This window comes from Enterococcus sp. AZ103, assembly GCF_051714685.1.
Classification (GTDB): domain Bacteria; phylum Bacillota; class Bacilli; order Lactobacillales; family Enterococcaceae; genus Enterococcus_A; species Enterococcus_A alishanensis.
Genome location: NZ_JBIOSI010000002.1, coordinates 287,562 through 748,934, shown reverse-complemented (window position 1 = coordinate 748,934; position 461,373 = coordinate 287,562). Strand labels below are relative to the sequence as shown.

The window sequence follows — 461,373 nt, the reverse complement described above, 5'->3', positions numbered from 1 at the left end:
CGACTGGACCTAAAGTTAGAAATAAATCTTGTCCTGATAAACCAGTAAAACTCGTTCCGTCACTAAAACTTTGCACCACACCTTGAGACATCAAAACAATCGCAAAAATAACTGACAATGGTAAAAATAAATAAACTAAGCTACGGGTTAAATCTTGCCAAAAATTACCGATGAACTTTTTCTTTCGTTGAGTAATTCCACGAATCAATGCTGCCAAAACAGCTACCCCGACGCCTGCCGAAATAAAGTTTTGCACCGTTAAACCAAACATCTGACTAAAATGAGAAAGATCGGTCTCACCTGCATACGCTTGCCAGTTAGTATTGGTTACAAAGCTAGCAGCCGTATTGATGGCTAAATCCCACGGCATATTTTTGACATTTTCACCGCCAGGAAGCCAATGTTGCGTTACTAATAAGCCAAATAATAATAGTAAAGAGAAAAAACTCAAGCTTAACAGGTTAAATAAGTAACCTTTAGCCGACATTTCTTTTTGACTAGTTGGTCCGATTATTTTATACGTTAAATTTTCTAAAGGTCGCAAAAATCTAGCGAAGCGAGGAATTTTTCCTTGTAGTATTTCCTTAATGTACCAACCTAATGGCATCGCCAGAATCAATAATATAAAAAAGAAGAAAATTCCTTGAAAAATCAAGCCGCTCATAATTTTTCCCCCTTAAATAAAAACCAAAATAAATAGATCATTAATAATAAACTAACGACTGCTAAAAACAGCATCATTTTTCTTCCACTCCTTTACTCCTTCAGAATATAAAAAAAGAAATAAAGATAGTGTGAATCTTGCTGCGATTTCTTTATACTATCTTTATACCCTGATTGACGATGGAAAATGTATCCATTAAAATGTAGTAAAAATACAAAAGGAGTAACTCTTGGAAAATAATCTATCTTATGCTGAACGAATTAAATTAAAATATCATATCCTCAGTAAAACAGAGAAAAAAATTGCCGATTACGTCTTAGCAGTTGGCTTTAAAGTATCAGAAATGACTTTGGCTGAGCTGGCTCAAGCAATTGAAGTGAGTGAACCATCGATTGTTCGCTTCACAAAAGCACTAAACTTTAAAGGTTTTAGTGATTTTAAGGCACAGGTTTTGAAGGATTGGGGGAAAGAAGAACAAACTGGCGAAAAACCAGAGAAATTTGTCGATTTAAATTTTTCTCAGGAAGACACCATCGACAGTATTCCCAATAAAATCATTCAGTCTACGATTAAAGGCTTAGAGGATACTTTGAAAATATTTGATTATCAAGCTTTTAATACCGCTATCGAAACAATTTTAGTCGCTGATCGAATTGAAGTTTTTGGCTTAGGAACTTCTGGTAGTATCGCTTTAGATTTTGTCAGTAAATTGATTCGGATTGGTTTAAATGCCAATTATTTTGCCGATAACCATTTGGGACAATTAAGTGCCCGTTCCCTGAAAAAAACTGATGTAGCTATAGCGATTACCCATTCCGGTAGTACGATTGATGCCGTCAACACACTAGAAATCGCCCAAAAAACTGGTGCCAAAACAATTGCCTTAACCAACTATAAAGCCACGCATATTTCAAAATTTGCCGATATAGAATTACTGACTGGTGATCACGAAACAACATTTTATAGTGAAACTATGATTTCTCGGACTTCCCTCTTATCATTAGTTGACATGCTATACATGGGGATTTTGCTTAGTGATTACGAACGCTTCACAACCGAGCTTCATCAAGTCAATTCTTTAGTGGAAGGAAAAAATTATTAAAGCCACAAAAAAGAGTCGATACTCACATAAAAATGTGATAATCGACTCTTTCTTTGACTAGTTCATTTTATTTTTCAACAAAAAAGATGATGCGCAAACTGCCCATCATCCTAACTCTACTTATCCAATCCCAAAACAGTTGGCGTTGACCGATAGCCAATCCCCATGCGGTCGATGCCCATATCAATCAGTTGTAAAAAATGTTCGCGGGTGCGAATTGCTCCGCTACCTTTAATCTTGGCTTTACCAGCCACTTGATCCATCATAATCTGGATGATTTCGACTGTCGCACCGTTGCCTTCATGACCAGTTAAAAATCCGGTACTGGTTTTTACAAAATCTCCGCCAGCAGCAACCACGCAGTCACAACCTTTTCTGACTTGCTCTACCGTTAAAGCATCGGTTTCCAAAATCACTTTGACGGCAACACCATATTGATGACAAATATCTGCTACTGCTTTCAAATCTTGCGTCACTTCTTCATAACGCCCACTGCGTAACCAACCATAATTTGCCACAATGTCTAATTCCGCAATATCTTTTGCATAGTCTTTTAAAATAATTTCCGCTTGAGCAACTTTTGACGCTGTCGAACTTTGACCAAAAGGAAAATCACAGACCGGACAAACTTTAGTTTCTGTACCAGCACACATTTCAGCAGCTAATGGCACGGCCCAAGGATTGACACAGACTGTTTTACATTTAAAATCAATACCCTCTTGAATGTACTTTTTCGTTTCTTCAATCGTAAATTCTGGCTTCAAAACAGATTGATCAATGTAACGGGCCAATTCGATTGACGTCATATCTTGGGCTTTTTTCGTTGGTTTCATTTTATTCCCTCGCTTCGTATTTGATAGTTTCATCATAATGTATTTTTGCTACAATTGTCAATTAATTTTTGTATTTTTATTTCTTTTAAAAAATTTCAAATTCTTCTTGCAATTCGACCGCCGGTCTAGTATATTATAGATATAGACCAACAGTCGAGAAAGGAGTCACCATGACACATACAAAAGATTTTGATCAAAAACGTAGCGAGATTTTAGATTGTGCACAACAATTATTTATTTCAAAGAGCTATGAACTTACCTCTGTCAACATGATTTTAAACGAAGTTGGCATCGCTAAAGGAACTTTTTATTATTATTTTAACTCTAAAGAAGAAGTAATGGATGCCGTGATCATGCGGATTGTTCTTAAGGATTTAGCATACGCCAAAGAAATTTTAGCTCGTAAAGATTTGTCGGCCTTAGAAAAATTATTAACTACCCTATTTACCAAACCTGAGACTGACGAGAAAAAAAACATTGTCAAAGAACTTCATCAAGCCAACAATGCCTTAATGAAGCAACGAGCATTACAAAGAACGATTGAACTAATTTGCCCGATTTATGCTGAAATAATCGCCGAAGGAAATGCGCAAAATGAGTTTTCTTCAAGCCAACCGTTAGCCGACAGCCAATTCTTAGTTGCTGGTGTTCAGTCTTTGCTGGACTTGAGTAATTTAAAAGATTCTAAGATTGAAATAAAGATCGAAAATATCGTGAACATATTATTTACTGTATTAAATATTAATCAGAACAACGTGGATCAGCAAACAATATTGAATAAAATTAAAGGAGGAAATAACAATGAAAACTAAAAAAATGGTAGTAATCGCAGGTATTGTATTAGGTTTAGGAGCGGCTTCTCAGATTGTTGAACACTCTGTCGATAAAACGGCTGTAAAAAATTATGTGGAGACTAATTTCACTGAACAAGACGATAACGAGACAAACTTTAATTTCAAAGACGAAGAAGAAAATACTTTTTTTGAATGGATTGGCTTTTAGTTTAAGGAGGAAATAACAATGAAAATTAAAAAAATAGTAGTAATCACAGGTATTGTATTAGGTTTAGGAGCGGCTTCTCAGATTGTCGAACATTCTGTCGATAAAACGGCTGTAAAAAATTATGTGGAGACTAACTTCACCGAACAAGACGATAATGAGACAAACTTTAATTTCAAAGACGAAGAAGAAAATACTTTTTTTGAATAGATTAGCTTTTAATTTAAGGAGGAAAAAACAATGAAATATCAAGAAATGGTCGAAAAAGTACACCAAATAACTGGTGAAAGTGCAGCTATCTGCAGCGAAATCATGGATAGCTATGAAAAATATTGCGCCCAAGAATTAAAACGTCCCTTTGCAAAAAAAATTACCCCGGAAATGATTGCTTGGATTGGTGCCAATACTGGTTGTGAAGCACGAACAGTCGAAAAAGTCATCACGGCTTTAATCAATACGCTTCGGGCTGGTGTGAAAGACAAGTTATTATTTAGAGCTTAAAAAACAACTGACCGTTGGAATGATCATTCCATCAGTCAGTTGTTTTTTTAGTTAATTCTTTTCTTCTTAGACACAATTAACCACTCTAAATTAAAACAATTTCGTTTTAAGATCCCAAAATCGGCAACACATAGTCTTGATTAAATTCTAAGCCTGAAATGGTCTCCTTAGTATCGGTAATAATCACCATAACTGTCGCGTCTTTTCCACTAGCTTCAAGCATTTTTAAATCAATGGTTCCAATTTCTTGACCTTGCTGAATCTTTTGACCTATTTCGATGTTTAACTTAAAAGGGGCGCCGTTTAATTCCACCGTATCAATGCCTAAATGAAGCAATAATTCCAAACCATCCGCTGTCACAATACCGATTGCATGTTTAGTCGGTGCAATCATGGTGATTGTTCCAGAAACGGGAGATTTGATGGTTTCTTCACTGGGAATAACCGCAAAACCTTCCCCCATCATTTTACTGGCAAAAACTTGATCATTCACCTCAGTAATGGGAATGATTTCGCCTTCAATTGGTGAATATATTTTTTCGTTTTGAGATTTTGTTTGTGTTTTAGCGACATTTTCTACTTTACTACTTTTTTTGATTACCAATAGATTGGTTAGGATAAAAGCTAAAATAAAGGTACCAATTCCCACTAAAACATAAGTAATAACTTGATAAGGATCGTAAATATACATCAAAGGCGATAATAAAACAGCTAATCCATAGCTATTGGCTTGGATGCCCAATAACGAAAGAACCATCCCACCAACCGCTGAGCTGGCTAACATAACTACGATCGCTTTCATCCCTGTCCGCATCACGACACCAAATAAAGCTGGTTCACTAACCCCTAACATTTGCGTGATTGTCGCGGAAATACCTGCTGTTTTGACTGAAGCACTTTTTGTGCGTAAAGCAATTGCTAAACAGACTGCCGCATTCGCAAAACCATACATAGCGCAAACCGTAATCAAAGGATTAAATCCAGTAGTCGCGATTAATGACGTTTCTATCATGATAAACATATGATGCATCCCCGTCATTACCGCAATCGGATATAAGAAACCGATAATCAAACCACCAATTCCTAAAGGTAAATGCAAGAACATTTCAATGACTTTTACTGCTTGTCCTTCAAAAGCATGGACGATTGGACCCAAGACAAACAATGCAACAAATACAGAAACTAAAATGACTACAAAAGGAGTGAAAATCAAATCCATTGCATTCGGCATAATTTTACGTAATTTTTTCTCCAATGTTGCACCAATCATACCAGTAATTAAGGCTGTCAAAATCGATCCCTGATAACCCACTAAAGGAATCATGCCAAACGCCATGATAGGTTCGGCTGTTCCACCAGCTACTGCATACGCATTCGGCAACGCTGGAGAAACTAGCATCAAACCAATTAAAAAGCCGATAATCGGTAAACCGCCTAATTTTTTAAAAGCTGACCAACAAATAAAAGCTGTTAAAAAACCAAAAGCCGTATCTGTTAAAACGGTCACGGTCGCATTCAACCATTCAGGAATACTATCAGCTGTCAGTCCCATCACTTTAAGAACGGTTTCATTAAACAGAACACCCTTCAACCCTAAAAATAGTCCAGTGGCACCTAAAATTGGGATGATTGGCACAAAGATATCGGCAATATTGCGCACGGCACGTTGTAAAAAGGAAGAATCATCTTTAGCCATTTGATCTTTGGAGCTCTCATTAAAGTTGTAAATGGATTGCATCGCTGCATAAACTTTATTGACAATCCCAGTACCTAAGATAATCTGGTATTGCCCGGCATTATAGAAGACGCCCTTAACTTCTTCGACTTCCTCAACTTGGCTGTCGTCAATTGCTTTACGATCTTTAACTTGTAACCGCAAGCGGGTGGCACAGTGAGTAGAGGAGACAATATTGTCTTCTCCAATCACCGCAACTAACTTTTCTGCAATCTCTTGATAGTTTGTTTTAGTCATGAGTAGGATCCTTTCTGATTACAACGGCTTGGTAAGGTTGTAGTAAGTATCTGCCAGCTCTTTCTTGCAACTGTGAATAATTGTTCAGCAAAATTTCACCTGACGTTTCAATTGCTTCGATTTGATTACTTAGATTTACAAAAACTTGAATGGTTTGATCTCCAATGCGTTCATAAGCAATCACAGCATCACTTGCCTCTATTGGTGCAAATTGACCATAAATCAGTGTCTCACAAGCACTAGAATGGTTTCTTAATTGAATCATTTTTTTGTAAAAAGCGAAAACAGAATCAGCTTGATTAACTTGCTGAGCAGCATTGATTTCTGTCTGGTCACCAGATAATTTCAACCAAGCTTGGTCAGAATGGTTAAAGCCGGCATTATCGGAAGCATCCCATTGAAAAGGCGTCCGACCATTGTCTCTTGAACGTTGATTAACAAAATTCATGGCCTCTCCTTCAGAAAAACCTTCCATTAATGAACGATGATAATTATCAATACTGGATACATCATTGAAATCTTCAATTGTTTCTCTTTGGAAATTCTTCATGCCGATTTCTTGTCCTTGGTAGATAAATGGGGTCCCTCTCAAAAAGAAGAACAACGCCCCTAATGCTTTGGCACCAATTTCATTTTGATAATTTTTATCGGTAATATATTTTGATAATGAACGGGGTTGATCATGATTTTCTAAGAAATTAGCCCCCCACCCACTAGCTTGAATCGCCATTTGACTTTTGAATAACAATTCTTTCAGATCCTGTGGTTGCCAATTGGTCTGGCGGAACCATTCACTGCCATTTTCCACATCGATATCAGCATAATGAAAATCAAAGATCATATTGAAATAGCCATCTTCGCCAATATATTGGTCAAACTCCTCATAAGTCACTCCAGGTGCTTCCCCAACGCTAACGTATTCATGTTTTTTAAAAGTTTCGGCATTTAATTCAGTTAAAAACTGTTCAATTCCAGGTCGGTTACGGGTTTTGTGCTTCACACTGCCAAGACCATCGCTGCCATCAATCGGTGCATCCCCATAATCCTGATCTTTTTTGATAAAGGTGATGGAATCAATCCGAAAACCAGCGATCCCTTTTTCCAACCACCAGTTAATCATCTCATAAATCTCGGCACGCAAGGCAGGATTTTCCCAATTTAAATCCGGTTGTCGCTTATCAAAGGTATGAAAATAAAACATATTTTCCTCATTTGGGACCGGCTCCCAGACACTACCACCAAAAATCGAACGCCAATTATTCGGCGGATTACCTTCCTTGCCTGCTTTAAAAATGTAATAGTCGCGGTAAGGACTGTCAGCGTCTGCTAAAGCAGTTTGAAACCAAGCATGTTCATCAGAAGAATGATTGACGACTAAATCTAAAATGATTTTGATATTTTTAGCTTTCGCTGCGGCAATCAGTTCCTCTAAATCTGCCATGCTGCCAAATTCGGTTTGAATACCTTTATAATCAGCGATATCATAGCCATTATCAACCATTGGCGAGGTAAAAATGGGACAAATCCACAACATTGTCACACCTAAATCAACTAAATAATCTAATTTTTGCGTAATCCCTTTAATATCACCAATTCCGTCATTATCACTATCATAAAAACTTTTCGGATAAATTTGATAAACGACTTCCTCTTTCCAAAAATTCTGTGCTTCACTTACTCGCTGCTCTTTTAATTTAATCGTCATTTTTTTCTCCTTCTTTGTGGTATCGATACCACATTTGCTAAAAAAATCTGGCTAAGCAGATTTTCGGGTAATTAAATTTAAAACTAATTCAGACTTGTCTAACTGATAAACTTTTCCTTCCATTTGGGCAATTAACCAATTAGTGGACTCTCTTCCTAAAGCATCCACCGGCTGTTGAATCGTGGTTAGAGGAACTGCCAACATACTAGTAAAAGGCTGATTATCAAAACCCATAATGGCTAAATCCTCCGGCACTGACTGACCTTTGGCTAAATATCTCTCTAAAATACCACTAGCCACTTCATCACTGCTAGTAAATACTGCATCAGGACGCCGGTCTTTCGGCAAAGCTAAAAGTTTATCCGCGACTTTTTTACCATCTTCAATCGTATGGACTTGCTTAAAAATCCACTCAATCTTCATTGGCAAATTGCTTTCTTGTAAAGCTTTTTCAAAACCTTCTGTCCGAGAATTTCCATGTCCGCCTCGAGTCAAACTCCCACCAGTACAATAAGCAATTTTTTTATAACCCTTTTGGATTAAATAGTTGGTTGCTTCAAAAGAGGCAGTCGCTTGGTTTGTATAAACTTGTGGCAACTTTGAGCCGGGAATTTGTTCATTGCATAAAACGATTGGACCATATTCGCGGTAAGCTTCGATGACTTTCGGATCACCTTCGATAGAGCACATAATTAAACCGGCAATGACCTGCTGCTTCAGCATTTCCAACATATTGGTCTCAGCCTTTTTATCATCATAAGTCTGCATTACCAACACATTGTAACCATGTTTTCTGGCATTTTTTTCAATCGAATCAACCAAATGAGCAAAAAATGGATTTACAATCCGAGAAACAAGAATCCCAATCATCGTCCCCTTTTTTGAACGTAATTGCATCGCTACTGAGCTAGGGGTATAATCCAACGCTTCCATCGCTGCCTGAATTCGTTTACGTTTATCTTCGGAAATATACGGATGATTATTTAAAAATCTTGAAACTGTCGAAACAGATAATCCTGCTTTCTTTGCAACATCTTTTATCGTTGCCAATATCTCACCGCCTTATGGTATCGATTTCATAAATATCATACTAAGATAAAAGTCGTTTGTCAACTTAAAAATATAAAAAATTGCTCGTCTCATTCTGTATCGACCATCATTCATCGGCAAGATTCCCTAATTTCTAATCTCTCGACAAAAAAATAACTCCTTAAAATAGATTTTCATCTACTTTAGGGAGCTGTCAATTTGAATCATTTGAAAAAATTAAATTATTCTGCAGCCCAATTAATAGTTGGCACAGTGATTTGTGGCACTACTGCTGTTAGTTCATCATCGGTTGAGATAGTTAAAACTTTTCCAATAATATTGGCTTGATTTTTATCATACTCAATATTTAAGTTTGAAATCAAGGTTTCTTTGATTTGGCTAATCATGTCATCAATATTTACTTGAGTCACTATATCAGCCGCATCAGCAGTAGGTGTGCGACCATCTGCTTCAAATAATTGTTCGTAATTTCCTTTTAATCCCATTTGATAGTAATCTAAGGCTGCCATCGTTTGACTGTCGTAGACTATTTCTGCCTTCATTTCATCAGTCACGATCGACTGATAAACTGATAAAGTCATCGTGTATTGATATAAATCACTCAAATTTCTCACAAAAACTAGATTGTCGAAGCTTTCTTGCAAAGTGGTATTGGCAGTATCAATTTTTGCTTGGGTGACTGTCGGATCAGTTCCCGCTGCAGCTAAAATCGTGACTGCATCTTGATAAGCCGCATTATAAGTATCCCATGTGTTGGTTGCATAGTTTTCTGCGACTAGATTATTTCCAGAAGCAGTGTTTGCTGCTGCCAATTTGTTGATGGAATTTTGTAAGGCTGTCGGATCTACTGACACTCTTAATGCCGAAATCGTATCTTCTAGGTTTTTTAATTGTGCATCTACTTGTGCTTGGGTCGCTGCAGCATCATTAAAAACTTTTTGTGCTTCAGTGATGGCTGTCGCTAAAGCTGCAGCCGTATCTGATGTGTAGATTGATTCATCATAATTTTGAGCTTCAGTTATTTTTGCTGATAAAGCTGTTTTATCTACTGTTCCTGGCGCTAAATTATTTAATGCCGTCTTGATTGCTTCAGTCGCTGCATCTACTTCGGCTTGGGTTGCTTTTTGATCAGCCGCCACTTTTTTACCAGCGGCAAGAGCTGTTGCTAAGTTTTGATATGTTGCCTCAGTGTAGTCATCTTTAGAGATGTTTTCCCCATTTGCGATTTCTGCATTCAATTCGTCTTTATCTACCACTTCGGTATTATTTCCAGGATTCGCTGCATAAAATGATACTTCTTCATTGGTCCAACCGATACTAATCAACGAATTGTGTTCAATAATAGAAGTCGTATACATATGGGCGCCAGCTTTAGCATTTTTATTATAGCTACGATAAACTGGATTGGTTTTATCAGTGTCGCTATAAAAAGCTTCTCCCTCTTGAATCCAGCCTTGTGTTTTCAACCAATCATATTCCGTTACGCTTTTCGTGTAAAAATGATCTCCAGTATGTTGATTGTATAGGCGATAAACTGCCTCTCCTTGGTCAGGTGTTGCCCAAGCGACTTCTTCGTATTTCCATCCTTGTGCCACAAGCCAATTTCTTTCACTTGTACTTTCAGTAAAAAAATGCTCACCGCTGTTTGGATTATAGACTCTAAATAAGTCATTGGTTGCTGCATCTGCTGCAGTACCGCCATAAATGACTAATCCCATTCCTACTATTGCACTAAAACCTAATAATTTTACATTTTTCATATTGGCTCACCTTTCAAAATTCGAAATAATTTTTAATGAAATTAGAATATCATAAAAGATTTTTTAACGGAATTTAATAGCTTGAAATTACAATCAAAAATTTTTTTTAAAAAAATAATAGATTGGTCATTTTTGTTGCAAAAAAATAACACTTTAGTACTTCGGAATTGCACTATTTAAAAATAAGTCTAGTGATTAGGAATCGATTCATTTAACCATGAAACCTCGACCTTTTTACCAAAGTCATCTGTATAAATAATACTATTTTTAAAATATAAATTTAGCTAATATAAAAAAAGCCTAAACAGCTTATGACTAAAACTGCTTAGGCTTCCAAAGAAAGAAAAATATATATAGTTCCATTGGTTTGGTTCTTCACAGATTGTCAGCTAACGGGGAGGTATAGCTGACAACTGTCCTCCCCAATGTAGCTAACTAATCTTTATCGGCTTTGGCTTTTTTACGTTTTTTCCATCCGCTAAAGCCAAGAGCGCCGATGATGCTGGCACCTAGTGCTTGATACCATGGATTACTGATATCGTTGGTTTGTGGCAAGGTCCTTTTGTTACTAGTTGATGGTAAATTATTGTTGGTTACTTGCACACCTGAGATGCGATTATCTCTCGGATCTTTGTTTGGATCCTTCACTGGTTTAATTACTGGTGGATCAATTTGTGGTATCGATGTTGGTTCACTTGGTTTGATCATAGTAATTTTCACCGGCTCAGCTGACGAAGTGATTTCATAATCTTTCTTCCCTTCTAACACAACACCTTCACCGGGATCTTTAAGTTGATTAATTGGTGTTGGATCAAATAGATCTGGTTTTTTCACATCATCAAAAGCTGTCGACTCATCAAAGGTTGGCGGTAAAACTGGCTCAGGGATCTCGTTAATCGTACCATCAGCATTTTTTGGATCCTCATTAGTTCCAGGGTCACCAACGTCCAATTCTGTTTTGCCAACATCAGTCATTGTTTCTAGTTCTGGTAGTGTTACGTCAATTGGTGTCACTTCTTCATTAGTAATATCGATGTTCTCAACTGGTTTAACCGATAAGTCTTCAACTGTCGGCAAAATAGGAAGTGCTTCTGGTTTAAGGTCGGTTACGCTAGGTACACTAAGAGCAGTATCTAAATCTTCCATCTCGACTGAGCCTAACTCAGCAGGTAGACTTAGTGGGCTTAGCGCATCCGGTTCAGGAATCGCCAAAGTCGGTTGCTCCACGCTCATCGGTGTTAATTTCAATTGCGGGTTCAGGCGCAGTGCAGGTTCCCCTTCCAGCGCTTTTGTTATCTGGGGATCTGCTGATGGAAAGTTATCGTTTAGTAGAAAATAGGTATAGGGAGATTCTTCATCCCATGAATAATTAGTTTCCCAATATCCAAAAGGGTCCTCACGAATTTCCTCTTTCTCAGCCTCAGACAAGCCGCTAGTAGCCCGTATAAGTCCATTCGCCAGACAAGTATTAAACGAGTCAAGAGTAGCTTGAGTGTTATCTTCAAACGCTGTTTTATATAAACCAGGAAATATATAGGCGCTGGCATTATTTTCATTGTTAGGCAAACTGCTTTTAAGAAATTTAACCCCTGTTCCTTCAATAATATTGTCAAGGTCAGCTCTGAAATCTATTTTAACCGCCATGAATGCATCACCATCAATACTCATCTGATTTTGCCAACCTTCTAGGTCAGCTGAAATTTCAGCTCGGGTACTTGCATACTTGGCTAACATGTTGTTCCAATCGTCCTCGGTCTTAACTTCACCCAGACCCTCTATTCCTAAACCAGTAAAATCAAAGTAATCTTTACCAGCAATAGGCTGTCCATTTTCCGTAAGTGCGGTAGCGTTAATGAAAGCTTTTGCTTTTTTATATGGCTCATAGTCGTCTGTAATTAGTGCCTCAGCCTTATCATGATAAATCTTAAACTCCACTAAATATTCTTTCAGCCTGGCTACTACTTTAAGATACGCCTGCAGATCCGTCAAGTTAGTATCACTTGTGTCAGTAGTAACAAACAACTTTTCAGCATCAGTAATGAAATCAGTTAGATCGAACGGATCTTTGTCTTCAGGTAGGACGGCATTATAGTCAGTTTGATATTTCTTGATGATTTTTATTTGTTCATCAAATACTTCTTTACTTGATACTAATACCTTTTGATACTCTGGCCACCACGTTTTTAATTCTGAAACTAAATCTTCATATGCAGCTAGTTGGGCGTCATCATCAACAGTATCCTGATTAATCGTTTGGTTTATTAGAATCTCAGTGTTAATCGGATAAGTATCAATAAACTCCATCAAAGGTTTGAAAGTTGTTTCATTAATTACTCCCATAGCTGCGACAGCGGCTTCATAAGCTCGCGTAATATCTCCGGTAGCACTCTCGATGTCTTCATTGTATTGTTGAATAGCCAAGATAGCAGCTGGTTGTAGATCCATCATATTCTTATGAGCTGCTTCAGCTGCTTTATAAGCTTGTTTCATGTCAGCCGCGTTAGCATCATTATTGAAGCTTTCGATTTCGGTTAAAGCTGTTTGATAGAGATCATTTGCTTTTTCAAGCTCATCGTTTAAATCATTTTCATAATAATTATTTGCAGCATCCAATTTGTCTTTCAGACCATCCGGGTCATTAATTTTATTGCCTAAATCTGTTAGAAGTTCCTCTAATTGCTCCTTTTGAGCCTCAATTGGGCCATAAAGTGATAATGCCTTGTTGTATTTTGCCTGAGCATCATTATATTGTTCCGTTAATTTTCCGTGTGCTATTTTTAGATCTTCGTATTGGTCCTCAATTATTGGTAATTCATCTTCTGCAATTTTTACTTGATCAAGCACAGCATCTCGTGCCCTTGTTGCCTCTTTAAACAAGTTGTAAACTTCAGTAAACTGTCCATGAACTATCAAATATTCATCTGAATGATCTTCTAACTGCTCTTCAAGTTCAGTTTTCGCCTTTTTTACCTCTCCCATTTCTGTATTTAATAGACCTAACTCTGTAGTCAATTCACCAAGGACTGTATTTAAAACCAGTATGTCTGCTTCCAAATTGGTTTTCGTGCCGGTCAAACTCTTAACTTTTTCTTTGGCGATAGCGTATTCTGCCATTGCTGCTCCATGATCACTTTTTGCTTTTTCGTAGGCTGCCTTAACTTCTGGGTAGTTTGTAGGAATTTTAGCGTTTATTTCATTATAAGAATTTACTAAAGCATCATATAGACCAGAGACTCGATTTTTCTCAGTTGTCAGCTCATTAAGCAGTTTTTGAATTCGGGCATGTTCATTTTTAACCTTAGAATATTGATCAGAAGCCGTTTGATAGTTTGATTTTAGTGTTTCATAGCTTGATTCAGCAGATTGTTTTTGCGCATTTAGATTATCATATTCTCTTTTAAGACTTACATATTGATTTTCTAAGGCGGTGAAGCTTTCAGTAGCTTTATCATAGTTCGTTTGGGTAGTCGTAAATTCAGCTACTAATTGATCATACGCTGCTTTAACCGGTTTATGCTTTTCAACAGTCTGATCATATAATTTAACATTTTCAATATAGACTGCATAAGCGCTTTCATATTCGGCATCGCCTTTAGCGTACTGGTCTAAAATTTTTTGCGCTGCATCTCGATTAGCCGCATAAATAGCCGCATCAGTCTCGAAAGCGCTTAACTGTTTCTCATAAGCAAGCTTGTTTTCATCATAAGACCTTTTATCTGAATTATAAGCTTCTGCTTCTTTTTGATAAGCAGCCTGAGCCTGATTATAGTCAGCTGTATTCTTTTCATAAACTGGTAATAATGCTTCGATTTTTCCAGTGGTTGATTGATAAGTAGCAACGATATCTTCATATGCTTGTTTAGTCTTTAAATAGCCGTCCCTCAACTGATTGTATCCGGCAATTTGGCGATTATACTCACCAATTTGACCTTCTAAACCAGATAGTTCTCTATCATAATTCTCCATTTGAACCTGATAAGAATCCTTAAGGTTCGCTAGGTCATCGTATTCCCCCTCATAACCCTCTTTTATGGAAGTATAAGCCGCTAAGCTGCTTTGATAAGTCTGATTGAGCTCAGCCACTTTAGCATTGAGTTCAGCTTGTTCCCCTAAAGCTTGATTATATTCTGCTAATGCTTTTTCGTACAGCCCTTTTTTTCCATTATAGTCAGAAAGGTTCGATTGATAACGTCCTTGACTTATCTGGTATTCGCCTAATAGTTTATTATAATCAGTCACTAAACCTTTATAATCACTTTGCTTCTTTTCATAAGCTTTTTTAGCATCCTTATAATCACTTAATTTTATTTTATAGATAGCTTCGGCTGTCTGAAAAGCGTTTTGCAAATCGCTTCCTTCTGCTACACTAGCTTTTAAATTATTATATTCCTGTAAAGCCGCTAAATATTGACCTTCTTGCGTTTGCAAGGTTGATTTTGCATCTTCAAATGGCGCTATTAAACCTTCATAAGCATCTTTGGCAGCCTTATATTCAGGATTCATTTCCGTATATTGTTTGTTAAGCAAATTAAATTATTCTTCAATATCATCATAATTTCCCCTAGCTTCCTCATAGGCTCCCTTTAGACCAAGATATTCGTCTTCTGCCTCCTTAAGTTTAGTCAATTGCTCCTCATAAATCTTTTTGGCTTCAGCAGCTTTTGCATATAAGGAATTTTCTTCAGTAGTGTAGCTTTCGTAAGTCTCTTTTTTCGTTTTATAATCATTATAAGCATTAACATAATCAGTGTAAGCTTGCGGAAGTTCACCACTTTCACTTTGATCATTTGCTAGCTTCTCTGATTGAATATTTTGAGTCACAGCTGCAAGGGCACTGACAGGCGTTCCTAACATGGCAATCAATGTCGTTGAATAAAGCATCCCTTTCCAATATTTTCTCTTTCTTTGCGTGTTCATTCTAATCCCCCCCGTTTTTAAAAAGCATCTCCCATCTTAGGAAAGATGTTCAAAAAAACTAATGTAATTTTTATATTATAATTATAACATCCATTTATTAATTATTCAAAATAAATAAAATATTTTGTAATATATAACGACATAAAATATCCTTTTAAACCAATATTTATGGAATATCGGTATCGAATTGTAATAAAATGTTGTCAGAAATAAAAAAATAAACCTTTTAAATAATCGGTATAATTAATTAAATAAATAATTAATCTCTTCATTTTAGACAAAAAAGCAAAAAATATATTCAAAATAAAGATTTATTATTACGTTTAAAACGAGACTTCATAATCGGTGGGTCTTGTGGATTACTTTGAACCTCAAACAATCTTAAAAAAACTAAATAGGGATAAATATATAACGTAATCGTTTGTTTTTTAAGAATTTATCAAAAAAAAAGACCTCGATCGTATGTGATCGAGATCTCTACTAGCTATTTCCCAGCAAAAAATATTTATTAATAAGTGTGCCACTCCCCTTATCCCACATATTTATTTTTTCCTCTTGATACTTTTCAAAATTTTTTTACACCTGATATCTAAGAAAAAACTAAAAATTTTACTTGAAAAAGTACCAGTTAGATTGGTTAACCTCAGCTGATTCTTATGAGTATTTTTCACTTGTTTAATCATTCATCTGTTATTTTTGAGAAGCTTAAGCAAAAAACCTCACTCAGTAATTCAGCATGAACTAAATTATCTATAATTACTCACCTCCTTTTCATCTATCCTCATCTTATTCCGTTTATTTTTTCAGTTCGTTTTAGTTATCTTTTAAAACGATTTTCATGACAGTAAATCAATTTCCGCAACGATCTGACAATAGGCGTGGCTATCCTTTTTTTATTCCCTAAGAATTTTTACGAATTTTAGTTTATTAAGGATTATTTCTTAGAAAAATGCTGATATCAGCTCATTTTTTTAATCTTCATAAAAGTAAGATCCTAGTCGTTTGGCTAGTTGTTTGCGCCAGTAAAAAATGGTGCTGCGGCTAACCTGATATTGGTCGGCGATTTCTTGGATACTACGCCCAGCCAACCAGCGTTCTTTTAAAAATATTTGTTCACCACGAGAAAGCTTGGGCCAATTGATGGTTAAAAATAACTTTAATTGGCTTTCAGCTTCAGGATTATTGATGGGTTCTTGGTATCGGTCATAGCTTCGTTCTTTAATCTTTTGCTGACGCAAATTTTTCCGCTGATGGTCTCTGACTTGCCAACATAAATAACGGAACATTTCTGGCAAATTAACTTCTTCTCGGGTTAAACAACGCTGAAAGAATGCCAGCTGCAACTGTTGGAAATAATCTTCGTAATCGGGACTGAAGGGATACACGCGACTGACATGTAATACCTTGTGAAATAGACCTTGGTAATTTTTTAGGGCTGTTTCGATTTCTGCTCTTTCCACAATGCCTCCTGTAATTATTTTCTCCGGCCGGGTACTCATAATTTAGAAGCGATTGCCGCCTTTTCCTAATTTAGAACTTGCTAAATTCTTAGTATTCTTACCTGATATGTCTTGCCAAAAAAGTGTTTAGTAACTTCTATAACAAACCTAAAGGAGTTGATCAATCAATGAAAAATGGACCCTATGGCAGTTGTAATACTGACATTTTGGATTGCAATATTGCCAGTCCTGTGTGGGATTTCTATCTTGAGAAAGCCACCCTTTTTCACCAAAATAACCGGTGTGAGATCCACGCTGTGTTGCCTGTGCCAAATAGTTTAGACACTTTGTTTTTATGTAACGACACGCTCGCTTTCACTAGTCAAAAAAGCTTCAAAGTATTGTATGAGCATTTTTTTCGTGATAGTTTCTTAGATTATCATATCGTCTGTAAAACCGTTCGAAAGTTTCAGCAGTTTCCCCAATACAAAGTCCCGATGACTGATGGGCATCAACTTTTAGTTCCACTGGAGAGTCCGTGGGGAGCGGCGATTTGGTTGAACCCTTTGAAAATTTATCAAATCCATGAAAACCCCCATCAGACTTTGATTGAGTTTGAACAAGGACCGTTGATTGTTTCGACTTTACGGAAAAGGAGTTTGAGATGGTTGAGCTTGGAGGCTTTGCTGCTATTTGCTGTGATGCGAAGGGATTTTGCCTTTTGTCCACGGGAATTGACCGACTTAAAAAAGAATCTGCCTGATTGTGGACACTCCCCTTTTTTGCAAACTATTTTGTTGGCCTTACCACGAGATTGTCAGCAGCTTCCCTTGAATAAATTCTCGCAAACATATTTCACGGAAGCTTTTAAATGGCATTACAACGCTTTGACTAGTGACCCAAATTAAGAAAGAAGGAATAATATGAAACCATTAATTATCGACATCAGCGAATGGCAAGTCCCAGCCAAAATGAATTACGCCGCTTTAGCCAAACAGATCGACCATGTAATCGTCCGCATACAATACGGCTCGGCTTATTTAGACAAACACTACGTTAGCCATATCAAAAATTTCCAAGCCTGCGGTATTCCAGTGGCGGTCTACGCCTTTGTCCGTGGGATCAACCATCACGATATGGAACACGAAGCACAGACTTTTTATCAACGAGCAAAAGAATTTCAGCCAACATTTTACTGGTTGGATGTAGAAGAAGTGACGATGGCAGATATGCGAGGTGGTGTGGAGGCCTTTCGTCGAAAATTAAAAGATTTAACTGGCGCAAAAGTGGGGGCTTATATCGGGCATCACCTGTACAAACAACTAAATCTCGTCACCGAAAACTTTGACGGTATCTGGTTGCCAACTTACGGACGAGACACTGGAACTTATCAAGGGGTCAATCCGTCAGTCACACAAAGATACGACCTCCACCAATATACTAGCCGTGGACGGTTGAACGGATATAACGGAGATCTGGATCTCAATCGTTTAACTGGGCAAAAGAATCTTAATTATTTCACCGGGGAACCACTAAAAGATCTCCAATGGGGCATCAGTGAACCCGGGCATTTCAAACTCCACAGCGCTATTCATTTACGCTGCGCACCTACGACAAATGCCTTGAAAATTGCGACATTAAAAGCCGGCGAAGTCCTCAAATACGATGCCCTCGCTCACGAAAACGGCTATGTTTGGCTGAGACAGATTCGCCAAGATGGCACCTTCGGCTATCTCGCCACCGGAAAAAGCGACGGACAAAAACGAACTGAAGCACCGTGGGGTACTTTCTTTTAAGTTATTGAAAAGTGAGAGACATTCAATAATTCTCTCCAGTTATTTTTAATAGATATTTAATATCCTAAAGTATTCCAACTAATTTTTGAAAAGATAGCTTATCAATATGCAACGGATAATAATTATTGATGTACTTGAATTGTGTGCTAGATTTTTAAACAACAACAAACAAGCAGTTAGACAAGAGAGTTGTCTAACTGCTTGTATTGGTCTATTGATAAACGCACCTGATCAGAAATGTTGAGAGATCTATTCCCTTTCAAATCAACTCTTGATTATCGTAAAATAATTAGAGGTTCACTTTTGTATTTACTTCCCGTAAAACCCAACACCCTCAGAGCGCCAACCTTCACGAACTAAACCAGTATTTTCAGTTGTACTCAACGTATAATGATGAGATCCCGCATCTTGCGCATTCGGATTAAATACACGATAGATCGGAATTTCTGTATCTTCTGATGCATAGAATGCAATGCCTTCTTTATTCCAGCCAGCTTCTCCCACTGAATCATATTCTCCTTGGTCTAAAGTATAGAAATGTTCACCAGAGTTTGGATTGTACAAACGATATGCTACTTTCCCAGTTTTTTCTCCACCATACCAGCCAATGCCTTCGTCTTGCCAACCTTTATTGATTAAGCCTTGAGCTTCTGACTGGCTCAAAGTATATAAATGTTCGCCGTTGTTTTTGTTGTAAACACGATAAAGGGGTAATCGATCTGGATCACTTGGTTCTGGAATAGTCTGTTCCTTAACGATCAAACTTCCTGAACCATAGGTCACTGCGTAATTATTGACTATTTCTGTTTTGATACCGGGATTCAAAGTGATGCAAAATGTTCCCGCTGTTTTTCCATCACTTTCGTAGTTGGCAGAAGGTAACGTGCTGAATAAATCAGTTTGTGTTTGCCCTGCCACAAATCCATCATAATTAATTGTTGCTTCTGGTAAAGCTTCTCCTTGTTGGAGGGTAACATCTTCCACCGTCACTGCTAGTGGTTTCTCACTGATAGTGAAGCTTCCTAATAAAACATCGGCTGCCCCGTAGTTTTCGGTTTCCTTTGTCCGAGCATAGACTTGGTATTCACCAACATTGGTAGAAGTAGACTCATTTCCATCTTGCTTGATGATAGTGTCGATTTCCCCTAATTCTGGGATGTCGCTAGTGATTTCAATGATTGGTTGTGCGTCGTTGTAGACATAATTTTCTTCAATCGTTCCTTTGAAGTCTGTTGCTACTGGTTGAGGTTTATCTGCTATGGTAACTTTTCCGTTAGTAATAAAATTAGCGCTGTTAAAATTCGTATTCTCACCAACAATGATCTTAATCTGATAAGTGCCGGCTTCTTTCATAGTCGCTGTCACTCGACCATCTTTGACATATCTCACTTTATAATTGGTTAAAGTCGTATCTTTTGGTTTAATTTGATTGTTAATGTTCCAACCTTCACTGCGATAAGCAATATTGGTGGTGGTTGGATAGGTAAAGTCACTTTTTGTCGGTGTAGCTTTATTGATGGAAAATGTGATGGCGTCTGTCGACTGGTAAGCTTGATAAATATCCCCACCAGCTGTCTCAAATTTTGCTTGGTATTCTCCTACTTGAGTTGGCATCTCATCACGATAATTATTACTTCCAGCATCGGCATATTTGAGGGTTATTGCGCCAAAATCCTGTTGGTTATAGCCTTCAATATCGCTTTCACTAATCCCTTGAGGTTGACCATTATAAGTAAAATTAGCAGAATCTCCAGTCAACTGACCACTGTCGACAGTTTTTCGATTCACTGTGACACCATCTACTTCAAAGAAACCTGAGTTGTCATCATTTTGATAAGCGATTCCTGAGACGCCGTTGCGGTATGCCCAGTTTACGGTTGGTGAATAAGATTACGTAGTATCAGGGGTTACTACCAGGTCTTCTTTTGTCCCAATATCATAAATCTCTTTAGTTTTGTTTCTTTCAATCACAATCGCTTTTTCTTTTGGACCATCCCAATTTGAGAAGTTATCTGCTTTGTAAATTGAATCTATACCACTAATTTTTTCATTGTAGATAACGCCATTGGTTGTGTTTAGTGTTGCTTGATTACTTGGGTCACTTCCACTTAAGTAGATATTGTTGCCATTGTAACTAGAATCCGTGACTTTGTTGTCGACAATTTGACCGCCATTCATGTTTATTATAGAAGTATCTACATATATTCCTCCGCCGTGCTGGTTTGAGCTATTATCGCGGATGCTTCCACTATTTACATTTATTGTGGAGGAACGAGCATGAATACCTCCACCGTAAAAACCTTCTGATTTATTTTCACTAATTGTTCCACCATTTATGTTCACTGTGGCATTACTAGCAAATATACCTCCGCCACCACTTACCCCACTATTTCCTCTCGTAACCTTACTACCATTATTCAAATTAAGTGTTCCATTACTGTCAACATAAATTAGTGAACCGTCACTTACTGTATCCTCACCATCTAACGTCACATCTTCCAGCGTCAAACTGGCATTATTATAAACTACGAATACTGCATTACTCCCTCTCGTTATCTTAGTATTTCCACTTTCTGGTTTCAGCAAAATATGACGATCACTTCCTGACACAGCAATTCCATTAACTAAATTAATCGCATCACCTAAAATAATCTCCACAGGATGCTCTACAGTACCACCTGTAGCATTTGCAATTGCCGTAACTAATCCAGCTTCTGTCGCGATTGGTTCCGCCACTTGCAGCGTGATAGGCGTTCGCAGCATTCCTAATTTCAAAGATTTATTCATTAAACTTCCTGTTCCTACTTGATTACTTGTATCTTCTTCCGCATATACCGGCAAACTCCCTAAAGCTATTTGGCTGACTAATAAGATTCCTGCACTGACTTGGATGAATTTTTTGCTATGAGTAACTAAATGATGATAATGTTTTTTTATCATTATTTTTGCTCCTTCCCTCTCAGTTCATTTAGTTTAATTATAGCAAATCCTCCCTGACAAAAATACATAAATTATTCTATTAAAAGTAAAATTATTTGATTTAGCGCATTTTTATGATGGTTTGTCTGTAAATGTTTTATTTTTTTGAAATTGATATTCTTTTGAAAATTATATCTCTAAAATAAAATAATTGTTTCTGTTTGTTATTTTAATCGTTAATATAAAGTCCTATCCGCTTAAAAATAAAGCTTGTCGATCCCTTTTTTTCAAAATTTCCCCGAGGATTTTGACAAAGATATATAAACGCACCAATTGACGGTACTTTTCCATTAACAAATGCCATTCTCCTGCGGTGAAATATTCTCCGAATTGATAGATCGAAACCGCCAACTTTGGCGTAGCCGGTTGATTAAAATAAATTTCCCTAACCACGGGATACAATGGCAAGTCTAACTTATCCGCTGCTAATGCCCGTCTAATAAGTAATGCCTCCGCAAATTTCAAGCACAAGGCAAAATTCATCGTATGCTGATAATACTTAGTCACTTGTCGTTGGATTTTTTGATAATCACGATTAAATAGTTGACGGCAAGTGAAGAGATGCTTTTTCATAAGTTTTTCTCCTCATTTTTTCCTCTTACATCTAATAACGAAAGTTTTTGAAAAAAAGTCCAAAAAAATATTTAACCAATTTTACTTTGCAGGATAAATCATTTTTATTGGATATTTATTTAAAATAATATTTTCTGCAATTTTTTGGCTAGGATAAAAAAATATTTGCTTTAAAATGGGTTAAATTTTGCTGGCAGCGATTTTCCTTTTCATGATTATTTTATTTGTTTATAATAAAATCTCTCAGTTTTACTAATTCAATTTTTATTTACTTCAAAAAAATAAAAAAATTGTTATAAATATTTTTAGCCAAAATCATTTCAATTAACCATTAGCCAAGAAGGCCTTTATGGTAGAAAATACCTATTTAGTGCTTCTCATTTAGGAAATTATTGCTTATATTTCTAACAAAATATCTATTTTGACGTTTTAAGCTGAAACTTAAAAATAATTAGAAATAATGATAATTTTTTAAAATAAAGGTCTTTATGTCTTTACCGGCTTCAAACATATGCTATGTTGTTGATACAAGATACTTAGGGGGTCATTTTTTGAGAATCTTTATAATTGAAGATCAGTTTATCTTTAGAAAGAAAATCATTGATTTAATCCATTCTGCCAGTGCCCATCCTTTTGAAATAGTCGAGGTGCTCAATGAACGAACCTTTTTTCAAGAAATCGAAAGAATGGATATTTATTCGACTGATTTGTTCTTTATTGATATTGATCTTAATTTTTATTTGACGGGAATTGATTTAGCAGAGGTTATTCGGGGTAGAAATAGAGAATGTGGCATTGTTTTCTGTACTTCTTTTGAAGATAAAACCATCGAAATTGTCAATCGTCAAATTCTTCCTTTAGGCTACTTAGTGAAAGATAAGAATCGGGGGTTGGTGCAGCAGGATTTAGCGCGGATTCTTCAAAAATTTGTAACAAATACGCAAAAAGATGCCGGAAGTCATCTTAAACTTATCATCAATCAAGGGCGTGAAAAAACCATCATCAATGAAGCAGATATATTTTACATAGCGACTATTCCTAGTCATAGAAATACACTTACTTTGCGTTATCAGCAGCAAGAGATCCTGGTTCCTGGTAAATTAAGAACCTTAAAAACAGAATTGAAAAGTCCCTTTTTCATAAAAGAATTGAAGTCTTTTATCTTAAATATCAATAAAATCGAAAAACTATATTCCACAGACGGTCTGGTACAATTCATCGATCAAACAATTTTAGATATCGGTTTGGTGGGTACTAAAAAAGTGCAGCAGTTTTTACGAGAGGAAAATAGTGATGTCTCCGGGTAATTCGATGGCGCTGGCTTCTTTGTGCAACATTGTACTGTTGTGGACTTTCATTGATCAAATGTTTATTTCCAGAAAATCCAGCTATCTGCTTAATGTTTTGTGGTTAGGTAATTTTTTTTTCTCTTTATTAAGCCAAGAAATTTCGGCTTTTCTAATTTTTTATTTTCTTTTTCTACTGGAATTAATATTGATGAAACGTTATTTGTCTAATTGGTTACTGCCGGCATTGATCTTGATTTTTCAATATGCCTTAATCGTGTTTGTCCGACTGATCACTTATTATCTCCCAGAATATATTATGATAGGCGTCAATTTCAATTCTGGGAAAACGCTGTCGCTACTAGCGTTTATTCAAGTGAGTTTATTGTTAGTGTTATCACATTATTTGGTTAAGTTAGACAAAAAATATCATGTGGTCGGCTCACTAAAGGAGATGCCAAAATCATTTTTTCTATCAGGTATCAGTCTGTTTATCCTATTTATTATTTTAATGACTTTGCTCACTTTTTTTTCGATTTTTGGACCATTCACCTTACTTTTTTTACAGCTGCTCTTGATTTTTTCGATTGCTACTCAGACTATTTCAGTCTTTACTTTAAGGAGCAAAGTTTATCAAAAAAATGCCTATTTAAAAGCCTTAAAACGTTCCATGAAAGAGGAGCAGGAAAATTACGAGTTGGCTAGAGAGTATCGACATAATTTTCGTGGTATTTTATTAGGTCTCAATGAATATTTAACTAGCGAAGATCTATCTGGCGCAAAAGATTATTTGCTTCAAACTTTGGCTGATTCAGAGGACTATTTTAAAGAGTATCGCTATAAACAGTTAACTGAGATTCGAAATGCCGCGATTCGCGGCGTATTGTCTGATTTTATCAATCATTGTGAAGAAGATCATATTTATCTAGAATTAAAGATTTTTGACCAAGGTACGGACCTTCCTATCTCTCAAATTGAATTGACGCGTTCCATTTCGATTGTGTTAAACAATGCCCTTGAAGCAGCTGTGATGGAACCGCAAAAGTATATTTACGTCGAACTACAAAATACAGCAACCAATTGGCAAATGACGGTGACTAATCCCTCCACCCTGAACCAGTCAAACATCACTACTTTGCTCCAAAAAAATTACTCTAGCAAAGAAAATCATAGTGGTCTGGGCTTGTTTCAATTGAATAAGATTAGTCGGAAGTACGCTGATTTTTCATTAACGATTGATAAATCCCCCGACCAATTTACCGTCGACATTACGATTAAACAAGTTTAAATTCAGTGTAATCTCAAAGACTTTTAAAATTTTTTTGATTGCACAAACCCTTATGAAAGCGTTATCAATTTACGTATTTACTGACTATAGTTTGTTACACTTTTTACATATTCAATACGGGGAGTGGAACAAATGTTAACCATCAATTTAAAAGTAGGTACTTATGTAGAAATCAAAAAATTCGAGTATGTCTGTTACGAGTCGGGAAAAATGCTAAATAAGGCTGATTTTGATAAATTTACACTTCAGCCTAATCTTACTTATAATTTCCAAGGGGAAAACTATGTCTCTATCTTAGGATCTGAAATCATGTTTTTAGAATTAAATAATTAAATAGATCAATCACAAAAAAGCTGAACCTTTCATTATGAAAAGTTCAGCTTTCTTTGCTTAATTAATTGTAATTGCGCGACCATCTTTTTCAGCGTTGTATTGACCGACCGTGATCCATGCTCTAGCACCATTATCGTACTTCATATTTTTACCACCGCTGCCTGCACCATCATCTGCTGAATAGTACAACGGATCATAGACTAAAAATTTGCCATCTTGATAACCAGCAATGACTTTACAATGATTGCGATTGGTATCGCTATCGACTTGGTAAGATGAAAAACCATAATATAAAACTGGTTGTCCGCTTAACACGCGATTGATAATTTGGGTCGTACTTTCCCCAGAAATATCGACTGTATTGCCGCCAAACGTTTGACCATATGTGGCTAGTGCATTAGGTTTGATAACCCAGCCGAAGCCTTGACCGGTGTATACGTCGCCCTTTTGTCCATCAGGATTAGCCGGATACATCGGTAAGTTATTTTGCATTGTTTTCGGATCAGCATTGATCCCTTTTGATCCAAGTATCATCGATAAAGCCGCTGAAGCACAGCCCCATGGTGCTTTTACTGGGACGTATTGGCTCACATAAGGTACTTCTGCGATAAAACTTTTAGTCGTAACTGTTGAAGCGCCGCCGGAAACAAACCAAGAAGTCCCTTCATTTTTCCAGCCTTGACTAACTAAACCATCCCGTTCACTTGCTTCTAAAGTATAATGGTGGCTACCTGCATCTCGTGCATTAGGATTATAGACCCGATAAACTGCTTCACCTGATTCTGGTGTTTTCCAAGCAACACCTTCAGCGTGCCAACCATTTGCGACTAAATTTTGTTGCTCGCCGCTATCTTTTGTATAAAAATGTTCCCCTGAATTAGGGTTGTAAACGCGGTACAAATCATTCCCGCTACCGTCAATCTGCATACTAATCCCTTCGTACACCCAGCCGATACCCATCAGGTTATCTCGTTCACCTGAATCTAGCGTGTGTAAATGTTCTCCCGAATTCGGATTATAAACCCGATAAATTGGTACCAAAGTATTGGCAAGTGTTACTTCTTCTGCATCAGCCGCCTGTGCACCAATAGCCAATAACCCAAACGCCGACAATGATAACCATAACCATTTGTTCTTCTTCATATAGCTCCTCCTTTTTATACCATAACCAATGGAAGTCGGAAATATTTTATTAAAAATAACCACTAAAATTTAGGATTATGCTTTAATTGATTCAGCTCCTAACCACATTTTAACGAATCCAAAATGAAAAATCAAAATTAAATCCAGTTATTTTTCAAATTTATTTAACTAATGCAATCCTTTTACTTTCTTTAGCTTCTATAAAAATTTATAATCTATTTGAGGAGTGATGACATGGAGAAGAAAAAACGCCAGCCTTTAATTGCTTTTTTAGGAGGTAAAACCTCTTATTATATTGTAGGCCTAGTCGTTTTATTAGCATTAGCTATTTTATTACTACAAAAAGTATCTTTTATTTTCCATCCAATTGTAGTTATTTTACAAACTATTTTACCACCGGTGGTCTTTGCCTTGCTGCTGTATTATTTACTAAATCCTTTAGTGGACTTTTTAAATAAGCATGGTGTTCCCCGAACTTTGAGTATTACTTTAACCTATCTAGTTATTTTTGGGTTATTAATATTCGGCGGCTTTCAATTGGTCCCAGTAATCGAAGACCAAAGTCGTGACTTGGCAAATAATTTCCCAAACTTAATCAACGACTTCCAAAAAGCCATCGAAAACATCTTGGCTAATACACCGTTGAAAAACTGGGCGGAACAAGCCTTTGAGTCTGTCGATGAATGGTGGAAAGATATCGCTGGGATTGTCGGTGACAACTGGCAACAAGGCGCCCAAAGCCTCGGCAATATTTTCTCAGCCGTTTCAAGTGTGGCAATTACCCTTTTCACTGGACCGATTATTGCTTTCTTTTTAATCAAGGACCCAAGAAAACTATATCAAGCGGTGATCCAAATTACCCCACCAAAATTCCGTGAAGATACCAAATCCTTAATCAAAATCGCCAACCAACAATTAGGTGCTTTTTTGAAAGGACAAGTGATTGCCTCGTTATTATTAGGCTTAATTTATTGGGGCGTTTTCTTATTAATCGGCATGGAATATTCTACCGTCCTAGCTTTAGCAGCCGGTATTTTAAGTATCATTCCATATGTTGGCGCCTTTTTAGCTTTCATTCCAGGATTATTTATCGCCTTCCAAATCTCAACTTTTATGGTGGTAAAATTCGTGATTGCCTGGTTTGCTGTTCAATTATTACACGGCGACTTAGTGGTGCCACGGGTGATGGGCGATCGTTTGAAGATCCATCCAGTCACTATTCTTGTGGTGTTACTAGTGATGGGCGACCTATTAGGTGTGGTCGGAGTAATCTTCGGGATTCCGATTTATTCAATGGTCAAATTAGTCGTCGTCTTTGTATTCCGCAAGTTTAAGCAACGCTACAATCGTTATTTTGGTGATGAGGGCGAATATCAAGAGACGAAGTTTTCGGAAGAGGATTATTAAAAATAGTTAGAAAAACTTTCTTAAATGAAGGTTTTTCTTTTTTTGGTAAACTATTTTCACAGTTTGTTATTTAAGTTAATCACTTAGTAAATTATTGAACCCTTTTTTATAGCATTTCCATTGTGAACGATCGACTTATAGAATAATAAAAAGACGTTATATTTTTAATTAATCAACTTTTTCACTCCTCCTCCCCTTGACCTTCCCTCAAAGGGAGCCTTTAGAATCCTATTACACTAGTAAAAGGAGTGGATGATGATGCTGAAAAAAATCACAAAATATATTGCAATGATGCAAGATAAAGCTAAAAATCCTTTAACTGAAGAGGAATTGTTGTTAGGTACTAAAAAAAATAGAATCATCAACTTTTTCACTTCAAAAGATTTACACAAAAATTTGGATCATACCTTATCCCACGTAAAAGAAAAACTTGGGAAAATCAAAGGTAGCTTGATTATTAACGGAAATCTGCCTCAACCTATTATCAATCAATTAATGAATCTTGCTTTGAAAACCAAGAATCATTTCTCCGTTGTGGTCTATGATGGTTATCGATTATGGAAATCTAAAAAGCTCGAAGGTTCCCATTCATTGGCGTTAATTGTGGTCAAAAAAAATGAACGCACATCTGTATAATCAGATGTGCGTATGCTTATATCTACTACTATATAACCGATTAAAAATCCCAAAAAACAATGCCCTCTTTCTTCACAATAATCACAATCGATTGTTGCACTTCTCCCTTTAAAAAAGCTTCTTCACGATTAAGGACGGGTTTTAAATTTTCTGTCGCGGCTGTTTTATCTGAAAATACAAAGACATAATAATTTTTATGGGCAATTTTTTGAGCTAGTTTTTGTGATAGTTTCATTTTAATGTCTCCTTTGAGAAAATTTTGGCAACAGAAAATGACTGATTTTATGATTAATTAAATCAAGCCAAGCGCTTTTTTGATTCAACCATAAAATACAACCGCTGCTGACAAAACCAATCAACCCACCAGCAACTACATCGATTGGGTAATGAACCCCCACCCAGATGCGCGCAACCCCTACAAGGATCGCCGAAATCAAATACAAACTGCGATACTTACTTTGGCTAGTGAGAAATAAAAGACTCATGATCGAAAAAAATAGGAGACTATGATCGCTAGGGAAAGCATTATCCACCGCATGATTAACCAATTGATGAACACCTGTCAAATGAACGAAAGGTTGCGGATGATTATATAAAAGTCCAGCAATCTTTCCTAATAATTCTGCAAAAACAAAAGAAAGTCCGGCTAAAAAAATTCGCTGACGATTATTTATCAACTGCTTCGAGAAAAAACAGCGATATAAAATGAAAAGAATTAACAAAATCGGGGAAAAATTGGCGGCAATAATAAAAAACCAATCAATCACCTGCACTTGTCCGGCAAAATGATTGATTGCATAAAATAGGTTGTTATTGAGTTGATTCATTGGCTCACTTCTTTCTTTTATTGTCTTACATAAGATAAGAAAGAAAAGTAAATTCGATGACACGATTTGTTAAACAAAAGATAAACTCTTTTAAACTACGGCATAAATCGATAGCCTGCACCCCAAACGGTTTGAATATGTTGTGGCTCAGATGGATTTTTTTCAATTTTTTCTCGCAGCCGGTTAATATGAACTGCCACTGTACGAATATCGCCAAAAGCATCCATTCCCCAAATCCGCTCATAAATCGCTTCTTTACTAAAAACATGTTCAGGATTCTCCATCAGAAACAACAATAATTCAAATTCTTTATGTTTTAATTGGGCCACTTCTCCAGCGACTGTAACCTTCATGGTATCAGGGCTAATCTCGATTTCACCAAATTGAAGAATTTTACTAGTATTTTTTTCTCCTTTGGCTTTCAAACGCTCAGCTTGTGCCAAATTTGATTTGACGCGAGCAACCAATTCCGATGGCGAAAAAGGTTTACTGATATAATCGTCAGCACCCAAACCTAAGCCCCGCAATTTATCTAGCTCATCCCCTTTGGCTGTTACTAAAAGAATCGGCACCATGACCTTATCACGAATCCGCTTCATAATTTCGATGCCATCCATTCCCGGCAACATAACATCTAGTAACAATAAATCATATTCATTGGATAAAGCTTTTTTTAAACCTTGATGCCCATCTGTCACAATCTCGGTTTCAAAGCCGTTAATTTCTAGAAAATCCTGTTCAATTGTAGCGATAGCTTCGTCATCTTCAATAATTAATATTTTCGTCATAAATCTCCTCCGATACTAGCGGGAATGTCAGTTCAATCGTCAATCCACCACTCTGTCGATTTTTGGCAATAATCTTTCCAGCTTGGGCTTCAATCATTCTTTTGGCGATCGCTAAACCAAGCCCACTGCCCTTTTCTGGTTCAGTTCGCGCCTTATCTCCACGATAAAAAACTTCAAATAAATTTTCTAGCTGGGCTTGAGGCACGCCGGGACCATTGTCGCTAAAAGTAATCACCGCCTGATTTCCGACGATATATTGATTAATAACCATTTGATTATCTGTTTGATTACCATATTTTATTGTATTTTCCAAAATATTGATAAAGACATTTCGGGTCTGTTCTTGATCAATTTCCACATAAGCATTCGCAGTGCTAACTTCTAAGGTCATCGTTAAATGGCGCTCGCGATATTCATCTTGCACACTTGTAACAAATTGACTGATAAATGCACCTAAATTTACAGTTTTTAAATGTAACGGAATTTCTCCGATATCAATTTTTGAAAATAGAAAAAGCTGTTCCACTAGATGATTCAGTTCATCAGTCTTTTGAGAAATAGTCGCTAAATACCGACTTTTTTTAACTGGCGTCTGAGCAACACCCGCCTGTAATCCCTCTACATAAGCTTTTATCGCTGTCAATGGCGTCCGCAAATCATGGGAAATACCAGCAATCAGCTCTTTCCGATTTTCACTATTTTTTTCTTGCTCCGCCACCATGCGTTCAATCTGACCAGCCATCTGGTTAAAACTTTCCACCACTGGATAAAATTCGTCTTGATTTTGATAATCCACGCGCCAATCCAAATTTCCATCTCGTAACTGTTTTACTCCCGAAGTTAATCGATCCAAGGCCTCATTGATGGGCTTGTAAATAAAACGAATCATCATAATATTCGTAAAAATAATTGCGCTCACCGCAAAAATTCCGCAAACTACCGCCACAAAAATAATCAAACTTTTGTTGTCCACCAACGTCTCTTCAATCATAATATGATAATTATCATTAACGGCAATGAGGGTTTCATCCCCTAGTTGAAATTTCACTAACAATAAATTATCCTGTGATTGAGAATTAGGCGCATCACTTGCAATCATGGCTTGTGGCATCTCCTGATTGGAAAAGCTACCAATTTTCTGAATCAATTCCCCTTGCCGATTATAAAGAAAAGTCGTCAGGTGCTCACTATCATATTCCTCTCGTAATTCTTTCACTTCTGCCGCCACATCAGTCGAAGGTTTCTTTTGCAGCTGTTCAATACCCTCATGAAAATAGGCAAATTTTTCGTTGGAACGATACTGGCGGAAAAAGTCAGAGCCAAAGCTTTCATTAAACGCTAAAATCAATGCTCCCAAAACCGCTAATGTCACCACAATTGGCATGACAATCATCAAAATATTCGAAATAAATAACCTTCTTTGAATCGTCAAATATAGCCCTCCTGATGACACTTAATATTATCTATACTATAGGGTAAGGAAAATAGCATAGCAACTTTTTTATGCAGCATTCGGCTAAAAATAGCCTACCGAAAATCTTTTTATCTTACGTTTTTAATGAAGCATAAGTAAACCTCATTTATTCTATGACCTCAAAAAAACTGCTATTCAACTTCATCCGTCACCATGGTAGGGTTTTGCTATCCTAGATCCTATCTAAAAAATCTTGCGATAGAAAACTGTAAAATTGTTTAACTTAAATTCGTTAAACTTAAATCTCTTATTGATATAACAAACAAATTGATGTTTTTTTAGAAAAATCATAAATATTATTAATAATTAATCAACTCCTCCTTATAATAAACACTAAAAAACAAAGAATTTATCAAATAATCAAAAAATCTACCTAACAAGCGTTAAAATGTTTTTTAATAACTATTCATATTTAACAAAATATATCATATAATAACAATACAGAAAATAACAGGCAAAATAATAAGGGGGATACATATGTTAACAATCAACTTAAAAGTAGGTACTTATATCGAGCTAAAAAATTTTGAAAAGGTCGTAATCCATTCGGAAAATGATGCAAAAGAAGTTTCTAATTCAAATTTTGAGCAATTCAAACTCAATTCACAAGTTAGCTATAATTTTTTTAGTGATTTACAAATTTCAATTCAAGGAAGAGAAATCATGTTCCTAGAATATCAAAATGTATAAAAATGGTATACTAGCTTTTTTGAAATTGTTTTAGCGTACAATACGTCCAATCATTTTTCAGATTGATCAACTAGTCACTTTTTTGTGGCTGGTTTTTTTGTTATTTTTTTCCACAGTAGATTGAGTCTATAGATAAACTGGCCCCCTCAATTGCACTAACTGTACCAATAGCAGCTGAAAATTTGCATTTTAGGATATGATATAATGAAGTAAAGTTACTGTATAAAGGAGCTGTGCTATGCAAGTTGTTGGTTTATTTTTAATTGTGATCGGTCTAGGGATGATTGCTTTTGATTTTACTTACTACAAAACAAAAAACCTAAATGGCTCTTGGATCAGTTTTGGTATTTTGTATACGATAGGTATCTTAGGGGTATTGAATAACGATGCGCTAAAACAAGCATTAAATGTTGATACTGGAAAAAGCTTTTTTAGCATCTGGTCAATAATTATTTTAGTGGTTGGTATTGCCGCTGCTTATTTCTATTTTCAAATTTTATCAAACAAAGGAGATAAAAAATTAATCATAGGAATCTTGACTGCCGTAGCCATCCACTTTATTCCGTTTTTTTCCATCTACGCTTATATTTTGTCAGCAGCGTTATTAATAAATTGTTTTATCTCATTTAAAAAAAAAGAAATCTCAATATATTCTACGGTTGCCATAGATGCCGGAATCAAAATGATTATGGGACTACTTTTATTCATGCAAATATTTAACTAATCTTTCAGTTTTTTATTCGTTGAAAGCCTTTTGGTGTTTAATAAGCATTGTTGATTAAAGTAAAAAAATAACCACTTATTTCAGCATTTTATTCTCAAAAAAACAAATAACCAGAAATAGTAACTCTTTAATTCGATCGTCTTTATTGTCAGTTAGATGTATTTTGCGCAAACTAACAGTCTGAAACTTTGAGGAGGAGAACCTATGGGCACCTTTAGTTTTTTAATTTTTAAAAGCTATGTCATTCTTATTGCTGTAGGATACTGTTTATTGCTAGGCCTGACCTCTTACAGGACCAAATTATTTAAACCCGTTCTTATTTTAGCTAGTGTAAGTCAAATAATTTTTTTAATCTACTATTTAAAAACTGGCACCTACCTTCTCAATCACAGTGCTTCACTTACTTTGTATAATGAATTTTATTTTTATATCGAATGCTCCTGGTACTTCTTTTCAATCTTCCTACTCCTCACTATTTTTTTCAGATTACTGTTTAGCAAAACCTTTAAAGAGCAAAGTACAATGATAAAATCTCTCTTGGTAATATTCATCGCATTTTTTTCGTTTATTATGGTTAAATACGGCTTGTTTATGTATATATTACTGTATTATGGATTTGCTCCGTAGAAGGGTTGTAGATTGACCAATCAATATTTGATAAATACTTTGATTTTAAGCTGGCCACTCTATTGATACCAGACTGATTTTAATTAGCTATATTTTATATATCTAGGAGCAGTTTGCTATTAGTAAACTAGTTATAATTGGTCTACGATTTTTTATTCCAGTCATCCTAAAAAAGATACGACTTACTAACATCTAAAATATTACCATCATTTATCCAAAATAATACTGACTACACTATTCAAAAGAGAAAGATAAGGAAAATAAAGTATCTACTTCCAAATATCTTCCTCCATTTTATATTGTTTTTCTTTTACTTCTATTGATCGTCTCCATCACCTCTTCATTTTACTTTTATCAATCTGCTATAAAAAAGTGTTAAAAAATTTGATAGAATCTATGAAAATTATTTCCGGATAGTTACTAGCAACACCCTATCCATTTGACTGATATAGTCGCTAATATTTCAACATGCTATAATCAAATAAATCTTAAATTTAAGGTGGGGAAATCATATGATTTTAGAAACGGAGCGCTTAATTTTACGTCCTTGGTCAAATCATGATGCAGAGGCATTATTCGAGCTGGCATCTAATGAAAAAGTTGGGCCTATTACTGGTTGGCCGCCACATACCAGTGTTGAAAATAGTTTAGAGATAATAAAAAATGTGTTTTCTAAAGAACATGACTTTGCGATTTGTCTAAAAGAACAGCCTGAAAAAGTAATTGGTTCGATTGGAATCATTTTAAATCAAACAAGCGAACGACGCTCTTTTATGGGTAAAAAAGATGCAGAAATCGGCTACTGGCTGGGTTTTCCTTATTGGGGAAAAAGTTTCATGCCTGAGGCTGCAAAACGGGTGATTCAATATTGTTTTAATGATCTCGGTATGGAAAATGTTTGGGCCGGTATATTCATTGAAAATAATAATTCCAAAAGAGTAGTAGAAAAATTAGGCTTTGAATATGTCTTACAGCTTGATAATGTAGACATACCCTTGCTAAACGAAGTAAAAACTGAACTTTTTTTTAAATTAACAAAGAATGATTGGCAGTTTTAACTAAGGAAAGCAGTGTGAAAAATAATTTTTGCATCATCTACCTATCAATTTAAAATTTGCTGCTTTTTTTATATCATCTTTACTTTGCCTCAGTGGCTAGGGAGTTTTATTGAAGTATTCGCGAAAATCGCAATAGATACTATAAAATATATTTTATTAATTGTTGGTGTTGTTATTGTGACTGTCCTTTTGATTTATACTTTAGTAAACAAGCCAAAAAGAAGAAGTAACAAGTTTCAATATTTTACGAACATTCATTATTTTTATCTGACCGTTAAAAGCGTATAATATTAATAAAATTCAGAAAGTTGGTAAAAAATGAATAAAAAAGAGTTGTTTAAAAAGGCTTTTCTTGGTTTTTTTTTGTTAGTATTAGGTTATTTAGTAGCCATTTTTATTTCAAGAGTGATCTTAAATAGATAATATCCAAAAAGTTTACTTAGCTATCTTTAAATAGATGGCTTTTTTTTTTTATCTGTCAGCACTCTTCAACAAACCGTATGTTTTTCTTCTTAATCAATGGCTTCAATATTAACTCTCAATAACTAAAGTTACCCTTGCCCCACCATTTTTATTTTCTATATTAATTTTACCACCATGGTCTTCTGCAACTTTTTTAGCTAAAGCTAATCCAATGCCATAATTGACATTCGTTGAGCGACTCTGATCCTGTTGCCAAAACATCTCCGTAGCATGTTTCAGTCCTTCATCTGAAAAACCTGGACCAGTATCTTCAAACACAAAATTTATATAGTTGTCTTCTTTGGTGACAGAAATTTTTATTTCTCCTACTGTAGAATAATTTATGGCATTTTCTCCAAGAGTGATTAAAGCTCTGACAAGATTAAATACATCAGCAAATATTTTTAATCCTTCTGGAAAGGAATAAGTAATCAATAAATTTTTTTGTTTAGCTAAAGGACGTAAAATTTCATCGATTTCCTTTAGTAACGCTTTGACTGACATTTCAGTTTTTTCTTTCATCTGTAAATCAAAGTTGGATACTTGTTGTAGCACTTGAAGATAGTGCTGCGCTCGCTGGCTTGATTCAAAAATTGCTCGGACCGATTCTTTTTGCGGTGCTGTTAGCTCGTCTTCTAATAATAACTCTGAATTTCCGCTGATAATTGTCAGTGGTGTTTTAATATCATGGCTTAATGCTGCTAAATCTTGTTTTTGCTGCTGCTGTGCTTGCCACTGTTGAACCAATGAATTTTTAAGTGTTTGCCGCATTTCTTCCATAGAATTCAAGCTACTATCAAACTCTTTAATACCACTTTTCATTTTTATTGGTGAATCTAAATCTTGCCGTGCAACCTGCTGGCTGGCTTGATTAATTAATGAAATCTTGCTACTTAAATTTTTACTCGCAAAGCGAATGATAAATACAGAATACAGAACTAATAATAGCAAAGTGATTCCAAAGAAAAGAAACTCCGGCCTTGGTAAACATCTCCGTAACCAAACGTTAGTAAAAAGTGCTTGGTACTGCCAAACAAATAAAGAATAGCTGCCATCTGAAAATTTTAGATAAGCACCGTTAGAGTAATCTTGATTGAGGTTTTCATAACGTTTTTTTACATCTGTTAACTCTTTATTTTGCAAAGATGAAGAAACTACCTCTCCTTCAGCGTTGAAATAGATATAATTAAAATAGCTAGTATCAAAATTAGTCGAGAAATGTCCTTGTGCTGTTAAATCTTCAATGGTATTTCGTGCTGCCGTTTCTCCAATATTAGACGGTGCAATAAAATTTGTTTGTAGCATCACTAAAAATGTAGCTACTATCAGAAGGATGATTAAAAATGTCCCTCCAAATGCCATAAATAAAATGCGTGTCACATAATTGGTCAAACCAATGGATTGTTTTTTTGCCATTTATAGCCAATCCCCCAGACTGTTTGAATTGGTGCTAACTGATACTTTTTTAACTTGCTGCGGATATTTTTGATATGCTCAACAATGACGGTTTCATCTGAAACACCATCTAAACCGAATACAGCTTCATAGATTTGTTCCTTTGAAAAGACCTGTTCGGCATGCTCCAGTAAATAAACACAAATCGCATACTCAGACTTAGTAAATGAAATCATTTCTGACTGGAAATAAAACTGTTTGGCTTCTAAATCAACGGTTAGCTCTCCACTACGTAAAACATGATGATGTTCTCGCTTCTCCCTTCTTAAATGAGAAGCAACCCGGGCCCGTAACTCACCAATTGAAAAAGGCTTTTCGATATAATCATCGGCGCCAATACCTAAGCCATGAATCAAATCTTGCTCAGCTGTTTTTGCTGTTACAAAAAGGATAGGCACATCCACTTGCTGCCGAATTCTTTCTAAATAACTAAAGCCATCTTCTTCAGGCATCATCACATCAAGTAAAATCAAATCGGCAAACTTTGCTTTTGCAAGAGTGACTTCAGAAGGATTTTCAGCCGTCTCAACTTGATATCCTTGTCGCTCAAGTGCCGTTTTCATTAATTTTAAGATTTGTGGATCATCATCAATCATCAAAATTCTTGTCATCATTTCCTCCCAAAAAACTATTCTTCGTTCGTACGACCTTCCCAGCTTCTCATGATGGCAAAGAGAATGACACCCATCAAGACTGTTATAACTAATATTAGCAAAATAATGAGGGGAAAAGGAATAAATTTCAGTAGTACATCACCGGTAAAATCAGTTCCCATTAACCGAATCAGCCTCATTCCCCAGGCACTAGAGACAACAATCCAGAGAATCTCTCCTAAACTGGTCATCATTAAAGCTGCTAATAAAAATTCTAATGCGGCTACTCCAAAACTGACATGCTCCCCCAATTTAAGACATAAGCTCATATGCAAAAAATACTGGAAAATACTACAGCCAAAGACAAAAAGAAATAACTGACCCACCTGAAAAAAAGAAAATTGATAGCTTGCTACTAACAAAAAATTTAGCAAATGATAACCAAAGACTGCAATAAAACAAGCCAACAAACCACCTATCAACAAATAAAAGAGCTTAGATAATAAAGCACTACTACGAGACCTCGCACTCAGTAGAAAAAATCCTCCACCAGCTTCAATTTCTTGATTTATGACAATATTTGTTAGCCACGCAGCGACAATAGGATAGACTAAAGACAATACCTGACAAAAACTAATCATCATTAAATTACCGCTATGTTGAGCTATTACTTGATAACTAAAGAAAATGAAGATCCCTAGTAAAGGAATCAGTAAATGTAGCAGAAAAAAAGGAGTTTTTCTTATTTTAAAAAAATCAGCAAGCAAATTATCAATCATTTTTCTCTACTCCAATCAAATGATTTAGTTGTAAACCATGCACTGAAAATGAACAAGAAAATAGTAATAATAACCCCTGGAAGTATAACGCTTGTATTCCAAAGTGGACTATTTGCTGAAAGTGGCACACCATTAGGATTGATGCCAATAATTGGTGTCATTAATCTAGGTGGAATGGCAAAAGGAATATACCATAACTGCCCACCGGCAATATCTTGAAAAGAGCAAACGGTATTTGCTGCAATCAGACACAAAAATGCTGCTGTTGAATTGAATTTTGTGACTAACCACATCCCTAGCGGTACTTGCCATGCCCAAGTGATTGTCAAAAGTAAACCTGCTAATAGTCCCCCCCAGATTGGATATTGTGAACCAAAAAGCAGTCCAGAAATGGTTGAAAATCCAAACAGCATGACATTCATCAAAAAGAGATACGTAAAGCCAGTAATTATCTTTGAAACCCAAATTTTCTGACTTGAGATGGGTAACGTTTTTAGATTGATAAATCCCATCCGTTTTTCACTGTTAATTAAACTAATTACTAAAAAAGCAACGGCTGCTGGTAAAAGTAGGATATACCACCAATTATAAGCCGCAATTTGTGATAACTGACCGCTCATTAAAAAAACTGCAAAAAGTATGGCTACCATTGGAAAAATTATCATCGAACGTCTTCCAAAACTACGACGACCTTTTATATATTCTGCTTGGATTAATTGTTTCATTTTTAAAAACCTCCGACTTCAGTATATGTTTTGGCAATCTCTAAGAATAATTCTTCCAATGCTTGCGTATTCTTTGGTAAATCCCCTTGATAACCCAATCTTCCGTTTGAAATAATGCCAATTTTATCAACAGTTTGTTCAATTTCCGATAAGATATGGCTAGATAGAATAACTGTGATACCTTTTTCAGGGAACGAGCGAATCAACTGTCTAAAGTCTTGAATACCAATGGGATCCAAACCATTTGTCGGCTCATCTAAAATCAGTAGTTTGGGATTATTTAATAATGCCAAGGCAATTCCTAACCGCTGTTTCATGCCCATTGAAAATTGTCGTGCCTTTTTCTTACCTGTATCAGTCAACTGCACAATTTTTAATACCTCTTCAATGCGTTCTTTAGGTAATCCCAGTGTCACTGTTCGCACTAACAAATTTTCTTTAGCCGTTAAGTTTCCATATAAGGGTGGAGACTCGATCAAAGCACCAATCTCACTTAAATCTTTTCGTTTCCAAGATTGGTTCTGATAAAGAATTTCTCCCTTCGTCGGGGCTACAATTCCAGTCAGCATTTTTAAAGTAGTTGATTTACCCGCACCATTTGCTCCCAAAAGACCATATACACTATTTTTAGGCACCTTAATGGCTAAATCTGATACAACATTTTGATGATGATAAGACTTTGTTAGTCCCCTAGTTTCTAATAGAAGTTCATTCATGATATCGCTCCTCCTTTTGATAGCTTTATCATAGGAAAAAATTATCAGGAAACTATAAGGAAATATACATGGTAGCTCATGGATCACGAAGTTCTATTCTCTGGTATTTGTGGCTGTTGAAAAATGAAATTAGATTCCAGCACAACTTCACAAGATAAACAAAAAAACTACGATCAACTGAAATAAAAGTTAATCGTAGGGAATGTTCATTTATTATTTGTACTGGAGAAATCCGTCGTTTTTGGTCTACTCATTTCTCAACGCGTATACTATTAATAGAATTCTAATAGAAGCATACCTATAATGAACAGCTCCATTTTTATTTTATAAAGAAAAAAACAGATAACCTATAATGGTATCTGTCTTTATCAAATAATTATTTCTCAGAAAAAATTGATGTTAGTACCGAATTTTTACTAGTAGTAGCAAACATATCTGAGGGTAAAAAAGCACTAATGGTTATAAATATAGATAATAACATTGTAAAGAAGGTAAGCAATGGTGATCCAGAAAGGTTTAAAGTTGTTAAAGGTGTAGTAACGTCTGAATAGCTACTATATGCTGACGCCATGCTAGTTACTGAATTTAACACAGTTGAGTATAAATTCATCCCCCAAGTATAACTAAGGGCATAATATACAATAAATAAAACTAAAATTGTCTTACTTTTCAAGCCTGTATCTCTTAATCTTCTTACTGATAAAGCAATGGAAGGAATGATGATTGCTAAAGTAAATAGTACAATTATAAATAACATAAAGCCATTGATAGGTGATTCATAGTATTCTCTGTTGCTGGAAGATATCCCAGTAATTATAGTTAAAATGACATAAATAACTAAAATTCCTAGCATTGCAAACCAATATCCTCTACGTGTAGACCGTCCTCTAAAATCAGCATAACCTTTGAAAAAATCGCTCATGGCCTGAGGGAAAGATACTTTCCCTTGTTCTAATATTCTTTTCATAATAATCCCCTTTTAAATATTGTATTTTACAAAAAAATTAATCTACTTAAATTTGATCCAAGTTTAATTGGCATAATAAAAAGTGTTACCTTAGGTATACCCATAGGTAACACTTCTCATAAATATATTATTCTGATTCAGGTACTTCTACAGATTCTTCTAATGTAACTAAAGCATCTGCTAATTTGTTCAATTGGTCCTGTAATTCATCTTGAGTAGCCTTAGTATTATCTAACACTGCTTGAGACTCTGCTACAACTGCTTTAAAATCTGCATAATCAGTTGGATCATAATCCGCTTCTTCTAAAGAGTTAGCATACTCAATCAAATCTCCAAGCTGTTTTGCATATGATACAGCATAAAATTGAACGTCTTCGTTAATCCAACCAGATTTCACTAAACCATCATGTTCAGATTTACTTAATGTGAACATATGGGCACCGGCAGCTAGTGCATTTTTATTATAGCTTCGGTAAACTGGAGCGGTTGTGTCTGCAGAACTTAGGAATGATTCACCTTCTTGAACCCATCCTTGTTTACTTAACCAATCATATTCTACGATACTCTTGGTATAGAAATGGTCTCCAGCGTTAGGGTTGTATAGACGGTAAACTTTTTCTCCTTCAGTTGGTGTCAACCAGGCAAGGTCTTCTTGAACCCATCCCTGATCTTCTAACCAGCTGTATTCATCAAGACTTGCTGTAAAGAAATGTTCTCCTGAATTAGGATTATAGACACGATATAATTCTTTTTCTGTTTCTGGTGCTGGGGAAGTTGCCTCCGCATTTGTACTCAGCATAAAGGCTGCACCCATACCAACAAGCAATGTAGCTCCTAAAATAATTTTCTTCATGAAATTCCTCCTTAAAATAAATAATTGTCACTTTATTTATTATAACAAAGAAATCGTTTTTATGTTGATAAATTTGAAAATATTTTATCATTAATGATTTAAATCAATGAATATTGATAGATATATCAGCATAATTAAACACTATGAAATAAAAATCATTTATATAGAAACAACCTTTTTTGGTTTTTTATATTAGTTTTCTATTTATCTAGGTGTATAGAAGGCAATGCCTTCATCTCTCCAACCTAAACTAATCAACCAATCTGCTTCTGAACGAACCTTAGTATACATATGTGATCCAGGTCCAGTTGCATTAGGATTAAATACTCGGTATACAGGATCTCCTTCTTCTTTAGTAACCATATAGAAACCAATGCCTTCTTGCTTCCATCCTGCAGCCCCAACACTATTGTATTCAGTTACATCAGTTGTATAGAAATGTTCTCCTGAATTGGGATTATACAAACGGTATACTTTAGTCGCACTTTTATGAGTTGGCACGACACTTTGAAAGGCAATACCTTCTGGCGTCCATTTATATGTTTGAATCCAATCATATTCTTTTTTACTAGTCGTAAATAAGTGGTCTCCGTCATTTGAATTATATGCTCTATATACAGGAATCAATTCATCTTTCGGAATACTATTACTCTTATATACAAAGGTAACGACTTTAACATTTGATGTGTATTGACCAGTAGGTTCTCCAACAACTTCAATCATTGTATAGTTATCAATATTTAATTGAGTCGCTGCATAGTCAGAACCAATTGCACCACGGAGCATTTCATTTTCTCTTAAAGTTTTACCTTCAGAGTCTTGATACTGAACAACTACTACTCCTTCTTGAAGAGGATTATCATCTGTTAACAAGTGATAAGAAAGTTTAATTGTTTGTGCTTCTTCGTTCAGTAATAGTCCACTAAGAGGAGCGTATCCATCATCTGTAATAACACCATTAAATCCGTACTCAGGTACATAAATAATTGGTGCATCATAACGTTCACCGTATTTACCAGTTATCGTTTCATCCGCATGGATTTTTTTAATAGGATTACCATTTACATCGTACTCCCAATACTCAACAGTTATTTTTCCAGGAACAATTTCTGAGTAGATATAGGTTACTTCCTGAGATTCATTCGTAAAGGTTCCTGTTGTATTACCAACAACTTCTTTAAATTTATAACCAAAAACTTCTTGTTGCGTTGTTGTATATGATTCTCCTATTGGACCAGTTAAAATAATATCCTCAGATATTGTTTTACCTTGTTCATCTACATAGTGAGCAGTTACGCTTGCACCAGCCGCTGGTGTCCAAACTGCATATAAAGTAGCTCCTTCAGAAACAATTGTAGTTTGATTGCCAGCTTTTAAATTGTCATCTGGTTTCGTGGCACTTGGATCAGTAGACCATCCTAAGAAATCATAATTTTCTCTACTTGCATTTAAATCTGATTGTCCATTAATTATATTAACTTTTTGAGTATTATTTCCTACTTGATAATAAGTAGTAGGTTGTTTTTCTCCGTAATAAGTTGAGCCATCATATTTATCAGGTAAATTATCGAAATTAAATTTACCTCCATTACTATCATATTTCAACCAAGAAATTTCAACAGACCCAATGTCTGAAGGTTCTATTCTAGGAATATTTCTTTGATCTACAGGTAAGCTAGTCCCATCTTTAACTTTAGCATCTGCTAGAAGTTCTGGTGCAATTGGAATAGTTGGAACTGTTTCTCTGGTATTCGAACTTCCTGCACTGATAGTAGAATTATCTGGGACAAGACCATATGGAATATTTCCAAAAACTTGTTTTCCATCTTTTACAATGTCCCCTGTTGCTCCTGTCGCATCATAACCGATATTATTTCCTTTATCAGTCGATTTTACAGAAGAAGATGCAATGGAGTTTAGTGTTTCTGTTCCAGTAGAATAACCATTTACATTATCCACCAAGATATTGTTTGTAAAATTTCCTCCAGCACCATTAAAAAACGGCGCTCCGGCAAAACCAATAGCTCCTCCAGAAGTTACTGATTTGTTTGCAGCAAATGTGTTAGAAATAAAGTCAACCATAGTTTTTCTACTGGTACTTCTACCACCGTTTTGATAAATCTGAATTGCCCCGCCACTTTGAGTTACGCCACTGCTTGCAGAACCATTTGACTTATTATCATAAAAAGTATTGTTCTGGAAAAGGATCCCAGAAGTAACGCCATCAGTGGAAGTCGAACCATTCGCTTGTATTAGAATGGCTCCTCCGTTATCTCCGGCAACGTTAGAATCAAATGTGTTAGAATCGAAATCTATTTTGATTCCTTGCATTACATTGAAAAATGCGATCGCACCACCATCGGCTAGTGTTTGAACACCGGTCATAGAAGAAGCATTTTCCACAGCTTTATTTTCTTTAAAGTAATTATTCTTAAATTCAAAAGAAGCAGAAGTTGAAGGAGCATAAAACCACATTGCTCCACCCTCGCCACCAACAGCTCCTGTACCAAGAGCTAAAGTTTCATTATTGAAAAATTTAGAATTTTCAACTACTAATTTACTAGAAAATTGTTTTCCAGCAATAGCTCCACCACCATATCCAGGTGCATTTGTCGTATTATTTTCAAATGTGCTATCTACAATAGACGTATTCCCGCCAATATTCATAGCTCCACCATCAGAAGGATTATGGAAGTCTCCAACATAGACATTATCTAAATTGAAATCGCCTTTATAACCACTGGTATTTATTGCTTTACCAGAAGAGTTATTTCCTTGAAGAATCATGTTTTTAAGTGTTACAGAGCCAGCAGTACTAGAGCTCCCTCCAGAATATGAAAACATTAGAGTGCTTCCATCTGAAGTTAAGGTTTTATTTTGCCCATCAATTATAATTGGATAACTGGTATTTTCTTTCAAATCAATTGTTTTCGATATTGTTTGAGGAAAGTTGGAATCTAAAGTAATCGTTCTAGCTTGTGTCGCAGTATTAACTTGTGTGATTAAATCATCAACTGTTGATACTTGTACTGTATCTGCGAGCACTCCTTTACCAATAAATAATGTTAAAAAGACGAGTAGTCCATTTAACCAGAAAAACTTTTTGTTCATATTTAAATCCCCTTTTTTGATTGATAGTACTTCTTTCTTAAATAAAAGAAGTACTATCCTTTTAGAATCTACTGTATAAATTATTTTGATTGAACCCTAAAGATCATTTATTTTTGCTATCAATAGATCATGTATTGCAATGATAATTTCTATAATATTTATCTATTTAGTTTTCTTAATTTTCTTATGAAAAAAAGAACAACCGCCATCAATACAATTAATGTTCCTAAAATAGAAAATAAATAATTATAGTTCTCACCTGTATTAGGGAGTATTTTACTTAAAAAGCTCTTGCCAGAACTAGTGGGATTATTCGTAGTCGTTATTACTTTTGGTGTATGAGAGTTGGTAATAATGATGTTCCCTTTATCAGAATCATCAATAACTGTCGTATATCCAGGCACATCATCGATTTCTTTCACTGTGTAAGTAATATCTTTCCCATCTCTTCTTTGGTCTAAGTCTTTCCAAGTAGTTGTCCATTTGTTCCCACTATTTAGCTCTTCAGGATTACCGGTTTTCACACCATCCGCATAAAGTTGTACAGAGATTTTATCTGGTCTTAAACCATCTTGATCATTCTTATCATTCCAAGCTTTAGTAACAGTTACACTGGTTTTTCCTGGTGTATAACTATTGGTAATATCAGTACCTGTTACTGTTGGTGTATAGTCAGTCACTGTATCTTCGGTGATGGTGTAAAGAATCTTGCTACCGTCTTTGTACTTATCTATGTTAGCGAAGGAGTACTTCCAGTCCTCTTTTGCAGAGACTGTTTTTGAATCTACTTTTGTCCCATTAGCTAACAAGTTCACCTTGATTGATTCTGGACGCTTGCCATCTTGATCATTAGCATCATCCCAAGTTTTCGCACCTTCGACAGTTGTTTTCTCAGGCGTGTGTGAATTGGTAATGATGACATTCCCTTTATCAGTGTCGTCAACAGCAGTTGTGTACCCTGTAACTGTTCCTTCTTCTTTCACAGTGTAAGAAACATCTTTCTTATTTTGCTTTTGAGCTAAATCAACCCAAGTAGTTGTCCAGTTGTTATCACTATTTAACTCTTCAGGGGCACCAGATTTCACACCATCCGCATAAAGCTGAACAGAGATTTTTTCTGGTCTTAAACCATCTTGATCATTGTTATCATCCCAAGCCTTAGTAACAGTTACACTGGTTTTTCCTGGTGTATAACTATTGGTAATATCACCACCCGTTACTTTTGGCGTATAGTCTGTCACTGTATCCTCAGTAATTGTGTAAGAAATTGCTTTACCGTCTTTATACTTGTCTAAATTAGTAAAAGAGTACTTCCAATCTTCCGTTGCAGAAACTGTTTTTGAATCTTTTTTTGTTCCATCTGCTAACAAGTTTACGACGATTGATTCTGGACGTTTACCATCTTGATCATTAGCATCATCCCAAGTCTTCGTACCTTCGACAGTTGTTTTCTCAGGCGTGTGTGAATTGGTAATGATGACGTTCCCTTTATCAGTGTCGTCAACAGCAGTTGTGTACCCTGTAACTGTTCCCTCTTCTTTCACAGTGTAAGAAACATCTTTCTTATTTTGCTTTTGAGCTAAATCAGCCCAAGTAGTTGTCCAGTTGTTTCCACTAAATAACTCTTCAGGAGCACCAGATTTCACACCATCCGCATAAAGCTGAACAGAGATTTTTTCTGGTCTTAAACCGTCTTGATCATTATTGTCATCCCAAGCCTTAGTAACAGTTACACTAGTTTTTCCTGGTGTGTAGCTGTTAGTTATATTTGCTCCTGTAATTTTGGTTGTGTAGTCAGTTACTGTATCTTCAGTAATTGTGTAAGAAATTGCTTTACCATCTTTGTACTTATCTAAGTTAGTAAAAGAGTATTTCCAATCTTCCGTTGCAGAAACTGTTTTTGAATCTATTTTTGTTCCATCTGCTAACAAGTTCACATTGATTGATTCTGGACGTTTGCCATCTTGATCATTAGCATCATCCCAAGTCTTCGTACCTTCGACGGTCGTTTTCTCAGGCGTGTGTGTGTTAGTAAGGTTAGTCCCTGTTACTGTCGGTGTATAATCAGCCACAGCTTCTTCGTTAATTGTGTAAGAAATCTCGGTTCCATCATCTTTGTATATTTCTAAATCAGAAAAAGAGTATTTCCAACCATTTGCCTCAGAGACTGTTTTTGAATCCACTTTTTTTCCGTCAGCCAGTAAATTTACTGTGATTGAATTTGGACGTTTACCATCTTGATCATTGGCGTCATCCCATGATTTAGTTCCCTCAATGGTCGTCTTGTCTAATTTATTAGTAATTTCATAACGGTAAGTATTTTTTTCGTTAGGATCACTCTTATCCGTCTGAGTCATAGTATAGCCACTTGGTACGTCTTTTTCGTTCACAGTATATTTATTTTCCACTGCTTTTGCATTAGACATATGATATTTTTCTAAGCCTTTAATTTCCAGCGTTTCCCAAGTACCATCTGTTGATTTAACGATTTCATATGGATCAGTTGAGCCATCTTGATTAAATGCTTTGCCATCTTTTTTCAACTCAACTACGATATTTTCTGGACGTTTGGAAGTATTCCCGCCGTCTTCCCAGATTTTTGTTACATAAAGGTCTACAGTTTCAATAAGACCTAGATCCCAGTTCTCACTTCTTTGTCCATCATTTACATGGAACTCTGCAGTTACATATGGCGCATCTATCCCTTGAGAAGTGGTATCGCTCCGATCATCAAATTTCATGCTACTACCATTGACAGTTCGCTTATATGATGCCGGCATTTCTTTTAGTCCAACTACATAATCTCCTGAAGTTAAATCGGGACCAGAAAATTCATAGTATCCATTGTTATCTGTGACAGTTGCTTTTACAAAAGCATAGGTGCCATCTGCTTCCTTTTTATACAAATTCATCGTTGTACCTTCTGGGTACGTATCTTCTATACTAGTCTGCCAGATACCATTTATAGCAGTGTCTAGCCAAACATTTCCCGATATAGCTACACTATTATTTGCACTTGATTTATCTACATATCCACCATCAACGTTATCTACCTTAATTATATTTTCAGGTGTAAGATCGATAGTATCCGTAATACCTAGATAACCACCTTTTTTATCTGATAGCCAAGGAGCATAATCGTAAATGACACTTTTATCACTCATGGGTTTCATATCATTCACGTTATTATCATTTAATTCCAGATTTTTAGTTAGATCCCAACCAGCATCATAGCGATCATTTTGCATAATCACACGATACTTACCTGCAAATAATTGAGTGAATTCATAATATCCATTTACGTCTGTAGTAGTTTGATCAATAATATCATTGTTCTCATTTACTAAATAAACTGGATAATTAGGAATAACTGGTTCACTATCATTTCTGATCCCATCCCAATTACTATCTTCCCATGCATATCCGTTCAGACTTTTAACAGCATCATTCCCAACCATCAGACCTGCTTTTCTTGGTTCAGTCACTGCTATATTAAATTTATTATTTCCAGACTTATAATATCCGCCTAGTGCCACACTAGCCCATAAAGATTCTGTATTTGTGGTAATTTCTGGGACATGATAATCCATATAAACTTTTATGCCCTCACCAATACCAAGGCCACTTTTCTTAACAATTTTTATCGCTCTATAATCATCCGTTAATTCAGTCGCTCCATCCCAAGGTTCCCATGTAGAATTAGAAGAATACCCTGAAACACCGGTATTTTTTAAATCTTTTTTATTATTAGCAGCGGTGGCGTCTTTAGAAACATATATTTCATATTCATCAAAATTGACTCCAGAAATGCCGGATCCATCATCGATCGATAAACCTTTTAGATAACCTGAAATAGTACTGTTTTTAGAGACATCATTAGTTGTGACAGTGTCGTTTTTGTAAGGCAACATACTGATTAACTCTGTTTGATTTGTGGGATTTGTTCCGATATTTTCAGCACTTAACCGGAATATTACATTTTTTCCTCCACTTTGATTTACTAATGAATTTACAAACGAAAAGTCTTCTTCATTTGTTCCACCAGTACTTACTTTAATTTCACTTGAAAATTTTAAAGAAGAGTCAAAAGTAGCCCATTGTTGAATAGCAACAGCATAGTTTGCCCATGGCATTCCTGTAGCTCCTCGCCATCCAACTCCTGCCACATATTTTTGATTTGGATTATTAGATCCTAAAAAAGCTGTAAAATCAACAGCTGAACCTGTTCTACTCGTTGGTTCAATGTCTCTAATGATCACTTGATATTTCGAATCATATGTTGTAGCCGGCATAGATTCGTTAATACTAATTTTGACTAAATTATACCCACCATCACTAGGAATAATTTCAACCGTTGGTTTTGTTTTAAAAACACCATCTTCGTATCCTTTTATGGTTACTTTTTCAGGATCAATGTTTAAAGTGTTAGGATATTTAACATATACAACAGGGTCTTCTATGGCTATATTGCCACCTGCCCATCCAACATTTGCCGGTGTATTTTTATAGGAAAATGTATCTCCTGCAGCAAATGTATTTTGAGAAGTTACTGAATCTTTGTTGTAAAATGGTTGTCCCCAACCTTCCCAGCCTGGATAAGCTCCCTGTACTTCTGGGATATAAACGGTTGTAGCATCGTACTCTTTGTTAATTTCTACATAGCTATCTCCGTCTAAATACTCTCCAGAAAACTTGGCAGTGTTAACAATATTATTATTTGTACTTAAAGTAGTGTCCGTAATATTTTCTGTTGTTTTTCCATTTAATTTGAAAATCACATCTCCACTGTTAGCTGGAATAACCTTACTTCCACCATAAGAAAGATCTAATTTTACCAATGTAACATATTCATCACTTGCTAAATTTAATGAAGAAACAGTCACGGAACCATTTTTACTAGGGTCACCAACCACTTGCCATGAACTATTTTTATTGGTTTGATAAGAGAATTGACTATCTATATTGTTTAATGTCGAATTCCAATTAAAGTCAGTGTAATTATATCCTTTAAAAAAATCTGTCTCTTTATATGGATCGTCTATGATGACCATGTTTTTTGTTTCAGAACCAGATGTATAATTAACTGAATACTCAATTGATTGATCTGCTTTTTTATAAATTTCTTCGGTTGCAGTCTTTCCTAAGACTCCAGCACCTTTATATAGTGTTTGTTTTTCTTTAATGGTACCTGCTTCAGTAAATTCTTCACCGTTGTATCTTGTGCCTGTAAAAGTAGCTTTTATTTCATAATTCTTCTCATTAACACCATCAGGAAGATCTCCATCCTTTAGCTTCGGATAATTGTAATCAATCGTTAGACCTGAAAAATTCGATGTATCTACATCAAATGGAGATACATCTAGTAATATATACTTAGTTCCATCTGGATTAGCTTTTACAGTTGATAAATCAATATTTTGTCCTTTGAAATTTAGCCCATTTAAGACAATATCTGCCGGAAAATCAACTTTCAATTTACCGTTAGCTACATTTAGCCCACCTTCTTTTAATTCTGGTGTCAAATTGATTTGAGCTGAATGTGGTATATAAGCCTTGAATGTACTAACTTGGTCAATAATATTCATGTATACCGGTTTTGCAGTATTATACGGAGAAACCTCTGGTATACTTGCCGCATCTGCATCATCTGCATTATCTCCGGTAAAAGTAACCTGGCCTGATAAAATTTCTGAAGGCAAACTTACACCCTCTTTAAATTTTACAGGGATCTTAACATCGTAATTCCCACCGGCCTGAAATTCTGCAAATCTAATGACAATATTATTTCCTTCTATTGAACAAGTGTATTCACCATTAGGATCTGTTGGTAAAGTCCCTGCCTCAAGTTTATCTGAAGAAGATAGTGGTATCGTTGCAACCGCATTATATACAGTATTGTCCGTTCCGTAAGACATTCCACCAAAAGTTAATATAAGATTGAAATAATCTCCTGAAGGAGGATTATTTTTATCAACAGCAACATCAACTCCTAATTTAGCAATCTTATCGGTTCTCGTTATACTTGGGTTCACCGTTTGATCAGCTTTCTCAATAGGGGGAATTGATTGTTCAGTTTGAACTTCATTGTTTTCTATATTTGGAACCTCTTCTGCAAAGGCTGCCCCAAAAGATGAGAATTGAGAAAACATTATCACAATCAACATAAATACATTGATTACTTTATTAAATATTTTTTCTTTACGTATTTTCTTCACAATACTCTCCTTAAAAATTATCCATATATTTTTAAAAGAAAGGACTAGCGGTATATAGATACTAGTCCTTTTTTACTCACCTTTATTTAGGAGTATAGAAAGCTATTCCTTCATCTCTCCATCCCAAACTAATTAACCAATCGGCTTCTATTTTAGAAGCTGTATACATATGAGAACCTGGCCCTGTAGCATTTGGATTAAATACACGGTAAATTGGATTACCTTGTTCTTTAGGAACCATGTAGAAAGATGTTCCTTCTTTTTTCCAGCCAGCTGCAGCTACAGTTTCATACTCAGATAAACTGGTTGTATAAAAATGCTCTCCAGAGTTAACATTGTATAAACGATAAACTTTTACTGCATCTGCATATGTTGCTTTAACACTCTGGAAGGCAGTTCCTTCACCAGACCATTTTTGATCTTGAATCCAATTGTATTCATCTTTGCTTGTTGTAAATAAATGGTCTCCATCATTTGGGTTGTATGCTCTATATACAGGTACTAAAACATCTTTAGGTACTACACTGTCTTTTTGATAAACATAAGTTACAATCGGAACGGCATTAGTAAATGTACCTGTAGCATTTCCAATAACTTCCTTAAATTTATATCCAACAATATCTTCTTTTTTTGTTGTATATGGCTTGCCAATTTCACCGCGTTCTATATAGCTAGATTTGATTTCGTTTCCATCAACATCTTGATATTGGACAAGTACCATTCCTTCAGTACTCTCACCTGCAAGCTTGTGATAGGTCAACTTGATTGTGCGATCTTCTTCATCCAGTAATCTACCTGCAGCTGGTGCATATCCCGCTTCTGTATCAGTAACTACACCATTAAATCCATATCCAGTAAGATAAAGAATTTCGGCATTATAATAGTCTCCATATTCTCCAGTAATAGTTCGCTCATCAAGTTTTTTTACTGCATTTCCTTTAGTATCATATTCCCAATACTCAACAGTTAATTTACCAGGAACTATTTTAGAATATACATAGGTGACTTGTTGCGGACTAGAAGTAAATTTCCCATTTGCATTTCCGACAACTTCTTTAAATCTATACCCATAAAAATCTTTTTGAACAGTGGTGTAGTCTTCATCAACTTCACCTTCTAAAACTGTATCTTTTTCTTGTAACTTATTGCCAGATTCATCAACGTAACTAACTGTCACATTTCCTCCCTGAACAATATCTTTCCAAACAGCATATAAAATAGTATTTTTTGCAATAGTATATTTGTCACCAGCATTATATAGAGGAGATGTGCCTGCTACATAATTTTGATCTGTACTCCAACCAATAAATTTTGCATTATCTTTTTTCATATCATTTTGATCTTTTAGTACAATTGACTTTTCACCATCATATGGACTATCCGAATCAACAGGCGCTGTTCCTGAAGAATTTCCGTTTCCGTCATATACCATTACATACCCTAAACTTAACTTTCCATAGCCTGGATTAGTTTCTAAATTGATACCCACATATGGATTAGTTACTGTGATTCCAGCCAATGAAGCATATGGTAACAACGCATCTGGAACACTTACGATGAATGTAGTCTCTCCAGAAGGCGATGAGACTGTCAGCAATCTGTCAAATTCACCTTTATTTATTTGGTTAACATCATCCCAAGTACTATCTTTCATAACTAACAAGTTTTTAAATGAAAAATTCAAGGTGCCAAATTTATTTTGTAAGTCTAAAATATTTTGTCCCGTAACATTTGGTTTTACTGATACAGAAATTTTCAAAATGTTATTTGCTGACGTTACAGACTTTATCTCAAAAATATTTGAATACGCTGCAGCTTCTTCTCCATCAAATAACAAACTATTAAAATCTGTCGTAGTTTGTAATTGATTTATAGTGTTTTGATTCAAGGAAAAATAATTTGATAGCGCACTATTTAAATCAATATTCAAGTCAAAAGAGCCCGAAATCAGTGCAGCAGACTTGAACTGTCCTATAAAAGTTTGTTCAAGGGGAGAAATTGTAGATATCTGCCCTGTAGAGACCGCTTGAATAATTCCATCAATATTATTCAAATCGAATTTAGCTTGTACACCGAGAGAATTAGAATCACTTTTTAATAAAGGATTATCCCAGCCAACCACACTACCATCTTGTTTTATAAATGATACTGTTGTATCTCCAGTCGCTTGCAACGTCCCTTTATGCATAGCTGCGTTATATTGAGCTTTATCAGCATCCGTAGACGCATGAACTTTTGCCCCTCCTGTGTACATAGTTATCCCAAACATTGCCACTAGACCTAATAAAAAAAATGGGATCTTTTTTTTCAAATTCATTTTTTCTCCTCCTTATATTTTTTAAATCCTCTTTCTAATACGCTTATGTTGAGGTATTAAAATCCCCATCCTTCCGTCCAATTTTTATAATGTTCTTATGTTCAGCCTAGTTAAAGGTAAGGTTACGACTAACTGAAATTGTCACATCTGGATTAAACTCAGGTATATCCTGACATTTCCATCAGATACTCACATACAATCTAAATTTGTTCCGTTTCTCCACCCAACGTTAACTGCAACATCACATTAAGTTTTATTTGTTGATTAAAGACGTCGCTAGAATTTGGATTTTAGATTCTATATTCTTGTTTCTTCTCTTGCATGTCTTTTTTAATAGGTCAGTAAAATATTAATCTTCTAAATCCATCTGATTCATCTGTTCCTGATATCCAACATGCGATAATAGTATTCATTTTTATTAGCAAATTATTTCCATAACCGTTGTTATATATCCGATATATAGCTGCTTCAGGACTAGCTATGGATGTTATCGTGTAGTATCTTCTTTTTTCTGCTTTGTCATCCTATTAATTTACTAATTCCAAAGAATAACCTTTGCCCCAACTGGTTAAGATCTTCATATTTTCTATGCCAAATTCCTTTAGCTTCCTATTAATATTTTTTGAAATATTTGAAAGCCGGCTTTGGGTAGAACTTGTACAGTCTTTACCCCATATTTTTTCTGACAACTCTTCTCGTGAGACATATCCAGTAGCTTCTTCTAACTCTTTAAAAACAAGTTTTTCTTGATTAGATAAAGTCCTTAAAAATCTTCTTTTTTCTTCTTCCTTCATCGTTTCTTCATTAATACGAATAGATTTTTCCATATTCGTATTCATTAAAGTCAACTGATCTTCATAATGATCACACCAAAGCAGTTCCCTGAGATAATCAAAATTCGTTTCCTCTGAAATAAAATGAGTGATTCCTTTTTCCAACCATAATCCCTTCTCATTCTCACTCAGAGAGTGACTTGTTTTTAAAATAATTATTGTCTGCTTAAAACTACAAACAGAAAGAATCTCGTAAATCATCTGATTAGATACTGTCTCACTAAAAATAACTACTTGAAAATATTTTAGTAATCCGCTAACATCACCTCCGGTTCTTAAAATTTTTAACAGTTGTTCACTGCAAAAAACCTCATGTTTTATTGCATTTAGATGTTGAATAAATTTAGTTTCAAAGAATGAACAATTAGATAATAATAAAATATTCATTTTCTCCTCCTTTTCTCAAAAATTTACATCAAAGTATGCAATAATATTACTTATTAAGAAAGGATAAAAATTGATTAAACAGCATCATCTATTTCAATAAATTCTTGTTTTTATAAAAAACAAGAAAACCGTCAGAAGCTTAGACTATTACGAGATCTAAGTGGCTTACTGACGGTCAAAGACGGCTTATAATGAATTTTGGTTAGCGAATTAAATAATGAAAAAGTAGAGAAAATAAAAAAACGAGCCATATAGAAAGCGTTTTCATTAAAAGGCCCAAAAAACTTTTTTTTAGTCATATATTTAAAATAATCATAGTTTTTTTTCTCTTAAGCTCCTTTTTGATCTAATGTAGCTATTACTTGAATTCGCTGTTCTAACATAGCATCAGCATATGTATCTAATGTCATCTGAGTGGAAGCATGACCTAATAATGCGCTTACTGATGCGATATCGGCATTTTTTTCAATACAGCGAGTAGCGAACGTGTGACGCAATTGATGAAAATGAACATGATTTAATCCGGCTAAATCTCTTATTTTATGAAAGTGATAAGTTAGTAAGCGAGGCTCGCAAGGTTTCCCTTGTGTTTCTAAAACATAGTAACTATCTGACTTCTTTTTATAGTACTTTAACTGATCCAGAAGTTTTTTTGTCATAGGAATTAGTCTCGTTGAGGCATCTGATTTAGATTCGGTATAGTATAGTTTAGTATTATTTTTATCAGATAAAGAATTAATCCTTTGATACGTATAGTTAATTCTTAACAATCTTTTTTCAAAATCTACGTCTTCCCAACGCAATGCTGCGATTTCTCCTATTCTCAAACCTGCCGATAAGCCTAACTGGACTGCAAGTCTTCCTTTTCCACTGATCTGATTGGCAGCAGCTTCTATCTCTTTTTGCTGTCCTCTAGATAATGAAGAAATCCTTCTTCTTCTAATCTTTGGAAGCTGTATTTGATTGCAAGGGTTAACTGTAAGATCACCTCTTTCTACAGCAGCATTAAGACACTGATTTAATAATCGATAGATAACATGAATTGACGCATTGGATATTCCTTTTTTTTGCCACGTAGTGATTAATTCTTGAAATTGTATTTTATTTAGTTCATTTAATGGATAATCTCCAACTGATGGGTAAACGTAAGCAGTTAATTTATACTCATAACTAGCAAAGGTAGATTGTTTAACTGAGTCTTGAATGGAAGCAAGCCAGTATTTTCCCCAACTAATAAGTGGCATTACGCTATCACCATTCGTTTCTCGTAAATTCTGATACTTTGCTTTAAAAATGTACAATTTATTTTTTACTTCATGATAAGTTTTCCCATATATGTAGCCATATTTAATTTTATTATCTTCTCTTCTTCCCTTGATGAAACGACCTTCCCATCGTCCATCTTTGCGTTTATAAATGTTTTCTCCTCTTCGACTCAATTTGAAAGACTCCTTTTCAATAATATATAAATTTATGACGGCTTAATTGACGGCTAATACTTTTTTCGCGAAAATACAGCTTTCTTTTAAAAAAATAAGATATTTCGTCATAAAAAACGTTTTTAAATAAATTTGTTGATATAAACCACGAAACAAATTACAATATAAGGTATAGAAGGTTTATAAACTGCTTAACAGCACATATCTATCTCGTTTTTTATAAGAACAAGAAAAAAACAGTCATGTTTAAGCTAACTTTAAACATAACTGTTTCTCTTTTATCGTATTAATTTTTGAAATCGCTTTCTTTTTAATTTAATAAAAAATATCAATTTGGAAACACCTACTTATACGCCTTATCCCTAGAACATAAGTAGGTGTTTTTCTCTATGTTAATAGAATAAAGGTTCGCTGATATTGCTTTAAAAATGACTATTCTGAACGAATTGATAACTCTTTTACTGATATAAATCTTTTTTTTATTAAATAAAAAAAGCGCTCTTTTTCTATGATCATTTACAGATTACACGCTTATTAAATATCGAATTTTAGTATTATTTTTTTTTGGTTAATACAATTCTCCAGATACATATTATCTGTATTAAAAACAGATAATTATATGTATAATTCAATAAATAAGTTGAATAAGTAGTAATTATATATAATATTTATCCGTAATAACGAATTATTTTCATTCTGTCTGTTGAAATTATTGTTTCTTAAAATTTTTATAATTTATCCAAAATAGAAGGATTCATACTGATTCTCAAAAATCAAATAGTCATTAATTGATTCTTAAATCTTGACAATAGGCAAAAATTCAGACAATAGCTTTGTAAACATAATAATCCTGCCAGTTATTAAAGAAAGGTATCCTCTAATTGCCTATAAAGATGTTGTATTTATTTCTTTTGCAATATTAATATCATTATTCATTGAAGATCTCTGGTTTTGTTTGTTATTAGCAGATTTCTATATTATTTTGAGTTTGATATACTTAAGTCGGAAGCAGGTGTTGATATTGGAAAACCCACTAAAACTAAGATTGATGCAAGAAAGTAAATCATTACAAGAAATGGATAAAACAGAAACACTTAACTTGCTTGGTGATTCAAAATTAATCGAAAAATTAACCCATGTTGAACACAAAAATTTGTTAACTCACATTTGGAATCTAATTGGGTTAGCGGAAATTCCCAATACAATTGACCTACCTTATACTCAGAACCTAGTTTCTTATATTAATAAACATATTGCTACCGAAGAAGGATTTTCATATACAGGTATTACAGCTGAAATTGTCCCCTGCTACAACGCATTGATCCTTGAAGCGTACTGCCGTTTAGGTCTTGGCAATACTGATGAAGCTCAAGCGGCACTCAATTGGATAAAACAATATCAAGTTTTTGATCGTGTGACAAAAACTACTTGGCCGTATGAAGGTATTTGTAAACATGGTGGCTGTATGAAAAATGTTCCTTGTTTTATCGGGATTGGTAAAACGCTGCGAGCATTAATTACTTATCGAGATTTTTCCCAAAATGAAGACACTGAAGTAAATCAATTAATCCAAATAGGTTTGGAATATATGATGCAACATCACATGTTTCAAAGACTAAGCAATCAAAAACCCATTAGTCCACACATTACCGATATCATGTTTCCCCAAAGTTATGTGCTTTCGTTGACGGACATTGTTTATATTATTGGAAAAACGAATAGTTTAAATAAGCCTGAGATACTTCCGGTATTAGATGTATTAAAGGACAAGCAAACTTGTACGGGTGGTTGGAAAATTGACTATATTTATTCATATCAAGGCTATGTCCCATTTGATAACCGCCGAAAAGATTCCGAATGGATCACGTCTTTGTTTTTAAGCTGGCTGGGAACCGATGTATTTTAGTGCATTGATTCTATTTCTATTTTTTTCAATAATTATCGACTAATTTTTTCCATATTTATTGAAGTAAAATTGGCTAGAAGATACCCGAAAAAACTTAAATGAATAAGAAGTATCTTTAAATGACCCTAGTCGATGTAAAAAAGATGAAGCTACCTGACTGACTAATCCAAACTTTAGTTTTAACGACCAAAAAAGGAGCAAATAGAAATGAAAAAAGAACATACTACTGAAACAGATTTATTTAAAATTCTTGATATTATGGATGAAACAGGTATCAAATATTATCTCGATGGTGGCTGGGTGTCGATGTTTTGACAGGTAAGCAGAATCGTCAGCATCGAGATATTGACCTTGATTTCGATGCTGATTTTACAGATGATTTACTAAAAAAAATGCATGACATTGGCTATGAAACCGTCACAGATTGGTTGCCGGTGAGAATAGAATTGTGGCACGAAACTTATGGTTATTTAGATATTCATCCTTTTATTTTTGATGCCGATGGTTCTGCCAAGCAGGCTGATTTAGAGGGTGGTTTTTATCAATTTAAAGCTGATTTTTTCACGACTGTCCGCTACCAAGATCGTCAAATTCCTTGTATTTCTCAAAAGGCACAATTACTTTTTCACAGCGGCTATGAGCTACGAGAAATCGATCAGATTGATATTCAAAATTTAAAAAGCTTAGAATAATATTTTAATCAAACCTCTTACTTCCAAAAAGTTAATAGTAGTCGTTAAAAAAATTAGCTATAAAAAGAACTTGTCCCCCAAAAATCAATCATTGATTCTTAGGTGGCAAGTTCTTTTAGTTATTGTGGGTAACTATTTCTTTGGCATTAAAAAACACAATTAAATGATCATTTAATTTTTTTCTAGCTTCTCGACTATTAAGTTTCTCAAATTGACAATTAAAAAAAAGACGTTTAAATTCTCCATTAGACAATTCAAGTTTTCTTTTTAACAGAGTTGAAAGCCTAATATCCACGGGATAATCACTAAGAATTTCTAATTTAACAGACTCAGATGAAAGGAACTTTTCCCCAATGATTTCATAATCAAGTTCCTTAATATAAACCCCATTCTTTTTCAAAGTAGTTTTATCCAAACTATATTTTTTTACTAGCTCTGGATCATTATCTAAAAATTGATTCAGCATTTTTAGATCTATTTTATTTGAATTTACTCGAGAAAAGATCGTCGCATTCCAGCTAGTTTTACATTGTTCACAATTATAGATTAACCAAATATCTAGATTTTTCTTTTGCGCATTCACACGAAACATCTCTGAACAAATAAATTCAGTATCTTTGTGGCATTTTTTACAGTGGCGAATAATCGTAGGTATGGACAAGCAATTTACTTTCCATTGAACATTTTTCATCACCAACAATCCTTTCTTAATTCACTTAAGAAAGAACTGAAACAGGTGGATCTACCGCTACCATCCTCATACCAAAACCCCCTTTTCCAATAAAAAAATCTTCTAAAATTAGTCACTTGGTTAAGTCACTTCATTTTAGAAGAAATTTGTGCTGTTGGCTTCTGAATTCTTGCTTTATTTTACTGGAATACAACAATCTAATTTAACATAACCGTTTTGCCAATCGACTTCACGATAAATACTCAAACCATATTGCTCTCGCATATTAAATTTACTTTGCGGTAACCAGATACTAAAGAGTCCCTGCAGCTCGTTAAAAATATCTGGAATATAGCCTTCAAAAGAATATACGGCATATTTTCCACCAGATACAGTTGCCATTGCTTCTGTTTTTTCTGTCACACTTAAACAAAGATCGCACAGGTTATTTTGCTGGGTGGTTGAAGATGGATCTGTATAAAATTTTTCAATCATGATGGTCGCCGAAGTCATATTTGCTTTGTTGTGATCAATAAAATTTGACCAATTCTGTTTGACATTCAAATAATTATCTAAAGTTCGTTGATAAATCACTGGATAATCCGGCAGATTTTTTATTTGAACAGCTGCTTGATAATTCTCAAATGATTTAAGCTCTTCTATTTTTTCGTTATCAAAAGGATTGATAATCCTGCTTGAATTAGCAGTCTTTCTAAACTCAGTTGGCGATACTTGGAAAAGATTTTTAAAAACCGTACTGTAATTATTTGCACTGTAACCATAATCCAAACCGATATCAGAAAATGTCCGTGTCTTTTCCAGCTTGATATCGATTGCGCTTTGTTCGACTTTCAATCTTTTGATAAAAGAATAAACACTTTCCCCAGTGACTTCTTTAAAAATTCTAGAAAAATAAAATTTCGAAAGATAAAGATAATCGGCAATATCTTCAATCAAAATATTTTCCTTATAGTGTTCCAATATATAATCAATACTCGTATCTACCAGTTTTTTCTTATCCATCTGAGCTTGCCTACCTTTAGTGATCCTGATTTGTTTAAGTATATCATCATTTATTTTTCCAAATTAAAAAAAGAGCTTCATTTCATTATTATTATGAAATGATCGCTCTAATTTTTCATGCAACGAATTAAATCTTTGTTACAAAAAATTGGTATCCGCATTCTTCAATCAAAAACATGTGAGCCACTGATGATTATTTCTGAGGGCGACAGCGTGGCTTCTTCAATGCTGGCTCCAGAATTTTTTAGATATTCTTTTACAATATGATAGCCGATGGTATATCCAGCATTTCTGGAAAGTCCAACTGGTGCATAACCCTGTTCTCGTGCAACTTCATCGCCATACATATATGCAGCAACTTCCTCAAAGCCACGTCCTTTACGACCGTCCTTTATTACTTCAATTGAGTAAGCTAATTCCTCTTCATCGTAATCTTGCACCCAAGGACCACGCTGTTCAATTCCAAATAAGGATTCGGCAAAAACTTCTGCCAAGCCTTCAATAACTAAATATTCTTCTACGCTGACATCTCCGTGATTAAAAGGAGCATAAGTAAACCGGATATTATGATTGAATTCATGGGCTAAGGCTGATTTTAAGCGTGTACGATTATAGTCGTTAGGAAAAACAATTAAAATCATGTAGCCAGGAATCCCTCCAAAACCGCTATAACCTTCACTTGCCATCACAATTTTATTCTCAGGATCAGCCAGAAGTATATTGAGAACAAATTCTTTCAAAGGAATCTCGTAACCAATATTTTCAAACCTAGCAATTCCTGTATCAATCACTGCTTGATACTCCTCAAAAATCTTTGTCGCTTTTAACTCAGAAATTTGGTCGGCAATTAAATCAACGCTTTTTCTAGGCGTCCACATCCCCATCATCTCCGACGCCATGATCACATCATAACCTCCAGGTGTTTTTGGTAGAAGTGGCGCATTTAGATATTGCCAAATCTTTTCCATTGGCTGCATAATTTCATAGCGAAAACTATTCTCGTCAGCTTGTCCATTGATTGCTTTTTCATAAAACGATAATGAATCAATTAATCGAACCTGCTTTTTTTCCATAATGATTCCCCCTTCTTTTTTAGAATAAGGGTTTACGCAACGTCAATGTCAAGTGGAGAAATTTATTTTAGCCAAGAGTATTTTTGTAACGTCAATATTTTTTGTTGATTAAGCGCTAGATTGGTTGTCTACTACATTTTTTAATACTTTTTCTACGTCCTCTTCATAATCATAATATAGTGTCTAAAAAACTAAGGAACCATTTTAATTTTAGTCTAACTATCAATAATTTTTCTTTTACCATAAAAATAATAGTAAAAATTAAATAAATATTGAATTTCTCTTTTTTATTAGGTAACATGATATTGAGAATCATTCTCAATTACGAAAAAGGAGGAGTTACTTTGAAATCTCAAAATAGTATTAGCTATTTATTTAAATTAGCTGGTCGTTCACGCTGGTTGTTACTTTTTTCTGGAATCTTTAGTCTCATTTCAGGCTTATTAGACTTTGTCCCATTCATTATGCTTTATCGAGTATTGCTTTTTTTATTCGGTAAAAATCCTAATGGTGAATTGGCAACGCAATACGCGATATATGCAATAATTGCTATTGTTTTTAAATTTTTAACAAGTATTATCAGTGGTGCCCTTTCTCATATCGGCGCTTTTAATACACTTTATGAGATTCGGTGTCGTCTAAGCGCTCATATTGCAAATATTCACTTAGGTTTTTTCACTAACAACACTTCGGGTAAAATCAAAAAAGTGATTATTGAAGATACAGAACGTATTGAAACTTTGTTGGCTCATCAAGTACCCGATCTTGTAAAAGCCGTCACCGCACCAATTATTATGTTTATCTATATGTGTACTGTTAACTGGCAAATGTCCGTCTCCCTCTTATTACCAATCGTTCTAGGGGCTGCTGTGATTATGTTGGGCATACGTAGCAGTGGCAGTTATATGCCCCTTTATCATCAGCTAACAGGCAAATTAAATTCTTCTATCATGCAGTTTATCAATGGTATGAATGTGATGAAAGCTTTTAACGTGACTGCAAAAGGCTTCAAACAGTATTCCGATACTGTTGAGGAATACCACGTGATGTGGACAGAATGTACAAAAGCCCAAGGTCCTTACTATGCAATTTTCATGGTATTAATTGAATCAGGTATTTACTTCAGCTTCCCTATTGGTGGCTGGATGTACTTAAATGATGCCATTGATTTACCCGTTTATCTTTTCTTCATGGTGATGAGCATTGTCTTTTTAACTTCTCTAAAAAGTTTGTCTAATTTTTCTGTTGCCATTATGCAAATCATGACCGGGACAGAAAAAATTAAAGAAATCATGGATGTGCCAAATCAGCACTTTGGCTCTGTTTCAACGATGAGTCAGGAATTAAATGCGCTCGATTTTGCGAATGTTACTTTTGCTTATGAAAAAGAAAATGTGTTAAAGGATCTTTCGTTGCATATTCCTGCAAATAGTCTGACGGCATTTGTTGGCGTTTCAGGTTCTGGAAAATCAACGACTGCACAATTGATTCCCCGTTTTTGGGACAATCAAAACGGATCAATCAAGATGGATCAAACAATGCTGAAAGATTTTTCTGAAAAATCACTGATGGAAAATGTTAGCTTTGTTTTTCAGGATGCCTTTATGCTCCATGACACTATCCGAATGAATATCGCTGTTGGAAAGACCGATGCTACGGAAAATGAAATCATTGCAGCAGCTAAAGCAGCACAAATTCATGATATGATTATGGGCCTTCCAGAAGGTTATGACACGATTTTTGGAGAAGCTGGGGTAAAAATGTCTGGCGGTGAAAAACAGCGGATTTGTATTGCTCGAGCTATTTTAAAAAATTCTCCGGTCTTGGTATTAGATGAAGCCACTAGCTTTACTGATATTGAAAATGAGCGGAAAATCCAACTGGCTCTTGGGGAATTGCTGAAAGATAAAACCACAATAATGATTGCTCATCGCTTGCATACCATCATCAATGCGAATCAAATTTGTGTATTTGATGACGGTCGAATTATTGAGCAAGGAACCCATCAAGAACTTTTAGACAAAGCTGGAAAGTATGCTCATATGTGGACAGCGTATACCTCAGAAAGAGCGGTGGTAAGATGATTCAGATTATTAAGAATATCCAATTTATTATTGGAGAACAAACCAAATTGTTAGTCAAACCTTTGCTATTGGCGATTTTAGATGCTTTTCTTAATATGTTTTTTTATGGCGTAATGATTTTAGGGATTGTTCGATTAGTGGAGAGTAGTTTTACTAGAGATTTTTTTATTCAGTGTGTTTTCTTTTTAACAATCGTTTTTGTGGTTCGTCTTTTTCTATCGCGGTTTACTTATAATTCTATGCAGATCAATGGATCAATCATTGTCACAAAGTTAAGAATTCAGTTGGCTGATCACGTTCGCGGTTTAAATTCAGGCTTTTTCAATCAGAATAGTATCGGCAAGCTTACCAGTAATTTCACTACCGACATTGCTGATTTTGAGCAGGTCTTAACCCACAACTTCATTGATTTCTTTAAGGCGTTTTTTATGGTAACGATCGGAATTATTGCAGCAGTGGTAATTGATGTTCGTTTTGCACTGATTATTGTGATAATGATTTTAGTTGCCCTGCCTTTACTGATTGTCGGTGGCGCAAAAGGAAATAAACTTGCTGGAACCCACAGGGAAAAAATTAACGATGTCATTTCTCGTGTAGTGGAATACATTAACGGTATTAAAACTTTTAAATTGTACCAATTGAGTGGCGCAAAATTTCAGCGTTTAGATCAATCCTTCAATGATTTAAAAAAATCAGCCATCAAAGTCGAACTGTCGTTAATACCATATGTCATGGTTTTTTCGACTATCGTCTCCTTTATTATTCCCGTGGCACTTGTTTGGGGCACTTATTTACTGACTAATGAAGCTAGTAGTCCAGAAAGTTTTATCGCTGTGCTAATACTAAGTATATCGATTTCTGGTCAGTTGATGGCCATCGGTATGCTTTATCCACAAATGAAATTCATTGCTAAATCTGCAGACAATTTGCGTGAAGTCTTATCAGCCAAACCTTTGAACTACCAAGTAGATGCTTTGGATGGAGCAAATCATGCGATTCAATTAGAGGGTGTGTCCTTTTCTTATGAGAATGATGTACCTGTACTGAAAAATATTTACTGTGAGATTCCCGACGGAACTACAACCGCACTGATTGGACCTTCCGGCTCTGGAAAATCTACCATCATCCACTTGATTTCTCGCTTTTGGGACGTTCGGAGCGGCAAACTGACCATTGGTGGCGTGAATCTTACTACAGTAAAACCTGATGCTTTAACTAAGCATATCAGCTGTGTTTTCCAAGAAGTCTATCTATTTAACGATACCATTTTAAATAATATCAAAATCGCGAAACCAAATGCTGATCACAGTGAAGTTGTTGCCGCTTGCCAGGCTGCAAATTGTCATGATTTCATTTTGAAACTAGAAAATGGTTATGACACGATTGTAGGCGAAGGTGGTTCTACCCTTTCCGGAGGAGAGAAACAACGGATTTCGATTGCTCGAGCAATTTTAAAAGACGCACCAATTGTTCTTTTAGACGAAACAACATCTAGTCTCGACGTCGATAATGAACGAGAAATTAATCAAGCTTTAGACAAACTGATGGAAAAGAAAACGGTGGTAGTTATCGCCCATCGTTTGAACACCATTATCAATGCCGACCAAATTATTGTACTGAATGAGGGTAAAATTCGAGAAAAAGGAACACACTTTGAACTCCTTGCAAACAATGACTGGTACGCCCAAATGTATCAAGAACAAGAAAGCGCTCGTAACTGGGTGATTTAACACTCGGAAAAATGTAGTGTCTGAATGTACCGACCCTCAAAAGTTAGACCAAAAAACTAACATTTTGGGGGTCGATTTTTTATGGCTAAATACAGTTTCGAACCGAAACTGAAAATTGTTCATGAGTATTTAGATGGTAAGGGAGGTTATCAGTATCTGACAAAAAAATACACTATTAATTTTTAGGTCAAGTAAGGGATTGAGTTAAAAACTATCATCCATCGTTCCGTGAAGAAGGACTGCTAATGCTCTCATGATGCCACACATAAAAAAAACAATATTGCCATATTTTCAACATACCTTCTTTTGTAAATTGGAGCATGGTACACTTGATTTGCGGAGGTGTTTTCATTTGAACAAACTTGATACTACTTGGTTATTAATCGGCATTTCCTTTCTACTTTTCGGTTTTACAATTGAAAAATTTTATTTTATATTAGCTGCACCCTTCTTGCTAATCGCGATTACAGACCGTGACTCCCATAAAGACGAGCATGAAAATGGGTAAGACAAACTTGCTCTTAATTTGATAGTTTACTTAGTGGTCAGCTGATTTTTTTAATGAAATACAGCCTGTACATCTAATTTCCATTTAGTTAATAATAGTACCATTTATGCACTTTCCAATAGGGGGAAATAAAATGAAACAAAGTATTGTTCATATTGCTTTAGTAGTTGATGACTATGATGAGGCGATTAACTTTTTTACTCAAAAGCTCGATTTTGATCTAATAGAAGATACTTATCAGCCTGAACAAGATAAAAGGTGGGTTGTGGTCTCGCCTAAAAATTCAAATGGAACCACCATTTTGTTAGCGAAAGCTTCAAAACCAATTCAAAAGGACTTTATCGGAAATCAAGCTGGCGGCAGAGTCTTCCTTTTTTTGGCTACTGATGACTTTTATCGAGATTATCACAACATGCTTTCAAAAGAAATTGAGTTTGTCAGAGAACCTAAAACTGTAGATTACGGGATAGTTGCCGTCTTCAAAGATCTATATGGCAATTTGTGGGATCTGATTCAATTCAACGATGACCATTTAATGAGTATAAGAATGAATGATTCTACCAAGTAATAGAGTTGGTGGAATCTTATTTTTATGCCCTTTCTTTGAACCGCTTAAAAATTTTCAAAATTCTTCTATCCAAAATAGACAAAAAGTTAAACTGGAAGTTTTCATAGAAAATGAAATAAAACAGTTTAAAGAAAACAGAAAGTAATTAAGAAAGACCTTATAGAATACCAACCCAGTATAGTTATCAAAAAAAGCACTAGAATGAACGTGATTTATGCAAAATAAAGAGCCTACTTTTTTAATGAAAGTAGGCTTTATAAAATAATGTTTACTTCTATGTCAAATAGACCTAAATATTGCGCCAGTTAACAGTTAAATTGAGACATGAATTTTTTATTACCAGATCCTAGATGTATATATAATATTGTGCATTCACTTTTGTTACCAAATACTATATTATTCAATTTTCTAGACAGAGAGCGAATTTATAATGCAATAGTTATTGGAGATCGCCATCCAGATAGTTGATAACTAAGTATTTAATCACAGGTCAAATTATATGAAAAAAAGAAAAGCAATTAAATTTTAGTAGTATCAACAACATTTACGAGAATATTTCTAATTTTCGTCTATTCATCAAACAAAATATATTCTCGAAATTTTCGTGCTAAAATGGTTAAGATAATATTTAATCCTACCATAGAGTAACTTCCAGTAACCATGGGACTGGGTAATTCACTGGTTTCGTAATAAAGTTGATAGTCTGCCGCATCACTCAAAAAGTTTTTCCCAAAAAAAGTAACGGAACAAATCGGCACCTTAATTAATTGCAGGTTTTTTATAGCATTTTTAATAGCTGGTGTATTGCCACTCAATGAAGTAACAATAACTAAATCATCAGCCGTAAGTGTTTGGCTAATCATTTCAAAATTAGTCTCACCAGAAATTAAATAATTAGGTCTCCCCGATAGAAAAAGATCGTTAGAAAAATCTTTTGTATAATTATTTTGAGTAAAACCGGTTGCGTACAGATAAAGTTGATTGGCTTGTTTAATTTTATCCAATAGTGGTTGAAAATTAGTTTGGCTAGCATATTGGAACGTTTGATCAATTTCTTTTTGTAGAGTAGCTACTAAATCAGTCGGTGCAATCGTTGTTTGAAGTAAAGATTGTTCGATCGAGTATTTCATTTCTGAGAACCCTCTAAAACCTATTTTTTTTGCTAATCGCAAAACAGAACTTTTTGAAGATAGTAGCTTGTTTCCTAATTCATTTATGGAAAGTGTGATTACTTCAGTCTTATGATTGAGGATATAATAAATCATCTCTTGTTCATTTTTAGACAATTTTTCAAAATTAATTTTAATATGTTGGTCGAAATTCATCAAAAAAGCCTCCTGTCTTCTTAATACTAAAGAAAAAACTATCAGAAATCAAACAATCTCCGATAGTTTTAAAACTGATTATTTTAAAAGAAAAACGACTGCTTCGTAAGGACGTAGAGGCATTGTTTTGGAAAGCGTTTCGATTTTTTCTGGATAGTTTCCGATTAATTTCTCACCATTTTTTTCTACTAAATCTTTTGGAATCTCAACATTAACTGTATCTGGACTAAAAGAACATAGCACTAATAAAGTTTCTCCTTGATATTTTCTCAAGTAACTATAAACTGCTGAGTCCTCCTCATTAATCAATTGATACTCACCCAACTGAATAATCGGATATGCTTTTCTTAAAGCAATTAGTTTCTTGTAGTAGTAAAAAATAGAATTTTCATCCTGCAAAGCTTTTTGAACATTGATCGTCTGATTGTCTGGCGAATAGTCAATCCAAGGTTTTGCCTTTGAAAAACCACTGTCAGACTCACCATTCCATGGCATGGGTGTACGAGCGTTATCCCGTGATTTTAAATAAACCGACTGTTTAATATATTCCTCAGATTCCCCTGCTACCAGCATTTCTTGGTAAAAATATTTAGTTTCAATATCTTGATATTCCTCAATTTCAGTAAAGGGAACGTTTTTCATTCCGATTTCTTCACCTTGAAAAATAAAAGGTGTTCCCTTCATCATATGAAGCAAAGTTGCTAGCATTTTCGCTGAAGTTTCTCGATAAATACCATCGTCACCAAATCGAGTCACAGCTCGCGGTTGATCATGATTGCTCCAGTATAATGAATTCCAACCATTGGCTAATTTATTTTGCCACTCGGTTAAGACTTTTTTCAAATCACTTAACTTAAATCGAATATCTGAAAACTTTCCATACTTTCCGTAATCCAAATGCATATGATCAAAATGGAAAACCATGTCTAGTTCTTTTCTTTCAGGAAAAGTATATAGTTGAGCTTGGGTGCTGTTTGTATTCGGCGTTTCCCCCACTGTCATAACATCAAAATCACTTAAAACTTCGTGATTCATTTCCTGCAAAAATTCGTGAACTCTAGGACCGTTAGAAGCGCCTGCATAGTATGATTTTGTATATGCTAAAGTTTGAGACGCATCTGGATAAGCAGGGTCCTTACTGATTAAGCTGATGACATCCATCCGAAAACCATCAATTCCCAACTCAAACCATTTTCGCATCATTTGATAAATCTCTTGTCTGACAGTTTCACTTTCCCAATTTAAATCCGGCTGTTCTTTAGCAAAACAATGAAGATAGTATTGATTACGACTTTCTACATATTCCCAAGCTGGACCACCAAAAGTTGATCCCCAATTATTTGGTGCCGATCCATCGGGTTTAGGATCTTTCCAAATATAGTAGTCAGCATAGTCATTTTTACGATCTTTTTTAGATTCAATAAACCAATGATGCAAATCGCTAGTATGATTCACTACCAAATCCAAAATAATTTTTATATTGAATTCATGGGCTTTATTTAATAGTTCTTGAAAATCAGCCATCGTGCCATATTGAGGCAATATTTTTTCGTAATCCGAAATATCATATCCGTTATCAACTAAGGGGGATTCAAAAATCGGATTCAACCAAATAACATCAATTCCTAAATTAGCCAAATAGGGAAGTTTTTCAATAATCCCTTGGAAATCTCCAATCCCATCATTATTGCTGTCTTTAAAACTCAGGGGATACACTTGATACACAACACTGCTCTTCCACCATTCAACAGCCATTATTCATCCTCCTCATCAATTGTTTGTTCTGTTAAAAAATCATTTACATAAATAATTTGTTCTTGTCCTTCTATAATTCCTTGTCGTAAGTTCTCTGGATCAATTGCCTCTTCACCCAGAGGTAATAAACAAGCCATAATTACCGGTAAATTCATTCCAGTAATGACATGAATATTCGGCAAACTTAGATATCTAATGAAATTTTGATTGACCGATCCTCCTAAAAGATCAGTGAAAATAATTGCTTCATCTGTATCTGTAAGATCAGCCAAAGCGCTATCAATTTCCTGATCAACTGGTGTATTTGCTGTATAGGCAGCAATTGTTGTGACATCTCCAAGATTAGGCATGATATATTCTAAAGTTTCTTTCATCCCTTTGGCCAGATTATGATGGCTAGCTAAAATAATTTTCCGCATAAAATGCTCCTTTTAAAATATAATTTGAACTAAATTTTAAACCGCCAAAACACCGAAGAAAGAAAGAATCAAGGCTAAAATAATTATGGAAAAAATTATTTGAATCACACTCATCTTTTTCGAAGTAATTAATTTATAGACTGCAAAAGTCAATAAAGCTGGTAACAAAGCTGGCATAATACTATCTAAAATTTGAGACTGAATCGGTAACTTAACTTTTCCTGATTTAAAAACCAAACCGACATTTATTTTAACAACTGATGGGATTAAGGCTCCCACTACTGTAAGGCCCATAATCGATGCTGCTTCAGTAAATACAGAAATTTTAGCGCCTAAAACAGTCACTAGCTTAATTCCGGAAGTGTACCCAATTGAAAATAATTTAAACCGGAAAAGTAAAAAGAAGATATTTAAGACCAACCAGATAACTGCTCCTGTTGGATTCCCTTCAAGCCCCATATAAGCCGCAATTGAACCCATAATAGTTGGATATAAAACCCAAACCAAAGTGTCCCCTACACCAGCTAATGGTCCCATCATCCCAGTTTTAAAGTTTTGAACTGCATCTAATGAATCAATACCATCATTTTCTTCCATTGCCAAACTTGCACCTAATAATAAATTGGCCATCCAAGTAGTAGTATTAAAATACTTAAATTGGTTATTCAAAGATGCTACATAGTCTTCGTCGTTAGGATGGATTTTACGCAAAGCTTTTTCTAGTCCATATACGACAGCCGGTCCTTGTTGGTTCTCATAATTAAATATATTACAAGCCATAAACATGTAACGAAATGCTGCTCGATTGATATCTTTTTTCGTCAACTTTTTATTCAGATTATTCATCAAATTCATCTCCTTCATCAACAACACCTGTTTCAGTGGCTAACTCTGAGGTATTACTTTTTTTCATTTCAGTAGTGAAGAAATAATAGGCCAATGCAAAACCAATAATTGACACACCTAAAATTGGTAATTTTAAGTAAGCTGCCAATACAAAACCAATTAACAACATAGTCAAATATTTTTTAACTGGCATCACCTGTAACAATAGGGCAATCCCGACTACTGGTAACATGCTTCCAGCAATTGACAAGCCATCAGTGAACCATTTAGGAACAAAATCCAAAATTAAATTGATGATACGATCACCGAAAATTACACATAAAGCAGTTGGCAAAGCTGTACTCAAACCAAAAATGACTGGACCCAACCATAAAATACGATTCATCTTTTTAAAGTTCATTTTATTTGCCACATTTTGTGCCGCGTGAGTCACGTAAGTATTTAATATTTTTGCTAAAACGTCTAATTGAATTCCCAACATACCTACTGGAACACCCACCGCTAAAGCAACAGCCTTTGCTTCTTCAATATTATTTGTCGTTCGAATTGCTACATAAATCCCGACTAGAGCAGCTAATCCCCAGTTGGGAACAGAAGATCCGCCAATATTAGCCACGCCTAAGGCCATTAACTGAAAAGTGCCACCAATAACCATTGCTGTCTGCATATCCCCCATAATGATTCCTGCAAAAAGTGCTACCATTATTGGGAACCAAGTTGTTATTACTAAACCTTGTTGATCCCATACCATCCAGATTGATAATCCAACAATCAAAATTCCTTGAATAGTTTCCATAAGATTTTCTCCTCATCTATTTAATATATGTTTCTAAGCTCTCTTCAGGATCTCCAGGAACAAAATGAAAAGTTACCGGCACACCATCAGCTTCTATTTTTTTCAAATCAGCAATTTCTTTTTGATCAACAGAAACCATTTTCTTCACAGTTTTTTTCCCATCACCATCAAACATAATACCGATATTAACTTTAGGAATCTTTACGCCGCCTTCAATCAAACGTAATAAAGTTTCTGGTTCTCGAACAATCATGAAAACATTATGATTATCATATTTACCACTGTTAAAATTGGTAATAGCTGTTTCTGTATCAATAATTGACATCCCAGTTCCTGCAGGTTTACTCATTCTCATAGCAGCTTTTTGCACTTCATCTTTACTAACTTCATCATCTACTACCATCAAACGCTTTGCTTTAGTGGCACCCGCCCACTGTGTCACCACAATTCCATGAATTAAACGTTGATCGATTCTTGCTAATACTAACCCCATAATAATGATCTCCTTTTATAAAAAATTTCTTTTGTTATCGTTTACAATTTGTAGTTTATGGGCAAATCAATTGCAAAACAATACTTTGACAAGGAACTGGGAAGCAGTCTTTATTATTGGTACAAGTGTCAATTTTCCGGGAAAATTCCCATAAATCGATGGAAAGATAAATGATATAAATATAAGATTTTTAATTAAAAAAAAGGTGCTGTCCAGTATGTTTCAAATGGGAAATATTTTACTACTTGAGATGAAGTGATTATGCAAAATAAATAGCCAACTCTATGTAAAAGAGCTGGCTTTTGGGAGTTCTCATTATGCTAATTTGAAAGTTAAATTGATTCATTAGTGATTACTACTAATAGTACGAGGAAATAGTTTCTTTTTGGCTATCAATAAAAATCAATTTATCAAATTTTACTTATTTTTCCCCAATGATTTCATCTGGAGAGTAGACAATCATATCACTAACTTCAAAATCTTTGAAATTTCTAGTTACAACTTTATCAATATCATTTCTAAGAGCAATTTGTACCATAATGCGCCTTCTAAATCTTCTAGAGAAGACGCATTATAACAATCGTCCTCATTTTCTTCCAAATGAATCGATTAAAAGCATAATTAAAGAACTGAAAGAAATCGTAAAATGAACTTTCTGTGTTTCTCTCATGCTTTAGAACTCATAAAAAGTGCCAACCACAATTCCATGATTGGTACTTTTGGTAGATTACCTTCAGTTATTCAGAAAGCTTTTCCGATTTTGATAGTGGATGAAACCGCAATAATTTAACCAGATCATACCAGCAAACTGAAACCATTCCTAAGATGAAACAAAGAAACAATTGGCTACCTGAGAGAGGTGCCAAATCTAAAAATCTATTCATTGGAGAATAGACGAGTAGGAGTAAAATTGACACTGTCCCTCCCAAAATTCCCCAAATGACTTTATCATGTCTTAATTTTAAGAAAGTTTGGATACCAAGAGACCTATCTGAACTATTCACCTGAACAAGGAAAATATTCGCAATTACTAATACGGCTAGCCCCATTGTACGAGCCAATTCATCATTACTTGGATCTTGCTGTAGAGTAAAATAGTAAACGCTAAAGGTTGCCAGAAAGATCACGAGTCCTTGAATCAAACTTTTTAACAACAAGCCTTTTGACAAAAGGCTGTCTTCAGTACTTCTTGGCGGACGATCCATAATATCAGGTTCACTTAGTTGTCTTTCCAAAACAACAGAACACGTTGGATCAATCACCAATTCTAATAAAACGACATGGGTTGGCAATAGTAATAGTGCGACTTGCGGTATACCTAGTAACGGACCCACTAATGCAGCCAATGCAATTGGAATATGAATAACAAAAATATAGCCGATCGCTTTTTTTATATTGTCGTAAATTCTACGACCATCTTTAACCGTATTCACTATAGTTGAAAAATTATCATCCATTAAAATTAAATCTGCAGCTTCTCGGGAAACCTCCGAACCATTCTTTCCCATAGCAATGCCAATATCAGCATATTTAAGTGCTGGCGCATCATTCACACCATCTCCCGTCATAGCTACGACCTCGCCATTCTGCTTAAAAGCTTGAATAATTTTCATTTTATGTTCTGGTGTGACACGAGAAAAGATATTTACATCTTTTACTTTTTTTGCTAATTCCTCGGTAGTTAATTGATCTATCTCTGCACCTGTTAAATAATTCTCTGCGTTCTCAATCCCTACCTGAGAAGCAATCGCACTAGCCGTAATTCCGTTATCTCCTGTAATCATGACAACTTTTATTCCTGCTGTTTGACAAAGGCGGATATCTTCTTGGACTCCTTGGCGTGGGGGATCGGCCAAACCAACAAGTCCTAGGAAGGTCAAGTGAAGATCTTCCATATTTTCTGGAACCTCAGAATAGTTGGTTACTTGTTGTTCAGCTACACCTAAAACCCGCAACCCTTTTTTCCCATAATCAGCAATTGTTGCTTGAATATCTGCCTTTTCTAATTCTGATAAATCAGAAATATCTAAAACACTCTCAGGTGAACCTTTAACTGCAATCACAATCTTCTTTTCATTATATTGCCAGACATGACCCATCATTTTTAGTTCATCCGTGAAGGGGTATTCCGTCATCAAATCTTTTTCAAAGAGGGTTTCTTTTAGCCAGCCATGTGCTGCATCATAGTCTAGAATTGCTTTTTCCATGGGATCATAAGGGTCTGTTTCACAAGCCAACCCCATGATTTCATTCAAACGCTTCTCCTCTTGACTCGCAACTGTCCATATTTTTTGAACACTCATTTTATTTTCAGTAATAGTTCCTGTTTTATCAACCGCTAGTAAGGATACTGCACCCATTGTTTCAACCGCTGGGAGTTTACGAATAAGGGATTGTTTCTTAGCTAAGCGCCAAGCACCCATAGATAAAAATACTGTTAAGACTACTGGAAACTCTTCTGGAATCATAGCCATAGCAATCGTGATACCAGAGAGAATACTTTGAATAATACGATTCGTAAACGCCAAGTCACTATCGTTGAAAAATGACACTATCGCAACTAAGAATAACAAGACAAACGCAATGATGGCACACACTTTGACTAACTTATCAATTTGTTTATCCAATGGCGATTTTTCAGACGGAGCGACGGCTAAGTGTTTCCCAATTTTCCCATATTCGGTTTGTGAGCCAGTTTCGTCAACTAAAATTGTGGCACTACCAGTTGTGACTAGCGTTCCACTGTAAACATAATCCTCTCGCCAATAATCTTCTGTTTGTTTTTCTTTTTGAGTCGCTACTTTTTTCCAGACCGCCTCAGCTTCTCCAGTTAAAGAGGATTCATTGATTCGTAAATCGTTGGCTTTGACAACATAGCCATCTGCCGGAATTTTGACACCTTCTTCAATTAACATGAGATCATCTGGAACTAATTCTTCACTTAGTATTTCAATAGTTTCGCCACCACGAATCACATTGATTTTTGGTGCAGACAAGTCCTTTAAAGCAGCTAGTGTCTTATCCGTTTTCCACTCCTGATAAATTTCAATGGCAATAATAACCACCACAAAAGTCAGCATAATCAAACCATCTTTTGGTTCCCCTAAAAAAAAATAAATTAGAGCAGCAATGACCAGTAATAGGAACATCGGCTCTAATAAAATATGGAGTATTTTTTTATAGAATGGTTCTTTCTTTTGTTGTTCTAAACGGTTTTTCCCATACTGTTCTTGTTGCTTATCAACCTCATTTTTAGATAAGCCATTCCAGTTAACATCCTTCATAGTTGCTCCTCCTTTTTTAATAACGTTTTTCAAATATACCGATTTTAGCCAGAGAAAACTAGGCGGAAAAAATTTTTTTAAGTTTTCCTTAAAGCTTTAGGCACGCCTTGATGAATGTCTCAACAATCCCTTTTCTAACTGTTTTATGTGGCTAAAAAATAATATAACCTTACATCATAAAAATCTGGAGGTTAACAATCACTTTTTTAGATATTAGTTATTTATTTAATCTTAAACAAGTACACAGAAAATGACTCCGAGACGCTCTCAGTAAAGTAGAGAAGAATAGAGAAAAAATTTCAAATCTACTTTTATAGAAAGTTTTTGTATGTCAAAAAGAAGCAACAAAGAAGACTACATTCTTACTAACTAGGAATGTAGTCTTCTTTGTTGCTGTAAACAATTTAATAAGTCACGCTGTATTCTTTAGCAACTTTTCTAATTCGTCAACAATATTTCTATAAACTGCACGCCGCCGAGATTTTTAGCATTCAGGTCCAATTAATTTCAGTCGTCTTTTATAAACACTATTACGCTTAGCGATTTTTATCCCTTATGCGTACCTTATCTTAGATTCGGCTTTTTTTAGCTTTGATACCATATTGGACAATTAGGTTTTATGGTAACACTTAGTTAATAATTAAAACATAAATCACAGATAGGCTACCTACATTACTTAAATTCAATACATTTACTTCTTTAAAGAAATTTTTCTCTTTTTCCGATTTTCATAATTATTTTTTAGTTTTTCTAAATAATTACCTTTTTAGAAGATTGAATAAAATTTTGTATAATTGGTAATTCTAGTTGGCTTTTACGAACAGCAATTCCTAATCTCCTGTGAATTAAGGGTTCGGTTGGTTTAACTAGTAAATCTGTCACATGTTTATGGTCGATATAGCTTTTAAAAAGTAACCCCAAACCTAAGTTTTGTTTGACCATTTCCAAAATTGTTTCTTCATCGTTAGTGGATACATTGACATGCTGGTTTGATACATTGTTCTCTCGTAGAATTCGGTTAATATCATATTCGTAATTTACAGAAGAGCCAATAAATTTATTTTCTTTTAACACTTTTAGCGGGATTGCTTTCATGTCCTTATAAGGATGATTTAAAGGCAAAACAACTAATAATGGATCTTGAACTAAATCAATCCATTCAAAATCAGAACGATTGCGGTAGGAAGTAAAAGCAAAGTCAATTGAGTTTGCTTTTAAACTTTTTTCAATCCGTTCACTGGATCCTTGTTTAATATTCACGTTTACTTTGGGGTACTCTTCAAAGAAATTATTTAATATTTTAGGTAGCCAATTGATTGATATGCTTTTGTATGTTCCGATTATAAGATTTCCATTTGCAATTTTATTAATCTTTAAAAGTGTATCATCAAATTGTTCTTCCGCTTGAAGCAGACTATCAATCTGAGGTAATAATTCTTTCCCATTTGTTGTTAATGACATGCCACTTCGATGACGGATAAATAAAGGAAATCCAATTTCAGCTTCTATTTTCTTGATAGTATAGCTAATTCCTGATGCACTAATGTTTAAATCAATAGAAGCATCAGTTAAATTTCCCTTCTCAATGACTTTCCTAATAATCCTCCAATTTCCAGTATCCAAAGTATATACCCCTCTGTAATCAATATTATTGAAGGTTCCCTTCAATAATTTGATTGTTTAAAATTTTTTTTAGGTGCTATGATAAGTGCGTAAACACCAGACACACTTTTTAAATCATTATACCACTACTTTCTTAGTAAATTAGTTGTTAAAAAGGAGGAATTTTATGGAGATATTAACAAAAGAAGAGATAAAACAATTTTTTTCAATGAAGGATTGTATTGCCACGGTTGAAGATGCCTTTCTGTACTTCTATGAAGGTAAAGTTGAAGTACCATTAAGAACTCAGATTCAGACCGCTGAAAAAAAAGGCACATTTTTATGTATGCCGGCATACTGTGCTGATTATGATGCGTCTTGTGTGAAAGTTCTAAACATGTTTCCCGGAAACATTGACAACGGCTTATCTTCAATTAATGCACAGATTTTAGTAATGGATACGAAAACAGGTCTCTTTAATGCATTACTGGATGGAAATTATGTTACCCAACTTCGAACAGGTGCGGCAACTGGTGTAGCTATCAAATATTTAGCTCGAAAAGAAGCAACAATCGGAGCACTGATTGGCACCGGTGGGCAAGCAGCAACGCAACTAGAAGCGATGACCGTAGCAGCAGATCTAAAAGAAATTCGCGTAAGTGATTTAAATTTTGATCGAGCAAAAAAATTCGTTGAAACGATGAAAAAAGAATTGAATACGACGATTGATATCAGGGCTGTTCAAAATTCTGACCAAGCTATTAGTGACGCAGATATTATTGTAACAGTTACTCCTTCAACCAAACCCGTCTTCAATGCTGAAAAAGTCAAACAGGGGGCACTAATTTCTGGTATCGGTTCTTATCAACCACAATTACAAGAAGTTCCTGCTGAATTAGTCAAGAGCGCAAATAAAATCTATTTTGATTCTGAGGAAGCTGTTCTTTCAGAAGCAGGTGATATTTTAATTCCACTAAGTAATGGAATCGTTACCAAAGAAGATTTTACGGGAGATATTGGTGCAGTGATAAAAGGTGAATTAGTCGGTCGAGAAAATCAAGAAGAAATCATTTTCTTTAAAACGGTGGGGATTGCGGCACAAGATTTATTTGCTTCCCAGGCGATTTTTAAAAAAATGAATGAAAAAAATTCAAATTAAATTAGGAGAGATAGTCCATGATGAACTTTAAAAACTATATTCAATGTGTAGATACTCACACTGGAGGAGAGGCGCTACGAATCGTGACTTCCGGTTTTCCAAAAATCCCAGGAGATACAATATTAGAAAAACGAAAATATGTCTTAGAAAATCTTGATGATATTCGAAAAATGATTATGTTAGAACCTCGAGGACATAGTGGCATGTATGGCTGTATTTTGTGCGACCCGGTAACTGAAGACGGTGATTTTGCGGTACTTTTCACTCACAATGAGGGATTGAGTTCTATGTGTGGACACGCCGTTATTTCTTTATCGAAAACGGCGATTGAAATGAATTGGATTGACTACAAGTAAGGCTCAAATCATATAAAAATTGATGCACCAGCGGGTCGAATTGATTGTTTTGCAGAAGTTAAAGATGATGCAGTGACAAAAGTTAGTTTCCAAAATGTTCCCTGCTTCGTTTATCAAGAAAATGTCACTTGTGATGTGGAGGGTTATGGAGAAATAATTGGTGATATCGCTTATTGTGGAGCTTTTTATGTCTATGTTGATGTGACACAGTTAGGTATGGATGTATCTCCTGAAAATGCTGATGATTTAGTTCGAATAGGAATGGAAATTAAAAGAAAAGTTTGGGCAAAAACTAAATTTATTCATCCAACAGAACCTGGAATTGATTGGTTGTATGGCACAATATTTTATGAACCAGTTAAACAAGATGGGGAAAACGTCCTTACTAAAAATGTCTGTATCTTTGCTGAAGGTCAGATTGATCGTAGTCCAACAGGCTCTGGTACAGGGGGACGGCTAGCTATTCATTATGCAAAAGGAGATCTTAAAAAAGATCAGACTTTAATCAACAATTCAATTGTAGATACGCCAATGGAAGGAAAAGTACTATATGAAACAACCGTGGGTGATTATCCTGCAGTAATAACTGAAGTTTCAGGCACAGCTAATATTATGGGGTTTAATAACTTGGTTCTTGATCCTACAGATCCATTACCAGTTGGTTTTAGAGTTACAGGGGGATAATTCAGTAGAAAATTGAAGTAGAAATCCCTTTATTACTTTTACTTCAATTTGCTATTAATCATTCTTATTTTTTTAATGAGATTATATAGTGAAGTAAATCATAAAAAAAGAATTCAGTCCTCATCAACAATGGGTTTCCATGATATTCAGTATCATGATGGATTACTCTATACTACATTGTACATTATGTAGAAGTTTGACTGTAGATAGAACTCAGTGTTTGATAAAAACTGAAAGAGACACAACCGGATTGTGTCTCTTTCAGTTAAATGGCGCAAATCGTAAAATTAAAAAACTTTGAGGGTAGTTCCCTTAAATCACAATTGTACAAAGTAAGTTTATTCAAAAAAAGAATTAGTTTGCTCCGTTATTTCTTTATATCTCGTCCAATGTAAGTAATGGTGTCCTTTTAGAGGAACTACCTCACCTTTCACACAATTCTCAATTTGAGTTTCATAAAATTGAATATTTTGATTACCGTCTGCTCTTTCTCTTGCAAATATCAAAATAGGTAATTCATTTGGAAAGTTCAGTTTTCGTGTTTTTTCAGAATTTGATTGGATACTATTTGTCTCGTTTACAACAGTTTTATTACTTAATTTCCAAGAGGTTATAGCTTTAGTCTCAATTAAATTTTTTTCAGAATACACGCCTTTTTTTGCAATAGGTAAATAATCCTTAGCATCTAACATCACGGCTAGTTTTGTCATACCTAATGGTGCTAAATAACCCATATAATTTGGAACAGAAGGAGCAGTTTCTTTAAAGTAGGATAAAGTCTGTGGTAAGGAAGGGTCAATTCCTACAATTCCTTTAATTTCACTGGGATACTTATTTGCATAATACATACTATATATACCTGATAAAGAATGGGCCATTAAGACAAATGGGTCATCTACACCTACCTTTTTTATCGCCTCTCGTATTTCATAAGTTATATTTTCTACGGATCGTTCTCTGTCCGTTAAATCACTCCACCCATAACCTAGCGGCTCCACTACGACAACTTTATTTTTTTTAGATAATTCATCGATTAAAGGTTCAAAATCAAGTACTGGAGAGGCAGTTCCAAGCCCAGGTAACAGTACTATTGTATTAGTTCCAGTTCCTTTCGTGTATACATGTAACTTTTCATTTTTAACAGTTACTAACTGTCCAGGATAACCATATTTACTTTCTTCATATTTTTTAGACACATTACTAAATAAAATCCATAATACGCATACGAGGATAATCCCAATAATTATTTTTTTTAACATACCGAAATTTTTTTTCATATTTTACCTCCATTTAAAAAAACACACTAATAACAATTTGTATTGAATGACAACAAACCAATCATTCAGCTAACACTTCCGAAAATTATAGTAAGACCTATAGCTGTGAACATTACTCTTTTCATTCCCTATGCTACCCTTTTTCAGCGTATTCATTTTCTAATTTTTCTATCCCTCCGTATAGCTTCATTAAGGTTTTAAAAAAGAGTTGCAATTCAGAATCCGAGTAGTTGTGAAATAGTTTATTTAACGATTGAGTATGTAAAGAAAAAATCTCCTCAAAATACTTTAATCCATCAACTGTTAAATATAATTTTAGTTTCCTTTTATCACCACTATCTGAGTGGATTTTTATAAGGTCGTATTTCTCTAAAGAAACTGCTAATTTTTTTATATTCTGTCTTGAGCATCCCAACAAGTTTCCCATGTTAGTGAGAGTATTTTCTTCTTCGCTAGAAAATTTTAACATCACAAGTAACATAAACTGTTTTAAAGTGACTTTAGGATCAGTTTTATCAAAAATAGTCTGAAGTCTATTCTCCATGATAAATAGACTTGCAAAAATAGCCCGTTGCTGCTGATCTCTTGTTTCTTGATGGGACTGAATCAGATCATTAATTTCCAAAGTAATCTTCCTTTCCTATAAGAATAACTTGTACAATATTTTCTATAATTGATTTTTTTAACATTAGAAAGATTTACCAAATCAACCTCTCTAATAGAATTAATCAATTCAGTTTTTGAATTTTCATCTTTTAAGTTACTGAGCATTTTTTAAAAGTATTTTTTCAAGAAGACTTAATTTAGCCCTCGATAATCGACCTCGAAGGTGAAAATTCTTTGCTTGAGAGACTTGTTCACGAATCATCTCACGTACTTCTAAGATTTTCTTTTTATCATTTATTGAGGTTAAACCAACTGATATAACCGAACTAATATACATTTTTAACACTCAATAATTTTTCTATAGAAATTTGTTTATCACTAATTGCAATAGTATTCTTTCTCTTTGAAAACTGACTCGCTTATTCTTCAGCACTTCCTCGTTTAGATTCATACATTACCAAATCATTCATATGATTCTCCCCTGTTTACTTGTAGCCATATTCTAAAGTTGTCATTTCTCCATCAAAATAGACAGAATCGCCAGTTTCATAATGCCAGATTGCCTTAAGATGCTTCGGGTGTCTCATTTTATTTTCTGACACATAGTTAGAAAATATTGCACTCCAGGCCGCTTGTGTTTTTTTACCAGATGAATCAATTGCTACACGATCATTCGTTGTAAATTTTTCAAGTTCTCCTTTATCATTAAAATAGAAATTCCCCTTAACTTCATATCCGTTGTATTTCAATGTTGCTTCAAGCACATGATTATCAATTTTTTTCCAAGCGATGAAATCTTGAAGTGCTGCAGTTGGTACCAGTAAGCACTCAGATAAGTAAGTAACCAGGCTCCCTGTATAAAAGTCTTCTCCAGATTCATCAAAAAGAGTAATACTCTTTCCTAAAACACCTTTCATAGATCCGTCTTTACCGTCGTATGAATCAACCCCTTGAAAAGGAATGCCATAAAACTTCGTATCAATAAACGCTAAAACATTCGGAGTCACTCCATCATTTACTCTTTCATAATCAATTTTTAGCGGTTTTTGCTTAGTATTCAATATGAAATCGACATTTTTATACTTAGCAATCGAATAAGTCATTTTAGATTTATCTATGAATCCACAAACCCTAAAATAATTTCTTAAAGCTTCTGGATATTTCATTAATTCATCATCAGAAAAAACAGCATCTCTATGATTTTGTTTTCTGCTAATTATTTTTTCTTTCTTCTGTTCGAAATCACTCTTCACTGGAGAGTAATCGATACTTTCATACATAATAATTAATCCTGAAATTGCAAATAAAAGACCTAATGCTATTCCCATTTTTTTCATAAAACCTCCTAAATGAATTAATATCACGCGCATATATAACTTATGCTATATTAGGTAACTAGTTACCTAATAGTAATAGAATATCATAGAGTTAAATATTTTTTATCAGTCTGAAGTACTATTTGATTAAAATATTCATCATTTAAGATATTCTCCTAGGAAAAGGGTTAAATCGATAGGAGTTCCAAGATTACTCAAACTTATTTATTCATTGATTAATAACCTATATGTTGCTCAATTTATTATTATTTATTCTCAAGAATCACTGACTTCTACATCGTCATCTAACAGGTGAATTATATTTAGTGAAATGGATAATCCTAAACCGTAGTAAACTATTTTAATCTCATCAATATTAAACCCTTAACCAGGTTACGGATTTTCTGCTGACAGGAATATTTTTAAGCTCGCAAAACATACTAATATTGGTTTGTAAAAAAATGGACGGATTTTCTTACCGCTATAACCTCTTAAGATATAGTAGAAGTGAAAGAAAGCTCGAATCGGAAGATGGTTCATAGAATCCTGCCGTAAAACTGGCTTCTTCACTTTCGTTTCTGAATCAGTTTAAATTATGTGGGGTTGCGAGCTCGTGTATAGGAAAATAGAATCGAAATGTCTGAATGAAGATCTTTTAAATATGGTTAATTCTTGTTCTAATTCACCAGACATTATCTACGAATCTACCGGTGTTTATTCAAAAGTTATTGATAAATTCTGTAAAGAAAACCATCTTACTTTTAATGCCTAAACCCCTATCTTGCTAAACATCAACTTGCTCAAGATACCTTACCAAGTTGGAAAACAGATATACATGGTGCGCATAAATTAACTCAATCACACCTCCGTAACAACCGAGTAGCTTGTAGAAGAATTACTAGCTAAAAAGCTATGAACTTTCTAAGCTTGAATTGTCAAATCAAATTTAACACTTCATTGAAAAATACTTCAAATGGTGTTTCCCAACCTAAACATTTTCTAAGTCGCATGTTCAAACGATAGACATATTCTTCAACTTGTTCATCAAATACTGAATCCATTTCTTTTAGTTTAGGGAAGTATTCTCTTAATAGGTCATTTGTATTTTCATTTGTTCCTCTTTACCAAGGTGCGTGAGGATCAGTGAAATAAAATTGAACACCTTTAATTCTTGAGTAATTTCTGCATGCTTAGTGAATTCTTCACCCCTGTCAGTGCTAATAGTTTTGGTTTTAATTTTGTTATCCAACATTAATATGCTAAATTTATAAGGTATCCTACTATCAAACATTTGATAGTCTAGGGGTATCTAGAACATAATTGAGTGTGCACTTCTGATACAAGAATTATTCCAAAACAATTATGAGAAGTTTAAAAAATTAAAATGATTCTAGATTTTTTCAGCAAGGTGTTAGAATTAGTAATATTTTGACAGTGAAAAATAATCAATGCAGCAGAAAAAATTGTTGAGGTCTATGCTCATATCAAAATTTTTTTAGGTATTCGATAATTGAGTAGACCTGATCTAATAGAAATTTAATTTGAAGGAGGAAACATAATGAGTGAACAACGAGTAATTCCATTTTTAACTTTCAATGGTGAAGCCAAGGCTGCTCTTGAATTTTATGCAGAAAATTTACCGGAAGCAGAAGTTGTAATGGCAGAACCCTATGGCACAGATAATCCTCACATGCCGGCTGAAGAAGGTCAACGTATTATGTATGGGATGCTATCGTTATTAGGACAAAAAATCATGTTTTTAGATATGGCCAGTCAATATCCAGCGCCAGATTTTAATTGGTCCTCTTCACTATACTTAGAATGTCAAGATGAAGCCGAATTTGATTTAATTTTTGCTGCCTTGTCAAAAGAAGGTAATGTAATGATGGGCCCAGAAAGTGTAGGCAATATACGCAAATGTGCTTGGGTCGTGGATAAATTCGGCGTTACTTGGCAACCAGTTTGGGTTTAAAAAATAATAAATACACTGGGAATTTTTTTATCTATTTATGTGGTGAGGTTTTATTTGAAAATCTTGCTAGAAAGAAATAGAATCCACTAAAGATAGAAGAAACTGATTAACCTAAATAGTTGGATGAAGTTAGCTAGGGCTAAGTAGGAAAAAAAGTAAACAATTTGTTAAATGCAACTGAAAAAGGGCCTAAAAAATTAGTTGTCAGTAGATTAAGACCTCGTTCTACACATTCAACAGAAGCACAAAAGGATTTTATCTCGATTAAAAAGTAATCAGACACCGGTTCTTTTCCATAATTAATCATGTGAAAATCATTCCTTCAAAACAATTATAGTAAACATTGTTCGCATGACAAATAAGAATACTCTAAAAATTTAAAAATGCTAGAAACACCTAAAAGTTGTTTTTTTATCTTAATACGGCACAGATGGAGTTTGACTAGTAACTATTTTCTCGATACTCTTGATACAAGCTAAAAATAGCAGAACGAATAAGGAGGGATAGTATGAGTGATATTACAAAAAGTATTGAATTATTAAAGAATCAAAAGTGGGTTGATCTAAGCCATAATATTCATGAAGGAATTCCTTATTTTCAATCATTTCGACCAATGAAAGAAGAAACATTGATGACAGTAAAAGAGAATGGTTTTTTTGCAAAAGAATATCAACTTGTCACACAATACGGAACACATATTGACGCTCCGATACATTTTGTAGAAGATAGTTTGTCGGTGGATCAACTGCCAATAAAAAATTTTTTACTGCCATTAATTGTTATTAATAAAGAAAAAGAAGTCATAAAAAATTCTGATTATTCATTAACGGTTAAAGATATTAATAATTTTGAAGATGAATATGGAATAATTCCAGAAAATAGCTTTGTAGCCTTTGCAAGTGGGTGGTCCAAGCGTTGGAACAATCCTACTTCTTTCTACAATACTGGAAGTGATGGGCAAGCACATACACCTGGATGGTCAATAGGGGCTTTACAATTCTTACACGAAAAGCGAAATGTAACCGCGATAGGTCACGAAACATTAGACACTGATTCAGCAATTGACTGCAAGAAAAATTCTGGACTAATTGGAGAATTATATTGGTTACAACAAAAGAAGTTTCAAATTGAGGTGCTGAATCATTTAACGGAGCTTCCTGCGATCGGTGGAGCAATCTCTATCGGAGTACCGAAAGTAGAAGGTGCCCCTGGTTTTAATGTTCGAGCAATAGCTATTGTTCCAAAAAATTAGGTAAATATAAGTATAAAATCAATGAAGTAACATATGTTTAGATAAGGAATTAAAATGCACTCAAATTATAGTGTGAAAATTTTAAGCTCGTGATCTTTTTATATTGATAAAATTTCCAAACTAGAAAAAAAGAATCGTCCATGATATACTGAATACGTAAAAAGGAGCTACGCTCGATACGTAACTCCCTAAAATGTAGCCCGTTTAAGACGGTGGCTTAGATTATTTAGTCAAAAATAGACCGTAACCTGCCAAAGTTACAGCGGTCTATTTTTTGTTGTTTTTGCTAAGAGTCACCATCAAGGCAACCAGTGCAACAAGCAGTGTTCCAAACTGGAACATTAAACTGATTGCTTCAGCAACAGACAAAAATGCTATTCCCTTCTATGAAGTAGGAAAATGCTCATAAGCACCACCCCCTGAAATAGCCAACCGCCATAAACTTACTACGTCGTTCAGTATATCATATTTATAATCCTAATTCTTTTGCTACCTTATCAGTATTTCTGATAGTAAATGAATACACAACCAGCTATTTATTCCTATTGAAATGTCCCTCAATAGGAATAGGTTACCAAGCCATAACTTTAACAGCTGTAAATCATAAATGCGATAAACTGTATTTATGTTGAACAACGTACCTATGATATAAGTACCACCCAAAAGAAACATCTTTCGACTCTAAAGAAAAGTGTAGTAAAATAAAATTCTTGAAAATATTAAAAGTGTTACTTTTGGGTATACCCAAAAGTAACACTTTTAATTGTACATAAAGCACACACTATTTATTTAATTATTGCTGAAACTTCTATTTCAATCAATAACTCTTTATCAATTAAAGATGATACTTCAACCATTGTTGAAGCAGGCTTTATGTCTTTAAAGAACTCACCATGAGCTTTTGCAATTTTTTCCCAATCAGCAATATTTGTTACAAACATTCTCGTTCTGACAACGTCTTCCATTTTAGAACCTTCCGAAATAAGTAATTTCTCAATGCTTTCTAAAATAGATTTAGTTTGTACATATGGATCTCCCACCCCGATTGTTTTGCCATGTTTGACAGCAGTAGTTCCAGCAATTTCAATAGTATTTCCGATTTTTACTGCTCTTGAATAGCCAACCACATTTTCCCATGGTGAATTTCCAGAAATATTCTTTCTTTTCATAATTTTCTCCTAATTTCATATAATATTTTTACAGTTCAAAACACAAAAATTGTTTTACATATTTTCACCAGTAACATAGTCCAACGTATAACCATCTTCCACATTATAGAAAAATACATTGTAACTTATCGTGTTATCTTCCACGCTTTGCGCCTCCATTTGCACCCCACGACAAAGTAACTCATTGTCTTTAAAATAAGGCGTCACACGGTATCGTACATGATTTTTCGTCTGTCTCAGATAGTCTGCTACTTGATTCTCATATTGTACCATGGTTCCTTGGTTCATTTGTTCTGTCCCTGTAAAAAGGTTCTTCCAGTTGTCATTTTCTCCTGTTAGCTGGTAACCAATTAAATGGCTACGATTGTATAACCATTTCCCATTAGATAGCTTTTTTTGCTTCCAACCTGTCGGATAGACGGACGAGATATCGCCTCTTTCTTCTGTCGGCATTAAATCGTATCCTAACAACGCATTTGCAACACCAACACGATTCAAATTGTCTAAGTCTGAGAATGTTTGCCACGAGCCATTAGCCAGGGACAAATCTTCCTGATTGAAATTTGCTTGATTATTATTGATAGTTACGACTTCGTTTGTACTGTCATAGCCTAAATTAGCAGCGTCTTGAGTCATTGTTAAATTGCTGATTACAGAGTTGATAGTTATATTTGTCTGGTCTTTTGGTGTCTGTTCAGTATCTAAGTAATTACTTCTCCATACAAACAATCCTACATCTATTGGGATCAATGCTCCTAATAGACCTTTATTGCTTTTTTTCTTTTTTTTTTTTTTCATAGCCAGCTCCTAAAGGTAATCCCGTTTAAGTGCGTAGGTTGAGGTTCACTTTTATTTCGATCGCGATATTTATACCATAAACACATCTATACTCACTTGTCTCTTTATTGCTGTCTTTTTAGATGTAATGAACCTAAACCGATAGAATTTCATTCCAGTCACTAATGATCTCTTCAAAATAGTTTTTCACATCTCCTTTGCTAATGGCCGTTATGAGTCGAGGTATCTTTTCATTTTGTTCCCCGCTTGTTTACCAAATTAAAAAAATATCCATTTCTTCACTCCTTTATCTCGGTCGTTTACGGAATATTACTCCCATTTACTTCTCTTAATATTTGATTTATTATTAATATTCAATTAAATAATTCATCACTTTCATCACTTAGGAGGATTTATATGAATTACAAAGAAAGAAAAGATTATTTGTTTTATGTTTCAATAGCTTTTTTAGTAGGGTCTTTTCTCTATGGTTGCTTGGCTTTTTTCCCATTCGTTGATTCTTCTCTTGATCTTCCTATGAAAACCAAAATTATTAATTTTATTTTGTCTACGCTTCTAGGTGGATATTTAATTTGTTCCATCCTATCTGGTATTTTACAATTCATTCGATTCATCAAAAAACAATCTAGACTAGTCAAAATTTTATCGATTGTCTTCTTCTTAATAACTATACTAATCATTATTGCAGTTGGTTTCTTTTCAACTCTTCCATACTATATCTACAATATTTGGCAAGTCAAAAAGAGAAAAATTCTGATAGAGAAGTAAACCATATTTTTGTAGGCAGTATGTCTGTCTTTTGTTTTTGATAGCGGTGCCACTTAATCTATTGATATTTATATTGTCTCGATATTACTAAGATACCCTTTGCTTTCATTTTTTTCATAAAGTAAAATGGTGGAAATTATCCTACAACAACATACCAAAAATAGCTTTATGCAATCTCAATCATTAGCGGAATTAACTATATAAATTTTTTTGGTATAATTAAATAAAAAATATGGAGCGACCTATTGAATAAGTATATGACGGGTAAAAAAAAGACGAAAATTAGCAAACCTGTATTAGTGGCTGTAATCCTGACTTTTCTCTATGGAATATTTTTTTACTTCTCTACTTCATTTTTATGGAACAAAGGCTGGTTAATTTCGTTAAAAGATATCACCTCACAAAATATTTGGATTAAGTTTTTATCAGACATTATAAATAATCTATTATTTGTCATCCTAATTTTTGCCCTGATCTTTTTAAAAAAAAGACCATTAAGTGAAGTGGGCCTCACGAAAAAATCTCGGTTGGTAAGTGTGCTGCTACTAGTAGTTTATTTAATTATGTTTTTGTCTAACGGAGACTTCACATTAAAAGGGTTTTATTTAGCTTTCTTTTACTTAGTTATTGTCGCCTTCTCTGAGGAATTTATTTTCAGAGGCTACTTATTCACAATAATAGATCAAGAATATGGTTTTCGAATAGGAATAATCGTTAGTGGTTTGCTATTTGGTGCTATGCATGGACTTTTACCAACAATTATTGGAAATGGTTCACTTGCAGATTTATTTACCAACATTTCAAGCAATTTATTAGGTCAAGGGATTGTTGGTGGCGGACTATTTGCTTTGGCTTATAAAAAGAGTGGAACCTTGTTTGTTCCAATTTTAATCCATGCAATTTTAGATTATTCGAGTGTCCTATTTGGGTAAATTAAAAAAGCATCTTTATTTTTAGTCATTAGTTACACAATTGTCTCAACTACATGAACTTCCATTCCGTTAAAACACCTTTTTATATTCAAAATAAATTGATTTTATGAATAGTATATGGGATAATTTCCTTTAATATTTTGAAAGGTTTGATTCTAATGAGTGACTTATATATAAAGCTTGCACAACATCCAGTAATCAATTCGGAACGCTTAATTTTAAGACCTATGACCTTAGATGATACGAATGCATTATTTGAGTTCACTTCAGATTTAGAAACAACAAAATACGTGTCCAATATCCACAGAAACTTAAACGATACAGCTGATTATATCGTAACCAAATTCTTGAATGCACCTTTGGGTCAATTTGCTATTGAAGAAAAATTAACTGGTAAAATGATTGGCAGTGTAAGTTATAATCGCATTGACTCTCTCATGAAAACTGCTGAGATTGGCTATATGCTTAATCGCCATTACTGGAATAAAGGGTACATGACTGAAACTTTAAAAACTATGCTTGAATATGGCTTTGAAAAATTTGAATTTAATAGCTTGATGGCTGTTTTCGATAAAAATAATATAGCATCACGCAAAGTTATCTTAAAAAGTGGCTTAAAATATCTTTTCGAAGATCCTTATTCGAGAAAAGACTTTATTGACCCACAAAAAAATGTCACCGATGTTTTTTATCGTCTGACAAAAGACGAATACTTTCATCCAGAATAATTTCCCATAGAATATCTAGTGATTTTTTACAATAGAAAACTAATACTGGAGGAAATACATTATGATTACAATGGAGCAATTTGACGAAGTTGAAATGAGAGTTGGTACAGTTACAAATGTTTCTTTGAATAAGAGAGCAAGAAAGCCTGCGTATAAAGTTACAGTTGATTTAGGGGAATTCGGTAGTAAAAATAGTTCAGCACAACTAACTAATTATGAGGCAGAAGAACTTATTGGTAAACAAGTAGTCTGCGTCTGCAGTTTTGCACCAATCAGAATTGGTGACGTTAAAAGCGAGATTAGAATACTAGGTAGTGATACAGATTCTGGCTGCATTTTACTAACATCACTAAGTAAAGTAAAAAATGGTAGTAAGATATTTTAACCTCAACAATTTAAAATAATATTACTAGATTACTGCTTGTCTTCTGACAGGCAGTTTTTTTTAGTCCGAAATCTATTCCATTCATCCCCTCAGTTATTTGCATCGTTTACGGATTAAAACCAAGAATTTTGTTTTTTTATATTTTTTGAAATCATTGTTATATCGGCATTTATAGCTGATTATTCCGTAAAAAATATTAAATTACTCGATTTTTTTGCTATTTTTTTTATACTTAGACTAGCTTAATAATTTTTTTTAATGAATAATCATTACACCTCTATTTAAGCTAGTTTGATATTAGTTTTTCTTTATCTATCTTCACTTTTTACGATAGATAAACAATTTATTATTGTGGTTGAAATTGGTATTTTAATTATTGAATATGGCTATAAGTAGATACTTGTCACATTTTAAAATGTAGGTTCGATTCCTACCCTCCACATCAAATCCAATTAAGCGAAATACTATCTTTGTTATCAGAAAGGAGAAATAAAATGTTTTTAATATTCTTAGTTTTATTTACCACAAGTTTTTTAGCATTCACAACCTATGACAGCTATCCTTCAAAATATCAAAAGGTATCTCTATTCTTTTCATTTGCTTTTCTTGTCCTATTTTTATACTTTTTACCAATCACACATATACGAAGCTCCTTGTCTTTCTTTGAAAATTCTGCTGCAAAAAGGGAGCAAATGATTCAATACATAAGGAATCCACATAGTATTCTAATTCATACATTCAAGTAATTTTTTATTTACTGAGCCATCACCTTTTTAATATTTTCAACATCTTTCTAACGTCCACAATATGTTTCATTAGTAGAGTCTAATTCATTTTATTTCTAGTGCAATGAATTTTTGAATTCCTTTATTATCAGGCTTTATATCGACTTTTAACTTATCTTATAACAACATTACTAGTATTATATTAACCAGCATTTTATAGTATCTCTAAACCAAAAAGGAGATGATATTATGTTATTAGCAACAATTTTACTTGTTAAAATGGTACACATGTTTAAATTCTAATGAAAGGTGGGGATAGATCATGAAATTAATTCTTTTAAGTTTTTTAGTAATCAGCTTTTTAGTTGGCTTTTTGGGGACTTGGTACTTTAGTGAGAGAGATGGCAAATACTATAAAATTTCTCTTGTAACTGCTGGGGCTTCGCTTATACTTTTTTGTGCCTTCTTTCCAACAGATAAAGTGATTGATCACATGAGTACGATTGACACATCTGATTCTGTAGTTAAAACAGATGTTTATACAACACGAAAAATTTCACACAAAAATTTTTAACAAATTTTATAGAATTTAAATTAATTCGAGAGGAAATCCATTTGATACATTTAAATCATTCAAAATGAAAGCATCTATACTAATCAAATAGTAGGTGCTTTTTTCTTTTCTACAATAGTTTCTACTTAACAACACTTTTATTTCCATATTAGCAGGTTAGAAAATAAAAAAACTTCCCACCTGTAGGAATAATATCTTGTCCCAAGTATGAGGCGCTCTTCTAAATATTTTTATTATCTCTGAAAACTTCTTCCTGCCTCCCTGAAGTAACTAACCATCACTCAGATCTCTGCCTATTCTATATATGAACAGTCAGCCTTTCAACATATTTTTACTTAAGCGTATCTGTGATTTTCTGGATGTAAAACAAGTGAATACAACGTTAGGTTTAGTTAGGTTTTATTCACCAAAATATGCGTCTAATAAACTCTGAGTTTGCCTACTCATAAAATCGATTAATTTTAGTAATGTAGAGTGAAATAAATTCCATTAGGACAGCAAGTTAAAAATTAATCTCACAAGATGACTTGAGTACGAAGTCAATAATAGTAAGGATCCTCTACCTAGATTATTTAAAAATTTCCCTTTTTCACAAGAAAAAACCCGCCAAAAGCTGGTCTAACGGGCTACTATTGTTATTTAGTTAGGATGTCTATTTAGTAAATAACTCATAGACTAGTATTTTCAGTCTTCTTGGCTGTCAGAGAAGTATTTTTCTTCAACCAATTTCAGAATATCAGCTTCCGTTTGCTTTTTTGTTTTGTTAGCAAAGTCATAGTAATTAGGTTTTTGGTCATAATAGACTTCAACTGATAACATTGCTTCCTCTTGATTTTCAAATAAATCTATTGGAATACTATAAGAATCAGTTGGTTTTAAGTAATAAAACAGGTTTGATCCGCAAATTGAGCAAAAGCCCCTTTCTGCCCATTCAGACGAATGATATCTAGAAATAAATTCTTCATTACTGATGACAATATCTGACGTTGTTCCTGCTTCAATTGTTAGAAGTGGTCCTGATCCCCACTTTCGACACATAGAGCAATGGCACGCTCCTACTACATGAGGTATTTCTTTTACTTGAATCGAAATTTTCCCGCACAAACATGATGCATTTTTCATTTTATTCCCTCCTTATAATAAAAAAGCATACCACAAACGAACATACGTTCGCAATCGTTTTTAATTAGCTTTTTTATATTCAATCAATTGATAGACATTTGTCAAATCTTTTTCATTATAAATATCGATTTTAAGTGTCGTAAACTGATTGCCACTGATTGAAGCATTGGAAAATGCCTCTTTTAATTCGTCTGATATGTTGAGGTCAAAAACCCCTTGTTTATTTTTTTCATTAAAATGAGCAGCGATCGTGAAAAAGCCCACCTCAGGTTGCCCCCAAAATATTGTTTTTCTTTCTCGAGTGGCCTTTGCAAGCCAACCGCCATCTTTATAAAAACGCCATTCTAGGTTAATTTCAAAAGCTGGTAGTTTTTCTAACAGTAGCTTATACGCCGAAAAACTATCGCCCAAAACAACACTTAGATTTTCATCAATTGGCTTTATATTTTTGTCCTTTTTAAAATCTACCATAATCTGTCTCCTTCATTCTTATTTTTTATAGGCACCCAGTACTCAAGAATGTTTCCTATCGCGCCATCTTCAGCATGTACTGAAATATCTGGACCGCAATCATTTTCATATTCGCTTGTTGGCAACCATTCTGAAATCACTCGTTTCCCCAAATTTTGTGTTTCTTCAATTGTCTTTTCAGCGTATGAAAAAATTGCCCAAGTATAAGCACCCATCACATACTCCTCTAAAGATTCCATTAAAGGTTCCTCTGTTGGAACTGAAATTAAATAGCGCCAATGTTCAACATTTTCATCAGGAATCATCACTTCGAACAATCCTAATTGATCGTTTCTTAGCAATTTTTTTAGTTGATGGATTGTTCCATTGTTCTCAGCTGCTTCCCAGATTTTTTCAACTGGCTCAACCATTCCTTCAAAATCTCCATAAAGTGATATAGAGACGCCTATCACTCGAAAAGATTCCTTTGTCTCAATTCTAAAATCGAGACTCTCTGCCCCTTTTATCTCCATTTTAAAACTGATAGGTGAGTAGGCTTTTATCAATGCACCATCTAGTTTAGCACTTGAAGGTGATAGCCCATGAACACTTTGAAACGCTCGATTAAAAGCAGTCGGCGAGTGATAGCCGTATTTTAATGCAACATCTATGATTTTCATATCACCCTTTTTTAAATCCGCAACTGCTAAAGACATTCTTCTACGTCGAATATATTCTGATAAAGGAATTCCTGTCATATAAATGAACATTCTTTGAAAATGATACGTCGAGCAGTCTGCTACTTTAGCAATATTTTCAATATTCAATGCATCTGTAATGTGTTCTTCAATGTAGATAATAACGGTATTCATTTTTTCTATCCAATCCATTTTTACCATCTCCAATGTAGTTTAGATACTTTATTTTAAAATATAAAAAAGGTTTCTTCCTCTCTTTTTGCACAATATTTAGAGAGTATGTAAATAAACACCTATCCTAAATCGGGAAATAGTTTTCAGCAATGGCGTACATCCTGAGTTAGCAGCTTAACTGATGACCTTCACATAATTGAATAAAGGTTAGATAAAAATTTGAAATTTTACTTTCCATTTTTATGACAATGAAATACAAGAAAGCGAGTTGATTATTATGGCTATGATTACAATCAGAGTAAGCGATGATGAAAAAGAATGGTTAGATTATATGGATGAGTTCTATGGGATTACTTTATCTGAATTGATGAAGAATTATTCGATGGAACAGTTAGAAGATGAATATGATAAACAAACTGCGGATATTTCTCATAAATTATGGCTAGAAGATAATAAAACCCTTCCTATGAACGAAATACTAAAAGAATTTGGTAACATGTGATGGTTTACCATTTAGAATTTAGTAAAGACGTGCAAAAACAACTTCGAAAAATGGATAAACATCAAGCCATTTTAATCGTTCGATAGTCATACAAGAATGTCGATGGCACAACTGACCCAAGACAACAAGGGAAAGCATTAACTGGTAACTTAGGTTCTTATTGGCGATATCATATTGGAAATTATCCTGCAATCGTTGAAATTGAAGATGATCGCTTAGTGATTACAGCAATTCAGGTTGGTTACAGAAGGAATATTTATGTTTGAGTCCGTTAAGTCAGTCGTTTACAGACTTTTTAGTTTTTATTTCCAATAATTCTCATTAAAATGTATAATATTTTCTGGAGGTGAGTATTATGGAAAAAAGATCAGGTTTTAATTGGGCACCATTTCTTTTGGGAATTATCTTTATTTTCGTTTCCTTAGTTACATTTCGTGACCCAGAAAGTAGTTTGTTAGCAATTGTTTATGTGTTTGCGTTCTCTGCAATTTTTAAAGGTGTCTTTGAACTATTCTTTAGACGTAGTTTGAACGAATTTGCTGGACAACACTCAACATTGCTAATCGTATTAGGAATATTTGATATAATAATCGGAGTATTTCTTTTATTCAACATTTCAGCGGGCTTAATTGCACTACCTTTTGTGTTTGCAATTTGGTTTATCGTTGATTCTATTGTCGCATTAGCTACATCAGGTATCTATAAAGTTGCAAGTACTGGTTATTATTGGTTTAACGTTATTGTTAATATCATCGGAATTATTTTAGGAATAATGTTGATATTTAATCCTATATCTTCTGCATTAACACTTGCATTTCTAGTTGGTTTTTACTTCATGATGATGGGTATTACACTTATAGTTTACGCATTTTAATTGATAGAGGTTTTTTAGCCTCTATTTTTTTTTCGCAATATGTTTCTTTTGCTGACTATCCTTCCTATATAACTAACTACGACCTAAGTACTATATCTATTTTTCTTGAATAGTTTATATTTATATAAAAATGAAAGAAGATAGATTAATTTGAACATTCTTATAATTTACGCTCATCCCAATGCTGAAAGTTTTAACTACGCAATACTTAATACATTAAAAAATAATATTTCATCACAAAACAACACCAAAATTCTTGATTTAAATAAAGAAAATTTTGATCCCGTTCTACGTTTCGATAAAGAAAACAAAAAAAGAGATTTAAAAGACGACCCTGCCACTCTAGAACTTCGTTCCCAGTTGACATGGGCTGATCACTTAATTTTTATTTTTCCAATTTGGTGGGGAGGAATGCCTGCGATACTTAAGGGTTATATTGATAGAGTTTTTGCAAAAGGATTCGCTTACGAATACAAAGGCACATTACCCGTAGGACTACTTCCTGGGAAGACTGCAGCAATTATAACAACCCATGATACTCCAGGATTTTATGCCCATTTTTTCCAGCAAGATTATGGTAAAGTTTTGAAAAAACAAGTCTTAAAAATGTGTGGCATTAAGACTAATACTTTTATCGTCTTTCCTTTTACACGTAATTCTAATCAACAAAAAAGAAATACTTTTTTGTCTAAGATTTCTGCTTACGCAAACAATCTTTAAATTTCTTTCATAATAAAATTAGTAATGTTTGAATACCACTTAAATAATTCAGAAACTTACTATTATCATGCTGATAGCAGAAAAATAGCTTTTTCTGCTATCTCTCCCATTAATGGACTATGACAATATCACCACCAACTTGTTTAACTGAACACAGCGCAAATCGCTTATCCTTTAAAAAGAGTACATCATTCAATTTTATTAAAGAAAAAAACAATCCTTCAAAATAATTTGATGGATTGTTTTTTGCTTGCTAATATCCGTATTTTACTAAATAGACCTAATTATCTTTTTTAGTGGGTACATTATTTCAGATATGAATAGAAACTATCCTAAATATTTTTTATAAAACGGTACTAATTTTTCCAAAGCTAATCGCGTTGGTTCTGGTTGATCGTATAAATCATAATGTGACCAGCCTTTTAAGACAACCAATTCTTTTTCTTTGGAACCTGCACGGCGAATAATTTCAAAACCATCACGATAAGCACCAAATGCACCAGGTTTATCACCAACAATAACCAACAGTGGTTGCGTCAAAAGTGTTTCGATTAAATGATATGGATCGTAATTTACTAACGCTGCACTATGTGAGTAGACTGATAAGTTAGTGCCATTTGGCTTTTGCCCACGTGGGGTGCGATAATATTCGATAGCTTCAAGTGGATCAATATCGTCAATCCCCATTTTTTTAGCTTCTTCTACAGTATCAGGTAGCGCATTATCCACACGAATTTCAGCACCTCGAGCTTCTGCAGTTCGTTGTTTTGCCATTTCTTCCAATTGTTTAATCGGATTAAATTCCGTTTCTCTCCAAAGACGACCAATTGATGCGGCTGTCACTGTACCGATAGCTTTGAAGCGACGTTCCATTTTCGCAGCGTCAATTGTGTAAGCACCGCCGCCACAAATACCTAAAACACCAATTTTTTCTTCATCAACATAATCTAATGTCACTAAATAATCTACTGCATAACTAAAATCTTCCGTTCTCATACCGGGGTTTTCCAGATGGCGTAACTTCCCACCACTTTCCCCTTGGAAGGAAGCGTCAAAAGCTAAAACCAAAAATTCTGCTTGTGCTAACGCTTGTCCATAGATATTTCCAGCTGTTTGTTCTTTACTACTACCGATTGGATGGGCGCTGACGATTGCTGGATATTTTTTTGTTTCGTCAAAATGATCTGGAAAGTATAAATCACCAGCCATATTCCACTCTAAATTTTTAATTGTTACAGATTTTTTATTCATGTTTTTTCTCCTTTGTATTGAAACTTCAGTCATAGTCTTTATTTATTTTCCCATTGATGTCCAAAAGTTGCCTGTTGTGTTTCGATATGTCCACGATGTCCGTGAATCGTAATTCTATCGAGCGCTACTTCTAATCGCGCAAACTCATCATCTGTCAATCTGACATTCCACGCACCTAAGTTTTCTAAAATTCTTGCTTGATTTTTTGAACCGGGAATTGGCACAACATTAGGATATTTGTGTAACATCCAAGCAAGAGAAATCTGAGCATTAGTGGCTTTTTTTTCTTTTGCATATTCAGCTAAAATTGCTAAAATCGGTTGATTCGCTACCATGTTTTCTTTCGAAAGTTGTGGCACGAATTTTCGCACATCATCGCCTTCAAAACTTGTTTCAACGGTAACATTCCCTGATAAAAAACCACTAGCAATCGGAGAAAATGGTACAACAGTTATCCCATTTGCCAAACAATAAGGAAAAATATCTTTTTCTGCATCACGTTCCATCATTGAATACAAATTTTGGACCGCAGCAACCGGCGTAACTGCATGAGCTTTTGCTAAAATATCCACGCCCACTTGCGAAAGCCCCCATTCTTGAATTAGACCTTCCTCAATCAGTTCACCCATTACCTCAGCAACAGCTTCCACTGGAATTAATTCATTCACACGGTGCAAATAATATAAATCCACATAATCTGTTCGCAAATTTTCTAAAGATTTTTTCAGATGACTATGAATAACCATAGATAAGTCCATTTCATCAGTAATCTCATTTTCATCAATATGCAATTTTGTTGCTAAAACAACTTGATCTCTGAAGCCTTCGACAGCTTTTCCTAATAGTTCCTCATTGTGACCGGGGAAAAATAATTCTCGACCATAAGCTTCGGCAGTGTCAAAAAAGTTACAACCAAACGCATAGGCTTTTTGAATTGCAGCAATGCTATAAGATTCTTCCGGGACCTCTCCATAACCATGAGAAAATCCCATGCAGCCCATTCCGATTGGCGAAACTGTTAAACTACCGATTTTTCTTAATTCCATCTCAATTCCTCACTTTTCTATATGATTAATCCTATTTCTCTGGATATCTGACTTCATTAAATGATTTGGCAATATCAGCGGTTAAATGATCAATAATTTTGAAGCCTGTTTCTAATAATTTGATTTCATCCATATCTTCTTTACTTAATTCAAAGTCAAACACATCAATATTTTGTTTCATGCGATCAACATTAGCTGATTTTGGAATCACCACCGTATCTCGTTGTAATTGCCAGCGTAAAATTACTTGCGCAGGAGATTTGCCATATTTTTCGGCAATTTCTTTTAATATTTCATTTTGAAAAATATTGCCGTTTCCTTCTGCAAAAGGTGCCCACGCTTCTGGTTGAACGCCATATTCTTCCATCACTTCTAATGCGCGACGTTGTTGACGCAGCGGGTGAATTTCGATTTGGTTAATTGCTGGTTTGATTTCGTTGTTCACAATCAAATCCACCAAACGATCTTCACTGAAATTACTCACACCAATCGCACGAATTTTGCCTTCTTTATATAATTCTTCCATCGCCCGCCATGAGCCATAATAATCATTAAAAGGTACATGAATCAAATACAAATCTAAATAATCTAAGCCTAATTTATCTAACTGGCGTTGGAAAGCTTTTTTAGTTGCTTCATATCCGGCATCTTGTAGCCAAAGTTTCGTTGTGACAAAAATTTCTTCACGAGGAATACCACTTTTAGCGATTGATTTCCCGACTGCTTCTTCATTCAAATAACCTGGCGCTGTATCAATCAGACGATAGCCTGCTTTCAATGCTTCTGTGACAATTTTTTCACTTTCTACCAAATCTGGAATTTGAAAAACGCCGAATCCTAATTTTGGCATTTTTACGCCATTGTTTAATGTTACATAGTCCATAATGATGACTTCCTTTCGGTTTGTATACTTGGTATGAACATAGATTATCACCCGACGAATTGTTTGAGAATTTGTAAAATGTTAATATCGTATTAACCAATAGTTAATGGAGGGGAAATTTATGTATAACCACCTTTTAGATACTTTTATTACCGTTGTCGATATGGGAAGTTTTGCTAAAGCATCAGAGTCTTTATTTATATCTGCGCCGGCTGTCATGAAACAGATGAATTTATTAGAAGAACAATTAGATTTACAGCTAATCGAAAGAAGTCACCAAGGAATTACCTTAACTGAAGTTGGTCAATCTATTTATGAAGACAGCAAAAAAATCATCGCCTTTTCGGAAGAAGCGATGACTCGTGCCGATAATCTAATGAAAGACCATCCTTGGAAAATTAAAATCGGGAGCTCATTGTTAAATCCTAGTCAGCAAATTTCCAGTTTATTAGCCGCTATCCGTAAAAAAAATAATCGTTTCTCTTTTGAAATTGTGCCTTTTGACGATAATCGCGATACGATTATTTCTGTCCTTCATCAATTAGGAACGACTTACGATATTATCGCAGGATCTTACACTGCCGATATTACCGCAAAGTTAGCCGGTTATCATGAACTTTATCCGGTAACTTTTACCATTGCTGTTCCTCTAAATCATCCGTTATCACAAAAAGATCATTTAGAAATAGAAGATTTATTTGGAGAAACCCTTGTCTCAGGAAAAAGTTCACCGAATCGTCCGGTTGGTATCCTACAAGCCGATTTAGCGGAAAAATATCCCGAAATCAAACAGGAAATCACTTCAGAATTTTACGATATGAATGTTTTTAACAAGTATGATCAGTCCAATAAATTACTGCTTTCTTTACCACAGTGGCAATATGTTCAGCCGAATTTCGTAACATTGGCAGTCAATTGGCCGTATCAAAATATTTTTGGTCTACTCTACCCATTAAAACCAAAAAGAGAAGTAAAAAAATTTTTAGAATATGTCTCACTTGTACAAAAAGAGAACCCAACTGAATAAAGTGATAGAAATCAAAAATATATGTATTCCAAAAGATTGACTGTTTTATACTGGTTAAATATACTTCTATGAGTATTTACATTGTACAAGGAGGGAAAAAATGTCTTTTTTAACAAAACTATTAACCGTATTAGTTGCATTGGAGTTTTTCTATATCATGTATCTTGAAACATTTGCGACAACATCAAAATCTACAAGTAGGGTATTCAATATTCCTCAAAAAGAATTACATTCTTCATACTTAAACACCCTATTTAAAAATCAAGGTATCTATAATGGGTTGTTGGGAGTTGGATTGATATATAGCATATTTTCTCCAACTGCATCTTTAGAAATTAGTCGCATCATTTTAATTTATATTATTTGTGTTGCGATATATGGCAGCGTATCTAGTGATAAAAAAATCATTTTCACCCAAGGCGGATTAGCTATTATCACATTAATTACCACTTTCTTTTGAGTGTCACTTAATCCCCTAACTATTTCGTACACGGACTTCGGTTAATCTGAAACATAATATATTCTCTAAATTGCCTAATCCTCTAAAAAATGGGTAAATTGTCTAAAATAATCAAGTAAGCTATAATCATCAATAAAATATGAATAAAATGGAGTTATCCCATGAATTTTAATTTTGATAAAAGAAAACAATATCTCACACTTAGCTTGCTCTTAATCCTGATTGGCGCAAATACAAACATTGCTGTATCATTTATAGGCATTCTTGTTGGAATAAAAGGTTTTTGGGCATTCAAAAGCAATTAGTTAATCTACTATTTATGACTGTAGCCTTAGGGCTTTTTTTTTCAATAGCTTCCATTTATTGACTCAGCTATCTCCGTCGTTTACAGACTTTTTACTTTCGCTTTGTTATACTTTCAACATGGAGGTGAAAGTATGATTAAACGAAAATGGGCTTTTGTAGTTGCAGTTATTTTTTCTTTATTCGCGATTTATAAACTATTTACTGGGTCAGTTGCTGATCCTAACATGCCTGCTGCTTATAATACTGGCGGGTTATTGGGAACGTTATTTTTTCCTGTATTATTCTTTGTTATTGCATTTTTTCCTAAAAAGAATAAATAGTTAATGGCTATCATTAAAAGATAGCTTTTTTATTTGCCACAATCTGTTTCGTTTACTGACTCAGCTATATCCGTCACTTGCAGTTTTGTATTTTTATAAATTTTTGTTCACTCAGCTAATTCATTCTTGACTTAAGATTTACCTGAATTAAATTCCTGATTTATCAATTTTTCATAGTCGAGTAATTCAGTTAATTCCGCTTGTAGCAATGAATTATTTCTATTGTCGTAACTTTAATTTAACAGAATGGAATTCCTTTGTTTGCACTAAATATTTTACTCTATCTATTTATTAAGTTATAGTTATTAAAAAAGGAGATTGTACATGAAAATAAATAAAATAAATGTTCCATTATCAGTTATACAAGTAGCAGCTATTACTGATATTGATTTATCAGTATCGCCATTATTTATAGGAAAAACAGAGGACGAATTATCTGTTGTATTACCTACCCAAAATGTACCTTCAATGACACTATCTCGTGAAGATGATTGGAAGGGATTCAAAATTGAAGGTGTTTTAGACTTTAGCTTAGTTGGAATATTGTCCAAAATATCTTCTCTTTTAGCTGACGCGAATATTAGCATATTTGCTATATCTACTTATAATACAGATTATATTTTAGTGAAAGCGACTCATTTCGATAAATCTATCGAAATATTAGAGAACACAGGGTACAAAATAGTTTAGTGATTTAAATATTTGCTGTTACTGTATCCTCTTTTCTATTTCGTGTTTCAACTGTTAGTTAAGCTTAATGGAATTTACCAGTAAGTGATCGAGTCGATAATAGGCGATACGGCAAAGTTTATTTTGGATGCTGCTACAAGCTTTAACACCGTTCAAAGCACGTCCATAGGAAGAATATGTTTTAAGTTTCTTTGATTTATAAATGGAGTTATCTTCTAACGAGTCGATCAATACTGGATACTGTTCCATTCCCTAATACTGTGTCCAATATTCACAATAAAACCCGCTTAAACTTTCATTACAGGCATACAAAACATATTTTTTCTTCACTATCATCATCCCACCTCATTCCACTATTTCTTCCACTTACTGACTCAGCTATAGACGACGTTAACGAACTATTCATTTTTTCCGACCAAGTATATAATTTATCTATATTGGTAATTAAGGGGATGACATAATGAAAAGACGTCAAAATCAATTAATCAAAAAAGATAACAAACTATTTTTGATATTTTCTATATTTACTTTGATTATTATTGTCTTAGTCGCATTTATTTTTCTATTCTCTTATAAACCTTCTTCAAATCAACAAATAACAAGTTATTCAACAAACTCATCTATAAGGAACTCAACAAATAAATTACAGCAAAGCTCAAATAATGACAGTTCTCATACTACAAATGAATTTCCATATGAAGTCTCATTTCACTCTGATAAAATTTTAGTAGGTCAATATAACGAATTTGGTTTCTCAGTAACCACCTATAAGAGTAATCAGTCTATTACTGTTGCGTATAATACAACAGATAGTGATAGCTACGGAGAACGCACAGGTCAAGTTGCTTCACTTACCCCTACTACAGTTTCCACACAAACAATTGCTGTTCGAGAATATGAAACCCAAAAAAATGTCCATGTAAATACAGAATTGAAGTTAAGTGACGTAGAACATGCTGCAAGTATTGACTTTTTCACTCCATTTAACGGAAATGATACAAAAATATATGCATATTACATGGACAATGGGAATATTGCACTAGCCTTTACGCCTGCAAATGCAGATACTTATCAAGTTGTCGTATATCAGGTCGTTGAGCTTTCACTTAAATAACTGATCTGAATAAAATTTAACATTCTGCTAAAGGCTGAGTCTGTGGATCAGTATTTTAGTGTGCTACAATATTTTCACGAGTCTAATGTGTCTATTTTTCTGTTATGAAGAGAGGTTGGAAATTTGAATAACTCACTGTGCTATATTAGTCAATTAACAAGTAGAACTCTGCAAAATATTAAATTCGAACATCAAAATAAAGATTATGAAGGATCTACTTTTTCTATCAGAAACTTTACTTTTCGTTGTCGTTTAGGCAAATTAACACCAAAAAAGAAAGGTTATTTCGTTGCTTTTTGGGAAAAAGATTCTGTAGGAAATAATCAAGCTTTTTCATTTCAAAACTACCCTAATAAATTGATTGTAGTAATCATCGATGACAGCTTATCTGGGCAATTCGTTTTTCCTAAGGAAATACTATTAAAGAAAAATATTTTAAAAAGTCCCGGCTCAAAAGGGAAAATGGCTATGCGAGTCTATCCAGATTGGGAAACTGACTTAAATACGAGTGCTACTAAAACACAAAATTGGCAATCAAAATATTTTATCGACACTTCATCGATTATAGATTCAGAAAAATTGAATACTCTTTATTATGAATGAAATCAAATTTCGCAATCTTGGTGGTTAGCTGACTCGATTCATTCTAATTTTTTTGTGTTATATTATAATCATTAAAAATAGAAAGAAGTCTTTTTATGTCGAAAGCAAAAGAATTTAAATATCCCCGTCAGTTTATTAATGGTGTCTGGTTAATTACGGCTGGGATAGCAACCCTTTTACTACTCATCCCGGTTCAAACAACACCCGTTTTTCTTCCTAACCCTATTTTTTTCATCATTGTCTATTCTCTTGGATTGTTTTGGCAATTAAATAAAAAAACTAGGGCAAAATTTAGTATTCATCAAGGAACAAAACAACAAAATCGTTGGGCCAACTTTGCATTGATTTTATTGTTAGGTTTAGTTGCACTTTCGATTATTCCTTCAATCGGTCAGACAAATCTCTCGGCTCCTCATGTTGTAACTATTTGGAGATTAATTTTTCTATCAGTGAGTATCCACTTTTTAGCCTTCACTCCGGTTCATGGAAAATTGATGCTGATTCTTTCAATTCTTACTATTGTGAATGTTTTGATCAATTGGCAACTTTCTTTATCACTGAATTATCTTTTTTTAATTGATGGTTCAATAAAGATAATAATTGGGATCATTTACGTTAAGGTATCTCCTATCAATTTTTGAAAACCATTTATAGACTTTTCTAAGAAGTCACTATTTTTATAGTGGCCTTTTATTATATCTGTCTTTCAAGTCAATCCGATGCGACTATGCAAGAAAGATTTTAGGATTAATTGTAATCAGTTTATTGTGTTTGTTTTCTCTAAATGTTAAACAATCTATTTTTCCAGCATTATTTTTTTCTAAAAACTCCAACCAGTCTTCCCCAGTCAATTAGTCAGTTGTATAGGTCACATCGTAATATGGATTATTTAATGTAAATTCTATTGCGTCATCTCTGTCATTAACGAGCTGTACCGGTACAGCTATCCCGCCAATCAAATCTATTACATTATCTGCATCTTCTTTTATTAAGAAATGTTCTGCGTGAATTTCGATATTCAGATGGTCATTAATTAAGAATACCTGGCAAGTTCCATCTTCACCCCAATTCAAAAAATACATATTATTTACTTTTACAATCCACTTAGATTCTTTTTCTACCTTATATCCATCTATCCATTCTTTAACGAATAATTCTTGATTTTTGTTGCTTTTTCTTCATTAACGTCGTCAAAGTCATCAAAAATTTGCAGCCAACTAGTTATTTTAAAACTTTTGTTCCAAGTCGTGTTTAATACTTTTCCTAAAAAAGATATGACCTATTTTTTCATTCTTCTATATAGTCTACGATAAATTGTGGGATTATTACTTTTCCTGGTGTTTGTATTCCTTTAATTATCTTAAGGGCATATAAAATACGAACCATTTCACTTGAGTAATTACTAGTATATTTACTCTTTTATTTTATTTTTCGATTGCTTCTTGCTTATTCATACATTTCTCCTTTTCTGCCAAATTCATCATTACTGGACATTTTTTCCTAATCCATGTAACCTCATTTAAAGGAGTGATTCTATGTTAAAAAGATTATTAACATCAATTTGCGTAACATTAGTGTATCTTCTTGTATCCAACCTTGGAAATCTGTTCTTCGGAGTTAGTGAAACTTTCAGTTGGACGACAACACTATGGGAATCTTTATTTTTCTTTATCTTTATATTTTTGCTTTTACAGTTTAAAAAGAAATGATGCCTTCCGTTTATTGATTCATTTATATCCGTTGCTTCTTTAGTCTTGGTGGGTAGCTGACATGTCATACCTATCAAAAAGGAGATTTTTTGATGTCAAATTTTGTTAATCCATTCATGGGCCTACTAAGCTTAATTCTGAATATCTCTGGAATCCAACTAATTCGTGGAAAATGGCTATTTCTTATTGCCGGATATAATACGATGACAGAAAACGAAAAGAAACACTACAATGGTGACACTTTGGGTAAACTTGTAGGTTTATACTTGCTTGTTGTTTCTTTAGTATGTCTTTTCTCTAAAGTCCTCCCTCTAATTTTCCAACTTATTATAATTGTTATATCAACTATTTTTATTTTGTTACTCAGTACCATTTCTACGAAAGGTAAAGTTTAGCTAGTTATCTCTTTCTTTAATAGAATGTCCCGCATATTCATAAATTGGTTTTCACTCAGCTTGTTTTCCCATATAATCAATTATATATACGATTTAGAAAAGAGTTGGTTATAATGAAAAATGAAAAACTGATTGTAAAACTGAGTTCCTTTTTAAATTTTTTTATTGGTATTGGAGCATTTGTAGGAAGTTTAATGGCGTTTATTCCAGCATTTCATGAAAGTATGGGCTTATCAACGGCTATGTTGCAAGATACTCCTTTTAAAACATTTCTTATTCCAGGCTTATTTTTATTATTTATCTTATGCGGTCTCAATTTTCTTAACGGTATCTGTTACTTCACACGTCAGGTTGTTGCTTATTTCTTCTCATTTTTTATGGGAGTAATCTTAATGATTTGGATTGTGATACAGTGCCTGCTACTACAAATGTTACTGCCGATTCAGGCTATTTTTTTCCTATTGGGGTTCCTGCAAACATTTTGCAGTGTCTATTCCATCAGAAAACGTCAATTAATATTTCCTTCTTTAAACAAATAAAAAAAATGAGTAAAGTAGAAGGATATAAAAAAAGAACGACCGTTCCTTTTTTATTTAGCAAGTAGTAGGAAATGTTTCGCTAACTGATTGTCTCACGCATCTAGATTTTTTTACGGAGATTGTTTTTTGTTAATCATGGGATGATTTATGCTAACAATTTTTAAGGAGGGTTCATATGAATGAATTATATAGAGAAATTTCAAAAATCTTCATCCAAAAATATCTAAAATTTATTGATAATGAATACTTTCACCCAGAATAATTCTTCAAAAAGATTTCTAGCGATTTTAAAAAATAGAAAACGATATTGGAGGAAAATTAATGATTTCAATGGAACAATTTGACGAAGTAGAAATGAGAGTCGGTACAATTACAAATATTTCTTTGAATAAAAGAGCACGAAAGCCTGCGTATAAAGTTACAGTTGATTTAGGGGAATACGGTAGTAAAAATAGTTCTGCACAACTAACTAATTATGAGGCAGAAGAACTTATTGGTAAACAAGTAGTCTGCGTCTGCAGTTTTGCACCAATCAGAATTGGTGACGTTAAAAGCGAGATTAGAATACTAGGCAGTGATACAGATTCTGGCTGCATTTTACTAACATCATTAAGTAAAGTAAAAAATGGTAGTAAGATATTTTAACCTCAACAATTTTAAGAAAATATTTTTAAATTACTGCTTGTCTTCTGACAGGCAGTTTTTTTTCTACAATAGTTTCCATGTATAGACTCAGTTATCTCCCTCGTTAACGGAAATCAATTTTTTGATATATATATTTTAAAGAATAAGATAGCTTGACTTATTTTAATAATGATGTAATATTTGATTAGCCGGCTAACTACTTTTCGGAAAGGAAGTTTTTTTTGGGATATTCAAACTTTTCAGATCGACCTAATATTGAAAGAATTGCTGCTATAGCAAATAAATTCAACTTATCTAGTAATCCAGATTCTGTACATCTATATTTACAATTTCAACAAACCTACAGAGAAATTGAAAAAGAATACAATCAATTACTAGAAAAATACAAATTAAGTGAGTCCAGATTCAGTATTTTAATGTTTTTATCCATTGCAGAAAATGAAAAGCTGTTGCCTTCAGAAATTGCGGATAAACTTAATGTTACAAGACCAACTGCTAGTAAGTTAATAAAAGGTATGAACAGTAAAGGGTTAATAACTATTCAACAATCTTCAACGGATAAAAGAACGAGCTTTATAAAGATAACCTTAGAAGGTAAAAATTTACTTCAAACATTCTTACCCTATAACTATCAAGCGGTTGACAGTCTATTTGATGGATTTTCAGCAGAAGAAAGAAATCAGCTTTCTTATTTACTTGAAAAGCTAGCAAATAATAAAAGTAAATTAAAAAAATTGGAGGATACAAAACATGCAAACAGCTAAAATTGACCTACTTGAAACTTATTTAAGTCTATATATCAATCATTTTGAAGTCCTAAATCATATGGATACGAAAGACTCTCCATACGTGATTCTTGACGTAAGAAACGCACCCAGCGCAGTTAAAAAGGATCAAATTAAAGGTGCTCTAGCCATCCCTGCTAAAGACCTCCCTTCTAAAGTAAATGAATTAAATAAAGAAAAAACATACGTAGTTTATGACTGGACTTCGGGTACTATTTTAGGAAAACAAGCCTTGTTAATTCTTTTAAAAGCAGGATTCAAAGCTTACGAACTTGGTGGTGCACTCGAGGGTTGGAAAGGTATGAAGCTGCCAATAGAAACTTTAAACGAATAGTTTAGATTTAAACTACTTTTTTCAAGTAGTTTTTTCGCTAAATATTTCGTTAATAGACTCCTATTGATATTGTTGATATATTTAAAGAAAAAAGAAATTGGAGTTGTTAAGAATGAATATTAATGAGGTTTCTTTATTCGCTTTATTCGGAATACTAATTACAACTTTCTTTTTTCTACTTGCACTTTCTATCAATAGAACAAATGGATTATTTTTTTCACGATTACCAAAGCAATTCTTGAAGGATAGTAATAACCCTCAATACGAGCTGGAACGAGAATTTGGAAAAAAATTCGTAGCTATTGTTTTTAAAATCTTCCCTCCCATTTTTCTTGGTTTTGTCTTCATTTTGATTTTATCTTTCTTATTTCATCAGTAAGTTCGCAATAGCTTCAGTTTACTGACTCATTTATATCTGTCATTTATTTTTCTCTGATATAATTAAGTAAATCGGAATTTACTGTGAAAGGGGATAATTGTTATGGAAAAAGAAATCAGAAAAAAATCCAAGGTAGGATGGTATTTGTTATGTTTATCTATTGGAGCAATTTTAGGGATTGTATTGTTTAATAAGATAGGGTGGATATTTTAAAACTGATAAATATAAATTGTCTACAGCGTGAGTCAGTCACTAGACTGACTTTTTTAATTCAGTAATCTCCGTCATTTATAGAATAAAATCAAAAATTTCTATATTTATAAAATTTTGAAAATATGATTAAATCAATGATTTTAAGCTTTTTTTACTAATTTGTAAAACACATATATAGCGGTATTTAATGTTTTGCCTTATATTTTACCTAAGCTTAAACAGCTTTTTTTCTTTGAAAAGTATTCTATACTTACTAAGCCAGACAGCCTATCTGGCTTTTTTTTTTTGACAAAATGTTTCGTTAGCTGATTTCTCTAAGCAAAAAAATCCCCTCTCTGGTAAAATTAAACTAAATATTATATTAAACGGAGGGTTTATCTATGAAATTAAGTAACTCATTTGAAACCTTTGCTAAAGAAGCTCCTCAACATCAACAAGCTTTTGCACAATTAGTCGAAACATGGGGCAATATCAGCTCTTTAGAAGAGAAAACAAACCACTTAGCGTATCTCGCAGTTCTTGCAGCAACGGGAAAAACAAGTGGAATAGCTTTTCACGTCATGTTAGCCAAGAAAGCTGGTGCTAGTAAGGAAGAAGTGATTAGTGCTGTTCTTGTTGGTCTCCCAGCTATTGGAAATGAAGTGATTAGTGCATTACCAATTGTTGTAGAAGCATATGACAACAACTAAATCTTTAGTCTTTAGAAAATGCTTAACTTGTGATCTTGAGTTAAGCGTTTTTTTTCGCAATATCTCCCACTTAACAATTTGGAAAGTATATTCAGTTGATTTGATGGTTATTGTAGGAAATATTGAATACTACTATCGCAATAGTTCCAAACTGCTTTAAAATATATGTTTCATCCACTTATTCATCCAAAAATTTCTTAAAAAAAGCATCTTTATCTATCATTAACTAATAAAGAAATGTAAGCTATAGGTTCCAAAATTCAGTTCTGAATAAACTAGATTATTAACAAAAAATTAGCTCCCCTTAAATTATTTTTAAAAGTAGATTGTCTTTTCAAAAGGTAATCCATCGAGTCAGTGCCTACCATATTCTTTTAATTTAAAATATCCTCATGGCAGTTTAAGCAAAAAGTCTTCGGTTGGATAAGAAAAATTGACAGATTTCTTAGTGGGAATAAAATTTAGCCTCAACAACCTTTCTCTCCGTCCAATATCTAACTTGTCCTTTTCACGAAAACTGGTTATACTAAGGAAATTACTTGTAAAAAGAAAATTTTCTCTAGCAAAATCTAAAAGTAATCTCTCAATATCCCATTCCCAAAGTGTGGGTAAACTATCTAATAACTCAATTGAGCTAGCTTTCAAATCGACTATCATCAAGCCCACCACAGTATTTTCAAGGAATGCAACAACAATTTCTCTAGTTGCCATTTTTCTTAAAATTACTTTTTTTAATTGCTCCAACGATAGATAAGGAAAGCCATCTTTAATCTGTTTCATCAGATTAAGAATCGATTCTAACTGTTTAACTTCTTCCTTAGTCGTGGTATGTTGTTGAATAATCACCGATTCACTTTTTCTAATTTCTTGTAATATTTCCAACCAATTCTTTTTTTCTTCCAGAGTAATCTGATCCACAGCACTCATCCTCCCCCTGATAATCTATTTTCGAATAATAAATTTTATCAGAAGCTCGTAAAAAAAGTTGCACCAATCTTGCTAAAAGAATTCGACACAACCTTTCGTTCTTTTTTGTATTTCCCAATATATATTTTTTAAAAATTTTGTTGGAAAGCATTTTAAATGCTGATATCATCAACTTATGGAAAGATTGGCCAATCTTCCAAATATTTTTTTGGAGGATTTTAAATGGAACTATCAATAGAAAATATGGATTCTGAAACAATATTTTATAAACGACGTATTGGAACATACGGTCCTGAAAACTTTATTCTAATGGATACTTTAAAAACACTTATGAAGGACAAAAATGTTTTTAATAACGATACTATTATCTATGGAATAGCCTTAGACAACCCAAACATTACTTCACCACAAAACTGTCGATATGATGTAGCTACTAATACTGAAATCTCAAGCAATGAAATTAGTAAAAGAGAATTGCCTTCCGGAAAGTATGCGACATTTCTAATTGATCACACTACCGAAGCAGTTCAATCTTTTTGGAATACATTCTCAGATCATCTTTCAGAGAGCTCACTAGAATTTGATAATTCCAGACCAATACTAGAACGGTATAAACAATCTTTAGTATCTAATGGTTTATGTGAAATACTTGTACCTATTTACTAAATCTTTTCTTGACAGAATCCATTTTTGGATTCTGTCTCCACATTATGTTTCATTACTCAACTCAGACACTTTTTTTCAAGTCTCCTCCTACACAACTACTTTTTGCTATAATAAAACTAAAGATTCAAAGTCTTAGGAATGGAGCTGATTGCTTGGAAAATACACCTCTTGATTCGGCACTCATATTAAAACAAAAATATCGTAGTCTTCGTGCCGCAGAGCTAGATGAAAAAGAAATTTTGAAGCTGTTAACCGAATCAACCTTGATTCAAGAAATCTTGTCAGACAAACACAGAACAGACACCTTTACAGGCTTACGAAAAATTGAATTTTTATTAGCTGAACTTTCAGAAATTCCTTATTTTGAAAAATTACCAGAGGTACAAGTACTTCTGAAAACTCTCTACGAATACACCGCTACAGCAGATGGATACTCTTTAACAGGACAGTCAAAAGGCATTTTGGCATGCCATCAAGCAATTTGTACGTTGATCTTTATTCGAGCAAACGAGCAAGCCTGGGCTAAAAAAGGGATTGATTGGATAATTAACTACTTGCCTTTTGCAAAAAATGAAGCAACGACCTGGCAAGAAACCGATTTATTTGAGCGTTTTGGCTGTGTTGGTAATACGCCTTGTTATGATGGACTAGTAAAATCAGTCAAGGCATTGTCTGAATATCGTCAAAAATTTCCATCCGATCCTATCTTAGCTGAAAAACTTACTCAAGGCTTAAATTATATTATGAAGCACAGAGTGATTTTCCATCAGGACTCCGACGATTATTTATATGATGATTTGATCACGCTGTTTTATCCTTATCCCTATAGAACGAATATCATTGAAGTCTTAAGCCTGCTCAAAAAAGAAAATCTTTTGAAGGACCCACAATGTCAGGATGCAATTGCCTTTATTAAAAATAAAGAGCTTGTTAATGGCGGTTGGCAGGCAGAAAAAATTTTTATGAAAAGTTCTTGGATTCCTTTTGATGCGATGAAGAGAAAAGGAAATTGGATTACTGATGAAATTAATTGGATTTTAAGTTAAGTTGAGGAGAATGGCTATTAGACATAAGTGCATCTTTTTTAAAATTGGTTGCTCCTTATCCATCTATCTCGTTAGCCGCTCACTTATACAATTTTTCATATGATATAATATTCCAAAAAGTTAGGAGACTACCATGATTACTATCTCAATCTTTATCATATCAATGTTTTTTGTGGTACTAGCCCTGATATTTTTTGGAATCTTTCTTTCTATCAGTGGAATAGTAACTGGAACCACAACGCTATTTTTAAAAAATAAAACAGCAAAACCTTTTTTTGGTATCTTCTCAGCTATTCTTTTTTTAGCAGGACTCGTTATGTTATTACCTTTTTCTCTCGGGTATCTTGCTCCCATTGCAGTTACTACTTTATTGATTATTCTATGTATATCTATTTCAATCCTTGCAATCGTTGGAATTTTCTTCTCTAAGCGGTTAGATACCTTACTACTTAAAACCCTCCTGATAGGTGTCTATATGTTAATAATCATTTTATCGCTATCCTGCTTGTTCTTTTTTCTCTTTTTCTTGATATAATTACTAACGCTTAATTTACGCTTTGATCCATACTTATGAATCCTAGAAACTTTTCATGATTTATTTCATTACTAGAACTAAAAACTGGTAAAATATCCTAAAAAGGGAATCCTATGCAGAATTTCTATGTCCTATTTAGTTTTATTTGTACATTTGGCATTATATTAATGATTATTACATTCTTTAAAGACTATAAAAGACTCACAGTATTACAAAAAGCTTCACTTATTCTCATTTCAATTGGTGGCTTAGCACCAATGATTTTAGGGACTATCCAAGGATTTTTGGCTCATTAACAGCTCTTATGGGCTGTTTTTTTGTATCTTAAATTGACAAAATGCAACATAAAAATGACTCATAACTGTAACCCATATAAAATAGGTTTGTTGAAAACACTATTAAGAAGAATCTATGACTGAAATCGAATAAAAAAGTAGGCAACAATTTATGTTAGCCTACTTTTTAAAATCCATTAGATTTGTTTTAAAGTATCTCCTATTTTATCAACACTCATGTCCTGATGATTATTAGGAACTGTAATATTATCTATAAAAGAAAAAGCTTTGGGATATCTTCTTTCATGTCATTTGAATTTATTGCCTCTTCACTTTCATATAAGAGGACTTTCGATTTAACTAGTACCTGATAATTATTCACATTGTTATATATCTTTTAAGATTTTTTTCAGTTAAGCTTTGCTAAATCTTTTTAATTTTCTCAGTACAATCGCTATCAAACAAAAAATTACTCCTAATAACATTAAACTGTTTTCTAACGGTTGATTGGTTTTTGGTAGCGAACCTTGATAAACTTTTACCTCGCGAAATGTTTGTGTTGATTTTCTCACATTCGATTCTGGCAAACCTGCATCAGTTGGTGCAACACCTAATGTGCCACGAACCTCAATTTGGCTGTCCATCCTGTTGCCCCCTCTTAAAAAATGCTAATTACCATTTAATTGGAACAAATTTCAAACTAAGATCATATGTTTCAGTGATGGTTGCTTGTGATGATCCTGCTGTAAAATTACCATCATAGTTAAATGTTAATTCTTGAGACTGTCCAGTTGGTCCAGCATTAACTAATCGACCTTCACTATTTGCCAATTCTCCTAAAGAAGTTGTTGTTAATACTCCAGAGTCTCCATCCGTAATTACTGGTGCTGTCACTGCTGTGGATGTTTTCAAGTCTAAATCTAAATCAGTAGCAGTAATCCCTCCCGCCGATTTTGTGGTAAAGCTTTCCGCAGAAACGGTTACTGGTCGACCAGAATTATTTTTTACAGTATAGGTTGGAGAAGATACACTACCCGATGAACCAACACTATAGAAAATTGTTTTCATTGGGACGGTGACATTGACCCATTTTTTGTCTCCTTCGTCAATTGGTGCTGTAGGATCCGTATTGTCTATTCCTAAAGTACCCTCTACTTCAACTGTCGTATCATTTTGATCAATGACCGTTTTTAGACCCGCGCTAGGATCATCGGTGGTTTCAGTTGCTGATACCCCAGCCGTAAATCCTAGCACTCCTGAAAACAATACAACACCTGTTAAAAATTTCTTCATTGTAAAACGCTCCTTTTTTGTCATTATATTATTGAACCATTAAGGTCAACACTGATTGAACTTCCCCTTGTTTCTTTTTTGAATCTGGATCATACACCTTGAAGGTTGCTGTAGCTGGATAATCTCCTGGCTGCAGTTCCTTTTCTAGCTTGGCTGTTTGGATTTCTTCGCCTGGCTGAATGGCCCCAGAATTATAAACTACTTCATTAGTCTCATCGATTGTGACAACCACGCTAACTGGTTGAGCGTTGCTAGGTGGATTTTGAATCGCTAAATTCCCTGTCATGTTGGTGCTATCAATCGTGGCTTCTGAAACAATTCGCATGTTAAATTGACTTTTATCTATATTTGATTGAGCAAATTCCGCAATTTCTTTTTCTGTCATCCTAGAAGCATCCTTACCATCTGGCAAAAAATCCCCTGCGATAATATTTGCTGGGACTTCCTGAGTTTTGAAAAAATGATCATAAACTACGTAACCTGCAGCTAACAACAATAGTAATAATAATAAAAGCAAGTATTTTTTTTTCTTAGCGTCATCTTGCTTCTCAGTTTGTTGATTGGTATGTTCCATGTTTTCCTCCTAAGGCTTAGTCTGACTAATTTTAAAATTGACTTGATAATTGACTTGTTTTTCTATATAAAACGAGCCTGTATAACCGCCTAAAAAACTTAAATTGGCTTTTGAATTAGTTTCAAAATAAGGACTCAACTCTAAAGTCTGACCAGCGCCATCATTAGCCATTGACCAAGTGGTATTGGTATTACTTAACGCAGCTAAAATATCCAATTGTAATAAACCTTCATCACCAGATAATGTTTCCACCAAACGAATCGTAGAATCACTGTTTGCTCCAGTCGTTACTTTAGTCATAGTGATATAGGTTGGCACATTGCTATAACTTTCTAAAAAATAGTCATTTTTTTTAGTAATTAAAGGTCCATCATCACTTAGAAAAGACAGAGCCATCGGAAAAACAGTTGAGATATGTTTTGGTACTTCCACCACATTTTCTTTCCACAAGGTTGAACCTGATCCACCGTTACTGGTACCAGATACGCGACCATAAATATAATAATTTTGTGCCAGTACATCATCTAAAGTTCCTCTCGTAGCTGAATCGCTACTAGAAAAATCCTCTCCAGTAAAGGTATAGACACCATCAGGTTTGGTTTGATTATTAAAATCATTAGTTAAAGTCGTTTGATCCAAGCGACCATCACTGTCGGAATATGGTGTTTTTGACAAAATAAATTCCGTTCTAAATGTCCAACCATTCACTAAGTTAGTCTGAAAATCTTGTACATCGCTTAATACTTGGCTTAATCTATTCCCAACAGTAGAGCTAGCCGAAACACCATAAATCGACATAGCGGGATCATATTTTATCCAGCTTTTATTTTGATAATTGGTACTATCAAAAGTGACACGATTGTTTGGCGAAACTGCCGACTGTACCACACTATTATTAGTAATTGCTTGATAAAGACTGGTGCCTGTATTAGTGATAGTGATGCTCCCGGCACTAATCGGACTGCTGAAATTGTTCGCGTCTTCTGTTTTACCAACATAAAAACTGGCAGGATCAGTCGCAGATACATTTAACTTTTTCATATTAATTGCTCTGCTTTTAGTCAGATATTCAAAGCTAGAGCCTTCAGCAAGTCTCATATCAAGTGCAGCAGAAGCCACTAATACATTGGATTGGGCGCCCGCACGATCACGCACTTTATAGATAAACTTTGCATTATCTTCTAAAATAAGTTTTTGATTCACCGTTGCTGCTCCATAATAAAACATATAAACTCTAGAAGAATTCATATCCAAGACAGCATTCTTTTCAACAGTTACGGTTAAATCCCCTGCGCCATACATATAAAAGAATGCGTGATTTTCGTAAGTATAATTTGAAATATTGGTTTGACTGCCTTGCTTGAAATTCACATAACGAAAACCTTCCACAAATTCCCCACCATAGGCTGGACTAGTATTAGGACTGTTGTAGCTACTTGTCCCACTGATATTTAACGTACAATAGCCAGCTGCAGCAAAGAAAGGCTGAGAACCCCTTTGAATGTTATAGTTAATATTTTCAACATTCAGCGTTGTACTTGCGCTAAGAACTCTGACAAATCCGTAATAAGTATTTTGAGAGTAGCTATCTGATCCTAGATTTAAATTTTTAAGCGTAATGGTTAGACCACTTGTACCAGTTTTAAACATTGTGCCATTAGCTACAGCCGAATAATTTAAATACCAATAATTTTCAGGTGTGCTAGGTTGCGAAGGATCTTTTATACCATTTATTTCAGTGTTTCTATTGAAAGCTAAATCTGCTGAATTACTTTCATTGACAAGAATATCTGCTAGTAATTGAATATATTTAATGTTGGTCACAGGATCCACGTTGCCACTCTTAATTGCGCTTTTCAGTTCACTATAACTAGAGACTGTAAAAGGATTATTCTCTGATCCATCCCCTCCCATTGCTTGCGGGTCAATACTATCTGTAGTTATGTTATCTTTATTTTCTTCATCTGAAGAACTAGACTGGGTCTCTTCTTCGATAACAGCCTCCACCCACTGACTTGTTTCTGACTGATTCGTTTCTGCTGGATTATTTATTTCTTCAGTGGTCCGTAATGTCTCCAAATCATCTACTTTATTCTCAACAGCAAGTACGTTTGATACCCCTACAAAAGAAAAAAGCAAGAGAGTTAAATAAAGTATTTTCCTCACAATCTTTCATCCCCCCTATTCAAAAAATACTTTTTATCAAAGTATTAAGACAATGTTGTTAACCCCAAACATTATCTTTTCATAAGAATTATATTATTAATTTTAATGTAAATCAATATAAATTAATGTATTTGATATAAAACGTGCGTTATATTTAGAAGATATCCTTTATAAAAGTGCTTGATAACCGTAACAAGTTATAGATATATAATTTCTCCCCTTTAATAGATTCTTTGAAAATAGCTGACGGTTTACAATCATTTAAGTGTGTGCACATTTATGCAATCGATTGGCTCAATCCCAGTGAATCTCTTACTATTTTCCCATTTAACTTAATGTCGATTTTAAATGCTAGACTTAGAAGAATTCCAAAAAGAGAGGACGAGATTATGATGGTGAAGATTGTATTAAATAACGGATTGTAGATGAATTGATTAGGTTGTGGTGTGTTTCAACTAGAGGATTTGGCAGAATGTGGGCAAGCTGTTTTAGCTGCATGTAAAACAGGATATCGCTTAATTGATACAGCCAGTGCTTATCGAAATAAAGTGGAGTAAACCTGATTCATCCTCCTTCAGAAATTTTTGAGGGAGGATTTTTTTATCTTTCGTTTCGTAAAGAAAACATACATGATTATTTCTTGCTTTTTACTTTTTTAAGGAATTTGATTAATAGAGCTAAAAATTTACGGATATTTAGTTCTTGTATTTACATTTTATAAGTAAAACACTAGAATATTTAAAAAAGAACGGAGAAATATTATGGATGCAATTGATTTACTTATTATTGCCGAATTGAAGGAAAACAGCCGTCAATCTGCCTCACAAATTAGCAAAAAAATACACATGTCTGTCCCTTCTGTATCTGAAAGAATTAAAAAGTTAGAAGCTAGCGGTGTTATCGAAAAGTACACTATCAAAATCAATCGTAAGAAAAATGACGAGAATTTGATGGCCTTTATCTTAGTAAATTTGGATCGAAATAAAAAAACCGAAAACTTCAAAAAGCTGATTAGTGCCCATCCAGCCGTTTTAGAATGCCATCATATTGCTGGTTCCTCTGATTTTATTTTAAAAATTGTTTTGAAAGACACCGATGCTCTAGATGATTTTTTAGGCAATTCACTAGGTTCGATAACGGGCGTCGTTAGTTCAAATACCATCATTGTACTGAAAACTCTAAAAGAGGAACTAAATACATGACCCCTCGGATAAACCCTGCCCTTCTAACCGGTTTGCGTTTTGGCATGATCTTACAATTAGCGATTGGTCCGGTGGCTTTTATGATCTTAAATACCTCAGCCTCAAAAGGTTTCCTAGCGGGATTACAAATTATGATCGCTGCCGCATTAGTTGATAGCTTATTTATCTTACTATCTTTTTTAGGTATTTCAGCAGTGATTGAACGACCTAAAATAAAAATCCTCTTCAAAATAAGTAGCAGTATCATTTTAAGTCTTTTTGGAATGAATCTTGTCTTAAGTTTTTTTCAAATTTCACTGATACCTAACATTTCGCTTTTTTCTGAATTAACAGCGACTAGTCCTTTTGTTAACGGACTTCTTTTGACGGCTTCTAATCCGTTGACGATTATTTTTTGGGGTAGTATCTTATCAAAACAAATCATTGAAAATAACTACACTAAACGGCAACTTTGTCTATTTGCTGCCGGTTGTGTTTTAGCAACTATTGTTTTTTTAACCTTTGTTGCAATTCTGGGAACACTGTTGAATAATTTTCTTCCTGAAAAAATATTGAAGCTGTTAAATATTTTTATCGGTGTTCTATTGATATTCTTGGGAATAAAGCTTCTACGTGATTAATTTCGTGATAAACTTTAGTAACTATTAAAAAGGAGACTACTATGGAAAAAGAATACTTAATTGCTGCTTGCACCGGACAAGCGATCGATATAAAAAAAGGACAACAAATAACAATTATTGATGTTGAAGGAGGTCAAGTTGCTGATTTCTTTGCCGAAAACACTGCTGACCAAAATGAATTTTTATCGACTGCAGTCACAATTGATTGTAATGAATCCATTCGTTTAAATATAAATGATACGATTTATTCAAACCTCTATACGCCAATGTTCACCGTTATTTATGATGAAGTAGGTCAACACGATTTATTGTTTCCTTGCTGTCGCCCAGAAATGTATGACTTTTTTTATCAAAATGGCGCCAATCATCCTAATTGTTTCGACAATATCAACAAAAGCTTAGGTGAAAACCGACTGATTATTCAGCCACTTAATTTATTCATGTATACAACCATCGACGACAAAGGAAAAATAACTATCCACAAACCACTTTCCAAAGCTGGCAGTAAAATTATTTTAGAAGCCAAAATGGATATGAAAATTGCCGTAGCTGCCTGTAGCGTTTCAGAAGCTGACACTAACGGTCGAAAAAACTCTCCGCTAAAAATAACTGTTAACTAATTTAAAACCACTTCAATATCACAAAAAGGAGCGCTAATTATGATTCTGACAATTCTCGGTATCCTGATTTTAGTTAGTCCGATTGCTTATCTTCCTCAGCTATATATAGATAAAGCAAACACTGGATTTAATTTCCCTCCTTTTTTACTGAAGTATTTGTAGCAAAACCAAAATACATCTTCCACTCCACCTATCACCTCTAAAAATTTACTTTCAAAAAACCAGCCCAACTCACTTTTTTCACTTCTTTTTTACATTTGTTTATAAACTGTTTAACTTTTCTTACCATTTTATTTGTAATTAACCGTTAGACTAAGCATGTGTTAGAGAGGTAAGTGAAAAGTATGAAAACCGATGCGTATCCTGCGCTTCCTAAAAAATTGATTACCCTTTTGAAATATTTGGGGATTATTGCCGCACTGGTGTTAATATATATCATCTTTCATAATGGTGTGGCACCATTCCAACATCATTTGTATGCTTTTATTTTGAAGGCTGGGATTTTTGGTCCGATGTTCTTTATCTTATTTCAAATCATTCAAGTAGTGATTCCGATTTTACCAGGGGGCTTGAGTTTGAGCCTTGGGGTATTGGCTTTTGGCAGTACTTGGGGATTTATTTATAACTATTTAGGCATTGTGATGGGTTCTATTATTTCATTTTTATTGATTCGAAAATTTGGAAAACCGTTGATTCAGCAGTTGGTTTCAGAAAAGAATTACCAAAAAATCATGCACTATTTAGATAATAAGCAGCGTTTCACCAGATTTTTTGCTTTAGCCATTTTATCTCCAGTTGCACCGGATGACTTACTATGTATGGTGGCCGGTTTAAGCAAAATGAAATTAAGTACTTTTACCTTGATTATTATCTTAGCTAAACCATTTTCGATTTTCGCTTATGGTTACGGACTAACATTTTTATTACAACATATCTAATTGGAGGAACAACCATGACTATCGATAAAGGTTTATCACAAGCAGCAGTAACGCAACGGATTAAGAAAGGTCAAACCAATGATTACCGACCGAATATGACCAAGTCAACCAAAACTATAATTTTGCAAAATACCATGACTTTATTTAACTTTTTAAACTTTGCATTGGCGGCAGCATTGATTATTGTCGGCTCCTATTCAAATGTTTTTTTCATCAGCATTATTATTTTCAACATTGTTTTAGGAATTGTCCAAGAATTACGGGCAAAAAAAATGGTGGAAAATCTCAGTCTGATTTCTGAAAAGAAAATTAAAGTCCGACGTGCAGGTGAAACCCAAGACATTTCTCCTAGTGAATTGGTTTTAGATGATATTGTCCTACTAAGGAGCGGTGATCAAGTGCCTAGTGATTTAGTAGTTTTGGAAGGTTCAGCAGAAGTCAACGAATCATTATTGACCGGTGAATCTGATGCTATCGCAAAATCGATTGACAGCCACGTTTTATCCGGCAGCTATCTAACTAGCGGGCAGATCGTGGGTCAAATCGAACATGTGGGAGCCGATAATTATGCCACCAAAATTGTCAGCGAAGCCCAAGGTGATAAGGGTTATGAATCTGAATTGGTTCGCTCCATTGGTAAAATTTCGAAATTTACTAGTTGGGTGATTATTCCATTAGGTTTAATTTTATTTGCAGAAGCGTTGTTTTTCCAATCTACTTCAACCACTACGGCTGTTGTTTCTACAGTTGCGGCGCTGATTGGGATGTTACCAAAAGGTTTAGTCTTGCTGATTGGTTTGGCTTTGACGACTGGTGTTTTGAAGTTGGCTAAGAAAAATGTCTTGGTACAAAATAAATATGCGATTGAAATGTTAGCTCACATGGATATTTTAGCCTTAGACAAGACTGGTACCTTGACTGAAGGAAAAATGTCAGTGGAAGAATTGTATCTTTTGAACGATTATTATCGCAAAGAAACACCGGATTTTATTAGCAGTTATCTTGCCGCTTCAAACGATAGTAACCTGACTGCCCTAGCTTTAAACAATTATTTCGACTCGAAAGCAGTCTATTCTGCGTCATCAGTCACAGCTTTTTCTTCTGAAAGAAAATACGGTGCAGTCACTTTAGAAGCTGTCGGTACGGTTTATCTCGGTTCGCCAGAAAACTTAATGCCGGATTATTCGCTACCATCGATTGCTCGTGAAGCGCAAAACAATGGCAAACGGATTTTATTGATTGCTTTAGCAGAAAATGATCAAGCTAATTTGACGGCCCTAGCTTTAATTATTTTAAGTGATCCGATTCGGGCGAACGTCAAAGAAACCTTGGGCTTTTTCAAAGAACAAGGGGTAGCGTTAAAAATTATCTCTGGTGACAATCCCATCACCGTTTCTGCCATCGCTGCCAGTGCTGGTTTAGATAATCCCGAAAATTATATTGATTTGTCTACTTGCACAGATGAAAAAACCGTCCGGGAAGTCGCCCATCAATATACAATTTTTGGTCGTGTGACACCTCAACAAAAAAAATTATTAATCAACGAATTGAAAACATCTGGTAGCACTGTTGGTATGACTGGCGATGGCGTCAATGATATTTTGGCTTTGCGGGAATCCGATATTTCGATTGCTATGGCTGAAGGCGATGGTGCCACTCGACAAATTGCAGATGTGGTGCTATTGAATTCAGATTTCGCAACTTTACCAGAAATTATTTCAGAAGGACGGCGGGTAATTAATAATATTACTCAAAGTTCTGGCGTTTTCTTTATTAAAACTATCTACTCCTTCTTACTTTCAATCTTTTGTATTTTGACAGCCACGGCTTTTCCTTTTATTCCGTTGCAAATTACCTTGATTGACTTGGCGATTGAAGGTTATCCAGCTTTCTTTGCCTCATTTGAAGCCAATGATAAAAAAATCACTGGAACTTTCTTAAATACTTCCATCAAACGGGCGTTACCAAGCGCACTTCTCGTTTTGTTTGGGATTATGGTCAGCTGGTTGATTCATGCTTTGGGCTTCATTTCATTAGCGCAAAGTCATTCATTGATGTATTTCTTATTGATTGGCATTAGTTCTATCGGTGTGGTTAAATCCTTGCAACCATTTAATCCGTTGAGAGTCTTTTTAGCAGTGACTTCCATTGTGGGAACCTTTGTGGCCGTCTTATTGTTCCATAAATTATTGGTAGTTAGCTTGATGAACCTTCCAACTTTAGCCATTTTCTTAATCGTGATGCTAATAAGTGGGCTTGCTTGGGAACCAATCTATCGTAAAGTTTTATATTTAGGCGCTCGTTTAGTTCGGGCATAAAAAAATCCCTTCAGTTATTGATACTTAACTGAAGGGATTTTTAATTTAGTAATAAACCTATTCTAATTCACCAATTTGTTCTTTAGCTCCATATTTCCCTAAATCTAGCTTTAACTTTTCCTTAGCTAAATTAGTGAAAATGACCATCACGTCCGTTGGTTTTTCTTGCGCTTGTAGATATGACAAGTCTACATTGGCTAATAAAGTATTTTCATCCACTTGATCGTCAACCTCGACAGAAATATCAAAGCCTTCACCATTTAATTCTACCGTGTCAATACCGATATGAATCAATACTTCGACGCCACCTTTAGTTACTAATGAAATCGCATGTTTAGTTGGGAAAATAGCAGTAACTTTAGCTTTTATTGGACTGTAAATATCTCCATTAGTAGGAAATATGCCAAAGCCATCTCCCATCACTTTACTGGCAAACATTTCATCATGGACGTCTGCTAAAGCAACGACTTCGCCAGCCACTGGATTGAATAGTGTCACAGCTTTATTTCTACTAAATAGTCCCATTTAAAATTTGCTCCTTTATTTTGAAATAATTTTCATTTCTTTTGCTAATTTTTTATCAGTCTGGTCAGAAATCAAAGTCACCTCAGCTAAATCAAACGCCCGAACAGTTGCCGCTTTGTGGAATTTGGTGCTGTCACATAATAAAAACGAATTTCTAGCTTGATTGATTATCACTCGTTTTTTAGAAGCTTCCACATAGTCTGGTGTGGTGACGCCATACTTCACGTCGACTCCGTTGGCACCTAAAAATGCTTTGTCAAAGATATATTGTTTGATATTTTCTTCCGTTAATGGTCCCGAAATCGAAGAAATAATTGGGTTAAAAGTGCCTCCCAGCAAGGTGATTTCACAAGAAAAATCTCCTACTAACGAAAGTGCGTCCGTGTTCGTGGTAATAATGTGGACTTTTTTGTTTAAAATTTCTTTGAGTAAAGCAAAGCAGGTAGAGCCAGAATCCAAATAAAGCGTGTCACCATCATTGATTTGCTCGGCTGCTAATTTAGCAATATATTGTTTTTCTTTAGTTTGTAGATTGGCTTTATCAGAGATCGGAATTTCCGTTGTGCTAGTAATTAATTTTACCCCGCCACCCGCCAATAGATGGACTTTATTATTTTTTTCCAACTCTTTTAAATCACGTCTTAAAGTCGAGGTAGAAACATCGGGAATATAATTTTGAAACTCTTCAATCCGAATCAGCTCTTCTTGACTGAGAATGTCTAATATTTTTTCTTTTCGTTCGTAAGGAATCATTTTTCAATCCTCATTTCATCTTCATATGTTAACAATAATAATAACACAAATCAGCCATGTCACGAGGATCGATTGCGGATTTCCTAAGCCAATTGGTCGTCTTTATTCGTAAAGATATAGCCTAAAATCGCAGAAACAACTAATGAGATCAACAAACCAATCATTGCTTGAATAAAGTTGGAACTATTTTCTGTCACAAAGGCTGGGAATGTCGTCACGCTACCAAATACGAAAGCATTGGTTACCACTTTCATCAAACCAAGATACGCGCCACCGACTGCACCACCGATAATTTGTGCTAAAAATAGCTTCTTGTTTTTTACTAATAAACCAAACAATGTCGGTTCAATGATTGCTGAAAGCGCAACCGTAATTAATCCAGTCAAAGCAAACCCTTTTAACTTTTTATTGCGTGCCTTGAAAATAACACCAATCGTCGTACCAATAACCGCAAAGTTACAAGCAAAAGTGAAAGGTACAATATAGTCAAAACCGTAAGTTGAAACATTATTAATCATGATTGGATTAACTGCCCAGTGAATCCCGAAACTTACCAAGACACTCCAGCCACCACCGACAACTATACCAGTTAAAACACTACTGCGTTCAATTAACCAATTGACGATATTGGCAATACCTTCACCACCATAAACACCGATCGGTCCAATCACAATCACAGTTAAAGGAATCATTACAACTAATGAAATCAAAGGAATAATAACTAATTTCAACGTTTCTGGAATATGTTTATCTAAGAATTTATATAAGTAAGAAAAGGCCCAAATCGATAAAATAATCGGTACTACAGTAGAATTGTAATTCATTAAGACTACTGGAATTCCCATGAAGCTTGTAGTCGCACCGTTACCTTGATTACCTAGTAGTGCGATAAAATCTGGATGCAACAAAGCAGCCCCGATTAAAGCTGAAAGATATGGACTCGCACCAAATCGTCGCCCAGAAGTGAAGGCTAATAATACTGGTAAGAAATAAAAGACACTCATTGCTGCTGCATTTAAGATTGCATAAGTTCCGCTACTTTCACTTAACCAGCCTAATTGAACGGCTAAAATAGTCAGTCCCCGTAAGATACCTGAACCGGCTAATGCTGGCAGTAAAGGGGCAAAAATTGCTGAAATTGCTGAAAAAATATTGGTAATGATACTGCCGCTTTTTTCATTACTCGTAGCTACTTGTGCTTGACCATTATTATTGACTAACTCTTCGAATTCATCATAAACCTTTGGTACTTCAGTTCCAATCAAGACTTGGTATTGACCAGCTTTGTTGACGACGTTTGCTACGCCGTCCATGTCTCTAATCTTGTCATCGTTTGCTTTTGATGGATCTTTTAACGTCAAACGCAAACGTGTGGCACAATGAGTCATGTTTGAAATATTCTCTGGTCCACCAACTTCGTCTAGAATGTTTTTAGCTAAAGCTTTATAATCTGTCATTTTGTACACTCCTCCAAAATTTTATCCTAAAAAGGCAAGAATTAAATCACTCGCTTTTACTGCACTATTTTCATTAATTACCGCTTGAATCTCTGCCATTCCCACTCTATCAATTAGTTCATCTAACTTTTTAATCATTTTAATATTTCGTTGGCATTCTTCCACCGGATCTTCAATCACTGGGAAAGTATCAAAATAAAAAGCATAGTCATAATCATGCAACTTCGCATAATAGAGAAACTCGATTGTTTTAACTAAATTACTAGTCCCAATCATCAAGCCATCATCGTTTAAACCATAACCGTCATTCAAATGTACGCCATATAATTTCTGGCGACTCCCCAAAATACTAGCACCATAAGCTGGATTTTCATGCTTCATTAACATGTGACAAAAATCTAAAGTGATTCCCAAATTATCACGCTTGACTTCATTCATCATCGCCAATGCTAATCCAAATGAATCAATAAAAGCATAAGCTCGCGGCTGAAATGGTTTGTATTCAATACTAAACTTCACATCTGGTGCATAATCAGCTATTTCAATAAAACAATCACGAATTTGGTTCCAAACTTTTTCATAATTGATTTGGAAAGAATAATCAAAACCATCAAATCCTAGCCAAATAGTTACAATATCGCCACCTAGCTCACGACAATAATCCGCAGCTTCTTTACATAGTTTTAATGCCTCAGCTGAAATCGTTAAGTTAGCGTTTCCAATTTCACCATTGATAAACTCTTCTCTAAATCTTAAAGCGACACCATTTGGTTTCAAATCATTCTTTGCTAAAAGCTCTTTCATATCAGCTGGTGTGTGATTCACTACATGCTCCGGATAATTTAAATCAACATGACTTAGACCTAGATTTTTAAACTCTCCAAATACTTTTTCTAGGTCATGGTCAAATTTCGGTAAAAACGAATTAATTCTAGTTGCCAATTTCATATGATGATTCCTCCTTAAATCTTTTACTGAAATCATCATATCATATGTTTTCATATTATTCCATATTTTTTCAAATTATTTTAAAATTTTTCAAATTAGATTTGGTCAATCATTTCGATTCGGTTGGCATGTCGACCACCTTCAAAGCTGGCCTCTAGCCATTCTTTCACGATCATTTTAGCCAACTCACTGCCGATAACGCGTGAACCAAAAGCTAAAATATTGGTATTATTATGTTCTTTAGAAAGTTTTGCAGAATAAGGTTCGCTACAAACAACCGCACGAATCCCTTTCACTTTATTAGCTGAAATCGAAATCCCAACTCCTGTCCCGCAAATCAAAATACCGCCGTCATAGTCACCGGCTGCCACAGCTTCCGCAACTTTTTTACCATATTTAGGATAATCCGTTCGTTGGTTTGTAGTTGGTCCAAAATCTTCTACCTGATGTCCTAATTCTTTTAAATAATCAATAATTGTGGGCTTTAATTCTAGTCCCACATGATCACTACCAATAGCTAATTTCATAAAAAAACCTCCGATTTATTTTTTTAATTCCGTTAATATTGCTTCATACGATTGGTCTTTGTTGAACAATGCTGAAGTTCCTAAAACAAATCCATCCACACCGATTTTACTTAATTGTTCTATTTTTTCCGGTGAAATCGCACCGTCTACCATTACTTTAAAAGCATAGTCAGCCTTCAGAGCGGTTAATTCTAAGATTTTTTTATCTACAAATGGCAAATACTTCTGACCAGAAAAACCCGGGTTAACCGTCATCACCATCACATAATCCACTAACGGTAATAATTCATGAATTGTAGCAACCGATGTTCCTGGATTGATAGCAATTCCAACTTTTTTCTGCTGATTTTTAATTAAATCAAGAGTTCTAGTAATTTGCGGATCTGACTCAGGATGCACATAAATAATATCCACGCCCATTTCCGCAAATTTCTCAACATATCGACCGGGATTCTCAATCATCAAATGAACATCCACCAGTTTATTGGTACTTTTTCGAATGGTTTCTAAATCTTGTATCCCCATCGCAAAATTTGGCACAAATTGACCATCCATAAAATCCAAATGAAAAATATCAGTCCCAGCTTGATCTAGTGCCACAACTTCTTTTTCTAAAGCAGCAAAATTTGCACACATCATTGACGGACACATTATTTTCTCCATCATAAAATCCTCCTTCATAAATTTTCTTTGAGTAATCGTTTACTCAACGGAGCTAAAAATAAACAATACAAACTATATCTGTAAATGTATTGTTTGGGTAAACGTTTACTCTTAATGTCTATAAATTACCACGATTACTCGTCGCTGTCAAAGAATTTTTTTTATTAATTATGTTAAACTGTTCATAGACAACTATACAAGGAGTTCATTATTATGAAGAAATATTCCATCAAAGATATCGCTAGACTGAGCGGTGTATCAGTGGCCACCGTCTCTAGAGTCATCAATAATAACGGACGATTTTCCGAAGAAACCCGTAAAAAAGTTTTAAGCGTGATTGAAGAAACCAATTATAAAATCAACTACAGTGCTAAAAGCTTACGAATGAATAAATCCTTTACCATCGGAATCTTAGTTCCTGATATTAAAAACTATTTTTTCTCAGACTTGGTTCAAAAAATTGAGGAAATCCTATTTGAACAAGGCTACACCACGATTATTTGTAATACCGCTCGCAATGCTGAAAAAGAACAGGCCTATTTACAAATCCTACAAGCCAAAGGAGTTGATGGCTTAATTATCATTTCAGGCGTTGAGGCTTTTTCTATGAATGCCGCTTCATCTGAAAAAAAGATTCCCTATATTTGCATTGACCGAGAACCACAAGACAAAAGCAAAACAATTTTCATCTCATCAAATCACTACCAAGGTGCCGAAGCTGCTACCGAAAGTTTGATTGCTTCAGGCGCCAAAAATCTAGCCATTGCCTTATATAACCGGATGTCTTCTGCCTCACGAAGCCGTCTATCAGGATTTGAAGAAACATTAAAAAAACATCAGCTTGGTTTCGATGCTGAAAAAAATAGTCTTCGCATCAGTTCCGACGACACTATCAATCAAGAACTAGATAACTTTTTAAAAAATAATCCGACTGTTGATGGTTTCTTTTCCACCAATGATACATTGGCTATGAAGTTAAATAGTCGGCTTAAAAAAATTGGTAAAAACGTCCCTCAAGATATAAAAATGATCGGTTTTGATGATACGCCTTATGGAGAATATTCTAGTCCAACTCTTTCATCTGTTCGACAAAATACACAACAGCTGGCTCAGAAAACTGTTGAAAGCTTACTAAAATTAATGGATTCTTCCACCACGTTAGGTGAAACTATCCTAATCCCCGTAGAATTAATTGTACGAGAATCCAGTTCCCGAATATAAAAAAACTTCGTTAGCTAAAATCGGCTAACGAAGTTTTTTTAGTGAGATTGTTCATCCGTACTACTTTTTTGTAGGGTTCATCTTACTACTGGTTAATCACTGGTTGAGTGATTCAGATGACCAATAATCAGCTGCCTTCTTCAACCCACACGCTTAAGTTTTGTATGAATGATGTAATCTCATTTGTACAATTATATTAACATATTTTTCGATATTTGTAAAACTGAAATCTCTATAAAACGCCGGTGTTTCAACGTTTATAGCACCTTTGATCATTCATGTATTCATCTCGCCAGACAAAAATTATAAGCTACAAACTGCATATATTATTTATGGCAACCCGCCTCATCAGGAGGTGAAATCATGGAGAAATTAATCTCGTTAATCATCGCGCCACTTTTTGTGGGTCTAGTACTTCGACTAGCTGATCATTGGTTGAATGATCACGATGAAAAATAACCGGTTGCCATTCTTCAACCCACACGCTTAATTTAAGCGAAAAATAAACCCCAGCCTATCACACTAGGCTGGGGTTTTGTGTATGGAAAACTTAATCTCGTTTGTACAGATACATTAACATATTTTTCATCATTTGTAAATGTTTTATCTTCGTAAAACGTTGGCGTTTCAACGTTTATAGCCCCTTAGGTCACTGGGCTTTTTCATCTCGCCAGACAAAAATTATAAGCTTCAAACTGCGTATATTATATATGGCAGCTTGCCTCAGTAGGAGGTGAAAGTATGAATGAGTTAATCTCATTAATCATCGCGCCACTTTTTGTGGGACTAGTTTTACAATTAGTTAATCACTGGTTGAGTGATTCAGATGACCAATAGTCAGCTGCCTTTTCTCAACCCACACGCTTAGTTTAAGTGAAAAATAAACCCCAGCCTAGTAGGATAGGCTGGGGTTTTGTGTATGAATGATGCAATCTCATTTGCACAATTATATTAACATATTTTTTATCAATTGTAAAACTGAAACCTTCGTAAAACGCCGGCGTTTCAGTCTTTTAAACCCATTCGTTCATTCAAAATAAGAACCTAGATATATGAATTATTAATGGTAATTGTCTCTCCAACCTTGTGCAACCTACCAAAAGTTATCTGCACTATTCAACCGATAAAGATCCAAGCCGGTTTCTTGTGAATTCAGATTAAGCATCCGAAAAATTGATATACCTTGCTATTTAAAAAACCACACCTTCTTTTATCCAGCCAGTTTGCGTTTCAGAATCTTACTCACTATTTTTCAGTACGAGTAGATATCTTTCGGAAGACATATTTTTCGAAAAAAAACCAAAAAAAGAAACGCCGTAGCGTCTCTTTTCAAGCACACCCCAGAAGGACAGGAATAGGGACAAGGGAGAGTTTATTATTGTCCTTTCTGGAAATGTGCCTTTTCAGGGCAAAAATTTATGGAAATGGGGGATGTTTAGTTTAAATACTGTTGTTACTTCTTTTACTAAGCAGTTGTTAAACCATCAATTGTAGCTTGTAATTCTGTTCTTGCAGCTGTTAATTCGATAAAAGCGGCTACTCTAGCATCTGCTGCTGTGGCATTAGTCATGGCATCTCTTGCATTAGTTGTGCGAGTATGTGCTGATTGCATCGCATTCCAAGAATCATTTGTATAACTTCCTTGACCACCTTCATTTGCAACACTGTAATTTGCAATAGCTGTAACAGTAGGAAGTGTGTTTACTTGCAAACCTACAATCGCTGCATTAATAGAATCAACTGCATCAGTTACTTCCGTATGAAGTTTTCCTAATGGTGCATTTACAAGATCATTTCCAGCATTCACAGCTTCAGTTAAAGTTGCATTCGACGCGGTAGTAATATCAGCAGTGCTTCCCGCAAGCGTTCCTGCAAAAGTGATGCGAGTTTCTAACGCAGTCGTAACTGGTACTACTTGATCCATCGCAGCTTCTAAGTTCGTTCTGGCTGTTGTTAAATTATTAATCGCTGTTGCTCCTGTAGTAGTATCAGAACTAGCAGTTTGCGCTGCAGTATAGATTGTAGCGTAATTAGCAACAGAATCAGCTACATATGCTGAAGCTGTTACACCAGTATTAATTGTACCAGCATCAGTCATCAATATACCTAATGCAGTTTTATTTAATACTAAAGCCTCCATTGCAGTATTTAATCCTGTCAATGCTGTAGTAACAGACGCAGGTGTACTATCAGCACTACCTGCAACAGTAACTGCTAGAGAAAGTGCATTTGTAAATGCTACCGTTGATGTGTAATCAGTTGCGTTTAAACCTTGAGCAGTAGCAATTGCTGTATTTAACGCTACTTTGTTAGTTGCTAAATTATCAATAGCATCAGTAATAACTTGTGTCGCAGCAGCTACTTCTTCGTTTGTATAGTTGTTTGTTCTATATTTGAATGATTCTCCTTCAGAAATAGCTAATTGTAACTTATTATAAGATTCTGGCGTATACATATCATTAGTATTAGCAATTGCTTTCCCTGCGGTAATTGCAGCATTCAAATCTTCAGTACTTACTAGGTTAGCCATAGCATCACGTAATGCAACTCTTGCTGCTGTAATTTCAGCGATTGTAGCAGCATCTGTATCAAGAGCAGCAGCGGCAGTATTTGCAGTGTCGGCTACACTATAACTGTAAATTGAGTAATCATCTGCGTCAGGAGCTAACTCTTTATAAGCTTCTACTTGCGCATCTAAAGCAGTAGTATCTTTCACCAATCCAGTAGCTGCTTCTTCTAAAGCAGTAATTGCTTCCGCTACTTGTGTTGGTGTCACGCCTGCTGGTTCGTTTACATAACCATTAGCAGTTTCTAATGCTGTAGCCATTGCTGCATAGCTAGCTTCTGTAATATCATCTGCATCGAATGCTGTTGCTACTTCGATTGCTGCTGATAAAGCAGTCATGTCAACAGATAAACCGTCGATTGCTGCACGTAAACCAGTTCTTGCTGCAGTAACTTCTTCAACAGAAGAATCAGCAGTGATGGCATTAGCAGTTGCTAAAGCTTCATTGAATGTTGCAACAGATTCTTCAGAGTAGCCATCTGTTGATACTTCATCAGCTTCTGTAATTACTTCGTTTAAAGCAGAAGTATTTGCTGCTAAACCAGCTAATGCTGCATTTAAGTCAGCTAAAACTTCTTGTGCTTCAGCAGGTGTTTTACCAGCTGCATCTTTTACAAAGTCTTCTGCTGCTTTGATAGCTTCTTCTAAATCAGCATAGCTATCAGCAGTGATATCAGCTTCATCATAATTGCCAGCTGCTTCGATTGCTGCATTTAAGTCAGTTAAGTTTGGTACCAATGCGGCAACAGCTTCATTTAATGCTGTTACTTGTGCATTTACTTGTAATTGTGTTGCGTCAGCATTGTCAGCCACTGCTGCTGCCGCTGTGATCGCTTCTTGTAAAGCTGCGAATGTTGTTTCATCGTAATCTGCAGCATTTAAAGCTCGTGCATCTGTTAATGCAGTGTTTAACGCTGCTTTATCAATTGCTGGTGCTGCGTAGAATGAAACTGCTTCATTTGTCCAACCTTGATCAGTTGTTAACCAATCATGTTCAATAGATGATGTAGTAAACATATGTGCACCTGATACTGCGTTAGGATTGTAGCTACGATATACAGGTACTGATTTATCAGTTGAGCTAAAGAAAGCTTTTCCTTCTTGTGTCCAGCCTTCTGCTTTTAAGTTTGCATATTCGCCTTCATCCGTAGTGTAGTGATGATCACTCGCATTTGGATTATACAGACGATAAACAATATCACCTTCTGTAGGTGTAGCCCAACCACCATCTTCAGGAATCCAACCTTGATCATCTAACCAATCTCTTTCATCTGCACTCTCTGTATAAAAATGTTCACCAGTGTTTGGGTTATACAGACGGAATAATTCAAGATTAGCTGCATCAGCATTAGTCCCTCCGTAAATTGCTAGACCCAAACCTATTACTGCTCCAAGACTAAGTAATACAGTCTTCTTCATAAAACTTCTCCTCCTAAAAAAAAATGAATAGTTGCTTCGTTACAATAATAAGAATAACATATTAAAAAACAAAAACAAAGCAAATTTGTCACATTTCATAAATTTTTTTACGTTTTATTATAATTAACGGATAACTAACGAACGGTTGTTATCAACGGGTTTTTATTAACAAAAAATTTTCTATTTTTAGTTATTTTTGTATGTTTTTTTGGAGAATTGGAAATTCCTAAATAACAAAAAAATGACTCCCTCCATAGATTCGCAAAAAAAATTCAAAATAATTGATGATTAATATAAGAAAATATTCTTTTACTTTTCATAATCGATAATACGTCTCGGTTTTCTCGAAAATCTATTTATCTTATCTCCAATACTCTCTCAAATTACTTTTTATACTCCACAGATTTTTTAATGAACTCCAAAAAATAAACACTCCGAACTTTTCAGCCCAAATTAGCAAATAGCATCTTTCTTTCTAAACAAAAAGCTCCCGATTATCGTAAAATAATCAGGAGTTCATCTTATCTTTATTTTCCGTAAAATCCGATTGCTTCTGAGATCCAGCCGACACTTACTAAATGATCATTTTCACTTCTTTCGACTGTGAAGTGATGTGACCCTGCATCTGTCGCATTTGGATTATATAGACGATAAACTGGTACATTTTCTTCTTCTGATGCATAGAAGGATACGCCCTCTTTCGTCCAACCAGAATTTCCGACAAAGTCATATTCCCCTCGGTCAACTGTGTAGAAATGTTCACCTGAGTTAGCATTATACAGACGGTAGACTGGTACGCCAGTTGCTGCGTCGCTACCATGCCAGCTAGTGCCTTCATCTTGTAAGCCTTGATCCCTTAACCAATCTGCCTCTACTCTCGAGCTAGTGAAGATATGCTCACCATTATTTCTATTATACAGACGGTAAACCGGCACTCGTTCTTCTGACGGTGTTGGTTCTGGTGTAGGCTCTGGATCAGGTGTTGGTTCTGGATCTGGGTCTGGTATTGGTTGTTCAACTGCATTGACAGTTAATTTTCCATCTACATAGTTGATCGTGTAATTGGTATCTGCTTCGGCAGTAAGATTCCCTGGTGTAATGGTGATTGGGAACTCACCGACTGTTCCACTATTTGAACCATAAGTAGCTCTTGGTTTTTCTCCACCAACGAAGGCTGTATCAGCACTTTGCCCGTCAATAAAACCAGAATATTTTATATCAATCTCTGCTGGTAATTGCCCATTTTGATCGACCACTACATCGGCGGCTCTTACTTCCACCGCTTTTTTGGCAATGGTATAAGTCTCATTTGCTTCGTAGGTCGGATATTTGTCTCCACCTGCTACAGAAATTTTCGCCTTATATGTGCCCGCCTGGATCGGTGCTTCTGTCGTATAACTTTCTGAACCTTCGGCAGCGTACGTCACTGTGATTGCGCCAAAATCTACTTCACTATAATCGGCAATGCTGACATTCTCAATCCCTTGAACTGTTCCATTGTATTCCGCATTTTCTGGGATATTATACGTCAAAGCACTTGTTGGGAAGTTCAATGCGGTAACAGTTAATGTGCCAGATGTGTAGTTAATATTATAATTTTTCGGTTTTCCAGTATTTGCTTGATTGATTGAGATACTTGAGGTGCCTTTTTTATTTGTGGCTCCAGTAACATAGCTCACTGTTGGACTATTAATCTCAGCAAAGACTGACTGCTCAGTTTCACCTTTTACAAAGTCTTTGTAAGTAATTGCTGGTTGTTGAACCGTGCTCAGATCTGTCCCCACAGGAACACTTAGATCACCAATAGTTGCTTGTATGGCTTTTTGAGTGATGGCGTAATCTAAATCTTTTGTAGATGATCCTTTATATTTTCTACCCTCTTCACCGACAGTAATTTTTATTTTGTATTTGCCAGCATCTTTTGGCAAAGTATCCTCATAATCATAAGGTCCCTTTTCTGCTGAACTTGGTACATTTGTATATTCGACTGATATTGTTCCATAGTCGGCTAGATTTCCGTCATCTCCTGTAATTGTTGGCGCAGAAATTCCTTGTTCAACCCCATTATATTCAACATTTTTAGCATATGGATAACTTAGCTCACCTGTTGCAGAACTTAGATCGATTTTATTGACAGTTAGTTCCCCTTTAACGTCTGTAAAGTCAACAACATAGTTATTATTATGATATGTCCCTTTTTCTAAAACAGTGATATCTTTTTCACCTGCTGTATAACTAGGACTAACACCCGCAGAAACATCCTTGTACTGTAAGGTTGGTTCTGATTGATAAATAGTAGATGCTAAAATAGAGCCATTCTTTTCACCTGTATAAGTGATCGTTGGATTCACAGATTCATCTACATCAACTGTAGGGCTACTAATTGTTGGTGTAACTTTTTGACTAGAAATTATAAAGGTTCCTATAATCTCTTCAAATGCTTGATACTTACTTCCTGTATCATCAGTCTTGATTTTTACCGCGTATTCACCGACATCAATAGGCTCTGTAGAACTAAATGCCTCTGGATCCTCTTGCTCAGCTACTGATGCATAGGTGATTCCATTACCTACAATCGCTCCAAATTCTTCTTTATTATAATTCGTAATATTAGTTGATGTAACCTCATGTCCCTCTCCATCATAAATCAAGTCGCCCATGCCGGTCGAATCCAATGATAATAGTGCCGATTTAATAGGAATTCTAACGTCTACACCTTTAATAGGAAAGAAACCTTGGTTATCACCATTAGTGTATGCAATTCCTGAAATATCATCTTGTCGATCCCATGAGATAGATGGAGTAATCAGTTGATTTGCACCTCGTCGTAATAATGCCTCATCTGTATCTTTGTTAAAGAGGGTATTATTACTATTTTTAGCAATTAGGATCGCATTACCGGAAAAATTTCCGCCGTCATTTAAGTAGTTAACATCTAATTCTCCATCACGCTCTCCGTAAATCACACCTGAACGAATAACAAGAGTCCCACCGCTTATGGTACTCACTGCATTCCCAGCATCTGACGTATTATTAAGTAATACGCCTCCATCCATATTGAAGGTACCTCCAGTATGACCAACACGCACAGCGCCACCAGTTCCATCACTAGTATTCACTGCTTGGTTATTGCTGACAGTCCCTGCCGTTAACGTCACTGTTGAATTGTTGCCAACATAAAAAGCACCGCCAGCACCGTTTGTACTATTAGCCTTGTTATTGTCAATAAGTGTGGTGTTATCGTTTTGCTCATCAATGGTGGTCGTTGCATTGTTTCCAGCTGTTCCTACAGAATAGATGGCTCCTCCGTTCCCAGTCACGGTGTTTCCTTCAATGGTTCCACCAACAATATTGATATCTGCACCATTAGCTGCATAGATAGCGCCTCCATTAACTGCACTATTCTGCTCGATTGTCCCCTCTTCCATTGAAACGTCTGTATAACCTGAAGCATAAATAGCACCTCCGTTTCCGGTACCCTCCTTTGCATTGTTGGAAGCTATATGTGTATTTGAGCCTTTAATGCTAAGGGTCGTAGGATTTGTGTCTGTTCCCGAAGCATAGATTGCACCTCCATGTAGTGCGGACTCATTTCCGTTCATATCACCACCATCTATTACAACATCTGAGCCGCTTGCTGCATAGATACCACCACCTCCATATCCGGTAGTAGTATTTGTCGTTTCATTATTTTTTATAACTCCCGTACTTCCCACTATAACAGATGAATTATTAGCCCCTGATCCGGTACTATATATCCCGCCACCTCTAGCCGCTTCATTATTCTCAATAGTTCCAGCTACTGAAATTTTTGAACCAGAGGTCGCATAGATGGCACCACCATGAGCTGTAGTCTTATTCCCACTAATAGTACTTTCTTCATTCACATTTACAATTGACTTGTTAGATGCGGCTATTGCCTGTCCATTTACTCCACCATTTCCGTCCTTCACTGTACTATTCTCTTCTAAATTTAAAGTTGAATTAGAGACCGTAATTAATGATTGGCTTGAAGTATATGTTTCTTTTTCTCCATCTATTGTTACATTTTTTAAACTAAGTTTCCCTTGAGTATTATTGTTTCTGGAGTCGGTAAGATTAATCACTTTCCCTCCAATAAAACCAAGACTAATCTCATAATCTTCGCCCTCTTCAGACTGAATAATAATATTTTTACCTGCAATGTTAATCTGTGAAGAAATCGTTACATTATTCTTTAACGTAATAGTCGTAGGCGTCGTAGCACCTACGGTTGTGTAATCATCAATTACCTCTTGTATTTCGCTTCCTTCGGTCACTGTATATTCATTTTCGTCTACTTTAATCGCCGCTCCCACCACCAATGACTGGTAGTTCAACAATGTTTCTCCGATAGTCGCTTTGGTGGTGTTTTCAGCTGCAAAAGATTCCACTGATCCTAAACCAAACGACGTCAATAAGATGACCCCAGTTGCGACACTGACTAATTGCTTGTTCCACTTGATCTTTCGATACCGCTGCCCATTTTCTTTATTCATTTTTTTATTCTCCTCCCAGAATTTTTCTAGTTGCTTCGTTACACAATAATAATATCATAAAATTACAAAAAAATAACTAATTTTTTTACAAAAAAATCATGTTTTTGTTTTTTTATTATAATAAACAATTAGTTAACGCGCTTATACATATAATAAAAAGGAAACTTTTATCAAATTATATTTTTTACGAACAAACAGTTTATGTTATCTTTAATTTCAATATAAATAACAAAAAATATTCCAAAGAGTCGATATCAACCTCGCTGGAATATTTTTCTTTGACATTTTTGTCTCATATTCTTTCAAAAATTCAAAATATTGGTGTAATTTAGTCGTCACGTCAAAGTATTCCCCTATTTATTCTTACCTTTAAGCCACTTTCAACATATACCCGACATTCCGAACTGTCATAATCTTGAGATGATCCAGCTCATTTTCTTCTAGTTTATCCTTGATCCTTTTTACCAGATTAGATAGTTGGCATTTGGTAGACAGGCTGAGTTCTTTATTCCAGATTTTCTGACATAAGTCTGCCCGTGAAAAAGGAGTGCCCGGCGTATCTGCTAATATGTTCAATAGGGTTCTTTCTCTTTTACTTAAACCTAGACGATCTACGACATCTTCTAAAGTTTCCGCATAACGTCCCATTTTTTCTGGTGAATCATAGTGACTAAGGGCTTCTCTCAATTCGGTTAAGGAAACTCTTGGGGACATATAGGTCACTTTTTTTTCTTGATGATCATCTTCTGTTAACGGGCCATCTTTTAATTGGATGATGCCTAAAGAGCTTAAGCCAATATCTTCCAAAATCACCTTAGTTTCTTGATTGGTCAACGTTTCACTCAGGACTACTATTTGGAAAGTTTCGAGGAAACTTTTTGGTAAAGCATGTTTTTTGATTGTATTTAAAAGAGTCGTGCTGCATAAAACTTCATGACCCAGATGTCTGATTTTTTCTTCTAATTCGATTTCTACTGAGATACTTTTAGTTAAAAATAATACCCTACACATTCCTAATCACCCGCTTGTCATTTTTTATGTAACGGGCTGTGAGTAGATGACCCACAGCCCTTTTTTTAACTAATAAATTGATTTAATTGTTCTTGCCAGTTGAGATACAACAAGACTGCCGCGATCACTGCCAGCAACGCTACACATAATAGTCCACCGTCAACTAACAGTGCGAGAGGATTTTTTTGTTGTTCCACTCTCAAGCGACTATCTTTAATAAAGAAAAACATGAAACTGATGAGACTGACCATTCCCAGTCCACCAAAGATTGCGATCCATATCGAGATTGTCATACTCTCATCCTTTCTACGGCGTATTGTCCAAGGACCAGCTCACCGTTGCATTGTATTTTTCTCCAGTCTTTCCGGCATTTGATGGTAATTGTAATTCAACACCATTAAATGGGATTTGAAGTTGCCAAGTACCAGCTCCTTGTGCCTGATCTGCCGAGGTCAGTCTCTGAGGCGAACCTCCAGAAGCTAATTCAGTTGTACCTACAGTACTAGGTATACCAGTCGGAGAGTCATTAAATATCTCGTCTTCTGTATCTGGCTGAAGTACATTTTTGATTGACATACTGCTAAAGTTCAAACTTGTACCATTACCAAATGGCATGATCCCTTGTTGATTACTAAAGTTTGAAAGACTTGCTGATAATGACCAGCCGCTGTTCGTTGACTGATTATTTTGCACCCGCACATAGAAACCATTTTGCGGTACTTTCGTATTGTACTGATAATCAGATTCTCTCAAAGGATATAAAGCTTCTTTATCCGATCTTGAGCGATAACCAAAATTGAAACCAGCTGGCACCGAAGTAATCGCTAAACCTTCATTACTTGGTGTATAACTTTGTTGGTCGTCTTTGACTTGGACTTTTGTAGTGGCGGTACTAGTGAATCTTGTTGCATCACCCGTTGTATCCGCCCATGTCACTGTTCCAGTCGTCGTTAACCATTTTAAGACTTCGGTATCTTGGACAGTAGCGTTAAAGGTAATTGTCGCCGAAGCTCCCTTAACAATATCGCCGATACTTATTTCATTATTAAAGTCTGCCGGAGGCGTAATAGCAGTACCATTTGTGACTTTAATACTCTCTGCATCCACTGCTAATCCTTCTGGTAAATCCAGTTTAGCTTGAACATCCTTCATATCTATGTCACCGATACTATAAACATTCCAAGAAAAACCGACCGTTTCTCCAATCTCAGCTTTCGTCTTATCTGCTTCTAAAGTTTGATTGGTATCACTGACCTTATCAAAAGTGACTGTACCATTAAATGATTTCGTACCTGATGTAGCACCTTCTTGCAGATTGCTGTAACTAAAATTATAAGATTTTCCGCTTAGACTACTTCTTGTTACATTTGATAGCACTGCTTTATCACCAACAGAACCATATTCTGCTTCTGGCGTAATCAAGTTAGTGCTATTTCTAGAGGTAGTCAAAATACTTCCAGCAGTTGTTTTTAACAGATCGACTTCTGCTTTTTTGGTCCCATCAATTAATGGAATAGAAGTAGTCAGTTTTTGATTACTGACGTTCATTGTTGCTAATTTCGTTAAATTAATGAAGCCACTAATATCACTAATTTGGTTGTTGCTTGCATTTAAATATTTCAAGTTAGGCGTATTACTTAAATCTAACTCGGTCAGACCTGTGTTATAGATGACTAGATGATCAAAATTATCTTTATTATTTAAAGTAACCTTTTTGAGATTAGGGTTATTCCCGACATTCAGTTCTTTCAACTTTTTATTATTATCTAAATCAAGTGATGTCAGATTATTCTTGTCTTCTAGTTTTTCATCTGTTTGATTATAGACATTTAGGATGGTTAAATTCTCATTTTGACTAGTATCAATCGTCCCTTGGATTTTGTTATCACTCATCAAAAGCGTCGACAATGCTTTATTCTGAGTCACATCAATTGTTTCTAATCGATTGTAAATTAAAGTAATTTCATCTAGCACAAGGTTTTTCGTAACATCTACATCTGTAAGTTGATTACGATCCACATTCAATTTTTTCAAATTTATGGCGTAGTTAATGCCTTTCAAAGAAGTAAGGTTTCCATAGTTTGAACTAACTCCAGCACCATTAATCAAAGTCAATTGTTCCATATCCAGATCCGTTATTTCGTGTTTACCTTTTTTTAGACCACTCCAAGCATTTCCCAGATTCGTCACATTGGCTTTATTCCAAGGATTCTTCTCTTTACTTAGTAAGTCACCTAAATTGGTATCAAGATCATAATCAGTAGGATATAGGTCTGTCGGACCCTCTCTAAGCGCTGTCCCAGCATACTCATCAAAGTCAATCGTCCCTGTGAAGGTTATTCCGGTGGTATTCCTTTCAAAACTAATCGTTTTACCATTTAGAACCGATCGTGACGAGCCAGTTATGATGATTTGGCTGGCGTCATAAGTAATCTCTGCATCCGAATCTGCGATAGTTGCGCTTAATGTCGACGAGTCAGTCATCTTCAAGTGATCGATTGCCGTCGTATATTTGCCCTCTACCTCAGTAAAAGTCGGGTAAGCTAACTTGAATGTTTGATTACTTAAGTTTGCAGTTAGATTTACAGTTGTTTGATTTTTCAAGGCTTCAACGTTTGTAAGATCACGGATTTGATTATTCCTCAATGTCAATGTTGTTAAGCTGGTCAGCTTTTCAAGACTAGGGACCTCACTGACTTGATTGGTATTAATATTCAAGTAATTTAACATTGTCAATTCACTTACACTGCTAATGTCTGAGATTTGATTTTCATGGGCATTCAAGCTGACTAACTTGGTCAAGTTCTTAAAGCTACTGATATCACTGATTTTATTGACATGAATAATCAGCTCAGTCAATTCTTTGTTGTTACTGACATCCAGAACCTCTAACTGATTGTTATCAATTTCTAAACGTGTTAAATCTGTATTGTTGCTAAGATCAATCGTTTTCAATTGATTTTGGCGAAGAACCACATTACTCAGCTTCGTATTGTTAGTCAGATCTACTTTAGTAATCCTGTGATAACGCGCGTTCAACGAAGTAATATTTGTCGCAAAGTTCACACCTTTTATTGATGTTAAATTACCTCTAACTGAGCCAGATCCACCTGCAACAGTAATTGTGATCAATTCCTCCATATCAAGGTCAGTGATTTCATTTGTCGGTTTATTTGTGCCGCTCCATAAACCAGTGTTTGTTGTCCAATCACCGCTATTTTTTCTTAATCTGTCTGCTAAAATCTTATTAAGATCGTAGTCTTCATTACCACTTGCGTCAGGAACACCTTCGATAAGTTTCCGACCGGTATACTCATTAAAAGTAATCGTTCCGTCAAATGTCTTAGTATCTGCAGTAGTCGCACCTTCACCTAAACTTGCACCAGCGTATTCAAATGAAATACTTTGTCCTGCAAAATCTCGTGCGGCTATACCGCCGATAGTGATATCATCACTGTCTGCAGTATTTGTTACAGTTACACCTTCAAGATCACTTGCCACCAAATTTGCAGTCAATCCAGTACCGTTGGTTGTCGTCAGCACATCGACGATCCCTGTGCCTTTACTAAGATCAAACCTTGGAATGTCAACTTGGATCTGTTGATTACTGGCATTCAAAGTTGTTAACTTAGGTTTGCCACTTAGACTAGAAATATCACTGATTTGATTCTGAGAGATATTCAATGTAGTAAGGTTCTTCAAGTCACTTAAAGAATCGATATCGCTGATATTATTGGCGTAGAACTGCAATGTTGTCAGGTTTGTCAAAAAATTGATTCCTTCAACTTCAGTAATTTTCGGGTTGCTACGGCAAAACAATGTCGTCATTGCCTTTGCGTTTCCTTCACCAAAAATCATTCTTTCTAAGTTATCACATGAGTACACCCTTACGTCAGCTAAATCAGGTAACATCGAGAGATCAATTTCTGTTAATCCGGTACTCCCCGTATTAATTGTGGTAAGTTTCGTGTTCTTACTGAAATCAATCGTTTTGAGGCTAGAATTAGATTGCCCCTGAAACGATATTAATTCAGTATTCTTACTGAGATCAATACTTTGTAGACTATTAATAGAAACGTCCAACGCTGTTAATGCCGTATTCTGTGTCAGGTCAATTGATGTTAAGGAATTACGTCCTATATTTAAGCTTGTTAATTTGATATTTTTTGTCAAATTAACATCTGTGATAGCGTTCTGATATGCACTTAATGAAGTTATATTTGTTGCATATTCGATACCTTTTAGAGAACTCATGTTGCTCGGACGGATATATATCCCGATCAACTCTTCCATGTCGAGATCGGTGATTTGATTTCGAGCTTTTTCTTTACCGACCCATTCACCACCACCTGCGATTGTAACGCCATTTATTTTTTTGTCTCTTAACCTAGCAGCTAAGTTTGTATGCAAATCGAAACCGTGTCCTGAGTTTTCTGAACCCTCTATCAGTTTCGTCCCTGCATACGCAGCAAAGCTAATATTTCCATTAAAGCTGACTGCAGGGTTCATAGGCTGTGTTACAGAAAAGTTAAGCTGGTGACCATTTAAGATTGATCGCATTAGGCCGGTGACATCGATTGCGGCGCCATTTGGTTTGATTGTGGCTTTTTTGTTTTGTGTCTCATCAACTATTTTCGCCGACTCGACTGAATAACCTGTCGGCATCTTCAAAGGATCAACCGTTGTCTTATAATTAGCACCATCTGCTGTAAAGGTCGGATAATAATCCACCGTAAACGCTTGGTCCTTTGCATTAACTGTCGTCAATTTAGTCAAACCTCCAATAACAGAGATATCATTAATCTGATTTTCACTTGCATCGATAGCTGTTAATTCTGCATTTGACTTTAATTCATTCAGACTGGTTAACTTATTCTGGTTAACATTGATTGTTTGAAGATTCGTCGCATGTTCAATCCCATAGAGTGAAGCAAGGTTTTGACTCACTGCTTTGATGGATAAAATATCAGCCATGTCTCGTTTACTAATTCGATCAGCTGGTTTATCTTTGCCACTCCAAGGATTGCCGCTGACTGTTGTCACCTCAGCTTCGCCGCTTCTTAGAGCTTGGGCTAGTGTAGCGTCAATATCATAAGGCTCTGTATCGCCAGGACTACCTTCTTTTAAAAATTCTTCAGATTCAATGTTGACCATACCCGCAAAGAGTCTATTTGGACCTCGCCATTCAAATTCAAGACTCAATTGATCCATTTTTGGGAAAGTAGCTGAAGATAAGACTAACTTATTTGAGCCTGCTTCTTTCGATGCTGTAACCGGGCTGTCTTCATTCCCATCATCATAGAGCATATATCGTTCTGTCGTCCAAGGTGATGCGCTCATATTTGGTATTTTCAAGAGATCAATGGTCGCTTTGTAAGTTCCATCACTTTGCTTTTTAAAATCAGGAAAGTCCATACTAATGATTTGTGTACCTGCAGCTAACATTCCGTTGTTGAATGGTATTCCAGTGATATCAGAAATCTTATTATAAGGGACATCAATAGCAGTTAACTTACCATTTTCACTGAAATCATCCAGATTGGTTAAGTTATTCTTTTCGCCACCAAAGTACTCTAAATTTTTTGCAAAATTGAGTCCTTTCACCGAATCTAGCCCTATGTCATGAACAATGACTGTTGCGATTGATTCCATGTCTGCTCTCGTAAGGGTATTGGCTTCTTTCCCTCTACCACTCCAAGGAGTGTAATCACTTTTCTGCGCGTCACCAGATCCTTTTCTTATAGCCTCCGAAAAATCTGCATCGATATCATAATCGCCATTCGATCCATCATTTGGTCGACCTTCGGATAAAGTAGCTTCACTATACTCCAGTGTCCCACTGAAAGAAATTCCTTTACCAGTTCGTTTAAAAGAAATCGTTTGTCCTTCAAGATTTACTTTGCTTCCGCTGATAGCAATAATATTGTTTCCCTCAGTTTTTACTGATACACCACTAGCGTTATCTGTGTCGGCTGTAAAAGTAACACCATTAGAGACATTCATCTTCAAATAATCAATCGTCGCTTTAAACTGATCGCCATCCTTCCAAAAACGTGGGTAAGATGGTTGCAATGATTGTTCATCTAAAGTGGCATCTTTTAGATTACTCATTTGCTCAATACTTGTGATATCTTTGATTTGATTCTTATCTGCATTCAAGGTAGTTAAGTTTTTTAGATCACTAACCTTGCTAATATCACTTAATTGATTGTTACTAATATCCAAAGATTTCAAGTTTGGAAAATCGTTAAGAATATCGAGATCACTGAGTTTACTATCGTTAACTGCCAAAGTAGTTAAGTCAGTCAAACCACTAATACCATCAAAGTTATCGAAAGAATTACCACCAATTTTCAATGTTGTTAAATTAGTTAATCCACTAAAAATCTGACTATTGGTCATCTGATTCGATCCACAGTCTAAGGAAGTCAACTTTGTTTGATTCTTCAAATCGAGCGTCGTTAACGAGTTATGATTCAATTCCAAAGTTTCCAATTCTTTGTTCCCTGTGAGATCTACTTGTCTGAGATCTACTCGTCCAATATCGTTATTATTTGCTTTAAAACTTTTTAAAAATGCAGCAAATTCAATCCCCTGTATAGAAGTTAAATCACTATTAGAGACATCAATACTGGTTAATGCTTCCATGTCTAAATCTGTCAGGCGATTTACTGGTTTACCATCGCCACTCCACGCTTCACCACCATTTGTTAAGTCACTGTTCGTTCGTAATAACTCAGCAAATTTAGTATTTATTGTATCGCTGTAGCTTAGGTAATCATCTACTTCTCTTAGTACTGTCCCAGTGTATTCTAAAAAGCTGATATTTCCAGTAAAAGTGATATTATCGGCGAGAATATTTTTATCTCTTTCAAAATAAAGAGTAGTACCATTGTTGAAAGCTGATCGTCTTAAAGCGGTAAAGTTTACAGAATTGGGTACAGATACGGAAGCAGACGCATCAGGTTCAATACTATTATCGGACCGCCTCACACTAAACGCATAATTAGTATGATCGGCAGTACCAAGGACATTCAAACGAGCGAAATAATTGACAAAGTCATCATTAAAACGTCTTATCGTAAATTGTGGACGGTACCTGCTTTGGATTCTCTGTCCCTGAAGATCAGCCACTTCTAATTCTGAAAAACCTTCAACCGTTTTGATATCTATAATTTTATTATTTTTTGCAGATAACCGCTTCATTGACGTATTGTTCGCCAAAGGATCCAAGTTAGTTAGTTGATTATCATTAACACTAATTTCTTCTAGTGTGGTCATATCTGTCAGACCATCCAAGTTGGTTAATTGGTTGTCATTAAGGCTAATTTCTTCTAATTTCGTCATGCCTGCCAGATCATCTAAGTTAGTTAGCTGATTATTATTTGCAGATATTCGCTTCGTTGCTAAATCTTCTGCAAAATAACCAAAATTTAAGCTAGTTAGTTGGTTATCGTCAACATTTATTTCTTCTAATAGTGTTGTTGTTAGCAGGTGATTTAAGCTAGTTAACTGATTATTATTTGCTTTAAATTTTATTAAGTTTTTAGCATGATACATACCAAACAATGAAGTCAGCTCTTTTCCAGAAACATCAATACTAGTTAAGTTCTCCATATCGGCTGCCGTTATATTATTTACTGGCTTTTTAAAGCCGCTCCATGGACCGCCATCATTGGTGGCAGCTTTATCTGTCCTTAAAATTTCAGCTAATTTAGAATCAATCCCAGCCTGTCCTTCACCCTCCAAACCTTCAAATAAGTAATGATTATCATCTGCTTCAAGCACTAATCTTCCATAAAACTCTATTGTTTCAGCTCCAGTCAATTTCGCACTGTCATATTCAAATGTATAATAAATACCACCTGATAAATCTCTTCTCGTATATCCGGAAAATGTGATTTGATCACCATCCCATGATATGGTACTTCCTGATGGCTGAGGATATGTTGTCTCCACGATTGTCATTCTATCAGTTTCCCCAGTAGTCCTTAAATTGTTGAGAACTAACTTTTGATCCTCTATAGCCGACCATGTTTCAACCGGAATAGTAATTGATTGGGATCCCATGTACAAACTAGATAGTCCTGAAAAACCTGAGATATCACTAACAGAATTATTCGATCCAGTCACTCTATCTAAGGTTTTTGATGTAAACAGACAGGACACATCACTCACTTTATTTTTGGAAAAATCTAAGACTTCAATAGGCAGATCTTTGATCGGCTCTAGACTGGTCAACTGATTATCCCTACAATTTAAATCAACAAGAGGCAAGCCCTTGAGCTGTTCCAAACTAGTCAACTGATTGTTTGAACAATTTAATTCCGTCAGATTGGTCGCAAACTCTAGCCCTTTTATCGACTGAAGATTGCGATATGACACAGCTGCCTTTGTAAGAGTAACCATATCATCGACGGTCAATTCCCCAGCATTTTTTCTATAACCATCCCATCCACTTTGAGCCCGCAAAGCTGTTGATAAATTCTTGTCAATACTATATTCCAGACTATTGTCACCTTCACTTAATAGTTGAGGATTGTAGTCTTCGAAGGTGATTGTGCAAGCATACATAAAAAAACCAGAATTAGTCGTACTTTCATCACTGTCATATAATATCGAACCTTCACTAAGCGTTTGCTTGGATATGTTCTCAAAATTCATCGTATTACCTTCAATGGTTGCCTCTTTCTCTGAGTTAGATGAAGAAGAATTGGGTGTATATGTCGCTGTCGTTAAATCGATATTGTCAGATATTTTTATAGTGTCGATGATCTTTAGTTTATTTTCTGCATCCACCTTCACATCTGATAAAGGAATCGTAATTTCTTGCCGATCAGCATATATCTCTTGCGCTTGTATGACCTTCGTGAAGTCAGCAATTTTATTACCAAAGCAGCTTAACGATTCAATATTAGCGCCATTATTATAAAGCGAAAAATCCGTAATTTTATTACTGCGACAGTTTAATTTCGATAGTTTAAGATTTTTGGTTAAATCTAAAGAAGTTAAGTCATTCATGCTACAGTCCAATTCGTCCATATTGATTGCATATTCCAATCCTATCAGATCCCTAACTAGTGAAAAAACTGGAGGATGTCCGCCATCACTAACGATTACCACCTGTAACGTCTTCATATCTCCTATAGTCAATTTACCAGGATCTTTTAAATCGCCACTCCATAGACCCCCACTTATAGTTATATTCATACCACTACTTCTCAATGCAAGAGAAAGTGTATCATCCAGCATATAAGTCTCAGGATCATCTTCTCCAAAAGTCCTTTCTACCATCGGTGTTTTATCATTCACGGCAGCTGGTTCAATACCATGGACTTTTGCAGCCTTTGCACGCAATGCATCACTAATGTCACCAGTGGCTACCTCATCTGTTTCACTGTCACTTTGTGCTTCCACCTCACTATCAACGGCTTCTTTCTCCGAATCACTGGTAGCTTTAGTAGTTACTTCTTTTGCCGCCTTGTTGGTGGAGCTGGTGGTATTTGTCGTACCTTGTGCTTTACTTTCAGATGAACTACTTGAACCGGCTTCTGTGGTCAGGGTATCCGCTGGAACATCTTTGTTGATAATTGATTGGGCGGCGACTGTCGGTTCATCAGTGATTGTCGGCATCGTTGCCTCTGTATCTGTTAAGGGATCGACGGTCTCTGCGAATATCGTTGGCGCAGGGAAGCTCGATCCTAGGATCAACAAGGTACAGACACCTGTCAGTATTTTTTTAATCATCAGTGGCCTCCTTTCTCAAACGCGAGAATAGGAACAACCAAAAACTTGCCAGTACGCAGCCGAGACCGATGATCTGCCATTGATTAAATGTCCCACCGGTCTGGGGAAGTCGTCCCCGACTGACTGGTGTCCTACTTACATTAATGGTTAGCGGAATCACATTGTTTCTTTCCACTGGCTCTGGCGGCGGTTGCGGACTCGCCTCACTGAAAGTAATCCCAATCGTGTCTTGCCATTGAGCAGCAAAGGATTGGGTAGGAAGTACCGTCATACCTATACAAGCAGCCAGTACTAGCCAGCTTTTTTTTCTTTGCCTCACACCCCTCACTCTCCTTTTATCTGCCATCGACGCTGGCGTCTAAACAGATAGAAAACTAATCCAAGCCATATCACAAATAATCCTGCCGCAATCCACGGTACCCAAGCGGGTATCAATATTTTGTAGACTGTTTCCCGATTGATTTTCGCTGCTCGATTCCCACTGACGGTGAACTCTTCTTCCCATTCCCAAGTCCGACCTGCACCTTCTGCTTTTCCAGTAAAGACATAAGTCCCAGCTGAAAAATTATTCAGATCAAGGGGTAATTGGAAGTCAAAATTAGAATTCGGTGCCACTGAGAAGTTAGTCTGACGATTGCTGACGATCGTATCTGATTGTCCTTGTCGTCTGACTTGACCTTCGATCACCATTTCTTGCAAGACTTTCGATTGGTCATTTTGGATATTTGCTGCAATGACTTTTCGACCATTTGATAATTTTAAATTAACGTTCTTTAATTTCAAATCCGCACCTAAGTTAAAACGCTCTCTATCTTCCGTCAACATCAATGCGATCGTATAGCCATACTCCGAACTCAATGCTGCCTGTCCGGCTTGTTGCGTCCCGCCATCTCTGTCAACGAATCGTAGCGATCCTAATTTCACCCCAGTAAAATTTTCTGCTGGTGGCTGGATCGTATACTCGATCGTTTTTTCCTCATAGTTGGCGACGGTGACTTCTGTCTGTCCACCATTGATGGTCACCAGATCCGTCACTGGATTTTTTAGGCTTTCATCTAGTTTAGGATTCACTCTCGTGTAATCGATCGATCCTCCCGAACTACTGACCGCATTATGTACGGTTAAGTGAACAGTCGTGGCTGCCTCTTGAGTACTTCTTACTTTTACCTGAATCACTTGCGGCGTATCAGGCTCGATCCCTAAATAAAAATAGGTCTTCATGACATCCACTTGATTATCAGGAATCACTGCTTCTACAGTAAAACCCGCCGCTGATTGTGCCTCGGATTCATCTGCCGCTTGAACTTGCCTCGGAAACAACCAGACACAACTGACCAGAACTAGGAGGATGACTCCTCGAAATGTTGCTTTGTAATTGTTCATCATTTCCTCCTAAAAAAGGGGAAAAACGATGTTTTATTCCCCTTAGGTTTTTGTGTGGTTTAAACTAGATCATTTAATGACCAAGTGATTGTGCCTTTGTATTGACCTGCGTTCGCAGTATCTTGAACAACAGTCATATTAATACCTGACATTTCCAAAGCTGAATAACCTTCTCTAGAAGACGCACCAGATGTCCCATCTCTTAGTAATTCTACTGGAAAACTTTGACTAGAAGTCGCTTGATTAAGTACAACATTGGTAGTTGTTGCTACAGCTGTTGAATCGCTTTGATTGCCGATAGTCCCATTACCTGCAGCTGGAGGTGTCATCCCATCATTGGTTGGATCTAAGTAATCTCTTGATGCTCCAGTAAACCGTAATGTTGCACCTGATAAAACATCTAAAGGATCACTCACATGTGTAATTTGGCTAAGACTCGCTGACAACGCCCATTGATTTCCTATTGCTTCAGTACGATCATCTTGAATAACAACATAAGCATTCCCTGTCTTGTTAAAAACTCCATTCGAACCAGTTGGAGCAGCATTACTTGTACCAAAATCAAAAGCGTTCGATACTGGAATGTGTCTAAATTGTAATGTCCCCGGAACTATGGGCTCTGTAAACCCAATCGTTGCATCCGAAGACCTCTCTTGTGTTGCTGCAAGCGCTGTCGTTCCCGATAAACATAAACCTAATACACTGACACTCGCCAATAAACCTGCCAATACCTTTCTTTTCATGTTAAATCTCTCCTTTTATTTTTTTATATTAAATGACCTGAGCCATTTGATATCTTTTTCTAACAAAAAACCTTAAACTTGTAGGTGACGCGCTTGTTATGGCAGCCACTTATTTTTTCCTAGTCGTAACAAAAACAAGAAAACAGTTATAAAGTCTTTTGTAGCAAGGCGTTTATTTATTGACGGCTGACTTTGACGGCTTTGGCTTTTTTTTGAAATCAAATAAATAACAATATATTTAGTGAAATCTATTTTTTGATTGGTATTAATATCAATATATTTTCAAGAATTATTAACAAGTCGTTGTTAGCGCTTACTTTAGAAATCCAAAAAAACCTTCAGAATTCGCTAAAAAAGTAAGCGCTATCACCTAGGCGCTTTTATATTCTAATCCTTGAATCACAGCTCTTCTTTGTTCTAATAGAGAATCAGTATATATGTCTAAAGTCATCTGCGTAGAAGCGTGTCCCATCATGGCACTAATGGATGAAATATCTGAGGACGACTCTAGGCAACGGGTCGCGAAAGTATGGCGCAATTGGTGGAAATGGATATTTTCTAAGCCAGCCATTTTTCTGATGCAATGAAAATGGTACGTCAATAAACGAGGTTCACAGGCTTTTCCTCTGACACTTAATATGTAAGGACTATTTGTCGTTTTTTTCATTTTTTCCAATAGTTCTCTGACTTCACTCAACATGGGGATGACCCGATGAGAAGCCGTTGTCTTAGCGGATCCTAAGGTCATCTCGGTACCTTGTCCTTGGTTATTTGCGATTCGTTGATATGTATGATTTACCGTAATGATATTTTGTTCAAAATCAATATCTTCCCATCTTAAACCAGCGATCTCACCAATTCTTAGTCCTGCATGCAAGGCAAATAGGACCGCTTTTCCTTTATCGTCATCATAATTTTCAACCGCCTTTTTTAGTGCATGCTCTTCTTTTTGTGATAGTGCATGGACTTTTTGTGGTTGTATTTTTATTTTCGGCATCTCTTGAACAAGGTCTTCTGACACGATTTTCTTTACAACCGCATGGCGCAGGGTTTTATTTAGTATCCGCAAAATGACGGTACAGGTACTGTTAGACAAACCCATTTCTTGCCATTTAACGGTGATTTCCTTTAAAAAAGATTCAGTTATTTCATATAAAGAAGTCTTCCCCATGAAGGGTAAAAGGTAGCGCTTAATTTTATAACGATAACTTGCTACAGTCGAAGGTTTCAAGCCTTCAAAGATTTCATGACCGGTATAGTCGATCCATTCTTGATAAGTCACCGTGCTTTCTCCGTATAGTTGGCGCATCTTTTCTGTCTTTTTCCTTAATGGCACTAATTTTTCTGCTACTTCCTCAAAAGATTTTCCATAAATGTAACCATATTTAATCTGTCCATTGAGCTTTCGATTTATTTGATAACGACCCTCCCATCTTCCATCCTTTCTTAGGTAAATATTATTTCCTTTTGCTGTCATAAAATAATCATCCTTTCTCTTTTATTGACGGCGCAGTTTGACGGTTTAAAAAAACAATTTTAATATTCCGTTTTTTAACATAAATAAGGCACAAAAATTCATTTTAAATGAATAAAACTAACATTATAAAGACATTATTTAAATAATTCCCAAGGAAATAAATTATTTAATGTTGAAACTGATCATCATTTATAATATAATTTATGTGAAAAGAATAATGCTTTAAAAATAGTCTCAAAAAGCACTTTTTTCCTGTTTTTGTTACAATCAAGATACGTTTTATAAATAACAATGGAAATTTATAAATTAAAAAAAATTCATTCACCTATAATAATATATGCAAAATAAGCCAGAATCGTTAATCATTTTGTTAAACGATTTTGGCTTATTATAATCCACTTATTTTAAACAAACAAATAAATCTTAAAAATAAATCATTTGTTATTAAAAATAACATATCTTATCTAATTTTCTGTATACAGGTGATATCACAACCAACTAAACAATTCTCGATTACTTCCCGTAAAACCCAACCCCCTCAGAGCGCCAGCCTTCACGAATTAAACCAGTATTTTTAATCATTAATATAAAGTCCTATCCACTTAAAAATAAAGCTTGTCGATCCCTTTTTTTCAAAATTTCCCCGAGAATTTTGATAAAGATATATAAACGTACTAATTGGCGATATTTTTCCATCAGTATGTGCCATTCTCGTGCGGTAAAATATTCTCCAAACTGATAAATTTCAACAGCCATATCAGGTGTCGCTGGATTTTTTAAATAGATTTCTTTGACGATTTCTACTAGTGGTAATGCTAGTTTCTCAGCTGCAAGATTTCGGCGGATTAATAACGCTTGGATGATTTTCAGGCAAAGAATTAGATTCGGCGTGCTTCTGTAATATTTCGTCACTTGACGTTGGATTTTTTGGTAGTCGCGGTTTAATAGTTGGCGGCAAGTAAAGGGTTGCTTTTCCATAAGTTTTTCTCCTCATTTTTCCTCTTACACCTAATAACGAAAAATTTCTCGAAAAAGTCCAAAAAAATCTTAAAATTATTTTTTCACTCCTCCAGACCATACTCAACTGTTTTAAAAATCCACGACATAAGAAAAATCCCATTTTATTTTTCACTTAAAAAACCTTGATCTAAAGCCTTAAAAAACAAATGTCGCAGATTTAAAAATCTGTTGAGTGTCATTGAATTTGGTGAATTTTTTTTAAAAAAAAATTCCAAAGCTAAGATTTTTCATCTGCACTCAAGGTGTCCCATCTTTTTGAATCTCCTTCTTGCGACACATAATATAACAACTTTCTTCATAAAAACTCTCTACCGAAACAGATAATATTTTATTGAATAAATAATATTCATGTCTATTGATCAGGCTGTGATCTCGTTTCTTAAAGAACTAATCCTACTGGATAATGACCGAATGATATGCATATAATATCAATCATATTCAAGACTATTTATAATCATGTGAATCGCTTTTTTAATACTTATGCATCTTTTTCTTTGTAATTTAAAATCAATGAATAATTGGGTTAGCTACTTCTCAAAAGCATAATTTACTGTTTTCCCTTGCTTTAAAAATATAAGGTGCTATGATAGATATATATCGTTTGTTATTTTTTATCAAGAATGGAGGTGATAGTTTTGCAAGACAAACTAGCGCAGGACTATTTCCTGCAAACAATAATTAAAAACTGAGAGGAAGTTAAAAATTGTTTATTCTTGAAAAGAAAATAGAACCTACACAACAAATATGGAGTCATATTAAACAACATTATCCAGGAGAAAAAATTGCGTTCATTGGTATAAAAAAACAATTACCCCACACCTTCTTACGTAATAAGCAGATCACTTTTTATGAAAATTTGGAAGATAGCCCATCATCTCTACTAAACCAAGGGAAGGAAATTTTATATAAACTGGCAAAAGACTACTCTGCTATAGTTTTTTATGTAGATTGTCCAAAAGACGTGGCAGAGCAGCTGATTGAGTGTGGAAAAAACTTATGTATTAGATTGACCGTAACTACTGAAGAAAAGGTTGCCTAGGGAACGATCATGTGGAATAAAGTCATTCGAGAAAAGACTGTTCACAATACTATTTTGCGGAATGGTTTGCGACTATTGCATCAAAAAGGTGCCTGCCAAAATACTGATAGAACAGTATTATTAGAAATATCTGAACATCTTCAAAATGTAATGCAACTGCATTTAGAAACAAGAAATCTGGTTATCGGAATACCTGGCTTCGGAAAAGAAGTCATGTTATTGGAAACAGATGTTCAAGAATTTGTTCCTCATTATAAAATAGAACAAATGATTGAATCTGCTGAAGGCCATTTTATTAGGTTAAAACCATTGAAGACTATATAAAAAGTGGAATCTATTGTAAATGTTTCTGAAAGGACAGATGGTGGTTTTTTTAAAAGGAAGTCATTTCAGATTATTCTGACCTTGATCCCCTTATCTTCGTTTCAATCTAAGCTATCTTACAGTGGAAGAACTTCTCTATAATCAAAGAATGTATAAAGAAAAGCCAAAAAGTAGTTACTCTTTTTGGCTTTTCGGTTTATATGGAAATAAAGATATCATTGAAATTCCTACCTAATTTACTATTAGAAAAGACAGCCCCCTCATTTTTTACTTTGCAACAGAACTGACTGTAGCTTTATAAAATTGGATTTATTTTTATATTGGAAATTTCAAGATTTACCTACGGATATATAATATGTAATTAACAAATCATATTACTATTAAGATTAGAAAGGAAATCAAAATGAAAAAAACAAACATGTTAGTGCTAACTTTTTTGGTAAGTGCACAACTTTTAGTACCAATTAAAAGCTTTGCAGTTGATGTCAGTCCTAGTAATAATAATACAGTGAGTGATAATACCTCTAGTTTAATGGATACAAATCCTAATGGAGTAAATGGTACGTCAAATTGGTCTATTGATGATTCAGGCACATTACACATCGGAGAAGGCGAATTAGCTCCATCAGATAAAGCAAATAACTCCGGTTATTCTCCTTGGTATGCTTATTCGGCAAACATAAAGACAGTAACTTTTGATGGACAGGTTATTGCTAACACAGATTCTAATGCATTATTTTCTGGTTTAAGAAATGTTACAGAATTTCATAATATGGAGAACTTTAACACTTCCAATGTAACAGATATGTCACAGATGTTTGCAGGAACCAGTAAATTATCTAATTTAAACCTATCTAATTTCGATACTTCTAATGTGACAGATATGAGTGATATGTTTAGAGGGTGTAATGCAGAAACAATTGATCTATCTGGTTTTAATACCTCAAACGTACTAAATATGTCAGGCATGTTTTATAGCTGTGTGATAGAATCTATCGATCTTACACATTTTGATACAGCAAAAGTAACAGATATGTCGGATATGTTTAATAATATTAAATTTATGGAAACAATCGATCTTTCCAGCTTTGACACCTCTAACGTGACAGATATGACCCGTATGTTCATTGGAATGTGGTCTTTACAAAGTTTAGATTTATCAAATTTCAAAACGCCAAATTTAATCAATGCTGCTTCAATGTTTTATAATGATTTAGAACTGTCATATTTAAATATATCGCAATTTTCTGTGTCAGGAACAGTGTCACAAATGTTTGGAAATTGTGACAAATTATCCACTCTAGTACTGGGAGACCACTTATCTTCGGACATTACTTCTGTTCAATTGTCTGCCATAGAAAAAGAATATCCTTATACAGGATCATGGTCACGTAAAGAAAACAAACAAGTTATTGGAAGTTCTCAAGACCTTATGGCAAATTATAGTGAAGCTGGAACATATATTTGGCAAAAAGATTTATCAAGCGTAGAAGTTAAAGATTCATCTATAAAGCTAAATAGTAAATGGACTCCTGAAAGTAACTTTGTAAGTGGAACCGATGGAGAAGGAAACCCATTAGCGTTTTCTGCAGTAGTTACTACTGGAGATGTTGATACTAAATCACCAGGAGATTACACCGTAAAGTATGAATATATCAGTAAATTTGGTTATTCAATCTCTAAAGATGCGACTATTGAGGTTTTAGAAGCTCAGAACTTACAATCAATAAATGGGGAAAACTATACAATGACTATGGGATCCGCCACCCCAACAGTGTCTGATTTTAAAGGATCTGCTACAGATACTGACGGTAATGCTATAGATGTTACTGCTGATTTTTCTAAAGTGAATTTTTCTAAACCGGGAAATTATGATGTCACATTGAATAGCTCAGATGGACAGTCTAAGATTGTTATGCTAACTATTGTAAAAAAAGATGATACTCAATTAGTCCCAGTATTAAGAGCATATAACTCAAACGATGGAGATCATTTATATACTACTAGTCAAAAGGAATACGATTGGATAACTGGTTTGAAATGGCATGCTGAAGGTGTGGCGTTCCAAAGCGTCCTCTCAGACTACGAATCAGCTCTTCCTGTTTATCGACTATACAATCCTAATTCAGGTGAACATTTTTATACTATTAGTGATAAAGAATACAATTGGGTAGCAGCTAACGGTTGGAGAAAAGAACAAATTGGGTTTTACATGGTTCCTAAGGATCAAGGAGAAAGTGTTTTTAGAGTATTTAATCCAAATACCACAGGACCAGGTTCTCACTTATTTACTTCAAGTAAAAAAGAAGCTGATTGGTTAATTAGACTTGGGTGGAGAGATGAAGGCATAGCTTTTTATAGTCCCAAATAATTGATAGATAATTGAGGCGCCGTATTAACTACTCGTATGGTGCTCTTTATATTAACTAGCAAGCAGAATCTCAAATATTAAAAGTAAGGCAAAAGGGTTCTAAATTCGAGAAATTTGAATTTGGAACCCTTTTATTCTGTTTTATATCAAAATTAGCGGAAAAAGTGACGACCTTCTGCCCTTCTTTCATCTTATTCTCTATTAAGTATATTGGTGCCAGGAATTTAGAAAGTTTTTGATCCTTTAATTTTTTCTCTATATACTTGAATTTAAACGGGTCAAAAACATATATTCAGAAAGAAAGTAAAAATTTAGTTGATTTATAGGTACTCTAAAGTAAGTACAAGTAACTAAAATTATAAAACTAGAAGAAGCTGGGGCAATAAAAATCTTTAGCGAAAAATATACTGGAATGAAAAAGGAAGGTAGAAAAGAATTAGAAGCGTTAATTTCCGTTGTGAAAGATGGTGATCAGGTATTTAGTCACTAAGATAGATCACCTTGCAAAAAGTATTATTGGTTCGAATGAAATTATTTCTTCTTTCAATCAATTTGGATTGGCTGTTTGTCCTTAATCATTCAGACTGTAATGTTTGAGTTGTGAAATAATTTCCTTTTATAAAAAACTTATACGAATAAATACTTAAAATACTCAAACTGTAGACCTGAAAGAAATAATTTTTTAACGTTAAATACAGGTGTGTGACAAAATTTTCAAAATTTCACAACATACCCGAAAATACTATTCGATTTTATTATTGAAGTAATTGATCATGTGAGGAACTATAATACGAACATAAATCCACATGAATGAAAAAATTGTAGCTGATATAAATACATTGACTGGCCATGTAATTTCTTTTTTTAAACGAATATGATTGATAATATAAACGATATAATAGCTACAGAAAAAACTTAACATTAATTCTTTGAGGTAAAAAATTCTGAGTTTCAACTTTTGATTAATTTTTTTATTATATCGTATTTCATAATTTTCAGGATTTATAAATAATGTGATGATTGTTCCAATAATGCCAACCTTTCCTGTTTTATCAGCTGCTAAAATCAGTAGAAAAAAGCAACAGATGAAAGGAATAAAAATGACCATATCTCTTAAATCACGCTTTATCAAATAGACACTTCCTTTGTGAAAGGATTTTTATAATATATGTAGAAGAAAAAATATCAAGTCAGTGAAATTATGTACTAGTATTTTCCAAACTATTGAACAATTTTATTGCTTAATTCCTAGTTTTTATTATATTTTATGAAACGGTAAAAAAATCAGGGATTATATGAAAAAAAATAATATTGGATATGTATTCAGATGAAATTATCAAATATGGAGGCCAAATAATTTTTGGGGTTATGGCATACCTTCATAAATGTTCGATGGTCATAATATGCAAGCAAAAAATAAAAAACCATACACAAAGAAATGTTAGCACTAATGAATCAAGATCAGGATTAGATGGAAATGGACCACTTACAAATGAAATAAAAAATCAGCTCAACTTTTGACAGTAGCTCCCCACCATGGCTACCATTTCCTAAGAATTATAAGAAATGAGACAAGCTGAGAAAAGTATTTTTTCAAGGTTACAACATTGTCGATATTGTCCTTAACAACTGTCAAAAGATAAGCAAATCAATTTTTAGTTATTTTTTTGTTTGTATAGTCCAAATGTTAGAAAGAAACTAATCAGTATAACAATAGATGAAATACCTATTGTTTTCACTAAACTATTTGTAAAGTTAATATCTAATTTTACAACCATATTATTTCGCATAGTTTCTGTTATGTTCAATATCTTTGGATTGGATACTTTTAATGCATGAATAGCTGATCCTGCACTATTTATCACACTTGATTCCAATGAATGCTGCATTTTTGCTGATATTCCTAAACCATCAAGAGTATGGGGAATATCATTTTGTAGTTTTGAATTAAATATTGTTCCGATAATAGCAACACCTAATGCAGATCCAATTTGTCGTGTAGTGGATTGAATACTTGATCCTTGTCCTGACTGAATAGGTGGGACATCCTTTAATACAATGGATGTTAACTGGGCTGAAGCAAATCCAAGTCCTATACCGTAAATAATAAGCCAGATAACAATCCAAGCTAAACTATTATTGGGATTTACAGTTTTGAAAAAGCCAAAAAATCCTAAAGTTTCTAAAAATAAACCAAGAGATACAACAAAAGATGCTGATGTTTTTTCAACAATAAATGTAGCCATACCACCTGCTAAGAACGCTCCTAACCCCATCACTGAAAGTATAATTCCAGACTTTATTGGACTAAGTACTAAAATATTTTGCAAGAATAATGGTAATAAAAATAAGAGTCCAGATTCTCCGATAGCAACGATACCGGCAATAATATTTCCTAATGAAAAACTTTTAAACTTAAATAGTGATACATCTAGTAAATGAGATTTATTTTGTTTGTTCAGACGCGATTCCCATACTATAAATAATGAAAATACTAATATACCAATGGCAATTAATGTAGGTATAATGGATAAATTAAAGAACGTTGGATAGCCATTATTGGCATGCCACCAGCCGTATGTACGACCTTCTATAACTCCGAATACAAAAGAAATTAAACTTATCGTAGAAAGTAAAAAACCGATAAAATCAAATTTCCCTACTATTTTTTCACCATAAGTTTCGGGTAAATATTTTAATGCTGAAATAATGATGAAAACACCAATTGGAAAATTAATCCAAAAAATCCAGTGCCAAGATAAGTAAGTTGTCAAATACCCACCTAATAATGGACCGATTGCTGCCATACCAGCAATTACTGATCCCCATACTGCAAAGGCAACAGTTCTATCCTTTCCAAAAAACAATGAATTTACAACTGATAAAGTTGTTGGTAAAATAGATGCTCCACCGACTCCTTGTATCGCTCTAGCAGTTAGCATAAAAGTAATATCTTTTGAGAAGCTTGCCAATATTGATCCGAACAGAAAAATTATAATTCCTATAATTAATATTTTTTTTCGACCAAAATTATCTGCAAGTCGTCCCATGGTAATGAGCAATGAAGAAAAAAGCAGAGAATACAGAGTAATAATCCATTCGGCATTTGTAAAAGATAATTTCAAATCCTTCATTATGACTGGTAATGATACATTCACAATTGTGCCATCGATAATAACTAATGATACGGATAACGCTAATATTGTTAAAACCCACCATTTGTGTTTAACAGTTTTAGTATAAGTATTTGTTACATTTAACATTTTGCACCTCTTTTTTAATTTGATAATATAATGTGCTTTCAGATTACCGCATTACCTGTAAAAGACTAATCAAATAAAAATATTTCTATTTTTAAATAACTTAAATTTGTCAACAAGTGTCATCAAAAAAGAGTATAATTGTCATAAAAAAACTATATCCATTTTTTAAAAAAAAATAAAAAAATGAATTATAAATTAATGGCTATTTTTAGGTTAAACACATAGGATCTAATAGTAAAACATATAGGTCTCTGTTAACTATCGCATGATTTTTCTAAATTAATTACTACCGTTTCAACAAAAATATATTTGTGAGGTAAATGATGAATTTAATTAATATTTTAGAACCCTTATTATTTAGTATACTTGTATCTTCTATGATTGGTTATAATAGAGAAACCAAAAGTAGTCCTGCAGGAATGAGAACTTATAATTTAGTTTGTTTGGGTGCAGTCATTTTGACAATCATATCTAAAGAATTATCTGAAGCTACTGCTCAAGCAGTGATCACTAACCCTGAATTAAAGGGAATCATCAGTGCTGATTCTAGCAAAATCATTGCTCAAATAGTTAGTGGTATTGGTTTTTTAGGTGCTGGAACAATTATTGTCTCTCAAAAAAGAGTAAAAGGTTTGTCGACAGCCTCTTCTTTGTGGGTAACTGCTGCTATAGGGATCGCTGTAGGATTAGGATACTACCTGCTAGCTTTATTTAGTTCATTATTAGTGGTAGTTATCTTAGCAACTTTTAACAAAATCATTCCCTTTCAATCTTTAAAAAATTTAGCCATAACTATTTCATCAGTGGAGACAGAAAAAATGATTACAGAATATTTTAAAAATAACCAAATAACTGTTAAAAATTTAACAACAAAAGTATATACAAATGAAGATAGGAAATACTATACTAATATGTACACCATCAAACCTCGTCATGTCACAGACATGCATCACCTTATTATTGATTTAGCACGAATAGATGATATCAGCTCAATAGAAATACTCGATGTGTAGGAGGCTCTTACGACAAGTCTCTCACACATCGAGTATTTTTGTTTATTTTTGTATATAAATTTTTTGAAATTGTTCAATATAATCATCCTGCAATTTAAGACCAGATGTTAAGTAATTATCCAAACTTCCAAACTGTTTAATTAATATTTCCTTCGCATGTTCTAAGTAAGAAGAATCTACAACTAAAGCAACCTTTAAGTCATCTATTTGAGAAGCAGACAACTTGCCTTCTAATGAATTGAGAATTGACTGATTAGCAATCTTTCGAGATTCATTTGTTTTCAAATAGTCCTTCATAATTTGTTCATCAGAGGCACCTGAAATTTTTAATATCAAAGCAGCGGCGAATCCTGTTCTATCTTTTCCTGCAAAACAGTGAAATAATATAGGCTGTTTTGTTTGTAAAATTTCTGTTAGAAATTTTGAGTAACCATTTAACGCTGACTGACTTGTCACAATCTCGGTATAAGTTTCTAACATAGATTTATGAATATCAGAATTACTTAGCATACCTTCTAAAGAAGCACCGTTAGCTGTAATAGAGGCTAAAATATCAATATTACTTATTTCTATACCATTAATTTTTAAATCTGGATTTTTCTTTATTTCATCAGCACTTCTAAAATCATAGACTTTTTTTATTCCGCATTTATTTTTTAAAAAATTTATATCAGATTCATTTAGTTCCGTGAGTTCTCCACTCCTGAAAAATAGTCCGCTCTCTAATTTTCCTAATTGCGTAGTTATATCACCAATATCTCTAAAATTTGTTATCATAAAATGTATCCTCCAATTTTATTAATGGGTTTATTGTACAATTTTTTTATCAAATAAGAAATTTTTAAGACATAATTTTCTGTTGCTTATATTTTTCTAGGAATCACATAGTACTGTTAGAATAACCACAGGTGACACCTTTTATTTTTTCGAGAATGCTGTTCTACCGCCTTTTCTATTAGGTCAAGAAGTGTTACTTTTAGATTGTCCACAAATAATTTCAAAAGCGATATTCATATTTATCTTTATCTTCTTTTTTGTTGATTTTGTCTATTCATATTTTTTCATCCGCTATCTTTTGATACCCTTCTCATCTGAGCATGTAGCTGGCTACTTACTTACTTGATTCAAATAAAATCAATCATCTTCAACTTATAATCTTTCATTTTTTTATAGATAAATGGATATGAATTATTTTTCATCCAATAGCTGTACAAGTTGTACTAAATAATTGATAATAATAACTTAGAAAATGATCTTTTATTCTAGGCAGTATCCATCGAAAGAAAGATGATTTACTTCTCTAATTTTGGATTTTCAAGAATTTCGGATAATTGTTCTGGAGAAATAGGTTCATCAGAGGTAGTTGTTTCATCTAGATGGGAAAGATCTTCCATATACATTTCATTAATTAAGGAATCGTCTATATCGAATAGCTCATCCAAAACATTTATTTGATTATCAATAACGGCTATTGAATCGTCTGTATCTACCTCTAAAGATGGATCATTCTTTTCCTGGGTTTCTGTCTCTTCAAAGAGATCAAATAATTGTTCTGAAGGATCGATACCGTAGATAGCTGTCGTCTCATCAGGAAGAGAGACCCCCTCAAGGTATCCTTCACTCATCATTGAACCATCTGTGTTCTTTGACTCTTCTAAATCTGTTACCGGCTCGCTCCCTATAAAGTCCCAGATTCTTTCAAGAGGTGATTTAGCTGTACTACTAGTTAATTCTAAAGAGCCCCCTATGGAATCAATTGATATTTTTTTATGTTCCCCCAGCGGTAATAAAGTAGTGTCCATATAAGAAAATTCTGATTGAACAAATGACAATAAATGTATTTTTTTAGTGGAGGTGTTTTTTAATACCTTGATTAGTTGAACATCAAAAAAATAGTTCAATATGAGACCCAAAGAAATAAAGAGTAAAGCAGAAATGCCTACAGATTTTATCATATAAGGAAATAACCCAAATAAACAAACCATACTAAATATAAATCCTAAATTAATTAATATAGTAAACATCTTTATTTGATCTTCTTCTTTACTTAATTGAACGCGTACTTTCTCAATATTTTTTTTGAGTTCTGTGTGCCCTAACTGCTCATCTATAAGCAACTGACTTAGTTGACTTTCATAGCGGTTACTTCTTCTTTTTATTAAAAACCGTCTGACTAAATAACATAAAAAAGGGGCTAAAAGAAGAATAGACACTTCATATAGAATAAGTAATTGTTGACCATTTAAGTATCTAACTGAAGTAAATAAAAAGCTAGTGATTAGATAACATAGTCCAAACACCCCCATAAGAAAACAAACAAATGAAACTGTAGGAAAGTACCAAAAGGATTGAACCCCATATCTGTACACTTGTTTATAGATCTGATTAAACTCTGTTTCCTTCATATTTATAATCTCCATTCCAATTGGCATGTGAAATAAACTATGTAGGCTACTCATTCTAAACCAAGCAGCCCCATAGTTTACTTTGTATGCTTATTTTTTCTAATCTTCTCTAACAAAGTGTAATAACTGTTTTTCCATTTTTTCATAGATTGTTTGGCACTCTTGTTGTGAGACTACTAAGCTTTGATACAATTCTTTTGACTCATCTTTTTGTTTTTGTACTTTTTTTTCTGCAGCCAACATGATTTCCTCCGCCTGTTTTTGTGCATCTTGAATGATGCAGTCTCCTTGCCTTCTAGCAGAAAGTAAAATTTTGCTGACCTCTTCTTGATGGAATAATTTATCTTTTTCTTGTTGCTTTATCTTATTGTCTAATTGTTGTGTCTTTTGTTTTTCCTCCTCATAAGTGCTTTGTAGTTCTGCCATTTTTTTATTTAATTCATTCAATTGTTCACCAGTAGCTATCAAATGATTATTTTGATCTGATAATTGTTTATTTAGTTCATGTTCAATAGCCGCTTTTTCTAGACTTTTTTTGTGTAAAGATTCTACAGTATTGGTTAATTCGATATTCTCTCTTTTTAAAATGTCAGAATGCTCATGTTCCTTCTTGACTTGTTCCTGCAACTGGATAATATTTCCGTGTGCAGTATATAGGGCTTCTTTTAATTGACTGAATTCTTTCTCAACTTCTTCATTTGATGTGTTTTCTGTAGAAGATATCAATTCTTCTATCTTTGTTGTTAATGTTTTATTTTGTGAAATGAGCCCTTCTTTTTCACCTAATAGCTGCTGCTGCCTTTCTTTTAGTTCTTCCATTTTATTTGATAACATTAAGATTGCACTTTTTAATTGTTTCTTTTCATGTAATAGTTCCTGATTTGCTATATCATCTTGTTGTTCTTCTGAAACTTGTTTCAACAGTTTCTTATTTTCTGTTTCTAACTGCTCTTTTTGCAACGTTAATTTCTTTGTAATGGTGGTAATTTCAGACTGATTATTCACCATGTCTTGTTGTATCTTTTCTAAAAATTCTAGTTGCTTTCGTAATTGCCGATTCTCATCTTTTAATTTTTGAATATCGCCTTTTTCTTCTTTATTTTTCATAGGTAATATTTTGGGAACTGTTGCGTTTACTTGCTGATTCTTTTCGTCTATAGGTTTGCTCACAACTGCGATAGAACTAGCTTTTTCCGCCATTTCTTTCTGCGATTCATTTTTTTCCTCTTCTTGTTCTTCTTCAACTTCCTCAGATAATTCATTTATCTCTTGCAATAAACTTTTACTAAAGAACCAACCGTCCTTTTTCTGTTTTCTTGTCATGTCCACATCATTACTCCTTTTATTTATCAGTTGTTTCATCAACTAATTTAAACGATTGTTTATCATCCTTACGATCATACGTACAGCTATAAACGGTCGTATTTTTTTCTGAACTATTATTAATCTGAAAATGTACCTGTGTCAGTTTAGGAACATCCTTTGCTTCTGCCACAAACTTCTTCATATTTTCCTCAATAATCTCTTTACTAGATGATTGGTTTAAATCACCCACCAGAGATAAACTAAGCGTTTTAGTTGGGATATTTATAGATAATATACATGTAGAATAGCCAAAATAAGGAACTAATTTTTCACTCAAATCATTTTCAATACTTGACTGTAATTGATTTTCTTTTTTGTCTTGAAATAATTGCTCCCAAGAATAATCTACTAAATTTAAGCCTTTTTTAGGATAGTTTTCCACTGGTATTTTTGTAACAAGCTGCTTTTGTTCCTTTTTCAATGCGTAAGTTTCGTCATTTAATCGTCTACTCTCTGCCTGTAGTACTTCCACGTTCCTCTCTGTCTGAAAGGAGTACATAGATACACATAAGATGACTAATCCAATAAGAAATCCGTTGACTAAAAAAACTTGGATGTGTTTTGATTGTTCTTTTTCCTTAATATATTGCAGCTTTTTCTTCGCTTGATTAGATAAAACTCCCTGTTGCTCCACTTTTCGAATGCGTAAATTAATAAAGAACCGATAACCGTTCAACATTAATATAATCAAAACTAAAAACACAATAGCTACTTTTAGAATAATCGATAGAAACATACTGACTCTCCTTTCTTAGTTAATTGGTCGCAATTTGTAAAATGGATAAAGGCTGTACTGTACTTTTCCTTCTATATCTGATAACTGAACGAGCCCGAAAGAGCGACTATCTTTTGATACAGCTGTATGATCTCCTAAAACAAAATAATAGTCCTTAGGAATTGTTGTTTTTCCTGAAAGTTGATAGGCTACTCTAGGATCTATCTCAAAGATATAAGTCGTTGAAAACTCTTTATCTCCTATACTTAAGATTAAACGATTTCCTTGGATGAGTATGGCATCTCCAGGTAGTCCTATAATTCGTTTAACAAACATTCCAGATTCCTTTGGTATAGAAAAGCCAATAATTGAATAGCGACTAATAGGTGATTTTTTATTAACTAACACATAATCTCCATCCTGTAGGGAACCTTCCATAGAGGTTCCCGCCACAGGATGAATTAAATAATTTGTATGCACCCAAAACACCATAATAGCAACCATACAACAACTAAAAATAACTAAAAGTGTTTTTTTTAAAGACTTCTTTTTTGTCTTTCTTGTTCTTTTCATTGTGGTTTTATATAGGAAACTAGCTGAGATTTGGCTAAATTATTCGGGATAACTCGGTAGGATATGACTGTCCCTCCTATAACATTACCTTCAGAAATTAAAATACCCTGATCCGTTACAGCTTCCACAAAAGCAACATGTCCATATCTAGCATCTGAACCAGCTGTCCCAGGACTAAAGGATATTAAATAACCTACTTTAGGTGTCTGAATAACTTCATAGCCTAGCGAACGTCCTTTTGTTCCCCATTCTCCTCCATTTCCCATATAGTCATCTACGTGACCGCCTAACTGAGTTGCACGATTATAAGCGTACCATGTACATTGCCCCACAGGATATGAACCTGAAAGATTGTAGTTTTTTCCATCATAGTCTGGTAAAGTCATTTTTTTTCGATAAGCTTCAGGAATACTGTCTTTACTTTGTAAGACAACGCCAGTGGCTGCTCCTTCTTCTGGGAGTTTTTCATCATACTTTGTTAAATGATAAGCTGAAATGATAGAGCTAATCTTATGGTGATATAAAGTATCTGTTGCGTACTTCCCAGTAAGGGATTGCGCAGCTCTTAAATAATTTTTAGACTCTGATCGCCAAACTTCTTGATAATAATTAGAATTCTCAGAGATACCTTCTCTAATAAGCGTCACATAATCTCCAAGGGATTCTGAGTAACTAGGATATTTCCGAAATGCTGCAGAAATTGTGTAAAGTTCACCTGCTCCATTATCTTCTTGTGTTGCCAAGTTAACTGTCTGACCTTCATAACTTCCTTTTACACCAAATAAATTGTAGTTAGGTGCAGATGATAAGCCACTTGATCCAGAGCCACTCTCTAAAATCGCTTGTGCAATCATGACAGAGGCAAAGACATCATATTTTAATCCTAATTTTTGTGCATCATTTCCTATCTGCTCAATAAATTGTTGTGTATTTTCTGAAATATCTATTTTAATATTTGATGGGTACGATGATAATATTTCTTTCCCATAAGTTGTTTGATTGAACTTGGTCATTCGTTTACCAACAATAGTTTCCTCAGATTTTCTTTCAGATAATAAAGCAACCTCCACACTATTTTTTATTTCTTCTGTATCTTCTTCTTTCGCATTTTCTGTTTTAACAGTTAAATAGTGGTCTTCCCCTAAATACATCCCTATCGGTTTGTTTTTTACCAATAAAGTATCTCCAGGTTGTAACTCTTCTAAATGGTCAATTAATTGGCTCTCTATAGCGGTGAATTCTTGATTGAATAATTGAACATACATTTCAGACAATAACTGCTCATTTGTATAATTTTCTTCCTTTTCTCCCAATTGTCTCAATCCTTCATACACAAGAAGTCCTTGATTCTCGTTATTAAAAGAAGAAAGTAGTGGGAGTTCATAACCATTTAAATCAGATTCAGCCACTTGACTCACTTTTAAATCTTCATTTAATGTCACCTCATGTTCTCCTAATGGGTTTGTATTCCCAATAGTAGGTACTGGTGAATAGTTTGTTGATACTGATGGTTGATACGGATAAGGAACAATATTTGGTTGTTCTACACTGGGAACTACTGCTGTTTCATCTTTTCCACTTTCCTGATGAGGTTTTGTTGTGCTTTCTGTAGTACTGGAACTACTACTCGGCTTTGTTGTACTTTCTGTAGTGCTGGAACTGCTACTCGGCTTTGTTGTACTTTCTGTAGTGCTGGAACTACTACTCGGCTTTGTTGTACTTTCTGTAGTACTGGAAATGCTACTTGATTCCGTTGTATTCTCCATAGCGCTAAAACTATTATCTGAATTTACGGTGCTTTCAACACTAGATTGTGGCACTGATTGTTCGGGTGTAACTTCTTTCACCGCTTCAGAAAAGGAGATAGAACTTTCCTCCCCTGAAGGTGTCGTTGACTCTACAGTTTCTTCCAAAATGGTGGCTTCAGTTGTCTCTACACTTATTTGGCTACTTTCGCTTATTTCTATCTCATCACTTGCTTTAAGACTTTCTCCCTGGGCCATATAAATAACCCCTCCTAAAGCGACTAACAATAGACTACTTCCTAAAATTATTTTTTTCATTTCTATCTCCTATCTTATTAGTGCAAAAAATAGTATGGGTAAAACTAGGAAAATAAACATTGGTACCATAGTTTGAAGAGGTTCTGATACAAATTTCCCAGCAATCATCATGGCAAATTGATTAAAAGGAGATACTGGTTGTTTCTTTACTAACTCTTGGGAACTGGCTCCTTTTTCTTTCCTAAGTCCTAATTCCTTCAATCTTTCTTTAGAGACGTCATTCACAGATTCTTGAGTGACTAATTCTCCTTGGACAACTTCTCGATAAGTAGTCCCTATGTTTCCTTCACAGCGAAGTAACGTAATTAGTGGTGCGCCATTGACGTTTTTTTCCACTACACCTACTTCTGTATCCTTAATTACTTCATTACGTACTACTTTATACGTATAAACATTTTGAAAATCGGTAGCATAAATCAAATCACCCTCATTTAATTGCTTAATACGATGAAGCAAAACATCCTGATCATAAATATTATGGGCAAGTAAAACATAATTATCCTTACCTAACTGTTGATCAGAACGATAAGTAGCTGCTCCTGTCAAAAGATTCTCATTAGTCAAACCCGCCAGAATAGGCAAATCAATAGATACCTTAGGTATCGCTAGCTTACCTACCCCCCAATTATTTGTAGATTCCATTAACATACTTTTTGCTTTTGCATAATCTGATACATTGACACTGGCAATTTGCCGCTCTTCATAGTTTGCCCGCTGAATTTTATCCAGATTATAATTACTTAGACTCTCCGTTTCACCAATCTCTATAGGTGCAACGGCTGTATCTTCTTGCATGGTGAGATAACCATAAGTCGCAATTCCTAAAATCGTTAACATAAATAAAAAGATGAGAATAAAGTATGACTTTGTTATTAAGAACAAACGTTTCAACCGTTTTCGGCCTTTATTCACTTTCTCCGGGTTCAATGAACGAAATTGTTTTAAGTAATGGCGATAAAGAATCAATAAAAGTAAAAATAGGAAGAAATTAAATAGGAGAGCAAATAAAACAATGTTTTGATAGCTCCATAAATTTCTTTTTTTCACCTGTTGTTTTAACGCTTTTTGATAAGGAATACGGTGGCCGGTTACTAATAAACGATAAGTGTTTATTCCAGGCGGCGTACACGTCAATAAAGTAACCTGATCCTTGCCTGGATTAATATGAACCTTCTCAACTTCATTTGGCAATATTTCTTCAAATGAGTCGATTTTATAAGCTAATTTTTTCCCTAAAATATTAATGTAGAAAATATCACCTTTTTCTAAGCTTTTAATATCACTAAAAAGCACCTGATTTTTAACGCCACTATGACCAGTAATCACCGATCGCGTATTTTTTCCACCAATCGGAATTGAACTATCTTCATAGTGACCCAAGCCTTTATCTAAGGTTTTATATGACGTGCCGTGATAAAAAGGCATTTGTTTAATAGATATCGCTGGAATATCTATGGTTCCCATCACTTTAGAGGATTGTTTAATGACCTGTTGATAATCAATTTTCGGCACTTCATTTCCTTGTTGCTTTTGAAATATGTAATGATTATATTGTTGTGCCAATTGATATTGTTGTGCTCTTTCTTCTTTTGTTAAATGTTTTAATTCCTCATTATATGAACTTGATGCAGAACTGCGTTCACGGTTTGCCAACAGGTTCCCTACAATCGGATATAATAAAACGAGAACACCAGAGACAATCATAATGATGGCAAATACCATTAATCCAGATATTTTCTTTTTAGGTTTTGTTCCTTCTTGTTTAGCCACAGATGGTCTCCTAACTTTTTAGAAAATTAGGAGTAACCTTTCGGTTACTCCTATTGTTACTATTTGTAATGATTTTTTTTTCTGATAGTCCACAACCCTAACATTCCCATGATTATAAGAAATCCTAAAATCATAATTAATGATAAATATGTGCCTATATTGCCACTTGTTTGAGGTAGTCGACCAGAAGCTGTATTCCCTCCTCCAGTTTTTGTTCCTGTAGAAGGAACCTTAGTATCAATAACACTGGATTTTGGATAAAGATAAACATCATTTAATGCCGGACCTGAACGTTGTGGTAACGGAAGTTCCAAAATAACTGGATCCATCACTTTAGCTAATAAGCTATTGCTTTGCTCTTCTACCCTGTATGTTCCTTGCGCCAAGTGGCTAACTTTAGCTAATCCATTACCATCTGTCGTAATAGTCGTTGAAAAAGCATCTGTTCCTTCTACTGGTTGAAAATCTGTCGTTTCCTGTACAGGAGAAACACGCGTAATAACATAACTAATACCGGCTAAAGGTGCTAGACTATCTGAGCCAACTTCTGCTTTTGTCCCATCTATAGGAAAGGCCTCTGTCTGTTTACTGTCAGTAATTTTATATTTGACAATCGTAATAGATAAGTCCGTTTCTTCAGCTTGAACCTTTTCTGAAGCGAATGTCAGACAACTGATTGGAAGAAGAAAGAGTGTCAGTAACCCTAAAATCATTTTTTTTCTCATCTTATTTTCTTCCTTTCATTTTTCTGGGACGATAGTAGAACATTACCACTAGAAATCCTACCAAAGTAACACTTGTAGCGACAATCAGAAGAAGCATGAATACACTATTTCCTCCAGTAAATGGTAAGCCTGTTTTTTCATTATTAGCCACGTACAGGGGAATCGTTTGATCTCCTTGACTAACGGTTATTTTAATTGGGTCTTTTAATTTTTCATATCCACTAGGTGCTTTTGTCTCTACTAAGGTATAATCTCCTGGAAAAAGTTTATCGAAAATAATCATTCCGTCTGCATTCGTCGTAGCAGTATCAATTTTTTCTTCTTGATCTCCTGTATAGATATCAAACACAGCACCTGATAATGGTGTACCACTATCCTTTTCCGTATCACTTAACTTACCATCTTTATTGGCATCAACTGCTGTTCCTTCAATATATTTGAATAATCGAACATTTCCTGGACGAATCAAGCCAATATTTACATCTGTCACATGGTAAACAGAATCATCTACCCCATAGACCGCAGCTAAATCATTGATTATAGGTAATAGATAATCGGGTGTTTTATAATTTGTTGGACTAGCTTTTGAATTTAACTTGGGATCACTTCCTACTAATTGTTTGGTGACTTTTACTTCTTTTCTAGTCACCATGCCATCCACCATAAATTCTGCGACATAGTCCCCTTCCGGTAAGTTTTTAAAGATATATTTCCCATTAATATCTGTTTTGATTAAGGAATTGCCGGAGGCATCCACAAACTTCTCACCTGTGAGGCTTTCCTTAACTAACTCATCTTTATAACTAGTATTATCTTTGCTGGTGCGATAAAGTTTGACAGGAATATCTTTAGCATAATCTTCTGGTATGGTACTAGAAGTTTGATTCCCAATTAATCCATCTAAACTATCGTCATACCAAGCGACGCCAGAGATATCTCGACCGATCACGCGAACCCCTCGGTTTACCCCCTGAACAAATTGATTCAAACTAGAGTTTAATGATGGAGAGTTCACATAAATATCTCCCGCCTGTTGTTTATCTGGTCGTAAGGTAATTTTGAAGGATAGTGTCTCTCCAGGCTCCAGTTTGTCATAGGTAAACATAATCGCTTTCGCATTTTTTACGACAGATAAATCACTGCCAATGGTATACCAACCGGAATTCAAAGCAATGCTATTGGGATCTCTATCGACAGCTACGGCGTTATTGGTGTATCGTTTTGTTCCTGTCGTACTGCCGGATACTTGATCAACATTCACTACAGAATAGCTACCATTATAATTCGTCCCACGGTCGTCCCCTATAAAAGGTAAAACATCCAATACCCGTATATCACTCATGGCCACGGTTGAGTGGTTTTTAAAGGAGACCGTATACGTAAAGTCTGTTGGGTGGGTATCACTACTATTGGCAGGGTCCACTTGATTTCCTGCTTCAATATATGGTTTATCTACCACTTTATCGACGGTGATGGTCCCTGAGTTGGTGACAATCACACTCGTTCCTGCCGTTCGTTGACTTTCTGTAGAAGAATCTCGAATGGTATCATCCTTTTCTAGCCAAATATCACTGACCACAGAAGCTTTTAACGTGGCAGAATTTAAGACGAAATTCAACTGAGAAGGGATGATTGATGTATCAAAGGTTATCTTAGGATTATAGGTACTCCCTGCTGCATAATCTAATTCCCAAGTCAGTATCCAACTACCGTCGGAATTTTTTTCCATCCCACTGGGGTCTGGTAAGGGGTTTCCTTGATAGTCTATCGCCGTGCCATTGGTATATTGGACTTCTTTTGGAATCGTCACTTTAAATTGAACCTTATGATTTGAATCTGCGCCACTATTTACATTCCCGTCAACAGTCCATCGAATCGGCTCTGATGGAATATAAGCGGTTTTATTGGCACTAATAGTTGGACGAATGGTCATGGATCGAATGTATAAGGAGTCTGTCCATTCTAGTTTTGGTGACATCCCAGTCTTTATAACTCCGTCATCTGTATAAGTAGGCGCTTGATAGTTTAAATCTTTGGAGGTCCCAGGAGCATACGTAATTTGTTTATCATCTGAATCATAAACAAATGTATTAGTAAATAACCCATTGGGATTACCAGAAGCATCTTGAATCCCTACTTTTCCACTAGCAATTAATGGAACATACCATCTTGGATTAGCATACCCGGAAGGGTCGACTAAATTCCAAATAGATTTTATTGCAGAAATTTCCCCATTAGCTTGTGCAGTAGCCACGTCTGGATACCATATATATTCGTTGTCAATTTGATTCTGCGTACGATAACTGACATTAGGATTGGAAGTTCCTACTCCATAAAATTGTTTTGTTAATTGAGAGCCGGCTGTCCAGTCGCTAGCAGATGATGTTCTACTAGAATCATATTTAAAACTTGCACTATTCCACCTACCATATTGTATTATTTTTTTTGCCTGATAATTTGTTAAATTTGTATAAATAGATCCCCATATTTTATTACCTTGAGTAATCGATCCATCACCATAAGAGCTATACTGCCTTTTAGTTTCTGGAGCAGTACTTAATCCTTGTTTACCAGAGCTCAAAAAAGCACTCAGAGATTGAATACCGCCTGGCCACTGTTTATTCCAAGACATTAATATACTAGAATCAACATCTTGTTCAACTCCTTCGTATTTTACTTTTGAGACACTTAAGGTATAGTCCATACTGACTGAGGTAGCACCAGTCCCTGTTTGTTTCTCTAAATATTCATACGGAAATAGTATTTGCATGGCTGCGACTGAAAAAGGTTCTGCTCCAGAAGACATCTGGGGGCCTCCTAAGAACCATTTATTTTTCCCTACACTAGCTGGTGTATAATCTGTATTAGTAATTTTAATAGTATTATTTGAAGTAATATTTTCGACTTTGGGATTCCCAGTGTCATAGATGCCAATATTAGGGTTGTTAGTAGTTTGAGAGGGTGGGTATGTTGCCCGTGTATTTCCTCTAGGCGCTAATATACCTTGACGCGATATTGATTTATAAACAGAGGCGTAAGCATTGTATTCGGAAGTATAGTTAGGATTTGGTACAGAAGTTGATGATAATCCATCATACATGATTACTTCCATAGGATCTGTATCCGTTCCGATAGACAAATTTTTACTGTCTCCATTTCCGTTGTATACCATCTTTTGATTAAGTGAATATTCTATCCCACCTACTGGATAAGTACTTCCTTTAATACTCTTTTCTGCAGACCCTGTTCTCCCTGGCAAAGGTTTTAATTGCGCATAAGCAGCTACGTTCTGTATCATAGTATCTGGCTTATCTTTACTACCTGTCGCACTTTCAAAAGATGTTTTACGGTCTGTTGTCCCAAATTTTATGTCTATATAAGGCTTCGCAGTAATCTCGGCCACAGCCCCTGTGGCCATCTCTGGAATCACACTACTATCCACTACTTGATTAACAGCTACCATTGTCCCATCAGTTTTCTTCGCACTAATAATCGTTAAAGCAAACTTTGGTTGAAGCAAGTCTCCATTAACGCCTCCATAGGTGTCGATATTTACCGTGAACCATCCCTGTCCAGTCCCTGATAAAGTTGTCGTCACACCATATTTAGAAGTTTTTGAACCATTTGCTTCTGTCGTGACTGTCCCATTAGTAATTTCTGCAGTTTGTCTTAACTTACCAGAAGAATCTTTTCTCCACGCATTCGGTAAGACCGTATCTAAACGAACCTCTAAAGATTCGTAATCTGAACTAACTGGAATACCATAATTAATCGTATATTGGACGGCATCGAAGGTACGAACTAAGTCATTGTCTTTCCCACTGTCATATCCATCCCCACTTTTTGTATCAAAGGGGGCAACACCTGTTTCTTTTCCTACATCTACAGTCACTTTAAAAGGGGTATCGTTACTAACTGCCCGTGATTCTAATAGGGCATCGTTTGATAATTCTTCACCTGCTTCTTCAGGAGTACCTTCTTCTGTAATCTCATCTTCAGTTTCTTCTGAAGGATTTTCCGGGGGCACTTCAGGAGTCACAGGATTGGCTTCTATCGATTCTTTTTTTACAAATTTCATTAAGGTTTGTTGATTCTCAGGCGCAAATGCTTCTTGAATAAATAGTTCCATTCCTTCTTCATTGTGTTTCGTCACCCGAATTTTTTGTCCTTGATTGGCTTCTAATTTCAAATATAAATCTTTGTTTCCGTTCCCATTGTCCACTTGCAAGTAAGGAACTAATTCCACTTTAGGGATCTCAGAAGAAGTTGTTGTTTCCCCCGTTTGTTCTGTTTCTTCGGCTATTTCAGTTAATTGAGACTGCCAACTCTTGAGGGTTTCTGTTTGCGCAAATTCTTCTTGGCTCATCTCAGGAAGAGAAACTTCGTTTCCTGACTCACCAATAGGAAGAACTTCGAATTGTTCATTTATTGGAATCTTAACTATCGTGGTTGTAGTCGATTGTAAAGTCAAATCGGTTGACTCTTCTTGTGTTTCATAGCCTGTCGCAGGAGCGGCTTCTTCTCCTACAGTAATAGATACAAAAGGATTTTCATTAGAGGCTTTTAGTCGATCGCCACGAGGAATCATTACTACCAATATACCTATAATCACTAGGAGGGGTAAGACGATTACTCCTACTCTTTTAAGATTTAATTTCTTCCGCATCATTTTCTTACCTTTCTTCCTTTCTTCCTAAAGAGAAACTTTAGATAACATTATTTCCTTCCTCGCTATAGCAATAATTCTTTCTATAGGGGCTAAGAGATTTCAATAGATAAACTATTAATGACATACTTTTTTTATTGTGACGTCTTATGATTCATTAGTTTTCTATGGCTAGATCACTCAAAAATAAAAGACGTATATTTTCATTAATTATTTAAGACTGTTGACTGAATAACTGAATAGATATCATAGCTGAATCAATACACAGTATTCTTTCCATTACATGCTGTTGAAAATGTTACGCATGAACTATTTTTTACGAAGAATAAGATAGTCGATTGTACTGTTTATAAGAATGTGTATCTTTGTATAGCATCTTTAATCGTTTTTTTTTGACAAAAAATAATTAAGGATAGTGAATATACTCACTATCCCTAAAAGGTATTATTTAGGAATAAGAAAAATATTTCTGAAAAATATTCTTTTTACTTTTCCTTTCAACTCTTAAATTATACAGCGCGACGTTTCTTTTCAATTACTACTGCTGCAGTACCTACAGTAATCGCCCCTAAAGCAATCACAATCAATAAAGTCATACCAGCGCCACCAGTAAATGGTAAATCACTTTTCTTTTTATTCTCTACATCTACTACAAGATTTGTATCTGTATCTAATTTGACTGTCACTTGTACTGGTTTTTTCAATAATTCATATCCTGACGGTGCTTTTGTTTCCACAATCCAATAATCTTTTTGAATTTTGTCTTTTGCCCATGTCGCTTCACTATCGATATTTGGATCTTGTTTGCCATCGCCATTAGAATCTGTAAACCAATTAAGAGCTAGTCCATCAAATTGTGCTACTCCGCTGGCATTAGAAGTTGAAATAAGGTACGTAACACCACTCGGTAAAACAGGATCTGATGATCCATCATCTTTTAATGTGTAAGATTTACCATCTGAAGCCAGATATTTTTTAGCATTGGCATTCGCTTCACTATCTGCGATATAAAATTCAGCACCTTCTAATTTAGTATCCTTAGATTCTGCTGTTTTATTAATCTTAAATCCACCATTATAAGATTCTGGTTCATTACTTTCTTTATCCACTGGTTTTTGTCCAGGTATTAAATAATTCAATTGGTATTTATTTGAAATTGTTCCGTTAAAATCTTTATTCACGTGGGTTTTATAAACCACTCGTAGATAAGGCATCTTCTTCTCAGTTAATTCTTTCATCCCTGCTTGTGTTAAGTCTACAACTACCTTTTTAGCATCTCCTGCAGTTGTGTTAGTCACAGGGTCTCCAGCTGCCACCTTTGTACCATTTAAAGTAACTGTATACTGGTTGTCATTTGTTAAAGTAGTCCATGAAGAGCCATCAGTAGAAGATTGTACTTCAATATCGTCTAGTAATAAGGCCGTATTTAAATCATCGGTTACAGTTACATAGTTGGCATAAACTTCGTCTCCTATTGCCACTGGCTTATCTGAAGTTGTTCCTGATGTTGGATCGTATACATCAGTAATAATCATTTCCTTATCTGCTTTATAATACAAACCATCAGGTAGCTTAGTTGTTGCTTCCCATTGGAAATTATTACCCGCTTTAATCGAATATCCTTGCCCTTCTTCGATCGTCTTATCTAATTCAGCATCTGTCACAATATTTTTGGGATAGACATTCACGTCGTAAATAAGTTTGCTTGTATCATCTCTTTTTGTTTGTGGTAACCACACGAAGAATGGATCCATTGGCTTCGCCACTTCACCAGTTTTACCTTCTGTATCTGTATAACTATATTTACCACTAGAATCTTTCACTTCTCGAACCAAATAGATGCCATCTGCTTCTTTTTTATTGGTTAAATCTTTACTTACATTAAATGTTAAGCTACCGTCGGCAGCCGTCTTGCCAGTCATTTTCGTAAAGCTTGAGTCTACTGTATAATCGGTTCCCTCTTTTTGTTTTAATGGGTCTGTTAACGACACGCCATCTTTCGGTATCACACGGACCAATTCAAAATTGACATCCTTCATCACTTTTTTTCCATCTAAATCAGGTGCTGAACTAGGATCCAAAGTCTCTCCATCTCCTCGACCGCCTAAATCAGAATTACTTTTAATTTCATATTTCCATACTGTAATTGTCCGATCTGTTGTTGTATCTGAGCTGGCATTACTGCTAATTGTTTGTTCTGCATAAGCGCTTGCACCTAATCCTATAGGTAAGCCACCACCTAACATCACCAATGCAGCTGTGGTCACTACTAATTTTTTTGTGAAACGAATTTTTTTATTCATTTTCCCACTCCTTTTATTATTTATATTAATAAGACAACCTACTGTTATTCCTTCGTGTATGTTGTTTATAAATATCGATCTTTCTAAAACCTTTAAATGACTTTTAAATCAGTATTTAATTCTTTGTAATGTACTTTATAAAACTCTTCATTTAAGCAATAACCTTTTCCCCAATTCGTCATAATGGCATCTGCGAAGTCAAACACTTCCTGTATTTTGCGATTTAATTTTTTTATTCGTAAAGAAAGTTGACTCAAAGTAGAATTATTGCTTTTATGCCAAACAACATCAGACAGTGCTTGTCTCGTAACAGGCTTATTTTGCGAATCTATCAATGTACCAATGATTAACTGATCTTTAGGAGATAACTGTTTATAAAAAACATCAAAGGTCGTTACATAACTATTCTGATTTCCTAAAGCAGTCACGTTGGCACTGTATTTAAACATCATTTCTCTCATTTCAGAAAGCGAAGCTCTCGCTGAAAAGCAGTGGATAATTCCTTTATTGAGCCACTCCTCTTCCTCTTCTACAGATAAAAAGCCATCTATTTTTAATAAAACAACGTGTTTATCCCTACTTAATTGAACACTCATTTCTTTAGCTTCTGCTTGAGGAATTGTTTCGCTAATAATAATCACTGGAAATATGTCTATCCAAACAGGTAAAGATCTATTTTTTTGCCAATAAATAAATAAGTCGTTGGTTAAGAAAGCTTCGTGACTTAAGCGACGTAATTGTTCATAAAGAATCATTTCATTTTCTACATTTTCTGTTAAAACAAGCGTTCTAACCATCTCACTCCCCCCTCTACTTTTTTTTCATTTAAAAGCGTATAATGAATTACTTAACAATTTTTCATACTTGGTATAGAGAATTCTAAGTACAAGACTATAAACCTTGATATCAATAGTTTTTGAATAAGCTCATTGACGACCATTGACGGCTATTACGGAATAACGAGGTACTTTTTATCTTGAAAGCTAGCGATAACATAAACGGAAAATGTCACAGTCTTAAAAGAGGAAGAATCTAAAAAAAAACAAAAAAAGCCCCCCTCAGTTTTCTCATTTCATTTTTTAAATGAATATTGAAGAAAAATGACGTTAGGCGATTTGTTCTTTTTTTAAGATTGCTTGTTGGCGACTTTTTAAATTTGCATCAGTATAGACATCCAGGGTCATTTGAGTAGATGCATGACCAAGAATTGCACTTACTGCTGTGATACTCGCATTAGCTTCAATACACCTCGTAGCAAAAGTATGACGCAATTGGTGAAAGTGAATATTTTTCAAGTCACATTTCGTTAAAATTTGGTGGAAATAGTAAGTAATTTGCCTAGGCTCTTGAGGTAGTTCCCGAGAGGAACAGACGTAAGGTCCCGTTGCTTTTCGTGCACCCTTTTTTAACCATTTGTAAAGATTCCGACCGATAGGAACAACCCGTATCGATTGCGCACTCTTTGCCGATGTAAATAATAAAGTTGTTTTCTGTTGTTCCTGTTGTAAAGGAACCCGTTGGTAAGATTGAGTAACGCGAAGTGTTTTTGCCTTAAAATCGATATCTGACCACTTTAAAGCTGATATTTCTCCAATCCTTAATCCAGTATTTAGCGCTAAAATAATAGGTAATCCCTTAGACAAGGGTAGTTGCTTGGCAGCAATTTCAACCTTTTCTTCTTCCTCAGTAGACAGAGATCGAATCATCTTTTTTTGTTTTTTTGGTAAGTCTATATGGTGACAAAGTTGTTGATTAATTTTTCCTTTTGTAAGAGCATCCTGTAAGCTCTTTTTAACAATTTGATAGATAACGTGAATGGTTGAAGCGCCAAGTTTTTGGTCACTCAAGGTATCAATAACTTGTTGAATACTCTCTTTTGTTAACTGATTTAAAGGAATATTCCCTATATGAGAGAAGACATAACGCTTTAACTTATAAAAATATGTGGCATAGGTGCTTTCCTTTAGCGTCTTTCTTCGTTCTTTTAGCCACTGATAGACCCATTCTTCATAGGATTGCGCACTTAACCCATTTTGTTGACAGACCTTTTGATAAGTCAATTTGTAATAATAAAGCTTCTCCTTTACTTCTTTATAGCTGCGTCCATAAATATAGCCATAATGGATTTTCCCATTTTCTTTGATCCCTTTTTTATATCGGCCTTCCCACCGTAAGTCTTTTCTTTTGTAGATATTTTCGCCTCGTTTAGGCATTAAAAAACACTCCTTTTTTTGACGGCTTAATTGACGGTTGTTAAAAATATTAAAAAAACAAAAAAAAATCAAATTTATTTGTTAATTTTCAACTAACAATTATTTTTATTTGAAAAAAGATTGAAATTAATATGATTTTTGGTTAACATACCAATATAAGCTATCGTTATATTTGCTTTTAAATAGTGTATATTGATTTATACTTGGTATTCACTATACCAAGTACAAAAACAGTTAAAAGAAGTAAAAAAACTTGTACAAATACCTTCTCCTGAAAAGAGTAGATATCTGTGCAAGTTTTTTTGTAGCTATGGTACCTAGAAACAGGCTAACTAAATAACTATTATTATAAATCAATTTCGCAATTATTTATAAAAATAAAACATAAATCTTATACTATTTTAAATAATAATTAAAAACTATTTAAGGCAAAGAAAAGGAGTAACGCAATAATAGAATTCATTTTCATCATACAAAATAGAAGTCAAAATTTTACCACAATTTTTAAAGGATGTTCTCATTTTTGAACCGCATAAAAATATCAGAAATTTAAAAACTCTATTATACGTATACTCATATGCAACACTGAGAATACATTTGATAACTGCCACAATGTTGCAGAAATTGCATTATTTCTTGCAACATTGCACAGCGTGCTTGTGTAACGTTCATCAGTTCCCATTTAGAATAGGGACGTTCTTTTTCTCAACAAGACATTTCTATCTATACTAATATATTTGGCGATATCGACAATTAACTCTTTGTATTCTTGTTATAAAGTTTCTTTAGTATTATATACCCGAGAAAAACTATTAAAATCAAACCTACAATTAAATATAGCTTATTTTGATTTTCACCGGTTGCCGGAAAGCTTTGCTGTTTTGATTTTGAATTAGATCCATCTTTTTTTACAGCATTGTGAGAATTGGTAATAATAATATTACCCTTATCATGATCATCGATGCTAACGTCATACCCATCCAATTTATCTACTTCTTTAACTGTGTATTCAATAGCCTTTTCTGATTCTCTTTCAGGTAAGTCATCCCAAGTAGTTGTCCAATTATTGGAATCATTCAATAGTACAGGCGATTTTAGCTTCTCCCCATCTGCATATAATTGCACTTTAATGCCGTCGGGGCGAAGACCATCTTGATTATTACTATCATCCCAAGCTTTTGTCACAGTGACACTTGTTTTACCTGGCGTATAGCTATTTGTAATTGTTGTACCGTTAATACTAGTTGAATAGTCTGGAATCGTATTTTCGGTGACTGTGTAAACTATTTCGTGTCCTTCTTTATACTTAGCCAGATTAGTAAACTGGTAAGTCCAGTTCTCTTTTTCAGTCACCACTTTTGAATCTATTTTACTTCCATCTGCTAAAAGATTTACAGTAATAGCATTTGGACGCTTTCCATCTTGGTTATTACTATCATTCCAAACTTTTTTACCATCAATTTTTGTTAATTCAGGTGTATGGGTATTCGTAATGATAATGTTACCCTTATCATGGTCATTGACGCTAACATCATATCCATCCAATTTGTCTACTTCTTTAACTGTATATTCAATTGTTTTTCCTGCTTCTTTTTCAGGTAAGTCATCCCAAGTAGTTGTCCAATTATTGGAATCATTCAGTAGTACAGGCGATTTTAACTTCTCCCCATCTGCATATAATTGCACTTTAATGCCCTCGGGGCGAAGACCATCTTGATTATTACGATCATCCCAAGCTTTTGTCACAGTGACACTTGTTTTACCTGGCGTATAGCTATTTGTAATTGTTGTACCGTTAATACTAGTCGAATAGTCTGGAATCGTATTTTCGGTAACTGTGTAAACTATTTCGTGTCCTTCTTTATACTTAGCCAGATTAGTAAACTGGTAAGTCCAGTTCTCTTTTTCAGTCACTACTTTTGAATCTATTTTACTTCCATCTGCTAAAAGATTTACAGTAATAGCATTTGGACGCTTTCCATCTTGGTTATTACTATCATTCCAAACTTTTTTACCATCAATTTTTGTTAACTCAGGTGTATGGGCATTCGTAATTGTGTTGCCATCTATACTTGTGGTATACCCAGGCACATCCTGTTCCTCAACAGTATAGACAATTTCTTTTCCATCTTTAAATTTCGGTAAATCAGTAAATTCATATGACCATCCTAAATTTTCATTAGTAGTCGTAGTTTGAATAGCTTCCCCGTCGGCCAACAAATTGATTGATATATTATTTGGGCGAATGCCATCTTGATTATTAGCATCGTCCCATTTTTTTATTCCGGCTAAATTAATTTGTTCAGGATCATTTGAATTGGTTAGAAGAATAGCATTGCCATTATCTGTATCTTTTATCGTGAGATCATAACCAGAATTTTCATTTAATTCTTCTCTAGCAGTATAATATAATTTTTCTCCTTGATCGTTCTCTGCTGGTAAATTTGCCCAAATATATTCCCATCCATTCTCTTGGTTTAATAATTGTGTATCACCAAATTTGTTTTCCTTACCGGACGTAGTGGCCTCCGTATTTGTATATTCATATGGTGTATCACTCTGATACAATTGCACTTTTAAGTCTTCAGGCCTTTTTCCATCTTGATTATTATTATCATCCCAGTGTTTTAGGACTGAAAATGATTTGTTGGAGGTGTTTAAATCAATACTAGCTCTTGTGGTTAGTATTTTTTTAATAGGTTGATATCCTCCAATAGGCTGTACAAACCCTGTGGTCCCAAATACCAAATAATAAGGTTGTCTCGTCACAAGAGCAGAATCTATATTAAAATAAAGACTAGCATCTTCTGAAGGATTATCATCAATAAGTGTTTTTGGTATATTTATTAAAATAGTACGATCTTGATAATTATTTTCAATTGTCACATCTTTGGTAATATTTTCTATAGTAGAATTTTTGTATAATTGAACATTAATATTGGTCTCGTTACTATCAATTTTAAATAGTTTTTCCGTTTCCGAGTCTAAATTATCTTCAAATTGAAGTTTGTAAAGATAATTATCGCCATCTTCCCCATGAGGAGTTATCTCACTGGCATTTATTTCGACATTGTTCAATCTATCAATCATTTCTTGATAAGAGTGGTCATCAGTTGGTTTTGCTTTTGCTTCATTATATAGTTCATTAACTATCGGATTCGATGTGAGTAACTTGTCACTAAATTTTCCTCCAGTAAATTTCCATATAACAATTTGAGTAGCAGCATATCTGGTCAATTCATTTGCATCTTTGTAGGCAGGGATATTTTTAACTTCTTCATTTTTTCCTTGATTTTGATAAAAATTTTCCATTAACCATAAAACAGAACTAGGTAGTTTTTCATTTAAATCCGCCCGATAATCATTTCCAGTAGGATAATATTTACTTTCATCTAAACAAAAATATAAATTTTTATCATTGTCCACTAAGGTATAAAGTCTAGAATTAAGCATATCTAAGTTATCCAACTTTACTTCTGCATTATTTTTTAAATTTGTATCAATTCGAACATTGGTTATAGGGTTAGGAGGTAGTATAGTAGTTTCTGCATGTACTGTCTTTGTAACAGTTATAACACTAAAGAGTAGCGCCAGTATAAAAATTATTTTCTTCATAGTTATCCTCTTTCTTTTTTGATTATTTTATTGTAGCTAAATTTAAATGTAACTAGTGTAGTTTATCAACAAAAATATGGAGCAGACATACTACAAGTGTTATTTAAATAAATTATAATATTCAATTTAAAATCAATAAGAGGCACTTATATAGCGAAAATAAAGAGGATGAAAACATGAAATTAACTACTCTTATAATGTACTGATGTCTTGATCTCTTAAATAATCATTATTTTATATTTAATATATTTAGTGAACTTCTAACATCCATAATTGACTGGGAGATAAGTTTAATGCCCACAAATCATAAAGGGAACGTAACATAAGTCATAGTTGTTATTTTGAAAAGTTGGCTCCTGGAAACTGTAAATGATTTCTGGGAGCCAACTTATTTATGTACTCAAAATGTTGATATATTTTATTGCAGTTAGAGTGCTCATATTTAATGCCCTAATAGGAGGATTGGTTCTTTCTTCACCTCTCCTATCCCTCCTCATCTAGTGAACTACAACGTAGCCTTCATTCACGCAAAGACTGATTCTAGATCAATTTTTCTTATTGCGCAGATTTTTCCATTTCCAAGTTCTGAAAGTAAGGCACATTGTTTACATTAAAATAATCCGTCGAAGGACTAACTTTAATGATGCATGTATTGCCACCTTGGATTAACGCTTCTTGAATTGCTTCTTTTTCGTATATTTTTCTGTTTTGTACTCTTTGATATCTCGAGCATAGCTATAGATTTTTTGCGTATTTGTTCGGTACGGATTGAAATTGAGGGGAAAAGAACTAGCTTTAATCTTCCCGCTCAGATCATAATTTAGAGGAGGTCAAAAAAGATCAAGATCATTGATTTCATGGGATTCGACGCGTTCATTAATAAACTAAGTGGTATTATCTTCTTTTGGGTAATAGCAAGTTGAGATATCCAAAGTGAGCATATTTACTTTAATTCCTTTCGGAGATTGAATGATTGAGAGTACGACTACTACTGCAATCTTTTATTTTACAAAAAACTCCAGAAATGGACGGTTTTCCGCCATTTCTGGAGTTTTTTCGGAGACTTATGTTACAGACTCAAGGAATTAAAGAATTTCAATTACAATACAATTCCCGCAGTATCTTTTATCTTCTTTCCCATTTCTTTAACTTTTTCTCGACTAGTTTTAACGTTTTTAATGATTTGATTAAGTGAGTCTAGCTCGCTATCAGATAAATCATCAACAATATCTAATAATTTTTCGTTACCATTAAACTTATCTTTAACAACTTTTTTAGTTTTGTAGCGAGTTACCTCACGTTCAAACTTACCTAATATTTTTTCTGAACAGTTAATTGTAGCGTATGCACCAGCAATAGTTAGTGCACCAATTCCAATTTTCGTACATGTTTTCATAGCATTCATTCCTTCTTTAAAAGATATATTTTTGTATCTTCATTTTATTCAATACTAGGCTTAAATACGTTTTATGTCTAATCATAACTAAGATTCAATTAAATTCCATGCTAAAGTAACACTTACAATTTACAGCATTTTAATTAAGATAGATGAATATTGAATATAATTACTCTATGATTTCTTTATTAGTATGGAAAAGAACCTCTTTAATAACTATGTTTCTCTTACACAAGAATAAAAGGTATGACAGACTAGAAAAACCATATAAAGACCACGTGAACCAAGCCTGTGATCCTTTCTGAAAATCTTGTAATCTATATATAGAAAATAAATCCTCAAGTAGTTCCCCATAAAGTGCTGAATTTAATTGAACCTTACTGGCTGTAAAAATTACTTGGATTACCACTTGAATCACAAAAATGGTAATCCAACCGATCAAATAATGTAGACCACCTTTCACGGCCACTTGATTTTTATATATATTCTTTTTTTCACCATTATCGTCAAAGTAAACATACATCGGGATTAAGTGCTGCCTGATCATTGCATATTTTGCTTGATAATAGCCTACTGAGGAACCAATAAAAATACATAAAAGTAAAATGATTAAATTATTTTGACTGTAATGAAATTGAAAGATCACTTGTAGCAAGGAAAAAGAGGGTAAAAAATAATAAGTTAATTTACTAACGGATTCATACGAGAATTGCTTTCTTATAAAATAAAGCAACATTAGGATTATTAAAAATGAAATCAAATTAGAACCTCTTTCCTATTAATAGGTTTTTTCTTCCATATTAAAAGCATTTGTCATGTCTTTATCAGCACTTAATACAGGTACTGTTTGCTGTAACTCTCCTTGAACAATTACTCTGTTTATTCCACTCACATCTCCACATGTAACTAAAGTAACTAATGATTTATCAGGTACTTCATCTAGCCATTGGACTGCTGTGGGATCCACCTTTTCTTTTGAAGTGACTTTGTACTCATAAATATTTTCTAAGTCAGTTAAGTAGATAGTTGCGCCCAAATTAACTTTTCCTAAAGGTGAAAATAATAAGTCATCCTCATAAGCATGGTGACTTGCTAATCCATAGTTACCCACACCCATTTGCTGATTCTCTTTAGTCGTACCAGCACCCCACAACAATGCTTCGTTGGATAATCCCTTAAATATGGGTAAATTGATAGCTACGCTAGGTATCGCTACTCCACCAATAACTGGTAAGCGTTTGTTAGATAATTTAGCTTTTAATACAGCTTCACTACTGATGGGTTGCACTCCATCAAAATCAAAAGTTTCTTTCTTTTTTTTATTTTCTTGTATTTCTTTTTTTGTTACATTGGAGACTTGATACTGTTCACTTGTTTTACTAATGATAAAATTTTTTATCTGATTGTTAAAAATTAAAGCTAATCCAATTAATAATAAAAGAATCAAAGGGATTGTTTTAACTATTTTTTTCATACATACCCCTCTTTATTTAATATTTCCAGTAACATAGTCCAACGTACAACCCTTTTCTAAATTGTAGATAAATACGCTATAAATAGTCGTGCTGCCTTCGACACTTTGCGCCTCCGCTTGAACCCCAAGGCAAAGTAACTCATCGTTCTTTCAAATAAGATATCATACATAATCTTTCATCTGTCTCAGATAGTCTGCTACTTAATTGGCATATTGTACCATTGTTCCTTAGTTCCCTATAACTAATGAAATTCGATCATTATTGTACCAACGAATATAGTTATCAATTCCAATTATTGCTCCACCTATTGGCATAAACGCTTGGAAGTTTATATGTCCACGCTTCTAATTCAAGTGAAAACACTCTATTCTAGCATTATCTTCTGAGCATCTATTACGAGAATGTGTATGCTTTATCTGATTATTTTTTCATAGATTTCTATATGGAATCAAAAATATACTAAGCCAGAAAAAATAATACTATGATTAAACCATAAAAAAATCCTACATACAACAAAGACGCGGCTAGGCAAAAGAACACCTATCCGCGTGAATTACTCTATTGATTTTCTTTCAATAGTTGGCAATTAGCTCAAGTATGAAATGAATTTTTTATCTAATTTTTTTTTGTCTTGAAATAAATATACCTATTCCAATGACTAGAATTACTCCACCAAGTAATGTGAATAATATAGTCTTTGATTCACCAGTTTGAGGAAGAAATTTCATTATTGGTTTTGAATTAATAGGTATATTACTATCTGTGGGAATTACAGAAGAGACCTGATTATTCGTATAAACGTAGGTAACCGTTTGTGGATCAGTTGTAAATGTTCCTGAAGCAGCTCCTTTAACTTCTTTAAACGTATAACCATCAATAGTTAGTTTCTCTGATGTATAAGGATCCCCAACATTACCGGATTTAACCACATTAGGTGCAATAGTATTACCTTTAGTATCTTGATATTGAATAGTTACCTCAGCTTTTTTATCAGGATCCTTTGTATAAACGTAGGTAACCGTTTGTGGATTAGTTGTAAATGTTCCTGAAGCTTGTCCTTTAACTTCTTTATACGTATAACCATCGATAGTTAGTTTCTCTGATGTATAAGGATCCCCAACATTACCGGATTTAACATCGTTAGGTGCAATAGTATTGCCTTCAGTGTCTTGGTATTGAATAGTTACTCCACCACCTTTATCAGGATCCTTTGTATAAACGTAGGTAACCGTTTGTGGATCTGTTGTAAATGTTCCTGAAGCATTACCTTTAACTTCTTTAAACGTATAACCATCAATAGTTAGTTCTTCTGATGTATAAGTATCACCAATATTTCCGGATTTAACATCGTTAGGTACCAGGGTATTACCTTCTGTATCTTGATATTGAATAGTTACCTCAGCTTTTTTAACAGGATCCTTTGTATAAACGTAGGTAACCGTTTGTGGATCTGTTGTAAATGTTCCTGAAGCATTACCTTTAACTTCTTTAAATGTATAACCATCAATAGTTAGTTCCTCTGATGTATAAGGATCCCCAACATTACCAGATTTAACCTCGTTAGGTGCAAGGGTATTACCTTCTGTATCTTGATATTGAATAGTTACATTCTCTCCTATTTCTATAGGTTTTTTCAAATATATATCTGTGTTTAATTGTGTACTAAAACGATAATTACCTAATAAGCTTCTAGTAGGTATTAACATATGATATAACGATAAACTAGTACTTAAAGGTTCATCTAAATCAATATCTGATAAATCGATATCACCTTTCTTTAATTTGAAAACCAAATTATCATTTTCTAGATATATAGCATAAACTAACTTTATATTTTCTTGAGAAACATATACATAATCCAAAAAATTTAACGGGTTTTCTGCCTCTTCTGTTGTATCAAAATCATTGTCCCATACCGCTTCTAATGGATCTATGGACAAGATTGCACCACTATATGATTCCGAAAATGGTGTTCCTTTTTGATAAAAATTAGAAATAGGTAGGACTATATTTCTGTAGTCATCAATAGTTGTTTCTAAACGTAAATTAGTTGTTCGATTTATTGACTGACTGTCAGCTAAAGAAAAAGATGAATAAGTATTATCACCATTTAAATAATCCCAAAATAGAGAAAAATTTGTGAATTCCGAGTTATAATTTTCATTAAAAATCGTATGATTTCTTTTTGAATTATTTTTGATATCTAAAAAGTAGGATTGATCTATACTCATAAATGTATTAGTTGTATGATACAAGCTAATATCTACATTTAACATTCCTGAAATAAATTCTAAACCTTTCAAATTCTCTACATAGTAACGTCCGCTATCACTGGCTGCGTTAAGATCATCTGTTAACATAAGGTCCACATAGGATTCTTGATTATTTTCTAATATTTCTTTTGTTAAATGATCAACATCAACATTATACTTCTCAGCCACCGCTTTTTGTAAATTTTTATCGGGCATCCAGGTATCAATTGCTTCACTATAACTTGTAGTTGTTTCAGCAGCAGCAGAAATCGGCAAAATTAATTGACCTAACAATATTATGATTATACATAATAAACTATATGATTTTTTCATTTTGTTCTCCTATAAATTATTTATTTAAAATATTTTGGATATCGCGTGATTGTGAGATTATATCGGTTAATTTACAGTCATTTTTTCTTTATTTTAAATTTACTATATATTATAAAAACACCGATGATTAGAATTTCCCCGCTAAGTATTGCGAATAGTATAGTTTGTGGATCAATGGTAAATGATCCTGAAAACAGTATGACTGTTTAAACAAAATTAATACTTAGTTTTTCTGATGTATAGCACCCCCAACATTACCGGACTTAATCACATTAGATGAAATAGTGTCACCTTCGATATTCTGATATTGAATGGTGTAATTAATAGTAAACATAATTCAGAACTCACTATTAAAAATATTAATAAAATACCAGCCAATATTTTATATTTTAACCAAAACCAACAATTATTTCAACTTTTATTCCAATAAATGAAATAAATTCATTTTATTTAATAATAAAATGAATTTAATATTTTTTTAACTGTTAATTGACTTTTACAAAAAATAGATATTTTATAAGAACTAACTTCATTTAGAGTACATTAAGAATTATTTATAAATAAAGAATCTATTTTTGTTATGTTGGTTGAATTATTTATTAACCCAATCAATTATGTTAGTTGAATAAATTGTTTTTTGATTGACATAATAAAATCATAAAAAGTTAGCCGGATGCAGGCGTAATTTAATTGGTAATTTTAAATAACTTTATATATCTATAAATTGAAACATACAATAATTAGAGCTGACTGCTACTTAATAAGTTCATATGGTATAATTAATTTCCAAAATATTTCAAAATTTTATTACACAAGGAGGAGTTATATGAAAAAAGTATTTTTAGGTATAGGTTTATTGGCATCTATGGGGTTAGGTGGATTGTTTGATACAAGCGCAAATGCTGATGTATCGGAAGTTTATAATACGTCAATTCCCAGCGTAAATTTTTTATGGAGAGAATATAATCCAAATACGGGTGAGCACTTTTTAACTGAAAGTTTTGAAGAAACCGAATGGTTAGAAGAACAAGGATGGATAACAGAGGGACTTGCATGGATGACACCCACTAGCGGAGAAGAAGTATACCGTCTTTATAATCCTAATGCAGGAGATCATTTTTACACTAAAAGTATCGTCGAATATAACTGGTTAAAGCAACAAGGATGGCTACAAGAAGGAAGATCTTTCTTTAGTTCTGAGGGTAAAGACACAGCCGTATATCGTAGCTATAATAAAAATGCTGTAGCAGCTGGATCCCATATGTTCACCATTAATAAAGACGAACACGATGGTTTATTGCGTTCTGGATGGCTTAATGAAGATGTACAATTTTATGCAGTTTCAATGTATACTCATTTGGAAACTCTAACTTTAGTAGCTGAGAGTATCACTGAAACAGAAATCGGAAGTGCAGATTTCGCAAAATTACAACAAGTTATAGCACAATCACATACAGTGTTAAACAAGGCAAATATTTCTGATAACGAATTAAGAAATCAGTATCAAACACTATACGATACTATTAATACCTTGAATTATCTATAAACATATTTTAAATATGAGTCAATATTATTAAGAATGAAAGTGCTCCCTTATAACTCTAGGGAACACTTTCATATTCTAATTTTTATCATAATCATGAACTCTAGTATCAAGGGTCTGTTTCCAAAATTCTTTTCTAAGGTAAATCACACTATCAAAGTCTACTCGTGTATCAAAGATTTCTAAAATTGAATATTGAATATTGAATATAATTTTGACTTTATTATTCCCTTTTTCTTTTACAACAATTATCAAATCAACATCTCCTCCGGCATGATCCCCTTTTGCGTATTGCATCCATCTTTGCCACAATCCGTTGCTATTTCCAGAAGATGAACCAACATAATGCTTCCTTGTTGCTAAATCAGTTTGTAAACAGATAACTTTCACATTTGATAGTGGAGCAAGCTGTTTAAGCTGTGAAAAGTTACCTAAACCATTAGCATAATCTGGAAAATCACTCATATTGCTTTCTACTGGAAGTTCATAAACACTTAATAAAGTTACAACGCTTTCGTATTTAAAGAAAACTATTCCTAATGTCAGAATCAACTTTAAAAATCAATCTTCCAATAAATTGTTTACCCATACTTAGTTTCTCAAAGTCATTTTCTGTTGATTTTGCATGCTTATAGTACGTATTTCTCTTTTTATAAACGCCGGTGAAAAGATAGTAATTATTCCCATATCCAGGTTCTGTATAATGATTTAAGAATACTAAGTTTTCACATGAAACATCCGAGGTATCATAGCCTCTTTTGTTTTTACGCGAATAATATAAATAGTAACTTCTATCACACAGATTCGTTCTAAGTAGTAAAGCCTTCTATAAAATAAAAAAATCCCAAAAGCCGATGATTCAGCTTCTAGGATTCTATTTTTAAAATTGACAGATTGATAAGAACATCAAGACTGCCCCCAACATCACAAACAAATGCCAGATGACGTGGGTGAATTTTTTATCTTTCATGGTGTAAAATAATGAACCAACCGAATATGCGACACCGCCGAAGAATAGTAAAATCAACGCTTTTAATCCGATGGAATGATACAGTGTCGGCAAGGCAAAGACAATCGCCCAGCCCATCACATTATATAAAATCGTCGAGACCTTTGAAACTTTGTTCTGCCGTTTTAAAGTGACACTTTTATAAATAATACCGCTAATCGCTGCCACCCAAATCACTGTCAAAATAATGATGCCTTTTGATCCGGGAATTCGTAATAAGCAATATGGTGTGTACGTGCCAGCAATCAATAGATAGATCGAACAATGGTCAAAGACTTGAAAAACTTTTTTTGCCTTAGTAAAAATCAACGAATGAAATAATGTCGAGGCTAAAAATAGTAAAAACAACGAAAGACCATAAATAATAAAGGAAACATAACTCAACGTGGTATTGGCTTTTTGTAGCAAGACCACCAGCCCAACAATACTCAAAATCGCCGCCAAACCATGGGTCACTGCATTCAATACTTCGTTAGTTATCAAATATTTCTTACTAAATTCAACCATAATTTCACCTCATTCATTTCTACAGACAATATATCATGATTTTAAAAATAATTCAATCTAGTTTCCAAAACTATTTGAGATTTTATCCTAACATAATTCCTGTATCTACTATTTTATAGCCAAAAATAACCTGATCATCTGCATATAAATAGGCTTCTTTCTTCCGATTCAAAACCCGCACAAAAGCACTCAAAGTCAAAGGCTTAACCCGCGGATTGGCTTTTAAAACGATCCGATCAGCTAAAACAATCATTTCTAAACGATTAATCGGATTTTTCGCAGGCAAATAAACAAAGGAAATCACTGGTACTTGATTGGGCTCACTACTAGCCACTTGTAAACTTACTAATAAATCTTTGGCTTTCATCTAGTTTCCTCATTTCTCTAACAGCTATTAAATGGCAGTTTACCACAAACTTTTTAAGCAAAAATAAAAATCTCCAAAAGTTAGGAAAACTATCTAACCTGTGAAGATTCTTTTAAATTAATTTAATCCTTTTATTTCTTCGACAAGCATTTTATTTTTTCAGTTGTAAATTACGCATTTGCCGCCATGCCTGCTAAATAATCCGCCCGATCATTGTATTTGTCGCCAGAATGTCCTCTAACTTTGACAAATGAGACACTGATATTGCGGCTTACTTGATCAAATTCCTTTTTATAAAACTGAGATATCGGTTTATTGGTTTTCCAATCGCCGACTGCCCACGATTCGATGCCTTGATAATCATAGTGAATGATGATTTTGTCTAACTGATGATCCACCGCCCATTTGACCGCTTCCAGTGAGGCGATCACTTCACCAGCAATCTGAAAACTATCGAGAAAAGTTGCATCATTTCCGGGAATCGATAGTTCATCCACCACTTCACCATTATTCAAAATAACGACACCCGATCCGTATTGTTGTTTGCCTTTATTGAAGGAGCCATCCACAAAAGCCGAATACCCACTGAAATCATCCGTTACTTTAGGAGCTTCTAAATAGTTTTGCGCCTCTGCTTTTGTAGGAAAAGATTTATATTTTGCGCCGGGATAACCTTTGACTAAGCGGCTGGTTTCTTCCCAAGTTGTAAAGATGCCGGTTTTTTTGCCGACCTTAATTGCATAAAATTTTGCCAAATCGCTGTTCACCTCATTAATTATTGTGCTTTATTTTAACATGTTTGCATTCAAAAACAAAAAATCCCCAAAAGTTAGAAAGAACCAACTTTTGAGAAAGTCATTAGTATAATTCTGGTCGGCGATCGTTGAAAACAGGAATATCTTTGCGGGCTTCTTTTAATCGTGAAAAATCAATTTCTGTCTGAAAAACTGTTTCATTTTCGCCCAATTCCATCACGATTTCCCCAAAAGGATCGGCCAACATGGAATGACCATTAAATTGATTATTGGGATCACTCCCCACTCGATTAACCCCTAAAACATAGCATTGATTTTCAATTGCTCGCGCCTGTAATAGTTTTCGCCAGACTTGAATCCGTTGCTTCGGCCATTGTGCTGGGACGACAAACAGTTCAGTTCCTGTGGTCCCTTGTTTACGAAACCATTCTGGAAAACGCAAGTCATAACAAATCACCGTAGAAACTTGATGCCCTGCCCAATCAAAGAAAACTGCTTGATCGCCGGCAGCCAAATATTGATCTTCTGCCATCAAGCCAAACAAATGGACTTTGTCATAGTCACCCACGATTTCCCCTTTTGGATTAAAAGTGTAAGCCGTATTAAAAAATTCTGCACCCACTTTACGAGCAATTGAACCTGCCACGATATAAATCTGATGGGTTTGGGCTAATTCAGCAAAAAATATTTGGGTCTCCATTCCCTCTTCATCAGCAATCTCTGACAAACGAGTCAAATCATAAGCAGTATTCCACATTTCTGGTAAGACGACTAATTGATTAGGCTGAAAAGTTTGCTGGGAAAAAATTTCCTTAATATGGGCAAAGTTTTTTTCTGGTTCACCAAAGGCTAAGTCGATTTGCATGACTGTGATCTTCATTTTATTTGCTCCGATCTAATTGATTTGCGATGAGATTCCCCACCGTTTGTACCAATTGTACCAAAATAATCAAGATCACGATGGTGGCATACATCACACTCGGTTCATTTCTCAAATAACCATATTGATAAGCAATACTCCCAAGTCCACCTGCCCCAACTAAACCAGCCATCGCTGTCGCACCGATTAAACCAATCAAAGCAATCGTCAAACCACGAATAATTCCGCCTCGCGATTCTCTTAACAATACTGTTTTAACAATATTAAAATTGCTAATCCCCATCGATTGATAGGCTTCAATCACGCCAGGATCAACTTCTAACAACGAGGTTTCCACTAGACGAGCCAAATACGGCGTCGTATATAAAATCAGTGGAGGCAGCACGCCAGGAACCCCAATGGTTGTCCCCACTAAGAAACGTGTCACTGGTAAAATTAAAAATAGTAAAATAATAAATGGTAATGAGCGAAAAATATTGATCAACGTGTTGGCAATTGAATAAATCACTGTATTAGGAGTTAACCCTTCTGCTCGCGTCATCACCAGCAAAACCCCTAATGGAATCCCAAAAATAATCGCAAACGCCAAGGCGATTCCCACCATGATTAAGGTTTGACCAATCCCTTCATAAATCACACTACCCCATTCTGAAATCAATTGACTCATCTACTTAACCTCCTCAATAAAAACGCCTTGCGATGCAATATATGCTTTAGCTGCTTGAAACTCAGCCTCACTGCCACCCTCTAGCTGCACTAACAGATGTCCATGAGGTTTTTCCTTCAAATAACTGATATTGCCGCTTAAAATATTCGCCGCAATCGGATAATCCTTGGATACTTGTGACAAGATTGGTGTCGTCGCCTTTTCACCAATAAATTGCAGATTCAGCAAACGACCCGTTGCTTTCGCTTCTGCCAAGACATCTTCAGGTACGTTGTAACTTTCATTGGCACCAATAAATCGTTTGGTGGTCGGACTCTTTGGTCGCGTAAAGACATCGATCACTGGACCTTCTTCAATCACGGCACCCTCTTCCATCACCGCAACGCGATCACAGATTCGCGTCACCACATCAATTTCATGGGTAATTAAGAAAATTGTGATCCCTAATTCTTGATTAATTTTCAGCAATAATTCTAAAATTGATTCAGTCGTCTCCGGATCTAACGCACTTGTCGCTTCATCTGACAACAAAATCTCCGGTTCATGTGCCAATGCCCGTGCAATTGCCACCCGTTGTCTTTGTCCGCCAGAAAGTTGCGCCGGATAATTATCCTTGCGATCATTCAAGCCTACCAAGGTTAAATACTTATCTACCCGTTCTTTAATCACATCGGCGGAAAGACCTTCTAATTTTAAAGGCTTCGCAATATTGTCATAAACTGTCGCAGTCGATAACAAATTATAACCTTGAAAAATCATGCCGATTTTACGACGCGCCAATAGCAATTCTTTTTTTGACAACTGGTTTAGGTTTTTACCATTAACTAAAACATCGCCAGTCGTTGGTGGCTCCAAAAAGTTCACCATCCGAATCAAGGTGGATTTCCCAGCACCTGAATAACCTACCACTCCGAAAATTTCGCCTTTATTAATCGTTAAACTAACTGGCTTAACGGCTTCAATCTGACGCTTTTTTTGTACATAAGTTTTTGATACATTTCTCAACTCAATCATAAAATTTCCTCCACTTTAAAAACTCTAAAAAAAAACGATAAGACGAAGCCGCAGCCTCGCCTCAGATGGTTATTCAAACGCCGGAACGATTGCTCCTTTAAAGGTATCTTCGATGTATTTCACATTTTCAGCCGATTGGTAATATTTTTTGATTGTTTTCACGACTTCATCATCTTTATGACCTTTTTGTACAGCAAAAACGTTGTAATACTCGTTTCCTTCTGTTGGTTCACCGAAAATTGCATCGTCTTCCACACTTAAACCAGCATTTACAGCAAAGTTTCCGTTGACCACTGCAGCACTTAAATCATCTAATTGATTCACGATTTGAGAAGCTTCTAATTCTTGAATGTCCAAGTTTTTTGGATTTTCAGCGATGTCATTTTTAGTCGCTGATTCATTTAAGCCAGATTTTAATTTAATCAAACCAGCTGTCTCCAATAATTTCAATGCCCGATATTCATTACTTGGGTCATTTGGCACGCCAATTTTTGCACCATCAGGAATATCTTCTACGCTATCAACATTATTTGAATAAATCCCCATTAAAGCATAGATGGTTTTGAAAGCCGGTACGATGTCATAGCCACGATCTTCCACTTGCTGATCTAAAAACTGAATCGTTTGATAACTGTTACTATTCAAGTCACCATCATTTAAAGCTGTATTCGGCGTATTATAATCATCAAAAGTGGTTAATTTAATCGTTAAACCATCTTCTTTTGCTAACTTGGCTACATTTTCCATAATTTGTTCGTGAGGTCCCGCTGTCACCCCAACTGAAATTTCTTTTGTGCTTAACGCTTCATCTGAACCTGATTTCGATGCGCCGCACCCTGATAATAAAACCGCTGCTGCTAATGCTATCCCACCAAAAATTGTCGCTTTCTTAAATACTCCTGCTTTCATGAAAATGTCCCCCTAATTTTTTATTACTAAAAGAAAAAACTCGCCCTCTCTACCCAAATTTATTGAGCAAAAAGGACGAGCAAGTCGCGTTACCACCTTTAATTCGTAGCCGCCTCACAGCAAAAGCTACCTTGACTAGTACCATTGATACTAGAGCATTGTTAACGGAAGCTACTCCGTCACTGCCTACTTATCGACAATGCCGTTCAGAGACCATTTTTCAACCTCAGCTTCTTATCTCCTTTCACCAAGCGGAGACTCTCTACAAAGAAACATGAAACTTACTTTTCTCTTCCACACGTTTTCTTTCAGTTGTCTTGTTGAAGTTATAATACTCATTAACATCTCATTTGTCAACACAAATATTTATTGAAATCACATTTGACTTTAATAATTCAGAAGATTACAATAAACAAAATTTAAGAACTGGAGATGAATACTTGAATATTGCCAACGAAGTCCGTCCTGGCGCCAATCGTTACGTCAGTGGACAAAATATTTTAGAAGAATTACCAGAATACTTGGCTTCTTTTGAAAAAATTGCTGTAATTACTGGAAAAAAATCTTACGAAGTTTTCACTAACTACTATAAAGAAGAACTACCCTACCCGATTTATCGCTATGACGAAACAGCCAGTCGCGAAGATGCGCAGCGTTTAGCAGATGAAATCGGTCAAGTAGACGTGATTTTAGCTATCGGTGGCGGTCGTCTATTAGACGCTGCCAAAATGACAGCCGAAGTTTTAGATGTAGAATACATTTTGATTCCAACATTGATTTCAAACTGTGCGCCATTTACACCAATCGTAGCAGTTTACCATCCCGATCGAACTTTCCGTTCAATTGGCTATATCACTCGCGCGCCATTTCTTTCATTAGTAGACTGGGACTTTTTATTAGAAGTGACCCCGGTAGACTACTTTATCGCTGGAATCGGTGATACTTTAGCAAAATGGTACGAAATTGACGGCATTACTCGTCGCTTAAGTGAGGATAAAAAATCAGCTTATGTACGCCTTGGAATTGCTGCTGCTAAAGCAATCTTAGACATTTTACTACAAGATTCCGTCGCAGCGATTGACGATTTAAAAAATAAACGCCTATCTCCAGCCTTTGGACGCATCACAGACTGCATCATCGCACTTGCTGGTGAAACTGGTGGCTTTGCTGCAACTTATGGACGTAGCGCAGGTGCTCACGCTGTTCATGACGGCCTTTCTTATATTGAAGCAACTCATAATCAATTACATGGTAAAAAGGTCGCATACGGCATTCTAGTCCAATTGGCACACACTCAAGAGCATGACGAAATCCAAAAACTGATTCCCTTCTACCAAGCTACCGGTTTACCATTAAAATTAGCTGCATTAAATGTAGCCGATACTAGCCAAGAAAGTCTTATAAAAGTGGTCAACCACGCGGCTTCTGCCAATGAAACCTTCAACATGGTTGATCCTGATGTAACGGCTGAAGATGTCTTCGCAGCCATTCAAGTTATCGAAAGTCTTTAAAAAGTTTACTTCAAAACCAATTGAGTATACCTCAATTGGTTTTTTTGTGGTTTACTTTTATTTCCAAAGTAAACTCAATCATACTATTTTAAGGTAAACTTTTATATTTACAGTTTACTTTTTATTCTCCTTACGATCACTGCAGTAATTAAAAAATTGTTTACCTAATATTTTTGAGGTTTACTTTATTAAATTAAATAAGGTATACTCTTTTAATTTAGAGTATACCTTATTTTTTATATTTCGTTTACCTTAAATATTTGAAGTGTACTTTAAATATCATAATTAAGTTTACTTCTTTTATTTGAAGTTTACCCTTTATACTGAATTAAAGTTTACCTACATATATTAGGTTTACTTTATTTCAATTGAAGTATACTCTTGATGTTTTATGATTAACTTTTATAATTTAAAGTGTACTTTAAATGACTATTGTAGTTTACTTCATTTCTTTAATAGTTTACCTCTTTTATATAGAAGTTTACTTTATGAAGATATAAAGTTATCCTAAAAGAATTTCAGTAAACTTTTCTATTTGATTGGGTAAACTTTTTAATAATTAAGTTAACCTCAAATAAAGCTTTTATATCAGTGTTTTAATTTAAAGTTTACCTTTTAGATATATTTAAAATTTACCTTTTATTTAAATTATAGAGTTTACTCTAAATATATAAAGTGTACTTAAAATGATTTATATAGGTTCACTTTTACATTCTAATAGAGTTTACTTATTTTATTTGAAGTATACTTTTTTATTGTCATAAAAGTTTACTACAATTATTTAAAAGTTTACTCTTTTTAATTAAAGTTTACCTATGTATCAAAGAGTATACCTTAAATCTTTTCAGTATACTTTTTTAACTTTATTAAGGTTACTTTTAATATCTATTACAGTTTACCACAAAAAAAGAGTTGAAGTAAACTTTTACAAACGAACTATTATATGGTAAACTTTATTTGAATATAAAATAGATTGGAGTTTACCTTATGGCAAATAAGAAAGCTGAAACATATGTCGTTGGTAATTTTAAAGGTGGGGTAGGTAAATCTACCACTGTACAAATGCTCTCATTCGAGAGCGCCTATCAGACTGAACGAAAAACCTTAGTTATCGATTTGGATCCTCAGGGCAATACCAGTGACGTTTTAAAGTTAACTGCTGAGAATTTTGGTACCCACGATTTACCTGATGAATTCGACAATACGATTTGGGAAGCAGTTAGGGGAGGGGACATTAATGATTCCATTTACAGTATCATCCCCAAATTGGATCTGATTCCTGCAAATATCTCTTTTTCTGATTTTCCAGATTACATGATCGAAAAGTATCCCTCTGATAAATTGGCTCAATTTCAGTATATGGAAAAGCTATTTGCGCCATTAAAAGATATTTATGATGTCATTTACATTGATGTACCACCGACAATTAGTACTTATTCAAATGCTGCTATGTATGTGGCTGAATACGTTATTGTCATCTTGCAAACCCAAGTAAAATCTCTAAAAGGGGCACAAAACTATATTGATTACATGAACTTTTTCATTGAACAATACGATACTAGCCTAGAAGTGGTGGGTATTGTGCCTTTCATGATGCAAAAAAGAGACTCAGTTGACCAAGAAATCTATCATGCAGCTAGAGATTTATACGGTAATCACTTATTGGACACCGTTGTCTTAAATCAAAGCCGTTTGAAACGATACGATGGCTCTGGTATTACTTATGAAATCAACAAAAACGGCAAAGTAGAGCAATGGGACCGTCGAGCTCATGAAGTTTTCTTGTCAATTTTAGATGAAATCGATCAACATCGTCGCTTACTAAGCGGTGAAGAGTAGGGGAGGGGAGAGCTAAATGGCAAAAAAAATGAAGCTAGACTCCCTTTTAACTGCCAACAAGAAGAATAAAGGGATCGAAAAAATGTCCCAGTATTCCAATGAGGAAAAGAAAGCACCTGCACCAAAGCCAACTTCAAAGGAATTATTGTCAGCAAAGAATATAGAAAATACCAGTAGCTTACGGGAAACGCACTTGCTGAATCAGCAAAAAGCACTTGCCCAGGAACAAAGAGCCAATCGAGAAAAGGGCACGCCTGCTAAAAGGGGACGCAAGCGTCAATATAATGATCCTCGAAAAAAAGCACTCGAGATGCAAAAAATCTCTGCTCAAACAAAAATCCGACTACAAGGCTTGATTGATTCTAAATTTGACGGCTATACACCAGACAAAGTGATTGAATTTTTATACGATTATTACTTAGAAAAAGAGTTGCTGCAAGACGACCGAATCTTCTTAAAACAAGTCGAAGATGCCGCGATGGAAGAGTATAAAGAGAAGCCTAAATATCAGAAATTATTTGCTGAATTAGAAAATGATGAGAATTAATTACAAAAAAAGTAAACCGCAAAACCTTCTTTTAAGAGGTTTGCGGTTTACTTTTTTTATCTTTGTACTTTATTTTAAGTTTACTTTTATTACTTTTGAAACTTGATTTAAAGTTTACTTTTTTAATAAGGGGATTCTGCCTTGTCCTGTGGATAATTCAATTATAGATAGCGACTCACCAATATTTTTCCACAAAAGACCTTTTTAAAAAACTTTTTTTTCTTTTATTTAAGTTTACTTTATTGAAAGATTTAAAAGATTTTAGGGTTAACTTAAATTATCTTTAAACAATTAATAAAGTTTACTTCATTCATATTTGGAACTTTTATAAAAGTTTACCCTAAAAAAAGATGTTTATAAATTGCTTTACAATAGGCTTTATTTCGATTATTCTAAATGCGTAAAGAAAAAAAGAGTTCAAAGATTTGGCGATCTTCAAACTCTTCGGTGAATGATGTTAATTTGGCGATTAACATATTCAGTAGTCAAAATAGATTGTTTAAATCCTAAAGATTAGTGAAAATTTGGCGTTCTCCTAATCTCTATTTATTGTACCACAAATTTACTCAAATCTCAATCACCTCAGACTATTGAACCACGAAGTTTCACCAACTTTTTCTTAAGTTTTCCTAGAGAAAGGTGAGTATTATGAATAGTCTTACATCAACATTTATGACCGCAGATAATCTGCCCAACAGCAATTTTTTACCAATTGATTTTAATTTTTTAAATAATCCACAATATGCCGATCTATCGATTGAGGCAATCTTTTTGCATGCTCTTTATACCCAGCGTATGACTTGCAGTATCCACAATAGTTTGCAAGATGGCAGTTGGCTGGATGAAGAAAAAATTCCCTTTATTTACTATAGTAATGCAGAAGTAGCCGAGGTTTTAAGAATTTCTGAGCGAAAAGTGACGACTTTACGAAACCAATTGGCTGAACTTGGCTTAATTAAAGTGGTTCGTCATGGTTTAAAAAATTATCGGATTTATGTGGCGAATCCAAAAGCTCCTGCAGAAGGGACCGTCATGAAATTTACTTTCAAAAATTATCGCGCCCCGCAAACTGTGGATAAATCACGAGATGCAAAATCTGCTAGCACCAGTTCGCAAAATTTGCCGATAAGTACAAGTAAACAGCTAGTAAAAACAACAAATAAAACAAGTGAAACAGGCGTAGCGCCTAAAAAATTACAGCAACCTGTGGATAAAGAAGCCGCTTTGCTGGCTGGTTTACAGGCTCGTTATGCTCATTTAATCCCTGAGACAGTCTTTATGCGCTTTTTGCCTTTTTGTGATAATCGCTATCTTAAAGCCAAAAAATTCGTTGATTTAATCTTTAAAGCTAAATATGTAGCTAATCAACAATTTATTAAAGCTGGATTACCGCCAGAAGCAGAGGCTTTAACTTTTGAAAACAATCCTTATTTTAAAAACGGCTTAGCTGATGCTATAGCAAAAGCCTGTGAACAAATCTATCGTTATGGCAATGTTTCTCAACCAGAAGCGTTCTTCTTTAGCTTTTTGAAGGGTTTCTTTGTGGAAAAAACCCGTCAGTTTCTAGTGGACAGTTATGAGGTGAATGACCACCTGGCTGCTACTTTGGAACGGGTAGAAAATTTTCAGAAAAGGAAAGTTTTAGTAAAATCCGCTTGATTTTCTGAAAAAAACCCGTAATTTAGCTACTAATCATGGCAAGCTTTGATATAATGTAGCAGAGTCTATGTTGAAAGGTATTTATTTATGGATAATTTTAAGTTACGTTACTTTGCCTATAGTGGGCTATTTGGGCTGGCTTGTGGGGCAGTGATTGGACTATTTTTAAGTATTGTCACCTTGTGTCACAATTTTATTTGGGATTATATTCCCGGTCTAATCAATGATCCGGCGTTGTATCCTTTACTAATCTGTTTGATTGGTGGGGGACTGGTGGGAATGTTTGCCCAACGTTTTAAAGCCTACCCTCGTTCGATCAATGAAACATTGTCGGAGTTTTATAGTCGGGATCGAGTGGATTATAAACAAGGTCAGATTTGGAAGAATGCCGCTGCTGGCTTTTTGATTTTATTATTTGGAGCAAGTGTCGGACCAGAAGCTGCTTTGATTGCGATTATGGCTGGCTTATTGACTTTTGCGGCTGACCGGATTGGTTTTGTTTCAGAATACCGGGAAGAGTTGCTAGAGTTCGGTGTTGGAACGACTTTGGGAATCATTTTCATGGCACCTTTGTTTGGGATTGGCCGGACATTGGAGGCTGATGATTGGCGAAATTTAACTGAAAGTCGCTTGAAGCGGTATGTGATTTATATTTTCACGACCTTTGCCGGGTTTTTAGGTTATCTTCTGATGAATCAATTGCTGCCAGGACAAGAACAAGTTTTTGCGATCCGCAGCATGGATAATGGGATTACATGGCAAGGATTATTACTGATTGCGCCGATGATCGTTTTAGGCGCTTTATTCGGACAATTTTTTATATTTGCACAAGAAAAAGCGGAAAAATTTAATCGCCGGATCAAGAATCCGTTGCCGTTAGCTATTTTAGCTGGATTTATTTTCGGCTTAGTGGGAGTCTTTGCACCGAATTTATTATTTTCTGGTGAGCATACTTTATTATCTTTTACTCGTCAGGCTGAAAATTTAAGCTTTGTGATGCTTTTGGTAATGGCATTAGGGAAAGTTGCTTTGACTATGATGTCTTTGGCATTTAATTGGCGGGGGGGAACTATTTTCCCAATGATTTTTGCCAGTGTAGCTTTTGGATTAGCACTTACCAATCTTTTGCCCTACTCTGAAGGTCTGTTAGTGGCGATTTTTACTGCTGCAAGTTGTGCAATAATCTTGCGTCAACCCTTTGCGGTTGCGTGTTTGTTCCTCCTATTGTTTCCCGTGGAACTTTTTTTATGGATCTGGTTAGCTGGTTATGCAGCCACCGTTTTCATGCGTCATTTACCCTTTGGAAAAAAAGCACCGGTTAGCCGTCGAATTGCGGATAGTCAAACAAATGGCAATCGCAGACGTAGCCGCAGATAATTTTTTGAAACGATTTTCGCTTTTAGCGGGAGTCGTTTTTTTTGTAGATTAAAAAATTTACTTAAAAACTGTGGTGATTTTCTCAGAAAAATTTGATACGCTTATTTGTGGAAGCGTTTTTGTTTTCAAAAATAAAAGCAAAGAAGGTATGAAAATGAACGAGGAAAAGATTCGCGCGTATTTAGCTCAAGAAAAAATTGATGGCTTCTTTTTGGCCAAACGGGTGAACATTCGCTTTGCCAGCGGTTGGACTGGTGATGATTCCTACATGTTGATTACACAAGATGGATTGTATTTTTTAACTGATCCCCGTTACACAGAACAAGCAGCAAAAGAAGTGCCTAACTATGAAATTATCAACTGGCGCTTGCCTGGACGTACGGTAGGAGATACGGTAGCTGATTTGGCAGAAAAACACAATATTAAATCAATTGCCTTTGAAGCCGATCATTTAACTTATGATATGTATGCTGATTTTTCTAGTAAAGTTAAAAGTGAACTGGTGCAAGCAGGCGGCGTGATTGATCGGATGCGGGTGGTTAAATCACCAGAAGAAATCCAATATATGCGCAATGCTTGTGAAATCTCATGTCGGGCATTTTATCGTATTTTAGAAGATATCCAAGTTGGGGTAACGGAAAAAGAATTGGCAGCTAAACTTTCTATGTACATGGTGCAAGAAGGGGCCGACACACAACCTTACGGTAACATTTTAATTTCTGGTGCAAATACGTCATTGCTTCATGGCATTCCTTCTGAAAAAGCGATTGAATACGGCGATTTTGTTTTGATGGATTATGGTTGTCAGTTTAATGGCTACATGTCAGATATGACGCGGACAGTCGTTGTCGGCAAAGCTACAGAAAAACAGCGAGATGTCTATGAATATGAAAAACGCAGCTTAGAAGCGTCGTTAGAGGTCTTAAAAGCGGGTGTACCGGTGCGGGATGTTTATCGTGCGTCGTTAGAACCTTTGAAAGACACTGACTACATTCCATATACTTATGGCAACATCGGTCACTCGATTGGTTTGTTTGTTCATGAATTGCCTTATTTGGCAGAACAATATGATGATGTCTTAGATGAAAATTCTGTAATGACAGTTGAACCAGGAATTTATATTCCTGATTGGGGCGGCGTCCGGATTGAAGACCAAGTGCTAATCACTAAAGATGGCTACGAAAATATGATTAGCGTACCGCATGATTTGATTGAATTATAGGAACTAAATAAGCTATACTACAAGGGGCTAACTCAACACGAGGGAGCCCCTATCTTTATGCCAGTTCTACTTGGCGTATTTCGCCTTAGTAGAATGGTATGCGTACTGAAAATCTAGTAAAATTCTGGTAAAAACGAACCAGATTAAAAATACATAGAAACAATAAAGGAGGTTTGGTCATGGAAATGAGCGAGCAGGAGCGTTTTGATTTTGTTTATGATATTGGAGAAACGCTTTTGGAGAATGGTGCTGAGATTAAACGGATTGAAACCACCATTCGTCATGTGGCGGAGGCTTTAGAGCTGAAGGAATTTGATAGTTTTGTTTTGATAAACGGTATTTTCATGACGGCCCGTTTAAAAGATCAAACGGTGCAGGCTAAGGTGCGGGATGTGCCGATATCGCCGATTAATTTAGGGCGGATTGAACAGATTAATACTTTGTCGCGACGGATTAAAGAAAATAAATTGACACCTTTTGAGGCGCGGGCGCGTTTAGAGGAAATCAAAGCGGAAAATTTTGCCTCGACACCTTTAAAGATAGCTGCTTATGGCATGGGGAGTGCCAGCTTTTGTTATATCTTTGGTGGGACAGTTTTGGGTTCATTGGGCGCCTTTTTCCTAGGATTGGTCTTGGCTTGTTTCATGCTGTATTTGGTGCCGAAATTTCAGATGTCTAGCATTATCTCAAATATTACTGGCGGTTTTTTAGTGACGGTTTTGGCAGGAATTTTGGTGGCTGTTTTTCCTACCTTACGTTTAACGCCTTTAGTTTCTGGTGGGATCATTTCTTTGTTGCCTGGGGTAGCGGTCGTCAACGGAATTCGCTATTTATTTGATGGTGATTACAGTTCTGGCTGGGGTCAAATGATTAATGCAGTGATCACCGCTTTGTGTGTGTCGATGGGCGTTGGTCTGGTTTTATCAGTGCTTAATATTTTTTAAAAATTTTACGGAGGAGGTGCCAGCATGAATCCTTTTTTTCAAATTTTAACTGGTTTTTTAGGGACTGTTTCTTTTGCTATTTTGTTTGAAGTGCCGAAAAAATATTATATTTGGTGCGGGACGATTGGGGCGATTGGCTGGGGGATTTATTTGGCCTTTATGCATTTTGTTAATGCGCCGATTGCTGCGACTTTTGTGGCTTCTTTGGCTTTAATCTACTTGTCGCGAGAAGCGTCTTTTGCTTTGCGGGCACCAGTGACTATCTTTTTAATCTGCGGAATTTTCTGTTTAGTGCCGGGATTGGGGATTTATAATTTTACTTACAATTTCTTTATTGGTGATTCGATCGAGGCTGCACAAATTGGTGTTCAAGTCTTGAAAATCGCTATCGCCATTTCGTTAGGAATCTCTGTTGGCTATGAACTATCGCCAAATTGTTTTTACTCTTATCATCGAAGAAAAAAATTAGCAGAATAAATTTTTGTAGTAGATGTTCTATAACAGTTCTTTTTTTAGAATAAAAATAATGAGAAAATGCAACCTTCAGGAAAAAAAAGTTCTGAAGGTTTTTTGTTATATATAAAGTTCAAAAAATGACAAAAAACCCTAAACAAGCTTACTGCGCTTGATAATGTAGGCGCTTTCATATGATTTAAAACTGCCATGACAGTGTTTTTAATAAAGTAAAAGACGAATGTTTCTCTGAATTTTTGGTGAAAAAATCAAAGAAAACGTTTAAAAATGTGAAAATATATAGTAAAATCGTCATAGCGATGAAGATAGAAAAACATTTTTTCCGAAAATAACTTGCATTTTTCTGTGCTTTATGGTTATTTTTATGTCGGGTTAGGTGAATTATTACACAAGCATATTATTTGACTCGGGAAATTGCAAACTGTTATACATCAAGTTTTTTTGGTAATCGTCGCTATAAAAAATGTCATGTAAAACAATCTGCGTATTGTTTTTATGAGCCATGTGAAGATGGCAAAATATAGCTAAGGGAGTGTTGATTTTGTTAAAAGAAAGTCGCGTTCAAAGAATCGTTGAGAAGATGAAAGAGGAAGACTACGGTCAGTTACTTGTTTCTGATCCAGTAGCAATCTTTTATTTGACTGGACGTTGGATCCATCCTGGTGAACGGTTATTAGTATTGGTGATTACACCAGAAGGTAAAAATACTTTAATCGTTAACAAACTATTCCCGATCGAAGAAGATTTAGGTGTGGACAAAGTCTTTATCGATGATACGGATGATGGTGTGGCTAAAGTTTTAGAATATGTTGACTCAAGCAAAAAATTTGGGATCGACAAAAACTGGCCAGCTCATTTCTTATTACGCTTAATGGAATTAGTGCCAGATGCAAAATTAGGCAACGGCTCAACGATCACTGACAGTGTGCGTGCAATCAAAGATGATGAAGAACAAGAATTGATGAGAGAAGCTTCTCGTTCTAATGACATGGCGATTGATCGCTTGAAGAAACTTCTTTCTAATGGCTGGACTGAACGTAAAATGACTGAAGAATTAGCGAAAATTTATGCTGAATTAGGCAATTCTGGTTATTCATTTGATCCAATCGTTGCTTATGGCGCAAACGGCGCTGACCCGCATCACGAAACAGATGATTCATTACCTAAACCAGGCGATAGCATCGTTGTTGATATCGGTGGCGTGAAAAACAACTACTGCTCAGATATGACAAGAACTTATTTCTACAAAGAAGTTCCTGAAAAGAGCCGAGAAGTTTTCGAAATCGTTAAAGAAGCTTGTCAAAGAGGGATCGATGCAGTGAAACCTGGCGTAACATTGGCATCAATTGATGCAGCTGCTCGTGACTACATTACTGAAAAAGGCTATGGCGAATACTTCACTCACCGTCTAGGTCACTTCATCGGTATTGAAGATCATGAAACTGGAGATGTTTCAGGTTCTAACCAAAACTTGACTGAAGTCGGCAACGTCTTTTCAATCGAACCAGGCATTTACATTCCTGGCGAAGTTGGTGTGCGGATTGAAGATTTAGTAATCGTAACAGAAGATGGCTGCGAAAACTTAAACAGCTATCCAAAAGATCTAGAAATCGTTGGCTAGGAGGAATAAGATGAAAATCACCGAAGGCTATATGCCCTTTAAAGATTACAAAACTTATTATCGGGTAGTCGGTGAGCAAGGTCAGGGGAAAACACCTCTGATCTTACTTCACGGCGGCCCAGGCTCTACCCATAATTATTTCGAAGTGCTAGATGAGATGGCAGTCGATGGCCGTCAGTTGATTATGTATGATCAGCTTGGCTGCGGCAAATCAGCAGTTCCATCAAATCCAAGTCTTTGGACAAAAGAAACCTGGACAGAAGAATTGATTGCTTTGAGAGAACATCTAGGATTAGACGAAGTCCATATTCTAGGTCAATCTTGGGGCGGCATGTTAGCAATTATTTATGTTTGTGATTACCAACCCAAAGGAATCAAGAGTTTGATTCTATCAAGTACCTTGCCTTCAGCAAAACTATGGGCACAAGAACAACACCGCATGATTAAATTCATGTCAGAAGAAGATCAAGCAGCAATTGCTAAGGCAGAAGCTACTGGGAACTACGATGACCCAGCTTATTTGGCTGCCAATGATCGTTTTATGGTGCGTCATGCTGCGGCAGTACCAAAAGTAGATTCACCTGAACCACTGCGTCGGGAAAAAGTACCCGGAACAGAAAGCTACATCACAGGTTGGGGACCAAACGAATATTCACCAACTGGTACTTTGCATGACTATGAATATACAGATAAATTACCAAACTTAATGATTCCTAGTCTAGTAACTAGCGGCACTAATGATTTGTCCACACCACTAGTTGCAAAAACCATGTTTGATGCCATCCCAAATGCAAAATGGGAACTATTCGCCTACAGCCGTCACATGCCATTTGTTGAAGAAAAACCTAAATATATGGCAATTTTGGAACAATGGATGCGTGATAACGACTAAAAAAATATTTATTTAAGAAAGAAGGATGAAAATGGAAGCGACTCCTGTGAAAAAGAAAAAACCTTTTGGCTTTTATGTCTGTTCATTGAGTTTCTCTTTTGAGCGTTGTGCTTTTTATACTGTAAAGTATATGTTGGCAATTTGGATTGCAACAACTGTTGGTAAAGGCGGGTTAGGATTTGATGATGTGAAGGCAGCTTCAATGTCTGGGGCATTCTTAGCTGCGACTTATATCACACCAATCGTTGGGGGCTATTTAGCCGATTACTGGTTGAGCCCACGACTTTGTGTACCAGCAGGTGCGGTTTTAATGGGGATTGGTTATTTGCTTACTTGGCAAGCCAATTCATTAGGTATGGTTTGGGCAATGATTATTTTAGTTGCCATCGGGACTGGTTTATTCAAAGGGAACTTATCAGGGATTAACGGGTTGCTGTTCAGTGATGAAAAAGAACTGAATGAGGCCTTCTCAGTACAGTATTCATTTGTAAATATCGGTTCATTTACTGGGACAACATTCTTAGTATTATTAATTCCAGTAATTGGTTACAACGGCGTATTCTTAATTTGTGGATTGCTATTATTCTTAGATGCTATTTGGTTCTTAGTAAACGGCCGTGCTTTAGGTGACGCTGGTAAAAAACCATTCAAAATCGACCAACGTCAATTCGTTGACGAACAAAAGAAAGCAGCTGAAGAAAATCAACCTTTATCTGCTACTGATAAAAAACGTGTATTTGCGATTGTATTAGTAACAATCTTCTCAATTGTTTTCTGGACTGTTTGGTATTTGGCTTATATGCCTGCTTACTACTACTTCGGTTGGGGTGACGGCGCTGGATTCTTAGGCCGTGCCAACTGGTTTATCGGTAACTTCCATGTACCAACTTCTTACTTCGATTCAATGAACGCCTTGACTTGTATTATCTTAGGTCCACTTTTAGGTCGTTTATGGACGAAGATGGCGAACCGTCCGAAAGGCGATATGAGCATGTTCAAGAAAACTGCCTTAGGAATTATCCTAGTTGGTCTTTCTTACGTGGTTATGGTCTTCTCAGACATGATTGGTAACGGTGCAACTTCATTAGTATGGATTGCAGTTATTTCAATCTTGATGTCAGTTGGGGAAATGATCTTCTCGCCATTAGGGAACTCATTTATCGTGAACTTGGCACCATCAAAACTAATGGGCTTCTTGTTAGGTTTATGGCCAATCGCGGTATTCGCTTCAACTTTAATTTATCCAAGAATTTATTCATTGCTACAAACAACTGATCCAAGTCAATTCCAAATGGGTTACGGAATCTTAGCAGCTATCGTAATCGTGATTGGTTTGGTTCTATGGTTTGGTTCTAAAACATTGGATCAATTAGAAAAAGATTAATCAGACTTTAGACTTTGGAGAATTTTCTTCGAAGTCTATTTTTTTATCTGTTTGACCGCTATTTTTAAAAAAGATAAAATGAATAAAAGCGTTTCAAAAAATGGAGAAAAGCCAATAAACAAAGAAGGTGAAACCATGTACCAACGAGATATCGAGACCATTATGAGTTACAAAAAGCAATTTGATTATGATTATTGGACGACGGAGGATTTACGTTTGTTTAAGGGCAGTCCGTATAATGCAGTGACGGCACCGACTTATTTGGTGGAGCTGGGGGTGCCAATTGATGATCCGGTGATTCAGGCAAATGTCGATTTGCTGTTTTCAGTGTTAAGAGAAGATGGGCGTTTTAAAGTTTATCCAAAAGGTGGTATGGTCCCTTGTCAGACAGCGATTACTTTGACGAGCTTGTGTCGTTTAGGACAAGCGCAAGATCCGCGGCTGGAAAACTCTTACCGCTATTTTTTAGAGACGCAAGAAGCTGATGGTGGTTGGAAATGTAAAAAATATAGTTTTGGGCGAGGACCTGAGACAGAATTTTCGACGCCCATGACAACGTTGTATGTGTTGCATGCTTTTATTTATCAACCGAATTTTAAAGAATTGCGGCAATTAGATGGGGCGGTAGAATTTTTATTAAAACATTGGGAGATGAAGGTGCCAATTGGTCCTTGTCATTATGGAATTGGCAGGTTGTTTATGCAAGTGGAGTATCCGTTAGGGGATTACAATATTTTTCATTATGTCTATGTCTTGTCCCATTATCCTAAAGCGCAAAAAGACCCGCGTTTTTTGGAAGCTTTTGAATGGCTGAAAAGTCGAACGGTTGCGGATCAAATCGTGGTGGAACGCCATTCTCCTCGTTTGAATAAATTGGCTTTTTGTAAAAAAGGGGAAGTCAGTCAGTTAGCAACAAAGTATTATCAAATGATTTTGGAAAATTTGACTATCAATAAAGGAACTGATTAAATGCAAGAAATCACTTATTGTCAAAGTTGTGGAATGCCCTTGGAAAATCAGGAAATGTTGGGGACAGATGCTGGCGGTAGTAAAAATCAAGAGTATTGTTTTTATTGTTATCAAGATGGAAATTTCACAAGTGAAATGACGATGGAGGAAATGATTGCGCTTAGTGTGCAGCATTTGAAGGAAGATGGGGTACTGAAGGCACAAAATAAAACAGAAACAGAAGCCCGAGAATTTATGTTGGGATTCTTCCCGCAGTTGAAACGGTGGCGGTAAAAGCTTGTTATAATAATGAACAGTTCTAGGTAAAGTCATCCTAAAACTGTTTTTATTTAGAAAAGGATCGAATGTTCATTCGTTTTTCATTTAAAAAATAAAAAAATATATTTACATATCGAGAAAATTAGATATAATAAAGTTATGGAAAATATAGAAATCTTTAAAGCACTAGCTAATGAACATCGATTACAAATATTATATTGGTTAAAAGATCCCACCGCTTATTTCGTTCATGAAACAGATGTCGATATGGTGGAGGTAGGGGTTTGTGTTGGCGAAATCCAAAAAAAATTAGGGCTGACGCAATCAACAACTTCCCATTATCTTTCGATTTTAGAAAAAGCCAATTTGTTGATAGCTACTAGAATTGGGAAATGGACCTATTATCGCAGAAATGAGCAAACGATTCTCAAGTTGCGGGATTATATTGATCAAGAGCTATAAAATCAATTAAGTATTTTATAGCTATTTTTTTATTTTGTCATATCGATAAAATTAGATATATAGATGTAAATATTTTTCTATGAAAATTTGAAGGGTAGGTAAATTTATTTTGACAAACAATTTAGGAGATTCAGTCAAGTTACGTCATGGTGCAGTTTTAACTAATAGAATGGCCATGTCACCGATGCAAACACATTCAGGTAAACGAGGAGGGTTTGTTTCTGATGATACCGTGGGTTATTACTCGGCACGTTCGCAAGCCGCTGGCATGTTGATTACAGAATTCCATTACGTGAGTGAAAATGGTGGGCCGGCTTATACTCCCGGATATCCAGAACAGCTAGGAGTTTATTCTGATAAGCATATCGATGGATTAACAAAAATTGCTCAAGAATTAAAAAAAGATGGCAATAAAGCAATTCTACAGATTCATCATGGTGGTCGTGCAGCAATTGGACAAGCGGTTAGTGGCGCAGAAGTTGTTGCACCAAGTGGGATTGATTTTCCATTTTTAGATTATCCTTTACGGGAATTAACACAACAAGAAGTTTTAGCAATTATTGCAGATTTTGGTCGTGCGACAAAACGTGCCATTGTTGCTGGTTTTGATGGCGTTGAAATTCATGGTGCTAACCATTATTTGTTACAACAATTCTTCTCTAAGTTATCCAATCATCGGACAGATCAATGGGGTGGAGATTTAGCGAGACGGATGGCTTTTCCTTTAGCAGTTGTTGAAGAAGTTGTTCGGGTAGTCAAAGAGGATGCACCTGCAGATTTTATTATTGGTTACCGGATTAGTCCAGAAGAAATTCACGGAACAGAAATTGGTTACACTTATCAAGAGTCTACAAAATTAATTCAAGAAATTGTGAAATACAAACTAGACTATATTCATCTATCTTTGTGGGATGGTTATGGTTCAGGACCGGAAAAGGTTGAAAAAAGTTATGCTGAATTATTTAAAGAGATATTAGACGAAGAAACCAAGTTATTGATTGTAGGAGGCGTGTTTAACGAAGCAAGTGCGCGTGATGCGATAGAAAAATATTCTGATTTAATTGCTATTGGTCGTGGAACGTTGGTGGAACCACAATTTGCCAAAAAAGTATTGGATGGCGAGGGATCAAGTATTTTTCATGAAATAACACCTGAAAATATTGAATATGTCAGCTGGACAATGGGTTTGAAAGAAGCTTTTTCACGAATAGATTCGTTAGGTTTGCCAGCAATACCTGGTGGAGAAAGTATCCGGTCAATGCATACTGGACAATTTGATATGTTTTATCATAAATAAAGTAATTGATTAAATTGGACTGAAAGAAAAGTTTGGTTTGTGGTAGGAACGAATTTTCATTCGTTCCTATTATTTTATAAAAATTAGAACGAATAGGGTTTTTCTATCAGTCCTAGATATTGTGGTAATTTTTTGATATATGCTATAAATCAACTTTTTCAAAGCTTTCTTTGGAAATTTTAAAAGCCAAGATGTTACCGGCAATGAAGAAAAGTACTGCAAAAAGAAATATCGGTAGTTGTAATCGTAGATCGGTTTTATTTAGACTATTTAACCAAGCTAATTTGGGGATGTGGCTGATGGTTTCAGTTAAAACAGCTATTAAAAGGGCGGGTACCATTCCTTTGATAAAGGCCTTGCCAATTTTGTAGGCTGTTTTGTAAAATTCGGTGAAAAAGAAAAAGTTGAACAGTGTGAAAACCAGCAAACCAGCGGCATAATAAGTTAAATTTGGCGCAATACCGACGGTGTTTTTAATGGGGATTTGAGTGATTCGAATGATTGTAAAAGGTAGAGTCAGAAATAATTGGCCGATTTGTGTAGTGATAAATAATGAAAACTTACCTTTTACTACCTGACTTTTTTTAACTGGCAAAGTTGCAGTGTAAAAGGCATCGTGATTTTCTCGTCCATTTTGCAAAGTAATCAGTGGCGCGAAACAGCCAAAAATAAAAACCGTCGTGTAAGGATAGCTAGGAATTAAAATCAGTGCTCCCATCCATAAAAAAATATTGAGAGTGGGATGGGCTGCTAAACGAAACTCTTTATACAGCAAATGATTCATGTGAAACATTCCTTTCTGAGTAGAGCATGATGTCTTCGAACGTCGTATTTGCTGGATTTTCCTTTTGAAAAGTTTGGATAAAGCGATCTTTTTCAGCACTTAATACCAGCTGACCTTTTCGAATATAAGTAATATGAGTGGCGCATTTGTCTAAATCCGAAGTAATGTGCGTAGAAAAAAGAATACTTCTGGTACCGTCAGCAACTAAGGATTGAAAAATCTCTAATAATTCCTCGCGAGCGACAGGATCTAAGCCGCTAGTCAGTTCATCAAAAATAAACAATTTTGCTTGGTGGGATAAAGCTAAGGCAATTGCATATTTGACTTTCATACCTTCAGATAATTGGTTAACTTTTTTATTTTCAGCCAATTCAAAAAGCGTCATGTATTTCTGGTAAGCAGCTTCATCCCAATGACGATAAAATTTTTTAGTGACTTGAGTAATATCCCGTAATTTTTTGTAAGGATAAAAATCTGTTCCTCCTAAGACAACCCCTAATTGTTGCTTACAAGCTGCTTCAGCTTGAAAAAAATTTTGTCCAAACATCTTAATTTCGCCGCTATCTGGGTGCACCATGTTTAGCAAAGATTTGAGGGCCGTGCTTTTACCAGCACCATTTTTGCCAATCAGCCCCATGATTGCGCCAGCGGGCAAATTAAAGCATAGTCTGTCTAAAGTAAATTGCGGGTATTTTTTAGTCAAATTTCTGACAGTCAATAAATCCATGAAAATCACTCCTTTGTTTTCGGATAAAAATTGTCCATCATTTCCTCAGCTGCCCGCAAGAAATGATCCGCGGGAATCAAGGCCAAACCTTGTGTTTCAGTTGCACTATCACCTAAGACCATCAAGCGATCCCCAGCTTTTAGCTGCAACAAATCTCTAGCAGCTTTAGGCAATACTACTTGTCCTCTTTCAGCAAGAACGACAGTGCCAAAAATATGTTTATTTTTCGGTGGCAGGGGAATATTTTCGGTTGGCGAATAATAGATTAAATCTTCTAAGGAAACATCATAAAGTTGAGCCAATAAATCGCAGTTTATCAAGTCTGGAATCGTCTCCCCAGCTTCCCATTTAGAGACCGCTTGGCGGGAAACACCGATTTTTTCAGCCACAGTCTCAATGGAATAATGATTACTTTTGCGCAAATATATCAAATTCTGACTGAGATTCATTTTTTTATTTTTCATACTTTTCATACCTCCCACTTTCATTTTAACAAGTCATTCCAGAGATTCAACCAACTCTTGAATACATTTTTTGTTCGTTTTAGTTGCACAAGTAAAATCAATATTTACTATAGCAATTGCAGATTTTCATCATCATACATGTGATAAGCATAGCCAGATATTTTTTTGACTTTGAATCAAACCCCAGCTAGCGTAAGGTACGCGTAGAAATACCATAAGATATAGAAACAGCAGTATTCGAACATGATGACATGCTTTTTATCTCCATTTTTCAGTATGAACTGCGGAAGGACCTTGACGTCAAAACAAGTCTGATAAATATTGTGCTAGAGGGAATTTCTTTCAAGACTGATTTTATTCAAAAAAATGCTAATACTAATTGATTTATCAGTATTAGCATTCCAATTCCTATTAGTTGATCCAGAAGTTTATTATTTTTACCCAGCAATATCTTTTTTAAGATAACTGAAGTAGGTCAGACCAATCGATAAATAAATGACCAAGAGGTTGATAACAAAATAGTGGCTGTTTAATGTTATCTGGATAACTAAATCTTCCGCGCTGTAATAGCTGAAAGGGGAGAGGTATTTAACAAAATGTATTTTTTCTTCAATTGACGCCAGTAAATTCAAAAAGTAAGTGATAAAAACCAGACCTAAAGAAAGGGATAGAATCGTTTTTGTTCGAGTCACAAAGACCGATAATAGATAACTAATAGTAGCAAATATTAAATGAGTCAAAAAACCGCCTATAGAAACCAATAGAAACGCTGAAAAATTAAAAGGCTTAAGTTTAAACCAATCCATTAAGAGAAAATTGGAACCGGCAAACAAGCTGTCAAACAAAGTAAGATAAAGCAGAATGCACAAAAGTTTTGCTGTAATGATTTCGGAACGGGAAATAGGTTTTGAAAGTAAAAACTCAATGGTTTGGTCGCTTTCTTCCTTGGATAAAATATTGCCTGCTAGCATTACTGCATAAATGCTACCGAAAAGAGTTACTAGGATATATGAGCGACTAGCGTAATAGTGTAGGATATCTGTCATATCAAACTGATCCAGCAACATTGCTTTAACAAATGCTGGAGGATATTGTGTGAGAGATTGTGTCGCGGTCTCAGCAACTGATTCGAAGGCTGAAAGCAGGAAGGCGTTGACTAAAATCAAGAGGATTAACCAGATAAGAAATGCTTTGAAATTTTTTTTTAGTTCTCTAAAAAGTAAATTGGTCATTTTAGTTTCTCCGCCCTTCTTGATAGAAATGAATGAACACATCTTCTAAGGTTGGCTCGCTGATGGAAAGGTTCTCGAGAGCGGTGTCTTTTGCAAGTTGGGATAATAAATGATGAATGTTACCTTGATAAAGAAAACGAATAATTTGGTCAGTTTGAGATAAATTGGTAATGGAAGGTTGGTTATCAAAAGAAGAAAGGTCGATGGGTTGTTTGTAATGGAGCTCAACTTGGCGGAATTGCTGATTATAGAGAGTTTCAATTTTTTTGAGGGCGAAGAGTTCTCCGTCTTTAATAAAAGCTACTCGGTCATAGATTTTTTGGACTTCCGATAAGATATGCGAAGAAAAAAGAATTGTAGTGCCTTTTGCTTTTTCTTCTTTCAAAATTTCAAAAAATTCATGTTGAACTAAAGGATCGAGACCACCCGTCGGTTCATCAAAAATCAAGACTTTTGGTTCGTGCAATAAAGCCTGAATAATGGCGACCTTCTTTTTGTTTCCCGTAGACAAAGAATGAATCTTTTTGTTGAGGTTTAGGTCAAGTCGTTTTGCAAACTGAGTGAATCTATCCGTGTGATCTTTTTTATAAAATTTATTGGAGTATTCAAATAGTTCGTTAACTGTTAGGTCAGCGTAATAATGTACTTCAGAAGGAACATAGCCGAGATGTTCTTTGATTTTTTTACTTCCTTTAAAACAATCTAGCCCAGTTATCTCAGCCGTACCGCTTGTGGGATATATCAGCGCCAATAATAGTCTGATAACGGTGGTTTTTCCTGCTCCATTCGGCCCGATGAATCCAAAGATTTCTCCAGGTTCAATTTTTATATTTAAATCCTTAATGCCTTTTGTTTTACCATAATATTTAGTTAAATGGATCGCTTCAATCATTTTCAGTCACCTCTACTCCCTGTAGCATTAGATCAATATACATTTTTATTTCTTTTTTCAGTTGATGGGAATTTTCAAAAAAAATATCAGGATTGGTTTGATAAAGTGTCAGTTTTTGATTGATAATCGCATTCACATAGGTGCTTAGTCCGCGGACGAGAATATCTTTATTAATATTTTTCTTTAGGTTTAAAGTTGTGATTGCTTGGTCGAAGACGAGGTTAGAATTATTTTGAACAGTTAACAAATAGTTACCGATTAAATGCTGAATTTCACCACTGACTTGGGTGCTGTTTTCACGACTGGCAAGATTGAGAAAATGCATTTCATTGGGATATTGAAGAATCAAGTGCATTTTTCGATCCATATATGCAAAAAGGATCTCATAAAAACTTCCCTCTGCTGGGCTTTCTACCGGTGACTCAAATTGTGTAAGCAACTCTAATGAATAGTTAAGCAAGTATAGATAATACTTTTTTTTGTTCCCAAAATAGTGAAATAGTAATCCCTTTGAAATGTTAGATTCCTTAGTAATAAAATCGGTTGTGGCATCAGTATAGGAAAATTTAGAAAAAATTTCGATGCCTTTATCAATAATTCGCTGGCGTTTTTCATTTGTTAAATTATGAAATGTTTCTAAAGTCATGGGGGCTCCTTTTTGATTGACTGAACGGTCAATTTACGGTTAAAAAAATAAATAGATTATTTCTTTCAATGATATTATAACAAAAATTGACTGTGTGGTCAATTATGGTTTTAGCTTCTATGATAGCAGGTGGCGCTTATTTATTGTGAACTCAGATCGGTTTAATTTATCAAATTAACTAGAACTGTGATTCAGTCTAAAGAATCAAGCTAGAAAAGAATTTCTTAGTAAACTGTCAGGTAAGCTATAAATATAGATTTGCATCGCTAAATCAAGTTGAAAAAGTCTAACTTGTAAAATTTAAAAGTTCCAAGCTCAAATCTGAGCCTGGAACTTTTTTCGTTGAATTATTTGGTAGTGTCTTGAATCCTTAACAATCATGGAACCAAAATCAAGCGAGTCTGGTGTCGAATATTATTAGCAATTTCAGGTGATAAGCCTTGATTTGAGATAACGACATCAACCTCTGACCAAGAAGCGACTTGTACAAGAGAAGTGGTTTGGAATTTTGAATCGTCGATTAGGACGATTTTTTTTGATGATTTTTTCAGCATTAATCTTTTGGCTTCAGCGTCTGCTAGGGAAGAAGTACAAAAACCATTTCGATTTTTAACCCCACTGGAACCAAAGAAGCAAACGTCAAATTGGATATCGGGGTACATTTCTTTTCCCGTATCGTTTCGAAAAGTCATATCTTCGGCATTGTATTGTCCGCCAAAAGAATAAAGTAGGTGATGGGCGTTGGCCAGCTCTAAAATGGCAGCTAACGAACCTGTAAAAATTTGTCGTGACGATAGCTGAGCGATTTTGTTGGCAAGAAGTGCTACGGTACTGCCCTGATCAAGACCAATAATTAAATCTTCTGATTGCAAGAGCTCCAACGCTTTTGTGATGATGGTTTCTTTTTTGGCTAAATTTTTTGGTCGACGATGGAAGACTGGCTCCAAAGGTTTCTCTTTGATTAAGATGGCGCGTCCGTGTTTTTTTTCTAAAATTCCTTCACTAGCTAAATAGGCTAGGTCCTTACGAATCGTTTCGTCTGATACATCAAACAAGCTAACCAAAGTAGCGACTTTCAAGTTATTTTCTTTATAGAGCAAAGCGGTGATATCTTTTCTTCGCTGTGCAATTTCTGATGCCTTCATTTGACTCACCTCATTAATAAATTAACAAGTATTTCCAATAAATTCAACAAAAAAGTTGGGATAATCGGTAAAAATTGGAATATTTTTACTTAATTCCAAGAAAAACGTGGAAATCGTTTATGTGAAAAATTATACTAAAGAAAATATAACGAGGAGATGAAATAGCTATGTCACAGATAGTAAGTGAGGCTAACACTGCGAATATCGTAGTTGATGGCAATCAGCGGATCCAAACAATGAAAGATCATTTATTTAAGGAAAAACGCCAAATTTCATTAGAACGTGCATTACTTTATACGGAAAGTTATCAGAAAACAGAAGGGGAACCGACGATTATTCGACGGGCGAAAGCGGTGGTTCATATTTTAGAAAATGTCGCGATTAGCATTCGTGAAGGAGAATTGTTGGTGGGCAATCGAACGATTCGTCCTCGTTCAGGGATTCTTTCACCGGAAATGGACCCTTATTGGATCATGAAAGAAATTGATACGATTGATGGACGACCCCAGGATCAATTTGAATTTACTGAAGCAGATAAGAAAATTTACCGGGAAAAATTATATCCTTATTGGCAAGGTCGCTCCATGAAGGACTTTATTAATCAGCAACTGACTGATGAAGTGAAAGATGCTTTAAAAGATGAAGTCTTTAAATTAAATCAAACAGACAAGGGCCAAGGACATATCATCATGGATTTTCCCGGCATTTTGAATCATGGGATTGCGTATTATATTGATCAGCTAGCGGAAAAAATCCATGATCAGCCGGAAAATGATTTTTTTAAAGCAGGATATTTAATTTTTGTTGGATTGCGGAATCATTTTATTCGTTATCAAAGACTGGCCTTAACCTTAGCAAAATCTGCCGATTCGGTGAGAAAAAATGAACTGTTGGTTATTGCTGACATGTGTCAGAAATTAAGTCAGGAAAAACCAAGTTCTTTTTACGAAGCACTTCAGCTATTATGGATGACCAGTATTGTAGGTCAATATGAATCCAACGCCTCTTCCTTGTCATTAGGGCGAATGGATCAATATTTATATCCTTTTTACGAGGCTTCACTTAGGGCAGGTGAATCAGAAGCGTTTTTATACGAAGTTTTAGGTGATTTTTATATTAAAACCAATGATGTTGTTTTACTGAGAAGTGAAAGCAGTGCTAAATGTTTCGCTGGTTTTCCGACGGGCTACACAGTCGTTTTAGGTGGTCTCGATGAATTAGGTCACGCTTCAGTTAATCCTTTGTCTTATTTGATGTTGGATCTATATCATGAAATTTTGCTACCGCAACCTAATCTGTCTGTTCGGATGAATGAAGTTATTCCTCGAAAATTTTTGTTAAAAACTTGTGAAACGATTCGTCTAGGAACCGGGATTCCGCAATTATTTAATGATGAGGTTTGCGTGCCAGCCTTTTTAAGTAAAGGCGTTTCATTAGATGATGCTCGAGATTATGCAACAGTCGGTTGTGTTGAAACGTCAATTCCTGGGAAAACATATGGTTTACATGATATTGCGTTGTTTAATCTTTTAAGGATTATGGAACTCAGTATCTATGATCTGAAGGATAAAAAAACCGTGAGCTACGAAATGTTGTCAGTCGATATCAAAGCTAAAATTGATTATTATGTTGAATTGGTTGTTAAAGGCTCAAATATTGTTGATTTGGGTCATCGGGCTTATGCACCTACACCATTTTTATCTGTTTTAATTAAAGATTGTTTAGCTAATGGTCAAGACGTAACAGAAGGTGGTGCCCGTTATAATTTTTCTGGTGTTCAGGGAATTGGCGAGGCAAATTTGAGTGATGCCATGTACGTCATTAAAAAAATGGTCTTTGAAAATCAAGAGTTGACCTTTGCTGAATTAGTGGAAGCATTGGCTGCAAATTTCGAAGGCAAATATCAATCCCTGCAACAACATGTGATTCAAGATTTTGATAAGTATGGTAATGACAATGATGAAATCGACCAAATCGCGGCAAGCTTTTTCCGACATTATGCAAAAGAGCTAGAAAAATATGAAAATGTACGTGGCGGAAAATTTATTCCAGGAGCATATACAGTATCGGCTCATATTCCTCTAGGGGAAGCCGTGGGGGCAACACCAGATGGTCGTAAAGCGCAGGAACAGTTGGCAGATGGCGGCTTATCACCTATGGTGGGGCGTGATCGTTTAGGACCGACTGCAGTATTGAAATCGGTTAGTAAATTGGATAACTATTTAACTGTAAACGGCAGCTTGTTAAATATTAAATTTCAACCCAATACTTTAAAGGGTCAGCAAGGTCTTAATAAATTTGCGAACTTTTTAATGGCTTTTACTAAATTAAAAATTCAACATGTCCAGTTTAATGTGCAATCAAAAGAAACCTTGTTGGATGCTCAAAAAAATCCCGCAAAATATTCTGGTCTGCTAGTGCGAGTTGCTGGCTACAGTGCCTTTTTTGTCGATCTGAATAAGCAAATTCAAGATGATATTATTGCCCGCGTAGGACATGAATTATAGGAGAAGAAAAATGACTGAAGGCCTAGTTTTTAATATTCAACGCTATTCGGTCCACGATGGCGACGGTATTCGGACGATTATTTTTTTAAAAGGCTGTCCCTTGAAATGTCCTTGGTGCTCAAATCCAGAATCACGCTTAGCAGTTAAGCCAACGGTCTGGAATAAAAATGGTCAAGCAGAGACAGTAGGCGAGTGGTGGACGGTCGATCAATTAGTCGAAGAAGTAATGAAGGATGAAATATTTTTTAGAACTTCCGGCGGTGGTGTGACTTTATCTGGTGGAGAAGTTCTGATGCAAGCAGAATTTGCCCAAGCATTGTTAAAAGAGCTACATCAACTAGGTGTAGATACCGCCATCGAGACGACTGGCTGTTTTCCCCTTCAAGAAATAGCTAGTTTGACGCCTTATCTAAATCAAGTATTATTCGATTTAAAAATAATGGATCAAACAGACGCTCGTCAGGTTATTGGTATCAATCAGGAGCTAGTTAAGGAGAATTTTGCGTTTTTACGCACACAAAATCTGGAATTAACACCAAGAATTCCTTTGATTCCAGGATATACCACGAGTCAGTCAAATATCCAGGCATTGATTGACTATTTGATACAACAAGAAGTGTCTGCGGTTCATCTTTTGCCCTTTCATCAGTATGGAAGTAACAAGTATCAATATCTTGGTTGGGAATATCAGTTAAAGGATGCTTTGACTTTGACTGATGCAGAGGTTAGAACCATTCAATCAATTTTCGAAGCGGAAGGTATTTCAGCAAATGTAGATGGTCTGAAATAAAAACGAGGCGGAATAAATAGGAAATTTATTTTTTCTATTGAATACCGCCTGGTTTTTTCTTTTTTATTATAAATGAAACGATTCATTACATAAAAAATGCTTATTTCAACATTAATGTGGAAATCAGATGTATTATCTTGCTGGAAAATCATGTGATATATTGAGCTTACAGTTGATAAGCGCTTACAATTTGGAGGAGAAAAAATGGGAGGAATAAAAGCCAGACAAAAATATTTGATTCAGTTGCTAGTTCAAAATGAAGACTATTTACCAGTTGCTTATTTCGCAGAAAAAATCGCAAAAACCAATCGCACAATTTATTCCGACCTTGAAGCGATTCAAAATGAGATAAATTTAGAAGCCTATAATATTACCCTTGAAAGAAAACCACGCAGAGGCATTCGTTTATTGGGAAATGCCGAGGACAAGATGAAGTTACTCCAGCAGATGGATCTAGATCTAGTTGAATGTCCCGGGCAAAGACCCGCACAGAGACAATTTCTGATTGCCAAAATGTTATTAATTGATGAAGCAACAGTTACACATAAAGGTTTATCGGAAGAATTTCATGTTAGTCCCAGTTCAATCATGCAAGACTTAGAAAAAATCCATCAGCAGTATCATGTCAATGTTTTGTCTTCAAACAAAGGGACCTGCGTCGTTTGTAGTGAAGAGGATTTGCAAAGAAGTATTTTTCGTTTTTGTGAAAACTATTTAAAAGAGCACCATATATCAGATGATGGATTATTTGAACAAAAAGGTTACCAAGCATTAACCGCATTATTCGGCGACCAGATCGTTACAGCTATTATTGAACAAATCACCAATATTGAACGACACTCAGAATTTGATCTTTCCTATCAGTATAAAAAATCGATTTTACTTAGTTTTATCATCTATTTTTTCCGATTAAAGAAAGGCCAGCTATTAAGTCCCCAAAAAGAATTCTTATTTGAGCAAATTCAATCTATCGATACTTATTATCTTGCCACTGAGCTAGTCGCGGATCTTGCGAAAAGACTTGATTTTGATAATTCTGAAGAAATTGTGGCTTACATTAATCGTCAATTGATTGGTTATGGCGTAAAAATGAAAATGAGCGATCAAAAAGACTACCAAAAGTTTGAACCAATCATTGATCAAATCTTTCAACAAATGGGGGAAATGATGCAAGTTGATTTCAGCCAAGATCGAGAGTTAAAAGAGCGATTTGTCAAACATTTTATTCCAATGATTTATCGCTTGAAACTAGGTCTAGAAACCACCAATCCATTATTGGCAGAAATAAAAAATCAATATTCGGTTATTTTTAGAGCGACTTGGTATGCCATGGCTGTCGTTGAAAAACAATTAGCTGTTAGTTTCAATGAAGAGGAAGTCGCCTTTTTAGCAATGTACTTCCAAGTATCATTAGAAAAATCTAGAAATGGTAAAAAGATTTTAATTGTCTGCCCGACAGGGGTGGGAACCAGTGAATTGATTTTAAATCGAATTGCACGGGTCTTACCAGCACAAGACATTGCTGAAGTAACGACCTTGCAATCGTTATATAACAGTCAATTAGCTAGCGTGGATTTGATTATCTCTTCCGTGGAACTAACGGATATTCAAGTGCCCGTGATTAAAGTTTCTCCGTTGATTACGGAAGAAGACATCAAAAATATTTCTTCCTTGTATGCCGATTTCTTTTTTAGAAATGAAGAAACAGAACAATTAATCACCACTGATTTCTCTCATCTGAGAGAAATCTTAGATCTTTCGTTGATTGAAACCCGTTGCAGGTTTAAAGACAAACAGCAATGCTTAAACTATATGATTGAAAAACTAGAAAAACGAAAAATTGTCACCAAAGATTTTCGTAGAGAAGTTTTCGAAAGAGAAAAGCTTGGCGAAACAGCGTTGAGCACAGGAGTAGCCATTCCTCATGCGGCACCACAAAATGTGCGGGTAACAAAGATATTTTTATTGGCACTAGAGGAACCGATTTTATGGAGTAACAAAAAAGTTAAATTCGTTTTATTGATTTGTATTGCTGATCAAGAGCGCCGTTTGTTAAAAGGTGCGATGACTGATATTCACAAATTAGTAAAAACAGATCAAACAGTCAACTATTTCTTCCATAACAAGAGTGCTGAAGAAATCTACCAACTAATTAAAGGAGTGTCGTAAGATGGAAATTATTAACGCAGAATTAATTGATTTAGATATTGATGCCACCACCAAAGAGGAAGCCATTCAAGCCTTAGCCAAAAAAATTCATAGGGCAGATCGACTGAATGATTATGATGGCTACTACGAAAGTGTAATTGCCCGCGAAGAATTGACCACTACTGGCATCGGATTTGGGATTGCGATTCCCCATGGGAAATCGCCCCATGTAAAAGAAACCACCGTCGCTTTTGGTCGTTTAAATCAAGCATTGGACTGGAAAAGTTTAGATGAGACGGATGTGAATGTAGTCTTTTTACTAGCTGTTCCAGAAGCGTGTCAAGGCAATCAACATTTAAAAATTATCGCCAGTCTTTCCCGTAAGTTGATTCATGAAGATTTTAGAAAAACTTTACAAGATGCTAAGAATCCTTCAGAAATTTTAGCTGTCTTAAATGAAAGTTTACAAGCAGCCGTAGCCTAAAAAAACATTTAAAAGGAGAAATATAATATGAAAATTGTAGCCGTAACAGCATGTCCTTCAGGAGTAGCCCACACTTATTTAGCAGCCGAAAGTTTAGAATTAGCTGGAAAAAACAACAGTGTCGAGTGTCATGTAGAAACACAAGGGTCGATCGGTATCGAAAATGAATTAACCGCAGAACAAATTGCTGCCGCAGATGCCGTAATTTTAACCAACAATATCGGTATCAAAAATGAAGATCGTTTTAAAGGGAAGCCAGTTGTCCGTATGAGTGCCGCAGATTGCATTAATAAAGCTGATGCAATTATAAAAAAATTGCAAGAAAAATTAGGTAAAGCATAGGGGGAGTAAACGAATGATAGAATTACTGAAAAATACCCGTAAAAATTTAATGACTGGCGTTTCTTATATGATTCCTTTTGTAGTTGCTGGTGGGATTTTACTGGCATTGAGTGTCTTACTTTCAGGAACAGCCGCGGTCCCGACTGAAGGGATCTTAGGAGATATTGCCAATATTGGTGTCGTTGGCTTAGGTTTAGTCGTACCTATGTTATCAGGTTATATTGCCTTTTCGATGGCTGATCGTCCAGCTCTGGCACCCGGAATTATTGGTGGGATGATTGCCAGTAATATTGGTGCTGGATTTATTGGTGGGATTTTATCAGGTTTGATCGCAGGGATTGTGATTTATTACTTGAAAAAAATCAAATTGCCGTCTAGCTTACGTTCATTAGGCCCAATCTTTGTTTTTCCATTGTTGGGAACAATCATTGTCGGCGGTTTAATGTACTGGGTAATTGGTCGACCAACTGCAATGTTAATGGCCAGTTTAACTTCATGGTTAGAAGCAATGGGCACAGGAAATTTAGTAGTTTTAGGTCTGATTTTAGGAGCGATGATTGCTTCTGATATGGGTGGACCGATTAATAAGGTAGCCTTTAGTTTTGGTTCTGCAATGGTTGGAACGGTCGATCCGTCAACCGGATTACCTAGCGCAACAGCGGTCGCAATTATGGCGGGGATTGGTGCAGCTATCTGTATCCCACCATTGGCGATGGGTTTAGCAACGATTGTGGCACCAAAAAAATTCTCAGTTGAAGAACGCAATTCAGGAAAAGCTGCTATTGTCATGGGCTTGGTTGGTATTTCAGAAGGCGCGATTCCTTTTGCAGCAGCCGATCCGTTACGTTGTATCCCAGCCAATATCATTGGAAGTGCGATTGGTTCAGCAGTTGCCATTGGTTTAGGCGCTGGTAATCCTGCACCATGGGGTGGCTGGATTGTCGCACCAGTCACGAGTAATCCACTAATGTATATTCTTGGAACTTTGATTGGAACGGTGATTACAGCTGGAATTGTCATTGCTTTGAAGAAAAATGTAGAAGAAAAAGTTGAAGAGATCCATCCACTGAACAATGATATCGAGTTTGATATTGAAATTATGTAATTTGTTGTAAAATCTCAATATAGTATTGGTCGCAAAAATAATTTTTAAGGAGCCCTCATCATGGAATTTTTACTGGATACAGCCAATTTAACAGAAATTACTCGTTACAATGATAGCTTGCCGCTAGCCGGAGTTACCTCTAATCCTTCCATCATTAAAAAAGAAGGTAAAATCGATTTTTTCAATCATATGAAGCAAATTCGCGAAATCATTGGTTTTGATAAAAGCTTACACGTCCAAGTTGTTGCCAAAGATTACGAAGGCATGTTAAAAGATGCTGAAACAATCTTGGCAAAAATTGACGAGCAAGTCTACATCAAGGTCCCGACTTCAGAAGTTGGTTTGAAAGTTATGAAGGAACTAAAAAAACGGGACATCAATGTCACCGCAACGGCGATCTACACAAAAATGCAGGGATACTTAGCGATTGCGGCAGGAGCTGATTATTTAGCCCCTTATTTTAATCGAATGGAGAACTTATCGATTGATTCTAGTGAAGTAATCTATCAGCTAGTAGAAGAAATCACTCGAACAAAGAGTGCGACCAAAATTCTGGCTGCCAGTTTTAAAAATGTTGGTCAAGTAACCTCAGCACTAGAAAGTGGCTCCCAAGCAGCAACCATGGGGGCCGATATTTTAGCCGCAGCTTTTGCGATGCCTTCGATTGAACAAGCTGTGACTGATTTCTCCAACGATTGGGAAGAAACTTTTGGAGAAGATGTAACTATTTATAACCTAGGTTAAAAATATCATAAAAAAAGCCCACTCTTTAAATCTAAAGTGTGGGTTTTCTTTGGTTTGTCTTAAAGTATGAATCAAGCTATTGATAAACGTAGTTGTCATGACAATCTTAATCAGTTTTCAGCAAACCGTCATACCTAACTGTTAAACTAATCGAAAAGGAGGCTAAAAATATGTATCAAGTCAAAACTCTTGAAAAATTTCCTTTAGAGAAATTGTATCAGACATTTATGAAAGCCTTTTCGGATTATGCGGTACCCTTCAATCAAGATTTTAGCCAGTATGAGAACATGTTAAAGCGCCGCAGCTATCAACCGGAAATTTCGGTGGGGGCTTTTCAAGAAGATCAATTAGTTGGTTTTGTTTTAAGTGGATTGCGAAAAATCGAGGGTCAGTGGACGGCTTATGATTTGATGACGGGTATTGAACCGGAAAGTCGTGGCAAAGGACTGTCTAATCAAATGATGACTGCCATCATGGAAGCTTATGTTGAAGCCGGTGTGGAAGAATATCAGTTGGAAGTTTTACAGGAAAATACGACAGCTTATCATCTGTATGAAAAACAAGGAATGACCATTCGGCGCAGTTTTTCAGTGATGCAAGCGCAAAAAGAATTGGTGCCACCAGATAAATCTATCAGCCAATTATATTTTGTCGAAAAATTATCGCCAGCTGAATGGGACTTAGTGGAAACTTTTGCCGATGTGGCTGATTCATGGCAAAATGCTCGTCAATCAGTCGAAAATGTTGCAGAATTATTTGATGTAGTTTTAGCCAAAATCGACAATAGAATTGTTGGCTACGGTATTGTTGAAAGAGCCACTGGTGACGTACCGCAATTGGCTGTGGCGAAAAATGCGCGCCGTCAAGGCATTGGTCAAGATCTACTGGCGGCGCTACAGACCCATAGTCAAAAACCGTTGCGTTTAGTGAATATTGATACTAGTTTGGTGGAGATGCTGCAATTTCTTACAAATCTGGGCTTCACCGAAACTACTAGCCAATATGAAATGGTCATGACGATAACAACTGAATAAATGCGGAGGGTACATGGGATGATGATTGAAACACAACGACTGATTTTACGAGAAATGTCGCAAGCCGATCTGCCAGATTTAAAGGCGATGCTGCAAAACCCTATGGTGATGTATGCTTATGAGCACGATTTTACTGATAAAGATGCGCAAGAATGGCTGGATCGTCAGCGAAGAAGATATCATACAGATGGTTTTGGCTTGTGGGCCATGGTTTTAAAAGAAACAGGCGAGATGATTGGACAAGCTGGTTTATCTTTACAAGCCTATCAAGAAGATCAAATTTTGGAAATTGGTTATTTATTAAAGGAAAATGCTTGGCATCATGGCTATGCCCGTGAAGCTGCCGAAGCTTGTAAAGAGTATGCATTTGAAGTATTACAACAAGATCAAGTTTGCTCGATTATTCATCCTGATAATCATGCATCTATTAAAGTTGCTGAAAGTATTGGTATGATTAAACTGGCTGAATTTATTAGTAGTTATTATAATGGTGATCAGCTGCAGTATTTATATGGAATTAACCGACCACTTTAATGGTGGCCGGTTTTTTTTGGCTGGACATCCTGGATTTTAAGAATCATTATTCGGTCGGTAATAATCGGTCGCCCAAATAAAGCATCAACTTCGCGATATTTTTTTGCGCCGCTTTCAAATATGGCGGATAAATGATCGGAATAAACCGAGATTTGCTCAATCGATGGCGGCATAGTGATAGTGTGATCCCCAACAGTTTCTTTATCCAGTCTGAAACCAGTACCAAATTTTTGATTGGGTTGTTTCACTTGAATCATTGAGTTTTCTATTCCTTCCGAAGAAGAAATCAAAGTCAAACCGGATTTACCAGTGACAGCAACACCTTGTGTATTAGGATCGTCGATAGAAATTTTACTTAAAACATTTTCAGCTAACAGTCGTTTTACTAGTTGTTTGCGAGAGGTTAAATCAACTCCATCGACTACGGTTGAAATCCGAGCATCAGGTAGACCAGTTGTTTGGTCGGTGGGCATCACCATTAACGGGCCGGGTTTTCCAGGTCGATAAATGCCGACAATTAATTGATTTTTATAATATTGGATGGTTGAAGTCCGGGTATACCAGGGAATCGAAATACGGGTAAAAGCAATCGCGCCTTTGACTTTACGGGCATCATAACTATCAATCGTGGCTTGACTAGTATAGGCAATTCCGGCAGCATCTTTTTTGTGATCATCCGCCCACCAAAGTCGTTGCCGTTCCTGATCATAAGTAATTCCACCAACATGGGATTTGGAGCCTAAAATCAAAGTTTTTTCGTAAGTTCGACTTTTTTTATGAATGATCACAATGATTGAATCACGTTTATGATCACCATCATACAAACTGATAAAATATTGGTTACCAGATTCAGTCACCCCTTGAGGTACCCAATTAGTCCCAAAAGAGGCTTGTTTGGTTTGATGATTGACAGACCAAGCACCTCTCAAGCCAGGAATGACAATCGAAGAAACATTGGCAGGATCGATTTTCTGCCCATCGGCTTTGACGCGGGAAATACTATTTTGTTCAAAATTTTTCTTAGTTACCAGTGCTTTAGTGTCAGCAGTCCATTTTGGTACTTCACTGGATCTGGCGATCATATCGTTTAAATTTTGCCGGTTTTGATACCAATTGATGGCCAAAAATAATAAGACTACTGTTACAATAGCTCCTAGAACCCAAAAAAACTTTTTCATGTTGTCCCTCTCCTGTCAATAAACGTTTGCTGTATTATACAAACAAATGCGAATCGAAGGAATTAATCTGTCTTTTTGTAGTACCAACTATCAGTAATAAAATAATTTTTAAAAAATGAAAGGCCATTATTTAAAAGTGAAAAATCATGGTACAATAGACTTGTAAAGTAAGCGTTTTATTATAGATCAAATTCGCAATCATTTTTTCTTCATTCCTGAAACATTACCCTCCTTTGTGAACACTTTAAAAAATTTTGCCCCTTTTTGCACGCGTAAATCATTTCATTAAGTTTTTGAACATAAAAAAGCTGCCAAAGAATGACAGCTTAATCCTCTTCCCTCAATCTAAATCAGATCACCGGGTTTTCTTGAAAGTATTTTTTTGTATAGTCGACAAATTTGGTAACCGCTGGAGTGACAATGTCTTTTGGTAATAAAATCCCAAGCTCAATAAATGCTGGTGGATTCAATGGTTTTTTAGCTAAATTAACGTTGCGGCCTTTAGTAATCAGTTCGTTCATGACACTCATACCTAAACCTTCCTCAATCATGGCCAAAGCAGAATAGTTTTCAAAAGTTTGGTAACCAATTTTCGGAGTTAGTGAATATTTTCTCAATAAATTAGAAACATCTTCGTCATTCCCGCCAGCAGTGACAATGAAGTCATCAATTTCGACATCTTTTAAGTCGTAGTATTCGTCATTGGCTTTTGGATGATCCAAAGGTAAAACGGCAATCATCGGGTCAGTTCCTAAGGGAATCCAGGTGTAGTTTTGTGTATTTTGGCTACTGGCAAAACCTACGTCAACGCGCTTTTCATCTAAAAGGCGCATGATTTCTTGATTGACGCCTTCGGTAATTTTGATTTTTATTTTAGGGTATTGTTGATTAAATTGTTTGATAATTTTTGGGAGCCAATGGTTTGCGACACTGGGATAACTGCCAATATGGATGGTTCCTTGATTCAAGTCGTGAATCTCACTTAAAGTCTGCTCATATTTTTCTTCTAATTTGATAATTGAACGTAAAATCGGTAGAAGTTCGGCGCCATCGTGAGAAAGGGTAACTCCTTTTTTGGAGCGAAATAAAATTTTAAATCCGATTTCTTCTTCTAAGGAATTCATCATATGAGAAATGCCTGAGACCGTATAGCCCAGCTCTTCAGAAGCTTTAGTGAAGCTGCCTAAGTCAACGACTGACAACAATACTTTGTATTTTCTAGTATCCATCTTTTTACTCCTTTTTTATAGAAAACGCGAAATCAACTTCATTGTTGAGACTTCTTCAAGGATAAGTTGAAAAAGTAGCGATTTACTTAATAATACTATTAAATTATATTATTCACAAGAGGGTCACTCTGCGCTTATTTTTATAAGTGAAAAATTTTACAATGGTTGGTTAAATAACCGTATTTTAAGTGACATTAACTTTCCATCAGCAACAAAAAGTACCACCATTAACTAAGAGGAGGTGAATCAAATTGACAGAAATTCTAATACCATTAAAGCAACATGTTGGCGCACCTTGTAGAGGTATCGTAGAAAGTGGACAACATATTTCTCGCGGAGAATTAATAGCGGTTCCAAATGGTTTAGGTGCCAACGTTCATGCGAGTTTTTCGGGAACAATTGTGGAAGTAGATGATCAAAATGTTGTGATGACGATTGATCAAGAACAAGATTTTTCGACTTACGTAAAAATTCCCGAGACTGAATCTGACATTCAAGCAGTCGAAGTCGCAGGTGTCGTAGGTGCTGGCGGAGCGGGTTTTCCAACTTTTCTTAAGTTAGCTTGTGAGATCACAGAAGGTACCTTTATTGCAAACGGAGCTGAATGTGAAGCGTTATTAGCTCACAATGTTAAACAAATGAAAGAACATTTGGCGCAGTTAGTTCGTGGTGTGAAATATTGCATGACGATGACGCAAGCACCAAAAGGCGTGATTGCCATCAAAGGTAAGCATCGTCAATTGGTTTTACAAATGGAAAAAGCGGTAGCTAACGAACCGAATATTTCTGTTTATCAATTGCCAGATATTTATCCGGCTGGCGATGAACGGATGATTGTGCGGGAAGTTTTAGATATCGTTTTAGAGCCTGGTCAGCTGCCATCAGAAGTTGGTGCTGTAGTTGACAATGTGGAAACCATCAAACGAATCGTTGAAGCTATTGAAGACCGTAAACCTTTTATTGATAAAGATGTGACTGTATCTGGTCGCGTGAAACAAAAAGAAACAGTTTTTGTTGATGTACCGATTGGGACATTTGCAAAGACGTTGATTAACAATGTCGGCGGCTATGTGGAACCTCATGGCGAAATCGTTTTAGGGGGACCTATGACTGGTCGAAGTGGCACAGAAATGAGTCCGATTACTAAAACTTGTGGCGGCGTGCTAGTCGCAATGCCATTCCCACAAGAAAGCCGTAAGATTGGTTTATTAATCTGTGAGTGTGGCGGTTCTGCTGAACGCATGACCGAAATTGCCAACAACATGGGTGCTGAAGTTGTGGCAGCCGAGCGTTGCAAACGAATGGTAGAAGTGAATGGACGATATAGATGTGCCTTACCAGGTATCTGTCCGGGACAAGCGCAAACCGTAATGGCCTTGAAGAAACAAGGCGCTGAAGTTGTGATGACTGGATCGTGTTCCGATTGAACGAACACCGTTATGGGTGTAGCTCCTAGGTTAGGAGTTCCGGTTTATCATCATACAGATCATGTGCTGCGTGCAGATGGACATAAGCTATATCGTCGATTACCAACTAGCAATTAAAAATTAGGAGGAATTAACGAAATGTCTATTACTGCAGATACTGCTAAAGAGCATGCACTAGATCCAGCGGTTTTATGTTGCCGCGCTGAAGCAGGGAAAGTGATTGCACCAGATGATTTAGAAGATCCAGCGATTTTCGCGGATTTAGAAGATTCTGGTTTGCTTGAACTACCTGACAATGCATTAACGATTGAACAAGTCCTTGGGGCAACTTTGAAAGAAACCACGGATGCGTTAGTACCATTAACAGAATCTATTTTAGAAGGCGTCAAAGCTTCCAGTGCACCAGTTGAAGAAGCGGCACCAAAAGTTGTTGAAACAATTGAAGAGATCGTTGCACCAATTGCTCCAGTGGCGCCAGTCGCACCTGTTGCACCAAGTGTAGCCGGTCAAACAATCAAGATTCACATTGCTGAAGGTCGTGGAATTGATTTAGAAGTACCAATGGCAATTGCGGGTCAAATGGGTGTTGCACCTAGCGCACCAGTAATTACTGAAACACCAATGCAATTTGAAGCAACTGAAGGGATTCCAGCAGTTGAACCTGAACCAAAAGTTGAAGAAAAAGTTATTCGTTCCGTTCGTCATGATCATATGAAAATTTCGGAAGTTGTTTTCGGTGATGAAACGAAAATCGAAGGCACTACGTTGACTATTCGCAACATGAAAGACATTTGTGCGGAAGCAGTCGAATTAGAAGAATTAGTTGAAGCAATGACGATTGAAATCATCACACCAGACAGATATAACGAATATAGTGAAACAATCATGGATGTTCAACCAATAGCTGCTAAAACAGAAGGCGATCTAGGTCATGGCGTTACACGTGTTTTAGATGGTGTCGTTTTAGTTGTTACTGGGACAGATGCTAATGGCGTACAAATTGGTGAATTTGGTTCGTCTGAAGGTGAATTAGATCGTAACATCATGTGGGGTCGTCCAGGAGCACCAGATAAAGGCGAAATCTTTATTAAAACTCAAGTGACCATTAAAGAAAATGCCAACATGGAACGGCCTGGTCCATTAGCTGCCCATAAAGCATCTGATTACATTACCCAAGAAATTCGCGAAGCCTTGAAAAAAGCTGATGAAAGTTTAGTTGTGGATTCAGAAGAAATCATTCAAAAACGTCGTTTTGGTAATAAACGTGTGGTAATTGTGAAAGAAATCATGGGTCAAGGTGCAATGCATGACAACTTAATCATGCCGGTTGAACCAGTGGGAACATTAGGTGCCAAACCAAACGTTGACCTTGGAAACTTACCAATCATGTTAGCACCAACCGAAGTTTTAGACGGCGGAATTCATGCATTAACTTGTATTGGACCAGCTTCCAAAGAAACTTCTCGTCACTACTGGAGAGAACCATTAGTGCAAGCTGCGATGGCAGACGAAGAAATCGATTTAGTCGGTATCATGTTCGTCGGTTCACCACAAGCTAACACTGAAAAATATTATGTCTCTAAACGTTTAGGGATGACAATTGAAGCGATGGATGTTGATGGTGCCATCGTAACGACTGAAGGATTTGGGAACAACCATATCGACTTTGCTTCTCACATTGAAGAAATCGGCAAACGTGGCGTTAAAGTTGTCGGCGACTCATATAGTGCAATGCAAGGCGCGCTAGTTGTCGGTAACCACGAAATGGGTGCCATGGTTGATAACAACAAATCAAAACAAGGGATCGAGAACGAAATCTTGTCTAACAATACTCTTTGTCCTGAAGATGCGATTCGTGACTTAGCAATGTTGAAAACCTTAATGGGCGGCGGCACAATTAAAACCGCTGAACGTAAATGGAATCCAAACGTTAAACAAAACAACATTGAAATCATTGAAAAAACTACGGGTCAAAAAATTGAACAAGTCGACAATGAACAAGTCTTACCGAAAAGCAAAAAACGTTTAGAAATTTACGAACAAGAAGACTAAGATTTTAGGTGAACTTATGGATGGAATAGATAAACTCAAATACACCTCAACTGAGCAAATGTTTGAGGGTATCATTGTAGAAGTCCACGACGCCAGTGTCACGATTGACATTAAAGGTCGTCTAGGACAATTAAAGATTCCTAGGAGAATGATTATTTCTGAGTACGATTTAGAAATCGGCCAAGAAGTCGGCTTTTTAATGAGTTATCCAGAAGTGTTGGAAGAAGCGCCGAATGAGCATTATAAAACGGCAATCTATGAACACGAAAAACGTCGCCTAGAAAATCAAAAACGACGAGAAGCAAGAGAGGAGAATTAAACGATGGGCTTAACAGTCTTTGAAGGGTTACAGTCAGAAATTTTCGTGCCAATTACGCCGAAATCTGTCTTCACCCCAGTTAAAAAAGAGCTTAAAGATATGCGTATCGCTTTGGCAACAGCTGCCGGCGTACATTTAAAATCTGATAAAAGATTCAACCTTGCAGGGGATACTAGTTATCGGGAAATTCCTGATACAACTCCAACAAGTGATTTAATGGTTTCACACGGTGGGTACGATAATGCCGATGTAAACCGCGATATCAATGCGATGTTTCCAATTGATCGGTTACACGATTTAGTTAAAGAAGGTTTCATCAAAGAAGCTGCACCAATCCATTATGGGTTTATGGGCGGCGGGGGCGACCAAGAAGCCTTTCACGATGTAACTGGACCAGAGATCGCACAAAAATTAGTGGAAGAAGACGTAGATGCAGTTGTCTTAACCGCTGGCTGAGGAACCTGTCATAGAACTGCCGTGATCGTGCAGAGAGCTATTGAGGAAGCCGGGATTCCTACAATTTTAATTGCCGCATTACCACCAGTAGTACGGCAAAATGGTTCACCAAGAGCCGTTGCCCCACGCGTGCCGATGGGTGCTAACGCAGGTGAACCGAACAACATCGAAATGCAATTAGGTATTTTACATGATACCTTAAGAAACTTAGTATCAATCGAAACACCAGGCAAGATCGTTCCATTACCTTACGAGTATATCGCTCACGTCTAAGGAGTAGGCTTATGGCAGACGATACATTAAAAATCAAAGTCTTTCACATTCAGCAAATGACAACGGGGAAAAAGCTAAAATTAACCCCTGACAGCTTGCAGCTAAAAGAAGACTTTGAGACCGACTGCCCCGATCTTGAATCATTAACGGTAAAACTTCTCGCCCCTGGCCAGACACACATTGTCACCAATACCATCATGGATGTCATTCCGATCTCCACGAAGGTATTGGGACGGCTAGGTGCCGGAATTACCCACACTTTAACCGGTGTGACCGTTGTGATGACTGGTGCTATTTGTGCTGGGGAACAGATGCATGAATTCGGTTCTTCAGAAGGAATATTGGTGGAAAACATGATGTTTGATCGTGTTGGTACACCAAAATCCAGTGATCATATAATATTGATTGACTGTCTGGCAAAAGCTGGGACGGCTTTTAATCGTGCCTTGGCTTTAAAAATGTTCGAAATTGTTGATCAATATATTCAAGAAATTCGGGAAGAATTAAAATTGTTGTCAGGTAATCAAGCAATTGAAAGTTACGAATATAAAGAAGAACAGCACCCAGGAAAACCCAAAGTCAGTTTAGTTAAACAAGTAGCTGGACAAGGCGCCATGTATGATATGTTACTTTTTCCTGATGAGCCGAGTGGTTTTAAGGGTGGTCAATCAATTATTGATATGAACAACATGCCAGTCTTTTTAAGTGCTAACGAATATCGAGACGGGGCATTGCGTTCAATGGTTTAGTTTTTGAAAAGAGGTACAGTTTATGGGGATTGGACCATCGACAAAAGAGACATCTTTACACCATTTTCAAGATCCGCTAGTTGATTTATTAGCCGGTGACCCTGATATTGATTTTCAAGGAGTCATTGTGGTGGGAACACCGCAAGATAATGCCATGAAATATTTGGTGGGACAACGGACCGCCGCATGGTTAGCTGGTATGAGGACCAATGGCGTAGTTGCCTCTACTGATGGTTGGGGTAATTCGGATGTGGACTTTGCCAACACGCTGGCAGAAATTGGTCAGCGAGAGATTAGCGTGATTGGACTCAAGTTCATTGGATCACAAGCGAAATTTGTAGTGGAAAATGAGTATACACCTTATGTTTTAGATTTTAATAAGTCAGAAAAAGGAATTGAAACCGAAATTGTCGGTGAAAATACCATCGATCGTCGCGATGCAGCCAAAGCACTAGCTGCAATCAAATTAAAGATGCGTAAAGACGATCAGAAAATTAAATAATCTGGAGGAATATCATGAAAGTATCAAAAATGATTTCAGCAATCGACACTCATACAGCAGGCGAAGCCGCACGTTTAATCATCGGTGGCATTCCTAAATTTCCTGGAAAAACGATGGCTGACAAACGAGCTTATTTAGAAAATGAACAAGATCATTTACGAACGATGTTAATGCATGAACCACGTGGACATAACGAGATGTTTGGTGCTTTTATTTGCGAACCTGTTCATGAGGAAGCCGACTATGGCATTATTTTCATGGATGCTGGCGGTTATTTAAACATGTGCGGTCACAATACCATTGCAGCTATGACGACTGCGGTTGAAACTGGCTGGGTGGATGTAAAACCAGGTGACCGAGAAGTCAAAGTGGTTCAAGATACACCTGCTGGGATCGTGACAGGCATGGTCCATTTAGATGAAGATTATTCAGCAGAATCAGTCTCATTTGAGAATGTAGAATCTTTCTTATATAAAGAAAATGTTTCAGTAAATGTTCCTGATGTAGGAGAAATAAAAGTCGATATTTCCTTTGGTGGCAGCTTCTTTGTCTTATTACCAGCGGAACAATTCGGCTTAACAATCGAACCGAAAAACGCGTCAAAATTTAGCGAATTAGGCATGAAGATTCGTGATGCTGTTAATGAACAAATTGAAATGCAACATCCGACCTTAGCACATATTAAAACCGCTGATTTAGTGGAATTTTATGGTCCTGGAGTTAGTCCAGAGGCGAAATATCGGAATGTTGTGGTCTTTGGTGAAGGACAAGTCGATCGCTCACCATGTGGCACAGGAACCAGTGCAAAATTAGCAACTTTGTATGGTAAAGGTGAAATGGGTGTTGGTGACACCTTTGTATATGAAAGCATCTTGGGAACGAAATTTAAAGGAGAAATCGTAGCCGAAGCAGAAGTTGAAGGCTTTAAAGGAATTATTCCGCGAGTGACTGGCTCAGCTTATATCACTGGCTTTAATAATTTCTTGATTGATCCAAAAGATAGTTTGAAGGACGGGTTTACTTTGGGCTAAATTTATTTGGAGGAGTGGGAACATGGTAGCAGCTTTACTTACCCTTTTAGGGGCATTACTTGTATATTATTTGTTTTATTTTATTCGGGATTTGGTAAAAAACAAAGGCAACTGGGGAAATGGTAGTTGGTTAATCTCTGGGGCAATCGGTTTTGTGACTGACTTTTTAGATACTTTAGGAGTAGGGAGTTTTGCACCTACTACAATGTTGTTAGAAATTACGAAACAATTGGACGATGACCGTCATTTACCAGGTGTTTTGAATATCAGTCATGCAATTCCAGTGATGATGGAAGCTTTTATCTTTATTACAGTAGTAAAAGTAGCTCCATTAACGTTATTTTCACTAGTTGTTGCAGCAATTGCTGGTTCATTTATCGGCTCAAAATTTGTTACTAAATTACCTGAACGTAAAGTCCAATTTTTCATGGGCTGTGCCTTGATTGTAACAGCGATCCTAATGGCCTTACGTCAATTAGGAATGTTAGATTTATTAGGTGCTGGAAATGAAGCAACAGCATTAACTGGTGGCGCTTTAGTCATCGGAATTGTCGGAAACTTTATTTTAGGTTCATTAATGACGATTGGTGTGGGACTTTACGCGCCATGTATGGCAATGGTTTATATGTTAGGGATGAGTCCTTTAGTTGCCATGCCAATCATGATGGGCTCTTGTGCAGGCTTAATGCCAGTCGCTTCAGCTAACTTTATTAAAACGGGGGATTACAACCGTAAAGTTTCGTTAGGTATCACGATCGGTGGTATTATCGGCGTAATCATTGCCGCGAAATTTGTGACTGGCTTAGATATTGAAGTATTAACTTGGATTATCATTGTTGTAGTTATCTATTCCGGTATAACTTATATCCGTAAAGGTTTACAACCAGCGAGAGTAGCGGAATAAAAAAACATTAACCGAAGATTTAGTTCTTCGGTTTTTTTGTTTATAAAAAAGGTTAAGAAGACGATCATAACAGTCTTCTTAACCTTTTTGAAGGACTTTTATAGAGAAGAAAAGTGAAGAAAATGTTGTAGCTAGATTCTCCTTTTTAAGGCTGAATAACTTCTTTGATAGTTCGGCTATTCAGCTGATAGGTTACGCTGGAAAATAAAAGTCCTAAAATCAGTAAGAGTATAAAATAGGCAGCAGCACTTAACCAGAGTGTTTGAATCAAGATAGTCGAAAAATTGCCAGCTGTAATACTCAATAGTAATAGACCACAAATTAATGCGAATGAAACAACTGGTAAAAGAAAACGAGTTAGTAGATCTGTTAGAGCAAAGTTCTTTAAGGCTGTCTGATCTTTGCCCAGATAATGCAAAATGCGAAAATCGTTTCTAGTCTGATAACTGTCTACCAGTTGTAGTAGTGAGAGCAGACAAAAATATAGGAAAGTAAAAATGAAGCTTAGGACATTTTGTAAAAAAATCATATACTCAGAAACTGCAAAAGATGGAAACAGCCCCGTTTTTAGTGCATTAGCGAAGCTCAAAGAAATAAAGGAAAACAGCAGACACAAGGAAAGAATAGTGTACAATAACGCGTTGGAACGGTGGTAGCTCAATAGCTTGCTGATCCGCAGTAGGCGGTTATTTTCATAAAGCTCGGTATTTTCTGGTCGACGATATTCTCGTAAAGCGAGAAAAACGGTTTTGTAAAAAGCATAAATAGCAAAAATCAGTGGCATACTCAGCATAGAAATCAGGGAATAGCCAAAGGTTTCAAAATCCCATAGAATCATACCGCTAATAATTACTGTAATCAGTGTACTGATTAGACAAGCTTTTTTCCAAAAATGAAAGGAGCAGCGTTCTTTTCTTTCTTGTTGCGCTTTCATATTTATCAATTGACCTAGTGGAAGCTTTTTAATTTTTTGACGCAGCAGAAAGGCTGTGAATAGTTCAATCAGTAACAAGCAACCCAGATTTTGAGAGAAAATCTTAATCAAAGAAAAAGTTAAAGAAAGAGTTGAATCAGCGAGAAATGTAAAGATGCCAAAAAGCATAACACCTAAGAAAGTTCCCATTAATAGGCAAATAAGTCCCAACAAAAATAATTCGGCACAAATTAAGCGAGCGATTCGCTCTCTACTCATGCCTAATAAAGAATAGATTGCTAATTCTCTGGAGCGCTGTTTCAGGAAGAATTGATTCATGTAATGAAGCATTGCTACGGCAATCAAAACAATTAGTACCGGTAGGGAGGAGCCTTCAATTCCAGTTTCGGCAGATACAGTTGAAACGATATTGGACAGACAAATGATAGCAGTGAGTATGGTTAGCGTGACTAAATAAATCAGATAATCTTTTAATGAACGTCGCGCATTGCGCAGGGTTAAATTAAGATACATGGGCATCATCTCCTAAAGCTCCCATCAACTTCAGAATTTGGTGAAAGGTTTCTTTTTGACTTTGTCCTGTAGTGTGGAGTTCATTACTGAATTGACCGTCCTGTATAAATAAAACGCGCTGGCAATAACTGGCAGCAATGGCATCATGGGTGACTAGTAAAATGGTCGTTCCTTGTGTTTCATTCATAGATTTTAAAGTCGTCAGCAACTGTTTGGATGATTGGGTATCCAAAGCTCCAGTGGGCTCGTCGGCTAAAATCAGATCTGGTGAAGTTGCTAAAGCCCGAGCACAGGCACAACGCTGTCGTTGACCACCGGAAACCTGGTGAGGGTATTTAGCCAGTAGTTCTTCAATCCCTAATTTGGCAGCAGTCTCAAGAACTAATTGCTGAATTTCTTGTTTGGGATATCCTTTGACGGTTAGTGCTAAAGCAATATTTTCCTGCAAAGTTAAATTTTCTAGCAAATTATAGTTTTGGAAGATGAAGCTTAAGTGTCGACTACGAAAATCAGCTTGTTGTTTTTCCGATAGCTGGGATAGTTCTTCATTTCCTAATAGTACGAGTCCAGAGCTAGCTAGATCTAGGGTTGCGAGAATATTTAGTAGTGTAGATTTTCCTGATCCAGAAGCGCCCATAATGGCGACGAAATCACCTTTTTCAACGGAAAAAGTGAGATTGTCCAAAGCTTTATAATGATGGTCTTCTATTTCGTAGGTTTTGGTAAGATTTTTCACTTCTAATATAGACATAACTCAGCTCCTTAAAAATTATTACTCTAATCATAGCACAAATTACTTTTAATAAATTTCTAATTTTTATTCAATAAAAATTAAGTTTAGAGGCCATGTTTAGATGATAGCGCAAGAGACTATAAGTAAAAAATGATGATCAATATGCTAATAAAATACTGTTTTAAAAATGTTATTTGGATATTTTTTTGCTACTTAGTTTTATTAAGACAGTTACATTGATTCTGTAAACGTTTCTGAATGGAATTATGTTAGTTTGTTTTCTCTTATTAAAGCTAGTATTTTATTTACGGTACGTTAGTTTTGTAACGAATGATGCATGATGCATATGTTGAAAAGTTAAATGGGTTTCCAAATTGGTGGGAAGGTACAAGATTGTTATTTAATCAACTATAAGCTAAAATTCAAATTGTTTAAAAATTGGTAATCGATTACAATATTTTTTAAAAAAGAAAGTTGGGATGAAATGAGTTGGTTAAAAAGATGTAATTGAAACAGAAAAAGCCGTGATTGCCCGGATAAAGGAATACTAAATGCGGTAAAAAATGCTGTCCCTGAAACTTTGGGTTTTACCAATATTCGGCGTCAGTGTGGATACGTTAAAACTAGCTGACGGCATAGTCCCCGCCAATTCTTTCAAATATGGCAATTTTGAAAATCATATGGATCTGGAGCGGGTTAAACAATTTGTGGAACAGGTCAAAACCATTCGTTAAAGATCAGTTGATTACCGTAAACAATCTTAATTGAATAGTCGCTTGTTATCTTGGAAAGAGCATTTATAGATGCAGAATTGAAGCATTTATAGAGGCTCTTTCTTTATTTTCAACAAAAATATAGGGTAAGTGGCTTTTTGAAAAAGTAATAATCAGGGGATTTTTATTAGAAATAAGTGCAAAAAAATCAATAGTTCTACATTAATCTGGAACTATAAAACAATATCCGTCAGTAATCTTTGACGGTAGTATAAAAATATGGAAACGCTTAAGAGGTGATTAGTTTGAATCTTAGAGAGAGGGAAAAAGAATTTTTGAAAATGTTGATTCGCCAAAAAAGTTACCAGTCTGCTCAGTATTTTACTGAAAAATTACAAGTTTCCACAAAAACCATTTACAAAGACTTGGTGAATATTCAAGAATTTTTAGCACCGTACCAAATGTCGATTGAAAAAATTCCGAGAAAAGGAATTTGTTTAGTCGGTAATGATGAGAGTCGTGGGAAATTAAAGCTGATGTTGGGTGAAATAGTCACCAGTCATGATGCTTATGATGGTCAGTATCGGCGGTTATTTATTTTTGCAGAGATGCTATTTTCAAACGATTATCGCAGTTATCAAGCATATGCTGATTATTTTTTTATTAGCACCCAAACGATAAAAAAAGACATTGATTTGATTGAGGATTATTTAACAGAACGACAGCTGGTCTTGCAAAGAGTGTCTCCTGGCTTGTCGGTGAATGGGGATGAAGCGGGGATTCAATTGGCTTTTAAAGATTATTTGGAAAAGTATCAAGCCACTAATTCTCTCAGTAATGAACAAGAAATAGAGTTGTTTAATGAAGGAATTATCACTATTGTTGAACAATTTATTACTAGTTTGCAGGAAGGGAATTTCCCTAACGCTTATATCATTCACTCCCTTCGAAATGAGTTACTGATTTTAATCAATCGAGTCAAAATCGGTCACCATCATCGGGAAAATACCAATTTGTTATTTAGTGATATGGAAAATATGCAGATGTATATGACCGCCATCGCCTTGTCGGAGCAATGCAGCCGAGAAATGAATATTATTTTTTCTAAGTCGGATATTTATTATTTGTGTTCATTTTTAGTCGCCCATGGGATTGAACCAAATTTTCAGGAATCAAACGAGACGATTACTGATGGGGTGAAAAAGTTAATTGCCCGCATGTCGTTGTTGATTGATGCTGATTTGAGTCATGATGAACGCTTGTTTAATTCTCTTAGTGCCCATATTTCGCCGATGATTTTTCGTTTACAAATTGGGGTTGAAATAAAAAATCCTTTAAAAGAACAAATTATTGCCCAATATTCAACCATGTTCACTTTAGTTAAATATGGTGTTGCTGTAATTGAAGATATTTTCGAGATTAAATTAACCGACGACGAAATTAGTTTTTTAACGATTCATTTTCAACTGGCCTTTGAAAAAATTCGTTCGGCCAAACATATCTTAATTGTCTGTCCAACGGGTTTAGGGACTTCTCAATTAATTTACCAACGGATTCGGCAAAATCTGCCGACAGTCAACATTATTGAAGTGGTGGATTATCAAGAGTATCAAGAAAAAACTTTAAAAGATGTTGATTTAATTATTACTGCTATTAAGTTGTCTGATACCCAAGGCATTCCAGTTGCTTATGTTTCTGCTTTGCCAACTTATGAAGAAATCAATGCCATTATTAAACAATTATCCCAAATCGTCGCCAAAGAAAAAAGCTTCAAGACAAAAGCAATTTATTCAACTTCTTATTCGATTTCGACGGTCTTAGATCCGCAGTTGATTTTTTTGAATTTAACATTGGCAAGCCAAGCAGAAGTACTGTTGTTTTTAAATCAGCAATTTCACTTAAAAGGCTACGTGACGGAAGCTTTTAAAGAAGCGATTTTTGAACGAGAAAAATTAGGTTCAACGGGATTGAGTACTGGCGTGGCGATTCCTCATGCCAGCCCCGAGACAGTTTTAGCGACCAAAGCCGCCATTATCACTTTAAAAAAACCGATAAAATGGGGCGAGACAGAGATTCGTTTAGTTGTTTTATTAGCGATTTCTGAAGAGGACATGCCAGTTGCTAAAAATATGCTGGCCTCTATTTATAACATTTTAAGTTCCCAAGCTAAGATCCAGCAACTGATTGCTTGTGAATCGGCTACCGAAATTATTCAAATTCTACGTTCAGAGAGGAATGACAATTATGACTGAGTTTTTTAATGAAGAGATTACTTTGTTTCAGCAAGAAGCAGACTCAGCTGCGGAGGCGTTAAAAAGTCTGGCGGAAGTCTTTCAAGAAAAAAAACTTGTGACGACTGATTTTTATCAGAATATTTTAAAAAGAGAGGAGGCTTTTCCAACAGGGTTAGATGTGAATGGTATTGGTGTGGCATTACCTCATACCGATAGCGAATTTGTTCATCGTTCGCAAGTTGGTTTCTTATCGTTAAAAGAACCGGTCAAATTTTTCCAAATGGGTACGACCGATCAACCAGTTGAAGTGAAAATATTATTCATGTTGGCTTTAAAAGAGCCTCATCAACAGTTGACCATGCTGCAAAATTTAATTGGGATGTTTCAAAAAGAAGGAGTTTTACAGCAATTATTAGCAGTTGATCAAACTGCCGATTATTTATCAATCATTCATGAAAGTGGGCTTTATTAATCAAGGAGGGGAAAATTATGTTAGATGCATTACAGTGGTTTGTCGATTTAGGTGCAACAGTTGTGTTACCGATTTTGATATTTATTTTTGGTTTGGCTTTAGGAACAAAACCGGGGAAAGCTTTCTCGGCAGCATTAACGGTGGGTGTAGGATTTGTCGGCTTGAACTTGGTGATCGATTTATTAACCAATAGTTTAGGACCCGCCGCACAAGCAATGGTAGAACGCTTTGGTTTGAATTTGACGACGATTGATGTCGGTTGGCCGGCGGCTGCAGCGATTTCTTATGGTACGATTTTAGGTTCTTTAGCGATTCCGATTGCGGTTGCTTTAAATGTAATTTTGATTGTTGTTGGTTTAACCAAGACTTTAAATGTCGATGTTTGGAATCTTTGGCATGCAGCTTTTATCGCTTCATTGGTCTATGCTTTAACCAATAATTTTGCGATGGGGATTGCAGCGACTGTTATTTACACGATGATGATTTTAGTATTTGGTGATATTCTTGGTCCTGTTATTAATAAATTTTATAGTTTTCCAAATATTACTTTCCCTCACGGAACAGCGATTCCCGGTTTTATTATTGCTTTACCGTTTAATTGGTTGTTTGACCGAATTCCGGGGATTAAAAATTGGAAGGCCGATCCAGAAACGATTCAAGAAAAATTTGGTGTCTTTGGTGATTCCACTGTAATGGGTTTTATTATCGGATTAGCAATGGGTATTTTAGCTGGGTATGATGTTGCCGGCATTGGACAATTAGCGATCCAAACCAGTGCGGTAATGGTGATTATGCCACGGATGGTTTCGTTATTAATGGAAGGTTTGACACCTATTTCAGAAGCAGCCAATACATTTGTGCAAAAACGTTTTCCAGGACGAGAATTATATATCGGGATGGATGCGGCGTTATCAGTTGGACATCCGGCAGTTTTGTCATCTTCTTTAATTTTAGTGCCGATTACAATTTTCTTAGCAGTTATTTTACCAGGCAATACCACTTTACCATTTGGTGACTTGGCGACGATTCCATTTCTAGTTTGTTTAATGGCAGCCGTTTTTAATGGCAATATTATTCGGACAATTATTGCGGGAACCATGTATATGGCTTCAATTTTATACATTACTTCATGGGTAGCACCATTAGTAACTAGTGCAGCAAAAGCAGCCAGCTTTGATTTACAAGGACAAGCGTCAATTACAGCTCTAGCAGAAGGTGGTCTATGGACAACTTGGATGTATGTGGGCTTGACGAAATTATTTAGCTGGGGTGGATTAATTGCCATTGGAATTGTTATTTTAGCCTTAATGATTTACGTGAATAAAGTTTTACCAAAAAAACAAAGTCAAAATGCATAAGACAAATTTGAGAGGACTGTTTTAAATGAAAAAATTACTGATTATGTGTGGCACCGGTGTAGCAACTTCGACTGTTGTAACGGGCAAAATGAAAGAATGGTTGAAGGAAAAAGGCTTAGAAAATGAAGTCAAATTATACCAATCAAAAGTCGCAGATGAAGTCAACAAAATTGATGACTATGATGTGGTTGTAACGACCACTGTTGTGCCAGATAAAATCAAAGACAAAGTCATTATGGGCATTCCTTTATTGACGGGTATTGGTGCTGATGCGATGTATCAAGAAATCGAAGCAAAATTAAAAGAATAAAGAGGGGATTGAAGTAAGAATGTAAAAATTTTTACTTCAATCTATTTTATTAGACTGGAGGCGTTTAAATGTCAAAACGAACCTTGCGAACACCCTTTTTTTCGGTGAATCCTAAATCTTACTTATTTGGTGAAGAAGCTGTTCAATTTGCGATTGCTTTAGATCAATTAGCTGAAAAGTATGATGTTGATGTCTTGTTTACTTGCCAACATGCCGATTTGTATCGCGTAAGCCAAGCTGTTCAGCACTTATTTGTTACCGCTCAACACATGGACGGACATCAAATCGGTCGTGGTATGGGAAAAATATTGCCGGAAAGTATTTTAGCTGCTGGCGCGGAAGCAACCTTTTTAAATCACGCCGAACATCCCATGATGGTAGAAGATTTGGTTAATGCCATCAAACGAGCACAAGCTCTGAGAATTTTAACGATTGCCTGCGCCAACTCGATCGCCGAAGCTCAAACAATCGCCACATTTGCACCAGATATGATGGTGTGTGAACCAACTGAATTAATCGGAACTGGAAAATCTAGTGATGTTGACTATATGAAACAAACCAACGAAGCCGTTCGTCAAGTGAATCCTGATATTTTAATTTTACAAGGAGCCGGCATTTCAACAGTCGCAGATGTAGAAAAAGCCTTAAAATCAGGAGCCGATGCGACTGGTGGCACAAGTGGCATTGTAGCTGCAGAAAATCCTTTAAAAATTGCCGAAGAAATGATTGCAACAGTCGCAAAATATAAAAAGGAGGCCAATTAATGATTTTCAAAAAAGAAGCTTTAACGCTGCGTTCCAATGGTCGAAGAGTGAGTTATCATAACATTACCAAAGAAATCAAAGAACTGGTGGCTAATAGTGGTATCACCAACGGAATGTGTGTGATCCAATCACCACATACTACTTGTTCAGTTATTTTTGAAGAATTTATGCATGATTTAGATTGGAACGGTGACGAATATTTACAAGTCGATTTAAACCGAATTTTAGATAAAATCGTTCCTCGTGAGCTATCAGAGGATACGGGATATCGTTATCCTGGACCGAAACATTTAGATTTTTTATTGGCAATCCAAAATCCTGATTACCAAGGCGATCCTTCGACCATATTAAATGGTGATGCTCACATTCGTGCATCATTTTTTGGCGCCAGTGAAACCTTTGTAGTATCCGAGGGAAAGATTATGACCGGTGAGGTTGGCTCGGTTTATTTCATTGATTTTGATCAAAACAGAGAACGAAATCGAACTTGTTACGTGATGGTGATGGGTGAGTAATCAGCTTTAGCAAAATACTTTTTAGTAATCATAAATGAGGACAAACAGTTAGGGATTTTTTTCTAGCTGTTTGGCTCTTTTTGTTTGATTAACAATTTTTAAAATAAATTAAATAACAAATGATAGCACAATTATACTTAATCAAATTTTTCTATCAAATATGAAAATATCCACAAGAGTATAAAAAAATTTGTTGAATAGGGATTTTTCCATATGAATCATAAGGAGACTTATTTTCTATTGGTTTTCTGATCAGTCTATAGTAATATTCTAAAAAACAAAATATGAGGTGTAAGAATGAAAAGTAGACAGGAAGCGATTATTAGAATATTGAACCAAAAGAAGTATGTCTCAGTAGCAGGTTTGGTTACTCAGTTGCATTATAGTGAAAGTACGATTCGACGAGATTTAACAGCTTTAGAAAAATTAAAATTAGTAAAAAGAACAGCCGGCGGGGCAGTTTTAATCAAAGATAATTTGATTGAAAATCCCTATTTAATAAAATACAAAATCAATACCGAAGAAAAAAGCTTGATCGCTGAATTAGCGATTGATTTCATCGAGGATTATTCGACAGTCTTTTTAGATGCTAGCTCAACCAGTCGTTTTTTAGCTGAAAAAATTGGTAAAAATAGAGAAAACGTCAAAGTTATTACTCCTAATTTGATGACAGCGTTAGAAATAGACAGTCAGCCGAAAAATAATGTGTATTGTATAGGTGGTTTAGTAACTGATGGTAAGGTAGGTGGTTCATTAAGTGAGAAGCTTTTGCGGGAGTTACAGGTAGATTTTGCCTTTGTTTCTTGTCGTGGTTATGACAATCTGTTTGGCGCATCAGATATTTTAGAATCAGAGGCAGGGATCAAAAAAACAGTGATTGCTAACAGTCAAAAGGTGGCTTTATTGTTAGATTATTCTAAATTTGATAAGCATTATACTTTCCAAAGTGTGCCAGCACAAAAAATTGATTACATGATTACGGATAAAAAACCAGCAGCTAAATTTATGCCGGAGGAGAATGGTTTAGACTATGAATTAATTTATTGGAATGATTAAAACCTGCCAAATTTTAAATTTGAACGGTGAAAAATAGCGGATAAATAGAAATTTTATAATGTAATGCCTCAATGTGACTAAGTTCAGTCATATTAGGGCATTTTTTTTGACCGAAATCCTTCTTGCTTTTCATTTGAATGTAAGCGTATTTTTCTATGGTATTCTGACCTTGTAAACAAGAACACAAACTTTTTGAAGGGAAGTTGAAGTAATGTTAGTAAATTTAAAAACGGTATTAGAAAAGGCTAAAACTGAAAAATATGCTGTAGGAGCTTTTAATGCGACTGATTTAAATACAGCACGAGGAATTATTGCAGCTGCAGAAGCTGAAAACGCACCAGTGATTTTGCAATTTGCGGAGGTTCATGGACAATACATTTCTTTGGAGCAGGCGGCATCGATGTATTTGCAACTGGCGGAGACAGCCAAGGTACCGGTAGTTGTCCATTTAGATCATGGTGAAAATTTTGACACAATTGTTAAGGCCATGCACTTAGGTTTTACCTCTGTCATGGTAGACGCATCGACCCAACCTTTTAAAGGAAATATCACGCGGACTAATCAAGTCTTGGAAATTGCTCGAGCATTAAATGTCTCGGTGGAAGCTGAATTAGGAATTATGAACGCAGAAGACGGCAGTGGTGATTTAGATTATGACCAGATGGATGATACTTACACTAATGTTGAAGAAGCAGCGGAATTTGTTAAAGCTACTGATGTGGATGCATTAGCGATTGCTTTTGGTACAGTTCATGGATTATATAAAGCCGAACCTCATTTGAATTATCAACGAATTAAAGAAATTCATGATAAAACCAACAAACCATTGGTAATGCATGGTGGTTCTGGTTTGAAAGATGAAGAATATCGCGAATCGATAAAAAATGGGATTACTAAAATCAATTATTATTCCACCATGTCATACGAAGTTACGAATGGTTTACGAGATTATTTAAACGAAAATAATGATGCTTTTCTATTTGATGTAGACATGAAAACAATCGAACTAGTTAAAGAAAATATTGCTGCAAAAATTCGTGTGTTTGGATCATCTAATAAGGCATAAGGAGGAAATCTGATGACAAAATCTAGTAAAATTGCTGTTTTGACTGGTGAAAAAACAATCGAACTTAAAGAAGTTGAGATTCCAGAAATTAATGAGGATGAGCTTTTAGTAAAAGTTGAAGCATGTGGTATTTGTGGGACTGATGTCCATGAATACAAAGGAGATCCATTTAATTATATTCCGATCCATCTAGGGCATGAAGGAACCGGAGAAATCATTAAAATTGGAAAAAATGTAACCAAAGATTATTATGGCAAACCATTAAAAGTGGGCGACAAAATTGTGACTGGTTTAAAACCTTGTGGTGAATGCGACACTTGTTTAAATGATCCTGAAAACCTGCATTTGTGTGAGAATGGTGCGATTTATGGGTTGCTGCCAGGGGAAGAGCATTTCTTAAATGGTTGGTTTGGTGAATATATTAAAATCAATCCTAACAGTGTTATTTTCAACGTTAGCGATATGGATTTAGACTTGCGAATGCTGATCGAACCTGCTGCTGTCGTAGTTCATGCTGTAGAAAAAGCCAAAGAGATTACAAATTTTAAGCATCATTCAAATGTAGTTATTCAAGGTTGCGGACCAATTGGGTTGTTACTATTAACTTTAGTCAGAACTATGGGTGTCAGAAATATCATTGCTGTTGATGGCGACAAAAATCGTTTAGCTTTGGCTAAAAAATTAGGAGCCCATTGGACGGTTAATATAGCTGAAAGTGATGATCCTGTCGCTGAAGTAAAAGCTTTAACAAATGGAAAAGGTGCTGACTTTGCCTTTCAATGTACGGGTTCACCTAAAGCTGCAGCAGCCATTTGGAAATATGTTCGTCGTGCTGGAGGAATGTGTGAATTGGGTTTCTTTGTTGATAACGGTGAGGCAACTTATAATCCCCATTTGGATATTTGTAATAAAGAAATTAAAGTAGTGGGCTCGTGGACGTACCAATCGATTGATTGGATTCAAGCCTGTGAATTTTTAAAAGAAGCGAAGCAACAAAATTTACCAATAAACGAAATCATTACTCATCGTTTTGATTTGGCAGATATTAATGAAGCAATGGAAACAAATATTCGGATGGACGGCGTAAAGTTAGGAATTTTTCTATAACCAATGAAATGAAACAGGAGGTAAAAAATGCGTAATATTCTAATTGCAACTCATAGCACCTTCGCGTCAGGTATTCAGGGAAGTTTAAACTTGTTAATTGGCGAACGGTCGGAAATTACTGTGATCGATGCCTATGTGGATGATACCGATTATACAGAAAAAATAGATGATTTTTTTGAAAAATATAACGATCAAGATGAGTACATTGTTTTTACTGATTTATATGGCGGTAGTGTGAATCAAAAAATGGTGAATTATAAAAACAAGTATGATTTTCACCTGATTACAGGCTTTAATTTACCTATTTTGCTAGAAATTATTCTGGCTGGTGAGACATTAAATAGTTCAATGGTAGAAGAGTTAGTTGAAAAGTGTCGTCAAGAACTATCACTGGTTCACATAGATATGACTGAAGATGATGAAGATGATTTTATTTAAAAAGGAGTGGTACTAATGATTAAAGATTTAAGAGTAGATGATCGGTTAATTCATGGACAAATTGCTTTAACGTGGCCCAAAGCATTAGGTGTGAATCGTATTATTGTGGCCAATGATGCGGCAAGTCAAGATAAGACGCAACAAATGTCATTAAAAATGGCATTGCCATCAGATGTAAAAGCGTTGATTCGTTCAGTTGAAGATACAGTTACCTTTTTTGACAATCCAAAAGCGAAAGAAGCAGATTTAATGGTGATTGTAGGTAATGTGACCGATGCAGAAAAATTAGCCCAAGCTTTAGGAACATTAGTTGAAAGAGTCAACTTAGCCAATGTTGGCCGTTTCGATGGTGTTCCAAAAGAAGAAAAATTGGCAATCGGTTCTTCAATTTTATTAAGTAAAGCAGAAAGCGAAGCCCTCGATCGTTTATTGAAGCTTCCAAATCTAAAAGTAGTTCACCAAATTATTCCAGATAATAGTGCAAAAAAACTTGAAGATATGATGTAAGAAGGAGGAAAAGCGACATGACTACTTTAACAGCAGCTTTACTGTGTGCCATTGCTTATTTCATTTGTTTTGGTGGGAATTGGTTATTGGCACAAAATATGGCCGATCAACCCATTGTTGTTGGTGCTTTAGTCGGTTTATTATTAGGTGATTTACAGACAGGTTTAATTTTAGGTGCCGCCTTACAAGCACTATTTATCGGTGCTGTAAATGTCGGTGGGGCGGTTTCTTTGAATCCTTCATTTGGAACGACCTTGGCTATTGCTTTTGCGATCTTAAGTGGCGGCGATCAAAAATTCGCTTTGGCAATCGCTGTACCATTAGGACTTTTAGGTGGCCTTTTAGAAATTGGTGTCAATATTTTATGCTCGGGTTTTGGAGGCGCGTTTGATAAAGCAGCTGCAGCTGGCGATGAAAAAAGAATTGTATTCTTGCATTACGGTGTCTGGTTTTTGAAATATATTATTTTTTCAGTAGTAATTTTTGTATCCGTTTTAGCAGGAGCAACACCGGTTTCAAATTTTGTTAATAGTTTGCCAGAATTTATTACAAATGGTTTAGGTGTCGTAGCTGGATTATTGCCGGCAGTTGGTTTCGCGATGCTATTGAAAATGGTTTGGTCAAACAAATTAGCGGTTTATTATTTGCTAGGTTTTGTTTGTGTAGCCTATCTGAAATTACCATTGATTGCGGTAGCTACTTTAGGAATCATCGCAGCAGTGATCCAAGTAAGCATTGATCAAGACTTTTTAAATATGAAAAACTCAGGGGTGGCAACAGCAGCTACTGGTGATTCAGCAGAAATGGAAGAGGAGGACTTTTTAGCATGAGCAATCAAACAGCAACAATTTCAGCAGATGAACAAAAAATGTTACGATCCATCTTTTTTAGATCTTTTACCGTGTTTGCCCCTTTTAATTATGCGAAACAAGGTGGGAGTGGCTTCTGTTATGCCATGATGCCCTTTATCAATAAGTACTATGATAAAAAAGAGGATCGCATTGCTGCTTTAGAGCGACATATTACTTGGTACAATGCGACTTCAAATGTCGGTACTTTCATTATGGGACTTGCAGCTTCAATGGAAAAAGAAAATAGCGAAAAAGAAGATTTTGATGCTTCCTCGATTAATACTGTAAAAGCTAGCTTAATGGGACCATTTTCAGGAATAGGTGACACATTATTTTGGGGCGTTTTACGAGTAGTCGCAGCTGGGATAGCTATGACATTTGGAGAACAAGGAAATCCTTTGGCACCGATTATTTTTCTATTGGTTTACAATATTCCATCATTAATTACCCGTTGGTCGTTGACCAAATTTGGTTTTTCTGTCGGTGCTAAATATATTGAGGAATTATATGCGTCCGGCATGATCAGCGTGTTAACAAAAGCGGCGAGTATCTTAGGTTTGATTATGATTGGCGGAATGACTGCAAGTAACGTCTCATTTCAATCGAGCTTAAAATTTAATTTAGGCGGCGGACAGGAATTAGTTATTCAAGAAGTACTAGACCAAATATTTGTTGGTATTATTCCATTACTGTTCACTCTATTGTGTTTCTGGTTGCTATCTAAGAAAAAAATGAATTTTGCTTTATTGATTGCGCTAGTAGTAGCATTGGGAATTGTGTTGTCTTTAGTGGGTATTGCATAGTATTAAATTAGAAAGACTTTGAAATTTTTCAAGGTCTTTTTTTTGTTCTCCAAAATAGTCAGTGGAAAAAGACGTCGATAACTAGATCACACTTTTTTATCAGTAGAATGTTTTTTTTGTGATGAAAGCGGATACTTTTTGTAAAATAGCCATGCTAAACTTGGTTCAAGTTGAAGGGAGGTAAGTCAAATGTTTATCACTAATAGTCTCTTTCATCCCAAATTAGTCGATATTTATCAAGGGAATGAGAATTTTGAATCATTGGTTCAATTTGTTGAACAAAAATTATTGGCGGAAAATTTTATTAATGAAAGCTACAGCGATGCCATTATTCAAAGAGAAGCGGAATATCCGACGGGTTTGCAAACCCCAACTTGTGCTGTAGCGATCCCGCATACAGATCCGAATCATATTAAAGAACCTTTTATTTATATTTTAAAATTAGCCCATCCCGTAAAATTTGGACAAATGGGGACTACGGATCAATTCGTCAATGCAGATTATGCTTTTTTTCTAGGCTTTAACAAGGGGGAAGATCAACTCACCTTGTTGCAAAATTTAATGGCAATGTTTATGGATCAGGCAGCCATGCTGGATTTAGCTAGTAAGGAAAATGAAACTGAGATCTTTAACTTAATCACAAATTTTTTTAAAAAAGAAAGTGAGGAAAAAGAATGATTATCCATGATATTTACCAAGCACCTTTTATTAAAGAAATGCAGGAAGTGACCGAAAATTTATGGAAAAACGGTTGGGACGAAAGAAATGGTGGAAATATTAGTTACCTTTTAGATGAAGAGGAAGTTCGTTTATATTTAGATGTTGATGCGGCGATTAATCAAAAACAATTAGATTTTGAAGTGCCGGAATTGGCGAACCGAATCTTTTTAGTTTCCGCTTCGGGTAGCTACTTTAAAAATATTTGCCAAAATCCGACAAAGAATTTAGCGATTGTTAAATTAGATGAAACTGGCAGTAGCTACAAAGTATTGTGGGGCCTAGAAGGGGGCGGCTTACCAACCAGTGAATTTGCTTCACATCTAAAATGCCACGCGGTTCGTTTAGCAGAAGATAAAAATCATCGAGTGATTCTACACTGTCATTCAATTGCGGTGTCGGCGATGACTTTTGTGCATGATTTAGATGAAAATAAATTTACCCGTTCTTTATGGGAAATGATTACTGAATGTTTAGTGGTGTTCCCTGATGGTGTTTCTGTTTTACCTTGGATGGTAGCTGGCACAGTGGAACTTGGTTTGGCTTCGGCGGAAAAAATGCACGATTCACGTGTTGTTATTTGGCCACATCATGGGATTATGGGCGCTGGACAATCGATGGATGATGCGTTTGGTTTAGTGGAAACGGTGGAAAAAGCGGCGGACATTTATATGAAAGTTGTCGGTGTTCCAGGTGGCTTCAAACAGAAAATTACTAGTGATCAATTGTGGGATTTAGCCGATCAATTTGGTGTGACTCCAAAAGCAGGAATTTTAGAAGCCCGGAGTAAAAAATAAATTTCAAAAAATTAGGAGGAAATAAAAATGGCAAAAAAATTAAATATCATTTCAGTCTGTGGTTCTGGCACTGTTACTAGTTCGATGGTAGCTGGAAAAGTAAAAGATTTTTTAGAAGAGCATGGTTATAAAGCCAGCACGGTGGAAGTCAATCCTGGTGGCGTCGATGAACAACTAGCCAGCGGCAAATGGGACATTATTGTTCACACGAGTCCATTAAAGCGCAAATATGAGTTACCAACTATTAATGCGGTGGCTTTACTTTCAGGTATGGGGGAAGAAGAATTTTTTGAAGCTTTATTAAATGAAGCAAATAGCTTAGATGTATAGAAAATTAAGAAAGAAGGATCGATGACATGCTAAATATTTTATCATCTATAATGGATGCCTTTGGTGCGGCAATCGTTGTACCAGTGATTATCTTTTTTATTGCTTTAATCATGAAAGTGAAGCCAAAAAAAGCGTTGAATGCCGGAATCGGATTGACTGGTTTTAATATGATTATCGGTGCGTACACGCCGATTGTGACACCCGCGATTAATCGGATGGTGGAAACAACTGGTGTAAATTTAAGGATTTTGGATACTGGTTGGCAGGCGACAAGTGTGGTGGCTTACTCGACACAGGTCGGTATGATTTTCTTGGCGCTAGGTTTAGTATTACAGGCAGTTTTATTTATTATTAAATTTACCGATATTTTTATGCCGTCTGATTTGTGGAATAATTATTCTTTCATGCTTTGGGGTTCGATGTTGTATATTTCTACCGGCAATTTGTGGTTGTCAATTGGTTTGATGGTCTTATCTAATCTTTACTGTTTAACTTTTACCGAAATTGTGGCGAAAAGATGGTCAATTTACTATGGTTATCCTCGTTGTACCATGAGTGCGCCACATCATATTTGTTCGGTACCTTTAGCTTTATTGATGGATTTTCTGTTGACAAAATTAGGTGCTAATAAAGTTCGTTGGAATCCAGAAACTTTGCAAGATAAATTAGGCTTTTTAGGAGAACCAACTTCTTTAGGCTTTGTTTTAGGCTTATGTTTAGGGATGGCCGGCAACTTCATGCGGCTAGATAGTTTGACTGGTTGGGGCGAAATTATGATTATCGGGATTTCGACTTCAGCAATTATGGCGATCTTCCCGAAAATTGCTGGGATTTTTGCTTCGGCATTTACAGCAATTACCGATGCATCAAAAGGCACCGCAAAATCTTCTGGCGGCAAAGACCGTGTATGGTATTTAGCGATCAATGATGCGGCGGGTTATGGTGAAACAGCAACTCTTTTAACGGGGATGTTATTGATTCCAATCGTGTTGCTTTTGGCGATTTTCTTACCTGGTAACCAAACTTTGCCAATGGTCGATTTGATTGCAATTCCTTATATGATTGAATTAATTATTTGTATTTCAAATGGGAATATTTTTAAATCATTGATTAGTGGCACGATTTGGTGTGTCGGTGGGTTGTATATTATTACTGCAGTGGCACCAATTTTTACCCAAGTTGCGGTTGATGTTGGTGTGAATTTACCAGAAGGTGCGTTGATGATTTGTAGTTTTGCTGTGATGACCAATCATATTATGGGGATTCTATTCTTGATCTTTATGACGCAAAATCCACTCTGGATTGGACTTACCGTGGTGGTTTACATTATTTTGTATCTATTTGTCAGAATCAAAAAAGAATCAATCCACGCCTACTTGGAAAGCATGGCAAAAATGGAAGAAGAAGCCGGAATTTTGGCTGAGAAAGGAGCCGCAGTTTAGATGAGCAAAATTGTCGTAGTTGGAGATGGTTTAGTCAGTGGGGAAACTTTAGTCGATGCCGCGCAACAACTAAATGTCCCACAACCAATTGAAATAGAAAAATTTAACTGGTATGCCGATTTAAATAAGGAACAGTTTCAAGAAAAAATTAAATTGATTGAGCAAAAAGGACCAGAAGCGGTGGAAATTCCTGAAGGTATTTTGGAAGCATTAGCCACAGCGGATTATTTATTGGTGCATATCGCGCCGATTTCAAAAGCAATGCTGGCAGCTGCACCGCAGTTAAAATTAATCGGCACTTGTCGCGGTGGCTTGGAACATATCGCCACTGATGAAGTCAAGAAGCGAGAAATTCCTTTGATTCACGTGATTCGTAATGCCGAGCCAGTCGCGGATTTCACGATTGGTTTGATGTATGCGATTACACGAAATATTGCTTTTGCTCATCAGCAAGTGATGCAGGGCGCTTGGCCGAAACAATTCCCCAATGATCCTTACAAAACAACTTTGGCAAATTTAAAAGTCGGTTTAGTCGGTTTAGGATACATTGGCAAACTAGTTGTGAAGCGTTTGAATGCTTTAGGCGTGGAAGTTTTGGCGTATGATCCATTTGTCGACCAAGAAAAAATCGCCGCAGAAGGATTGCAGATTACCTTTGTCGACTTGCCAGATTTATTCCGCACAGCAGATATTGTTTCGCTACATGTGCGAGTGACACCTGAGACGAAAAATATGATTAACCGTGATTTATTTGATTTGATGCCACCGTCATCTTATTTGATAAATACTGCGCGGCCAGATATTGTCAATAAAGCCGATTTGGTGGAAACTTTGAAGAATCATAAAATTGCTGGTGCTGCGCTGGACGTTGTTTGGGAAGAGCCAATTAAAAAAGACGACCCATTGTTGGCTTTAGATAATATTGTGATTACTTCTCATATTGCAGGAGACACGATTGACGCGATACCTCGCTCGCCGTATTTGCTAAAAGAAGTTTTGAACGATTATTTTGAAACCAACGTGAGCGATATGTTGATTAGATTATAATAAAGCTTTAACAGTAACAAGGAGGGAAGACCAATGGATGTTTTGGCGGTGCAACTTTTAGAAATGATTTTGTCAAATCGCAACAACAGTCTGACTTCACTGGAAAGAAAATTCAGTTTGACGAAAGGGAAACTTGATTATCGGATTAGAAAAATTAATCAAGAACTCCAATTAAATCAATTAGGTAGCATTAAAAAAGTCGGAATTTTCTTAACTTTTGATGGTGAAGAAAAAAAGATCAGAACGTATTTAAAAAGTGTTGTCGCCGAGCTCCATTTTAGTGATGAACAGCGGCTAATTGTCTTATATTTAGCCGTCTTGTTTCATCATCACGAGACATTGCAATCTTTGGCCGAGCGGCTAAAGATAAGTAAAAACACGGTGATTAAAGATAAGAAGAAACTCCAAAGTGACTATTTAGATGAGTTGCAGATTGAGCTTTCTTTTTCTCGAAAGACCGGGTTTTTCTTGAAAGGGAAAGAAAGTGACATTCGCCGTTTGGGGATTAAATTTATCCGCAAGTTTGAAGATAGTGCCACGAAATTAAAAGTAATTTTGCAAGTGATTAAGATGGATCAGCAAATTTTTGAAACTTTGAAGCAAAAAATCGAGGTTTTGGAAGAGGATTTGGATTTAGAATTTACTGAGTTTAAACGAACGGATTTATATTTGACGATTGCCATGTGTATCTATCGCTTTAAACAGGGCAATACGTTAGAGAATGGTTTGTTAGATGGTTATATTCGTATGGTGGAGCCGGATTTTTATCAAAAAATCGGCACGGCGTTGTCGACCTTTTTTACGGGGCAAGACAGCATCAACGAAATTCATTTTATTTCGATTCAACTGTTGAGTACCAACTTGATTAAGATTCGCTCGAATTATCAAGATCCGCAGCTGGAGCAAGAAATTATTCGCTTTATTAATAGTTTTGAAGTGTTAGGGATTACCAATATTAAAGATAAATGCCAGTTGGAACAAGCTTTGTATCAGCATTTGATTCCGGCGTATTATCGAATTCGATTTGGTTTGCCAGACAATGAAGTTTTAAGTGTGAAAGCCGTCGATGATTATGAATATATTCATCCGCTAGTGAAACGTTCGATTTCTGGAATTGAAAAATACTTAAAGATCACTTTTCCAGAAGGCGAATTGATTTATCTGTCGATTATTTTACTGAGTTTTGTCAGTGAAGAGTTGGAAAAACAAACTAAGCGTACGATTGATGCGATCGTGGTTTGTCAGCATGGAATTTCGGTCTCAAAATTGCTGTTTGGCGAATTAAAACTGTTGTTCAATAACATTCGTTTCGCCAAAAATGTCTCATTAAGAGAGTTTTATAAAGAAGATTTGAGCCAAGTCGACGTGGTTTTTTCAACGGTGCCGCTAAAAACCAACAAAGAAGTTTTTCTTATCAATCATTTTCTTAGCAATGAAGAGAAAATTAATCTGAAAAATGAAGTCACTAATCGAATTAATTTCCAACCAAATACCAGCAATCATAATCATCAGATGGTGACGCAACTGGTAAATATTATCCAACAAAACAGTGAAGTCACGGATCTTCAGCGTTTAGTTGATGATTTGCAAAATTATATTTTAACCAACAATGTCACTTTGGAAGTGAATAAAAGTCAAAACGATCCAGAGCTGGTGGAATTATTGCCAGTTTCCCATATTCAAATTTATCCGAAAGTTGATTCATTAGCCGAAGCCATCAGAATTGCTGGTAAACCACTAGTTAATCAAGGATATATTCACAAAGATTATTTGGAGACGATTATTGAAAATTATGATCCAGAATTTCCTTATTTTGTTATCGCACCCGGTGTCGCAATTCCTCACGCTGGCCCAGAAGATGGCGTCTATAAAGTCGGGATGTCGTTATTAAAGCTCCATCAGCCGATTCATTTTTCGGAAAATTTAACGGTCGATGTGATCGTCATCGTCGCACCGAAAGATAAAAAAAGTCATATGAAAGCAGTTACGAAATTATACGAAATCGCTAAAGAAGCTGATTTTTTAACTAACATTCGGCAGCTGACCTATGAAAAAGAAATACAACAATATATTGCGAAAAAAGGTTAGGAGGAACCACGATGGGTGGACAAGGCATTTTACTTAGAAAAGTTACTTTAGATAAAACCTTATACCAACTGAACTATTTTTTAAAAGGCGCGTTGGTAATCTTGATTTTATACATGGTTAACGGACTCGTGATTGAAAAAAATCTGCAAGCACGAGATTTACAAATACTGGCAGGATTGTATCTGATTTTATTTTTAGGTTTTTATTTCCTGAAAAAGAAAAAAGAAAAACTACAAGAAAATGAAGTAATGCAAGATTTACGTAGTTATTTTGGGATAGAAAAAATTTCTGAAGTGGCTAAGTTAGACAAACGTTTAATCGATGAAATCAAGAACAATCGCCAGTTTATTACTTATAACGGGCAGATTGTCGGCACCGATCATTACTTACTATTAGATTTTAGCGATGGGCAGTTTATGTTATTTCCGATCCAACAAATTCAAAGTCTGCACTTAGATAAAGTTGGTATGAATTTCTGTGTCAAATTAAAAACGGCAATAAAAACCGAAGAAATCTTTTTTAAAAAGAAAAAAGATGCTTTAGAGTTTATCGACTTTTATCACAATAAATATTAATGGAGGCAAGAAAATGGTTGTAAATCGCATGATTTTAAATGAAACAGGTTATTTTGGGAAAGGCGCAATCACCGAAGTGGCCAACGAAGCCAAAAAACGCGGCTTCAAAAAAGCTTTAGTAGTGACGGATAAGGATCTGCTGAAATTTGAAGTGGCGACAAAAGTGATAACTATTTTACAAGAAGCTGATTTGGCTTATGAAATTTTTGATGGGATTGTACCAAATCCGACGATTGAAGATGTGCAAGCGGGCGTTGCAACTTGTAAAGCGGCGAAGGCAGATTATATTGTGGCGATTGGCGGCGGCTCACCGATTGATACCGCAAAAGCAATTGGAATTATCATTGAAAATCCTGAATTTTCCAACGTGATTAGTTTAGAAGGCACCGCAGCGACAAAAAAACAAAGTCTGCCGATTTTAGCAGTGCCGACAACTTCTGGTACAGCAGCAGAAGTAACGATTAATTATGTGATTACTGATGCAAAAAATCATCGCAAATTTGTCTGCGTCGATCCTCACGATATTCCGGTGGTGGCTTTTGTCGACAGCGATATGATGATGGGCATGCCAAAGAGTTTATGCGCAGCAACGGGAATGGATGCTTTGACCCACGCGATTGAAGGTTTCGTAACTAAGGGTGCTTGGGAAATGAGCGACATGTTGCATATTAAAGCGATTGAAATAATTGCGAATTCATTACGTCAATCTTTTGCGGGAGATCAATCTGCTAGAGAAGCGATGGCATTGGGACAATATATTGCTGGCATGGGCTTTTCGAATGTTGGTTTAGGTTTGGTTCACGGCATGGCCCATCCATTAAGTGCCTGGTACAATATTCCCCACGGTGTGGCATGCGCAACTTTATTGCCGCTAATTATGGATTACAATAAAGGTTTTACTGGCGAGAAATACCGCGAAATCGCTGAGAAATTTAATATCCCAAGGGCGGATCAATTACCGCTATCAGAAGTGCGAGAAAAAGCTGTCTCTGCTGTGAAGCAACTAGGCATTGATGTAGGCATTCCGCAAAACTTGACGGAATTAGGTGTGAAGAAAGAAGATATTCCACAAATTGCTAAAGATGCGTTAAAAGATGTTACCACACCAGGGAACCCACGAGAAACAACGGTGGAAGAAATTATCGCGTTGTATAATGACATGTTGTAGCAGTTGTTAAAAAAAGCCGGAAACTTAATTGTTTTCGGTTTTTTTGGTGTTTAAGATGTAAAGTCCAATATACCATCCACTTAAAATCGTAAAAAGGTTATATCCATTTGACGAGTAATTTTTCAAATTGAATCATCGATAGCTGTAAATGCAAATATTATTTATCGTTAAAATATAGTAAGCTGTTTGTAGTTATTCATAGTTGATCCTTCTTAATAGTGTTCTTACCAAACTTCTTTTATATAAATTTCAACGATGAGCTATCTTTATGTGTAAATTCAAGGTATTGCATTTTCTTATTAAAAGCACCATCATAACTCTATGAGTCTTATCTTAATAACGAGATCTTTTGTGGAGAATTTCACATAAAACTGTTATAATATGACAGTGGAAAGGGGTGCACAGAGATGGAATCAGTGCAACAATTAATTGTATGTGGCGGATGTAATGCCAAAATTGGACCGGGGAATTTAGGTGATCTTTTAGCCGATTTACCTAAGTCAAAAAATGAGAACTTATTAGTGGGCTTTGATTCGACGGATGATGCTGCTGTTATTAAACTAACAGATGATTTGGCGATTATTCAGACGGTTGATTTTTTCCCAACGATGGTGACTGACCCTTACTTATTTGGAAAAATTGCGGCAGCCAATGCCCTAAGTGATGTCTATGCGATGGGCGGAACGGTGTTATCGGCTTTAAATATCGTAGCATTTCCAGAAGAAAAAGATTTACATATATTAAAAGAAATTTTACGGGGCGGGGCAGAAAAAGTTGAAGAAGCTGGCGCAATTTTAGCCGGTGGTCATTCAATTCATGACCATTCAGTCAAATATGGTTTATCTGTGACAGGCACTGTTGATCCCAATAAAATTTATCAAAATAACACTTGTCAAGCTGGTGACCATTTAATTTTAACTAAACCATTAGGCGTTAGTATTTTAACTGTCGGCTATTCAGCAGGTGAAGTATCAGAAGCAGCTTTTAATCAAGCGACTAAATCAATGGAAACTTTGAATAAATATGCGATGGATATTATTCGCGATTATCCAATCACGAGTTGTACCGACGTGACAGGTTTTGGTTTAGCTGGACATCTACATGAGATGGTGGGAGAAAAATTCTCCGCTGAAATTTATTCGAAAAAGCTACCGTATTTTGAGGAAGCTTATACTGCCGCCAAAGAATTTATTTTAACAGCTGGCGGTCAACGCAATCGTAATTATATGGAGAGCAAGATGGATTTCACGATTAAAGATTTTGGAATTGAAGAATTGTTATATGATCCACAGACTTCAGGTGGTTTATTGGTTTCAGTACCTGAAGCTGATGCAGAAAAATTAGTTTCAGAGCTACAATCAGCTGGTATTCCAGCAGAAGATTTCGGCGTGGTGATTCCAAGAGAAGAAAAAGATATTATCGTTTATTAAGGAGAGAATAGGTTATGTTTAAAGTTAATGCATTAGGAATGGCTTGCCCATTACCGGTTATTGAAACAAAAAAAGCTTTACGTGAACATGAAGCCGTAGAAACGTTAGTCGATAATGAAATTGCTACACAGAACTTGCATAAGATGGCGGATCAATTAGGTTATGTCTATCAAATGAACCAAGATAGTCCACAACATTATACAGTCGTAATTTCAAAAGCGAACGGCGAAGAAACCGATATTCCTGATCCAGAAGTGACTGAAGAAGTTGTGGTTGCACCAAAGTCTGACGATTATATTGTGGTGATTGACACTAACACGATCGGTCAAGGCTCAGAAGAATTAGGTAAAAACTTATTAAAAATGTTTATTTATTCATTAACCGAGCAGGATGTTTTACCTAGTAAAATTATTTTCTACAATGGTGGTGTGCAGTCTGTGATTGAAGGCTCTGACTCAGTAGAAGATTTGATAAAATTACAAGATAATGGTGTAGAAATTTATGCTTGCGGTGCTTGTTTGAACTTCTTTGAAATTACCGATCAAGTGGCTGTCGGTGAAGTTACTAATATGTTCCGCATTATCGAAATGATGCGGGTATCTGACCGGATTGTGAAACCATAAAAATTATTTTAAGGAGTATTTGGCGATGGAGAAATTTGGCGTCGCCCTCTTTTACTCAACCCATGAAGCGATGAAAGCTGAAAAAATTGCCAAAGAAGCCCAACTACAGGCGCGAATCATTCCCACTCCGGAAAAGATTTACGCCAGTTGCGGCTTTTCTTTAAAGTATCCCTTGGAAAATCATCAGCTGTTAGACGCGTTATTAAAACAGGCTGAAGTAAAATCAGAAGGCTATTATATTGGGGAGCAAGAGGGCTTGAAAGCAACATATCAAAAAAGAGAGGAAGATTAGCTTGGCAAATATTGTTATTGGAACGGCCGGACACATCGACCACGGGAAAACCACGCTGATTAAGGCCTTGACGGGGATTGAAACCGATACCACGAAGGAAGAGAAAAAGCGCGGCATGTCGATTAATTTGGGCTTTGCATATTTAGATTTAAAAAACGGGATGCGGGTAGGAATTGTCGACGTTCCTGGTCATGAAAAGTTCATCAAAAACATGGTAGCTGGGCTTCCGGGAATTAATCTAGTGTTATTGGTGATTGATGCCCAAGAAGGTATCATGCCTCAGACTAAGGAACATATTGATATTTTAACCTTGTTAGGAATTCGAGATTTTCTGATTGTGTTGACTAAAGTTGATACCGTTGATCCTGACTTAAAAGAACTAGTAGTTGACGACATTCGGGACCAATTAAAAGAAACACCATTAGCTGATGCAGAAATTATCGAAACTGACGCTGTGACCGGCACAGGTATTCCTGAATTACTGGAAAGAATTCAGACACATGCGGAAAATATCAGTGAAACTACCCAAAATGGACAAGCTCGTATCAATGTCGATCGGGTATTTAGTGTCAAAGGATTTGGGACGGTTATTACTGGCACGTTATTGGATGGTCCAATTAAGGTTGGTACCGAATTGCATCTATATCCAGAAGGAAAAAAAGTTCGGGTACGAAATATCCAAGTCCACGAAACTGATGTAGAAGAAGCTTTTCCTGGTCAACGAACGGCTTTGAATTTAGCTAATTTGAGTAAGGATGAGATTCAACGGGGGGATGTTTTGTCAATTTCTGACAAATTACATGATACTTGGATGTTGGATGTTAAAATAAAATGTTTGCCAGAAGTAGAAAATGGGATTGGCTTATGGGATCGAGTGCGGTTATTAATCGGCACGCGAGAAGTCATGGCTCGAACGGTTCCTTTAGGTGCAGAATGGATTGCTCCTGGGACAGAAGGTTTTTTACAGTTGCGCTTAGAAGAACAAGTGGCTGTCAAAGAACGAGATCATTTTATTTTGCGGGCCTATTCACCAATGGAGACGATTGCTGGTGGTGAAGTGTTAGATGCTGCACCAAGCAAGCATCGCCGCTTTAAAGTAGAAGTCTTAGAAAGTTTGAAGGCTAAAGAAGAAGGCAGTACTGAAGAAATTATTGCTGACTTTATGACCAATAAAAAACAACCATTTACAACTGCAAAAGAATTGGCCGATTATCTAGGCACTGCTCAAAACGAGTTGACCGAAATTTTGGCAGAGATGGTCACGGAAAATCAGTTGATTCAAACCAAAGTCGGTTATTTAACGTCAGTAAGCTATGCCAAATTAGAAGAACAAGCAATAGCTATTATTGATGAGTACCATAAGAAATTCCGTTTACGCCAAGGGATTCCAACTGAAGAGTTCCGCTCACGTTTACGAAAAAATTTATCGGATAAAGAGATTACTGCTTTGCTGCAATTATTAACCGAAAACCAATTAATCAAGTCAGCCAATGATAAGCTTGCTTTAGCTGAGTTCACTGTCACATTTAATAAATATCAAGAAGCTGCCCAAGCCAAGATTGAAAAAATGTTAGCTGATAGTGGTTATACGCCAGTTAAAAAAGAAGACTTAGAAGTGTTGGATAAAAATGCACCGGAAGTTTTAGAGGCAATGAATGGCGATAGGGTTATCTTTTTAACTCATGAATTTGTTATTCTGAAAAAAGTTTATCAAGAGGCCATAGACTTAATTAAAAAATATATTGCTGAACACCAGCAAATGACGCTGGGAGATTTCCGTGACATGACCCAATCTAGCCGTAAAGCCTCCATGTTAATTTTAGAATATTTGGATAAAGAAAATGTGACGAAACGTGTTGAAAACTACCGTGTTTTAGGAGAAAAGGGGAAATAAAATGGGCTATTATTTCGATAATGCTGCGACGACCTTGCAAAAACCACCAGTTGTGGCAAAAAAAGTAGCGGAAATTTTGTCAGCTGATGCTTATGGAAATCCATCTCGTGGCGCCCACGGTTATTCTTTGAACGCTTATCAAGTAGTGGATGAAGCACGGGAAAATCTAAAAAAACTTTTTCACGCTAATCAAAATTACGAAGTAGCTTTTACCAACAACGCCACTGTGGCTTTAAATGAAGTGTTAAAAGGCTTACTGCAAGCTGGTGATCACGTAATTACAACTAGCTGGGAACACAATTCTGTTTTGCGCCCGCTATATCAACTGGAAACAAGTGGGATAACGCTAGATTTTGTCAGCAGCTCATCTGTAACTGGCGAATTAAATTTAGCGGAGTTCGTTGAAAAAATAACTACAAAAACCAAAGCAATTGTCATCAACCATGCGTCAAATGTAACGGGAAATTTAGTTGATTTGGCTGCAATCAAAAAAATCTGTCGGGAGCATGATTTATATTTAGTGGTGGATGCTTCGCAAACAGCAGGTGTAGTGCCAATTGATTTATCGGATGAGGGCATTGATGCGTTATGTTTTACTGGTCATAAAAGTTTATATGGTCCGCAGGGAACGGGTGGTGTTTGTTTGAAAAAAGATTTACCATTAGAGCCGGTTTTAACTGGTGGCGATGGGATGCAAAGTTTTTCTAAGACACAGCCCAAGCGCTTGCCGACGTTATTAGAAGCCGGCACTGTAAATGTACCTGGGATTGCTGGTTTAGGGGCTAGTGTCGCTTGGCTGCTAGAAAATCCCTATCAATCCAATGATTTGGGAGAATTATTTGTCACTGAACTACAAAAAATGCCAGAGGTTACTTTATATGGTGATTTTACCAAACCACGGGTAGATGTTTTTTCATTAAATATCAAAGATGCGGAATCGGCAATCGTGAGTGATTTATTGTGGTCGGAATTTGAAATTGCTACACGACCAGGTTATCATTGTGCACCCTTGATGCATGAAGCGATAGGCACAGCCGATCGCGGCACCGTTCGTTTTTCGTTTTCACGTTTTACCACTAAGGCTGAAGTCGTTTTAGCGATTGAAGCTTTGAAAGATTTAGCGCAACGTTAGAAAGGACAGGCAAGTATGGCAAACCAAATACAGAAAATTTTAGCGCAATTACCGAGTGTTGATTTGTTATTAAAACAGATTCCAACCGAAGAATTAACTCATTCGAAAGTTAAAGAAAAATTACAGAAAATTTTGGAGGAAATTCGGCAGGCAGTTTTAGCTGGTGACATGACTGAAGCGCCTAGTGAACAAGAAATTATCGCTTTGACTTTAGATGAATTAGATAAACATCAATATTCCTTCAAGCGGGTAATCAACGCTACCGGTACGATATTACACACCAATCTAGGGCGTTCCAATCTATCTGAGCGAGTGCGACAACAATTAAATGAAGTCAGTTTCAATTATTCAAATTTGGAATTTGATTTATCAAACGGGCAACGAGGCTCCCGTTATAGTCACTTAGTTTCGGTGATTCAAAAATTAACAGGTGCTGAAGATGTGATTGTCGTGAACAATAATGCGGCTGCGGTTTTACTAGCGCTAAATACACTGGCTGATCAAAAAGAAGTCTTAGTTTCTCGTGGAGAATTAGTCGAAATCGGTGGTGCTTTTCGGATTCCTGAGGTAGTGACGGCGGCAGGCGGTGAAATTGTTGAAGTCGGTACCACCAATCGCACCCACATTAAAGATTTTCGTGAAGGTGTCAATGAAAACACAGGTGCCTTATTAAAAGTTCACACTAGTAACTATCGGATTATCGGTTTTACAGCGAAGGCGGATTTGGCAGAGTTAGCTGAATTAGCTAAAGAACAGGGGCTTCCTTTGATTGATGATTTGGGCTCAGGTTTATTGATTGATATGCGTCAATTTGGGTTGCCATATGAACCATCCATTCGTGAAGTCCTAAAATTGGGTGCCGACATCGTAACCTTCAGTGGTGATAAATTATTGGGTGGACCACAAGCTGGTATTATTGTTGGTAAGAAAAAATATATTGAACAAATGAAGAAAAATCAATTGTTGCGGGCAATTCGAATTGATAAGATGACCTTGGCAGCTTTGGAAGCAACTTTAAGTCTTTATTTGGATGAAAAGGAAGCAATTCGGGAGATTCCAACACTCAGAATGATTGCCCAAAAACCAGAAGAAATCGCTGAAAAAGCACAGGCTTTAAAAGAGAAATTAGTTGATATTTCTGACCAACTACAAGCGGAAGTCTTACCAGACGATAGTAAAATCGGCGGTGGTTCTTACCCTGAGCACCTGCTACCAACATTTGCGGTAACACTAAAAAGTCAGACGGATACTGCCGATGAATTACAAACCAAACTACGTGAGCAAAAAGTACCGATTATTTCGCGAGTGAAAAATGAAAGGAATTATTTGGATTTAAGAACGATTGAAATAGCTGATTTTGATGTAATAGCGGCAGAAATTGCAGAAATGTTTGCATAAAAATAAGAAGTGAGTTTAATTTGAAGTAAGTCAGGAATGAGATCTGATTATTTGCTTCATTTTAAAGCTCGCTTTTTTGTTATTTTAGCCATAAATAAAGGATAAAAATAATTTTTTTGTCAAAAAAATATTTATACAACCTGAATTATTTGTGATAAGATGAACGTGTAATTTTAAACAGGAGGCGAGAAAAAAATGTCGAAGCTTTTAATCAAGAATGCCAAGACGATGGTGACTTGTGATGATCAAGACCGCGTGTTGGAAAATGTCAATCTCTTAATTGAAAACGGTGTCATTACGTATATCGGACCGGATCATCAAACCGCCGATGAAGAAATTGATGCCAGCCATCACTTGGTTTATCCCGGTCTAGTCAATACCCATCATCATTTGTATCAAACATTTACCCGGAATTTACCTGATGTGCAAAACATGGAATTGTTTGATTGGTTGGTTTATTTGTATGAGTTGTGGAAAAATTTAGATGACGAAGTGATTTATTATTCTACCATGACGGGTTTGGGAGAATTATTGAAGACTGGTTGCACCACGGCTTTCGATCATCATTATGTTTTTCCGCAAGGTAGCGAAAGTGGTATCATGGAAGCCCAGTTTGCTAGTGCTGATCAGCTGGGGATGCGATTACACGCGGCGCGAGGCAGTATGGATTTGAGCAAAAAAGATGGAGGCTTGCCACCAGATTCTGTCGTGCAGGATATTGACACGATTTTGAAAGATTCAGAACGTCTCGTCAAAAAATTCCACGATCCTGCTGAGTTTTCAATGCATCAAGTGGTTTTGGCTCCGTGCTCACCTTTTAGTGTTACCACTGATTTAATGAAAGAAACGGCAAAATTAGCGCGTCATTTAGGGGTGCGGTTGCACACTCATTTAGCGGAAACAATGGATGAAGAAGTCTATGTAAAAGAACATTATAATATGCGTCCGTTAGAATTTATGGAGACTTTAGGTTGGACCGGTAGCGATGTCTGGTATGCCCACGGAATTTTCTTTAATGATGATGAATTGAAATTTTTGGCAAAAACTCAGACAGGGGTAGCTCACTGTCCATGTTCTAATATGAAATTGTCTTCAGGTATTTGTAAAGTGCCGCGGATGTTAGAATTAGGCGTGCCGGTGGGACTAGGTGTTGATGGTTCTGCCAGCAATGATGGCTCGAATTTATTGGAAGATTTGCGGGTGAGTTATCTACTGCATCGCTTAAATTCTTCTACTAAAGCGCCGACTGGTTATGATATTTTGAAGATGGCTACACGAGGTAGTGCAACTTTACTGGGTCGAAAAGATATTGGCTCATTAGAAGTTGGTAAAGCCGGTGACTTATTTATGATTGACACTAGAAACTTGGCTTTAGTCGGTACCTTGCAAGATCCGAAATCTCTACTAGGAACAGTTGGTTGGAAAAATTCAGTAGCCAATACCGTTGTTGCCGGTAAAGTAGTGGTGCGTGATGGGCAGTTAGTTAACGTTGATGAAAGAGAAATGGCTGAAAAAGCTAATGCAGTTGATTATCAGTTTTTAGCTCGTAAATAAATGTGGTAAACTGCTGTCAAAGCTATTTTTGATAGCAGTTTTTTTGAGGAGTTGAAAGAATGAATCAATTATATTTAAAGCTTTATGAACACCGACAGATCGAGACGGAACGACTTATTTTACGCCCTTTGGTAATAACTGATGCCGATGACATGTTGGAATATGCCGGCGATGAAGAAAATACCCGTTTTGTATTTCCCACCCATCAAAATTTAAATCGTACCAAACATGATTTAGCCCGTTTTTACCTTGCCGAGCCACTTGGGAAATATGCAATGGTTTTAAAGAAAAATCGTAAAATGATCGGTACCTTGGATTATCATGATCTAAATGAGGATATGATGACTGGTGAATTAGGTTATATTCTCAATAAAAAATATTGGGGGCAAGGACTAGCGACTGAAGCATGTCGTCAGTTGCTTGTGACGGGCTTTGAAGAAATCGGTTTTAATCGCTTAATTGCCAAACACCAACTGGAGAATACAGCGTCTGGTAGAGTGTTAACCAAAAGTGGGCTAGAAAAAATCGCCACCATGCCTTATAGCGATAAAGATCCCAAAGAAACCGGAAAAATGATTACGTGGGTAATTTATCAATTAACCAAAGAACAATATAGAGGGAAGAAAAGTCCATGAGAATGGGCTTTTTTTGTCGTTCTTTTTTTATTTCTATCTTTAGAGACTTAGTAACTTTAGTAGGAAGTTGTGAGGCTTTTTCTAGAGGAAATTATTTTAAACCAAAACAATACTGAAAATTTACAAAACTTTTTCATTAAATTTACGTAGGTTCTTTATACTGATTTTGGCTAGAGAAATAGTCAAGATTGTAAATTAGGAGGGAATCAATGTTTAAGAAAAGAATGATTTTGGGTGCCGTTTCAGCCTTGAGTATTTTGGGACTGGCAGCTTGTGGTAGTGGCAATGCTGATACGACCAAAAAATCCAATGAGCCCGTAACAATTGAGTATTGGCATGTCAATGCAGATACCCAAGGGGGAAAAACGGTTAATGAATTGGTGGAAGATTACAATCAGTCACAGGACAAAGTAAAGGTTGTTGCCAAATATAATCCTGATATGTACAAAGGATTAATGCAAAATTTACAAGCTTCGGTTGCATCTAATGAAGTACCTGATGTGGTGCAAGTTGGCTGGGCATTTAAAGATTATTTTGCCGAGAATTTTGAATACACTGACCCACAATCATTAGTTGAAGAGGTTGATCCTGATAATGCTGATTTTTTTAAAGATCACTTCTTAGATAATATTATGGCGCTGTCGGAAAAGGATGGCAAACAAGTTGGGATTCCTTATTCGATTAGTAATCCGGTATTGTATTTAAATCAAGATATGTTAAAAGCAGCTGGTTTAGACGAAAATGGTCCCAAAACTTGGGAAGAAGTTCAGAGTTTTTCACAAGCAATTAAAGAACAAACCGGCAATTACGGTGTATATATCCAAGAACCCGCTGATAATTGGGCTCAGCAAGCCATTTTAGAAAGTAATGGCGCTAACGTTATCAAAAATGGAAAAGCAGCGTTTGCTTCTAATGATGGTATTGCGGCTTATGAATTGTATCAAGGTATGGTGGAAGATGAAACTGCTCTTCATACGACTTGGGAACAAGGTGTGCAAAGTTTTATAGATGGCAGTGTGGGGATGGTTTACACGACAATTGCTCAAAGAAACAATATTCAAAGCAACAGTCCTTTTGTAGCAACCGCGGTCGAGTCCCCTAGTTGGCAAGGAAAAGAAGTGAAGTTGCCAGCTGGTGGCGCAATGTTGGCAGTGACTTCTCAAACAGATGAGAAAAAAGCAGCCACTTGGGACTTTTTACAGTATCTTTACAGCGTTGAATCAATGGCGAGATGGACAGAAGGTACAGGCTACTTACCACCAAGAAAAGATGTGGCTGATGCAGAAGATGGTTTAAAAACTTTTCTGGCTGAAAATCAAATGATGACACCGGCGATTGATCAAATGGATAAGATGGTCAGCTGGAGTTCTTTCCCTGGAGATGCTGGCTTAGAAGCCGAACAAAAGTTGTTAGATATGCGAGATAAGATTTTAGCTGGTGACGATGTGAGCGACACTATGAAAGCAACTCAAAAAGAAATCAATCAGTTACTCAAATAAGAATAATAAGCAGTCAAGTTAGTAGGAAAAACAGGAATTTTTCATCTGCTAACTGACTGCTTTACATAAGGAGTTTGCCTTTGATGAAGCGTTACATCGGTTATATTTACTTGGCACCAGCGGTTATTCTGCTGGGAATTTTTGTTTTTTATCCTTTGATCTATACGATTTATTTAAGTTTTTTTGATTGGAATATGGTTTCGCCTACCAAAGATTTTGTTGGCTTTGCTAATTACAGTAAGGTCTTGACTGATCCAGTTTTTCATAAAGTGTTGAAAAATACTTTGGTTTATACGATTCTTTTTGTTTTATTAAGTTGTGTTGTTCCATACATTGTTTCCTTTCTTTTAGGGGTAGTAGTGGAGAAATGGCAAAATTTTTATAAGCCACTATTTTTTATTCCCGCAGTAATTTCGCTAGTGGTAGCAGGGATGGTTTTTACTTGGATCTTGAATCCAGTGTCTGGACCAATCGCCATCTTATTAGGTCATTTTGGTTTGAAGTTACCAATGTGGATGAATTTTCAAGGATGGGTAATTGCAGTGATTGCTGGTATCACTGCTTGGAAAGTTTTTGGTTATAATTTTATTGTCATTTTTGCAGCAGTTGTCGGAATCGATCGTGAAATGATTGAAGCCGCAAAGCTGGATCGGGTACCTATGTGGCGAATATTTTTTAAGATTGTTTTGCCTATGAGTAGTTCAACGGGCTTATATTTATTAGTCATGACGATTGTGCAAGGACTACAGTATGTTTTTACACCAATCAAGATTATCACCCGCGGCGGCCCCAATAACGGGAGTGCCAACGTGATTTATTATGCCTATCAAAAGGCTTTTGAAATGTACAAAGTTGGGGAGTCTTCGGCAATTTCAGTATTGACCTTGATAATCTTTGCCGTTTTCTTAGGTTTGATTTTCAAATTTGTTGAAAAAGGAGTTTACTATGAAAATTAAACGATTATTGCCCCATCTATTATTTATTGTCATTTTAATAATCATTATTTATCCTTTACTATTTATCATCGCCAATTCTTTTAAGCCTTTGAAAGAAGCATATCAGACGATTACTAGTTTGATCCCGCAGCCTTTTACGTTAGAGAACTTTCGATATTTGTTTGACAATCTGCCGATCTTAAAAATTACTGGTAATACCTTTTTTATTGCTAGTGTCATAACAGTGGTTAAGCTGGTAGTCGCTTTTTTTGCAGCCTACAGTTTTACGTATTGTCGAATAAAAGGCAAAAAAATCTGGTATTTAGTAATTATTGGGACGATGTTTATTCCTTTTACAGTTTCAATGATTCCTAATTACTTATTGATTGCAAAGTTAAATTTAATTAATACTACTTGGGGTGTGATTTTACCGCAATTTGCAGATGCCATGGGGATTTTTCTACTGACACAAACCATGCGGGAAATTCCTGCTAGTTTATTAGATGTTGCAGCCTTAGATAATATCAAACAGCCTGCGATTATGGGGAAAATTGTTTTTCCGCTAACGCGACATGCGATTACTTCTACCGGAATCTGGTTTTTTATTACTTCATGGAATGAGTATGTTTGGCCGGTTTTAATTTTGCGGACAGTGGAAAATTATACGCTACCGCTGGCGATGCAAACTTATATCAGTTCAGAAGGAGGAACAAATTTTACGGTAGCCATGTCCATCAGTTTAATTACGATGTTTGTACCGCTGGTGCTGTATGCCATTTTTCAAAAATATATTATCGGGACATTTGTTTCTGCGGGTATCAAATAAATTGGAGGAATTTTCATGGGAAAAACGATTGAGTTACGAAAAATAGGGAAAAAATATGGGGACCAAACAATCCTGCAAGAAATTGATTTAGCTGTTGCAGCAGGAGAACGGATTGTTTTGTTAGGTCCTTCTGGCTCTGGGAAATCCACCTTGCTACGGATGATTGCTGGTTTGGAAAAAATAACTAGCGGGGAATTATTTTTAGGAACCCAAGCAGCGAATCAAATGCCCTGCGGCGAGCGAGAAATCGCTATGGTTTTTCAAAATTATGCTTTATATCCCCATATGACAGTTAGCGAAAATATTACTTTTGCTTTAAAGGCAAATAAACTCAAGGCTGCAGATATTCAGCTTCGTTTGGAAGAAGCGCTAGATATGCTGGGATTAACGCCTTATAAAGATCGTTTACCAAAAGATTTATCGGGTGGTCAAAGACAAAGGGTGGCGTTAGCTCGTGCAGTTGTTAAACGCAGTGACTATTTTCTGTTAGATGAACCGTTATCGAATTTAGATGTGCGCTTACGTTTAGATGCGCGTAAAGAATTGGTGAAGATTCATCAACGTTATCAGCAGACCTTTGTTTATGTCACTCATGATCAAATCGAAGCAATGACTTTGGCAGATCGAATCGTTTTATTAAATGAAGGAAAAATTCAAATGGTGGATACACCACAAAATGTCTATGCCAAGCCAAGTAATACTTTTACCGCAAATTTTATCGGCTCACCAGGAATGAATGTGTTGGAAGTTACTTATGATCAAGGGACTATTAAGTTTGCTAATCAGTTTTTACCATTAAACCCTGCATGGCAAAAGAAATTAGCTAATGTTAACGGTGCAGTTTATTTAGGAATTCGTCCTGAACATTTAAGTTTTACCAAAGAAACTAGTCAATTAAAAGGTCAAATTAAATATCGCGAGCTTTTGGGACAAAGTTATGCCTACACTGTTCAGGTAGGCGTTTTGGAAATGATTGTTTTGGATGAACGTCCCGACTGGCAAATTGGCGACAACGTTAACCTGGCTTTGAAAGCAGAAAAAATCCACTTTTTTGATTATCGCACAACAGAGAATCTCGGTTATCCAAATTATTTAACAGAAGAAGGAGGCAACATCCATGCGCTTTTTGCATCTATCTGATTCCCATTTCAGAGAAAATTATCAAACCAATGATTTTACTGCAGCGATGTTTTCCAAGACTCAAAATCCTCGCTTAGCATTAGAACAGTTATTACAAAGTTTACCTTTGACGGATTATGACTTTGTGTTATTGACTGGAGATTTGGTACATGAGGGTGAAATATCTGATTATCAAACGTTACGAAAAATGTTAGATCATTATTTACCAACAACACCTTACTTTTTTTGTCGCGGCAATCACGATCGACGAGCTATTTTCTTCGAAGGTATGGGGGTTGAGGCAAATGATTCCCAAGAGTATTTAAATTGTACCGAAATACGTGGTCTAAGAATTATTAGCTTGGACTCTGCTCAAGATGATCATCATGAAGGAAAAATTTCTGATAGTCAGCTGGCTCAATTGGAAAAATGGTTGGCAAAGCCGGCAGAAAAAGGAACTATTTTGTTAGTTCATCATCCATTAGCCTGGGAAGATCCTGCGATTGCTACCAAACTTCCTGCTGGATTTGAAGAAGTGATTGCGAAAAGTGATATTATAGGGATTTTTGTCGGGCATATCCATCAAGCTAGCAGTGGAGAATTTGCTGGTAAAAAACAAATAATGGCAGAAGCCTTGTCTTTTGGCGTTGATGAGTTTCCTGATTATTCGCTATTTACCGACCGAACAGGTTATACAAGCTGTAGTTTAACAGAAGGGAAACTATATACTTATCAGCATTTACTTTCTCCACAGCAGACCGAGCTTGGAAGAATGGACAAACCGATTATCGGTAATCACTAGGGATCTTGGTCTAAAAATATCAATAAACCAGTTGCCAATCACTCTGATTTTGGCAACTGGTTTATTTAGCTTGTATAAAGTAGCGGGGAAAGATGATCTAAACCACATAAATAAAACTACCCTTAAAATCCTGACAAATATCCTAGCTGATTTAAAATAAAGACGATGAAGATAGCTAAATTTCCTAGTAAAGAAATCATAATCAAGGCAAAATGAACGGTGGCAACTTTGTACCAACCGCCATCATAGCTACGACGGAAACGCTGACCACGAAAGCCAATCCCGGCAATAATTGCTAGTAATAATAAAAGGATTTGCAAAAAGATTGCTAAAAATAACGAATAGATTCCAGCAGTGACAGCATAATAATTAAAAATTGCACCGATCCCAGCAAGAATGGCAAGAAAAGTCATAGTCATCTTCCTTTCAGCTCTTAGTTAAATTATATCAATTAGCGATACTATTGCACAAAAAAACTGCCTAATGAAAGACAGCCAGAGGTTATTTTTTTGGTTTAAAAGCTAGCACATAAAAACACAGAGGGAGGAGTAACTTCCCAATAATAATTAATTGTTTAAAAAAGAAATTCATTCCCAACGGGCTAAAATTTCCAATAAATAAATCAACTACTGCTAAAACAGTTAAAACTACCGCCACAACCAAAGCCCATTTTCGAACGACGAATCGATTATTAATCATACCTATACCCCCTAAAATTGCTGTAAATCTTATAACTAAATTTTACAGCAATCATAAAAAGAAGCTATCCAACTTTAGTCTTGGTTATGAGATTTTACGCTAAGTAAACCTATGCTTATTTTCTTCCTACAATAACTGCAGAATACATATAACCGACACCTTCTTGAGCAGCTGCCATAGTAGGATTGATTTCTACGGTTAAATCTTTCGATTGCAATTCTTTGATAGCTTCTGATACAGCTTTTTCGTAGTCAGCAGGTTTGCCGGCCTCAATAAACTTAATTTCTTCAATTTTCCCCATTGTGATACCACCTTTTCTATTTTTATTCATTATAACATAAAAAAATGTGTTAAATAGATGTTTTTTGGAGGAGGCTTTAAGAGAAAATCACTTTACAAAAAATTAACTAAAAAAGGAGCGGATTTCTCCACTCCATAAAATCTACTTGAATTCGTTTCAATACGGATTGTTTTTTCTTGGTAAATTGGTCTTTAAACAAGATCAGAAACAACAACCATAGATTTAATTGTTTTTCTTTCTTGCATATCAGTGTAGGCTTGATTAATATCTGCTAAATCATAAGTTTGAGTAAACACCCGACCTGGATTGATGTCGCCATCAAGTACAGCTTTTAGTAAAATTTGCTTGTCGTAAGTTGTTACTGAAGCAGAACCACCGGCAATTGAAATATTTTGGGCAAAAGTTGAACCGATAGGGCGGTCATTGTAATGAGGAACCCCCACATAGCCAATTCGTCCACCATTGTGTAAGACACCCAACGCTTGCTCAATTGCTGGGCCTGTTCCAACACATTCAAGGGCAGCATCAGCACCGCCTCCCAGAATTTCACGAACTTTAGCGATTCCTTCTTCGCCACGTTCTGCTACAACCGCTGTCGCGCCAGATGCTAAGGCCATCTCTTGCCGATCTTGATGACGGCTCATCAGCACAATTTGTGAAGCACCCCGCATTTTTGCGGCAATAACAGCACATTGTCCAACTGCACCATCGCCAATAACGACAACTTTATCACCTTTTTCAACATGAGCACAACGCGCCGCATGATAACCTGTTGGCATTACATCTGCTAAAGTCAAAAGTGATTTAATCATGCCTTCTGTATAGTCTGCTGGTTGTCCAGGAACTTTTACCAACGCCCAGTTACCATAATGAAAACGCACGTATTCAGATTGGAAACCATTTGACCAATTGGTTGCGCCTTTGTGGCGGTCACAAGTACCATCAAAACCAGCTCGACAAGCATCACATTCACCACAGCCGTGGGTAAATGGTACGATAACAAAGTCGCCAGGTTTTACTGTGGTAATTTCTGAACCAATTTCCTCAACGATTCCTAAAGCTTCATGACCATCATTGACAGAATGAGGTTCTTTATTGTCACCGTGGGCATAAGACCATAAATCAGAGCCACAAACACAGGCACGAACGATTTTGATGATGACATCATCATTTGCTTGAATGGTTGGTTTTTCAACTTCTTCCACCGATACTAGTCCGGCTTTTTCAAAAATTGCAGATTTCATAAAATTCCTACTTTCTTGTATAAGATAAATTTAGTGTACTCGTTAAAGTGGACTTTAAGTCAAGGGGAAAATGAAAATAAATTATGTCAAAAATAAAGAGGGCGTTCAAGATTCTACTGTTAGAAAAAAGGTTTGCTATTATTACCTTAAAAAAAACAACCGCGAATCTTCGCAGCTGTTTATTTTTCGAGCATTGTTTGTACCATTGCACGAATTTCTGGTAAGCGATACTGATAAAAATCTGGATGGTCTTTGAACCATTTGATATTTAAAGGAGAGGGATGCGGCAAAACAATCGTTGGTTTGCCATGAATTTCTTGGGTTTGGAAAATCAATTCAGCAAAATCTTGTCCTTTAAAAAAATGCTGTGCGGCTTTATTGCCAACCAAAATAAATAACTTGTTTTGTAGATAATCAAGAGCAGGATCTAACCATAATTTTGAACAAATAGTTGGCGGTTGTTTGTCACCTCCACTTTTGTTTTTTCCCGGATAACACAAGCCTACTGCTAAAAAGCAAAATTTTGCCGGGTCGTAAAAAGTTTCTTCATTCACCTGATACCATTCATCTCGTAGCTTTTTTCCAGAAGCATCGGTGAAAGGCTTTTTGGTTTGAGAAACTTTATAGGAAGGGGCTTGGCTGATGTGGACGATTTTGGCGTCTTGATTGCCTAAAAAGACTGGTGCTGGATTTAAAATATTGGCGCAACGAGTACAATTTTCTAAATCATTTACAAATTGATCAAAATTTTTCTCAAGCAAAGGGATCACTCCTGATATTGTTTTTTATATTTGAAACGAAAACAAATAAAAGTTTCGATTATTAAAATACTAATTGATTAAGTCAAAAATCAGATTCGCAGTAACCTGATAGTAGAGTAGAAGCGATTCCGATAAAGGATATTGATGCGTTTTGATGAATCAAAAATTCCTCGTTTAAACATAGGTTGCGCCCTCCTCTTAGTTATAGTTATTTTAGCATCTGTGCTTATTAGATACAAAAAAAGCTTAGAGAAAAAATGTCTTACATAAAATGATAGGTAACGAATTTTTCATTATCTATTTGACCTGTTAGGTAAATTTTGCTAAACTCAATTTGTCCTAACAGGTCAATACAGTTGGAGGAATATGATGGAACAGTTATTAAATATGCCAAAGGAACGAAAAGAAGCATTATTAAATGCTGCCTTAAAAGAATTTACTCAGCGGGGATTTGATCAAGCTTCAACTAATGAAATTGCTAAAAAATCTGGTATTTCTAAAAGCTTGATGTTTCATTATGTAAAAAATAAACAGGAATTATTTATGCTAGTATACGATTATTTTCATCAATTGATTCATCAGGAATATTATTTAAAGCTGGATCTCGAGCAAAAAGATGTATTCGTACGTCTGAGACAATCGTATCTTTTACAAATTCAAATATTACAAACATATCCTGATGTGTTATTGATTGAAAATTTAAAAGGGAATACCAAATCAGAAGTGATTAATAGCTTTTTAGCAAGTAAAGAAGATCAGGCCTCTTTTAATTGCCAAGTAGATTTATTTAAGCATATCGATACTAGTAAATTCCGAGAAAATGTAAATATCGAAAAGGCTAAAAAAATCATTCTTTGGAGTAATCAAGGCTTGATTAACGAGCTATTGGCGGATGAGGAAATTTTAGATCTAACAAAGACTACACAGCTTTTAGATGAGTATCTTGCTGAATTGAGAAAGCTATTTTATGTTGACGAAGAATAAGATTATTGCGGTGTTGTTGACTCTAGCTATTTTATTTCTTGTCATGAAGCCAACTGAAAGGAAAATAAATATGGGAAATCTGGTTATTTTATCAGCACCGTTAAAAGGTCAATGGCATACACCAAATACACCTGGCAGTCAAATTCCTAGTCATGGTTCGGATAAATTCGGTACGACTTACGCTTATGATTTTGTTCAGTTAGATTGGAAAAAACTAGGAAAACCAGCTTACCAAGGTGGATTGCTGAAGTATTTACAAAAAGGCATACAGGTAGAAGATTATTATTGCTGGGGAGAAACAATCTATGCTCCTTGTGACGGTGAAATTGTGGTTGCAAAAGATGGTTTTCCTGAAGCCAAACGAACCAATTTACGAAAAGATTTATCTAAAGCCAGAGACAATGGTCAAAATTTTCACCCTAGTCGTAATAATGTCCAAGAAGTGGCTGGAAATTACGTGATAATCAAAATGGCGGAAAATATTTTTGTAGCATTATGCCATCTTCAACAAGCTTCGATTGAGGTCGCTGTCGGTGAACAGATAAAAACTGGTGAAATCATCGGTAAAGTCGGTCACTCAGGAAATTCTTTTGCCCCACATCTACATTTACAGGTCATGGATCGTTTAGATATTGCCAATGCCAAAGGACTCCCTTGTGCTTTTGACACTTATCAAGTTTTTCAAAAAGGCAGATGGTTAAGGAAAACTAATGGAATCCCCACAAAAAAAGAACGGATATTATTTGAGTAAAAGTACTTGAGGGGATATATTTATCAAATATGCTCAAGTGCTTCTTTATTCTATAGTAGCATCGTTTGAATAATCGCTTTTTTTAGGATATGCCAAGGCGATTAGTAATAAAAGTGCCAGTACCGGTAGCCAAATTTGATAAATAGATAAGTAGGCATGATTGATTTTTGAAAAGGTAAATGTTTTTAGCGCTGTCAAGTTACCAGTCATGTTGGATACAAAAAAGGATACACCTAATACAGAACCAATTTGACGAACCACACTAATAATACTTTGAGAGCTGGTCAGCAGGCTTCCTTGTAAATTAGATGCAGCCAGCACATTGATTGGGCCAGAAATAATACCAAAGCCGATACCCAGAATGAATAAAACCAACGATAATAAATTTTTTGTTTGTCCATTGAAATTAGCCAAGAAAAGGTAGGCCATCAGAATACACATGATTCCGATAAAGACTAATAGGCGCGGTCCCAGTTTGTGAATGGCCAAGCTGCCTAAACCACCAAAAATGAAGACCGTGATTGACATTGGTAGCAGAATTAATGCGGCCTGCAATTCCGATTGATGAAAGACATTTGTTAAATAAGTGGGTAAAATGACTACCACTCCGATGTAGAAAAATTGGGCTAATAATGCCACCAAAGCTGACAGCGAAAAATTTTTATTTTTAAAAAGCTGCAAATCAATCATAGGAAAGGCGACCTTCTTTTCGACTAATACAAATAGACCAAATAGCACCACACCTATAAAGACACAAGTCATGAAGCGCGCATCAGCCACACCCCACTCCCTAACTTTTATTAATCCCAGTGTAATAAAAAATAAGCTGAGCATTGAAAGCAAACTACCACTAATATCAACCTTCTCTTTTCTTTTTTCTTCATGTTTAAAATTTAAAGTGGTCAAACACAAAATTAGTCCCAGAACCACAAGAGGCAGATTTATTAAAAAAATCCAATGCCAATTGAATGAATCAGTCAAAATACCTCCTAAGGTTGGTCCAATTGCTGCGGCGCCTCCTTGAGTTAATCCTAAAATAGCCACGATTTTAAAGCGATCTTCAATTTTCCAAGCAGAAAGCCCGATCGTATTTCCCAACGGTAACAATAGTGCTGCTCCCAGACTGGAAATGACCCTGTCGACAATTAAAATCAAAAAAGATGTGGTAATTCCAGCCATAAAACTACCTAAACCAAATAAAAACAAACCTAAAAGAAATAATTTATTTTTGCCAAAAATGTCTCCTGATTTACTTAAAGGAATGGTCAAACTAGCAAAAATTATCGTATAGACATTTAATGCCCAAGATAATTTAGTTAAATCAATTTGCAAACCTTTTTGAATTGCGGGTAAAGCAATATTCATAATGGTTGTATCTAGCATCACCAAAAAGATGCCAATCGACATTGAAACAGTAAGTAAAATTTTTTTATTCATGATAAGCCTCCACTTTTCGAAATATGAGTTATTACTCAGTTTTTTTATCGTGTTGCAAATATAATACTAAAAAAAGGTGATGTAAAATTTTTATTTCATGAGTTTTAACTCGATTTATTGAATATTTTCTAGCTGAGAGGTAAAATAATAGAAATATTGGAGGGGCAATCATGACTGAAAACAAAGTAATTCGAAAACCATTACAAAAAAGAGCTCTCGAAAAAAAAGCGAAAATTTTAGCAACTGCTCGAAAATTGTTCTCTGAAAGAAATTTTTTTAATGTGTCTACCAATGAAATTGCGAAAGAAGCCGGTCTATCTATTGGCACTTTGTATGCTTATTACAATAGCAAAGAAGATATTTTAATCGAATTAGTCGAGGAGTACCATCAAACTTTTTTGACAATTTTTGCTGAAATCAATCAATCTCAATCCTTTGAGCTATTCAAAACCGATACTCAAAAATGGTTATTAAACTTAATTAAACGACTTATATCAGTGGAGGATGAGGCCTTTCATCAAGAAATTGAGATGTTGGCGATGACAGTGCCAGAAGTAAAAAAAGTTGTCCGCGAACAACAAAACAAGATGAAACATCTCACGTACGAACATTTTTTATATTATGCTAATCAAAGCAATCCACAGCAAATAAAAATATTGTCCACGATTATTTTTGATTTTATTACCTCTTTGGTGGATGAAGTGCTGTATAGTGAGCATACTGAAAAGGAAGCTGAGGAAATAATTTCAGCGGGAGTTGCAGCCATTGATCTATTAATTAAGGCGTATTTAACTTAAAAAAATATTTGATTCTTTTTACATTTTTCCAATAGGATAACCAAACCAATTTACAATTAAATCTAGGTTGTTATAAAGAGGGGGAGAAAATGAATAAAGAATCAGGGATAGCATTTTTAATTGCACTAATATTAGCTGGGGGACTTTTTTATGTGACTAAGAACTTGTCGGCGAGTGGGCTTTTATTTTTCTTAGTTGTTAGCGGTGAATTAGCATTTATCAATAAGTTTGTTAAAAAAGTGAAAATCTTGCTCTTGCAAAAATGTGAGAGCTCTTTTTGTCATCAAAAAAGAGGTAGTCCCCTAATGACTACCTCCTCTAGATAGAAGTTCTTTGCCTGTTTTAGCAGACATTTATAGTGTAACAAAGATGGATAATCATCACAAATAGAAAAATAATTTTTTTATTTGCATTAATTGGTTTGTGGAGCTGTTTTTTCTAATTAATTGGGAACAATTCATCTAAGGTAACTAGTACGCCGTCGTTATCATTAGAAGGACAAACTTGATCGGCAACTTTTTTTACATTGGCAGGGGCATTATCCATTGCGTAACCGATCCCGCAATAGTCCAGCATTTCGAGGTCATTTCCGCCATCTCCAAAAGCGACACATTGCTCCGGAGTAATGTCCCATCGTTGAACTAATTTTTCTAAACCGGCAGCTTTGTGACAACCTGGAATGATTAAATCAACTGAACCATGACCGCTGCTGGTAGGAGTTAACGAGCCTTTTAGTTCATCACGAAATAAATCACAGTAATAATCTGTTTTTTCCACGGGAACAGTTGGCGCAAATTTTAAAATTTGGTCGTTTACCTCGGCAAAATCAGTGACCCATTTTAATTTATGATAATAAATATTGGTTAACTGAAAAAATTCTTGACTAACGGTTCCACGTTCACAATAGGCGCTATTTAAACCACACATGACATTTTTGATTTCGGGATATTTTTTAACTAATTCAAGGACTGCCAAAATGGTTTCTTTCGGTATATTTCCAGAAAAAAGGACTTCTTTCTTGTCTTTGACCAAAGCACCGTTTTCTGCCACAAAACTCAATTCATCATAATAATCAGGAAAAAGTGAGCGCAGCTGATAGTATTGATTACCACTGGCTACGACAAATTGACAGCCAACAGCTTTCATTCGAGCCAAAATAGCCTTGAAGCGTGGAATATCATAAGTATAATCACTGCGAGCAAAAGTGCCGTCCATATCTACGGCAACTAATTTAATATCATGGGGATTAGGATTCATATTGTTTTCTCCATTCAGAATAAATTGTTGATGCTAAATATTACTGCACTAATTATAGCATGTTTAAGCTGTGGCATTCTTTCAAGAAAAATTTATTGCTCAGTAGTAGTAAGCAAGTTTGAGATATTTTGATAGCCTAGTTGATGGGCATAATCTATAGCGGATTTCCCGTAATTATCTACTATCGTCGGATCGGCGCCATTTCTTAGTAATTCAGCAACAATATCTTGATAAACTTGCGATCCATCTCGTAAAGCGATTGCTTCTATTAAGGCAGTATAACCATAATTATTTTGATGATTGATATTGACCCGTTTATCCGCTGAAAGTAGTTTTACATTTTCAAGATGGCCTTTTTCTGCAGCGGGAATAAGTGCATTCCCACCAAAACGATTGACGATGGATTGATCTGGTGTCGCATGGGCGAGGATATAGGCAAGAATTTCAGTCCGACCCTCAGCACCTGCGTAAAGATACGGACTATCTTGAAGAGTATCTTGGCTGTTTACATCAGCACCAGCGTCAATTAATTGTTTAGCAATATCGATTTGATTATTATGAACGGCAATCATTAAAGCTGTTTCGGCTTTTTCATTAACTTCATTAATATTATAGTGATCGGAATTAAGAATTTTTGTTGTCTCATTTAAATCTCCTGTTGTTACAGCTTGAAGTAAGCTACCACTGGGATAAAGGGGAGCTTCTTGTTTATCCGATGATTCAGACGCATCTACTTGAGGTGCTTTTTCACTAGATTGTAGCGTACTTGAACTAATGGAAGTGCTATTTTGGGAATTCTTTTGACAACCAGACAAAGTTAGAAAAAGAATGGTCATTGTGAGAATGTAGGTTAATTTTTTTATTTTTTTTACTGTCATTTTGTCTCCTCCTTGGTATTTATCGAAAACTATAGCATGATTGAAAAAAATCAGCTATGTTAAAGAATTTTCAAGAAAGTTACAGTAAAAAATATTAAAATCCTCTATTTTTCTGGTAGGTTGCGAGAAAGATGACTTCGATAGCTGAATACAGCATCGTTTTTGCTGATTAGAAAACGCATTTTAAAAATATTGGTTACCAATAAATTATCAATGGTGAAGTGAAATTAGATTAAGAAAAAAATTTATTAAATAGTTAGAAAAAACCTAAACAGATGTCCAATGAAAAAAGACGAAATACACTAGGTATTTCGTCTTTTTAACTTGTATTCTATTATTGAATAGCCCGCTCCGCATTCCAAGCAGTGCCTTCATCTTTCCAGCCGAGACTAACTAAGTTGTTTTTCTCACCAGAATTAGTTGTGTAGACATGGCTATCTTGGCTTCCAATAGCGTTCGGATTGTAGACCCGATAGACTGGAACATTACCGCCTGAATTCCATGATACGCCTTCACTTTCCCAGCCAATTGTTGTTAACCAAGTATTTTCTTGGGAGCTTAAAGTGTAGAAATGACGACCATTATTAGGATTGTATAAACGATAAGTTGTGTCACCAGCGGTTGGTGCAGCCCACGCGACACCTTCATACGTCCAGCCAATATTTTGTAAGTTGGTGGCTTCAGCTAAATCTTGGGTGTAATGGTGATTGCCTTCGTTTGCGTTGTACAGTCTAAACACATATTTTTCGTTGGCTTGTTGACCATCTAAACCTGGTACTTTTTGGACACCGTCACTTAAAATTCTTTTGGCAAAATCAGGTTTATACCAAGTAATTTGGCCAACTTTGACATTTTGATCTGGTCCCGGGGAATAAATATATTGTCCGTTGCCAATAAAAATAGCGACATTGTTAGAATTTCCTTTTGTTCCCCAAAATAATAAGTCACCTGGTTGTAAAGCATTCATGCTAACGTCTTTGCCTAGTCGCTCTTGGGAAGTACTTGGGGCAGGGACGGTCATATTCACTGCATTTTTAAATACATATTGTACCAATCCTGAAGCGTCAAAAGCACTTGGTCCAGCGGCACCCCAACCAAATGGTTTGCCGACTTGGGCTTGTGCTAAGTTGACTACTTTTTGTTGCTCAGTCAAAGCAGCAGTGTCAGCAAAAGTTTGAATTGTCTGTGCTGAAGCGATATTTGGCGTAGCCATCACTGCTTCAAATTGAGCCAATGTATAGCCAGCATCCAACGCTGCTTGTTTTTCTTTTTGATACGCACTTTGATCTTCTGTAAGTTGGATCTGTGAATCATCTTCATTGATTTCTGAGGCAAACACTTTTGTCCCAGTAACTTGTAATCCCACCAAACACAAACCAAGCGCTAAACCTGTTTTAATTCCTAATTTCATAAATACTCCTTCTCTCCTGATTAATAACTTACATTGTACACTAGACCACCGAATATTTTAATAACGAGCTTTAAATTAAGAAGTAAAAATAAGCATAGACGCATAAAAATAATATCAGCTAGTCTGTTCCAGGATAATAATAGAATAACTTATTCCAGAAGAACTTATATTAAATCCCATCGAAGCGCCAGATGGACTTCTAGGTTCAGCCGTTCTTCTAATTTTCCTCGATTTGTAGCTTCTATAAAATTCTCAGCAAATAAATCTTTTTACAGACTATTTTCAAAAATTTGATTTTTTAAATACTTTTATGGTGATATGATTGAGTTGTATTCCAGCGGATCTTTATTTATTAGAAAGAGTTTTAAAGCATTCACAAAAAAAGGAGGAGAAAGAATGAATATTTTAAATAAAAATGACATTCAAAAAGTTTTTTCAATAGCTGATTGTATTCCAATAGTGGAAGAGGCTTTTCAGTACTATTATGAAGGGAAAGTAGACGTTCCTTTAAGAACACAAATAACAACCGGAACAGGGAAGGGAACTTTTTTATGCATGCCTGCATATAGCGAAGAATATGATGCTTCTTGTGTCAAAGTCTTGAATATGTTTCCCGAAAATATTAATCAAGGTCTGCCTTCAATTAACGCCCAAATTTTAGTAATGAATACAAAAACGGGTGGTTTTGAAGCTTTGCTTGATGGTAATTATGTAACACAATTACGTACTGGAGCCGCAACCGGTGTAGCCATCAAACATTTGGCACGTAAAGATGCAAAAATCGGTGCCTTAATCGGTACGGGTGGTCAGGCGCAGACACAACTTGAAGCTATGCTTGTTGCTGCAAATTTATCAGAAATCAGAGTAAGTGATTTAAATTTTGAAAGAGCCCTACAATTTGTTGAAAAAATGACAACAGAATTGCAAACCACTGTAATGATTAAAGCAGTCGAAAATTCAGATCTTGCGATTGAACATGCTGATATTATCGTCACAGTAACGCCTTCGACAGTTCCGGTGTTTGATGGGGAGAAAGTAAAAAAAGGGGCACTAGTTTCTGGGGTGGGTTCTTATCAACCGCATCTGCAAGAAATACCGGCAAGTCTAGTAAAAAAAGCCGACAAAATCTTTTTTGATTCCGAAGAGGCGGTTCTTTCGGAGTCAGGGGATCTATTAATTCCTCTTAAAGAAGGAACAATTACCGATGAAGCTTTTACTGGCGATATTGGGGCTGTTATAAAAGGAGAATTAATCGGGCGCGAAAACGACGAGGAGATTATTTTCTTTAAAACGGTGGGAATAGCGGCACAAGATTTGTTTGCGGCTCAGGCAATATCTCAAAGAATGAAAAAATCTTAGAAAAAAGAAAGTACGTATTAGAAAATTTTGATGATATTCGCAAAATGATTATCTTAAAATTGCAGAGACACATTATATTTCGTCTGAACCAGTGACCGCTAATATAATGGGATTTAATCATTTAACGTTAAACCCAAAAATTCGTAATTAAAATTAATACTCGAAAAAAGATCACATCTGAGAAGGCAATCTTTAAAATTGTCATTGGATGGATCTTTTTTTAGATTAATTATGCTGGAAAATCGTTTTTACGCTTGAAAAAAATATTCTATTGTATAATTACTAAATAAAAAAGGGGAGAGAAAGATGAATTTTTACGGAATTGACTATTTAAAATCACAGTCAAACATTAATGATTACTTCAAGTATATTTTGATTTTTGGTTCACTGTTTTTCTTAGTGATTGTTTTTTCTTTGTATTTAAGACATCGGATTCAGACGAAATACCGTGACTTAAGTATTATTTTTCTGTTGTTGTTAATTTTTGCTTCAGGGGTGCAGTTTTCTGATTATCAGTCAAATCAAGCAAAACATTCCCAGTCCTCACAGATGGTGAATGTAGTCCAAGATATTTCAAAAGAGAATGACATTTCGAGTAAAGAGATCTTTGTCAATGCGACCCAACTAACTGACGGAATCATTGTCAAAATAAAGAAAAATTATTATCAAGTCAATCTAAGTGCCGATCAAAGTTCTTATACCTTGACGAAAGCACACTTGATGAATCCTAGTATCGTGATCAATAAATAGGAGGTAAAAGAATGCAATTATATAATCCAATTATTTTAAAATTTGCTTTAGGAATTATTTGTCTGATCATTCAAATTAACGTAATGGGAAAAGGCAATTTGGCACCTTCATCAGCGATGGATCAAGTTCAAAATTATGTGTTGGGGGGTATTATCGGTGGTGTGATTTACAACGATTCCATCACTGTTTTACAATTCGTGCTAGTTTTGATAATTTGGACACTGCTAGTTTTAATTTTGAAATTTGCCAAGGATCATAATCGCTATGTGAAACTAATTATTGATGGTCGTCCGATTACCTTGATTCAAGATGGTAAAATTGATGTTAATGAATGTCTAAAAAGTGGTATTTCTGCTAATGAATTGATGTTCAAATTAAGGGCAAATGGCATTTACGAAGTGCAAAATGTCAAACGGGCGATTTTAGAACAAAATGGTCAGCTGACCTTAATTGAATTTGGTGATGAAAATATCAAATATCCGATTATTGTCGATGGTCAATCAAATAAAGATGTTTTGGAACTTATTAGCCAAGACGAAAGTTGGTTGGAAGAACAGGTCCATGCCCAAGGGTTTGAAAAAATTAGTGAAGTTTATTTAGGGGAATATTTATCAGGGAAATTAAATTTATATGGTTACCAGCAATAATTAAAATCTTGATGTTAAAGTAAATTGACAAATTGTAAACCAAGGTTGCTTGTGGCATTTCGCTATTTGAGCTACATTTTTCTTATAGAAAAGAGGGGGGAGCGAAAATGAAATTCCACGAAAAATTATTGGCTCTGAGAAAACAAAAAGGTTTGTCACAAGAAGAACTTGGCATGGAACTGCAAGTATCCAGACAAACCATTTCCAAATGGGAAGCCGGACAATCCTATCCTGATTTCACTAAACTAGTCTTACTGAGCGATTTTTTTAATCTGTCCCTTGATGAACTGGTAAAAGATATTGATGTACAAGAAGTGCGAGAGAAAAATTTTACTGATGAAAAAGTCGCAGAAATGTATTTAGATTATGAAAAAGGTAAAAGCGGCTTAAAAAAAATCTGGCGAGTGGCGATTATTTTAGGATTTGTGATTTTTGGCATCGCTATTTTAGCCCTGATTTTACATTTTATTTTTCCTGATCTAAGTTTCTTTTGGCAGCGGAAGTAAAAGTTACAATTATTAGTTTTATCAGTCAAAAACTAAAAATCCGTCTTTGCATGTGTTTTAACATCCTGTATCATAGAAAACAACAAACAAAAAAGGAGCAATTCACATGACAGAACAAGACTATTTCAATTTATCGAAATCAGGAAAAATGTATGATGACACGAACAAAGTATTTCTAGAAGCCCGCGGCAAAGCAGTTAAAATTACCAAAGAATACAATGCTTTGTATGGTGAAGATGAAGAAAAGAGAAGTCGATTGCTCAAAGATTTGTTAGGATCTGTGGACGAAGATGCTTTTTTTGAACCAGACTTTCGTTGTGAATTTGGTAGTAATATCCATTTAGGCAAGAAATTTTATGCTAACTTTGATTGTATTTTGCTTGATGGTGCAGATATTTATATTGGCGATCATGTGCTTTTCGGACCACGAGTAGGTATTTTCACTACCAATCACGCAATTGATCCACAAGAAAGAGCGTTGGGAGGATGTTATTCTAAATCGGTTTCTATTGGAGATAATGTTTGGTTAGGCGCAAATGTAGTAGTGAATCAAGGTGTAGAAATTGGCGAAAATACAATTATCGGCTCTGGTAGCGTAGTTACTAAAAGTATTCCAGCCAACGTAATTGCAGTAGGAAATCCTTGTAAAGTTTTACGAGCGATCACTGAAGCTGATAAGACAAATTATCTTCAAAAAATGAATTAGTTATTTTAATAGATCATTTTTTTTACAAAAATTATAAATAAAAGAAATCAAAGTCACCTTTAAGGAGTGGATTTTGATTTTTTTTAGTATTGTCATAAAAGAAATTGATTATGGCGAAAAAGCAAAGTGGGACGAACGTCAAATAATTTTTCCAATCCTATGGGTAAAATATGAATGCTAAACAAGGAAAAAGTGACAAAAATAAATGAACAACGAAAACTGTGATAATAGAGAATCCAAATTAAATATTATAGCAAAACAGATAATTCAATGGCTAACATTAAAAGTACACATCATAATAAGTTAGGAAAGAAAAATTGAAACTGATAGTTTTTCATGAAAATCTGCAGATATGTTATCTAGATTTTTCTACAACTTTCAGACTTATGAGAGAAGAAAAGAACCAAATTAAAAATTTTACTTGTAAAATAAATGAGTTGTTGATAAAATAAACCGATCGGTCGGTTTTAAAATATTATAAACCAACTGGTCAGTTTTTAAAACGTGTCTTAGGAGGAAATAGATGAAAATACTAGAAGGAAGTCATATTAGAAGAACTTATGGAACAGGAAAAACGAGTTTTGATGCTTTAAAAGATGTGAGTTTGACGATTGATAAAGGGGAAACGGTAGCAATTGTCGGGAAAAGTGGTTCAGGAAAATCCTCGTTGATGCACATTTTAGCTTTGTTAGATAATCAAACTAGTGGCAACTTAACGATCCTTGGTAAAGATACAAAAAAATTAAAAGAAAGCGAGTTGGTTCAATTAAGAAATCAATCATTTGGTTTTATTTTCCAGCAATTTTTTATGAATCCAAAAGATACAGTGCTGCAAAATGTGTTGCTACCTTTAAAAGTAGGAGGGGTTCCAGCTAAAATTCGAAATGAAAAAGCCGAACAGGCATTAGCATCGGTCGGGTTAAAAGACAAGCTAAAAAATAAAGCCAATGATTTATCTGGTGGACAAAAACAGCGTGTTTGTATTGCAAGAGCACTTGTGAATGACCCAGCAATTATTTTTGCTGATGAACCAACAGGTAATTTGGATTCTGCCACAGGAGAAAAGATTGAGTCACTACTATTTCAATTAAACCGAGAAAAAGGTATTACTTTGATTATTGTTACTCATGACTTAGATTTGGCAGCTCGTTGTGACCGTCAAATTTATGTAAAAGATGGCTTAATTCTGGAGGAGAAATAAATGAAATTAATTGATATTTTTAAAACTGCGAGTTCTAATCTTTGGAGAAATAAAGGTAGGACGATTCTGACAATTGTTGCGATCTTTGTTGGGGCGTTTACAATTGCCTTAACAACAGGCGTCAACCAAGGGGTGAGTAATTACATTGATAAACAGATTGGTAGTGTCGGTGGGGATAATCAACTAATGATTATGCCTGAATCTTTGAATGAAAATTTTACTATGAGTACTTCTCCAAAAGAGTACGATCCTGAAAAAAATGACAGTCAAGATGGGGACATGATTACTGAAAAGAAAATTCGTTCAATTGAAAAAATCAAGGATATTAAAAGTGTGGAGCCATTTACTTATTTGACGGCTGATTACATTAAAGGGTCAGCAAATCAAAAATATGCTTTAAATGTAGCGGGTCCTAGTAATTTAACCATTGCTCTCGCTGAAGGACGTGGCGTGAAAAAAAGCAGTAACACTTTTGAGATTGTTTTGGCTCAAGAATATGTAAAATCATTAGGTTTCAAAAACAATCAAGCAGCAGTTGGGAAAACGGTGGAAATTGCAGCTACGAATAAAGCTTCAGGAAAACAAGAAATCGTTACAGCAAAAGTTGTGGGGGTGCGAGCAGCTAGTTTAATTCAAGGAGGACAATCAATTGTTAGTCGCGGTTTAGAAGAAAAAATTGTTGAAATAAATGAAGCTGGTTTACCTGATAGTATAAGAAATCAATATCAAATGGTTTATGCAACCTTACCAGATAATATTAGTGATGAAAAAATAGCGACTATCCAAAATGACCTAAAGAAAATTGGATTAGACGGTATGACTGTGGAAGACCAAATCGGTACGATTCAGCAAGTAGTCAGTGCAGTGACAGGTATTTTGACTTTATTTGGTGGCATCGCCTTGATTGCTGCAAGTTTTGGGATTATTAACACGCTGTATATGTCAGTCCAAGATCGAACAAGAGAAATTGGTTTGATGAAAGCGGTAGGATTAAAACGTTCAAAAGTATTTTTAACATTTAGTTTTGAAGCTTTATTGATCGGTTTTTGGGGAGCATTAATTGGGATTGGTTGTGCCATGGGATTAGGTAGTCTCATTAATAATATTGCTAGACAGTCCTTTTTGTCTGGAATGACAGGCTTTAGTTTGGTAGAGTTTCCATTATCAAGTATGGTGATTATCCTGCTGATTATTATGTTTATAGCCTTTTTAGCTGGAACATTGCCGGCAAACCGGGCGGCAAAATTAAATCCGATTAATGCTTTGAGATATGAATAGAGTATATTAACCGATTCGACTATTTTTGCGGAGCTATTAAATATTGTTGTAAAAAAGATTCCAACTGTATTAGAATAAAAAGGATTTGAATATTAAAACAACAAGATGTTTAAATAAATGTGAGGTATTTATGGAAACTAAAAATAGCAAGTCAGAAAAAAAGAAAGAGTTTATTTTACAAAAAGCAAAAGAGCAGTTTATTCAGAATGGCTATAACAATACATCAATGCAAGACCTAGTAACGTATATCGGTGTGAGTAAAGGGAGTATTTATTACTACTTCAGTGGCAAAGAAGCATTATTTTTTGAAATCTATAAAGAGAATACTCTTCAATGGATTGATGAATGGAAAAAAGTTGAAAAAACAACCTCTTCTTTTGAAGATAAAATCCAAAAGTTGACCGAACATTTTGTCTCAAGTTATGGAAATCCATTAAAAAAGATTTCGGAAGAATTTTTATTAGGTAGACAAGATGTCAATGACGAATTCTTTGTTAAAATGGTCAATTTAGTTAGAGAACCACAAAAATTATACGATCAAACTTTTGAAGAGGGAATTTCTTCAGGAGCTCTTCCTGCAGGAGATGCTAAAGAATGGGCAGCAATTTATGCAGCTTTGATGGATGGCTTAGCTACTTTGCATTTTGAAAAAGATTTGACTGAGGTAAAAAAGATTTATCAAAGAAGTGTGTCCTACTTAATTGCAGGAATAAAAGCAGAAGCTTAGAGGAAAAATAAAAGAAAACATCTATCCATTTAACGACAATTTAAAAATTGTCGTTTTTTTGTATATTTTAGCAAAAAATTATCGATTAATAGACTAATTGCCTAGAACAATCTCGAACCATAGTCCCGTGTGGATCGATTGGTTCCTCTCTAAAATAAAGTTATCGAAACAATTTTGAAATGAGGGGAACAAGATGAAATATAAAAACGGTTACCAACTTCTTTATCTGGCACAATTTATTTTTCCATTTTTTGTGGTAGTCGCCCACGTTGGCAGTTTGACCAGTAATCCCGAACTGCATTTTTTATTGAAAAACATTTTATGTCGGGTGGTTGTGCCTTTTTATTGTGTAAGTAATGCCTTTTTTTATGCGCAAAAGGATTCAGTTGGCAAGAAAATGTGGTTGCGGAAGAATATTCAAGTGTATTTATTGTGGTCGTTGATTTATTTGCCATTTGGAATTCAGTTTATTCAAGACTATGTCAATTTGCCTTTAGCATTATATCCTGTGGGGGTGCTTGTTGGTCTGGTATATACAGGAACTTTTTATCATCTTTGGTATTTCCCAGCGATATTTTTTGGAGTAGTAATTGTAGATAAACTGATTCATAAGTGGGGATATGGTAAGGTTTTTAGCGGAATGCTAGTCTTATACGCAATTGGTGCTAGTGAAACTTATTCTGCTTATTTGGTAAAAACGGGCTTTGGTCACTGGATGAATAGTTATTTTAGTGTTTTTCTAACTACTCGAAATGGATTGTTTTTTACAGCGATTTTTGTCTTAATTGGCTATTATTTAGCGGAAAACCATCAACGTTTGCTAGTTGATTCAGAGAAAAAATATCGTGGACTGATATTAAGTAGCCTTCTTTTATTAATTGAAGGGACGATAATTTTTCTCCATCAAGGAAAAGATGTGAATTTTTATTTTGCCTTGCTTCCTTTTAGTTTCTATTTTTTCTTAGTATTATTAAGTTATCACGGCAAAGCAGATTTTAAGCATTTAAGAAAGTACGGGCAAGGTATTTATTTCTTTCATATGATACCGATTCAGTTATTCAATATTTTTGTCTCTACAAGTGGATTGACTTCAGCTGAAACCGGCTGGATTCGTTGGATATTAGGTGTAGGGATTTCGCTGATAGTTATTTTACTTGTTGATGTGTTCAAAAAAGTGCGGGTCAGTGATAAATCAGTACCGCAACTTTATGAACGCAGCCTTTAATTTTTATATAAATCAGCTAACTGGTTGATTCTTTTTTTGATTTCGTTGCGTACTTGCAGAGGTTCAATACATTCACAATGACTGCCAAAACTAAACAGGATATTATAGTAGAAATCATTTTCGATAAAAGGAAAATTTACTAGATAATGATCTTCACCGTCTAAGGAAAAATTTTCAATCGGACAATACTCTAACACTTGGTCCATCACTGATCGGTGGATTCGCAGCTTGATAGTTGTTTGAAGGGTAGACAAAATGTCAGTAAAATCTAATACAGGATTTTGATAATTCTTTGGTGTAAAAGATTGTTCGGATACTTTTAAGTTAGACATTCGTACGATTTTAAACAATCGGTAATCATTTCTTTTTAAACAATAGCCTTGCCAATACCAATGATTTCCTTTTAAAACTAATTGATAAGGTTCAGCTGTGCGATTAGTTTTATTTCCGTGGCGGTCAATATAATCAAAGGAAAGTTTTCTGTTTTCTGTCAAAGCTTGTTGGATTATTTTTAGATCTGCTTGAATATTTGGATTAACCATCCAAGGGCTTAAATCAATCTGAATTTGATTTGTGCGTAATTCAATTTCTTGGGCGTGGTCAGCTGGAATGAAGCTTTTGATTTTTGCCAATGTATGCGCTAATGAGTCTTGATGCAGCATATTAGAAAAACTCGAAAGGCCTGTCAAGATTGCTGAAATATCTGAAGAGGACAATACTTTATTATCTAGCTTATAATTTTCCATTATTTCAAAGCCGCCACCGACACCAGGAGTTGAACGAATTGGGATACCAGCCAAATTTATCGCGTCAATATCGCGGTAAATAGTGCGGGGAGACACTTCAAACGTTTCCGCTAATTCCTGCGCACTGATTCGTTTCTTATCTAATAAAAGCATAATAATACTCACTAAGCGATTTACCTTCATTTTTTCACATCTTTTCAAAATTCTTTTCCATTTATTTTAGATTGTTGCCATACTGCTGTCAACAATTCCTTAGTATACTAAAAGGGTAATTGGGATGGACGACAAAAAAATGGAGGAAACAAATGCGAATAATTTATGTTTATTTATTAGATACATTAGCTGATTGGGAATTAGGTCATATCACAGCAGAGTTAAATTCGAAAAGATTTTTAAAAAAGGACGCTGCAGAAATCACTCTTAAAACAGTCAGTTATAACAAAGAGTCGATTAGAACGATGGGAGGAATGAGAATTACCCCTGATTGTTCCATTGAAGATATAGTAGTAGAAGAAAAAAATCTATTATTGTTGCCGGGCGCTGATACTTGGGGTGATGGAAAGCATCAAGCAATAATAGAAAAAGCCAATCGCTTTCTTTCTGAAGGTGCTGGTGTCGCGGCGATTTGTGGTGCAACAGTTGCGCTAGCCAACTTTGGAATGTTGGACCATCGTCTTCATACTAGTAATGGCTCAGGATTTTTAGAAATGTTTTGCCTGAATTATCAAGGCTCAAAAAATTATGTCGATCAGCCTGCTGTGTCAGCAGACAACCTAATCACCGCGAGTGCAACAGGTAATTTATTATGGACTAAAGAAATTATTGCTTATCTGGATGTTTTTGAATTGGATACGTTGACGGCTTGGTATAATTATTTTGAGACTGGTGAAGCTGGATTCTTTTATCAATTGATGGAAAGTTTACCAGAAAAAGAAATTAATTAAATTGAAGGAAAAAATGAGAAGTCTCAGTTGTCATGAATTAGACAGTTGTGGCTTTTTAGTTGATTCCAAATAGTAACAGCGGCTCATATGTTTAAAAAAAATTAAACAATCAGCGGTTTTTGACGAAAAAACTTGCCTTGAAGTAGACTCCATAGTCTAGTCTTGAGACATCAAATATGGAAAGCAGGTCCTTTATGAAAAAAATGTTGAGTGTACTATTTATTGGCGTTGGATTGCTAACTTTGGCAGCTTGCGGTAATAACGATGAAAATGCAGCATCAGATAATAATCAAAATTCAGTCGCAGCCAATGATAATTTAACTGAAAAATTTGGCAAATCATTAGTTGTTTATTTTTCTCAACCAGAGACAACCGACCCTAATAATCTAACAACCGAAGAAGAAAACAGCGCTATAATAGTGGATGACGAAGTACTTGGGAATGTCCAATATGTTGGTATGCAAATCCAAGATCAAACCGAAGCCGATATTTTCAGAATTGAACCAGAAACTCCTTATACCACGGATCATGATGCGTTAACTGAATTTGCTTCAGAAGAACAATCAAGTAATGCGCGACCAACTTTAAAAGAGTCCGTCGAAAATCTTGACGAATATGATACCATCTTTTTTGGTTATCCAAACTGGTGGGGCGATATGCCGATGATTATGTATAGTTTTTTAGAGGAACATGATTTGGCTGGCAAAACGGTGATTCCATTTAATGTTCATGGTGGTAGCGGTCTTTCTGATACGGTTAACAGTATTACTGAAGAAGCGCCAGATGCAACGATTGTCACTGATGCTTTGACCATCAGTCGTGATGATGTGGATGGTAGTGAAGGCGATGTGACGGATTGGTTAAATAATTTACCTGAAACAAGTAATTAAATATTTTTTCGAGCACTGATTTTTCAGTGTTTTTTTGTTATGGGAAAACTTTCTTCTTGCTCTGGAGTTCACTCCATGGATTATAGTCAGTTTTGTAATTAAGGAAAGAAGGACAGAGAATGCAAGAAACAAGTATAAACAAAAGAAGTGTTATGGTACTACCGATTATTTTATTAAGCTATTTCATGATCTTACTGGATAATTCGATTATTTTTACCGGGACGGTTAAAATTGCTCAGGATTTAGCATTAAATCAAGCCCAATTATCGTGGGTCAGTAATGCTTACTCATTAACTTTCGGTGGTTTATTATTATTAGGTGGCCGTTCGGGAGATTTATTTGGTCGCAGAAAAATGTATAATATCGGATTAGTCATTTTTGCGATTGGCTCATTGTTTGTCGGTTTGGCAGGTAGCCCAGTAGCAATTATTATGGCTCGGGCGTTTCAAGGGATTGGCTCGGCAATTTTAGCACCGACAACATTAGCAATTTTAATGGATAATTTCGAAGGAGAAGAACGGACAAAAGCTGTTGCGGCTTACGGTGCTACAGCAGGAATTGGTTCTTCAGTAGGATTGATTATTGGTGGCGTACTCGCCAGTCAGTTTTCTTGGCGGGATGGTTTTTTTATTAATGTACCGATTAGTATCATCATGTTTATTTTGGCGATGCTGTTTATTGAAGAAAAAGATACGATTGAAGGGAAAATTGATATCTTTGGTTCAATCACTTCTGTTATCGGTATGATTGCTTTAGTGTACAGTATTGTTGGTGAAAGTAATAATATAATCGCGTTAGTGATTGCGTTTGTTTTTATTGGTTTATTTATTCGCCAAGAAGCTAAAACAAGTTCACCGATCATGCCGTTAAGTCTTTTTGCCAATAAAGAACGTTTGGGCGCTTACATTGCCCGTTTTACTTTTTTAGGAGCAATGTTAGCTTTGTGGTTTTTGACACCACAAATGATGCAAAACTATTTGGGCTATTCACCATTAACTTCTGGACTGGCTTTCTTTCCTTTAAGTATCACGATTTTCCTATCTTCATTACAAGTTTCTCGGTTAACTAAAAAATTTGGTAATGGAAAACTAATGGTGATTGGTTTGACAATTGTGGCGCTTGGTATGTTTGGTTTGAGTTTATTTAATGAAAATAGCAATTATTGGATTGGTATCGCCATACCTATGATGATCATTGGGATTGGACAAGGCTTTTCTTTGAGTCCCTTAACCGCATCAGGAATTGCCCATACGACAGCAGATGAAGCTGGTGCTGCTTCAGGCGTGGTGAACATGGTCCATCAAATTGGCGGATCGATTGGTTTATCGGTGGTAATTGCTTTTTCATCAGCAGTTACTAACCCGGTTAGTAGTTTTAGATTACAAATGTTAATCGCAACAATTTTTATAGTTATTTCCTTACTTGCGGCAATTTTCTTTGTTTTACCGCAAAGTAAGAAAAAATAAATAGTTTAATTAATTGAAAAGAGGAAATTATATGTCAGAATCAAAAGTTATCGTTATTACAGGCGCTTCCAGTGGTATTGGTAAAGCAACTGCCGAAATTTTAGCAAAAGATGGTGCACAATTAGTTTTAGCTGCCCGTCGGGAAAACTTATTGCAAGAATTAGTGGCATCAGTAGAATCATTAGGTGGTCAAGCAGTCTACCAAGTTACAGATGTAACGGATGTTAATCAGGTGGAAGCATTAGCTGACTTGGCAATCGAAACCTATGGCAAAATTGATGTTTGGATGAATAATGCCGGCATTATGCCACAATCATTGTTAGCAGATAAACGAATTAAAGATTGGGACAATATGATTGATATTAATATCAAAGGGACTTTGTATGGTATTGGGGCTGCTTTGCCTCACATGACTGAGAAAAAAATGGGACACTTCATTAATATTTCTTCAGTAGCAGGTCATTATGCTCATTCAGGTGGTGCTGTTTATTCAGCTACTAAATGGGCAGTTCGAGCAATTAGTGAATCATTAAGAGAAGAAGTGGCTAGCGATAATATTCGCGTGACTATCGTTTCTCCAGGAGCTATCAATACTGAATTATTAGATTCAGTAACAGATAAAAACTTCCAAAGCAACTTCACTGATTTTTATAATAATTTTGGGATCTCTGCTGATCGTGTAGCTTTAACGATTAAACAAGCGATCGATTTGCCAGCTGATGCTGCTTGGAATGAAATTATTATTCGTCCAACCAAACAAGTACAATAAAAGTTGTTTTAAAGGATTTAAGATCATCTAGAGGGTCTTAAATCCTTTTTTTATAAATAATTAAGTTCGTTTATAAAAAAACGATTAGATAAATTCTTGAGAGTAAATTAAATAAAAAAAGATGGCTTCAATTTTCTAATAGTAAAATTGAAGTCATCTTTTTAATTATTAAATAGTTAAATGGTTTTAAACGTCCATCGTCCGTCCAGCCATCCATTTGATCATTTCTGGATCAGCATGAGAGAAGAACTGACTAGCACCAACGTTTAATGTTGCAATTTGCGCTTTGTCTTCGTCAGTTAATGAAAAATCAAATACAGCTAAGTTTTGTGCCATCCGGTCAGGATTGACTGATTTCGTCAAAACAATCACATCTTGTTCTACTAACCAACGGACAATTACTTGCGCCACAGATTTACCATATTTTTCACCAATTTTTGTTAAAATTTCATTTTTGAAAATCCCATTTTTACCTTCTGCAAAAGGTGCCCAAGCTTCAACCGCAATGCCTTCTGCCTTTAAAGCAGCAATGTTTTCAGTTTGTTGTTGGAAAGGATTAATTTCAATTTGGTTGACTTGCGGGGTCACTTGATTGAATTCTGCTAAATCAACGGCACGGTCGACGCCAAAGTTTGATACGCCAATGGCTTTTGCTTTGCCTTCTGATTGTAATTCTTCCATTGCACGCCATGCACCATAAACATCGTTAAATGGTTGGTGAATCAATAGCAAATCAACATAGTCTAAACCTAAACGTTTTAATGAACGCTCAACTGAAGCGCGGGCCTTTTCGTAAGAAACATTTTCCACCCATACTTTAGTAGTAATGAATAGTTCTTTACGAGTCACGCCAATTTCGGCAATACCCTTTGCAATACCTTTACCGACTGCTTCTTCATTTAAATAAGATTGAGCAGTATCGATGTGACGATAACCAGCTTTGATTGCTTCATAGACTGCATCTTCAGCTTCTTTTGGATCGGTAATTTGGAAGGTACCAAAACCTAAAATTGGGACTTCGACACCATTATTTAATTTAACTGTTTGCATTTATAATTCCTCCAGTGGTTTCTTTATTCTTGTTAAAATGTTTCATTTTCCATAATTCCTCGATTTGATCTTCAGTCATCTTTCCAGAATTAAACAAAGCGATGTGTTCATCATAAGTTTCGATTTTATAAGCTAATAAATCTCTTGTTTGATGGAGTTCTGCCATTTTTTCGTCTAATTCAGTTAATTGATTTTTTAAGATGTCTTTTTGTGCAAGCCGCTCGTCTCCTTGAATTTGTGATAAACGAGCAAATTCAATTAACGATTCGATGGACACACCAGCGTTTCGTAAACTCTTAACGAGAAAAACCCAATTCAAATCTTTCTTTTGAAAATCTCGATAACCTCGCTGGTCACGAGTGACTGGCGGAATCACACCGATTTTTTCATAATAGCGAATCGTGTCTGTGGTTAAGTTGAATAAGTCAGCAACTTCTTTAATGTTCATATTTTCGCCTCCTAATTGAGTTACCTTGAATCATTCAATAAATGAACTATATGCTATGGAGTGAACTTCAAGGCAAGTGAAAAGTTTTGTCATTCTTCTTTTTTATTGTACTTGGAAATTTTCCAAAAGAAAATAAAAAAAAGACTTGCTTTGAAGTGAGCTCCAGACTGTAGACTCAGTTTTATCAACAAACGAAAGGAAGAAATAAATGAAGAAAAAAATTATAACGACCTTATTTCTAGCGCTTAGTGTTACCGTGTTAACAGCTTGTGGCAATAGTGCCAACAACAGTCAGGCAGATGGAGATAGTCAATCTAACAGTAATAATCAATCAATTGAGGGTAATTCATTAGTAGCTTACTTTTCATATTCTGGTAATACCGAAACAATGGCGGAAACGATTGCTGAAAATACAAATTCTGACACTTTTAAAATTGAAACGGCAGAAGCTTATCCAAATGATGTAGATGACACGATAGATGTTGCTCGAGACGAGCAAGATGAAGAAGCCAGACCAGAATTAAAAAATTCTCTAGACAATCTAGACGATTACGATGTGATTTTTTTAGGCTATCCGATTTGGTGGGGAACTTTACCAATGGGCGTTTTTACCTTTTTAGATGAAAATGATTTTAATGGTAAAACAGTTATTCCTTTTGCTACTCATGAAGGTAGTGTTCTAGGAAGTAGCGTTGAAGACATCAGAGAAAATTCAAATGGTGCGACAGTTTTAGATGGTTTGTCGATTCAAGGTTCTGAGATTAATGATTCTGAAGCAGAGGTGATCGACTGGTTGAATCAGTTGAATCTTTCTAATTAAAGGAGAAAATATTGAGTAATAAAATAAAATTTCAAATCTTGATTGACTTAACTATGACCACCTTATTACCTATTTTAATGGCATATTCTCTAGTTGGAGAAGAGCCTCATGAATGGGTTGGCGTGGCAATGTTTGTAGCCTTTTGTTTGCATACTTATTTTAATCGTCAATGGTACAAAGGACTTTCAAAAGGAAAATATAACTTGGTGAGAAAAACCCAAACAACGATGAATTTTTTGTTGGCAACGTTAATGCTACTAATGATTTTTAGTGGCATTGCAATGTCTCGCTATGCTTTTAGTTTTTTATCTTTAAATATTAGCACAAGTCTCCCACGCTTGATTCACTTGGCTGCTTCATATTGGTTCTTTATTTTAACGGCGACTCATCTGGGTATGCATTGGAACAATATGATGGGGATTCCGAAAAAAATTTTTAAAATTAAAGGAAAAAGTCAAAAAAGAAATGTCATTCTTAAAGCTATCACGATAATTATTGTGTTATTAGGAATAAACGGCTTTATATCGCGGAATTTTTTCGGTTACATGTTTTTAAGAACGCAGTATGCTTTTTTTAATTTCATGGAACCATTGGCTCTCTTCTTTTTTGATTACTTGATGATTATGGGATTGTTCGTAGCAGTGGGTCATTATGGTTTTGCCTTTATCCAGAAAAAAGCGAGAAGAAAACGAAAGAAATAATTGCTTTTGAGAAAGGACGATTAGTTTGCGAAAACGACTCTGGAAAGTACAAAAAGGCCATTTATTATTGCAATTAGGTGATACCTTGAGTGAAATTTTGATTGAAAATAACTTTTTTGAAAAAAAACTCAAAAGTTTCTCCATCAAAGCGCCTTTGGTTTTTAATCGAACAGCCGCGCGAAATTATTATTTCTCTGAATCTTTGACTTTAGAAATTCAAGACCAAGAAAAATATTTCTCAACAGAAGGTGACGTTTGTTATTTTCCAGACTGGCAAAGCTTAGCCATCTGCTTAGAAGATGAAGATTTTACTTTAGGTATTCGTCGTTACAAAATTGGCAAAATAAAAGGAGATTATTGTAAAATACAGACTTTAAAAGCCGTTGAAGAAGCCAAACTGTATTGGGAATATGACTTAGATTAGTAATGAAAGGAGCTGACTTATGAAAAAAAAATTTTTTGCGACCTTGATAGGTATCGGTATTTTGGGAATCGCCGTCTATCTGATTGTTGAAAGTAATTCTTCAACTAGGCCTAACAACTCGGAAAGAAATAATACTTCAACTAGCAAGGCGCCCACTAACGAAAACCCTGTGTCTGCAGCTGAACAAGGAAGTTTGGAAGTCTTTAACTATCAAACCAATTATCAAAACGAAAACTATGATAAGGCAGCGCAAGTATATCTACCGGCAGGTTATGACGCATCAGATGACCAACAATACGATATTTTGTATTTACTTCATGGTTATTCGATGGATGCCACCAATTTTTTGACTGATGAAGATGGTGAGGATTCAGGAATTAAACAAATGCTAGATACTTTGATTGCGAATCAGGAAATTGAACCGTTAATTGTTGTTTCACCAACTTATTATCCCGATCGAAGTTTGGTTCCTAATGGCTGGACTGCCGATGATCCACTAAATTTACGCTTTGCCACTGAGGAATTACCAAGTGACTTAGTTCCAGCTATTGAAGAGAATTACCACACGTTTGCCCGCTCAACAGACCAAAAGGATTTAGTGGATTCACGTGATCATCGTGCTTTTGGTGGATTTTCAATGGGTGCAATCACGACTTGGTACGTCTTTGAGCATCAATTAGAATTATTTTCAAATTTTTTACCAATGGCCGGTGATAGCTGGACGATTGAACCAAACGGTGGTGCCAGTGAACCACAAGCAACAGCGGAAAAACTAGCCCAATCAGTAAAAGACAATCAATATACCCAAAGCGATTTCAATATCTATGCAACGGTGGGTGATGCTGACGGCACGCAAGCCTCGATGGATGGCTTGATTGAATCAATGTTCAATCAAAATGAAATCTTTAATTCAACAAATTTAACTTATGGATTGGATCAAAATGGTGGGCATGATTTGGAATCAGTCAGAAATCAGCTCTACACAACTTTAACAAAATTATTTCCAGCAAGATAAAATATTAGGAGGATTTTTTCATGAAATTAAAAAAACAAACAATAGTGGCATTGACTTCATTTTTATTCATTTTAACGGGTTGTCAAACCGGAAACACGGAAGATTCTGAAACAAGTAATACTAATGAGAACACGCAAACAAGTGCAACAAGACAAAGACAAACTGGACGAGGAGCAGAATCAGATGGACAAGATACTAACGCTGATGCCGATCCAACTAGAATTCTAACTGAAGATGCTGATGCAATTGTCATCTATTTTTCTAGAGGAGGAAACACAGAAGATTTAGCAAATATGATTCAACAAGAATCGAATGCTGATATTTTAGAATTAACAGTTGCGGATCCATATCCTGCTGATTACGAAGAAACGGTTGAAAGAGCTAACCAGGAACGAGAAACAGAAAATTATCCTGAGCTATCAGTTGAAATTCCAGATTTAAATCAGTATCAAACAATTTATCTCGGATCACCAACATGGGGCATGAGTTTATCTAGTCCAGTTACTACTTTTCTTCAAGAAAATGGCGGAGCTTTGTCTGGCAAAACAATTGCCTTCTTCAACACCAATGCTGGTTATGGCGTGGGATCATCTGAAGACCAACTAGCCGAACTTGTACCTGATGCAAACTTACGCGCTAGTCTTTCCATGGAGGATGTTGAAGTGCCAGATAGTCAATCTGCTGTGGAGGCTTGGGTAAATCAGTAGTTTTAAGACAAGCATTTAACTATTCTGATTTTCTAGAGAACCTTATTGTAAGCCAGCATAAGAGTCATTCTGTCAAAGAAGTTAAAAAAAATCGATATTTGCATTTTAGCTAAAGATATTTAAATAATAAAGAGCCGTTAATTCTAATCGAGAGAAGAATTAACTGAAAAGAATATCAGAAACTCGATTAATCTCTTAATCGTTATTAATAAAGGGACGTTGTTTACGCAACGTCCCTTTTCGGCTGTATTTTAGTAAAAACTCAAGCGGTCGTGGGCAATATATTTGCAATCCTAATCCTTCGAGAAATTTGTAGCTTTTTAAATAATAAAGAGACCTTCGCTATTAAAGAAAGTCTCTTAATCATTCTCAATTCGGGGATATATCTAATCTAAAAGTAAAAAGCGCTCCTGCCAAATGCCTTCATAAAACTGAATCGTCTTTTCAGCAGTCATAAAAGGATTGTCAAAAGTACTCGTCAAGCCTTTTTCCATAAGAACAGTATAACCAAGACCGTGAGCAAATTTAACAGTAGCATCGATGCAATATTCCGTCTGAGCACCGCAGATTTCAAAGGTCTGAATCTTATTTTCAATTAGCACATCTTGTAAGGAAGTCTCAAAAAAGGAGTTTGCATGCCTTTTAGTAACAAAGTTAGTCCCATACTCTGTTTTTAACTCAGGAATAATTTTCCATTCATGCGTGCCTTCAATTAAGTCTTCATCAATGTGCTGAACAAAAATGATTGGTTTATTTTTGGCTGTGTATTTTTCAATCTTGGCATTAACCTGTGAAATTAATCTATCTAAATGGTCAATTTTACCATTGTTAAAACAGACCCCATTTTGTAAATCAATCACTAATAATGCTTGGCTTAAATCAGTCATTTTAAGTCCTCCTTAATTAAAAATAAATTCTTCAACTGTCTGAACGGTCGCAATTTTACTTAAATTGGTGAGGTAGCTTTCACGAACATCTTTGGCTTTTACCAACTTGTCCTCAATGAGTAAATCTTTTGTCGTCGTCGCATCAGACAAAACAATCGGTGAAAAATTTCGTTTGGTACTAGCTTTTGTTGTAGCATTGATGCACATATGGGTCATCATACCACAGATTACTAGTTGTTCAATTTCAAATTCTTTCAGTAAACAACGTAAATTTGTCTGGCGAAAACTATCTGGAAAGTGCTTTATAATTTTTAAAGAGGTGCTATTTATTTTCAATTGAGGATGAAATAGCACGCCATCTGTATTGGCAGCAAAAAAATCAGCTTTTTTTCCTAATTTAATATGTTGAATGTAGATAATTGGCAGGTGCTGGGCGATAAAATAGTCCTCCATTTGATTAATTTTAGTCAAGGCTTTGTCGGGTTGATATAGTGGTAACTTACCTCCGGGGAAATAATCTTTTTGGACATCAATCACTAAAAGTGCTTGTTTCATCAAAAAACTCCTCTCTGAACTATTGTTTAAGTATAGAGATACCGCTATGATTTACATAGAAGCTGATGAAAATGATCGATACAAATTATTTTCACGATGAAAGGAATCAATAATAAATGGATGAAATTGATTTTCAAATACTAAATTTATTGAAAAATAATAGCCGTTTAACGAATAAGGAAATCGGTAGTCAGATTCATATGACTGGCCAGGCTGTGGGCAATCGAATCAACCGCTTATTGGATGATAAAATTATCAAACAATTTACGATCGAGATTGCTTATGAAAATACCCAATATATTCGTCTATTTATGAATAACTCTGAATTCACAGCCCTTGAAGAAGCAGTGAATCGCTTTTCCGAAATCGAAGTGTTCGATAAAGTTTCCGGTCAAGCCTGTTACATAATCGTTGCTCATTTCAGTAGAGAACAATTACAAGTCTTTATTGAAACCATTTCAAAATGGGCGCGCTATAGTGTGGAAACAGTATTGGTGAACCGCAAGAAATAGTTTTAAATATTTTGGTTCGAATGATCAAAGTCTTTAAAGCACTACAAAAGAAGGACCATTTCTAATTTTTCAGAAATGGTCCTAGTTGTTTATTCTGTTAAAAAATGTGTAATTTTTTTGCGGTGGCTGATGCATTTGTTACAATCACTGGATGAGTTCCGTGATCAAAAAGGTGACATTGCGCGTATTTATAGCGTTTGTTTTCATTCATTTTCATAATCCTGCAAGTTATTTACGAAAAATACAAGAAAAATTCGAATTTAGATTGACATTGCAGTGGCAATTTTGTACACTGTAAAGAAATATTTATAAAATATTCTGAAAATTCAGGAAAAGCAGGTGAAGACCATGATGAAGACAAACGCAATCATTATTTTATTATTATAGTCGGGACTTTTTTGAGAAATTAATCAAAAAGTCCCTGTTCACATTGCATTGAAAAGAAGGAAAGACTTCTTTTATGGAATGTTTTTTTTATACCTAATTTATCTTGCACTTATTTTAAAAAATGAAAAGACGAGAGACAGCTCTCTTTTAAATAAAACACACTAAAACAGCGATTCTCTTGGTAGAAAGTAACCAACTAGAATTTGGAAGGAAGAAACGCCTATGAAAACCGTCAATGCGATAGCAACTTTTGTAAACAAGTACCTGATCTACATCATGATTATATTAATGTTTATCTCCTATTTTTTCCCGCAGCCTTTCTTATGGATTCCTGATCGTACGACTAATCTATTGAGTATCATCATGTTTTGTATGGGGATGACCTTGAATCTAGATGCTTTTAAAATGGTGGCGCTACAGCCAAAAGCTTTCTTTTTAGGGATCCTTTTCCAATTCACGATTAGTCCGCTAGTAGCTTATGGATTAGCTAATTTGTTTGGTCTTTCTTCTGGTTTAATTATTGGTTTCGTTTTGTTGGGAGCCGTTTCAGGTGGAACTGCCAGCAACGTGATGACTTTTATTGGTCGCGGTGATGTGGCTTTGACTGTTTCATTGACCACCGTTTCTACTTTACTAGGGACAGTTGTGACACCATTTTTAACTTTGACTTTAGCTGGTAAATACACCAATATCTCATTTATGGCGATGTTGTTGTCAGTTCTACAAATGGTATTAGTACCGATTATTCTTGGGGTTATTGTTCATAAAATTATCGAAAAATATATTGAATATTGGTTGAAAACTTTTGTTTTGATTTCTTCTGTAAGTATTTTACTAATTGTTGCCGGAACGGTTTCTAAAAATGGTGCAGCAATTGTTCAATCAGGTTTGATCGTGATTGTTTTAGTGTTCCTTCACAACTTGATTGGTTATGGTGCTGGCTATGGTTTAAGTCGGATGTTAGGTGTCAGTAAAAAGCAAGCCAAATCAATCATGTTCCAAGTAGGTATGAAAAATACTGGTTTAGCGATTTCTTTAGCGAATGCACATTTTGCTTCAATTGCTGCCGCTGTGACGCCAGCAGCTGTTGGAATGGTTATCCATCAAATTACTGGTCCAATCTTAGCGAATCTTTTTGTTAAAAAAGAAGACGAGAAGAAGGAAGAAGTTTTTGTTGAAAAAAGTGAACAAGTTTCGTAAGGAATAAGAATTTTTAGTATATGAAAAAAACAAAGAGCCATTGAATCGCTTGATTCATGGCTCTTTTTGCATTTACTGAAGTTATTTCTGCTGGCAAGATTGCTAAATTATGAATGTAATATCTGATTAACCTTTTTCAAATTTCACGTGCTTGTTTTCTTAATATTTTCAAAAGTATCCGTTTGCAAAAAAAAGCGTAATCCAGTCGCTACACAAGTTTAAAATAGCCCATCAAAATAATGAAGTAATCAATTTTTAAGGTATAAAAACCAATTCGTTTAGTGTTTAAATTTCTGAGCTAGTCTTTGGAAAAAATTAGGACGAAATGAAGCTGAAATGTCTGTCCAATTTTCAATATTGGGCACTTTATTTTTCTCGAAATAGTCTAAAAAGAATACGATAATTTCATCCTCATTTTCTGGGATATACGAGTAATGGCGCATCTTTCCTTCTGCAGATAAAAAACGAATTTCTATCGTTGCTGCATATTGCATATAAAGGCTAGTATGGATGGGTTCTTTGGGTTCTAAGATGATAAATTCTGTTTCTTTATTTCTTAAGGCGTTTACAATCAGTTCTTTTGTTATTGTGGGAGATAGATAAACTTTATCATTAATGGTTAGCTTAAATTTATTTAACATCTGTAAAACTCCTTGGGTTTTCATCATAAACTAATGCTTAAAAATATTAGCTATCAGCTGGAATATTTCTTTCATATCTTTTCCTAGATAGTCGGCGTGGGATTGATCAATCGTCATTCTAGTTTCTTGATAAGCAATTGTAGTAATACCAGCGCTGGTAGCAGCCGTAATACCGTAAGCTGAATCCTCGATAGCAATAGCATTTTCGGCTAGAACACCTAATTTGTCCAAAGTAATCCGGTATATTTCTGGGTCCGGTTTACTTTTTTCAACGAATTCACCACTAAAAATCACATCAAAATAGCTTTCGATTTTACAATTCTTTAAAACTTCCAAAATATGGTTGTGTTCAGAAGAAGAAGCTACCGCCAATTTAATATTCTGCTCTTTTGCAAACTTTAAAATTTTGACAATATCTTTTCGAAATAGTTTAGCATAATCTACTCCTTCATATTTTTCTTCATTAAAAGATTCAAATTTAGACTTAAGGGTATCAAGAGGAAGGGGTTCTTTCAAGAAACTTGCTAAGGTGAGGTACAGGTCATCAAATGATCGTCCCACCAAAACATTGTATTTTGAAGTATCAGGGTCAATCGGCTCATGGTTTTCAACAGCGATAAATTGTCGTTGAATATCAAAATCTAAAAATTCTGTATCGACAATGACACCATCCATATCGAATATGATTGCTTTATGATTCATATTTAACCTCCAATGGAAATATTGTCTTTAATTAGCCTATAAAAAAATCAGTACAAATCTTTATCTAGCTTTTATATCTTTTTTGAATATCTCGTGAATTAAGGGTAAATCCAACACTCATCACTAAAATAAAAATAAAATCGATTAAGTCATTTCTACTTTGCTGAAGATTGATTTGTAACCAGTTAATCATTGTAAAAAACAAGAAAAAAATAATCCCGAAAATAACAAATTGAAGGAAGAGACTTGCTGAAGTATAAAGTGTCAAATAATAGCCAATGAATAAAGACAATACCATTGGGAGCAAAAAAATATAATGTTGATAAGAAAGAGAATGGTTAAATAAATCAAAAATCAATCTTCCAACAATCAAAAGAAAAAAGATAAATAACGTTCGATAAATTACATTAGCAGGTTTTGATGGATCAAAAATTTTCCAATTAAACAATCCCGATTCCCCCTATATATAGAGTTATCTTAACATATTTTTCCAATGGTTATGGCAAGAAAAACTGAGTATTATCTAATGATTTCGTTTATCTTGTTGCTTTAGATGTAAGTTAAGTGATAGAAGACTGAACCCTTTTTTTTAAAACAAGAAAAGCCAATCTTCTTGCAAATAATAAGTCTCGTGATATACTCAATGGTGCAATTAGGAATTCTCCGAAAAACCCATTTGGGCGTATAAATTGTATACACTAAATTTATTACTCAAAGGAGAGTTCTTATGAAAACAAGAGAATATCAAGTAAATAATTGGAGAAAAAATATAGCATACTTACTATCATCGCAGGCGATTTCTATGATCGGAACGATGTTGGTGCAGTATGCTATTATTTGGCATGTCACCCTTTCTACAAATTCGGGGCTAATGACTGGGCTTGTCACTTCTGTCGGTTTATTACCAATGGTTATTGTGATGCCTTTTGCTGGTGCGCTTGCAGATCGCTACAATCGCAAAAAAATTTCAATTATCTCAGACAGTGTAATCGCATTGGTATCTTTGTTAGCAGCAATAGCCTTGTTACTAGCAAATAATTTAGAAAGCAATATGTTCTTACTAGTAGGACTAACTTTTATTCGTTCAGTTGGTCAGGGATTTCAAACACCTGCTGTGTCGGCCATCTTACCGCAGTTGACGCCTAAAGATTCCTTAGTGCGGATTAACGGAATTGACCAAACTATTCAAGCCGGTATGATGCTAGCTAGTCCGGCATTAGCAGCAACTTTGTTAAATTTTTTACCACTAGCCTTCATTCTACTAATAGATTTTATAACGGCTATAATCGGTGTATCTATTATGTTAACAAAAGTAAATGTACCAAACTTAAAACGTAAAAAAAATTCTCAAATAAATATTATTGATGATATTAAATCAGGATTGACATATTTAAATGCCCACAAAGTTTTAGTTGCATTGATTGTGGCAGGATTTATCGGAAGTGTGTTGGCCACGCCAGCTTCAAATTTAGCCCCCTTGCAAATTACCAGAGAATTTAATGACGGGCTTTGGCAATTATCGGCTAGTGAGATTGGTTTTGCAGGAGGAATGCTGATTGGTGGAGTAATAATGAGTGTGTGGGGAGGACTGATAGATAAAATAAAAACAGTCGCATTAGGCTATGCTCTTTTAGTTATCCCCTTCCTTACACTCGGAATAACTTCTCATTTCTGGATATATTTTCTAATGATGGTTACTATTGGTTTGGTTGTTCCTATTTCGCGAACAGCAATGGTTTCATTTTTTCAAACAGCAACGGATAACAGCCATATGGGAAGAGTAATGAGTATTGTCACTATGACAATTAGTTTTGCATCGCCAGTTACCATACTGATAATCGGACCATTAGCTGACGTTATTTCAATTAATTTAATCATGATTGCTGCCGGAATTTTACTGATCCCTTTGGTCATTTGGCTATTATCTGGAAAATATTTCAAAGTTTGAGCAATCAGAAGTTTTAGCATCTCAGCAGATGAAAAATGGCGCATCTAATCTTAAAAGATAGAAACTTAATATTGTTATTGGTCATTTAATATTTAAAGAGGTGATTATTTTTTTACTAATGATCAACTTTATTCAGCAATTTATTGGTAATCACTGGTTCTTAAATTTCTTCAGTTTCTTTCAAAGTTATCGGAAATTATTAATGTATAAATGATATCATTACTTGTAATATAAAAAGCGTACTATTTAAAAAATATATACAATGATAAAATCTATAGGTGATGATAGTTGTTTGAAAAATATTAGGAGGTAAAAATATGGATATCTCTAAAAAATTAAAAAATTACCGTAAGGCTCAAAATATGACTCAAGAAGAATTATCAAGAAAAATCGGGGTCTCATTAAAACTAATAAAGGAATGGGAGAGCGGGATAAGCGCTCCAGAAGATAGTGAGTTACAGCAAATAAATAACCAAATAATAGTTACTGATTTAAAGTTGCCGTTTTATTTCGGTAAGCCAACAAGTAGAAAACCATTTCTTATTTTATTAATAATACCATTATTGATATTTGCAATTTTCATTCAAGTTAATATTTTTGTAGGAATTTTATCAGGATTTTTATCAATGATCTTCATATATGGATTAGGCTTTTATGATTTTAGGAGATATTATGATTATTTTATCGTACAAAAAGATGGAATAACCGTTTCAAAGGAAAAGGAGCTCCAACTATTCCCACTGATATCAATAATTAAGGGTGGTTTAAAAATACGGAAAGAAGAAAAAATCCAATATAACGATATTAACTACATGAATATTTTTTTTGATAGTGATGGTTTTAAAGGATATGGGACTTCAATATCGTATCGGCCAAGACAAATTTATACAACCCGAGAAGTAATCATGTTACAAGTGTATTTAAAAACGAATAATGAGGTTATTAATCTTAATTTGGATCAGATTTTTTACCCGGACTCCAAAGAAAGAAAACATATATTATATTTATTTAAGTTTTTTAATCAAAAGGGTATACCCATCATTGATGATCATAAAATTTTAAAAGCAATTAACGAAGGTCAGTCATTTATTGATTCCGCATATAAAAAGAATTGATTAAAGTTTTTTGTTCCGATAATTTTGATTTTTAGACCTACCTGCCTGTCAGTTGATAATCTGACAGGCATTTTTAATGCTATTTTTCAGAGCATAGGTAAAAAATACAAATTACTCTGAATAAAATTGATTTAGTTACTACTTTTTCATACATAAAGAATGGTTATCTTCAATTTAACTACTATGTAAAAAGTTCGACAAATATTACCGTAAATAAGTACCGGCTTTTTTGATTTTTTATTAGACACTCTTTATAGAATTCCTTGCTATCTAATAAATGCCATGTCCGAAAACGACCAGATATATGTTATGCTTTTGCTATAATTGAGTAGCAGAGGAGGGAATTTATGGAAATACATGATAGTGGATTATATGCTGCTTTTAAAGCAAAAGATAACCGTTTTGATGGTCGATTTTTTGTGGGTATCTCTTCAACTGGGATATATTGCCGTCCAATTTGTAAAGCGAAACAAGCAAAAGAAGAAAATTGTACTTTTTTTCAATCGGCAGCTGAAGCAGAGCAAGCTGGATTCCGTCCATGTCTGCTTTGTCGTCCCGAACTGGCACCGGGGAAATCCGTTGCTGATGCAAACGTGAATTTAAGTTATCGTGCTGCTAAATTGTTAGAAGAAACCTGTACCTATAAATTAAGTATTCAGGAACTTGCTGAACAGTTAGGCTATACAGATAGACATTTGCGCCGTGTATTTACAGCTGAATATAATGTGTCACCTGTCCAGTATCTTCAAACGTGTCGACTACATCTTGCAAAACAATTACTCACGGATACGAATCTAACTGTTCTTAAAATTGCAATGGCAGCTGGTTTTGGAAGTTTAAGACGTTTCAATGCTGTTTTTAAAGAGCAATATCGTTTAACTCCTACACAACTACGAAAAAAAGTTATCATAAAACCTACTGTTGATGAGATTACATTGTCTTTGAGTTATCGACCTCCTTATCGTTGGAATGAGATCCTCACTTTTTTAAAGAGTCGAGCGATCGAAGGTGTTGAAGAGGTCATTGATGATAAATATATGCGGACTGTCCGATTAAAAAATATTAAGAACGAAAAAATTGAGGGTTGGATTAAGGTATCTCATAATGAGGAAAAAGAATCATTGAATTTAACAGTGAGTCATTCTTTACTGTCTGTACTCCCGCAAGTTTTAGCACGGACAAAAAAGATGTTCGATATTTATTGCAATCCTGAAATTATTTATCAAGCATTAAAACCAATGAACAAAATCATCAAAGATTCTTGCGTACTTGGAACACGATTACCTGGTTGCTTTGACTCCTTTGAAATGTCGGTACGGGCAATTCTAGGGCAACTGATTACTGTGAAAGCTGCAGGTACAATTGCGGCACGCATTGCTAAGACTTACGGACATGAAATACAGACAGGAATTAATGGGCTTACTCATACATTTCCGTCATCAGAGGATATTATAGCGTTAGAAAATATTGAAGAATCTTTCGGCGTTCTTGGTGTTACTTCTGCAAAATCAAGGACAATCTTTCAGTTGGCAGAACTTGTACAAACAGCTGAATTAAATCTAGATTTTTGCGTCAATCCAGAAACGGAAATGAAGAAATTACTTGCTATTACCGGTATCGGAAATTGGACAGCTCAATACATCGCTATGCGTGCGATGGAATGGACAGATTCTTTTCTTGAAACTGATGCTGGTGTAAAGAAAGCTTTAAGTGGCTATTCTGCAAAAGAAATGTTGTCTATTGCGGAAGAATGGCGACCCTGGCGCAGTTATGCTGTGATCAATTTGTGGCAGACATTATAAGGAGGTTTTTATGTACTATTCGACAATTTATCCATCACCTATTGGCAAAATTACTCTTGCTTGTGATGGCAATGGAAAAAATCTCGTTGGTCTATGGATGGACGGACAAAAATACTATGGTGATACAATCCCTGAAGCTATGATACCAAATGAGGATATTTTACTATTTAATAGGACAAAAAACTGGTTAGACCAATACTTTAATGGTGATAAACCTAAAATTTCAAAATTACCGTTAGAACCTATCGGTAGTGAATTTCGACAAGGAGTCTGGCAAATTCTGCGTGAGATTCCTTATGGCGAAGTCATTACATATGGCGATATTGCAACTATAATGGCGGCGAAATGTGGAAGAAAAACAATGTCAGCTCAAGCTGTGGGCGGTGCGGTAGGACACAACCCCATTTCAATAATTATCCCTTGCCATCGTGTAGTTGGTACAAACGGAAGTTTAACGGGTTTTTCTGGTGGGATCAAAACAAAAATAAAGCTGTTGGAACATGAAGGGGTAGACTTATCAAAAATGTTTATTCCCAAAAAAGGTACAGCCCTTTAGTAGTCTCGTATTTATCGGAGGATCACTTATAATTTAATTCCTGATCAACGAAAAATCGTTTTGCAGGGTTGCTATATGAAAAAAATAATTTTAATCGGTTTGTCCGGTTTTATTTATTCAGTTCATGATTATTTTATAACCACATTTGCTTCAAATTGACCATATATGTAAACATATAAAAGGACAAAACTTAAAATGGAGGAGAAAAAATGCACTATTATACTTATTATAATAGCCCGTTAGGAAAGATATTGTTGGTTTCTGATGGAGTCGCGTTAATTACTGTAAAATTAAAATGTCACAGATTTTATGATAAGTTTAGCCAAGAGGCAACTAAAGAAAAAGATGATTTAAAGATTTTCGAAGAAACTAAAACGTGGTTAAATAGATATTTTGCAGGAGAAAACCCTAGTATTAAAGAAATAAAGCTAAAACCAGTTGGAAGTCACTTTCGACAAGTTATTTGGAAAATGCTTTGCGATATATGAGACAGTTACATATGGTGAACTTGCAAGGACAGGCCGCTATTCAGCTTGATAAAGATAGGATGTCTGCGCAAGCCGTTGGTGGTGCGGTGGGGCATAATCCAATTTCAATAATTATCCCGTGTCATCGAGTGATTGGCTGTGACGGAAATTTAACAGGGTATGGCGGAGGGTTAAAAAATAAAATCCATCTCTTGAAATTAGAAGGGGTAGATACATCCGAGTTCAAAATACCAACTAAAGGCACAGCCCTATAAAATAAATATTTAGCGAGGTAAAACTATGGATATGAAGAAACAAAGAAAACAAGCTAGAATATTTTCAGAAATGCATAAAAATGGGGGAATGTTTATTTTGCCTAACGTCTGGAATGTTGGTAGTGCAGTTGTTTTTGAAAAAGAAGGATTTCAGGCTGTTGCAACGTCTAGTGCTGGAGTCGCATACGATTTAGGTTATTCAGATGGGGAAGATATTTCATTTGAAGACCTACTAGAAGTTGTGAATAAAATATCTAATCGCATAGATATACCTCTTTCAGTAGATTTTGAACGGGGATATGGAGAAACAAAAGCAGTGGTAAAAGAAAATGCCAAAAAATTAGTTCAAGCCGGAGCCGTTGGTTTCAATATTGAGGATGGTATGCCTGACGGAAAATTGTCCTCCTTAGAATTACAGCTTGAAAAGATTGAAGGGCTAGTGGAATTAAAACAAGAGCTGGAGATTGATTTTGTTATAAATTGCTCGAACTTGTGCCTACTGGTTACAGGTGGCAGATGAAGAGAAAAGATTAGAGATTGCGATTGAACGAGGAAATGCATTTTCAAAAGCTGGAGCAGACTGTATTTTTATCCCTGGTGCTTTAAGTAAACAGGTGGTGAAAAATATTTTAACAGAAATATCTGCCCCACTTAACATTATTTTGAATAATCAGTTTCATGACCTCAATGAATTAAAAAAAATGGGTGTGCAAAGAATAAGTTTAGGTTCTTCTCCAGTTAGATATATATATAATGAGACTATTGTGCTAGCTGAAAAGATTAAAAAGAATGATTTCGATGAATTGCTTAAAAATCCTTTTTCATACGAAATCGCAAACGAGTATTTTAAATAGATAAATCAATCTTAATTTGTATACTAAGAATTCTATTTGGAATAAATCGTCTTTTATCTAAAAATAGATGCTTTCCAAAATTTATTTAAAAATGAAAGAGACATAAGCAATTTGTGCTTTTCGCTCCTAAAAAATGGTGTCAATTGCAAAAATGACAAATTTTGAGGAGAGTTACTCAAATTGTGTTTTTTCAAGTAAAATCAGCCAAACTTTATGGTAATTTAATATGACTATTATATAAAAATGGTTATGATTGGACGTAAAAAATATTTAGGCGTATCATAAAATTATAAATAAAGAAAGCGGTGTTTATTATGGCAGATTACGAAAAAAAAGAAGAAAATGTGTTGAATAATATTGCTGATACAGTAGTTAGATTAGATGGTGAATTGGATAAACTTAATTCACTTAATGAAGACACTACTAAGAAACATGAATTTAAGAAATGGTATGCAGAAAAAAAAGCAATTCATGAAATTAAACATATTTTACACGAAGTTGGAAAATATGCTAAATATGATGATGATGAAATGAAAAAAATTGATGATTACTTCACTAACTTTGAAGGATAAAATTTCAACACACAAATAAAATCATTGTGTAAGATCAAAAACTGAAAAAGTTTTTGATCTTTTTTGTTTTCGTTTTATATTTTTCTCTTAGATAAATAACGTAGTTCCATGAAAATGATCAAATATATCTAGATCAGGCTATTGAGAATCAAGGCTTATCGATTGCTTTCAAAGATATTTTCACAAGCGATATCGAAGAGATTAAAGCCAAAATTGTTCGATCTTTTGAAAAAGTTTGATGGCAACTGTTTACGACAGTGATTATCGTTTTTTTAACGCTATTCACCCCATAAGTGTTTATTCAATATAACGTTTATCAAAAGTCAAGGATATCCTAAAAGATTAATATCATTGGATCAATATTAATATATGATAGGTTCTTTTCATACTTTTCTCACTTTTAACTTGTAAGTGACAGTGACAGCTGTTAAGGTGGGAAAGTAGTAAAGTTTCATTGTGAATGTAGGTCATCATTAAATAATTATTTTAATGCTTCTTTCTTACACTTTAAGATTCTATTGCAAATAAACACTTAGATGTGTAACTGGAGGTAATTATATATGAATAAAGGTACTGTAAAATGGTTTAACGCTGATAAGGGTTTTGGATTTATTACTGGTGAAGATGGCAATGATTTATTCGCTCATTTCTCAGCAATCCAAGATCAAGGCTTTAAAACTTTAGAAGAAGGTCAATCTGTTTCTTTCGACATTGAAGAAGGACAACGTGGACTTCAAGCAACAAATATCATTAAAGACTAATTTTTCGGTGGAGACCCACAGCGGTCTTCTTTTTTTTTAAATGAAGGAGGAAAATAATCATGGCACAAAGTTTTGGCATTTCGACACCCGTTCCCTCTGCTTTAGGGGAAAAATTTTATATTGGTGAAATTGTTTTGAGTGTGGACGGAAATAAATCTGAGAAGGTTGTTATTGAACGCTTATTGACTAATTCAGCGATTGTTATTTTTGATCGCACTGGTGGTAACGACTATGAACAACTAACTAATAAAACAGTCATCAGTTATTCTAAACTTCAAAAAATTGAAGATTAAGCTGAGCTAACCTCACGGATAGTTAAATCGACAGTTATTATGTAGAAATGCTACTGCTTTTTCTATAATAGCTGTCGATTTTTTTGTCTTCTTTATCATAAAGATTATTAATCATTTTTATAAGGACGATAAGTCTGATGTTTGGCTTCAAACTCACTGAGCTTAATTATTTTATCTATTGAAAATTCGATAATTGAAACCCCCGTCCAAAGTATACTTCCTTTCTTCCTTAGCATGAAAAAACCATTCAACTACTAAAATATCAGGTGAAACTTCCAAGATCCGATCTATTTTCCATGTCGATACATTTTTTTTTAGCATGTCAGTAATCAAAGTTTTATCTCGGGTAAACTAACATAAACCGGTCCGAAGCACTCTCTGTAGATGATTTCTTCATAAAAATAATCTGTCAAACTTGAAAAACCACGAGTAATCCAGCAATTGAAATAATTTTGGACAGTTTGCTGATGAGTCATTTTAAAAATCTCTTTTCGATAGGACTTAGTTTAAATTTTTACTGTGAATCTAATCTCATATAAATCGGAATTTTTATTAAAAATTTCAATTAATTAGGTATAATAAAAATGAGTTTGTAGCTATAAAATGTGTAAATGATTAGGGTCGAGCAAGTAGGAAGGGAAAGAAATTAAAATTGGAGTTAGATTTTTGATAGAGATTAAAAAACCGCATTATTCCTTCTTACAGTGATTAAAAAAGATATTTTTAGTAGCTAATTTACTAGTTAAACAACAAGCAGATAGTTTGGAAAAAAATCAGAGAAGTGCTATGAGTTGATGTGGAAGTGGACCTCAGAATTATAGGTGGCGAAATAAAAGAGAAATCAGATAGGATGATAAGAATGACAGCTAGATGGTTAGATTGGGCGCAAAAATTACAAGCGATTGCACAGGCAGGACTGACTTACTCGAAAGATAAATATGATATTGAACGGTTTCAAGCAATTCGTGAAATCAGCATCGATATGATGACACAACAAACAGATTTAGAGCAATCAAAAATGAAAAATTTATTTGCTAATGAATCTGGTTATGCTACACCAAAAATTGATATTCGAGCTGTTATCTTTCGTGACAATAAATTATTGATGGTTAAAGAAGAAACCGATGAATCTTGGGCATTACCAGGCGGCTGGGAGGACATTGGTTTGTCACCTAGTGAAGTCGCATTGAAGGAAGTAAAAGAAGAATCTGGTTACGAAGTCAGAGCGACTAAATTTTTAGCATTGATGGACAAAAATAAACATGCTCACCCTGAATCAGCTTATTATGTCTATAAAGCCTATATCCAATGTGAAATTATTGGAGGAGAGCCAGTAGCTGGGATGGAAACTTTAGCAGTCGGTTTTTTTGATGAAGCACATTTGCCAACGCTATCGACAGAAAGAAATACTGAAGAACAGATTAAGACTATTTTTGAATACTTAAAATATGAAAGTAAACCAACTAGTTTTGATTGATACTGACACGTAAAAAAGCCGTCGAAGGACGGCTTTTTCTCTTCTAACGGTTCAAAAAAACTGTTTCTGTAGGTTTTTTCTAGTAGGAAGTCTTAAAACCACAACGGTAACATCATTGCGCTCAAGGCTACTCCTTTATACTTATTAGCATCAGAAGCGATTTGATAATATAAAGTCATTAGCGCTTTAGGACAATCATTTTTATGACCTAGGAAATATTTTGGAATATCGTAAGAAAGTCTAGCAGCAATCAATTTTGAATCACCAGATTTTTCTAACTCTTTTGCTGAATCAAGTAGCATTTTTTGTATTTCAGGATATTTTTTCATTTCTTCATCACCATAAGCAACACTTAAATTGTTCATCATCGCAGTCACTTTTTCTTCAGACATACAAATCATCTCCTTGGTAATAGCCTACGCTTGATAATAATAAATACAATAGAACTTGATGAATGTGACAAAAGCGTTAGATTTTTTGTTGCAAAAACAGTTGTTGCTATTACAATAAAATTAATAGGAGGGATTGATATGAAAGCATGTCCAGAATGTTATGGCAGTGATAATCGCGCAACACCGATACTAAATAAAAAAGCTTGTTTGAGTGAACATATGCAATACATCTGCGGTACTTGTGGTAGATGTATATGCATAGCTAAAGATTCAAAAAGAAATTTAGCCCGTTGGAATTTTCCCTTTAAATCATTGGAAATTGCAAAGCTCTATCTTAGAGCGGCAGATTTTTCGGAAAAACATAATTGTGGAATTTACGAAATCATTAGCCAAACAGGTAGAAAATCCTATAAAATTTTCCCAACTAAAAAAGATTTTATGAATTACTTAGAAAAAAATAATAAGCAATCATCTTCTATGGCGACCTTATTTCAAGAAGAGACCTATCTAGTTTTTCCGAATACAGAAGTAAGAAAATTAACTAAAGATGAGATTGTTAAATACTTACAAAGCTAAAAAGGTGCCAAAGAAGCGAAAAATATCCGTTTCTTTAGCACCTTTTTTAATTGGAAAAAAATGTAGATAATGTCATAACAGAAATTCATATTTTTTTTAGCGTCATTTATCTTGAAAAAAGGTTTACCAATATATTATCCAAAATCGCTAGAAGAACTAATCAGAAAGCTGCAAAGATTGATAATCGGTAGAATTGAATAGTTTTTATCATTCAAATTATGGTAGCATGAATCAGTTTTAGATTTTGATGTAAGAGATATAAATTTAAACGAATCATTTTTCGTTCACCAAGAAATTGGTGATTTTTTTTCATGGAAAACTTTACTAATTCTATCAAAAAAGATATAATGACTTTAAATAATAGATTAGTCATTAAAGTCATTATGTTTTAGGGAGGGGAAAAATGCCTAGGAGTTTAACGGAGCAAGAAAAAGAGATGCAACGACAATTGTTGTTAAAACATGGAAAAGAATTGAGTTTTCGCTATGGCATTAGTCGTGTGAGTGTCGATGATATTGTCAAAGATGCTGGCGTGGCAAAAGGAAGTTTCTACAATTATTTTTCTTCTAAAGATGATTTTTTGTATCAGTTAATTTTTCAAATTCACGAAGAAGGTTTTGCTGAGGTAAATCAATTAATTGACGTGATCGGGAAATTATCTGCTAGTGAAAAAAGAGCACAAATTAAACGATTTTTCTTAGCTTTGATGAATGATCCGAAGCAACGGTTTTTGTTGAAGGAACGGCAAGAAGTTGAAAATTTCCTAGCCCGTCATTCTAAGGATAGCTTTGCTGAAATAGAAAAAATGGAAATCGATAATTATCAAAAAATTATTGCCAAGTTAAGTTTAGGAGAAAAGAATCCTTTTATTATCCAAAATTATATTCATATTATTTTTTTCGGGGTGAGTCATAAAGAGTTATTGTTTGTTGATTATATTGATGCAACGGTGGAAGTAATGTTAGATGGATTGTTAAATTATTTGGAGTTGTAGGAGGGAAAGTTGATGCTTGTTAAAGACAATTGGCTGCATTGCCCCATCTGTAAAGCCAAGACGCGAAATAAGATTTATGCCAATACAATCGTTAAAAACTTTCCACTTTTTTGCCCGAGGTGTAAAGGTGAAAGTGTGGTAAATGTAAAAGAATATCAGGTTACCGTAATTAAAGAGCCGGACGCTAAGACGCAGAGCCGATAACAAAAAGGAGAAAATCCTTGAAGTTATTGGCTCTTTTTGTTTGTTAGAAAGGAGAAAAAAATGTCATTTATTCAATTAAAAAATGTCAGTCGGCATTATGATGTTGGGACGCAAGTGGTAAAGGCGGCTGATGAGGTTTGTTTTGAAATTAGTAAAGGAGAATTATGTGTTGTACTGGGGCCAAGTGGTGCTGGTAAAACGACAATCTTAAATTTATTAGGTGGTATGGATACGGTGACCAGCGGAGAAATTTTGGTGGCAGGTCAACGAATTGATCAATTAGATGAATATGAGCTAACTGAGTATCGCAGAGTGGAGGTCGGTTTTGTTTTCCAGTTTTACAATTTAATGCCTAGTTTAACTGCTTTAGAAAATGTAGAGTTGGCTCGTCAAGTCAGCCAGAATGCTTTAGAGCCAAGGAAAGTTTTAGCTCGGGTGGGTCTGGAAGATCGGATGGATAATTTTCCAGCCCAGTTGTCAGGAGGGGAGCAGCAAAGAGTTTCAATTGCACGGGCATTATGCAAAAACCCAACGCTGTTGTTGTGCGATGAGCCAACTGGCGCGTTGGATTCTGAAACAGGTGCGCAAGTGCTAAAAACTTTGAAAGATTTAAGTGACAATTTCAATACGACTGTCGCGATTATTACTCATAATGCTCAAGTAGCACCAATTGCTAATCGCGTGATTCGAATGAAAAATGGTCGGATTGATCAAGTGGAAATAAATCCCAATCCTGTATCGGTGGAGGAGATTGCATGGTAAAAAAAATGCTGACAAAAAAACTCTTGCGAGACATGTGGGCAGCAAAATGGCAGTTTTTGTCGATTATTCTTTTGAGCGCGTTAGGTGTAATGGTGTTTGCGGGGTTAGATGCTGGTTGGCGAGATATTGAAGTTTCTTTAAACAAGAATTTCCGCGAACAAAAACTACCAGATTTGTGGGTCTCTTTTTCAACTGTCGATCAAGCAACTGTTTCAAGACTAAACCAAATTGATGGCGTTAAAACCACGCAAGTTCGTTCGAGTTATGAAGCGACTGCGCAAGATTTAAATAATGAGCCCACGATTTTGTTAAATGGTTTTGAAGGAGCAATCAATCTTAGTCAACCTACGGTGATGGCTGGGAAAAGATTGGCAAAAAACGATGCAAGAGCGGGATTGATGGAAAAAAAATTCGCTAAGGCACAAGGATTAACGGTAGGTGATACGGTAAAATGCAGCATTGGAAATATGGAAATTGATTTTTTGATCACCGGATTGATTCAGAGCCCTGAATATATTATGAGTACTAACGACATTGTGCCGAATCCGAAAGTGTTTGGCTATATGTACGTAAATCAGCAGGCTCTCAATTTACCTGCAAATGAAGTATTGGTCATGTTGGAAGATGGTGTAAAAAGTGAAAGTGTAAAACATCAAATTGAAAAAGTTTTTCCTGGGAGTATGGTTCGTGATCGATCTGCGCATCGTAGTACCGATACGGTATTGTCAGAAGTTTCTCAATTTCGTTCTTTTTCCTATGTATTTCCGGTTCTCTTTTTTATGGTCGCCGCTTTAGTGGTCTTAACAACTATTTCAAGAATGGTGGACAATCAGCGTTCGCAGATGGGTATATTAAAAGCTTTAGGTTATAGCAAAAAGAAATTGTATTTTCATTATTTAAGTTATGGCTTTTTTCCATCTTTAATCGGTGGTGTTTTAGGTTTATTTATCGGTAAAACATTAGTAGCAAAAATATTGTGGCAAGCAGAAGCAGGCACTTTCACAATGCCGCAACATTATAGCGCACCGATTTCCGTGCTATCGATATTTGTTTGTTTGCTCTCAATTGGCTTAGCAGTTGGCATTTGTTTTTTCGCTTGTCGTCAACAATTGAAAGAAACTGCTGCTGAGTTACTACGACCAAAACCACCAAAATCTGGAGAACGAATATTGTTGGAACGATTCCGTCATCTTTGGAAGAAAATGTCCTTTAACGGGAAACTAATTAGTCGTAATATGTTTCGGGCGAAAACGCGAAGTTTTATGGCATTGTTTGGGATTTTAAGTTGTACGGCTTTATTGATCAGTGCCTTTGGAATGGAAAATAGTTTTCGTCATTTAGTGGATGTCTATTACGGGGAAACTTATACCTATGATATCAAAGCACAGTTAGAACCAAATCCTGGTTCAATTGAATCTTATCAAAAACGCGTACCGGCAAAAAAAATTGAAGGGATTATGGAGAAACCAGTCAGCTTAGCCGCTGAAGATACTAGTCGTATGGTAAATATGACGGTCGTTGACAATCAACAGAGTTTAATTCATTTCTCTGAAGATAGTTCGAATTTACCGAAAGAAGGGCTTGTGATTACTGAAAAGTTAGCCGAAACTATTGGTCTTTCACGAGGAGAAAAAGTAGCGCTTACTTTGCCTGGTGATACAAAGCCGCTAAATACTTTTATTGCAGATTTCGCATCTTTTGGTACTGGACAAGGTATTTTTATGTCTCGAAGTTTATGGGATAAAAGTGGGAAGGGTGATTTCGTTCCTACTTCGTTATTAATCAAAGGACCCAAAAAAGATATTGCAGCTTATCTTGAGCGCACAAAAACAATTGCTAGATGGTCAACAGTCGAGACTCAAATAGCTGAAACTTTGACTTTGATGGATAGTATGCGAGGTGTGATATTTTTATTAGGCGTTTTTGCTTTATTGTTGGCTTTTGTCGTGATTTATAACATGGGTATCCTAAATTTCGTAGAGAGAACACGTGAATTTGCGACGTTGAAGGTTTTAGGTTATCACAATCGTGAAATCAGGAGCTTAATCATTCGAGAAAACAGTATTCTCAGCTTAGTTGGTGTATTACTCGGGATAATTCCAGGAATATTATTGGCTAATTTGGCATTGAAAGTAGCTGAGCCAGATGATTTTGTGATTAGTGTGGCATTTTCACCCTTGAATATACTATGGTCCTGTCTCATCACATTTATATTTTCGTTAGGTATTCAAATGATATTGGCATGTAAAGTCGCATCGATTGATATGGTTTCTGCGCTAAAAAGTGTCGAGTAAATTTTTTTTCGAAGAAAGGGAGATAGATAATGAAAAAAATGACCAAATTAACTATGTTATTGAGTATTTTAGGCCTAATACTAACTGGCTGTTCCCAAGATAAATCTGAAAATAAAACAACGGCTTCCGAACCTACAATAAAAACTAGTATGTTTGGTAATGTAACTGCTGCAAAATCTTATACTTTATTTGCACCAATTGCTGGAACAATTAATGGATTTGATTTGAATAATGGGCAAGAAGTTAATTTGAATGACCTACTTTTCCAGATTAATTCTGGGGAGGAAACGGCTCAGGTAAATGCTAAAAGTGCCGGTGTGGTAACAAATATTTCAGTTGCTGAAGACCAACCAATTCAAGCAGGGGAACCGTTAGCGATATTGATGGATGATTCCCAAAAAGAATTGTTAGTAGAAGCAGATGAGGTAGATTTAGCTAAAATTAGAGTGGGGGATGCAGTTGATATTGAGTTAGATAGTCAACCCGATGAGCAATACGAAGGGAAAATTGAATACATTTCAGCGATTGGTGAGGAACAGCAAAATGCTACTTATTATGAAGTCCAAGTAAGTTTTAACCCTGATAAAGATGTGCTGTTAGGTATGAGTGCCACAGTTTTTATTCGTAAATGATCTATAGAATAGATGGAAAAACCACGACTGATCAGTCGTGGTTTCGTCTTTTACTAATCCATCAGAGTGGCTACTCGATTCGCTAGATTATCAGAAACACCTCTAATATCAATAACATAGGCTTTGTTAATAATTTCGTTTGCCATTTGTTTTCCTTTGACTGGATCATCCCAATCAAGATCTTGAAAGTGAGTGGGCAGTGGATAAACCGTTACCGTGCCGTCTCCATTATTGTGATAAACAAAGGTACCACCGGCTAAAGGTGAGGCGGAGACAACAGTTACATTTTGTGGAAGATAGCCCCCTGTGTACCAAATTTCAAGAGGAATATTTTGATCAAAGCTAAACTCCCAGACGTTGTTAAGGTAATTATTGATATTGCCGTTGTTATCTTGGACTGTTTTTATGACTACTTTTGCTGCTAATTGTTTGCCATCTTTATACTGATAAGAACTAGGCTCAGAGTTATCAACTTTAAGACCATACCAACCAATATTTTCGTTATGCCAACCAGCATTTATTAAATTATTTTGTTCTGCTAAACTGACTGTATAGTTGTGAGAGCCAGAGATTGCGTTGGGATTGTAGGCGCGATAAACGGCTTCTCCTTGATTTGTATCAGAATACCAGCCGACACCTTCATATTTCCAGCCAGCTTTGACTAAACTATCTCTTTCACTGGCATTTAAAGTATAATGATGATCTGCCGCATTGGCATTATATAAACGATAAACTTCATCACCACTATCAGGTGCGGTCCAACCAATTCCCTCAGTCCACCAGCCTGCACTCATTAGATAATTCCGCTCTTCGATACTTTTGGTGTAAAAATGTTCCCCAGTATTGTGATTGTACAGACGTTGCATCAATTGTCCTTGATTTACTGCGTGACTGGTGTCTGAGAAACTTAATGCTACCGTCGCAGTCAGTGCCAAACTGCCTACCAACAATAAAATCTTTTTCATGTTTTCCCCTCCCTAATATTTATATCTATTAAGTGTACCAATTCTCTAAAATATTGCCTAGTTTTTTATAGGGATATAAATATCAGTCAAACTTTTATCTTTATAATTTTTGGCTGGCTCAGTCACGTATAGTTCAAAGGGAACAGCATCACGGATTTGATCTGGATGATTAAATAACCACTCTTGATACATGTATTGCCAAGCATCACCGTACTCTTTAGCAGATATTTCAAAATGTCCCACCATAAATTTTCCAGAGATATTGGAAATCGTGATCTCACCACTTTCTTCAATTGGTTTATCAGTGGGAATGGTCATAACAACACTGGTTCTTAAATTTTTATCCTGCGTGATAAAAGGATTGTCATCATAAATAGTTAACACCTTTGTCTTATCAGGAACAATCAAGTCATTTTCAGTAGCAAATTCAAATAATTGATGGAACATTTTGCGGCTTTGTTTTCTAAAGACGGAGTAACTTCCTCTGAAGCGAATATAAATAATTTTTAAATCTTCTAATCTTTCAACAGTCATACTTTTTGGTGTAATCATATAATGATCCTCCTATATTTTAAGATAACTTAATTATGAAAGAATCAGTCATTGATTTCTTGTCAATTCTTGCTGTTTACGATATTGTGTCGGGCTAAAACCAAATTGTCGTTTAAAAGCTTTACTGAAGGTACTGCTATCATTGTAGCCGTAATTTAAAGCTACTTCTGTAATTGGAATCGTCTGATTGACGGATATAAAAATAGCTGCCCGTTCCAATTTAAAGCGGGTAATAAATTGATTTAAAGATTCTGTTGCGTATTTTTTAAAAATACGGTGAAAATGAAAATTGGAAAAATGCGCATGAATTGCTAAAACTTCTAAGCTAATCGCTTCACTGAGATGTTGTTCAATATAATCTTCTGTCTTATTTATTAAACGTTGGTACACCTGATGTTTAGATTCTGGTTCATTTTCTGGCACCTGACAACCTCCTTAAAAGAGCTAATAATTTATTTTAACATTTTTTTGTTGTTATTTAGAACCTCTGCTTGTAGCGATCTCAAACTATATAAATGAGTTGTTAAATGCCAATTCATAAAACGGAGTAGGTAGACTATCTTCAGTCAGATCTGTTGTACAAACTTTAGATTTTTGAATAGCTGGGTATTATTGTAATTTATCAAACCACTAATAATTCATTTAATATGTAGTTAACGAAGCATTAATCGATATGCTCCAAAAAAACTGCTAGCCAAGATGGAGAATTTATGTGCTTTTCTTCAAACAGAAAAAAGCCTATCAAGCAGTTTTCAGACTGTTCGATAGGCAATTTGCCATGATAATTTTTAAATTTATTAGCCTTGCAATAATTCTTTTAATCCATCTATCCGTGAAGTAAGTGGACGACCTAGAGCTTGGGTAAAATCATCCGAAGTGACATCTAACTGGCCATTTTTAATATCGTGTTGGAAGGTTAAAAACATTTCTGCCACAGACTGAGGCAATCCATTAGTAACCAGATTTTCGATGAATGCTTGGTCACTACCAGCAATGACCTCAATATCTTTGCCGGTTGCTTCTTTCAAATCTTGAGCCAATTCTCCATAAGTTACCGGTGTTCCAGATAATTCTAAGACCTCAGGGAATTCTCTTGTTGCGACAGCTTTTGCGGCAACTTCAGCATATTCACGTTTTAAAGCCCAGCCAGTTTTACCATTTTCTGCTGCATAAACAAATTTCCCACCTGACAAGGCTGCACCAACAAGCGGTAACTCATTTTCTAAATACCAATTGTTTCGTAAAAAAGTATGGGAAATGCCGGATGCTTTAATCGTTTTTTCGGTGAATAGATGGTCAGCAGCTAAAGCACTAGTTGAATGATCCACATCTGCAAAACTAGTGTAGGCGATAAAAGATACATCGTTAGCTTTAGCAGCATTGACAACATTTTCATGCTCTGCCTGACGATTACCTGGCGCACCAGAAACAAATAAGAGTGCATCGATATCTTTCAAGGCAGCGTTCATTTTTTCAGCATCGCTGTAATCGGCAATCCGCACCTTAAAACCTTCTGTTGTTAATTTTTCTGCTTTTTCTTGGCTGCGGGCCAAAGCAAAAATATTTTCTTGTGGCACTAAATCTTTCAAAAATCCTAAGGCTAATTGTCCAAATCCACCAGTCGCACCTGTTACTAAATAATTCATATCAAATCGCTCCTTTTTCTGTGTTGTATATTTTAAATTTACAAGATTCATCTTAAGCATTATAAATATATAAGTCAAGCAGAAATATTCAATATCCATGATTTTTTTTGAAATAGGCAATAAAAAAACTGTGAAATTCGCTTAACAGCGCCTCTCACAGTTCTTGATTTAAAATTTCCACCCAAATTTCAATTTTTTGAATTTGTTCAGTAGACAACAGATATTTTTCTACCGAAAAAGGCGCGATGTGTATTTTATGGGTAGGTAGCCAGGTCTCTAATAAATATTTTAGTGCCGTATCAATATGTTGCATTGTTGCTGTTTTCAAATCTTCAGCTTCAAAATGGCAGACCACATATTCGCCAGGTTCCATCCGCCATTCTGCTAAATCGGGAACTAAAGTGCCGTCACTTTTTCCTCCTGCGAAATAATTAAAGCTAGCGTCTTTTCCTAAAGTAGTCGGATCGATGCTTTGATCTTTGAGAAATGAGGCACCTAATTCAGGACCATCAGGTAAAATAGCTGGATAATTCTTTTTAACACGATGAAATTTTTTCCATAGTTTTGCTGGACCATCGATGCCTGTTGCCCCCGCGATTGGGATATGACTGGCGATTGATAGGTCGCCTATAAAACCTAGATAAGTTTCAGGCACTGTTAATGTATGGCGCTGGATTTCCAAAACCATCTGGGAAGTAATCAGCGGAACATTTTCATCTACGTCAGTATACATTAGGCGTAATTCTGGTTTGGCGACTTGATTTAGTAAAGGTCTTTCTTGTCTAAATTTTTCAGGAGTCAGGCCGTAAGCTGACTTAAAAGCTTTGGTAAAAACGGCATGACTATGAAATCCTGTTTTTATAGCAATGTCCAAAATCCGATGGTCCGTTTCCAATAAAAGTTGACTAGCTTTTGCCAGTCGTCGCAGTTTTACATATTCTGAAAAAGAGCGACCTACCAATCTTTTAAATAGACGTTGATAATAAAAAGGGGAGAGATGTGCCATTTTTGCTAAATCGACAGCTTTTAAATCCTGTTGTAAATGGTCTTCAATAGAATCAATCGTTTGTTGAATTTCCTGCCAAGTTTCCATAAATACCTCCTTTGTTTTAAAAAAATTTGCAACCAAACGTTAGATTTTTCTTTTTACTGCACGAATGGCTAAGCATTGTTTAATATCAGGTAAGTTATCCTCATTCTTGACGTTAATCATTAACCACTTTTGATCCATTACTTCTTTAGTTGTGTTATTTAAATCTTGTAAATAAGGGGTGGAACTTTCCAATTGTTCGTTAAAATCAGCTTTTTCTTTTTGACTAATTACAATCAAGCAAATAAAATAATTTTCCATCGGATATAAAGTACACAAGCTGCGACCAGCTTTGCGAAATTTTACATTCCAACCGCCAGGATTACAGCCACTATATTCAAAAAGAGGCTTTACATTATAAGTTTGCATAATGTAATCAGTCAACTCATTCCAAAGGGGATTTTGTACAAAATTTGTAACTTGATCCATCGTTGGCTTATTTGCACGATCAAATTTATCCCACATTTTTCTTCACTCCTTTTTCTTTTAGCTTATCATAAAGAAATTTGCGAGATTTGTTCTGTGATGCTCTTTTGAGAACAAAAAAACTGCCGCAACGACAGTTTATTGAAACTATTTTTCCATCGACACAAATGGTGGAAAATGGTCGCCAGATTCTTTGCGAAGTAAGCTAACCGTATCTACATCAAAGCTTTCTCCATCGTAATGATAATGGAGTTTTTCTTGATCTAAATAAAATTTGTGACGAGCTTTAAAGGCGATTGCTTTAAACTTTCCATCGGCAATCGGTTGGTCGCGATACAAAGTCTGGTCCTCCATTAACGATAATACTTGATCTTCTAATTGCACATCATAAATTCCACTGACGATTCCATTGGCAGGCACGTCCTTTCCGGTTGCTGAAATGAAGCGAAAGCTACCGGTAATTTTCCCGCTGCTATGACGTTTTGCTAGTTCAAAACGAAAAAGTCCCACACTGCTGAAATCTTTTCTCAATTTATCAGGTTTACCAGCCGTCATTTCCCAAATTTTTTCATTTGATACAATGAACATGTCCCATTGGCAACTTGATTTATTGTATTTTAAACTGGAAAAGGACATTTGATCACTGTAAACACCTTGCAATTCGCCGTTTTCTAATTCATAGATTAGTTCTTCGGTGGCTAAAGTTTTTCCATCGACATGTTCTTCTAAATAATCAATTAAATCTTTCAAAAAATCCCTCCTAAAATAAAAAAATTCCCTACAAAATAAATTGTAGAGAAAAATGACTATTTACGCAAATCGTTTAAGAATTCTGTTTTACCAGCAGTTTTTTCATCTTTCATCTTGATGACTTTAGCTGGAGAACCTGCAACGACTGCACCAGCAGGTACGTCTTCAGTTACGATGGCACCAGCAGCAACAACCGCATCTTTTCCGACGCGAACGCCTTCTAAAACTACGGCATTGGCACCAACTAAAACATTGTCCTCAATGATAACTGGTGTCGCTGAAGGTGGCTCTAAAACGCCAGCTAAGACTGCGCCAGCACCAATGTGAGCGTGGTTGCCGACAGTTGCTCGTGCGCCTAAAATTGCGCCCATATCAATCATTGTTTCTTCGCCGATGGAAGCCCCAATATTAATTACGGCCCCCATCATAATCACAGCATTATCACCAATCGCTACTCGATCACGGATAAAGGCACCCGGTTCGATTCGAGCATTGATTCCAGTCATATCTAGCATGGGAATCGCTGAATTACGGCGATCATTTTCCAAATAGCTGTCAGTGATTTTCTCTGCATGGTCGGCTAATACATTTTTCACCGCAGCAGCATCACCAATTAAAGTCCAGCTATTGTTTTCACCAAAAAATTGTACTTTGTCAGCTGTTACGTCAGTTAAATTTCCTTGGACATAAGCTTTGACAGGGGTCATTTTTTCAGCATTTTTTATATATTTGGCAATTTCATAAGGGTCAGTAAAATTTGTCATAGTATCCTCATTTCTCATCAATTAATTTTTCCATGTCGTATAGGCCAGCAGGTTTTTTATTTATATATTTGGCTGCTTTTACTGCACCGTTGGCAAATATATTACGGGATAAAGCAAAATGATTCAGCTCAATGATTTCATCGGGACCTGCATAAATCACGGTATGTTCACCGGGAATCGTCCCACCCCGAACAGCATGAATGCCTAGTTCAGATAATGGATTAGTTAAATCATTGCCATGGCGACCATAAATATATTCTTTCTTTTCTTTAACACTGTCATTGACGGCATCCGCTAAAAGTAAGGCAGTGCCGCTGGGGGCGTCTTTTTTCAAATTGTGGTGTTTTTCTACAATTTCGATATTAAATTCGTCTTCTAGTAACGGTGTAATTTCGCGAATGGCTTTCGCTAATAAATTAATACCTAAGGACATATTAGCCGAAAAGAAGACGGCTGTTTCTTTGCTAGCAGCTAATAATGCTTGTTTTTGTTCTTCTTCCAAACCAGTTGTAGCAATTACTACAGGCATTTTTTTCTCAACTGCAAACCCTAAAACTGCTGGTACATTTGAAAAGTGGGAAAAGTCAATGATCACATCTGCTGAAACATTTACGTCAGAAATTTGCGTAAAAGTAGGGAACTCAGCAGTAAAAGATTCACGATCGACACCAGCTACGACTTGCATTTCAGTTTGTTGAGCAATTATTCCTTGCAAAACTTTACCCATTTTGCCATTGGCGCCACTTAATATAACGTCTAGCATATTAACCCTCCAAACCGTACGCTTGCATTTCTTTTTCTAAACGAGCCACTGTTGCCTCAGATGGTTGGCTTAACGGTAAGCGATAATGAGTTTCGGTTCCTTTAAGTAGTCCAACAGCTTTTTTAACTGGAATAGGATTGACTTCAGAGAAAATTGCATGAATCAAAGGAATTTGTGCCAATTGTAATTGACGTGCCCGTTCATAATCGCCGGCTAATAAACGTTTTGTTAATTCGCTGGTCGCTTTTGGAGCTATGTTGGCGATCGTTGAGATCGTGCCAGAACCGCCCAATGCTGTAATGGCTAAGACTTGGTCATCATTGCCAGAATAAATCGCGAAGTTTTGCTCTTCTGCCATGATTTGAGCAATTGTAGCGATTTGCGAAATATCGCCAGAAGCTTCTTTGATGCCCACAATATTTGGAATTGTAGCTAATCTTTTTACCATATGAGGTGGGATATTAAAGTTTGTCCGTGAAGCAACTGAATATAATAAAATAGGCAGTTTGACACTTTGAGCAATTTTTTCATAATGCATGAACAAACCATCTTCATTGGCTTTGTTGTAATAAGGTGTTACTACTAATAAAGCATCTGCGCCCACTCTTTCCGCGCCAGTTGATAATTCGATCGCATGATTGGTGTCGTTAACACCAGTACCGGCAATCACAGGAATTCGGCCATCTACTTTTTTTACTACTGCTTCGATGACAGCAATATGTTCATCATTGGTTAATGTCGATGCTTCCCCAGTCGTTCCACAAGCGACAATTGCATCAGTACCTTGAGAAACTTGCCATTCAGTTAGTTCTTCTAATTGTTTAAAATCGACAGAGCCATCCGCAAAAAATGGGGTGACTAGTGCAACTGCAGAGCCTTCAAAAATTTTCAATCTATACACTCCTCGAAAAAAATATTCTTATTAAGATGATTGAATTATAACTATTATATGAGAAAGTATCAATGATTTTCTAATGAAAACCCAAGTTATTAACAAAAAAATCAGCCTCCCAAGATGGGGGACTGATAATAAAAAAGGTGCAGCAGGAATATAACGAAAGGATTCGATTAAGAGGTTAGAGAATTAGCGGATAATTCTGCACCTTTAGTGAACTGTAACGTAATACATTAGAAATCTTTGAAAACGATTCCTTATAGCTTTATCCTACAGAATTCAGATACTGTAGTCAATAAATTTTCATAAAATAATCATTTTTTATTAAAATTAGGCAAAAGTAGCGATCTATATTATAATATGAAAATAAAAAAATTGGAGTTGATTAAATGCTAGCTTCAGAAATAATTGAATTAGAATCTTTTGTGACACAGACTCGTCGTGATTTGCATCAAATCCCTGAACTGGGTTTAGCTGAAAAAAAAACAGCTGCATATATTCGTCAAAAATTAACCGAATTTGGTATTCAAGAAATTTATGAAGTGATTGAAACTGGAACAATTGCTGTCTTACGAGGAGAAAAAACTGGCAAAACCATTGCTTTTCGTTCAGATATTGATGCGTTACCTGTAGAAGAAGAAACGGGTGTTTCATTTGCCTCAAAAACTAAAGGGAAGATGCATGCTTGCGGACATGATGGACACATGGCGACCTTATTAGCTTTTGCCAAATATTTAACTGCACATCCTGATGAAATTATCGGAACGGTCGTTTTAATTTTTCAGCCAGCCGAAGAGGGTCCTGGTGGAGCGAAGTTAGTTTTAGAAACAGGGATTTTACAAAAATTAGGCGTAGAAAAAATTGTCGGTCTCCATGTTTGGCCAGATTTATCTGCTGGGAAAATTGCTTCACGTCCTCATGGCTTAATGGCAAGAAATGCTGAAGTCACTTTGAAAATTAAAGGCCGTTCCAGTCATGGCGCCCAACCGCAATTAGGGGCAGATGCTATTGTGGCTGCCGGTGGAATTATTTCAGGCCTAAATAGTATTTTAGCGAAAAATATCAATCCTTTAGATGCCGTAGTTTTGAATTTTGGGACGATCCATGGTGGTGAGGCCATGAATATCGTTGCTAAAGAAGTTGAAATGAAAGGTACTTTACGGGCATTTGATGATCGGGTATATGATGAAATCGTTCGACGAATTGAACTTTTAGCTGGAGAGATTGCTAAAGGTTACGGTTGTGAAGCAGAAGTCCAATTTAATCACATGTATCGGGTGGTTGATAATGATCCAGAGATGGTCCAAATTTTAGCTGAAACGACAGCAGAATACTATGAAGAAACGCCGCCTTCTTTGACGGCTGAAGATTTTTCTTTGTATCAAACTGAAATACCAGGATTATTTTTCTTTTTAGGTATTCGTAACGAAGAAAAAGGTTATATTCATCCATTACACAATGGAAAAATGCAATTTGATGAAGCTGCATTGTTGACGGGTGTAGAAACTTACGTACGCTTGTTAAAAGCTTTTAATTAAATAAGTCCGAGAGAAACAGCTGAAACTGTTTCTCTTTTTTAATGCAGCACATATTGAAAGCGCTTAAATTAAATAACGGTTTAAAGACTCAAAAGAGAATCTCATGAAAATATTTTAAAAAAACAAAAAAATTATTTGTATCGAAAAAAATATTTTTATATAATAGATTTGTTGAAGGTGACGAGTCATGCTCTTTTTTTAAAATGTAAGCCCTTTCTGTTTGTCCTTGTGATGCTGTTCACTTTCGAATCATTAATTGCTCAGTCACTTAAGTCTCAGAAAAATGTTTTGAGGAGGAAAAGAATGAAAGCAGAGATGAAAAGCAATTTATTTCAGTACGATGCAAAAACTAAACTATCAGAAGTAGTTCCTTTAGGTATGCAGCACGTTGTCGCAGCAGCCGTTGGAATCGTTACACCCGGAATCATGATTGCCGGAGCCAGCGGAATGGGTGCGGCAGATCGAACCTTAATTATTCAAACTTGTTTAGTTTTTTCTGGTTTTGCTACCTTGATTCAACTTTTTAAACCTTTTGGAATTGGTTCCCGGCTACCAGTGATGATGGGGACTAGTTTTGCCTATGTGCCAATTTTACTTTCTATCACCAATGGAGAAGCTTCAGGTTTTGGCATGATCATTGGTGCTCAGATGGTGGGTAGTATTGTTTCCGTCTTAGTTGGTCTGGGGATTAATAAGATTCGAATATTATTTCCACCTTTGGTTACTGGAACAGTTATTTTGAGTATTGGATTTTCATTATTCGATGTAGCGGTAGGTTATATGGCGGGAGGAAAAGCTAGTCCTACTTTTGGTTCGCTGCAAAATTGGGGCGTCGGCTTAGCGACGTTTGCGATTGTTTTTTTCTTTACGTATTTTGTTAAAGGCGTGTTTAGTCTAGCGTCAATTTTAATTGGTGTAATTGCTGGTTATCTATTATCCATTGCATTGGGAATGGTAGATTTTTCGGCGATTTCAAATGCTGGCTATTTCCAAATGGTTCAGCCATTACATTTTAAACCAGAATTTGAAGTTATTCCCATCGTAACTTTAACTATTATGTTTATTGTAAATGCAGTGCAGGCGATAGGAGATTTGACTGCTTTGACTGTCAGTGGTTTAGATCGTGAACCAACCAATCAAGAATTAGGCGGCGGTATCATCGGAAATAGTATTACAACTTTTGTAGGGGCGTTTTTCGGAGCATTACCTACAGCAACTTTTAGTCAAAATATCGGTTTGGTTTCTGTTACTAAAGTGGTTAATCGTGGCGTTTTCTTGTTTGCATCAGTTGTTTTAATGATTGCTGGATTTGTGCCTAAAATTTCAGCCTTATTGACGACTATTCCACAAGCCGTAATTGGTGGGGCTACTATTGCGGTATTTGCTTCAATCTCCATGACAGGAATGAAAATGATTGCTTCGGCTGGTTTTTCTCGAATTAATACAGGTATCATCGGCTTATCGTTAGCTTTTGGGATTGGAATCCCATTGACAACAGGTTCATTGGCTGGTCCAGGATTTCCTGCTTGGGTCGATCAAATTTTTGGTGGTTCTGAAGTAGTTCTTACCACAATTATCGCGATTATTTTGAATTTATTATTAAATCATACAAAAGTGGGACGTGAAAAAGCCTAAAAATTGCCAGAGCATAAAATTGCTCTGGCTTTTCTCTTATTGATTTTCTAACATTTCTTTCGCATAAGCTAAGGCTTTTCCACTGTAGGCTGCACCAGGTCCGCCAGACATACCAATTGCAATTTTTGCTACATCAGCTAGCTCTTCAAAAGTTGCGCCAGCTTTAATCGCTAAACCGACATGTGTGATGATGCAACCTTCGCAACGAGCACCAATAGCTACGCCTAAAGTAATTAGTTCTTTCGTTTTGGCATCAACGGCACTTTCCTCGTTAATCGCTTGTGCCATTCCCTTAAATGCTTGACCGGTACTTCCGATGGCTTCCATCAAAATCTTATTTTGTTGCGCCATTTCTTGTTGGGTTTCTGCTAAACTCATAAAATACCTCCTATTATTTGATGAATTTATTATAACACAAACGTTTTCAATCAATTAATAAAACATCTTTCAAACTATATTCCCGACGAATTTGATTAGGTAATTTTTCCGCAATTAAATAAGTTAAATCATCAATTGGTCCGACAATTGCATGACTGACAGTACTAAACTTATCAGTTGTGGCCATGCCTAAAACTTCAGTAGCACACCTTGTCATTTCTTGTTTAATTTCTGCCTCAGCTATCGTAGGGACACTTGTTCCTGCATCTAAATCAAGATTATATACCCCCATTACATAAAGATCGGCCCGAATTTGTTTGAGACTCTTATAAGTTGTTACCCCAATATTAATCATTGATTGTTTATAAAATTCTCCCCCCAGATTAATTACTTCTAAATTTTTATGCTGGGACAATGCCATTGCAATCGGTGGACTGTTAGTGATAATCCGTCCTCTAAAATCTAGCGGAATTTCGTTGGCTAAAGCTAGATTAGTCGTACTACCATCGATGATAATGACACTGTCTTCTTTTAGAAACGGCAAGGCTTTTTTGGCTAACGCTGTTTTTTTGTCGTTGTCTAGATTAATCCGAAAGCTAAAATCAGTAACAGGAGGCCCTACCCGTAATGCGCCACTATGAACACGTTTTAAAAGGCCTTTACTATCTAGTTCCTTTAGATCACGGCGAATTGTGTCTTCAGAAACTTCCAAGCGAGCACTTAAATCACTGGCAATGACTTTTTGTTCGGAATTTAAAATATCGATAATTGTCTGCTGTCTTTCCTCTTTTAACATTTTTTTAGCACCTACTTTAAGTCTTTTTTATATTTTCTCATTTTTGCGGTTTGTCGTCAATTTTTCAATATTTTGCATGATTAAAAGCATTAACATGCAAATTATATAATTTATTTTGCATGTTTGTATTGATTTATATTTAATGAGCGTTTACAATGAAAGCAATTAAGAGAGGAGATATATAAAAATGACGAAAGATATTGTGCTGTCACCGTCAATTATGTGTGCTGATTTGGTTAATTTAGAGAATGATATTCGTGAACTGGAGAAAAATGGTTTAAATACCTTGCATATCGATGTGATTGATGGCGATTTTTCTCCCAGTATGCCTTTAGGTTTAGAGACGATTAAGCGGATGCGGGAAATTACAAAAATGAATTTTGATATTCATATTATGTCCACAAATAACGAATTTTTCATTCAAGAAATGCTGAAAATTGGCGTGGAAAGCATCACTTTTCACCTAGAAACCAGTTTACACGTAGATCGGTACATTCAATTAATTAAAAATACCGGTACCAAAGTAGGTGTAGCTTTAAATCCAGCGACTCCTTTGTCAGATTTAGCTTATGTTTTACCTGATTTAGACTTGGTCTGCTTGATGCTTATTAATCCTGGTTTTGCAGGTAATAAGAATGAAAAGCAAGTTCCTTATGCGCAACAAAAAATTATTGATCTGAAAACATTAATCGAGAAAAATAGTTTAACGACTGCTATTCAAGTAGATGGCCGGGTCTCACTAGCATCTATACCGGATCTAATTAAGGCAGGTGCCAATAATTTAGTGTTAGGAAGCACCAGCTTATTTATTCCGGATAATACTTTAACGGAAAATAAAGCAACTTTGATGAAAGTGATTGGAGGATAAACATGTCATTTAACCAAGTACAAAAAGAAGTTTTATCAGAATTAATTTCTACTTTAGAAGCAGTTTCAAATGAACAGGTTGATCAATTGATTGGTGCAATCGAGCAAGCTGATCGTGTATTTTTTGTAGGAGTTGGTCGGGTTTTATTATCATTAGAAGCAGTTGCCAAGCGTCTAGCACATCTAGGTGTAGATACTGTAGTAGTGGGTCAGATTACTGAACCAGCGATTACTGAAAATGATTTATTGATTGTTGGCTCTGGTAGTGGGGAAAGTTTATTTCCATTAGGAATTGCTAGAAAAGCCCGATCCTTTAATGCTAAAGTTGCCCATATCGGTGCCAATCCTAAGAGTTCCATGGGCGAGTTGACAGATTATTTTGTGCGAATTCCTGTTCAAACAAAACTAAATTTACCAGGAGAAATCCCTTCAATTCAACCGATGACTAGTTTATTTGAACAAAGTTTATTGTTGTTAGGAGATACAATCGCATTAATGATAATTCAGAAAAATCAGATTGATATGCCGAAGTTGTGGCAGTATCATGCAAACTTGGAGTAGGTGAGAAAAATGAAAGCAGTCCATATCGGTGCAGGAAGTATTGGTCGTGGATTTATTGGTGAGGTTTTACATGAGAATGATTTTGAGGTTTCTTTCTTGGATGCGAATCAGAACTTAATTGATCAGTTAAATCAGGATGGCTTTTATCAAATTGAGTATTTAACTGAAAATCCGATAATGAAAAAAATCGATCGGATAAAGGCGATAAATAGTATAAGTGACCGAGAACAAGCAGTTCAGGAAATTACAGCAGCTGATTTAATAACAACTTCAATTGGTGCCAGTCATTTGGATAAAATTGCCTCATTGATCAAGGAAGGTATTTTAGCACGAAAAAAGCCTATTAATATTTTAGCAAATGAAAATATGATTAATGCTAGTACAAAATTGAAAGAAAAAGTTTTTAAAATATGTAATGAAACAGAAAAAGAAGAAATCAATAGATTGGGCTTTTTCGTTGATACTGCAATTGATCGGCAATCCTTTACGAAAGTAATTACTGGCCGCAGCATAGCGCAAGTGGAACCTTATTATGAATGGGTAATTGACCAAAAACAAATGGCACCTGATACATCTTTTAATTTAACAGGTGTAACTTTTGTCGAAAATATGGCGCCCTATATTGAAAGAAAGCTATTTATTGTTAATGCTTCGCATGCTGCCTTAGCTTATTTAGGAGCTGTAACAGGTTATAAAACGGTTCAGGACGCTTTTCAAGATCCCGTTATTAGTGAAAAAGTTCGCCAATTTATGACTGAAAATCGGGCTTATTTTGTGGGAAAATATCAAATGAATCTATCAGAATTATTGTCTTTTAGTGAAAAAACTTTAGTTCGCCATGGTAATCCGAATTTATCAGATGATGTCAACCGAGTGGGCAAAGATCCATTAAGAAAATTAAGCCCTCATGACCGTCTAGTCGGACCAGTAAGCCAACTAGTCAAACTAGGATTACCTCACCAAACAGGTATAGAAGTTATTGCTGCTGGTTTTTTATTTCAAGCCAAAGAAGATGAAAGTGCACAATTACTACAAAAAAATATTCAAGCAAACGGTATCACTGAGGTGGTTAGAGAAATTACCCAATTACCGGAACAAACTATCAATGAGATTGTCCAGCAATACCAAAATTTCAAGTAAAGGAGGAGTAAAAATTGTTAGCAAAATATTTAGTCGGAAATTGCCAATTTGTTGATAGCGTGTCTAGTTGGCAGGAGGCAATTGATTTAGCTGCCCAACCACTGCTTAAAACCCAGACAATTGAAAATCGCTATATTCAAGCTATGATCGAGAGTGTTGAAGTAAATGGTGCATATATGGTTTTGTTACCAGAAATTGCTATGCCCCATGCAAGACCAGAACTGGGAAGTTTAAAAAATGGTTTAAGTTTTTTAAAGCTAGAGGAAGCGGTCTATTTTCCTAAAGAAATTCCAGTCAAAATATTTTTTGTTTTAGCAGCAGAGACTAGCGAGGGTCATCTAGATATGATTGCTAGTTTAGCTGAGTTATTCAGTAATGAGGAATTAACAGAACAGTTAAAAACAATAAAAAATGAAGCGGATTTATTATCTTTAATTAATTAAGTTAGGAGATGTGAACATGGAAAATTCAGTAAATGATCAGCCAAAAAAAGTGTCTACTCGTGCGCGTGTACAAGCTTTTGGTGGTTTTTTGACAAACATGGTTTTACCAAACATTGGTGCTTTTATTGCTTGGGGGATTGTAACCGCTCTCTTCATACCGACAGGTTGGTTTCCCAATGAGTCATTAAATGAACTTGTAAGTCCGACTGTATCTTATTTATTGCCATTATTATTAGCGTATACAGGTGGGCGAATGGTAGGTGGTCAACGGGGAGCCGTATTAGGGTCTTTAGGAACAATAGGTTTGATTATCGGTGCGGATATTCCGATGTTTTTAGGTGCAATGGTTGTTGGACCTTTAGGTGGCTGGATTATGAAAAAAACCGATAAGTTCTTAGAAGATAAAATTCCGGCCGGTTTTGAAATGGTAGTCAATAATTTTTCAATCGGTATTCTCGGTTTCATTTTGATGGTATTATCTTTTTCAGTTATTGGACCAACGATTCAATCCGCAAATAATTTTGTCACCAGTGCGATTGAGGCATTAGTCTCTACAGGTTTCTTACCATTACTTTCGTTAATCAATGAACCAGCAAAAGTTTTATTTCTAAATAATGTGATTGACCAAGGTGTTTACTATCCATTAGGAATGCAACAAACACTAGAAGCCGGAAAATCTATTTACTTTATGGTAGCTTCAAACCCTGGACCTGGATTAGGATTATTATTAGCTTATTCGTTCTTTGGGCAAAAAGCAGCCAAACGAACAGCGCCAGGTGCGATTATTATTCATTTCTTTGGTGGCATTCATGAAATGTATTTTCCTTATGTTCTAATGAAACCAATTACAATTATTGCAATGATTCTAGGTGGTATGGCCGGAACCATGACTTTCCAATTATTTGGAGCAGGCCTAGTAGCTGGTCCAAGTCCTGGTTCAATCTTTTCTTATCTAGCTTTGACACCAAGAGGGAATTTTGTGGGCGTAATCGCCGGAGTCATAGTAGCAACGGCAGTATCCTTCTTGGTAACATCTTTTATATTGAAATTAGATAAAAAAGAAGATGATGAGCTTTTTGCAGAATCAGTAGAGAAATCTAAAGGAATGAAAGCTGAAGGGAAAGAATTATTAAATAATAACAAAGAAGATAAATTAGCATCCACCTTCCATAAAATTTCTTTTGCTTGTGATGCTGGCATGGGTAGTAGCGCGATGGGTGCAACAACCTTTAAAAAGAAATTGCAAAAAGTCGGTATTGAAGATGTAGAAGTGAAACATTATCGTATTGAGGATGTTCCAGAAGACAGTGATTTAATCGTGGTTCATCAGGATTTAGCTGAAAGAACAGAAAAGGCACATCCTAACACAAAGATTGTTACCTTAAAAAATTACCTACAAGATCCAGTAATTGATCAGCTGGTTGAAGATGTGAAAGAATCCAAAGAGAAAAAATAATTTTTTTGATGAGATTAAGTGAAAAGATTTTAGAATCAAATTTTGAATTGAGAACTTTCTTAATATTAATCACTTAATCACTTCGTACTTGGGAAAAAAATTTAAATTCTTTATAGGTAAGTTGGTTATTCTAATAATCTGGCTTTTACAGAAATGGTAAGTGAGGTTCAAGTAATATAGTAAGAAACAAAATCTCTTGTTTATTTTATATTGTCAAGAAATCCTTAAGTAAGGTACACTGCAAGTATGAAAATAAGTGAGGGGATATTTTATGGCGTTATTTTTGCAAGAGGAGAGTTTTTGTCAATTTTTAGCTAGTAAGTTTACTGACCGTCAGTTTTCGTTGGGTCATTCGGTGATTTCCATCAATGTAGTCAGTCTAAGTCCGATTATGAGTTGCCTCTATTATAGTGAAAATTTCTTTGCGGCTGCTAAATATAATCGTCAACTGGAAGTTTTCACGGATTATTTATTGGTAGATCAATCAGAAATTGTTAGTAAAGAGCTAACCAAGCAAGGTCTGAACTATCAGTTAACCATTGAAACACAAGAGAAATTAGCCAATGATCAACATTTAAAATTGTCATTCAATCTATCATCCATGACAGGAACAAAGTGGCATAAACAAAATCTAAAAAATATTGTTGCTAGTTTTAGTGAATAGTTAAAAAATCCGAGATTGCCGTCTCGGGTTTTTAATTTAGATTGGCAAAAGACCGAGCGTTGTCTATAATGAAGAAAAGTGTTTCAAAAAAGGGGTGAAAAAATGAAGCGGATTGACAAAGTGTATCAAAAACTAAATGAAATTTGGTATACGAGTGATGAGACTCGTTTAATCCAAGAAAAAGGTTCTTCAGCTTCTGAGTTGGCAGAATTGTTAGCGTTGTCTCGAGCAAATGTTAGTTCAGAGTTGAACAAGCTAGTCCGGGATGAAATGGTTGTTAAAATCAAAGGATATCCTGTGCGTTATATTTCAGTGGAAGCTTTAGAAGAAATTTTACATATTCAATGGCCAGCTAGTCGTAATGAAATCGAAAACGTTGATGAATTTATTGTCGACAATCAACTTAAATTCAATCATAAAAAAAATCGTAATCCCTTCGATTTATTGATTGGTCACAAGGCTAGTTTGAAAAAGGCTGTCTCTCAAGCCAAAGCTGCAGTTCATTATCCACCGAATGGCTTGCATATGTTGCTTTTGGGGCCAACAGGATCTGGAAAAACTTTTTTTGCCAATAAAATTTATCAATATGGGATTTACGAGCAGTTGTTTGATGTTAAAGCACCCTTCATTAGTTTTAACTGTGCTGATTATTATAACAATCCTCAACTTTTGATGTCGCAACTGTTTGGTTATGTTAAAGGGGCTTTTACTGGTGCGGATGAAGACCATCCCGGCTTAGTAGAACAAGCCAATCATGGCGTATTGTTATTAGATGAAGTCCATCGCTTGACGCCGGAAGGTCAAGAAATGTTGTTTTATTTTATTGATAACGGGCATTTCAATCGAATGGGGGAAAATGGTTTTCAACGGGAAGCCGAAGTTTTAATCGTTTGTGCCACTACCGAAGATCCTAACTCAAATTTGTTAGGCACTTTTCAACGACGAATTCCTATGACTATTGAAATTCCTGCTTTAATTCATCGTTCAATCGAAGAACGGGTGGATTTAATTAAGTTCTTGTTTGAAAATGAGGCCAAACGGGTGAAGAAAACTTTTTATATCGACATTGATGTGATTAGTGCGCTGGTACAAGGGGTAAATTATGGCAATGTTGGACAATTGAAATCGCAAATTCAATTGGTTTGTGCCCAGGCATTTTTGAAACAGCTCCACCAAGGCAATGAAATCAAGATTACACTCCAAAGTTTGCCGGAAGAAGTCCGTAATCAGTGGCATTCCAGCAGTCAAAATATTAAAAAATCCGAGGAAATTTCTTCTTATGTTGATGTGACAACGGTGATTTATCCTAATAAGTTACAAGAAAGCCTCGAAGAAGAAAACAGTGGTCTCAATATTTATGAGGTCATTGAAGATAAGGTCAATATACTTGAAAAAGAAGGCATTTCTAAGAAGGATATCCATCAATATATTATGACCGACCTGCATCTATATGTACGGAACTTTGTTAATAAGAGCACAATTGACTATAATTTATTGAAATTTGTCGAGCCAAAGATTTCAGAATTGACTTTGCGTTTGAAAAATATTGCTGAGGCAGAGATGGGTGTAACCTTTGATAACCGTTTCTTATATTACATTGGCATGCATTTAGATGCGTATTTTCACCGAGAAACGAAGGATAAACTGCTTTCTCCCTTTGATATCATTGAAATAAAAAAAGAAAATGCGAATGAATACCAAGTTGCCTGTTTATTTAAAACCGAAATAGAAAGTAGTTTAGAAATTAGTTTCCCCGAAATAGAAGTCATTTATTTAACAATGTTGTTAGTCTCAATTGAAACACTTGATGAAAAGAAGAAGGTGAGTGTTTTAGTAGTGGCTCATGGTAATTCAACGGCAACTTCGATGGTGCAAGTGGCCAAAGATTTATTAGGAGATGTTCCGATGACCGCTTTAAACATGCCGTTGGAAGTTCAGCCAGAGGAATTATTTGCTAAATTAGTTGAAACTATCAAAGAAATGAATCAAGGCCGTGGCGTCTTAATGTTGGTTGATATGGGCTCTTTAGCAACTTTTGAAGAAAAGTTAATTAAAGCCACTAAAGTCCCAATCAAAACCATTCCCAACGTGACGACTAGTATGGTATTAGACGTGGCGCGGAAAACAAATTATATGGATCTAGATTTAAACGGTATTTATCACTCTGTTACGAAAGATTTTCTGTCAGCTATGCAATTACAAGGCTTAACTGGTGGACGGGATAAAGCCATTTTAGCAGTCTGTACCACTGGTCAAGGGACCGCCAAAAAATTAGAAGAAATGATTACTAAAGTGGTGGATAGTCAGACAGATGAAACAGTTCGAGTAGTAACTGTTTCAAGCTTAAAAATGAAGGAAGACATTCCTGATCTTTTGGAAAAATACCAAGTCATTGCTTCTGTGGGTACCAAAAATCCCAAAATTGACGTACCATATATTTCTTTAGAAAATCTGGTGGACGGCTCAGGAGAGCGGGCTTTACGACAATTATTGGGCCAGTACGATAGCAACAAAGAAGTCATCACCAAAGATAATGTCATTATTCGTGATTTGGTACAAGATACTTTGAATATGTATTTAGTCTACTTAAACCCTCATCATATAACTGATTTATTAATGGAGTGGATCGACGATTTACAAATCAAGTTAGGTAGAAGTTTTCCCAATTCTTTGTCATTAAAATTAGTCGTCCACACAGCCTTTGCCTTTGAGCGGGTGCTGAAACAAAGTTCACTGGATTACGATGAGCCTTTGCGAGAAGAGTTGGTTGATTTGCTGGCTTTAGTGGGGGAAACAATTGCCCCAGTTGAAGAGAAGCTGGACTTAAATATTTCGCAAGATGAGAAAACGTTTATTGCAGAAGTTTTATTAGCAGACTAAAGTGTTTTAAAAATTAAAAAAAGCTGGAGAAGTGTTTTATTTTATTAAAACACTTCTTTTTTTATTGATAAAAACTGTCATTTTAAAGGGAAACACTTTTTTGGCACGTTACTTGCTTTATTGAAAGTGAAGGAAAGGAGCGAAAGTATGGTGAAAATAATAATTAGTGGACATGGCCAACTTTCAACTGGCATACTCAGTGCTTTTGAAATGATTTTTGGAGCAGATCCAGCGGTCATTGCTATTCCCTTTTTAAAAGGAGAAGGCTTACCACAAGTACAGGAGAAATTTCAGGCGGAGATGGATGCATTAGCTGAAGGAGAAGAAGTTTTATTTTTAGTTGATGTGTTTGGGGGAACACCTTACAATGCTGCAGCGCAAGTTATTTACCCATTGAAAAACGCCGATATTTTAACCGGTGTGAACTTGCCGTTAGTTTTAGAAGCCGCTAGTCGTAAGGACGGCGAGAATCTAGCCGAGATACTACCAGCATTAAAAAACGTTGGCTACGAGAGTTTTAAAGTTTTTACTGAAGAAATTAAAAAGACCCAAACAGATTCTGAGGAGGATTTATTATGAAAATAGAATTAGCGAGAATTGATGATCGGTTTATCCACGGACAGGTTTTAACTAAATGGGTTAAATTACGACCGGTTGATCGGATTATTATTGTATCAGATGCGGTAGCCAATGATGAAATGAGAAAAACGTTAATTTTATCTGTTGCCCCAGCAAATGTGAAGGCCAGTGCGGTAACTGTTGATAAAATGGTGCGGGCTTACAACTCACCACGCTATGAGAATGATTCTGTCATGCTGTTATTTGAAGGACCAGAAGATATCGTGGAATTAGTGGAAAAAGGTGTCCCATTAAAAGAAATTAATGTTGGTGGGATGCGTTTTGAAAAAGACCGCAAGCAAATTACTAAAGCTGTTAGCGTGTCACCAAAAAATATCGAAGCTTTTGATACATTACACGATCTAGGTGTGAAATTAGAATTACGTCAACTACCGGGAGATTCTAGTACTGATTTTTATAACGAATTACACAAATAAAGGATAAAGGAGTTTGAAAAGATGAACGCAATACAGATTGTATTACTTTTAGTGGTTGCTGGTATTACGGGTATGGGGAGTGTGCTAGACGAAGCGCAAACACACCGTCCATTAGTTGCTTGTACTTTGGTAGGATTAGTTTTAGGTGATGTTGGAATAGGCATACTCTTAGGTGGAACTTTAGAAATGATGGCCTTAGGATGGATGAATGTTGGTCTGGCGATGGCACCTGATACAGCAATTGCTTCAGTAATTTCAACTATTTTAGTAATTGTTTCTAATCAAGGAATCGGCGAAGGCATTGCGATTGCAGTACCTTTAGCTGCAGCCGGTCAAGCATTAACAATCTTTGTTCGTACTATTACCGTTTTCTTTGTTCATAAGGCAGACGATTATGCAGCTAATGGTAATTTTAAAGGGATTGAACGCATGCACTTACTCGGTCTTTCATTACAAGCGCTTCGTGTCATGATCCCAACATTTATCATTACAATGATTAGTGCAAATGCAGTTAGTAGTTTCTTAAATAGTATTCCAGAGGTAATCACAGGTGGATTGCAAATTGGTGGTGGCATTATCGTAGTTGTTGGTTACGCCATGGTTATTAATATGATGGATGTTCCTTATTTGAAACCTTTCTTTTATATGGGCTTCCTATTCGCCGCCTTCACTAATTTCAACTTAGTAGGTTTTGGTGGGCTCGGTCTTTGTTTAGCACTTCTTTTTATTCAATTAAAATATAATGTTGTCGGCGGAGGCAAAGCAGCTGTTGCAACACCAAATAATCAAAGTGTCAATGATTACGATGACGACCTAGACGACGACTTGGATGCTTAAGGAGGATAAAACTGTGGAAAATCAAAATAAATTAACAAAAAAAGATTTAAATAGTATGTTTTTAAGATCAAATCTATTGCTTGGTTCATTTAACTTTGAACGGGTACAAAATATGGGCTTCTGTTTTGTTATGATCCCAGCAATTAAACGTTTATATGCACCAGGAAAAGAAAGAAATGAAGCTTTGCAGCGTCACTTAGAATGGTTTAATACGCACCCCTGGTTAACAGCACCAATTTTTGGGGTTGTCGGTGCGATGGAGGAAGAAAAAGCTAACCACGGGAATTTGCCAGGTAATTCAATTTCCGCAATGAAAATTGGTTTGATGGGACCTTTGGCAGGTGTCGGTGATCCGATTTTCTGGGGAACAGCGCGTCCGGTATTAGCAGCTTTAGGTGCATCGTTAGCAGCAGCTGGTAGTATCGCGGGACCAATTCTATTTTTTGTAGCTATTAATGCGATTCGTCTAGCAACTAAATATTTTGGCTTAACTTTGGGATATGAAAAAGGAAATGAAATTATTAAAGAGATGGCTGGTGGCCGGATTCAAAAATTAACTGAAGGTGCGTCAGTCGTTGGATTATTCGTTATGGGGGCTTTAGTTAACAAATGGACCACGATAAATATTCCTATCATTGCGACTCGGATTACTAATGACAGTGGTAAAGTAGTTACACAAACAGTTCAAGATGTGCTAGATAGCATTATGCCTGGAATGTTGGCCTTATTACTGACCTTATTTGTTTCTTGGCTGTTGAAGAAAAATGTTAGTCCATTATTAATTATTTTAGTAATCTTCATTGTTGGTATTGCTGGTAAAGCTTTTGGCTTCTTGGGTTAAAATAAGTATGGATTGCGGAGAAAATGCGCAATCCTTTTTTCTATTCTACTGGATATTTATTTATTCATTAAAAGCTTTTTTGATTTTATAGAAAGTAAAAATACCAGTTGATAAAGCTTAACTGTCTGTCATCAATATTTATTTTTTAATTATCTAGCTTTCATCAATCTTTTACTTTCTTTTAATAAAAAATCTTGTTAAGATGAAGCAAATAAATATTCGGAGGTTGCGATGGATTTTGAAACGAAAAATGGTCATTTGATGTGGGATGGCTGTGATACAGTTGCGTTGGCGCAAGAGTTTGGGACGCCTTTATATGTGATGTCGCAAACAAAAATTGAAAATAAACTAAAAGAATTACAGACAAATTTTGTCGATAAATATGAAAAAGTAAGAGTGGCTTATGCCAGCAAAGCTTTTTCAACTTTGGCGATGCTAAAAATTATTGAAAAACAAGGCTTCTCATTGGAGGTTCTTTCTGATGGAGAATTGTATACTGCTATTAAAGCCGATTTCCCCCCAGAATTGATTGAAATGAATGGCAATAATAAAAGTCTGGCTGAAATTGAAATGGCGATTGATTATGGTGTCGGTCGAATTATTGTGGACAGCTTACAGGAAGTGGCGATTATTCGCTCAATTGCGGCAAAGAAAAATAAAGTCATTAATATTTTATTTAGAATCACGCCAGAAGTTTCCGTAGCTACTCATTCGTTTATTTCGACTGGACAAAAGGATTCAAAATTTGGTATTCCGATTGATCCAGCGATCTTATTCCCACAAGTGGAGCAAGCGATTCAAGCACCAGAAGTGAATTTCTTAGGCTTTCATTTTCATGTTGGCAGCCAATTGTTTGAAAATAATGCTCACTTAGCAGCAGTGACAATTGCTTTAGACTTAGTGCGGTTGGTGAAAGAAAAATTTGATTATATCATTGAAGAATTAAACTTTGGTGGTGGCTTTGGTGTTACTTATGTGGATAGTGATCAGCCGCAACCCTTTAATTACTTTACCGATCCTATGATGGAAAAATTATTGGACTTTTGTCAAAAAGAGCATTATCCGCAACCGGCAGTTGTGATTGAGCCTGGTAGAAGTATTGTCGCTGAAGCTGGGATTACCCTTCATACAATTGGGGCAATTAAAGAATTGCCTGGTATTCGTAAGTACGCGTCAATTGATGGCGGAATGACTGATAATATTCGTCCAGGACTTTATCAAGCGGAATACACAGGAGTTTTAGCAAATAAAGCAGATGAACCAGCTATCGAGACGGTAACAATTTCTGGTAAAGCTTGTGAGAGTACCGACATTTTAATTAAAGATATTGAATTGCCAAAAATTGAAGCTGGGGATATTTTTGCGACTTTTTCGACTGGTGCATATGGCTATTCAATGGCTAGTAATTACAATAAATTAGCGATTCCAGCGGTGGTTTTAGTAAAAAATGGCAAAGCAGATTTAATTGTGCGTCGACAAAATTTTGATCAAATGTTGGCAAATGAAATCATTCCAGCATCATTAAAGTGAGGGAAAAAACATGAAATTGGCTTTTAGTAAAATGCAGGGAGCGGGAAATGATTTTATTCTCGTTGATAATATGGCGCTGACTTTTAATACTGAACAATTAATGAAATTAGCAAGACGAATTTGTACGCGCCGTTTATCCATCGGTGCCGATACGATGATTGTCTTAGAACCAGCAAAAAAAGGCGGCGATTTTTTTGCTCGTTATTTTAATGCGGATGGTTCAGAAGCTGAAATGTGTGGGAACGGCGCTCGTTGTGTTGCTCGTTACGCGATTGAACATCAGTTAGCTGGTGAAAAAATGGTGATGGAAACCATCGCAGGTGATGTGCCGGCAGAAAAAATTAATCAAAGAATTTTCCGTGTTCAATTAAATTCACCTAGTGTCTTCACAAAAGATTTAGCACTAGAAATTGATGGAGATGCTGTTTTAGTCGATTATGTCGAGTTAGGCAATCCTGGAATTCCTCATTTAGTCGTGCGCCAACCAGATTTAGCAATGATGGAAACTGAAAATTTAATGGATATAGCCAAAAAATTACGTCATCATCCACAACTGGAAAAAGGCGCTAACGTGAATTTTTACGATGTTTTACCAGATCAATCGTTAGTTGAAAGAACCTATGAACGAGGTGTCGAAGATTTTACTTTAGCTTGCGGCACGGGTACTGGTTCGACAGCTTATGCCGTTGTTCAGCGTGATTTAGTTAACGAAAACCTAGTAAAAGTTGAAGTTTTAGGTGGAGAATTACAGGTGGAAGTACAAGATGACCAGTTATTTTTAATTGGTGATACGAATTTAGTCGCTGAAGGATTCGTGTTGGATGATGATTTAGAACTTTAATAAGTTGAATATCTAGTGCACAGGAAAGATAATTTTTCTGTGCACTTTTTTATACAATAAGAACATAAACGATCTAAAACCAATATTGTGGCTATCTACTGATATATTGACTGAAACTCTCTTATAGCGTACTCTTTAATTAAGTGAAAAAAGTACTAAATATCAATTTTTTGGAGGAATTATGATGAAAAATGCGACAATTGTTTATGCAAGCTTAACAGGCAATACTGAAGAAATTGCGGAATTTTTAGTTGACGAGTTTAAAAGCCATGATGTTGAAGTTGAATTAATCGAGGCTGATGATGCAGATGAAGATAGTTTTGCGGATGCGGATATTTGTGTAGTGGCAACATTTACTTATACAGATGGCGATGTTCCAGATGACTTAGAAGATTTCTTTGAAGAACTACCTGATCAAGATTTAGCTGGAAAAGTATTTGGTGTTGTGGGTTCTGGCGATGATGACATGCATCATGCAACATTTTGTAACGCAGCTATTGAATTTGATAAGACTTTTGAAAAAACTGGGGCAGTCCGTGGAAGTGAATTAGTTAAAATTGATAACGCTTACGATGATGACGATGTTCCGGCATTAAAAGCATTTGTTAAAAATGTAGTGGAATTTGAAGCGTAAATTCCTGTTAGTTATTTAAGTAATTTGAAGATTTAAATCATAATAGGTAAGTCTAAACTAGCCCCTTTAGTTTAGGCTTATTTTTTTGTAAATAAAAAAATGTCACAAGACGATTTGAAATTTTTAGTACTAGATTGAATAGCTATTTTCTTTTTTCACCCTTATCATAAAGGTACAGAAAGCGCTTTTAGTAAAACATAGGAGGAGCATGATGGAAAATAAAGTCTCGTTAAATAATAAAGAAAAAGTAGATTGGAAAACAAAGGTCCAGAAATTCGGAGGCGTTTTAAGTTCGATGGTGATGCCAAATATTGGTGCATTTATCGCATGGGGATTAATTACTGCTTTATTCATTCCGACTGGCTGGTTTCCAAACGAAACACTCGCAACACTGGTTGATCCATCGCTGAAATATATGATGCCATTATTAATCGCTTATACAGCTGGATCAAATGTATACGACCGTCGTGGTGGTGTGATTGGTGTAATCGCTACAATGGGAATCATTGTTGGTTCAGATCTGACGATGTTACTTGGCGCAATGGTGATTGGTCCATTAGCCGCTCTTCTATTAAAAAAAGTCGATAAATTATATGAAGGAAAAGTAAAACCAGGTTTAGAAATGCTAGTAGATAATTTTTCTATCGGCATTGTCGGTGGGATTTTGATGATTCTTGGATTGGTTGCGATTGAACCAATATTTGATGTTGTTTTAACAATTTTATCTACGGGAGTGAACTGGTTCTTACAGCATAATTTAATTCCCTTGACTAGTATTTTTGTTGCACCAGCCCAAGTTTTATTTTTAAATAATGCAATTAATCACGGCATTATGGTTCCTCTGGGTGTTGAACAAGTCGCAGAGTTTGGGAAATCAATCTTATTCTTAGTTGAAGGAAACAGTGGACCGTTGGTTGGGGTAATGTTAGCTTTCTGTTTATTTGGTAAAGGAATTGCTAAAAAAACGGCACCGGCTGCAACAGTTATTGTAATGTTTGGTGGAATCGCTGAAGTTTATTTCCCATATGTTTTGATGAAACCAATTTTAGTGTTGGCTCCAATTTTCGGTAGTATGACTTCACTGACTATTTTCCAACTATTAGGCGGTGGAGCCGTAGCTGTACCTTCGCCGGGAAGTTTTATAGCTTTCTTATTGATGACACCAAAAGGCAGTTTCTTTGCAAATATTTTAGGCTACTTTGCTGGAATGGCGGTTTCTTGTGCAATTGCTAGTGTGATATTAAAACGAGATAAGTCCATGGTGGATGAATTGGAGGAAACCATTCAAGCTGATGTGGGTCCAATTAATGATGGTGCAGCTTTAGAACATGTCGCTGCTGTATCAAATGAAGCAATTTCATCAAACGGAAAAAAGACAACTATCGATAATAGCAAAATCCATAAGGTAGTAGTTGCTTGTGATGCTGGAATGGGATCTTCTGCAATGGGAGCATCAATGCTGCGGACTAAAGTTAATAAAGCGATGCTAGATCTGGAAGTCATCAATAAATCGATTAATAATATTCCCGATGACGCGGATTTGGTGATTACCCATGAAGATTTATTAGAACGGGCCAAAGAAAAAAATATTGATAAAAAAGACTTACAGTACATGACTTTGACTGGTTTTATGGATGGTGCAGAATATGATCGAATCGTCGAAGAATTGAAAAAATCAAAGGATTGAGGAATAAAAATGAGTCATGTATTTAATTTAAAAAATATTGAATTAAACCAAAAGCTTTCATCTAAAGAAGAAGCCATCAAAACTTGCGGAGCTATCTTAGTAAACAATGGATATGTTAAACCTGAATACATTCAATCCATGTTGGCTAGAGAAGAAGTCCTATCGACTTATATGGGCAATGGCATCGCAATTCCTCATGGTGTAGATGGCTCACAAGAATACATTATGCATTCAGGAATTTCATTGCTTCAAGTTCCAGAGGGTGTCTCATTTGGTCCGAATAAAGAAGTGAAGGTACTAATTGGGATTGCCGGAAAAAATGATGAACATTTAGAATACTTGTCAAAAATAGCTACTGTATTAAGTGAGTCAGAAAATATCGAAAAATTAGCGCAAGCACAAACAAAAGAGGAAATTTTTAATCTATTTGAAGGAGTGTTTTAAGTGAAAGCAGTACATTTTGGTGCCGGAAATATCGGTCGTGGTTTTATTGGCGATTTGCTGAATAAAAGTGGGTATCAGATAACATTTATTGAAGTCAGTGAAAAAGTTGTACGTCAAATTAATCAAGATAAACAATATGATTTGTTTATCTTAAGTGACAACAAACGAAAAGAAACGATTCAGGATGTAAAAGCCTTAAGTCCTATCAACCAGCAACAAGAAATTATTGATGAAATTTGTCAAGCTGATTTAATCACTACGTCAGTTTGGGCTGACAATTTACCAAAAATTTCGCCAATGTTGGCAAAAGGATTACAAATCAGATATCAAAAAGGTTTAGCGCCCGTTAATGTAATTGCTTGTGAAAATGCGTTATTTGCCACTAATATGTTGAAAGATTTATTGGCTAAAGATTTATCTGAAGAAGTTTTGAACACCATTGCAAAATTTGCCAATACTTCGGTTGACCGTTTAGCTTTAGGCGCAAACCTCGATGGGAAAAGTGTGGTGGAAATTGATCAGGCCTTTGAGCTTGTTGTAGAAGAAAACCAAATGTTACGAAAAGAACCAATCAAAGGAGCTACTTATGTTGAAGACTTACATCCTTATTTAGAACGAAAATTATATATCGTTAACTGCGGACATGCGGTCTTAGCTTATCTAGGTTTTGTTAAAGGCTATTTAACAGTTCAAGAGGCTCTAAAGGACGATGAAATTAAAGCCACTGCTATTGCAGCAATGAAAGAGTCAGCTGCACTATTACAAGAAAAATACGGTTTCACCTCAGAAGAATTGGCTCATAAGATTGACGAGTCAATTGCTAGATTCTCAGCCACCTTTGTTTTAGACGATGTTTTACGAGTGGGTCGTTCTCCATTGAGAAAAATTGATCCAACTGATCGCTTAGTGGCACCTGCGGAACAATTAGCTAAATTAGGATTTAAAAATTCAGCACTTGCTACAGCGATTGGAGCATTATTGCATTTTGAAAATCCAGCGGATGAACAAGCGGTGACAATGCAGGCTGAAATAAAAGCTAATGGTGTTGCTGAAGCACTTGAAAAATTCAGTAAGTTATCACCTGATTCAGAGTTATTCAATCAAATTTTAAAAGCATATCAAGAAATGGGGAAATAATAAAATGAAATTACAACTAGCCATCGATGAATTAAATTTAACGGAAGCTTTAGAGCAATTAGAAGAATTAATTCAGTATGTAGATATTGTAGAAGTTGGGACGCCATTTGTAATTGACGCTGGTCGCGAAGCCGTTCGCCAAATCAAATCAAAATTTCCACAAGTAGATGTCTTATGTGATGCAAAAATTATGGATGCTGGTGCATATGAAGCACAGTTAGCCTTCGAAGCGAATGCAGAATATGTGACTGTTTTAGGAGTGACGGATGATTTAACCATTAAAGGTTGTGTCGAAGAAGCCAAAAAACACGGTAAAAAAATTATGGTGGATATGATTACAGTGGCTGATTTTGCAACTCGCGTACCGCAAGTTGAAGCTTTGGGAGTAGATGTGATTGCCGTGCATACAGGTGCTGATCAACAAGCAGCCGGTCGGACACCTTTAGAAGACTTAACAGAAATGAAAAAATACGTAAAAAATGTTCAAGTAGCCGTGGCTGGAGGTATCAATAGTCAAACCGTCAAAGAATATATGGCGTTAGATCCAGATATCGTGATTGTTGGCAGTGGGATTTTAAATGCTGAAGATCCAGTCAAGGAAGCAAGATTAATTGCTGAAGCATTAAAGGAGGCAAAATAAGGATGGTAGATGTTAAAAATAATGTTGAGAGCATTTTAAAAGAGCTGCAGCAAAATTTAACCGCGGTGGACGGACAACAATTAGAAAATTTTGTACAAGAAATTGTTAAAGCCAAACATATTTTTATCGCGGGAGCGGGACGCTCCGGCTTAGCCATTCGAGCTTTTGCCAATCGTATGATGCAGCTAGGATTAAACGTCAGTATTACAGGAGATTATACGACAACAAGTGCTCATGAAGGAGATTTATTAGTCATTGGTTCTGGTTCCGGCGAAACAGAAAGTCTTGTTTCAATGGCGAAAAAAGCGAAAAAAAATGGTGTAAATATTGCTTTAAATACGATTAACCCAGCATCAACGATTGCGCAAATGTCAACAGCAATCTTTGTTTTGCCAGGTGCCTCACCAAAGGTTGAAGATGCCGATTTGATTGGTCAATCTGTTCAACCGATGGGTTCATCTTTTGAGCAATTGAGTTTCTTAATTTATGATGCGATGATTATGCGCTTAATGGAAATTTTGGGAGAAACAACTGATACGATGTTTCCAAGACATGCAAATTTAGAATAAAAATATCTTATCCTTTATATTAAAAAGAAAGAGGCGTAAATCAATATGAGTGGACATACTTTTTATGTACCAGCGACAAACTTAATGGGTCGAGGCTGCATTAATCAATTAGGTGAACAAATCAAGACTTTGGGCTTTAAAAAAGCATTATTAGTAACTGATAAATTTCTAAGAAATAGTCCTGTGTTCGCAAAAGTGATTGCACCATTACAGGAAATTGCTTTAGAATTCGTTGTTTTTGATGATGTGAAACCTAACCCAACTGTAGCAAATGTCGAGGCTGGATTAGCTTTATTGAAAGCTGAAAATTGTGATTTTATTATTTCTTTAGGTGGTGGCTCACCGCAGGATGCAGCTAGTGGAATTAGTATTCTAGCAACCAATGGCGGTAAAATGACTGATTATGAAGGCGGCGATAAAACTCAGAAAAAAGCAATGCCAGTTGTGGCTATCAATACAACGGCAGGAACTTCAGCTGAAATTACTATCAATTATGTCATTACAGATGATAGTCGCGGCGTAAAAATGATTATGATTGATAAAAATAGTTTGGCTTTGATGTCAGTCAATGATCCTGAGCTAATGTTAGATAAACCAGCAAGTTTGACAGCAGCAACAGGAATTGATGCCTTGACTCACGCGATTGAAGCTTTGGTAACTCCGGGAGCTTATCCAGTCACGGATGTTGTAGCTGAGGCAGCGGTCCAATTAATTTTTGAAAATTTACCAACTGCTGTTGAAGATGGTCACAATATTGAAGCACGAGAAAATATGGTTTACGCAATTTTCTTAGCGGGAATGGCTTTTAATAATGCTGGCTTAGGCTATGTACATGCAATGGCACATCAATTAGGTGGGCTTTATGATTTACCTCATGGGGTTTGTAATGCCATGTTATTACCGATTGTTGAAAGAGAAAATGCTAAAGTTGTGCCAGAAAAATTTCGCCGCATTGCCGAAGTTCTAGGAATGGATATTAACGGAAAATCTGATCAAGAAACTGCTGATTACGTGATTGATCAAATTAAAGAATTATCCAAAAAAGTTGGTATTCCTGAAAAATTGTCGGAGCTAGGCGTAACAGAAATTGATTTGGTAAAATTAGCAGAAAATGCGCAACTTGACGCTTGTGCTGGGGCTAATCCTTATTTGCCAACAGTAGCGGAAACGATTGAAATGTTCAAAGAAATTTTATAGTTTGATATCTTTACCTCGTACAATTGTGAGGTAAAGTTTTTTTGCATCCATGTGTGTTAGCACTTAAAATAAAAGGAATGAGAATTAAAGGAGTGAGAATGTTGGTGATTAGTGAACGGTCAAAAGATATTATTTTAATTTTATTGAACAATCAAAAGAAATTCACCACTATCGCCGAAATTGCTAAGGAATTAGCCGTTACTAGCCGCACTGTCTATCGTCAATTAGATGAAGTGTATGAAGTAATTGAAAAAAATCAATTGAGCTTAATCAATGAAACCGGTAAAGGGTTTAAAATTAGCGGTGAAACGGGGGATTTTGCAGTTTTAGAAGCTAATATAACTGAAAATACTGCAGATTTTGCAGTAAAGAACCGACCTTATTGGATTATTTTTTTGTTACTGAATGAAGACGTTCTAAAAGCAGAATACTTATCATTGATATTAGCGGTTTCCGTTCAATCAATTCGTAATGATTTCGGTGAGGTTAGGAAAATACTAAAAGAATATGATCTTATTTTAACTATGAAAAAAGGTGAAGGAGCAATCATCGAAGGCCCCGAAACCAAAAAAAGGATTTTTCTTTTGAACCATCTACAAAGAAATATCGATTTTTTTGAAATTTTAAGATTAGTAGATACTGGAATAGTCAGAGATATCAATGTGGAAATTAAAATCCTACGAGATTACGAATACTTTCAGCTGTTTAGTCAGATAATTCCTTTGTTAAGGAAAATTTTTGAGCTTGGAAAATTTCAGGTTTCCGATGTGACATTTCAAGATTATGTCTTGCTACTTACTATTATGGTTAAAAGAAATCAGGAGGAGCTTTCAAGAGACTATTATCTAACCAATTTGGCACAAGCCAATACACAACCAGAAGTGTTATTTACAATTTTAAAAGAAGGATTAGAAGAAGAATTTCAGATGATTTTTTCTGAAAATCAACAATTATTTTTAGAATGGGTTGTGTCAATCAACAATAAAGTCGAAACGAATAAAGAGTTAGAACTAATTCGCAAAGTGAATGATTTTATCGTTTTTGTAGAATCAGTAATGGGTTGTCGCCTGCGGAATGACTTGGCGTTACAAAATGCTTTATATGAACACTTAGATCGGGCTATTTCACGGATTGATAGTGGCATCACTGTTCAAAATCCCATGCTGAAGGAAATTCGGAAAAATTATAATAAGCTTTTTCAAACAATTAAAAGAGGCGCAGAAGTAGTCTTCAGTAAAAGCACCTTTCCAGATGATGAAATTGGTTTTTTGACTCTGCATTTTTCAGTAGCTTTAGATAAAGTGATGGACCGTTCAATTACAGCATTAATTGTTTGTTCCTCTGGGATGGGATCATCAAAAATGTTAGCTAGCCGCTTAACGAGAGAAATTCCTGAAATTGAAATAAAAAAAATAATTAGCTTTTTAAAATTGTATGATGAAAATTTAGATAACTACGATATGGTTTTTTCAACAATTTCACTACCTTTAAATGAGCATGACTATATGATGGTTTCTCCGCTACTAAATAAGAAAGAGTTAGTAGCAGTCAACGAAGCCATTAATAGTATTCGATATGCAAAACTACATCGAAAAGAATTATTATTGCCCCAACCAGGTAATTTTAGTAAAAATTGGATTACCAATTTAGGGGAGGTTAGTAGCATTGCCGAGAATAGCCAAAATATTCTGAGTCATTTTAGTGTTGAAAAAATAAACGACCTCCAAAACTTGCCCGCCTTGTACCAGTATTTGAATTGTTTTTATCAGCAACAATTTCCCGATGCAAAAATTCAATTAGAAGAAACAGCCCAGCAGAGTTCAATTTTTGCTATTCCTGACACTCAGTTGGGTTACATTCAATACCAGTCAACAGAGATTCAAGAAATACGATTCAATGTTTTTAGTTTAGCTAGTGGTGCTGAGTTTCCGACAGTGGATCAGTCAACCGCCATAGTTCGTTCGATCATATGCATTGTTTCACCAAAAACAGAAGTGTCAATCATCAGTGACTTAATTAGCTTATTGACCATGTTTATTATTGAAAGTCCTGAGCACATTCAACTGTTTGAAAGAGCAGATACCATTGGGATTAAACAATTACTGCAAGAAAAGATCAGAGACCTAATCTTAGAAAAAATTCTCTAAAAGCCTATACTTCCATCAAAAAACCCGTTATACTTCTTAGCAATATAAAAAAGTAGGTGTGGAAATGGAATTTTCAGAAATTCAGGCTTTTCCTAAGGCGGAGTTACATTGCCATTTAGATGGTTCGATTCGACCGGCGACGTTGATGGAGATTGCTAAGGTACAAAATATGGCGATTCCTCAAGATTTGGCAGTGGTAAAAGATGCGATGACAGCGCCAGTAGATGCAAAGGATTTAGTCGATTATTTGGCGCCATTTGATTTTGTGGCACCTTATTTACAAACGGAAATTGCTTTAGAAATGGCTGCCTTTGATGTGATGGAACAGGCTTTTGAAGATGGGATTGTTTATATCGAGATTCGTTTTGCCCCTTCTTTGTCTCAAGAGAAAGGATTGACAGTTAGTCAAACGATTTTAGCGGTGGCTCGTGGAATTGCAAAAGCTGAAGAAAAATATCCGATTGATGGCAATATTTTAGTGATTGGGATGCGGCAGGAAAAACAAGAGGAAATCAAAAAAGTTTTTCAAGAAACGCAACAATTAGAAAATCCAAAAGTAGTCGGCTTAGATTTGGCAGGACCAGAGCTAGATGATTCGGTGACGGATTTGTCGGAAACCTATCGTTTAGTGATTGATGAAACTTCCCTTTCTTTGACTTTACATGCAGGTGAGTGCGGTTGTATCGCAAATGTGGTAGATTCGGTAGCTCATGGCGCCCAAAGAGTCGGACATGGCATCGCGATTGCTACCGATGAAGCGGTACAAGAAAAACTGATTGCGGCTAATGTTTGTATTGAAGGCTGCCCTACAAGTAATTTACAAACTAAGGCGATTGAAAAAATTAGTGATTATCCTATCAGAAATTGGCTAGCTAAGGGTGTTCAATTTTGTTTAAATACTGATAATAAAACAGTTTCTGATACGACTTTATCAAAAGAATACGATTTAGTTATGAAAACTTTTGATTTAGACTTTATCGACTTTTATCAGATGAATCAAGTCGCCATTAATGCAGCTTTCGCCAGTTCAGTTATTCGGTCAAAAGTCCAAACTAAAATGCAAGCTGCCAGTCAAAAATATTTATGATAAAATAGAAGAAAAGAAATGAGGCATGTCTGATGAGGGTCACAGGTAACTAAAGCAATCCCAAAAGAATATAAGCTTATTTGGATTGTTTTCAGCTATTTGTCGCAAATTCAAAGGATTCATTAAAGGAGACTATTTATATGAAGACAATTATTAGACATGAAAAACCAGAAGATTATCGCCGCGTTGAAGAAATTACACGAGAGGCTTTTTGGAATCTTTATCAACCGGGTGCTGAAGAACATTTTTTGGCTCACAGTATTCGTAAGCATCCTGATTATTTACCCGAACTATCTTTTGTGATTGAAAAAGATGGTGAAATCATAGGTAGTATCATTTATACTCGCGCCAAAGTGATTGCTGGAAACGAAGAAGAACATGAGGTTGTTAGTTTTGGTCCTGTTAGTATTTTACCGAAATATCATCGCCAAGGTTTTGGTAGACAAATGATTAGCCATTCGATTGCTGAAGCAAAACGTTTAGGCTATAAGGCAATTGTTATCGCTGGTTTTCCGTACCATTATCAGCCTTATGGTTTTGTAGGAAGCAAAAAGTATCATATTTCCATGCCAGACGGCAAGTTTTATACTGGTGTGATGGCGTTACCGTTATATGAAGGAGCTTTAGACAATATTCAGGGAGAAATGCATTTTTCTGCAGCGATGTATCCTGATTTATCGGCTTTACCGGCATATGATGCAACTTTTCCAGAAAAAGAAAAACAAGTCTTGCCTTGCCAAGCAGCATTTGAAAAAGCTGCTAGTGAACTGGATTTAACCGAATATTAATTGATAAAAACAACAGTTTAACAGCTGTTGTTTTTTTGTGTGACGAAATTGTAAGTTAAAGAATAGAAACTTCGATGTTACAAAAAATAAAATGATTATAAACTGACATTAATCAGAAAATACGGAGGAATTTAAAATGAAAAAATTATTAATTGGTTTAGTCTTGGTCGTTGTTCTTATATTTGGTGGACTGAAAATTGCTGAAACAGTTGTGATGGGTGGTACTGATTATTATGTCCAAATCACTGATGATGGCACAAAAACTTTAGAACAAGATGATTCTGGCAACGCGATTACTAAATACAGTTATCAATTAACTGGTTATGATAAAGAAGGTCAAGAAAAAGTATTGGATTTTTCAGCTTTTAAGGATCGACCTTTAAAACGTGATGCTTATTTAAAATTAACCTGGAATCAGAAAAAAGGGGTGACTTCTTATGAAGAAGTCCAAAAAAACGATTTACCCCAAAAGGCTGAAACAAAATTAAGCAAATAGGAGAATTGAAAATGGAAAAAATTGTAACTGTTGAAGAAATTAAAAAAACATACGGTACTGGTAAAAAAACTGAAGCGTTAAAGGGTATTTCCTTTGAAATTGAAAAAGGTGATTTTGTTGGTATTATGGGTGCCTCGGGTTCTGGGAAATCGACGTTATTAAATATTTTAGCAACTTTAGATAAACCAACCAGTGGACAAGTGACCATTAACCAACAACCAACGCAAAATTTAAAAGGCAATCAATTGGCTGATTTTCGCAGTAAAGAAATTGGCTTTATTTTCCAAGATTTTAATCTATTAGAAAATTTAACTGCAGCTGAAAATATTTCGGTACCGTTATCCTTACAAAATGTAAAAGCGAAAGAAATTAAAGTTCGGGTTAAAAAAATTGGACAACGTTTAGGTATTTCAGAAATTTTAAACAGCTATCCAGCTGAAATTTCCGGCGGACAAAAACAACGAGTCGCTGCTGCCAGAGCCTTAATTACCCAACCAACGATCTTATTAGGAGATGAGCCAACAGGTGCGCTAGATTCTAAAAGTGCCAGGGCCTTATTGGATACCATGACGGATTTGAATCAAGAGGATCAAGTTTCTATTTTGTTGGTGACTCATGATCCATTTTCAGCAAGCTTTACTGATCGAATTTTGTTTATTAAAGATGGGGTCATCTATCAAGAATTAAATCGTGGAACAGCCAGTCGAGAACATTTTTATCGTGAAATCTTAGCGGTAGTGGCTGATTTAGAACAGTAGGGAGTGGGAAAATGTTATTAAAACTGTCACTTAGCGGAATGAAAAATCGCTTGCGGGATTATTTAGTCCTGTTCTCAGGATTGGTGGTTGCCGCTGGAATCTTTTATATGTTTGAAATATTGGCCTCTAATGAAGCTTTTTTAAAAAGTAACTCAACTATCTCAGCAGTGGTATTTATCTTTCATTTAGGGTCAATTTTATTAGGAATTATCACATTGGTTTATATTTTATATGCCAATTCCTTTTTAATGACGATGCGACAACGAGACTACGGACTGTTTATGATGTTAGGAGCCAAAAGTCGAAAAATCGCACAATTGATCTTTTTAGAAACCTTTTTTGTCGGTATTGCGGCAACAATTGTTGGTGTATTGTTAGGCATTGGGCTAGCAGCTGGAGTGAATCAGTTACTCGTTCACCAATTGAATTTAACTGTTAGCCATTTTTCACCCGTTCATTTTTCGGCTTTTTTAACTACGCTTATTTTCTTTGTAATAATCTTTTTTGTGGCAGCAATATTAAACGCTACAAAAATTGTAAAACTGCCAATTTTAAATCTATTGAAGGATGCCGATACACCGGTTCAAGTGAAACGGTCAAAATTATTGTTATTTGTTGAAACATTGGCTGGTATTGCTTTACTTGGCATTGGTTATTTCATGATGTTTAAAGTGATGAATTTTGGTATCTTTGCTTTAGTTATCGCATTGGTCACAATTGTTTTAGGAACTTACTTTGTGTTTGATGGGGTAATTATATTTATTATATCGTTGTTGAAACGGTCAGCTAATTTGGCTTTAAATAAATTAAATAATTTTACTTTGGCACAATTAACATTTCGACTAAAAGACTATACCAAAATGCTATCAATGGTAGCGATGATTTTTGCTTTGGCTTTAGGCGCTGTCACAGTCGGCTTAGGTTTTCACAAAGAAATTACGAAAATGACCGAAGCAACCAACACTTATGATTTAGTTTTAAATAACAGTCAAAAAGTGGCGCAGGGGCAAGTCAGAAAATTACAGCCAATATCAAACACCAGCTACCAAATGAAAGAAACGGCTGACTCAGTCTATTTCATTCAATCTGAATTTAATCAAACCCCTTTAAAAGTAGTTGAAATGAAAGAAGCTGGAGATTTTACAAAATCTGAATACTCTGGCGATCGTCTGGCAACAGATGTGACTGCCAGTGATCAATTAAGAAACTTAGAATTACCTAGCCAACGCTCGAAGAATCAAGTTTTTCTATCAGAAAGTGATTTTGCGGCATTACCAGAAAATACCAGTAGTTTACAGTTAATTCAAGTGAAAGATTTCTCAACATCCTTAGAAAAAATTGCTGATTTGGTGGCATTAAATCAAAAAAATAATCCTGAATTATCCGGTGATAACAATTTAAGTTTGTCACAAAAGTATGATGCCTATACTGTCTACAATAGCTTATTCTCCGGGTTTGAATTTATGGGCTTCTTTTTAGGATTGGCTTTTCTAACCATGTTGGCAAGTTGCTTGATGTTTAAAATCTTATCAGGTGCAGCCAGTGATGCGATTCGTTATCAAATGTTAAACAAAATCGGTGCTCGCCGAAATTTATTACAAAGTGCTTTAAAAAAAGAAATCGGTATCCTTTTCTTAGTCCCAGGGATCTTAGGGATTTTCCATGTTTTGTTTGGTCTGCAAATGTTTAAATCCTTGTTGCAACAACCTTACCAAGGAATATGGTTGCCTTTCTTAATTTTCACTGTGCTTTATATACTGTACTATTTCTTAACAGTTTGGTTATATAGTGGGATTGTCTTACCAAAAGAAAAAAATTCCTAAAAATAATTTTATCTGCAATGAACTGTATTCAGTCACTATAAAAGGTGATGGATGCAGTTTTTTTGTACTTATAAGAAAGTCAAATTAAAATAGCTTGGTAAAGCTAACATATACTAGCAAGTATGTTTTTTTAAAACGTTTTATCCTTAAAGGATAGTAAATCCTTAATTTTTAGAGGTATTTTTTTAATTAATTATTCCATTTAGAAATTATTAAAAAAAGAATTTTTTCGTTAATTTTGTTAATTATTGAAATATAACGCTATTAATCAAAAAATTATTTTAAATATTGAATATTTTTACTGTTAATATTATAATAAAATTAAATATTATTGTCGATTGTTGTTTGTTTTTTTATATGAAGGAGGATAGAAAGGGGAAAGAGTTAAGTGGAAAAAAATAAAATTGCTCGTTTGTTATGTTTCTTATTTGTCTTTTTACTTTGCGCACAGCAGCCAGCTACGGTACTGGCGCAAGAAATAGCACAGCAAGATTCTGAGGGAATTTTAAGCAAAGAGGAACAAGATCCAGGATTAACTAATAGTTCGATTGATGAGGCCTTAGAGAATAATTCCTTGTCTGAAACAAATGAAGTAGCAGAAGAACCAGTAATTCAATCAGAAGAGGTTCCAACAGAATCAGATGATAGTGCACCTCAGGCAGCTACAACAGTTGTAAATTTTCAAGTGAATTCTAATGAAAATCAAAATTCTATGAATCTTTCTTTGAGAAAAATTGGTGAAGAAGAGTGGATTACACAAGATTTTTCTAGTCATGCGAGTCAAATCACACTAGAAAACGATGTTGCCTACGAATTTGTAATCAATTATGCTTCTAGCACCACATTTGGTAGTACTTCGAGGTACTACAGTTATAAAGTAACTGGAACAAAACTTGAAACTAATGGAACAAATTTAACTATTGAGATGAGTAGCAGTTATAAACCAGAAGACATTGACAATTTGTATTCAATTAATTCAGGGGTAGGCTTCTTTAACATAAAAATTAATGATTTTAGCAAGCTAAAGCTCGCAGCTGAGAAAGAAGCTGGATATACACGTTACTTTAAAACTAATCCTGAACGCTATCAAACCCACTTAACGTTATATGATAATAAAGATGGCACAATTGTTCCTTATCAAGGTGTTTCTGCAACTTTTGGTAATCGCTACATTATCCATAAGTTTGCAAATTATTCTTTTGTCACTGAAGGCAATGGGATTGCTACTGCAAAAGCTGGCGTGAAGGACTACGGAGTTGGTCCGAGTGTAACCGACATTAAATTGGATGCTCTGGAAAATTGTACAGTCAACGACGGTCTTGGTTTGTTATATAGTACGATTATTCTACAAATTGAACCGAGTATCGAATTCACTCAATTAATCAGTGGTAGCCAGATTGAAATTTTGGCAGCCGATGGTTTGACTACATCAGTTGGTGGAAATAATATTTTGAAATATTCCTTTAATGACGGAGCTACTAACGAAGCAAACTTAATGGTAAAAGTAAGCGCTCCCGGAACAGCAGATATCCAGTTGGCGATCCAAGTAACGCCAGCAGGTGATTTCACAATTACTAACTTAACTGAGGCAGAACAGGACGCCTCAAAAATTACTGTCCAAACAGAGGGGTCTGAACGTAAGATTCAAATTCATCAAATGGCAGTTGGTGAAATTACAGCCATTGTAAACGGTCAAGCAGTTATTGATTTTCCAGCGCTTGAAGCGATTGCGACAATGAATTCGATTGTCAATAATGCTGTAAATCGCTACGATGGAAAATTGCGTGTAATTAATAGTACGGATCAAAAAGTTTATTTTGATAGTATGATGCCAGTTGTTGGAGATAATTCAAACTTCTACGTTTTGCGTGGTGGTTCAGCGACTAGAATGTTTGATTATTATCGTAAGATTTACAATCCAGCGATGGAAGCAGCTGGAGAAACAGAAAAAGTTATTCCTGCAGATGAAATAACTCCGTGGAATGCCAAAATTGTTTATGATTTTGAAAATATCGTTGGTAAAAGCATGTATACAGCCATGTTGGAATTGTATCAAACCGATCCTGAGTTAGTCGCAGAATTCGGAAATATTTCTGATTTAACGGAATTACCAGATGAAGAGATCTATAATCATTTAATTGGTGATGGGCAAAGCAATAGTTTCCCAGGATATCCTGCTGACACTTGGGGTGGTAATCCAAATGCAGACTATGCTTATAACGTCAATGGTACTTATTTCCATGTCAAAGAAACCGATAAAAAAATGTTGGCTTTGTATTTACGGGCAACTTTCACTCAAGCTCTTTCAGTTTCTTTAGATAACAATTTATATCCACTTAGTAGTATCGGGGCAGGTGACGCAGGGCTTCGTTACAGTAGTTACATTAATGGAACTGAACGAAACAGAGAAATCATGCGCGAATTTGTGGCAGCGTATCCTTCAATTGAGGCAGATGGCAGCATTGATTTTCCTAATTTTTCGGCTGTTGTTGATCAAGGTGTGATTTTTGCTGCTTATGAAGGAACAAATATTTTGTCAGGCCTGAATTTGGAAATTTCGGTGAGAGATACGCAACAAGGAGAGGTAATAACCCGTTATGTTGATGAAAATAATGAGGAAATCGTGCAATCTGACAGTCAAACAGGAAATTTCGGTGACGAATACTCAACAAGCGCTAAAAATATTACTGGTTATACTTTAGATGAGACAAAATTGCCGACAAATGCCAATGGATATTTTGCTCTTAATCCGATTACAGTAACCTATGTCTACAAAAAGTCAGATCCAGTGAATCCGCCTATTCAAATTGGTACAGTAATCACTCGTTTTGTTGATCAGCAAGAAAACGAAATTACTGGTCGTCGAAGACAAACCGGAGCTGTCGGGGCGAACTATAGAGCTAATGCTATTGAAATTGCTGATTACATTTTAGATGAAACAAAATTACCGACAAATGCGACCGGTCAATATATCAATGGCACAATTTTAGTAACCTATGTTTACAACAAAAATGATAGTCCATCAACGGGAAAAGCATTGGTGATTACCCGTTTTGTTGATCAAAGTGGAACAGAAATTGCTAATATTAAGCGTCGATATCAAGAAGGGGCCGTTGGTGATCCGTATAATACTAAACCAATTGAAATTCCAGGGTATATGTTAGACTTGTCGAAGCTTCCAGAAAATGCTTCTGGTCTCTTCACAGCAGAAACAATTTATGTTACTTATGTATATAAAAAGATTGTTACAGAACCAATTAATCCTAATGATCAAACAACTGTTACCACTAGATTTGTGGATCAAAATGGGGTTGAAATTGCAAGAAGTCGTACTCAAAACGGGGTAATCGGTACTGATTATACGACTCAAGCAATTGATGTTTTAGGCTATCGTTTGGATCAGACGAGGTTGCCAGAAAATGCAAGTGGACAATTTACGGCTGAGCCAATTATGGTAACTTATGTCTATCAAAGAATGACTAGTGGTGGCACTATTCCTAATACCGGCTCACCAATTACCACTGGAACAACGCCGATAACGTCTAAAAATTTACCAAATACTGGAGAACAAGCTTCCGGTTACTTGATTGTTTTGGGAGTCGCGTTAATGGGACTTGCTAGTATCCTAATATTTATCAAAAAACGTAAAATGAATAACTAAGAAAAAGCCGCGAAATGATTTTATTCATCTCACGGCTTTTATAGCCACCCATTCTCCTTGGCTTTCTCAGCCGCATCAATCCGATTTTTAGCTGCTAATTTACTGATGATTTCTGAAATATAATTACGAATCGTGCCGTCAGACAGGTAAAGTTTGGCGGCAATTTCTTTGGAGGTAGCGCCTTTGGCAATCAAATTCAAAATTTCTTGCTCTTTTTGGCTCAATGGATTTTTTTGATTGTTCATATAACCAGTAATTAACGAAGGTTCATAAAAAGTTTTTCCTTCCATGGCGGCTCGAATATGGTTAATCAATTCTTCGCTAGGAGTATCCTTTAACAAATAAGCGGAGACTTTTGCCGCCACAGCTCGTTCAAAATAACCGTCGCGAGCAAAGGTAGTTAAAATAATTACTTTGGTGGGACTTGCTGTTAATTCTTCAGCTATATCCAAACCAGTTTTTTCCGGCATTTCGATGTCAGTCAATAAAATATCTGGTTTAAATTCTGACAGTAATTTCATGGCTTCAGCGCCATCTTTCGCTGTTCCAACAACTTCTAAATCGTCTTCTAAATTTAAAATCATGGCTAAAGCAGAAGAGAGCACGCCTTGGTCTTCAGCGATTAAGACTTTAATCATTTTCAACCTCCTTTAAGGGAATATTAAAACGTAATAGGGTTCCTTTATCTTCTTGAATCACAAAAGAACCGTTGATTTTTTCGATGCGTTCTTTCATGCCCGTTAGTCCGTTGCCTGTAATAATATCTTTCGTACCGATTCCGTTATCTTTGATACTGACTTGAAGATAATTTTGGGCTTTTTGAAAAGCAATCGTGCAATAGGATGCTTTACTGTGGCGCACTATATTTGTGACAGCTTCTCGTAGAATGCTGCTAAATTCAGTTTGCTGTGGCGGCGCTAATTCAGCTGCTAATTCTTCATTTTCAGTGGTTAAAATAATTTTAGCCGCTGTTAAGGCTTGGTTGACGTCAATTAATTCTTCAGCCACGGTTCGTTGTCGCATATCTGAGACAATTTCCCGTACTGTTTTTAAAGTTGAACGGGAGATTGTTTCAATCTCTTTTAGTTCGTTTTCTACTAATGCCGGTTTTTTATATAAGATTTTTTGAGCCAAATCCAGTTTAATTGTCATGACGGATAAAGATTGGCCTAAAGAATCATGTAATTCGCGAGCGATACGGTTTCGTTCTTCTCCTTTAATGACGCCTTCCATTCGTTTATTGGCTTGATAATATTGTTTTCGTTGTTCTTGCTGATGATAAAATTCTTGACCAGCTAGCGGTGCGACTAGAGTAAATAAGCTAAAACCAATCGTCATTACCAATTGATCGCCACCACCTAAAACAGGGTAGCGAACCGGGCCAAAAATTAAACCAATCGTCATCAAAATAATTTGTAAAATAAATAATTGCCAAAACGTTCGGTTGCGGATTTTTGAAAAACCTAATTTCCAAGCGGGAAACATGAAAAGCTGGATAAAACCTAATGTCAGAACATAAAATAAGGCAATCAGATATTGCAGAACAATCCAATAAATGAAATATTTTCCATCAAATAAAGTATTACGATAAAACCATGCAAACAGTAAAAGTGACAAACCAGCTATTTGTTTTAAAAAAGTATCATAGGGAAACAATGACATCATGGGAATCAAGAGAAACAGCAGCCATATTAATGAGGAAATTGTCTCTCCAGCTGGAAATAAGCGAAATTTATTCATAGGAAATCCTTTCCAAACGGTTACTATAATTAAATCGGAAAATCCGCTTTTTAGCAATAAGAATTAAATTTTTTTGCGATTAAAGATTAATTTTGCAATGAAAATAAATAATAAGATATAAAGAATATTACCGATAACTAATTGATGAGTCGATAATAAGGTCATTTTTGAAAGTGAGCTATTGGCTAATTGATTGGCTAAATTCAACATATTAAAAGGATTCCAACGTAACCAAGGAGCTTTATCTAAAGCTATAAATTGTAAGCCCGCCAACATAGAAGACATGAAATATGAACCGATTCCTAACATGCTTGCTAAAGATTCGTTTTTTACAATTAAAGAAATCATCAAAGATAAGCTAGCAAATAGCCACATACCAATAAAACTTGCCAAGATATTCGTCAATAATGTCTCAAAAATTACTGTGTCATTAAAAGCAATTTTGGTAAATAAAATTAAACTGGCAGCAATGGTTGTCACTAGTGCAATCAGATTCAGATAAATTGAATAGCCTATCAAAGTGAAGATTTTTCCTAAGAAAATATCTTTTCGTTGAGGATTATTTTGTAGTAAGTTTTTGATTGTACCATAACGAAATTCCATCGAAAAAATTTGACTGGCCAGATAGACCATGTAAAAGACAATTAGCCAACCGCTGTTAAATAAAACCGGGAGAACTTTTTCGGCAGACATAATGTTGGTAAATTTAGTAACTAAGGCATTGAGAATAATAAAACTTGCTAGGACACTACTTTGTTTCAGAATTAATTGTTGTTTCGTCATTTTATATATTTCTTGTTGGATTGTATTTTTCATTTTTATTCGCTCCTTTAAGCTAATTTGGCCAATAAGCCATCTTCAAAGTCCTCTAATAATTCAGGATGTACAACATTTTCAACTAAATGACCGGCTTTCATTAATAGAACCCGATTGACGATTTGTTCTAACTCACTTAGAATGTGGCTGGAAATTAAAAAGCCAGTGCCCGTCTCGCTGTAAGTTAAAATCGCTTTTTTCAGAAGTTTAACAGAATAAGGATCTAAGCCGTTCATCGGCTCATCTAAAATGATTAAGTCCGGATTATTTAATAATCCAATCGCAATCCCTAAGCGCTGTTTCATCCCTAATGAGTATTCTTTGGTCTTTTGATTAATAAAATCGGTTAAGTCCAATAAATGAATCAAACGATCAATTTCGATCTGAGTGGTTTGCTTTTCCGCCAACATTTTTAGGTGTTCCATTCCAGTCATGAAAGGGTAAAGACCTGGTTGTTCAATCAGTGAAGCCATTTTTATTTGTTGGTGCGCTATTTCTCCAGCGCTTATTGGAATAAAACCTAAAATAGTTTTAATTAAAGTGGTTTTACCGGCGCCATTTGGACCTACCAAGCCGACCACTTCGCCACGATTAATTTGACAGTCAATCTTTTCAAGGGCGTTTTTTCTTTTGAAGCGAACTGTGACTTGTTTTATTTTTATGATTGTATTCATTCTCATTTCCCTCATCTCTTGTTGATAAGGTAAGTGTACTGGAATATTAGAAGCGGTTTAAGAAGCATCCGTCATGACATTCTATGATATTTGTCACAAAAAAAAGACTTGATAAATCTGACGAAAAATCGTCAATTTTATCAAGTCCCTCTATTATACTGTGCCCATTTGGTTCAATGGCCAAATCACAAATTTTGCATTAGAGTCAATTTTATCTCTTTCTATCGAGCCAATAAAACGACTGTCTTTTGAAACTCGGCGATTGTCACCTAAAACAAAATAGCTACCTTCTGGAACTTTAACGGAAAAGTCTTCTGACATATTGGCATCCATTGTTAAAGGTAAATCATCAGTTAATTCACTTTTATATTGATCTAAATAATCTTCACTATAAGCCTTGTCATTAATATAAAGTTGATCGTTTTTATAGCTGACTGTTTCGCCAGGTAAACCAATGACACGTTTGATATAGTCTGTGCCAGGATTATCAGGAGCGTCAAAAGTCACGATGTCAAAACGATGAATTTCGCCCAATTTTAAACCAATAATTTTTTCTCGATCTTGTAAAGTTGGATCCATCGATGCACCATTTACAGTAATCGATGAAAAGACGAACATCCGCAAGCCAACCATGAGTGCAATCAAGCAGATGAAATAGACTAAATCTTTCCAAGTAAACCACGATTCTTTTTTCAAACTTGCAGCCTCCTTTTTTTATTTATCATAAAGAAAAAGTCTAGATTAAGCAATCTATTCTGAAAGTTCTTTTAAAAACATTAAAATAATGGTGATTTTTTTTCATCAGGTGTAAAGTATAATAAATCAATTAGTCAGAAGGTTCCCTATGAAAAAATCAGGATTTCGCTATATAGCTATTTTAGTTACTCTAATCATCTCAGTCAGCGGCTTTTATTTTTCTCAAAAAAAGACACCTGTTCAAAAAAAGGTCGCTTTTTCAAGCACTGAACAGATCATTCAATATTTGAAGGAAAAAGATTTTAATGGAGTTGCTTTAGTGGTAAAAGATAAAAAAATACAGTTATCAGCTGGTTTTGGTTACGCTGATTATCAGCAAAAAATTAAAAACACGGCTGAAACAAGCTTTCCCATCGCTTCAATTCAAAAAACTATAACAGGTAGCTTAATTGCTGAAGCCGTTGCGGAGGGTAAAATAAGTTATGATCAACCGATTGTCGATTTTTATCCAGAATTAGCCAACAGTAGTCAAATTACCATTCGACAATTGTTAAATCAAACTTCGGGTATTCAAATGGAAGAAACTGATCCAGGGGAGTTTTTAGAGACGCAAGACAGCCAGTTGAACTATGTTTTATCTGAATTAACAGTTGCTGACCAAATTGACTTTGAGTATACCAATGCTAATTATTCTTTACTAGCAGGGATTTTATCACAAGTCTATCAGCTTGATTATGCCGAGTTGTTTAGCGAAAAAATCAGTACACCGTTGCAATTAGATCACACTTATTTTTCTCAAGATTTGTCAGCGGACACCTCTTACGCTAAAGGGTACCCCTCCGAAGCTTCCCTTAAAAACTCTGAGGTGGCAGAAGAGTCATTGCCTGATGCTGCCAATTTATTTTCAAGTTTGCTAGGTGCTGGTAATCTTTTAATGTCGGCTGAAAATTTGTGGCAAGTGGAATCAACTTTTCCAAATAGTAGTGAATTACAAAGCTTATTGGTTTCAGATAGCAATTATGCTGGTGGTTATTGGTTAGATAATCAACAGTTGATTGGCTTAGGTTCAATTGGGGCATACGCATCGGTTCTTTTAATGGATCAAAATCGTGATAGTGGAGTTATTTTATTATGCAATCAAGCCAATCAAAATGATCTAGGAGAAATTGCAAATAAATTATGGACAATCAGTCAAGAATAGGAGAATCTAAATGGCGTTCATTGGTATTCTAGTAATCATTTTAATCACAACAACATTGGCTGCCCATTTTTCCAAAAGAATCGGCTTACCGGCAGTTATCGGCCAATTGATTGTAGGAGTGGTATTAGGTCAAGGGGGCTTAAATTGGGTGCATCCCAATTTATTGGTGACTGAGTTTTCTGAAATCGGTGTGATCTTGCTAATGTTTATTGCGGGTTTAGAAAGTGATCTGTCATTGTTAAAAAAATATTTTCGACCAGCAATTTTAGTAGCCAGCTTTGGGATAGTATTACCCTTGATTTTAGCTTTTGCCGGCGGGAAATTGTTACAAATAGCCAGCAATCAAGCACTGTTTTTCGGAATTATTTTGGCAGCCACTTCGGTAAGTATTTCCGTAGAGGTTTTAAAAGAATTACGGGTGCTGGATAGTAAAGAAGGAGCCACCATTTTAGGTGCAGCCGTCTTAGATGATATTTTGACTGTCTTATTAGTAAGCTTTAGTGTGGCGTTTATTGCGGAAAAAAATCAATCTTCTTTGAGTGAGAACTTCTTTGTTTTGGCAAAAGAAATCGGCTTTTTTGTGTTTATTTTCTTTTTAGTGAAGTGGATTGCACCGTTTTTAATGAAGTTAGCTCAAAGATTATTCACTACATCAGCTGTGATTATTGTTTCACTAATCATCTGTTTAGGAATGGCATATTTTGCTGATTTCGTTGGTTTGAGTTCAGTCGTCGGGGCTTTTTTTGCCGGAATTGCGGTAGGTCAAACAGAAGTGAAAGAGTTAGTGAATCAAAACATGGAGGCTTTAGGCTATTCAATATTTATTCCGGTCTTTTTTGTCAGTATCGGTTTAGAAGTAAATTTCCAATCGATGGCAACTCAACTAGGTTTTATTTTACTAATGGTAGTCATTGCGGTAGCATCAAAATTATTAGGTGGATTTTTTGGAGCCAAAATATCTGGTTTTGAAAATAATAGCGCTTGGATGATTGGTTCAGGTATGGTCTCCCGTGGAGAGATGGCATTAATTATTTTGCAATTAGGTAGTGCCAATCTTTTAGTAGCAGACAAATATTATTCTTCATTAGTAATGATTATTTTATTTAGTACGTTGCTGTCACCATTAATTTTAAAATATTTCACTCAAAAAGTTTATCCGAAAATTTAACAAATTTCCGTCAAAAAAAGGCGGGAATTTTTTTAAGCAAAAATAGTGACAAAATGTCACCGAACAAGTATACTCATTTCATCAAGTAACAAAGTGTTACCGAAAATGGAGGAGAAAAATGAATACAACTTTAATTTTAGCCATCATCACCATTACTTTAGCATTAATTTTTTATACGATTGGTGTTTTTTCAGAAAGAAGAAGTGGCGAACTAAATTGGAAGCATGTCGGATTATTTGCATTAGGTTTAATTTTTGATACGACTGGTACGACAATTATGTCTGGGCTAGTAACTGCTGGTAACGCCGCCAATCCTTTACATCAGATTACTGGTATGTTGGCGATTTTATTAATGGCTTTTCATTTGATTTGGGCAATAATTGTCTTACTTCGCAAAAATGAAAAAGCCAAAGCAACCTTTCATAAATTTAGTTTAGTCGTCTGGTTATTCTGGTTGATTCCTTATGTGATCGGGATGTTAATCGGAATGGGCGTTTAGAAAGAAGGAAGAACAATGCAAGCAAAACCAAAAACATTTGCCTTAGTTATTTTTATTTTAGGCGTTTTTATGTCGGCGTTAGATAATGGAATTATTTCTAGCGCATTAACGACGATTGAGTATAGTTTTAATATTAGTGCTGTTCAAGGTACTTGGGGAATCACCTTGTATACGTTAGGAATGGCGATTGCAACACCGATTATCGGCAAATTAGCAGATAAATTCGGTCGCAAGAAATTATTTTTGATTGAAATTTCCATTTTTGCGCTAGGCTCACTATTAGTCGCTTTAAGTCCTAGCTTTATTTTCTTTTTGGCAGCGCGCTTGCTTCAATCTTTTGGTGGCGGGGGGATTTTTATTATTGCTTCTAGTCATATTTTATCGACTTATTCAAAAGAAAAACAAGGTGCTTTATTAGGAGCATTAGGTGCGATTAACGGAATTGCTTCAGTCGTTGGGCCCAATTTAGGTAGTTTAGTTTTGAATGTGACAGGACATTGGAGTTGGCTGTTTTTAATTAATTTGCCGATCGCAGTATTTGTCATCATTGCTGGTTTGATCGCAATCCCAGAAACCAAACAAAGTCACACGCAACAATTGGATATTCGTGGTTTAACTTTATTAACCTTTGGAATCTTGAGTTTTATGTTGGCGATCACTAATTTACAAAGTGGTGCATTATTGGCTAGCCTATTGACAGTAAAAGTTTTAGGTTTGTTTGCTTTAGGAATTGTTTTCTTTGGCGCATTTGTCTGGGCTGAAAAAAATATCAAAGTTAAAACCGATCCATTTTTACCTTATAGCTTATTAAAGAGTCAAGGATTTTTATTGACGTTATTGATGGGATTATTATCTGGTACTTTGATTGCTATTTTTGTCTTTATTCCGAGCTTTGTGGAACAAACTTTTGGGATTTCAGCTAACAATAGCGGTATTTTCATGAGCGGAATTGGTTTGGGTTCGATTGTTGGTGCTGGTCTTGGTGGGATGTTGGTATCAAAACTAGGGGCAACCAGAACAATTACGTTATCTGGAATCATTTCCACAATTGGATTTGGTTTAATTGCCTTTTTTGGGATAAGTACAATTTTATTTATTGCCGCTTCAAGTGTTGCCGGTTTAGGTTTTGGGATGTTGATGGGGGCGCCATTTTCTGTTTTAATCAACCAAATTGCTGGAGCAAAAGACAGTGGCGTCGCCTTAGGAACCTTATCTGTCAGCCGTCAAATTGGTTTAACGATTGCGCCAACCTTATATGCGACGATTGTTCAAAATGGCTTTAGTGAGTTTGCTAAAAGTGTTGGCGGAAGTCATTTATCAGTGGAAGCTCTCTATTTAAAACTACAAAAATTAGGTGATACTGTTCAAATTAATTTATTTCATCAAACGGCACAATCTGCTTATCAAGGATTGTTTTTATTAGCAGTAGCAGCTTCGTTGATTATTCTGGCAGGCGGTTTTTATTTAAATCGTAAAAAAATCTAAGTTAAACATCTTTTTAATTATAGTATAATGATGTAAAAAGGTAGGTGCGAAATTTGATTCCTTACGAGCGTCAAAAAAAAATTTTACAATTAATAAAAGATCAAGGATTAATTTATACTGAAAATTTACAAGCTCAAGTACCTGAGATTTCGATTTCGACATTGCGGAGAGATCTCGTAGAGCTAGAAAAAACTGGCGAAATTGAAAGGTTATCTGGCGGTGCTGTGCGGGCTTTTCTAACCGAAAATGAATTACCGGTAATGACCAAAGCGATACGCCATACAAAAGAAAAACAATATATTGCTAGACTTGCGGCAAACGAAGTGACTAATGGAGATATCGTATATTTGGATTCTGGCTCCAGTGGGACAATCCTTTTTAGAGAACTGTTAAAACTGCCCATTCATATCGTAACGTCAAATATGGAACTCACTAAATATAGTGGGGAGATTAAGGCAAAAGTAACTTTTTTAGGAGGTACTTTCAACAGTGAATTATCTTCCGTTTCCGGTCCTGTAACGATTGAAAATATTCAAAATTTTATTTTTGATAAATCTTTTATTGGGGCAAATGGGCTTGATGTGACATTCGGTATTACAACACCTAGCCTAGAAGAAACAGCTAAGAAAAAAGAAGTGTTAACCCACTCAAAAAATACTTATTTATTAGCGGACCATTCGAAATTTGGGGTGGTTTCTCAAGTAAAAATATACGATATTCATCAGGTAACAGTTATTTCTGATAAATTTGACCAAGAAATTGCGGATAAAACAAGAATGATTTATCAATAATATTTTCTCAACTACTTACTCAAAAATGAGATAAGTAGTTTTTTTTCGTTGAAAATCATGTAAATTCACAAAAAATCGTGTATAATCATATAAAATCATAAAATTTCATCATTCTTCATGAAATAACTTCATGAATTGCATGAAGCTTTTTCTATTATGCTTAAGCCAGAAAAAGAAAGAAGGTCTGGCAACATGGAAATTGTTAATGGATTTAAATTGATGGATTATGCAAAAGAACATCAATTAGTCTTACCAGCATTTAATACGACGAACTATGAATTGACCGCTGGAATAATTAAAGGATATCAAGAAATGGGTTTGGGAGGATATATTGCGATTTCTTCTAGTAATTTAAAATTATCCAATCCTAAAATTATTGCCGACATGGTTAGGTCCACTATGATTGAATGTGATACGCCAATAGCACTTCATTTAGACCATGGAAAAAGTTTTGAAGATGTAAAAGCGTGTATTGATGCAGGATTTACTTCAATCATGGTAGATGCATCACATCTTCCTTTGGATCAAAACATTGCTGAGGTAAGAAAAGCGGTTGAATATTGTCATTTTTATGGTATTCCTGTTGAAGCTGAACTAGGTGCTATTTCTGGTAAAGAGGATGACCATATCTCTGAAGAGGATGCTAAGACAGATCCAGCTGATGTATTGTCTTTTGTTGAAGAAACCGGATGTGATTTGTTAGCGGTTTCAATTGGAAATGTCCATGGAATGGATTTATCACCTCATTTGGATTTTCCATTGTTGAAAGAAATTGCTGAAATTTCGACTGTGCCCTTGGTTCTGCATGGGGGTTCAGGAATTCCATTTGATCAGGTGAGAAGAGCAAAAGCTGAAAATTTGATTAAAGTAAATTATGGATCAGACTTACGACAAGCTTTTATTCGAACTTTTGGACAAGCATATGAGCAAAATCACAATGAATTTAATGTCATGCAACTTTCTAAAGATGCTATCGCTAATGTTGAAGAACGAGTGAAAACCATTATAAAGGAAGTGAATATCAACTAAAAGAGAAGGGGAACCAGAGATGAACGAACGGCAAGTTCAAATGATTAAAGATTTTGCAGCAGTTTCACCTAAGTTTTTAACATCAGATTTTTTTGTAGAAAAGTTTGGTGTGACTACGCGAACTGTGCAGTCGGATATAAAAAGGATCAAAGAAAATCTCAAGGAACTATCATTTGCTCAATTATTTTCAGTGACATCTAAAGGAAGCAAATTATTGATTCAAGAAGGGACGCTTTTTCAACAATTTTTAGCTCAGTTTGGTCCGGCAGCCAGTATCAATCAAACAGATCGGGTTCGACAATTAAGTATTTTTCTGCTTAATCAAAAAAATCCTATTACTCGGGTGAAATTAGCTAGTCGTTTGTTTGTTTCTCTTTCTACTCTAGACAACGATTTAAAAGCGGCAAATCAGCTTTTTGCAGAATATCGGATTCAAATCATTGGCAAACGAAATCGAGGACTTGAAATAAATGCTAGTGAAGCTGATAAAAGAAAATGCCTGCTGAAGTTGGGATTAGTAGAGATGAACCATGAAGAAAAAGAATTAACCAGTCATTTAGCTAGACGCAGTGAAATTGAAAAAACACTGGTGGGGACTTTATTGAAATATCAATATCATGTTTCTGAAACATTATTTCAAAATTTAGTTGTCCATGTCGAGCTAGCCATTCAACGCATGAAAAAAGGATTCTATCTGATTGAGCAAGATCTTATTGAATATGAAGGACTTGACAGTGAACACCAAGTTGCAAAAGAAATTTTTGAACTGATTAGTCAACGAACGTCTTTTAAGTTTAATCAAGCGGAAATATTGAATTTGGCGATCTATATAAAAGGCAAAAGTGATTTCGAAAATGATGATTATATTTCTGAGGAAGTCAATGATTTCATCTTGAATAGTTTAACGGAAATCAATGAAAAATTTGATATCGATCTATCACAAGAAATCGATTTGCGTTTGTCTTTGGCTTTACATTTGATGCCCTTAATCATACGTATGAAATATGGCATGCAAAATCATAATCAATTACTTGAAGAAATCAAACTATCCTTTCCTTTGGCTTTTGATATCGCCGCATTTATGAGTTTGTTGTTACAAGATAAAGTTGGGGAAAAAGTAAAAGAAAGTGAAATCGCTTATTTAGCAATTTATTTCAATCAATATTTAGCCAAATACAATGATTTGACTGGTGCAAAACGAATTTTGATTCTTACCAGTCTCAAACGAAGTGAAAGCATTTTATTACGCCAACGTTTTGCCACCTGGTTTCCAAAAGAAATATCAGTCCTAACTCTGGCAAATACGAACGAACTAGCCAGTCTTGAGCTGGAAAAATATGATGTGATTTTTTCAACAGAACAAACGGAAACCAGTGAGAAATTAGGCGCTTTATTAATCAATTATTATCCTAGTGAAATGGAATATTCCAAAATAAAATTGGCTATTGATGGTTTTAAAGATAAGTCTGAAATTATTGATTTATTCGCTGAAGCACGTTTTACGTACAGAAGTTTTTCTAGTAAATCAGAGGTTATTAAACAGATTTGTCAGAATCAGATCACGGAAAAAAGTGGTAGACAAGACGCATTAGAAAAAGCGGTATTGCAACGGGAAGAATTAGGCAGTTGTTATTTTGGTAATCAGATTGCTTTACCTCACCCCATTAATCCGATTATGACAGAAACGTTTGTATCAGTTATTTTACTGGAAAATGATTTGGTTTGGGATGAAGAAGGCAACAAAGTTCGTTTAGTCATGTTAGTGGCAATTGAAAAAAATAATGCAAAAGTCTTTCAGCTGTGGAACTATCTGGGAAAGATTATTCAAGACCAAAACTTTGTCAATCGTTTATTAAAGAATCCTAGCTTTGATAACTTTAAAGAAAATTTATCACAAATTCTCGATGGATATGTGTAAAAAATAATGGAGGTATTTTTATGAAATATATATTGGTGTCCCATGGCGATTTAGCAAAAAGCATGTTGGGTAGCGCGCAAATGATTGTTGGAGAACAAGAAGGGGCAGTAGCATTTGGTCTGTATCCCCAAGACGACATTGAAAGTTTAAAAAATCAAATAAGAGAAGCTATTGAAAAATTTGGTGGTGGTGAAGACATTATTTGTTTTACTGACTTATTTAGTGGTAGTCCTTTTAATAGTGTTGTAGCGATGATGGGAGATTTTCCAATTCGCCATATTACCGGCATGAATTTGCCACTGATTTTGGAAGCCTTCATGATGCGAATGAATGAAGAAAATTCAGCTGTTGATATTAGCGAAAAATTATTGGAACAAGCACCCCATACATTTATTGATGTCAATGATTATTTAATGAATAGCCTAGAAGAGGAATAGAGAGGGAGAAAAATAATGAAAAATATTGTATTTGCAAGAGTTGATGATCGTTTAATTCACGGAGAAGTTGTTACAGCTTGGACGCCTTCTTATAGCATCAATCATATTATTATTATTGATGATGTCGTTGCTAGTGATCCTTTCCAAAAAAGAATTTTGAAAGCGTTAGCACCAACAAAAGTTAGAGTCGATGCTTTCACAGTAGAAGAAGGCATCAAAGAGTTAAGTAAGCCGCACAACGAAAAAGAACGTGTCTTACTTTTAACAAAGACACCGATTTCTTATGCACGTTTGGTTGAAGGTGGAATTGATTTGCCGCAAGTTAATCTTGGTGGGATGGGTATTCGAGATGAACGAAAACCATTTATTAAAAATGTTGCCTGTGACGATGAAGAAGTTTCAGCTATTCGGGAAATGGTAGATAAAGGTATTCATGTATTTTATCAGCTTGTACCAGAACAACGCTTAATTGAGATCACGAATCTATTATAAAAAATGAGGAGGAAAAATCATGACAGTAATTCAAGCTTTTCTTTGTGGTTTAATCTACTTTTTTGCAGTAGGTAATTTGCCATTTGTCGGTTTATGGTCTTTACAGCGCCCGTTAGTGTGCGGTTTAGTTACTGGGATAGTTTTAGGCAATCCATTAATGGGCGCGATGACTGGTGCCTCGATTAACTTAGTCTATTTAGGATTTATTTCAGCTGGTGGATCAATGCCTGCAGATATGGCGTTGGCAGGGATTTTAGGAACAGCCTTTGCGATTACTGGTGGACTTGATGCTAAAACGGCGTTGTCAGTTGCTGTACCGATTGGTTTATTAGGTACGATTGTCTGGTATGGTCGTATGACTTTTGGTTCGATTTTTGTTCATGTGGCCGATAGTTATATTGAAAAAGGTGAATATAATAAAATTTGGCGGGCAAATGTCCTCTTTCCACAACTTTTAACAGCGGTTATCACGATTATTCCTTGTGGTTTAGCAGCTTATTTTGGCGCTAGTTATATTTCTGGCTTTATTGAAGCATTAAGCGGAACTGCTTTGACTATATTTACAGTTATCGGTGGCATGATGCCAGCTTTAGGAGTAGCAATTACTTTGCAATATATTTTTAAAGGAGAAGCTCGTGCATTTTTATTCTTAGGATTTATTTTAGCAACTTATTCAGGATTAGATTTATTGCCTTTAGGTATTATTGCAGGATTATCGGCCTTGATTTATATTCAGGCAACTAGTAAACAGTCTGATGATTCAGAGGAGGAAGAACTGTATGAATAAAGAGATTGAAGGAAGTGTAATTCGAAAAAAAGATTTGTTTCGTTCATGGCTAATTTGGGAAAACTTACCGCAGACTTGTTACAATTACGAACGAATGATGGGTCAAGCAGTGGCCCACGTATTTGTCCCGATTTCAAAAAGATTATATAAAAATGATCCCGAAAAGAAAAAAGAAATGATGCGGCGAGAAATTGAATTTTTCAATGTGCATATTGAGTTTGGCTCTTGTATTATCGGAATGATTATTGCTTTAGAGGAACAAAAAGCTAAAGGTAAGGAAATCCCAGGCGAATTTATTACTAGTTTAAAAACTTCATTGATGGGTCCGTTATCAGGGGTTGGAGATACTATTTTTCAAGGCGTACTGATTCCAATTTTATTGGCCATTTGTATTGATTTAACTTTAAAAGGAACAATTTGGGGCTCTGTGATTTTTGCTGTAGCTATTATTGCCATTGCTTGGAGCATGAGTTATGCCAACTTCATGTTTGGTTATCGCGCAGGAGCCGAAGCAGTCATGGATTTTCTCGAGAGAGGGATTTTGAACAAAGTCTTACGTGGCGCGGAAATCATGGGCTGCATGGTGATGGGGGGGCTCATTTCCAGCTATGTGAAAATGCACGTCGCCTTACAAATCGTTAGCTCCACCACGACTTTTAAAGTACAAGAGGATTTTCTAGATGTGGTGATTCCCAATATTTTACCATTTGGTTTTACTTTATTGATTTATTTCCTAATGAAAAAAGGCTGGTCTTCTTTAAAAGTCATTGGCTTGATTGTAGTAGTTGGAATTGTTGCAGGTTTTCTAGGTATTTTAAGTTAATTAGAATAGAGGGTTTGAGATGAAAGCAATTGTTGAGACAGGGATTAAAAAAATTGAGATTCAAGAATTACCGATGCCGGAGATTCAAGCAGATGAGGTTTTGATGAAAATCCGAGCAAATGGTTTATGTACCAATGATATTCGCGATTATTTAGGCGATACTGTTTATTCGTTTCCTAGAGTTGGCGGACACGAATTTAGTGGTGAAATCGTTGCAGTTGGGGCAGCTGTTAATCCCAAGCATTTTGATGTGGGAGACCACGTTGTAAAATATATTATTCCAGCTTGTGGAGAATGTGACTATTGTAAAACAGGTCGGGAAAATTTATGTGTAGAAGTAGCAAATTCATCAACTTTTCAAAATCCTAATGGTCTTTCTGGATTCTTTGGGATGGCACAATATATCGCAGTCAAAAGTCGTGACTTATATAAATATCCGAAGGAAGTTCCTTTCACTCATAGTGCTTTTACTGAGCCACTGGCTTGTGTAGTGAACAGTGTGGAACGGGCGAATATTTTATATGGACAAGATGTGTTAGTTATCGGTGGCGGTGTAATGGGATTGATGCACGTCATGTTGGCAAAACTACAAGGGGCGCGAATTATTTTAAGTGAACCTAATGAAGAAAGGCGAAAACTGGCTGAACAATTAGGTGCTGCAATCACTTTTGATCCGATGGCGGAAGATGCGGTTGCTTTAGTTAAGCAATTAACACAAGGTCGTGGTGCCGATGTGGTCTTTAATACTACTGCGAATCCGATCATTGCAAAACAGGCAATGGACTTTACAGCAGCTGGAGGTCAAACATTTATTTTCAGTTCATTGCATCCTAATAATCCGGTACCAACCGATTTAGGTGCGGTTCATTCCCATGAAAAAGTGATTACTGGTACAGTTAGCCCCACCATCAGAACTTTTTATCGTTCCGTTCAACTGATTGCTAAAGGATTAGTGGACATTACATTATTATTGGATAAAACTTTTGATTATACACAGGCAGTTGAAGCGTTTGAATATGCCATGAGACCTGAGACTTTTAAGACAATCATCACTTTTGACTAAGAAAAGAGTGAAAGAAATGAAAAAAATTTATATCGGAATCGATGCGGGAACAACTTCAATTAAATTGATAGCTTTAAACCAGCAAGTGGATATTTTGTATGAAAAACAATACACTTATACCTATCAGACACCACAAAAAGGTTGGACCGAAATTATGCCGACTGATTGGTCTGCCATTATGTTGAATGGATTAAAAGAACTTTTCAAACAAATTGATGCTAATCAAGTTGTTGCGATTGGATTGACGGGACAAATGCATTCGACTGTTTTTCTAACTGAAGATGGGGAACCCTTAAGACCCGCAATTATGTGGAATGATCGTCGTACCAAAGAATTAATTCCACAACTAAAAAAGCAGTTAGCAGAAGATCCAATGACTCAATTAAATAGTCAAATTGTCTCAAATGGTAGTCCACTAGCCAATTTATTCTGGTTAAAGGAAAATGAATTGTCGCATTTTAAAAAGTTAGGAAAAGTTTTAATAACTAAAGATTATCTAAACTATTGTTTAACTGGCAATTATGCGACCGACTTTTGTGACGCGTCTTCTAGTTCGCTATACAATTTTAGCAATCAGGCTTGGTCGACCGAAATTTTTGAGAGATATGGGTTTTCATCTGATTGGTTTGCTGAGATTTATCCCGCTGCTACGGTTAGTGGTTACTTAACGGATCATATTTGTCAGTCCTTAGGGATTTCTGAGAAGATTCCGGTAGTCGTGGGTACAGGAGATAATGTTGCTTCAACTTTTGCAACTGGCAGTTTTACTAGCAATCAACCATTGATCTCACTAGGTACTTCAGGTGTGATGATTATTCCAAATAAAAGTCATGAATTAAAAAAAATAGGCAAAAATGTTGTAGCAAAAATTTTTCCGAAGGACCAAGCTATTATTACCCAAGGAACGGTTCAAGCTGGGGGTAAATTAAATAGCTGGTGGTTGGATACAATTTTGCAGACAGATCAATATTTGGTAGAACAAGAAAAGATTCCGATGGATCTGTTAGGAACAAATGAAGTACAATTTTTTCCGCATTTAAATGGTGAAAAAACTTTATTTGCTAATCCAAATTTACGTGGAGCATTTGCGGGATTGAGCTTAGAAACTGAGCGAGTCAATATGTATTTAGCAGTTTTAGAAGGCGTTGCTTTTGGTATTCGCACATTATTTGAAGCAATGCGCAATCAGGAGGAACCCGCACATTTCTCAATTGTCGGTGGGGGTGCCAAAAGCGAATTGTGGTTAAACATATTTGCAAATGTTTTAAATAAACCGATTCGACACATTTTAACCACACGTGAGGCAGTTCATGGGGCAGCAATGATTGCTAGTCTGGCAACTGATCAAAAGATTGATTTAACTGAACCTGAAGTTGAAATCATTCAACCCAAACCAGCAATTTCCGAAAAATATCACAAACAGTATCAAAAATATCTAATATTAAGTCAATTGATGGAAAAGTATAGTGAGGAAGTGAGCTAAGATGAAAACTTGTTTAATATGTGATGAAAAGCTTGGTTGGGTAAAATTTAAATCGATCGATGGTACATTGTGTAAGAAGTGTTATCAAATAGCCAGTCGCGATTTTTCTGAAGTCATTAAAAATAAGACTAAAAGTGAAATATTGGCAACATTTCATCAATCTACGACTCTCTGTCAAGAAAAAATATTTGAGACCACCCGCAAGATTAATCAATTGGTTTTGTTTGACGATTATAACCAAAAGCTATGTTTACCGAATCATTCAAAGTTTAGTGAGGGAAAACAAGGTCCCAAGATTTTTTCTTATACTGAAATTGAAAGTTGTCAATTGGAAGAGCAACATCAACAGCAGCAAGTGAAGAAGAAAAAACTTACTTTGGGAACCTTGAAAGTATATTTGCAAATGGGTGTTTCCACTCATGTCATCCAACTTGTACCAAAACCGATTGATATTCATAGTAGTATCTACAAGACGATGAAGTCTTTGGCTCAAAGTATCGTCAAGGAAGTTAATCAAATCGTTTTTCAAGAGGTATAAGTAAATTTGTTATAACTTATTTTAACTTAAGTAGATTTCATAAAAAAATATTATTTTTTAAACATACTACAAAAAAAGTAGTGTGTTTTTTTGCCACAGTTTAAACCATTCGGTATACTGAAAAAAAGAACTGAGGGATGCAGATGGATTTTGCAAAATTTGACTTTGATTACTATGAGCGCAGCATCAAAGGCATGTATCAAAATTATTTTTCAAAACGAATAGGTTTAGCCAGTGGTGCATTGATCTTAATTGTGCTCTATTCATTAGTTTTTCGTGAAAGCTTATGGCTAAATGGTCTACTGGTGATTATTTTAGCAGGGATTATTTTTTATCTTAGCAGCCAGCGGCAAAAGTTTCCTGAGATTTATCAGCAGTTTCTAGCTGAAAATTTACCAGAAGCAAAAATCGAACACATTCAAGAAAGCGAATATAGCTTTGATGTGATGCGAGGAAATGAAGTTGCTTTACGGATTAATAAAAAAGGCATGCGGAATTTTCCAGCACAAAATAAGCAATATACTATGATGGTAGGCTTTGAGAAAACTTTTTTCGCCAAACAACCTTTAGAAATTTTGTATTATGATGTCTTGGATTTAACGTATGAAGAAAGCTATCGCTTGAAACGCAACGGTTATAGTAATGTGCCACGTTTTTTACGGCGCTTTTCTTGGGGAAATATCAAGTCTAGTATTGGTAACGGCTTTAGTTTTATTCTAGGGAATTTATTTTTACTGTTTATTTTATTTCGGTTGTTACGATATTTATTGGTGATTTTTAGACAGTTTATGTAGGGATTTCTAATATTAACAGAATAATAAAAATTTAAAGAGTAGAAGGTTAAATAAATTTGGCCTTCTGCTTTTTTTATTGTTTCGTTAAAAAAGCTTAATGAGAAAAAATCCTGTAGATTTTACAGAAATATTTGCGATTTTCTCATTATAATATAATTAATAGTAAATGAAAGGAGCAAAAAAAAGACTTGCAATTTTGTATTAAAAAAGAGGATCATAAAATTAAAATAATAATTTTAAAGAATAAAATATCTATAGGAAAGGATCTATGGTCAAATTAAATAACATCACCAAGTGGGGGATTGAGCGAGGGAATTTTTTGAATGAAAACGCTTATACTTTTTTTGTTTGGGAATCTATAATAAGGGCATAAGGAAAGTGAATAATATGAAAATCGGGAAAGAAATGAAAGCGGGGGTTAGTTCATGCTAGAAGAAAAATATTATTTAATACTACAAGAGATTGTTACTAACCCTAATACAACAAGAAAGGGGCTAGAAATAAAACTAAACTTATCAAAAGATCAAATTAAATATGCTGTTGGAAAAATCAATGACTATCTTGAAGAAAATGAATTGCCAAGTATCGGAAGAACAAGGAATGGTGGATTTATTGCTGATCAATCAGTGATAAATTTTGTTCAACAAGATATCAAAACAAACAAAAGTGATGGTCTCTTTTACTCAGAAGATGAACGAATAATGATACTTGCACTATTACTATTCGACGAATCTCTTGATTTATCACTTGAATATTTTTCATATGAATTGAGAGTGAGTAAAAATACGATTTTACGAGATCTCTCAAAACTAAAAGAAAAACTATCTGTTTATTCTGTCAGAATTACTTATTCTCGAATACATGGCTATTCAATTTCAGGTAATGAGTTATTAATCAGAAATTTTATTAAAGAGACTCTTTTTAATGTTAACAAAATGTCTAATGGAATTCAATTGCTAAACAAGACATTATGTGCTTCAGAGCATGAACGTTTATGCATGATAAAAAACCTAAAAAAAATTGAAAAAGAACTTGAAATACGTTTTACTGATGAACAGTTTGTTATTTTACCAGATTTTCTTCTAGTGCTTTTTCATCGGATTCAAAATGGAAAAATTTTAAAAGAGAAAACAGCAGACGAAGAATCAGATATCTATGAACTTAAAGAGGTCCAACTAATAAATGATATTCTTTCTTTAAATGAATTAGGAAAAAAAGAAACAGCGTATATCTCTCTTCAAATTTTGACATCAAAAATTATTTCAGCAGAATTTGTTAACGAGAGTATTACGAAGAATTTGAGAGAAGCAATCAGTCTATGTATCAATAATTTTGAAGTCAAGACATCAATAAAATTAAAAGATCGTGAAGCAATCTTGAATAGTTTAATGTACCATTTGACGCCTGCATATTATCGTATACGTTATTTAATTAATGAAGAAAATGATTTGTATGAAAAAGAATTTTTAGAAAATGTTATCGCCCAATACGATTTTTTAAACTCAATTATTAAAGACTGTTTTAAGCCATTGGAAGAACTACTTGAAGTATCTTTACCCGACATAGAAATTATGTATATTTCCTTAATTTTTGGTTCAAAAATTCTACCACAAGGAAAAACTGATTATCCGAAAATGAAAACGGCAATTGTTATTTGCCCAAAAGGAATAACATATTCACAATTAATGTTATCGCAATTAATGGATATTTTTCCAGAAGTTTATTTTTATGAGCCAGTATCACATCGAGCTTTTGAAAAAAGTAATTTAAAAGTAGACATTATTTTTTCAATTGGTAAATTTCATTCGTATGAAAACTGTTTTGTCGTTCAAGCTACAATGTCAGAGGAAGAAAAACAACAATTACGAGCATTGGTTTTTAAAAAAGTATTTGGTGCAGAAGATACATTAGGAAAAGTGGATCAAATCATGGAAAAAATAAGTGACTATCTTCCTAGTGATAAAATTTTAGTAATTAAAGATAGTATTTTAGAGATACTAGGAAAGAAAAATCCGACAAAAAAAGATTTGAATAACTCGTTATTGAGACAAAATATATTACGCATCTTCGATTTTTTAACTGTCGATAAGATTACGATCGTGGATCAAGTAAAAGATTACAAAGAAGCAATGAATATAGCTGGAAGACCGTTAATATCTGATAAATCTGTTACACCCAATTATGTTACGAGTGTGATTCAAAGTCATGATTTCAATGACCCTTATACAATTTTAGGGGAAGATGTAGCCATTCCGCATGGTTTGCCAAGTGAAGGAGTAAAGAAAATTGGTATTAGTTTACTAATTGTTCGAGAAGGATTTTTATATTCAAAAGATCATTCTTTAAAACTATTGTTTTTAATCGCTCCAATTGATAAAAAACATCATAATCAAGCGATTATTGATATCTTGACCATTGCCGAATCGCCAGAGGTAATCAATGATTTGGTGAACGCTAAAACTAGACAAGATGTACAAACAATCCTAAAAAATATCTGTGCTTAAGAAAGGAAATAAACAATGAATAATCAAGAAATTAAAGATAGTTTACTAAATACATTAACAATTGAAGCTGAAACTATTTCCAAGTTGCCTGAGACACTTGATTTAGAGGTATTGACTACCTTAGTTCATAAAATTGGAGAGAAAAAAGGAAAGGTGATTGTTACAGGTTGTGGCACATCTGGAGCAGCAGCTAAGAAAATTGTTCATTCATTATCTTGTGTCAGTGTTCCCGCAGTCTATTTGAATCCAGCAGATGCTGTTCACGGATCAATGGGAATTATTACAAATCAAGATATCGTCATTGTTATCTCTAAAGGAGGCAATACGATTGAATTAACAAATTTGTTAGATTCTTTTAAAGCCCAAAAAGCCTATATTGTTGGAATAGGAGAAAAATCAGATTCAACAATCGGTAAATATTCTGATTTATTCTTAAAAATCTCAGTGGACAAAGAGCCTGATACATTCAATATGTTAGCCACAGCTAGTACGTTAGCTGTCATGTCGACATTTGATGCAATCTGCATTGCTTTAATGACATATACCGGATTTACCAAAGAACAATTCGGGATTAATCATCCTGGGGGAGCCGTTGGAGACCGTTTATTAGGCAAATAAAAAATGGAAGGTAATTGCATATGAATACGTTAGTAAATATGATAAATTCGAAAAATATTACTTTTTTTGATGAACAAGATCATTTAGATAAAAATGACATCCTTGATTGTATGGGAAATCTGCTACATCAAAGTGGTTTTGTAAAAGAAAGCTATACACAAGCGATTAAAGATCGTGAAAGTGTTTTTCCGACTGGCTTGAATACTACTACAGTCGGTATCGCTATTCCACATACTGATAGTAAACACGTGAGAGAAGCTACTATAGCTATTGGAATATTGAAAAGTCCTGTCATTTTTCAGGAAATGGGTGCAGACGAGATAGAAGTACCAGTTAGGCTAGTATTTATGTTAGCTATAAAAGAACCTGAAAAACAGTTGGAGACTTTACAATCTGTCATTTCACTAATTGAAGATGAAGAAAAAATGAATGCACTTGTTCATATAGAAAATGAATCGGATGTTATTCAACTACTAAGTTAACAAAAGATAGGGGCCAAAAATATGAAAAGTCTTTTTGAAGTAATTAATGACCGTTTATTAGGTGAAGTAGGGAGAACTCTGGTGACTTTTTTACTAGATAATAAGATGCTGTTTTTAATCCTGTTTGCCTTTTATGGCTGCCTACTTTTGTACTCAAAAACTATTTATATGTATTATGTTCCAAAAAAAATAAAGGAATTTATCACGAAGAATAAGTTATTAACTACAAAACAACTTCATGAAGGTTGGAAAAAGGAAAGAAAAACGATTCCTCTGTTTATTTTAGTTCCAACTAGAAATGAGATGTGGGTAAGACCGTTAAAATATTCGGATGGCAATTACGAAATGCTATTTTTTAACAAAAAGAATAGCTATACAAGTGAATCTAAAATGATTGACAGTATTTATGAGAATCTGAAAGGGGATTTTCCTATTGGTTAAGAATAAAATTATGCCTTCACTTTTTGGAGCAAACATTGGAAGCTTAGAATCTGAAGTTATGCCTTTAAAAGAATTGGGAATAGATGTTTTACATGTAGATATGATGGACAGTAGCTTTGTACCTAACATTGCCTTTGGTCCAACTCAAGTTGCAGATTTAAAAAAAATCCTACCATTTCAATTTGACGTTCATATGATGGTAGAAAATCCAGAAAAATATATCCCTCAATTAATCGAAGCTGGCGTTGAGTATATTAGTATTCATCAAGAAGCTACAGCTCATTTATTAAGAGGTATTCAGCTTATTAAAAAACTTGGCGCAAAAGCTGGCGTAGTTTTGAATCCTGGAACACCAATTGAAGCAATTAATGTGATTTTAGAGGAAATTGATTATGTATTAATTATGACAGTAAATCCTGGACTAGGTGGACAAGAGCTATATCAGCCAATCTACAAAAAAATAACCGCCTTAAAAGAATTAATTGGTGAACGTCCAATTGATATTCAAGTTGATGGTGGTGTAAATGCTGAGAATATTAAAGCTTGTCAAGAAGCTGGAGCAAATTGGTTTGTCGTAGGTTCATACATGTTCTCAGGAAATGTTGCGGAAAGATTAGCAACGCTAGAAGACGCTTTAAAATAAGGAGATTGAAAGAGATATGAAATCTTTAAAATTATACGGAAAACAAGATTTACGGTACGAAAGTGCAGAGATTCCTACTTTAGAAAAAGATACAGATGTTATCGTCAAAGTAAAGGCTGTAGGTATTTGTGGATCAGATTTATCTCGCTATAAAAAATTAGGACCGTATGTAGAAGGTATGGTTTGGGGTCACGAATTTTCTGGCGAAGTTTCTGAAGTTGGTAGCAAAGTAAAACATGTTTCTGTTGGTGATCGTGTTGCTGGGGCACCATGTTTTACTTGTGTAGATTTGGATGTAGAGGAAGAATGTTACTACTGTAAAAAAGCAGAATTTGCTCGGTGCGAAAATTTAACAGTAATTGGAGCTAGACACGGAGGGGCATACGCAGAATATATCCGTTTACCAGAAAAAAATTGTGTTCCTATTCCAGATTCTGTTGATTATGAGTCGGCAGCAATGATTGAGCCTTCATCGGTTGTTGTTCATGGCTATTACAATACTAACTTAACAGCAGGCGATACTGTGGTAGTTGTAGGTTGTGGAAATATTGGTCTCTTGTCAATAAAATTTGCTAAAATTTTTGGTGCTACAAAAATTATTGCTGTAGATATTGCTGATGAAGCTTTAGAAATGGCAAAAGATGCTGGTGCTTCACATACTATTAATTCACTAAAAGATAATACCTTGGATACAATTGGAAAATATACTGATGGATTAATGTCCGACATTGTTGTCGAATCTGCTGGTTCTCCGATCACTTCAGCACAAGTCTTTGCCTATGCTAAAAAAGGTGGCGGTGTTTTATTCATGGGTATTCCTTATGCAGACATCTCAATTGAAAGATTTTACTTTGAAAAAATTGTCCGCAGCGAGCTTAAGGTTTGGGGGGCGTGGAGTTGTGTTTCTTCTCCTTTTCCTGGTAAAGAATGGCCAACAATTATGGCACTTTTAGAAAATGGTCAATTAGAATTAAAATCAATGATCACGCATCGCTTAAAACTATCCCAAGGACCTGAAATTTTTGATACCGTTACTCATAAAAAACCAGAAGACAATTTTGGGAAAATTATGTTTTTCCCAGAAGAAGATTGATTTGAAAGGAAGATATAAGTATGAATAGAAAAAGAATTTATGTGTGCTGTGGTACAGGAATTGCCACTTCAACAGTTATTGTAAAAAAAGTTTCAGAGTTTTTAGATGAAAATAAAATTCAATACGATATCAGTCAATGCATTGTTTCAGATATTCCTTCGAAAGTAGCAAATAAAAAGCCAGATTTGGTCATCAGTTCAACGACCATCTCAGCAGATATTGGAGATGTTCCCGTTGTATTAGGCCGTTCTTTTCTAACCGGAATTGGTAAAGACAAAACTAAGCAGGAAATTCAAGAAATCTTAGGATTCTAAAGTTAGGGAGGAAAAGAAATGTCAGTTGTCTTCGACTTTTTTAAATACATTATTGATTTAGGTGTAAGCGTTATGATGCCGATTATTATTACTGTACTAGGGGTAATATTTGGCAGAAAATTAAGTGTTTCTTTTAAAGCTGGTTTGACAGTTGGTATTGGGTTTATTGGAATTAATGTAATGTCAGGTGTAATGATGAATGCTATTAGTCCTGTAACAAAAGCGCTAGTGGAAAGGTATAATTTCAGCTTAACAGCGACAGATATTGGTTGGGGGATTGGTTCATCAATTGCATGGGGAACACCTGTTGTTCCATTTGTGTTTATTGCAATTATCGCGACAAATGTCTTAATGTTGATGTTTAATTTGACTAAAACTATGGACGTAGATATTTGGAATTATTGGCAACCACTATTTATTTCAAGTGCGCTTTACTTAACTACAGGAAGTATGATTTTAGCAGTAGCAAGTGCTGTTATCAATATGGCTATTATTTTTAAATTAGCAGATTGGACCCAAAAGGATGTAGCAGATGTTCTTGGATTGGAAGGCATTTCTTTACCAGGCTTACAAACAACTGGTTGGGCAATTTTAGGTTATCCAATGAATTGGGTTTTAGATAAAATTCCAGGGATCAATAAAATTAATTGGACTACTGAAAAAATTCAACAAAAACTTGGTATCTTTGGTGAACCTATGATGATGGGATTGATTATTGGTGGATTATTGTCTGCCGTTGCAGGAATGCCAGTTGCTGATATTTTAACAACTGCTGTTTCAATTGCAGCTTCATTAGTTTTAATTCCAAGAATGGTTTCTTTATTAATGGATGGTTTGATTGTAATCTCTGAAGCAGCTCAAGAATTTATGGAAAAACGTTTTGAAGGACGAGAAATTCATATTGGCTTGGATGCCGCCTTAGGAATTGGTCACCCATTCGTATTGTCATTAGGATTATTAATGATTCCAATTACTTTAGTTTTAGCTTTTATTTTACCAGGCAATAAAACTTTACCCTTGGCTGATTTAACTGCGTTACCGTTCTATATGATTTTTGCTATTTTACCTTCTAAAGGAAATTTATTTAGAGGCGTAATCACAGGAATTTTCATTGCAGCAATTACACTGTATATTTCTGGTATCGCTGCACCAATCATGACGGGACTAGCAGCTGATATTGGCTACACTATTCCTGGCGGTGCAACAGAAATTACATCTTTAGCTGTTGGAACTCAATGGTATTCTTGGATTGTTTATTATTTCTTGAGCTTGTTTGCTTAAAAATACAAGAAAAATTAAAAATAATGCTACGTAATAACTATTATTTTTTATAAATAAAAACCCACTTGAAGTCAATTTGATTTCAAGTGGGTTTATTTTGTATGAAAAGTTAATCGATTAATGAAAGTGACAAAAATATTTAAGAGGCAAAACCTTTTGTATTATGACCTAATACTATAATTTCATTTTTTTATAGTCTTTTTCTAGTTACTTCCTTTTTTGGTATCCATTCGAATGACATAAGAATCTAAGAGAATGCGGGCAATAACTGATAGTGGTAGCCGGGAACGGACTTCATATTCTGGAAAGAAAGAAACTTCAGATTTATAGCCGATAAGCGCTAGTTCACAGAGGTCAGTTAAAGGTGATTCAGTGTTGGTAGTTATTAAAATAGTACCGATTTCTTTTTTGTAGCAATTTTCAGCTGCATTTACTAACTCTTCGGTCTCACCATTTAGTGAAACGAAGATAGCAATATCGCTTTTCTTTAAATATTGACTCATGATTTTGATGATATTTGGATCAGTGTGCAGCTCACAGTATTTATTTGCTAATTGAAATTTTATCTTCATTTCTTCACCGATTAATTCGGAAAAGCCTCTAGCAAAGATTAGCACGCGTTCAGAACTTTTAATTTTTTGGATAGCATCTTCAATCACACCCGTGTTCAGCATGTTTAATGTTCGGATGACTTCTTGCTCATTTTTGATAATAGATTTCTTGATTTCGCTGTCAATCTTTTCTACCTTTGAAAAATTAATGGATGTATTTTGCTCATCTTTTAAATGATGCTTGAAGGCAGTAAATCCTTCATAACCTTTTTTCTTCATGGTTCGAACAATGGTTGATGTGGAAACATTGGCTAGTTCGCTCAGTTTAATAATGGATAAGTTTGGGATGTCATTAATATTTGCACTGATATACTTCCACAAATAAGCCTCTGTTTCACTAAGTTTTGAGTCCATAGGCACACTCCTTACAGTTCTTTATCTATTTTAGATATCTGACTTGAAAAAAGCAAACGCATTTTTTTGAAGTTGGCAAGGTTTCCAGCTTTTTAACAATATTTAGAAAACATTTTCAGTCTGAGGTAGGTCATACTTAGTTCATTGATAGGAGGGAGTAGCTTGTCGAATATCTATACCTGTACTTTAAATTTAGCAATTGATTTATTTATAGAAACCGACACGTTGATACCAGCTGTCGTCAATCGAACCAAGGATGATGATATTCAAGCGAATGGTAAAGGGGTCAATGTTTCTCTAGTTTTAAAAATGTTGGGAATCAATAGTACCGCCATGGGGTTTAAAGCTGGTTTCACGGGCCAATATATTAATGACTTTTTAAAGGGAAAATCAATTGCAACAGACTTTATTGATGTTCCTGGATTGACCCGCATCAATGTGTTTACCCAGGTCAATCAAACAAAAGAAGAATACAAATTGGTTAATAAGGGACCAGAAATTCCAGCAGAAAGTACGGTTGAATTTTTAACTCAAATTGAGCAATTAAAAGCGGGAGATTATCTCAGCGTTTCTGGTAGTTTGCCAAGAGGTGTTTCGCCAACAATTCTGATTGAAATTGCCAAACGTTGTTACCAACAAAAAGTATTTTTGATTATTGACAGCAGTTATTTGGAAGTGTTGGATTGTTTGACTTATCAACCTTATTTGTTAAAGCCTAACGAAGAAGAACTGGCTACTTGGTTTGATGTCACGATCAACACAAAAACAGAATATCTTTACTATGGTCGAAAATTAATTGAACTAGGTGCACAAAATGTGCTGCTTTCACTAGGTGGTGAGGGAGCGTACTTTTTTAGTCAGAATCAGATTTTATACGGCAATTCTCCAAAAGGAAAAGTCGTTAATACGGCTTGTGCTGGGGATACCTTACTAGGAACCTTTTTTGCAGGTTTATTAAAAAAAGACGATCTTGCAGCTACATTGAAAAAAGGTTTAGCGGCTGGTAGTTCTACAGCTTTTCGAAAAGGTATTACTGACTTTTCTGATGTATCGGATTTAGAAAAACAAATTACAGTTCACACTGTGACTGATCAATCTAAAATGGAGGCAAAATAAACATGAAAAAAATTAGCGGAACACAATTACAAAAGTTAAAAAATACGAGTAATTCTAATGGTATCATTGGTGCACTGGCAATTGATCAACGGGGCGCTTTAAAAAAGATGATTGGCAAGTATAAAGCCGAAGCTACAGAACAAGATATTGAGGATTTTAAAAAAATTGTTTCAGAGGAATTAACGCCTTATGCAACTTCAATCTTATTGGATCCTGAGTATGGGTTACCCGCTGCCAATGCTCGTGCGAAATCTGCCGGTTTATTATTGGCTTATGAAAAAACTGGTTACGATGCTACGACACCAGGACGTTTGCCAGATTCATTGAATGTTTGGTCAGTTAAACGCTTGAAAGAAGCAGGAGCAGATGCTTGTAAATTTTTATTATATTACGATATTGATGAAAGCGATGAGATTAATGATCAGAAGAAAGCCTACATGGAACGAATCGGATCTGAATGTGTCGCTGAAGAACTGCCATTTTTCTTAGAATTGGTGTCATATGATGCAACGATTGCTGATGCTTCATCAAAAGAATATGCCAAAGTAAAACCGCATAAAGTGAATGACATGATGAAAGAATTCTCAAAACCACGTTACAACGTAGATGTTTTGAAAGTAGAAGTCCCAGTCAATATGAATTTTGTGGAAGGCTTTGGTGAAGAAATAGTTTACTCACGAGAAGAAGCTTTGAATTATTTCAAAGAACAAAGTGAAGCAACTGACTTGCCATTTATATTTTTAAGCGCTGGTGTTAGCGCAAAATTATTCCAAAAAACTTTGTACTTCGCTAAAGAAGCTGGTTCAAGTTTTAATGGCGTACTTTGTGGCCGGGCAACTTGGGCAAATGGGGTTGAACCATTTATCACTGAAGGTGAAGCAGCCGCACGTAAATGGTTACAAACAGAAGGCAAAAAGAATATTGATGAATTAAATAGTGTACTAGCAGAAACAGCTAGTTCGTGGTACGAAAAAATTATCAGTCAGCATTAAACTAATCGGATCACCTGAAAGTAATATTCTCATTGCTTTCAGGTAACCCACTAGTTTTTTATTAAATAATGAAAGCGCAATAAAAATAAAGGGGGAGTTCAGCTTGCTAAACAAATTAAGGAATCGCCATGTATTAATCGATTTATCAGAGGATATCATTAAGAAAGAGTTATTAGGCATTATTAAGACCCGACCTGATTACTATCAATTGGTGGATGACGATTTTGGTTATGGATTAATGTTAAAAGATCGACCACTTAAAAAAGTTGGCGTCATTGCATCTGGTGGTGGCGGATTAGGAAGACTATTTCCAGCGGTTGTCCATCAGGATTTAGCTGATGCGGTCAGTGCCGGAGCTATGGATACAGCACCTAATTATTTAACAATTTATAATTTGGCTAAAAAGATCGATACTGGCCAAGGTGTGATTTTACTAACCAACAATTATAGTGGCGATGTCATGAATAATGAAATGGCGGTAGAAATGTTAGAAGCTGACGGCATCGATGCGACGATTGTTAAAGTGACAGATAATTTTTTCAGCTCAAAAGAGAAAAATAAACGCTCTGGTTTAGCTGGTATTTTAACTTTAATCAAGATTGCTCAACAAGCTGCAAAGAAAGCTTTATCATTAAAAGAAGTGACTGAAATCGTTGAGCAGGCCAATCAAAATTTGACTTCTGTTACTGTCATGGCAACAGACGAAGGCAAATTAATGTATGGAAAAGGTTTGGCGGACGAACCAGCTAGCTTTAATAGTGAATTTAAGGGAGAGGCTGCCTTAGTGAAAGAATTAAGCGATTTTGTCTTAAATCAATTAGCCAATGGCACCAGTAAAAAAGTTTGTATTCAGTTGAATACAATGATTTTTACTTCATATATTGAAGGGAATATTTTGTTGAATGGTATTGTTGATTATTTTAGCCAACAAGGCTATGAAGTAGTCTTAGCTAATGTGGGTAGCTATTACGATATGTTTAATTATACAGGCTTGATTTTGACGGTTCTATCGGTTGATGAAAGCACGCAAGAATTTATTCAACCAGTTACAAATTACGATTATACAATCTAAAAAATGGGGGAAGTTAATCATGGATTTAAGTAAATATAATGTACGGAGTATTTTTTCATCAGCATTAGGAATTGTGATTTTGTCATTAGGTATTTCAATTAATAAAGGTTCTGTTTTGGGAATGGATACTTACACGGGAATGAATACGACAGTTTCAACTTACTTTGATATGTCATTAGGCAATTATCAATTAGTTTTAAATATCATTCTTTTATTATCGATGTTTGTGTTTGGTCGCTACTTATTAGGTCTAGGAACAGTTCTAAACATGGTTTTTGTTGGTTATTTAGTGGATTTTTTCTTAAAATTATTTGATGGGACAATTCTATCATTTGATGTTGAAAAATCGATTTGGGTTAGACTCATCCTGCTAATTGCTGGTACAATTATTTTGTGTTTAGGCGCTTCACTATATATGACTGCTGATTTAGGTGTAGCACCGTATGATGCGTTGGCAATTATGATGTCTGATCATATCAAAGGACTTCCATTTAGTATTGCGAGAATTATTACTGATGTGATTTGTGTCATTGTTGGATTAATCTTTGGGACAGTTTTAGGATCTTATGCTTTTGGAACAATCATTGGGATCGGGACAGTCTTGACGGCATTCGGCACAGGACCATTTATTGATTTCTTTAATAAAACAATTTCAGCATGGATCGTTGGAAAAAATCAAATGGTAGAAACAAAACAAAAGGAGGCATAACTGATGGTCGAAATGACTACTGAAAATATAAAAAAATGGGTTTCTTTATGGGCAGATGATTTATTAGTCAATAAAGATTATCTAGATGAATTAGACACACCGATCGGTGACGATGATCATGGTACCAATATGGAACGCGGCGCAAAAGCAATCCAAGAAGTTTTAATGAATGAATATACTGACCCGCAAGAATTGACAAAAAAAGTTGCGATGGCACTTTTAACTAAAGTTGGTGGTGCTTCAGGTGTAATTTATGGCACCGCATTTTTAGAAATGAGTAAAGAAACTTCTCTACCAGAAATGATAAAAGCTGGAATTGCGGGTATTCAAAAAAGAGGGAAAGCCGAATTTGGTGAGAAAACTTTATTGGATGTTTGGTTGCCTATTGAAGACGCTATTTTAGCTGGAAATTTAGATGAAGACAAGGTTACAGCAGCTGTCGATGCAACAATTCCATTATTGGCAAAAAAAGGTCGGGCGGAATTTGTCGGTGAAGAATCAATTGGTCATGTTGATCCTGGCGCGGTTTCAAGTGGATACTTATTTAAAGCATTAATAAAGGTGGGAGAATAATGACAGTCTATGGTATTGTAATTGCCTCTCACGTGGCAGAAATAGCTGAGGGAACTAAAAAATTGGTAGAACAAGTTGCTAGCAATGTCCCCGTGACAATTGCCGGCGGTTTACCAGATGATGGCATTGGAACAAGTATAGAAACCATTCAAAGTGCAATTGAAAAAAATCCGGCAGATAAAATCTTAGCTTTTTACGATATCGGCAGCGCTAAGATGAATCTTGAGGTTTGTTGCGAATTGGTGGATAAAAAAGTGCAAATTTTTGATTGTCCGATTGTAGAAGGAACTTATTCGGCTGCTGCATTGGCCGAAGTAGGTGTCTCAATCGACGAAATTCAAAAACAATTACAAGCATTGGTGATCAAGTAAAACAATAAGCATCTCTCAAAAATCTGCTAAAGATTTTAAGAGGGATGCTTCTTTGTGGTTTATCAGCATGTCGCAATAAAAATCATTTTTAACTTTTCAATACTTCCTGAGCAGCAATAAAATCATGAAAACTCCCTGAAATAAGCGGGTCATATTCTTTTGGTAAGTCCATAAAATTTGTCAAATAGTAAACCGGTAGTTTAGCTCCTTGGGCTGCTCTCACACCGCTGATGGAATCTTCAAAAACGAGACAATCTTCGGCGGATACTTGCGCTTTAGCCAGAATATTTAAGAAGATCTCTGGATCAGGCTTTCCAACTCTGACTTGGTCACCAAAACTAGTATAAGAAAAATAATCAAACAAATTCAATTTTTTTAAAATAGTCGTTGCTTCTGCTTGATGTGAAGAAGTTGCCAAACAGCAAGTGATGTTTTTCTGAAGACAACTCTGTAAAAATTCTTCCGCACCATCCATTATTTCGAAATCACCGGTTGCAGTAGCGATTTCCCGTCGTCTTAAAAATTCAGTGAACAATTCGTCAAAGGGAAATTCTGCTCCATAATGGGCGATAAAATGCTGTTTAATAGTTGTAGTCGGGCGGCCCAACAAGGTTTGATAGAAGGCTACATCTAGAGGAAATCCTTTATTATTGACTAATTCCTGCCAAATATAAAAATATTTTTCTTCAGATTTAATCAAGGTGCCGTCCATATCGAAAATAATTGTATTCATTTATAGCTCCTTTTCGGTCAATTATACTCTAATTTTAGCATGGAATTTATCAGACACAAGACTGTTAGATGAAGTATAATAGAAAAAACAAATAAGGAGACTAAAAATGGTACAACTAGAACGAAAGAAATACCGACACCACCATTAAAACTCCTTATTTAACTGCAGTTGATTTTGGGGTTGTATTGATCTAATCTCAAACTCCACCAATCAAATGGAAAAACGTTATGGATTTATTTATGTTGATTTAGATGATTTTGGAAATGGTAGTTATAAACGTTATAAAAAGGCCTCATTTGACTGGTATAAGGAAGTGATTGCTACAAATGGTCGCTCATTACAAGCAACCAGTCTAGTCTGAAAAGGAGTGTACCATGAAAATTTTAGTCGCGATGGATTCATTTAAAGGTAGTGCCACCTCAAAAGAAATCAATCAAGCTGTCGCCGATGGAATGAAAAAAATCAATCCACAAGCGGAAATTTCAACTTATTCTGTCGCAGATGGCGGTGAAGGAACAACTGCCGCTTTTTATGAGAATGATTTAGGTCAATTAATGGAAGTGATGACGCTGGATTTATTTAACCAACCGATTTCAGCCAAATACGTTTTATTTGATGAAAAAACTGTAGTGTTAGAAGTCGCAGAAACAGCGGGGATTCATTTTTTATCAGAAGAAAAGGAAAACAAATATGCTAGTTCTTTTGGCGTTGGCGATATGCTGCGACGAATTAATGAAAAACATCCTGAGATTGAAAAATTTATTATTGGTTTAGGTGGTAGTGGGATTAATGACGCTGGGATTGGTATGATGCAAGCTTTGGGGATTTCTTTTAAAAAAAATAATGGCGAAGAAATTGTATACGGTACAACAGAGATTGAAGAGATCATGGAAATTGATACTAGCGGATTCAAACAGGCTTTGGCTACAAAAGAATTTATTTTATTATCGGATGTCAAAAATCCTTTAACCGGACCAAGTGGGGCGACTTATATTTTTGGCAAACAAAAAGGAGTAATTGATTTAGAAAAGGTTGATCAAGCTTTGCAGCATTATGCAAAAGTATTAACTACTAAATTTAAAATTGATTACTCAAAAGTGGAAAGTACCGGAGCTGCTGGCGGGATTGGCATTAGTTTCCTGTATTTTTTAAATAGCCATTTTGTTTCTGGGGCAGAATATATTACTGAGATGTTGGCTTTGAAGGAAAAAATGGCAACAGTTGATTTGGTCATTACTGGTGAAGGAAAGATGGATCGACAATCTGCTTACGGGAAATTACCAACTATTATCGCGCAATTAGCCAAAAGTCAGCAAAAAAAAGTCATTGCAGTAGTGGGTGATGCCAGTGAAGTGACTACTGAAAACTATCAGGCCGGAATTGATTTGATTTTGAGTTTGCTGCGAGGACCCATGACTTTGAAGGATTCAATCGAACAAACAAAAAAATTAGCCAGTCAGACTGGTGAGGATATTATGCGCATCATGAAAAAGCTTTAGCCTAATGAGGTTAAAGCTTTTCCTTATGCAAAACTTCTTCTAAGTGGCCAAATTTGTCTTTGGTCTCAGCTATTTTTTGGTAACCAAGCTTTTCATATAAACGACCTGTCTCGCGGGTCATTATATAAGCCTCGTGAAAACCTACTTGAATTAATTTTTCTTCAGCTTTTTTTACCAATAATTCACTTAAATGTTGTCCTCGATAATCTTCATGAACAAAAACCAATCCAATAAATGGTGTCCAAGGGGAGTTCTCTAACAAATCTTCTTTTAAAACAGCCACAAAACCAACTAATTTTTCCTGATCGCTTAAAATTAAGACTTGTTCCCAATCTGTTAATTTGTGATTTTCTAGTAACTCAGCTAAATGAGCTCCAGCCGGCCAGCTGATATTTTTGATTTGTTCGATTAAACTCGCTGATTGGGGTTCCTTTTGTGTTAACCAGACTTCTCTCATAAAAAGCGAGCCACCAATTCTTTATTTTCTGGTCGCCGTTTCGTTTCCAATTGAGAAATATCACCGATTACTTCTGCTAACGTAATTTGCTTCATTTCATTTTCGACTTGTTTTTGTAAAAAGCTATATTTTTCATTTAGGACATCTTGAATATTGGCCCCAATAACACAGTTGGGATTAGTGGTTTCATCTACATGTAAGAGTTGGTTATCGCCCTCAATCGCACGGTAAATATCGAAAAAAGAAATTTGATCAGCAGGTTTAGCTAAGCTGGGAGCAGCTTTTCCCGCTTGGGTTTTAATTAGACCAGCATTGCGCAATAAACCCATTAGCTTTCTAACATTAGCTGGATTGGTCTCAACGCTTTTACCAATCATCTCGCTAGATAAATTTGTCCCTTGGAAAATTTCTATATAAGCCATGATATGAATGGCATCAGAAAATCGAATCGAATATTTCATCTTCATTCCTCCCAATAAATTGCTCGTTTCATCATATCATATTTTTATTAACAAATGTGTAAGTTTAAAATATACAGAAACATCCGATAAAATCAAGGAATATATTATTATTGAAACGCCAAATTTTAAAATATTTGCATCAGCACTATAGAAGATTGACTATTTGCAGCTATTTACTCATAAAATAACATAATGAATTACTTTCTTAAGTAGGCGTAGATCATATCAATTGATTAAAAAAACTTTTAAACTCCCAAAGGTATCTTTATTTACTAGCTGAAGAAAATTCTATAGAGTAGTCTTCATATATTTTCCTATAAATGAAAAAAATCATTTTATGATTAATTTAATTGTTATAAAGTGATGTAGAAATTTCAAATTAAATACGTTATTATTAATATATAATAATTAAAATGAATATACGTAACAATTTATTTCGGAAATAACAATTAGTTTCCGCTAGCTAGCTAAGAAGGTGATAAAAATGTTGAAGGATTTGAAAACTAGACCGAATTTTAAACGAGTAGTAGCGCTTTTGCTAGTCGTTGCTTTTGCATGCCTAATTGCTTTGACAAATGCGAAATTTTTATCAACATTTGGTTTAAATAGTCCACAAGCTAGAGTCAGTTTTTTTTTAGGAGATGAAGAATTAATTCAGCCAATTAATGGAGAAGAACTTGCACCAGGAGAATCAAAAACTGACATCGACATTTTGTTAAGCAATCGGCAAGATTTCAAAAAGACCGAAGTTTCCATGATCTATACAATCAAGGTAAATAATTACGGTTCTCTACCTTTGACTTATCAACTATTTAAAATAGCAGCTGATGGCGCAAAAACGGAAATAACTGATTTCAAAAATAATCTGAATCATAGTGAAGAATTAGGACCAGGAAATATTGCTGAAGCCAATGTCAATTATTGTTTGAGAATCCACTGGCCTGAGGAATACAATCAGCTGAAATATAGCAATGATCTGGAAGTTAGTCGTTTAACGATTCAAGCAGAACAAATGGACTAGGTGAGTGAGATGAAAAAAATTAATATTAAAAGAAAATATTTGCTACTCTTAATTGGACTCGCTGTTTGCTTATTATTGGGAGGCATCCTTAGTTATGGGAAATTTTTTAGAAGCAACACGGAAGATATACCTACAAAAGCGATTGAGATGTTTTTTACTAGTGATGTTTTAACACCAACCAGTGAAAATAATCAACCTGAACATATCGTAGTTGATTGGCAAAATGGTGTAACAAATAATCTAAGTTTTGAATTACATAATTATCCAGATTCACAACGTTTTACCAATCGGCCGATTCTATATGAATTATCTGCAGATCAGCCTGGAGTCAGTTTTAGAAGTAGTAATGGTCATGATTTCGAATTACCGGCATCAACGGCTAATACAAATCAACAAAGTCAAAAAATCGATGTTCAATTGGAAACTGATTTTTGGCAGACGAATGAAAAAGAAAAAACGGTTACTATCTCAGCAAGAGCAACAAAACCTTATGTAGAAACTCTTTCGGCAAAATTTTTAATTAAAAGGCAAGCAACGGGTTATCAAGTTAAAGTAGAGGACGAAGCCGATAGCCCTTATATAACTGTGACTATTACCGCCGACACGGCACAATCCTTGTCTTTAACCTGGGATGACAGCTTAGTTGTGCCAGATCAAACCAATGCCTGTTTTGTAGATAAGATTGAAAATAATGCGCTAACTTTAAAAGAAATACCTGCTGGTGGAGCTGTTACTTTTTATCTATTCAAATTTGACGAATCAAATAATTATAGTGATGTCGCAGATATTTTTAAAATCAATTAAGGGGGAAGACAAGTGAAAAAAAATAAAAAATTGAAACTGTTTTTAATGGCCGGTCTCTTGATTGTCTTTCCTATAATAAATTGTGGCGTTGCATTTGCGGAGACATTTACCACTAAGACGGTCGAATCAGTTAAAAAAAATGAGCAGGATACAACTGAGCATTCTGCTGAATCAGATTCTGCAATAGATAAAGATTTGCCGGTTGTAGAAATACCCGAAGCAGCAGAAAGTACAGATGAGATTGTCCCTCAAGCAACGGACGTGCCATTTTCAGCTTCTTTAGGAGAAATGAATAATGGTGAAGTAAAATTGCGGGAAGCTGATGACACAACTGAAAAAGCTAATGTTAAATGGGAATTATTAAAAAATGATGGATACATTTTTAGTCTGCGATTAGATGGTTATGTACCGAGTACGACTCCCAGTACACGCCAGATTGAAGTAAAAATTCCTCAAGGGGTCATTGTAACCTTGGCTGATTTACAAAGAATTGTCCAAGAAAATACCAATGTAACTGCTTGTGATGTGGTTGATAAAAGTGCAACAGTCGTTTATCAATTTGACACGAATTTTAAACAATCTGTTTTCGTAGATCAATATAATGGTAACAATAATTTTTCACAAAACCAGGTAACTGATGGAACCATCGTGTTTTCAATCGCTCCAGTGGCAACAACTGTTGGTTTTAGTTTTAATTTGATTCCTAATTATGAAGATGCCAGCTCTAATAGTCCCAATTATTGGACCGGTGTTTCAGGGGACAGCTTAACTCGTAATCAACCGATCAATGTAAAATTGTTAGATGACCAGACTGTGGTGAAGGATTTAGTATTGGATGATATCGTGATCCCCGGTACTGTTAACTATTCAGTAGTAACCGGCGACCCTTCTGTTTCAGGTTCAACTAAACCCGGTTCTCAAGTATTGGATCAAGCGATGCAGATGTATATTCAACCGCGTGTTCGAAATAGTGAACGAGATTCAGACAATGCATACTATATGGGAAATGTAAGTTTTCATGCGTACTTGCCCTATAAAAAACTTGCCACCGGAAAATATTTATCTGCGACTTTAGATACTGCTAACATGAATCAGTGGATTGCTGATATCACTACTAGAAATGGTGGCAATGAGAAATTACGTTACAAGCAAGAGCGGCAAACGGATGGTCGGATTATTTTGACTTATTATTTTGTCGATCAGACACAAGAATACTTGCTAAGAGTGATGAATTTACAAATGTTTTATTCGTATCCAAGTGCAGTAAATGAAAATGGGGACCGTTTTGAAACAGGGGATACGATTTTCTATACAAATCAAAATTTAGGTCGAACATTTCACAATTATTTTTATGATGAAAACGGTAACAGAGAATTAAGGAAACGAGAAGTTGTTTCCTTAGGCGACTCCAGTGCAACAATGACGATTTCTGGTGATCAATTAGAGTTAGCTTATCTAAATGGATCGCCTAATCTGCTTTATAGTACTGTTTCCACTAAGGGAACTGAATCGACGGCCTTGTTAGGTTATTCATTGTTAACCAATCGTTCAACCGCTCAAGGGAATGTGAAAGTGAATTATCAGTTTGATACCGGAAACACTTGGAATTATGGTGTAACGACCGTTCAGTATTGGACAGTTGATACTAATTATTCTGATGGAACGATTACTCGAGGGCGAGACTATACTTATAGTTTTGATTTTGTTTTACAGGAAAAAGGAACCAACCAGACAATCAGTGGCCGTTATGATTTGAAACCGAGTGAAGAATATAAAAATGTTAAAATCACTAAGTCAAATGGTCGACCTGCTAATTTACTAGGCTATGCTAATGAACGTTACTATTATTATGTTAATCGAGAAATGCTGGCAAAGGGTTTGTCAACAACTGACAAACAAGCTTTTAATGATTCTGGTGAATACTACATCAAAGATCTTTCCTATAATATGTATATTTCGGCTTCGGGGACATCAAGCTATATCAGTGGAGATACTGGCAGACCGCGAGAATCAGGGGGACAATATTATGGTTACACCTTTGGCGAGATTGGCGATCAAGCAACTGCTCGCTTTAATATTGTTGATCCGGCTGACAATACGAAAGAATTACTGACGAAAAGAGACTATCGAACCAGGATTATTAAATCCAGCCTGAGTGAAACAACACTGGATCTAACGCTGCTCCTAGATAATCAGATGACTGTCAAAAATGAGGCCGGTGTAAAGTTGACTGAATTAACTGAACCTGTTGGTATTGGTGAGAAGTTATCAGTTTCGGCGATAGGAATTCCTTGTTTTTACCCATATGGTGCGACCAATTATGCACCAGATCCAGTTTTTATTATCCGTACCCCAGTTGATTTTGATTTGTATACTGAATCGATTCGAGTAACTCAGGGCGGAGAAGTGCTAGATCGAACAATTGAGCCGTTAGGTACACTGAGTGATGGCAGTAAAATATATTATGTTAAACCAGAAAACGGGAAAGGCATGGGTTATTACGATGAGAGTCGAGAACTTATCGGTGGACTGATTCAGATCGATTATGATATGGAAGTCAATCATACAGTCCGTGGGGGGTCAATAGGTTATCGTGAGTTACTATTTATTGCAGATGAGCAACTTCAAAATGGTGGTTCTGGTAGCTATGCAAGCTATCGAGTAAACGACACTTTTGGCGTAAACGAACGGTTAAAAAGTTATGGTAAGACACCTTCGACTAAAATTAATAGCAATCTTTATGGCTTGATGACTTGTGGTGGTGATCCACGCTTTAACACAATTACAGCAGAAGTGGATAAACAGCTTTCTAATGAATTGATCGGAACTGGCACGACCGAAATTACTGACCCTCTGAATATAGAAAATGGTGGGGTGCTCGATAAAAAGGATGCCACCTTTGATTTAAGCTTTACCATGAGTAATACTAAGCAAAGCGGTTATGTCGATCATGATGGTCTGTTTGTTTTTTACATGCCAGTTGCTAAAGAAGGAATCCAGTCAGATTGGAATCCTGAACGAATAAATGAATTTTCTTTAGAGCTTACTGGCCCGGTTAAAATTACCAGCTCTTTAGGAATCAATTATCAAGTTCGTTATACCACTGCAACCGAGAATTTTGATAATCGAGGAACCGGATTTAACGGTCCAGCAGGTTACGCCGATTATCTTACTTACGATGAAATTGAGAGTAACAGTCAGCTAGATCAAGTAACAATGGTCAAAGTGGTGGCTGAATTAACGGCCGGTCAAGAGCATGTCATTCCTTTTGGAGAAGTGATGAATGCTCGGATGCCGCTTAAATTTGCAGAGAACAATTCGCAGGAATTTGGTCAGTACACTGGACAAATAACCAATTGGCGTCCTTATGTTATTCAATCCTACACTGCGAATGGATTTAAAAACGATTATCGGAGTGCTGGCTCGGAAAAAACGGTACGGATTCGATATCGTCCTGAAGAGCAAGTTCGAGATATATGGGCTTATAATGAAAATGATTATCAAGGTGGGGTTGCTCCTGGTGGAGAAATCTTATCGAAACAGACCAGCGTTAAGTTGCCTGACTTTAACAAAAATTTTAATCTTGAACTGAATAAATTTAATAATGATAGCTTAATCAATATGAATTTGGCAACCGTTACGGATATTGTAACTACGCCCAATCGACCTGTTTCTTATGGAAACACTACTTTTGCTTTTGCAACAGATTTAAATGGCACAGGAAATTTAACGAATCCCGATATTTACCAAGCGTATGGAACGAGTGGACAAAATATTCAATTGGGCGCTACTACTTCTAGTGGTAATGCTCTGCGTTATCAAATATATAATGCCGATAATATTAATGATCCTTCAGGTAATCGACAATTAAGGGTGACTTATCACTCAATTGATGGCAATGGCAAGCCAACTGATGATGTCGCCTTCACGGTTCTTTTAAATATTAAACGTAAAGTTTCTGCGGTGGAGGCGGAGACAGCTCTAATCGCCGGGAAGGTCTATCGTGAATTTCCAAATTTAGCGTCTAATATTAAGACTACTTTAACTGATGGTGCTTTTACGACACAGTTTGCTTTGGAGGCACAAAATTTTCCAACATTTAGTGGCAAGGATGCTTCGGTATTTTTAGTCTTTGGTGATGAAAATGTGGGCGCAGGTTTACCGCCAGATGGAAGTTTCTTGTTAAAGGTACAATCAAGTTATGAAGACAATGGCGAGAAAAAATTAGTGACGCCAGAGTATTTTTACTACAAAAATAAATCGGGTAGCACCCAACAAGAAATTTCTTTGACAGAATTTACAAAAATGGGTACCGATCAGAAAATGACCTTAGCTGATATTGACCGACAAATAGAAGCCGTTAGAAAAACTGGGATGGTAAACGGTAAGTTATCTTATTTGATTGTGAGTGATTTTGCTAATGGTCACGCTGAGGAAGTCAGTGAAAATACAATTAACCTAAAATACGAAATAGATGATGGATCTAATGCACCACAAACAGCACCAAAATATTCAATTGAAGCTAAACGAAAAATTTCTAGCGCTATCACTAAGCCAGCAATTAATCAGGTTTATGAGCAATCAGAAGCGATTGAAGTTGATGGACGGTTTGAATTAGATAGCTTAGGAACAGTTATTGATGCTTATAATTTGAATAAATCACTAGGACTGAATGTTAGGTTATTGAAAGATGGGCAAGCGATTGATTGGCCACAAGGGACTTTGCTTGATAATAACGGTGAAATTATCACACCGCGGGTGATTAATAGCGATTTGCAATTTATTTATCCAGTTGCAGCAATTGGAAATACTAACAGCATAGCTTATGATTTTTCAATTATAACTGAGATGCTACCGTTAGCTGTTGGTGACTATTCGTTAGAAGTTACTAGTCTGAAGAGTTTATCGACAACTCATCCACTAAATGGTGATAGTATTTCCAAAATGATGATTTCATTTACGGTTAAGGCAAAAGTACCAACTGGTTTGCGAGTTCATTCAGATTTAAAACGACGAGTTATTTACAATCAAACTAGCAATCAAAAGACTCAGTTGACCTTAGCATATGAAAACTTGACAACAATTGAGGCTGTACTAGAGAAAAAAAATAGTCTTGGAAATTATGAAGTTATACCCAATACAGCTGATATTATTACTAGCCCATTGACTGTAGCTATTAGTGATACCAATTTAGATATAAAATTTAACACAATAGAAGCGAGTGACAATGGTGAGTATCGAATTTCTTTTACAGGATATAGGGACTCAGAAAAAGTAGTTGCGACAGCATGGACATTTATTGTGTGGGATCAGCCGACAAATAATTAAAAAATCTGAGAATAAAAAAAAGCTGCGACCCGCGTCGCAGCTTTTTATTCGTGTCTTTGTTCGGCCAATGTAGCTTCAGTTTGTGCTCTAATATCACTTAGATAATGGGGCAAATATAAAGGAATATCTTCAAAATGAGTACTTTGATTTTCATAGGCAGATGGATCGATACTGCCTTCAGCCGTGGCAATCTCAATTAATAATTGATTGGGCTCACGATAATATATAGATTTGAAAAATTCTCGGTCTTTTACTCCAGAATTACGAAAATTCTTGGCTTGAATTTGCTGATCAATCGCTTCAAGCTCTGCTAAATTTTCGACACCAAAAGCGACATGGTGAATGCCACCGATACCTTGCACAGCAATTTCATTTTTGATATCTTGGATGATGTGTACTTCTTGATAGAAGTGACTGTTTTGGTTACCTAAGATAATTACTTCGTTTTGGCTAGTGAAGAATTTGGTACGATTAATTTCTTCCCAACCAGCTTGCAGTAATTCTGTTTTGGTGGCTTCGGCATATTGAACGCGCATCTGAATAGCTCCGATGCCAACGATTGCGTGCTCTATAGGGATGATGCCACTATCGTAAGGGAAAAAGTTTTCACGACTTTCAAAATCTTTTAAGGCAACCAAAGCCATTTGAGTATTATCTGGCGCATCAAAACGTAAAATTGGCGCACCATTAAATTCTTCAATACCATATTGGCAAACGCCATGCTCTTCTAAGTAATTTTCCCAAAATTTTAAAGATTCAACAGAGGGTACTTTTAAAACAGTTCGTTCCAAAGTATTGGTACCAAAAGATTGTTCTTTTCCTTCAGAAATCTCAAAAAAAGTTAATTCAGTACCGACTCGTTGTTGGTCATCGGAGAAAAAGAGGTGGTACATACTGTGATCATCTTGATTGATCGTTTTTATTAGCAGTTTCAATCCTAATAGATTATGATAAAAGTTGAAAGTAGGTTTTACATAACGATTAATAATTGAAATATGATGAATTTTTACAGACATACAAACAGTCCTTTCACAAATAATTGGAGGTAATCTTATCATGACATATTTTTTTCAAAAAGGCACCAATAAACAACTAATTGTCGCTTTTCACGGAACAGGCGGTAACCAGTACCAATTGTTAACTACTACGGCAGCGTTATTTCCTGAAGCGAGCTTAGTTAGTTTCCTAGGTAACGTGGGTGAGGCTGAAAATCGCCGTTTTTTTGCTCCCACTAAAAATGGGCAACTAGATCGTACAGAATTTGATGGTGGCACCCTTGAATTTATTGAAAATGAATGGCCTCAGATTGAGACAACCGACTATGAAGAAATTATTTTTATCGGTTATTCTAATGGTGCCAACTATATTTTAGGTTTATTAGAGAAGAACCCAACGCTTGCTGACACCGTGATTTTACTGCACCCGAGCGATTTGAGTTATCAATTTGTTGGTCTAAGAGAGACACCCCGTATTTTATTAACAACAGGTTCACAAGATGAGTTAAGTTTAGCTGGAGATTTGGTGAAGTTAGAAAAACAGTTAAAAAATCATTTTACTGATGTCGAACTATTGATTGTTGATGGTGGGCATGGATTAGAAGCGGAAGAAATTACTAGGTTAAAGAAATATTTTAAATAAAATAGGAAAACTACTTAAAAGTGTAAGACTAGAAAGTTTTACACTTTTTCTATGGATAAAAAGGTGAGTGGAAAATGCTACTGCGAGACTTATTGAATAATTATGAAAAGAGACAGTTGCAGGCATTGGATTTGTTATTACGTCGTCCATACACAACAAGCCAACTATGCCAAGCTTTACATGTTTCGCGAGATACAGTAAAAGAAGACTTAATCCAGCTTAAAGCGTATGAAAAAACTGTCAATGCGAAAATCTCAATTGAGAAAATCAACGGTTATTATCATATTAAATCTTTCGGAAAACTTTCAAATACGGAAATTAATCACTATTTTTTACAACATTCATTAAGTTATGAAATTTTGATATACATATTATTACATGGGGAATACCAATTAGACATAATGAGCACAGATTTAAATACCTCAGTGGCAACAGTGATTCGAAAGATACGACAGTTAAACCAAATATTAAAAGAGTTTGAATTGACGATTGCAGGGGGGAAAGTTCATGGAACTGAGCTGCAAATCAGATATTTTTACTATCTTCTAATCTGGTACAGTAAAGACTACCAACAAAAAAAAGAGCTTTATTTAGGGTACAGCGGTAATCTGATACAACAACTTAGAGTAGATTTAAATTTTGTATTGTCTGAGCAAGAAGCAATTAAACAGAGTATCTGGTTTTATGTTACTAAGAAAAGATTTGAAAATAGACAAATATCAGATCAGTCAGTTTCTTTGGAAAAAAAATATCCGCCAAAAATTATTACTGGGCTTGAAAATATTCTCGAGTCCCATTACAAAAATATCGGTATTTTTTGGGATGAACAAGAAACAATTTCCTATCAATTATTCTTGTTTGTGACGACTGAAATTTATGAAAATAAAGATAAATTTTTAGAATTATATCAAAAGAACATTGATTACTTAACGGCATTAAAAGTGACTAATGACGAAGTCTCTGAAAAATTATGGAAAAATTTAATGATTCAACGGACTAGTTGGCTAAAAGAACTGTTAGATATGACCATTTTTAAAATTAACTTGTGGGGTTATTATTTTCCAGGATTCATCGATATTTTCCAATACGAAATGAAAAGTACCAGTCAACCAGTGAAAAAAAGAGTAGATGCAGCGATGAAAGTGGTTGAAAAAAGATTGCAGATCGATTCTCAAGGCAATGGGCAAATGATGGCGAAATATTTTGGTGCTTTATTAGAAAATAATATTAAAGCAACTGGTTTTTCTTTGACAGTTGCCTACAATACTGGTTGGGATGATTTTATTACCGAAGAAAAAATAAGAAATATTTTATCCAGTATCGAATGGACAGTAAATCTGAAAATCATGCGCTATGAAGAGGGAAAAAGCTATGATGTGATTTTATCAGACAGCAATCGAGATTTTGAAGGTATACCCTCAGAAAGGATCTACATTTTGTTGTCCTTAGTTTTTGGTTTAAATGTTGACCGACAAGAATTGAGTCGATTTATTAAGACTCATTATGAGAATAAATTAGAAGGTGTGTAGCAAGTGAATGCTATACACCTTTTTTGTTATTTAAAAAATCAGAAAAAGATAATCACTTTTTGGTTTTTTTTACGATTTATTGAGAACCTCAGGGCATAAAAATGTTTATAATAAATAAATGAGAAAATGTCTCTTTAAAGGTAATTTTTTTGTTTTTTTAATACCGATAATTAGTTAAAAATAATGTATTGATAAAAATTACAAATTATTGTAAAGATTCGGAGTGTTTTTTTAAAATTTTATTCCGATAGTATTTAAGGAGGATATTCCATGACACAAATAGGGGAAAATATTTATAGGAGAAAAGATGGACGTTGGGAAGGGCGCTATATCAAAGATAGGACTGAAGCAGTGAAAATAAAATACGGCTATATTTATGGTCCAACTTTTCAACAAGTGAAAGAAAAATTAAAGACGCAATACACTCATTATCAAAAGCCGAAAGCTTCTGATGATAATAATCAGATGAAGCTAATCGAGTGGATTGAAATTTGGCTAGATGAAAATAAAGAATATTTAAAACCTTCCACAAGAGACAGCTATGTATTTAAAATGAATCAATATATTATTCCTTACCTGGGAGAGCAGGAATTAAACGAGTTATCTAACGCAACAATTCAGACATTGGTTAATCAATTACAGCGGGAAGGCCGCTCTACTAGTACCTTGCGGGTCACGTTTGGAATCTTAAAAAGATGCTTAACTGCTGCAGTAGTAAGTGAAATAATACTTCAGTCACCTTACCAAAAAATAGTTTTCCCCAAGGCTAAAGCTAATAATATTCATGCATTAAGCCGTAGAGAACAGAAGAAATTGGAAATGGTAGTGAAAAGCGATAGCGCCTTACCTAGTTTTGCAGTTTTACTTGCCTTGCGAACGGGTATGCGTATCGGTGAAATAGCGGTTTTACACTGGCAGGATATTGATTTTAGCGACAATAAAATATTTGTCCGACATACAATTACTCGAGTAAACTCAACAAAACAAGGGAATAAAAAAACAAATTTGACGATTTCTACACCTAAAACACTCTCGTCTCTTAGAGAAATTCCAATTAGTTCACAATTAAAAGCCGAGCTGCTTAAATATAAAAAACAAACACCAATCCACGAATTTATTTTTTCCAATTCTCCAAAACCCTATGACCCAAGACTGCTAACCTACTATTTTCATAAAATCAGAAGAACAGCAGACCTAGAACACATTACGTTCCACCAACTTCGTCACACTTTTGCAACTCGTTGTTTAGAATCAAAGGCTGATATAATGTCAGTTAGTGCAATTTTAGGTCACGCTTCTACCCAGATGACATTGGATATTTATGCTGATTCATTATTTGATGAACGGCGAAAAACGTTGGCAAAAATGGAGAAATCATTACAATAAAAAAAGACGCCATTAGTAAAATTTACTAGTGACATCTTTTTGACTAATAGCCCATTCCACGAAGAGTTTCGGTAATAAAATCTTGGTAGTCTGGATATTCCGTCATTAAATTTGTGGCTGCAAAGTTAACAGCTGCTGGAGTACTTTGCACACTATTTGGATCGCCGCCTTCAGCTGCAATTTGTTGCTGGTATTGTATAGCATCTGCTTCTGCTTGATTTAAGCGGTTGACAATATCTGCTCGAATTGTGTCGCCCGCAGGAACTTGTGATGGTTGATTAATAATATTTTGGCCAGCATAAGTCACAGTGAAACCATAAAGCGCCCGCTGATCGCCAAAATTTGAGAAGACATTACTAAAAGTCGTTGTTGCTCCCGCCACTAGTTCGCGACTTTCTTGATAGTTTGCACCGATTGTATCGGCGCCATAAGTTTTATCTGCATAAATAAAGCCAAATTGTCCAGAATTTACTCGAATGGCTTTATTGGTTTGATTGGTGACAGTAATACTAACGTTAGAAGTAGAATCAGCCCCACCATTGCTCAAACTAAAGCTAGCCGCCAAATCATTACCTGTGGCATCAGACGTAGTTGTTTCCGATGTTTTCGTCACTTTAGAAGAGCTGGTAACGGTTTCTAGACCATCGTAAATATTTTTCAAACGTTTGAAAGCCATATTTTTTTTATCCAATAACAAGTTGGAACGCTCAATCGTGTCTTTGATTTCGTCTGTTTGATTGTCGTCTTGTAATTGGATAACTTCTTGGAGTAATTTTATTCCTTTAATATCTTTTCGAATCCGATTTTTATTAGCACCGTCGTGATTCAATGCACTTTGCAAGGCTTTAATCGCTTGTTTATATTTTTTTTGATTGTAAAACTTTTGCGCACGTTTTACATAAGTATCGCTATCTATTTGAGAAGAACTAATTGTAGTTGTACTCTCTGTTGTTTCTGCGCGATTCCCACAAGCGCTTAATGTAAACAGAGTCAACAAACTCATTAAAAAAGCAGCCTTTTCTTCATCATCTCACATCCTGTTCAGTTTTTCTTACCTTAAATGTACCATAAACTAAACAAGGATGAACGAATATTTTTATTAGATATGACAATTAATCCCGTGAGCTTCCATAATTTCTTGAAAGTAAACCAATTCTTCTGGTTGAATTTGCGGTACATCGTGCATTTGATAAGAGCGATCTAAATACTGGTATTTTTTTTCGCCAAATTGATGGAAGGGCAGTAACTCAACTTGTTTAATCTGCATGTCTTGAAAAAGTTCGGCGAATTTTTGGGCATTATCTTCGCCATCATTATATTGGGGAATCACCGGAATTCTGACAATCAAATGAGGGTGATGAGCAACCGCTTCCGCCAAGTTTTTTAAAATAGGTTGTAATGATACGCCAACACCGGCTTTGTGAGCCGCTTCATCATGATGCTTGACATCAAAATACAATAAGTCAACTTGAGCGATAAATTTTTGAAAAACTTCAAATCGCGCGAAGCCAGTTGTTTCACTAGCAGTATGGATATTTTTTTCCTTTAATTGGCGCAAAAGTTCCGTGGCAAATTTGGCTTGGTACAATACTTCACCACCAGATAAGGTAACACCTCCGCCAGATTCTTCATAAAAAACTTCATCCTTCATCACCTCAACAATAATTTCTTCAATTGATTTATATTCTCCCACTGTAGTAAAAGCTTTTTTAGATTGATCCCACATTTTTTCTGGGCGACCATTTTGTGATTCAGGATTGGCGCACCAATAACAACTTAATGGGCATCCTTTGAAAAAAACAACTGTTCGAATACCAGGACCGTCGTGGATGCTAAATTTTTGAATATTAAAAATACAAGCTGGTTCCATTTGTCAGGACTCCTTCCAAAGTTCAACTTCATTTTAGCAAATAAAAACCTATTCGTAAACAATGAAAGTTTCAAATGAAACTAACTTGTTGTGAAAATTTGTTCCTCTAAATTTTTTGTGTTATGCTAATGAAGCAGAAATGAGGGATTAAATGTCTAGAGAAGAAGAGATTATTGCGATTGTTAGTCAAGAAAAAAAAATACAAGTGAATCAATTGGCAGAACAATTAAATGTTTCTCAAGTGACGATTCGAAAAGATTTAGATAAATTAGAAAGTCGTGGAATTATTCACCGCCAGCACGGCTTTGCCTTATTAAATAATAGTGATGATATTAATTTTAGACTGGCACAAAATTACGATTTGAAATTAAAAATTGCCAAAGAAGCCGCTAAATTAGTCAATGATGGTGATGTTGTAATGATTGAATCTGGCTCAACTTGTTCTTTATTAGCAGAAGAATTAGCTTATCGGAAAAAGGATATCACGATTATTACGAATTCTTGTTTTATTGCTTCATATGTAAGAAAGGCTGATTCAGTTAAAATAGTTTTATTAGGAGGAGAGTACCAAAAAGAATCTCAGGTCAATGTAGGTCCTTTAGTAGAAAGAATTGTTAGCGAATTTCATGTGGATCGTTTATTTATCGGGATTGATGGCTTTGATCCGAAAAGAGGTTTTACTGGTAGCGATATTACTCGCTGCAACACGACTCGAGTATTGGCAACCGCCGCTGAAGAAACAATTATATTAACTGATGCATCTAAGTTTAACCAGTCTGGAGTGATTAAAGAATTTGATTTTAATGAAATCAGCCAAGTCTTTACAGATCAACGAATTACTGATGAAGTAGTCACGTTTTTAACTAAAAGAGAGATCACCGTATCAACTGTTTAAACCAACCATTGCGGTTGGTCTTTTTTTTAAATATTTATTGACGGAAAGTTTGTTCACATGTTATCATAGTTTCGAAAGTAATATAAAAATATTTCAAATGAAATGAGTGAAGAAAATGAATCCAGCAGTAAAAACAAACCCAACTGTCGAAAATCCGTCTCATTTTGGCTATTTAACCGAACGTATGAACAATTACCGTGAATCTGTATTAACAAAAAAAGCTTATATTGATGCTGAACGGGCTTTATTAGCAACTGAGTCTTATCAAGAGCATCAAAACCAACCAGCAGTCATGAAACGTGCTTTGATGTTACAGAATATTTTAGAAAATATGTCGATTTATATTGAAGATGAAACTTTAATTGTCGGTAACCAAGCTTCCGGAAATAAAGATGCACCGATTTTTCCAGAGTATACTTTAGAATTTGTTTTGAATGAACTTGATTTATTTGATCAACGAGATGGTGATGTCTTTTATATTACTGAGGAAACAAAAGAACAGCTTAGAAGGATTGCACCCTTCTGGGAAAATAATAATCTACGGGCGCGAGCAGGTGCTTTATTACCAGATGAAGTAAATGTTTTCATGGAAACAGGTTTCTTCGGTATGGAAGGTAAGATGAATTCAGGGGATGCCCATTTGGCTGTCGATTACCAAAAAATGTTAGCAGTTGGACTTCAGGGATACGAGCAACGAGCCCGTGAAGCCAAAGCAGCGTTAGATTTGACCCAACCAGAAAATATTGACAAGTATCATTTTTATATTTCAGTATTTATTACCATTGATGCAGTTAAAACATACGCAGAACGTTTTTCAAAATTAGCTGCTAAAAAAGCAGAAGTAGAAACAAATCCGGCGCGTCGTGCTGAATTATTAGAAATCAGTCGCATTACCGCTAAAGTTCCTTTTCAACCAGCTGAAACATTTCATGAAGCGATACAAGCGGTATGGTTTATTCAATTAATTTTACAAATTGAATCTAATGGTCATTCATTATCTTACGGCCGTTTTGATCAATATATGAATCCTTACTTGGTGCATGATTTAGAAAAAGGAAAAATTACTGAAGCAGCAGCTGTTGAACTGTTAACCAATTTATGGATTAAAACGTTGACAGTTAATAAGGTCCGCAGCCAGTCCCATACTTTTTCATCAGCTGGCAGTCCGTTATATCAAAACGTGACGATTGGTGGACAAACCACTGACAAAAAAGATGCTGTGAACCAAATGTCTTATTTAGTTTTAAAAAGTGTTGCTCAGACGAAATTACCGCAGCCGAACTTATCTGTTCGTTACCATGCGGGTTTAGAGCAGGACTTTATGAATGAATGTATTGAAGTGATGAAACTTGGTTTTGGCATGCCAGCCTTTAATAATGATGAAGTGATTATTCCATCGTTTAAAAATATCGGGGTCTCAGAAGAGGATGCTTACAATTATAGTGCGATTGGTTGTGTAGAAACGGCTGTTCCCGGAAAATGGGGCTATCGTTGTACAGGCATGAGTTATATGAACTTCCCTAAAATTTTGATGATTGCCATGAATGATGGGATCGATCCAGTTTCGGGCAAACGATTTGTCAAAGGCTATGGACATTTTAGTCAAATGAAATCCTACGAAGAGTTATCGGAAGCCTGGGATAAAACGGTGCGAGAATTGACTCGGATGAGTGTAATTGTTGAAAATGCGATTGATCTTGGGTTAGAACGAGAAGTACCAGATATTTTATGTTCAACTTTAACAGAAGATTGTATTGGCCGCGGAAAGACGCTAAAAGAAGGTGGCGCAATCTATGACTTTATTTCTGGTTTACAGGTAGGAATTGCTAACTTATCTGACTCATTAGCTGCAATTAAACAATTGGTTTTTGAAGAACAAAAAATGACAACTAGCGAACTTTGGGAAGCCTTAATGAATAATTATCAAGGAGAGCGAGGGCAAGAAATTCAACAAATGATTCTTCATGATGTCCCTAAATATGGCAATGACGATGATGCGGTTGATTGCTTGGGAACCAAAGCTTATGATAGTTATATTGAAGAAGTTAAGAAATATCCTAATACTCGTTATGGTCGTGGACCAATTGGTGGGGTGCGTTATTCTGGGACCTCATCCATTTCTGCTAATGTGGGACAAGGAAAAGAAACAATGGCGACACCAGATGGGCGAAACGCTTGGACGCCGCTAGCAGAGGGCTGTTCACCAACGCATAATATGGATAAAAATGGTCCAACCGCCGTTTTAAAAACAGTGGCCAAATTACCTACTGAAGAAATCATTGGCGGCGTGTTACTGAATCAAAAAGTCAACCCGCAAACTTTGGCTAAAGAAAGTGACAAACAAAAATTAATTATGTTATTGAGAGCATTTTTCAATAAGCTACATGGCTATCATATTCAATACAATGTTGTCAGTCGTGAAACCTTAATTGATGCTCAAATTCATCCAGAAAAACACCGCGATTTAATCGTGCGGGTAGCCGGATATTCAGCTTTCTTCCATGTATTATCAAAAGCCACTCAAGATGATATTATTGCGCGAACAGAACATACTTTATAGGAGTGAATAAGATGAAATTTTTATTAGACACAGCTAACTTAGAAGATATTCAGCAATACAATCAGACGTTACCAATCGCTGGTGTAACCTCTAATCCTTCAATTATAAAAAAGGAAGGGAAAATTGATTTTTTCAATCACATGAAAAAAATTCGGGAAATCATTGGAACGGACAAAACTTTGCATGTTCAAGTAATTGCCGAAGATTATGAAGGTATGATCAAGGATGCAGAAGCAATCTTAGCTAAAATTGATCAGCAAGTCTACATTAAAATACCGACTACTGAAGCCGGTATTCAAGTGATGAAAGAGCTGAAACGTCGTGGAATCAATGTGACTGCAACGGCGATTTATACTAAAATGCAAGCTTATTTAGCAATCGCAGCAGGCGCAGATTATTTAGCACCGTACTTCAATCGGATGGAAAACTTAAATATTGATCCGAGAGAAGCGGTTTTTGAGATGGCGGAAGAAATCAGTCGCACCAATAGCAAATCAAAAATTTTAGCCGCTAGTTTTAAGAATGTTGGCCAAGTGACTGCTGCATTAGAAAGCGGAGCACAAGCGGCTACCATGGGACCAGATATTTTGGCCACAGCTTTTGCAATGCCATCAATCAATCAGGCTGTTTTAGATTTTTCAAAAGATTGGTCATCCATATTTGGTGAAAATGTAACAGTTGCAGATTTATAATTTTCAATATTTAAAATAATATTTTTGAAATATTGCTGTCTTGTCAGAAAATATTGTAATTTCGCGAAATGTTTTGTTTGGTCAAAATAATTATAAATATTAAATCTTTTTGATTTATAAAAACAAGTGTGATACAATAAGTTTGTAACAAGATAACCGCTTTCATTTTTGAAGTGTACACTTCCCCAAAAGCTGTTCCCACAGTTTGGTATACACTTCTCTGAAGCCTAGCTCTTACGGAAATAGGAGCTAGGTATTTTTTTGTCTACCATAGCTAAAAAGCATAGATCGTTATTCAAGATAAGTATTGGTCAAAATGACTAAAAAGCTTTATGCTAACGTTAAGATTAAGAAAAGGAATGTGAAGGCCATGAATATCTCTAAAGTAGCAGAAATGTCTGAATTAACACCAGTGACTTTACGTTATTATGAAAAAGTTGGATTAATTCCACCGATTAATCGCAAAAGTGGTGGTGTAAGAGACTATTCAGAAGAAGATTTAGGTTGGATTGAATTTATCAAATGCATGCGAAATGCCGGCTTATCGATTGACTCATTAATTAATTATACTAATTTATATCAAATCGGTAGGGGAACTGAAGAAGAACGTAAAGAGATACTGAAGAAGGAAAGAGAACAACTGATGGAACGCTATCAGGAAATGGGCGAAACATTGGAGCGATTGAATTATAAAATTGCTAATTATGAAGCCATTCAATAAATTTTTAACTGATGCAGTGATGCATCAGTTTTTTTGATATAGGATAGAAAAGGGTTACAAAACATTAATAATTTCGGTCAGTTGAGTAAGAATTATCTTAGGAAACTTGAAATCTCTTCATTTATAATTAGTATATACTATATGGTATATACTTTTAATAATGTGAGGATGATTTTATGACCATGACAGACAATTGTACTGAACAAATGAGTCCCTTTGAATTAAGTTTATTTTTAGAAAAAGAAATTAGTAAAGATCCAAAGAATCGGCAAAGGTTATTAAACGCTGGGAGGGGAAATCCCAACTGGACAGCTCCGACGCCACGTGAGGCTTTCTTTTTATTAGGACAATTCGCGACAATGGAAACCCTGAATACAGAAGGTATTTTAACTGCTGGAATGATTTCAAAAGACAATGATGTAGATAAGCGTTTTGAAAAATTTTTAAGTACTCATCCGGGAAAAGGCAGTGATTTTCTTAAAGAAATTTGGCATAGTCAGGAAAATTATTTTGGTTTAATAAAATCTCAGTGGTTAAATCAAATCTTAGATTATTTAATTGGTGACAACTATCCTAACCCAGTGCGTTGCTTGCCAGCTTGCGAAGAACCAATAAAAAATTACTTAAATCAGGAGTTGTTTTCTAATCAAGCTGTTCCTTTCGATATTTTTGCAGTGGAAGGTGGAACAGCAGGTATCTGTTATTTATTTGATACTTTATTTAACAACCATTTGTTAAATAAGGGAGATAAAATTGCGTTATTACTGCCAACTTTCGCACCTTATTTAGAGATTCCTGAACTACCTCAGTACCATTTTGAAGTGGAAAAAATTCTTGCAGAACAAACAATTTTATTAGGGAAGACGACTTATCAATATAGTTCGGCAGAAATTGATCGTTTGAAAGACCCGCAAATCAAAGCTGTTTTTGTTGTCAATCCTAGTAACCCTACAGCAAATGCAATGTGCCAATCAACGATTGATCAAATCAAAGAAATTGTCGCTCATGACAATCCCAATTTAATGATTTTAACTGATGATGTTTATGGAACTTTTGTCCCAGAATTCCGTTCGTTATTTACGGAATTACCTTTTAATACAGCTTGTATTTACTCCTATTCAAAATATTTTGGCGCTACTGGCTGGCGAATAGGTACCATTGCTGTGGCGAAGGAAAATATTTTTGATCAGTTGGTGCAGGAGTTGCCGAATGAGGTGAAAGAAAAGTTAAGATTGCGTTATCTTTCATTAAATGAAAATCCACAAGAGACTAGTTTTATCGATCGGTTGGTTGCTGATAGTCGAGACGTGGCGTTGAACCATGCGGCAGGTTTATCCTCAGTCCAACAAGTTATGATGGCCTTGTTTAGTTTGTATTCATTGTTAGATGAAGGACAGGCTTATAAAGAAGAAGTGATGGAAATTTGTCACACACGAGAAAAATTATTATTTGATAAATTGGGCATTGAAGAACCATTACCGGCTTTAAATACTGCTTATTATTGTGAAATTAATTTTAAAGATTGGACAGAAAAACGCTACGGAACAGATTTTTCCAATTATTTAAGTCAACGCTGGAATGTTACTAAATTTCTGACAACGCTAGCTCAAAATGAGCAATTGATGCTCTTAAAAGCCAATGCTTTCGGTAGCGATGATTGGTCAGTACGAATTTCACTAGCCAATTTAGCAACAAATCAGTATAGTGAGGTTGGAGATAGAATTATTCGTTTATCTGAAAAAATTAAAGATGAATGGCTAAAATCTAAACAGAAATAGGGGATTCATATGGAAGAAAAAAAAGCTACTCAAGCGATTTTTGATCAAGTTTCGGCTGAAATTGAAAAAAGAATTCGCGAGGGAATCTATGTTAGTTCGCAGAAGCTACCATCTGAATACGATTTAGCAAAAGAATTTAATTGTAGTCGTTTGACTATTCGTAAAGCGATTGATGATTTAATCAAAAAAAATATAATCGTAAAGCGTCGTGGAAAAGGTAGTTACGTGATGTCACAGCAAAAAATTCAAAGTGGTCGTGATGGTTTAGTTGGATTTACCGAAGCAGCTAAAGCTTATGGTAAATCCAGTAAAACAGAAGTAATTTCCTTTGGCGTTTGTGAGCCGACAGAAGAGATGTTGAAAGCTTTGAATTTGACGAAAAATGATACTATTTATGAATTGGTTCGCCGCCGGATATTAGATGATGAACCAATGACAGTGGAAAAAACCTATTTACCAGAAGTTTATATCGCAGGGTTGAAAAAAACTGATTTTGAAGGATCGCTATTCAAACAACTAGAAAAGAAAGTTGAGATTGCCTATTCCCATCAAGAAGTTGAAGCAATTTTAGTTGAACCAGAAATTTCAACATTGTTAGAGGTTCCGGTGGGAAATCCGATGTTGCAAGTCCATTCAGTGACTTATGCGATTGATGCGACCCCGATTTTATTTGATTTGTCTTATTATCGTGCGGATCGATATACATTTAAAAATACTTTGACTCGTTACAGCCATTAGGAGGCGCAGTTTGTGGATATTAGAGAATTAATTGAAGCCAATAAATTAGATTTTTATCAAGATTTACAAAAAGTAATGTCAGTTGCTAGTGTTAAAGGTGCTGCTGAACCTGGAGCGCCATTCGGTAAGGAACCAAGAACTGTGTTAGAAGTGGTCATGAATTTGGCAGCAGAGTACGGATTTTATACAAATGTTGTTGAAGATGCAGTAGGTTATGCTCAGTGGGGTGAAGATGATTCATATATTGGTGTTGTGGGTCATTTAGACGTAGTGCCTGCTGGCGATGGCTGGAGTTATCCACCGTTTGATTTAAGTTTAGCAAATGGACGTTTTTATGGTCGAGGTATTCTGGATAATAAAGGACCAATTATGGCGTGTCTGTTTGGGCTGAAATTATTAAAAGAAGCTGGCTTAGTTAACCGAAAAACTTTTCGAGTTATTTTTGGTACCGATGAAGAAAGTGGTAGCAGTGATCTGCCACTTTATTTAAAACATCAAAAGGCACCGACATTTGGTTTTACTCCAGATGGAAAGTATCCGGTTGTTTACGGTGAACGTGGTATTGTTAATTATCAAATTGAGACAGCTTTTTCAACAGATGAATTGGCATTACTAGGTGATTTTATTGGTGATCAGGCCAAAGATCATGTACCTGATGCATTAAGTCTGACAGTTAATGGTCAAGTGATCTCAGTTAGTGGAAAAAGAGCACCATCTAACGCTCCAGAGCTTGGTGAAAATGCCATTACGCTATTGGCGGAAAAACTGACGGCAGAAAAATTATTGACAGGAAAATTATTGGCTTACTTTACTTGGCTAAAAGACAGTTTGGCTGAAAAGCATCATGGCGAGGGTCTAGGATTAGCTTTTGAAGATGCAGATAGTGGAAAGCTAATGATCACCCCTTATGAACTCATCAAAACAGCTAATGGGTTGGCTTTGTCTGTAGCGATCCGTTACCCTATCTCGGTAACCGAAGAAGAAGTGACTAACACCTTAGAGAAAAATCTTTTTGCGGATAGTCATTTAAAAGTGGTACGACGGATTAAAAGTACCCAATTTCCTAAAGCCAATAAAAATGTTCAAAAATTATCTGAAGTTTACGAAAAAGCGACTGGTTTAGATGGGACACCTGTAACCACAACGGGTGCAACTTATGCCCGTTTCATGCCCAATATTGTTGCTTTTGGACCTTCTTTTCCAGGTCAAAAAGGAATTGCCCATAACAAAGATGAATACATGGATGAAATTGATTTATTAAAAAATATGGAGATTTATATGGCAGCAATTGTTGCTTTGAATCAATAGTATTTTTATGCCGCAGTTCTTATGAGCTGCGACTTTTTTGTGTAGTTTGCCTTTTTGTAATTTGATTATTAGAGAATTTTCTAAAAGTTTATTTAGAAAAAAATGAAAAAATAGAATTATTTTTGCAATTAGTATATACAAAATAGTATATACTATCTATAATAAAGACAACAACGTGATGAAAGCGTTAACGGAAGGAGCGAATCAATGGTCTGGGGAGCAATAGCAACTTGGCGCATGGCCCACGATGGTGTGGTAAAAGCGCTGGATTTATTAGAACGAAAGCAGCATTCTGGTGATGCCGTAGAGGAATTGATTAAAACAGTGGAGGATTATCCGTATTATAAATCAGTTGGCTATGGTGGGTTACCGAATGCGGAAGGAATTTTAGAAATGGATGCCGCCTTTATGGATGGCGATAGTTTTAAAATAGGAGCAGTTGCCGGAATTACCGATGTCAGTAATCCAATTTCTGTAGCAAGAAAGCTTAGTGATGACAAATTCAATAGTTTTCGAGTTGGAGAAGGTGCCACAAGATATGCCATGACTGAAGGATTTCATCGGAAAAATATGTTGACCGAACGAGCGCATAAAATTTGGGAAAAACGATTAAAAGAAATCCATGAAAATAATTTAAACCCTTATAATGGTCACGATACAGTTGGCGCAATCACATTAGATCAAATGGGTTCTATGACGGCTGGGACTTCAAGTTCAGGTCTGTTCATGAAAAAACCTGGTCGAGTAGGTGATTCACCATTATCTGGTTCTGGCTTTTATGTCGATAGTCAAATTGGGGGTGCTACTGCAACAGGTTTAGGGGAAGATTTAATGAAAGGCTGTTTGTCTTATGAAATTGTTCGCTTAATGGGAGAAGGTTTATCGCCTCAAGCAGCTTGTGACAAGGCCGTATACGAGTTTCATGATAAATTAACTGCGCGTTATGGAAAAGCCGGCGCCTTTTCACTAATAGCTATGAATAAAGCTGGTGAGTGGGGAGTCGCTACCAATGTTGAATTTACTTTTAGCGTTGGCAATGATAAAGAGGCACCTCAGATTTTTATCGCCAACATGGGAGAAAATCATACCACAAAAATAGAATCAATCACCCAAGAGTGGTTGGACGCTTACGAAAAAAGAATTAAAGCACCAATTGAATAATCTAGGAGGATGAAAATTATGGCAATAAAACAAATTTATTTATTCTGTGATGCAGGTATGTCAACAAGTATTATGGTGAACAAAATGATGGAAGTTGTGACTAAACATAATATGCCATTGCAAATTACTGCTTTTCCCGTGGCACGAGCACAAGAAGTTGTGGATAAAGAAAAGCCAGTTGCAATTTTATTAGGTCCCCAAGTGAAATTTTTGCTAGAAAAAACGAAAGAACAATTTAGTCCTCAAGGCATTCCTGTAGCTGCGATTGAACCAGAAATTTATGGAATGATGGATGGCGAAAAAGCATTAAAAGAAGCTTTAAAATTAATCAAGCAAAATAAAAAGTAGGATGGAGTGAAAAAGTAACATGCAGAAATTTTTAGGTTGGTTAGAAAGAGTCTTGACACCGATGGCTAAAGTTATTGGCGAAAATAAATATTTAGTAGCTATTCGAGACGGTTTCTTATTATCTACCCCATTGTTAATTGTGGGATCAGTATTCTTGCTGTTAGCCAATTTCCCATTACCAAATTGGGACACTTGGATGTCGAATATTTTAGGAGACAATTGGGCAACAATGATGTCGGTTCCAGCTAGTGCCAGCTTTGATGTGATGACGATTCTAGCCGTAGTCGGGATTGCTTATAGTTTAGGCCGTCAATTTAAAGTAGATGCAATGCAAGCTGGTATTATTGCTTTAGTTTCTTTCTTTATTTTGACACCGTATACGACTTTATTTACTCCTGAAAATAGTACAGCAGTTTATGAAGTGACTAGCTTGCCTTTAAAATGGATGGGTTCTAGCGGTCTATTCTTAGGCATGATCGTAGCATTGATTTCAACCAGACTATTTGTCTTTATTTTAAATAAAGGCTGGACGATTAAGATGCCTGAAGGGGTACCGCCAACCGTTGTTAAATCTTTTGAAGCTTTAATTCCAAGTTTTGTTGTTGTCTTTATTATGTTTATTATTAACTGGTTGGTTTCATTGACTTCATTTGGTAATTTACAAGATGTCATTTTCCAATTTTTACAAACACCATTATTAAGCTTAGGAAATACTCTAGGCGCAATGATTATCGCTTATATTTTCTTACACTTCTTCTGGTTCTTTGGGATCAACGGAAGCAGTGTCGTTGGCGCAGTATTCAATCCAGTTTTACGGGCTTTATCAGTTGAAAATTTACAAGCTTTTAAAGATGGACACGAAATTCCAAATATTATTACTGGTCAATTTCAAGATATGTTTGCTACTTTTGGTGGAGCTGGTTCGACCTTATCATTGATTCTAGTAATGGTAATTTTCTGTAAGAGTCAACGAATCAAAAAATTATCTCAATTGTCATTAGTGCCAGGTATTTTTGGGATTAATGAACCGATTATTTTTGGTTTACCAATTGTCTTGAATCCACTTATTTTAATTCCTTTTGCTTTAGTACCGACGATTAATATTATTATTTCTTACTTTGCGATGGATTGGGGCTTGGTTCCTTTAACTAATGGGATTCAGTTACCATGGACAACACCACCAATTATTTCTGGTTTCTTAGTTAGTGGTTGGCAAGGAGCAGTATTACAGGCATTATTATTTGTTTTAGGAATGTTTATTTATTATCCATTTATTAAAGTGATGGATGATCAATATTTGCGTGAAGAACGAGAAGCTGTCGAAGAAGAATCAGAAGAAATTGACTTTGATGATTTTGATTTTGACGACATTTAAGAGGTAAAAATGATGAAAAAAATTATTTTAGTATTGAATCATGTACAGGCAGGTATGGGAAGCGATGAGCATGCTGATTTAGCTCCAGGTGGGAAAAAAGCCCCTTTAGGACCAGGGCAAACGTTAACTCCTTATTTGAAAGAGCATGATAGCGAAATTATTGCGACCTTATATTGTGGTGACCAGTATTATCTGACACATCCAGAAGAAGTCACTAAAAAATTTATTGGTTTTGCTAAGAAATTTGGAGCGGAAGCTGTGTTAGTGGGACCAGCGATGCATTATCCAAATTTTGGTGAAATGGCCGGTGCTTTAACAAAATCGTTTAATGATTACGGCATTCCAGCTATTTCTTCAATGTCGGTGGAAAATCCGGCGACAGAAGTGTATAAGGATCAAGAACCAATTGTAAAAATGCCAAAAAAAGGCGGGATTGGTTTAAACGATTCATTTAAAAATATGGCTTTGTTAGTTTCGGAAAAAGCTAAAGGTAATGATACGACGGAATTAGAAAAAGAGATTTGTTTTTAGAAAAGAGGATCACAGATGAATGATGAACAATTACAAGTAGTCATGGGATTAATCATGAATGCTGGCAATGCTAAAGCAGAAGCTGTTGCCGCATTAACAGCAGCTAAAAAAGGTAATTTCATTTTGGCAGAAGAAAAAATGATAGCGGCAAATGAAGCATTAGTTGAAGCCCACAATGTTCAAACGGGTTTACTAACCGCTGAAGCTAGCGGCGATCACACAACAGTAACTTTATTAATGGTTCACAGTCAGGATCATTTAATGAATGCTATTTCTTATTTAGGTTTGACGCAAGAATTGATTGATTTGTATCACCGCTTAGATAGTAAATAATAAAAATTGCCTTGCCGTTTTGGCAAGGCAATTTTTATACTTTGTTTAACCATGTCGATAAAAATTGTAACTGTTCCTCGGTATGAAACCAATGTTCGCCGCCAGGCATTACTGTTAGTTGACAGTGATATTTTTCTGCGAAGGACCTGATTTCAGCTAGACTAGTTAAGTTGTCATTTTCGCCAAACATAATTTTTGTGGGAATTTGCCAGTTGGTTACAGGATGTGTTCTTGTATAAGTAAAATATTGCCACGACAAGGTTTGACCGAAATCAGTTTCAATTAGTTGCTCCTGCTCTAATTGGACTTCACTGACTTGGGCCCACGACATCATCTTTGTTATCAATTTTTCCATATCAACAACTGGTGAAACTAATAAACAATAATCGAGTTGTATATCAGCAAAAGCCAGCAAACTAAACCAAGCAGAAATACTGTTACCATATAAAGCAATGGTAGTCCAATTTTGTTTTAAGGTTTGATACAAATTTTTAAGCTCAGGTATGACTTCCCAAGGGACAAATTTTTCTGAACTATTTTTTCGGGTGCCATGTTCTGGTAGGTCATATGCGACCACTTGCCACCCTTTTGTAGTTAATATTCTTGCGGCAAATGCTGCTTCTTCTTGATTGCCATTTTGACCGTGGAGATAGAGATAGACTTTTTCAGAAGGCTCACCATAGATAGTGATTGAAATAGAATTAAGCGTATTATGTTGGATTTTCATCATTTTCTCCTTTATTTTTTCCAGTATATCATTTTTTTCTATGAGAAGAAAAATTTGATTGTTTTTTGGCGAAATATTAGGTTGTTATTTTTGTACTTTGATATTTTGCGTGTTACCGTTAAACGGTGATGAAAAAACAAATTAGACATTTAAATTCAGGAGGAATGAGACACATGACAAAACATCAACTACCGTCAGTCGAAACTCGTCTTTATATCAATGGAGAATGGGTCGAAGGCTCAAAAGAAAAGATCCCTGTAACAAATCCAGCAACTGGCGACGTTTTAACTGAAATTCATCAAGGGGCTGAAGCTGAAACAGAAGCAGCTATTGCTGCAGCGAAAAAAGCTTTTCCAACTTGGTCGGAATTACCAGTTACTGAAAGAGCCGCTTATATGAATAAATTGGCTGACTTGATTGAAGAAGATACAGATCGTTTGGCAACTATCATGACTTTAGAACAAGGAAAACCACTTACCCAAGCTGCTGGTGAAATTAAAAGTAATGTAGAAAATTTACGCTGGAATGCTGCTCAGGCACAACGGGTTTTCGGAGAAATTATTCCATCGCCACCAACTAATCAATGGCAAGTGCGCAAGCAACCAGTTGGTGTAGTGGGCGCAATTACTCCGTGGAATTTTCCTTCCAACATGATTATTCGCAAGATTGCACCAGGTATTGCAGTAGGTTGTACGATTGTTTTAAAACCTGCTAAAGAAACCCCATTATCTGCTTTAGCTTTAATGGAGTTATTTGAAAAAGCAGAATTTCCTGCTGGTGTAGTAAATATCGTTTTAGGAGATGCTAAACCAATCGGAAAAGTATTGTCAGAGTCTGAAGATGTGGCAAAAATTACTTTTACTGGTTCAACAAATGTCGGTAAAATTTTAAACCAACAAGCTTCTGATTCACTGAAAAAAGTTTCTTTGGAATTGGGCGGACATGCGCCATATATTATTTTTCCAGATGCCGATTTAGAATTAGCCGTGGATACATTAATTACGACAAAATTTAGAAATAATGGTCAAGTTTGCGTCTCGCCAAATCGTATTTTTGTTCATCAAGATGTGAAGGAAGAAGTCACGCACTTATTAGTGGAAAAAATTCAAGAAGTTACTGTTGGTGATGGCATGGATGATCCAACTACGGGACCTTTAATCAATCAAGCAGGTCTTGATAAAGTTGTCGCCCAATTAAAAGATGCCACAGAAAAAGGCGCAAAAGTTTTATTCGGTGGTCAGCAATTAACTGAGGGCGATTATCAAAACGGCTTTTTCTTCCAACCAACTGTTTTGGATGAAGTTACAACTGATATGGATATTTATTATGAAGAAACTTTTGGTCCAGTCATTCCTTTAATTATTTTTGAAGATGAAGACGAAGTAATTAAAGCAGCTAATGATACAGAATTTGGTTTGGCTAGCTATTTCTTTGCTAACAATATTCAAACCATTGACAAAGTCAGTCGTGGATTGGATTACGGCATGGTAGGAGTAAACGATACAGCTATCTCTAATTCTGCCACACCGTTTGGTGGTATGAAGCATTCTGGCTTTGGTCGAGAAAATGGAATATACGGTGTCGAAGAATATGTAGAAGTCAAATTTGTAAATATTCGCACAGCTAAATAGGAAAATCACCAGCACACGAATTCTTGAAAAAGGATTCGTGTTTTTTTGATTTTTGCTTATTTTCAGAATATTTAATCATTAATTGTGCTAAAATAAAAGAAAATTCAAAAAAATGGAGGTTACTTATGGGAACAGTCGTGAAAACGGGTCTAAAGAAGAACTTTTTGACGATTATCTTGTTAGCACTAGCAGGATCAATCATCTATGGGCTGCCATATTTTCGAAGCTATTATTACGATGCTTATGTTACAGCCTACAATCTAACCAATACGCAAATGGGTATGCTGGGGAGTGCTTACGGATTTATCGGTTTGGTTTCTTATTTTATTGGAGGCGTTTTAGCTGACCGTTTTGCAGCTAAAAAATTATTGATTTTTTCACTGATGGCAACTGGTTTAGGTGGATTCTTGCATTTATTTGTATCAAGCTTTTGGCCACTGTTTTTTATTTATGGTCTATGGGGCATCACTTCTTTGCTGACTTTTTGGCCGGCTTTAATGAAAATTGTCCGAATGCAAGCCAATGATGACGAGCAAAGTCGCGCTTATGGATTATTTGAAGGAACTCGTGGGATTACGAATGTGATTCATTTAGCGATAGCTACTGCAATTTTTGGGTTCTTTCAAAGCCGTGCTACGGCTTTAGTCGGTTTGAACTGGATTATTATTTTTTATTCGGTGATTCCGATTGTTTGCGGATTGGCTTTTATTTTTATTTTAAAGGAGCCAACTTCGGTCGAAGAAAATCAAGCCCAAGAAAAATTAACTTTCAAAGATGTAATTGATGTTTTAAAAATGCCGGCCCTTTGGCTGTCAATTGGGATTATGTTTACTAGCTATGTTTTTAATATGTCGATTTACTATTTCACGCCTTATGCTTCAAATGTCATTGGGACTTCAGCCGTTTTTGCTGCAGTGGTAGCGATGCTAGCTCAATATTGTCGTTTGGTAGCAGCACCCTTTGGCGGATTTTTAGCTGATAAAATTAGCAAATCAATGGTTATGTTTGCAGGTTTTGTATTTTTAGCTTTAGGAACTTTTCTATTAATTGTTAGTTCTGGTGTGAGTGGTCAACTGCAAGTGGTCGTGTTAGTTGTTGCGGCCAGTATGGTTTATATCGCCATGTACTCTAATTACGGTATCTTTTTCTCTTTCCTATCTGAAGGAGGTATTCCACTGAGACTTTCTGGGGTAGCAATCGGACTGGCTAGTACTTTAGGTTATTTACCTGAAGTGGTGGTTCCGCTGGCAGCTGGTAATATTTTGGATCGTTACCCAGGAAATACTGGTTATTTTATTTACTTTAGTATTATGATAGCAATGGCAGCGATTGGTGCAGTTTTATGTATTATTTGGAGTAAAACGTATGGCAAAAAATATCGTTTGAAAATGGCAGCCAAGGAGGCAAAATAAATGAAAAGAATTATCGAGAACTTTCCTTATGATGTAGAGGTAATTGAAAACAGTTGGTATACACTAAGTGACGGGACCGTTCTTTCGTATCGAGGTTGGTTTCCCAAATCAGATAAACCTTTACCAACAATTTTAGAATATTTACCTTATCGTAAAACAGATGGCACCCGTGGACGAGATAATCCCATGCATGGTTATTTTTCTGGCCATGGCTACAATGTGATTCGGATGGATATGCGAGGAACAGGTGAGTCAGAAGGGTTATTGAAAGATGAATATTTGAAACAAGAACAAGATGATGCTTTGGAGATCATTGACTGGATTGCCAAACAAGATTGGTGTGATGGCAATGTCGGTATGATGGGGAAATCTTGGGGTGGTTTCAATTCCTTACAAATTGCGGCACGTCAACCAGAAGCATTGAAAGCTGTTATGGTCGTAGGCTTTACTGATGATCGCTACAATAACGATATTCACTATAAAGGTGGCTTGATTTTAAATGATAATTTCTGGTGGGGCGCCATTATGTTGGGTTATCAATCTCGTGCAATCGACCCCCATGTTGTCGGTGATCGTTGGCGGGAAATGTGGCTAGAGCGTTTGAAAAGTATGCCTTTATGGATGGCGAATTGGTTAGAACATCAAACCCGTGATGATTATTGGAAACATGGATCAGTGTGTGAGAACTATGATGCGATTAAAGTCCCGGTTTTTGCCGTTGATGGATATGCAGATTCTTATACAAATACTGTGTTGAGTTTATTAGAAGGTTTGAGTGTACCGAAAAAAGGTATTTTAGGTCCCTGGGCCCATGTCTATGCTCATGATGGTGTGCCAGGTCCAGCAATAAATTATTTAGGTGAAGGAGTTAAATGGTGGGATCATTGGCTGAAGGGTGAAAAAACGGATACTTTGGATGGTCCAATGATTCAAGCTTGGATTGAAGACAGTATGCCGCCACAGACCAATAAACCTGAAAGTAAAGGTCGTTGGGTAGCTGTCGAAAACTGGCCTTCCAAGGTTGTCAACGATAAGAATTTTGGCTTAAGCTATCACGAATTAGTAGCAGAAAATACAAATACTAGTGAAAAAGTTGCCTTGAAAACGCCTTTAAACCATACCCTCTTAGCAAATGAATGGATGGGTGCAGGCGTACCAGGTGAATCTCCAGGAGATCAACGCTTAGACAATGGTTTGGCATTGAATTTTGATTCTGAAGTATTAACCGAAGATTTAGAAATTTTTGGCTATCCAAAAGTTACTCTTAAACTAAGTAGTGATAAACCAAATGCGATGTTATATGCTTCATTATGTGATGTTGCTCCAGATGGGTCATCTGAGCGGGTGAGTTATGGCGTCATGAATCTGACCCATCTAGCTGGTCACGACAAAGTAGTCTATTTAGAGCCGGGCAAAGAAGTTGAAGCCACTGTTCAATTAGATACTTGTGGGCATTCATTTAAGGCGGGTCATCGGTTACGTTTGTCTTTAGCAAATTCAGCTTGGCCAATGTTTTGGACGATGCCAGAAGAAAATACACTAACCTTAGAATTAGCTGATGCGCAGTTTAGTTTGCCAATTTTTACTGGAGAAGATACAGTGGGACCAGACTTGGATGCACAATCTGCACCATTGACACCAACAACTATCTTGTCGGAAGGAAGAGTTGAACGAGAAATATCTTATGATTTAGTGACTGATACCTGGACTTGCATGACGAATGGTATCGGTGGCGTTTTTGGAGAAGGAATTTATCGGTTTGATGAAATTGATGTAACGGTTGAACATAACCTAAAACGACTATTAACCTTATCAAATCAGGATCCTTTGTCTGCAAACTACACGATTACTCAAAATATGCGAATTGGTCGTGAAGGCTGGTGGACCAATGCAGAAATTACTACTACGCAAACTTCCGATAAAGAATACTTCTACATTACAGGTGAGATGAATGTCACCGAAAATGAAGAACCAATTTATGCTACAACTTGGGATAAAAAGATTAAACGAAACGGTATGTAAACAATTGAAAGAGCTGGATTTTAAAATCCGGTTCTTTTTTCTAGTATTTTAATAAAATAAAAAAATGGGGCGATTTTTTTGGATAAAAAATATTTTTTCTTTGATATTGATGGGACACTGACAGATCGGAAAACCGGAGAAATTGTGCCAAGCGCACAAGAAGCTCTGAATAAATTACAAGCTGCGGGACATTTTGTAGCAATTGCGACTGGACGGGCCCATTATAAATCGATTGATTTTATGAATTCGGTGGGATTAAAAAACATGGTTTGTGCAGGTGGCGGTGGTTTAGTCTTGGATAATCAATTGGTTCAAAATCAACCGCTGAATTTAGCGGATGCGAAAGCATTGTTGGCACAAACAGAAGCTTTGGGACTGGGAACTTTATTAATGTTAGATGATTCGATTAAAGTTTATGCAAAAAATGATTTGTTTAGAGAACAAGTCGGTGAGAGACGTGAGCCAACAGAATATATCATCGACGAAGCTTTAGACTATGAAAAATTGACAGAAATCTACAAAATATATGTGGTCATCTCCGAAGCAAATGAGGCGAAATTAACGACTAAAGATCCTTTGGGCTATGTTCGTTTTATGCCAGATTATTTGACGATTCAATACGATGATAAATATAGTGGAATCGTTGCGACTATCAATCACTTAAAAGGAGATTTATCAAAAGTTGTTGTTTTTGGCGATGATACCAATGATTTGGTGATGTTTTCACCGGAATGGACCAGTATTGCCATGGGTAATGCGCATTCGGATTTGAAAAAAAAGGCTGATTTTGTCACAGCAAAAAATGTGGATGATGGGATTTATTTGGCTTGTCAGAAATTTGGCTGGATTTAAAATTTTGGGCGAGAAGTTTTATAAATTTCTATTTCAAAGGTTAACTGGTTTTGTCGATTTTATAGCTACTCAGCTCAATTTAGATCAGCTAGAAGTGTTGTCTAAAATAGCCAGAAGGATGATCTATTTTTCGATTGTTGGTTTTTATTTAGTCTTGCGAAATTTCTATGCTCTAATTGGCTGATTATTTTCGCTTTAATTGGAATTTATATTTTTCCTATTATTTTTGGTAATCTGCGCCATGCTTTGCGAAAAAAAACGACTGAAATGCGGGAAAAAGAAAACTTACCTCCTAAAAAAAGTAGTTTTTGGATTGATTTTTTTAGAAATATCTTTCGGCAAACTGATGTGAAAAAGATTCAAAAAATCTCAAAAAGACTAATGAACGCTGCAATTATAGGCTTTATTACCATTTTTATGCTCTTTGCTTTTTGGCTGTTTTCAAGAGATATCGTAATTGCCTTACTTATCATTCCCATGAGCCTTGAATTTGTGGTTACTTGTTTATCTGATTTAGTTGAGCTTCAAACTTGGGAAGTTGCACAAGATGAAAAACGCCAACAAGCAAAAGCAGCTAAACGAAAAGCCCAGGGCTATTAAAAAAACTAGTAATAATAATGGGACTCAAAAAGGCTGATTTTGGAGCTAAATTTGGAAATGTACATCAAAATTACTAGAGTCTGGCATTGTTAATCATTTAAAAGAATTTGAGATGAGTAAAATTTATTATTTGTAAAAGGAGAAAAATATGTTAGATAAAAGTATTCCTTATGCTGATTTTTGGATGGTACTGCCAGCTGAAAAAACAATCTTAGAGTTTCCTTTGAAGAAAGACTTCTCATTGAAATTTTATCAAAAAGGGGATGAAAAAGGCTGGTGTGAGATCGAAACCTCCGTTTTAGAATTTGATCAACCAGAAACGGCAATGACTTATTTTGAGAAAACTTTTTTGCCCTATCCAAGTGAACTAAATCGTCGTATGTTATTTGTAGAAAACGCTAAGGGTGAAAAAATTGCAACTTGTACTGGCTGGATGAAAACATTAAATGATGGCAGAACTGTTCCGCAATTTCATTGGTTGGCGGTTAAGCCAGAATATAGTGGTCAAGGATTAGCTAAAACGTTAGTGAGTCAGATTTGCCAAGTATTACGTAAGATCTATCCAGACCAAGCAATTTATTTACACAGCCAGACTTGGAGTAAGCCAGCGGTATTTTTATATCGTAAATTTGGTTTTGAAATAATGCCAACTGATCTTAATGGCAATCAGAATGAAGACTATGAAAAAGCTCTAAAAATCCTAGATCTATAATAATAGTGAATCATTTTAAGCGCTAGAAATATGTTAAAATGATTTTAAATAATAGGGAGGTTTTTTTGTGAAAAAGTGTCGGATGTTTTTGATAATTTTAGCCGCATTGTTTTTCTTGACGGGGTGTGGGAAAAAAGCAAGTGATGATTTCAAAGAAACTTTGGAGCAACAAAATGAAATGAACGGCAGTGATTTTACTCTGAAAATGAAAACGATTGAATTTGGCGATACAGAAAATATTTCTTCAATTATTGCCGGTGCGATGGGGGATCGTTTAAAATCAGCAGTCATTACTGGAGAAAATATTATCGATTCGAAGAACGAAACCGCTGATACCAATCTTTCAATGGATCTTTCGGATTATCAATTACCGATGCATTTTATTACGGATTTAAAAAAAGGCAATATGTATTTAGAGGCGACTTATTTAATTGAAATTCTAAAAATTGCCGCTTCCTTAAATGACATGAATGCCGAAGACTTTTACGATTTTTCAAATATTGAAGGGAAATATATTGAAGCTACTGCCGAAGAAGAAGCTGATGAACTGTCGATGGAATCGCCAGAAGAAACGACTGAATCAGGTTATGATTTTGCTGAAATGCGGAGTATTTTTTCAAAAGAGTATTTTTATGGCTATTTAGGAACCCGGGGAAATGATGCTTTCAAAGTGACCAAAGAGACCATGAGCTATACTTTTAATAGTAAAAGCTTTAAGGAATTTTTGAGTTATGTCAGTGATGAAGGTGACGAAAGACAAAAAATTATTGCCACCGAAATGTTAAAAGAACTTGCTACAAATGAAGGCTTAATTGATATGAATATAAAAATGACTTTAAACAAAGCTAAAAATAGTGCTAAAATTGATTTTAAATTTTCAACCGATGAAACAGATACCGCAATTAGAAAAATCGCTGGGACGCTGAATTTAAAATACAAAGACAGCAAAAAAACAGTTAAACTTCCAAAAGATGATGAAATTATAACTGGTCAAGAAGTTGAAAGTGACTTAGAGGAACAACAAGGTGGCGATCAGTATATGAGTGAGGAAGATTTCCAAGAGATTTATGATTATGTTAGTCAATATCAAGCTGCTATAACACCAGAAATTGCGCAACAAATTCTGGAAGAATATGCGCCATATTTAACTGAAGAACAGTTGGCACGTTTAGAAAGCTTACTTCAAGGACAAATAGCCGCTTAAATAATCTGATAACAATTATCACCACTCGTGAAAACGAGTGGTTTTTTATTGAAAATAATTTTACTAGGTTTTCAAGAATTTAAACCAGTCAATCCTAACCAAATAAAGAAATACAAAACCAGAATGACTAGAGCAACAAAACTACTAATCAAAATGAAAAAAAGTATATTTTGCAGACGATTTTTCTTTTTGAAAGCTAGTAATAGACTACCAATAATAATAAAACTAAAAAAAGTTAACAGCGGAGTTTTTAGATTAAATAGGTGAATTAACTTAATCAACATAGTAAACCTCCGCTGTTCTTTTATAGTTAATTGTTATTCCTCAATTACCAACATATTATTTTCATCAAACTGCCAGATTTTCCCGTAAGCAACTTCCCAATAATAACCGTTTGGATCAGTAAAATAACCAGAATAACCGTCCCAATCAGGATTTTTAGTCGGCTGCTTGATGATTTTTCCGCCGGCTAAGTGGACCTCTTTGAAAAAAGCATCGACTTCTTCAGGTGTTTTCATATTAATGGCTAAGGTGATACCAGGAAAAATACCAGTTTGAAATTTTGGAGGACTGTCTGGATTAATATCTTTTGTTAATTGCTCCAGTGGATAAAGTTCTAACTTAGTGCCTTGATTATCGAAAAAAACGATCGGCGGATTGTCAGATTTTTCGTAAGTTTTAAAGCCGATGTTCTTGTAAAAGCTTAACGATTCCTTCATATCATTTACCCCTAAACAAATCAAATTCAGTCTATTCATAGTAGCCTCCTAATATTTTTTTGTGTTAAAAGCTAGTTGATTAATGATTGTTCTTTGATTTTTTTTTCGTAAAGGTACGTAATGACATCAGATCGAGGATCTTTTTTTTCACCGACTTTATGGTAGCCAAGTGACTCATAAAAGCGATGTAACTGGAAGTTTTCACTAACTGTTTCAAGAGTCCATTTTTTTACATGGGGATGGGCGGCTTCAAGAGCTGAAAGGATTTCTTTTCCGTATCCTTGGTGTTGATATTTTGGATCAATAAAGATAGTTGCTAATTCAGCTTTTTTACCTAAAACAATCACAAATACGCCACCAATTTCGTTACCATCAGCTAAAATAACTTTTCCAAAATGTAAAGGTGGTTGGAAATTTTTCTTTTTCAAATGTAACAATGGTGGATAGATACCATATTTTTCAAAGTCTGATTGAAATGCCCGTAAAGCCATTTCGTAAAGTTTGGGTACATCGGTTTTTTTCATTTTTCTGAAGGTTATCATAAGAAGAGCCCCTTTTTAATCGGTTGTTGAAACTATCGTAGCAGACAGTAAATTTTTTTCAACACTGATTTAGTAATCTGACGATAGTGTAAGTTTATTTTTCAGAAAAGATACCAGCAGCACCTAATGAAATACCGATTGCTAAACCAATGGCCAAATGATCAAATAAATAACCAAAGACTAATCCAAAGATGAACCCTAAAGTTAACGAGTAATTCTCTTTCTTTTTCATCTGTTTTCTTCACTCTTTTGTTGGGCCGTTTTTATTTGCTTTTGTCGTAATTTTAATACTTCAGTCTGATTGTCTGGAAAAAGTAGATTGAAAACTTTCACACTATAGTCAGCGGATACGAGGGCATGACCACGCATATGGGCGGTAGCAATTGCCTGCGCGAAAACTCTAGCAGCATATTTTTCAATTGGTGTTTTTGATTCTTTTGCAATCTGATTTGCTAGAAAACCAGCTTGCCAAAACTCGTAAGCCGAGATTTCTCCAGCTATTTTTTGCTGAAAGGCATCAATTGCCTGCTGAATTCGCGGATCACTGATTCGTGGCGCACTCAAATAAACTAAAAAAGGTTGTGCGTTTACTAAAGCCCACTCAGCAAGTTCCTTGTGGGAAAGTAATTCCAGCTGCTTTTCCAAATCTGCTCTTAATTCTGAATGGTCAAAAATTTTTATTTTTGGCTGACTAGGAAATTTTGCTTGTCCCATTAAGCTTTGTTCATGAAGGTTCCAAGAATAAATTTCAGGTTCCATTAAACAATCTCTTTAGAAAAGTCTCGTACCAAGTTATACCAGATTTCATTTGCATGGGTCGATTCAGAAACACCTTCTACTTGATAGTGATTTTTTTGATAAAAAGGAATCAAATTCGCTAAACAAGTTAAGGTGATACCAGCGCGTTTTTTTTCTTGTGAAATTTGCGCAAGACCTGTTAGCAAGCAACTCGCAATCCCTAAATTATAATACTCGGGGGCAACAGCTAAGCTGAGAATAGTTTGGAAGCCGCCTGTTTCTGGATTTGGGATCGTTTTTTCAAATAGTTCGTCAGTTAAATATCTTTCTGAAACAACTGGCCCAACGACATAACCCAAAATTTCCTGTTCTAGGTTAATAGCCACCAGAAAACTGTCAGGAATTTGCTGAATTCTTTCTAGCATAGCTTTTTCTGAAGCCGCTTCAGCTGGTGAAAAACCACTTCTTTCAATGGTCATAATCCGATCTAAATCTTTTTCAGTTGGTTGTCTAAAATCAATTTGCATCTGCTCACCTAGTTTTCAATTTTTTTTATAATTTTGGCTGGATTACCAGCAACCACTACATTTTCTGGTACGTCTTTAATTACCACTGAACCAGCTGCTACGATGGAATTATCGCCAATTGTTACGCCACCTAAAATGGTTACACTTCCGCCAATCCATACGCGATTACCAATTTTGATGGGTTCGGCATAACCAGATAAGTTGCGGTCCACCGGATTGAGTTGATGGCCAGTTGCATAAAGTCCAACATTTGGTCCAATCATACAATCATCACCGATAATGACTTGCGCCATATCTAAAATAGTAAAATTAAAGCCCGCGTAAAAATGGTCTCCAATGGAAATATTACTTCCTAAATCGCAATTAAAATTGGTTTCAATCACCGGTAACTCACCACAAGAATGAAACAACTCTTTTAAAATCCCTCGCTTTTTTATTATTTCACGGTTGGTCAACTCATTAAAGGTTTTTAGTTTTTCATGTAAGTCGATACTGTCAGTTGAAAAATTGTGCAGGTCACGTTGGTAAAATGAACGGGTCATTTTTTTCCTCCTGAAGATTTCTGGTTATTTATTTTCACTTGGCTTCAATAATGGGGTCAAAGCAACGCTAGATCCACTAGCGGTAATGATGGTTGTTTGTAGATACTGCTGTCCAGTTGTTAAATCTGTAATGACGGCTAGTTCTTGTTTTCCCTTTGCGTAAACTTGTTCGATAGTAAAATTTTTTGAATCAGTCATATGTTTTCCTCCTAATATAAATTAACTTAATTTGTGATTCACATAAAAAAATTGAAAGATTAATAGTAATGTCAAACTTAATAAGATCAACCATAAGACTAGAACATCATTGAAATGAAGTAAAAAGAGTAAGGCCAGTGTTAAAATCAATTGCAATAACCCTAAGACCAACGAAGATCGTTTCACTGCTAATTGTGCTTGTTGCCAATTTTTTGCATTTTTGACGGCTTTTGTAGAACGAAATCCCTGAAGCGATTGACTACGATAGCGATCATTTTTAGTTAAATATCTAGATTGAATGGGTAAGATGATTAAAAAAATGATTGTTGGAAAAAAGGTAAAGATGCTAGATTCTCCTTAAGTGAAGACATTAAAAGCAATTAAACCAGCTAAAAGAAGCAAAACTACGACTATTAAAAGATAAAAACTACCATTCTTACTATTTTTTTCAACTGCAAAAGCCTTTATTGAAGCATAAATAAAACTGATTAAAGCAATTAAATAAGCTAAATGAAGAAAAATAAAAATATAGATACTTCTAAAAATTAAATGGTATGCCACCATGAATTACACCTCTTGTAAAAAATATAGGTTCTCTTCTTAGTATAGCATTTATTTTTATTATTTTTACCAATAAAAAAACTGCTCCTCTGCTTTTAGCAGAAGAGCAGTTTTGGTTATAAATCAAAACTAATACTTTTTTTAGGCGCATCGTCAATAATTTGGCGAAAATCTAGTAAGCCCTCAGCTAATCCACGAATCAATATCTCAGCAGTGCCTAAATTTGTTGCCAATGGAACATTGTAAACATCACTTAATCGAATTAATGCATTAACATCCGGTTCATGAGGTTGAGAAGATAGTGGATCTCTCAGAAAAATTACCAAATCTAACTCATCCTCGGAAATTAAAGCACCGATTTGCTGATCGCCGCCAAGAGGGCCAGATTTGAAGCGGTGAACCTTTAGTCCAGTCGCTTCACTAATTCTTTGACCAGTCGTACCAGTAGCGAATAACTCATGATTTTTCAATAATGGTTGATAAGCGGTAACTAATTGAACCATCAAATCTTTTTTTCGATCATGAGCGATAAAAGCTATTTTCATTTGGCTCACTCCTTATTATAAAATGCTAGTTCTTGATTTAACAGAAATGGACGATAATAAGCAACGGTATCACTCATGGGTAAAATTTCAGGTGCTAATTCAATATTCAACGACTCTGCTAAGTAATCACGGCGACGAGTAAAATCGGCCCAAACTTTCGGATAATCCCGCTTAATTTCTTCTCGCAAAGTAGCATCTGCTAAACAAATCCCATCTTCACAACCAACGCCAGCATAACCAGCAACTTTAGGAATGAGATCAATTTGTAATAACTGTCCACTTTGTAAAACAGCGCTAGAATTTTTGGCAAATGGTGAAGACAACCATTCTTCATCGGCAACAAAATGACCAGGATTTAGTTCCCAGTGGTAATCTTTTTGTGGTAAAACTTTATCGATTTCAGTAAATAAAGTAGCGCCAGTTAAACCAAGCTTGACTGTTTTCAGCCAAGTAACCAAGGCTTGGTAATAGGGATAAGCAACTTTTTCTAGATAATCTTGTTGCTTTTCTGGTAAGTCATCAACATTATTTGCGACAAATGCTGCGCGAGAAGACAAACCACCTTTGTAACTTGTGGTTAATGAAAAAGTATCTCCCAGCTTGGTTTGTTTATTGCGAGGATAAAGTGTCGCATTACTGAAACGTTCACCAGTGGCGCAAATCGTTGTTACATTATGTTGTTGTCCAAAAGCCGATAAACTTGTTGCAATCGCCAATTCGGTTTTATTTAATTCAATTTGATTTAAGGTTTCTAATAAACAGTTACCTGCTAAACTCGCACCAAAACTATAATGAGCGATTTCGTTGGCATTGTTCGTAACGCGAAGACCATCTATTGGTGATAATAATAAATCAGCCACATTTTCCACGGAGGTAATGCTTTGTAAAGCTTGCAAGATATAATGGGGTATATCAAATAATTGACGGTTGTCTTCAATAGAAGAAGTAAACATTTTCCAACCAATTACGCCGACTTTAGTTAAATTTTTTAAGCCTGCTTCCGCAAAATAGCTACTCAAGGGGGCGTCGTCTAACATCGGTTGATTTGGTAAAGAGAAGAATGGGACATGAATTACTTGATTTTCCAGTCGCGCGACTTTACCCATCTTAGTATTTTCATTACCTAATAGTAAAAATGCTTTTCCATCTTGATGAAGTACCAAACAGGCTTCTTCAAAACGAGGAATAAAACCAGTAAAGTATTCAAAGTTAGCACCATGTTCACGATCGGCATAAATCACGACCGCATCCAATTGTGCTGCTTTCATTTTAGTTAAAAAAATCTGTCTCCGTTGGTTTAATGTTTCATCGGTTAAGTCGATCGGTGCAAGATCTTTGCTGGGTTGAGGTGAAGTTATTTTTTTTGTTTGAATTGTCATAAGAACTCCTTTATAGCTTTTCTAAAATGATAGCATAAAAAGGATTTTGATGGGACATTGATTTATTGAAAAGTCAGACTATTTATATTCCATCAAAAATATTATTTATTTAGAAAAAAAGACAGAAAAAACACGAACGTTTGATTATGTACGGAGAAAGCTTGAATTAATAAGCTTTCTAATTTTTCGAATCATTTTCAATCCGTGAACTATTTTGCTTGTGAAAAAAGTATTAGTGGGAAACAGATCATTTTGAAAAAGTAACTCTTTCTTGCTAAAGAAACTATTTTTTCTTAGAAGAAGTCAATAATAGCTTATTTTTTATCAAAAATATTTAGCTTATTTTTCAAATAAGCATAAGGAATTTTCATTTATAAAAGGATAATTTGCATTAAAAATGAATGGATAATCAGTTGTGAGCATTAAATATTTTTAGTAAAAAAAATTAAAAACATTGCTATACAGGCATTTAGATACAATAATTTTTCCGTTTTTATGATTGTAAGAAAAATCACAATAACATTCATTATTTTTGTTTCTGAAAATCGCAAGAAAGAATGCTTGGCAGATTCTCATTTTCTGATTATATTAATTTCACTTTTAACGAGGAAATAGAGAGGAAGTATGGCATGGAAGAAACAATGAACTTAAGTCAGCTTTTTAAACAGTTTAGAAAAGGTATCGGTTGGTTTATCGGTCTGACAATTGGAGGAGCAGTGATTGGTGGCATCATCGCTTATCTGATTTTAACCCCGCAATATACAAGTCAAAGTCAATTAATAGTAAAGATATCTGATACAAATAATAGCGGAAAAATAAGCGCAGGTTTAGCAATGATTAATACTTATAAGGATTTTGTTACTAGCGATGTAGTAGTGAAAGAAGTTAAACAGGAATTATCCGAAAATGAAAATCTTCAGCTCTCAAAAAAAACAATAAAAGATAGTCTTGAGGTTAATCAAAGTCCTAGTTCACAAATGTTTACGATTGAAGCGACGGCGACTGATAAAAAAGAAGCGGCAAAAATTGCTAACACAACAGTTGCTGTTTTTAAAACAAAAATTCGTGATGTTTTAGAAGTAAAAGATATTAAAACAGTCTCAAAAGCAACGCCTGCAAATCAAGCATCATACCCTAACCACTTGTTAATTGTTGGAATGGCCACATTGTTGGGTTTATTACTAGGATTTATAGTTGCTGCATTTAAGGGTAAGAAAGATTAATCAGAGGTGATTTGATATGGAAAAATCAATTAAATTAGTGGTTGAAAATCATCAATTACTGAATCGATTGCTTTACAAAAACCGACCTATTTACGGTTTCTTTAAAAGATCAATGGATATTGTTGGAGCAAGTATCGGCCTAGTCTTATTGTCGCCATTATTTATTATTGTTGCATTACTGATTACTCATGAAGATGCAAAGGGATCCATTTTCTTTGTTCAAAAAAGAGTTGGTAAGGATGGCAAAGTTTTTTGGATGTATAAGTTTCGCTCTATGTGTGTAGATGCTGAAAGTCAGTTGACTGCTTTGTTAGATCAAAATGAAATTGCTGGCAAAATGTTCAAAATGAAAAAAGATCCCAGAATCACAAAAATTGGTCGTTTTATTCGTAAAACCAGTATCGATGAATTACCTCAGCTTTTTAATGTATTAAAAGGTGAGATGAGTTTGATTGGTCCACGACCACCTTTAGAAAATGAAGTGGACGATTATTCCAGTCAAGATGCCAAACGTTTGTTAGTTAAACCAGGCTGCTCAGGCTTATGGCAAGTTAGCGGTCGAAATCAATTAAGTTTTGAAGAAATGGTTGCATTAGATGTTCGCTATATCCAAACCCGGAATCTAATATTTGATATTTTAATAATCGTCAAAACGATTTGGGTAATGATTAAACCAAACGGCGCATATTAAGAAGGAAAAACAATGAAAGAAAAACATATATATATCATCGGTTCGAAAGGGATTCCTGCAAAATATGGTGGATTTGAAACTTTCGTAGAAAAATTAACAGCCAATCGTTTAAATAATCAATTAACCTATCACGTAGCTTGTACGAAAGAAAACTCTTTAAAATCGGGTATTCAAGAAAAGACTTTTGTTTATCAATCAGCCCAATGTTTTACGATTGATGTCCCTGATATTGGACCAGCTAAAGCAATCTATTACGATATTGCAGCTTTAAATTATGCAATTCAAGAAGCCGAAAAAGAAAATTATCAACAACCAATCTTTTACGTATTGGCTTGCCGGATTGGTCCATTTATTCAAGGATTTAAAAAGAAAATTGAAAAAATCGGAGGACAATTATTTTTGAATCCCGATGGTCATGAATGGTTACGGGCAAAGTGGTCTTATCCTGTTCGCCGTTACTGGAAACTTTCAGAACGGTTAATGGTGAAACATGCAGATTTAATTATTTGCGATAGTCAAACGATTGAGCAATATATTCAAAAAAGTTACGCCAAATATCAACCTAAAACCACTTATATTGCCTACGGTAGTGACATTCCCCAACACTACTTAACTGCAACTGAGCCGAAAGTTCGTAAGTGGTTTTCTGACAATCATATTCGCGAAAAAGAATATTATTTGATTGTCGGTCGTTTTGTACCAGAAAACAATTACCGCGCAATGATTGAGCAATTCATGAAATCCACTAGCCAAAAGGATTTAGTGATTATCACTAATGTCGAACACAATAAATTGTATCAGCAATTATTAAAACAAACTGATTTTACTAAAGATGCGCGGATTAAATTTGTTGGGACGGTCTATGATCAAGAATTATTAAATTATATTCGGGTAGCAGCATATGCGTATCTCCATGGACACGAGGTTGGCGGTACCAATCCTTCATTGTTAGAGGCACTTGCTACCACACAATTAAACCTGTTATTGGATGTCGGCTTTAATTACGAAGTTGGTGAACAAGCAGGTGTTTATTGGCAAAAAAATAATTTAGCAGAAGTAATTACCACGGTTGAGAAATATTCCCCCCAAAAGATTTCTCAATTGAAGGAGCAAGCTGTCAGACGAATTAGTCAGGATTTTAGCTGGCAGAAGATCAATCAACAATACGAAAGCTGTTTTAATGAAGGTGTTTAAATGAAAATCTTACATTATACATTAGGCTTTGAACCTGCTAGGAGTGGCGGATTAATAAATTATGCAACTGATTTGATGCAAGAGCAGCATCATTCTGGACATCAAGTCTTTGCATTATATCCTGGAAAAAAATTGCTAACTAGTCAAAAAATAAAATTTTCCTTTCTTCAAAAAGAAGGAATCACGCGGATTGCGCTGAGAAATAGTTTGCCATTGGCTTTGTTTGGCGGCATTAAAAGCCCCACGGATTTCATGACTCCAGTGGAAGTGGTCAATTATTTGGCACTTTTGAAAAAAATCCAACCAGATGTGGTTCATTTACATACTTTAATGGGACTGCATCTGGAATTTCTGGAGGCCTGTCGTCAACTGAATATTCCTACAATTTTTACCAGTCATGATTATTTTGGCTTGGCACCAGAGCCCAATTTTTTTGATGGCAAAACCAGTTATCACCAAGATAATACAGCTTTAAATTGGCAAAAGGCCTCTGAGGATGCTTGGTCCACTGGGAAATTACGTTTATTTCAAAGTCGCTTCTATCCATTGATACGAACGATGGGGCGCCGTTTACCTCAATCAAAATTAATTCAGCAAGATCCTTTTTTTGCAAAAAAAACTGAGTATCAAGCCTTAAAAAGCTATTATCTGAAAATGTTTCGCTTGATTACCAAGTTTCACTTTAATAGTCAGGTAGCAGAAAGTGTGTATAGAAAAAACTTGCCTTTTAGAATAAACGGACAGGTTTCAAGCATCACTACTAACAGTATTTATCCGCGAATGATGGCTCAAAAAGAGCTGGCAGAAAAAATAAATGTCGCTTATATCGGACCAGCCAAAAAATTTAAAGGCTTTGCTGATTTTCTACAATTAGCCAAAGTATTACCGACGGAGAAATATCGTTTTCATACATTTGGTTATGCAGTCAAGAAAAGTTATTTTAATATTCACCAACATGGCCGTTTTGAAAAAGCTGATTTGGCGGCAGTCTATCATCAGATTGATTTACTGATTGTCCCCAGTCAATGGCAGGAAACCTTTGGCTTGATTGTGTTGGAAGCTTTAAGTTTTCAAATACCTGTTTTAGTCAGTGAAAAAGTCGGTGCCAAAGATATTTTACCGAAACATTGGCAGTACAAGAACTTGTCAGATTTAATTGAGAAGGTAAAAAAATTTGACTTTACTTTTAGTCCGGTTCATTTGAAGGACATATCGCAACATAGTGAAGAAATATTGACCCTTTATAGGAGGTGAGACGATGGAATTAGCATTAACTTTTAAAAAATCAACTATTGGATTGTTACTATTTGGGTTCTTGGTAACAGCTCAAAGTTTATTTCCCCGAACGATTTTTTTTATTAGTGCAATTGTCGTTTTGGGTATACTTTTTGGACTGGCAGATTATCATTTTCCCTTGAAAATCGTCTCATATCAAACACTGTTAATTGGGTTGTTTTTCTTAGGATTATTTGTAACTTTATTTCCTTTGGGTAATTATCAAACGACTGATCTGATTAGAGATATGGTTTATTTTCTTTCCCCGGTTCTTTTTATTCTAATTGGTCGATACTTATCTATTTTACAGGTTTCATTTGAAAAAATTATTCAATGGGTCATTATTCTTTCAGCAATACTTAGCCTTTATTTCATAGGACATCTCATTTGGGTTTTACTGCAGCTGAATGTCACAAATATTTATAATTTGCGAAATCAAATCGGTCATGGCTATACGATTGTTCCTTTTGGTCTAACTTTACTTATTTTTACTTCAGTTATAAAAAATAAATTTTGGCGCGTAGTTTTGAGCTTATTGATGCTAAGTCACTTAATTCTGTCTTTTTCTCGTTCGCTAATGATTATTACTATGATTCTAGTTTTGGTTTTAGCGATGGAGAAAAAAGCCAGTCGGAAGCTTATTTCAGTGATCTTAATTATTCTATTGGCAGCCATCATTTTTAAAATTTTCGAAGAACAAACCTTTATTGCAAATTTTCTAACAAAAATCATGCGAACAATCACTGAATTAAGTGGCAGCCAAGATTGGAGTAGTAGCCAGATGATTACTAGCAATTGGCGGGGTTATGAAACCCATCAAGCTATGACCGAATTTAATAGTTGGAATATTTTCCATCAGTTATTTGGGGGAGGATTTGGTAATAATATTTATGTTGGAGACTATGCTTATTTAGTTGGCGTGAAAGGCAATAGTATTCCGTTTTTACATAATGGTTATTTCACTATTTTGATAAAACAGGGCGTTCTTGGTGTTATTATTTATTTGGCCTTTTTAGGATTGAATAGTTTAACAACTTTCGGCGCAATTTTACGTAAAAATAGTTTTGAAAATCGTTTGCTGTTAGCAGTTTTCTTAATTATTCTAGTCACAACTTATACGACTACTGGCATTTTTACTTTGGAAAATGGTGGATTCTTATGTGTATTTATCGGTTATTTAGCTAAGAAAGAACAGGTGTCCATTTGGAAAACTTCGTTAACTTAATAGTTTTAAATTACAATAACTACCAAGAAACTAGTAATTTTGTGAAAATTATGGAGGAACGTCGCCAGATTGACCAAATTATAGTGGTAGATAATGCTTCAACTGATCATTCTTACGAATATTTGTGGCGTTTGCGAAACCAAAAAGTTCATGTGATCCAAACAACAAAAAATGGGGGCTATAGTGCCGGTAATAATTTCGGGATTTTTTATGGATTGAAGCATTTTAGGCCCCAATTTTTTTTAATTGCTAATCCTGATATTGCAATAAGTGAGGAAGACTTGGATCAGTTTATCAAACATTTAGCTGATTTGCCTAAAAAAACTGGGATTGTCGCACCCATCATGCTGACAAAAGAAAAATCGCAAGCTTACAATTCCGGCTGGCAGTTACCTAGTTATGGATCAGATTTACTGGCAACTAGTTTAATCTTGAATAAATTTTTTAAAAAAAGAAATAGTTACGGCAGCTTACCAGACGAAAAAAAATTAATCCCTGTAGATGTATTGCCAGGCTCATTTTTTGCTATTTCAGCTGAAGCGCTAGAAAAGATTGGCTATTTGGATGAAACGACGTTTTTGTACTGTGAAGAACGAATTTTAAGTTATAAATTACGAGCGCATAGTTATAGGAATTTTTTAGTCAGTCGAGTTGTCTATTTTCATGACCACGGAACGACTACCAAAAAACAAATCAGCAAATTAAAACAGCAACAAATTTATTTCTCCAGTATACGTTATTACTTAAACCATTATTTACAAGTATCAACTTGGCAGAAAAATGTTTTTTCCTTTTTTGCTTATGCAGGATTATTAGAACGAAAATTGATTTATTCGTGGCAAGATTGGTTATTAGAAAAGAGGCAAAAAAATGGAGAAAATTGATTTTGTTGTGACCTGGGTCGATGGCAATGACCCAATTTGGCAAACTAAAAAAGCCCATTATCAAACAAAAAATCCGTTGTTAAACAGTGAAGCCCGTTATCGAAATTGGCAATTTTTACATTACTGGTTTCGTAGTGTGGAAAAAAATGCCCCTTGGGTCAATCGAATCTTTTTAATCACAGAAGGACATTTGCCTAGTTGGTTAAACACTGCGCATCCCAAGCTGGTTCATGTTCGTCATGAGGATTATATTCCTGCTGAATACCTACCTACTTATAATTCTAATGTGATTGAACTTCATATTCATCGAATTAAAGAATTGAGTTCGCAGTTTGTTTTATTTAATGATGATATGTTTTTAAATCGACAAATGCAGCCTACTGATTTCTTTTCAGCTGGTAAACCGCGAGACTTTGGAATTTTTAGTCCTTTAGTACCACAAGCTAATTCATTAGACACCGTCATTCTAAAAATGAATCAATTGATTAATCAACATTTTTCAAAGAAAAGTATTCTAAAAGGACATTTTTCTCAATACTTTAATTTGAAATATGGTCGCCAACTGATGAAAAATTTTTGTGTTCTTCCTTGGCAAGGTGTATTGGGTTTTTACGATCCCCACTTGCCGGTCGCTTATTTAAAAAGTACTTTTGAAGATGTTTGGCAAATTGAGCAAGCTGAATTGGAGAGGATTTCTCAGCATCGTTTTCGTGAAAGTGACGATATAAGTCATTGGTTAATGCGGTATTGGCAATTAGCCAGTGGTAATTTTGAACCACAACCTATTTCTGTCGGGAAAAATTATCTAATTGGTGAGTTACCGATTGATATTGAAAGAGAAATTAATCAAGGTAAACATTCCTTGGTTTGTCTAAATGATAATGATTTTCTAAAAAATTTTAATAGAGCCAAAGAAATGATTTTGACCGCTTTTGACAATCGCTATCCTGAAAAATCTGCATTTGAAAAATAAAAAGGAGCTTGAATGAATACAAAAACCAAAAATTTACTCAAGAATCTACGCTATACTTTATCTGCTAATTTTTTAGTGTTAGGTATTTCACTGATCTTAAATATTGTGGTGCCAAAATTTATTTCTACTGAAGCGTATAGTTATTGGCAATTGTATGTTTTTTATGGCACCTATGTAGGCTTCTTTCATTTTGGCTGGCTTGATGGAATTTATTTAAAAACCGGCGGGAAGTATTACCAAGAATTGGACAAAAAATCCCTCGGTAGTCAATTTTGGTATTTAATGATTTTTGAGACCTTCTTAACCTTGATTGTTGGTGGGTACGGAATAATATTGCATAATAATAAAGGGATCGTTTTGTTGTTTACCGCGACTCTTTTAGTGGTAACCAATAGCCGGACGTTTATTTTATATATTTTGGAATCCACCAATCGTTTTAAAGAATATGCCCAGCTTTCCCGCAGTGATCGTTATTTATATCTTTTGTTTTTAGTTGGTTATTTACTTGCTGGTGGGCGTGATTTTATTTGGTTGTTGGCTTTTGATGTGTTAGCAAAAGGGCTAGTCACTTTATGGGGAATGTATTTGATTCGGGATTTGCTGAAGGGAAAAATCTTCAAATTAAAATTTCTCCAGTTTGAGATTGGGGATAATTTAAAAATTGGCAGTAATTTGTTAATAAGCAATCTGGCTTCGATGTTTATTTTAGGGATTACTAGAATTTTTGTGGAGCGCAGTTGGAGCATCAATACGTTTGGTAAGCTTTCATTCACTTTGAGTATGTCCAATCTATTTATGACTTTTATTAATGCAGTTGGTGTGGTGATGTTTCCTTTATTAAGAAGAACCAATCAAGAACAATTGCCGCAATTGTATCAAACCATCCGTAATGTCTTTGTACCAATCACTTTTGCTATTTTATTAACCTACCAGCCGATTTCATTTTTATTAAACTTGTGGCTGCCTCAGTATCAAGCCAGCTTAATTTATATGGGTGTTCTTTTTCCCACCGTCATTTATGAAGGCAGAATGGCTTTGTTAGTCAATACTTATTTAAAAACCATGCGTCAAGAACGAACGATTCTTATGGTTAATCTAACTACTTTATTTTTATCGACTGCTTTAAGTGCACTAACTGTTTTTATTTTTCACAATATCCTTCTAACAGTCGGAGTTATTTTATTGAGCTTAGTATTTAGATGTATCTTCGCGGAAAAAATGTTGACAGGGCAATTGAAAATAAAGGTAGGGAAACAAAATATTCAAGAACTTATTTTAGTGACAGCTTTTGTGTTTGGGAATCTATTACTGACGCCTCTTGTGAGTTTTCTAGGTTATTTCGCTTTGTATGGTGCTTATCTATTGATTAATCTGTGGCGCACACGAGATAGTCTGAGTTATTTTTTAGTTTTAATAAAAAAAACAAGTACGGCTCTATAGTTTGAGCCGTACTTATTTAATATGCCCGAGCAATCCAAACAGTATATTTTGCGGGCTTTCCACTGACTAAGTCAAATTCTTTTTCCACCGGTGCTTGAAAAGGAATATTGCGAGTTGTAAATCCTGTTTCAGCTTTTATGATTGCTTCTGTTTCTGCTGAACCATCCCATCCGATTAAAACAAAGCCAGGTGTTTTTTTGGTTTCACGACAGTTTTTAATATGATCCTTTAACTCTTGGAGAGTCTGAATATTTGTGTATTCATTGCTTGTAGCACGTTGCCGGGCTTTTTCTAGTAAACGTTGTTGCATGTCATTCATATACTTCTCAATGGTAGGTACTAATTGTTCTAAAGAAACAGTTTCTTTTTCCGCTAAGTCTCGCATTTTTAAAGTGATACTATTTTTAGCTAGATCTCGAGGGCCTAACTCTAATTGAACGGAAGCACCTTTTTGTTCCCATTTATTAAATTTGAAACCGGCAGTATTATCAGAGTCATCTAAGCGAACACGAATCCCGGCAGTCTTTAATTGCTCTTTAAGTTCATTTAATCTGGTTAAAATTTTTGGTACTTTTTTATATGGACCGACTGGAATTAAAATTACTTGGGTTGGAGCAATCTTTGGTGGTAAAACCAAACCTTGCTCATCACCATGAACCATGATTAGTGAACCAATTAAACGAGTAGAAACTGCCCATGAGGTTGTATGGACCAACGTATGTTGATTTTTTTGATTTAAGTAACGAATATCAAATGCTTCTGCAAATTTCGTACCTAGGTAATGGGAGGTACCTGCTTGAACTGCTTTCCCATCTTGCATCATAGCTTCAACAGAATACGTGTCTACAGCTCCGGCAAAACGTTCTGAAGGTGTTTTTTTTCCTACATAAACCGGGATGGCTAAAAATTTTTCTAGTAGTTCAACATAAAAGTTCAAAACATGTAATGTTCTTTTCCTTGCATCTGCTTCGTTAGCATGGGCTGTATGTCCTTCATGCCACAAAAATTCTGATGTGCGTAAAAAGGGCAGTGTTTTCTTTTCCCAGCGAAAAACATTCGCCCATTGATTAATCTCATATGGTAAATCGCGATAAGATTTAATCCATTCATGAAAAGATTGCCCAATCATAGTTTCAGAAGTGGGGCGTAATGCGTACGGTTCTTCCAACTTTTCATTTCCAACTTCTGTTACCCATGGTAATTCTGGAGCAAAACCTTCAACGTGCTCTGCTTCTTTCATAAAATAGCTTTTAGGAATTAACATAGGAAAATAAACATTTCGAATGTCTTCAGATTGTAAATAGCGATTAACTTCTTGCTGGATTCTCTCCCATAATTCAAAACCATCTGGACGAAAAACGATACAGCCTCGCACCTCCGAATAACTCATTAATTCTGCTTGTTGAATCGTTTGTAAATACCATTTTGAAAAATCCTCTGTTTGTAAATTGGTCATGTTTTTTCCTCCTTTGATAAAAAAAGCAAACTCGTCCTATAAAAAAAGGACGAATTTGCTTCGCGGTACCACCTTGATTGGTTGCCTGCAACCCAACTCAAATCTTTTAACGCAAGAATACGGACTAGTTTGCTAGCCAAAAATTTAGTAGGTTCAATTTGATTGATTATCGAATTCGCAGCAACATCGACTCTCTGAAAATCAATTCATATTTACTAAGCTAAATTAAATTGTTGAAGCTAGCTTATCAAGATTATACGTAAAAAAGTCAGATTATTTTCTCCAAAAATATAAAAATCTGCTCAAATTAAGTTATACTTGTTAAAAATTGGAGGTGCCTAAATTGGATAATCGTTTACATGAAGAAAATAAATATAAATATTCAACTTTTCCTTTCGAAATCTATCGCGTAAACCAATTTTCTATGACCCCCAAAGGTCGGGGATTTGATGATCTTCACTGGCACTAAGAGTTACAATTTACAATTGCTGAAAAGGGGCCTTTACGGATGCAAGTAAACGGTGAGCTAGTTTTTTTAGCAGAAGGTGAGGGATTATTTATTTCACCAGAAGTTCTACATACAACTAAAACGATGCAGACCGACGGCAGTTATTATAGCTTAAATGTCCAAACTAAAATTTTATCATTCTTTCTAGGAAGCTTAATGGAGCAAAAGTATGTTTTACCTTACCTTAAGCAACAAAGATGGTTGCATTTGAATCAAGGCGATCTTAGTCAGGAAAAAATTTTGTCTCAAATCAAACAGATTAATCAAATTTATTTAAATCAAAGTGATTTTGCTTGGGAATATCAAATTGCTGTTTTGTTAGTAAGCTGCTGGCAAGAAATTATTCAAGCTCAAGAACAGTTATCATTACCTGCGGATAAAAAACAGTTACAGCATCAGAAACGAATGCAATTGTTATTAAATTTTGTTCAAGAAAATTATATGCGAGAACTTCGGCTTTCTGAAATGGCTCAAGCAGCACACATTTCTATTTCTGAGTGTACGCGTTCTTTTAAAAAATTTACCGATTATTCTCCCTATGAATATTTATTGCAATATAGAATAAAAAAAGCCGCTGAAAAATTATTACAAACTGATCTAACAGTTGAACAAATAGCTATTCAAACGGGTTTTAAAGATGCGTCCAGTTTTATTCAAGCATTTAAAAGGAGAGTAGGTTTAACGCCTTTAAAATATCGGAAAAATTACCAAAATTAACGATGTAAAAGCTTTTTTACGTACTTGGTAAAAGATTTTTATCGTCATTAGCAAAGAAATTTGATTTAATATAAGTGACAAATAATAGAAAATGAGGGTATCAGATGGAAGTTGGGATGCGCATTAAGCAACGACGAAACGAACTTCATTTAACGCAAGATGAAGTAGCGGAAGCGTTAGGAATTACTCGTCAAACCATTTCAAATTGGGAAAACGGACGCAGTTATCCTGACATTGAGCGAGTGATTCGTTTGTCGGAAATTTATCAGTTGTCATTAGACGAATTATTGAAAGGAGATGTTAAAATGGTCCATCATTTACAAGATAATACCAATGTGAATCGTTATTTAAAGCTATTTATTTTATTACTTGGCATCAATATTTTGTTGATGCTGTCGCTTTCATTTTTGGGTCCAATAAATGAAATTCTTTTATTTGGTATTTTTGCCTTGATTGGGATTAATTCTTTTTCCATCTTCTATCTGATTATTAAAAAAATTTAGGAGTGAGAAGTTTATGATTGAAGCAGTTTTCATAGTGTGTATCGGTGTGATTTTAGTCACTGGCGTCTTTCTATATTATTATTTGTACCAGTTAGTTTTATTAGATGCCAAAAGCCGCGACATTGCCCATCCTAAATTATGGTCATTATTTGCTACAAGTGGACAAAACAGCAGTGGTTTATTCTTATATTTATTTAAGCGACGAAAAACGACTAGCTTTTTGACAGCGGAGCAAAATTTAAAATTTCTAGGAATCAAACGGAAAATCTATTGCTTAATGGGATTGGAATTGGCAGTTTTTTTAATGATGCTAGCTAATTTGATTCGAGGAATAAGATAAATAGTTGTGATATTAGCTTCTTTTACAGATGAGTTATCCAAGCAAGGGTGTACTTACTTTCGTGGTTTAGTAATTTTTTGAAGGTAAGAATGAAGCTTTAGCTATATAACTTCTGGACAATTTGAAGCTGTTATAACTTTTGTCCCATTTTTTTCAATCAAAAAAGCACTTCGAAAAGTGCTTAAAAATTATAGTTTATCGAGAACTTTAGCTTTGGCGATCGCAAATTCTTCTTCCGTCAATAAGCCAGCTTCTTTCAGTTCAATTAGCTCTAAAATTTCTTTACTTAAATCTTTTACAGCTGGGGCTTTCGGAGTGGATTCTTCCACCGGATAAATTTTTTCAAAGACATTATTCGGTGAGGTCCCTTTTTTATACTCAGACAAGGCTAAAGCTGCACCGACAATTTTTAACACATTCATCGCTAAAATGGCACTGACTAGATAAAAAATATTCCAACCTTGTGACACGGGAACTTTTTTTAAACCAATATAAGCAACTACTTGAAAGGCCACAAATCCAACAACCACTAGAAACATCAAGACTGAGGTAAACATCATGGCACCCTGTGCATAATAATCGTAATAGTAATAACTATCCAGCATCATTCCCGACACAATAATTAGTCCGAACAAAAAAGCCAAGATCCCGCAACCTGTACCAATCCACCAACTAATCGTCAAAATTGTTCGAGCGGTAGACTTAGGCAATTCTTCTTTTAAATCTTCTTTCATTTTTTCTCCTTCCAAACATCCTTTTGAAAACTTCATCTAAATATACCAGACTTAAGCTCAAATAGCTCATAAAAAAATCATCCGGACTTAAAATTATCCGTCTATTTGACATTATTTGATTAACTGGTACCATTCAGCTAAAGAAAAAAAGAGGAGCTATGATTTATGGATAAAATATTTGCTAGTCCATCTCGTTACGTACAAGGTGAGAATGCTTTAAAAAGAAGTCCAGCTTATTTAAAAGAATTGGGTCAGAAAGTTTTAATTATCACTGATGAGATGGTTTGGAAGATTGTCGGAGCAAAGCTGGCGGAAGATTTAAATAAGCAATATTTTGAGGTGGCAAAGGAAATTTTTCAAGGTGAAAGTTCTATAAAAGAGATTGAACGGATGACTTTGACTGCTAAAGATGCATCGGTTGAAGTAGTCATTGGTTTAGGCGGAGGAAAAGCTATCGATGGTGCTAAAGCAGTAAGTAATCAACTGAATACTAAGCTAGCAATTTTTCCAACGAGTGCTTCGACCGACGCGCCTACATCAGCCATTTCAGTCGTTTATTCTGAAGAAGGACATTTTGAAAAATACCTCCATTATCAGAAAAATCCTGATTTAGTTTTATTAGATACAGCTGTTATTAGTCAAGCTCCTGTTCGTTTGTTAAAATCTGGTATTGCAGATGGGATGGCAACTTGGATAGAAGCAGAAGCCGTCTTACAAAAAAACGGAGAGAATTTATTAGGTGGGCGGCAATCGCTGGCGGCTTTAGCCATTGCAGAAAAATGCCAACAGGTTTTATTTGATAGTGGTTTTGCAGCAGTTGCAGCTAACGAAGCAAAAGTAGTTACAGAAGCTTTAGATGCGGTGATTGAAGCCAATACTTTATTAAGTGGAATTGGTTTTGAGAGCGGTGGTTTAGGTGCGGCACACGCGATTCACAATGGTTTTTCTGCGATTGCTGGCAACATTCATCAACTGACTCATGGGGAAAAAGTTGCCTATGGAACTTTGGTACAATTATTTTTAGAAAACCGACCTACAAATGAAATCGACAAATATATTGTTTTCTATCAGAAACTAGGTTTACCAACTACGTTAGAAGAAATGTATCTAGCCAAAGCGACAGAGGAAGAACTTTTAAAAATTGGAGAACTAGCAACCTCATTAAGTGATACGATTCAGCAAATGCCTTTTGAAATTACAGCAAAAGAAATTGCTGCAGCATTAAAAGCTGTTGATTTATATGTAAAAAAATTTGCCAATCAATAAAAAGAAAGCTGCGTAGAATTTTCTACGCAGCTTTCTTGAATTAAGCTACTTCAGCATTTTCAGCGCGAAGGGCTTTTTGTTTTTCGATATAAGCGTTATAAACTTTATCTAGAAAAGCAATTTCAGTTACTGTAGCATATGGTGTTACGTAAAAACTCATCCAGTTAACTCCCAGTGAGAAGAAAGCTGTAAAACCGGAAATAATATACCAAACTGAGAATGAAGCTAGTAAAATCCAATATTCTAATTTGTAACCGTCCATAATTTCACGACTTAAAGTAATCGCATCAGAGGCATCCAAGGTTGGGTGTTTCTCCAATAAATAATTTGTCATCGCATAAGAGGCCGTTTTGACTAAACCAGGAATGACGAATAATAATGACCATAAGAAAGTGAAGATTGCTACCATGACATTGGCTTTTAGTACTCGATTTTTTGAATGTTTGAACAAATAACTAAAGATTTTCACGCCATCGGCTTTTTGATCTCTTAAGGTATAGATGGCACACCATTGGAAAGTTGCGCGAATCAAAGCTTGCGCTAAGAACAATAGTAACCACATTGCGATAAAGAAAATAAACCAAAAGAAAACAGAGGCGCCACTATAATAAGGAGAATAATAATTGCCGTAGTTACCATAATAATTGCTACCCAATGAATTGTACATGCCACCGTAGATAGCACCTTCTACAATATTGAACAAGCCAGACATCATCCGATTAATTGGCATCATCATTAGAAAAGTAATAACTGTGATAATAATGACTGACCAAAAAATACTCCAGAACCATTCACCAAAACGACCAGAAAGTTTTGTTTGAGCATATTTTTTTAATTCAGCTCGGGTAATATTTAAACCTTCGCTTTGCTCAATTTCCAACGCAACAGGTTCTTCCGGTTCCCCATTAATAAATTCTTCTTGCATTTTTTCTGAAACACTTTGTTTTGGAGTAGGTTGAATCAAAGGCTCATTATTATTTTCTTCAGCCGCTGGTTCACTTTCAACGCCCTCCAAATCAAAACCACAGTTCGGGCAAAATTTTGCAACATCACTTACTTCTGCCCCACAATTTGGACAAAACTTCATGAACAGCACCACCTTTATTTTTTTTATTACCTCAATAGTATAACAAAAAATATTTTAATAATCTGTTTTTACTAAATCAAATTATAAAAAATACCAAAAACGATAATTTTTTTTATTAAATTAGTTCAGTAAAGTATTGTCGTAGAAATAATGAAAACGAAATCACAAAAACCTAAAAATAATTAAGAAAATCGACATTCCAAATAAGGAAGTTGAATAAATATTAAAAAAAACTATTGAAAAACTCATCAAAAAAAATGATTGTTCTTTAAAAGTTGTCAAGACACAAGGCTGATGTTAAATGAAAAGCAAGGATTCACCGTTTACTAGATAGCTCATTTATAAATATTAGAAATTTCTTGTATTTTTAGTCAAAAAAATACTTAAAATCACAAAAAAATAATTTCGATAAACGACAAATTTAGGGTAAAATGAAAAAGAAATAAAATTTATGAGAGTACAAGGAGGAAAAAGAATGAGAAACAAGCCGATCTTTTATGGCTGGTGGATTGTCGCAGGCTGCGTAGTTATTACCGCAACAATTGTTCCATTAATCATGTCATTATCAGGAACTTACGCCTTGGCAGTCACCGAAGAATTGGGCATAAGTCGCAGTCAATTCATGATTGCAACGATGGTGGTCCAGATCACTGGAATTATTTTATCGCCACGGATTTCAAAATTAGTTGCTAGCGGTCAAATGAAACGGATGCAAGTGATTGGTGTTATTGGTTTTGCTTTGAGTTACTGTACTTATTCTTTCGCGCAGAGTGCTTGGCATTTGTATCTATCTTCCATTTTTGTAGGAATATTTTATTGGATGTCGGCGATGATTCCAGTCAGTTACATGATTACTATGTGGTTTCAAGAAAAAAGAGGTTTAGCGCTAAGTATCGCTATGGCTGGTATCGGTTTAGGCGGGACTATTTTATCTCAAGTGGTTAGCTTGCTGTTAAACAATTTTGGCTGGCGCTCGACTTATCAAATCATGGGAATGATTGCTTTAGTTTGTTCATTGCCGATTGTTTTATTTGTCTTCAAAAGTACACCGGCTGAAAAAGGGCTGGAACCTTATGGGGCTAATTTGGCAAAAAATCAACAATCTGAAGGAGCCAGAGAAGAAAATAATGATTCTCAGCTAACCGTCAAAGAGACTTACAGTAAAGCTTTCTTTTGGCTAGTCATGATGGGAATGTTCTTAAATGGGTTGATAAATACCGGAGCATTATCGAATTTTCCAGCAGCGATTCAAGGAATGCACGATCCGGTAACAGCTGCCAATGTTATTTCGATTTATTCTTTCATGGGAATTTTCGGTAAAATTATTCTAGGTTGGGTTAATGATAAATTTGGTGTAGTTGTTAGTAGTTTCTTTGGTTGTGGGGCCTTTTTCTTGGCATTTATCTTAATGATTTTTGGTGATCAAAACATGGTGATTTACATGATGGGCTTTGTTTTTGGTTTAGGTACACCGATTGGCACTGTTTCACCGCCATTAGTTACCACAGCAGTTTTCGGAATCAAAAATTATCCAGAGGCTTATGGTTTGGTTAATAGTACCGTTACGATCGGAATGGCAGTTGGCTCAGTCTTTGTGGCAAGTATTTTGGATTTGACAGGTTCATATCAAATTGCTTGGATTTTAATGGCTGTCTTTAGTGCTTTGACATTGTTTGGTTGGGTATCAGCATACTTAGGGTCACGGAAATATTTTAAAAATACAAATTTTGAAACTGTAGAATAGGAGGCTTTTAAGATGGACTTGAAACAAGAATTATTTGAAAAATTGCGGGCTAAAGAAGACCGCATGATCGAGATACGGCGTTATTTACATCAGCATCCGGAACTTTCTTTTAAAGAAGCTAAAACCGCCAAGTATATTGCTGATTTTTATCAAAATAAAGGTTTAGATGTAACGGTAGAAACTGATATTAATGGTGAACATGGTGTGATTGTTGAAATTGATTCTGGAAAACCCGGAAAAACTTTAGCGATTCGGGCCGATTTTGATGCATTGCCGATTCATGAAGAAACAGAATTGCCTTTTGCTTCAGAAAATCCTGGCGTTATGCATGCTTGTGGTCATGACGGACACACTGCTTATATGTTGGTATTAGCTGAAACTTTAGCTGAAATGAAAGATCAATTAGCTGGGAAAATTCGGGTCTTGCACCAACCAGCTGAAGAAACTCCTCCAGGCGGTGCTTTAGGAATGATTAAAGCTGGTTGTTTGGAGGGCGTTGACAATGTTGTGGGTATTCACGTCATGAGCAATTTTCCTTTTGGCAAAATATTTTATAAAGAAGGAGAAGTTCAAACGGGTCGTTCATTTTTCAAATTAACGATTAAAGGAACTGGTGGACATGGTTCTTCACCCCATGAAGCCAATGATGCAATTGTTGCCGGGAGTTATTTTGTGATGATGGCTCAAACGATTATTTCTCGCCGAATCAATCCATTTGATATGGGCGTGGTAACAATCGGATCTTTTGATGGTAAGGGTTCTTTTAATGTCATCAAAGATCAAGTTGTTTTAGATGGAGATGTACGTGCAATGACTGAACGGGCGCGAAACACAATTGGGGAAGAAATTCATAAATTAGTCAAGGGCTTAGAAGTAGCGTATAGTGTCAAATGTGATTTAGAATACACGACTGATTATCCAGTTTTGTATAACGATCCGGCCTTTACTAGACAAGCCGCTAATATTTTACAAAATACTAAAATTGATCGCGTGACTGACGTGGTTGAGACTGCAGCAATCCCGCCTTCAGAAGATTTTGCTTATTACGCGGAAAAAGTTCCTAGTAGTTTTATCTATGTAGGAGCAGAAGTAGAGGATAAGGCGGTCTATCCTCATCATCATCCAAAATTTGATATCAATGAAAAATCATTATTGATTTGTGCAGAAGCAATGGGCGCCATTGTGGTGGATTATCTAACGGAAGCATAACAAAATGAACCGAGGAAATTCGTTATTAAGAATTTTCTCGGTTTTTTTATCAATAATTTTTTTGATTCAATTTATTTAAGCGAATAATTCCTAAAATTAGTAGTACTAAAGAGAGAATTAATAGGCCTAATAGCAAGGGTTGATTTAATAGGTAGGTCGCTAAAATAGTAAAAGCAGCAGTAACGATTGAGCTATTTAACATAAGTAAAGAAGATGTATCCGTAATCATGGCATTTAATAAGCCATAATTAATTATCCAGCAAAGCTGTTGCGCCACATAAAAAGCAACAATCGCGAAAAAGGCATTCATTTCTCCGATCCCAGCTAAAAAAAGCATTAGTATAACCGTTGGCGCAACACTTCCCATCAAAACGTAATGGGCTCCAGTTCGTTGATTTCCCACTTGTCTTTCATCTTGTTTCATTTTTCTTCCTCCTCTTCAAAAATAAAAATTTCCTCAATTGTTTTACCGAAAATTTGTGCCAAATGATGGGCTAGATGAATCGAAGGATTATAGCGATCAGTTTCCAAAAAATAAATCGTTTGTCGGGAAACACCGACAAGACTTGCTAATTCTTCCCGACTCATTTTACGTTTTTCTCGTTCTGCTTGGACAATATTTTTCATAGGTTACTCCTTCGTTAAGTTTGCTTAACAACTTGCGTTAAGTATACTTAACGAGATAGTTACTGTCAAATTTTTTTATAGTATAATAAAGAAGAGAATGAAAAATAAAA

Annotated in this window: 440 protein-coding genes, 9 pseudogenes and 2 other annotated features (1 of these 451 cut by a window edge); of the genes and pseudogenes, 275 read left to right on the top strand and 174 right to left on the bottom strand. The window is 35.4% G+C overall.

The genetic code is table 11. The annotated features are described in order from the left end of the window. Positions 1-664: the beginning of a potassium-transporting ATPase subunit KdpA gene (gene kdpA, locus ID741_RS18205; RefSeq protein WP_438721089.1), read on the bottom strand. It extends 1,010 nt beyond the left edge of the window; the window shows 664 of its 1,674 coding nt (coding positions 1-664); the start codon lies at positions 662-664; its stop codon lies beyond the left edge, outside the window. Between the two features lie 229 nt (positions 665-893). Between kdpA and ID741_RS18200 the strand changes: the two genes are divergently transcribed. Then, positions 894-1,766 carry a MurR/RpiR family transcriptional regulator gene (locus ID741_RS18200; RefSeq protein ID WP_438721088.1) on the top strand — a complete coding sequence of 291 codons (873 nt, stop codon included), beginning with the start codon at positions 894-896 and terminating at the stop codon, positions 1,764-1,766. A gap of 116 nt (positions 1,767-1,882) precedes the next feature. Here ID741_RS18200 and deoC read toward each other — a convergent pair whose 3' ends face one another. Continuing rightward, entirely contained in the window at positions 1,883-2,599 is a 717-nt protein-coding gene (gene deoC, locus ID741_RS18195; RefSeq protein ID WP_438721087.1) for a deoxyribose-phosphate aldolase, read from the bottom strand. Between the two features lie 170 nt (positions 2,600-2,769). Here deoC and ID741_RS18190 point away from each other — a divergent pair, with 170 nt between their 5' ends. Genes ID741_RS18190 through ID741_RS18175 form a run of 4 tightly spaced genes read left to right on the top strand, consistent with a single transcriptional unit; the run spans position 2,770 to position 4,099 of the window. Beyond that, positions 2,770-3,411, top strand: a complete 642-nt coding sequence (locus ID741_RS18190) for a TetR/AcrR family transcriptional regulator (RefSeq protein WP_438721086.1) — start codon at positions 2,770-2,772, stop codon at positions 3,409-3,411. Next, positions 3,401-3,601: a hypothetical protein gene (locus ID741_RS18185; RefSeq protein WP_218327254.1), complete on the top strand. Its 201-nt coding sequence runs from the start codon at positions 3,401-3,403 to the stop codon at positions 3,599-3,601. Before ID741_RS18190 ends, ID741_RS18185 begins: the two co-directional genes overlap by 11 nt. 18 nt (positions 3,602-3,619) lie before the next feature. Then, a complete protein-coding gene (locus tag ID741_RS18180; RefSeq protein ID WP_218327255.1) occupies positions 3,620-3,808 on the top strand; it encodes a hypothetical protein in 189 nt (62 codons plus the stop codon). A 30-nt stretch (positions 3,809-3,838) separates the two neighbouring features. Further along, complete coding sequence (locus ID741_RS18175) at positions 3,839-4,099, top strand: hypothetical protein (protein WP_218327256.1); 261 nt, start codon at positions 3,839-3,841, stop codon at positions 4,097-4,099. A 106-nt stretch (positions 4,100-4,205) separates the two neighbouring features. Here ID741_RS18175 and ID741_RS18170 read toward each other — a convergent pair whose 3' ends face one another. The 7 genes from ID741_RS18170 to ID741_RS18140 form a co-directional block, all read right to left on the bottom strand. Then, positions 4,206-6,071: a PTS beta-glucoside transporter subunit IIBCA gene (locus ID741_RS18170; protein ID WP_218327257.1), complete on the bottom strand. Its 1,866-nt coding sequence runs from the start codon at positions 6,069-6,071 to the stop codon at positions 4,206-4,208. Beyond that, the gene (locus ID741_RS18165) at positions 6,064-7,776 is read right to left on the bottom strand and encodes an alpha-glucosidase (protein WP_438721085.1); all 1,713 of its coding nucleotides are present in this window, start codon (positions 7,774-7,776) and stop codon (positions 6,064-6,066) included. Before ID741_RS18165 ends, ID741_RS18170 begins: the two co-directional genes overlap by 8 nt. A 51-nt stretch (positions 7,777-7,827) precedes the next feature. After that, positions 7,828-8,826: a LacI family DNA-binding transcriptional regulator gene (locus tag ID741_RS18160; RefSeq protein ID WP_438721084.1), complete on the bottom strand. Its 999-nt coding sequence runs from the start codon at positions 8,824-8,826 to the stop codon at positions 7,828-7,830. 221 nt (positions 8,827-9,047) lie between these two features. Then, on the bottom strand, positions 9,048-10,586 hold the full coding sequence (locus tag ID741_RS18155; RefSeq protein ID WP_438721083.1) for a hypothetical protein: 1,539 nt from the start codon (positions 10,584-10,586) through the stop codon (positions 9,048-9,050). A gap of 435 nt (positions 10,587-11,021) precedes the next feature. After that, complete coding sequence (locus ID741_RS18150; protein WP_438721082.1) at positions 11,022-15,113, bottom strand: LPXTG cell wall anchor domain-containing protein; 4,092 nt, start codon at positions 15,111-15,113, stop codon at positions 11,022-11,024. Positions 15,114-15,119: 6 nt separating this feature from the next. Continuing rightward, positions 15,120-15,503 carry a hypothetical protein gene (locus ID741_RS18145; protein ID WP_438721081.1) on the bottom strand — a complete coding sequence of 128 codons (384 nt, stop codon included), beginning with the start codon at positions 15,501-15,503 and terminating at the stop codon, positions 15,120-15,122. A 971-nt stretch (positions 15,504-16,474) separates the two neighbouring features. Then, a complete protein-coding gene (locus tag ID741_RS18140; protein WP_438721080.1) occupies positions 16,475-16,963 on the bottom strand; it encodes a helix-turn-helix domain-containing protein in 489 nt (162 codons plus the stop codon). Positions 16,964-17,130: 167 nt separating this feature from the next. Between ID741_RS18140 and ID741_RS18135 the strand changes: the two genes are divergently transcribed. Next, complete coding sequence (locus ID741_RS18135) at positions 17,131-17,850, top strand: hypothetical protein (protein ID WP_438721079.1); 720 nt, start codon at positions 17,131-17,133, stop codon at positions 17,848-17,850. A 15-nt stretch (positions 17,851-17,865) separates the two neighbouring features. Next, on the top strand, positions 17,866-18,738 hold the full coding sequence (locus tag ID741_RS18130) for a GH25 family lysozyme (RefSeq protein ID WP_438721078.1): 873 nt from the start codon (positions 17,866-17,868) through the stop codon (positions 18,736-18,738). 309 nt (positions 18,739-19,047) lie between these two features. Here ID741_RS18130 and ID741_RS18125 read toward each other — a convergent pair whose 3' ends face one another. The 3 genes from ID741_RS18125 to ID741_RS18115 all read right to left on the bottom strand — a co-directional run bounded on the left by ID741_RS18125 (position 19,048) and on the right by ID741_RS18115 (position 22,290). Further along, the gene (locus ID741_RS18125; RefSeq protein WP_438721077.1) at positions 19,048-20,526 is read right to left on the bottom strand and encodes an MBG domain-containing protein; all 1,479 of its coding nucleotides are present in this window, start codon (positions 20,524-20,526) and stop codon (positions 19,048-19,050) included. Positions 20,527-20,628: 102 nt separating this feature from the next. Continuing rightward, positions 20,629-21,678 (bottom strand): hypothetical protein, encoded by a 1,050-nt coding sequence (locus ID741_RS18120; protein WP_438721075.1) that lies wholly within the window; start codon positions 21,676-21,678, stop codon positions 20,629-20,631. A gap of 228 nt (positions 21,679-21,906) precedes the next feature. Further along, a complete protein-coding gene (locus tag ID741_RS18115) occupies positions 21,907-22,290 on the bottom strand; it encodes a hypothetical protein (RefSeq protein ID WP_438721074.1) in 384 nt (127 codons plus the stop codon). A gap of 551 nt (positions 22,291-22,841) precedes the next feature. Between ID741_RS18115 and ID741_RS18110 the strand changes: the two genes are divergently transcribed. The 3 genes from ID741_RS18110 to ID741_RS18100 all read left to right on the top strand — a co-directional run bounded on the left by ID741_RS18110 (position 22,842) and on the right by ID741_RS18100 (position 25,197). After that, positions 22,842-23,597: a LytR/AlgR family response regulator transcription factor gene (locus ID741_RS18110; protein ID WP_218327268.1), complete on the top strand. Its 756-nt coding sequence runs from the start codon at positions 22,842-22,844 to the stop codon at positions 23,595-23,597. Between the two features lie 190 nt (positions 23,598-23,787). Continuing rightward, on the top strand, positions 23,788-24,864 hold the full coding sequence (locus ID741_RS18105; protein WP_218327269.1) for a GHKL domain-containing protein: 1,077 nt from the start codon (positions 23,788-23,790) through the stop codon (positions 24,862-24,864). Between the two features lie 132 nt (positions 24,865-24,996). Beyond that, positions 24,997-25,197, top strand: coding sequence for a hypothetical protein (locus tag ID741_RS18100; RefSeq protein WP_218327270.1), 201 nt, complete (start codon positions 24,997-24,999; stop codon positions 25,195-25,197). A gap of 57 nt (positions 25,198-25,254) precedes the next feature. On the opposite strand, the gene ID741_RS18095 is transcribed toward ID741_RS18100, so the two are convergent. Continuing rightward, positions 25,255-26,340, bottom strand: coding sequence for a C39 family peptidase (locus ID741_RS18095; RefSeq protein ID WP_438721073.1), 1,086 nt, complete (start codon positions 26,338-26,340; stop codon positions 25,255-25,257). Positions 26,341-26,574: 234 nt separating this feature from the next. On the opposite strand from ID741_RS18095, the gene ID741_RS18090 reads away from it, so the two are divergent. Together ID741_RS18090 and ID741_RS18085 are read left to right on the top strand one after the other, a co-directional pair. Then, positions 26,575-27,747, top strand: coding sequence for an AI-2E family transporter (locus ID741_RS18090; RefSeq protein ID WP_438721072.1), 1,173 nt, complete (start codon positions 26,575-26,577; stop codon positions 27,745-27,747). 258 nt (positions 27,748-28,005) lie between these two features. Then, positions 28,006-28,383, top strand: coding sequence for a DUF1694 domain-containing protein (locus ID741_RS18085; RefSeq protein WP_438721071.1), 378 nt, complete (start codon positions 28,006-28,008; stop codon positions 28,381-28,383). Positions 28,384-28,423: 40 nt separating this feature from the next. Here the strand turns inward: ID741_RS18085 and ID741_RS18080 are convergent, their stop codons facing one another. The 4 genes from ID741_RS18080 to ID741_RS18065 all read right to left on the bottom strand — a co-directional run bounded on the left by ID741_RS18080 (position 28,424) and on the right by ID741_RS18065 (position 31,430). Further along, entirely contained in the window at positions 28,424-28,618 is a 195-nt protein-coding gene (locus tag ID741_RS18080) for a hypothetical protein (RefSeq protein WP_438721070.1), read from the bottom strand. A 1-nt stretch (position 28,619) separates the two neighbouring features. Further along, positions 28,620-29,210, bottom strand: coding sequence for an undecaprenyl-diphosphatase (locus ID741_RS18075; protein ID WP_438721069.1), 591 nt, complete (start codon positions 29,208-29,210; stop codon positions 28,620-28,622). A gap of 95 nt (positions 29,211-29,305) precedes the next feature. Further along, entirely contained in the window at positions 29,306-29,998 is a 693-nt protein-coding gene (locus tag ID741_RS18070; RefSeq protein WP_438721068.1) for a response regulator transcription factor, read from the bottom strand. Then, positions 29,976-31,430, bottom strand: a complete 1,455-nt coding sequence (locus tag ID741_RS18065; RefSeq protein WP_438721067.1) for a sensor histidine kinase — start codon at positions 31,428-31,430, stop codon at positions 29,976-29,978. Before ID741_RS18065 ends, ID741_RS18070 begins: the two co-directional genes overlap by 23 nt. A 519-nt stretch (positions 31,431-31,949) precedes the next feature. On the opposite strand from ID741_RS18065, the gene ID741_RS18060 reads away from it, so the two are divergent. The 3 genes from ID741_RS18060 to ID741_RS18050 all read left to right on the top strand — a co-directional run bounded on the left by ID741_RS18060 (position 31,950) and on the right by ID741_RS18050 (position 34,571). Then, a complete protein-coding gene (locus tag ID741_RS18060; protein ID WP_438721066.1) occupies positions 31,950-32,162 on the top strand; it encodes a hypothetical protein in 213 nt (70 codons plus the stop codon). 238 nt (positions 32,163-32,400) lie between these two features. Beyond that, positions 32,401-32,886, top strand: coding sequence for a DUF6609 family protein (locus ID741_RS18055; protein WP_438721064.1), 486 nt, complete (start codon positions 32,401-32,403; stop codon positions 32,884-32,886). A 1,139-nt stretch (positions 32,887-34,025) separates the two neighbouring features. Then, positions 34,026-34,571, top strand: coding sequence for a GNAT family N-acetyltransferase (locus ID741_RS18050; RefSeq protein WP_438721063.1), 546 nt, complete (start codon positions 34,026-34,028; stop codon positions 34,569-34,571). Between the two features lie 531 nt (positions 34,572-35,102). Here ID741_RS18050 and ID741_RS18045 read toward each other — a convergent pair. The 12 genes from ID741_RS18045 to ID741_RS17990 form a co-directional block, all read right to left on the bottom strand. After that, the gene (locus tag ID741_RS18045) at positions 35,103-36,449 is read right to left on the bottom strand and encodes a HAMP domain-containing sensor histidine kinase (RefSeq protein WP_218327296.1); all 1,347 of its coding nucleotides are present in this window, start codon (positions 36,447-36,449) and stop codon (positions 35,103-35,105) included. Next, positions 36,422-37,099 (bottom strand): response regulator transcription factor, encoded by a 678-nt coding sequence (locus ID741_RS18040; RefSeq protein WP_218327297.1) that lies wholly within the window; start codon positions 37,097-37,099, stop codon positions 36,422-36,424. The genes ID741_RS18045 and ID741_RS18040 overlap by 28 nt, the downstream gene beginning before the upstream one ends. A 17-nt stretch (positions 37,100-37,116) precedes the next feature. Continuing rightward, positions 37,117-37,860 (bottom strand): lantibiotic immunity ABC transporter MutG family permease subunit, encoded by a 744-nt coding sequence (locus tag ID741_RS18035; protein WP_438721061.1) that lies wholly within the window; start codon positions 37,858-37,860, stop codon positions 37,117-37,119. Further along, on the bottom strand, positions 37,857-38,585 hold the full coding sequence (locus ID741_RS18030; RefSeq protein ID WP_218327299.1) for a lantibiotic immunity ABC transporter MutE/EpiE family permease subunit: 729 nt from the start codon (positions 38,583-38,585) through the stop codon (positions 37,857-37,859). The genes ID741_RS18035 and ID741_RS18030 overlap by 4 nt, the downstream gene beginning before the upstream one ends. A gap of 2 nt (positions 38,586-38,587) precedes the next feature. After that, a complete protein-coding gene (locus tag ID741_RS18025; RefSeq protein WP_218327300.1) occupies positions 38,588-39,301 on the bottom strand; it encodes a lantibiotic protection ABC transporter ATP-binding protein in 714 nt (237 codons plus the stop codon). Positions 39,302-39,677: 376 nt separating this feature from the next. After that, complete coding sequence (locus ID741_RS18020; protein WP_218327301.1) at positions 39,678-40,268, bottom strand: DUF805 domain-containing protein; 591 nt, start codon at positions 40,266-40,268, stop codon at positions 39,678-39,680. Between the two features lie 127 nt (positions 40,269-40,395). Next, positions 40,396-41,121, bottom strand: a complete 726-nt coding sequence (locus ID741_RS18015; RefSeq protein WP_218327302.1) for a hypothetical protein — start codon at positions 41,119-41,121, stop codon at positions 40,396-40,398. A gap of 204 nt (positions 41,122-41,325) precedes the next feature. Further along, positions 41,326-44,232: a MucBP domain-containing protein gene (locus tag ID741_RS18010; protein ID WP_218327303.1), complete on the bottom strand. Its 2,907-nt coding sequence runs from the start codon at positions 44,230-44,232 to the stop codon at positions 41,326-41,328. Positions 44,233-44,390: 158 nt separating this feature from the next. After that, complete coding sequence (locus ID741_RS18005) at positions 44,391-50,447, bottom strand: Cna B-type domain-containing protein (protein ID WP_438721060.1); 6,057 nt, start codon at positions 50,445-50,447, stop codon at positions 44,391-44,393. Positions 50,448-50,529: 82 nt separating this feature from the next. Beyond that, the gene (locus ID741_RS18000) at positions 50,530-52,764 is read right to left on the bottom strand and encodes a MucBP domain-containing protein (RefSeq protein ID WP_438721059.1); all 2,235 of its coding nucleotides are present in this window, start codon (positions 52,762-52,764) and stop codon (positions 50,530-50,532) included. Positions 52,765-53,291: 527 nt separating this feature from the next. Beyond that, positions 53,292-53,984 (bottom strand): winged helix-turn-helix domain-containing protein, encoded by a 693-nt coding sequence (locus tag ID741_RS17995; protein WP_218327306.1) that lies wholly within the window; start codon positions 53,982-53,984, stop codon positions 53,292-53,294. A 329-nt stretch (positions 53,985-54,313) separates the two neighbouring features. Further along, entirely contained in the window at positions 54,314-55,423 is a 1,110-nt protein-coding gene (locus tag ID741_RS17990) for a tyrosine-type recombinase/integrase (RefSeq protein ID WP_218327307.1), read from the bottom strand. Between the two features lie 1,021 nt (positions 55,424-56,444). Between ID741_RS17990 and ID741_RS17985 the strand changes: the two genes are divergently transcribed. Together ID741_RS17985 and ID741_RS17980 are read left to right on the top strand one after the other, a co-directional pair. Next, positions 56,445-57,329 (top strand): hypothetical protein, encoded by an 885-nt coding sequence (locus ID741_RS17985; RefSeq protein WP_438721058.1) that lies wholly within the window; start codon positions 56,445-56,447, stop codon positions 57,327-57,329. 207 nt (positions 57,330-57,536) lie between these two features. Then, positions 57,537-58,021, top strand: a pseudogene (locus ID741_RS17980) (nucleotidyltransferase domain-containing protein). 115 nt (positions 58,022-58,136) lie between these two features. On the opposite strand, the gene ID741_RS17975 reads toward ID741_RS17980, so the two are convergent. From ID741_RS17975 to ID741_RS17965, 3 genes are all read right to left on the bottom strand, one after another. Next, positions 58,137-58,712 carry a DUF1062 domain-containing protein gene (locus ID741_RS17975; protein ID WP_438721057.1) on the bottom strand — a complete coding sequence of 192 codons (576 nt, stop codon included), beginning with the start codon at positions 58,710-58,712 and terminating at the stop codon, positions 58,137-58,139. Between the two features lie 174 nt (positions 58,713-58,886). Then, positions 58,887-59,714, bottom strand: a complete 828-nt coding sequence (locus ID741_RS17970) for an AraC family transcriptional regulator (RefSeq protein WP_438721056.1) — start codon at positions 59,712-59,714, stop codon at positions 58,887-58,889. 164 nt (positions 59,715-59,878) lie between these two features. After that, positions 59,879-60,787 (bottom strand): DUF2268 domain-containing protein, encoded by a 909-nt coding sequence (locus ID741_RS17965; protein ID WP_438721055.1) that lies wholly within the window; start codon positions 60,785-60,787, stop codon positions 59,879-59,881. A 344-nt stretch (positions 60,788-61,131) separates the two neighbouring features. Between ID741_RS17965 and ID741_RS17960 the strand changes: the two genes are divergently transcribed. The 4 genes from ID741_RS17960 (at position 61,132) to ID741_RS17945 (ending at position 65,677) form a co-directional block, all read left to right on the top strand. After that, the gene (locus ID741_RS17960) at positions 61,132-62,871 is read left to right on the top strand and encodes an ABC transporter ATP-binding protein (protein ID WP_438721054.1); all 1,740 of its coding nucleotides are present in this window, start codon (positions 61,132-61,134) and stop codon (positions 62,869-62,871) included. Next, entirely contained in the window at positions 62,868-64,601 is a 1,734-nt protein-coding gene (locus ID741_RS17955; RefSeq protein WP_438721053.1) for an ABC transporter ATP-binding protein, read from the top strand. Before ID741_RS17960 ends, ID741_RS17955 begins: the two co-directional genes overlap by 4 nt. A 352-nt stretch (positions 64,602-64,953) precedes the next feature. Then, the gene (locus ID741_RS17950) at positions 64,954-65,109 is read left to right on the top strand and encodes a hypothetical protein (protein ID WP_218327317.1); all 156 of its coding nucleotides are present in this window, start codon (positions 64,954-64,956) and stop codon (positions 65,107-65,109) included. 133 nt (positions 65,110-65,242) lie between these two features. Continuing rightward, complete coding sequence (locus tag ID741_RS17945) at positions 65,243-65,677, top strand: VOC family protein (RefSeq protein WP_438721052.1); 435 nt, start codon at positions 65,243-65,245, stop codon at positions 65,675-65,677. A gap of 569 nt (positions 65,678-66,246) precedes the next feature. On the opposite strand, the gene ID741_RS17940 is transcribed toward ID741_RS17945, so the two are convergent. From ID741_RS17940 to ID741_RS17905, 8 genes are all read right to left on the bottom strand, one after another. Continuing rightward, on the bottom strand, positions 66,247-67,002 hold the full coding sequence (locus tag ID741_RS17940; RefSeq protein ID WP_438721051.1) for a MurR/RpiR family transcriptional regulator: 756 nt from the start codon (positions 67,000-67,002) through the stop codon (positions 66,247-66,249). A gap of 78 nt (positions 67,003-67,080) precedes the next feature. Next, complete coding sequence (locus tag ID741_RS17935) at positions 67,081-68,757, bottom strand: glycoside hydrolase family 13 protein (RefSeq protein ID WP_438721050.1); 1,677 nt, start codon at positions 68,755-68,757, stop codon at positions 67,081-67,083. Continuing rightward, entirely contained in the window at positions 68,757-69,176 is a 420-nt protein-coding gene (locus ID741_RS17930) for a PTS sugar transporter subunit IIA (protein ID WP_438721049.1), read from the bottom strand. Before ID741_RS17930 ends, ID741_RS17935 begins: the two co-directional genes overlap by 1 nt. A gap of 36 nt (positions 69,177-69,212) precedes the next feature. Further along, a complete protein-coding gene (locus ID741_RS17925; protein ID WP_438721048.1) occupies positions 69,213-70,022 on the bottom strand; it encodes a PTS system mannose/fructose/sorbose family transporter subunit IID in 810 nt (269 codons plus the stop codon). Then, positions 70,015-70,818: a PTS mannose/fructose/sorbose/N-acetylgalactosamine transporter subunit IIC gene (locus ID741_RS17920; RefSeq protein ID WP_218327323.1), complete on the bottom strand. Its 804-nt coding sequence runs from the start codon at positions 70,816-70,818 to the stop codon at positions 70,015-70,017. The genes ID741_RS17925 and ID741_RS17920 overlap by 8 nt, the downstream gene beginning before the upstream one ends. 16 nt (positions 70,819-70,834) lie before the next feature. After that, positions 70,835-71,311 (bottom strand): PTS system mannose/fructose/N-acetylgalactosamine-transporter subunit IIB, encoded by a 477-nt coding sequence (locus ID741_RS17915; protein WP_218327324.1) that lies wholly within the window; start codon positions 71,309-71,311, stop codon positions 70,835-70,837. A 737-nt stretch (positions 71,312-72,048) separates the two neighbouring features. Continuing rightward, entirely contained in the window at positions 72,049-74,595 is a 2,547-nt protein-coding gene (locus ID741_RS17910; RefSeq protein ID WP_438721047.1) for a cation-translocating P-type ATPase, read from the bottom strand. 750 nt (positions 74,596-75,345) lie between these two features. Then, a complete protein-coding gene (locus ID741_RS17905; protein ID WP_438721046.1) occupies positions 75,346-76,218 on the bottom strand; it encodes a LysR family transcriptional regulator in 873 nt (290 codons plus the stop codon). Positions 76,219-76,384: 166 nt separating this feature from the next. Here ID741_RS17905 and ID741_RS17900 point away from each other — a divergent pair, with 166 nt between their 5' ends. Together ID741_RS17900 and ID741_RS17895 are read left to right on the top strand one after the other, a co-directional pair. Beyond that, positions 76,385-77,356 (top strand): ornithine cyclodeaminase family protein, encoded by a 972-nt coding sequence (locus tag ID741_RS17900; protein ID WP_438721045.1) that lies wholly within the window; start codon positions 76,385-76,387, stop codon positions 77,354-77,356. Positions 77,357-77,373: 17 nt separating this feature from the next. Further along, positions 77,374-78,396, top strand: a pseudogene (locus tag ID741_RS17895) (proline racemase family protein). A gap of 338 nt (positions 78,397-78,734) precedes the next feature. On the opposite strand, the gene ID741_RS17890 reads toward ID741_RS17895, so the two are convergent. The 3 genes from ID741_RS17890 to ID741_RS17880 form a co-directional block, all read right to left on the bottom strand. Next, positions 78,735-79,673: an alpha/beta fold hydrolase gene (locus ID741_RS17890; RefSeq protein WP_438721044.1), complete on the bottom strand. Its 939-nt coding sequence runs from the start codon at positions 79,671-79,673 to the stop codon at positions 78,735-78,737. Between the two features lie 133 nt (positions 79,674-79,806). Beyond that, on the bottom strand, positions 79,807-80,298 hold the full coding sequence (locus ID741_RS17885; protein ID WP_218327328.1) for a MarR family winged helix-turn-helix transcriptional regulator: 492 nt from the start codon (positions 80,296-80,298) through the stop codon (positions 79,807-79,809). A gap of 466 nt (positions 80,299-80,764) precedes the next feature. Then, the gene (locus ID741_RS17880; RefSeq protein WP_438721043.1) at positions 80,765-81,616 is read right to left on the bottom strand and encodes a DUF6544 family protein; all 852 of its coding nucleotides are present in this window, start codon (positions 81,614-81,616) and stop codon (positions 80,765-80,767) included. Between the two features lie 1,537 nt (positions 81,617-83,153). Between ID741_RS17880 and ID741_RS17875 the strand changes: the two genes are divergently transcribed. After that, positions 83,154-83,567 (top strand): VOC family protein, encoded by a 414-nt coding sequence (locus ID741_RS17875; RefSeq protein ID WP_438721042.1) that lies wholly within the window; start codon positions 83,154-83,156, stop codon positions 83,565-83,567. A 190-nt stretch (positions 83,568-83,757) separates the two neighbouring features. Here ID741_RS17875 and ID741_RS17870 read toward each other — a convergent pair. Continuing rightward, positions 83,758-83,874 (bottom strand): annotated as a pseudogene (locus tag ID741_RS17870) (type VI secretion protein ImpB); the annotation flags it as partial. Positions 83,875-84,075: 201 nt separating this feature from the next. Between ID741_RS17870 and ID741_RS17865 the strand changes: the two are divergent. Then, positions 84,076-84,819: a cyclase family protein gene (locus ID741_RS17865; protein WP_438721041.1), complete on the top strand. Its 744-nt coding sequence runs from the start codon at positions 84,076-84,078 to the stop codon at positions 84,817-84,819. A gap of 267 nt (positions 84,820-85,086) precedes the next feature. Here the strand turns inward: ID741_RS17865 and ID741_RS17860 are convergent, their stop codons facing one another. The 3 genes from ID741_RS17860 to ID741_RS17850 all read right to left on the bottom strand — a co-directional run bounded on the left by ID741_RS17860 (position 85,087) and on the right by ID741_RS17850 (position 86,786). After that, a complete protein-coding gene (locus tag ID741_RS17860) occupies positions 85,087-85,188 on the bottom strand; it encodes a putative holin-like toxin (protein ID WP_218327738.1) in 102 nt (33 codons plus the stop codon). A gap of 416 nt (positions 85,189-85,604) precedes the next feature. Further along, positions 85,605-85,988, bottom strand: coding sequence for a RidA family protein (locus tag ID741_RS17855; RefSeq protein ID WP_438721040.1), 384 nt, complete (start codon positions 85,986-85,988; stop codon positions 85,605-85,607). Between the two features lie 54 nt (positions 85,989-86,042). After that, positions 86,043-86,786, bottom strand: a complete 744-nt coding sequence (locus tag ID741_RS17850) for a DNA/RNA non-specific endonuclease (RefSeq protein WP_438721039.1) — start codon at positions 86,784-86,786, stop codon at positions 86,043-86,045. 396 nt (positions 86,787-87,182) lie between these two features. Between ID741_RS17850 and ID741_RS17845 the strand changes: the two genes are divergently transcribed. From ID741_RS17845 to ID741_RS17825, 5 genes are all read left to right on the top strand, one after another. Beyond that, positions 87,183-87,554, top strand: coding sequence for a hypothetical protein (locus ID741_RS17845; protein WP_438721038.1), 372 nt, complete (start codon positions 87,183-87,185; stop codon positions 87,552-87,554). A gap of 245 nt (positions 87,555-87,799) precedes the next feature. Continuing rightward, a complete protein-coding gene (locus ID741_RS17840; RefSeq protein WP_438721037.1) occupies positions 87,800-88,486 on the top strand; it encodes a lysostaphin resistance A-like protein in 687 nt (228 codons plus the stop codon). Positions 88,487-88,644: 158 nt separating this feature from the next. Continuing rightward, a complete protein-coding gene (locus tag ID741_RS17835) occupies positions 88,645-89,214 on the top strand; it encodes a GNAT family N-acetyltransferase (RefSeq protein ID WP_438721036.1) in 570 nt (189 codons plus the stop codon). A gap of 61 nt (positions 89,215-89,275) precedes the next feature. Further along, positions 89,276-89,599 (top strand): tRNA-binding protein, encoded by a 324-nt coding sequence (locus tag ID741_RS17830; protein WP_438721035.1) that lies wholly within the window; start codon positions 89,276-89,278, stop codon positions 89,597-89,599. Between the two features lie 1,047 nt (positions 89,600-90,646). Then, on the top strand, positions 90,647-90,898 hold the full coding sequence (locus tag ID741_RS17825) for a hypothetical protein (RefSeq protein WP_438721034.1): 252 nt from the start codon (positions 90,647-90,649) through the stop codon (positions 90,896-90,898). Positions 90,899-91,582: 684 nt separating this feature from the next. Here ID741_RS17825 and ID741_RS17820 read toward each other — a convergent pair. Genes ID741_RS17820 through ID741_RS17810 form a run of 3 tightly spaced genes read right to left on the bottom strand, consistent with a single transcriptional unit; the run spans position 91,583 to position 93,360 of the window. After that, positions 91,583-92,020 (bottom strand): GFA family protein, encoded by a 438-nt coding sequence (locus ID741_RS17820; RefSeq protein ID WP_438721033.1) that lies wholly within the window; start codon positions 92,018-92,020, stop codon positions 91,583-91,585. 60 nt (positions 92,021-92,080) lie between these two features. Continuing rightward, on the bottom strand, positions 92,081-92,491 hold the full coding sequence (locus tag ID741_RS17815) for a DUF3788 family protein (RefSeq protein WP_438721032.1): 411 nt from the start codon (positions 92,489-92,491) through the stop codon (positions 92,081-92,083). Next, complete coding sequence (locus ID741_RS17810) at positions 92,485-93,360, bottom strand: AraC family transcriptional regulator (protein WP_438721031.1); 876 nt, start codon at positions 93,358-93,360, stop codon at positions 92,485-92,487. The genes ID741_RS17815 and ID741_RS17810 overlap by 7 nt, the downstream gene beginning before the upstream one ends. 259 nt (positions 93,361-93,619) lie before the next feature. Between ID741_RS17810 and relB the strand changes: the two genes are divergently transcribed. From relB to ID741_RS17790, 4 genes and pseudogenes are all read left to right on the top strand, one after another. Next, entirely contained in the window at positions 93,620-93,844 is a 225-nt protein-coding gene (gene relB, locus ID741_RS17805) for a type II toxin-antitoxin system RelB family antitoxin (protein ID WP_438721030.1), read from the top strand. A gap of 110 nt (positions 93,845-93,954) precedes the next feature. Further along, a pseudogene (locus ID741_RS17800) lies at positions 93,955-94,110 on the top strand (type II toxin-antitoxin system RelE family toxin); the annotation flags it as partial. 89 nt (positions 94,111-94,199) lie between these two features. Further along, positions 94,200-94,718 (top strand): HdeD family acid-resistance protein, encoded by a 519-nt coding sequence (locus tag ID741_RS17795; RefSeq protein ID WP_438721029.1) that lies wholly within the window; start codon positions 94,200-94,202, stop codon positions 94,716-94,718. Between the two features lie 150 nt (positions 94,719-94,868). Beyond that, positions 94,869-95,438: an NAD(P)H-dependent oxidoreductase gene (locus ID741_RS17790; RefSeq protein ID WP_438721028.1), complete on the top strand. Its 570-nt coding sequence runs from the start codon at positions 94,869-94,871 to the stop codon at positions 95,436-95,438. 327 nt (positions 95,439-95,765) lie between these two features. On the opposite strand, the gene ID741_RS17785 is transcribed toward ID741_RS17790, so the two are convergent. From ID741_RS17785 to ID741_RS17775, 3 genes are read right to left on the bottom strand one after another with little or no spacing between them, the layout of a single operon-like run. Continuing rightward, the gene (locus ID741_RS17785; protein WP_438721027.1) at positions 95,766-96,689 is read right to left on the bottom strand and encodes an alpha/beta hydrolase; all 924 of its coding nucleotides are present in this window, start codon (positions 96,687-96,689) and stop codon (positions 95,766-95,768) included. A gap of 38 nt (positions 96,690-96,727) precedes the next feature. Beyond that, positions 96,728-97,735, bottom strand: coding sequence for an aldo/keto reductase (locus tag ID741_RS17780; RefSeq protein WP_438721026.1), 1,008 nt, complete (start codon positions 97,733-97,735; stop codon positions 96,728-96,730). Positions 97,736-97,766: 31 nt separating this feature from the next. Continuing rightward, on the bottom strand, positions 97,767-98,621 hold the full coding sequence (locus ID741_RS17775) for an aldo/keto reductase (RefSeq protein ID WP_438721244.1): 855 nt from the start codon (positions 98,619-98,621) through the stop codon (positions 97,767-97,769). Between the two features lie 118 nt (positions 98,622-98,739). Between ID741_RS17775 and ID741_RS17770 the strand changes: the two genes are divergently transcribed. The 8 genes from ID741_RS17770 (at position 98,740) to ID741_RS17735 (ending at position 103,779) form a co-directional block, all read left to right on the top strand. Next, positions 98,740-99,645, top strand: a complete 906-nt coding sequence (locus ID741_RS17770; RefSeq protein WP_438721025.1) for a LysR family transcriptional regulator — start codon at positions 98,740-98,742, stop codon at positions 99,643-99,645. Positions 99,646-99,745: 100 nt separating this feature from the next. After that, complete coding sequence (locus ID741_RS17765) at positions 99,746-100,105, top strand: DUF1304 domain-containing protein (protein ID WP_438721024.1); 360 nt, start codon at positions 99,746-99,748, stop codon at positions 100,103-100,105. 161 nt (positions 100,106-100,266) lie between these two features. Then, positions 100,267-100,410: a hypothetical protein gene (locus ID741_RS17760; protein ID WP_438721023.1), complete on the top strand. Its 144-nt coding sequence runs from the start codon at positions 100,267-100,269 to the stop codon at positions 100,408-100,410. Positions 100,411-100,542: 132 nt separating this feature from the next. Further along, positions 100,543-100,731, top strand: coding sequence for a hypothetical protein (locus ID741_RS17755; protein WP_218327443.1), 189 nt, complete (start codon positions 100,543-100,545; stop codon positions 100,729-100,731). Between the two features lie 324 nt (positions 100,732-101,055). Next, positions 101,056-101,421, top strand: a complete 366-nt coding sequence (locus tag ID741_RS17750) for an ACT domain-containing protein (RefSeq protein ID WP_438721022.1) — start codon at positions 101,056-101,058, stop codon at positions 101,419-101,421. Positions 101,422-101,881: 460 nt separating this feature from the next. Next, the gene (locus tag ID741_RS17745; RefSeq protein WP_438721021.1) at positions 101,882-102,535 is read left to right on the top strand and encodes a hypothetical protein; all 654 of its coding nucleotides are present in this window, start codon (positions 101,882-101,884) and stop codon (positions 102,533-102,535) included. Positions 102,536-102,658: 123 nt separating this feature from the next. Beyond that, positions 102,659-103,138 carry a MepB family protein gene (locus tag ID741_RS17740; protein ID WP_246601575.1) on the top strand — a complete coding sequence of 160 codons (480 nt, stop codon included), beginning with the start codon at positions 102,659-102,661 and terminating at the stop codon, positions 103,136-103,138. 95 nt (positions 103,139-103,233) lie between these two features. Next, positions 103,234-103,779 (top strand): DUF6609 family protein, encoded by a 546-nt coding sequence (locus tag ID741_RS17735; protein ID WP_218327450.1) that lies wholly within the window; start codon positions 103,234-103,236, stop codon positions 103,777-103,779. A gap of 210 nt (positions 103,780-103,989) precedes the next feature. Here ID741_RS17735 and ID741_RS17730 read toward each other — a convergent pair whose 3' ends face one another. Further along, positions 103,990-104,220: a hypothetical protein gene (locus tag ID741_RS17730; protein WP_438721020.1), complete on the bottom strand. Its 231-nt coding sequence runs from the start codon at positions 104,218-104,220 to the stop codon at positions 103,990-103,992. A 3-nt stretch (positions 104,221-104,223) separates the two neighbouring features. Then, positions 104,224-104,298 (bottom strand): annotated as a pseudogene (locus ID741_RS17725) (DUF1642 domain-containing protein); the annotation flags it as partial. Positions 104,299-104,939: 641 nt separating this feature from the next. On the opposite strand from ID741_RS17725, the gene ID741_RS17720 reads away from it, so the two are divergent. The 7 genes from ID741_RS17720 (at position 104,940) to ID741_RS17690 (ending at position 108,826) form a co-directional block, all read left to right on the top strand. Then, positions 104,940-105,242, top strand: coding sequence for a DUF3784 domain-containing protein (locus ID741_RS17720; RefSeq protein WP_438721019.1), 303 nt, complete (start codon positions 104,940-104,942; stop codon positions 105,240-105,242). A 113-nt stretch (positions 105,243-105,355) separates the two neighbouring features. Continuing rightward, positions 105,356-105,781 (top strand): hypothetical protein, encoded by a 426-nt coding sequence (locus ID741_RS17715; RefSeq protein ID WP_438721018.1) that lies wholly within the window; start codon positions 105,356-105,358, stop codon positions 105,779-105,781. Between the two features lie 321 nt (positions 105,782-106,102). Then, the gene (locus ID741_RS17710; protein ID WP_218327454.1) at positions 106,103-106,426 is read left to right on the top strand and encodes a tRNA-binding protein; all 324 of its coding nucleotides are present in this window, start codon (positions 106,103-106,105) and stop codon (positions 106,424-106,426) included. Between the two features lie 221 nt (positions 106,427-106,647). After that, positions 106,648-107,190 carry a MarR family winged helix-turn-helix transcriptional regulator gene (locus ID741_RS17705; RefSeq protein ID WP_218327455.1) on the top strand — a complete coding sequence of 181 codons (543 nt, stop codon included), beginning with the start codon at positions 106,648-106,650 and terminating at the stop codon, positions 107,188-107,190. Next, a complete protein-coding gene (locus tag ID741_RS17700; RefSeq protein ID WP_438721017.1) occupies positions 107,177-107,545 on the top strand; it encodes a rhodanese-like domain-containing protein in 369 nt (122 codons plus the stop codon). Before ID741_RS17705 ends, ID741_RS17700 begins: the two co-directional genes overlap by 14 nt. Before the next feature lie 112 nt (positions 107,546-107,657). Then, positions 107,658-107,924 carry a hypothetical protein gene (locus ID741_RS17695; protein WP_438721016.1) on the top strand — a complete coding sequence of 89 codons (267 nt, stop codon included), beginning with the start codon at positions 107,658-107,660 and terminating at the stop codon, positions 107,922-107,924. A gap of 593 nt (positions 107,925-108,517) precedes the next feature. Further along, the gene (locus ID741_RS17690; protein ID WP_438721015.1) at positions 108,518-108,826 is read left to right on the top strand and encodes a carboxymuconolactone decarboxylase family protein; all 309 of its coding nucleotides are present in this window, start codon (positions 108,518-108,520) and stop codon (positions 108,824-108,826) included. Positions 108,827-109,216: 390 nt separating this feature from the next. On the opposite strand, the gene ID741_RS17685 is transcribed toward ID741_RS17690, so the two are convergent. Then, the gene (locus ID741_RS17685) at positions 109,217-109,744 is read right to left on the bottom strand and encodes a hypothetical protein (protein WP_438721014.1); all 528 of its coding nucleotides are present in this window, start codon (positions 109,742-109,744) and stop codon (positions 109,217-109,219) included. A 231-nt stretch (positions 109,745-109,975) separates the two neighbouring features. Here ID741_RS17685 and ID741_RS17680 point away from each other — a divergent pair, with 231 nt between their 5' ends. Together ID741_RS17680 and ID741_RS17675 are read left to right on the top strand one after the other, a co-directional pair. Then, positions 109,976-110,419, top strand: coding sequence for an AraC family transcriptional regulator (locus ID741_RS17680; protein ID WP_438721013.1), 444 nt, complete (start codon positions 109,976-109,978; stop codon positions 110,417-110,419). A gap of 152 nt (positions 110,420-110,571) precedes the next feature. Continuing rightward, complete coding sequence (locus ID741_RS17675) at positions 110,572-111,465, top strand: hypothetical protein (protein WP_218327462.1); 894 nt, start codon at positions 110,572-110,574, stop codon at positions 111,463-111,465. A 120-nt stretch (positions 111,466-111,585) separates the two neighbouring features. Here the strand turns inward: ID741_RS17675 and ID741_RS17670 are convergent, their stop codons facing one another. Continuing rightward, the gene (locus tag ID741_RS17670; RefSeq protein WP_218327463.1) at positions 111,586-111,819 is read right to left on the bottom strand and encodes a hypothetical protein; all 234 of its coding nucleotides are present in this window, start codon (positions 111,817-111,819) and stop codon (positions 111,586-111,588) included. Positions 111,820-112,113: 294 nt separating this feature from the next. Between ID741_RS17670 and ID741_RS17665 the strand changes: the two genes are divergently transcribed. Continuing rightward, the gene (locus ID741_RS17665; protein ID WP_218327464.1) at positions 112,114-112,296 is read left to right on the top strand and encodes a hypothetical protein; all 183 of its coding nucleotides are present in this window, start codon (positions 112,114-112,116) and stop codon (positions 112,294-112,296) included. A gap of 392 nt (positions 112,297-112,688) precedes the next feature. On the opposite strand, the gene ID741_RS17660 is transcribed toward ID741_RS17665, so the two are convergent. Genes ID741_RS17660 through ID741_RS17645 form a run of 4 tightly spaced genes read right to left on the bottom strand, consistent with a single transcriptional unit; the run spans position 112,689 to position 116,308 of the window. Then, complete coding sequence (locus ID741_RS17660) at positions 112,689-112,919, bottom strand: hypothetical protein (RefSeq protein ID WP_438721012.1); 231 nt, start codon at positions 112,917-112,919, stop codon at positions 112,689-112,691. Positions 112,920-112,947: 28 nt separating this feature from the next. Further along, a complete protein-coding gene (locus ID741_RS17655) occupies positions 112,948-113,568 on the bottom strand; it encodes a hypothetical protein (RefSeq protein WP_438721011.1) in 621 nt (206 codons plus the stop codon). Between the two features lie 28 nt (positions 113,569-113,596). Next, on the bottom strand, positions 113,597-114,142 hold the full coding sequence (locus ID741_RS17650) for a hypothetical protein (protein ID WP_218327467.1): 546 nt from the start codon (positions 114,140-114,142) through the stop codon (positions 113,597-113,599). Positions 114,143-114,151: 9 nt separating this feature from the next. Beyond that, complete coding sequence (locus ID741_RS17645; protein ID WP_438721010.1) at positions 114,152-116,308, bottom strand: hypothetical protein; 2,157 nt, start codon at positions 116,306-116,308, stop codon at positions 114,152-114,154. 446 nt (positions 116,309-116,754) lie between these two features. On the opposite strand from ID741_RS17645, the pseudogene ID741_RS17640 reads away from it, so the two are divergent. The 6 genes and pseudogenes from ID741_RS17640 to ID741_RS17615 all read left to right on the top strand — a co-directional run. Further along, positions 116,755-116,856: pseudogene (locus ID741_RS17640) on the top strand (aldo/keto reductase); the annotation flags it as partial. Positions 116,857-117,069: 213 nt separating this feature from the next. Next, a complete protein-coding gene (locus ID741_RS17635; RefSeq protein ID WP_218327469.1) occupies positions 117,070-117,510 on the top strand; it encodes an Lrp/AsnC family transcriptional regulator in 441 nt (146 codons plus the stop codon). Continuing rightward, the gene (locus ID741_RS17630; protein ID WP_218327470.1) at positions 117,507-118,130 is read left to right on the top strand and encodes a LysE family translocator; all 624 of its coding nucleotides are present in this window, start codon (positions 117,507-117,509) and stop codon (positions 118,128-118,130) included. Before ID741_RS17635 ends, ID741_RS17630 begins: the two co-directional genes overlap by 4 nt. 41 nt (positions 118,131-118,171) lie before the next feature. Further along, entirely contained in the window at positions 118,172-118,750 is a 579-nt protein-coding gene (locus ID741_RS17625) for an urea carboxylase-associated family protein (RefSeq protein WP_218327471.1), read from the top strand. A gap of 344 nt (positions 118,751-119,094) precedes the next feature. Then, the gene (locus tag ID741_RS17620; protein WP_438721243.1) at positions 119,095-119,688 is read left to right on the top strand and encodes a TVP38/TMEM64 family protein; all 594 of its coding nucleotides are present in this window, start codon (positions 119,095-119,097) and stop codon (positions 119,686-119,688) included. Positions 119,689-119,702: 14 nt separating this feature from the next. Next, the gene (locus tag ID741_RS17615) at positions 119,703-122,006 is read left to right on the top strand and encodes an HAD-IC family P-type ATPase (RefSeq protein ID WP_438721009.1); all 2,304 of its coding nucleotides are present in this window, start codon (positions 119,703-119,705) and stop codon (positions 122,004-122,006) included. A gap of 57 nt (positions 122,007-122,063) precedes the next feature. Here the strand turns inward: ID741_RS17615 and ID741_RS17610 are convergent, their stop codons facing one another. From ID741_RS17610 to rpe (ID741_RS17585), 6 genes are all read right to left on the bottom strand, one after another. Then, complete coding sequence (locus tag ID741_RS17610) at positions 122,064-122,531, bottom strand: PTS sugar transporter subunit IIA (protein ID WP_438721008.1); 468 nt, start codon at positions 122,529-122,531, stop codon at positions 122,064-122,066. Positions 122,532-122,546: 15 nt separating this feature from the next. Then, positions 122,547-123,284, bottom strand: coding sequence for a DeoR/GlpR family DNA-binding transcription regulator (locus tag ID741_RS17605; RefSeq protein ID WP_438721007.1), 738 nt, complete (start codon positions 123,282-123,284; stop codon positions 122,547-122,549). Between the two features lie 83 nt (positions 123,285-123,367). After that, the gene (locus tag ID741_RS17600; protein ID WP_438721006.1) at positions 123,368-124,741 is read right to left on the bottom strand and encodes a PTS transporter subunit EIIC; all 1,374 of its coding nucleotides are present in this window, start codon (positions 124,739-124,741) and stop codon (positions 123,368-123,370) included. Between the two features lie 21 nt (positions 124,742-124,762). Further along, a complete protein-coding gene (locus tag ID741_RS17595; RefSeq protein ID WP_218327477.1) occupies positions 124,763-125,689 on the bottom strand; it encodes a sugar phosphate isomerase/epimerase family protein in 927 nt (308 codons plus the stop codon). A 95-nt stretch (positions 125,690-125,784) separates the two neighbouring features. Then, positions 125,785-126,216 carry a ribose 5-phosphate isomerase B gene (gene rpiB, locus ID741_RS17590; RefSeq protein ID WP_438721004.1) on the bottom strand — a complete coding sequence of 144 codons (432 nt, stop codon included), beginning with the start codon at positions 126,214-126,216 and terminating at the stop codon, positions 125,785-125,787. A 15-nt stretch (positions 126,217-126,231) separates the two neighbouring features. Then, positions 126,232-126,882 (bottom strand): ribulose-phosphate 3-epimerase, encoded by a 651-nt coding sequence (gene rpe, locus ID741_RS17585; protein WP_218327479.1) that lies wholly within the window; start codon positions 126,880-126,882, stop codon positions 126,232-126,234. A 210-nt stretch (positions 126,883-127,092) separates the two neighbouring features. Here rpe (ID741_RS17585) and ID741_RS17580 point away from each other — a divergent pair, with 210 nt between their 5' ends. The 3 genes from ID741_RS17580 (at position 127,093) to ID741_RS17570 (ending at position 128,937) form a co-directional block, all read left to right on the top strand. Beyond that, positions 127,093-128,100 (top strand): LacI family DNA-binding transcriptional regulator, encoded by a 1,008-nt coding sequence (locus ID741_RS17580; RefSeq protein WP_218327480.1) that lies wholly within the window; start codon positions 127,093-127,095, stop codon positions 128,098-128,100. Positions 128,101-128,463: 363 nt separating this feature from the next. Continuing rightward, positions 128,464-128,559 (top strand): type I toxin-antitoxin system Fst family toxin, encoded by a 96-nt coding sequence (locus ID741_RS17575; RefSeq protein WP_218327481.1) that lies wholly within the window; start codon positions 128,464-128,466, stop codon positions 128,557-128,559. 282 nt (positions 128,560-128,841) lie between these two features. Next, positions 128,842-128,937 carry a type I toxin-antitoxin system Fst family toxin gene (locus tag ID741_RS17570; RefSeq protein WP_218327482.1) on the top strand — a complete coding sequence of 32 codons (96 nt, stop codon included), beginning with the start codon at positions 128,842-128,844 and terminating at the stop codon, positions 128,935-128,937. Positions 128,938-129,565: 628 nt separating this feature from the next. On the opposite strand, the gene ID741_RS17565 is transcribed toward ID741_RS17570, so the two are convergent. From ID741_RS17565 to ID741_RS17520, 10 genes are all read right to left on the bottom strand, one after another. Then, a complete protein-coding gene (locus ID741_RS17565) occupies positions 129,566-132,085 on the bottom strand; it encodes a hypothetical protein (RefSeq protein WP_438721003.1) in 2,520 nt (839 codons plus the stop codon). Between the two features lie 527 nt (positions 132,086-132,612). Next, a complete protein-coding gene (locus tag ID741_RS17560) occupies positions 132,613-136,602 on the bottom strand; it encodes a hypothetical protein (protein WP_438721002.1) in 3,990 nt (1,329 codons plus the stop codon). A gap of 369 nt (positions 136,603-136,971) precedes the next feature. Next, entirely contained in the window at positions 136,972-137,613 is a 642-nt protein-coding gene (locus ID741_RS17555) for a winged helix-turn-helix domain-containing protein (RefSeq protein WP_218327485.1), read from the bottom strand. Positions 137,614-137,678: 65 nt separating this feature from the next. Beyond that, on the bottom strand, positions 137,679-137,906 hold the full coding sequence (locus ID741_RS17550; RefSeq protein WP_218327486.1) for a hypothetical protein: 228 nt from the start codon (positions 137,904-137,906) through the stop codon (positions 137,679-137,681). Between the two features lie 13 nt (positions 137,907-137,919). Beyond that, positions 137,920-147,360, bottom strand: a complete 9,441-nt coding sequence (locus tag ID741_RS17545) for a leucine-rich repeat domain-containing protein (protein ID WP_438721000.1) — start codon at positions 147,358-147,360, stop codon at positions 137,920-137,922. Next, on the bottom strand, positions 147,353-147,688 hold the full coding sequence (locus tag ID741_RS17540) for an LPXTG cell wall anchor domain-containing protein (RefSeq protein WP_438720999.1): 336 nt from the start codon (positions 147,686-147,688) through the stop codon (positions 147,353-147,355). Before ID741_RS17540 ends, ID741_RS17545 begins: the two co-directional genes overlap by 8 nt. Further along, positions 147,685-148,743 carry a DUF916 and DUF3324 domain-containing protein gene (locus tag ID741_RS17535; protein WP_438720998.1) on the bottom strand — a complete coding sequence of 353 codons (1,059 nt, stop codon included), beginning with the start codon at positions 148,741-148,743 and terminating at the stop codon, positions 147,685-147,687. The genes ID741_RS17540 and ID741_RS17535 overlap by 4 nt, the downstream gene beginning before the upstream one ends. Before the next feature lie 59 nt (positions 148,744-148,802). Further along, positions 148,803-149,486 carry a WxL domain-containing protein gene (locus tag ID741_RS17530; protein ID WP_438720997.1) on the bottom strand — a complete coding sequence of 228 codons (684 nt, stop codon included), beginning with the start codon at positions 149,484-149,486 and terminating at the stop codon, positions 148,803-148,805. 370 nt (positions 149,487-149,856) lie between these two features. After that, complete coding sequence (locus tag ID741_RS17525) at positions 149,857-150,963, bottom strand: tyrosine-type recombinase/integrase (RefSeq protein WP_438720996.1); 1,107 nt, start codon at positions 150,961-150,963, stop codon at positions 149,857-149,859. 594 nt (positions 150,964-151,557) lie between these two features. After that, positions 151,558-151,941: a hypothetical protein gene (locus ID741_RS17520; RefSeq protein WP_438720995.1), complete on the bottom strand. Its 384-nt coding sequence runs from the start codon at positions 151,939-151,941 to the stop codon at positions 151,558-151,560. 745 nt (positions 151,942-152,686) lie between these two features. Here ID741_RS17520 and ID741_RS17515 point away from each other — a divergent pair. From ID741_RS17515 to ID741_RS17500, 4 genes and pseudogenes are all read left to right on the top strand, one after another. Further along, on the top strand, positions 152,687-153,022 hold the full coding sequence (locus tag ID741_RS17515) for a hypothetical protein (protein WP_438720994.1): 336 nt from the start codon (positions 152,687-152,689) through the stop codon (positions 153,020-153,022). A gap of 9 nt (positions 153,023-153,031) precedes the next feature. After that, positions 153,032-153,346, top strand: a complete 315-nt coding sequence (locus ID741_RS17510) for a hypothetical protein (RefSeq protein WP_438720993.1) — start codon at positions 153,032-153,034, stop codon at positions 153,344-153,346. A 403-nt stretch (positions 153,347-153,749) separates the two neighbouring features. Continuing rightward, positions 153,750-155,717 carry a BspA family leucine-rich repeat surface protein gene (locus ID741_RS17505; protein WP_438720992.1) on the top strand — a complete coding sequence of 656 codons (1,968 nt, stop codon included), beginning with the start codon at positions 153,750-153,752 and terminating at the stop codon, positions 155,715-155,717. A 315-nt stretch (positions 155,718-156,032) separates the two neighbouring features. Then, a pseudogene (locus ID741_RS17500) lies at positions 156,033-156,283 on the top strand (recombinase family protein); the annotation flags it as partial. A gap of 176 nt (positions 156,284-156,459) precedes the next feature. On the opposite strand, the gene ID741_RS17495 reads toward ID741_RS17500, so the two are convergent. Both ID741_RS17495 and ID741_RS17490 read right to left on the bottom strand, forming a co-directional pair. After that, a complete protein-coding gene (locus ID741_RS17495) occupies positions 156,460-156,849 on the bottom strand; it encodes a hypothetical protein (RefSeq protein WP_438720991.1) in 390 nt (129 codons plus the stop codon). Between the two features lie 523 nt (positions 156,850-157,372). After that, entirely contained in the window at positions 157,373-158,980 is a 1,608-nt protein-coding gene (locus ID741_RS17490; RefSeq protein WP_438719446.1) for a DHA2 family efflux MFS transporter permease subunit, read from the bottom strand. Positions 158,981-159,303: 323 nt separating this feature from the next. On the opposite strand from ID741_RS17490, the gene ID741_RS17485 reads away from it, so the two are divergent. Next, a complete protein-coding gene (locus ID741_RS17485; RefSeq protein ID WP_438720990.1) occupies positions 159,304-159,993 on the top strand; it encodes an MgtC/SapB family protein in 690 nt (229 codons plus the stop codon). Between the two features lie 42 nt (positions 159,994-160,035). Here ID741_RS17485 and ID741_RS17480 read toward each other — a convergent pair whose 3' ends face one another. From ID741_RS17480 to ID741_RS17395, 18 genes and pseudogenes are all read right to left on the bottom strand, one after another. Beyond that, the gene (locus tag ID741_RS17480; protein ID WP_438720988.1) at positions 160,036-160,770 is read right to left on the bottom strand and encodes a tyrosine-protein phosphatase; all 735 of its coding nucleotides are present in this window, start codon (positions 160,768-160,770) and stop codon (positions 160,036-160,038) included. 515 nt (positions 160,771-161,285) lie between these two features. After that, positions 161,286-162,398: a hypothetical protein gene (locus ID741_RS17475; RefSeq protein ID WP_438720987.1), complete on the bottom strand. Its 1,113-nt coding sequence runs from the start codon at positions 162,396-162,398 to the stop codon at positions 161,286-161,288. 99 nt (positions 162,399-162,497) lie between these two features. Beyond that, entirely contained in the window at positions 162,498-163,721 is a 1,224-nt protein-coding gene (locus tag ID741_RS17470) for a hypothetical protein (RefSeq protein ID WP_438720986.1), read from the bottom strand. Between the two features lie 19 nt (positions 163,722-163,740). Continuing rightward, positions 163,741-164,499: a hypothetical protein gene (locus tag ID741_RS17465; RefSeq protein ID WP_438719012.1), complete on the bottom strand. Its 759-nt coding sequence runs from the start codon at positions 164,497-164,499 to the stop codon at positions 163,741-163,743. A 15-nt stretch (positions 164,500-164,514) separates the two neighbouring features. Continuing rightward, on the bottom strand, positions 164,515-165,051 hold the full coding sequence (gene lepB, locus ID741_RS17460) for a signal peptidase I (RefSeq protein WP_438719013.1): 537 nt from the start codon (positions 165,049-165,051) through the stop codon (positions 164,515-164,517). Continuing rightward, on the bottom strand, positions 165,048-167,114 hold the full coding sequence (locus ID741_RS17455) for a glucosaminidase domain-containing protein (RefSeq protein ID WP_438719014.1): 2,067 nt from the start codon (positions 167,112-167,114) through the stop codon (positions 165,048-165,050). The genes lepB (ID741_RS17460) and ID741_RS17455 overlap by 4 nt, the downstream gene beginning before the upstream one ends. A gap of 9 nt (positions 167,115-167,123) precedes the next feature. After that, positions 167,124-168,836, bottom strand: a complete 1,713-nt coding sequence (locus ID741_RS17450) for a class C sortase (RefSeq protein WP_438720440.1) — start codon at positions 168,834-168,836, stop codon at positions 167,124-167,126. A gap of 107 nt (positions 168,837-168,943) precedes the next feature. Continuing rightward, a complete protein-coding gene (locus ID741_RS17445; protein ID WP_438719015.1) occupies positions 168,944-169,609 on the bottom strand; it encodes a pilin N-terminal domain-containing protein in 666 nt (221 codons plus the stop codon). Position 169,610: 1 nt separating this feature from the next. After that, positions 169,611-174,278 carry a SpaA isopeptide-forming pilin-related protein gene (locus ID741_RS17440; protein ID WP_438720985.1) on the bottom strand — a complete coding sequence of 1,556 codons (4,668 nt, stop codon included), beginning with the start codon at positions 174,276-174,278 and terminating at the stop codon, positions 169,611-169,613. 506 nt (positions 174,279-174,784) lie between these two features. Then, on the bottom strand, positions 174,785-176,578 hold the full coding sequence (locus tag ID741_RS17435; protein WP_438719018.1) for a SpaH/EbpB family LPXTG-anchored major pilin: 1,794 nt from the start codon (positions 176,576-176,578) through the stop codon (positions 174,785-174,787). Positions 176,579-176,670: 92 nt separating this feature from the next. Beyond that, the gene (locus tag ID741_RS17430; RefSeq protein ID WP_438719019.1) at positions 176,671-177,375 is read right to left on the bottom strand and encodes a helix-turn-helix domain-containing protein; all 705 of its coding nucleotides are present in this window, start codon (positions 177,373-177,375) and stop codon (positions 176,671-176,673) included. 309 nt (positions 177,376-177,684) lie between these two features. Next, positions 177,685-178,791 carry a tyrosine-type recombinase/integrase gene (locus tag ID741_RS17425; protein ID WP_438720984.1) on the bottom strand — a complete coding sequence of 369 codons (1,107 nt, stop codon included), beginning with the start codon at positions 178,789-178,791 and terminating at the stop codon, positions 177,685-177,687. 753 nt (positions 178,792-179,544) lie between these two features. Beyond that, entirely contained in the window at positions 179,545-182,406 is a 2,862-nt protein-coding gene (locus ID741_RS17420) for a Cna B-type domain-containing protein (RefSeq protein ID WP_438720983.1), read from the bottom strand. A 1,099-nt stretch (positions 182,407-183,505) separates the two neighbouring features. Then, positions 183,506-183,802: a hypothetical protein gene (locus ID741_RS17415; protein WP_438720982.1), complete on the bottom strand. Its 297-nt coding sequence runs from the start codon at positions 183,800-183,802 to the stop codon at positions 183,506-183,508. A 169-nt stretch (positions 183,803-183,971) separates the two neighbouring features. Then, positions 183,972-184,562, bottom strand: coding sequence for a hypothetical protein (locus ID741_RS17410; protein ID WP_218325464.1), 591 nt, complete (start codon positions 184,560-184,562; stop codon positions 183,972-183,974). Between the two features lie 18 nt (positions 184,563-184,580). Then, positions 184,581-185,276, bottom strand: coding sequence for a class A sortase (locus ID741_RS17405; protein WP_438720981.1), 696 nt, complete (start codon positions 185,274-185,276; stop codon positions 184,581-184,583). 228 nt (positions 185,277-185,504) lie between these two features. Continuing rightward, a pseudogene (locus tag ID741_RS17400) lies at positions 185,505-185,693 on the bottom strand (IS3-like element IS1520 family transposase); the annotation flags it as partial. A gap of 195 nt (positions 185,694-185,888) precedes the next feature. Next, positions 185,889-187,862, bottom strand: a complete 1,974-nt coding sequence (locus ID741_RS17395) for a MucBP domain-containing protein (RefSeq protein WP_438720980.1) — start codon at positions 187,860-187,862, stop codon at positions 185,889-185,891. Positions 187,863-188,688: 826 nt separating this feature from the next. Between ID741_RS17395 and ID741_RS17390 the strand changes: the two genes are divergently transcribed. Further along, positions 188,689-189,408, top strand: coding sequence for a hypothetical protein (locus ID741_RS17390; protein ID WP_438720979.1), 720 nt, complete (start codon positions 188,689-188,691; stop codon positions 189,406-189,408). Positions 189,409-189,483: 75 nt separating this feature from the next. Here ID741_RS17390 and ID741_RS17385 read toward each other — a convergent pair whose 3' ends face one another. The 8 genes from ID741_RS17385 to ID741_RS17350 form a co-directional block, all read right to left on the bottom strand. Continuing rightward, entirely contained in the window at positions 189,484-189,870 is a 387-nt protein-coding gene (locus ID741_RS17385; protein WP_438720978.1) for a hypothetical protein, read from the bottom strand. Positions 189,871-190,285: 415 nt separating this feature from the next. Continuing rightward, positions 190,286-190,921, bottom strand: a complete 636-nt coding sequence (gene trhA, locus ID741_RS17380) for a PAQR family membrane homeostasis protein TrhA (RefSeq protein WP_438720977.1) — start codon at positions 190,919-190,921, stop codon at positions 190,286-190,288. 82 nt (positions 190,922-191,003) lie between these two features. After that, positions 191,004-191,288 carry a hypothetical protein gene (locus ID741_RS17375; RefSeq protein WP_218325468.1) on the bottom strand — a complete coding sequence of 95 codons (285 nt, stop codon included), beginning with the start codon at positions 191,286-191,288 and terminating at the stop codon, positions 191,004-191,006. Between the two features lie 170 nt (positions 191,289-191,458). Then, positions 191,459-192,043, bottom strand: a complete 585-nt coding sequence (locus ID741_RS17370) for a ribonuclease H1 domain-containing protein (RefSeq protein WP_438720976.1) — start codon at positions 192,041-192,043, stop codon at positions 191,459-191,461. A gap of 103 nt (positions 192,044-192,146) precedes the next feature. Next, positions 192,147-192,923, bottom strand: a complete 777-nt coding sequence (locus ID741_RS17365; protein WP_438720975.1) for a carbon-nitrogen family hydrolase — start codon at positions 192,921-192,923, stop codon at positions 192,147-192,149. 1 nt (position 192,924) lies between these two features. Next, on the bottom strand, positions 192,925-193,590 hold the full coding sequence (locus ID741_RS17360; RefSeq protein WP_218325471.1) for a methionine ABC transporter permease: 666 nt from the start codon (positions 193,588-193,590) through the stop codon (positions 192,925-192,927). Further along, complete coding sequence (locus tag ID741_RS17355) at positions 193,591-194,604, bottom strand: methionine ABC transporter ATP-binding protein (protein WP_438720974.1); 1,014 nt, start codon at positions 194,602-194,604, stop codon at positions 193,591-193,593. It abuts the gene before it with no gap. Positions 194,605-194,673: 69 nt separating this feature from the next. Further along, entirely contained in the window at positions 194,674-195,513 is an 840-nt protein-coding gene (locus ID741_RS17350) for a MetQ/NlpA family ABC transporter substrate-binding protein (protein ID WP_218325473.1), read from the bottom strand. Positions 195,514-195,581: 68 nt separating this feature from the next. Next, positions 195,582-195,819, bottom strand: a binding site (T-box leader). A gap of 134 nt (positions 195,820-195,953) precedes the next feature. Here ID741_RS17350 and ID741_RS17345 point away from each other — a divergent pair. From ID741_RS17345 to ID741_RS17275, 15 genes are all read left to right on the top strand, one after another. Beyond that, positions 195,954-197,024 (top strand): iron-containing alcohol dehydrogenase family protein, encoded by a 1,071-nt coding sequence (locus ID741_RS17345; RefSeq protein WP_438720973.1) that lies wholly within the window; start codon positions 195,954-195,956, stop codon positions 197,022-197,024. Positions 197,025-198,011: 987 nt separating this feature from the next. Further along, on the top strand, positions 198,012-198,863 hold the full coding sequence (locus tag ID741_RS17340; protein ID WP_438720971.1) for a ParA family protein: 852 nt from the start codon (positions 198,012-198,014) through the stop codon (positions 198,861-198,863). 16 nt (positions 198,864-198,879) lie between these two features. Next, entirely contained in the window at positions 198,880-199,410 is a 531-nt protein-coding gene (locus ID741_RS17335; protein WP_218325476.1) for a hypothetical protein, read from the top strand. 648 nt (positions 199,411-200,058) lie between these two features. Beyond that, entirely contained in the window at positions 200,059-201,069 is a 1,011-nt protein-coding gene (locus ID741_RS17330) for a replication initiator protein A (protein ID WP_438720969.1), read from the top strand. Positions 201,070-201,156: 87 nt separating this feature from the next. Next, positions 201,157-202,446, top strand: coding sequence for a chloride channel protein (locus ID741_RS17325; protein WP_438720968.1), 1,290 nt, complete (start codon positions 201,157-201,159; stop codon positions 202,444-202,446). 154 nt (positions 202,447-202,600) lie between these two features. Beyond that, complete coding sequence (locus tag ID741_RS17320; protein WP_218325479.1) at positions 202,601-203,668, top strand: M24 family metallopeptidase; 1,068 nt, start codon at positions 202,601-202,603, stop codon at positions 203,666-203,668. Positions 203,669-203,847: 179 nt separating this feature from the next. Beyond that, positions 203,848-204,612 (top strand): threonine/serine exporter family protein, encoded by a 765-nt coding sequence (locus tag ID741_RS17315; protein ID WP_438720967.1) that lies wholly within the window; start codon positions 203,848-203,850, stop codon positions 204,610-204,612. A gap of 24 nt (positions 204,613-204,636) precedes the next feature. After that, a complete protein-coding gene (locus ID741_RS17310) occupies positions 204,637-205,089 on the top strand; it encodes a threonine/serine exporter family protein (protein WP_218325480.1) in 453 nt (150 codons plus the stop codon). A gap of 538 nt (positions 205,090-205,627) precedes the next feature. Continuing rightward, positions 205,628-206,707 carry a M24 family metallopeptidase gene (locus ID741_RS17305; protein ID WP_246601433.1) on the top strand — a complete coding sequence of 360 codons (1,080 nt, stop codon included), beginning with the start codon at positions 205,628-205,630 and terminating at the stop codon, positions 206,705-206,707. Positions 206,708-206,717: 10 nt separating this feature from the next. Continuing rightward, positions 206,718-207,599 (top strand): proline iminopeptidase, encoded by an 882-nt coding sequence (pepI, locus tag ID741_RS17300; protein ID WP_438720966.1) that lies wholly within the window; start codon positions 206,718-206,720, stop codon positions 207,597-207,599. A gap of 31 nt (positions 207,600-207,630) precedes the next feature. After that, the gene (locus ID741_RS17295; RefSeq protein WP_218325482.1) at positions 207,631-208,983 is read left to right on the top strand and encodes a peptide MFS transporter; all 1,353 of its coding nucleotides are present in this window, start codon (positions 207,631-207,633) and stop codon (positions 208,981-208,983) included. Positions 208,984-209,118: 135 nt separating this feature from the next. Beyond that, positions 209,119-209,952, top strand: a complete 834-nt coding sequence (locus ID741_RS17290; RefSeq protein WP_438720965.1) for a prenyltransferase — start codon at positions 209,119-209,121, stop codon at positions 209,950-209,952. Beyond that, a complete protein-coding gene (locus ID741_RS17285) occupies positions 209,953-210,225 on the top strand; it encodes a zinc ribbon domain-containing protein (protein WP_438720964.1) in 273 nt (90 codons plus the stop codon). It abuts the gene before it with no gap. Positions 210,226-210,369: 144 nt separating this feature from the next. Next, entirely contained in the window at positions 210,370-210,672 is a 303-nt protein-coding gene (locus ID741_RS17280; RefSeq protein ID WP_438720962.1) for an ArsR/SmtB family transcription factor, read from the top strand. Positions 210,673-210,781: 109 nt separating this feature from the next. Further along, a complete protein-coding gene (locus ID741_RS17275) occupies positions 210,782-211,969 on the top strand; it encodes an NADH-dependent oxidoreductase (protein ID WP_438720961.1) in 1,188 nt (395 codons plus the stop codon). A 142-nt stretch (positions 211,970-212,111) separates the two neighbouring features. Here ID741_RS17275 and ID741_RS17270 read toward each other — a convergent pair whose 3' ends face one another. The 7 genes from ID741_RS17270 to ID741_RS17240 all read right to left on the bottom strand — a co-directional run bounded on the left by ID741_RS17270 (position 212,112) and on the right by ID741_RS17240 (position 217,859). Then, positions 212,112-212,753 (bottom strand): ABC-2 transporter permease, encoded by a 642-nt coding sequence (locus ID741_RS17270; protein ID WP_438720960.1) that lies wholly within the window; start codon positions 212,751-212,753, stop codon positions 212,112-212,114. Then, positions 212,734-213,480, bottom strand: coding sequence for an ABC transporter ATP-binding protein (locus ID741_RS17265; protein WP_438720959.1), 747 nt, complete (start codon positions 213,478-213,480; stop codon positions 212,734-212,736). The genes ID741_RS17270 and ID741_RS17265 overlap by 20 nt, the downstream gene beginning before the upstream one ends. 5 nt (positions 213,481-213,485) lie before the next feature. Then, entirely contained in the window at positions 213,486-213,944 is a 459-nt protein-coding gene (locus ID741_RS17260; protein WP_438720957.1) for a helix-turn-helix domain-containing protein, read from the bottom strand. A gap of 437 nt (positions 213,945-214,381) precedes the next feature. Next, positions 214,382-215,176, bottom strand: coding sequence for an ABC transporter permease subunit (locus ID741_RS17255; RefSeq protein ID WP_438720956.1), 795 nt, complete (start codon positions 215,174-215,176; stop codon positions 214,382-214,384). 1 nt (position 215,177) lies between these two features. Next, positions 215,178-216,068, bottom strand: a complete 891-nt coding sequence (locus ID741_RS17250) for an ABC transporter ATP-binding protein (RefSeq protein ID WP_438720954.1) — start codon at positions 216,066-216,068, stop codon at positions 215,178-215,180. Then, a complete protein-coding gene (locus tag ID741_RS17245) occupies positions 216,061-216,714 on the bottom strand; it encodes a TetR/AcrR family transcriptional regulator (RefSeq protein ID WP_438720953.1) in 654 nt (217 codons plus the stop codon). The genes ID741_RS17250 and ID741_RS17245 overlap by 8 nt, the downstream gene beginning before the upstream one ends. 377 nt (positions 216,715-217,091) lie before the next feature. Continuing rightward, a complete protein-coding gene (locus ID741_RS17240) occupies positions 217,092-217,859 on the bottom strand; it encodes a DeoR/GlpR family DNA-binding transcription regulator (protein ID WP_438720952.1) in 768 nt (255 codons plus the stop codon). 167 nt (positions 217,860-218,026) lie between these two features. On the opposite strand from ID741_RS17240, the gene ID741_RS17235 reads away from it, so the two are divergent. The 9 genes from ID741_RS17235 (at position 218,027) to ID741_RS17195 (ending at position 227,547) form a co-directional block, all read left to right on the top strand. Beyond that, positions 218,027-220,366: a formate C-acetyltransferase gene (locus tag ID741_RS17235; protein WP_438720951.1), complete on the top strand. Its 2,340-nt coding sequence runs from the start codon at positions 218,027-218,029 to the stop codon at positions 220,364-220,366. Positions 220,367-220,376: 10 nt separating this feature from the next. Next, positions 220,377-221,156 carry a glycyl-radical enzyme activating protein gene (locus ID741_RS17230; protein ID WP_438720950.1) on the top strand — a complete coding sequence of 260 codons (780 nt, stop codon included), beginning with the start codon at positions 220,377-220,379 and terminating at the stop codon, positions 221,154-221,156. 204 nt (positions 221,157-221,360) lie between these two features. Further along, complete coding sequence (locus ID741_RS17225; protein WP_438720949.1) at positions 221,361-223,325, top strand: BglG family transcription antiterminator; 1,965 nt, start codon at positions 221,361-221,363, stop codon at positions 223,323-223,325. A gap of 1 nt (position 223,326) precedes the next feature. Then, positions 223,327-223,788, top strand: coding sequence for a PTS sugar transporter subunit IIA (locus ID741_RS17220; protein ID WP_438720948.1), 462 nt, complete (start codon positions 223,327-223,329; stop codon positions 223,786-223,788). 27 nt (positions 223,789-223,815) lie between these two features. Continuing rightward, the gene (locus tag ID741_RS17215; protein ID WP_438720947.1) at positions 223,816-224,130 is read left to right on the top strand and encodes a PTS fructose-like transporter subunit IIB; all 315 of its coding nucleotides are present in this window, start codon (positions 223,816-223,818) and stop codon (positions 224,128-224,130) included. 13 nt (positions 224,131-224,143) lie between these two features. Then, positions 224,144-225,235, top strand: a complete 1,092-nt coding sequence (locus tag ID741_RS17210; RefSeq protein ID WP_438720946.1) for a PTS fructose transporter subunit EIIC — start codon at positions 224,144-224,146, stop codon at positions 225,233-225,235. Between the two features lie 60 nt (positions 225,236-225,295). Then, positions 225,296-225,979, top strand: a complete 684-nt coding sequence (locus ID741_RS17205) for a fructose-6-phosphate aldolase (protein WP_438720945.1) — start codon at positions 225,296-225,298, stop codon at positions 225,977-225,979. A 170-nt stretch (positions 225,980-226,149) separates the two neighbouring features. Beyond that, entirely contained in the window at positions 226,150-227,013 is an 864-nt protein-coding gene (locus ID741_RS17200; protein WP_438720944.1) for a GNAT family N-acetyltransferase, read from the top strand. Between the two features lie 18 nt (positions 227,014-227,031). Beyond that, positions 227,032-227,547: a GNAT family N-acetyltransferase gene (locus ID741_RS17195; RefSeq protein WP_438720943.1), complete on the top strand. Its 516-nt coding sequence runs from the start codon at positions 227,032-227,034 to the stop codon at positions 227,545-227,547. Here the strand turns inward: ID741_RS17195 and ID741_RS17190 are convergent. Next, positions 227,544-228,725, bottom strand: coding sequence for a hypothetical protein (locus ID741_RS17190; protein WP_438720942.1), 1,182 nt, complete (start codon positions 228,723-228,725; stop codon positions 227,544-227,546). The two genes, ID741_RS17195 and ID741_RS17190, sit on opposite strands and share 4 nt — an antisense overlap. Positions 228,726-229,075: 350 nt before the next feature. Next, a complete protein-coding gene (locus ID741_RS17185; protein WP_438720940.1) occupies positions 229,076-229,954 on the bottom strand; it encodes a LysR family transcriptional regulator in 879 nt (292 codons plus the stop codon). 251 nt (positions 229,955-230,205) lie between these two features. On the opposite strand from ID741_RS17185, the gene prdC reads away from it, so the two are divergent. The 8 genes from prdC to ID741_RS17145 are packed head-to-tail and all read left to right on the top strand — an operon-like array spanning position 230,206 to position 237,667. Next, positions 230,206-231,498: a proline reductase-associated electron transfer protein PrdC gene (gene prdC, locus ID741_RS17180; RefSeq protein ID WP_281419013.1), complete on the top strand. Its 1,293-nt coding sequence runs from the start codon at positions 230,206-230,208 to the stop codon at positions 231,496-231,498. Between the two features lie 21 nt (positions 231,499-231,519). After that, on the top strand, positions 231,520-233,433 hold the full coding sequence (gene prdA / locus ID741_RS17175) for a D-proline reductase (dithiol) proprotein PrdA (RefSeq protein ID WP_438720939.1): 1,914 nt from the start codon (positions 231,520-231,522) through the stop codon (positions 233,431-233,433). Between the two features lie 16 nt (positions 233,434-233,449). After that, on the top strand, positions 233,450-233,752 hold the full coding sequence (locus tag ID741_RS17170) for a CBO2463/CBO2479 domain-containing protein (protein ID WP_218325507.1): 303 nt from the start codon (positions 233,450-233,452) through the stop codon (positions 233,750-233,752). Positions 233,753-233,755: 3 nt separating this feature from the next. Then, on the top strand, positions 233,756-234,481 hold the full coding sequence (gene prdB / locus ID741_RS17165; protein ID WP_281419014.1) for a D-proline reductase (dithiol) protein PrdB: 726 nt from the start codon (positions 233,756-233,758) through the stop codon (positions 234,479-234,481). Between the two features lie 11 nt (positions 234,482-234,492). Continuing rightward, on the top strand, positions 234,493-235,230 hold the full coding sequence (gene prdD / locus ID741_RS17160; RefSeq protein WP_438720938.1) for a proline reductase cluster protein PrdD: 738 nt from the start codon (positions 234,493-234,495) through the stop codon (positions 235,228-235,230). Between the two features lie 22 nt (positions 235,231-235,252). After that, positions 235,253-235,732, top strand: coding sequence for a glycine/sarcosine/betaine reductase component B subunit (locus tag ID741_RS17155; RefSeq protein WP_438720937.1), 480 nt, complete (start codon positions 235,253-235,255; stop codon positions 235,730-235,732). 14 nt (positions 235,733-235,746) lie between these two features. Continuing rightward, positions 235,747-236,763, top strand: a complete 1,017-nt coding sequence (locus ID741_RS17150) for a proline racemase family protein (RefSeq protein ID WP_218325512.1) — start codon at positions 235,747-235,749, stop codon at positions 236,761-236,763. A 22-nt stretch (positions 236,764-236,785) separates the two neighbouring features. Then, positions 236,786-237,667, top strand: a complete 882-nt coding sequence (locus ID741_RS17145) for a sulfite exporter TauE/SafE family protein (RefSeq protein WP_218325513.1) — start codon at positions 236,786-236,788, stop codon at positions 237,665-237,667. A 145-nt stretch (positions 237,668-237,812) separates the two neighbouring features. On the opposite strand, the gene ID741_RS17140 is transcribed toward ID741_RS17145, so the two are convergent. After that, positions 237,813-239,114, bottom strand: a complete 1,302-nt coding sequence (locus tag ID741_RS17140) for an FtsX-like permease family protein (protein ID WP_438720936.1) — start codon at positions 239,112-239,114, stop codon at positions 237,813-237,815. Continuing rightward, complete coding sequence (locus tag ID741_RS17135) at positions 239,104-239,865, bottom strand: ABC transporter ATP-binding protein (protein WP_438720935.1); 762 nt, start codon at positions 239,863-239,865, stop codon at positions 239,104-239,106. The genes ID741_RS17140 and ID741_RS17135 overlap by 11 nt, the downstream gene beginning before the upstream one ends. A 1,000-nt stretch (positions 239,866-240,865) precedes the next feature. Between ID741_RS17135 and ID741_RS17130 the strand changes: the two genes are divergently transcribed. The 34 genes from ID741_RS17130 to ID741_RS16965 all read left to right on the top strand — a co-directional run bounded on the left by ID741_RS17130 (position 240,866) and on the right by ID741_RS16965 (position 274,344). Then, positions 240,866-242,812: a BglG family transcription antiterminator gene (locus ID741_RS17130; RefSeq protein ID WP_438720934.1), complete on the top strand. Its 1,947-nt coding sequence runs from the start codon at positions 240,866-240,868 to the stop codon at positions 242,810-242,812. Next, positions 242,805-243,266 (top strand): PTS sugar transporter subunit IIA, encoded by a 462-nt coding sequence (locus ID741_RS17125; protein WP_438720933.1) that lies wholly within the window; start codon positions 242,805-242,807, stop codon positions 243,264-243,266. The genes ID741_RS17130 and ID741_RS17125 overlap by 8 nt, the downstream gene beginning before the upstream one ends. 17 nt (positions 243,267-243,283) lie before the next feature. Beyond that, complete coding sequence (locus ID741_RS17120) at positions 243,284-244,624, top strand: PTS galactitol transporter subunit IIC (RefSeq protein ID WP_218325518.1); 1,341 nt, start codon at positions 243,284-243,286, stop codon at positions 244,622-244,624. A gap of 25 nt (positions 244,625-244,649) precedes the next feature. Then, the gene (locus tag ID741_RS17115; protein ID WP_218325519.1) at positions 244,650-244,934 is read left to right on the top strand and encodes a PTS sugar transporter subunit IIB; all 285 of its coding nucleotides are present in this window, start codon (positions 244,650-244,652) and stop codon (positions 244,932-244,934) included. A gap of 68 nt (positions 244,935-245,002) precedes the next feature. Beyond that, a complete protein-coding gene (locus ID741_RS17110) occupies positions 245,003-245,698 on the top strand; it encodes a triose-phosphate isomerase (RefSeq protein WP_438720932.1) in 696 nt (231 codons plus the stop codon). After that, a complete protein-coding gene (locus ID741_RS17105; RefSeq protein ID WP_438720930.1) occupies positions 245,698-246,213 on the top strand; it encodes a YjbQ family protein in 516 nt (171 codons plus the stop codon). The genes ID741_RS17110 and ID741_RS17105 overlap by 1 nt, the downstream gene beginning before the upstream one ends. 297 nt (positions 246,214-246,510) lie before the next feature. Further along, a complete protein-coding gene (locus ID741_RS17100) occupies positions 246,511-247,269 on the top strand; it encodes a DeoR/GlpR family DNA-binding transcription regulator (protein WP_218325522.1) in 759 nt (252 codons plus the stop codon). Positions 247,270-247,480: 211 nt separating this feature from the next. Beyond that, the gene (locus ID741_RS17095; protein ID WP_438720929.1) at positions 247,481-248,335 is read left to right on the top strand and encodes a class II fructose-bisphosphate aldolase; all 855 of its coding nucleotides are present in this window, start codon (positions 247,481-247,483) and stop codon (positions 248,333-248,335) included. Between the two features lie 12 nt (positions 248,336-248,347). Beyond that, entirely contained in the window at positions 248,348-249,442 is a 1,095-nt protein-coding gene (locus ID741_RS17090) for a zinc-dependent alcohol dehydrogenase (RefSeq protein WP_438720927.1), read from the top strand. A gap of 27 nt (positions 249,443-249,469) precedes the next feature. Then, the gene (locus ID741_RS17085; RefSeq protein WP_438720926.1) at positions 249,470-249,880 is read left to right on the top strand and encodes a PTS sugar transporter subunit IIA; all 411 of its coding nucleotides are present in this window, start codon (positions 249,470-249,472) and stop codon (positions 249,878-249,880) included. A gap of 15 nt (positions 249,881-249,895) precedes the next feature. Further along, on the top strand, positions 249,896-250,387 hold the full coding sequence (locus ID741_RS17080) for a PTS system mannose/fructose/N-acetylgalactosamine-transporter subunit IIB (RefSeq protein WP_438720925.1): 492 nt from the start codon (positions 249,896-249,898) through the stop codon (positions 250,385-250,387). A 17-nt stretch (positions 250,388-250,404) separates the two neighbouring features. Then, on the top strand, positions 250,405-251,217 hold the full coding sequence (locus ID741_RS17075; protein ID WP_438720924.1) for a PTS mannose/fructose/sorbose/N-acetylgalactosamine transporter subunit IIC: 813 nt from the start codon (positions 250,405-250,407) through the stop codon (positions 251,215-251,217). Next, positions 251,214-252,041, top strand: a complete 828-nt coding sequence (locus tag ID741_RS17070; RefSeq protein WP_218325528.1) for a PTS system mannose/fructose/sorbose family transporter subunit IID — start codon at positions 251,214-251,216, stop codon at positions 252,039-252,041. Before ID741_RS17075 ends, ID741_RS17070 begins: the two co-directional genes overlap by 4 nt. 189 nt (positions 252,042-252,230) lie before the next feature. Continuing rightward, positions 252,231-252,719, top strand: a complete 489-nt coding sequence (locus ID741_RS17065; protein WP_438720923.1) for a PTS sugar transporter subunit IIA — start codon at positions 252,231-252,233, stop codon at positions 252,717-252,719. Further along, complete coding sequence (rhaD, locus tag ID741_RS17060) at positions 252,716-253,555, top strand: rhamnulose-1-phosphate aldolase (RefSeq protein ID WP_438720922.1); 840 nt, start codon at positions 252,716-252,718, stop codon at positions 253,553-253,555. Before ID741_RS17065 ends, rhaD begins: the two co-directional genes overlap by 4 nt. 27 nt (positions 253,556-253,582) lie before the next feature. Then, positions 253,583-253,885 (top strand): PTS sugar transporter subunit IIB, encoded by a 303-nt coding sequence (locus ID741_RS17055; protein WP_438720920.1) that lies wholly within the window; start codon positions 253,583-253,585, stop codon positions 253,883-253,885. A gap of 26 nt (positions 253,886-253,911) precedes the next feature. Beyond that, positions 253,912-255,327 (top strand): PTS galactitol transporter subunit IIC, encoded by a 1,416-nt coding sequence (locus tag ID741_RS17050; RefSeq protein WP_438720919.1) that lies wholly within the window; start codon positions 253,912-253,914, stop codon positions 255,325-255,327. Further along, positions 255,328-256,374, top strand: coding sequence for a 2-hydroxyacid dehydrogenase (locus ID741_RS17045; protein WP_438720918.1), 1,047 nt, complete (start codon positions 255,328-255,330; stop codon positions 256,372-256,374). A gap of 33 nt (positions 256,375-256,407) precedes the next feature. Continuing rightward, a complete protein-coding gene (locus ID741_RS17040; protein WP_438720917.1) occupies positions 256,408-258,462 on the top strand; it encodes a BglG family transcription antiterminator in 2,055 nt (684 codons plus the stop codon). 11 nt (positions 258,463-258,473) lie between these two features. Continuing rightward, positions 258,474-259,037 (top strand): hypothetical protein, encoded by a 564-nt coding sequence (locus ID741_RS17035; protein ID WP_218325535.1) that lies wholly within the window; start codon positions 258,474-258,476, stop codon positions 259,035-259,037. A gap of 13 nt (positions 259,038-259,050) precedes the next feature. Then, positions 259,051-260,205 (top strand): lactaldehyde reductase, encoded by a 1,155-nt coding sequence (gene fucO / locus ID741_RS17030; protein WP_438720916.1) that lies wholly within the window; start codon positions 259,051-259,053, stop codon positions 260,203-260,205. Between the two features lie 407 nt (positions 260,206-260,612). Continuing rightward, positions 260,613-261,635, top strand: coding sequence for a selenide, water dikinase SelD (gene selD, locus ID741_RS17025; protein WP_438720915.1), 1,023 nt, complete (start codon positions 260,613-260,615; stop codon positions 261,633-261,635). A gap of 14 nt (positions 261,636-261,649) precedes the next feature. Further along, complete coding sequence (gene yedF / locus ID741_RS17020; RefSeq protein ID WP_218325538.1) at positions 261,650-262,258, top strand: sulfurtransferase-like selenium metabolism protein YedF; 609 nt, start codon at positions 261,650-261,652, stop codon at positions 262,256-262,258. A 25-nt stretch (positions 262,259-262,283) separates the two neighbouring features. Continuing rightward, entirely contained in the window at positions 262,284-262,550 is a 267-nt protein-coding gene (locus tag ID741_RS17015; protein ID WP_438720914.1) for a DUF3343 domain-containing protein, read from the top strand. Position 262,551: 1 nt separating this feature from the next. Continuing rightward, positions 262,552-264,444, top strand: coding sequence for a selenocysteine-specific translation elongation factor (selB, locus tag ID741_RS17010; RefSeq protein WP_438720913.1), 1,893 nt, complete (start codon positions 262,552-262,554; stop codon positions 264,442-264,444). A 1-nt stretch (position 264,445) separates the two neighbouring features. Beyond that, entirely contained in the window at positions 264,446-265,576 is a 1,131-nt protein-coding gene (locus ID741_RS17005; protein WP_438720912.1) for an aminotransferase class V-fold PLP-dependent enzyme, read from the top strand. A gap of 15 nt (positions 265,577-265,591) precedes the next feature. Then, positions 265,592-266,974, top strand: coding sequence for an L-seryl-tRNA(Sec) selenium transferase (gene selA, locus ID741_RS17000; RefSeq protein ID WP_438720911.1), 1,383 nt, complete (start codon positions 265,592-265,594; stop codon positions 266,972-266,974). 195 nt (positions 266,975-267,169) lie between these two features. Then, positions 267,170-268,528, top strand: a complete 1,359-nt coding sequence (locus ID741_RS16995) for an 8-oxoguanine deaminase (protein ID WP_438720910.1) — start codon at positions 267,170-267,172, stop codon at positions 268,526-268,528. Between the two features lie 59 nt (positions 268,529-268,587). Continuing rightward, positions 268,588-269,163 carry a GNAT family N-acetyltransferase gene (locus tag ID741_RS16990; RefSeq protein ID WP_438720909.1) on the top strand — a complete coding sequence of 192 codons (576 nt, stop codon included), beginning with the start codon at positions 268,588-268,590 and terminating at the stop codon, positions 269,161-269,163. A 209-nt stretch (positions 269,164-269,372) separates the two neighbouring features. Continuing rightward, entirely contained in the window at positions 269,373-270,662 is a 1,290-nt protein-coding gene (locus tag ID741_RS16985; RefSeq protein WP_438720908.1) for an ABC transporter substrate-binding protein, read from the top strand. A gap of 83 nt (positions 270,663-270,745) precedes the next feature. After that, a complete protein-coding gene (locus ID741_RS16980) occupies positions 270,746-271,618 on the top strand; it encodes a carbohydrate ABC transporter permease (protein WP_438720907.1) in 873 nt (290 codons plus the stop codon). Further along, positions 271,608-272,423, top strand: a complete 816-nt coding sequence (locus ID741_RS16975) for a carbohydrate ABC transporter permease (RefSeq protein ID WP_438720906.1) — start codon at positions 271,608-271,610, stop codon at positions 272,421-272,423. Before ID741_RS16980 ends, ID741_RS16975 begins: the two co-directional genes overlap by 11 nt. 15 nt (positions 272,424-272,438) lie before the next feature. After that, positions 272,439-273,563: an ABC transporter ATP-binding protein gene (locus ID741_RS16970; RefSeq protein ID WP_438720905.1), complete on the top strand. Its 1,125-nt coding sequence runs from the start codon at positions 272,439-272,441 to the stop codon at positions 273,561-273,563. Then, a complete protein-coding gene (locus ID741_RS16965) occupies positions 273,541-274,344 on the top strand; it encodes a metallophosphoesterase family protein (protein WP_438720904.1) in 804 nt (267 codons plus the stop codon). Before ID741_RS16970 ends, ID741_RS16965 begins: the two co-directional genes overlap by 23 nt. Positions 274,345-274,466: 122 nt before the next feature. Here the strand turns inward: ID741_RS16965 and ID741_RS16960 are convergent, their stop codons facing one another. The 5 genes from ID741_RS16960 to ID741_RS16940 form a co-directional block, all read right to left on the bottom strand. Next, the gene (locus ID741_RS16960) at positions 274,467-274,757 is read right to left on the bottom strand and encodes a hypothetical protein (RefSeq protein WP_438720903.1); all 291 of its coding nucleotides are present in this window, start codon (positions 274,755-274,757) and stop codon (positions 274,467-274,469) included. An 88-nt stretch (positions 274,758-274,845) separates the two neighbouring features. Beyond that, the gene (locus tag ID741_RS16955; RefSeq protein ID WP_438720902.1) at positions 274,846-275,043 is read right to left on the bottom strand and encodes a hypothetical protein; all 198 of its coding nucleotides are present in this window, start codon (positions 275,041-275,043) and stop codon (positions 274,846-274,848) included. Between the two features lie 115 nt (positions 275,044-275,158). After that, complete coding sequence (locus tag ID741_RS16950; RefSeq protein ID WP_438720901.1) at positions 275,159-275,344, bottom strand: hypothetical protein; 186 nt, start codon at positions 275,342-275,344, stop codon at positions 275,159-275,161. A gap of 191 nt (positions 275,345-275,535) precedes the next feature. Continuing rightward, positions 275,536-276,588 carry a zinc-binding dehydrogenase gene (locus ID741_RS16945; protein WP_438720900.1) on the bottom strand — a complete coding sequence of 351 codons (1,053 nt, stop codon included), beginning with the start codon at positions 276,586-276,588 and terminating at the stop codon, positions 275,536-275,538. A gap of 179 nt (positions 276,589-276,767) precedes the next feature. After that, positions 276,768-277,349, bottom strand: coding sequence for a uracil-DNA glycosylase family protein (locus ID741_RS16940; protein WP_438720899.1), 582 nt, complete (start codon positions 277,347-277,349; stop codon positions 276,768-276,770). 369 nt (positions 277,350-277,718) lie between these two features. Here ID741_RS16940 and ID741_RS16935 point away from each other — a divergent pair, with 369 nt between their 5' ends. Beyond that, positions 277,719-278,333 (top strand): TetR/AcrR family transcriptional regulator, encoded by a 615-nt coding sequence (locus tag ID741_RS16935; RefSeq protein WP_438720898.1) that lies wholly within the window; start codon positions 277,719-277,721, stop codon positions 278,331-278,333. Continuing rightward, complete coding sequence (locus tag ID741_RS16930; protein ID WP_438720897.1) at positions 278,317-279,084, top strand: M23 family metallopeptidase; 768 nt, start codon at positions 278,317-278,319, stop codon at positions 279,082-279,084. Before ID741_RS16935 ends, ID741_RS16930 begins: the two co-directional genes overlap by 17 nt. A 45-nt stretch (positions 279,085-279,129) precedes the next feature. Here the strand turns inward: ID741_RS16930 and ID741_RS16925 are convergent, their stop codons facing one another. After that, entirely contained in the window at positions 279,130-280,521 is a 1,392-nt protein-coding gene (locus ID741_RS16925) for a DHA2 family efflux MFS transporter permease subunit (protein ID WP_438720895.1), read from the bottom strand. Positions 280,522-280,691: 170 nt separating this feature from the next. Here ID741_RS16925 and ID741_RS16920 point away from each other — a divergent pair, with 170 nt between their 5' ends. Further along, positions 280,692-281,318 carry a TetR/AcrR family transcriptional regulator gene (locus ID741_RS16920; protein WP_438720894.1) on the top strand — a complete coding sequence of 209 codons (627 nt, stop codon included), beginning with the start codon at positions 280,692-280,694 and terminating at the stop codon, positions 281,316-281,318. Positions 281,319-281,407: 89 nt separating this feature from the next. Then, positions 281,408-281,644: a hypothetical protein gene (locus ID741_RS16915; RefSeq protein WP_438720893.1), complete on the top strand. Its 237-nt coding sequence runs from the start codon at positions 281,408-281,410 to the stop codon at positions 281,642-281,644. A gap of 112 nt (positions 281,645-281,756) precedes the next feature. Here the strand turns inward: ID741_RS16915 and ID741_RS16910 are convergent, their stop codons facing one another. The 3 genes from ID741_RS16910 to ID741_RS16900 form a co-directional block, all read right to left on the bottom strand. Continuing rightward, the gene (locus ID741_RS16910) at positions 281,757-282,575 is read right to left on the bottom strand and encodes a Cof-type HAD-IIB family hydrolase (RefSeq protein WP_438720892.1); all 819 of its coding nucleotides are present in this window, start codon (positions 282,573-282,575) and stop codon (positions 281,757-281,759) included. 92 nt (positions 282,576-282,667) lie between these two features. Then, positions 282,668-283,453, bottom strand: a complete 786-nt coding sequence (locus tag ID741_RS16905) for an ankyrin repeat domain-containing protein (protein ID WP_438720891.1) — start codon at positions 283,451-283,453, stop codon at positions 282,668-282,670. 334 nt (positions 283,454-283,787) lie between these two features. Then, positions 283,788-284,864 carry an NlpC/P60 family protein gene (locus ID741_RS16900; RefSeq protein ID WP_438720890.1) on the bottom strand — a complete coding sequence of 359 codons (1,077 nt, stop codon included), beginning with the start codon at positions 284,862-284,864 and terminating at the stop codon, positions 283,788-283,790. 396 nt (positions 284,865-285,260) lie between these two features. On the opposite strand from ID741_RS16900, the gene ID741_RS16895 reads away from it, so the two are divergent. From ID741_RS16895 to ID741_RS16855, 9 genes are all read left to right on the top strand, one after another. Further along, positions 285,261-286,223: an ornithine cyclodeaminase family protein gene (locus tag ID741_RS16895; RefSeq protein WP_438720889.1), complete on the top strand. Its 963-nt coding sequence runs from the start codon at positions 285,261-285,263 to the stop codon at positions 286,221-286,223. A gap of 306 nt (positions 286,224-286,529) precedes the next feature. Further along, positions 286,530-286,973 (top strand): DUF3290 domain-containing protein, encoded by a 444-nt coding sequence (locus ID741_RS16890; RefSeq protein ID WP_438720888.1) that lies wholly within the window; start codon positions 286,530-286,532, stop codon positions 286,971-286,973. 11 nt (positions 286,974-286,984) lie between these two features. Continuing rightward, positions 286,985-287,620: a DUF421 domain-containing protein gene (locus ID741_RS16885; protein ID WP_218325564.1), complete on the top strand. Its 636-nt coding sequence runs from the start codon at positions 286,985-286,987 to the stop codon at positions 287,618-287,620. A 107-nt stretch (positions 287,621-287,727) separates the two neighbouring features. Beyond that, positions 287,728-288,126 (top strand): helix-turn-helix domain-containing protein, encoded by a 399-nt coding sequence (locus ID741_RS16880; protein ID WP_438720887.1) that lies wholly within the window; start codon positions 287,728-287,730, stop codon positions 288,124-288,126. A gap of 106 nt (positions 288,127-288,232) precedes the next feature. Beyond that, entirely contained in the window at positions 288,233-288,832 is a 600-nt protein-coding gene (locus ID741_RS16875; protein WP_438720886.1) for a sugar O-acetyltransferase, read from the top strand. A 523-nt stretch (positions 288,833-289,355) separates the two neighbouring features. Then, complete coding sequence (locus tag ID741_RS16870; RefSeq protein WP_438720884.1) at positions 289,356-290,033, top strand: ABC transporter ATP-binding protein; 678 nt, start codon at positions 289,356-289,358, stop codon at positions 290,031-290,033. Next, entirely contained in the window at positions 290,034-291,311 is a 1,278-nt protein-coding gene (locus ID741_RS16865; protein WP_438720883.1) for an ABC transporter permease, read from the top strand. It begins immediately after the preceding gene. Positions 291,312-291,441: 130 nt separating this feature from the next. Next, on the top strand, positions 291,442-292,038 hold the full coding sequence (locus ID741_RS16860) for a TetR/AcrR family transcriptional regulator (RefSeq protein WP_438720882.1): 597 nt from the start codon (positions 291,442-291,444) through the stop codon (positions 292,036-292,038). A 193-nt stretch (positions 292,039-292,231) separates the two neighbouring features. Beyond that, positions 292,232-293,263: an acyltransferase family protein gene (locus tag ID741_RS16855; protein WP_438720881.1), complete on the top strand. Its 1,032-nt coding sequence runs from the start codon at positions 292,232-292,234 to the stop codon at positions 293,261-293,263. Here the strand turns inward: ID741_RS16855 and ID741_RS16850 are convergent. Beyond that, positions 293,260-294,192 (bottom strand): helix-turn-helix transcriptional regulator, encoded by a 933-nt coding sequence (locus ID741_RS16850; RefSeq protein ID WP_438720880.1) that lies wholly within the window; start codon positions 294,190-294,192, stop codon positions 293,260-293,262. The two genes, ID741_RS16855 and ID741_RS16850, sit on opposite strands and share 4 nt — an antisense overlap. A gap of 122 nt (positions 294,193-294,314) precedes the next feature. Between ID741_RS16850 and ID741_RS16845 the strand changes: the two genes are divergently transcribed. From ID741_RS16845 to ID741_RS16830, 4 genes are all read left to right on the top strand, one after another. After that, positions 294,315-294,953: a type 1 glutamine amidotransferase family protein gene (locus ID741_RS16845; protein WP_438720878.1), complete on the top strand. Its 639-nt coding sequence runs from the start codon at positions 294,315-294,317 to the stop codon at positions 294,951-294,953. A gap of 194 nt (positions 294,954-295,147) precedes the next feature. Next, a complete protein-coding gene (locus tag ID741_RS16840) occupies positions 295,148-295,843 on the top strand; it encodes a flavodoxin (RefSeq protein ID WP_438720877.1) in 696 nt (231 codons plus the stop codon). Positions 295,844-295,962: 119 nt separating this feature from the next. Further along, on the top strand, positions 295,963-297,309 hold the full coding sequence (locus tag ID741_RS16835) for an MFS transporter (RefSeq protein WP_438720876.1): 1,347 nt from the start codon (positions 295,963-295,965) through the stop codon (positions 297,307-297,309). Positions 297,310-297,340: 31 nt separating this feature from the next. Further along, positions 297,341-298,078 carry an SDR family oxidoreductase gene (locus ID741_RS16830; protein WP_438720874.1) on the top strand — a complete coding sequence of 246 codons (738 nt, stop codon included), beginning with the start codon at positions 297,341-297,343 and terminating at the stop codon, positions 298,076-298,078. Between the two features lie 186 nt (positions 298,079-298,264). Here ID741_RS16830 and ID741_RS16825 read toward each other — a convergent pair whose 3' ends face one another. Further along, the gene (locus ID741_RS16825) at positions 298,265-299,128 is read right to left on the bottom strand and encodes an aldo/keto reductase (RefSeq protein ID WP_438720873.1); all 864 of its coding nucleotides are present in this window, start codon (positions 299,126-299,128) and stop codon (positions 298,265-298,267) included. Then, positions 299,115-299,576 carry a MerR family transcriptional regulator gene (locus tag ID741_RS16820; RefSeq protein ID WP_438720872.1) on the bottom strand — a complete coding sequence of 154 codons (462 nt, stop codon included), beginning with the start codon at positions 299,574-299,576 and terminating at the stop codon, positions 299,115-299,117. Before ID741_RS16820 ends, ID741_RS16825 begins: the two co-directional genes overlap by 14 nt. A 208-nt stretch (positions 299,577-299,784) precedes the next feature. Here ID741_RS16820 and ID741_RS16815 point away from each other — a divergent pair, with 208 nt between their 5' ends. From ID741_RS16815 to ID741_RS16795, 5 genes are read left to right on the top strand one after another with little or no spacing between them, the layout of a single operon-like run. Further along, positions 299,785-300,396, top strand: coding sequence for a flavodoxin (locus ID741_RS16815; protein ID WP_438720871.1), 612 nt, complete (start codon positions 299,785-299,787; stop codon positions 300,394-300,396). An 11-nt stretch (positions 300,397-300,407) separates the two neighbouring features. Then, entirely contained in the window at positions 300,408-301,097 is a 690-nt protein-coding gene (locus ID741_RS16810; RefSeq protein ID WP_438720870.1) for a DUF4405 domain-containing protein, read from the top strand. Between the two features lie 25 nt (positions 301,098-301,122). Continuing rightward, positions 301,123-301,521, top strand: a complete 399-nt coding sequence (locus ID741_RS16805) for a cyclophilin-like fold protein (protein WP_438720869.1) — start codon at positions 301,123-301,125, stop codon at positions 301,519-301,521. Between the two features lie 19 nt (positions 301,522-301,540). Next, positions 301,541-302,536, top strand: coding sequence for an alpha/beta hydrolase (locus tag ID741_RS16800; RefSeq protein WP_438720868.1), 996 nt, complete (start codon positions 301,541-301,543; stop codon positions 302,534-302,536). A 20-nt stretch (positions 302,537-302,556) separates the two neighbouring features. Then, positions 302,557-303,243 carry a flavodoxin family protein gene (locus tag ID741_RS16795; RefSeq protein WP_438720867.1) on the top strand — a complete coding sequence of 229 codons (687 nt, stop codon included), beginning with the start codon at positions 302,557-302,559 and terminating at the stop codon, positions 303,241-303,243. A 386-nt stretch (positions 303,244-303,629) separates the two neighbouring features. On the opposite strand, the gene ID741_RS16790 is transcribed toward ID741_RS16795, so the two are convergent. Continuing rightward, the gene (locus tag ID741_RS16790) at positions 303,630-304,130 is read right to left on the bottom strand and encodes a cysteine hydrolase family protein (RefSeq protein WP_438720866.1); all 501 of its coding nucleotides are present in this window, start codon (positions 304,128-304,130) and stop codon (positions 303,630-303,632) included. A gap of 12 nt (positions 304,131-304,142) precedes the next feature. Beyond that, positions 304,143-304,685: a cysteine hydrolase family protein gene (locus ID741_RS16785; protein WP_438720865.1), complete on the bottom strand. Its 543-nt coding sequence runs from the start codon at positions 304,683-304,685 to the stop codon at positions 304,143-304,145. 116 nt (positions 304,686-304,801) lie between these two features. On the opposite strand from ID741_RS16785, the gene ID741_RS16780 reads away from it, so the two are divergent. Continuing rightward, entirely contained in the window at positions 304,802-305,197 is a 396-nt protein-coding gene (locus tag ID741_RS16780; protein WP_438720864.1) for an Lrp/AsnC family transcriptional regulator, read from the top strand. A gap of 609 nt (positions 305,198-305,806) precedes the next feature. Then, positions 305,807-306,784, top strand: a complete 978-nt coding sequence (locus ID741_RS16775) for a bile acid:sodium symporter family protein (RefSeq protein WP_218325577.1) — start codon at positions 305,807-305,809, stop codon at positions 306,782-306,784. 278 nt (positions 306,785-307,062) lie between these two features. Here ID741_RS16775 and ID741_RS16770 read toward each other — a convergent pair whose 3' ends face one another. The 3 genes from ID741_RS16770 to ID741_RS16760 form a co-directional block, all read right to left on the bottom strand. After that, a complete protein-coding gene (locus tag ID741_RS16770) occupies positions 307,063-307,425 on the bottom strand; it encodes a hypothetical protein (protein WP_438720863.1) in 363 nt (120 codons plus the stop codon). A 30-nt stretch (positions 307,426-307,455) separates the two neighbouring features. After that, a complete protein-coding gene (locus tag ID741_RS16765) occupies positions 307,456-308,127 on the bottom strand; it encodes an HAD family hydrolase (protein ID WP_438720862.1) in 672 nt (223 codons plus the stop codon). Positions 308,128-308,191: 64 nt separating this feature from the next. Continuing rightward, complete coding sequence (locus ID741_RS16760) at positions 308,192-308,575, bottom strand: hypothetical protein (RefSeq protein ID WP_438720861.1); 384 nt, start codon at positions 308,573-308,575, stop codon at positions 308,192-308,194. A gap of 279 nt (positions 308,576-308,854) precedes the next feature. On the opposite strand from ID741_RS16760, the gene ID741_RS16755 reads away from it, so the two are divergent. The 12 genes from ID741_RS16755 (at position 308,855) to ID741_RS16700 (ending at position 318,247) form a co-directional block, all read left to right on the top strand. Continuing rightward, positions 308,855-310,075: an MFS transporter gene (locus tag ID741_RS16755; protein ID WP_438720860.1), complete on the top strand. Its 1,221-nt coding sequence runs from the start codon at positions 308,855-308,857 to the stop codon at positions 310,073-310,075. A gap of 317 nt (positions 310,076-310,392) precedes the next feature. Beyond that, entirely contained in the window at positions 310,393-311,190 is a 798-nt protein-coding gene (locus ID741_RS16750) for a helix-turn-helix domain-containing protein (RefSeq protein WP_438720859.1), read from the top strand. 347 nt (positions 311,191-311,537) lie between these two features. Further along, a complete protein-coding gene (locus ID741_RS16745) occupies positions 311,538-312,992 on the top strand; it encodes an AlkA N-terminal domain-containing protein (RefSeq protein WP_438720858.1) in 1,455 nt (484 codons plus the stop codon). A gap of 10 nt (positions 312,993-313,002) precedes the next feature. After that, entirely contained in the window at positions 313,003-313,548 is a 546-nt protein-coding gene (locus ID741_RS16740; RefSeq protein ID WP_438720857.1) for a methylated-DNA--[protein]-cysteine S-methyltransferase, read from the top strand. Between the two features lie 209 nt (positions 313,549-313,757). Then, the gene (locus ID741_RS16735) at positions 313,758-314,036 is read left to right on the top strand and encodes a hypothetical protein (RefSeq protein ID WP_438720856.1); all 279 of its coding nucleotides are present in this window, start codon (positions 313,758-313,760) and stop codon (positions 314,034-314,036) included. After that, positions 314,033-314,290, top strand: a complete 258-nt coding sequence (locus tag ID741_RS16730) for a methylated-DNA--[protein]-cysteine S-methyltransferase (protein WP_438721242.1) — start codon at positions 314,033-314,035, stop codon at positions 314,288-314,290. Before ID741_RS16735 ends, ID741_RS16730 begins: the two co-directional genes overlap by 4 nt. 25 nt (positions 314,291-314,315) lie before the next feature. Further along, positions 314,316-314,810, top strand: a complete 495-nt coding sequence (locus ID741_RS16725) for an isocitrate lyase/PEP mutase family protein (protein WP_438720855.1) — start codon at positions 314,316-314,318, stop codon at positions 314,808-314,810. Then, the gene (locus ID741_RS16720) at positions 314,800-315,144 is read left to right on the top strand and encodes an isocitrate lyase/phosphoenolpyruvate mutase family protein (RefSeq protein ID WP_438720854.1); all 345 of its coding nucleotides are present in this window, start codon (positions 314,800-314,802) and stop codon (positions 315,142-315,144) included. The genes ID741_RS16725 and ID741_RS16720 overlap by 11 nt, the downstream gene beginning before the upstream one ends. Before the next feature lie 314 nt (positions 315,145-315,458). Further along, entirely contained in the window at positions 315,459-315,716 is a 258-nt protein-coding gene (locus ID741_RS16715; RefSeq protein WP_218325587.1) for a hypothetical protein, read from the top strand. A gap of 560 nt (positions 315,717-316,276) precedes the next feature. Next, positions 316,277-316,477: a cold-shock protein gene (locus ID741_RS16710; RefSeq protein ID WP_438720853.1), complete on the top strand. Its 201-nt coding sequence runs from the start codon at positions 316,277-316,279 to the stop codon at positions 316,475-316,477. A gap of 59 nt (positions 316,478-316,536) precedes the next feature. After that, a complete protein-coding gene (locus ID741_RS16705) occupies positions 316,537-316,770 on the top strand; it encodes a hypothetical protein (RefSeq protein ID WP_218325589.1) in 234 nt (77 codons plus the stop codon). An 859-nt stretch (positions 316,771-317,629) separates the two neighbouring features. Further along, positions 317,630-318,247: an NUDIX hydrolase gene (locus ID741_RS16700; RefSeq protein WP_438720852.1), complete on the top strand. Its 618-nt coding sequence runs from the start codon at positions 317,630-317,632 to the stop codon at positions 318,245-318,247. 92 nt (positions 318,248-318,339) lie between these two features. Here the strand turns inward: ID741_RS16700 and ID741_RS16695 are convergent, their stop codons facing one another. Further along, positions 318,340-318,639 (bottom strand): bacteriocin immunity protein, encoded by a 300-nt coding sequence (locus tag ID741_RS16695; RefSeq protein ID WP_438720851.1) that lies wholly within the window; start codon positions 318,637-318,639, stop codon positions 318,340-318,342. 138 nt (positions 318,640-318,777) lie between these two features. On the opposite strand from ID741_RS16695, the gene ID741_RS16690 reads away from it, so the two are divergent. The 6 genes from ID741_RS16690 (at position 318,778) to ID741_RS16665 (ending at position 324,101) form a co-directional block, all read left to right on the top strand. Next, positions 318,778-319,215: a hypothetical protein gene (locus ID741_RS16690; protein WP_438720850.1), complete on the top strand. Its 438-nt coding sequence runs from the start codon at positions 318,778-318,780 to the stop codon at positions 319,213-319,215. Positions 319,216-319,618: 403 nt separating this feature from the next. Then, the gene (locus ID741_RS16685) at positions 319,619-320,209 is read left to right on the top strand and encodes a TetR/AcrR family transcriptional regulator (RefSeq protein WP_438720849.1); all 591 of its coding nucleotides are present in this window, start codon (positions 319,619-319,621) and stop codon (positions 320,207-320,209) included. Positions 320,210-320,221: 12 nt separating this feature from the next. Next, entirely contained in the window at positions 320,222-320,413 is a 192-nt protein-coding gene (locus tag ID741_RS16680; RefSeq protein WP_218325594.1) for a cysteine-rich KTR domain-containing protein, read from the top strand. Positions 320,414-320,473: 60 nt separating this feature from the next. Next, complete coding sequence (locus ID741_RS16675) at positions 320,474-321,175, top strand: ABC transporter ATP-binding protein (RefSeq protein WP_438720848.1); 702 nt, start codon at positions 320,474-320,476, stop codon at positions 321,173-321,175. Next, positions 321,169-323,469, top strand: a complete 2,301-nt coding sequence (locus ID741_RS16670; protein WP_438720847.1) for an ABC transporter permease — start codon at positions 321,169-321,171, stop codon at positions 323,467-323,469. The genes ID741_RS16675 and ID741_RS16670 overlap by 7 nt, the downstream gene beginning before the upstream one ends. A 29-nt stretch (positions 323,470-323,498) precedes the next feature. Then, on the top strand, positions 323,499-324,101 hold the full coding sequence (locus ID741_RS16665) for an HlyD family efflux transporter periplasmic adaptor subunit (RefSeq protein WP_438720846.1): 603 nt from the start codon (positions 323,499-323,501) through the stop codon (positions 324,099-324,101). Between the two features lie 53 nt (positions 324,102-324,154). Here the strand turns inward: ID741_RS16665 and ID741_RS16660 are convergent, their stop codons facing one another. The 10 genes from ID741_RS16660 to dapA all read right to left on the bottom strand — a co-directional run bounded on the left by ID741_RS16660 (position 324,155) and on the right by dapA (position 331,949). Continuing rightward, entirely contained in the window at positions 324,155-325,066 is a 912-nt protein-coding gene (locus ID741_RS16660) for a hypothetical protein (RefSeq protein WP_438720845.1), read from the bottom strand. Between the two features lie 57 nt (positions 325,067-325,123). After that, positions 325,124-325,618: an AraC family transcriptional regulator gene (locus ID741_RS16655; protein ID WP_438720844.1), complete on the bottom strand. Its 495-nt coding sequence runs from the start codon at positions 325,616-325,618 to the stop codon at positions 325,124-325,126. A gap of 48 nt (positions 325,619-325,666) precedes the next feature. Beyond that, positions 325,667-326,041, bottom strand: coding sequence for a helix-turn-helix transcriptional regulator (locus ID741_RS16650; protein WP_438720843.1), 375 nt, complete (start codon positions 326,039-326,041; stop codon positions 325,667-325,669). A 374-nt stretch (positions 326,042-326,415) separates the two neighbouring features. Continuing rightward, positions 326,416-327,264 (bottom strand): SDR family oxidoreductase, encoded by an 849-nt coding sequence (locus ID741_RS16645; protein ID WP_438720842.1) that lies wholly within the window; start codon positions 327,262-327,264, stop codon positions 326,416-326,418. Positions 327,265-327,418: 154 nt separating this feature from the next. Then, positions 327,419-328,357 (bottom strand): helix-turn-helix domain-containing protein, encoded by a 939-nt coding sequence (locus ID741_RS16640; protein ID WP_438720841.1) that lies wholly within the window; start codon positions 328,355-328,357, stop codon positions 327,419-327,421. 39 nt (positions 328,358-328,396) lie between these two features. Further along, positions 328,397-328,819, bottom strand: a complete 423-nt coding sequence (locus tag ID741_RS16635) for a DUF3788 domain-containing protein (protein WP_438720840.1) — start codon at positions 328,817-328,819, stop codon at positions 328,397-328,399. Between the two features lie 108 nt (positions 328,820-328,927). Further along, positions 328,928-329,530 (bottom strand): hypothetical protein, encoded by a 603-nt coding sequence (locus tag ID741_RS16630; RefSeq protein WP_438720839.1) that lies wholly within the window; start codon positions 329,528-329,530, stop codon positions 328,928-328,930. A gap of 56 nt (positions 329,531-329,586) precedes the next feature. Continuing rightward, positions 329,587-330,294: a 2,3,4,5-tetrahydropyridine-2,6-dicarboxylate N-acetyltransferase gene (dapD, locus tag ID741_RS16625; RefSeq protein ID WP_438720838.1), complete on the bottom strand. Its 708-nt coding sequence runs from the start codon at positions 330,292-330,294 to the stop codon at positions 329,587-329,589. 7 nt (positions 330,295-330,301) lie between these two features. Next, positions 330,302-331,057 (bottom strand): 4-hydroxy-tetrahydrodipicolinate reductase, encoded by a 756-nt coding sequence (gene dapB / locus ID741_RS16620; protein ID WP_438720837.1) that lies wholly within the window; start codon positions 331,055-331,057, stop codon positions 330,302-330,304. A 1-nt stretch (position 331,058) separates the two neighbouring features. Further along, the gene (gene dapA, locus ID741_RS16615) at positions 331,059-331,949 is read right to left on the bottom strand and encodes a 4-hydroxy-tetrahydrodipicolinate synthase (RefSeq protein ID WP_438720836.1); all 891 of its coding nucleotides are present in this window, start codon (positions 331,947-331,949) and stop codon (positions 331,059-331,061) included. 392 nt (positions 331,950-332,341) lie between these two features. On the opposite strand from dapA, the gene ID741_RS16610 reads away from it, so the two are divergent. Beyond that, positions 332,342-333,490: a M20 metallopeptidase family protein gene (locus ID741_RS16610; protein WP_438720835.1), complete on the top strand. Its 1,149-nt coding sequence runs from the start codon at positions 332,342-332,344 to the stop codon at positions 333,488-333,490. Positions 333,491-333,793: 303 nt separating this feature from the next. Further along, a complete protein-coding gene (locus ID741_RS16605) occupies positions 333,794-335,125 on the top strand; it encodes a uracil-xanthine permease family protein (RefSeq protein WP_218325609.1) in 1,332 nt (443 codons plus the stop codon). 36 nt (positions 335,126-335,161) lie between these two features. On the opposite strand, the gene ID741_RS16600 is transcribed toward ID741_RS16605, so the two are convergent. Next, positions 335,162-335,503, bottom strand: a complete 342-nt coding sequence (locus tag ID741_RS16600) for a carboxymuconolactone decarboxylase family protein (RefSeq protein WP_438720834.1) — start codon at positions 335,501-335,503, stop codon at positions 335,162-335,164. A gap of 46 nt (positions 335,504-335,549) precedes the next feature. Continuing rightward, positions 335,550-336,299, bottom strand: a complete 750-nt coding sequence (locus ID741_RS16595) for a DeoR/GlpR family DNA-binding transcription regulator (protein ID WP_438720833.1) — start codon at positions 336,297-336,299, stop codon at positions 335,550-335,552. A gap of 187 nt (positions 336,300-336,486) precedes the next feature. Here ID741_RS16595 and ID741_RS16590 point away from each other — a divergent pair, with 187 nt between their 5' ends. From ID741_RS16590 to ID741_RS16460, 27 genes are all read left to right on the top strand, one after another. After that, positions 336,487-337,167: a ribulose-phosphate 3-epimerase gene (locus ID741_RS16590; RefSeq protein ID WP_218326147.1), complete on the top strand. Its 681-nt coding sequence runs from the start codon at positions 336,487-336,489 to the stop codon at positions 337,165-337,167. Between the two features lie 2 nt (positions 337,168-337,169). Further along, positions 337,170-337,727: a 6-phospho-3-hexuloisomerase gene (gene hxlB / locus ID741_RS16585; protein ID WP_438720832.1), complete on the top strand. Its 558-nt coding sequence runs from the start codon at positions 337,170-337,172 to the stop codon at positions 337,725-337,727. A gap of 9 nt (positions 337,728-337,736) precedes the next feature. Beyond that, positions 337,737-338,867 carry a mannitol-1-phosphate 5-dehydrogenase gene (locus ID741_RS16580; RefSeq protein ID WP_438720831.1) on the top strand — a complete coding sequence of 377 codons (1,131 nt, stop codon included), beginning with the start codon at positions 337,737-337,739 and terminating at the stop codon, positions 338,865-338,867. Between the two features lie 14 nt (positions 338,868-338,881). Further along, on the top strand, positions 338,882-339,310 hold the full coding sequence (locus ID741_RS16575; RefSeq protein ID WP_438720830.1) for a PTS sugar transporter subunit IIA: 429 nt from the start codon (positions 338,882-338,884) through the stop codon (positions 339,308-339,310). Positions 339,311-339,326: 16 nt separating this feature from the next. Continuing rightward, positions 339,327-340,766, top strand: coding sequence for a PTS mannitol transporter subunit IICB (locus ID741_RS16570; protein WP_438720829.1), 1,440 nt, complete (start codon positions 339,327-339,329; stop codon positions 340,764-340,766). A gap of 271 nt (positions 340,767-341,037) precedes the next feature. After that, positions 341,038-341,430 carry a hypothetical protein gene (locus tag ID741_RS16565; RefSeq protein WP_218325619.1) on the top strand — a complete coding sequence of 131 codons (393 nt, stop codon included), beginning with the start codon at positions 341,038-341,040 and terminating at the stop codon, positions 341,428-341,430. Positions 341,431-341,532: 102 nt separating this feature from the next. Then, positions 341,533-344,310: a sigma 54-interacting transcriptional regulator gene (locus tag ID741_RS16560; protein WP_438720828.1), complete on the top strand. Its 2,778-nt coding sequence runs from the start codon at positions 341,533-341,535 to the stop codon at positions 344,308-344,310. 147 nt (positions 344,311-344,457) lie between these two features. Further along, positions 344,458-344,889: a PTS sugar transporter subunit IIA gene (locus ID741_RS16555; protein WP_438720827.1), complete on the top strand. Its 432-nt coding sequence runs from the start codon at positions 344,458-344,460 to the stop codon at positions 344,887-344,889. After that, positions 344,886-345,365 (top strand): PTS system mannose/fructose/N-acetylgalactosamine-transporter subunit IIB, encoded by a 480-nt coding sequence (locus tag ID741_RS16550; RefSeq protein WP_438720825.1) that lies wholly within the window; start codon positions 344,886-344,888, stop codon positions 345,363-345,365. Before ID741_RS16555 ends, ID741_RS16550 begins: the two co-directional genes overlap by 4 nt. A gap of 21 nt (positions 345,366-345,386) precedes the next feature. Continuing rightward, positions 345,387-346,202: a PTS mannose/fructose/sorbose transporter subunit IIC gene (locus ID741_RS16545; protein WP_438720824.1), complete on the top strand. Its 816-nt coding sequence runs from the start codon at positions 345,387-345,389 to the stop codon at positions 346,200-346,202. Next, positions 346,195-347,043, top strand: coding sequence for a mannose/fructose/sorbose PTS transporter subunit IID (locus ID741_RS16540; protein ID WP_246601439.1), 849 nt, complete (start codon positions 346,195-346,197; stop codon positions 347,041-347,043). The genes ID741_RS16545 and ID741_RS16540 overlap by 8 nt, the downstream gene beginning before the upstream one ends. Positions 347,044-347,274: 231 nt before the next feature. After that, a complete protein-coding gene (gene lysA, locus ID741_RS16535) occupies positions 347,275-348,573 on the top strand; it encodes a diaminopimelate decarboxylase (protein WP_438720823.1) in 1,299 nt (432 codons plus the stop codon). Positions 348,574-348,583: 10 nt separating this feature from the next. Beyond that, positions 348,584-349,414 carry a diaminopimelate epimerase gene (gene dapF / locus ID741_RS16530; RefSeq protein WP_218325626.1) on the top strand — a complete coding sequence of 277 codons (831 nt, stop codon included), beginning with the start codon at positions 348,584-348,586 and terminating at the stop codon, positions 349,412-349,414. Positions 349,415-349,598: 184 nt separating this feature from the next. Beyond that, a complete protein-coding gene (locus tag ID741_RS16525) occupies positions 349,599-350,048 on the top strand; it encodes a flavodoxin (protein WP_218325627.1) in 450 nt (149 codons plus the stop codon). Between the two features lie 211 nt (positions 350,049-350,259). Then, positions 350,260-351,735, top strand: a complete 1,476-nt coding sequence (locus ID741_RS16520; RefSeq protein ID WP_438720822.1) for a PTS mannitol transporter subunit IICB — start codon at positions 350,260-350,262, stop codon at positions 351,733-351,735. A gap of 9 nt (positions 351,736-351,744) precedes the next feature. Next, positions 351,745-352,179 (top strand): PTS sugar transporter subunit IIA, encoded by a 435-nt coding sequence (locus ID741_RS16515; RefSeq protein ID WP_438720820.1) that lies wholly within the window; start codon positions 351,745-351,747, stop codon positions 352,177-352,179. Then, positions 352,180-353,316, top strand: coding sequence for a mannitol-1-phosphate 5-dehydrogenase (locus tag ID741_RS16510; RefSeq protein WP_438720819.1), 1,137 nt, complete (start codon positions 352,180-352,182; stop codon positions 353,314-353,316). Positions 353,317-353,320: 4 nt separating this feature from the next. Next, complete coding sequence (gene hxlA / locus ID741_RS16505; protein ID WP_438720818.1) at positions 353,321-353,956, top strand: 3-hexulose-6-phosphate synthase; 636 nt, start codon at positions 353,321-353,323, stop codon at positions 353,954-353,956. Positions 353,957-353,958: 2 nt separating this feature from the next. Further along, a complete protein-coding gene (gene hxlB, locus ID741_RS16500; protein WP_438720817.1) occupies positions 353,959-354,525 on the top strand; it encodes a 6-phospho-3-hexuloisomerase in 567 nt (188 codons plus the stop codon). 45 nt (positions 354,526-354,570) lie between these two features. After that, the gene (locus ID741_RS16495; RefSeq protein ID WP_438720816.1) at positions 354,571-355,722 is read left to right on the top strand and encodes an iron-containing alcohol dehydrogenase; all 1,152 of its coding nucleotides are present in this window, start codon (positions 354,571-354,573) and stop codon (positions 355,720-355,722) included. A 98-nt stretch (positions 355,723-355,820) separates the two neighbouring features. After that, positions 355,821-357,869, top strand: coding sequence for a BglG family transcription antiterminator (locus tag ID741_RS16490; protein WP_438720815.1), 2,049 nt, complete (start codon positions 355,821-355,823; stop codon positions 357,867-357,869). A gap of 64 nt (positions 357,870-357,933) precedes the next feature. Beyond that, complete coding sequence (gene add, locus ID741_RS16485; protein ID WP_438720814.1) at positions 357,934-358,956, top strand: adenosine deaminase; 1,023 nt, start codon at positions 357,934-357,936, stop codon at positions 358,954-358,956. Positions 358,957-359,096: 140 nt separating this feature from the next. Then, a complete protein-coding gene (locus ID741_RS16480; RefSeq protein WP_438720813.1) occupies positions 359,097-359,744 on the top strand; it encodes a GNAT family N-acetyltransferase in 648 nt (215 codons plus the stop codon). A 136-nt stretch (positions 359,745-359,880) separates the two neighbouring features. Beyond that, positions 359,881-360,240 carry a YxeA family protein gene (locus ID741_RS16475; protein ID WP_438720812.1) on the top strand — a complete coding sequence of 120 codons (360 nt, stop codon included), beginning with the start codon at positions 359,881-359,883 and terminating at the stop codon, positions 360,238-360,240. Between the two features lie 11 nt (positions 360,241-360,251). Continuing rightward, positions 360,252-360,998, top strand: coding sequence for an ABC transporter ATP-binding protein (locus tag ID741_RS16470; RefSeq protein ID WP_438720811.1), 747 nt, complete (start codon positions 360,252-360,254; stop codon positions 360,996-360,998). Positions 360,999-361,009: 11 nt separating this feature from the next. Continuing rightward, the gene (locus ID741_RS16465) at positions 361,010-362,821 is read left to right on the top strand and encodes an ABC transporter permease (protein WP_438720810.1); all 1,812 of its coding nucleotides are present in this window, start codon (positions 361,010-361,012) and stop codon (positions 362,819-362,821) included. Between the two features lie 388 nt (positions 362,822-363,209). Further along, positions 363,210-366,482 (top strand): MucBP domain-containing protein, encoded by a 3,273-nt coding sequence (locus ID741_RS16460; protein ID WP_438720809.1) that lies wholly within the window; start codon positions 363,210-363,212, stop codon positions 366,480-366,482. 38 nt (positions 366,483-366,520) lie between these two features. Here ID741_RS16460 and ID741_RS16455 read toward each other — a convergent pair whose 3' ends face one another. The 5 genes from ID741_RS16455 to lepB (ID741_RS16435) all read right to left on the bottom strand — a co-directional run bounded on the left by ID741_RS16455 (position 366,521) and on the right by lepB (ID741_RS16435) (position 370,408). After that, positions 366,521-367,120, bottom strand: a complete 600-nt coding sequence (locus ID741_RS16455) for a response regulator transcription factor (RefSeq protein WP_218325633.1) — start codon at positions 367,118-367,120, stop codon at positions 366,521-366,523. Then, positions 367,113-368,222: a sensor histidine kinase gene (locus ID741_RS16450; RefSeq protein ID WP_438720808.1), complete on the bottom strand. Its 1,110-nt coding sequence runs from the start codon at positions 368,220-368,222 to the stop codon at positions 367,113-367,115. The genes ID741_RS16455 and ID741_RS16450 overlap by 8 nt, the downstream gene beginning before the upstream one ends. Before the next feature lie 63 nt (positions 368,223-368,285). Continuing rightward, positions 368,286-369,038: an ABC transporter permease gene (locus ID741_RS16445; protein WP_438720807.1), complete on the bottom strand. Its 753-nt coding sequence runs from the start codon at positions 369,036-369,038 to the stop codon at positions 368,286-368,288. Positions 369,039-369,052: 14 nt separating this feature from the next. Further along, the gene (locus ID741_RS16440) at positions 369,053-369,712 is read right to left on the bottom strand and encodes an ABC transporter ATP-binding protein (protein WP_438720806.1); all 660 of its coding nucleotides are present in this window, start codon (positions 369,710-369,712) and stop codon (positions 369,053-369,055) included. Between the two features lie 153 nt (positions 369,713-369,865). Continuing rightward, the gene (gene lepB, locus ID741_RS16435; RefSeq protein ID WP_281419016.1) at positions 369,866-370,408 is read right to left on the bottom strand and encodes a signal peptidase I; all 543 of its coding nucleotides are present in this window, start codon (positions 370,406-370,408) and stop codon (positions 369,866-369,868) included. 148 nt (positions 370,409-370,556) lie between these two features. Here lepB (ID741_RS16435) and ID741_RS16430 point away from each other — a divergent pair, with 148 nt between their 5' ends. The 23 genes from ID741_RS16430 (at position 370,557) to ID741_RS16320 (ending at position 392,292) form a co-directional block, all read left to right on the top strand. After that, positions 370,557-371,609: a serine hydrolase domain-containing protein gene (locus ID741_RS16430; protein WP_438720805.1), complete on the top strand. Its 1,053-nt coding sequence runs from the start codon at positions 370,557-370,559 to the stop codon at positions 371,607-371,609. Between the two features lie 10 nt (positions 371,610-371,619). Next, positions 371,620-372,777, top strand: a complete 1,158-nt coding sequence (locus ID741_RS16425) for a cation:proton antiporter (protein ID WP_438720804.1) — start codon at positions 371,620-371,622, stop codon at positions 372,775-372,777. Positions 372,778-372,895: 118 nt separating this feature from the next. After that, positions 372,896-373,276, top strand: coding sequence for an HsmA family protein (locus ID741_RS16420; RefSeq protein ID WP_438720803.1), 381 nt, complete (start codon positions 372,896-372,898; stop codon positions 373,274-373,276). A gap of 15 nt (positions 373,277-373,291) precedes the next feature. Beyond that, entirely contained in the window at positions 373,292-374,761 is a 1,470-nt protein-coding gene (locus ID741_RS16415) for an MFS transporter (protein ID WP_438720802.1), read from the top strand. A gap of 53 nt (positions 374,762-374,814) precedes the next feature. After that, positions 374,815-375,552 carry a DeoR/GlpR family DNA-binding transcription regulator gene (locus tag ID741_RS16410; protein ID WP_438720801.1) on the top strand — a complete coding sequence of 246 codons (738 nt, stop codon included), beginning with the start codon at positions 374,815-374,817 and terminating at the stop codon, positions 375,550-375,552. Positions 375,553-375,744: 192 nt separating this feature from the next. Then, positions 375,745-376,581, top strand: coding sequence for a class II aldolase (locus ID741_RS16405; RefSeq protein ID WP_438720800.1), 837 nt, complete (start codon positions 375,745-375,747; stop codon positions 376,579-376,581). Between the two features lie 19 nt (positions 376,582-376,600). After that, a complete protein-coding gene (locus tag ID741_RS16400) occupies positions 376,601-378,499 on the top strand; it encodes a BglG family transcription antiterminator (protein ID WP_438720799.1) in 1,899 nt (632 codons plus the stop codon). A 20-nt stretch (positions 378,500-378,519) separates the two neighbouring features. Next, positions 378,520-378,936: a PTS sugar transporter subunit IIA gene (locus ID741_RS16395; RefSeq protein WP_438720798.1), complete on the top strand. Its 417-nt coding sequence runs from the start codon at positions 378,520-378,522 to the stop codon at positions 378,934-378,936. A 15-nt stretch (positions 378,937-378,951) separates the two neighbouring features. Then, positions 378,952-379,428 (top strand): PTS system mannose/fructose/N-acetylgalactosamine-transporter subunit IIB, encoded by a 477-nt coding sequence (locus ID741_RS16390; protein WP_438720797.1) that lies wholly within the window; start codon positions 378,952-378,954, stop codon positions 379,426-379,428. Positions 379,429-379,447: 19 nt separating this feature from the next. Further along, positions 379,448-380,215 (top strand): PTS mannose/fructose/sorbose/N-acetylgalactosamine transporter subunit IIC, encoded by a 768-nt coding sequence (locus tag ID741_RS16385; RefSeq protein WP_438720796.1) that lies wholly within the window; start codon positions 379,448-379,450, stop codon positions 380,213-380,215. After that, entirely contained in the window at positions 380,208-381,038 is an 831-nt protein-coding gene (locus ID741_RS16380) for a PTS system mannose/fructose/sorbose family transporter subunit IID (protein WP_438720794.1), read from the top strand. The genes ID741_RS16385 and ID741_RS16380 overlap by 8 nt, the downstream gene beginning before the upstream one ends. A 19-nt stretch (positions 381,039-381,057) precedes the next feature. Then, positions 381,058-382,101, top strand: coding sequence for a zinc-dependent alcohol dehydrogenase (locus ID741_RS16375; protein WP_438720793.1), 1,044 nt, complete (start codon positions 381,058-381,060; stop codon positions 382,099-382,101). A gap of 16 nt (positions 382,102-382,117) precedes the next feature. Then, positions 382,118-383,584, top strand: coding sequence for a xylulokinase (locus ID741_RS16370; protein ID WP_438720791.1), 1,467 nt, complete (start codon positions 382,118-382,120; stop codon positions 383,582-383,584). 1 nt (position 383,585) lies between these two features. Then, positions 383,586-384,122, top strand: coding sequence for a hypothetical protein (locus ID741_RS16365; RefSeq protein ID WP_438720790.1), 537 nt, complete (start codon positions 383,586-383,588; stop codon positions 384,120-384,122). Positions 384,123-384,265: 143 nt separating this feature from the next. Further along, positions 384,266-384,916 (top strand): hypothetical protein, encoded by a 651-nt coding sequence (locus ID741_RS16360; protein ID WP_438720789.1) that lies wholly within the window; start codon positions 384,266-384,268, stop codon positions 384,914-384,916. 425 nt (positions 384,917-385,341) lie between these two features. Next, positions 385,342-387,420 (top strand): BglG family transcription antiterminator, encoded by a 2,079-nt coding sequence (locus tag ID741_RS16355; protein WP_438720788.1) that lies wholly within the window; start codon positions 385,342-385,344, stop codon positions 387,418-387,420. A 15-nt stretch (positions 387,421-387,435) separates the two neighbouring features. Next, positions 387,436-388,038, top strand: a complete 603-nt coding sequence (locus ID741_RS16350; protein WP_438720787.1) for an SIS domain-containing protein — start codon at positions 387,436-387,438, stop codon at positions 388,036-388,038. A gap of 20 nt (positions 388,039-388,058) precedes the next feature. Continuing rightward, a complete protein-coding gene (locus ID741_RS16345) occupies positions 388,059-388,520 on the top strand; it encodes a PTS sugar transporter subunit IIA (RefSeq protein ID WP_438720786.1) in 462 nt (153 codons plus the stop codon). Between the two features lie 21 nt (positions 388,521-388,541). Beyond that, positions 388,542-388,961 carry a hypothetical protein gene (locus ID741_RS16340; protein ID WP_438720785.1) on the top strand — a complete coding sequence of 140 codons (420 nt, stop codon included), beginning with the start codon at positions 388,542-388,544 and terminating at the stop codon, positions 388,959-388,961. Further along, positions 388,954-389,604, top strand: a complete 651-nt coding sequence (gene rpe, locus ID741_RS16335) for a ribulose-phosphate 3-epimerase (RefSeq protein WP_438720784.1) — start codon at positions 388,954-388,956, stop codon at positions 389,602-389,604. The genes ID741_RS16340 and rpe (ID741_RS16335) overlap by 8 nt, the downstream gene beginning before the upstream one ends. A 16-nt stretch (positions 389,605-389,620) precedes the next feature. Continuing rightward, positions 389,621-390,697 (top strand): galactitol-1-phosphate 5-dehydrogenase, encoded by a 1,077-nt coding sequence (locus ID741_RS16330; RefSeq protein WP_438720783.1) that lies wholly within the window; start codon positions 389,621-389,623, stop codon positions 390,695-390,697. A 20-nt stretch (positions 390,698-390,717) separates the two neighbouring features. Next, a complete protein-coding gene (locus ID741_RS16325) occupies positions 390,718-391,011 on the top strand; it encodes a PTS sugar transporter subunit IIB (protein ID WP_438720782.1) in 294 nt (97 codons plus the stop codon). Positions 391,012-391,029: 18 nt separating this feature from the next. Continuing rightward, positions 391,030-392,292, top strand: coding sequence for a PTS galactitol transporter subunit IIC (locus ID741_RS16320; RefSeq protein ID WP_438720781.1), 1,263 nt, complete (start codon positions 391,030-391,032; stop codon positions 392,290-392,292). Between the two features lie 203 nt (positions 392,293-392,495). Here the strand turns inward: ID741_RS16320 and ID741_RS16315 are convergent, their stop codons facing one another. Beyond that, entirely contained in the window at positions 392,496-393,257 is a 762-nt protein-coding gene (locus tag ID741_RS16315; RefSeq protein ID WP_218325642.1) for a MurR/RpiR family transcriptional regulator, read from the bottom strand. Positions 393,258-393,419: 162 nt separating this feature from the next. On the opposite strand from ID741_RS16315, the gene pfkB reads away from it, so the two are divergent. The 6 genes from pfkB (at position 393,420) to dhaM (ending at position 398,090) form a co-directional block, all read left to right on the top strand. Further along, positions 393,420-394,373: a 1-phosphofructokinase gene (pfkB, locus tag ID741_RS16310; RefSeq protein WP_438720780.1), complete on the top strand. Its 954-nt coding sequence runs from the start codon at positions 393,420-393,422 to the stop codon at positions 394,371-394,373. Positions 394,374-394,375: 2 nt separating this feature from the next. After that, entirely contained in the window at positions 394,376-395,365 is a 990-nt protein-coding gene (gene lacD / locus ID741_RS16305; protein WP_218325644.1) for a tagatose-bisphosphate aldolase, read from the top strand. Positions 395,366-395,468: 103 nt separating this feature from the next. Then, positions 395,469-396,437, top strand: coding sequence for a dihydroxyacetone kinase subunit DhaK (locus tag ID741_RS16300; RefSeq protein ID WP_438720779.1), 969 nt, complete (start codon positions 395,469-395,471; stop codon positions 396,435-396,437). A 19-nt stretch (positions 396,438-396,456) separates the two neighbouring features. Then, entirely contained in the window at positions 396,457-397,146 is a 690-nt protein-coding gene (locus ID741_RS16295) for a YczE/YyaS/YitT family protein (protein ID WP_438720778.1), read from the top strand. Positions 397,147-397,158: 12 nt separating this feature from the next. Continuing rightward, complete coding sequence (dhaL, locus tag ID741_RS16290; RefSeq protein ID WP_438721241.1) at positions 397,159-397,719, top strand: dihydroxyacetone kinase subunit DhaL; 561 nt, start codon at positions 397,159-397,161, stop codon at positions 397,717-397,719. After that, positions 397,719-398,090, top strand: coding sequence for a dihydroxyacetone kinase phosphoryl donor subunit DhaM (dhaM, locus tag ID741_RS16285; protein WP_438720777.1), 372 nt, complete (start codon positions 397,719-397,721; stop codon positions 398,088-398,090). Before dhaL ends, dhaM begins: the two co-directional genes overlap by 1 nt. Before the next feature lie 88 nt (positions 398,091-398,178). Here dhaM and ID741_RS16280 read toward each other — a convergent pair whose 3' ends face one another. Next, a complete protein-coding gene (locus ID741_RS16280; protein WP_218325648.1) occupies positions 398,179-398,823 on the bottom strand; it encodes an HAD family hydrolase in 645 nt (214 codons plus the stop codon). Positions 398,824-398,998: 175 nt separating this feature from the next. On the opposite strand from ID741_RS16280, the pseudogene ID741_RS16275 reads away from it, so the two are divergent. Together ID741_RS16275 and ID741_RS16270 are read left to right on the top strand one after the other, a co-directional pair. Continuing rightward, positions 398,999-399,184, top strand: a pseudogene (locus ID741_RS16275) (family 1 glycosylhydrolase); the annotation flags it as partial. A gap of 13 nt (positions 399,185-399,197) precedes the next feature. Continuing rightward, positions 399,198-400,322 (top strand): glycerate kinase, encoded by a 1,125-nt coding sequence (locus ID741_RS16270; RefSeq protein WP_218325649.1) that lies wholly within the window; start codon positions 399,198-399,200, stop codon positions 400,320-400,322. A gap of 10 nt (positions 400,323-400,332) precedes the next feature. Here the strand turns inward: ID741_RS16270 and ID741_RS16265 are convergent, their stop codons facing one another. Then, positions 400,333-400,779 carry a GNAT family N-acetyltransferase gene (locus ID741_RS16265; RefSeq protein WP_218325650.1) on the bottom strand — a complete coding sequence of 149 codons (447 nt, stop codon included), beginning with the start codon at positions 400,777-400,779 and terminating at the stop codon, positions 400,333-400,335. Then, positions 400,776-401,240, bottom strand: coding sequence for an Rrf2 family transcriptional regulator (locus ID741_RS16260; RefSeq protein WP_218325651.1), 465 nt, complete (start codon positions 401,238-401,240; stop codon positions 400,776-400,778). The genes ID741_RS16265 and ID741_RS16260 overlap by 4 nt, the downstream gene beginning before the upstream one ends. Positions 401,241-401,724: 484 nt before the next feature. Here ID741_RS16260 and ID741_RS16255 point away from each other — a divergent pair, with 484 nt between their 5' ends. From ID741_RS16255 to ID741_RS16245, 3 genes are read left to right on the top strand one after another with little or no spacing between them, the layout of a single operon-like run. After that, on the top strand, positions 401,725-402,261 hold the full coding sequence (locus ID741_RS16255) for a hypothetical protein (RefSeq protein WP_218325652.1): 537 nt from the start codon (positions 401,725-401,727) through the stop codon (positions 402,259-402,261). 9 nt (positions 402,262-402,270) lie between these two features. Then, entirely contained in the window at positions 402,271-403,065 is a 795-nt protein-coding gene (locus ID741_RS16250; protein WP_218325653.1) for a hypothetical protein, read from the top strand. Positions 403,066-403,077: 12 nt separating this feature from the next. Then, entirely contained in the window at positions 403,078-408,393 is a 5,316-nt protein-coding gene (locus ID741_RS16245; RefSeq protein WP_438720776.1) for a hypothetical protein, read from the top strand. A 44-nt stretch (positions 408,394-408,437) separates the two neighbouring features. On the opposite strand, the gene ID741_RS16240 is transcribed toward ID741_RS16245, so the two are convergent. Beyond that, positions 408,438-409,409, bottom strand: a complete 972-nt coding sequence (locus ID741_RS16240; RefSeq protein ID WP_438720775.1) for a VOC family protein — start codon at positions 409,407-409,409, stop codon at positions 408,438-408,440. Positions 409,410-409,449: 40 nt separating this feature from the next. Here ID741_RS16240 and ID741_RS16235 point away from each other — a divergent pair, with 40 nt between their 5' ends. The 3 genes from ID741_RS16235 (at position 409,450) to ID741_RS16225 (ending at position 412,946) form a co-directional block, all read left to right on the top strand. Beyond that, a complete protein-coding gene (locus ID741_RS16235; RefSeq protein WP_438720774.1) occupies positions 409,450-410,031 on the top strand; it encodes an alpha/beta hydrolase in 582 nt (193 codons plus the stop codon). A gap of 74 nt (positions 410,032-410,105) precedes the next feature. Continuing rightward, positions 410,106-411,560 (top strand): helix-turn-helix domain-containing protein, encoded by a 1,455-nt coding sequence (locus tag ID741_RS16230; protein ID WP_438720773.1) that lies wholly within the window; start codon positions 410,106-410,108, stop codon positions 411,558-411,560. Positions 411,561-411,830: 270 nt separating this feature from the next. Beyond that, positions 411,831-412,946: a tyrosine-type recombinase/integrase gene (locus tag ID741_RS16225; RefSeq protein ID WP_438720772.1), complete on the top strand. Its 1,116-nt coding sequence runs from the start codon at positions 411,831-411,833 to the stop codon at positions 412,944-412,946. A 43-nt stretch (positions 412,947-412,989) separates the two neighbouring features. Here the strand turns inward: ID741_RS16225 and ID741_RS16220 are convergent, their stop codons facing one another. Beyond that, entirely contained in the window at positions 412,990-413,949 is a 960-nt protein-coding gene (locus ID741_RS16220) for a hypothetical protein (protein ID WP_438720771.1), read from the bottom strand. Between the two features lie 96 nt (positions 413,950-414,045). Further along, positions 414,046-414,816 (bottom strand): glycyl-radical enzyme activating protein, encoded by a 771-nt coding sequence (locus tag ID741_RS16215; RefSeq protein ID WP_438720770.1) that lies wholly within the window; start codon positions 414,814-414,816, stop codon positions 414,046-414,048. A gap of 151 nt (positions 414,817-414,967) precedes the next feature. Between ID741_RS16215 and ID741_RS16210 the strand changes: the two genes are divergently transcribed. The 12 genes from ID741_RS16210 to ID741_RS16155 all read left to right on the top strand — a co-directional run bounded on the left by ID741_RS16210 (position 414,968) and on the right by ID741_RS16155 (position 427,256). Next, the gene (locus ID741_RS16210; RefSeq protein ID WP_218325661.1) at positions 414,968-415,711 is read left to right on the top strand and encodes a DeoR/GlpR family DNA-binding transcription regulator; all 744 of its coding nucleotides are present in this window, start codon (positions 414,968-414,970) and stop codon (positions 415,709-415,711) included. A gap of 115 nt (positions 415,712-415,826) precedes the next feature. Beyond that, entirely contained in the window at positions 415,827-418,271 is a 2,445-nt protein-coding gene (locus ID741_RS16205) for a glycyl radical protein (RefSeq protein WP_438720769.1), read from the top strand. Positions 418,272-418,282: 11 nt separating this feature from the next. Then, positions 418,283-418,963, top strand: coding sequence for a fructose-6-phosphate aldolase (locus ID741_RS16200; RefSeq protein WP_438720768.1), 681 nt, complete (start codon positions 418,283-418,285; stop codon positions 418,961-418,963). A 370-nt stretch (positions 418,964-419,333) separates the two neighbouring features. Further along, positions 419,334-419,684 (top strand): MerR family transcriptional regulator, encoded by a 351-nt coding sequence (locus tag ID741_RS16195; RefSeq protein WP_218325664.1) that lies wholly within the window; start codon positions 419,334-419,336, stop codon positions 419,682-419,684. A 176-nt stretch (positions 419,685-419,860) separates the two neighbouring features. Next, the gene (gene aspD, locus ID741_RS16190) at positions 419,861-421,462 is read left to right on the top strand and encodes an aspartate 4-decarboxylase (protein ID WP_438720767.1); all 1,602 of its coding nucleotides are present in this window, start codon (positions 419,861-419,863) and stop codon (positions 421,460-421,462) included. Positions 421,463-421,471: 9 nt separating this feature from the next. Then, the gene (locus ID741_RS16185) at positions 421,472-422,200 is read left to right on the top strand and encodes a GntR family transcriptional regulator, LSA1692 subfamily (RefSeq protein WP_438720766.1); all 729 of its coding nucleotides are present in this window, start codon (positions 421,472-421,474) and stop codon (positions 422,198-422,200) included. A 12-nt stretch (positions 422,201-422,212) separates the two neighbouring features. After that, entirely contained in the window at positions 422,213-423,508 is a 1,296-nt protein-coding gene (locus ID741_RS16180; RefSeq protein WP_438720765.1) for a Sapep family Mn(2+)-dependent dipeptidase, read from the top strand. Positions 423,509-423,715: 207 nt separating this feature from the next. Next, on the top strand, positions 423,716-424,669 hold the full coding sequence (locus tag ID741_RS16175) for a N(4)-(beta-N-acetylglucosaminyl)-L-asparaginase (protein ID WP_218325668.1): 954 nt from the start codon (positions 423,716-423,718) through the stop codon (positions 424,667-424,669). Between the two features lie 18 nt (positions 424,670-424,687). Continuing rightward, the gene (locus ID741_RS16170; RefSeq protein ID WP_438720763.1) at positions 424,688-425,017 is read left to right on the top strand and encodes a PTS sugar transporter subunit IIB; all 330 of its coding nucleotides are present in this window, start codon (positions 424,688-424,690) and stop codon (positions 425,015-425,017) included. A gap of 19 nt (positions 425,018-425,036) precedes the next feature. Further along, the gene (gene celB / locus ID741_RS16165; protein ID WP_438720762.1) at positions 425,037-426,392 is read left to right on the top strand and encodes a PTS cellobiose transporter subunit IIC; all 1,356 of its coding nucleotides are present in this window, start codon (positions 425,037-425,039) and stop codon (positions 426,390-426,392) included. A 12-nt stretch (positions 426,393-426,404) separates the two neighbouring features. Beyond that, positions 426,405-426,923 (top strand): GrdB-related putative oxidoreductase, encoded by a 519-nt coding sequence (locus tag ID741_RS16160; protein WP_438720761.1) that lies wholly within the window; start codon positions 426,405-426,407, stop codon positions 426,921-426,923. 15 nt (positions 426,924-426,938) lie between these two features. After that, entirely contained in the window at positions 426,939-427,256 is a 318-nt protein-coding gene (locus ID741_RS16155; RefSeq protein WP_438720760.1) for a PTS lactose/cellobiose transporter subunit IIA, read from the top strand. 34 nt (positions 427,257-427,290) lie between these two features. Here ID741_RS16155 and ID741_RS16150 read toward each other — a convergent pair whose 3' ends face one another. Further along, complete coding sequence (locus ID741_RS16150; protein WP_438720759.1) at positions 427,291-427,983, bottom strand: alpha/beta hydrolase; 693 nt, start codon at positions 427,981-427,983, stop codon at positions 427,291-427,293. A 173-nt stretch (positions 427,984-428,156) separates the two neighbouring features. On the opposite strand from ID741_RS16150, the gene ID741_RS16145 reads away from it, so the two are divergent. The 7 genes from ID741_RS16145 to ID741_RS16115 all read left to right on the top strand — a co-directional run bounded on the left by ID741_RS16145 (position 428,157) and on the right by ID741_RS16115 (position 436,416). Further along, on the top strand, positions 428,157-429,614 hold the full coding sequence (locus ID741_RS16145; RefSeq protein WP_438720758.1) for an NAD-dependent succinate-semialdehyde dehydrogenase: 1,458 nt from the start codon (positions 428,157-428,159) through the stop codon (positions 429,612-429,614). Between the two features lie 125 nt (positions 429,615-429,739). After that, a complete protein-coding gene (locus tag ID741_RS16140) occupies positions 429,740-431,026 on the top strand; it encodes an MFS transporter (protein ID WP_438720757.1) in 1,287 nt (428 codons plus the stop codon). Beyond that, positions 431,027-433,048, top strand: coding sequence for a CocE/NonD family hydrolase (locus ID741_RS16135; protein ID WP_438720756.1), 2,022 nt, complete (start codon positions 431,027-431,029; stop codon positions 433,046-433,048). 78 nt (positions 433,049-433,126) lie between these two features. Next, positions 433,127-433,900, top strand: coding sequence for an HAD-IIB family hydrolase (locus ID741_RS16130; RefSeq protein WP_438720755.1), 774 nt, complete (start codon positions 433,127-433,129; stop codon positions 433,898-433,900). A gap of 267 nt (positions 433,901-434,167) precedes the next feature. Then, complete coding sequence (locus tag ID741_RS16125) at positions 434,168-434,500, top strand: hypothetical protein (protein WP_438720754.1); 333 nt, start codon at positions 434,168-434,170, stop codon at positions 434,498-434,500. Between the two features lie 148 nt (positions 434,501-434,648). Further along, positions 434,649-435,212 (top strand): GNAT family N-acetyltransferase, encoded by a 564-nt coding sequence (locus tag ID741_RS16120; protein ID WP_438720753.1) that lies wholly within the window; start codon positions 434,649-434,651, stop codon positions 435,210-435,212. 67 nt (positions 435,213-435,279) lie between these two features. Further along, positions 435,280-436,416 (top strand): LptM family lipoprotein, encoded by a 1,137-nt coding sequence (locus ID741_RS16115; RefSeq protein WP_438720752.1) that lies wholly within the window; start codon positions 435,280-435,282, stop codon positions 436,414-436,416. 317 nt (positions 436,417-436,733) lie between these two features. On the opposite strand, the gene ID741_RS16110 is transcribed toward ID741_RS16115, so the two are convergent. The 10 genes from ID741_RS16110 to ID741_RS16065 form a co-directional block, all read right to left on the bottom strand. After that, positions 436,734-437,174: a VOC family protein gene (locus ID741_RS16110; RefSeq protein WP_438720750.1), complete on the bottom strand. Its 441-nt coding sequence runs from the start codon at positions 437,172-437,174 to the stop codon at positions 436,734-436,736. Positions 437,175-437,206: 32 nt separating this feature from the next. Then, positions 437,207-437,677 (bottom strand): GNAT family N-acetyltransferase, encoded by a 471-nt coding sequence (locus ID741_RS16105; RefSeq protein WP_438720749.1) that lies wholly within the window; start codon positions 437,675-437,677, stop codon positions 437,207-437,209. Positions 437,678-437,771: 94 nt separating this feature from the next. Continuing rightward, positions 437,772-437,909 (bottom strand): hypothetical protein, encoded by a 138-nt coding sequence (locus ID741_RS16100; RefSeq protein ID WP_438720748.1) that lies wholly within the window; start codon positions 437,907-437,909, stop codon positions 437,772-437,774. Then, the gene (locus ID741_RS16095; RefSeq protein ID WP_438720747.1) at positions 437,906-438,436 is read right to left on the bottom strand and encodes a putative immunity protein; all 531 of its coding nucleotides are present in this window, start codon (positions 438,434-438,436) and stop codon (positions 437,906-437,908) included. Before ID741_RS16095 ends, ID741_RS16100 begins: the two co-directional genes overlap by 4 nt. Next, on the bottom strand, positions 438,436-438,942 hold the full coding sequence (locus ID741_RS16090; RefSeq protein ID WP_438720746.1) for a GNAT family N-acetyltransferase: 507 nt from the start codon (positions 438,940-438,942) through the stop codon (positions 438,436-438,438). The genes ID741_RS16095 and ID741_RS16090 overlap by 1 nt, the downstream gene beginning before the upstream one ends. An 8-nt stretch (positions 438,943-438,950) precedes the next feature. Continuing rightward, complete coding sequence (locus ID741_RS16085) at positions 438,951-439,484, bottom strand: sugar O-acetyltransferase (RefSeq protein WP_438720745.1); 534 nt, start codon at positions 439,482-439,484, stop codon at positions 438,951-438,953. Positions 439,485-439,508: 24 nt separating this feature from the next. Next, on the bottom strand, positions 439,509-439,682 hold the full coding sequence (locus ID741_RS16080) for a DUF6440 family protein (RefSeq protein WP_438720744.1): 174 nt from the start codon (positions 439,680-439,682) through the stop codon (positions 439,509-439,511). A 357-nt stretch (positions 439,683-440,039) separates the two neighbouring features. Next, on the bottom strand, positions 440,040-440,246 hold the full coding sequence (locus tag ID741_RS16075) for a hypothetical protein (RefSeq protein ID WP_218325691.1): 207 nt from the start codon (positions 440,244-440,246) through the stop codon (positions 440,040-440,042). A 113-nt stretch (positions 440,247-440,359) separates the two neighbouring features. After that, positions 440,360-440,788, bottom strand: coding sequence for a methylglyoxal synthase (gene mgsA, locus ID741_RS16070; protein WP_218325692.1), 429 nt, complete (start codon positions 440,786-440,788; stop codon positions 440,360-440,362). Between the two features lie 5 nt (positions 440,789-440,793). Continuing rightward, complete coding sequence (locus tag ID741_RS16065) at positions 440,794-442,167, bottom strand: M24 family metallopeptidase (protein WP_438720742.1); 1,374 nt, start codon at positions 442,165-442,167, stop codon at positions 440,794-440,796. 629 nt (positions 442,168-442,796) lie between these two features. On the opposite strand from ID741_RS16065, the gene ID741_RS16060 reads away from it, so the two are divergent. From ID741_RS16060 to ID741_RS16025, 8 genes are read left to right on the top strand one after another with little or no spacing between them, the layout of a single operon-like run. Continuing rightward, entirely contained in the window at positions 442,797-443,390 is a 594-nt protein-coding gene (locus ID741_RS16060; protein WP_438720741.1) for a YveK family protein, read from the top strand. Between the two features lie 16 nt (positions 443,391-443,406). Further along, a complete protein-coding gene (locus tag ID741_RS16055) occupies positions 443,407-444,081 on the top strand; it encodes a sugar transferase (protein WP_438720740.1) in 675 nt (224 codons plus the stop codon). Between the two features lie 12 nt (positions 444,082-444,093). Beyond that, on the top strand, positions 444,094-445,275 hold the full coding sequence (gene cps2T / locus ID741_RS16050) for a beta 1-4 rhamnosyltransferase Cps2T (protein ID WP_438720739.1): 1,182 nt from the start codon (positions 444,094-444,096) through the stop codon (positions 445,273-445,275). Further along, positions 445,276-446,529 carry a glycosyltransferase gene (locus ID741_RS16045; protein ID WP_438720738.1) on the top strand — a complete coding sequence of 418 codons (1,254 nt, stop codon included), beginning with the start codon at positions 445,276-445,278 and terminating at the stop codon, positions 446,527-446,529. Between the two features lie 4 nt (positions 446,530-446,533). Further along, the gene (locus ID741_RS16040; RefSeq protein ID WP_438720737.1) at positions 446,534-447,775 is read left to right on the top strand and encodes an O-antigen ligase family protein; all 1,242 of its coding nucleotides are present in this window, start codon (positions 446,534-446,536) and stop codon (positions 447,773-447,775) included. Continuing rightward, positions 447,754-448,659 carry a glycosyltransferase family 2 protein gene (locus tag ID741_RS16035; protein WP_438720736.1) on the top strand — a complete coding sequence of 302 codons (906 nt, stop codon included), beginning with the start codon at positions 447,754-447,756 and terminating at the stop codon, positions 448,657-448,659. The genes ID741_RS16040 and ID741_RS16035 overlap by 22 nt, the downstream gene beginning before the upstream one ends. Next, positions 448,646-449,632 (top strand): Stealth CR1 domain-containing protein, encoded by a 987-nt coding sequence (locus ID741_RS16030; RefSeq protein ID WP_438720735.1) that lies wholly within the window; start codon positions 448,646-448,648, stop codon positions 449,630-449,632. Before ID741_RS16035 ends, ID741_RS16030 begins: the two co-directional genes overlap by 14 nt. A gap of 12 nt (positions 449,633-449,644) precedes the next feature. After that, positions 449,645-451,072: a lipopolysaccharide biosynthesis protein gene (locus ID741_RS16025; protein WP_438720734.1), complete on the top strand. Its 1,428-nt coding sequence runs from the start codon at positions 449,645-449,647 to the stop codon at positions 451,070-451,072. Positions 451,073-451,088: 16 nt separating this feature from the next. On the opposite strand, the gene proS is transcribed toward ID741_RS16025, so the two are convergent. Beyond that, complete coding sequence (gene proS / locus ID741_RS16020; protein ID WP_438720733.1) at positions 451,089-452,528, bottom strand: proline--tRNA ligase; 1,440 nt, start codon at positions 452,526-452,528, stop codon at positions 451,089-451,091. Between the two features lie 42 nt (positions 452,529-452,570). Continuing rightward, positions 452,571-452,766 (bottom strand) — a binding site (T-box leader). A 105-nt stretch (positions 452,767-452,871) separates the two neighbouring features. Between proS and ID741_RS16015 the strand changes: the two genes are divergently transcribed. From ID741_RS16015 to ID741_RS16000, 4 genes are all read left to right on the top strand, one after another. Then, complete coding sequence (locus tag ID741_RS16015; protein ID WP_438720732.1) at positions 452,872-452,997, top strand: hypothetical protein; 126 nt, start codon at positions 452,872-452,874, stop codon at positions 452,995-452,997. 39 nt (positions 452,998-453,036) lie between these two features. Then, positions 453,037-453,753: a helix-turn-helix domain-containing protein gene (locus tag ID741_RS16010; RefSeq protein ID WP_438720731.1), complete on the top strand. Its 717-nt coding sequence runs from the start codon at positions 453,037-453,039 to the stop codon at positions 453,751-453,753. Positions 453,754-453,857: 104 nt separating this feature from the next. After that, a complete protein-coding gene (locus ID741_RS16005; protein ID WP_218325704.1) occupies positions 453,858-454,256 on the top strand; it encodes a helix-turn-helix domain-containing protein in 399 nt (132 codons plus the stop codon). A 13-nt stretch (positions 454,257-454,269) separates the two neighbouring features. Continuing rightward, positions 454,270-454,596, top strand: a complete 327-nt coding sequence (locus tag ID741_RS16000; RefSeq protein WP_438720730.1) for a hypothetical protein — start codon at positions 454,270-454,272, stop codon at positions 454,594-454,596. A gap of 188 nt (positions 454,597-454,784) precedes the next feature. On the opposite strand, the gene ID741_RS15995 is transcribed toward ID741_RS16000, so the two are convergent. Then, positions 454,785-455,330, bottom strand: coding sequence for an SHOCT domain-containing protein (locus ID741_RS15995; protein WP_438720729.1), 546 nt, complete (start codon positions 455,328-455,330; stop codon positions 454,785-454,787). Positions 455,331-455,495: 165 nt separating this feature from the next. Here ID741_RS15995 and ID741_RS15990 point away from each other — a divergent pair, with 165 nt between their 5' ends. Beyond that, positions 455,496-456,596 carry a glycerol dehydrogenase gene (locus ID741_RS15990; protein WP_438720728.1) on the top strand — a complete coding sequence of 367 codons (1,101 nt, stop codon included), beginning with the start codon at positions 455,496-455,498 and terminating at the stop codon, positions 456,594-456,596. A 40-nt stretch (positions 456,597-456,636) separates the two neighbouring features. On the opposite strand, the gene ID741_RS15985 is transcribed toward ID741_RS15990, so the two are convergent. Beyond that, positions 456,637-457,683, bottom strand: coding sequence for a DUF975 family protein (locus ID741_RS15985; RefSeq protein WP_438720727.1), 1,047 nt, complete (start codon positions 457,681-457,683; stop codon positions 456,637-456,639). A gap of 475 nt (positions 457,684-458,158) precedes the next feature. Between ID741_RS15985 and ID741_RS15980 the strand changes: the two genes are divergently transcribed. Next, on the top strand, positions 458,159-459,427 hold the full coding sequence (locus tag ID741_RS15980; protein ID WP_438720726.1) for an MFS transporter: 1,269 nt from the start codon (positions 458,159-458,161) through the stop codon (positions 459,425-459,427). A gap of 12 nt (positions 459,428-459,439) precedes the next feature. Further along, positions 459,440-460,636 carry an amidohydrolase gene (locus tag ID741_RS15975; protein WP_438720725.1) on the top strand — a complete coding sequence of 399 codons (1,197 nt, stop codon included), beginning with the start codon at positions 459,440-459,442 and terminating at the stop codon, positions 460,634-460,636. A gap of 49 nt (positions 460,637-460,685) precedes the next feature. Here ID741_RS15975 and ID741_RS15970 read toward each other — a convergent pair whose 3' ends face one another. Together ID741_RS15970 and ID741_RS15965 are read right to left on the bottom strand one after the other, a co-directional pair. Further along, the gene (locus ID741_RS15970) at positions 460,686-461,060 is read right to left on the bottom strand and encodes a hypothetical protein (protein WP_438720724.1); all 375 of its coding nucleotides are present in this window, start codon (positions 461,058-461,060) and stop codon (positions 460,686-460,688) included. Beyond that, positions 461,057-461,263: a helix-turn-helix transcriptional regulator gene (locus tag ID741_RS15965; protein ID WP_218325712.1), complete on the bottom strand. Its 207-nt coding sequence runs from the start codon at positions 461,261-461,263 to the stop codon at positions 461,057-461,059. Before ID741_RS15965 ends, ID741_RS15970 begins: the two co-directional genes overlap by 4 nt. Positions 461,264-461,373: the final 110 nt, after the last annotated feature.

Coding starts and splice junctions, on each gene's coding strand:
- ID741_RS17250 (WP_438720954.1), bottom strand. CDS start 216,068: ATGATTGAAGCGATCCATTTAACTAAATATTATGGTAAAACAAAAGGC.
- ID741_RS17295 (WP_218325482.1), top strand. CDS start 207,631: ATGGAAGCGACTCCTGTGAAAAAGAAAAAACCTTTTGGCTTTTATGTC.
- ID741_RS18075 (WP_438721069.1), bottom strand. CDS start 29,210: ATGAATCAACTCAATAACAACCTATTTTATGCAATCAATCATTTTGCC.
- ID741_RS17125 (WP_438720933.1), top strand. CDS start 242,805: ATGACTGAGTTTTTTAATGAAGAGATTACTTTGTTTCAGCAAGAAGCA.
- ID741_RS16175 (WP_218325668.1), top strand. CDS start 423,716: ATGGTCTGGGGAGCAATAGCAACTTGGCGCATGGCCCACGATGGTGTG.
- ID741_RS16595 (WP_438720833.1), bottom strand. CDS start 336,299: ATGTTAAAAGAGGAAAGACAGCAGACAATTATCGATATTTTAAATTCC.
- celB (WP_438720762.1), top strand. CDS start 425,037: ATGCAGAAATTTTTAGGTTGGTTAGAAAGAGTCTTGACACCGATGGCT.
- ID741_RS18120 (WP_438721075.1), bottom strand. CDS start 21,678: ATGATAAAAAAACATTATCATCATTTAGTTACTCATAGCAAAAAATTC.
- ID741_RS17015 (WP_438720914.1), top strand. CDS start 262,284: ATGGAGAAATTTGGCGTCGCCCTCTTTTACTCAACCCATGAAGCGATG.
- ID741_RS16685 (WP_438720849.1), top strand. CDS start 319,619: ATGCCTAGGAGTTTAACGGAGCAAGAAAAAGAGATGCAACGACAATTG.
- ID741_RS17110 (WP_438720932.1), top strand. CDS start 245,003: ATGTCAAAACGAACCTTGCGAACACCCTTTTTTTCGGTGAATCCTAAA.
- ID741_RS18040 (WP_218327297.1), bottom strand. CDS start 37,099: ATGACAAGAATTTTGATGATTGATGATGATCCACAAATCTTAAAATTA.
- ID741_RS16665 (WP_438720846.1), top strand. CDS start 323,499: ATGAAAAAAATGACCAAATTAACTATGTTATTGAGTATTTTAGGCCTA.
- ID741_RS16590 (WP_218326147.1), top strand. CDS start 336,487: ATGACGAAAGATATTGTGCTGTCACCGTCAATTATGTGTGCTGATTTG.
- ID741_RS16675 (WP_438720848.1), top strand. CDS start 320,474: ATGTCATTTATTCAATTAAAAAATGTCAGTCGGCATTATGATGTTGGG.
- lacD (WP_218325644.1), top strand. CDS start 394,376: ATGAAAAAAATTAGCGGAACACAATTACAAAAGTTAAAAAATACGAGT.
- ID741_RS17215 (WP_438720947.1), top strand. CDS start 223,816: ATGAAAATTGTAGCCGTAACAGCATGTCCTTCAGGAGTAGCCCACACT.
- ID741_RS16315 (WP_218325642.1), bottom strand. CDS start 393,257: ATGGACTCAAAACTTAGTGAAACAGAGGCTTATTTGTGGAAGTATATC.
- ID741_RS17455 (WP_438719014.1), bottom strand. CDS start 167,114: ATGAAAAAAATAATTTTAGGAAGTAGTCTATTGTTAGTCGCTTTAGGA.
- ID741_RS17205 (WP_438720945.1), top strand. CDS start 225,296: ATGGAATTTTTACTGGATACAGCCAATTTAACAGAAATTACTCGTTAC.
- ID741_RS16540 (WP_246601439.1), top strand. CDS start 346,195: ATGCTTAAGGAGGATAAAACTGTGGAAAATCAAAATAAATTAACAAAA.
- ID741_RS17280 (WP_438720962.1), top strand. CDS start 210,370: ATGGAAAATATAGAAATCTTTAAAGCACTAGCTAATGAACATCGATTA.
- ID741_RS17350 (WP_218325473.1), bottom strand. CDS start 195,513: ATGAAAGCAGGAGTATTTAAGAAAGCGACAATTTTTGGTGGGATAGCA.
- ID741_RS16880 (WP_438720887.1), top strand. CDS start 287,728: ATGAAATTCCACGAAAAATTATTGGCTCTGAGAAAACAAAAAGGTTTG.
- ID741_RS18175 (WP_218327256.1), top strand. CDS start 3,839: ATGAAATATCAAGAAATGGTCGAAAAAGTACACCAAATAACTGGTGAA.
- ID741_RS17795 (WP_438721029.1), top strand. CDS start 94,200: ATGGAAAAAAGATCAGGTTTTAATTGGGCACCATTTCTTTTGGGAATT.
- dhaL (WP_438721241.1), top strand. CDS start 397,159: ATGACTACTGAAAATATAAAAAAATGGGTTTCTTTATGGGCAGATGAT.
- ID741_RS17100 (WP_218325522.1), top strand. CDS start 246,511: ATGAAAAGTAGACAGGAAGCGATTATTAGAATATTGAACCAAAAGAAG.
- ID741_RS16815 (WP_438720871.1), top strand. CDS start 299,785: ATGAAGAAAAAAATTATAACGACCTTATTTCTAGCGCTTAGTGTTACC.
- ID741_RS16205 (WP_438720769.1), top strand. CDS start 415,827: ATGAATCCAGCAGTAAAAACAAACCCAACTGTCGAAAATCCGTCTCAT.
- ID741_RS16145 (WP_438720758.1), top strand. CDS start 428,157: ATGACAAAACATCAACTACCGTCAGTCGAAACTCGTCTTTATATCAAT.
- ID741_RS16875 (WP_438720886.1), top strand. CDS start 288,233: ATGACAGAACAAGACTATTTCAATTTATCGAAATCAGGAAAAATGTAT.
- ID741_RS16155 (WP_438720760.1), top strand. CDS start 426,939: ATGAATGATGAACAATTACAAGTAGTCATGGGATTAATCATGAATGCT.
- ID741_RS16325 (WP_438720782.1), top strand. CDS start 390,718: ATGAATAGAAAAAGAATTTATGTGTGCTGTGGTACAGGAATTGCCACT.
- ID741_RS17520 (WP_438720995.1), bottom strand. CDS start 151,941: ATGGAAAAGCAACCCTTTACTTGCCGCCAACTATTAAACCGCGACTAC.
- ID741_RS17365 (WP_438720975.1), bottom strand. CDS start 192,923: ATGAAGATCACAGTCATGCAAATCGACTTAGCCTTTGGTGAACCAGAA.
- selD (WP_438720915.1), top strand. CDS start 260,613: ATGGAATCAGTGCAACAATTAATTGTATGTGGCGGATGTAATGCCAAA.
- ID741_RS16025 (WP_438720734.1), top strand. CDS start 449,645: ATGAATACAAAAACCAAAAATTTACTCAAGAATCTACGCTATACTTTA.
- ID741_RS16515 (WP_438720820.1), top strand. CDS start 351,745: ATGAGTCATGTATTTAATTTAAAAAATATTGAATTAAACCAAAAGCTT.
- ID741_RS16065 (WP_438720742.1), bottom strand. CDS start 442,167: ATGACAATTCAAACAAAAAAAATAACTTCACCTCAACCCAGCAAAGAT.
- ID741_RS16705 (WP_218325589.1), top strand. CDS start 316,537: ATGGCACAAAGTTTTGGCATTTCGACACCCGTTCCCTCTGCTTTAGGG.
- ID741_RS17620 (WP_438721243.1), top strand. CDS start 119,095: ATGAAAACCGATGCGTATCCTGCGCTTCCTAAAAAATTGATTACCCTT.
- ID741_RS17720 (WP_438721019.1), top strand. CDS start 104,940: ATGTCAAATTTTGTTAATCCATTCATGGGCCTACTAAGCTTAATTCTG.
- ID741_RS17690 (WP_438721015.1), top strand. CDS start 108,518: ATGAAATTAAGTAACTCATTTGAAACCTTTGCTAAAGAAGCTCCTCAA.
- ID741_RS17310 (WP_218325480.1), top strand. CDS start 204,637: ATGAATCCTTTTTTTCAAATTTTAACTGGTTTTTTAGGGACTGTTTCT.
- ID741_RS16740 (WP_438720857.1), top strand. CDS start 313,003: ATGTACTATTCGACAATTTATCCATCACCTATTGGCAAAATTACTCTT.
- hxlA (WP_438720818.1), top strand. CDS start 353,321: ATGAAATTACAACTAGCCATCGATGAATTAAATTTAACGGAAGCTTTA.
- ID741_RS17005 (WP_438720912.1), top strand. CDS start 264,446: ATGGGCTATTATTTCGATAATGCTGCGACGACCTTGCAAAAACCACCA.
- ID741_RS16790 (WP_438720866.1), bottom strand. CDS start 304,130: ATGACTGATTTAAGCCAAGCATTATTAGTGATTGATTTACAAAATGGG.
- ID741_RS17150 (WP_218325512.1), top strand. CDS start 235,747: ATGAAAGTATCAAAAATGATTTCAGCAATCGACACTCATACAGCAGGC.
- ID741_RS15995 (WP_438720729.1), bottom strand. CDS start 455,330: ATGAAAGAAGATTTAAAAGAAGAATTGCCTAAGTCTACCGCTCGAACA.
- ID741_RS17430 (WP_438719019.1), bottom strand. CDS start 177,375: ATGGTTAGAACGCTTGTTTTAACAGAAAATGTAGAAAATGAAATGATT.
- ID741_RS16835 (WP_438720876.1), top strand. CDS start 295,963: ATGCAAGAAACAAGTATAAACAAAAGAAGTGTTATGGTACTACCGATT.
- ID741_RS17450 (WP_438720440.1), bottom strand. CDS start 168,836: ATGGTATTTGCCATCATTATGATTGTCTCTGGTGTTCTCGTTTTATTA.
- ID741_RS17090 (WP_438720927.1), top strand. CDS start 248,348: ATGACAAAATCTAGTAAAATTGCTGTTTTGACTGGTGAAAAAACAATC.
- ID741_RS17530 (WP_438720997.1), bottom strand. CDS start 149,486: ATGAAAAGAAAGGTATTGGCAGGTTTATTGGCGAGTGTCAGTGTATTA.
- ID741_RS18190 (WP_438721086.1), top strand. CDS start 2,770: ATGACACATACAAAAGATTTTGATCAAAAACGTAGCGAGATTTTAGAT.
- ID741_RS16690 (WP_438720850.1), top strand. CDS start 318,778: ATGAAAGCATGTCCAGAATGTTATGGCAGTGATAATCGCGCAACACCG.
- add (WP_438720814.1), top strand. CDS start 357,934: ATGGAATTTTCAGAAATTCAGGCTTTTCCTAAGGCGGAGTTACATTGC.
- ID741_RS17745 (WP_438721021.1), top strand. CDS start 101,882: ATGAAAAGACGTCAAAATCAATTAATCAAAAAAGATAACAAACTATTT.
- selA (WP_438720911.1), top strand. CDS start 265,592: ATGGCAAACCAAATACAGAAAATTTTAGCGCAATTACCGAGTGTTGAT.
- ID741_RS18165 (WP_438721085.1), bottom strand. CDS start 7,776: ATGACGATTAAATTAAAAGAGCAGCGAGTAAGTGAAGCACAGAATTTT.
- ID741_RS18025 (WP_218327300.1), bottom strand. CDS start 39,301: ATGAATGAACTTCTATTAGAAACTAGGGGACTAACAAAGTCTTATCAT.
- ID741_RS17050 (WP_438720919.1), top strand. CDS start 253,912: ATGCTAAATATTTTATCATCTATAATGGATGCCTTTGGTGCGGCAATC.
- ID741_RS16350 (WP_438720787.1), top strand. CDS start 387,436: ATGAATAATCAAGAAATTAAAGATAGTTTACTAAATACATTAACAATT.
- ID741_RS17660 (WP_438721012.1), bottom strand. CDS start 112,919: ATGGACAGCCAAATTGAGGTTCGTGGCACATTAGGTGTTGCACCAACT.
- ID741_RS16795 (WP_438720867.1), top strand. CDS start 302,557: ATGAAATTAAAAAAACAAACAATAGTGGCATTGACTTCATTTTTATTC.
- ID741_RS16365 (WP_438720790.1), top strand. CDS start 383,586: ATGAAAACTTGTTTAATATGTGATGAAAAGCTTGGTTGGGTAAAATTT.
- ID741_RS17945 (WP_438721052.1), top strand. CDS start 65,243: ATGAAACAAAGTATTGTTCATATTGCTTTAGTAGTTGATGACTATGAT.
- ID741_RS17235 (WP_438720951.1), top strand. CDS start 218,027: ATGTCACAGATAGTAAGTGAGGCTAACACTGCGAATATCGTAGTTGAT.
- ID741_RS17900 (WP_438721045.1), top strand. CDS start 76,385: ATGGAGATATTAACAAAAGAAGAGATAAAACAATTTTTTTCAATGAAG.
- ID741_RS18135 (WP_438721079.1), top strand. CDS start 17,131: ATGAAAAATGGACCCTATGGCAGTTGTAATACTGACATTTTGGATTGC.
- deoC (WP_438721087.1), bottom strand. CDS start 2,599: ATGAAACCAACGAAAAAAGCCCAAGATATGACGTCAATCGAATTGGCC.
- ID741_RS16135 (WP_438720756.1), top strand. CDS start 431,027: ATGAAAAGAATTATCGAGAACTTTCCTTATGATGTAGAGGTAATTGAA.
- ID741_RS18045 (WP_218327296.1), bottom strand. CDS start 36,449: ATGGCAAAAAAACAATCCATTGGTTTGACCAATTATGTGACACGCATT.
- ID741_RS16550 (WP_438720825.1), top strand. CDS start 344,886: ATGAAAATAGAATTAGCGAGAATTGATGATCGGTTTATCCACGGACAG.
- ID741_RS16830 (WP_438720874.1), top strand. CDS start 297,341: ATGTCAGAATCAAAAGTTATCGTTATTACAGGCGCTTCCAGTGGTATT.
- ID741_RS17880 (WP_438721043.1), bottom strand. CDS start 81,616: ATGAAAAAAATGGGAATAGCATTAGGTCTTTTATTTGCAATTTCAGGA.
- ID741_RS18085 (WP_438721071.1), top strand. CDS start 28,006: ATGCTGAAAAAAATCACAAAATATATTGCAATGATGCAAGATAAAGCT.
- fucO (WP_438720916.1), top strand. CDS start 259,051: ATGGTTGTAAATCGCATGATTTTAAATGAAACAGGTTATTTTGGGAAA.
- prdD (WP_438720938.1), top strand. CDS start 234,493: ATGGCAGACGATACATTAAAAATCAAAGTCTTTCACATTCAGCAAATG.
- ID741_RS16785 (WP_438720865.1), bottom strand. CDS start 304,685: ATGAAACAAGCACTTTTAGTGATTGATGTCCAAAAAGATTATTTCCCC.
- ID741_RS17615 (WP_438721009.1), top strand. CDS start 119,703: ATGACTATCGATAAAGGTTTATCACAAGCAGCAGTAACGCAACGGATT.
- rpe (WP_218327479.1), bottom strand. CDS start 126,882: ATGATGGAGAAAATAATGTGTCCGTCAATGATGTGTGCAAATTTTGCT.
- ID741_RS17265 (WP_438720959.1), bottom strand. CDS start 213,480: ATGGATTTATTGACTGTCAGAAATTTGACTAAAAAATACCCGCAATTT.
- ID741_RS16870 (WP_438720884.1), top strand. CDS start 289,356: ATGAAAATACTAGAAGGAAGTCATATTAGAAGAACTTATGGAACAGGA.
- ID741_RS17355 (WP_438720974.1), bottom strand. CDS start 194,604: ATGATTGAGTTGAGAAATGTATCAAAAACTTATGTACAAAAAAAGCGT.
- mgsA (WP_218325692.1), bottom strand. CDS start 440,788: ATGAAAATAGCTTTTATCGCTCATGATCGAAAAAAAGATTTGATGGTT.
- ID741_RS18130 (WP_438721078.1), top strand. CDS start 17,866: ATGAAACCATTAATTATCGACATCAGCGAATGGCAAGTCCCAGCCAAA.
- ID741_RS17920 (WP_218327323.1), bottom strand. CDS start 70,818: ATGGAAACTATTCAAGGAATTTTGATTGTTGGATTATCAATCTGGATG.
- relB (WP_438721030.1), top strand. CDS start 93,620: ATGGCTATGATTACAATCAGAGTAAGCGATGATGAAAAAGAATGGTTA.
- ID741_RS17445 (WP_438719015.1), bottom strand. CDS start 169,609: ATGAGAAAAAAAATGATTTTAGGGTTACTGACACTCTTTCTTCTTCCA.
- ID741_RS17570 (WP_218327482.1), top strand. CDS start 128,842: ATGAATGAGTTAATCTCATTAATCATCGCGCCACTTTTTGTGGGACTA.
- ID741_RS17260 (WP_438720957.1), bottom strand. CDS start 213,944: ATGAAAAATAAAAAAATGAATCTCAGTCAGAATTTGATATATTTGCGC.
- ID741_RS16750 (WP_438720859.1), top strand. CDS start 310,393: ATGGATATCTCTAAAAAATTAAAAAATTACCGTAAGGCTCAAAATATG.
- ID741_RS17290 (WP_438720965.1), top strand. CDS start 209,119: ATGTACCAACGAGATATCGAGACCATTATGAGTTACAAAAAGCAATTT.
- ID741_RS17600 (WP_438721006.1), bottom strand. CDS start 124,741: ATGACAGATTATAAAGCTTTAGCTAAAAACATTCTAGACGAAGTTGGT.
- ID741_RS17750 (WP_438721022.1), top strand. CDS start 101,056: ATGAAAATAAATAAAATAAATGTTCCATTATCAGTTATACAAGTAGCA.
- ID741_RS16995 (WP_438720910.1), top strand. CDS start 267,170: ATGTCGAAGCTTTTAATCAAGAATGCCAAGACGATGGTGACTTGTGAT.
- ID741_RS16645 (WP_438720842.1), bottom strand. CDS start 327,264: ATGAATTATTTAGTAACAGGTGCGACTGGTGGATTTGGACAATTAGCC.
- ID741_RS17670 (WP_218327463.1), bottom strand. CDS start 111,819: ATGGGAGCAAGATACCCGAGAGAAAAAGGTAATAACATAACGAGTCCT.
- pepI (WP_438720966.1), top strand. CDS start 206,718: ATGAAAATCACCGAAGGCTATATGCCCTTTAAAGATTACAAAACTTAT.
- ID741_RS18015 (WP_218327302.1), bottom strand. CDS start 41,121: ATGAAGAAAATTATTTTAGGAGCTACATTGCTTGTTGGTATGGGTGCA.
- ID741_RS16215 (WP_438720770.1), bottom strand. CDS start 414,816: ATGGAACCAGCTTGTATTTTTAATATTCAAAAATTTAGCATCCACGAC.
- ID741_RS17810 (WP_438721031.1), bottom strand. CDS start 93,360: ATGGATTGGATAGAAAAAATGAATACCGTTATTATCTACATTGAAGAA.
- ID741_RS16985 (WP_438720908.1), top strand. CDS start 269,373: ATGTTTAAGAAAAGAATGATTTTGGGTGCCGTTTCAGCCTTGAGTATT.
- ID741_RS16425 (WP_438720804.1), top strand. CDS start 371,620: ATGGCGTTCATTGGTATTCTAGTAATCATTTTAATCACAACAACATTG.
- ID741_RS16260 (WP_218325651.1), bottom strand. CDS start 401,240: ATGAAATATTCGATTCGATTTTCTGATGCCATTCATATCATGGCTTAT.
- ID741_RS18020 (WP_218327301.1), bottom strand. CDS start 40,268: ATGAAAAGAATATTAGAACAAGGGAAAGTATCTTTCCCTCAGGCCATG.
- ID741_RS17210 (WP_438720946.1), top strand. CDS start 224,144: ATGATAGAATTACTGAAAAATACCCGTAAAAATTTAATGACTGGCGTT.
- ID741_RS17465 (WP_438719012.1), bottom strand. CDS start 164,499: ATGTTTCTATCGATTATTCTAAAAGTAGCTATTGTGTTTTTAGTTTTG.
- ID741_RS17230 (WP_438720950.1), top strand. CDS start 220,377: ATGACTGAAGGCCTAGTTTTTAATATTCAACGCTATTCGGTCCACGAT.
- ID741_RS16110 (WP_438720750.1), bottom strand. CDS start 437,174: ATGAATAGACTGAATTTGATTTGTTTAGGGGTAAATGATATGAAGGAA.
- ID741_RS17320 (WP_218325479.1), top strand. CDS start 202,601: ATGAACGAGGAAAAGATTCGCGCGTATTTAGCTCAAGAAAAAATTGAT.
- ID741_RS17605 (WP_438721007.1), bottom strand. CDS start 123,284: ATGATTCCTTACGAACGAAAAGAAAAAATATTAGACATTCTCAGTCAA.
- ID741_RS17915 (WP_218327324.1), bottom strand. CDS start 71,311: ATGGGGTTAGTATTAGCAAGAATCGATCAACGTTTAATTCATGGAATT.
- ID741_RS18180 (WP_218327255.1), top strand. CDS start 3,620: ATGAAAATTAAAAAAATAGTAGTAATCACAGGTATTGTATTAGGTTTA.
- ID741_RS15985 (WP_438720727.1), bottom strand. CDS start 457,683: ATGAAGTTTTGTCCAAATTGTGGGGCAGAAGTAAGTGATGTTGCAAAA.
- ID741_RS17910 (WP_438721047.1), bottom strand. CDS start 74,595: ATGAAGGATGTTAACTGGAATGGCTTATCTAAAAATGAGGTTGATAAG.
- ID741_RS16925 (WP_438720895.1), bottom strand. CDS start 280,521: ATGAATAAAAAAATTTTACTTACTGTTTCAATGTCGATTGGCATCTTT.
- ID741_RS16840 (WP_438720877.1), top strand. CDS start 295,148: ATGAAAAAAATGTTGAGTGTACTATTTATTGGCGTTGGATTGCTAACT.
- ID741_RS17105 (WP_438720930.1), top strand. CDS start 245,698: ATGATTTTCAAAAAAGAAGCTTTAACGCTGCGTTCCAATGGTCGAAGA.
- ID741_RS17435 (WP_438719018.1), bottom strand. CDS start 176,578: ATGAATAAAAAAATTCGTTTCACAAAAAAATTAGTAGTGACCACAGCT.
- ID741_RS18030 (WP_218327299.1), bottom strand. CDS start 38,585: ATGAAACAATTAATCCAAGCAGAATATATAAAAGGTCGTCGTAGTTTT.
- ID741_RS17680 (WP_438721013.1), top strand. CDS start 109,976: ATGGAACTATCAATAGAAAATATGGATTCTGAAACAATATTTTATAAA.
- ID741_RS16240 (WP_438720775.1), bottom strand. CDS start 409,409: ATGTCTGTAAAAATTCATCATATTTCAATTATTAATCGTTATGTAAAA.
- ID741_RS16405 (WP_438720800.1), top strand. CDS start 375,745: ATGGAAATTGTTAATGGATTTAAATTGATGGATTATGCAAAAGAACAT.
- ID741_RS18080 (WP_438721070.1), bottom strand. CDS start 28,618: ATGAAACTATCACAAAAACTAGCTCAAAAAATTGCCCATAAAAATTAT.
- ID741_RS18115 (WP_438721074.1), bottom strand. CDS start 22,290: ATGAAAAAGCATCTCTTCACTTGCCGTCAACTATTTAATCGTGATTAT.
- ID741_RS18000 (WP_438721059.1), bottom strand. CDS start 52,764: ATGAATTTGAAAAAAAAGATCCCATTTTTTTTATTAGGTCTAGTGGCA.
- ID741_RS18105 (WP_218327269.1), top strand. CDS start 23,788: ATGAAACGTTATTTGTCTAATTGGTTACTGCCGGCATTGATCTTGATT.
- ID741_RS17965 (WP_438721055.1), bottom strand. CDS start 60,787: ATGGAAAAAAAGCAGGTTCGATTAATTGATTCATTATCGTTTTATGAA.
- ID741_RS16920 (WP_438720894.1), top strand. CDS start 280,692: ATGACTGAAAACAAAGTAATTCGAAAACCATTACAAAAAAGAGCTCTC.
- ID741_RS16470 (WP_438720811.1), top strand. CDS start 360,252: ATGGAAAAAATTGTAACTGTTGAAGAAATTAAAAAAACATACGGTACT.
- ID741_RS16970 (WP_438720905.1), top strand. CDS start 272,439: ATGGGAAAAACGATTGAGTTACGAAAAATAGGGAAAAAATATGGGGAC.
- ID741_RS18145 (WP_438721081.1), bottom strand. CDS start 15,503: ATGAACACGCAAAGAAAGAGAAAATATTGGAAAGGGATGCTTTATTCA.
- ID741_RS17045 (WP_438720918.1), top strand. CDS start 255,328: ATGAGCAAAATTGTCGTAGTTGGAGATGGTTTAGTCAGTGGGGAAACT.
- yedF (WP_218325538.1), top strand. CDS start 261,650: ATGTTTAAAGTTAATGCATTAGGAATGGCTTGCCCATTACCGGTTATT.
- ID741_RS16935 (WP_438720898.1), top strand. CDS start 277,719: ATGGAACAGTTATTAAATATGCCAAAGGAACGAAAAGAAGCATTATTA.
- ID741_RS16745 (WP_438720858.1), top strand. CDS start 311,538: ATGGAAATACATGATAGTGGATTATATGCTGCTTTTAAAGCAAAAGAT.
- ID741_RS16980 (WP_438720907.1), top strand. CDS start 270,746: ATGAAGCGTTACATCGGTTATATTTACTTGGCACCAGCGGTTATTCTG.
- ID741_RS16975 (WP_438720906.1), top strand. CDS start 271,608: ATGAAAATTAAACGATTATTGCCCCATCTATTATTTATTGTCATTTTA.
- ID741_RS17065 (WP_438720923.1), top strand. CDS start 252,231: ATGTTTATCACTAATAGTCTCTTTCATCCCAAATTAGTCGATATTTAT.
- ID741_RS17650 (WP_218327467.1), bottom strand. CDS start 114,142: ATGGAACATACCAATCAACAAACTGAGAAGCAAGATGACGCTAAGAAA.
- ID741_RS17715 (WP_438721018.1), top strand. CDS start 105,356: ATGAAAAATGAAAAACTGATTGTAAAACTGAGTTCCTTTTTAAATTTT.
- ID741_RS16965 (WP_438720904.1), top strand. CDS start 273,541: ATGCGCTTTTTGCATCTATCTGATTCCCATTTCAGAGAAAATTATCAA.
- ID741_RS16085 (WP_438720745.1), bottom strand. CDS start 439,484: ATGACCCGTTCATTTTACCAACGTGACCTGCACAATTTTTCAACTGAC.
- ID741_RS16010 (WP_438720731.1), top strand. CDS start 453,037: ATGCAAGTAAACGGTGAGCTAGTTTTTTTAGCAGAAGGTGAGGGATTA.
- ID741_RS16055 (WP_438720740.1), top strand. CDS start 443,407: ATGGAAAAATCAATTAAATTAGTGGTTGAAAATCATCAATTACTGAAT.
- ID741_RS18055 (WP_438721064.1), top strand. CDS start 32,401: ATGCAAGTTGTTGGTTTATTTTTAATTGTGATCGGTCTAGGGATGATT.
- ID741_RS17315 (WP_438720967.1), top strand. CDS start 203,848: ATGGAAATGAGCGAGCAGGAGCGTTTTGATTTTGTTTATGATATTGGA.
- ID741_RS17395 (WP_438720980.1), bottom strand. CDS start 187,862: ATGAAAAAATCATATAGTTTATTATGTATAATCATAATATTGTTAGGT.
- ID741_RS16030 (WP_438720735.1), top strand. CDS start 448,646: ATGGAGAAAATTGATTTTGTTGTGACCTGGGTCGATGGCAATGACCCA.
- ID741_RS17145 (WP_218325513.1), top strand. CDS start 236,786: ATGGTAGCAGCTTTACTTACCCTTTTAGGGGCATTACTTGTATATTAT.
- ID741_RS17440 (WP_438720985.1), bottom strand. CDS start 174,278: ATGATGCGGAAGAAATTAAATCTTAAAAGAGTAGGAGTAATCGTCTTA.
- ID741_RS16045 (WP_438720738.1), top strand. CDS start 445,276: ATGAAAATCTTACATTATACATTAGGCTTTGAACCTGCTAGGAGTGGC.
- ID741_RS16225 (WP_438720772.1), top strand. CDS start 411,831: ATGACACAAATAGGGGAAAATATTTATAGGAGAAAAGATGGACGTTGG.
- ID741_RS17855 (WP_438721040.1), bottom strand. CDS start 85,988: ATGAAAAGAAAGAATATTTCTGGAAATTCACCATGGGAAAATGTGGTT.
- ID741_RS17830 (WP_438721035.1), top strand. CDS start 89,276: ATGATTACAATGGAGCAATTTGACGAAGTTGAAATGAGAGTTGGTACA.
- cps2T (WP_438720739.1), top strand. CDS start 444,094: ATGAAAGAAAAACATATATATATCATCGGTTCGAAAGGGATTCCTGCA.
- ID741_RS17085 (WP_438720926.1), top strand. CDS start 249,470: ATGCGTAATATTCTAATTGCAACTCATAGCACCTTCGCGTCAGGTATT.
- ID741_RS17770 (WP_438721025.1), top strand. CDS start 98,740: ATGTATAACCACCTTTTAGATACTTTTATTACCGTTGTCGATATGGGA.
- ID741_RS17765 (WP_438721024.1), top strand. CDS start 99,746: ATGTCTTTTTTAACAAAACTATTAACCGTATTAGTTGCATTGGAGTTT.
- ID741_RS16125 (WP_438720754.1), top strand. CDS start 434,168: ATGCGGGAAAAAGAAAACTTACCTCCTAAAAAAAGTAGTTTTTGGATT.
- ID741_RS16955 (WP_438720902.1), bottom strand. CDS start 275,043: ATGATTAATAATCGATTCGTCGTTCGAAAATGGGCTTTGGTTGTGGCG.
- rpiB (WP_438721004.1), bottom strand. CDS start 126,216: ATGAAATTAGCTATTGGTAGTGATCATGTGGGACTAGAATTAAAGCCC.
- ID741_RS17425 (WP_438720984.1), bottom strand. CDS start 178,791: ATGCCTAAACGAGGCGAAAATATCTACAAAAGAAAAGACTTACGGTGG.
- ID741_RS17200 (WP_438720944.1), top strand. CDS start 226,150: ATGTATCAAGTCAAAACTCTTGAAAAATTTCCTTTAGAGAAATTGTAT.
- ID741_RS17555 (WP_218327485.1), bottom strand. CDS start 137,613: ATGTGTAGGGTATTATTTTTAACTAAAAGTATCTCAGTAGAAATCGAA.
- ID741_RS17035 (WP_218325535.1), top strand. CDS start 258,474: ATGGGTGGACAAGGCATTTTACTTAGAAAAGTTACTTTAGATAAAACC.
- ID741_RS16490 (WP_438720815.1), top strand. CDS start 355,821: ATGTTGGTGATTAGTGAACGGTCAAAAGATATTATTTTAATTTTATTG.
- ID741_RS17190 (WP_438720942.1), bottom strand. CDS start 228,725: ATGAAAAAGTTTTTTTGGGTTCTAGGAGCTATTGTAACAGTAGTCTTA.
- ID741_RS16825 (WP_438720873.1), bottom strand. CDS start 299,128: ATGCAAACAGTTAAATTAAATAATGGTGTCGAAGTCCCAATTTTAGGT.
- ID741_RS18170 (WP_218327257.1), bottom strand. CDS start 6,071: ATGACTAAAACAAACTATCAAGAGATTGCAGAAAAGTTAGTTGCGGTG.
- ID741_RS17340 (WP_438720971.1), top strand. CDS start 198,012: ATGGCAAATAAGAAAGCTGAAACATATGTCGTTGGTAATTTTAAAGGT.
- ID741_RS16105 (WP_438720749.1), bottom strand. CDS start 437,677: ATGATAACCTTCAGAAAAATGAAAAAAACCGATGTACCCAAACTTTAC.
- lysA (WP_438720823.1), top strand. CDS start 347,275: ATGGATTTTGAAACGAAAAATGGTCATTTGATGTGGGATGGCTGTGAT.
- ID741_RS17545 (WP_438721000.1), bottom strand. CDS start 147,360: ATGATTAAAAAAATACTGACAGGTGTCTGTACCTTGTTGATCCTAGGA.
- ID741_RS16900 (WP_438720890.1), bottom strand. CDS start 284,864: ATGAAATTAGGAATTAAAACAGGTTTAGCGCTTGGTTTGTGTTTGGTG.
- ID741_RS16090 (WP_438720746.1), bottom strand. CDS start 438,942: ATGCAAATTGATTTTAGACAACCAACTGAAAAAGATTTAGATCGGATT.
- ID741_RS17815 (WP_438721032.1), bottom strand. CDS start 92,491: ATGGTAGATTTTAAAAAGGACAAAAATATAAAGCCAATTGATGAAAAT.
- ID741_RS16640 (WP_438720841.1), bottom strand. CDS start 328,357: ATGGAAACTTGGCAGGAAATTCAACAAACGATTGATTCTATTGAAGAC.
- ID741_RS16230 (WP_438720773.1), top strand. CDS start 410,106: ATGCTACTGCGAGACTTATTGAATAATTATGAAAAGAGACAGTTGCAG.
- aspD (WP_438720767.1), top strand. CDS start 419,861: ATGACCATGACAGACAATTGTACTGAACAAATGAGTCCCTTTGAATTA.
- ID741_RS17845 (WP_438721038.1), top strand. CDS start 87,183: ATGAATTACAAAGAAAGAAAAGATTATTTGTTTTATGTTTCAATAGCT.
- ID741_RS17820 (WP_438721033.1), bottom strand. CDS start 92,020: ATGAAAAATGCATCATGTTTGTGCGGGAAAATTTCGATTCAAGTAAAA.
- ID741_RS16375 (WP_438720793.1), top strand. CDS start 381,058: ATGAAAGCAATTGTTGAGACAGGGATTAAAAAAATTGAGATTCAAGAA.
- ID741_RS17480 (WP_438720988.1), bottom strand. CDS start 160,770: ATGATAACAAATTTTAGAGATATTGGTGATATAACTACGCAATTAGGA.
- ID741_RS17415 (WP_438720982.1), bottom strand. CDS start 183,802: ATGAAAACATGTACGAAAATTGGAATTGGTGCACTAACTATTGCTGGT.
- ID741_RS17360 (WP_218325471.1), bottom strand. CDS start 193,590: ATGAGTCAATTGATTTCAGAATGGGGTAGTGTGATTTATGAAGGGATT.
- ID741_RS16905 (WP_438720891.1), bottom strand. CDS start 283,453: ATGACAGTAAAAAAAATAAAAAAATTAACCTACATTCTCACAATGACC.
- dapD (WP_438720838.1), bottom strand. CDS start 330,294: ATGACAAATTTTACTGACCCTTATGAAATTGCCAAATATATAAAAAAT.
- prdA (WP_438720939.1), top strand. CDS start 231,520: ATGTCTATTACTGCAGATACTGCTAAAGAGCATGCACTAGATCCAGCG.
- ID741_RS16545 (WP_438720824.1), top strand. CDS start 345,387: ATGAACGCAATACAGATTGTATTACTTTTAGTGGTTGCTGGTATTACG.
- trhA (WP_438720977.1), bottom strand. CDS start 190,921: ATGGTTGAATTTAGTAAGAAATATTTGATAACTAACGAAGTATTGAAT.
- ID741_RS17055 (WP_438720920.1), top strand. CDS start 253,583: ATGGCAAAAAAATTAAATATCATTTCAGTCTGTGGTTCTGGCACTGTT.
- ID741_RS16670 (WP_438720847.1), top strand. CDS start 321,169: ATGGTAAAAAAAATGCTGACAAAAAAACTCTTGCGAGACATGTGGGCA.
- ID741_RS17245 (WP_438720953.1), bottom strand. CDS start 216,714: ATGACTTTAGAAACATTTCATAATTTAACAAATGAAAAACGCCAGCGA.
- ID741_RS16440 (WP_438720806.1), bottom strand. CDS start 369,712: ATGAATACAATCATAAAAATAAAACAAGTCACAGTTCGCTTCAAAAGA.
- ID741_RS17710 (WP_218327454.1), top strand. CDS start 106,103: ATGATTTCAATGGAACAATTTGACGAAGTAGAAATGAGAGTCGGTACA.
- ID741_RS18100 (WP_218327270.1), top strand. CDS start 24,997: ATGTTAACCATCAATTTAAAAGTAGGTACTTATGTAGAAATCAAAAAA.
- ID741_RS16770 (WP_438720863.1), bottom strand. CDS start 307,425: ATGTTAAATAAATTTAAGCTAACCATTAATGATAAAGTTTATCTATCT.
- ID741_RS16370 (WP_438720791.1), top strand. CDS start 382,118: ATGAAAAAAATTTATATCGGAATCGATGCGGGAACAACTTCAATTAAA.
- ID741_RS17385 (WP_438720978.1), bottom strand. CDS start 189,870: ATGAGTGATTTTCCAGATTATGCTAATGGTTTAGGTAACTTTTCACAG.
- ID741_RS17195 (WP_438720943.1), top strand. CDS start 227,032: ATGATGATTGAAACACAACGACTGATTTTACGAGAAATGTCGCAAGCC.
- ID741_RS16280 (WP_218325648.1), bottom strand. CDS start 398,823: ATGAATACAATTATTTTCGATATGGACGGCACCTTGATTAAATCTGAA.
- ID741_RS16210 (WP_218325661.1), top strand. CDS start 414,968: ATGTCTAGAGAAGAAGAGATTATTGCGATTGTTAGTCAAGAAAAAAAA.
- ID741_RS17420 (WP_438720983.1), bottom strand. CDS start 182,406: ATGAAGAAAATAATTTTTATACTGGCGCTACTCTTTAGTGTTATAACT.
- ID741_RS16430 (WP_438720805.1), top strand. CDS start 370,557: ATGAAAAAATCAGGATTTCGCTATATAGCTATTTTAGTTACTCTAATC.
- ID741_RS16150 (WP_438720759.1), bottom strand. CDS start 427,983: ATGAAAATCCAACATAATACGCTTAATTCTATTTCAATCACTATCTAT.
- ID741_RS17730 (WP_438721020.1), bottom strand. CDS start 104,220: ATGTATTTTTTGAATTGGGGTGAAGATGGAACTTGCCAGGTATTCTTA.
- ID741_RS16960 (WP_438720903.1), bottom strand. CDS start 274,757: ATGACTTTTCTTGCCATTCTTGCTGGGATCGGTGCAATTTTTAATTAT.
- ID741_RS16330 (WP_438720783.1), top strand. CDS start 389,621: ATGAAATCTTTAAAATTATACGGAAAACAAGATTTACGGTACGAAAGT.
- ID741_RS16775 (WP_218325577.1), top strand. CDS start 305,807: ATGAAAACCGTCAATGCGATAGCAACTTTTGTAAACAAGTACCTGATC.
- ID741_RS16320 (WP_438720781.1), top strand. CDS start 391,030: ATGTCAGTTGTCTTCGACTTTTTTAAATACATTATTGATTTAGGTGTA.
- ID741_RS18070 (WP_438721068.1), bottom strand. CDS start 29,998: ATGACGAAAATATTAATTATTGAAGATGACGAAGCTATCGCTACAATT.
- ID741_RS16120 (WP_438720753.1), top strand. CDS start 434,649: ATGTTAGATAAAAGTATTCCTTATGCTGATTTTTGGATGGTACTGCCA.
- dapF (WP_218325626.1), top strand. CDS start 348,584: ATGAAATTGGCTTTTAGTAAAATGCAGGGAGCGGGAAATGATTTTATT.
- hxlB (WP_438720817.1), top strand. CDS start 353,959: ATGGTAGATGTTAAAAATAATGTTGAGAGCATTTTAAAAGAGCTGCAG.
- ID741_RS16885 (WP_218325564.1), top strand. CDS start 286,985: ATGCAATTATATAATCCAATTATTTTAAAATTTGCTTTAGGAATTATT.
- ID741_RS17115 (WP_218325519.1), top strand. CDS start 244,650: ATGAAAAAATTACTGATTATGTGTGGCACCGGTGTAGCAACTTCGACT.
- ID741_RS16075 (WP_218325691.1), bottom strand. CDS start 440,246: ATGGTGGCATACCATTTAATTTTTAGAAGTATCTATATTTTTATTTTT.
- ID741_RS17575 (WP_218327481.1), top strand. CDS start 128,464: ATGGAGAAATTAATCTCGTTAATCATCGCGCCACTTTTTGTGGGTCTA.
- ID741_RS15980 (WP_438720726.1), top strand. CDS start 458,159: ATGAGAAACAAGCCGATCTTTTATGGCTGGTGGATTGTCGCAGGCTGC.
- ID741_RS16475 (WP_438720812.1), top strand. CDS start 359,881: ATGAAAAAATTATTAATTGGTTTAGTCTTGGTCGTTGTTCTTATATTT.
- ID741_RS17940 (WP_438721051.1), bottom strand. CDS start 67,002: ATGAATTTCGACCAACATATTAAAATTAATTTTGAAAAATTGTCTAAA.
- ID741_RS16095 (WP_438720747.1), bottom strand. CDS start 438,436: ATGGAACCTGAAATTTATTCTTGGAACCTTCATGAACAAAGCTTAATG.
- ID741_RS17490 (WP_438719446.1), bottom strand. CDS start 158,980: ATGTTAAATGTAACAAATACTTATACTAAAACTGTTAAACACAAATGG.
- ID741_RS16355 (WP_438720788.1), top strand. CDS start 385,342: ATGCTAGAAGAAAAATATTATTTAATACTACAAGAGATTGTTACTAAC.
- ID741_RS16270 (WP_218325649.1), top strand. CDS start 399,198: ATGAAAATTTTAGTCGCGATGGATTCATTTAAAGGTAGTGCCACCTCA.
- ID741_RS17120 (WP_218325518.1), top strand. CDS start 243,284: ATGTTAGATGCATTACAGTGGTTTGTCGATTTAGGTGCAACAGTTGTG.
- ID741_RS17140 (WP_438720936.1), bottom strand. CDS start 239,114: ATGTATCTTAATTTAACCCTGCGCAATGCGCGACGTTCATTAAAAGAT.
- ID741_RS16800 (WP_438720868.1), top strand. CDS start 301,541: ATGAAAAAAAAATTTTTTGCGACCTTGATAGGTATCGGTATTTTGGGA.
- ID741_RS17970 (WP_438721056.1), bottom strand. CDS start 59,714: ATGGATAAGAAAAAACTGGTAGATACGAGTATTGATTATATATTGGAA.
- ID741_RS16495 (WP_438720816.1), top strand. CDS start 354,571: ATGAGTGGACATACTTTTTATGTACCAGCGACAAACTTAATGGGTCGA.
- ID741_RS17975 (WP_438721057.1), bottom strand. CDS start 58,712: ATGAAAAATGTTCAATGGAAAGTAAATTGCTTGTCCATACCTACGATT.
- ID741_RS16465 (WP_438720810.1), top strand. CDS start 361,010: ATGTTATTAAAACTGTCACTTAGCGGAATGAAAAATCGCTTGCGGGAT.
- ID741_RS16445 (WP_438720807.1), bottom strand. CDS start 369,038: ATGAAAAATACAATCCAACAAGAAATATATAAAATGACGAAACAACAA.
- ID741_RS16200 (WP_438720768.1), top strand. CDS start 418,283: ATGAAATTTTTATTAGACACAGCTAACTTAGAAGATATTCAGCAATAC.
- ID741_RS17875 (WP_438721042.1), top strand. CDS start 83,154: ATGAGTGAACAACGAGTAATTCCATTTTTAACTTTCAATGGTGAAGCC.
- ID741_RS16005 (WP_218325704.1), top strand. CDS start 453,858: ATGGAAGTTGGGATGCGCATTAAGCAACGACGAAACGAACTTCATTTA.
- proS (WP_438720733.1), bottom strand. CDS start 452,528: ATGACCAATTTACAAACAGAGGATTTTTCAAAATGGTATTTACAAACG.
- ID741_RS16715 (WP_218325587.1), top strand. CDS start 315,459: ATGGCAGATTACGAAAAAAAAGAAGAAAATGTGTTGAATAATATTGCT.
- ID741_RS16080 (WP_438720744.1), bottom strand. CDS start 439,682: ATGACTGATTCAAAAAATTTTACTATCGAACAAGTTTACGCAAAGGGA.
- ID741_RS16860 (WP_438720882.1), top strand. CDS start 291,442: ATGGAAACTAAAAATAGCAAGTCAGAAAAAAAGAAAGAGTTTATTTTA.
- ID741_RS17325 (WP_438720968.1), top strand. CDS start 201,157: ATGGATAATTTTAAGTTACGTTACTTTGCCTATAGTGGGCTATTTGGG.
- ID741_RS16265 (WP_218325650.1), bottom strand. CDS start 400,779: ATGAGAGAAGTCTGGTTAACACAAAAGGAACCCCAATCAGCGAGTTTA.
- ID741_RS17390 (WP_438720979.1), top strand. CDS start 188,689: ATGAAAAAAGTATTTTTAGGTATAGGTTTATTGGCATCTATGGGGTTA.
- ID741_RS17285 (WP_438720964.1), top strand. CDS start 209,953: ATGCAAGAAATCACTTATTGTCAAAGTTGTGGAATGCCCTTGGAAAAT.
- ID741_RS16420 (WP_438720803.1), top strand. CDS start 372,896: ATGAATACAACTTTAATTTTAGCCATCATCACCATTACTTTAGCATTA.
- ID741_RS17375 (WP_218325468.1), bottom strand. CDS start 191,288: ATGAAAGCCAAAGATTTATTAGTAAGTTTACAAGTGGCTAGTAGTGAG.
- ID741_RS16235 (WP_438720774.1), top strand. CDS start 409,450: ATGACATATTTTTTTCAAAAAGGCACCAATAAACAACTAATTGTCGCT.
- ID741_RS17665 (WP_218327464.1), top strand. CDS start 112,114: ATGCAGAATTTCTATGTCCTATTTAGTTTTATTTGTACATTTGGCATT.
- ID741_RS17225 (WP_438720949.1), top strand. CDS start 221,361: ATGGGAGGAATAAAAGCCAGACAAAAATATTTGATTCAGTTGCTAGTT.
- ID741_RS16930 (WP_438720897.1), top strand. CDS start 278,317: ATGTTGACGAAGAATAAGATTATTGCGGTGTTGTTGACTCTAGCTATT.
- ID741_RS17135 (WP_438720935.1), bottom strand. CDS start 239,865: ATGTCTATATTAGAAGTGAAAAATCTTACCAAAACCTACGAAATAGAA.
- ID741_RS16990 (WP_438720909.1), top strand. CDS start 268,588: ATGAATCAATTATATTTAAAGCTTTATGAACACCGACAGATCGAGACG.
- ID741_RS16395 (WP_438720798.1), top strand. CDS start 378,520: ATGAAATATATATTGGTGTCCCATGGCGATTTAGCAAAAAGCATGTTG.
- ID741_RS16140 (WP_438720757.1), top strand. CDS start 429,740: ATGGGAACAGTCGTGAAAACGGGTCTAAAGAAGAACTTTTTGACGATT.
- ID741_RS17995 (WP_218327306.1), bottom strand. CDS start 53,984: ATGAATATTTTATTATTATCTAATTGTTCATTCTTTGAAACTAAATTT.
- ID741_RS17040 (WP_438720917.1), top strand. CDS start 256,408: ATGGATGTTTTGGCGGTGCAACTTTTAGAAATGATTTTGTCAAATCGC.
- ID741_RS16610 (WP_438720835.1), top strand. CDS start 332,342: ATGCTAGCTTCAGAAATAATTGAATTAGAATCTTTTGTGACACAGACT.
- ID741_RS18185 (WP_218327254.1), top strand. CDS start 3,401: ATGAAAACTAAAAAAATGGTAGTAATCGCAGGTATTGTATTAGGTTTA.
- ID741_RS17935 (WP_438721050.1), bottom strand. CDS start 68,757: ATGGCTGTTGAATGGTGGAAGAGCAGTGTTGTGTATCAAGTGTATCCC.
- ID741_RS16255 (WP_218325652.1), top strand. CDS start 401,725: ATGTTGAAGGATTTGAAAACTAGACCGAATTTTAAACGAGTAGTAGCG.
- ID741_RS16250 (WP_218325653.1), top strand. CDS start 402,271: ATGAAAAAAATTAATATTAAAAGAAAATATTTGCTACTCTTAATTGGA.
- ID741_RS17850 (WP_438721039.1), bottom strand. CDS start 86,786: ATGAAAAAAAAAAAAAAGAAAAAAAGCAATAAAGGTCTATTAGGAGCA.
- ID741_RS17510 (WP_438720993.1), top strand. CDS start 153,032: ATGTGGAATAAAGTCATTCGAGAAAAGACTGTTCACAATACTATTTTG.
- ID741_RS16820 (WP_438720872.1), bottom strand. CDS start 299,576: ATGAACATTAAAGAAGTTGCTGACTTATTCAACTTAACCACAGACACG.
- ID741_RS16655 (WP_438720844.1), bottom strand. CDS start 325,618: ATGATTACACCAAAAAGTATGACTGTTGAAAGATTAGAAGATTTAAAA.
- ID741_RS17255 (WP_438720956.1), bottom strand. CDS start 215,176: ATGACCAATTTACTTTTTAGAGAACTAAAAAAAAATTTCAAAGCATTT.
- ID741_RS17270 (WP_438720960.1), bottom strand. CDS start 212,753: ATGAATCATTTGCTGTATAAAGAGTTTCGTTTAGCAGCCCATCCCACT.
- ID741_RS16605 (WP_218325609.1), top strand. CDS start 333,794: ATGAAAGCAGAGATGAAAAGCAATTTATTTCAGTACGATGCAAAAACT.
- ID741_RS17560 (WP_438721002.1), bottom strand. CDS start 136,602: ATGAATAAAGAAAATGGGCAGCGGTATCGAAAGATCAAGTGGAACAAG.
- ID741_RS17550 (WP_218327486.1), bottom strand. CDS start 137,906: ATGACAATCTCGATATGGATCGCAATCTTTGGTGGACTGGGAATGGTC.
- ID741_RS17535 (WP_438720998.1), bottom strand. CDS start 148,743: ATGAACAATTACAAAGCAACATTTCGAGGAGTCATCCTCCTAGTTCTG.
- ID741_RS17080 (WP_438720925.1), top strand. CDS start 249,896: ATGATTAAAGATTTAAGAGTAGATGATCGGTTAATTCATGGACAAATT.
- ID741_RS17470 (WP_438720986.1), bottom strand. CDS start 163,721: ATGACAAGAAAACAGAAAAAGGACGGTTGGTTCTTTAGTAAAAGTTTA.
- ID741_RS16340 (WP_438720785.1), top strand. CDS start 388,542: ATGAAAAGTCTTTTTGAAGTAATTAATGACCGTTTATTAGGTGAAGTA.
- ID741_RS18035 (WP_438721061.1), bottom strand. CDS start 37,860: ATGATTGATAATTTGCTTGCTGATTTTTTTAAAATAAGAAAAACTCCT.
- ID741_RS17330 (WP_438720969.1), top strand. CDS start 200,059: ATGAATAGTCTTACATCAACATTTATGACCGCAGATAATCTGCCCAAC.
- ID741_RS16695 (WP_438720851.1), bottom strand. CDS start 318,639: ATGTCTGAAGAAAAAGTGACTGCGATGATGAACAATTTAAGTGTTGCT.
- ID741_RS16380 (WP_438720794.1), top strand. CDS start 380,208: ATGAATAAAGAGATTGAAGGAAGTGTAATTCGAAAAAAAGATTTGTTT.
- ID741_RS16660 (WP_438720845.1), bottom strand. CDS start 325,066: ATGAAAAAGATTTTATTGTTGGTAGGCAGTTTGGCACTGACTGCGACG.
- ID741_RS17475 (WP_438720987.1), bottom strand. CDS start 162,398: ATGAAGGAAACAGAGTTTAATCAGATCTATAAACAAGTGTACAGATAT.
- ID741_RS17095 (WP_438720929.1), top strand. CDS start 247,481: ATGTTAGTAAATTTAAAAACGGTATTAGAAAAGGCTAAAACTGAAAAA.
- lepB (WP_438719013.1), bottom strand. CDS start 165,051: ATGAAAAGAACAAGAAAGACAAAAAAGAAGTCTTTAAAAAAAACACTT.
- ID741_RS16710 (WP_438720853.1), top strand. CDS start 316,277: ATGAATAAAGGTACTGTAAAATGGTTTAACGCTGATAAGGGTTTTGGA.
- ID741_RS16850 (WP_438720880.1), bottom strand. CDS start 294,192: ATGAAGGTAAATCGCTTAGTGAGTATTATTATGCTTTTATTAGATAAG.
- ID741_RS17930 (WP_438721049.1), bottom strand. CDS start 69,176: ATGCGGAAAATTATTTTAGCTAGCCATCATAATCTGGCCAAAGGGATG.
- ID741_RS15975 (WP_438720725.1), top strand. CDS start 459,440: ATGGACTTGAAACAAGAATTATTTGAAAAATTGCGGGCTAAAGAAGAC.
- ID741_RS16700 (WP_438720852.1), top strand. CDS start 317,630: ATGACAGCTAGATGGTTAGATTGGGCGCAAAAATTACAAGCGATTGCA.
- ID741_RS16060 (WP_438720741.1), top strand. CDS start 442,797: ATGGAAGAAACAATGAACTTAAGTCAGCTTTTTAAACAGTTTAGAAAA.
- ID741_RS16345 (WP_438720786.1), top strand. CDS start 388,059: ATGAATACGTTAGTAAATATGATAAATTCGAAAAATATTACTTTTTTT.
- hxlB (WP_438720832.1), top strand. CDS start 337,170: ATGTCATTTAACCAAGTACAAAAAGAAGTTTTATCAGAATTAATTTCT.
- ID741_RS18060 (WP_438721066.1), top strand. CDS start 31,950: ATGTTAACAATCAACTTAAAAGTAGGTACTTATATCGAGCTAAAAAAT.
- ID741_RS16950 (WP_438720901.1), bottom strand. CDS start 275,344: ATGGGGAAAATTGAAGAAATTAAGTTTATTGAGGCCGGCAAACCTGCT.
- ID741_RS16855 (WP_438720881.1), top strand. CDS start 292,232: ATGAAATATAAAAACGGTTACCAACTTCTTTATCTGGCACAATTTATT.
- ID741_RS18010 (WP_218327303.1), bottom strand. CDS start 44,232: ATGAACAAAAAGTTTTTCTGGTTAAATGGACTACTCGTCTTTTTAACA.
- ID741_RS16170 (WP_438720763.1), top strand. CDS start 424,688: ATGGCAATAAAACAAATTTATTTATTCTGTGATGCAGGTATGTCAACA.
- ID741_RS15970 (WP_438720724.1), bottom strand. CDS start 461,060: ATGAAACAAGATGAAAGACAAGTGGGAAATCAACGAACTGGAGCCCAT.
- ID741_RS17155 (WP_438720937.1), top strand. CDS start 235,253: ATGGGGATTGGACCATCGACAAAAGAGACATCTTTACACCATTTTCAA.
- ID741_RS16185 (WP_438720766.1), top strand. CDS start 421,472: ATGGAAGAAAAAAAAGCTACTCAAGCGATTTTTGATCAAGTTTCGGCT.
- ID741_RS17625 (WP_218327471.1), top strand. CDS start 118,172: ATGGAAAAAGAATACTTAATTGCTGCTTGCACCGGACAAGCGATCGAT.
- ID741_RS16765 (WP_438720862.1), bottom strand. CDS start 308,127: ATGAATCATAAAGCAATCATATTCGATATGGATGGTGTCATTGTCGAT.
- ID741_RS17170 (WP_218325507.1), top strand. CDS start 233,450: ATGGATGGAATAGATAAACTCAAATACACCTCAACTGAGCAAATGTTT.
- ID741_RS17220 (WP_438720948.1), top strand. CDS start 223,327: ATGGAAATTATTAACGCAGAATTAATTGATTTAGATATTGATGCCACC.
- ID741_RS15990 (WP_438720728.1), top strand. CDS start 455,496: ATGGATAAAATATTTGCTAGTCCATCTCGTTACGTACAAGGTGAGAAT.
- rhaD (WP_438720922.1), top strand. CDS start 252,716: ATGATTATCCATGATATTTACCAAGCACCTTTTATTAAAGAAATGCAG.
- ID741_RS17955 (WP_438721053.1), top strand. CDS start 62,868: ATGATTCAGATTATTAAGAATATCCAATTTATTATTGGAGAACAAACC.
- ID741_RS16100 (WP_438720748.1), bottom strand. CDS start 437,909: ATGAAAAAGAAAGAGAATTACTCGTTAACTTTAGGGTTCATCTTTGGA.
- ID741_RS18095 (WP_438721073.1), bottom strand. CDS start 26,340: ATGAAGAAGAACAAATGGTTATGGTTATCATTGTCGGCGTTTGGGTTA.
- ID741_RS17865 (WP_438721041.1), top strand. CDS start 84,076: ATGAGTGATATTACAAAAAGTATTGAATTATTAAAGAATCAAAAGTGG.
- ID741_RS16520 (WP_438720822.1), top strand. CDS start 350,260: ATGGAAAATAAAGTCTCGTTAAATAATAAAGAAAAAGTAGATTGGAAA.
- ID741_RS16195 (WP_218325664.1), top strand. CDS start 419,334: ATGAATATCTCTAAAGTAGCAGAAATGTCTGAATTAACACCAGTGACT.
- ID741_RS16455 (WP_218325633.1), bottom strand. CDS start 367,120: ATGATTAAAGTCTTAATCGCTGAAGACCAAGGCGTGCTCTCTTCTGCT.
- ID741_RS17835 (WP_438721036.1), top strand. CDS start 88,645: ATGAGTGACTTATATATAAAGCTTGCACAACATCCAGTAATCAATTCG.
- ID741_RS16000 (WP_438720730.1), top strand. CDS start 454,270: ATGATTGAAGCAGTTTTCATAGTGTGTATCGGTGTGATTTTAGTCACT.
- ID741_RS16220 (WP_438720771.1), bottom strand. CDS start 413,949: ATGAGTTTGTTGACTCTGTTTACATTAAGCGCTTGTGGGAATCGCGCA.
- ID741_RS16680 (WP_218325594.1), top strand. CDS start 320,222: ATGCTTGTTAAAGACAATTGGCTGCATTGCCCCATCTGTAAAGCCAAG.
- ID741_RS16450 (WP_438720808.1), bottom strand. CDS start 368,222: ATGAATAAATTTCGCTTATTTCCAGCTGGAGAGACAATTTCCTCATTA.
- ID741_RS17925 (WP_438721048.1), bottom strand. CDS start 70,022: ATGAATAATCTGAATAAAAAGTTGACGAAAAAAGATATCAATCGAGCA.
- ID741_RS18155 (WP_438721083.1), bottom strand. CDS start 10,586: ATGAAAAATGTAAAATTATTAGGTTTTAGTGCAATAGTAGGAATGGGA.
- ID741_RS17075 (WP_438720924.1), top strand. CDS start 250,405: ATGACTACTTTAACAGCAGCTTTACTGTGTGCCATTGCTTATTTCATT.
- ID741_RS16415 (WP_438720802.1), top strand. CDS start 373,292: ATGCAAGCAAAACCAAAAACATTTGCCTTAGTTATTTTTATTTTAGGC.
- ID741_RS16390 (WP_438720797.1), top strand. CDS start 378,952: ATGAAAAATATTGTATTTGCAAGAGTTGATGATCGTTTAATTCACGGA.
- ID741_RS16635 (WP_438720840.1), bottom strand. CDS start 328,819: ATGTGGGATAAATTTGATCGTGCAAATAAGCCAACGATGGATCAAGTT.
- ID741_RS17610 (WP_438721008.1), bottom strand. CDS start 122,531: ATGGGACTATTTAGTAGAAATAAAGCTGTGACACTATTCAATCCAGTG.
- ID741_RS16570 (WP_438720829.1), top strand. CDS start 339,327: ATGGAAAATTCAGTAAATGATCAGCCAAAAAAAGTGTCTACTCGTGCG.
- ID741_RS16915 (WP_438720893.1), top strand. CDS start 281,408: ATGAATAAAGAATCAGGGATAGCATTTTTAATTGCACTAATATTAGCT.
- ID741_RS16360 (WP_438720789.1), top strand. CDS start 384,266: ATGGATTTTGCAAAATTTGACTTTGATTACTATGAGCGCAGCATCAAA.
- ID741_RS16895 (WP_438720889.1), top strand. CDS start 285,261: ATGAATATTTTAAATAAAAATGACATTCAAAAAGTTTTTTCAATAGCT.
- dapB (WP_438720837.1), bottom strand. CDS start 331,057: ATGCTAGACGTTATATTAAGTGGCGCCAATGGCAAAATGGGTAAAGTT.
- ID741_RS16385 (WP_438720796.1), top strand. CDS start 379,448: ATGACAGTAATTCAAGCTTTTCTTTGTGGTTTAATCTACTTTTTTGCA.
- ID741_RS17630 (WP_218327470.1), top strand. CDS start 117,507: ATGACCCCTCGGATAAACCCTGCCCTTCTAACCGGTTTGCGTTTTGGC.
- dhaM (WP_438720777.1), top strand. CDS start 397,719: ATGACAGTCTATGGTATTGTAATTGCCTCTCACGTGGCAGAAATAGCT.
- ID741_RS16580 (WP_438720831.1), top strand. CDS start 337,737: ATGAAAGCAGTCCATATCGGTGCAGGAAGTATTGGTCGTGGATTTATT.
- ID741_RS16480 (WP_438720813.1), top strand. CDS start 359,097: ATGAAGACAATTATTAGACATGAAAAACCAGAAGATTATCGCCGCGTT.
- ID741_RS17580 (WP_218327480.1), top strand. CDS start 127,093: ATGAAGAAATATTCCATCAAAGATATCGCTAGACTGAGCGGTGTATCA.
- ID741_RS17405 (WP_438720981.1), bottom strand. CDS start 185,276: ATGAAAAAAATAGTTAAAACAATCCCTTTGATTCTTTTATTATTAATT.
- ID741_RS17760 (WP_438721023.1), top strand. CDS start 100,267: ATGAATTTTAATTTTGATAAAAGAAAACAATATCTCACACTTAGCTTG.
- ID741_RS16555 (WP_438720827.1), top strand. CDS start 344,458: ATGGTGAAAATAATAATTAGTGGACATGGCCAACTTTCAACTGGCATA.
- ID741_RS17595 (WP_218327477.1), bottom strand. CDS start 125,689: ATGAAATTGGCAACTAGAATTAATTCGTTTTTACCGAAATTTGACCAT.
- ID741_RS17070 (WP_218325528.1), top strand. CDS start 251,214: ATGAGCAATCAAACAGCAACAATTTCAGCAGATGAACAAAAAATGTTA.
- ID741_RS16755 (WP_438720860.1), top strand. CDS start 308,855: ATGAAAACAAGAGAATATCAAGTAAATAATTGGAGAAAAAATATAGCA.
- ID741_RS18050 (WP_438721063.1), top strand. CDS start 34,026: ATGATTTTAGAAACGGAGCGCTTAATTTTACGTCCTTGGTCAAATCAT.
- ID741_RS17655 (WP_438721011.1), bottom strand. CDS start 113,568: ATGAAGAAATTTTTAACAGGTGTTGTATTGTTTTCAGGAGTGCTAGGA.
- ID741_RS16735 (WP_438720856.1), top strand. CDS start 313,758: ATGCACTATTATACTTATTATAATAGCCCGTTAGGAAAGATATTGTTG.
- ID741_RS16780 (WP_438720864.1), top strand. CDS start 304,802: ATGGATGAAATTGATTTTCAAATACTAAATTTATTGAAAAATAATAGC.
- ID741_RS16400 (WP_438720799.1), top strand. CDS start 376,601: ATGAACGAACGGCAAGTTCAAATGATTAAAGATTTTGCAGCAGTTTCA.
- ID741_RS17735 (WP_218327450.1), top strand. CDS start 103,234: ATGTCGAAAGCAAAAGAATTTAAATATCCCCGTCAGTTTATTAATGGT.
- ID741_RS16730 (WP_438721242.1), top strand. CDS start 314,033: ATGAGACAGTTACATATGGTGAACTTGCAAGGACAGGCCGCTATTCAG.
- ID741_RS17780 (WP_438721026.1), bottom strand. CDS start 97,735: ATGGAATTAAGAAAAATCGGTAGTTTAACAGTTTCGCCAATCGGAATG.
- ID741_RS16295 (WP_438720778.1), top strand. CDS start 396,457: ATGGATTTAAGTAAATATAATGTACGGAGTATTTTTTCATCAGCATTA.
- ID741_RS17485 (WP_438720990.1), top strand. CDS start 159,304: ATGAATTTAATTAATATTTTAGAACCCTTATTATTTAGTATACTTGTA.
- ID741_RS16890 (WP_438720888.1), top strand. CDS start 286,530: ATGAATTTTTACGGAATTGACTATTTAAAATCACAGTCAAACATTAAT.
- ID741_RS17335 (WP_218325476.1), top strand. CDS start 198,880: ATGGCAAAAAAAATGAAGCTAGACTCCCTTTTAACTGCCAACAAGAAG.
- ID741_RS15965 (WP_218325712.1), bottom strand. CDS start 461,263: ATGAAAAATATTGTCCAAGCAGAACGAGAAAAACGTAAAATGAGTCGG.
- ID741_RS17505 (WP_438720992.1), top strand. CDS start 153,750: ATGAAAAAAACAAACATGTTAGTGCTAACTTTTTTGGTAAGTGCACAA.
- ID741_RS17525 (WP_438720996.1), bottom strand. CDS start 150,963: ATGACAGCAAAAGGAAATAATATTTACCTAAGAAAGGATGGAAGATGG.
- ID741_RS16910 (WP_438720892.1), bottom strand. CDS start 282,575: ATGAATCCTAATCCCCATGATATTAAATTAGTTGCCGTAGATATGGAC.
- ID741_RS18090 (WP_438721072.1), top strand. CDS start 26,575: ATGGAGAAGAAAAAACGCCAGCCTTTAATTGCTTTTTTAGGAGGTAAA.
- ID741_RS17185 (WP_438720940.1), bottom strand. CDS start 229,954: ATGGATACTAGAAAATACAAAGTATTGTTGTCAGTCGTTGACTTAGGC.
- ID741_RS16945 (WP_438720900.1), bottom strand. CDS start 276,588: ATGAAATCTGCAATTTTTGAAAAAGCCGGACTAGTATCGGTGGAAGAA.
- ID741_RS16865 (WP_438720883.1), top strand. CDS start 290,034: ATGAAATTAATTGATATTTTTAAAACTGCGAGTTCTAATCTTTGGAGA.
- ID741_RS16040 (WP_438720737.1), top strand. CDS start 446,534: ATGGAATTAGCATTAACTTTTAAAAAATCAACTATTGGATTGTTACTA.
- ID741_RS17825 (WP_438721034.1), top strand. CDS start 90,647: ATGAAATTAATTCTTTTAAGTTTTTTAGTAATCAGCTTTTTAGTTGGC.
- ID741_RS16560 (WP_438720828.1), top strand. CDS start 341,533: ATGAAGCGGATTGACAAAGTGTATCAAAAACTAAATGAAATTTGGTAT.
- ID741_RS17785 (WP_438721027.1), bottom strand. CDS start 96,689: ATGAATAAAAAATCTGTAACAATTAAAAATTTAGAGTGGAATATGGCT.
- ID741_RS17240 (WP_438720952.1), bottom strand. CDS start 217,859: ATGAAGGCATCAGAAATTGCACAGCGAAGAAAAGATATCACCGCTTTG.
- ID741_RS17565 (WP_438721003.1), bottom strand. CDS start 132,085: ATGAAGAAGACTGTATTACTTAGTCTTGGAGCAGTAATAGGTTTGGGT.
- ID741_RS16725 (WP_438720855.1), top strand. CDS start 314,316: ATGGATATGAAGAAACAAAGAAAACAAGCTAGAATATTTTCAGAAATG.
- ID741_RS16525 (WP_218325627.1), top strand. CDS start 349,599: ATGAAAAATGCGACAATTGTTTATGCAAGCTTAACAGGCAATACTGAA.
- ID741_RS17755 (WP_218327443.1), top strand. CDS start 100,543: ATGATTAAACGAAAATGGGCTTTTGTAGTTGCAGTTATTTTTTCTTTA.
- ID741_RS16565 (WP_218325619.1), top strand. CDS start 341,038: ATGGCGTTATTTTTGCAAGAGGAGAGTTTTTGTCAATTTTTAGCTAGT.
- ID741_RS16160 (WP_438720761.1), top strand. CDS start 426,405: ATGAAAAAAATTATTTTAGTATTGAATCATGTACAGGCAGGTATGGGA.
- ID741_RS17700 (WP_438721017.1), top strand. CDS start 107,177: ATGCAAACAGCTAAAATTGACCTACTTGAAACTTATTTAAGTCTATAT.
- ID741_RS16600 (WP_438720834.1), bottom strand. CDS start 335,503: ATGAGTTTAGCAGAAACCCAACAAGAAATGGCGCAACAAAATAAGATT.
- ID741_RS17695 (WP_438721016.1), top strand. CDS start 107,658: ATGAATATTAATGAGGTTTCTTTATTCGCTTTATTCGGAATACTAATT.
- ID741_RS17890 (WP_438721044.1), bottom strand. CDS start 79,673: ATGAAAAAAAATTTCGGTATGTTAAAAAAAATAATTATTGGGATTATC.
- ID741_RS17635 (WP_218327469.1), top strand. CDS start 117,070: ATGGATGCAATTGATTTACTTATTATTGCCGAATTGAAGGAAAACAGC.
- ID741_RS16845 (WP_438720878.1), top strand. CDS start 294,315: ATGCGAATAATTTATGTTTATTTATTAGATACATTAGCTGATTGGGAA.